Source organism: Telluria sp. LT2P80 (genome assembly GCF_059685955.1).
In genome coordinates this window covers 802412-1263784 of sequence record NZ_JCASIO010000001.1, presented here as the reverse complement: position 1 = coordinate 1263784, position 461373 = coordinate 802412, and the positions used below count along the sequence as shown (strand labels likewise).

At 62.2% G+C, this 461373-nt stretch carries 386 protein-coding genes, 4 tRNA genes, 1 other RNA gene and 1 pseudogene (1 of these 392 running past the window's edge); 169 read left to right on the top strand and 223 right to left on the bottom strand.

Annotated features, from left to right (window positions below; all coding sequences use genetic code 11):
* The 3 genes in view from AC56LW_RS05480 to AC56LW_RS05470 are tightly spaced (at most 59 nt apart) and all read right to left on the bottom strand, a layout consistent with a single transcriptional unit that may run on beyond the window.
* Window positions 1-680, bottom strand: the 5' portion of a protein-coding gene (locus tag AC56LW_RS05480) for an NAD(P)/FAD-dependent oxidoreductase (RefSeq protein WP_499632484.1). It extends 304 nt beyond the left edge of the window; the window shows 680 of its 984 coding nt (coding positions 1-680); the start codon lies at window positions 678-680; the stop codon falls past the left edge of the window.
* Complete coding sequence (locus AC56LW_RS05475) at window positions 667-1125, bottom strand: Rrf2 family transcriptional regulator (protein WP_499455498.1); 459 nt, start codon at window positions 1123-1125, stop codon at window positions 667-669. The genes AC56LW_RS05480 and AC56LW_RS05475 overlap by 14 nt, the downstream gene beginning before the upstream one ends.
* Window positions 1126-1184: 59 nt before the next feature.
* On the bottom strand, window positions 1185-1601 hold the full coding sequence (locus AC56LW_RS05470) for a YbaN family protein (protein ID WP_499632481.1): 417 nt from the start codon (window positions 1599-1601) through the stop codon (window positions 1185-1187).
* A 279-nt stretch (window positions 1602-1880) separates the two neighbouring features.
* On the opposite strand from AC56LW_RS05470, the gene AC56LW_RS05465 reads away from it, so the two are divergent.
* On the top strand, window positions 1881-3761 hold the full coding sequence (locus AC56LW_RS05465; protein ID WP_499632478.1) for a bifunctional diguanylate cyclase/phosphodiesterase: 1881 nt from the start codon (window positions 1881-1883) through the stop codon (window positions 3759-3761).
* 16 nt (window positions 3762-3777) lie between these two features.
* On the opposite strand, the gene AC56LW_RS05460 is transcribed toward AC56LW_RS05465, so the two are convergent.
* On the bottom strand, window positions 3778-6075 hold the full coding sequence (locus tag AC56LW_RS05460; RefSeq protein ID WP_499632475.1) for a CHASE domain-containing protein: 2298 nt from the start codon (window positions 6073-6075) through the stop codon (window positions 3778-3780).
* Between the two features lie 210 nt (window positions 6076-6285).
* Between AC56LW_RS05460 and AC56LW_RS05455 the strand changes: the two genes are divergently transcribed.
* From AC56LW_RS05455 to AC56LW_RS05440, 4 genes are all read left to right on the top strand, one after another.
* Entirely contained in the window at window positions 6286-6717 is a 432-nt protein-coding gene (locus tag AC56LW_RS05455) for a hypothetical protein (RefSeq protein ID WP_499632473.1), read from the top strand.
* A gap of 98 nt (window positions 6718-6815) precedes the next feature.
* Window positions 6816-7436, top strand: coding sequence for an LON peptidase substrate-binding domain-containing protein (locus AC56LW_RS05450; protein WP_183556392.1), 621 nt, complete (start codon window positions 6816-6818; stop codon window positions 7434-7436).
* Between the two features lie 23 nt (window positions 7437-7459).
* Window positions 7460-8212, top strand: a complete 753-nt coding sequence (locus AC56LW_RS05445) for a hypothetical protein (protein ID WP_499632470.1) — start codon at window positions 7460-7462, stop codon at window positions 8210-8212.
* A gap of 280 nt (window positions 8213-8492) precedes the next feature.
* Window positions 8493-10073: a DEAD/DEAH box helicase gene (locus AC56LW_RS05440; RefSeq protein WP_499632467.1), complete on the top strand. Its 1581-nt coding sequence runs from the start codon at window positions 8493-8495 to the stop codon at window positions 10071-10073.
* A 48-nt stretch (window positions 10074-10121) separates the two neighbouring features.
* On the opposite strand, the gene AC56LW_RS05435 is transcribed toward AC56LW_RS05440, so the two are convergent.
* Together AC56LW_RS05435 and AC56LW_RS05430 are read right to left on the bottom strand one after the other, a co-directional pair.
* Window positions 10122-11825: a PAS domain-containing protein gene (locus AC56LW_RS05435; RefSeq protein ID WP_499632464.1), complete on the bottom strand. Its 1704-nt coding sequence runs from the start codon at window positions 11823-11825 to the stop codon at window positions 10122-10124.
* Between the two features lie 116 nt (window positions 11826-11941).
* Complete coding sequence (locus tag AC56LW_RS05430; RefSeq protein WP_499632461.1) at window positions 11942-12229, bottom strand: hypothetical protein; 288 nt, start codon at window positions 12227-12229, stop codon at window positions 11942-11944.
* Between AC56LW_RS05430 and AC56LW_RS05425 the strand changes: the two genes are divergently transcribed.
* Window positions 12206-14170 (top strand): acyltransferase family protein, encoded by a 1965-nt coding sequence (locus AC56LW_RS05425; RefSeq protein ID WP_499632458.1) that lies wholly within the window; start codon window positions 12206-12208, stop codon window positions 14168-14170. The genes AC56LW_RS05430 and AC56LW_RS05425 overlap by 24 nt on opposite strands.
* Here AC56LW_RS05425 and AC56LW_RS05420 read toward each other — a convergent pair.
* The 9 genes from AC56LW_RS05420 to AC56LW_RS05380 form a co-directional block, all read right to left on the bottom strand.
* Window positions 14121-16217, bottom strand: coding sequence for a DUF7024 domain-containing protein (locus AC56LW_RS05420; protein WP_499632455.1), 2097 nt, complete (start codon window positions 16215-16217; stop codon window positions 14121-14123). The two genes, AC56LW_RS05425 and AC56LW_RS05420, sit on opposite strands and share 50 nt — an antisense overlap.
* Window positions 16218-16300: 83 nt before the next feature.
* A complete protein-coding gene (locus AC56LW_RS05415) occupies window positions 16301-18415 on the bottom strand; it encodes an ArnT family glycosyltransferase (RefSeq protein ID WP_499632452.1) in 2115 nt (704 codons plus the stop codon).
* 44 nt (window positions 18416-18459) lie between these two features.
* Window positions 18460-18834 carry a GtrA family protein gene (locus AC56LW_RS05410; RefSeq protein WP_499503677.1) on the bottom strand — a complete coding sequence of 125 codons (375 nt, stop codon included), beginning with the start codon at window positions 18832-18834 and terminating at the stop codon, window positions 18460-18462.
* Window positions 18827-19843 carry a glycosyltransferase family 2 protein gene (locus AC56LW_RS05405; RefSeq protein WP_499632899.1) on the bottom strand — a complete coding sequence of 339 codons (1017 nt, stop codon included), beginning with the start codon at window positions 19841-19843 and terminating at the stop codon, window positions 18827-18829. The genes AC56LW_RS05410 and AC56LW_RS05405 overlap by 8 nt, the downstream gene beginning before the upstream one ends.
* A 32-nt stretch (window positions 19844-19875) precedes the next feature.
* Window positions 19876-22830 carry a glycosyltransferase gene (locus AC56LW_RS05400; RefSeq protein ID WP_499632449.1) on the bottom strand — a complete coding sequence of 985 codons (2955 nt, stop codon included), beginning with the start codon at window positions 22828-22830 and terminating at the stop codon, window positions 19876-19878.
* Window positions 22831-22835: 5 nt separating this feature from the next.
* Complete coding sequence (locus AC56LW_RS05395) at window positions 22836-24254, bottom strand: FkbM family methyltransferase (RefSeq protein WP_499632447.1); 1419 nt, start codon at window positions 24252-24254, stop codon at window positions 22836-22838.
* Window positions 24251-25315, bottom strand: coding sequence for an FkbM family methyltransferase (locus AC56LW_RS05390; protein WP_499632444.1), 1065 nt, complete (start codon window positions 25313-25315; stop codon window positions 24251-24253). Before AC56LW_RS05390 ends, AC56LW_RS05395 begins: the two co-directional genes overlap by 4 nt.
* Window positions 25316-25332: 17 nt before the next feature.
* Entirely contained in the window at window positions 25333-26610 is a 1278-nt protein-coding gene (locus tag AC56LW_RS05385) for an ABC transporter ATP-binding protein (protein ID WP_499632441.1), read from the bottom strand.
* A complete protein-coding gene (locus AC56LW_RS05380; protein WP_499632438.1) occupies window positions 26610-27410 on the bottom strand; it encodes an ABC transporter permease in 801 nt (266 codons plus the stop codon). Before AC56LW_RS05380 ends, AC56LW_RS05385 begins: the two co-directional genes overlap by 1 nt.
* 290 nt (window positions 27411-27700) lie before the next feature.
* On the opposite strand from AC56LW_RS05380, the gene AC56LW_RS05375 reads away from it, so the two are divergent.
* Window positions 27701-28147, top strand: a complete 447-nt coding sequence (locus AC56LW_RS05375; RefSeq protein WP_499632436.1) for a hypothetical protein — start codon at window positions 27701-27703, stop codon at window positions 28145-28147.
* Window positions 28148-28222: 75 nt separating this feature from the next.
* Here the strand turns inward: AC56LW_RS05375 and AC56LW_RS05370 are convergent, their stop codons facing one another.
* From AC56LW_RS05370 to AC56LW_RS05355, 4 genes are all read right to left on the bottom strand, one after another.
* Window positions 28223-29011, bottom strand: a complete 789-nt coding sequence (locus tag AC56LW_RS05370; protein WP_499632433.1) for a Crp/Fnr family transcriptional regulator — start codon at window positions 29009-29011, stop codon at window positions 28223-28225.
* Window positions 29012-29027: 16 nt separating this feature from the next.
* The gene (locus AC56LW_RS05365; protein ID WP_499632430.1) at window positions 29028-29252 is read right to left on the bottom strand and encodes a VanZ family protein; all 225 of its coding nucleotides are present in this window, start codon (window positions 29250-29252) and stop codon (window positions 29028-29030) included.
* A gap of 141 nt (window positions 29253-29393) precedes the next feature.
* Window positions 29394-30686: a tetratricopeptide repeat protein gene (locus AC56LW_RS05360; protein WP_499632427.1), complete on the bottom strand. Its 1293-nt coding sequence runs from the start codon at window positions 30684-30686 to the stop codon at window positions 29394-29396.
* Entirely contained in the window at window positions 30683-32590 is a 1908-nt protein-coding gene (locus AC56LW_RS05355; protein WP_499632424.1) for a CHASE2 domain-containing protein, read from the bottom strand. Before AC56LW_RS05355 ends, AC56LW_RS05360 begins: the two co-directional genes overlap by 4 nt.
* A 202-nt stretch (window positions 32591-32792) precedes the next feature.
* On the opposite strand from AC56LW_RS05355, the gene AC56LW_RS05350 reads away from it, so the two are divergent.
* The 6 genes from AC56LW_RS05350 (at window position 32793) to AC56LW_RS05325 (ending at window position 41901) form a co-directional block, all read left to right on the top strand.
* On the top strand, window positions 32793-34214 hold the full coding sequence (locus AC56LW_RS05350; protein ID WP_499632421.1) for a FecR family protein: 1422 nt from the start codon (window positions 32793-32795) through the stop codon (window positions 34212-34214).
* A gap of 371 nt (window positions 34215-34585) precedes the next feature.
* On the top strand, window positions 34586-36361 hold the full coding sequence (locus AC56LW_RS05345) for a DUF4214 domain-containing protein (protein ID WP_499632418.1): 1776 nt from the start codon (window positions 34586-34588) through the stop codon (window positions 36359-36361).
* Between the two features lie 257 nt (window positions 36362-36618).
* The gene (locus tag AC56LW_RS05340; RefSeq protein WP_499632415.1) at window positions 36619-38532 is read left to right on the top strand and encodes a type I secretion system permease/ATPase; all 1914 of its coding nucleotides are present in this window, start codon (window positions 36619-36621) and stop codon (window positions 38530-38532) included.
* Window positions 38532-39884: an HlyD family type I secretion periplasmic adaptor subunit gene (locus tag AC56LW_RS05335; protein WP_499632412.1), complete on the top strand. Its 1353-nt coding sequence runs from the start codon at window positions 38532-38534 to the stop codon at window positions 39882-39884. Before AC56LW_RS05340 ends, AC56LW_RS05335 begins: the two co-directional genes overlap by 1 nt.
* 3 nt (window positions 39885-39887) lie before the next feature.
* Entirely contained in the window at window positions 39888-41234 is a 1347-nt protein-coding gene (locus AC56LW_RS05330) for a TolC family outer membrane protein (protein ID WP_499503662.1), read from the top strand.
* Between the two features lie 76 nt (window positions 41235-41310).
* A complete protein-coding gene (locus AC56LW_RS05325) occupies window positions 41311-41901 on the top strand; it encodes a DUF4214 domain-containing protein (protein WP_499632409.1) in 591 nt (196 codons plus the stop codon).
* Window position 41902: 1 nt separating this feature from the next.
* On the opposite strand, the gene AC56LW_RS05320 is transcribed toward AC56LW_RS05325, so the two are convergent.
* A complete protein-coding gene (locus AC56LW_RS05320) occupies window positions 41903-42799 on the bottom strand; it encodes a sulfurtransferase (protein WP_499632406.1) in 897 nt (298 codons plus the stop codon).
* A 231-nt stretch (window positions 42800-43030) separates the two neighbouring features.
* On the opposite strand from AC56LW_RS05320, the gene AC56LW_RS05315 reads away from it, so the two are divergent.
* The 6 genes from AC56LW_RS05315 (at window position 43031) to AC56LW_RS05290 (ending at window position 52943) form a co-directional block, all read left to right on the top strand.
* On the top strand, window positions 43031-43714 hold the full coding sequence (locus AC56LW_RS05315) for a PEP-CTERM sorting domain-containing protein (protein WP_499632403.1): 684 nt from the start codon (window positions 43031-43033) through the stop codon (window positions 43712-43714).
* Window positions 43715-43905: 191 nt separating this feature from the next.
* The gene (locus AC56LW_RS05310) at window positions 43906-45444 is read left to right on the top strand and encodes a methyltransferase regulatory domain-containing protein (RefSeq protein ID WP_499632400.1); all 1539 of its coding nucleotides are present in this window, start codon (window positions 43906-43908) and stop codon (window positions 45442-45444) included.
* A gap of 99 nt (window positions 45445-45543) precedes the next feature.
* Complete coding sequence (locus AC56LW_RS05305) at window positions 45544-46710, top strand: acyltransferase family protein (RefSeq protein WP_499632397.1); 1167 nt, start codon at window positions 45544-45546, stop codon at window positions 46708-46710.
* Window positions 46711-46719: 9 nt separating this feature from the next.
* Window positions 46720-50214, top strand: coding sequence for a DNA polymerase III subunit alpha (gene dnaE / locus AC56LW_RS05300; RefSeq protein WP_499632394.1), 3495 nt, complete (start codon window positions 46720-46722; stop codon window positions 50212-50214).
* Window positions 50204-51259, top strand: a complete 1056-nt coding sequence (locus tag AC56LW_RS05295; protein ID WP_499632391.1) for a glycosyltransferase family 9 protein — start codon at window positions 50204-50206, stop codon at window positions 51257-51259. Before dnaE ends, AC56LW_RS05295 begins: the two co-directional genes overlap by 11 nt.
* Window positions 51260-51332: 73 nt before the next feature.
* The gene (locus AC56LW_RS05290; RefSeq protein WP_499632388.1) at window positions 51333-52943 is read left to right on the top strand and encodes an alkaline phosphatase D family protein; all 1611 of its coding nucleotides are present in this window, start codon (window positions 51333-51335) and stop codon (window positions 52941-52943) included.
* A gap of 23 nt (window positions 52944-52966) precedes the next feature.
* On the opposite strand, the gene AC56LW_RS05285 is transcribed toward AC56LW_RS05290, so the two are convergent.
* Window positions 52967-53797, bottom strand: coding sequence for a glycosyltransferase family 2 protein (locus AC56LW_RS05285; protein ID WP_499632385.1), 831 nt, complete (start codon window positions 53795-53797; stop codon window positions 52967-52969).
* 53 nt (window positions 53798-53850) lie between these two features.
* Between AC56LW_RS05285 and AC56LW_RS05280 the strand changes: the two genes are divergently transcribed.
* Both AC56LW_RS05280 and msbA read left to right on the top strand, forming a co-directional pair.
* A complete protein-coding gene (locus tag AC56LW_RS05280) occupies window positions 53851-55164 on the top strand; it encodes an O-antigen ligase family protein (protein WP_499632381.1) in 1314 nt (437 codons plus the stop codon).
* Window positions 55154-56887: a lipid A export permease/ATP-binding protein MsbA gene (gene msbA, locus AC56LW_RS05275; protein WP_499632378.1), complete on the top strand. Its 1734-nt coding sequence runs from the start codon at window positions 55154-55156 to the stop codon at window positions 56885-56887. The genes AC56LW_RS05280 and msbA overlap by 11 nt, the downstream gene beginning before the upstream one ends.
* A 215-nt stretch (window positions 56888-57102) precedes the next feature.
* Here the strand turns inward: msbA and AC56LW_RS05270 are convergent, their stop codons facing one another.
* Window positions 57103-59355, bottom strand: a complete 2253-nt coding sequence (locus AC56LW_RS05270; protein ID WP_499632375.1) for a family 1 glycosylhydrolase — start codon at window positions 59353-59355, stop codon at window positions 57103-57105.
* 196 nt (window positions 59356-59551) lie between these two features.
* On the opposite strand from AC56LW_RS05270, the gene AC56LW_RS05265 reads away from it, so the two are divergent.
* Window positions 59552-59788 carry a hypothetical protein gene (locus AC56LW_RS05265; RefSeq protein WP_499632372.1) on the top strand — a complete coding sequence of 79 codons (237 nt, stop codon included), beginning with the start codon at window positions 59552-59554 and terminating at the stop codon, window positions 59786-59788.
* Here AC56LW_RS05265 and AC56LW_RS05260 read toward each other — a convergent pair.
* The 5 genes from AC56LW_RS05260 to AC56LW_RS05240 all read right to left on the bottom strand — a co-directional run bounded on the left by AC56LW_RS05260 (window position 59785) and on the right by AC56LW_RS05240 (window position 65918).
* On the bottom strand, window positions 59785-60735 hold the full coding sequence (locus AC56LW_RS05260) for a zinc ribbon domain-containing protein (protein ID WP_499632369.1): 951 nt from the start codon (window positions 60733-60735) through the stop codon (window positions 59785-59787). The two genes, AC56LW_RS05265 and AC56LW_RS05260, sit on opposite strands and share 4 nt — an antisense overlap.
* Window positions 60736-61004: 269 nt before the next feature.
* Complete coding sequence (locus AC56LW_RS05255; protein WP_499632366.1) at window positions 61005-63416, bottom strand: catalase; 2412 nt, start codon at window positions 63414-63416, stop codon at window positions 61005-61007.
* Window positions 63417-63646: 230 nt separating this feature from the next.
* Window positions 63647-64546, bottom strand: a complete 900-nt coding sequence (locus tag AC56LW_RS05250) for a sensor histidine kinase (protein ID WP_499632363.1) — start codon at window positions 64544-64546, stop codon at window positions 63647-63649.
* Between the two features lie 269 nt (window positions 64547-64815).
* Window positions 64816-65436, bottom strand: a complete 621-nt coding sequence (locus tag AC56LW_RS05245; RefSeq protein ID WP_499632361.1) for an HD domain-containing protein — start codon at window positions 65434-65436, stop codon at window positions 64816-64818.
* A 50-nt stretch (window positions 65437-65486) separates the two neighbouring features.
* Complete coding sequence (locus AC56LW_RS05240) at window positions 65487-65918, bottom strand: STY0301 family protein (RefSeq protein ID WP_499632359.1); 432 nt, start codon at window positions 65916-65918, stop codon at window positions 65487-65489.
* Between the two features lie 307 nt (window positions 65919-66225).
* Between AC56LW_RS05240 and AC56LW_RS05235 the strand changes: the two genes are divergently transcribed.
* The 4 genes from AC56LW_RS05235 to AC56LW_RS05220 all read left to right on the top strand — a co-directional run bounded on the left by AC56LW_RS05235 (window position 66226) and on the right by AC56LW_RS05220 (window position 69850).
* Window positions 66226-67542, top strand: a complete 1317-nt coding sequence (locus AC56LW_RS05235; protein WP_499632356.1) for a tyrosine-type recombinase/integrase — start codon at window positions 66226-66228, stop codon at window positions 67540-67542.
* 412 nt (window positions 67543-67954) lie between these two features.
* Complete coding sequence (locus tag AC56LW_RS05230) at window positions 67955-68461, top strand: hypothetical protein (protein ID WP_499632353.1); 507 nt, start codon at window positions 67955-67957, stop codon at window positions 68459-68461.
* Between the two features lie 115 nt (window positions 68462-68576).
* Complete coding sequence (locus AC56LW_RS05225; protein WP_499632350.1) at window positions 68577-68891, top strand: hypothetical protein; 315 nt, start codon at window positions 68577-68579, stop codon at window positions 68889-68891.
* Window positions 68892-68893: 2 nt separating this feature from the next.
* A complete protein-coding gene (locus tag AC56LW_RS05220; protein ID WP_499632347.1) occupies window positions 68894-69850 on the top strand; it encodes a site-specific integrase in 957 nt (318 codons plus the stop codon).
* A 312-nt stretch (window positions 69851-70162) separates the two neighbouring features.
* Here the strand turns inward: AC56LW_RS05220 and AC56LW_RS05215 are convergent, their stop codons facing one another.
* From AC56LW_RS05215 to AC56LW_RS05195, 5 genes are read right to left on the bottom strand one after another with little or no spacing between them, the layout of a single operon-like run.
* Entirely contained in the window at window positions 70163-71830 is a 1668-nt protein-coding gene (locus AC56LW_RS05215) for a DUF7017 domain-containing protein (RefSeq protein WP_499632344.1), read from the bottom strand.
* Complete coding sequence (locus AC56LW_RS05210; RefSeq protein ID WP_499632341.1) at window positions 71827-74514, bottom strand: NERD domain-containing protein; 2688 nt, start codon at window positions 74512-74514, stop codon at window positions 71827-71829. The genes AC56LW_RS05215 and AC56LW_RS05210 overlap by 4 nt, the downstream gene beginning before the upstream one ends.
* On the bottom strand, window positions 74511-77051 hold the full coding sequence (locus AC56LW_RS05205) for a class I SAM-dependent DNA methyltransferase (RefSeq protein WP_499632338.1): 2541 nt from the start codon (window positions 77049-77051) through the stop codon (window positions 74511-74513). The genes AC56LW_RS05210 and AC56LW_RS05205 overlap by 4 nt, the downstream gene beginning before the upstream one ends.
* A gap of 20 nt (window positions 77052-77071) precedes the next feature.
* A complete protein-coding gene (hsdR, locus tag AC56LW_RS05200) occupies window positions 77072-79486 on the bottom strand; it encodes an EcoAI/FtnUII family type I restriction enzme subunit R (RefSeq protein ID WP_499632335.1) in 2415 nt (804 codons plus the stop codon).
* 9 nt (window positions 79487-79495) lie between these two features.
* Window positions 79496-79819: an HVO_A0114 family putative DNA-binding protein gene (locus tag AC56LW_RS05195; protein WP_499632332.1), complete on the bottom strand. Its 324-nt coding sequence runs from the start codon at window positions 79817-79819 to the stop codon at window positions 79496-79498.
* A gap of 133 nt (window positions 79820-79952) precedes the next feature.
* Here AC56LW_RS05195 and AC56LW_RS05190 point away from each other — a divergent pair, with 133 nt between their 5' ends.
* The 4 genes from AC56LW_RS05190 (at window position 79953) to AC56LW_RS05175 (ending at window position 84445) form a co-directional block, all read left to right on the top strand.
* Window positions 79953-80213 carry a hypothetical protein gene (locus AC56LW_RS05190; RefSeq protein ID WP_499632329.1) on the top strand — a complete coding sequence of 87 codons (261 nt, stop codon included), beginning with the start codon at window positions 79953-79955 and terminating at the stop codon, window positions 80211-80213.
* A gap of 362 nt (window positions 80214-80575) precedes the next feature.
* On the top strand, window positions 80576-81523 hold the full coding sequence (locus AC56LW_RS05185) for a HamA C-terminal domain-containing protein (RefSeq protein WP_499632325.1): 948 nt from the start codon (window positions 80576-80578) through the stop codon (window positions 81521-81523).
* Window positions 81523-84120 carry a DEAD/DEAH box helicase gene (locus tag AC56LW_RS05180; protein ID WP_499632322.1) on the top strand — a complete coding sequence of 866 codons (2598 nt, stop codon included), beginning with the start codon at window positions 81523-81525 and terminating at the stop codon, window positions 84118-84120. Before AC56LW_RS05185 ends, AC56LW_RS05180 begins: the two co-directional genes overlap by 1 nt.
* A 28-nt stretch (window positions 84121-84148) precedes the next feature.
* Window positions 84149-84445, top strand: coding sequence for a DCL family protein (locus AC56LW_RS05175; RefSeq protein ID WP_499632319.1), 297 nt, complete (start codon window positions 84149-84151; stop codon window positions 84443-84445).
* 441 nt (window positions 84446-84886) lie between these two features.
* Here AC56LW_RS05175 and AC56LW_RS05170 read toward each other — a convergent pair whose 3' ends face one another.
* The 5 genes from AC56LW_RS05170 to AC56LW_RS05150 form a co-directional block, all read right to left on the bottom strand.
* Window positions 84887-85540: an HNH endonuclease gene (locus tag AC56LW_RS05170; protein ID WP_499632316.1), complete on the bottom strand. Its 654-nt coding sequence runs from the start codon at window positions 85538-85540 to the stop codon at window positions 84887-84889.
* 50 nt (window positions 85541-85590) lie between these two features.
* Entirely contained in the window at window positions 85591-86946 is a 1356-nt protein-coding gene (locus AC56LW_RS05165; protein ID WP_499632313.1) for an AAA family ATPase, read from the bottom strand.
* A gap of 731 nt (window positions 86947-87677) precedes the next feature.
* A complete protein-coding gene (locus tag AC56LW_RS05160) occupies window positions 87678-88808 on the bottom strand; it encodes a phage/plasmid replication domain-containing protein (protein WP_499632309.1) in 1131 nt (376 codons plus the stop codon).
* A 147-nt stretch (window positions 88809-88955) separates the two neighbouring features.
* Window positions 88956-90752 (bottom strand): DUF3631 domain-containing protein, encoded by a 1797-nt coding sequence (locus AC56LW_RS05155; RefSeq protein ID WP_499632306.1) that lies wholly within the window; start codon window positions 90750-90752, stop codon window positions 88956-88958.
* Window positions 90745-91200: a helix-turn-helix transcriptional regulator gene (locus AC56LW_RS05150; RefSeq protein WP_499632303.1), complete on the bottom strand. Its 456-nt coding sequence runs from the start codon at window positions 91198-91200 to the stop codon at window positions 90745-90747. Before AC56LW_RS05150 ends, AC56LW_RS05155 begins: the two co-directional genes overlap by 8 nt.
* Window positions 91201-91368: 168 nt before the next feature.
* On the opposite strand from AC56LW_RS05150, the gene AC56LW_RS05145 reads away from it, so the two are divergent.
* Window positions 91369-92100 (top strand): transcriptional regulator domain-containing protein, encoded by a 732-nt coding sequence (locus AC56LW_RS05145; RefSeq protein ID WP_499632300.1) that lies wholly within the window; start codon window positions 91369-91371, stop codon window positions 92098-92100.
* A 158-nt stretch (window positions 92101-92258) separates the two neighbouring features.
* Here the strand turns inward: AC56LW_RS05145 and rng are convergent, their stop codons facing one another.
* From rng to AC56LW_RS05105, 8 genes are all read right to left on the bottom strand, one after another.
* The gene (rng, locus tag AC56LW_RS05140) at window positions 92259-93722 is read right to left on the bottom strand and encodes a ribonuclease G (protein WP_499632297.1); all 1464 of its coding nucleotides are present in this window, start codon (window positions 93720-93722) and stop codon (window positions 92259-92261) included.
* A gap of 78 nt (window positions 93723-93800) precedes the next feature.
* The gene (locus AC56LW_RS05135; RefSeq protein ID WP_499632294.1) at window positions 93801-94418 is read right to left on the bottom strand and encodes a Maf family protein; all 618 of its coding nucleotides are present in this window, start codon (window positions 94416-94418) and stop codon (window positions 93801-93803) included.
* A gap of 59 nt (window positions 94419-94477) precedes the next feature.
* Window positions 94478-94948 carry a 23S rRNA (pseudouridine(1915)-N(3))-methyltransferase RlmH gene (gene rlmH, locus AC56LW_RS05130; RefSeq protein WP_183556438.1) on the bottom strand — a complete coding sequence of 157 codons (471 nt, stop codon included), beginning with the start codon at window positions 94946-94948 and terminating at the stop codon, window positions 94478-94480.
* Window positions 94949-94954: 6 nt separating this feature from the next.
* Window positions 94955-95683, bottom strand: a complete 729-nt coding sequence (gene rsfS, locus AC56LW_RS05125; protein ID WP_183556439.1) for a ribosome silencing factor — start codon at window positions 95681-95683, stop codon at window positions 94955-94957.
* Window positions 95683-96348 (bottom strand): nicotinate-nucleotide adenylyltransferase, encoded by a 666-nt coding sequence (locus tag AC56LW_RS05120; RefSeq protein ID WP_499632291.1) that lies wholly within the window; start codon window positions 96346-96348, stop codon window positions 95683-95685. The genes rsfS and AC56LW_RS05120 overlap by 1 nt, the downstream gene beginning before the upstream one ends.
* The gene (hemF, locus tag AC56LW_RS05115) at window positions 96345-97256 is read right to left on the bottom strand and encodes an oxygen-dependent coproporphyrinogen oxidase (protein ID WP_499632288.1); all 912 of its coding nucleotides are present in this window, start codon (window positions 97254-97256) and stop codon (window positions 96345-96347) included. Before hemF ends, AC56LW_RS05120 begins: the two co-directional genes overlap by 4 nt.
* An 81-nt stretch (window positions 97257-97337) precedes the next feature.
* Complete coding sequence (gene purD, locus AC56LW_RS05110; RefSeq protein ID WP_499632286.1) at window positions 97338-98603, bottom strand: phosphoribosylamine--glycine ligase; 1266 nt, start codon at window positions 98601-98603, stop codon at window positions 97338-97340.
* 13 nt (window positions 98604-98616) lie between these two features.
* Window positions 98617-99342, bottom strand: coding sequence for a YebC/PmpR family DNA-binding transcriptional regulator (locus AC56LW_RS05105; RefSeq protein ID WP_499632283.1), 726 nt, complete (start codon window positions 99340-99342; stop codon window positions 98617-98619).
* A gap of 187 nt (window positions 99343-99529) precedes the next feature.
* Here AC56LW_RS05105 and AC56LW_RS05100 point away from each other — a divergent pair, with 187 nt between their 5' ends.
* Together AC56LW_RS05100 and AC56LW_RS05095 are read left to right on the top strand one after the other, a co-directional pair.
* A complete protein-coding gene (locus AC56LW_RS05100; RefSeq protein WP_499632281.1) occupies window positions 99530-100507 on the top strand; it encodes a quinone oxidoreductase family protein in 978 nt (325 codons plus the stop codon).
* Complete coding sequence (locus AC56LW_RS05095; protein WP_499632278.1) at window positions 100504-100656, top strand: hypothetical protein; 153 nt, start codon at window positions 100504-100506, stop codon at window positions 100654-100656. Before AC56LW_RS05100 ends, AC56LW_RS05095 begins: the two co-directional genes overlap by 4 nt.
* Before the next feature lie 73 nt (window positions 100657-100729).
* On the opposite strand, the gene AC56LW_RS05090 is transcribed toward AC56LW_RS05095, so the two are convergent.
* Window positions 100730-101383 carry a DUF4136 domain-containing protein gene (locus tag AC56LW_RS05090; protein WP_499632275.1) on the bottom strand — a complete coding sequence of 218 codons (654 nt, stop codon included), beginning with the start codon at window positions 101381-101383 and terminating at the stop codon, window positions 100730-100732.
* Between the two features lie 188 nt (window positions 101384-101571).
* Between AC56LW_RS05090 and pepN the strand changes: the two genes are divergently transcribed.
* From pepN to AC56LW_RS05075, 3 genes are all read left to right on the top strand, one after another.
* The gene (gene pepN / locus AC56LW_RS05085) at window positions 101572-104229 is read left to right on the top strand and encodes an aminopeptidase N (RefSeq protein ID WP_499632273.1); all 2658 of its coding nucleotides are present in this window, start codon (window positions 101572-101574) and stop codon (window positions 104227-104229) included.
* A gap of 27 nt (window positions 104230-104256) precedes the next feature.
* The gene (locus AC56LW_RS05080) at window positions 104257-105258 is read left to right on the top strand and encodes a class 1 fructose-bisphosphatase (RefSeq protein ID WP_332533143.1); all 1002 of its coding nucleotides are present in this window, start codon (window positions 104257-104259) and stop codon (window positions 105256-105258) included.
* A gap of 149 nt (window positions 105259-105407) precedes the next feature.
* Window positions 105408-105483 (top strand) — tRNA-Thr (locus AC56LW_RS05075).
* Between the two features lie 301 nt (window positions 105484-105784).
* Here AC56LW_RS05075 and AC56LW_RS05070 read toward each other — a convergent pair.
* From AC56LW_RS05070 to AC56LW_RS05055, 4 genes are all read right to left on the bottom strand, one after another.
* Window positions 105785-106570, bottom strand: a complete 786-nt coding sequence (locus AC56LW_RS05070) for a hypothetical protein (protein ID WP_499632270.1) — start codon at window positions 106568-106570, stop codon at window positions 105785-105787.
* Window positions 106567-107301, bottom strand: a complete 735-nt coding sequence (locus AC56LW_RS05065) for a hypothetical protein (protein WP_499632267.1) — start codon at window positions 107299-107301, stop codon at window positions 106567-106569. Before AC56LW_RS05065 ends, AC56LW_RS05070 begins: the two co-directional genes overlap by 4 nt.
* A 48-nt stretch (window positions 107302-107349) precedes the next feature.
* Window positions 107350-108345 (bottom strand): OmpA family protein, encoded by a 996-nt coding sequence (locus tag AC56LW_RS05060; RefSeq protein WP_499632264.1) that lies wholly within the window; start codon window positions 108343-108345, stop codon window positions 107350-107352.
* 555 nt (window positions 108346-108900) lie between these two features.
* Complete coding sequence (locus AC56LW_RS05055; RefSeq protein ID WP_499632261.1) at window positions 108901-110082, bottom strand: DUF2325 domain-containing protein; 1182 nt, start codon at window positions 110080-110082, stop codon at window positions 108901-108903.
* Between the two features lie 349 nt (window positions 110083-110431).
* Here AC56LW_RS05055 and AC56LW_RS05050 point away from each other — a divergent pair, with 349 nt between their 5' ends.
* Window positions 110432-112303, top strand: coding sequence for a metallophosphoesterase family protein (locus tag AC56LW_RS05050; protein ID WP_499632258.1), 1872 nt, complete (start codon window positions 110432-110434; stop codon window positions 112301-112303).
* 1 nt (window position 112304) lies between these two features.
* Here the strand turns inward: AC56LW_RS05050 and AC56LW_RS05045 are convergent, their stop codons facing one another.
* Window positions 112305-113201 (bottom strand): cupin-like domain-containing protein, encoded by an 897-nt coding sequence (locus AC56LW_RS05045; RefSeq protein WP_499632254.1) that lies wholly within the window; start codon window positions 113199-113201, stop codon window positions 112305-112307.
* A 380-nt stretch (window positions 113202-113581) separates the two neighbouring features.
* Here AC56LW_RS05045 and AC56LW_RS05040 point away from each other — a divergent pair, with 380 nt between their 5' ends.
* From AC56LW_RS05040 to AC56LW_RS05010, 7 genes are all read left to right on the top strand, one after another.
* The gene (locus AC56LW_RS05040) at window positions 113582-114256 is read left to right on the top strand and encodes an ElaB/YgaM/YqjD family protein (RefSeq protein ID WP_332533135.1); all 675 of its coding nucleotides are present in this window, start codon (window positions 113582-113584) and stop codon (window positions 114254-114256) included.
* Between the two features lie 258 nt (window positions 114257-114514).
* Window positions 114515-116521 carry an LTA synthase family protein gene (locus AC56LW_RS05035; protein ID WP_499632251.1) on the top strand — a complete coding sequence of 669 codons (2007 nt, stop codon included), beginning with the start codon at window positions 114515-114517 and terminating at the stop codon, window positions 116519-116521.
* 33 nt (window positions 116522-116554) lie between these two features.
* On the top strand, window positions 116555-117244 hold the full coding sequence (locus AC56LW_RS05030; RefSeq protein ID WP_499632248.1) for a response regulator transcription factor: 690 nt from the start codon (window positions 116555-116557) through the stop codon (window positions 117242-117244).
* Window positions 117231-118472 (top strand): sensor histidine kinase, encoded by a 1242-nt coding sequence (locus AC56LW_RS05025; RefSeq protein ID WP_332533132.1) that lies wholly within the window; start codon window positions 117231-117233, stop codon window positions 118470-118472. Before AC56LW_RS05030 ends, AC56LW_RS05025 begins: the two co-directional genes overlap by 14 nt.
* Window positions 118473-118558: 86 nt before the next feature.
* Window positions 118559-120199, top strand: coding sequence for a phosphoethanolamine transferase (locus AC56LW_RS05020; RefSeq protein WP_499632244.1), 1641 nt, complete (start codon window positions 118559-118561; stop codon window positions 120197-120199).
* A gap of 1 nt (window position 120200) precedes the next feature.
* Window positions 120201-120956 carry a phosphatase PAP2 family protein gene (locus tag AC56LW_RS05015; RefSeq protein WP_499632242.1) on the top strand — a complete coding sequence of 252 codons (756 nt, stop codon included), beginning with the start codon at window positions 120201-120203 and terminating at the stop codon, window positions 120954-120956.
* Window positions 120953-121426, top strand: a complete 474-nt coding sequence (locus tag AC56LW_RS05010; protein WP_499632239.1) for a hypothetical protein — start codon at window positions 120953-120955, stop codon at window positions 121424-121426. Before AC56LW_RS05015 ends, AC56LW_RS05010 begins: the two co-directional genes overlap by 4 nt.
* Before the next feature lie 10 nt (window positions 121427-121436).
* On the opposite strand, the gene AC56LW_RS05005 is transcribed toward AC56LW_RS05010, so the two are convergent.
* The 10 genes from AC56LW_RS05005 to AC56LW_RS04960 all read right to left on the bottom strand — a co-directional run bounded on the left by AC56LW_RS05005 (window position 121437) and on the right by AC56LW_RS04960 (window position 138118).
* A complete protein-coding gene (locus AC56LW_RS05005; protein WP_499632237.1) occupies window positions 121437-124556 on the bottom strand; it encodes an efflux RND transporter permease subunit in 3120 nt (1039 codons plus the stop codon).
* Window positions 124553-125719, bottom strand: a complete 1167-nt coding sequence (locus AC56LW_RS05000) for an efflux RND transporter periplasmic adaptor subunit (protein ID WP_499632234.1) — start codon at window positions 125717-125719, stop codon at window positions 124553-124555. The genes AC56LW_RS05005 and AC56LW_RS05000 overlap by 4 nt, the downstream gene beginning before the upstream one ends.
* 297 nt (window positions 125720-126016) lie before the next feature.
* The gene (locus tag AC56LW_RS04995; RefSeq protein ID WP_499632231.1) at window positions 126017-126754 is read right to left on the bottom strand and encodes a 2OG-Fe dioxygenase family protein; all 738 of its coding nucleotides are present in this window, start codon (window positions 126752-126754) and stop codon (window positions 126017-126019) included.
* A 39-nt stretch (window positions 126755-126793) separates the two neighbouring features.
* Window positions 126794-128821 carry a TonB-dependent receptor gene (locus AC56LW_RS04990; RefSeq protein ID WP_499632228.1) on the bottom strand — a complete coding sequence of 676 codons (2028 nt, stop codon included), beginning with the start codon at window positions 128819-128821 and terminating at the stop codon, window positions 126794-126796.
* A 20-nt stretch (window positions 128822-128841) separates the two neighbouring features.
* Window positions 128842-129336 (bottom strand): DUF6702 family protein, encoded by a 495-nt coding sequence (locus AC56LW_RS04985; RefSeq protein ID WP_499632225.1) that lies wholly within the window; start codon window positions 129334-129336, stop codon window positions 128842-128844.
* The gene (locus AC56LW_RS04980) at window positions 129333-131708 is read right to left on the bottom strand and encodes a M1 family metallopeptidase (protein ID WP_499632222.1); all 2376 of its coding nucleotides are present in this window, start codon (window positions 131706-131708) and stop codon (window positions 129333-129335) included. The genes AC56LW_RS04985 and AC56LW_RS04980 overlap by 4 nt, the downstream gene beginning before the upstream one ends.
* A 70-nt stretch (window positions 131709-131778) precedes the next feature.
* On the bottom strand, window positions 131779-134163 hold the full coding sequence (locus tag AC56LW_RS04975; RefSeq protein WP_499632219.1) for a M1 family metallopeptidase: 2385 nt from the start codon (window positions 134161-134163) through the stop codon (window positions 131779-131781).
* Between the two features lie 149 nt (window positions 134164-134312).
* On the bottom strand, window positions 134313-135755 hold the full coding sequence (locus tag AC56LW_RS04970) for a serine hydrolase domain-containing protein (RefSeq protein WP_499632216.1): 1443 nt from the start codon (window positions 135753-135755) through the stop codon (window positions 134313-134315).
* A gap of 78 nt (window positions 135756-135833) precedes the next feature.
* The gene (locus AC56LW_RS04965; protein ID WP_499632213.1) at window positions 135834-137012 is read right to left on the bottom strand and encodes a sensor histidine kinase; all 1179 of its coding nucleotides are present in this window, start codon (window positions 137010-137012) and stop codon (window positions 135834-135836) included.
* A gap of 56 nt (window positions 137013-137068) precedes the next feature.
* Window positions 137069-138118: a hypothetical protein gene (locus tag AC56LW_RS04960; protein ID WP_499632210.1), complete on the bottom strand. Its 1050-nt coding sequence runs from the start codon at window positions 138116-138118 to the stop codon at window positions 137069-137071.
* Window positions 138119-138311: 193 nt separating this feature from the next.
* On the opposite strand from AC56LW_RS04960, the gene AC56LW_RS04955 reads away from it, so the two are divergent.
* Window positions 138312-139064 (top strand): hypothetical protein, encoded by a 753-nt coding sequence (locus tag AC56LW_RS04955; protein ID WP_499632208.1) that lies wholly within the window; start codon window positions 138312-138314, stop codon window positions 139062-139064.
* A 68-nt stretch (window positions 139065-139132) separates the two neighbouring features.
* The gene (locus AC56LW_RS04950) at window positions 139133-139489 is read left to right on the top strand and encodes a hypothetical protein (protein ID WP_499632205.1); all 357 of its coding nucleotides are present in this window, start codon (window positions 139133-139135) and stop codon (window positions 139487-139489) included.
* Window positions 139490-139511: 22 nt separating this feature from the next.
* Here the strand turns inward: AC56LW_RS04950 and AC56LW_RS04945 are convergent, their stop codons facing one another.
* Window positions 139512-141575 carry a tetratricopeptide repeat-containing diguanylate cyclase gene (locus AC56LW_RS04945; protein WP_499632202.1) on the bottom strand — a complete coding sequence of 688 codons (2064 nt, stop codon included), beginning with the start codon at window positions 141573-141575 and terminating at the stop codon, window positions 139512-139514.
* A 212-nt stretch (window positions 141576-141787) separates the two neighbouring features.
* Between AC56LW_RS04945 and AC56LW_RS04940 the strand changes: the two genes are divergently transcribed.
* Window positions 141788-142549, top strand: coding sequence for a DUF2243 domain-containing protein (locus AC56LW_RS04940; protein WP_499632199.1), 762 nt, complete (start codon window positions 141788-141790; stop codon window positions 142547-142549).
* 32 nt (window positions 142550-142581) lie between these two features.
* Here AC56LW_RS04940 and AC56LW_RS04935 read toward each other — a convergent pair whose 3' ends face one another.
* The 3 genes from AC56LW_RS04935 to AC56LW_RS04925 form a co-directional block, all read right to left on the bottom strand.
* Window positions 142582-144339 carry an ABC transporter ATP-binding protein gene (locus AC56LW_RS04935; protein WP_499632896.1) on the bottom strand — a complete coding sequence of 586 codons (1758 nt, stop codon included), beginning with the start codon at window positions 144337-144339 and terminating at the stop codon, window positions 142582-142584.
* A gap of 76 nt (window positions 144340-144415) precedes the next feature.
* Complete coding sequence (locus AC56LW_RS04930) at window positions 144416-146206, bottom strand: ABC transporter ATP-binding protein (RefSeq protein WP_499632196.1); 1791 nt, start codon at window positions 146204-146206, stop codon at window positions 144416-144418.
* A 136-nt stretch (window positions 146207-146342) separates the two neighbouring features.
* Window positions 146343-147149, bottom strand: a complete 807-nt coding sequence (locus AC56LW_RS04925; RefSeq protein ID WP_332533113.1) for a phasin family protein — start codon at window positions 147147-147149, stop codon at window positions 146343-146345.
* Window positions 147150-147323: 174 nt separating this feature from the next.
* On the opposite strand from AC56LW_RS04925, the gene AC56LW_RS04920 reads away from it, so the two are divergent.
* Together AC56LW_RS04920 and AC56LW_RS04915 are read left to right on the top strand one after the other, a co-directional pair.
* Complete coding sequence (locus tag AC56LW_RS04920; protein ID WP_332533112.1) at window positions 147324-148601, top strand: amidohydrolase family protein; 1278 nt, start codon at window positions 147324-147326, stop codon at window positions 148599-148601.
* An 82-nt stretch (window positions 148602-148683) separates the two neighbouring features.
* On the top strand, window positions 148684-149223 hold the full coding sequence (locus AC56LW_RS04915; RefSeq protein ID WP_332533111.1) for a GNAT family N-acetyltransferase: 540 nt from the start codon (window positions 148684-148686) through the stop codon (window positions 149221-149223).
* Between the two features lie 537 nt (window positions 149224-149760).
* Here AC56LW_RS04915 and AC56LW_RS04910 read toward each other — a convergent pair.
* The 3 genes from AC56LW_RS04910 to AC56LW_RS04900 form a co-directional block, all read right to left on the bottom strand.
* Window positions 149761-149949 carry a hypothetical protein gene (locus AC56LW_RS04910; protein ID WP_332533110.1) on the bottom strand — a complete coding sequence of 63 codons (189 nt, stop codon included), beginning with the start codon at window positions 149947-149949 and terminating at the stop codon, window positions 149761-149763.
* Between the two features lie 134 nt (window positions 149950-150083).
* Window positions 150084-151112, bottom strand: coding sequence for a methionine synthase (locus tag AC56LW_RS04905; RefSeq protein ID WP_499632893.1), 1029 nt, complete (start codon window positions 151110-151112; stop codon window positions 150084-150086).
* A 26-nt stretch (window positions 151113-151138) separates the two neighbouring features.
* Entirely contained in the window at window positions 151139-152122 is a 984-nt protein-coding gene (locus AC56LW_RS04900; RefSeq protein ID WP_499632890.1) for a DUF1852 domain-containing protein, read from the bottom strand.
* Window positions 152123-152323: 201 nt separating this feature from the next.
* On the opposite strand from AC56LW_RS04900, the gene AC56LW_RS04895 reads away from it, so the two are divergent.
* Complete coding sequence (locus AC56LW_RS04895) at window positions 152324-153343, top strand: diacylglycerol/lipid kinase family protein (RefSeq protein WP_499632191.1); 1020 nt, start codon at window positions 152324-152326, stop codon at window positions 153341-153343.
* A gap of 10 nt (window positions 153344-153353) precedes the next feature.
* Here the strand turns inward: AC56LW_RS04895 and AC56LW_RS04890 are convergent, their stop codons facing one another.
* On the bottom strand, window positions 153354-156260 hold the full coding sequence (locus AC56LW_RS04890; protein ID WP_499632188.1) for an alpha-L-rhamnosidase-related protein: 2907 nt from the start codon (window positions 156258-156260) through the stop codon (window positions 153354-153356).
* On the bottom strand, window positions 156257-158110 hold the full coding sequence (locus AC56LW_RS04885) for a glycoside hydrolase family 13 protein (RefSeq protein ID WP_499632186.1): 1854 nt from the start codon (window positions 158108-158110) through the stop codon (window positions 156257-156259). The genes AC56LW_RS04890 and AC56LW_RS04885 overlap by 4 nt, the downstream gene beginning before the upstream one ends.
* Window positions 158111-158497: 387 nt before the next feature.
* Between AC56LW_RS04885 and AC56LW_RS04880 the strand changes: the two genes are divergently transcribed.
* The 9 genes from AC56LW_RS04880 to AC56LW_RS04840 all read left to right on the top strand — a co-directional run bounded on the left by AC56LW_RS04880 (window position 158498) and on the right by AC56LW_RS04840 (window position 177272).
* Complete coding sequence (locus AC56LW_RS04880; RefSeq protein WP_499632183.1) at window positions 158498-161410, top strand: TonB-dependent receptor; 2913 nt, start codon at window positions 158498-158500, stop codon at window positions 161408-161410.
* 449 nt (window positions 161411-161859) lie between these two features.
* Window positions 161860-164523: a TonB-dependent receptor gene (locus tag AC56LW_RS04875; protein WP_499632180.1), complete on the top strand. Its 2664-nt coding sequence runs from the start codon at window positions 161860-161862 to the stop codon at window positions 164521-164523.
* A 200-nt stretch (window positions 164524-164723) separates the two neighbouring features.
* On the top strand, window positions 164724-166568 hold the full coding sequence (locus AC56LW_RS04870) for a DEAD/DEAH box helicase (RefSeq protein ID WP_183555899.1): 1845 nt from the start codon (window positions 164724-164726) through the stop codon (window positions 166566-166568).
* A 317-nt stretch (window positions 166569-166885) separates the two neighbouring features.
* Window positions 166886-168223 (top strand): MFS transporter, encoded by a 1338-nt coding sequence (locus AC56LW_RS04865; RefSeq protein WP_332533104.1) that lies wholly within the window; start codon window positions 166886-166888, stop codon window positions 168221-168223.
* A gap of 126 nt (window positions 168224-168349) precedes the next feature.
* Entirely contained in the window at window positions 168350-169981 is a 1632-nt protein-coding gene (locus AC56LW_RS04860; RefSeq protein WP_332533103.1) for an alpha-D-glucose phosphate-specific phosphoglucomutase, read from the top strand.
* A 25-nt stretch (window positions 169982-170006) separates the two neighbouring features.
* Window positions 170007-171686 (top strand): alpha-amylase family glycosyl hydrolase, encoded by a 1680-nt coding sequence (locus AC56LW_RS04855; RefSeq protein WP_499632176.1) that lies wholly within the window; start codon window positions 170007-170009, stop codon window positions 171684-171686.
* A gap of 61 nt (window positions 171687-171747) precedes the next feature.
* A complete protein-coding gene (locus AC56LW_RS04850) occupies window positions 171748-172767 on the top strand; it encodes an alpha/beta fold hydrolase (RefSeq protein WP_332533101.1) in 1020 nt (339 codons plus the stop codon).
* A gap of 45 nt (window positions 172768-172812) precedes the next feature.
* Entirely contained in the window at window positions 172813-174678 is a 1866-nt protein-coding gene (locus tag AC56LW_RS04845) for a glucokinase (protein ID WP_332533100.1), read from the top strand.
* A gap of 278 nt (window positions 174679-174956) precedes the next feature.
* Window positions 174957-177272 carry a sensor domain-containing diguanylate cyclase gene (locus AC56LW_RS04840; RefSeq protein WP_499632171.1) on the top strand — a complete coding sequence of 772 codons (2316 nt, stop codon included), beginning with the start codon at window positions 174957-174959 and terminating at the stop codon, window positions 177270-177272.
* Window positions 177273-177316: 44 nt separating this feature from the next.
* Here the strand turns inward: AC56LW_RS04840 and AC56LW_RS04835 are convergent, their stop codons facing one another.
* Together AC56LW_RS04835 and AC56LW_RS04830 are read right to left on the bottom strand one after the other, a co-directional pair.
* Window positions 177317-180031 (bottom strand): alpha-1,6-glucosidase domain-containing protein, encoded by a 2715-nt coding sequence (locus AC56LW_RS04835; RefSeq protein ID WP_499632168.1) that lies wholly within the window; start codon window positions 180029-180031, stop codon window positions 177317-177319.
* Between the two features lie 7 nt (window positions 180032-180038).
* Window positions 180039-181622: a POT-type proton-dependent oligopeptide transporter gene (locus AC56LW_RS04830; protein WP_499632165.1), complete on the bottom strand. Its 1584-nt coding sequence runs from the start codon at window positions 181620-181622 to the stop codon at window positions 180039-180041.
* 280 nt (window positions 181623-181902) lie between these two features.
* Here AC56LW_RS04830 and AC56LW_RS04825 point away from each other — a divergent pair, with 280 nt between their 5' ends.
* Window positions 181903-183543, top strand: a complete 1641-nt coding sequence (locus tag AC56LW_RS04825; protein WP_499632162.1) for an alpha-amylase family glycosyl hydrolase — start codon at window positions 181903-181905, stop codon at window positions 183541-183543.
* Entirely contained in the window at window positions 183543-185390 is a 1848-nt protein-coding gene (locus AC56LW_RS04820; protein WP_183555889.1) for a glucokinase, read from the top strand. Before AC56LW_RS04825 ends, AC56LW_RS04820 begins: the two co-directional genes overlap by 1 nt.
* Here the strand turns inward: AC56LW_RS04820 and AC56LW_RS04815 are convergent.
* Window positions 185387-185860 (bottom strand): hypothetical protein, encoded by a 474-nt coding sequence (locus tag AC56LW_RS04815; RefSeq protein WP_499632159.1) that lies wholly within the window; start codon window positions 185858-185860, stop codon window positions 185387-185389. The genes AC56LW_RS04820 and AC56LW_RS04815 overlap by 4 nt on opposite strands.
* Window positions 185861-186137: 277 nt before the next feature.
* Here AC56LW_RS04815 and AC56LW_RS04810 point away from each other — a divergent pair, with 277 nt between their 5' ends.
* Window positions 186138-187397 (top strand): PEP-CTERM sorting domain-containing protein, encoded by a 1260-nt coding sequence (locus AC56LW_RS04810; RefSeq protein ID WP_499632156.1) that lies wholly within the window; start codon window positions 186138-186140, stop codon window positions 187395-187397.
* Between the two features lie 115 nt (window positions 187398-187512).
* On the opposite strand, the gene groL is transcribed toward AC56LW_RS04810, so the two are convergent.
* Together groL and groES are read right to left on the bottom strand one after the other, a co-directional pair.
* Window positions 187513-189159 carry a chaperonin GroEL gene (gene groL / locus AC56LW_RS04805; RefSeq protein ID WP_499503567.1) on the bottom strand — a complete coding sequence of 549 codons (1647 nt, stop codon included), beginning with the start codon at window positions 189157-189159 and terminating at the stop codon, window positions 187513-187515.
* Between the two features lie 39 nt (window positions 189160-189198).
* On the bottom strand, window positions 189199-189489 hold the full coding sequence (gene groES, locus AC56LW_RS04800) for a co-chaperone GroES (protein ID WP_183555885.1): 291 nt from the start codon (window positions 189487-189489) through the stop codon (window positions 189199-189201).
* A gap of 364 nt (window positions 189490-189853) precedes the next feature.
* Here groES and AC56LW_RS04795 point away from each other — a divergent pair, with 364 nt between their 5' ends.
* From AC56LW_RS04795 to AC56LW_RS04775, 5 genes are all read left to right on the top strand, one after another.
* A complete protein-coding gene (locus tag AC56LW_RS04795) occupies window positions 189854-190168 on the top strand; it encodes a hypothetical protein (RefSeq protein WP_332533650.1) in 315 nt (104 codons plus the stop codon).
* Window positions 190165-190476, top strand: a complete 312-nt coding sequence (locus AC56LW_RS04790) for a cell division protein ZapA (protein WP_499503565.1) — start codon at window positions 190165-190167, stop codon at window positions 190474-190476. Before AC56LW_RS04795 ends, AC56LW_RS04790 begins: the two co-directional genes overlap by 4 nt.
* Before the next feature lie 46 nt (window positions 190477-190522).
* Window positions 190523-190704, top strand: a non-coding RNA gene (gene ssrS / locus AC56LW_RS04785) — 6S RNA.
* Between the two features lie 99 nt (window positions 190705-190803).
* Window positions 190804-191277 (top strand): EVE domain-containing protein, encoded by a 474-nt coding sequence (locus AC56LW_RS04780; RefSeq protein WP_332533652.1) that lies wholly within the window; start codon window positions 190804-190806, stop codon window positions 191275-191277.
* Entirely contained in the window at window positions 191277-192092 is an 816-nt protein-coding gene (locus AC56LW_RS04775) for a sulfite exporter TauE/SafE family protein (RefSeq protein WP_499632887.1), read from the top strand. The genes AC56LW_RS04780 and AC56LW_RS04775 overlap by 1 nt, the downstream gene beginning before the upstream one ends.
* A 7-nt stretch (window positions 192093-192099) precedes the next feature.
* Here the strand turns inward: AC56LW_RS04775 and AC56LW_RS04770 are convergent, their stop codons facing one another.
* The 6 genes from AC56LW_RS04770 to AC56LW_RS04745 form a co-directional block, all read right to left on the bottom strand.
* Complete coding sequence (locus AC56LW_RS04770) at window positions 192100-194286, bottom strand: xanthine dehydrogenase family protein molybdopterin-binding subunit (protein ID WP_499632152.1); 2187 nt, start codon at window positions 194284-194286, stop codon at window positions 192100-192102.
* On the bottom strand, window positions 194283-194762 hold the full coding sequence (locus tag AC56LW_RS04765; protein ID WP_332533655.1) for a (2Fe-2S)-binding protein: 480 nt from the start codon (window positions 194760-194762) through the stop codon (window positions 194283-194285). Before AC56LW_RS04765 ends, AC56LW_RS04770 begins: the two co-directional genes overlap by 4 nt.
* The gene (locus AC56LW_RS04760) at window positions 194759-196057 is read right to left on the bottom strand and encodes a c-type cytochrome (RefSeq protein WP_499632149.1); all 1299 of its coding nucleotides are present in this window, start codon (window positions 196055-196057) and stop codon (window positions 194759-194761) included. The genes AC56LW_RS04765 and AC56LW_RS04760 overlap by 4 nt, the downstream gene beginning before the upstream one ends.
* A 78-nt stretch (window positions 196058-196135) precedes the next feature.
* Entirely contained in the window at window positions 196136-196945 is an 810-nt protein-coding gene (lgt, locus tag AC56LW_RS04755) for a prolipoprotein diacylglyceryl transferase (protein WP_499632146.1), read from the bottom strand.
* 2 nt (window positions 196946-196947) lie between these two features.
* A complete protein-coding gene (locus AC56LW_RS04750; protein WP_183555877.1) occupies window positions 196948-197853 on the bottom strand; it encodes a LysR family transcriptional regulator in 906 nt (301 codons plus the stop codon).
* A gap of 92 nt (window positions 197854-197945) precedes the next feature.
* A complete protein-coding gene (locus AC56LW_RS04745) occupies window positions 197946-198170 on the bottom strand; it encodes a TIGR04438 family Trp-rich protein (RefSeq protein ID WP_332533658.1) in 225 nt (74 codons plus the stop codon).
* Window positions 198171-198348: 178 nt separating this feature from the next.
* Here AC56LW_RS04745 and AC56LW_RS04740 point away from each other — a divergent pair, with 178 nt between their 5' ends.
* The 3 genes from AC56LW_RS04740 to bluB all read left to right on the top strand — a co-directional run bounded on the left by AC56LW_RS04740 (window position 198349) and on the right by bluB (window position 199799).
* Window positions 198349-198657: a c-type cytochrome gene (locus tag AC56LW_RS04740; protein WP_258835467.1), complete on the top strand. Its 309-nt coding sequence runs from the start codon at window positions 198349-198351 to the stop codon at window positions 198655-198657.
* Between the two features lie 126 nt (window positions 198658-198783).
* Complete coding sequence (locus AC56LW_RS04735) at window positions 198784-199158, top strand: (2Fe-2S) ferredoxin domain-containing protein (protein WP_332533659.1); 375 nt, start codon at window positions 198784-198786, stop codon at window positions 199156-199158.
* Between the two features lie 5 nt (window positions 199159-199163).
* Entirely contained in the window at window positions 199164-199799 is a 636-nt protein-coding gene (gene bluB / locus AC56LW_RS04730) for a 5,6-dimethylbenzimidazole synthase (RefSeq protein WP_499632884.1), read from the top strand.
* Window positions 199800-199842: 43 nt separating this feature from the next.
* Here the strand turns inward: bluB and AC56LW_RS04725 are convergent, their stop codons facing one another.
* Complete coding sequence (locus AC56LW_RS04725; protein WP_332533661.1) at window positions 199843-200256, bottom strand: BLUF domain-containing protein; 414 nt, start codon at window positions 200254-200256, stop codon at window positions 199843-199845.
* 218 nt (window positions 200257-200474) lie between these two features.
* Between AC56LW_RS04725 and katG the strand changes: the two genes are divergently transcribed.
* On the top strand, window positions 200475-202733 hold the full coding sequence (gene katG, locus AC56LW_RS04720; protein ID WP_499632141.1) for a catalase/peroxidase HPI: 2259 nt from the start codon (window positions 200475-200477) through the stop codon (window positions 202731-202733).
* Window positions 202734-202795: 62 nt separating this feature from the next.
* On the opposite strand, the gene AC56LW_RS04715 is transcribed toward katG, so the two are convergent.
* From AC56LW_RS04715 to folD, 8 genes are all read right to left on the bottom strand, one after another.
* Entirely contained in the window at window positions 202796-203869 is a 1074-nt protein-coding gene (locus AC56LW_RS04715) for a CHAD domain-containing protein (protein WP_499632138.1), read from the bottom strand.
* A gap of 108 nt (window positions 203870-203977) precedes the next feature.
* Entirely contained in the window at window positions 203978-204679 is a 702-nt protein-coding gene (locus tag AC56LW_RS04710) for an SIMPL domain-containing protein (RefSeq protein WP_499632135.1), read from the bottom strand.
* 136 nt (window positions 204680-204815) lie between these two features.
* Window positions 204816-206969 carry a virginiamycin B lyase family protein gene (locus tag AC56LW_RS04705; protein WP_499632132.1) on the bottom strand — a complete coding sequence of 718 codons (2154 nt, stop codon included), beginning with the start codon at window positions 206967-206969 and terminating at the stop codon, window positions 204816-204818.
* Between the two features lie 128 nt (window positions 206970-207097).
* On the bottom strand, window positions 207098-207427 hold the full coding sequence (locus AC56LW_RS04700) for an H-NS histone family protein (RefSeq protein WP_499632129.1): 330 nt from the start codon (window positions 207425-207427) through the stop codon (window positions 207098-207100).
* Window positions 207428-207571: 144 nt separating this feature from the next.
* Window positions 207572-208006: a DUF2486 family protein gene (locus AC56LW_RS04695; protein WP_499632126.1), complete on the bottom strand. Its 435-nt coding sequence runs from the start codon at window positions 208004-208006 to the stop codon at window positions 207572-207574.
* On the bottom strand, window positions 208003-208428 hold the full coding sequence (locus tag AC56LW_RS04690) for a DNA polymerase III subunit chi (protein WP_499632123.1): 426 nt from the start codon (window positions 208426-208428) through the stop codon (window positions 208003-208005). Before AC56LW_RS04690 ends, AC56LW_RS04695 begins: the two co-directional genes overlap by 4 nt.
* A gap of 58 nt (window positions 208429-208486) precedes the next feature.
* Window positions 208487-210562, bottom strand: coding sequence for a M3 family metallopeptidase (locus tag AC56LW_RS04685; protein ID WP_499632120.1), 2076 nt, complete (start codon window positions 210560-210562; stop codon window positions 208487-208489).
* Between the two features lie 20 nt (window positions 210563-210582).
* Window positions 210583-211443 (bottom strand): bifunctional methylenetetrahydrofolate dehydrogenase/methenyltetrahydrofolate cyclohydrolase FolD, encoded by an 861-nt coding sequence (gene folD, locus AC56LW_RS04680; RefSeq protein WP_332533671.1) that lies wholly within the window; start codon window positions 211441-211443, stop codon window positions 210583-210585.
* 340 nt (window positions 211444-211783) lie between these two features.
* On the opposite strand from folD, the gene aceE reads away from it, so the two are divergent.
* From aceE to AC56LW_RS04660, 4 genes are all read left to right on the top strand, one after another.
* A complete protein-coding gene (aceE, locus tag AC56LW_RS04675; RefSeq protein ID WP_499632117.1) occupies window positions 211784-214480 on the top strand; it encodes a pyruvate dehydrogenase (acetyl-transferring), homodimeric type in 2697 nt (898 codons plus the stop codon).
* A gap of 75 nt (window positions 214481-214555) precedes the next feature.
* Window positions 214556-216226, top strand: coding sequence for a dihydrolipoyllysine-residue acetyltransferase (gene aceF, locus AC56LW_RS04670; protein ID WP_499632114.1), 1671 nt, complete (start codon window positions 214556-214558; stop codon window positions 216224-216226).
* A 13-nt stretch (window positions 216227-216239) separates the two neighbouring features.
* A complete protein-coding gene (gene lpdA, locus AC56LW_RS04665; protein ID WP_499632110.1) occupies window positions 216240-218084 on the top strand; it encodes a dihydrolipoyl dehydrogenase in 1845 nt (614 codons plus the stop codon).
* Between the two features lie 150 nt (window positions 218085-218234).
* Window positions 218235-218558 carry a hypothetical protein gene (locus AC56LW_RS04660; protein WP_499632107.1) on the top strand — a complete coding sequence of 108 codons (324 nt, stop codon included), beginning with the start codon at window positions 218235-218237 and terminating at the stop codon, window positions 218556-218558.
* A 68-nt stretch (window positions 218559-218626) separates the two neighbouring features.
* On the opposite strand, the gene AC56LW_RS04655 is transcribed toward AC56LW_RS04660, so the two are convergent.
* Both AC56LW_RS04655 and AC56LW_RS04650 read right to left on the bottom strand, forming a co-directional pair.
* Window positions 218627-218812, bottom strand: a complete 186-nt coding sequence (locus tag AC56LW_RS04655; RefSeq protein WP_183555857.1) for a hypothetical protein — start codon at window positions 218810-218812, stop codon at window positions 218627-218629.
* Window positions 218813-218947: 135 nt separating this feature from the next.
* The gene (locus AC56LW_RS04650) at window positions 218948-219685 is read right to left on the bottom strand and encodes a TetR/AcrR family transcriptional regulator (protein ID WP_499632104.1); all 738 of its coding nucleotides are present in this window, start codon (window positions 219683-219685) and stop codon (window positions 218948-218950) included.
* Window positions 219686-219709: 24 nt separating this feature from the next.
* Between AC56LW_RS04650 and AC56LW_RS04645 the strand changes: the two genes are divergently transcribed.
* The 7 genes from AC56LW_RS04645 (at window position 219710) to AC56LW_RS04615 (ending at window position 228291) form a co-directional block, all read left to right on the top strand.
* Complete coding sequence (locus AC56LW_RS04645; RefSeq protein ID WP_332532509.1) at window positions 219710-220849, top strand: HlyD family secretion protein; 1140 nt, start codon at window positions 219710-219712, stop codon at window positions 220847-220849.
* A 7-nt stretch (window positions 220850-220856) separates the two neighbouring features.
* Window positions 220857-222473, top strand: a complete 1617-nt coding sequence (locus AC56LW_RS04640) for a DHA2 family efflux MFS transporter permease subunit (protein WP_499632101.1) — start codon at window positions 220857-220859, stop codon at window positions 222471-222473.
* Window positions 222474-222500: 27 nt separating this feature from the next.
* Window positions 222501-223943 carry an efflux transporter outer membrane subunit gene (locus tag AC56LW_RS04635; RefSeq protein WP_499632098.1) on the top strand — a complete coding sequence of 481 codons (1443 nt, stop codon included), beginning with the start codon at window positions 222501-222503 and terminating at the stop codon, window positions 223941-223943.
* A gap of 174 nt (window positions 223944-224117) precedes the next feature.
* Window positions 224118-225740, top strand: coding sequence for a methyl-accepting chemotaxis protein (locus AC56LW_RS04630; protein WP_499632095.1), 1623 nt, complete (start codon window positions 224118-224120; stop codon window positions 225738-225740).
* Between the two features lie 88 nt (window positions 225741-225828).
* Entirely contained in the window at window positions 225829-226236 is a 408-nt protein-coding gene (locus tag AC56LW_RS04625) for a cell envelope biogenesis protein TolA (protein ID WP_332532505.1), read from the top strand.
* A gap of 192 nt (window positions 226237-226428) precedes the next feature.
* The gene (locus tag AC56LW_RS04620; RefSeq protein ID WP_499632092.1) at window positions 226429-227268 is read left to right on the top strand and encodes an HDOD domain-containing protein; all 840 of its coding nucleotides are present in this window, start codon (window positions 226429-226431) and stop codon (window positions 227266-227268) included.
* Between the two features lie 111 nt (window positions 227269-227379).
* A complete protein-coding gene (locus tag AC56LW_RS04615) occupies window positions 227380-228291 on the top strand; it encodes a choice-of-anchor A family protein (RefSeq protein ID WP_332532503.1) in 912 nt (303 codons plus the stop codon).
* A 13-nt stretch (window positions 228292-228304) separates the two neighbouring features.
* On the opposite strand, the gene AC56LW_RS04610 is transcribed toward AC56LW_RS04615, so the two are convergent.
* The 3 genes from AC56LW_RS04610 to AC56LW_RS04600 all read right to left on the bottom strand — a co-directional run bounded on the left by AC56LW_RS04610 (window position 228305) and on the right by AC56LW_RS04600 (window position 230421).
* The gene (locus tag AC56LW_RS04610) at window positions 228305-229525 is read right to left on the bottom strand and encodes an MFS transporter (RefSeq protein WP_499632089.1); all 1221 of its coding nucleotides are present in this window, start codon (window positions 229523-229525) and stop codon (window positions 228305-228307) included.
* Between the two features lie 142 nt (window positions 229526-229667).
* Window positions 229668-230276: an IMPACT family protein gene (locus tag AC56LW_RS04605; RefSeq protein WP_499632087.1), complete on the bottom strand. Its 609-nt coding sequence runs from the start codon at window positions 230274-230276 to the stop codon at window positions 229668-229670.
* Window positions 230277-230345: 69 nt separating this feature from the next.
* A tRNA-Lys gene (locus AC56LW_RS04600) sits at window positions 230346-230421 on the bottom strand.
* A 264-nt stretch (window positions 230422-230685) separates the two neighbouring features.
* Here AC56LW_RS04600 and AC56LW_RS04595 point away from each other — a divergent pair.
* The 5 genes from AC56LW_RS04595 to AC56LW_RS04575 are packed head-to-tail and all read left to right on the top strand — an operon-like array spanning window position 230686 to window position 235921.
* The gene (locus tag AC56LW_RS04595; RefSeq protein ID WP_332532500.1) at window positions 230686-232578 is read left to right on the top strand and encodes an HAD-IIIC family phosphatase; all 1893 of its coding nucleotides are present in this window, start codon (window positions 230686-230688) and stop codon (window positions 232576-232578) included.
* A gap of 1 nt (window position 232579) precedes the next feature.
* Window positions 232580-232837, top strand: coding sequence for an acyl carrier protein (locus AC56LW_RS04590; RefSeq protein ID WP_332532499.1), 258 nt, complete (start codon window positions 232580-232582; stop codon window positions 232835-232837).
* A gap of 4 nt (window positions 232838-232841) precedes the next feature.
* Complete coding sequence (locus AC56LW_RS04585; protein ID WP_499632084.1) at window positions 232842-234368, top strand: MBOAT family O-acyltransferase; 1527 nt, start codon at window positions 232842-232844, stop codon at window positions 234366-234368.
* 45 nt (window positions 234369-234413) lie between these two features.
* On the top strand, window positions 234414-235529 hold the full coding sequence (locus AC56LW_RS04580) for a hypothetical protein (RefSeq protein ID WP_499632081.1): 1116 nt from the start codon (window positions 234414-234416) through the stop codon (window positions 235527-235529).
* Window positions 235526-235921, top strand: a complete 396-nt coding sequence (locus tag AC56LW_RS04575; RefSeq protein WP_499632078.1) for a VOC family protein — start codon at window positions 235526-235528, stop codon at window positions 235919-235921. The genes AC56LW_RS04580 and AC56LW_RS04575 overlap by 4 nt, the downstream gene beginning before the upstream one ends.
* Before the next feature lie 70 nt (window positions 235922-235991).
* Here the strand turns inward: AC56LW_RS04575 and AC56LW_RS04570 are convergent, their stop codons facing one another.
* The 6 genes from AC56LW_RS04570 to AC56LW_RS04545 all read right to left on the bottom strand — a co-directional run bounded on the left by AC56LW_RS04570 (window position 235992) and on the right by AC56LW_RS04545 (window position 241307).
* Complete coding sequence (locus AC56LW_RS04570; protein WP_499632067.1) at window positions 235992-236588, bottom strand: hypothetical protein; 597 nt, start codon at window positions 236586-236588, stop codon at window positions 235992-235994.
* Between the two features lie 193 nt (window positions 236589-236781).
* Complete coding sequence (locus tag AC56LW_RS04565) at window positions 236782-237621, bottom strand: PEP-CTERM sorting domain-containing protein (RefSeq protein WP_499632065.1); 840 nt, start codon at window positions 237619-237621, stop codon at window positions 236782-236784.
* A gap of 266 nt (window positions 237622-237887) precedes the next feature.
* A tRNA-Lys gene (locus AC56LW_RS04560) sits at window positions 237888-237963 on the bottom strand.
* Window positions 237964-238035: 72 nt separating this feature from the next.
* A complete protein-coding gene (gene tfpB / locus AC56LW_RS04555) occupies window positions 238036-239832 on the bottom strand; it encodes a type IV pilus assembly ATPase TfpB (protein WP_499632062.1) in 1797 nt (598 codons plus the stop codon).
* A 16-nt stretch (window positions 239833-239848) separates the two neighbouring features.
* On the bottom strand, window positions 239849-240631 hold the full coding sequence (locus AC56LW_RS04550; protein WP_499632059.1) for a spermine/spermidine synthase domain-containing protein: 783 nt from the start codon (window positions 240629-240631) through the stop codon (window positions 239849-239851).
* Between the two features lie 130 nt (window positions 240632-240761).
* Window positions 240762-241307 carry a glycine zipper 2TM domain-containing protein gene (locus AC56LW_RS04545; protein ID WP_183555835.1) on the bottom strand — a complete coding sequence of 182 codons (546 nt, stop codon included), beginning with the start codon at window positions 241305-241307 and terminating at the stop codon, window positions 240762-240764.
* 274 nt (window positions 241308-241581) lie between these two features.
* Here AC56LW_RS04545 and AC56LW_RS04540 point away from each other — a divergent pair, with 274 nt between their 5' ends.
* From AC56LW_RS04540 to AC56LW_RS04520, 5 genes are all read left to right on the top strand, one after another.
* On the top strand, window positions 241582-242109 hold the full coding sequence (locus tag AC56LW_RS04540; RefSeq protein WP_229424794.1) for a barstar family protein: 528 nt from the start codon (window positions 241582-241584) through the stop codon (window positions 242107-242109).
* A gap of 64 nt (window positions 242110-242173) precedes the next feature.
* Entirely contained in the window at window positions 242174-242803 is a 630-nt protein-coding gene (gene purN, locus AC56LW_RS04535; RefSeq protein ID WP_499632056.1) for a phosphoribosylglycinamide formyltransferase, read from the top strand.
* 43 nt (window positions 242804-242846) lie between these two features.
* Window positions 242847-244172, top strand: a complete 1326-nt coding sequence (locus AC56LW_RS04530) for an RsmB/NOP family class I SAM-dependent RNA methyltransferase (RefSeq protein WP_499632053.1) — start codon at window positions 242847-242849, stop codon at window positions 244170-244172.
* Window positions 244173-244183: 11 nt separating this feature from the next.
* Window positions 244184-245554: a mechanosensitive ion channel family protein gene (locus tag AC56LW_RS04525; RefSeq protein WP_499632050.1), complete on the top strand. Its 1371-nt coding sequence runs from the start codon at window positions 244184-244186 to the stop codon at window positions 245552-245554.
* Between the two features lie 103 nt (window positions 245555-245657).
* Window positions 245658-246869, top strand: coding sequence for a DesA family fatty acid desaturase (locus AC56LW_RS04520; protein WP_332532488.1), 1212 nt, complete (start codon window positions 245658-245660; stop codon window positions 246867-246869).
* Between the two features lie 416 nt (window positions 246870-247285).
* On the opposite strand, the gene AC56LW_RS04515 is transcribed toward AC56LW_RS04520, so the two are convergent.
* From AC56LW_RS04515 to radC, 4 genes are all read right to left on the bottom strand, one after another.
* Window positions 247286-248899, bottom strand: coding sequence for a DUF418 domain-containing protein (locus tag AC56LW_RS04515; protein ID WP_499632046.1), 1614 nt, complete (start codon window positions 248897-248899; stop codon window positions 247286-247288).
* Between the two features lie 86 nt (window positions 248900-248985).
* Window positions 248986-249153: a 50S ribosomal protein L33 gene (rpmG, locus tag AC56LW_RS04510; RefSeq protein ID WP_005665735.1), complete on the bottom strand. Its 168-nt coding sequence runs from the start codon at window positions 249151-249153 to the stop codon at window positions 248986-248988.
* 13 nt (window positions 249154-249166) lie between these two features.
* Entirely contained in the window at window positions 249167-249403 is a 237-nt protein-coding gene (rpmB, locus tag AC56LW_RS04505) for a 50S ribosomal protein L28 (protein WP_183555830.1), read from the bottom strand.
* A 210-nt stretch (window positions 249404-249613) separates the two neighbouring features.
* Entirely contained in the window at window positions 249614-250285 is a 672-nt protein-coding gene (radC, locus tag AC56LW_RS04500; RefSeq protein ID WP_332532486.1) for a RadC family protein, read from the bottom strand.
* Window positions 250286-251456: 1171 nt separating this feature from the next.
* On the opposite strand from radC, the gene ltrA reads away from it, so the two are divergent.
* From ltrA to AC56LW_RS04465, 7 genes are all read left to right on the top strand, one after another.
* Window positions 251457-253157, top strand: a complete 1701-nt coding sequence (ltrA, locus tag AC56LW_RS04495) for a group II intron reverse transcriptase/maturase (RefSeq protein WP_499632044.1) — start codon at window positions 251457-251459, stop codon at window positions 253155-253157.
* Between the two features lie 136 nt (window positions 253158-253293).
* Window positions 253294-253746, top strand: a complete 453-nt coding sequence (locus AC56LW_RS04490) for an FKBP-type peptidyl-prolyl cis-trans isomerase (RefSeq protein ID WP_332532484.1) — start codon at window positions 253294-253296, stop codon at window positions 253744-253746.
* A 9-nt stretch (window positions 253747-253755) separates the two neighbouring features.
* Window positions 253756-254715 (top strand): 4-hydroxy-3-methylbut-2-enyl diphosphate reductase, encoded by a 960-nt coding sequence (gene ispH, locus AC56LW_RS04485; RefSeq protein WP_332532483.1) that lies wholly within the window; start codon window positions 253756-253758, stop codon window positions 254713-254715.
* Window positions 254716-254945: 230 nt separating this feature from the next.
* Window positions 254946-255875 (top strand): branched-chain amino acid ABC transporter permease, encoded by a 930-nt coding sequence (locus AC56LW_RS04480; RefSeq protein WP_258835419.1) that lies wholly within the window; start codon window positions 254946-254948, stop codon window positions 255873-255875.
* A 12-nt stretch (window positions 255876-255887) separates the two neighbouring features.
* Window positions 255888-257099 (top strand): ABC transporter permease subunit, encoded by a 1212-nt coding sequence (locus AC56LW_RS04475; protein ID WP_499632039.1) that lies wholly within the window; start codon window positions 255888-255890, stop codon window positions 257097-257099.
* Window positions 257096-257866, top strand: a complete 771-nt coding sequence (locus AC56LW_RS04470; RefSeq protein WP_499632036.1) for an ABC transporter ATP-binding protein — start codon at window positions 257096-257098, stop codon at window positions 257864-257866. Before AC56LW_RS04475 ends, AC56LW_RS04470 begins: the two co-directional genes overlap by 4 nt.
* An 11-nt stretch (window positions 257867-257877) precedes the next feature.
* Window positions 257878-258612 carry an ABC transporter ATP-binding protein gene (locus AC56LW_RS04465; protein WP_499632034.1) on the top strand — a complete coding sequence of 245 codons (735 nt, stop codon included), beginning with the start codon at window positions 257878-257880 and terminating at the stop codon, window positions 258610-258612.
* Between the two features lie 75 nt (window positions 258613-258687).
* Here the strand turns inward: AC56LW_RS04465 and phaP are convergent, their stop codons facing one another.
* Window positions 258688-259260 carry a TIGR01841 family phasin gene (gene phaP, locus AC56LW_RS04460; protein WP_332532479.1) on the bottom strand — a complete coding sequence of 191 codons (573 nt, stop codon included), beginning with the start codon at window positions 259258-259260 and terminating at the stop codon, window positions 258688-258690.
* Window positions 259261-259583: 323 nt separating this feature from the next.
* On the opposite strand from phaP, the gene AC56LW_RS04455 reads away from it, so the two are divergent.
* The 3 genes from AC56LW_RS04455 (at window position 259584) to pbpG (ending at window position 262535) form a co-directional block, all read left to right on the top strand.
* Window positions 259584-260510 (top strand): DMT family transporter, encoded by a 927-nt coding sequence (locus tag AC56LW_RS04455; RefSeq protein ID WP_499632031.1) that lies wholly within the window; start codon window positions 259584-259586, stop codon window positions 260508-260510.
* Window positions 260507-261202: a nitroreductase gene (locus AC56LW_RS04450; protein WP_499632028.1), complete on the top strand. Its 696-nt coding sequence runs from the start codon at window positions 260507-260509 to the stop codon at window positions 261200-261202. Before AC56LW_RS04455 ends, AC56LW_RS04450 begins: the two co-directional genes overlap by 4 nt.
* Before the next feature lie 166 nt (window positions 261203-261368).
* Window positions 261369-262535, top strand: a complete 1167-nt coding sequence (gene pbpG / locus AC56LW_RS04445; protein WP_499632025.1) for a D-alanyl-D-alanine endopeptidase — start codon at window positions 261369-261371, stop codon at window positions 262533-262535.
* 50 nt (window positions 262536-262585) lie between these two features.
* Here the strand turns inward: pbpG and AC56LW_RS04440 are convergent, their stop codons facing one another.
* A complete protein-coding gene (locus AC56LW_RS04440) occupies window positions 262586-263371 on the bottom strand; it encodes an IclR family transcriptional regulator (RefSeq protein ID WP_332532475.1) in 786 nt (261 codons plus the stop codon).
* A 145-nt stretch (window positions 263372-263516) separates the two neighbouring features.
* Between AC56LW_RS04440 and AC56LW_RS04435 the strand changes: the two genes are divergently transcribed.
* From AC56LW_RS04435 to AC56LW_RS04410, 6 genes are all read left to right on the top strand, one after another.
* Window positions 263517-263903, top strand: a complete 387-nt coding sequence (locus AC56LW_RS04435) for a diacylglycerol kinase (RefSeq protein ID WP_229424792.1) — start codon at window positions 263517-263519, stop codon at window positions 263901-263903.
* A 67-nt stretch (window positions 263904-263970) separates the two neighbouring features.
* Window positions 263971-264609 carry a peroxiredoxin gene (locus AC56LW_RS04430; RefSeq protein ID WP_332532474.1) on the top strand — a complete coding sequence of 213 codons (639 nt, stop codon included), beginning with the start codon at window positions 263971-263973 and terminating at the stop codon, window positions 264607-264609.
* Between the two features lie 212 nt (window positions 264610-264821).
* Window positions 264822-265694 carry a sulfate ABC transporter permease subunit CysT gene (cysT, locus tag AC56LW_RS04425; protein WP_332532473.1) on the top strand — a complete coding sequence of 291 codons (873 nt, stop codon included), beginning with the start codon at window positions 264822-264824 and terminating at the stop codon, window positions 265692-265694.
* Window positions 265691-266596 (top strand): sulfate ABC transporter permease subunit CysW, encoded by a 906-nt coding sequence (gene cysW, locus AC56LW_RS04420; RefSeq protein WP_499632022.1) that lies wholly within the window; start codon window positions 265691-265693, stop codon window positions 266594-266596. The genes cysT and cysW overlap by 4 nt, the downstream gene beginning before the upstream one ends.
* Before the next feature lie 19 nt (window positions 266597-266615).
* Window positions 266616-267689 carry a sulfate/molybdate ABC transporter ATP-binding protein gene (locus tag AC56LW_RS04415; RefSeq protein WP_499632019.1) on the top strand — a complete coding sequence of 358 codons (1074 nt, stop codon included), beginning with the start codon at window positions 266616-266618 and terminating at the stop codon, window positions 267687-267689.
* The gene (locus AC56LW_RS04410; RefSeq protein ID WP_332532470.1) at window positions 267686-268615 is read left to right on the top strand and encodes a CysB family HTH-type transcriptional regulator; all 930 of its coding nucleotides are present in this window, start codon (window positions 267686-267688) and stop codon (window positions 268613-268615) included. The genes AC56LW_RS04415 and AC56LW_RS04410 overlap by 4 nt, the downstream gene beginning before the upstream one ends.
* Window positions 268616-268656: 41 nt before the next feature.
* Here AC56LW_RS04410 and AC56LW_RS04405 read toward each other — a convergent pair whose 3' ends face one another.
* The 4 genes from AC56LW_RS04405 to AC56LW_RS04390 all read right to left on the bottom strand — a co-directional run bounded on the left by AC56LW_RS04405 (window position 268657) and on the right by AC56LW_RS04390 (window position 271920).
* Window positions 268657-269706 (bottom strand): quinone-dependent dihydroorotate dehydrogenase, encoded by a 1050-nt coding sequence (locus AC56LW_RS04405; protein ID WP_499503510.1) that lies wholly within the window; start codon window positions 269704-269706, stop codon window positions 268657-268659.
* Between the two features lie 114 nt (window positions 269707-269820).
* On the bottom strand, window positions 269821-270549 hold the full coding sequence (locus AC56LW_RS04400; protein ID WP_499632015.1) for an arginyltransferase: 729 nt from the start codon (window positions 270547-270549) through the stop codon (window positions 269821-269823).
* Between the two features lie 65 nt (window positions 270550-270614).
* The gene (aat, locus tag AC56LW_RS04395; protein WP_332532467.1) at window positions 270615-271337 is read right to left on the bottom strand and encodes a leucyl/phenylalanyl-tRNA--protein transferase; all 723 of its coding nucleotides are present in this window, start codon (window positions 271335-271337) and stop codon (window positions 270615-270617) included.
* A gap of 1 nt (window position 271338) precedes the next feature.
* On the bottom strand, window positions 271339-271920 hold the full coding sequence (locus AC56LW_RS04390) for an NUDIX hydrolase (protein ID WP_183555808.1): 582 nt from the start codon (window positions 271918-271920) through the stop codon (window positions 271339-271341).
* 182 nt (window positions 271921-272102) lie between these two features.
* On the opposite strand from AC56LW_RS04390, the gene AC56LW_RS04385 reads away from it, so the two are divergent.
* Window positions 272103-272179: transfer RNA gene (locus tag AC56LW_RS04385), tRNA-Met, on the top strand.
* Between the two features lie 176 nt (window positions 272180-272355).
* Window positions 272356-272769: a T6SS immunity protein Tdi1 domain-containing protein gene (locus AC56LW_RS04380; RefSeq protein ID WP_499580834.1), complete on the top strand. Its 414-nt coding sequence runs from the start codon at window positions 272356-272358 to the stop codon at window positions 272767-272769.
* A 98-nt stretch (window positions 272770-272867) separates the two neighbouring features.
* Here the strand turns inward: AC56LW_RS04380 and AC56LW_RS04375 are convergent, their stop codons facing one another.
* The 19 genes from AC56LW_RS04375 to AC56LW_RS04285 all read right to left on the bottom strand — a co-directional run bounded on the left by AC56LW_RS04375 (window position 272868) and on the right by AC56LW_RS04285 (window position 294528).
* Window positions 272868-273095, bottom strand: coding sequence for a hypothetical protein (locus AC56LW_RS04375; RefSeq protein WP_499632011.1), 228 nt, complete (start codon window positions 273093-273095; stop codon window positions 272868-272870).
* Between the two features lie 34 nt (window positions 273096-273129).
* Complete coding sequence (locus tag AC56LW_RS04370) at window positions 273130-273981, bottom strand: hypothetical protein (protein ID WP_499632008.1); 852 nt, start codon at window positions 273979-273981, stop codon at window positions 273130-273132.
* Between the two features lie 293 nt (window positions 273982-274274).
* Window positions 274275-275192, bottom strand: a complete 918-nt coding sequence (locus AC56LW_RS04365) for a DNA-3-methyladenine glycosylase family protein (RefSeq protein WP_499632005.1) — start codon at window positions 275190-275192, stop codon at window positions 274275-274277.
* Window positions 275192-276109, bottom strand: coding sequence for a DMT family transporter (locus AC56LW_RS04360; RefSeq protein WP_499632002.1), 918 nt, complete (start codon window positions 276107-276109; stop codon window positions 275192-275194). The genes AC56LW_RS04365 and AC56LW_RS04360 overlap by 1 nt, the downstream gene beginning before the upstream one ends.
* A 92-nt stretch (window positions 276110-276201) precedes the next feature.
* On the bottom strand, window positions 276202-277197 hold the full coding sequence (locus AC56LW_RS04355) for an XdhC family protein (protein WP_499631999.1): 996 nt from the start codon (window positions 277195-277197) through the stop codon (window positions 276202-276204).
* A gap of 83 nt (window positions 277198-277280) precedes the next feature.
* Window positions 277281-278375: a M48 family metallopeptidase gene (locus AC56LW_RS04350; protein ID WP_499631997.1), complete on the bottom strand. Its 1095-nt coding sequence runs from the start codon at window positions 278373-278375 to the stop codon at window positions 277281-277283.
* A 21-nt stretch (window positions 278376-278396) separates the two neighbouring features.
* On the bottom strand, window positions 278397-278846 hold the full coding sequence (gene dut / locus AC56LW_RS04345) for a dUTP diphosphatase (RefSeq protein WP_332532459.1): 450 nt from the start codon (window positions 278844-278846) through the stop codon (window positions 278397-278399).
* 16 nt (window positions 278847-278862) lie between these two features.
* The gene (gene coaBC, locus AC56LW_RS04340) at window positions 278863-280083 is read right to left on the bottom strand and encodes a bifunctional phosphopantothenoylcysteine decarboxylase/phosphopantothenate--cysteine ligase CoaBC (protein WP_499456799.1); all 1221 of its coding nucleotides are present in this window, start codon (window positions 280081-280083) and stop codon (window positions 278863-278865) included.
* Between the two features lie 19 nt (window positions 280084-280102).
* Complete coding sequence (gene lspA, locus AC56LW_RS04335) at window positions 280103-280645, bottom strand: signal peptidase II (protein ID WP_183555802.1); 543 nt, start codon at window positions 280643-280645, stop codon at window positions 280103-280105.
* Window positions 280646-280663: 18 nt separating this feature from the next.
* Window positions 280664-283549 carry an isoleucine--tRNA ligase gene (gene ileS / locus AC56LW_RS04330; RefSeq protein WP_499631994.1) on the bottom strand — a complete coding sequence of 962 codons (2886 nt, stop codon included), beginning with the start codon at window positions 283547-283549 and terminating at the stop codon, window positions 280664-280666.
* Window positions 283550-283662: 113 nt separating this feature from the next.
* A complete protein-coding gene (locus AC56LW_RS04325) occupies window positions 283663-284634 on the bottom strand; it encodes a bifunctional riboflavin kinase/FAD synthetase (RefSeq protein ID WP_332532456.1) in 972 nt (323 codons plus the stop codon).
* Between the two features lie 226 nt (window positions 284635-284860).
* Window positions 284861-286090: a tetratricopeptide repeat protein gene (locus tag AC56LW_RS04320; protein ID WP_332532455.1), complete on the bottom strand. Its 1230-nt coding sequence runs from the start codon at window positions 286088-286090 to the stop codon at window positions 284861-284863.
* A 71-nt stretch (window positions 286091-286161) separates the two neighbouring features.
* On the bottom strand, window positions 286162-286596 hold the full coding sequence (locus tag AC56LW_RS04315; RefSeq protein WP_258835395.1) for an ExbD/TolR family protein: 435 nt from the start codon (window positions 286594-286596) through the stop codon (window positions 286162-286164).
* Window positions 286597-286670: 74 nt separating this feature from the next.
* Window positions 286671-287090, bottom strand: coding sequence for an ExbD/TolR family protein (locus AC56LW_RS04310; protein WP_258835394.1), 420 nt, complete (start codon window positions 287088-287090; stop codon window positions 286671-286673).
* A 3-nt stretch (window positions 287091-287093) separates the two neighbouring features.
* Window positions 287094-288035, bottom strand: a complete 942-nt coding sequence (locus AC56LW_RS04305; protein ID WP_499631990.1) for a MotA/TolQ/ExbB proton channel family protein — start codon at window positions 288033-288035, stop codon at window positions 287094-287096.
* Window positions 288036-288119: 84 nt separating this feature from the next.
* On the bottom strand, window positions 288120-288785 hold the full coding sequence (locus AC56LW_RS04300) for an energy transducer TonB (RefSeq protein WP_499503497.1): 666 nt from the start codon (window positions 288783-288785) through the stop codon (window positions 288120-288122).
* 771 nt (window positions 288786-289556) lie between these two features.
* Window positions 289557-291080 (bottom strand): SpoVR family protein, encoded by a 1524-nt coding sequence (locus AC56LW_RS04295; protein WP_499631987.1) that lies wholly within the window; start codon window positions 291078-291080, stop codon window positions 289557-289559.
* Between the two features lie 42 nt (window positions 291081-291122).
* Entirely contained in the window at window positions 291123-292394 is a 1272-nt protein-coding gene (locus AC56LW_RS04290) for a YeaH/YhbH family protein (RefSeq protein WP_332532453.1), read from the bottom strand.
* Between the two features lie 211 nt (window positions 292395-292605).
* Entirely contained in the window at window positions 292606-294528 is a 1923-nt protein-coding gene (locus tag AC56LW_RS04285) for a PrkA family serine protein kinase (protein ID WP_183555793.1), read from the bottom strand.
* A gap of 519 nt (window positions 294529-295047) precedes the next feature.
* On the opposite strand from AC56LW_RS04285, the gene AC56LW_RS04280 reads away from it, so the two are divergent.
* The 4 genes from AC56LW_RS04280 to AC56LW_RS04265 are packed head-to-tail and all read left to right on the top strand — an operon-like array spanning window position 295048 to window position 300342.
* A complete protein-coding gene (locus tag AC56LW_RS04280) occupies window positions 295048-296055 on the top strand; it encodes an adenosine deaminase (RefSeq protein ID WP_499631984.1) in 1008 nt (335 codons plus the stop codon).
* Window positions 296056-296076: 21 nt separating this feature from the next.
* Window positions 296077-298608, top strand: coding sequence for an ABC transporter permease (locus AC56LW_RS04275; protein ID WP_499631982.1), 2532 nt, complete (start codon window positions 296077-296079; stop codon window positions 298606-298608).
* A 2-nt stretch (window positions 298609-298610) separates the two neighbouring features.
* Complete coding sequence (locus AC56LW_RS04270) at window positions 298611-299012, top strand: group II truncated hemoglobin (protein ID WP_332532450.1); 402 nt, start codon at window positions 298611-298613, stop codon at window positions 299010-299012.
* Between the two features lie 4 nt (window positions 299013-299016).
* Window positions 299017-300342, top strand: a complete 1326-nt coding sequence (locus AC56LW_RS04265; RefSeq protein ID WP_499631979.1) for a DNA recombination protein RmuC — start codon at window positions 299017-299019, stop codon at window positions 300340-300342.
* A 170-nt stretch (window positions 300343-300512) separates the two neighbouring features.
* Here the strand turns inward: AC56LW_RS04265 and moeA are convergent, their stop codons facing one another.
* From moeA to AC56LW_RS04250, 3 genes are all read right to left on the bottom strand, one after another.
* Window positions 300513-302390: a molybdopterin molybdotransferase MoeA gene (gene moeA, locus AC56LW_RS04260; protein WP_499631976.1), complete on the bottom strand. Its 1878-nt coding sequence runs from the start codon at window positions 302388-302390 to the stop codon at window positions 300513-300515.
* A 6-nt stretch (window positions 302391-302396) separates the two neighbouring features.
* On the bottom strand, window positions 302397-303509 hold the full coding sequence (moaA, locus tag AC56LW_RS04255; protein ID WP_258835385.1) for a GTP 3',8-cyclase MoaA: 1113 nt from the start codon (window positions 303507-303509) through the stop codon (window positions 302397-302399).
* Between the two features lie 129 nt (window positions 303510-303638).
* Window positions 303639-306833 (bottom strand): Rne/Rng family ribonuclease, encoded by a 3195-nt coding sequence (locus tag AC56LW_RS04250; RefSeq protein ID WP_499631973.1) that lies wholly within the window; start codon window positions 306831-306833, stop codon window positions 303639-303641.
* Between the two features lie 661 nt (window positions 306834-307494).
* Between AC56LW_RS04250 and AC56LW_RS04245 the strand changes: the two genes are divergently transcribed.
* From AC56LW_RS04245 to AC56LW_RS04235, 3 genes are all read left to right on the top strand, one after another.
* Window positions 307495-308475 (top strand): RluA family pseudouridine synthase, encoded by a 981-nt coding sequence (locus AC56LW_RS04245; protein ID WP_332532445.1) that lies wholly within the window; start codon window positions 307495-307497, stop codon window positions 308473-308475.
* Between the two features lie 91 nt (window positions 308476-308566).
* Window positions 308567-309226: an HAD-IA family hydrolase gene (locus AC56LW_RS04240; protein ID WP_183555784.1), complete on the top strand. Its 660-nt coding sequence runs from the start codon at window positions 308567-308569 to the stop codon at window positions 309224-309226.
* Window positions 309227-309391: 165 nt separating this feature from the next.
* Window positions 309392-310393: a S49 family peptidase gene (locus tag AC56LW_RS04235; protein WP_332532444.1), complete on the top strand. Its 1002-nt coding sequence runs from the start codon at window positions 309392-309394 to the stop codon at window positions 310391-310393.
* Window positions 310394-310867: 474 nt separating this feature from the next.
* On the opposite strand, the gene AC56LW_RS04230 is transcribed toward AC56LW_RS04235, so the two are convergent.
* Complete coding sequence (locus tag AC56LW_RS04230) at window positions 310868-311278, bottom strand: hypothetical protein (protein WP_499631969.1); 411 nt, start codon at window positions 311276-311278, stop codon at window positions 310868-310870.
* Between the two features lie 214 nt (window positions 311279-311492).
* On the opposite strand from AC56LW_RS04230, the gene AC56LW_RS04225 reads away from it, so the two are divergent.
* The 3 genes from AC56LW_RS04225 to AC56LW_RS04215 all read left to right on the top strand — a co-directional run bounded on the left by AC56LW_RS04225 (window position 311493) and on the right by AC56LW_RS04215 (window position 314518).
* Complete coding sequence (locus AC56LW_RS04225; RefSeq protein ID WP_258835379.1) at window positions 311493-312209, top strand: pseudouridine synthase; 717 nt, start codon at window positions 311493-311495, stop codon at window positions 312207-312209.
* A gap of 154 nt (window positions 312210-312363) precedes the next feature.
* Window positions 312364-313458 carry a phospholipase A gene (locus AC56LW_RS04220; RefSeq protein WP_332532441.1) on the top strand — a complete coding sequence of 365 codons (1095 nt, stop codon included), beginning with the start codon at window positions 312364-312366 and terminating at the stop codon, window positions 313456-313458.
* A 55-nt stretch (window positions 313459-313513) separates the two neighbouring features.
* A complete protein-coding gene (locus tag AC56LW_RS04215) occupies window positions 313514-314518 on the top strand; it encodes a fumarylacetoacetate hydrolase family protein (protein ID WP_499631966.1) in 1005 nt (334 codons plus the stop codon).
* On the opposite strand, the gene AC56LW_RS04210 is transcribed toward AC56LW_RS04215, so the two are convergent.
* Window positions 314499-315623 carry a hypothetical protein gene (locus tag AC56LW_RS04210; RefSeq protein ID WP_499631963.1) on the bottom strand — a complete coding sequence of 375 codons (1125 nt, stop codon included), beginning with the start codon at window positions 315621-315623 and terminating at the stop codon, window positions 314499-314501. The genes AC56LW_RS04215 and AC56LW_RS04210 overlap by 20 nt on opposite strands.
* 353 nt (window positions 315624-315976) lie before the next feature.
* Here AC56LW_RS04210 and AC56LW_RS04205 point away from each other — a divergent pair, with 353 nt between their 5' ends.
* The 3 genes from AC56LW_RS04205 (at window position 315977) to flhA (ending at window position 320737) form a co-directional block, all read left to right on the top strand.
* The gene (locus AC56LW_RS04205; RefSeq protein WP_499631960.1) at window positions 315977-317287 is read left to right on the top strand and encodes an MraY family glycosyltransferase; all 1311 of its coding nucleotides are present in this window, start codon (window positions 315977-315979) and stop codon (window positions 317285-317287) included.
* Between the two features lie 166 nt (window positions 317288-317453).
* A complete protein-coding gene (gene flhB, locus AC56LW_RS04200) occupies window positions 317454-318629 on the top strand; it encodes a flagellar biosynthesis protein FlhB (RefSeq protein WP_332532437.1) in 1176 nt (391 codons plus the stop codon).
* Window positions 318626-320737, top strand: coding sequence for a flagellar biosynthesis protein FlhA (gene flhA / locus AC56LW_RS04195; protein ID WP_499631957.1), 2112 nt, complete (start codon window positions 318626-318628; stop codon window positions 320735-320737). Before flhB ends, flhA begins: the two co-directional genes overlap by 4 nt.
* A 37-nt stretch (window positions 320738-320774) precedes the next feature.
* Here the strand turns inward: flhA and AC56LW_RS04190 are convergent, their stop codons facing one another.
* From AC56LW_RS04190 to AC56LW_RS04180, 3 genes are all read right to left on the bottom strand, one after another.
* Window positions 320775-321050 (bottom strand): hypothetical protein, encoded by a 276-nt coding sequence (locus AC56LW_RS04190; protein ID WP_332532514.1) that lies wholly within the window; start codon window positions 321048-321050, stop codon window positions 320775-320777.
* Window positions 321047-321505, bottom strand: a complete 459-nt coding sequence (locus AC56LW_RS04185; protein ID WP_499631954.1) for a DUF2778 domain-containing protein — start codon at window positions 321503-321505, stop codon at window positions 321047-321049. Before AC56LW_RS04185 ends, AC56LW_RS04190 begins: the two co-directional genes overlap by 4 nt.
* 110 nt (window positions 321506-321615) lie before the next feature.
* Window positions 321616-321939 carry a hypothetical protein gene (locus AC56LW_RS04180; protein ID WP_499631951.1) on the bottom strand — a complete coding sequence of 108 codons (324 nt, stop codon included), beginning with the start codon at window positions 321937-321939 and terminating at the stop codon, window positions 321616-321618.
* Window positions 321940-322240: 301 nt separating this feature from the next.
* On the opposite strand from AC56LW_RS04180, the gene flhF reads away from it, so the two are divergent.
* From flhF to AC56LW_RS04150, 6 genes are all read left to right on the top strand, one after another.
* Window positions 322241-323638 carry a flagellar biosynthesis GTPase FlhF gene (gene flhF, locus AC56LW_RS04175; RefSeq protein WP_499631948.1) on the top strand — a complete coding sequence of 466 codons (1398 nt, stop codon included), beginning with the start codon at window positions 322241-322243 and terminating at the stop codon, window positions 323636-323638.
* Entirely contained in the window at window positions 323631-324449 is an 819-nt protein-coding gene (locus tag AC56LW_RS04170) for a MinD/ParA family ATP-binding protein (RefSeq protein ID WP_332532433.1), read from the top strand. Before flhF ends, AC56LW_RS04170 begins: the two co-directional genes overlap by 8 nt.
* A gap of 42 nt (window positions 324450-324491) precedes the next feature.
* Window positions 324492-325220, top strand: a complete 729-nt coding sequence (locus tag AC56LW_RS04165) for an RNA polymerase sigma factor FliA (RefSeq protein ID WP_183555772.1) — start codon at window positions 324492-324494, stop codon at window positions 325218-325220.
* A complete protein-coding gene (locus AC56LW_RS04160; RefSeq protein WP_332532432.1) occupies window positions 325202-325945 on the top strand; it encodes a flagellar motor protein in 744 nt (247 codons plus the stop codon). Before AC56LW_RS04165 ends, AC56LW_RS04160 begins: the two co-directional genes overlap by 19 nt.
* A gap of 9 nt (window positions 325946-325954) precedes the next feature.
* The gene (gene motD, locus AC56LW_RS04155) at window positions 325955-326710 is read left to right on the top strand and encodes a flagellar motor protein MotD (RefSeq protein WP_332532431.1); all 756 of its coding nucleotides are present in this window, start codon (window positions 325955-325957) and stop codon (window positions 326708-326710) included.
* 79 nt (window positions 326711-326789) lie between these two features.
* Window positions 326790-327305, top strand: a complete 516-nt coding sequence (locus AC56LW_RS04150; protein ID WP_332532430.1) for a hypothetical protein — start codon at window positions 326790-326792, stop codon at window positions 327303-327305.
* 1 nt (window position 327306) lies between these two features.
* Here the strand turns inward: AC56LW_RS04150 and AC56LW_RS04145 are convergent, their stop codons facing one another.
* From AC56LW_RS04145 to AC56LW_RS04135, 3 genes are read right to left on the bottom strand one after another with little or no spacing between them, the layout of a single operon-like run.
* The gene (locus AC56LW_RS04145) at window positions 327307-327573 is read right to left on the bottom strand and encodes a PAAR domain-containing protein (protein ID WP_499631943.1); all 267 of its coding nucleotides are present in this window, start codon (window positions 327571-327573) and stop codon (window positions 327307-327309) included.
* Between the two features lie 26 nt (window positions 327574-327599).
* Window positions 327600-329246: a type VI lipase adapter Tla3 domain-containing protein gene (locus AC56LW_RS04140; RefSeq protein WP_499631940.1), complete on the bottom strand. Its 1647-nt coding sequence runs from the start codon at window positions 329244-329246 to the stop codon at window positions 327600-327602.
* Between the two features lie 17 nt (window positions 329247-329263).
* Window positions 329264-330334 carry a M35 family metallo-endopeptidase gene (locus AC56LW_RS04135; protein WP_499631938.1) on the bottom strand — a complete coding sequence of 357 codons (1071 nt, stop codon included), beginning with the start codon at window positions 330332-330334 and terminating at the stop codon, window positions 329264-329266.
* A gap of 242 nt (window positions 330335-330576) precedes the next feature.
* On the opposite strand from AC56LW_RS04135, the gene AC56LW_RS04130 reads away from it, so the two are divergent.
* Window positions 330577-332784, top strand: a complete 2208-nt coding sequence (locus AC56LW_RS04130) for a putative bifunctional diguanylate cyclase/phosphodiesterase (RefSeq protein ID WP_499631936.1) — start codon at window positions 330577-330579, stop codon at window positions 332782-332784.
* A gap of 383 nt (window positions 332785-333167) precedes the next feature.
* Here the strand turns inward: AC56LW_RS04130 and AC56LW_RS04125 are convergent, their stop codons facing one another.
* On the bottom strand, window positions 333168-333620 hold the full coding sequence (locus AC56LW_RS04125; RefSeq protein ID WP_499631934.1) for a DUF6624 domain-containing protein: 453 nt from the start codon (window positions 333618-333620) through the stop codon (window positions 333168-333170).
* A gap of 1001 nt (window positions 333621-334621) precedes the next feature.
* On the opposite strand from AC56LW_RS04125, the gene AC56LW_RS04120 reads away from it, so the two are divergent.
* Window positions 334622-335176 carry a hypothetical protein gene (locus AC56LW_RS04120; protein ID WP_499631932.1) on the top strand — a complete coding sequence of 185 codons (555 nt, stop codon included), beginning with the start codon at window positions 334622-334624 and terminating at the stop codon, window positions 335174-335176.
* 57 nt (window positions 335177-335233) lie between these two features.
* Window positions 335234-338161, top strand: a complete 2928-nt coding sequence (locus tag AC56LW_RS04115) for a S8 family serine peptidase (protein ID WP_499631930.1) — start codon at window positions 335234-335236, stop codon at window positions 338159-338161.
* A 435-nt stretch (window positions 338162-338596) separates the two neighbouring features.
* Here AC56LW_RS04115 and AC56LW_RS04110 read toward each other — a convergent pair whose 3' ends face one another.
* Both AC56LW_RS04110 and AC56LW_RS04105 read right to left on the bottom strand, forming a co-directional pair.
* Window positions 338597-338719, bottom strand: a complete 123-nt coding sequence (locus tag AC56LW_RS04110) for an H-NS family nucleoid-associated regulatory protein (protein WP_499631928.1) — start codon at window positions 338717-338719, stop codon at window positions 338597-338599.
* Window positions 338720-339114: 395 nt separating this feature from the next.
* Entirely contained in the window at window positions 339115-340377 is a 1263-nt protein-coding gene (locus tag AC56LW_RS04105; RefSeq protein ID WP_499631926.1) for a hypothetical protein, read from the bottom strand.
* A gap of 386 nt (window positions 340378-340763) precedes the next feature.
* On the opposite strand from AC56LW_RS04105, the gene AC56LW_RS04100 reads away from it, so the two are divergent.
* Both AC56LW_RS04100 and AC56LW_RS04095 read left to right on the top strand, forming a co-directional pair.
* The gene (locus AC56LW_RS04100; RefSeq protein ID WP_499631924.1) at window positions 340764-341483 is read left to right on the top strand and encodes an EcsC family protein; all 720 of its coding nucleotides are present in this window, start codon (window positions 340764-340766) and stop codon (window positions 341481-341483) included.
* 24 nt (window positions 341484-341507) lie between these two features.
* Window positions 341508-342455, top strand: a complete 948-nt coding sequence (locus AC56LW_RS04095) for a hypothetical protein (RefSeq protein ID WP_499631922.1) — start codon at window positions 341508-341510, stop codon at window positions 342453-342455.
* Between the two features lie 219 nt (window positions 342456-342674).
* Here the strand turns inward: AC56LW_RS04095 and AC56LW_RS04090 are convergent, their stop codons facing one another.
* Together AC56LW_RS04090 and AC56LW_RS04085 are read right to left on the bottom strand one after the other, a co-directional pair.
* Window positions 342675-343211 (bottom strand): DUF2262 domain-containing protein, encoded by a 537-nt coding sequence (locus tag AC56LW_RS04090; RefSeq protein WP_499631920.1) that lies wholly within the window; start codon window positions 343209-343211, stop codon window positions 342675-342677.
* A 1149-nt stretch (window positions 343212-344360) separates the two neighbouring features.
* Window positions 344361-344795, bottom strand: coding sequence for a hypothetical protein (locus AC56LW_RS04085; RefSeq protein ID WP_499631918.1), 435 nt, complete (start codon window positions 344793-344795; stop codon window positions 344361-344363).
* Window positions 344796-345029: 234 nt separating this feature from the next.
* Between AC56LW_RS04085 and AC56LW_RS04080 the strand changes: the two genes are divergently transcribed.
* Window positions 345030-345806 (top strand): class I SAM-dependent methyltransferase, encoded by a 777-nt coding sequence (locus AC56LW_RS04080; protein WP_499631916.1) that lies wholly within the window; start codon window positions 345030-345032, stop codon window positions 345804-345806.
* Window positions 345807-345908: 102 nt separating this feature from the next.
* Here AC56LW_RS04080 and AC56LW_RS04075 read toward each other — a convergent pair whose 3' ends face one another.
* The gene (locus tag AC56LW_RS04075; protein WP_499631912.1) at window positions 345909-346622 is read right to left on the bottom strand and encodes an HPP family protein; all 714 of its coding nucleotides are present in this window, start codon (window positions 346620-346622) and stop codon (window positions 345909-345911) included.
* A 120-nt stretch (window positions 346623-346742) separates the two neighbouring features.
* Between AC56LW_RS04075 and cynR the strand changes: the two genes are divergently transcribed.
* Window positions 346743-347639, top strand: a complete 897-nt coding sequence (gene cynR, locus AC56LW_RS04070; protein WP_499631909.1) for a transcriptional regulator CynR — start codon at window positions 346743-346745, stop codon at window positions 347637-347639.
* A gap of 46 nt (window positions 347640-347685) precedes the next feature.
* On the opposite strand, the gene uraH is transcribed toward cynR, so the two are convergent.
* Both uraH and AC56LW_RS04060 read right to left on the bottom strand, forming a co-directional pair.
* Window positions 347686-348123, bottom strand: coding sequence for a hydroxyisourate hydrolase (gene uraH, locus AC56LW_RS04065; protein ID WP_499631906.1), 438 nt, complete (start codon window positions 348121-348123; stop codon window positions 347686-347688).
* Window positions 348124-348178: 55 nt separating this feature from the next.
* A complete protein-coding gene (locus AC56LW_RS04060) occupies window positions 348179-348679 on the bottom strand; it encodes a GlcG/HbpS family heme-binding protein (protein WP_499631903.1) in 501 nt (166 codons plus the stop codon).
* A 130-nt stretch (window positions 348680-348809) separates the two neighbouring features.
* On the opposite strand from AC56LW_RS04060, the gene AC56LW_RS04055 reads away from it, so the two are divergent.
* From AC56LW_RS04055 to rfbC, 7 genes are all read left to right on the top strand, one after another.
* Window positions 348810-349481 (top strand): heavy metal response regulator transcription factor, encoded by a 672-nt coding sequence (locus AC56LW_RS04055; RefSeq protein WP_258835355.1) that lies wholly within the window; start codon window positions 348810-348812, stop codon window positions 349479-349481.
* Window positions 349478-350152, top strand: coding sequence for a hypothetical protein (locus AC56LW_RS04050; protein WP_499631900.1), 675 nt, complete (start codon window positions 349478-349480; stop codon window positions 350150-350152). The genes AC56LW_RS04055 and AC56LW_RS04050 overlap by 4 nt, the downstream gene beginning before the upstream one ends.
* Window positions 350153-350173: 21 nt before the next feature.
* Entirely contained in the window at window positions 350174-350893 is a 720-nt protein-coding gene (locus tag AC56LW_RS04045) for a heavy metal sensor histidine kinase (RefSeq protein ID WP_499631898.1), read from the top strand.
* A gap of 274 nt (window positions 350894-351167) precedes the next feature.
* On the top strand, window positions 351168-352244 hold the full coding sequence (gene rfbB, locus AC56LW_RS04040) for a dTDP-glucose 4,6-dehydratase (RefSeq protein WP_499631895.1): 1077 nt from the start codon (window positions 351168-351170) through the stop codon (window positions 352242-352244).
* Window positions 352241-353146, top strand: a complete 906-nt coding sequence (rfbD, locus tag AC56LW_RS04035; RefSeq protein WP_499631892.1) for a dTDP-4-dehydrorhamnose reductase — start codon at window positions 352241-352243, stop codon at window positions 353144-353146. Before rfbB ends, rfbD begins: the two co-directional genes overlap by 4 nt.
* Entirely contained in the window at window positions 353143-354036 is an 894-nt protein-coding gene (rfbA, locus tag AC56LW_RS04030) for a glucose-1-phosphate thymidylyltransferase RfbA (protein ID WP_499631889.1), read from the top strand. The genes rfbD and rfbA overlap by 4 nt, the downstream gene beginning before the upstream one ends.
* Window positions 354036-354581 carry a dTDP-4-dehydrorhamnose 3,5-epimerase gene (rfbC, locus tag AC56LW_RS04025; protein ID WP_499631886.1) on the top strand — a complete coding sequence of 182 codons (546 nt, stop codon included), beginning with the start codon at window positions 354036-354038 and terminating at the stop codon, window positions 354579-354581. Before rfbA ends, rfbC begins: the two co-directional genes overlap by 1 nt.
* 33 nt (window positions 354582-354614) lie before the next feature.
* On the opposite strand, the gene AC56LW_RS04020 is transcribed toward rfbC, so the two are convergent.
* The 4 genes from AC56LW_RS04020 to AC56LW_RS04005 form a co-directional block, all read right to left on the bottom strand.
* On the bottom strand, window positions 354615-355319 hold the full coding sequence (locus tag AC56LW_RS04020) for a potassium channel family protein (RefSeq protein ID WP_482899832.1): 705 nt from the start codon (window positions 355317-355319) through the stop codon (window positions 354615-354617).
* Complete coding sequence (locus tag AC56LW_RS04015) at window positions 355312-356640, bottom strand: TrkH family potassium uptake protein (RefSeq protein WP_499631883.1); 1329 nt, start codon at window positions 356638-356640, stop codon at window positions 355312-355314. Before AC56LW_RS04015 ends, AC56LW_RS04020 begins: the two co-directional genes overlap by 8 nt.
* Window positions 356637-357869, bottom strand: a complete 1233-nt coding sequence (nhaA, locus tag AC56LW_RS04010; protein WP_499631880.1) for a Na+/H+ antiporter NhaA — start codon at window positions 357867-357869, stop codon at window positions 356637-356639. The genes AC56LW_RS04015 and nhaA overlap by 4 nt, the downstream gene beginning before the upstream one ends.
* Window positions 357870-358199: 330 nt before the next feature.
* Entirely contained in the window at window positions 358200-359561 is a 1362-nt protein-coding gene (locus AC56LW_RS04005) for a chloride channel protein (protein ID WP_499631877.1), read from the bottom strand.
* 186 nt (window positions 359562-359747) lie between these two features.
* On the opposite strand from AC56LW_RS04005, the gene AC56LW_RS04000 reads away from it, so the two are divergent.
* Together AC56LW_RS04000 and AC56LW_RS03995 are read left to right on the top strand one after the other, a co-directional pair.
* Window positions 359748-361118, top strand: coding sequence for a DUF1800 domain-containing protein (locus AC56LW_RS04000; protein WP_499631875.1), 1371 nt, complete (start codon window positions 359748-359750; stop codon window positions 361116-361118).
* A 3-nt stretch (window positions 361119-361121) separates the two neighbouring features.
* Window positions 361122-362267 (top strand): DUF1501 domain-containing protein, encoded by a 1146-nt coding sequence (locus AC56LW_RS03995; protein ID WP_499631872.1) that lies wholly within the window; start codon window positions 361122-361124, stop codon window positions 362265-362267.
* Between the two features lie 46 nt (window positions 362268-362313).
* Here the strand turns inward: AC56LW_RS03995 and AC56LW_RS03990 are convergent, their stop codons facing one another.
* From AC56LW_RS03990 to flgA, 18 genes are all read right to left on the bottom strand, one after another.
* Window positions 362314-363369: a phytanoyl-CoA dioxygenase family protein gene (locus tag AC56LW_RS03990; RefSeq protein WP_499631869.1), complete on the bottom strand. Its 1056-nt coding sequence runs from the start codon at window positions 363367-363369 to the stop codon at window positions 362314-362316.
* Between the two features lie 901 nt (window positions 363370-364270).
* On the bottom strand, window positions 364271-364885 hold the full coding sequence (locus AC56LW_RS03985) for a hypothetical protein (protein ID WP_499631866.1): 615 nt from the start codon (window positions 364883-364885) through the stop codon (window positions 364271-364273).
* A complete protein-coding gene (locus AC56LW_RS03980) occupies window positions 364875-366338 on the bottom strand; it encodes a GMC oxidoreductase (RefSeq protein ID WP_499631863.1) in 1464 nt (487 codons plus the stop codon). The genes AC56LW_RS03985 and AC56LW_RS03980 overlap by 11 nt, the downstream gene beginning before the upstream one ends.
* A 2-nt stretch (window positions 366339-366340) precedes the next feature.
* Window positions 366341-366667, bottom strand: coding sequence for a hypothetical protein (locus AC56LW_RS03975; protein ID WP_499631861.1), 327 nt, complete (start codon window positions 366665-366667; stop codon window positions 366341-366343).
* Window positions 366664-367395: a glycosyltransferase family 2 protein gene (locus AC56LW_RS03970; protein ID WP_499631859.1), complete on the bottom strand. Its 732-nt coding sequence runs from the start codon at window positions 367393-367395 to the stop codon at window positions 366664-366666. Before AC56LW_RS03970 ends, AC56LW_RS03975 begins: the two co-directional genes overlap by 4 nt.
* Before the next feature lie 13 nt (window positions 367396-367408).
* Window positions 367409-368023 carry an HAD family hydrolase gene (locus AC56LW_RS03965; RefSeq protein ID WP_499631856.1) on the bottom strand — a complete coding sequence of 205 codons (615 nt, stop codon included), beginning with the start codon at window positions 368021-368023 and terminating at the stop codon, window positions 367409-367411.
* Window positions 368016-368642, bottom strand: a complete 627-nt coding sequence (locus AC56LW_RS03960) for a PI-PLC domain-containing protein (RefSeq protein WP_499631854.1) — start codon at window positions 368640-368642, stop codon at window positions 368016-368018. The genes AC56LW_RS03965 and AC56LW_RS03960 overlap by 8 nt, the downstream gene beginning before the upstream one ends.
* 10 nt (window positions 368643-368652) lie before the next feature.
* Window positions 368653-369396, bottom strand: a complete 744-nt coding sequence (locus AC56LW_RS03955) for a glycosyltransferase family 2 protein (protein ID WP_499631851.1) — start codon at window positions 369394-369396, stop codon at window positions 368653-368655.
* Between the two features lie 10 nt (window positions 369397-369406).
* Window positions 369407-370048 carry a hypothetical protein gene (locus AC56LW_RS03950; protein WP_499631849.1) on the bottom strand — a complete coding sequence of 214 codons (642 nt, stop codon included), beginning with the start codon at window positions 370046-370048 and terminating at the stop codon, window positions 369407-369409.
* The gene (locus tag AC56LW_RS03945) at window positions 370048-373629 is read right to left on the bottom strand and encodes a glycosyltransferase family 4 protein (protein ID WP_499631846.1); all 3582 of its coding nucleotides are present in this window, start codon (window positions 373627-373629) and stop codon (window positions 370048-370050) included. The genes AC56LW_RS03950 and AC56LW_RS03945 overlap by 1 nt, the downstream gene beginning before the upstream one ends.
* Window positions 373630-373682: 53 nt before the next feature.
* Entirely contained in the window at window positions 373683-376061 is a 2379-nt protein-coding gene (locus tag AC56LW_RS03940) for a glycosyltransferase family 2 protein (RefSeq protein WP_499631843.1), read from the bottom strand.
* A 15-nt stretch (window positions 376062-376076) separates the two neighbouring features.
* On the bottom strand, window positions 376077-377945 hold the full coding sequence (locus AC56LW_RS03935) for a glycosyltransferase family 2 protein (RefSeq protein WP_499631840.1): 1869 nt from the start codon (window positions 377943-377945) through the stop codon (window positions 376077-376079).
* Between the two features lie 170 nt (window positions 377946-378115).
* On the bottom strand, window positions 378116-379156 hold the full coding sequence (locus tag AC56LW_RS03930) for a DUF4214 domain-containing protein (protein WP_499631837.1): 1041 nt from the start codon (window positions 379154-379156) through the stop codon (window positions 378116-378118).
* Window positions 379157-379717: 561 nt separating this feature from the next.
* Entirely contained in the window at window positions 379718-380065 is a 348-nt protein-coding gene (locus tag AC56LW_RS03925; RefSeq protein ID WP_499631834.1) for a hypothetical protein, read from the bottom strand.
* 96 nt (window positions 380066-380161) lie between these two features.
* The gene (locus AC56LW_RS03920) at window positions 380162-381397 is read right to left on the bottom strand and encodes a GGDEF domain-containing protein (protein ID WP_499631832.1); all 1236 of its coding nucleotides are present in this window, start codon (window positions 381395-381397) and stop codon (window positions 380162-380164) included.
* A gap of 174 nt (window positions 381398-381571) precedes the next feature.
* Entirely contained in the window at window positions 381572-382042 is a 471-nt protein-coding gene (locus AC56LW_RS03915; RefSeq protein WP_332532402.1) for a flagella synthesis protein FlgN, read from the bottom strand.
* A 3-nt stretch (window positions 382043-382045) separates the two neighbouring features.
* Window positions 382046-382360, bottom strand: coding sequence for a flagellar biosynthesis anti-sigma factor FlgM (gene flgM / locus AC56LW_RS03910; RefSeq protein WP_183555741.1), 315 nt, complete (start codon window positions 382358-382360; stop codon window positions 382046-382048).
* A 116-nt stretch (window positions 382361-382476) separates the two neighbouring features.
* Entirely contained in the window at window positions 382477-383175 is a 699-nt protein-coding gene (gene flgA / locus AC56LW_RS03905) for a flagellar basal body P-ring formation chaperone FlgA (protein ID WP_332532400.1), read from the bottom strand.
* Window positions 383176-383342: 167 nt separating this feature from the next.
* Between flgA and flgB the strand changes: the two genes are divergently transcribed.
* The 11 genes from flgB to flgL all read left to right on the top strand — a co-directional run bounded on the left by flgB (window position 383343) and on the right by flgL (window position 394161).
* A complete protein-coding gene (gene flgB, locus AC56LW_RS03900) occupies window positions 383343-383759 on the top strand; it encodes a flagellar basal body rod protein FlgB (RefSeq protein ID WP_499631828.1) in 417 nt (138 codons plus the stop codon).
* Window positions 383760-383770: 11 nt separating this feature from the next.
* Window positions 383771-384172: a flagellar basal body rod protein FlgC gene (gene flgC / locus AC56LW_RS03895; RefSeq protein WP_183555738.1), complete on the top strand. Its 402-nt coding sequence runs from the start codon at window positions 383771-383773 to the stop codon at window positions 384170-384172.
* A 20-nt stretch (window positions 384173-384192) separates the two neighbouring features.
* Window positions 384193-384909, top strand: coding sequence for a flagellar hook assembly protein FlgD (locus tag AC56LW_RS03890; RefSeq protein WP_332532398.1), 717 nt, complete (start codon window positions 384193-384195; stop codon window positions 384907-384909).
* Between the two features lie 41 nt (window positions 384910-384950).
* On the top strand, window positions 384951-386477 hold the full coding sequence (locus AC56LW_RS03885) for a flagellar hook protein FlgE (RefSeq protein WP_499631825.1): 1527 nt from the start codon (window positions 384951-384953) through the stop codon (window positions 386475-386477).
* Between the two features lie 19 nt (window positions 386478-386496).
* Entirely contained in the window at window positions 386497-387237 is a 741-nt protein-coding gene (gene flgF, locus AC56LW_RS03880) for a flagellar basal-body rod protein FlgF (protein ID WP_499631822.1), read from the top strand.
* A gap of 64 nt (window positions 387238-387301) precedes the next feature.
* The gene (gene flgG / locus AC56LW_RS03875; protein ID WP_332532395.1) at window positions 387302-388084 is read left to right on the top strand and encodes a flagellar basal-body rod protein FlgG; all 783 of its coding nucleotides are present in this window, start codon (window positions 387302-387304) and stop codon (window positions 388082-388084) included.
* Window positions 388085-388098: 14 nt separating this feature from the next.
* Window positions 388099-388746 carry a flagellar basal body L-ring protein FlgH gene (locus tag AC56LW_RS03870; protein ID WP_332532394.1) on the top strand — a complete coding sequence of 216 codons (648 nt, stop codon included), beginning with the start codon at window positions 388099-388101 and terminating at the stop codon, window positions 388744-388746.
* Window positions 388747-388758: 12 nt separating this feature from the next.
* Window positions 388759-389871, top strand: a complete 1113-nt coding sequence (locus AC56LW_RS03865) for a flagellar basal body P-ring protein FlgI (RefSeq protein ID WP_482899816.1) — start codon at window positions 388759-388761, stop codon at window positions 389869-389871.
* A gap of 15 nt (window positions 389872-389886) precedes the next feature.
* Entirely contained in the window at window positions 389887-390843 is a 957-nt protein-coding gene (gene flgJ, locus AC56LW_RS03860) for a flagellar assembly peptidoglycan hydrolase FlgJ (protein ID WP_499631818.1), read from the top strand.
* Between the two features lie 106 nt (window positions 390844-390949).
* Window positions 390950-392920, top strand: a complete 1971-nt coding sequence (gene flgK, locus AC56LW_RS03855) for a flagellar hook-associated protein FlgK (protein WP_499631815.1) — start codon at window positions 390950-390952, stop codon at window positions 392918-392920.
* Window positions 392921-392937: 17 nt separating this feature from the next.
* Entirely contained in the window at window positions 392938-394161 is a 1224-nt protein-coding gene (flgL, locus tag AC56LW_RS03850) for a flagellar hook-associated protein FlgL (protein WP_499631812.1), read from the top strand.
* On the opposite strand, the gene AC56LW_RS03845 is transcribed toward flgL, so the two are convergent.
* On the bottom strand, window positions 394148-396175 hold the full coding sequence (locus AC56LW_RS03845) for an AsmA family protein (protein WP_499631809.1): 2028 nt from the start codon (window positions 396173-396175) through the stop codon (window positions 394148-394150). The two genes, flgL and AC56LW_RS03845, sit on opposite strands and share 14 nt — an antisense overlap.
* A 254-nt stretch (window positions 396176-396429) precedes the next feature.
* Between AC56LW_RS03845 and AC56LW_RS03840 the strand changes: the two genes are divergently transcribed.
* Window positions 396430-397437, top strand: a complete 1008-nt coding sequence (locus AC56LW_RS03840; RefSeq protein ID WP_499631806.1) for a DUF4214 domain-containing protein — start codon at window positions 396430-396432, stop codon at window positions 397435-397437.
* A gap of 58 nt (window positions 397438-397495) precedes the next feature.
* On the opposite strand, the gene AC56LW_RS03835 is transcribed toward AC56LW_RS03840, so the two are convergent.
* From AC56LW_RS03835 to fliF, 15 genes are all read right to left on the bottom strand, one after another.
* On the bottom strand, window positions 397496-398407 hold the full coding sequence (locus AC56LW_RS03835) for an alpha/beta hydrolase (protein ID WP_499631803.1): 912 nt from the start codon (window positions 398405-398407) through the stop codon (window positions 397496-397498).
* A gap of 165 nt (window positions 398408-398572) precedes the next feature.
* On the bottom strand, window positions 398573-399841 hold the full coding sequence (locus AC56LW_RS03830) for a DUF4214 domain-containing protein (RefSeq protein WP_499631800.1): 1269 nt from the start codon (window positions 399839-399841) through the stop codon (window positions 398573-398575).
* A 286-nt stretch (window positions 399842-400127) separates the two neighbouring features.
* A complete protein-coding gene (gene fliR / locus AC56LW_RS03825; RefSeq protein ID WP_499631797.1) occupies window positions 400128-400970 on the bottom strand; it encodes a flagellar biosynthetic protein FliR in 843 nt (280 codons plus the stop codon).
* Window positions 400971-401000: 30 nt separating this feature from the next.
* Window positions 401001-401270: a flagellar biosynthesis protein FliQ gene (fliQ, locus tag AC56LW_RS03820; RefSeq protein WP_332532384.1), complete on the bottom strand. Its 270-nt coding sequence runs from the start codon at window positions 401268-401270 to the stop codon at window positions 401001-401003.
* A 13-nt stretch (window positions 401271-401283) separates the two neighbouring features.
* The gene (gene fliP, locus AC56LW_RS03815) at window positions 401284-402024 is read right to left on the bottom strand and encodes a flagellar type III secretion system pore protein FliP (RefSeq protein ID WP_258835324.1); all 741 of its coding nucleotides are present in this window, start codon (window positions 402022-402024) and stop codon (window positions 401284-401286) included.
* Window positions 402014-402697: a flagellar biosynthetic protein FliO gene (gene fliO / locus AC56LW_RS03810; RefSeq protein ID WP_499631794.1), complete on the bottom strand. Its 684-nt coding sequence runs from the start codon at window positions 402695-402697 to the stop codon at window positions 402014-402016. Before fliO ends, fliP begins: the two co-directional genes overlap by 11 nt.
* Window positions 402694-403137: a flagellar motor switch protein FliN gene (gene fliN, locus AC56LW_RS03805; protein WP_332532382.1), complete on the bottom strand. Its 444-nt coding sequence runs from the start codon at window positions 403135-403137 to the stop codon at window positions 402694-402696. Before fliN ends, fliO begins: the two co-directional genes overlap by 4 nt.
* A gap of 47 nt (window positions 403138-403184) precedes the next feature.
* Window positions 403185-404168 carry a flagellar motor switch protein FliM gene (gene fliM / locus AC56LW_RS03800; protein WP_183555716.1) on the bottom strand — a complete coding sequence of 328 codons (984 nt, stop codon included), beginning with the start codon at window positions 404166-404168 and terminating at the stop codon, window positions 403185-403187.
* Window positions 404169-404180: 12 nt separating this feature from the next.
* Window positions 404181-404702, bottom strand: coding sequence for a flagellar basal body-associated protein FliL (fliL, locus tag AC56LW_RS03795; RefSeq protein ID WP_499631791.1), 522 nt, complete (start codon window positions 404700-404702; stop codon window positions 404181-404183).
* A gap of 199 nt (window positions 404703-404901) precedes the next feature.
* On the bottom strand, window positions 404902-406194 hold the full coding sequence (locus tag AC56LW_RS03790) for a flagellar hook-length control protein FliK (RefSeq protein ID WP_499631788.1): 1293 nt from the start codon (window positions 406192-406194) through the stop codon (window positions 404902-404904).
* 25 nt (window positions 406195-406219) lie between these two features.
* Window positions 406220-406663, bottom strand: a complete 444-nt coding sequence (gene fliJ / locus AC56LW_RS03785; RefSeq protein ID WP_332532379.1) for a flagellar export protein FliJ — start codon at window positions 406661-406663, stop codon at window positions 406220-406222.
* 40 nt (window positions 406664-406703) lie between these two features.
* Complete coding sequence (gene fliI / locus AC56LW_RS03780; protein ID WP_499631785.1) at window positions 406704-408128, bottom strand: flagellar protein export ATPase FliI; 1425 nt, start codon at window positions 408126-408128, stop codon at window positions 406704-406706.
* A gap of 1 nt (window position 408129) precedes the next feature.
* Window positions 408130-408891, bottom strand: coding sequence for a flagellar assembly protein FliH (fliH, locus tag AC56LW_RS03775; RefSeq protein WP_499631782.1), 762 nt, complete (start codon window positions 408889-408891; stop codon window positions 408130-408132).
* Window positions 408891-409895: a flagellar motor switch protein FliG gene (fliG, locus tag AC56LW_RS03770; protein WP_183555710.1), complete on the bottom strand. Its 1005-nt coding sequence runs from the start codon at window positions 409893-409895 to the stop codon at window positions 408891-408893. The genes fliH and fliG overlap by 1 nt, the downstream gene beginning before the upstream one ends.
* Window positions 409888-411588, bottom strand: coding sequence for a flagellar basal-body MS-ring/collar protein FliF (fliF, locus tag AC56LW_RS03765; RefSeq protein WP_332532376.1), 1701 nt, complete (start codon window positions 411586-411588; stop codon window positions 409888-409890). The genes fliG and fliF overlap by 8 nt, the downstream gene beginning before the upstream one ends.
* Window positions 411589-411777: 189 nt before the next feature.
* On the opposite strand from fliF, the gene fliE reads away from it, so the two are divergent.
* Window positions 411778-412152, top strand: coding sequence for a flagellar hook-basal body complex protein FliE (fliE, locus tag AC56LW_RS03760; RefSeq protein ID WP_183555708.1), 375 nt, complete (start codon window positions 411778-411780; stop codon window positions 412150-412152).
* A 25-nt stretch (window positions 412153-412177) separates the two neighbouring features.
* Here the strand turns inward: fliE and AC56LW_RS03755 are convergent, their stop codons facing one another.
* From AC56LW_RS03755 to AC56LW_RS03680, 16 genes are all read right to left on the bottom strand, one after another.
* On the bottom strand, window positions 412178-413146 hold the full coding sequence (locus tag AC56LW_RS03755; protein ID WP_499631778.1) for an IS1595 family transposase: 969 nt from the start codon (window positions 413144-413146) through the stop codon (window positions 412178-412180).
* Window positions 413147-413233: 87 nt separating this feature from the next.
* Entirely contained in the window at window positions 413234-414577 is a 1344-nt protein-coding gene (locus tag AC56LW_RS03750; protein ID WP_499631775.1) for a type II secretion system protein GspD, read from the bottom strand.
* Entirely contained in the window at window positions 414574-414918 is a 345-nt protein-coding gene (locus AC56LW_RS03745; protein WP_499631772.1) for a hypothetical protein, read from the bottom strand. The genes AC56LW_RS03750 and AC56LW_RS03745 overlap by 4 nt, the downstream gene beginning before the upstream one ends.
* The gene (locus tag AC56LW_RS03740; protein ID WP_499631769.1) at window positions 414915-415448 is read right to left on the bottom strand and encodes a GspMb/PilO family protein; all 534 of its coding nucleotides are present in this window, start codon (window positions 415446-415448) and stop codon (window positions 414915-414917) included. The genes AC56LW_RS03745 and AC56LW_RS03740 overlap by 4 nt, the downstream gene beginning before the upstream one ends.
* On the bottom strand, window positions 415445-416116 hold the full coding sequence (locus tag AC56LW_RS03735) for a PilN domain-containing protein (RefSeq protein WP_499631766.1): 672 nt from the start codon (window positions 416114-416116) through the stop codon (window positions 415445-415447). Before AC56LW_RS03735 ends, AC56LW_RS03740 begins: the two co-directional genes overlap by 4 nt.
* Window positions 416109-417221: a pilus assembly protein PilM gene (gene pilM / locus AC56LW_RS03730; protein ID WP_499631762.1), complete on the bottom strand. Its 1113-nt coding sequence runs from the start codon at window positions 417219-417221 to the stop codon at window positions 416109-416111. Before pilM ends, AC56LW_RS03735 begins: the two co-directional genes overlap by 8 nt.
* 55 nt (window positions 417222-417276) lie before the next feature.
* On the bottom strand, window positions 417277-418152 hold the full coding sequence (locus AC56LW_RS03725; protein ID WP_499631759.1) for a DNRLRE domain-containing protein: 876 nt from the start codon (window positions 418150-418152) through the stop codon (window positions 417277-417279).
* Entirely contained in the window at window positions 418149-418655 is a 507-nt protein-coding gene (locus tag AC56LW_RS03720; protein WP_499631757.1) for a PulJ/GspJ family protein, read from the bottom strand. Before AC56LW_RS03720 ends, AC56LW_RS03725 begins: the two co-directional genes overlap by 4 nt.
* The gene (locus AC56LW_RS03715) at window positions 418652-419104 is read right to left on the bottom strand and encodes a hypothetical protein (protein WP_499631754.1); all 453 of its coding nucleotides are present in this window, start codon (window positions 419102-419104) and stop codon (window positions 418652-418654) included. Before AC56LW_RS03715 ends, AC56LW_RS03720 begins: the two co-directional genes overlap by 4 nt.
* Window positions 419105-419106: 2 nt before the next feature.
* A complete protein-coding gene (locus tag AC56LW_RS03710; RefSeq protein WP_499631751.1) occupies window positions 419107-419619 on the bottom strand; it encodes a hypothetical protein in 513 nt (170 codons plus the stop codon).
* A gap of 59 nt (window positions 419620-419678) precedes the next feature.
* Window positions 419679-420236, bottom strand: coding sequence for a type II secretion system protein (locus tag AC56LW_RS03705; protein ID WP_499631748.1), 558 nt, complete (start codon window positions 420234-420236; stop codon window positions 419679-419681).
* Between the two features lie 141 nt (window positions 420237-420377).
* Window positions 420378-421502, bottom strand: coding sequence for a type II secretion system F family protein (locus AC56LW_RS03700; protein ID WP_499631745.1), 1125 nt, complete (start codon window positions 421500-421502; stop codon window positions 420378-420380).
* Window positions 421503-421507: 5 nt separating this feature from the next.
* Window positions 421508-423544: an ATPase, T2SS/T4P/T4SS family gene (locus tag AC56LW_RS03695; RefSeq protein WP_499503412.1), complete on the bottom strand. Its 2037-nt coding sequence runs from the start codon at window positions 423542-423544 to the stop codon at window positions 421508-421510.
* Entirely contained in the window at window positions 423541-425094 is a 1554-nt protein-coding gene (locus AC56LW_RS03690; RefSeq protein WP_499631742.1) for an HD domain-containing phosphohydrolase, read from the bottom strand. Before AC56LW_RS03690 ends, AC56LW_RS03695 begins: the two co-directional genes overlap by 4 nt.
* Before the next feature lie 27 nt (window positions 425095-425121).
* Complete coding sequence (locus AC56LW_RS03685) at window positions 425122-425499, bottom strand: response regulator (RefSeq protein ID WP_183555695.1); 378 nt, start codon at window positions 425497-425499, stop codon at window positions 425122-425124.
* The gene (locus AC56LW_RS03680; RefSeq protein WP_499631739.1) at window positions 425496-427325 is read right to left on the bottom strand and encodes an ATP-binding protein; all 1830 of its coding nucleotides are present in this window, start codon (window positions 427323-427325) and stop codon (window positions 425496-425498) included. The genes AC56LW_RS03685 and AC56LW_RS03680 overlap by 4 nt, the downstream gene beginning before the upstream one ends.
* Before the next feature lie 299 nt (window positions 427326-427624).
* On the opposite strand from AC56LW_RS03680, the gene AC56LW_RS03675 reads away from it, so the two are divergent.
* Window positions 427625-429868, top strand: a complete 2244-nt coding sequence (locus tag AC56LW_RS03675; protein ID WP_499631737.1) for a phosphocholine-specific phospholipase C — start codon at window positions 427625-427627, stop codon at window positions 429866-429868.
* A gap of 35 nt (window positions 429869-429903) precedes the next feature.
* Window positions 429904-430488: a PEP-CTERM sorting domain-containing protein gene (locus AC56LW_RS03670; protein WP_499631734.1), complete on the top strand. Its 585-nt coding sequence runs from the start codon at window positions 429904-429906 to the stop codon at window positions 430486-430488.
* Here AC56LW_RS03670 and AC56LW_RS03665 read toward each other — a convergent pair.
* The 12 genes from AC56LW_RS03665 to AC56LW_RS03610 all read right to left on the bottom strand — a co-directional run bounded on the left by AC56LW_RS03665 (window position 430485) and on the right by AC56LW_RS03610 (window position 443082).
* On the bottom strand, window positions 430485-431981 hold the full coding sequence (locus AC56LW_RS03665; protein WP_499631732.1) for an HD domain-containing phosphohydrolase: 1497 nt from the start codon (window positions 431979-431981) through the stop codon (window positions 430485-430487). The genes AC56LW_RS03670 and AC56LW_RS03665 overlap by 4 nt on opposite strands.
* A 52-nt stretch (window positions 431982-432033) precedes the next feature.
* The gene (locus AC56LW_RS03660) at window positions 432034-432786 is read right to left on the bottom strand and encodes a flagellar brake protein (RefSeq protein WP_332532356.1); all 753 of its coding nucleotides are present in this window, start codon (window positions 432784-432786) and stop codon (window positions 432034-432036) included.
* Between the two features lie 9 nt (window positions 432787-432795).
* Window positions 432796-433140, bottom strand: coding sequence for an EscU/YscU/HrcU family type III secretion system export apparatus switch protein (locus AC56LW_RS03655; protein WP_258835295.1), 345 nt, complete (start codon window positions 433138-433140; stop codon window positions 432796-432798).
* The gene (gene fliK, locus AC56LW_RS03650; protein ID WP_499631729.1) at window positions 433133-434275 is read right to left on the bottom strand and encodes a flagellar hook-length control protein FliK; all 1143 of its coding nucleotides are present in this window, start codon (window positions 434273-434275) and stop codon (window positions 433133-433135) included. The genes AC56LW_RS03655 and fliK overlap by 8 nt, the downstream gene beginning before the upstream one ends.
* 22 nt (window positions 434276-434297) lie before the next feature.
* Entirely contained in the window at window positions 434298-434621 is a 324-nt protein-coding gene (locus AC56LW_RS03645) for a flagellar protein FliT (protein WP_499557806.1), read from the bottom strand.
* 20 nt (window positions 434622-434641) lie between these two features.
* On the bottom strand, window positions 434642-435094 hold the full coding sequence (gene fliS, locus AC56LW_RS03640; RefSeq protein WP_499631726.1) for a flagellar export chaperone FliS: 453 nt from the start codon (window positions 435092-435094) through the stop codon (window positions 434642-434644).
* A 25-nt stretch (window positions 435095-435119) separates the two neighbouring features.
* Entirely contained in the window at window positions 435120-437741 is a 2622-nt protein-coding gene (gene fliD, locus AC56LW_RS03635; RefSeq protein WP_499631723.1) for a flagellar filament capping protein FliD, read from the bottom strand.
* 180 nt (window positions 437742-437921) lie between these two features.
* The gene (locus tag AC56LW_RS03630) at window positions 437922-438266 is read right to left on the bottom strand and encodes a flagellar protein FlaG (RefSeq protein WP_332532351.1); all 345 of its coding nucleotides are present in this window, start codon (window positions 438264-438266) and stop codon (window positions 437922-437924) included.
* Between the two features lie 85 nt (window positions 438267-438351).
* On the bottom strand, window positions 438352-439857 hold the full coding sequence (locus AC56LW_RS03625; RefSeq protein ID WP_499631720.1) for a flagellin N-terminal helical domain-containing protein: 1506 nt from the start codon (window positions 439855-439857) through the stop codon (window positions 438352-438354).
* A 191-nt stretch (window positions 439858-440048) separates the two neighbouring features.
* Window positions 440049-441647, bottom strand: coding sequence for a GGDEF domain-containing protein (locus AC56LW_RS03620; RefSeq protein ID WP_499631718.1), 1599 nt, complete (start codon window positions 441645-441647; stop codon window positions 440049-440051).
* A gap of 102 nt (window positions 441648-441749) precedes the next feature.
* A complete protein-coding gene (locus AC56LW_RS03615) occupies window positions 441750-442397 on the bottom strand; it encodes a response regulator (RefSeq protein ID WP_183555683.1) in 648 nt (215 codons plus the stop codon).
* Window positions 442390-443082 (bottom strand): sensor histidine kinase, encoded by a 693-nt coding sequence (locus AC56LW_RS03610; RefSeq protein ID WP_499631715.1) that lies wholly within the window; start codon window positions 443080-443082, stop codon window positions 442390-442392. The genes AC56LW_RS03615 and AC56LW_RS03610 overlap by 8 nt, the downstream gene beginning before the upstream one ends.
* Before the next feature lie 47 nt (window positions 443083-443129).
* On the opposite strand from AC56LW_RS03610, the gene greB reads away from it, so the two are divergent.
* Complete coding sequence (gene greB / locus AC56LW_RS03605) at window positions 443130-443696, top strand: transcription elongation factor GreB (RefSeq protein ID WP_499631712.1); 567 nt, start codon at window positions 443130-443132, stop codon at window positions 443694-443696.
* 28 nt (window positions 443697-443724) lie between these two features.
* Complete coding sequence (locus AC56LW_RS03600) at window positions 443725-444324, top strand: biliverdin-producing heme oxygenase (protein ID WP_499631709.1); 600 nt, start codon at window positions 443725-443727, stop codon at window positions 444322-444324.
* A 48-nt stretch (window positions 444325-444372) separates the two neighbouring features.
* On the opposite strand, the gene AC56LW_RS03595 is transcribed toward AC56LW_RS03600, so the two are convergent.
* The 4 genes from AC56LW_RS03595 to AC56LW_RS03580 all read right to left on the bottom strand — a co-directional run bounded on the left by AC56LW_RS03595 (window position 444373) and on the right by AC56LW_RS03580 (window position 448670).
* Window positions 444373-446625, bottom strand: coding sequence for a RelA/SpoT family protein (locus AC56LW_RS03595; protein WP_499631706.1), 2253 nt, complete (start codon window positions 446623-446625; stop codon window positions 444373-444375).
* Between the two features lie 78 nt (window positions 446626-446703).
* Window positions 446704-446907, bottom strand: a complete 204-nt coding sequence (rpoZ, locus tag AC56LW_RS03590) for a DNA-directed RNA polymerase subunit omega (RefSeq protein WP_019922806.1) — start codon at window positions 446905-446907, stop codon at window positions 446704-446706.
* 90 nt (window positions 446908-446997) lie between these two features.
* The gene (gene gmk, locus AC56LW_RS03585; protein ID WP_499631703.1) at window positions 446998-447645 is read right to left on the bottom strand and encodes a guanylate kinase; all 648 of its coding nucleotides are present in this window, start codon (window positions 447643-447645) and stop codon (window positions 446998-447000) included.
* A gap of 137 nt (window positions 447646-447782) precedes the next feature.
* Window positions 447783-448670 (bottom strand): YicC/YloC family endoribonuclease, encoded by an 888-nt coding sequence (locus tag AC56LW_RS03580; RefSeq protein ID WP_183555678.1) that lies wholly within the window; start codon window positions 448668-448670, stop codon window positions 447783-447785.
* A gap of 94 nt (window positions 448671-448764) precedes the next feature.
* Between AC56LW_RS03580 and AC56LW_RS03575 the strand changes: the two genes are divergently transcribed.
* From AC56LW_RS03575 to hemW, 5 genes are all read left to right on the top strand, one after another.
* Entirely contained in the window at window positions 448765-449778 is a 1014-nt protein-coding gene (locus tag AC56LW_RS03575) for a serine/threonine-protein kinase (protein WP_332533762.1), read from the top strand.
* A gap of 8 nt (window positions 449779-449786) precedes the next feature.
* The gene (locus AC56LW_RS03570; RefSeq protein ID WP_332533761.1) at window positions 449787-450716 is read left to right on the top strand and encodes a PP2C family protein-serine/threonine phosphatase; all 930 of its coding nucleotides are present in this window, start codon (window positions 449787-449789) and stop codon (window positions 450714-450716) included.
* A gap of 11 nt (window positions 450717-450727) precedes the next feature.
* Entirely contained in the window at window positions 450728-451459 is a 732-nt protein-coding gene (rph, locus tag AC56LW_RS03565; RefSeq protein ID WP_499631699.1) for a ribonuclease PH, read from the top strand.
* A gap of 69 nt (window positions 451460-451528) precedes the next feature.
* Window positions 451529-452134: an RdgB/HAM1 family non-canonical purine NTP pyrophosphatase gene (rdgB, locus tag AC56LW_RS03560; protein ID WP_499632881.1), complete on the top strand. Its 606-nt coding sequence runs from the start codon at window positions 451529-451531 to the stop codon at window positions 452132-452134.
* 1 nt (window position 452135) lies between these two features.
* Window positions 452136-453386, top strand: a complete 1251-nt coding sequence (gene hemW, locus AC56LW_RS03555; RefSeq protein WP_499631696.1) for a radical SAM family heme chaperone HemW — start codon at window positions 452136-452138, stop codon at window positions 453384-453386.
* A 13-nt stretch (window positions 453387-453399) separates the two neighbouring features.
* On the opposite strand, the gene AC56LW_RS03550 is transcribed toward hemW, so the two are convergent.
* The 4 genes from AC56LW_RS03550 to AC56LW_RS03535 all read right to left on the bottom strand — a co-directional run bounded on the left by AC56LW_RS03550 (window position 453400) and on the right by AC56LW_RS03535 (window position 460404).
* The gene (locus tag AC56LW_RS03550) at window positions 453400-454221 is read right to left on the bottom strand and encodes a zinc-binding metallopeptidase family protein (RefSeq protein WP_499631694.1); all 822 of its coding nucleotides are present in this window, start codon (window positions 454219-454221) and stop codon (window positions 453400-453402) included.
* A 202-nt stretch (window positions 454222-454423) separates the two neighbouring features.
* Window positions 454424-455872: an efflux transporter outer membrane subunit gene (locus tag AC56LW_RS03545; protein WP_332533758.1), complete on the bottom strand. Its 1449-nt coding sequence runs from the start codon at window positions 455870-455872 to the stop codon at window positions 454424-454426.
* Between the two features lie 2 nt (window positions 455873-455874).
* Window positions 455875-459057 carry an efflux RND transporter permease subunit gene (locus AC56LW_RS03540; RefSeq protein ID WP_499631691.1) on the bottom strand — a complete coding sequence of 1061 codons (3183 nt, stop codon included), beginning with the start codon at window positions 459055-459057 and terminating at the stop codon, window positions 455875-455877.
* A 24-nt stretch (window positions 459058-459081) separates the two neighbouring features.
* Window positions 459082-460404, bottom strand: a complete 1323-nt coding sequence (locus AC56LW_RS03535; protein ID WP_499570025.1) for an efflux RND transporter periplasmic adaptor subunit — start codon at window positions 460402-460404, stop codon at window positions 459082-459084.
* A 163-nt stretch (window positions 460405-460567) separates the two neighbouring features.
* Here AC56LW_RS03535 and AC56LW_RS03530 point away from each other — a divergent pair.
* Together AC56LW_RS03530 and AC56LW_RS03525 are read left to right on the top strand one after the other, a co-directional pair.
* Window positions 460568-460693 (top strand): annotated as a pseudogene (locus tag AC56LW_RS03530) (TetR family transcriptional regulator); the annotation flags it as partial.
* A complete protein-coding gene (locus tag AC56LW_RS03525) occupies window positions 460694-461185 on the top strand; it encodes a TetR family transcriptional regulator C-terminal domain-containing protein (protein ID WP_499632878.1) in 492 nt (163 codons plus the stop codon). It abuts the pseudogene before it with no gap.
* Window positions 461186-461373: the final 188 nt, after the last annotated feature.

Here is a 461373-nt window from a genome sequence, read left to right as displayed (position 1 = left end):
CTCATGATTTCCTGGCGCCCGTCTTCCAGCACCACGGTGGCGACATTCACCAGGCGGCGCACCGGCGTCTCATCGACCTCCACGCCGTGTGCGTGCAGGTCGGCCCGTTGCGCGTCGTCGAGCGGACACACGCCGTTGGTGAAGAACGTCACCTGACCCCAGTGCGGCAGCATCTGCGCCTGGTGCACCGACAGCGGGCCGCTGGCCAGCACGCCGATGCGGCCCTCGTTCAGTTCGTAGCCGTGGCAGTACGGGCAGTGGAACACGCTCTTGCCCCAGCGCTCGGCCAGGCCGTCGATGGGCGGCAGGTCGTCGCGCACGCCGGTGGCCAGCACGAGGCGCGCAGCGCGCACGGTGCCGGCGCCGTCGAGCTCGACGACGAACCCATCACCATCCTGGCGTGCCGAGGTTGCCGTGCCGTCGTGCCAGTCCACGTTGGGATAGGCGGCGACGTTGGCGCGGCCCTCGGCGGCGATGTCGGCGGCCGGCTGGCCGTCGCGCGTCAGAAAGCCGTGCGAATTGGCGGCGTAGCGGTTGCGGCGCTGGCCCGCGTCGACCACCAGGATGCGGCGCCGTGCGCGCGCCAGTTGCAGCGCGGCCGACAGGCCGGCGTAGCTGCCGCCGATGATGATGGCGTCATAGTGCGTTGTCGCTGCCGGTGTCGGTTCAGTCGTGCTCATGCTTTGGCCTCGTATGAAGGTGATTGTCGTAACGTCCGTTGAAGTCGCGCGACAGGTCGGCCAGGCTCACCTGGCCGAGGCGCTCGACCAGCAGCGCCTCGGCGTCGGCGAAGGCACTTTCGAGCGAGGCATTCACGACGCGCTCGACGAGGCATTCGCTGTGCTCGTTGCGGTTGCCCATCGCGAACACGGTGGGCGCGCCGACGGCATCGTAGACATCGCGCAGCGTGACCTGGGCCAGGTCGCACGTCACGGTCCAGCCGCCGCCATGGCCGCGCTCGGAGCTGATGTAGCCGCGCTCGCGCAGGCCGGCCAGCACGCGCCGTACCAGTACCGGATTGGTGCCGAGCATGCCGGCCATCTGCTCCGACGTCATCGGGCGGTCGCTGTGGGCCAGGTGCAGCAGCACGTGGAGGACGGAAGAGAGTTTGCTGTCGCGTTTCATGTAACTAATGATAGTACAAAATCGGGCAGCAGATCACGACGTGTTGAAAAAACAGGAATTTACGGCAGTTCGGTACGGGAAACGACGGGTTCGGCGGGTTTGGCGGAAGTGGACGGCAGCTTGAGGGTCGGCAGATACCACCACATATACGTGCTCACGCAGGCGCCGATTACACCCATCATGATCAGGATCGCGATGCTGTCGAAGTGGCGTGACGACCATGCCATCGAGCCCCACAGCATCACGGTCGCCACGATCTTGCCCTTGAGCGGGATGCCATGGCCGGCCTCGAAATTGGCGATGTACTTGCCGAACACCCGGTGCCCGATCAGCCAGCGGTGCAGGCGCACCGAGCCGCGCGCGAAACAGGCCGAGGCGAGCAGCAGGAAGGGCGTCGTCGGCAGCAGCGGCAGGAAGATACCGAGGATGCCCAGCAGTACAGCCAGCACGCCGAGGACGTTATAGAAAACTTTCATGGCGCTACTCTAGCACCCTCGGAACAAACTTGTCGAAATGACTACCCATCATGCATCGACTGCAACTCACCCCACATGAAACGTGGTTGAACCGTATATTGTTACGCAACTTTAAATTCCTCTTTGCAACTTTTAAAGCATAAATCAGTATAATGTCCAGTCCAACGACGGGCGCGTTTATTTGGCATCACCAGGAATTGTTTTGACGCCCGGCTATCCATTCCATGTGTTGTCCGCCTGCTGCCTGGCTCGATCCGGCCGTCTTCCATGCCTTATCCCATGTCGTCCCATTCTTCCGTGGCCGTGTTCGGCGGCTACGTCAAGCGTCGCGTACTGCGCCACCTGCTGCTGTACCTTGCGCTGATGCTGCTGGTCGTCTGGGGCCTGGTCGCGGTCGAGCAGGCGCGCTTTGCCGAGCTGGCCGAAGCCGGGGGCAAGAACAATGTCCAGAACCTGTCGCGCGCATTTTCGGAAGAGGTCAAGGCCACCGTCGGGCTGATCGATTTGTCGCTGGTCCAGCTGCGCGGTACGTGGCAGCGCGATCCGGCCGATTTCGCACGAGATGTGGCCGAACACGCGCGCCATCTGCGCATGCCGATCCGGTTCACCGTCACCGATGCTGCGGGGCGGCTGCTGTATTCGGATGATGGCGCCGCGCCACCGGGCATGATGCTGGGTGAGGTGCGCCAGTTCGCCATCCACCGCACGCAGGATGGTGACCGGCTGTATGTCAGTCGCCCGGAAAAGCAGCGCGCTGGCGGGCAGTGGACAGTCCAGTTTACGCGCCCGATCCGTGATGCCGGCGGCCGCCTGACGGGCGTGATTGCTGCCTCGATGTCGCCGGCCTACTTCCTGCGCTTTTATGACAGCATCGAGCTCGGGCCGGATGCAACCGTGAGCCTCATGCGCCTGGACAATACGATCATCGCGCGCAGCTCGCGCACGGATGGCAATCGCCACATGGGAACCAGGCTCGCCAACCCGCCGCAAACGGCAGCGGCCGATGCGAGCGGCATGTTTCGCAAGACCAGCTCCCTCGATGGCATCGACCGTTTCTATGCCTGGCACAAGCTGCCGGACTACGGCCTGGTGGTCACGGTCGGCCAGGCCGTGCACGACGCCGAAGCGCGCTTCACCCAGCAACGCGCGATGATGCGCAATGTGGGTGTGGTCGTCTCGCTCGTGCTGGGCGTGCTGGGGTGGGCGGCGATCGGTGCTGCCGACCGGCGCCGGCGTGCGCTCAGGGCGCTGGCGGCAGCGGAGGCGCGCTGGAAACTGGCGCTGAACGCTGCCGGCGACGGCGTCTGGGATTGCGACATCACGCAAGGCACGGCGCTGCTCTCGCCCAGTGCGCAGCGCATCCTCGACAGCGAACACGCGACCGTCTCGTGGTTCGGCAGCAATGGCCTGGCCGAGCTGTTGCATCCGGACGAATTCGGGGCCGTGCGCGCGGCCTTGCGCGACCATATCGAGGGCGTGACACCCGACTACGCGATGGTGCACCGGATCCGCATGCGCGATGGCAGCTGGCGCTGGATCGAGGCGCGTGGCACCGTCACCGAGCGGGGCGAGCGCAATGAGCCGCTGCGCATGGTCGGCACGTTCTCGAACATCGACGCGCGCAAGCAGGAAGAAGAGCGCATGCGGCGCATGGCGCATGAAGACCCGTTGACCAAGCTGCCCAACCGCGTGCTGCTCGACGACCGCATGCATCAGGCGATCCGGGGCGCGGCGCGCGACGGCCACAAGGCGGGCCTGATCTATTTTGATCTCGACAAGTTCAAGCCGGTCAACGACACGCACGGCCACGCGGTGGGCGATCGTCTGCTGCGCATGGTGGCCGAGCGCGTGCGCGGGGTGCTGCGTGAATCGGACACGCTGGCGCGGGTGGGCGGCGACGAATTCGCCGTGCTGCTGCCGCGCTGCGCGCAGGCCGGGGACACCGAACGCGTGGCCGCCGCCATCCTGGCCTGCCTGGAGCAACCGTTCATCGACGGCCCGCGCGAACTGAATATTTCCGGCAGCCTCGGTTACGCCTTGTATCCCGATTGCGGCGACGATGCCGAAGCGCTGCTGCACTGCGCCGACCTGGCGATGTACGACGCCAAGGCACATGGGCGCAACCGGATCTCGGGCAGCTACCGCACCCGCGTCGGCTAACAGCCGCCCGCCGGCATCACAGCAGCGCCCCCATGTCCGGCGCAGCCAGCGTCGGCAGCACATGCGCCGTATGGCGCGGCAGGTAAATCGTTACCGTGGTGCCGGCGTCCGGCTTGCTCGCCAGCCGGATCTGCCCGCCGCTCTGGCGCACGAAGCCGTGCGCCATCGACAGTCCCAGCCCCGTCCCTTTGCCTTCTGGCTTGGTCGTGAAGAACGGCTCGAACGCGTGTTCCATGACCTCGGGCGGCATGCCGTGGCCCGTGTCGGCCACCGTGATCATCACATAGTCGCCCGGCGCCAGCTCGGGATCGAGCTGGCTGGCTGCGGCGTCGATCGTCACGTTTGCCAGCCGCAGCGCGATGTGGCCACCGCCGTCCATCGCATCGCGTGCATTGATGATCAGGTTGAGCAGCACGTGCTCGAGCTGGTTCGGGTCGACCAGCGTCGGCCACAGGTCGGGCGCGCTGCTGCGCTCGAGCGTGACGGCGTCGCTGGCGGCGCGCTGCAGCAGGCTGTCGCTGCGGTCGAGCAGCTCGGCCACGTTGACCACGCTCGGGTGCAGCGGCTGGCGCCGCGCGAACGCGAGCAGCTGGCCGGCCAGCTTCGAGCCGCGATCGACTGCATCGAGCACGTTGTGCAGGCGCTTGCGCGTGGGCGGACCATCGGCGCGCAGCATCAGCTGCACGTTGGCGCTGATGATGTGCAGGATGTTGTTGAAGTCGTGCGCCACGCCGCCGGTCAGCTTGCCGACCGCTTCGAGCTTTTGCGCGCGGTGCAGCGCCATCCGCGCTTCGACCAGGCGCGCCTGGCGCTGCAGCTCGCGTTCCTCGGCGGCCCGGCGCGACGTGATGTCGCGCACGAACACCGTGGCGCCGGCGCCGTCCGACGGCGGCAACAGCGCCACCGCCAGTTCGACCGGCACGCGCCGGCCGCTCGTGTGCAGCACCTCGGTCTCGGCCGGCTGGCCCGGCAGCGGGCCCACGCCACTCCTGGCGAAGGCGTCGAACGCGTTGCGGAAGGCCGCATGGCCCTCGGCGGGCAGCAATTCTTCGGCTGGACGGCCGATGGCGTCTTCGGCTTCCATGCCGAAGATCTGCGACGCCTGCGCGTTCCAGTCGGTCACGCGCCCCTGGCGGTCGAGCGCGACGAAGCCGTCGTAGGCGGTTTCGAGGATCACGCGGGTACGGCGGCCGTCGGCGGCGATGCGGTCGTGCGATTCGCGCAGTTCGAGCGTCATCGCGTGCGCCAGTTCCAGCGCGCGCCGGCGCGAGCTGGCCAGTAGCCAGACGATCAGGCTGGCCAGTGCGCCGAGCACGATGCCGGCGATGGCGATCATGCGCGGGCGGGCGGTGTCGAGCGTGGCGTCCAGCGCGGCGCCGGAGCCCATCCGCACGGTCCAGACACGGCCCGCGATCATCATCCGCGTGGTCGTGGAAAGGCGCGGCGCCGTGTGCGTGGACACATTGGCCGACTGGTACAGCAGCGTGGCCGGTGAGAGGGTGTCGCCATCGTGGATGGTGACATCGAGTTCGGGCGCACTGACGCCGCCCACCCGGCGCATCAGGTCATTCACGCGAAACGGCGCGTAGATCCAGCCGGTCAGCGCGGCGCGGCGCTGCGCGACGTCGTCGATCAGGCGGCCCGTGCGATACACGGGCAGGTACATCAGCACGCCCGACTCGGCGCTGCCATCGTCTTCCTGCACCAGTACCACCTTGCCGCTCAGGGTCGCCTGGCCGCTGTCGCGCGCTGCCAGCAGCGCCGCGCGGCGCGCCGGTTCGCTGGCCATGTCGAAACCGAATGCACGCAGGTTGCGCGCATTGAACGGCTCGATGTGCGAGATCACCGCAAGCACCGTCCCGCCGGCCGGATCGGCTGGCACCGGCTGTACGCGGTAATCGGGAAAGCCGTCGGCGCGCACCTGTGCCTCGTGCGCCGCCACGTCGCCGGGCGCCAGCCGGGTGGCGATGCCGAGCGCGCCGATGCCGGGGAAATTCTGGACCAGGTCCAGGCTCTGGTAATACTCGCCGAACACGGCGCGCGGCAGGTCGACCGAGCCGCGCAGGAAGCCGCGTGCGCTTTGCAGTACCTGCTCGTAGACGAGCATGCGCCGGCTGATGTTGTAGGTCATCGCGCGGGTGCGATAATCGAAGGCTTCGCGCAGCTGCGCCTCGGCGTTGCGTTGCGCGCTCGACCAGGCCGCCCAGGTCACCAGCAGCGTGATCACGAGCACCAGCAGCGCCATCAATAGTGGCGCGTGGCCGGCGGTGGGCGGCGGCGGTGAGGCAGGGGGGCGGGTGGGGGTTTGCTGCATGTCCTTGTGTAGTGCAGCCGTGGTGGCGCAGTAGGTGGGAGCGGTAAGGTCTCCACAGGATACGCACCCTCGCATTCACGGGGCGCACGCAACTTTGCTAATTTATTAATGAGCTGCCGATCGGGCTCGTCCCTTGTTAATTTATTTTATGAAACATTCTAGCCCGAATCTTCTTTCTTGTAAGTACGTAGGTGCGATGTGAGGCAATTCTTGCATCGCCATCTGCCATTGACGGTGCTGGCCGCAGCGCTCGGCTTGACCGTGTTGTGGAGCATGCTGGCGCCGATCAAGGGCGGCAGTCACCAGTTGCTATTGGCGTTTCCACCCGGCGTGACGGTCAGTGGCATGGCCGTGCCCGGCGAAATCCGCCTGACGCGGGGAGTGCAGGATGTGCTGCTTCTACGCAACAGCGACCGGGTGCCGATCGTGTTCGGTCCGCTCAAGATTGCGCCCGGGCGCGATGTGCGCCTGCCATTCAGTGACGAAGGCATGTTCGAGTACGTGTGTCCACCGGTGCTGGGCAAGGTAGTGCGCGTGCACGTGGTGGCGGCACCCGGTCCCGGCTGGGCGCGCCTGGTCTGGCGCCTGGGCAGCCTGCGCCAGTGGGTGCGCTACCTGCCGCTGCGCTCGCCGTACGACTGATGGGCTGCGGCGGGGGCTCTGAGGCAGGGTAATTCGCAGCAGCCGTGGCCCCGGGCAATCGTGTCCCGCGTTGGCGACGATTCTGTCATCATGAACCCATGTCGACGATTTCCATGCCACTGTTCCCGCTCAGTACGGTGCTGTTTCCGGACGGGGTGCTGCCGCTGCAGGTGTTCGAGGTGCGCTACCTCGACATGATCAGCCGTTGCATCGTCGACGGCACGCCGTTCGGCGTCGTCCTGCTCACCAGCGGCCACGAGGTCCGCAAAGCCGATGCCCAGCAAGAACGCTTCGTGGCAGCCGGTACCATCGCCTCGGTCACCGAAACCACCGCCGAAACCCCGGGCCTGCTGCAGGTGCTGTGCCGTGGCGGAGCGCGTTTCAACGTCGTCACCGCCGAGCAGCGCGTCAACGGGCTGTGGGTGGCAGAAGCCGAACTGGCCGAAGACGACCAGATCGTGCGCATTCCGTCCGAGCTGCAGGGCGCAGCCGATGCGCTCGACCGCGTACTCAATTCGCTGCACGAAGTCCCGCAGCACCGCTGGCCGGTGCAGCCGCCGTTCCGGCTGGACGACTGTGGCTGGGTCGCCAATCGCTGGTGCGAGCTATTGCCATTGCCCAACCAGCAAAAGCACAATATGCTGATGCTTGATAATCCCGTGATCCGGCTCGAACTGCTGCACGATGTCCTCGACGAACATGGGTTGATCACTTCCTAGCCGCTCATCGGGGTTCAGCCAGCATGACATTCTCGGACGACTTGCTCATTGCGTACATCAACGGCGACCTTGCCGAGCCGGCGCGTGCGGCGGTCGAACGGGCCGCGCGGGCCGATCCGGTCCTGGCCGCGCGCGTGGCCCAGCACCGGGCCGAACTGCGTAGCGGGCACGGGCGCAGCATCGGGGTCTCGGCCAATGGCCACGATGGCGGCCCCAGCACACAGCGCGCGGTGCCGCATGGTGCCAAGGTGGTGCACCTGAACAGCCTGCGCCCCGGGCGCCCGATGCCGATGCCGCAAGCGCCCGCGCCCAACCGCGTCGTCGGCCTGCACTGGGTGACGCTGGCTGCGGCGTTGCTCGGCAGCGCCATACTGGGCGCGGTCGGCTGGCATCACCTGGGGCAGGGCACCGGCGTGGCCGTGCTCGACCACGACAACGGCGTACTGATCGCGCGCGGCGCACTGGTGACGGCCCTGGCCGAGCAACTGGCCACGCCAGGCCCATCCGACAGCGGTGTGCGCATCGGCATCACGTTCGTGGCCAAGGATGGCGGCTATTGCCGCAGCTTCGTGGTCGATACCACGGCCGGCCTGGCTTGCCTGCGCCGTGGGCGTTGGACGATTCCGGTCCTGTCCCAGGGCACGGCCGGCGCCGCCTGGCTCGACGGCAGTATTCCGCCGCCTGCCGTGCGCGCCGCCATCGAGGCCCGCATCGCCGGCAATGCACTTGACCCGGCCGCCGAACGCGCCGCCCAGCAACGCGGCTGGATCCGGTGAGGATGGCACCGCCGCGCGCTGCACGCTCCCTGCTGTTTCTTCTGATAAACTGCTTAAAAAAGTGGCGGGCATATACAGGGTTGCCGATTTCGGGTATCTTGTCACCCGCTAAAAGTGTCTCTACGTCCGCTTTCTCCGGCCCGCTTGCAGGCCAATCTTCCGGTCCCGCCGCCTTGCGCCGGCGTCCGGTTTCCGTTGTCACCCCTCGCTGCGTACTGCCGATCGCGATGGGTCAACATGCCCGATCGTAGAGCTGAACGAATGATTTCCCGAAAAAACTATGTCTGATACCCCGAACAATACCGAAGTCGCTGTCACGCCAGACGTGGACGTGCTGGTCGCTGCCGACGCCGTCCCGGTCGTGCGCTTTGCCGATTTCGGCCTGGCGCCGGAAATCCTGCGCGCGCTGACGGACCAGGGCTATGTGCACCCGACGCCGATCCAGGCCGAGGCCATTCCTGTCGTGCTGCAGGGCCGTGACGTCATGGGCGCCGCCCAGACCGGCACCGGCAAGACGGCCGGCTTCTCGCTGCCGATCATCCAGCTGCTGATGCAGCATGCCAATCCGAGCATGTCGCCGGCGCGCCACCCGGTGCGCGCGCTGATCCTCGTGCCGACCCGCGAACTGGCGGTGCAGGTCGCCGAAAACGTCAAGGCCTACGCCAAGCACACGCCGCTGCGCGCCACCGTCGTCTTCGGCGGCATGGACATGAAGCCGCAGACCGAGATCCTGCGCGGTGGCGTCGAGATCGTCATCGCTACGCCGGGCCGCCTGCTGGACCATATCGAGCAGAAGAACGTCAGCCTCGGCCAGGTACAGATGCTGGTGATGGACGAAGCCGACCGCATGCTCGACATGGGCTTTTTGCCCGACCTGCAGCGCATCATCAACCTGCTGCCGAAGCAGCGCCAGAACCTGATGTTCTCGGCCACGTTCTCGCCCGAGATCAAGAAGCTGGCCAACACCTTCCTGAACAATCCGCTGACCATCGAAGTCGCGCGCAGCAATGCCACCGCCGACAAGGTCACGCAGATCGTCTACAAGGTCGAAGAAGGCCAGAAGAGCGATGTCGTCGAGCACCTGATCCGCTCGCGCAACCTCAAGCAGGTGATCATCTTCTCGAACACCAAGATCGGCGCCTCGCGCCTGTCGACGCACCTCGAAAAGCGCGGCATCAAGGCGTCGGCGATCCACGGCGACAAAACGCAGCAGGAGCGCATGGCGGCCCTGGATGCGTTCAAGGATGGCGGTGTCGAAGTGCTGGTCGCGACCGACGTCGCCGCCCGCGGCCTGGACATCACCGACCTGCCGGCCGTGATCAACTACGACCTGCCGTACAACGCCGAAGACTACGTGCACCGGATCGGCCGCACGGGCCGCGCCGGCGCCTCGGGCGATGCGCTGTCGGTGTATTCCGAAAAAGACGAGCGCCTGCTGCTCGACATCGAAAAGCTGATCAAGCAGACGATCACGCGCGGCACGCTCGACGGGTTTGTCGCGCCGGCCAGCCGTGGGCGTGATGCAGCCGGTGGCCGCGAATCTCCCCGTGAATTTGGCCGCGAGTCTGGCCGTCCACCGCGCGACGCCAGCCGCGAATTCGTGCGCGATGGCAGCCGTGACGCGGCAGCACCACGCGATACCGAACGCGGCCCGCGCCGCGACGCCGAAGCCGGCCGTGGCGCGCCACGCACGCCGCGCACCGGACCCGGTCCGGGTTCGCGCCGCGAGCGCGTCGACCCGTGGTTCCTGAAGCCCTACGAGCCAACCAGCAGCCCGCGCAAGGATCCGGATCCGGTCAACGCACCGGCCAAGCCGGGCAAGCAGAAGCTAGCATTCCTGCTGGGCGGCGGGCCGAAGTAATCATTGGTTCGCACGGACGGGTTTCCCGTCCACGCGTTCAAACCGACTTCAGGGCGCGCGCTTCAACGCCGCCTTGATCCGGTCGAGCAAGTCCTGATGCTGGTACGGTTTGGCCAGCACGTTCAGGCCGTCGCTGCGCAGGTCGGCGCCCGGCAACTGTTCCATATAGCCGGTCGTGACCAGCACCGGCATCTCGGGCAGCCGGGCGTGCACGCGCTCGATCAGTTCCAGTCCATTCATCCCGCCCGGCATGATCACATCGGTAAACAGCAGGTCGAACCCCTGGTCGGCATCGAGGATCTCCAGCGCGCGCTCGCCGCTGGGCGCGGCCACCACGTCGTACTCCGCCATCTGCAGCATCGCCTCGGCCAGTTCGCGCACGTCGATATTGTCTTCGACCACCAGGATGCGGCAGCGCCGCTTGCCATCGGCGTTCGGACCCTGCGCCGTGGCGCCAGAGTCCGCATCAGCGTCAGCCTGATCGGCCACCCGGAAAATCATGCGCACCTGCGTGCCGCGCCCCGGTTCGCTGTCGATGTCCAGCCGGCCATGCGACTGCTGCACGAAACCGTGCACCATCGCCAGGCCCAGGCCCGTACCCGGCCCCTTGGTGGTGAAGAACGGCTCGGTCGCGCGGCGCCGTACGTCGGGCGTCATGCCCTGGCCTTCGTCGACCACGCAGATGCAGACATAGTCGCCGGCGCGCAGGCCCAGCTGGCGGCGCCGCTCTTCGGACAGCACCGTGGTGCCAACCTTCACGCCGCCACCACCCGGCATCGCATCGCGCGCATTGAGCACCACGTTGAGCAGCGCCATTTCGAGATAGGTCGGGTCGATCGTGCAGGCCGGCAAGCCTGGCTTGAGGTCGAGCTGCAAGTTGATCTTGTCGCCCAGCGTGCGCACCAGCATGTCGGAAAATTCGACCACGAGGCTGTTCAGGCTCAGGCGCTTCGGCTCGAGCCGCTGCTTGCGTGCAAAGGTCAGCAGTTGCTGGGTGAGCTTGGCCGCCTGCATGGTCGCGCGCTGGGCGCGGCGGATCGGCTCGAGCGCCTTGTGCTGGCGTTCGGTGCCCAGCAGCGCCACGTCCAGGTTGCCGTTGATGACTTGCAGCAGGTTGTTGAAATCGTGCGCCATGCCGGCCGACAGCTGGCCGATCGCTTCCATCTTTTGCGCCTGCAGGAACGATTCCTGCGTCGTGCGGCGCTCGGTGATGTCCATCTGCGAGGCGAAGAAAAACAGCAGCTGTCCTTCCTTGTCGAAGATCGGACCGAAGAACAGCGCATTCCAGAACGGCGTGCCGTCGGCTTTGTAGTTCAGCAGGTCGACCGCCACGGCGCGTGCTTCAGCGACAGCCTGGCGCAGCTCGGCCACGGTGCTGCGGTCAGTATCGGGGCCCTGCAGGAAGCGGCAATTGCGCCCGAGGATATCTTCCTGCTTGTAGCCGGTCAGGTCTTCGAACGCGCCGTTGGCGAACACGATCGGGTTGTTTGGCTGGCGCGGGTCGGTGATCAGCATCGGCATGCGGGTCATTTCCACGGCGGCAAAGAAGATGTTGCCGCGCTCGTCCAGGCCGCCGTGCTCGATATAGCTGGCTTGCCAGTGATTCACACCGGGATTGTCCTCGGTAGGGCCCATCGGGTTGACGGCGTTGCCCTCGACCTGGCCGGCGGCCGGTACGCCGCGGCTCTGGCCGCCTCCTTGCACATCGAGGTCTTTCTTGAGCGTGTCGTCCTTCGGTGGTCCGAGTACCATGCGTTTCCTTGAGCGTGGGAGGCCGGGATGCGCTGAAGACGCATCTCGGGGTATGGCAATGAATATAACTGTCTGATCGTGGTGGATTCCGTTCGTGAGCGCACAAAAAGGCGCAGTCAGTGCAGGAAGCAGTGGCGCTGCGGTGTACGCCGTTCCGATCTGTCGCCCTGCGCACGGGAAGGGAATCGAGCAGCCCCACAAAAAAGACACAGCTTGCGGTCCCATGCTGGCAAATACCTTTCGGTAACAATCACCCCATGCGATAATCTTGCCTTAAAGCTATTTTCTTCGGAGTTCTCGTGCACACTGATCGTCAGGCAATCGTCGCTGCTCAACATTTGCCATATCGCGCAGACATTGATGGCATACGCGGCATTGCGGTGGCCATCGTCGTCCTGTTTCATGCCTTCCCCACGCTGATTCCTGGGGGCTTCATTGGCGTCGATATCTTTTTCGTGATTTCCGGTTATCTGATTTCGAAGATCCTGATTGCCGAGTTTGAAACAAAAACGTTCAGCTACGGCCATTTTTATGCCCGCCGCGCCAGGCGCATCTTCCCGGCCCTGATCCTGGTGATGGCCGCAACGCTGGCCTTTGGCTGGATCGCGCTGTTCCCCGATGAATTCAGGATGCTTGGCAAGCACATCGTCGGTGGCTCGACCTTCCTGTCGAATGTGTTTCTGTGGTTTGAGGTCGGCTACTTCGACACCGCTGCCGAAACCAAGCCGCTGCTGCATCTCTGGTCACTGGGCATCGAAGAGCAGTTCTACATTGCCTGGCCGATCCTGCTGGCCCTGGCATTCCGGTTCCGGCTCAACCTGTTCTGGTTGACCGTCACGCTGCTGGCGACCTCGATGCTCGTCAACGTTGCCTTCATTGAAAATTATCCGAGCGCGACGTTCTATTCAATCGCCAGCCGTGCGTGGGAATTGCTGATCGGCGCCTTGCTCGCCCATCTGTCCCTGCAAAAGGTGTCGGTGTCGTTCGGCAGCGTGCGCCGGCCCGCCGCGAGCGGAACGGGTGTGGACAGCCGGCCCCTGTTCGATTCGGACAGTGCGATCGGCCGCAATCTGCTGTCGCTTGCCGGTCTGGCCCTGATCGTCCTGGCATGCGCGCTGGTGCGGGGCGGCAAGGGCTTTCCAGGCTGGTGGGCGCTGCTGCCGACCCTCGGCGCGGCATGCCTGATCGCTGCCGGCCCGCGGGCCTGGTTCAACCGCGTCATCCTGTCGAACCGGGCCATCGTGTGGGTCGGTCTGATCAGTTATCCGCTGTATCTGTGGCACTGGCCACTGCTGTCATTCGCGCAGATCGTCGAGTCGGGCGTACCGGCACTGAAGATTCGCATTGGGGCAGTGCTGGTGGCCTTGCTGCTGGCGTGGCTGACCTTCAAGCTGGTCGAGCAACCGATCCGCCGTCGCGGCCAGCGCAGCAACACGGTTGCGATCGTGCTGGCGCTGCTGATCGTCCTGCTGGGCGCTTTCGGCAACTGGGTATACAACAAGAAAGGCATGCCGGCGCGACCGCACATCGTCGAGAATGCGAATCTGCAGGGTGCGCTGGTCCTGGTCGAAGACACCGCGAACGTTGCCGCCTGCAAGAAGCGGTTTGGATTCGATACGGTCTACAAATACTGCCTGCTGGCGCAGGTCGATCGCCCGCCGACAGTGGCGCTGATCGGCGACAGTCATGCCTATCACGTCGTGGCCGGCCTGACGAAATACTATGCCGGGCAAGGCGAAAATCTGCTGTTTTTGGGCACACGGATTCCGTACTTTGGCGTCAAGCCCGAACCCAACGACCACTACCAGGAAGCCACGCCGCAGATGCTCGACCTTGCGCTGTCAACGCCGAGCATCAAGACCGTCGTCATTTCCACGGCTCTGAAGCACCATATCGAATGGGAAGACGGCAAGCAGTACGTCGATAAATTGCGCAACACATTGAAGACCTTCCTGGATGCCGGCAAGCACGTCGTCTATTTCTACGACGTGCCGCTGCTGAACTTCGAGCCGCGCGCGTGCATCAAGCGCGCCGGCGTCGCCAGCTCGACCACGAACCGCGAGTGCGCGATGGATGCCAGCGATTTCCAGAAAGCCTATGGCGCGCACCGGGACATCGTGGCCTCCGTTCTGAAGGAGTTCCCGTCGATCACCGTGTTCGACCCGGTCAAGTACCTGTGCGATGCGACGCGCTGCAAGGCGATGATCGATGACAAGCTGATGTATCGCGACATCAGCCATCTGACCTATGAAGGCGACCTGTACATCGGTGCCAAGTTCGCCGAAGAGCAACGGCTCAAGGCAGCGGCGCCGGCACGCGAGACTCACGCAGGCTCAGCTCGCTGATACCGATGCCGAGCTTGCGCGGATCGCCGGGCGTCCCGATGTCTTCCGGCGATGTCGGCTGTGGTACCTCGATGCTCAGGCTGCGCTGGGCGCCATCGGTCGTCAGGTACAGATTGATCTGCTCGAAGCCCGGCCCGGCGCTGAACTGCGTGGCTTGATCGCCGACCCGCAACGTGAACGGCAGCGTGGCATTGATGCCGAAGGCACGCGCCTTGAGCACCACGACCAGCCCGCGCGGCAGCGGCTGCTCGAAATGGAACACCACCTGTTTCGCATCCGACCAGCGGCCCCACGGCTCGCTCACCGATAATCCCTCGACCTTTGTGAATGGCCCGCCGTCGAGCGGTGCGGCCAGGCTGGCGTGCACGAACGGCGCCTGCTGTTGCGGCAGGCGCACCAGTGTCATTTCATCGGTCTGCCCCATCACGATGCCCAGCGGCGCCGCGTGTTGCCCCAGCACCAGCAGCCATTGCTGCCCGGCGGTGATCTGCTGCATCGGCACCGGCGCACCTTCGGGGAGCACGAGCATCGTGGTGTCGGCGCGGTCAATGGTAAATTGCGCACGCATGATATGCGGCACGATCGCATCGGCGCCGGCGAGAATGATGCGGCCGCGTTCGGCCGCCGGCACGGTTGCGAGCACCAGCGCGCCGGCGCGGTCGCCCAGGCTGCTGGCGCGGTGCGCCGACGCCGACTTGGCGATGCGGTCCTGGCCGATCAAAATCGTGATCGGCAGCAGCACCAGCAAGAACAGCCGCGCCGCATTGAAGCGCCCACTGGCCCAGGCTGCCAGCAGCGCCAGTTGCAGTACCACCGTGACGTGGCCCGATGTCGAGCGCATGTTGATCGAGGCGATATCGGGACCGTCGACAATCGAGGGCGCGTAGGCCGGCAGGCTGTTGAAGGCCAGCAGCACCAGCAGGCCAAGGGCCAGCGCCAGCGCCCAGCGCAACCACCGTGCCCGCGGGCCGGCGCCGGGATCCGTGCGCAGGCTGGCGGCGACCACCAGCCACAGCAGTGGGAACACGAAGTTGTAGTAGCGCAGGTGCAGGCGCATGCCTTCGACCGCATCGCGATCGGCCAGCGTGGCCGTGTAGACGACCGTCATGCCGAGCGCGGCGCCCAGCATCAGCAAGACGTAGGCGTGCAGGCGGTTGGCGCCAGGCGCGCTGCGGCCGAGCGAACCGGTGGCCACGCCATGGACCAGGATTCCCAGCGGCACGGCCAGCAGCACCGCCAGCGCCATCAGGTGACCAAGGGCGCTGGTCAGGACCGGCGCAAGCAGTGATGCGCGTACCGTCGTGCTGCCCGAGCTGACATTGCCCTGATAGAACGGCCCAAGCAGGCTGAGCCCGGCGTTACCGGCCAGCAGCCAGCCAAGGCCGAATTTCAGCGCCACCGTCATGACAGTTGCCGCGAGCGCCGCACCCAGGCCACGTGCCAGCCACTGCAGCGTGGCGCCGCCCTGCAACCAGCTCGCATACAGCAGGTACAGGCCCAGCGCCGGGGTCAAGAACAGCGCATGCACCTTCACCAGGCTCATCGCGCCGAGCACGATGCCGGCAGCCAGTCCCAGCGGGACGAGGCGCCATGCGGTGCGTGTCAGAACAATCCAGCCGAGCAGGCAGAAACCGAACCAGTAGGTGGTTTCCGGCATGAAGTACATCGTGTAGACATTGAGCGGCGCGGCGGCAGCCAGCAGCGTGATCAGGCCGGCCCAGGGCGGCGTCGCGAAGCGGCGCGCGACCAGATAGACGAAGGGAAGACCGGCCGCAAACAGGAGCAGGTTGCCGGCCCGGGCGCACTCGAGGAAGCCGGCGCCGCAGGCATTGGTGGCGCTGAACAGCCACAGGTACAGATAGGACGGCAGCAGCGAATCGGCCAGCGGCATCAGGCGCGACATCTTGCTGTAGTACCACTCGTCAGCGAAGACGGCCGGATACAGGCCGTGGTTGCGCAGGTAGACGAGGATGAGGGTGGCGGCGAGCGCCAGGAACAGTGCGGGGCGCCAGGCGCCGCGCGCACGCGCAAAGGTGGACGAGATCATGGCACTCCCGGCAAGGGACAGTGGAACCACGGACGGCATCGGCGACGCTGCCGCCGATGCCGTGGCTTGTATCGCTGACGCGCCTACCTGGCGGCGCTGGACCCGATGCTGACTTCGGCGATACCGATGCCGAGTTCGCGGTTGTCCGGCCACTCGCCCAGCGAGCTCGGCGCAATCGGTCGCGGCACGTCGATCGTCAGCGTGCGCTGCGTTCCGTCGGTGACGAAGCGCAGACGCACTTCCTGGAAGCTGGCCGGCAGGCGGAAGGTGGCGCTCGGCGCAGCGTCGCCGCTGCCCACACGCATCGTGAACGGCAGATTGGTGTTGTCGGCATACGCGCGGCCTTTCAGGATGACGTCGAGTTGCGCCGGCAATGGGCGGTCGAAGTGCAGCACGACCTGCTTGGCGTCGGACCAGCGGCCCCACGGTTCGGAAACCGACAGGCCGTCGACCTGCGTCAGCATGCTGCCCGCGCCATACGCTTTGGACAGTTCGACGGAGCCGATCGGCTGGAAGTCCGACGCCAGTTTCACCAGCGCATACTCGTTCGTTTTCGAGACGACCTCGACGCCATCGGGCAGCGCGTGGTCACCGACGACCAGCAGCCACTTGTGGCGCGCCGGCAGCTGGTAGTGTTCGATCGGCGCGCCTTTGACCAGCTCGAGCATGCCGGCGTCCTTGTCGTCGATGTGGAATTGCGCGCGCATGATGTCCATCACGCTGTCTGCAGCGATGGTGATCAGCTTGTGCTCGTTCTTCGGCACGGTGTCGCGCGCCATCTTGCCGGCGTTATCCGGTGGCCAGCCTGGCGGTGCGAGCTGGCGCAGGTAGTTCCCCGTCGCGTGCGTACCCAGCACGAGCATGGCGGGCAGCGCCACGAACAGGAATGCCGAGCCGGCCCAGCGCGAACCGCGCGCCCACAATGCCAGCACGATCAGGTCGAGGGCGACGATGACCCAGCCGGTCCAGCTGGCCAGATGGATGGCGGCGATTTCAGGGCCGTCGATATCGGTGGCGGCGTAGCGCGGAATCATGACCAGTGCAGCCAGGACGGCGGCACCCACCAGCAGCGCCACGACGGTGCGGGCGCGCCCGGCCGTCATGCTTGCCGGGACACCGACGATGGCCGCGGCCAGCGCCAGCAGCAGCGGGAACGTGAAGCTGTAATAGCGCAGGTGCAGGCGGATGACTTCGAGCGGTCCGACGCCGGCGATCGAGGCGGTGTAGGCCACCGTCATGCCGACAGTCGACCCGAGCACCAGCAGCGTGTACAGCGCCAGACGGTTGAACGGCGCGCTGGCTTCGCGGCGCGTGCTGCGGCTGACGACCGACAGCAGCAGCAAGGCCATCGGCAGCGGCATCAGCAAGGCCAGCACCATCACATGCCCGCGGCCATTGATGAAGCCGGGCGCGACGAGGTGGAACACCGAGCGCGTGGTGCTCGAGCTGGCGGTGTTGTTATAAAAATCGCCGAACACGCTCAGCGCCGGTGCGCCGGCGAGCAGGAAGCCCAGGCCGAAGCGTACCGCCAGCGTGACCGCCACGCACAGCACGGCGCCGGCAAGGCCGGTGACGAGCCAATGGCGCGATCCCGGCTGGCGTGCCTGCAGCCAGCCGGCGCAGACCAGAAACAGCGCAATGGCGGGCAGCAGGAACATCGCGTGCACTTTCACCAGGCTCATCATGCCAAGCACGAGGCCGGCGGCCACGCTCATCGGCGCCCAGCCCCAGCCTGACCGCGTGAGCAGCACCCAGCTCAGGACGATGAAGCCGGCGTAATAGGTCGCTTCCGGCATGAAGAACGCGGTGTACAGGTTGACCGGGCCCAGCAGTGAGAACACCGTCACGGCCACGGCCATCGTCGGCCGCGCCACCGTGCGCGTGATCAGGTAGATGAACGGTCCGGCGCCAACGAACAGGATCGCATTGCCGATGCGGACACAGTCGAGAAAGCCCGTGCCACAGGACGAACTGGCGCTGAAGACCCACAGGTACAGGTACGACGGCAGGATCGACTCGCTCAGCGGCACCAGTCGTGCCATTTTGCTGTAGTACCACTCGTCGGCAAAGATGGCCGGGTTCAGGCCGAGATTGCGGTACAGCAGCCAGGCGAACACCGCGCCCAGTACCGCGACCAGGATCAGCCAGTCGCGCCTGGTCGTTACAGGCGCGGCAAGGGGGGAGGACGCAGGCAGCATCGTGGTATCCATCGTGGTGAGTGAAGCGACGCCGCGCGCCGCGATTAGCGAAAAATCCAGAACCGGCCAAGCAGATAGCCATTGACCGCCACCAGCGGCAGCGACACGATCTTGCCGGCCATCGGGCTGTCGAACATGGCCACGGCCAGCGCAACGCAGCCGAGCGTCAGGCAGTAATTCAGGCCCACCACGCACATGTAGCGCGCAAAGCTCGCCTTCGTGGCGGCCTGCGAGAACGTGACCTTGCTATGGAATGCGTAGTTCACCACCAGGCCCGCAACAAAACCGACGCTGGCCGCGCCTGCCGGGTGCACGCCGTTGGTGATCAACAGGTGCATCAGGCCGACGTCGATGGCCGCGCACAGCAGGCCCCCGGCGACGTAGATGAAGAACTGGCGCAGGCGCGCCGATTCAACCATTGCTGCGGCGCCGGAACAGCGTCTTCTTGTGCAGGGGGCGCGTCGGCACCGACGCGATGTCGTAGTTCAGGAAGCCCAGGATGAACTGCACGCCCATGATCACGGGCAGGGCAGCGAGCATCACGGTGCCGGCCGGCGTGGCGACGTCGCTCTGGGCCGAGGCGATCCAGTGGGTGATGCCGAAGACGGTGCCGAACATGCTCAGGGCCACGCCGATCGGCAGTTCGAGCGACGCCACCGACAGGTTGCGCAGGTAGTAGTTGTAGAACAGGCGCTTGAAGAAGTTGCGCACGTTCTTGGCCGCGAACTCGGTGATCACTTGCGAGACCTTCAGGTTGCTCACCTCGTCGCCGTAGACCGCGTCCATCGGCACGTCGACCGCCACCGCGCCCAGCGTGTTCAGGCGAAACAGCATGTCGCTTTCAAAGAAGTAGCGCTTGCTGATTTTCTCGAACGGCAGGTAGCGCGCCGCATCGGCATGGATCGCGGTGTAGCCGTTGGTCGGGTCGAACAGATGCCAGTAGCCCGACGAGAGCTTGGTCATGAACGAGAGCATCGCGTTGCCGAACAGGCGGATCGGCGGCATCGCGCCGATGCGCTCCAGGTCGAAGAAGCGGTTGCCCTTGGTGTAGTCGGCTTCGCCGGCCAGGATCGGTGCGACGAACATCGGGATCAGCGACGCGTCCATCTGGCCGTCGCCATCGAGCTTGACGATGACGGTGGCGCCATCAAGAATCGCGGCGCGGTAGCCGGTCATGACGGCGCCGCCCACGCCCTGGTTCTCGGTGTGGGTCAGCACGGTCACGCGCGGGTCGTGGCAGTTTGCGGTGACGAACGCGCCGCTGCCGTCGGGGCAGCGGTCGTCGACGACGTAGACGCGCGACACTTCAGGGCCGATGCCAGCGATGACGCCGATGATGTGACGCGTGACGCGGTAGCTCGGGATCACGACTGCGATCTGCGCCGCCGCGAGGGCGGGCAGTGGCGCTGCCGGGGCGGTAACGTTCATATCGTTCACGGGGGAATCGGTCAAGGAGTGCATTATCGGGTATTTATTGTTGAGTTGACTACTGGTTTGCTTCCCGGCAGGGTTGTATACCAGCGCTGTCGCACCAGCGCATCGAGTGCCTGCTGCGCGCTGCCATCCCAGGTCAGCCACGGCATGCCGGTCGACGCCGGTGCCTTGCCCTCGCGGTGCAGCGCCAGCCAGGCCGTGATGGCGTCGGCCAGGTCGCTCGGGGCCAGGCCATCGAAGTACGACGCGTACTCGCCCGCCACTTCGCGGAACACCGGCAGGCTGCGCGCCAGGATCGGGATGCCATGCTGGGCCGCTTCGATCAGCGGCAGGCCGAAGCCTTCGCCTTCGGAGGCCGCCAGCAGGGCGGCGGAGCCGGCGTACAGCTTGAGCAGCATCTCGTCTGAAATACCCGGCAGCCAGAACAGGCGCACCGATTTCTCGGGATGGGCCGCCATGCGTTCGCAGACCTTCTCGACCATCCAGCCCTGTTTGCCGACCACCACCAGGTTCACGTCCACGCCGGCTTCCCACAGCAGCTCGAATGCGGCCAGCGCCTGGGCGTGGCCCTTGCGCGGTTCGACCGTGCCGACCATCAGGAAGCTCGGGCGCGCGGCCAGTTCGGCCAGCACGTGGTCCGCTTCCGGCGGCAGGCCGAAGCTCGGCGCGCTGGCGTCGATGTCGGCGCCGAGGTGGAAGTGGGCCAGCTTGAATGGCGTGGTGCGCGTCAGATTCTGGCTGGCGATCCAGCCGGCGAATTCGTCGGCCACGGCGCGCGAGATGCACAGCACGCCGTCGGCCACCTTGTGCACGGTGCGCAGGAAGTCGCCGAAATACTGCTCGGTCCCGAACGGGAAGACTTCCGGACGCAGCATCGGCAGCACGTCGTAGATGACGAAGTACACCTCGACGCCGCGCATGCGCATGTCGAGCAGGCGTTCTTCGTTCTGCGACGTGCCGTTGGTGAACAGGTCCAGGCCAAAGAAGATGTCGCCCGGGCGGATGTCGGCCGGCGCGTCCTCGAGCACCAGGTCGGTTTCGTCGACGACCTTCATGCCGAAGCTGCGCGCGTAGATATACGGCTGGTTACCGCCGTGCGAATACACCGGTTCGATGCGCAGGCCCGGCGGCGGATTGGCGATCATCGAGCGCAGGATGCTGCGCACCACGCGCTGGATGCCGGTGCGCAGGTCGGACTGCATCAACGCCGAGACGTCCACCAGCAGCTGGCGCTGCGGCGTCGGCGCGCGGTTGAAGGCAATCGCGGCGGCCAGCGCCGGCAGGTCGGCCGCGCTGCACAGCGGCGCGGCCTGCGTCACCAGGCGGCGATACACGGCGTCGCGGCCGTTGTGCGCAAACGCTTCGATCGCTTCGGCGTACTGGCGCCCGACCTGCGCCGGTGCGTGGTGGGCCGCCATGAATTCGAGGGCGTGCTGCGACAGGCGCTCGCGCAGGCCGCGGTCCAGGCGCAGGCGGCCCAGGCTTGCAGCCAGGTCGGCGGTGGCAAAGCGGTCTTCGAGCTTGATCAGCACGTCGTCCGGCAGTGCGGCGGTCGAGCCGTGGGCGTTGACGATCGTCGGCGCGCCGTACAGCAGGCAGTCGAGCACCGAGGCCGACGTCTCGCCACGCGTGACGCCGCGCAGCTGCACGGCGCCGTCGCAGCCAGCAAGCCAGTCGGCGTAGGCACCGGCATCGACGAAGCCGGTGATGCGGATGCGCGCGGCAGCCCCGCTGGCCTTGATCGTTTTCGCCACCACCTCGCCATACGGGCCGGGATCGTTGGCGCCGACAAACACCAGGTGGCAATGCGGATCGGCCGCCAGCGGCGAGGCCAGGAAGGCGTCGAGCAGTTCGGCATTGAGCTTGGTACTGCCCAGCATGCCGAAGGTGCAGACGACGAAATCGTCGTCTGCCAGTTTCAGGCGCTTGCGCGCGGCGCGCCGCGCCTTGTGGCAGGCTTCGTCGGTGACGCAGCCGTCAGGCCGGCCACGCAGCAGCGGGATCGTGCGCCAGTCGTCGGCGGCGCCGTCGCCATACCATTCGGCGGCGAGCTGGCGGGAAAAGTCGGAATGCACGATCACGCCATTGGCGGCATCGAGCACGCCCTTATTGAGCGGGAACTTCCAGATCGACGGGTTGCGGCCTTCCTTGCGGTGCGACAGAAGGCCCGAGTAGCCATGCGACGCATACAGCGCGCGCAGGAAGCCCTTGGGCAGGTATTGCTCGCGTTCGAGGTTGTCGAGCACGCCCGAGAAGAAGAAGTCGTGCAGCACCACGACGCCTGGCACGTCGCGCACCAGCTCGAACATGTGCTGGTGGGCGTGCGAATTGCCGAAGTGGTAGACCACGCGCTCGAACTGGTGCGCGTGGGCGCGCAGCCAGGCCGGATCGCGCAGCAGCATGCCGTCCAGGCGCGCGTCGACCATCGTCTCTTGCGCGACCACGAGTTCGACGTCGTAGTATTTCGCCAGCTCGGGCACCAGTTCGGCGCTGTAGTCGGCGATGCCCGAATGAACGGGCGGCAGCGGCGACACATAGGCCAGCTTTGGCCGCCCGGTCGGGAGCAGCCGGGCCGGAGCCTCTCCCAGCGCATACAGGCGCGCCAGCAGGCCGGCGGCATCCTGCGCGGTGTCGGCGGCGTCGTGCGCCAGCACCGGATACGGCGCATCAGCATCTGCGGCGTCGGCGCCGGCGCCGATGGTCAGTACCGCATCGGGCGCCAGACCTGCCACGGCATGGCGGCGCAGCAGCGCATGCACCGGGCCGGCCGGTAGGTCGAATGCGCGCACGCGAGCCGCCAGCGCCGGTTCGAGGCGCAGCAGTTCGAGGGTGACGGTGTCGTGCAGCGGGGCCGCGATCCACAGCGTGTGATGGAGGCTGTCGGCGGCCGCGAGGCGTGCCATGGCAGTGGACAAGGCCAGGGCCGGCGCCGGCACGCTGGCGCGGTCGGCGGCGCCGAGAAGGTCGATAACGATACGCATGGAGTTCAACTGCCTGTAGGAAGATTGCGGGCGCGCTGCAGGTCGGCCAGCACGGTGCGGACCGACTCTGGCAGGCCACGCAGTTCGTCGGGCACGGGCGGCACGTCCGCCGGCAGCGGCGCAGGGGCCGTCTGCTTGATCGTGGCCAGCTGCACCGACACGCGGCGGGCCAGCCACGGGAAGCGCAGCAGCACCGGGATCAGCGTGCGGCGCAGCAGTTCGATGCGGGTCAGGCGCGTGACGACGCGGCGCAGCAGGTGCGGGCGGCGCAGTCCATGCAGCGCCGTCCCGGCGCGGCGCAGCGGACGCGTGACGCGCCACGAGGTGCTGTGCTGGATTGCGACGATGTGCGCTTCCATGCCCTTGGCCCAGTTGGTCAGGCGTTCGGCCTGCGCATGGACCTGGGCCAGGTCGTGGGTCAGTGCCGCATTGCGTTGTTCGGCGTCGTTGGCGCGCTGCGCTTCTTCGCTGGCGCGGCGCGTGGCGTGGTCGGCCCGCTCGCCCAGATCATTGACGCGCGCATTGGCTTCGTCAAGCCGGCGGTAAGCGCCGTCGAGCTGCTCGAGCAGGCCCCTGGCCTGCGCATCGACGCGCTCCAGGTGGCCGTGCAAGGCTTGTTCGCGCGATTCGACGTGATTGATCCTGGCGGTCAGTTCACGTGCATGCTCGTTGGATTCGCCCAGCGCCTTGTTCAGTGCATGTTCGCTGGCCCAGGCTTTCTCGAGATGGTGCGAGACGAAGCCGTCGAAGACGTTGGGCTGGATGTCCAGCTGCGTCATCAGCGCGGCATGTTCCTCGGCCACGTAATACCGGTTCAGGCCATCGAACCAGGCGTAGTGATAGCGCTGGCCCAGCACCATGTGCTCCCAGCTGGCGTGGTTGGTATCGCGGCTGTTCGGCAGCGTCGCCTCGATCACCAGCACCCATGGGCGCCAGCGTCCGAAGTCCATCCCGCGCAGCACTTCGCCTTCGAAGCCTTCGACGTCGATCTTCAGAAAATGGATCTCGCCCCGGACGTGTTCGGCGCAGATGCCGGCCAGCGTGCGCACGGGGACCGTGATCTCGGCCACGTCATGGCCTTCGGCGCGGTGCATCTCGGCGACCGATGCTTCGGGTGAGGCCCAGCCGCGCACGGCCGGTACGTCGTACAGCGTCAGTTCGCCATCCGTGGCGCCGGCGGCAACGGCCAGGTTGACGTCGCGCGGGCGCTGCTCTTCGAAGGCCTGGTGGAACGAGGGCAGCGGCTCGATGCTGATGCCGTTCCAGCCCGCGTCGTAGAACGCCTTGGTGACCGAGTGCTCGACCGGGTCGTTGGCGCCGACGTCGATGTAGTAGCCGTTCTTGATGTGGCCGAGCGCGCGCCACAGCAGCACGTCTTCATTGTTCTGGGAATACGAGATGAAATAGCTCATGCGGTCTTTCATGCCTGGGCCTGTCCGAACAGGTGGGCCAGTGGCGTATTGCCTGCGCTACTACCGGCGCCGGCGCCGGCCGCATCGGCCTGGCGTGCCAGCGCATGTGCGGCCGACGGTTTGTCATACACGAGCAGCAGCACCAGCGCCTGCGCCAGCAGGTCCTGCTGCGCCGTGGCTTCGCGCACGAACACCGCGTCGCCCCAGCCGAGGCGGTCGCGCGAGCGCGCCGCGCTGCCGGCGCTCGGGTAGCGGCACAGCGACGAGAAGTCGAGCAGGTAGAAGCCCGCGGCGCGCAGCAGCGTCTCGATCTCCGAGAACAGCGCCTGTCCTTCGTAGATCGGCGCAAACGAAACTTCGCAGTGCACGACGTTGGTCCGCGCCAGCACCGCCGTCGCGTGGCGCAGCGTCGGCAGCTCAAACCCCTGGATGTCGAGTTTCAGGAAGTCGATCGGGCCGGCATCCGCCAGCACGTCGTCCAGGCGGCTGGTAGCCACGCTCTCGGTCTGCACCGTCGTCAGGTGATCGAGGTCGCGCAGTTGCGCGGTCAGGGTCCGGTTGAACGGCAGCAGCGACGAGGTGGCGTCGTCGTTGTTGATGTGGAAGGTGTGCTGGCCGCCGTCGCCGATGAAGGTCGGGTACAGCGTGACGTGGCTGTCCGGGTTGTTGCGGCGGCTCGCGTCGATCTTGTCCTGCTGCGGCTCGAAGCCGATGATGCGATACGGCAGGCCATGGCGCGTCAGCGGCGCATACACATGGTCTTCGTTTTCCAGTTCCTGGGCGCCGATGTCGACCACGGTGAGCGGGCGCGCCAGCAGTGGCGCGGCGGCGGCCGCGACCTGCGCCTTGACGGCATCGATGCCGGCCGCGCCGGGCGCGCCGTGACCGAGGCCGTATTCGCTCGACGCCATCAGGGCGGCCAGCAATTCGTCGGCGGCGGCGCCTTCGGCCAGCCGCGCGCTCCAGTACGCCAGGCCGGCCGGATCGGGCTCGCGGCCCAGGAAGCCCCGGTACAGGCCGCGCACGATGGCGGCGTGGTCCTGCCGGGATGAAGTGGAATCGTGTTCAGGCATGGTGGTATCCAATCGGGTCAGCGGATGCTGAACTTGAGCTGCGGATGCAGGTTGACCAGGCCGCCCCAGACGATCGCTGACGGATTCGGCGCGACCACGAAGCTGTGCGCTTCGTGCAGGTAGTTCAGCACTTTTTCGAATGCGCCTTCGCCATGGCCGCCGGCGCCCAGGCCGACGGTGAGCGTGTACTCGTCCGGGAACAGCGACAGGTTCAGGGCAAAGCTGGCGCTGATGATCGCGCCGCGCGCGGTCGGGCCGGGCGCGTGGCGCATGCAGTAGCTGTTGGTCTCGAACAGCGTGGCGCCGTAGCGGTTGCGGATCTTGAAGCCGATGTGCGGCTCGGCAACGTCTTCGTGCAGCAGGTAGTCGACCTGCAGCGTGACCATTTCGTCGGCCATCAGCGTGGCGCGCTCGGCGCCATGGCGGTCGAGCAGGCGCACGCCGACGCAATCGGCGCCAGGCGTGGTGATGCTGCCAGTCTTGCCGGCAACGACCGTCAGGTGCTCACGCTCGATCGGGGCCAGGGGCGCCGCGTCACCCTGAATCTGGATCGCATCCGGCGCCTGGTCGAGCCGGCCCAGCAATTCGGCCTGGTACAGATCGAGCGCATCGGCCGGCGAACCGTCGAAGGCGACCTTGCCGCCGCGCAGGAAAATGCAGCGATTGCAGATATTCAGTACCGTGCCGGCGCTGTGCGACACGAACAGCAGCGTGGTGCCGGCCTTGATGAAGCCTTCGATGCGGGCATAGCACTTTTGCTGGAAGAACACGTCGCCCACGGCGAGGGCTTCGTCGACGATCAGGATGTCGGGCCGCACGCAGGTGGCCACGGCAAACGCGAGGCGTACCTGCATGCCGCTCGAGTACACGCGCACCGGCTGGTCGATGTACTCGCCGATGTCGGCAAAGGCCAGGATCTCGGGCATCAGCGCTTCGACGCGGTCGGCGTCCAGCCCGATCATCTGGCCGGCCATCAGCGCATTCTGGCGCCCGGTGAAGTCGGGATGAAAGCCCAGCCCCAGTTCGAGCAGGGCGGCGACGCGCCCTTCCAGGGTCACCGCACCGGTGGTCGGCTGCGTCGTGCCCGTGATGAGCTTGAGCAGCGTGCTCTTGCCGGCGCCGTTCACACCGATCAGGCCGACGGCTTCGCCCGGCCTGATCGTGAAGCCGATGTCTTCGAGCACCCACTTGAGCGTGTGGCGCTGGCCCGGCAGGGTCCAGTCGGCCAGGCGCGCCCAGCGGTTGTTATATTGTTTGTAGGCCTTGCCCAGGCCACTGGCGACGATCGATCCCATTACAGTTCATCCACGATTTCGCCGGCGCGCTTGCGGAACATGCGCAGACCGAGCGTGCACAGCAGCAGCGCGACCACCAGCGGATAGACCAGGCTGCCCCAGTCCGGCGGCGTGCCCTTGACCAGCACGCCCTGCCAGGTCGCGATGATCGGGGCCATCGGATTCCAGTGGAGGATCGGGCGCACGTGCTCGGGCAGGATGCTGGCCGGATAGACGATCGGCGTGAGCCAGAACCAGAACTGCAGCGCGATCGTCATGAACTGGCCGACGTCGCGGAAAAACACGTTCAGGATGCCGACCACCATGCCGATGCCCAGCGCCAGCATCACCTGCAGCACCAGCACCGGCAGCAGGGTCACGAACACCGCGCCCGGGAAATTGCCGGTGACGATCAGGAACACGACGAACAGCCCAAAGATGATGCCGAAGTTGACCAGCGCATTGAGCGTGACGATCACGGGCAGGCAGATGCGCGGGAAACTGACTTTTTTCAGCAGATTGGATTGTTCCAGGAACATCGTCTGCCCGCGCCCGACCATCTCGGCGAACAGGCCCCAGGTCAGGATGCCGGCGCACAGGTAGATGGAATAGGCGAAGGTCGAATCCGAGCCCGGCATCTTGGTGCGCATGACCTCGGCGAAGATCACGGTGTACACCAGGATCATCGCAAGCGGACTGAGCAGCGACCAGACGGCGCCCAGGATCGCATTGGCGTATTTCGACTGGAATTCGCGTTGCACGCTGCCCAGGACGAAACCGCGATAGGCCCACAGGCCGCGCAGCATCAGGGGCAGGATCATGGAATGAGGGTGTTCGGAAGCGCCTCGCAAGAGGGCGGAAGTGTTGTCGTCATAGTAATGCAGGCTGCAATAAGAGCGGAATTATACCGCACGGTCCTGCCTACAAATTGTTCAATTGTAACGACGTGTCATCGACTGTGGCAGGTGGTTTGCTTCGCCAAGGCACTTGTCAGCCACCGCTATTTGATCTCTGTTAAACCATTGGATCAGCATGAAAATCTTCCCGGTTTTGTCAGGTCTGACTCGATTACATGCACTTTCTGCAGTAATTCACCAACGAGGAGTACCTTATGACATTACGAAAAAGTCTGATTGGCGCGGGTTTCTTGCTGCCACTTTGCATGCAAGCTCAGGCGGCTGAGAAAACGACAATCTATTACGCACCGTCCGGCAATACGGTCATCGTGGTCGACGGTCTCGTTATCGGCAGGGCCACAAATTTTCAGCCTGTCAAACAACTGAAATTCCGGCCCACGATGGTTGCCGGAGATACACCCGAAGACCCCGGCGTTCCTGACACGCCCAATATTCCCGAACCAAGAGAGCCCAAACCTCCCAAGGATCCAACGCCCAAGGATCCAACACCCAAGGATCCGCCGTGTTCAAGCGGTTGCTGCGACATTCTGTGCCCGCCTGGTCCGAAGATCGACCAGCGTGACCTGATCAAGTGGGCACCTGTCATCAAAAACACGAATGTCGTCAATATCAGCGACAGGGCGCTGAAAGGAATACGCTAGCAGTTTTCGCCGGGAGTACCCGCGGTGCCTGCCTAGGTGATCGTCACGAAGCGGGAGGGCGCGTCTGTACAGGATTCAGGATGAACCTTGTGCCAGCCGCTGCAGTGCGTCCGGATCGAGGATCACCAGGCGGTGCGCGTCCTTGAGCACGACCCCCTGCTGCGCCAGCACCAGCAGGGCGCGGGTGACCGTTTCGCGGCTGGTGTTGATCATGTTGGCGATGTCCTGGTGCGTTGGCAGGTTCTCGACCACACGCTGGCCTTCCTTGTCCTCGGTCTGCGGCATCAGCGCGATGTAGGTGTAGATGCGGCGCGTCGTGTTGTTGATGCTGAGAAGCGCGCGGAACTCGGAATCGCGCTGGATCTTCTGGGCCAGGTGGCCGAGCATCTTGTGCGCCACCGACGGCGAGTGCGAGAACAGGTGCATCGCGGTCGACGCTGGCAAGAACGCGACCAGCACCTCGGTCATGGCCACCACCGACGCCGAGCGGGTCGAGCCGTTGATCAGGGCGATCTCGCCAAAGAAGTCACCGGCCGCCAGCATGCGCAGGCCGACCGCGCGCCCGTCTTCGGTCACGTCGACCACTTGCAACTGGCCCGAAAGCAGGAACAGCAGCGCATCGGCGACGCCGCCCTTGTGCAGGACCACCGTGCGTTTCGGGAAATGGCGGTAACGCATCTCGCTCTTGACGCGCGCGATGTCTTCGTCACTCAGCTCGGAAAACAGCGGAATCTTGCGCAGGTGAACCTGGACCTGGTGTTCCTGGAGTTGCGGCGCAGCGCCAACGGCCGCTTCTTGCGCAGGCGCGGCAGCGGCAGCGGCGGCAGCGGCGGATTTCAGGGAAAGCTTGGCGCTGGTACTCATGGATGTGTCGGTCTCGTCAAAAATGCCCGGCCACGAAGACGGCCAGGGCGGCGCAGCCGATGCCGGCCGCATTGGCAGCCAGATCGCGCCAGCAGAAGCGGCGATCCGGCACCAGGGCTTGCAGGCATTCGATCAACCAGCCGAACACCAGCAGGCCAGCCATCCACCATGCTGCCTCGACACCGTCCTGCGCAATGCGCAGGGCCAGCACGGTCAACAGCGCGAAGGCGCCAAAATGCATCAGTTTATCGTTCGGCAGAGGCGGCAGCCAGCGGTTGGGCACCAGACACCCGGCCAACAGTCCGAGCGACGCGCAGACCAACAAAATCGCTTCCAGTCTCACCAGAGGGTCCTCTACAAATCAGGACCGCGATTGTACCGCCTATGGCGTATGCCATTGCCAGCTCAACTGCAGTTGGCGATTATTGTACTGAAAGATCGAGATGTTCTCGCGGTTGCGCACTGCGCGGGCCTCCAGAACGATACGCTGCTGCTTGCCGATCTGGTACGTCAGCGAGGCGCGCAGCACCTGCGTGCGCTGGGCGCGTACCTGGTCGATCAGGAGCTCGGGCGAATAGGGACTGGCGCTGTCCCAGCTCTGGCGGGTATAGGCCAGTTCGCCGGTCGTGCTCCAGCCGAGCGGGCGGCGCAGGTTCAGGCTGACGTAGGCGCCATGCCGGTTGCCGCCGGGGCGGTCGGCCAGCGCGCGGTCGGACTGTACGCCGGCAGTCACGGTGGCGCTGAGGTCACCCGTGTAGTGGCTCAGCAGCGCGCGTGCCTCGATCAGGTTGGCGTCGAACGCGCTCAGGGTGGCATAGTCGGTGCGGGTGGCCGCGCCGATCAGGTGCAACTGGGTGCGTGGCGGCAGCGGCACGGGTGGCGTCACGCGCACCTGGGCCTGGCCCTGGCGCTGGTACAGATGGCCGCCCATGCCCGTGAGTCCGACCGAGGCGGTGCCGCGTACCAGCCATGTACCCAGCCGCCACGGCGATTCGACGCCGCCGAACAGTGCCGTGGTGTCGTAGTCGTGCAGGCTGTCGTAGCGCCGGCCCTGGAATTGCAGAAAACCGAGTGTGCCGTTGGCCGTGATGTCACGCAGGTAGTCGGCGCTCACTTGCGTGTAGCCGTCATGCTTGGGCAAAAAATCGGCCAGCAGTGGCAGTTCGACCGTACCGTCCGGACCTTCGACGATGAACGTCGAATTGCTGGCGCCCTGGTTCACGTTATCGTCGACGCCGCGGCTGACGCTGATGGCGGCAGTGCTCGCCGGCGTCCAGCGCACGCAGCCGGTGTCGCGCGCCTCGGCGATCAGTTCGAGGATTTCACGGCGCGGATTGAAGCGGGTTTCGACATTGGCGAACAGGCGCTCTGCTTCATCGCCCTGGCCCAGGCTGCACTGGATCAGGGCCAGGTCGAGCCAGGCGCCGGCGTGCTGCGGCACGATGCCGATCAGGCGTGTCATCTGCTCCGACGCATCGCTCTTGCGGCCTTCGGCCAGCGACTGCAGGGCTTCCTGATACAGCAGTTCTTCCGCCGTATGCCCGGATGGACGGGGCAGGGCAGCGTCTTCAGGGCTGGCGCCAGGCGACGGGCTGCCCGATTGCGCGAGCGCGCCGTTGCAGGCCAGTGCCAGGCAGAGGCCCGCTATCGCGCGCACGATGAGGGTCTGGTTCACGATGCCTGCTCCGGCGCGGCGCTGCTGGCTTGCAGACTGGGTTCGAATGTATACAAAGGGGTAGCTCTTTCTTTGCCGCGCAGCAGGCGCTCGCCCAGGGCGAGGAAACAGTGGCGCTCGCTGCGCTCGACCGTTCCCGGACCGATAATGACATTGTGCGTGAAATCACGCGCGACCTGCTCCAGGCGGGCGGCCGTATTGACGCCGTCGCCGACCGCAGTATAGATGCTGCGGAACATCGTGCCAAAGTCGCCCGCCATCGCGGCGCCGCTTTCGATCCCGATCCGCACCCGCAGCGGCTGGTAACCCTGACGCACCCGGCTTGCGCTGAGTTCGTCGACGCGCACCTGGATCGCGCGCGCCGCATCGAGCGCCAGGTCGGCATGCTCGGCCTGCGGCAACGGTGCGCCCCAGAACGCCATCATCCCGTCGCCCGTGTACTTGTCGAGCGTGCCCTGGTGATCGATCACGGGGCCGGTCAGGCAATCGAGGAAGTCGCGCGTGAGCGTGGCCGCTGCTTCCACCGGCAGCGTCTCGACCTGGCTCGTGTACCCTTCCATGTCGGCCACGAGCGTAGTCACGTCGCAGCGGCGCGGGCGCAGCGGGTCTTCTTCTTCGCTGCGCAGCAATTGCTCGACGACGGCCGGCGCCACGTATTGCCGCAGCGTCTGCAGCAGGTGGCGCGAGCGGCGCTGGGCCTGCTGCCAGCCGTAGGGCACCGCCACCGCCAGCAGGAACAGATTGGTGCCCAGCGGCCCCACCGGCGCGAACACCGGGTCGTGCGGCGCCACAATGTAAGCCAGTCCCAGCCACAAGGCCGAACTGGCGCCCAGCAGCAATACGCAATTGGCGGCCGACAGGCGCGGGAAGGCGAGCGTGCAGGCGACGCACGACGCCAGCGCAAACAGGCAGGCGATCAGGCGCCCCGGCCACGGCGCCGGTTGCTTGCCTTCCTGGCGGTCAAGCAGGGCCGACAGGATGGTGGCTTGGACACCGAGCCCCGGGCGGTTGGCGGCGAGCGGCGTCGAAACCCGGTCACCCATGCCCAGCGACGATGAGCCGATCAGCACCAGGCGCTCGCTGGCGCCCTCGGGGGCAATGCGCTGGCCCAGGATGTCGCCGGCACTGACCACCGTATAGGCGCGCCAGTCCCGTGTATAGGGAATGCGCATCAGGCCGGCGTTGTCGACGGCCAGCGCCGGCTGCCCGGTGCAGCAGTTGACCAGGGCCAGTCCAAGCGCCGGATACGCCTTGCCGCCAAAGCGCGTCACCAGCGGCACGTGGCGCAGGGCGCCATCGGCATCGGGGATGAAACCGATCGCGCCGACATGCGGCGCCCGCGCCAGCCCCGGGAAGTTGCCGATGAAGCCGGTGGCCGGCACGCCGCCGGCCTGGCCGGCGATCGCGCCGCCCAGGTGGCCGTCGAGCACCGGCTGCGGCCGGTTGCCGGCAAAGTCGAAATCGAAGGCCTGGGCCGGCACCAGCGGGCCATGCGCAGCAAGAAGGGCCAGGCGCATGTCGCCATCGGTACCGCTCGCGGCCGGCAGCAGGATGTCGAGGGCAACGCCGCGCGCGGCGTAGCGGGTGAGCAGGATTTCCACGAGGTGCGCCAGGCGCTCGCGCGGCCAGGGCCATGGACCGAGTTCGCGCAGCGAGGCTTCATCGATATCGACGACCAGAATGCGCGGTTCGGGCGCGGTGCTGACCTGCAGGCGCAGGAAGGCGTCGCGCAGCCATTCATTGGGCAGGAAGGCCACCTGGTTGAGGCCGATCCGCGACCACCTGTTGTCAGATGGCGACACGCCCGCCGTGGTGCTCCACTGTGTCCAGAGAGTGACCATCAAAGCCAGCGCAGCGATGATCCAGCGGCCACGGGTACGTGCTTGCGTTCTCGGTTCAGCCACGCGCTGCGCTCTTGTCAAAGATTTGGTTGGTGAAGTGTAGTGACGCAGTATAACTGGTCGCATTGCCCGATTGCATTGTTTATTTGGAAATATCGCACACTGAAATGCCCATATCGGCACGGTTCCTTTGCGATAGAATGTGATAACCGTCACAGCAGCGCGTCAAGGCGACGCGGTACAGTGGGAAGGAAAGGGGTCTATCTTGCACAAATTATTCATTACCGCCACGCTTGCATGCGCCGCGCAGTTTGCCCATGCCGCCGAGGCGGGCAAGATCATTTTCGTAACCGGCGCAGCCTCGGCCGGCGAGCGCGCGGCCGTCGAAGGCGCGCGCGTCGAAGAAGGGCAGATGCTGTCCACGGGCGCCGATGGCTATATGTATGTGAAGACAGCCGACAATGGCCTCTTCATCCTGCGCCCACAGACCCGGGCCCGCATCGTCACGTACCAGATCGACAAGCAGAACCCCGCCAACACCCGCGTCAAGTTCGAGCTGCTCAGTGGTACTGCGCGCAGCAAATCGGGCGAGGCCGTCAAGCAGGCGCGCCAGAATTTCCGCTTCAACACGCCCGTGGCCGCCATCGGCGTGCGCGGCACCGATTTCACGGTCACGACCGACAACGATACGTCGCGCGTCTCCGTGTTTTCGGGCGGCGTCGTCGTGAGCGGCTTCGTGGGCAGTTGCCGGCCAGACGGGGCAGGGCCGTGCGAAGGCGGTGCCAGCCGTGAACTGAGCGCGGCCCAGCGCGGGCAACTCGTGCAGGTCACGCGTGGCCAGGCCGCGCCGCAGGTGCTTGAAGCGGGCGGCCAGAGCCCGGATCAGGCCGCCCCGCCGCGTCCCGATGAACCCCTGACCAAGAAGGATGCCGACCAGCCAAAGGTCAATGTCGAGGTGGCCAAGAACATCGGCCTGAACACCGCCATCGACAAGGTCGTCAATCCTGGGCCTGCCGAGCCGGCGAACCCGCCGGTCGACCTGCCTGACGTGGAAACGCCGGTCGTGGTGGTCCCGGTGCCTGAAACCCCGGTCACGCCAGGGCCTGCGCCAACGCCGGTACCCGAGACGCCGGTGTCGCCGCTGCCGCCGGTCGGTGTGCCGAACCCGGCCGAGCGCTTTGCCATCTGGGGACGCTGGCAACCGGTGAACGGCGATGCGGCGCCGTTCGACTTTGCCGCACAAGATGCAAAGAATGAACGGATTGCGCTCAATGGTTATTTCGCACTGTTCCGTACGCCAGGTAAAGAGTATGTCGCGCCAAATAACGGCAGCGTCGGATTCAGCCTGCGCAGCAGTGAGGCATATGTCATGACCGAATATGGCAACGGCATTATCGTGACCGCGCCAGCGACCTTGTCGAATGGTGCGCTGAACGTCGATTTCGCGAAACGCAGTTTCAACACCAATATGGATCTGACCACGCGCAGCGATATCGTCAAGCTGCGTGGTGACGGCACGGTCAGCAGCGACGGTCGCCTGCGAGGTGATGCTGCCGGGCGTCAGGGGTATTTGAACATTCAGGGACTGCTGACCAATGAACGGGGTTCGTCGTCGACTGCGGCAACGATCTTCGACGGGCGCATCGATGATCGCCGCACCGTCAATGGCGGTGCGACCTGGCGTTGACCTTTGTCTATCCGATAATAAAAAAACCCGGGATTCCGGGTTTTTTTATGTAATGGGAATTAATGGCTGAGTATATTTAACCTGGTTTTTGTTTCAAGATGTAACGACGAGAATGATTATCAAAGTACAAGATTCTGAGTGTACCCTGTGATAATTGAAGAGAATCTCCGGAGAGAATCGGTTTGATCCCGCAACTTTGTCTGGAAATTGTCATTTTTTAGGAAAACTTGGTCATTACTGTGATGGCCGTCACACGAGTCATGCCGACGTATCTGTCATGATGCGGCTCGTTGGACTTCAAGAGTGTCCTCGGCTCTTGCAATAAAGAATCAACATTCGATCGATCGATCTCATTTTTTTTGGAGTTACACATGGCTATCGTCACCACCCACGTTGCAGCAGTTCAACAAATGTACGTTGCTTACTTCGGTCGTCCTGCTGACACCGCAGGCCTGGACTACTGGACCAACGTCGTTGAAGCCAACGCCGGCGCAACCGCTGCAGTGTCGGCCGCTTTCGCCGCATCGCCAGAATACATCGTGACCTACTTCGGTCAGACCAACACCCAGATCGTCAACAACATCTATCAAAACCTGTTCGGTCGCGACGCTGATGCAGCTGGCCGCACCTACTGGGCAAACCTGCTGACCAACGGCACCATCAAGGTCGACACCATCGTTGCTGAAGTTGCAAAAGCAGCACTGACCACCGACGCAGAAGCCGTCGAAAACAAGGTCGCTGCTTCGACCGCCTTCACCGCTGCTCTGGACACCACTGCTGAAAACGCAGGCTATCAGGGTAACTCGGCACTGACCCTGGCTAAAGCGTTCATCAAGACCGTCACCACCGATGCAACCCTGGCAACCGCAATCGCGCCAGCTAACCTGACCGCACAAGTTGCTGCTGTCGTCAAAGCCGGCACCCCATTCACGCTGTCGAGCGGCCTGGCTGCTGTTGAAGCTGCTGACGACAACCTGGCTGATTTCCTGGAAGCTAACGAATTCGCAACGGCAACTGCTGCTGCTAGCGCGATCAGCACCGCTGAAACCGCAGCAATCGCTGCAGTAGATGCTGAAGTTGGTGGTGTTGCTTACACCGGCGCTACCTCATCTGTGCAAGCTGCCCTGATCGCTGATCAGCGCACTGCCAACACCAAGGCACTGGCCGATGCTAACACTGCACTGACCACCGCCAATGCTAACGCTGCTGCCATCACTGGTCTGAGCGCTGCAATCGCTAACCAGCGCGCTGCAGTTGCTGCTAACGCAGCTGCAATCGAACTGGCTGCAGATACCCAGGTTGAACTCGACGTTGCTGCTTCGGGACTGAACACCCGCGTCGGTGGTTCGCTGGATATCACCCTGGTTCCTGCTCCGGCCGCTGGCGCCGCTGCAGTCCCAGTTGTGACCTTTGTTGATGGCACGACCACCGTCAACCTGATTTCGATCAATGCAAGCGGTAATTTCGTGCTGGCAACTGGCGCGACCGAAGTCAAGTACCCAGGCGTGACCGCTCTGCGCGATGCTCTGGCTGCTGACGTCGATGCTGATATCGATGCAGGTTTCGCTGCTGATGACTTGGCCGATGCAAATACTGATCCACTGCTGGGTGGCGACAATGCGGATGAAGTCGCTGCTGTCACCGCTGCCTACACTGCAATCACCAATGCGAACACCAACATCAAAGAGCTGGCTGACGCGATTGCTGACCTGACCGAAGCGCGCGCTCTGAAGACCGAGCTGGCTGCATTGAACAAGGCAATCGTTGATGCAGATGCTGCCTTCACGGCCGCTGGCTACAACACCCCAGTGATGCTGGACAATCCTTCGGCAGCTGCAACTTCGGCTTCGGACGTCTTCCTGTTGGGCGATGAAGCTGCAGTGACCATCAGCGCCTTCGGCCGCTCGGGTTCGGATGCTCTGGTCATCGGCGACGGTTACGTCGTGAACAGCGGCGCCCTGACCACCGGCAATAACGCCGCAATGGAAGTCTTCTTCATCCAGAACGGTACCCGTACCGAAGTCCACGTCGAAACCGAAGACTTCGGTTCGGCCAGCGGCGACGTCACTGTCATCACCCTGGTCGGCGTTGACGCAACCGACCTGCAACTGGTCGATGGCATCATCTCGATGAAGGCAGGCGCCTAATTATCCAGCCCGCTTCGGCGGGCTTGGTAACGCCAAAACCCGCCACCGCAAGGTGGCGGGTTTTTTTACGCCTGCCTTGTATGAGTCTGTTGTGGACATGATGCGACTGAATGTAGTCAGAAAGCTCATAATTTGTGATCTCTGTCACAAAATTTAAGGGTTATACGGCATAATGAACGCGCTAACTGGTTGCTTGTACTACGGCAACATGCGGGGTCAACCAGCCCTGCCCCGATTCTGCCTTCAGATCATCGTCCATGAAAAAACTGCTAAACGCTAAAAACGAAATCGAACGCGCATTGCTCGCGTTCAAGAGCACATTTATCACGATTGGGGTGTTCAGCGCGATCATCAATGTCCTGATGCTCACGCCATCCCTGTACATGCTACAGGTGTATGACCGGGTGCTGGCCAGCCGCAACGAGATCACGCTCTTGATGCTGACCTTGCTGATGCTGGGCGCGTTCCTGTTTATCGCCTGCCTCGAGGTCGTGCGCTCGTTCGTGCTGGTGCGGGTCGGCGCCAAGTTCGACATGATGCTCAACAAGCGCATCTATACCGCCGCCTTCGAGCAAAACCTCAAGCAGAGCGGCGGCAATGCCGGCCAGGCGCTGAGCGACCTGACCAGCCTGCGCCAGTTCTTGACTGGCAATGCGTTGTTCGCCTTCTTCGATGCGCCATGGTTCCCGATCTATTTGTTCGTCATCTTCCTGTTCGAGCCGGCACTTGGCTGGTTTGCGCTGGGCGGCACGATCATTCTGATCGTCCTGGCCGTCGTCAACGAACGCGTCACGCGCGCGCCACTGTCCGAGGCGAACTCGATGGCCGTGGCTGCCAGCGCGATGGCCACCAACAATCTGCGCAATGCCGAAGTCATCGAATCGATGGGCATGCTGCCAAACCTGATGGGCCGCTGGTTCAAGACCCATGGCAAGTTCCTGTCGCTGCAGGCCGATGCCAGCCAGAAGGCGGGCACCATTGGCGCGATCACCAAGTTCGTCCAGACCGCGCTGCAATCGCTCGTACTCGGCTTTGGCGCACTGCTGGTCCTGGAAAACAAGATTACCCCCGGCATGATGATTGCCGCATCGATCCTGGTCGGCCGCACGCTGTCGCCGGTACAGCAAGTCATCGGCGTCTGGAAGAGCTGGAGCAGCACCCGCAGCGCGCATGAGCGCCTCACCAAGCTGCTGGAAACCAACCCGGCACGTGCTGCCGGCATGGCGCTGCCGAAACCGGAAGGCAAGCTGACGGTCGAAGCCATCACGGCAGCGCCACCGGGCGTCACCACGCCGATCGTGCGCAATCTGAGCTTTGGCATCGTGGCCGGCGACGTGCTGGGCGTGATCGGCCCGAGTGGCTCGGGCAAGTCGACGCTGGCGCGCCTGCTGGTGGGCGTGTGGCCGGCGATGATGGGCAAGGTCCGTCTCGACGGCGCCGACATCTATCAGTGGAACAAGGCGGAGCTGGGCCCGAACATCGGCTACCTGCCACAGGACATCGAACTGTTCAGCGGTACCGTCAGCGAAAATATCGCCCGTTTTGGCGAAGTCGATGCCGAGAAAGTCGTCACCGCCGCCCAGCGCGCCGGTGTGCACGAGATGATTCTGCGCTTGCCGAAGGGTTACGACACGCCGCTGGGCGACGCGGGTGGCGGCCTGTCCGGCGGCCAGAAGCAGCGCCTGGGCCTGGCACGCGCCATGTACGACGATCCGGCCCTGATCGTGCTCGATGAACCGAACTCGAACCTCGATGAAGTCGGCGAACAGGCATTGGTCACCGCCGTGCTCGAACTGCGCAAGCGCGGCAAGACCATCGTGTTGATCACGCACCGTCCAAGCATCCTGGGCGTGACCACCAAACTGCTGGTCATGAAAGATGGCATGGTTCAGGCCTTTGGCCCGACCCAGCAGGTAATGACGGCGATGCAGGAAGCGAGCCAGAAAGCCGTCGAAGCGGCCCAACAGCGCGTTGCACAGCAGGGTGGCGCGAAGCCGGCTGCCGAGAAAACTCACCGGTCGCGCTATGCCGTGCCGGAGCGCCTCGCCCCCGATGCCGCCGCCACGCCACCGCAAGCCCCAACCCCAACCGCACCCGCTGCCCCGGCAGCCCCTGCAGCGCCTGCTGCCCCCGCTGCGACTGCAGCGCCAGCACCTGGAGAAATTAACTGATGAAGTTGCTTAAGAAAGATGCAGCGGACGTCATTACCCATGACGTGACCCCGCTCGAAGTAAAGACCGATGCGCGCGCATTTGCCCGCATCGGCTGGCTGGTCGTCCTGCTCGGCTTTGGCGGCTTCATGCTGTGGGCCCTGCTGGCGCCGCTCGACAAGGGCGTGCCATTGTCCGGCACCGTGGCCAGCGAATCGAATCGCCAGGCCGTGCAGCACCTGAGCGGCGGTACCGTTCAGGAATTGCTGGTGCGCGATGGTGACGTGGTCAAGAAGGGCCAGGTGCTGGTGCGCATGAATCCAATCGTGGCCCAGTCCGCAGTGCAAGCCACCGAAGCGCAATACCTGTCGGCTCTGGCGAGCGTTTCGCGCCTGCTGGCCGAGCGCGATGGTTCCCGCACGATCAAGTGGCCCGCCGACCTGGAATCACGCCGCAGCGAACCGCGCATCAGTGAACTGATGAGCTCGCAAGAACAATTGCTGATGTCGCGCCAGGGCGCGCTGCAGAATGAGTTGTCGGGCGTCGACGCCAGTATCGAAGGCCTCAAGATGCAGATTACCGGTCTGCAGGAATCGCGCGACAGCAAGAAGGAGCAGGTCGGTTTCCTGAAAGAGCAGCTGGGCGGCATGCGCGACCTGGCCAAGGAAGGCTATGTTGCCCGCAACCGCCTGCTTGATCTGGAGCGTACCTATGCCCAGCTCGGCGGCGCCATTTCGGAAGACATCGGCAATATCGGCCGCTCGCAGCGCCAGGTGGTCGAACTGACCATGCGCCGCGCGCAGCGCCTGCAGGAATACCAGAAGGAAGTGCGCAGCCAGCTCAACGACCAGCAACGCGAAGCCGAAGGGCAGCATGCCCGCCTGATGGCCCAGCGCTTCGAGCTGACCAACGTCGCAGTGCGTTCGCCTGCCGACGGCACCGTGGTCGGCCTGGCCGTGTTTACCAACGGCGGCGTCGTACCGTCTGGCTTCAAGATGATGGACATCGTCCCGAGCAACGCACCGTTGATCATCGACGGCCGTCTGCCGACCAATCTGGTCGACAAGGTTCATGCAGGCTTGCCGGTCGAGCTCATCTTCTCGGCTTTCAACACCAACAAGACCCCGCACATCGACGGTGAGCTGACCCATATTTCGGCCGACAGCGCCGTCGATGAAAAAACCGGTGTCCCGTATTACAAGGTGCACGTCAAGGTGGCACCGGCCGGTGAAAAGAAAATCATCGCGAACAATATGGATATCCGTTCCGGCATGCCGGTCGAACTGTTCGTCAAGACGGGTGAGCGCACGATGATGAGCTACCTGTTCAAGCCGATCATGGACCGTGCCCACACGGCCCTGAGCGAGGAGTAAGCGATGACGTCCATTCGTACCTCCCGCCTGCGCACCCTGGTGGCCGGCGCGCTGCTGGCCGCTGCTGCGGGCAGCGCCGGCGCGATCACGCTCGAGCAGGCCTACCAGGCCGCGCTCAAGAACGATCCGGTGTTTCGCATGCGCTACTTCGAGAACGAGAGCGGCAAGGAAAACCGCATTCTCGGCCGCGCGCAGTTGCTGCCGCAGATTTCGGCCAGCCATTCGTTCAACCGCAACATCACGGACCTGCTGCAGCCTACCAACGTTCCGAACGTCCAGAGCCTGAGCCACCCGCGTTACCTGAGCCGCTCGTCGGTCGTGCAGCTGCGCCAGCCGTTGTTCAATATGGATGGCATCCAGCGCTACCGCCAGGGCAAGGTGCAAAGCGAGCAGGCCGAACAAGCCTACGAAGCAGGCCTGGATGAAGTCTCGGTGCGCGTCGTCAGCGCCTATATGGACGCACTGTTTGCCGAAGACCAGCTGGCGCTGGCGCGTGTGCAGCGCGATGCCTACGTCGAGCATCAAAAAGTAAACACCCGCCTGTTCCAGCTGGGCGAGGGCACCCGCACCGACATGCTGGAAATCCAGGCCCGGCTCGACCTGGCCGAGGCCCAGCTGGTCGAGGCGCAGGACAATGTGGTCGCCGTGCGCAACACGCTGGCCGGCGTGATCGGCACCGACCCCGGCTCGCTCGACCAGCTGGCCGAGAACTTCCGTCCGGTCACGCTCAATGTGGGCAGTTTCGAAGAATGGCGCAGCCTGGCGCTGGCGCGCAACAACACGCTGGCCGCCACGCGCCTGGGCGTGGAAAACGCGCGCCTGGACATCAACCGCAACCGCGCCGGGCACCTGCCACGCGTGGATCTGGTGGCTGCCTACAGCAAGAACGACAGTGAAACGCTGAATCTTCGTGGCACCGAATCGACCAACCGCGCGGTGGGCTTCCAGGTCAACTTCCCGATCTATTCAGGTGGTTCGGTCAATGCCACCACGCGCCAGGCCGCAGCCAATCTGGGCCGCGCCCAGGCCGAGCTCGATGCACGCAGCAACGAGATCCTGATCGAGCTGCGTCGCGCGCACGACCTCGTGCTCAGCAGCGGGCGCAAGATCGATGCGCTGGTCAAGGCCGTCGATTCGGGCAAGCTCCTGATGACCGCCACCCAGCAGAGCATCAAGGGTGGCGTGCGCATCAACCTCGACCTGCTCAATGCACAGCAGCAGTTGTTCACCAGCCAGCGCGACCTGGCCCAGGCCCGGTATTCCTACCTTGTCGGCCTGATGCGCCTGCGCTCTGCCGCCGGCACGCTCGAGCCGGAATCGATTCGCGAAATCGCGGCGTTCTTCCGCTGATCCTGCCGGACGGATTTGCACTGCACTTGCCTCGATTGGATTAATATCAATTTATTACCAATCGAGGAACGCTTCCATGGCCGTCAATGCACTCGAAGTCCAGCAACTCTACGTCGCCTACTTTGGCCGCCCGGCCGATCCTGTCGGGCTCGATTACTGGATGGATACACTGGCCGGGAATGTGGTGACACCCGATGATATTTCGCGCTCCTTTGCCGAGTCAAAGGAATACCGCGACAACTACAGCCACATGGACAGCCGCACCGTGGTCACCAAAATCTACGACCACCTGTTCGGGCGCGACGCCGAAGCCGTCGGTATCACCTATTGGGCTGACCTGATCGACCGTGGCGTCATCGCGATCGACGACGCGGTCAGGGAAATTTCAGAAGCGGCGGTTGGCGCCGATGCAATCGTGTTCAACGGCAAGGCGGCTATGGCCACCGTCTTCACGCTGCGCCTCGATACGCTGAACGAAGTGGCAGCCTACGGCCGCGATGCGGGACTGGCGCTGGCCATGGAATTTCTCGCCACCGTCAAGGATGCCAAAAGCGCGCTCGACGCGGCCGACCCGGTCGTGGTCGATGCGTGGATCGCGCGTATCGTGGGCGCCGACGGCACCGCCATCGAGGATGTGGGCCTGGTCGGCGTGGCGCCGCTGGCTTGAATCAGGCCGTGGCTTCGCCGGCTGCAGCCTCGCCGGCTGCTGCCTGGCCAGCGTTGCTGCTGCCGATGCAGTGCGGGCATGACACGCCATACACATAACTCGGTGCAAGTTGCTGGCGCGGCGTCACCACGGCGCGGCAGGCGAAGCATTGCACGGTCTCGGTCGGCTCGAGCTTCGGATTGAGCGCGGTGCGGTAGTCGAACACGAAGCAGTCGCCCGTGTAGTGCGCGCCGCCGACGTCCTCGAAGTACTTCAGGATGCCGCCCTCCAGCTGGTACACGCGCTCGTAGCCGATTTCCTTCATGTGGATTGCCGCTTTTTCGCAGCGGATGCCGCCGGTGCAGAAGGTCACGACCGTCTTGCCGGCCAGCGCATCGCGGTGCTGCGCCGCGACCTCGGGAAACTCGGTGAACTTGTCGATGCGGTAATCGAGCGTGTTTTCGAACGTGCCGACGTCGACTTCGAAGGCATTGCGCGTTTCCATCATCACGACCTCGACGCCGTCGTCATCGTGGCCCTGGTCGAGCCAGCGCTTGAGCGTGACGGGATCGACCGCCGGCGCCCGGCCCAGTTCGGGCTTGATGAGCGGCATGCGCATCGTGATGATCTCTTTCTTGATCTTGACCAGCATGCGCTTGTGCGACTGTTCGGTCGACAGGCTTTCTTTCCATGTCAGGTCGGCCAGGCGGGCATCGCTGCGCACCCAGTCCAGGTACGCGTCGATGTGCTCGCGCGTACCCGACAAGAACATATTGATGCCTTCCGGCGTGAGCAGCACCGTGCCCTTGAGAGCAAGCTCGTTGCACAGCGCCTGGTACTGCGGGCGCAAGGTTTCCAGATCGTCGAGCGTGACAAATTTGTAGGCGGCGATGTTGACGTACTGTTGAGCGGAAGACATGGCGATAAAGAAGAAAAAGCGGTGAACGGACAGGCCGACATTATAAGTCAGTCAGCCGCGCCAACCGTCAGGAGCCTGCCATATGCTTGTCGAATAGATTTACACTATTGCTTCATAGCATTGATGAATATCAAATAAGTCATTGATTTGTATGGTAGGTAACGACCTGGCACCAAGTTTGCTTATAGGAGGGCTGCGCTGTACAAACTTTGATCAACTAGGAAAACAACAATGATCCGTAATATCGCTCTGCTGGCCCTTTCGCTGACTGCCGGTGCTGCTTCGGCCGCTACCATTCCTGCAACGCTGACCTTCAACTCGGACAGCAACACTGCCTACACCAATGTGATGCCGGCAGCCCAGAGCGGCAGCGTGCTGATCGACTTCAACTTCACCTACACGGGCGCAACGGTCGACAACAACGATTTCCTGGCCCTGTGGTTCGGCAATTCGAACAATCTTTCCCAAGCCTACAAAGGTCCGAACGTCGGCTTCAAGGCAAACTGCGGTAACGGTACCTGCACCAACGACCTGTTCGCTCGCCTGGGCGGCGAAAGCGGCCCGTTCATGAACAACAGCAACCTGGTTGCAGGCACCACCTACAACATCTTCGCGAACCTGTACAAGGCCGCTGGCTCGACGACCTACAACCGCTTCGACATGTGGCTCAATGCAACGGCTGCCGAAAAGGCGTCGCTGACCGGCGCCGACCTGAAGGCAACTGGCAACACGAACCTGGCGTCGTTCAACACGATCGGCGTTCGTACCCTGGGTCTGGACAAAGGCCTGAGCGTGAACGTGAATAATCTGCGCGTCACCGGACTCGAGTCTGAAGTGCCTGAGCCAAGCAGCGTTGCCCTGATGGGTCTGGCACTGGCTGGCCTGGCATTTACCCGTCGCAACAAGCGCGGCTGATTGCCGCACGGCGCGCCAGACATACCGGCGCGCTGCTGACAGCAGACTGGAAACGTCGTTCCTGCGCAGGCAGGAACGACGTTTTTGCGTTAACAACACACCGTACCGGATGGCCGCGCAAGGTCGCCATATGCGTCCCGGATACGCCGTGCTAGAGTGCCTCGCATTGCCCCATCACCGACAGGAACGCCATGCACGACTGGTCCGAAGGCTACATGACCGAGTTAGCCTATACCTACGGCTACTATCCCGAACTCAACCCATTGCGTGCCCGGCTGGCCCTGCTCGAGGCGGGCATCGTCCCACCGGATGTCCAGACCGCTTGTGAGCTGGGCTTTGGTCAGGGCATGAGCATCAATATCCATGCGGTCGCGGCCGGCGCGGCCTGGCATGGCACCGACTTCAATCCGGCTCAGGTCGGTTTTGCGCGCGAGCTGGCGCAGGACTTGCCGCTGGCAGCCAATCTGTCCGATGAGGCCTTCGAGGCTTATTGCCAGCGTGCCGATCTGCCGCAGTTCGATTTCATCGCGCTGCACGGCATCTGGAGCTGGGTGTCGGACGCCAACCGCCGCGTGATCGCCAGCTTCATCGAGCGCAAGCTCAAGGTGGGCGGCGTTGTCTATGTCAGCTACAACACCCAGCCCGGCTGGGCCGCGACCGGACCGCTGACCGAGCTGATGGCCGGCTTCGACGCGGCCCTCAATCCGCCCGGTATCGGTCCTGCGGCGCGCATCGACGCGGCGCTCGACTTTGTCGACGGGCTGGTCGCGAGCGGGGCGCTGTACGGCAAGGTCAATCCCCAGGTGGCCGAGCACCTCAAGCGCCTGCGCAGCCAGGACCGGCGCTATCTGGCGCACGAATATTTCAACCGCGACTGGCAGCCGATGCCGTTCGCGCAGATGCGCACCTGGATGGAAGGGGCGCGGCTGAGCTACGCCACGTCGGCCCAGTTCATCGACCACGTGCCGATGCTGAATCTGACCGCGCAGCAGCAGGATCTGCTGGCCGCGATCCCGGATGCGGGCTTTCGCGAAACGGCGCGTGACTTCATCGTCAACCGCTTGTTCCGGCGCGATTACTGGGTGCGCGGCGCGCGCCGGCTGGCGCCGGCCGACCGCACCGAGCGCCTGCGCGCCATGCGGGTGGTGCTGGCCACGCCGGCCGCCAAGGTCAAGCTCAAGGTCAGTGGCGCGCTGGGCGAAGCGAACCTGCACGAGGACGTCTACCGCCCGATCCTCGACGCGCTGGCCGACCACCAGCCGCACAGCCTGGGCGAACTCGAAGTCACGCTGGCCCCGCACGGCGCCACGCTGACCCGGATCGTCGAGGCAGTCATGCTCCTGACCGGCGCCGGCAACCTGCACCCGGCCCAGGCCGACGAGGCCATCGACGCTGCCAGGGCCGGCGCACTGCTGCTCAATACCCGCCTGTGCGCCATGGCGCGTTATGCCGAAGATGTCGGTTGCCTGGCTTCGCCGGTGACGGGCGGCGGCTTCCCGGTTCGCCGTATCGACCAGCTGTTTCTGCTGGCGCGCAGCGTTGGTGCGGCCAGCATCGAAGCGCTGGCCGATTTCGCGGCTGCCGCGCTGCAGGCGCAAGGCCAGCGCATCATGAAGGATGGTCAGCCAGTGCTGGACGATGCCCGCCAGACCGAGATGCTGCGCAGCCAGGCGCATGCGTTCGACACAACGCGTTTGCCCGTTTTTCAGGCATTGGGCGTGGCTGTCTAGAACCCAGTCCCAAAAAGACGATTGCCGGTCGATACAGGCAACGGCGATGGCACCTTGTCAGTTACTATATTGCATTGTGCAAAAGCGCCAGGGCATGCCATGCGGTCACTGAACATCCAGTACAACCCACGTATCGATCAGCTACGCTGGCTGGCGGCGACGCTCGTGTTCCTGTTCCACTTTCACCTGGAATATCGCCGCCTCGGCGGTAATGGCCTGGTCAATCCGTGGACCTCCATGATCATCGAAGGCCATACCGGCGTGGGCCTGTTCTTCACGCTGTCGGGCTTTTTGTTCATGCAGATCGCGCTGCGCCAGCGCCAGATCCGGTATGGCGAGTTCCTGCGCAACCGCGTGCTGCGCATTGCGCCGCTGTACGTGGTGATCTTCCTGGTGGCCACGTCAATTTCGCGCGACAAGTTCCAGCCGCAAGACCTGCTGTTCTTCTTCGCATCCAACCTCGGCATGCCGCCCACGTCGCAGACCGTCATCACCGGCGCAGCCTGGACGATCTCCCTTGAATTTTTGTTTTACCTGGTGTTCCCGTTTCTGGCGCGTTTTGCGATGGAGCGGGGCGTGCGCTACCTGGCCGGCTGGCTGGTGCTGCTGCTGTTCTTCAAGGCAGCGGCATTTACCGTCAATACCAACAGCACGCTGATGTATTTCAGCACCTTCGTCGGACGCTTCGACCAGTTCATCATCGGCATGATCGCGGCGATGACCTACGCGCGCCATGAAGCCACGTTGCGCCGCTGGGCGCCTTTCCTGGTGCTTGCCAGCGCCGCGCTGGTGGTCGGGAATACGCGGCTCATGCACATCAATGCCAGCTTCCTGACCGCGCCGCATGCGTCGTTCTGGATCATCTGGACGATGCTCGAAAGCGCCGGCTGGGCGCTGCTGATCCTGGCCTGGGTCGCCTTCAAGCCCGGTGTGCAGGGTCGGTTCGGGCGCATCTTCAGTCACGGCGGCAAGATCAGTTTTTCGTTCTACCTGCTGCACATGGCGGTGCTGCACGTGCTGGCCGAGGCGGTCGGCCTGATGCGCCCGACCGGTATCGGCTGGCTGAACGCCGCTTTCATGGCTGCGTGCGCCTATGCCGTCACCTGGGCGCTGGCCACCCTCAGCTTCAATATCGTCGAAGAGCCATTCCTGCGCGGGCGCCGCAGCTATGGGGCACTGCCTGCCGTTGGCGAGAACGCCACGCTGACCCGCCCCCCGGAACCGCCAACCCCGCCAGCCCCTCCGCGCGAAGCCCGGGCGCGGTAAAATGCGGGGATGACTTCCCCGACTTTTACCCATCTGCGCATCCACTCCGAATACTCCATCGTCGACGGCCTGGTCCGTATTGACGAGCTGGTCAAGGCGGCGGTCAAGGATGGGCAGCCGGCGCTGGCCGTGACCGATCTGGCCAACACCTTTTGCCTGGTGCGCTTCTACAAAGAGGCGCGCGGCAAGGGCGTCAAGCCGATCGTCGGGGTCGATGCCTGGATCACCAACGACGACAACCGCGACAAGCCGCACCGCCTGCTCATTTTGGCCAAGAACCACACCGGCTACCTGCAACTGTGCGACCTGCTGGCGCGTGCCTGGCTCACCAACCAGCACAAGGGGCGCGCCGAACTGCGCGCCGAATGGCTCGAAGCGCTGGCCACGTCCACGTCCACGCTCAACCCCGGGCAGTCGCAGGCCAATGGCCTGATCGTGCTGTCGGGCGCGCATTTCGGCGACATCGGGCAGGCCATCGAGAACGGCGACATCGCCCGCGCCGAGGCCAATGCCGCGCGCTGGGCGCGCGTGTTCCCGGGCCACTTTTATATCGAGATCCAGCGCGCCGGCCAGCTCAATCAAGAGCAGCAGGTACGCCATTCGGTGGCGCTGGCCGGGCGCCTCGGGCTGCCGGTCGTGGCGACGCACCCGGTGCAGTTCCTCGTCAAGGACGAATACATCGCCCACGAAGCGCGCGTCTGTATCGCCGAGGGCGAGATGCTGGCCAACGCCAAGCGCGTGCGCCGCTTCAACGAGAACATGTGCTTCAAGTCGCAGGCCGAAATGGCCGAGCTGTTCAGGGACCTGCCGGGCGCGCTGGCCAACTCCGTTGAAATCGCCAAGCGCTGCAATGTGACGCTCACACTGGGCAAGCCGCAGCTGCCGAACTTCCCGACGCCGGGCATGACGATCGACGAATTCCTGATCGCCGAAACCAAAAAAGGCCTGGAAGATCGCCTGCTGCAGCTGTACCCGAACGAGGCGGAGCGCGAACGCGAGCGCCCGCGCTACGAGGCGCGCCTGGACTTCGAGAACCAGACGATCATCAACATGAAGTTCCCCGGCTACTTCCTGATCGTGGCCGAGTTCATCCAGTGGGGCAAGAACAACGACGTGCCGATCGGCCCGGGCCGCGGTTCGGGTGCGGGTTCGCTGGTGGCGTATGCGCTGAAGATCACGGATCTGGATCCGCTCAAGTACAACCTGCTGTTCGAGCGTTTCCTGAATCCCGAACGCGTCTCGATGCCCGACTTCGACATCGACTTTTGCCAGGAAAAGCGCGAGCTGGTCATCCAGCACGTGAAAGACCTGTACGGGCGCGATGCGGTGTCGCAGATCGCCACCTTCGGCACGATGGCAGCCAAGGGCGCGATCCGCGACGTCGGCCGCGTGCTCGATTTCGGCTACAACTTCTGCGACGGCATCTCCAAGCTGATTCCGTTCAAGCCGGGCAAGCAGGTGTCGATTGCCGAGGCGATCGAAGAAGAACCGATGCTCAAGGAGCGCCTCGAGAACGAAGAAGAGGTCAAGACGCTGCTCGAACTGGCGCAGAAGGTCGAAGGCATCACCCGCAACATCGGCATGCACGCCGGTGGTGTGCTGATCGCACCGGGCAAGCTCACCGACTTCTGCCCGCTGTACACGCAGGGCGGCGATACCGGCGTGGTCTCGCAGTACGACAAGGACGACGTGGAGGCCGTGGGCCTGGTCAAGTTCGACTTTTTGGGCCTGACCACGCTGACGATCCTCGACCGCGCGGTCAAGTACATCAAGCAGCTCGATCCGGCCGAGAGCGAATTCGACCTGGCCAAGCTGGCGCTGGACGACCGCGCGTCGTACAAGCTGCTGTCCGACGCCAAGACCGTCGCGATCTTCCAGCTGGAGTCGCGCGGCATGCAGGGCATGCTCAAGGATGCGCGCCCCGACCGCTTCGAGGACATCATCGCGCTGGTTGCGCTGTACCGCCCGGGCCCGATGGACCTGATCCCCGACTTCTGCAAGCGCAAGCACGGCGAAAAGTTCGACTACCCCGATCCGCGCACCGAGTCGATCCTGTCCGAGACCTACGGCATCATGGTCTACCAGGAGCAGGTGATGCAGATGGCGCAGATCGTGGGCGGCTACTCGCTGGGCGGCGCCGACATGCTGCGCCGCGCGATGGGCAAGAAGAAGGCCGAAGAAATGGCCGAGCACCGCGAGATCTTCCGCGCCGGCGCGGCCAAGGATGGCCTCACCACGGCCAAGGCCGACGAGATCTTCGACTTGATGGAAAAGTTCGCGGGCTACGGCTTCAACAAGTCGCACGCCGCCGCCTACGCGCTGCTGTCGTACCACACGGCGTACCTGAAGGTGCACCACACCGCCGCGTTCATGGCCGCCAACATGTCGCTGGCGATGGAAGACACCGAGAAAATCAAGATCCTGGTCGAGGATTCAAAAGAAGTCTGCAAGCTCACGATCCTGCCGCCGGATGTCAACGAATCGCAGTTCCGCTTCACGCCGGAAGGCGAAGCACGCTCGAAAACGGGCAAGCCGGTCACGAATATCCGCTACGGCCTGGGCGGCGTGAAGGGCGCGGGGCAGGGCGCAATCGAAGCCATCATTGCCGCGCGCACGGCGGGCGGCAAGTTCAAGGACCTGTTCGACTTCTGCAACCGGGTCGACCGCAAGCAGATCAACCGCCGCACGATCGAATCGCTGATCCGCGCCGGCGCGATGGACGCCTTCGGCGTGGATCGCTCGGTGCTGCTGGCGTCGGTGTCGTTCGCGATGGAGGCGGCTGGCCAGGCTGCAGCGGCCATCAACCAGGTCAGCCTGTTCGGTGGCGACGATGCGGATCTCGTGGCCCCGCCCGAGTACGTGAAGGCCTTGCCATGGACCGATCGCCAGAAGCTGTCCGAAGAAAAGATCGCACTCGGCTACTACCTGTCGGGCCATATGTTCGACTCGTACGCGCAAGAGGTGCGCCGCTTTGCCAAGACGCGCATGAAAGACCTCGAGCCGTCGCGCGACCCGCGCATGATGTGCGGCGTGATCTCGGGCATCCGCACGCAGATGACGCAGCGCGGCAAGATCCTGATCGTGGCGCTGGACGACAAGACCGCCGTGCATGAGGTGACGGTCTACAGCGAAGTGTTCGAGGCCAACAAGAACGCGTTCAAGGAAGACGAATTTTTGCTCGTGGTGGGCAAGGTATCCGAAGACCGCTTCAACGGCGGCCTGCGCATCACGGCCGAGAAGGTGTTCGACCTGGCCACGGCGCGCATCCAGTACGGGCACAAGCTGGAGATGGACCTGGACAAATCGGTCAGCGCGGCCCGCCTGGCCGAGATTCTGCAGCCGCACCGGGTGCATGACGGCATGCCGGTAAGCCTGCGGCTGCAGACGCAGGATATTCCGTTCACCGTGCAACTGGGCGACGACTGGCGCGTGGCGCCATCCGATACGCTCAAGGCGGCGCTGGAGATGTCGCTGGGTGCGAAGGACGTCGCAGTTGAGTACTAGCGCACGTTCGACCGACGGCAGATCGGCCTTTGGCCGCATCCTGATCTGCCGCACTGACAATATCGGCGACGTCGTCCTGACGCTGCCGCTGGCCGGCTACCTCAAGCAGCGCTTTCCGCAGGCGCAGATTGACCTGCTGTGCCGTGCCTACGTGGCCCCGGCCATGCGCCACAGCCGCCATCTCGACCGCGTGATCACGCTCGAAGCGTCGGACGATCTGGCCCGCCTGTTTGCCGACGGCGACTACGACACCGTGATCTTTGCGTTTCCCGACCGGCGCCTGGCGCGCGCGGCGCAGGCAGCGCGCGTGCCTAACCGGGTAGGCACCAGCCACCGCGTGTATCACTGGTTCACCTGCAACCGACTGGCGCGCTTCAGCCGCGCCAAGTCCGACCTGCACGAGGCGCAGCTGAACTTTCTGCTGCTGCGCCCCCTGGGCATCGACCATGTGCCGACGCTGGCCGAGATCCCGCAGTTGTACGGGCTGGATGCGCCGCAGCGCGCCGCCGTTGACGCCTTGCTGGCGCCGGGGCGGCGGCACGTCATCCTGCATCCGAAATCGAATGGCAGCGCCCGTGAATGGCCGCTGACCCACTTCACGGCGCTGGCGCGTGACCTCGGAAGCGACCCGGCCATGCGCCTGTTCGTCACCGGCAGCGCCGCCGAGGGCGTGCTGCTGGCCGCGCAGGCGCCGGCCTTGCTGGCGCTGCCGAACGTGGAGAATCTGTGCGGCCGGCTCGACCTCGATGAGCTCCTGGCGCTGATCGGCGCCTGCGATGGCCTGGTGGCCTGCAGCACCGGCCCGATGCACCTGTCGGCAGCGCTGGGACGGCCGACGCTGGGCCTGTTCCCGCCGATCAAGCCGATGGATCCGGGCCGCTGGGCGCCGCTGGGCGCGCTGGCCGAGGTAGCGGTCGCCCGCCAGCCGTGCGCCGGCTGTGCGGACTCGGCGACCTGCTCCTGCATGCGGTCGATCACGCCGCAGGACGTTGCCGCGCGCGTGCGCGCCTGGGGTGGGGCGGGGGCGCGGCGCGGGGTAGCCTAGTTTCATTTGACGATTCATCGCCACGTCATATTCAAAAAATAAGCTTGTCTGCTCTTACATGAACGGAGCCGGCATGACTTCATCGCATTCGCGTCGCACTTTCCTGGCCCAGGGCGGGGCATTGGTGGGCAGTTCGGCATTGGGCGGCTCCCTGCTGCTCGGGGGCTGCGGCGGCAGCAGCAGCAGCCATGCGGCAATCGGTGTCAGTGAAAGCGAACGCCCGAAGATGCCATCGGGGATCCAGTTCGGCGACATTACCGATCAACGGGCGATCATCTGGAGCCGCAGCGACCGCACCGCGCAGATGATCGTCGAATACGATACCAGCGAGCGTTTCAGCAACGCCAGCCGGATCGTCGGCCCCACGGCCAGCGACGCGACCGATTTCACGAGCCGTATCGACCTGAGCGGCCTGCCCGCCGGCCAGACGGTCTTCGTGCGCGTGCGCTACGTCGATCCCAATAATGCAAAGATCGAAAGCGAAACCATCTCGGGCCAATTCAGGACCACGCCGGCTGCGGATAGCACCCGGGCCGTGCGGTTTCACTGGAGCGGCGACCAGTGCGGCCAGGGCTGGGGCATCAACACCGATTTTGGCGGCATGAAAATCTATGAAGCGATGCGCTTGCGCGACCCGGACTTTTTCATCCACAACGGCGACACGATTTATGCCGATGGGCCGATCCTGGCCCAGGTGACGGCAGAAAACGGCCAGGTCTGGCGCAATGTGGTCACGGAGGAAGTGAGCAAGGTCGCCGAAACACTGAAGGAATACCGCGGCCGCCACGCCTACAATATGCTGGATACGAACTTTCGCAAGTTTGCGGCCCAGGTGCCGCAGATCTGGCAATGGGACGATCACGAAGTCACGAACAACTACAGCGCCGCCAAGGATTTGTCGGGCGACGCACGTTATACCGAAAAAAGCATCGCCACCCTCACGGCCCGTGGTCGCCGCGCTTTCCTCGAATATGCGCCGATGCGCTACTACAAGCAAAGCGAACCGCAGCGCATTTATCGCACCATCTCGCATGGCCCGCTGCTGGACGTTTTCGTCGTGGACATGCGCACCTATCGTGGCCCGAACAGCACGAATCTGCAAACGGCGGAGGACGCGAGTTCGGCATTCATGGGCCGTGAACAGCTGGAATGGCTGATCGCCGGGCTGAAAGCCTCGACCGCCACCTGGAAAGTCATTTCCGCCGACATGCCCATTGGCCTGAACGTTGGCGACGGCAAAAATGCCCGGGGTGAAGACGTATGGGAAGCGATCGCCAACGGCAACGATGGCGTGCCGCTCGGCCGCGAACTCGAAATGGCGCGCCTGCTCAGCAGTATCAAGGCGATCCCGAATGTGGTCTGGATCACCACCGACGTCCACTACTGCGCGGCCCACTATTACGATCCGGCCCAGGCCCGGTTCACGAATTTTTCGCCATTCTGGGAATTCGTTGCCGGCCCGATGAATGCCGGCGCCTTCGGTCCGGGCGTGCTCGACAAGACCTTCGGCCCTACGGCGGTTTTCTCGAAAAGTCCGGTGATCCAGAATTCTTCGCCGTTTTCTGGCTACCAGTTCTTTGGTGAGGTCAATATCGACCCGCGCACCAAGGCGATGAAGGTCGAGCTGTTCAATCTCGACGGCGTCTCGCAGTTTGCGCAGACACTGCCGGCGGTGGGCGTCTAAGGCCTGGTCAGGTCAGGGTCAGGTCAGTTCGGGGCAGCGTGTTCACGCAGCCCGACACTGGCCTGCGTGGTGCCATTGGCGGCGCGCTCGAGCACGGTGCGCCGGTTGCTCGATGCCTGGTCGCGCTCGGCTTCAGCGTGCCACAGATGCAGCACTTCAGTTGCCATGGCGCCATCCTTGCGCAATACGCCGGCATGGAACAGGCGCACCACGAGATCCGAATCTTCGTGGCCCCAGCCGGTAAAGCTTTCGTCGAAGCCATTGACTGCTATTAGGTCGGCCTTCCATACCCCCAGATTGCAGCTCTTGATGCGGCGCCAGCTGAACTTGCGGCGCACACGGCCAACGTCGGGCCAGCGCACGATCGTCTGCAGCACCTTGTTCATGTCGCCAGCCAGCCGCAGGCGCAGGCGCTCGGCAACGCTCAGGCCGGCCACGTCGATGCCGCCCTGCAGCGCGCGTTCGGTCAGCGCCTGGCTGAGCAGGATGCGGCTGCCCGACACGAGGAAGCCCTGCTGGGCCAGCGCGCGGTGGCGGGCGATGAAGTCGCGCTGCGGCACGCAGTCGCCGTCGAGGAAGATGATATAGTCGCCTGTTGCCGCCAGCGTGCCGCGGTTGCGGGCCATGGCGGCGCGAAAGCCGTCGTCCGGTTGCCACACATGCTTGACGGGCACGGGGGCGCCTGCCGCCAGCCGCGTGACGCAGTCCCGCGTGTTGGCAGTCGAGCCATCATCAGCGATAATGATTTCAAAATTCTTGTCGTCCTGCAAGAAACAGGCGGCCAACACCGCCGCCAGTGCGTCGGGCCGGTTGTACGTGGTGATCACGACCGACAATGTCTGTGTTTGCTGCATGGTGTCCGATACAAATGCTCTCTAGGCCGCAAGAATAGCCCACAAGAACAAGAATGAACAATACGTCGATCAAGGCCCGGGAGCCGCTGCAGTGGTTGGTTGGCTTCCAGATGTTCCTGTTTCCCCTGATTAGTCTGACCACGCCGTCCGGCATCGGTTTTTCCAGCCTCCTGTTCCTGCTCACCGCATTGTTCGTGCCGCGCAAGGCCTGGGCCGCGACCGTGCCGTACTGGAAAGAGATCCGCTGGGTGCTCGCGGCCTTCGTGTTCCAGTTCGCGCTGGCCGTGGCCGCAGTCGTGCTGCGGCCCGAGGCGCACCTGGATTCGCTCGACAAACCGTCACGCCTGCTGCTGGCCATGAGCGCCATGGCGCTGGTCGTGCTGGCCAGGCCGCGCGCTGCGATGCTGTGGTGGGGCGTGGTGGCCGGCGCGATCGCGGCGCTGCCGTTCGTGGCCTGGCAGCGCATCGCCATGGGCGTCGAGCGCCCGGGCGGCTTTCTCAACGCGATTACCTTCGGCGACCTGGCGCTGTGCCTGGGCCTGGTGGCGCTGGCGGCGGCGATCGATTATCGCCATCACGCCGGCAAGGCGGCGCTGGCGGGCCTGGGCGCGCTGGCCGGCCTGGCCGCCTGCCTGCTCACCGGCACCCGCGGCAGCTGGGTTGCGCTGGCGCTGGCCGCCGTGCTGTTTCTCAGTTACGCGCAGTTGCTGCACAGCCGCAAGCTGCGCCTGCTGCTGGCTGGCAGCTTCGCGCTGGTCGCCGCTGCATTCCTGGTGCCGGCCACCGGCATGCAGGAGCGCGCGCTGCAGGGCGTGGACGATGTCCAGACCTGGGTCGATGGCGGCAATGTACATACCAATGTCGGCACCCGGCTCGAGTTGTGGAAGGGCGCGGCGATCCTGATCGAACAGCGGCCGCTGTTCGGCCTGGACCGCAACACGCTGCGCACCGAAATCCGCAACATGGTCGAGCAGGGCACGCTCGATCCGGCGATCCTGTCCCTGGAACACCTCCATAATGACGGGTTGCAGGCGCTGGCCACGGGCGGCATCTTCGGGCTGCTGGCCTGGGCCGGCATCCTGGTCGCGCCGTTCGTGTTCTTCGCGCGCCAGCTCGGCCGCGGCGCGCAGGCCCAGGCGCATGCGCGCGGCGCCGGCCTGCCGCAGTTCGCGCCGGCGCTGGCGGGCATGCTGGTGGTGCTGAGCTATTTCAGCTTTGGCCTCACCGAGGTGATTTTCTGGTCGCTCAAGGGCAGCATGTTCTATGCGCTGATGGTGTTCCTGCTGATGGGACTGTGCCTGGTCGCGAAGACGCGCCAGGCGAAAGCTGCAATGGTTGAAAAGAAGGTTGAACAACGTGGAAACTAAGGTCATCGTGCGGCGCCTGCTGGCGCTCGTCAAACCGTACAAATCGCGCGCGGCGCTGGCGCTGTTGTCGATGGCGATCACCGCCGCGACGCAGCCGCTGCTGGCCAAGGCGATGCAGCTGCTGTTCGACCGCGGCTTCGAAGAGCGCGTCTCGTTCAGCCTGTGGCTGATTCCTGCCGTGCTGGTGTCGATCTTCGTGCTGCGCGGGATCGGCACCTTCGGCACCGCTTACTTCAATAACTGGGTGCTGTCGCGCGTGCTCAACGACATGCGCGCGATGGCCTTCGAGCGCGTGCTGCGCCTGCCGGTCGCGCGCTACCAGGACGAGAGCACCGGCAAGATCATCAACACGGTCGTCAACGACGTGCGCCAGGTCGTCGACATGATCCAGTCGGTGTTCGTCGCCTGCGTGCGCGACGTGCTGGTCGTGATCGGTTTGCTCGGCAGCCTGCTGTACCTGAACTGGCAGCTCACGCTGATCGCCATCGTCGTGATCCCGCTGACTGCCGTCATCGTGCGCACGACCACCAAGCGCCTGCGCAACCTGAATCGCGAAAGCCAGCGCGTCACTGCCGAGATGACCGGCGTGGTCGAGGAAGCCGCGCGCGGTCACCAGGTGATCCGTGTGTTCGCCGGCGAAGCCTACGAGCGGCGCCGCTTTCATCAACGCAGTGTCGCGCTGCGCGGTTTCTCGCAGCGCATGACGGTGGCCTTTGCCGCCACCACGCCGGTGACCCAGATCGCGACCTCGCTGGCGCTGTCGCTGGTGGTCGTGCTGGCGATGCAGGCCGACATGACTGTTGGCGAATTCACGCAGTTCGTCACCATGATGCTGATGCTGCTCACGCCGCTCAAGTCGCTGGCCGAAGTGAATGGTCCGATGCAGCGGGGGATGTCGGCCGCCGAGACGGTGTTCGGCATCATCGACGCCGAGCCGGAAGTCGACACCGGCAGCCGTGAGCTGGGCCGTGCCAACGGCCACCTGGTGTTCGAACGGGTTGCATTCCAGTACCCGAATGCGGCCGGTCCGGCACTCGACGACGTTTCGCTCGAGGTGTTGCCGGGGCAGACCGTGGCGCTGGTGGGGGTCTCGGGTGGCGGCAAGTCGACGTTCGTGAACCTGGTCACGCGTTTTTATGATCCTCAGGGTGGCCGCGTGCTGCTCGACGGGGTGCCGTACACCGACATCAAGCTCGCGTCGCTGCGCAGCCAGCTGGCGATGGTGAGCCAGAACGTCGTGCTGTTCGACGATACGCTGGCAGCCAACATCGCCTACGGGGCCGAGCACATCGACCACGAGCGTCTGGCCGGTGCGATCCGCGCGGCGCACCTGACGGACGTCGTGGCACGCCTGCCGGATGGCATCGACATGCGTATCGGCGAGAACGGTTCGCGTCTGTCGGGCGGCCAGCGCCAGCGCGTGGCGATTGCACGCGCGATCTACAAGGATGCGCCGCTGTTGATTCTGGATGAAGCCACGTCGGCGCTCGACAATGAGAGCGAACGCGCGGTGCAGTCGGCGCTCGACACGCTGATGGCCGGGCGCACGACCATCGTGATCGCGCACCGCCTGTCGACGATCGAGCGGGCCGACCGGATCGTGGTGATGGAAGCAGGGCGTATCGTGGAGCAGGGCACGCACGACGAACTGCTGGCCATGAAGGGCATGTACGCGAATCTGTACTATCTGCAGTTCACGGCCGAGAAGAAACAGGCGATCTAGCCTGCTGCGTAACGTGAACGGCTACGCTGTCAATGCGGTTATGGCTTGCTGCCAGATCATCCGGCATGAATCGGCACCGCTAACGATCGCCGCGTGGACGGGAAACCCGTCCACCCTACGAACTATCTGCAGTTCACGGCAGCCAATTTCCCCGTAGGGTGGACGGCTACGCCGTCCACGCGGTGATGGTTGGCAGCGAAATCAAGCCGATATCCTCAGCGCGCGTAATGCGCCGCTTCGCCCGCCTGCCGAATGCCGGCGCCGCCGGCAGCTTCCTGCACCGCGTGCGCATAGCGCTGCAATGCATTGTCCAGCGATGGCAGCAACAGCGCACGTTCGCTGCCCAGTGCACTGAACGCCGGCCGCTGCGCCGGGTAATCGACAGCATCAGCCGCAATCTCCTGCAAGCTATCCGCGGACATGCCCGCTGCCGCGCAGGCGCGCCGCGCCAGCTCGGCCCAGCTCACCGCGTCGCCATTGGTCAGGTGCCAGATGCCGCGCTCACGGTCGATCATGAGGTCGAGCGCCACCTTCACCAGGTCCGGCACATAGGTCGGCGAGACGATCATGTCGCCCGCCGCCTCGAATGGCTCGCCATTGGCCAGCGCGCCCAGCGCCTGGGTCACGAAATTGTGCCGGTCCCATGGCCCGAAGAATGCACTGGTGCGGATCACGAGTGCCTGCGGATCGGCGTCCAGCACGCGCGTTTCGGCATCGAGTTTGCTGCGCCCGTAGACGCCGAGCGGATTGGTCGCATCGGATTCGACATACGGCGCGCCCTTGGCACCATCGAACACCAGGTCGCTCGAGAACGTCATGAAGCGCAGCGCGTGGCGCATGCAGGCCAGCGCCAGGACGGTCGGACCCAGCGTGTTTTCGCGCATGCAGCGCTCGCTTTCGGTCTCGGCCTCGTCGACGCGCACGAAGCCGCCTGCATTGATGATCGCCCACGGCTTGAAACGCACGATTGCCGCGTCGACCGAGGCCGGGTCGGTGATGTCCATTTCTTGCCGCGTGAGTGCGTGGCAAGCCAGGTTGCGCGCTTCGCAGATGCGCTTGAAGGCTGCGCCCAGCGTGCCGCTCGCGCCCGTGATCAGGATGGGCTGCACGGGCGCCGACTTGAACTGGCTGCGCACCGCGATGTCAGCCACCGCCGTGCGGGTGGCCACGGGTTTGCACCAGAAGCGACCCGGCCGGCGCCACCAGCCTTCGCCCTGCAGGACGGGATTGGACAGCGCGCGCTTGCTGGCCAGTTCGCGCATCAGGGTTGCCAGCGCGGTCGGGCGGGGCGTGGGCGAGCGCACATCGAACGGGCCTGGCTCGTAGTAGCCGTGGCAGGCGGTCACCAGGCTGTTCCAGTCGAACGAGCCCAGCAGCGCCCAGACCGTGACCGCGCGGATGTCGGCGCCCTGCTGGCGCGCCTTGAGTGCGGCGTTCCAGATTTCGACGAGCCAGCGCAGCTGGTCTTCGCGGTTGGCATCGATGTGCGCTTCGGTAATCGCGATCGGGATGCCGTAACGTTCCCAAGTCTCCATCAGCAGCGGGGCAATGCCGGGCGTGGGCGTGGCCAGCGCGCGCGGCGCCTCGATATCGGCATGCGCAATGCCCCGGTACATATGGCGGTGGCTCTCGGGATAGCGTTCAGGGCGATGGTCGAGCCAGCGCTCGCTGGTGACGTAGTAGTTCACGCCGATCACATCGGGCGGGCACGGGTTGTCGCGGAACCAGCGCAGTTCATCGGCAGTGGCGCCCGAGTCGAGCAGGTAGTCCCACAGCTTGTGGTTCGTGTCGACCATCCCGCACAGCAGGTCCCAGGCGAGCCAGCGACGCTCGTTGAAGTAATTTGCGATGTCCTGCATCTCGGGCGTGCCGTAGGTCTTGGACAGATCGTCGGTCTGCACCAGCTTGGCGGCCGGATTGACGGCGCGGATCGCGCGCATCGACAGCACCGTCGCGCGGCACTGGATCAGCAGCGCGCGGATGAACGTGGCTTCGTCGCCGCCATGCGGGTACCAGACGCCGGCCAGACCCGAGAAGCGCGCCGTCGTGCAGATCTCGTTGACGGGCGTGTAGTGCTCGACCCACGGATAACGGGCGGCCACGGCGCCGGCGTACTCGGCCAGCTGAGCGGGGAAGGCGGGATCGACAAGGCTCGTGTGACGGGGGCCGCTGCCGTGGTGGATCAGGCCGACGATCGGGTTGACCCCGAGGTCGCGCAGGGCCGGCAGCCGTTCGTCGGCCCACGACCAGTCGGCCTTGTCGATGCCGTCGGGCGCAGTGCGCTCCCACAGCACCGGATAACGGATCGCCTGGATGCCGAGCGATGCGAAGCGTTCAATATCTTGCAGGCGGCCAGCATGGCCGTTGCGGTCCATCTGGCTGAAATAGTCGTCGCGTATGCGGTTAACCGTGCATTCGAGCCCGCCCCACAGGGCGAGGTCGGGCTGGGAATCGGTGCGAAGAGTCATGAAGGCTTACCTGCGTAGTGAACATGACAACAGACTAACGGTCACCGGGCAGTCACTATGTTAAGTGGTTCACATAGCGGGCGTTTTTCGGACCAGTCCTACCTTACTGCGGCGGTTTTTTCGGTAGCGTGGCAGTTCTGCAGAGCAGATCTATTCAAGCGACAATGTCTGTCATCACAATGCAGGGGGAAATCCAATGTACATGGTCTACTGGACGGTGGTGGATGGCGCAGCCACGCACGCGCATGCGCAGGGCTTCGACACGGCCGCCATGGTCCCGGCGATGGGATTCATGGAGGCGCTGCGCAAGCGCCAGCGCGAAGGCGAAGGCATACGCTTCATCACCATGTGTTCGGAGCATCCGGACGTCGTGGGTCATCCCGGCGTAGACGTCACGGGCGCCGACTACAACTGGAAGAAGCGGCGCAGTTAGCGCGATGGATCGTTCATGCCGGTCAGGCTCACGACCTGGCCGTCGGCGCGCACGACGCCGTCTTCGAACACCGTCGTCGACGCGCCGTTCACGTCCGGCAGCTTGATGGTGATGATGTCGCCACGCTGCGCGATGCTGCCTTGCGCGGCGCAGGTGCCGAACAGCGGCGTGGGCGTGACACCGGATGCGTCGGCAAGCAAAAAGTAGAACAGCGTCTCGCAGCTGTTGCCGCGTCCACCGCTGCTGGCAACCAGGATGGCCTCCTTGCCGCCGGAAAGCTTGAAGCTGCGCAGCGGGAATTGCCAGCGCGCATCCTCGCCCGTGAACAGCGCCTGGCCATCGAGCAGCAGCGTGCCGGCGCCATCGGCGCCAGTCTTGCGTTCCAGCAGGCCGGCCACGGTGCGCAGCGACGTTGGCAGGTTGTCGGCATTGCTGTCGATGCTACTTCCGTCAGCGAGCGGCGCGGTGTCTTCGGCCTGGTCGGCAGCGCGCTGCACGTCGCGCTCGCGTGTCGCGTAGTCCTGATACGCAGGGACGGCGATGGCCGCAAGGATGCCGACGACAAATACGAACACCGTGATGCCGACACCCCACTGCGACCATTTGCGCTGGACGCGGTTGAAGTGCTCGAGGCTGTCCCACTGCTTGTTTTTCCAGGCCATTTCGCGGCCCTTGAATCCCAGCCAGAACACCATGAGCCAGCCCACGTAGGGCACCAGCGCCAGCAGGCCAATCCAGGAGCGGTTGCCGATGGCCCAGATCCAGTTCAGGAAAAATGCGCCCCAGCTCCAGCCTTTGACGCCATCCGGAATATCACCGCTGGTCCCGCGAGGCGGTGGTTTGTCGAGGCTGACTGCCGGCGCTGCGAGGACCGCTGCCGCCTTGCCGCACACGGCGCACGCAGCAGCATCCGGCGCCATCGGAGCGCCGCAATGAGAACAGAACATGGGAGGCTTTCGTGAAAGTGGGAGAAGGACACAATGCTGTGCCAGTCAATGCCGCAGGACAATTATAGCGATCGTGGCACTGCGGAAGTCTCACCCAATTCCACGTATCAATATTGATGGCCGTCTATGCAGACACTCACTGTGGTGGTGGAACGAGCAAAAAAAAAAGACACCAGCTGGTGTCTTTTTTCTTACTGCTCATTAAATTTTTGCCTGTCCCGCCTGCCGGCAATCACAGGGGTGATCGCTGACAGGCGGGCTGGACTGACTTACACCGAAGGTGGATCGGTTTCGCGTGCAAACACGCGGAAGCCGGCGAGCGCCGTCTTGAACGCGGCCACGGCCGCATCGGCATTGGCAGCATCGCCCATGATCAGGCCCGGGTCATCCGAACCGTCCGGCAGCGTGGTCGGGATCATGGCCTTGGTCAGCAGGTCCGAACCGGCGCCGAACACGAGGATCGGCTTGCCATGACGGTATTGCTCGCGCAGGAATTCCAGCACCTGTGCGTTCTTGGCCAGCGTGGCCACAGCCTGGTCGCCGTCCGGCACGATCACGGCGTCATACATGACCGATGGGCCAGCTTCAACCGAGATCTCGACGTCGATCGGGTCACCGTCAAGCGCCTTGACCTTGCCCAGCATATTGCCGACCATGCGTGGCACGGCGCCATCCTTGAGCAGGCTGCCGTACTGGCTCTTGACTGCCTTGTCATCGACACCCGAGGCGATCAGCACCGCGACGCGGCGGCCCTTGATGCCGGTGACACCCGGACGGCTCATCAGCGACAGCGCTGGCGATGGCGGATAGGTTGGAATCGGCGCATCGGTGGCCAGTGGCAGCGGTGCAGGCACATCCATGCCCAGGCCTTCGGCCACACGCGACACCAGCACGTCATCCACGTTGGCCAGCAGCGCCAGCACACGCTCGCGCACGGCCGGCGTCTGCACGCGGGTCAGCTCGAAACGGAATGCGTTGACGATGTGGTTCTGCTCTGGCGTGCTTTGGCTCTGCCAGAACAGGCGTGCCTGCGAATAGTGATCAGCAAACAGTTCCGGGTTGCCGCGCACTTTGTCCGCTGCAATCGTCTCCGGGAAGCTGGTGAAGCCTGCAGGACCAGCCTGGTATGGCACACCGCCGCCCAGCGAATTCGGTTCGTAGTTCACGCGGCCACGGTTGATGGCCTGGCGATGGAAACCGTCGCGCTGGTTGTTCTGGATCTGGACGATCGGCGAGTTGATCGGGATCTCGTGGAAGTTCGGGCCGCCCAGACGGGTCAGCTGGGTATCCTGGTACGAGAAGTTACGACCTTGCAGCAGCGGATCGTTCGAAAAATCGATGCCCGGCACGACGTGCGAGGTGCAGAATGCAACCTGCTCGGTTTCGGCAAAGAAGTTATCCGGATTGCGGTCCAGGACCATCTTGCCCACTGGCGTCAGTGGCACGAGTTCTTCCGGAATCAGCTTGGTCGGATCGAGTACGTCGAAGGAGAAGCTGGCAGCCTGCTCTTCGGTAAAGATCTGCAGGCCCAGTTCCCATTCAGGGAAGTTGCCGGCTTCGATGGCTTCCCACAGGTCGCGGCGGTGGAAGTCGGAATCGGCGCCCGAGATGCGGACAGCCTCGTCCCACACCAGCGAATGCGTACCCTGCATTGGCGTCCAGTGGAATTTCACGAAGCGTGCTTCGCCCTGTGCGTTGATCAGGCGGAACGTATGCACGCCGAAGCCCTGCATCGTGCGGTAGCTGCGCGGAATGGCGCGGTCGGACATCGCCCACATCAGCATGTGCGCGATTTCAGGCGACAGCGAGGCAAAGTCCCAGAACGTGTCGTGGGCGGTGGCAGCCTGCGGCATCGCGTGGTGTGGTTCCGGCTTCGCTGCGTGCACCAGGTCAGGGAACTTCATGGCGTCCTGGATGAAGAACACGGGCATGTTGTTACCCACCAGATCCCAGTTGCCTTCTTCGGTATAGAACTTGACGGCGAAACCGCGCACGTCGCGTGCGGTGTCGGTCGAACCACGTTCGCCGGCCACGGTCGAGAAGCGCAGGAACACTGGCGTGCGCTTGCCCTTCTTGGCGAACGGGACAGCGCGGGTCAGGGCGCTGAAGTTGTCGTAGGACTCGAAATAACCGTGGGCAGCCGAGCCGCGTGCGTGCACGACGCGCTCAGGGATGCGCTCATGGTCGAAATGGCTGATCTTTTCGCGCAGCACGAAGTCTTCGAGCAGGGTCGGACCACGCAGGCCGGCCTTCAGCGAATGCTGGTTGTCCGAGACCGGCACGCCCTGGTTGGTCGTCAGGTGACGGTCGGCCGGATCGACGCGCACGCGGTCGAGCGGATCGACGGTGGCGTTTTCGCCTTTTGGCGGGTTGCCGTCGCCAACCTTGTCGTTGGCGATGATTTCGGTCGTCGTGCTGCCAGTGGCGGCGTGGGTCGACGGCTTGAAGGTCTCGCCAACTGCCGGCGTGCGCGATGCATCGCCATACTCGCTGGCCTTGTTGGCATTGAATGGACGTGCCGCTGCGAGCTCTTGCTCAGCAGGGATTTTATCGAGCAGACGATCCGCGATCGGGTTACTGACGCCAAGGCTCTGGGGCGGCTTGGCATCGGATGGACCGGCTACCGTGCTCAGGACCGAACCGGCGCCATCGAAGGAGCTGGGGTGCTTGGATGTTGGCATGCTGTTCCTCGTTTGTTGTAGAGATAATTAAACTCCCAATAACATAGCCCAGCACGTTAGATCTCCACTGTGAGTTCACACACACACAGGAGGATCAGTATTTAATTATTCCTATGATATCGATCAGGATTTTCAATCGCTGGCTTGCTCAGAAATAAACAAGATAGTCGTGCAGCATTGATGTGCATTCAGCATGCATGCGGCATCGCAACGACGGTGTCAGCAGGTCATCAGGTCAGCCGATCAACGCACGTCAAAGTGGCTTGCTGCGCGATCAGGGGCAGGCGCACGACGAGGCGAGATCCTTGCATGTGGGCACTGTTGATGACCAGTGTGCCGCCATGCGCAGCCACTTGTTCCTGCTGCGTGGCCAGGCCAAAACTGCCGGACTTGCATGGCGCCTGCGGGTTGAACCCGATACCGTTGTCGCTGATGCTCAGTTCAAGCATGCCGTCGACGCTGGCCAGATGCAGCTGAACCCGGCTGGCAAGCGAATGACGACGCACATTGTCGAGCGACTCGCGCAGCACGCGGTGTAAGCTCATCAGGATATCTTCATCGATCTGCAGATCGTCGAGATGCCCGTCGACCTGTACGTCGCAGGCGATGCCACTCGCACGGGTGAACTTGCGCGCCTCGATCTCCAGCGTGGCGACGACGCCCAGTTCAAGGCCGGCAGGCCGTAGTTCGCTCAGCAGGTGCTTGACGGTGCGCAGCGTCTCGTCGACATTGCCCAGCGCTGCACTCACCCAATCGTGCAGGCCGCCATGGTGGTCGTTCGTTTGCTGGTGCAGGGTGACAATGTCGAGCCGCAAGGCCAGCAGGTTTTGGCCAAGGCAATCGTGGATCTCGCGCGAGATCCGCTTGCGCTCAGCCTCACTGCTGGCGCGCTGGTGGGCCAGTAACGAGTGCAGTTGCTGCTCGGATGCGCGTAACGATGCTTCGGAGTGCTGGCAGGCGATGATCTTTTCGACCAGCGCCTGGTTGACGAGCATTTGCCCTTCGGTCAGCTGTCGCATGGACGCTTCGAGTCCGTCATCGGCAACCACATCGGCATAGCGCGACTGCGCCAATGCATCGCGCAGTTGGTCAGGTGCTTTGCTGTGACGATTGCGGAGTCGGGTTCGCATGGCAATCACCTGTGGTTCTCGCGCGAAAAAGGGAGTTTCCTGCTGCCTGTTGTGAGACGCTAAGTATTTTGCTGACGCAAGTCAAGCGGAACCGATGGGAACGCACGCAAAATCACGCGCGCATGTTGGGTGCATGCTTGTTCGCAGGTGGCAGCAACGGCGCACCATGCAGCTTGGATGGACTGGATCTCAATAGGTTTGCAGGCGCGTTCGTCAAGCAGGCTGCAATCGATCTGGATCAAGCATGCTGCCTGTTGATGGATCGTTGTTCAGAGCGACGAAATGGCCTTGGTCAGATTGTCTCTGGCACGCTGCTCCCGGCGCTGCGCGACGGCTGGCGTCGTGTAAATCTGTTCGCGATCGAGAAAGCCTTGCAGCACAGCGCGGCGCTTGACCGCGTAGACATCCGCCGGCACCCACGCGTATTCGGCCCGGATCTGACGCGTGTACTCGGCAAAGCGCGCGGCGGGCGCGCCCAGGATGGCCAGGTCGATGTCGACCAGCAAAGCCTGGTCTGGCGAAGCGGGCAGGGCAATGTGGCAGGTGGCCATGATCAGGTCATGCACGCGCTGGCAGCGGGCCGCATCGATGCCGCCCGCCGCCAATGCTTCCGTGGCCCAGTGCGCCGAGCGTGCTTCGTTATCGTGGCCCTGCACGTCGTAGATGGCGTCATGGAACCACAGGGCCAGTTCGATATCGGCAGGCTGCTCGGCCTGCGCGCGCAGCGTGTCGAACAGCGCCAGGCATTCGGTGAGGTGTTGCAGCGTGTGGTAGTGGCGCTGGGGTTCGGCCCACGCGCGCAGCAGTTGCTCGCACAAGCCGGGGGGCGGGGCCAGGTTCAGGGCTGTCCAGGTGGCACGCCAGCGCGCCAGGTTATCTTGATGGGGCATCAATGGCGAAAACGTCAGTTAAACACCTTGTTCTTGGGACGTACGCGACGCTATAGACACCTGATGTCGACCTGAGTCTCTCCGGCATGCGCGCCTTTCGTGCCTGTCACTGTGCACTTGCTAATCTCATCGGGAAGTCGTTTTGCTAACGACACCTCGCCGAATGCACCGTAGTCGCACCTGAGCCATTTACCGTCAGGGTACTGACCATCTAGTGCGTATGTCCGTCTCCAACCCGTTTTGGTTTTCATGGCATCGCGTTCACGAAGCACGCCGAGACGTTCCGGCGGACCATCAGCCGGCGCAGCGCTGCTCAAGTACAGCGGCGAAGAGACAAACGGTGTCCACTCCTGGCTGGGCCCGATCAGGCGAAGAGATGCTTCAGGAATCGACTGGGGACACACATAGCTTGTTGGCGCCGCGTGGGCCACAAGGTGGGCCGCCAGCAAAGTCACAACTGCAACTGCATATTGAATTTTCATGGATCACTCCGATCACGAAAAATGCAACGGCATTGTTGGAAGGGGCGATCGATCTGTCATGGCGATCTTCCCTCCCTGTGGATAAAGCGCTTGTCAGTTGTCGCCCTTAAAATCCCGTCATAAAACTTCTACATCAAAATCACATCGTATTATTTTTTCATTGTCTATGGGCATCTAGTGCCGTCTAATATGTCTCTTAACCAATTGATTTTAAAAAGTTTTTCATCTTAGCTCGTCCATTGACGTCCCGCAGTGTCGTCGTTACGATGTGTAGCTACATGTGTAGCTAGCAACGAAAAGGACGGCGATGAAGCAAAAAAGTAGCGCAACAGAGAAACTGCAGACTCTACAGCTGCAACATTGGCTGAGAACGGTAAAGAATGGTGAAGTCCCTACATTCAAAGACCTAAAATCCGGACAGGTAGTGGCTCTACCCTTGCCGCTAGCTCGTTCGGATGGGGGTGGGTTAACCTTCACACTCTCATCATCTGGAACTGCAACGTGGATTCTGCGTTACCGCGTAGCTGGGCGGGCGAGGGAACTAACGATTGGGAATTTTCCGGATATCAGCTTGGCCGAGGCCCGCAAGATAGCAAGGGAGAAGCGGGCGGAGATTGACAGGGCGGGCGACCCGGCCGTAGACAAGCAACGTATGAAAGCACTGGCGATGAAGGACTGGACGGTCCGACAGCTCATCGATGACTACCGCGAAAAAATCTTGAGCGACCTAGGGACGAGTACGCAGAAAGGCTATGGTCGCAGCCTAGACAGAATTCAGAATCGCTTCGGCTCGTACGCGGTAGCTCAGGTGTCGTCATTAGACATCGTCGAGTTAATTGAATCCGCTGGCACCCCGTGGAACGAGTCGCGCATGCTGCTCACTACCGCAAGAATGCTTTTCAAACACGCAGCTGGTCGGAAACTGGTTGCTGCCAATCCGTGTGTTGGGATAGACCTAAGTGCGTTGATGGGTAAGCGTCCTGCAACTCGGCGCCGCTTGATGTTGAACCGAGATGAGCTGCGACAGGTGATGGGCGCAGAAATGAACCGAGAGAATGCTTTAGCGATTCGATTGTTGTTGGCCACAGCTGTGCGCTCCGGCGAGCTGAGAACAGCGAAGTGGTCGCAATTCGATTTTGATCGAGATGTATGGAGTATTCCTACAACGAAGACGGGACCTGGCATTCAGATTCCCTTAACCCCGCCAGTAACGGCTTGGCTGCAAGAACTGAAACAGCGATCAGGTAAATCGGAGTTCGTCTTGCCCGTGCGAGGTGATTACAAAAATGCATCTGCAAAAGGCGACAGACCGATCAATCCGAACACAATCGCGGCCGCCGTAGAATTTTGGCTGAATACGTACAAGCCAACAGTGCGCCGGTTTACGCCGCACGATCTTCGGTCCACAGCAAAGAGTCAGATGAGGGCACTCGGCGTACCTCGAGATGTAAGCGAAATGTGCCTGAACCACAAGCTGCCAGGAATTGAAGGCATCTACGATGTACACACCTACTTTGAGGAGCGCAAGCAAGCGCTAACGGTTTGGGCCGACTTTCTTGTTGAGATCGATTGCCAGGCAAGTACTCAGATGGCGAACGTGGACCATAAGCCCACGCGACGTTAGGCAGCATTAGGCAGCGTTTTTGATAGCCGAGCTAGCACCATGACACTCGGTCGTGGTCGCCGCTTCTCTGACCGTTTTAAGCTGTTCTCTGGCATTTGCCAACGCATCATGAGTGGTCGCGCGAAAAGTATGTGATAGACGCACGACAGGAAGGTGCCAACCTGCCTCTTTGCCGCCTCTATACGCGCCCCACGCAAAGTTAAAAAGTTGTCAAAATACCCACAATTCGTGCGATAATGTAACTGCTGAACTTACGTTCGCCACGAACAGTACAGTCAGCAGAGCACGGCAGTCCTCTCGTAGTTATCTAGCGCCACACTTCGCGCGACGTCAAACATCCCTTTTTTACTGTTTCGCCAACCCTACGGGAGGGCGTAGCCGTGCACATCTCAACTATCCCTATGGAGTCATCATGACCGCAGTTATCCCTAATAGCGTTACCTCTTCTGCCGCTGGATTTCAACCTGCATTTAAGCCGGTGACGACGAAGGACCGTCACGCTTGCGCCCTCGCAGCCGTCGCAACACTTGCGTCCACGACGCTCGAAGACGTCTGGCAAAAAGCGGAAGAACTCGGGCTGCCGAAAGCTGGGCCCTACATTCATCGTATTGACGGCGATTTTCTTGCCGCTTTGCTCGCCAAATACTCATGGGTTGCAACCGTGTGGAAGGAGTGCGAAAAGTCGTCACAACTACCTGACTTGTGTCTTGTTTTGGTCGACTACGACGTCGAGTGGGAGGTGGGGCGCTACGCTGTTTTTCATCGAGCAAAGGGAAGCCATGACGCTAAATTTGTGGAATACGTGATTGACCCGACTGCTAGCTCGGATCGCGTCGTAAGAACTGACCTCAGCGTCCTAGTACCGAGTTGGTACATCGGGGTCCATCCGATGGGCAAAACACCTACCGCAAGAAAGTGAACGTCGCAGGCGCTTGCGCCTGTTGACTTGCACCTCACCCATGTCCATGACCGTGCGGCCCAACTGGTCGGCGGTCGACTCTCGCTGTGCATAAGCAGAGCACTCAGGTAAACTCATGAATGCAAAGTCCCTCTCCCAAGCTAGTCCAAACGCCGACCCCAAGCCGCTTTTCGGCCTTGGGCTCGTCGTCGCGACGCCCGGGGCGCTTAATCTACTCGACCGCGCCGGTATAAACGCAACCGCGTACCTGGCTCGTCATCAGACCGGCGACTTCGGAACCTTGTCGCCTCCCGATCTACACGAGAATCACGTGGCGATCACCTATGGCAGTCGAATTCTTTCAGCTTACGACGTTGGTCGCGAACGTCTGTGGGTCATCACTGAGGCCGACGGGTCGGTGACTACAATATTGCTCCCATCGGAGTACTGAGCATGAACGAACGTTCGAGCAAAAAAAACGACGCGCGGGGAATGGTTAAAACCGCTCAGGCCGCGCCATCGAAGCTAGTGGCCAGCTATACCGCCGCCGCTCAGTCGAACGCCACCACGCGCTCATACGACGCAGACATACGCCACTTCACACACCACGGCGGCTCGATACCGGCAACACCGACAATGGTTGCCGAGTACCTTGCGAATTTCGCCGGCATCCTGGCGGTCAGTACGCTGCAGCATCGTCTAATTGCGATCCATCGCGCACATACGGACGTTGGCCTCGTATCGCCGGTCATGGATAACTTGGTCAAGCGAACTATGCAAGGTATCCGCCGCACAGTAGGTACGAAGCAGCGTCAGGTGTCGCCTCTGTTGAAAGACGATCTCTTGGAAATTATGGTTCACGTAGAGCGGCAGCGGCCGATGAAGGCCGCACGCGACAAAGCGTTGTTGCTCATCGGGTTTTCCGGTGCCTTTCGCCGGTCCGAACTGGTAGCGCTTCGTTACGAAGACATGACCCGCTTCGAGGCCGGTGTCGAGCTGCTGATCCGGAGGTCGAAGACGGATCAAGAGGGAGCAGGCAGGACAGTGTTTATTCCTCACGCGCGCGGTAGTCGCTGCCCGGTCAAGGCATTGATGAATTGGCTATTTGTTGCCGGTATTCTCAACGGGCCATTATTCCGGGCCATAAATCGGCACGATCAGGTCGGCGGTAAAGCGCTAACCCCACAGTCCGTTGCGCTCATCGTAAAGTCGTCCGTCAGGATGATGGCCGGCAATGAGGCCGCAAAAAATGTGGCCGGGCACAGCCTGCGCGCCGGATACTGTACGGAGGCGGCCACTGTCGGGCTGCAGCCTCATCAAATTCGTGAGCAGACCGGCCACAAGTCGGACGTTACACTTGCGCGCTACATTCGTCCGGTTGCCAAGCGCAAGATTCCCAGCTTGCTGTAACCTGCTGGGTGTAGACAAATCAATAACGCAGCTATGGCACGCTATCCCGATGTGGAAGGAGCTTGGCATGGCAACGAAACATCCACTCAACGGTACTAAGGCGTCAAGCACCGCCGGCGGCAGGCCGCGGACGTGTAACCGGTTACCGTGCTCAAGAGGTGAGGGCATGAAACCGCGCCAACATTGGGGAAAGCAGGCGAAAAAACCAACTAAGAACGCTTGGTTTTTGAATTATGGTTGGAGATGGATGACCACGTGCCGACCGGTCTCCCCAGCTTATGAGCCTGGCGCGAGTTACTGCGGAATCGTTTTTCAGGCTGCGCTGATCGCGACGGCGCGCCATCCGTATCTATCCTCTTTCGGGTGCTTCGCGTACACAAGTACAGCAACCACGGTATCGACTTCCGGCAGGACCGTCTCAACCATAAAGGGAGGAACAAAGGCATCATCGACAAAAGCGAACCCCTTGGAGTTCCTCTTCAAGTGCCCCGTTGTTACCTTAACATCAGCATTTGGACGAGGACCTGGTTCAACGGCGAAAAGGTCCCTTCGGCCCGTCTTGCGGTTTCCAGTAACCCGAAAACGAACGCCTTCGCCAACTTTGGGGTATTGGGACCCGATCCAAGCGTCGCCATCAATTCCAACCTCAAGGTCCCGATCAACAAAGACTTTTGCCCGCCTCTCATCTGCTGCCTCGCGGGTTACCAAACCTATCCCCGAATCGGTGCAATCCCAGCTGGCCCCATCCGATCGAACCGAAACTTGAACAATTGCGTCACGATCACTGTCCCGTTGCCTGCCGAGTACAAGCGTTACGGGATCTCCGATCTTGATATTCCTGCAGCGAACGCCCGGGCCAACAATACTGACCGATGCACCACTGGATTCACGTATTGCAAAACGAGGAAGAGGCCGAGCCTTCCTTCCCGGCGCAGCATCCCTAGGCTGCTGCGGCACGATCGTTCCCAAATAGGTCGCAGGTTTAACTTCCACAGAATCGAAACACAATACCAGTGCGTCCTGGGAATGGTGGGCATAGAAGTCGCTTGCCCTTTCAGCACCTTGTGCTGACGGGTCATACCAACTGCTGTTGATAAGGTCCTGAAGTTCCGCATCGATTCCCCAACCTTGTTCTTGCCGAAGCGATATCACCGACGCCAGTTCGCTGCTTGCCTGAGCAAACTCACCGCGTTCTGCCAACATCTGGGCAAGCTCACGGTGAACCTTCACAGTGAACTTAGGGTCTGAACCACATTCCAAGGCCCGGCACGCGCACGCTAATGCGAGGTCTGGCTGCTCCTCTGAATATAGCCTCGCCGCCTCGGCCCATACCCAAAACTCATTTCTCTTCGCCTTGATGACTGGGCCAAGGACTCCTGCCGCCTCGGCATGGCGATGGACGCGCCGCAGCAGATAGACTCTGTCCCAGTCCATCCATAAGGCGTCGTCACCCTCAGCCACTGGTCGCACGCGACCGATCCATTCGAGCGCCAGATCAATTTCCTCTTGGGCCGCATCATGGAATGCCTTCATCCATTTCGCCAAACCACGGGCGATTCCAAGGGCGATCGGCGGGAAACGATTTCCGTCAAGCTGGTTGTACTGCCAATCTTCCGCAGCGAGGCCGTCGAATCCGACCCACCGCACAAACCCAGGGAAGAATGGAAAGTGTGGTGCGATTTTCGACAACTCGCGCAAGATGTTGGATAGCGCGTTGTCTGGCCGGCGCTTCGGTTGCCGCGCGTAACAGCGTAACGCCTGATGAATTTGATTAACAACTGCGTTGGGGGCTTGCTGCCCTCCTTTTAGCTTGGAAACGATGGAAGACACATGGTTCTTGACCAGGCCATAGAACGCCCAATCAATCTGCGTCCGCAGTTTGAAGTCATCGGGATCGTCAGCAAGCTCACGCAGACCAAGGTCAACAGCCTCTTGGAAACGCCCGGATTTGCGGAGCGCTTGTACGTCTGCCCACGTCATTGGAAAACAGACCTTATCGTTTCAACGAGCTCTGGGCTGCTGCACGTCAACGGACGCAAGCTGGAAACGAGCCCCTGCTTGTCGAAGTTGATCTCAATTCCGGCCCGCTCATTTTGGTTGCGAGCCACCGTTATTGCCAAGCGATATGAAGTCTCAGCGGCAGATACGACCTTCCAGCCAATTTGATCCAGGCGCGACCTTGTAGATCGGAGCAAGGCGGCTGCCTCAGGTGAATAGTCGTTCGTCGAGAGGCATTCAAAAGCCACGTCGAAAAGCAAGCCCCAGTGCTCGGGTTCCTTCACGTGCATGGCCGTGACGACATTTTTCCCGTTGTAGGCGATTCGCAACTGACAGTACTCGCTTTGTGAACTAGAAAGGTCATATTGCTCTTGGTAGGGGTGACAGGCGGCTTTTACGACCCGCCAGCCAAACCGCTCTGTCGCGTTGACGACACGAAGCCAGATTGCAACGGACTTGAGAACATCTTTCGATTGGTCAAGCCCCTCTGGTAAGCTGCGCTGCTGATCTCTTTCGGACGCGATTCCGTTGGGCTGAAATACCCAACCCGCACCCACTGCGATGTCAGCAGCCACCTTGACAGCACCCGCCTTCCAAACAGCAGCGTCGAAGGGGTGCATATCCGTGAAATTCAACAAAACCAGTTCACGCTCGGCGACAGTGAGCGCCGAGTACAGCCAACGGAAGAATCCTTCTGAGTGCCGACCTGCGGCATGATCGCAATTCACATAGCAGATCGGCTGCGACATGCCCTGGGCATGGTGGACCGTAGAGGCATAGCCATAACGGGCATAGGTGAAATCTGGCGCGGCTGGTGGCGGAGGCGGCACCTCTATTCCCTGCAGCGCTGATTGCTTCCTGCCGAACGCTTTCTCTCTGTTGCGCTTTGCGGCATTTCGCCAGACGCTTTCGGCTACTGCCGTCTCCTTATCCAACTCCGGCTTTTCGGCTCGCAGGAACTCCTCGAACACCTCAAGTTCAATCTCATCGCGACGTTCGACTCTACACCTGATGGAATGGAATTTGATCGAGCCGCTCTTTGCCCAGCTCAACCCTTGTTGGTACACGGAACGCTTGCCGACGCTTGCGACCGTCAGGCGCCCCCCGGACTGCACAGCTACCCGTGCGCCGAATGCATCGCGCACATCAGGGCTCACGTATACCTCCAGCAGGTCGCCCACTTCCACCGTGTCCAGGAGTTTCTTGCCGTGCAAGCGCTCACGAATCCACTGAATCAATGCGTTGGCCTGGCCATGTGTCTCGGCCAAATACCAGACTGAGTTTGGGTCTGCTTGGAAGTGATCCACCATTTCATTAGCCGCATCCTTCTTATCGAGAATCCTGCAACCCTCATCAGTTTCCAGTTCTAACACGGCAAATTTCTGGGTACGGATGGCGGTTACCAGCTTGACTGCGTTGGCCAGTTTGGCTGAACCACCTGTGGTGTCGATTAGTTGCGCCAGCTCTAGCGATTGGTGCTTCAGTTCACGTGACTTCTGGAAGTCACCCGAAAGCACGGCCCCCTCGCTACCGCCGCGCTGCATCTGATACGGATCGCCAAAGAAAACGACCTTGCGCGCTCCGTTGCCGAAAGCAGCGAAGTCGAAGAAGTCCGACAACAATTGGCCGCTGCCATATTGTTTGCCGTCAGGGGTCGAGAATCTTGAGTTACTCAGCAGGTGAGCGTCGTCCACGAGGTAGACACAGTCGGCCTCGTCATCGCAGGCGCGCAACGGGATGACTTTGAGCTTCTTCTGTTCTGCCTCGTTTTCTGGTTCATCATCACCCTTCACGCTGCCGGTGTAGAGATGCCCGTAGATGCTGTTGGACTCCACCTCTGCGCTATCGGCAAGGCGCCGGTTAGGTTGCAGCACTATGGCCTGCTTTCCAACCTTTTTAACGACCTCCGCTACCTCGACAAGCAAACGGCTCTTGCCGGTCGAAGTCATGCCCAAAACTGAAAGACTGACAGAATCGTCCGCAGCGACGAAGCTACTCAGGGTCTGCAAGGCCTCGCGTTGATGTCCGGTCAGCGGCGTGCGCGCCTGGGGTTGATCCGGACGCAAATGAATATCGCGAACCTGTGGGCGACTGGATGCCCATTCAATCGGTTGAACGCCCAGCCTGCGGACGATCTCCAGCGCTTCGTCGCGAGCAATCCTCAACTCGGGTGACGACAGGCCATCGAGCATGACGGCGCAGTTGGCCAAATCCGACGGGTAGAACCAAGAGCGAACCTTAGAGGGAAGTTCCAACTGATCTTTAATTCCACCTGAAAAAATGACACCGGCAGAGATATGACCCAGGTTGCGCCCGGACAGCAGCGCCTTGGATTGCAACCAATCCAGCATGGAAAACTTATTATCACGCAGCTGCTGGTAGGGGTTGGCCTTCCTGCCGCCCTTGACTATCACGCCATCGGCCTGCCAAGGCCCGTTCTCGGTGCCGGTCAGCGTGCCGCCATAACTCTTGAAGTCGGCCACGATGATGGCCGATGGCAGGATACAGACCAAGTCGATTTCCGCACCGTTCCACATTGCGTTTGCAACGGCAACAATCCAGTCGGTACTGTCTGCCCAACGGTTTTCCAGCCTTTCAAGAAAGACCTGGAGCATCTGGTTTTCGTGAGTGCGACTGGCCTTCTCGCCATAGACGAGGAGGGTCATTCGTGCTCTCCTGGAATATCGCCAGCAAACACCCGCTCCAGCGTTGCCGGCAGCAGGGAGGCGTTGGCAGGGCGGATGCTTGCATGTTTGGCTTTGAGGGCTGCGACCTCGGCTTGCAGGAGGCAGAAGGATTGCTGGATGGGCAATGGCGGTACAGGGACTTCAATCGCCTCCAGATTGGCGGCAACCAGAGTACGATTGCGCGCGGCGGTACCAGGCGAAGCCGCATAGACCTTGGCAAACCCTTCGTCCGTCATGAAGTAATAGGCAAGAAATCCTGGAACGGCCTTCGCCGGGTCTGCGACACAGGTCAGCATTCTGTGATTGCCGACACAACCGTGATCCTCTGGCTTAGCGAGGGCAATGCCCTGCTCCCACGCCATGATGTTGCTGAAGATCAGATCACCTTCTTCCACATGAAACATCTTTTGCCAAGTGAACTCCGAACCAGCGACCGTGCGGCGATGGAAAGTGCCTTTGTAAAAACTCCGCACACCCAGTTCGGTGTAGCTGGCTTCCAGATCGATGGTCACCTCGCGCCGCACCAGCGGCGCGACCTCTGACATCGGTCGCAGCGGGGCGTTGGCAATGGCATCACGGAAACTGACGGCGAGCAGCACATCTCCATCATTTTCGATTGACTCCAGACTTGCCTTTATTACTTGAACTTTATTGGCAAGTGAACGAAGCCGAAGCAAATTCGATTCATTCTCGTTACCAGGCGACAAGTTGATGTCGTTGCTCATGAAAAGTCTGGCGATCTGGTCCTCGCGCTTGAAGATTCTTTCAATGACTGCGGATGGAGCTACATCTTCTAGGGAGCGTCCAGCACTCGGGTTCTTGATATCGAGGTTGTAGATCGGCCAGTACAGCGCATCACCCTCGGCCTGCGCCGACTTAGCAGCCTGTTCATGGGCCTGTTGCTCGCTCTTAAGTAATTTCAGGCGGTCTTGCAGTTCAGCCTTCTGGCCATTGGCAGCAGCCTGGATGGTTTGCTCCAACTCTCGAATGGGCTTGCCCAGCGCGATAGCGGCATTGCGTTCGCTTTCCGCCCGCTGCCGGTGCGGCGTGGCGGCCTCAACGGCGGCGGCACGTTTGGCCGCAAAATCCAGTTTCCAGGCTTGCGGGCCTTCTTCGCGAGCGGTCCACCATACCAAAACCGGGGCAAATTCCTCAAACTGCAGGGGCGCTGTCTTGCTGTACTTCTTGCGCCCTGGAGGCAACGGCAGTTCGTAGTACCAGATGGTGTCGGTGGGGCCTCCGCGTTCAAAGAACAGCAGGTTGGCCGGGATGTCGGTGTAAGGCGCAAACACCCCTTGGGGAAGGCGCACAATAGTGTGAAGCTTGAACTCATTGAGCATTTCCTCCTTGATGACGGCGCTGATGCCGTCGCCAAACAGGGTTCCATTGGGTACGACCACGGCGGCGCGGCCACTGCGCTCCGCTGGCTTGCCGCCGGGCACTGGTGCACCGGCTACGCGCAGCTTGCGCATGATGTACTGCAGGAACAGCAGCGCGGTTTCCGCCGTCTGCATATTGGGCGGGAAGTTGGCCTTGATGCCGGCCTCTTCCTCGCCGCCGAAGGGCGGGTTGGTGAGGATGACGTCCACCCGCTCGCTGTGGCCGATCTCATTGACCCGGCGCTCGAGCGTGTTGCCGTAGGCGATCTGCGGGGCTTCCAGGCCGTGCAGCAGCAGATTCATCTGCACCAGCATGTAGGGCAGCGGTTTGGCCTCCTGACCGAACAGGGTGTCCTGCTGCAATACCCGGCGTTGGTCGGGAGTGCTGACCTGTGGCGCGATGTGGTCGTAGGCCTCAACTAGAAAGCCGCCGGTGCCACAGGCCGGGTCAAGCACTGTTTCACCCAGCCGCGGGTCGGTGACCTGCACCATGAAGCGCACGACCGGGCGCGGGGTATAGAACTCACCGGAATCGCCAGCGGCATCACGCATTTCGCGCAGCATCGACTCGTACAGGTGCGAGAGGGTATGGATTTCTTCGCTGGCGCTGAAGTGAATGCCGTTGATCTTGTTAATGATGTCGCGCAGCAGGTATCCGCTGACCATGCGGTTCTGCACGCCCTTGAATACGTTGGCAATGACCTCTCGTTGGCTGCCTTTTTCTCCGTCGCCAGCCAGGCCACGCAGGTAGGCAAACAGGCCCTTGCCGACCGTGCCATCGACACGGATGGCTGTTTCCTGGCTGATGAACGTCAGCAGTTCGTCACCGGTGATGCCGTCATCACGGGCAGCCCAGTCGCGCCACCGGTAAGGGGCTTCGATGATGGGCTGATAGCGCTTCCCGTCGAGCTCGGCTTCCTCCTCATGGACCGCTTCAAGGTCGTCGAGGAACTTGAGAAACATTACCCAGGTGAGCAAGGGCAGACGATCCACGTCGCCATTGAGACCCTTGTCCTTGCGTAGGATCTTGCGGGCGCTGCCGATCAGGGCCGACAGGTTTTCACGGGTGGTGAGCGGTGCCTTGGCTTTGCGTGGCGCGCGGGTCTTTTTCTCGCCCGTGGTGGCAGATTTGGCCATTGTATGCGGTTCTCGTTTCGTTATTGGTATAGCGCGGTCTGCAGCCGGGAGACAGCGTCCTTCATGCCGCGCACACCGCCGAAGTGACGGGTGGCGATCTCGGAAGGACTGCCGTAACGGTCGAAGGGTTGGATCTTCATCAGCTCGGACAGTGCATTGAATTGCAGGATGCCGCGCTCGACGTAACGGTCGAGGAGCAGCGTGAGGATTTCGCGGGCTATGTCACCATGCTGGGCGAACAGGTCTTGCGACTTGCGCTTGGCGGCTTCAGCACGCTGGCGGCGGGTCAGCAGTGGTGCATTCCAGGCCAAGTGGCACAGCAGGTCAAAGGGATCTGCGTCAGGCTGCTCACTGCTGCTGGCCAGCTCCGCGAAGCTAATGCCGCGTTCAGTCAGTTCGCGCAGCACTTCAGAGCGGGTATCGGGGTTCGCCCAGGCCGATTGCAGTGCCTCGCGCGTGGGATAAAGCGTGCGCACGGCGCGGCCGGAGTAGTCGGTGTACTTCACCACCTGCAGCTTTTTGCCATCGGTATCAAGGTCATAGACCAAGTGGCCGATGACTTCGACTTCACCGCCGTCGATATAGAACTTGCGCGGCTCGACAGGTGGCTCGGCGATGATGATGCCGGTGCCTGGGCCGATCTGCTCCTCGGGAAGCTTGTACTCCAGCGGCACATCTACCTGCGGCGCTTCAACCTCAGTCTCAGTGATGCCCACCTGCTTCCCGGCTTCATCAATGATCACTTCGTCGATCCGCGCAGGATCACCATCGAAGTCCGTATCGGCAAAGTGGCTGGTGGCCGTGCCGGTGAAGTCGATGATGTTGAAGTATTCCTTGCCGTAATCGACCTTGAGTCGCGTGCCGCGGCCCACGATCTGCTTAAACTCAGAACGGGAGCCTACGACGCGCGCCAGCACCACGTTCTTCACCATCTCGGCATCAACGCCGGTGGTCAGCAGTTGAGACGTAGTCAGGATGACGGGCGTGGACTTGTCCACGTCTTGATAGTGCGACAGATGGGTGAGGCCGATGGCACCTTCATCGGCAGTCACACGGCAGACATAATCGGGGTACTGCTTGACGAGATCGCTGTTCAGGTTGAGCAACTCCTGTCGCATTTCGGCCGCGTGTTCCTGATCGACGCAAAAAATCAGGGTCTTGGCAAAGCGGTCGGTGCCTTTGAGTAGGTCGGTCAGATGCCTCGCCATCGCCCTTGTGCGGGAACGAAGGGCCACGACGCGCTCGAAATCCTTGGTCTGGTACTCGTCATCAGGCACTTCGCGGCCATAACGGTCCAACTCATCCTTGCTCGGCCGCCAGCCTGCGGCATCGACCGTCGTGATGACACGGTGCACGCGGTACGGGGCCAGGAAACCATCTTCGATGCCTTGGCGCAGGCTATAGGTATAGACCGGATTGCCGAAGTACTCGTAGCTGTCGCGAGACTCTTCGCGCAACGGTGTGGCCGTCATGCCAAACTGAACTGCGGGCTCGAAATAGTCGAGCACCGCGCGCCAGGCACTTTCGTCACGGCTAGAGCCCCGATGACATTCATCGATGACGATGAGATCGAAAAAGTCAGGGCGGTACTGCCGGAACACATCTGCGCTGGCAGTTGTCAGCGCCTGGTAGATGCCGAAATACATGTCCCGGCTTTGGCTGGTATCGCCGCCAGCGATCTTGTGCCGAGCGTCGCCAAAGGGGGCGAACATCTTGGCCATCGGATCGTCAACCAGGATGTTGCGGTCAGCCAGGAACAAAATCTTCGGACGGCGGTACTCTCCGGTCCGGTTCCAGCGGCTGTTCCACAACTTCCAGCAGATCTGGAAGGCGACGCAGGTCTTGCCAGTGCCAGTGGCCAGCGTTGCCAGAATGCGCTTTTGCCCCAGCAAGATCGCTTCGATCACCCGATTGATGGCGATCTGCTGGTAATAGCGCGGCACCTTGCCGGAGATCAGATTGAACGGTTCCAACACATGTGCAGCGGCGTCTTGCGGCAGATGGGTAGCTGCTGCGAGGCGGGCAAACAGCTCATCGGGCGACGCATAGCGGTCTACCTCGCGCTCGGTGCCGGTGGTGTAATCGATCTCGATGATGCGGTGGCCATTGGTCGCGTACGCGAACTTGAGGCCGAGGATCTCAGCGTATTCGCGAGCCTGCTGCACACCTGTTTCGGCGGGAAGACCAATTTCCTTGGCCTCCACGACGGCCAGGGGGTAGTCACGCCGGTGATACAGCAAATAGTCGGCCCGCTTCAATTGTCCGCGCCGCACTTTACCCCCAGCCACGATGATGCGACCATTGGTGAAAGTGCGCTGTTCGCCAATAGCGTGTGGAGCAGCGCCCCAGCCAGCCTCGACCAATCGGGGCGTGACGAATTCGCGGCAGGTGTCTGCTTCGGTGATCACGCTATCTCGCATTGCATCCCCTTTCATCTTCGCCCCTTAGTCAATCAGGATCTTGAAACTGGTCGCCAGCGCCATTGGCTCGATTTCGCGTACGTTCTTCTTGAGTGCCACCAAGCCATAGCTCTCCATCATCCGCAACGTGCGCGACAAATTCGGTACTTGGCGCCCGGTGAGCTCCGCCAACTCGGTCAACGACTTGGGCTGCTTGTCACGGATGAGGCGCAGCAGAAATTGGTTGTCCTCCGAAAGCACCGCATCCATAGTGGCCATCGACGGAAACCAGACCGTCGGCACATCTTTTGAACAACTGCGCCCCTGCGATTCAACAGGACGACGAATACCAACAATGCAGCGCTTCATATCGTATGTCCTGATCGGCATGAGGTTCCCATTTTATCAATGTGGCACAACTGCAACCAGTTCTTGACGGAAAAAAGCTTTGCTTCTTGATCGCGTGAATAGTGGCGTCATCCACCAACCGTGGAGCCTCATAATGAACACCAAGCCCACTGCCATCGACGCCTATCTCGCCCGCGCCGTCGCCATCCACTTCAAGTTAGCCCAGCTGCAGCAATTGGCGGAAGACCACTACGGCCCGCATGTAGCAGCTAGATCCCGCCCGACACAGATCGCCGAAAGACAGACGGCAACGTGTCAAAGGCCGGCCGTACGATCCTTACCGGACCCTGTTGTGCTCAAAACCGTAATACCGTGGGATATCTTCAGCGCGAACTCGGCCCAAGTGGTGGGATGACTGGTCGGCGCCAGCTCCATGAATACATGCAAGCTGGCGTTTGACAGCGCGTCCACGAGGCAATTCTTCAACGGCCGCGCGAGTACAACCAAATAATTTGGTATCAGGCTTGCGTGGACGCTGCCGGCGTAGCGCTCTGGGGTGGCGAACATGCAAAGAACGTAACGTGTCTATAACACGACTAGCAGCGGATCAAACTGCTAACTAGCGACAATAGTGTGCTATCGATAGTAGCGAAACCGTTGGCGCTAGCTGAGCAGGTCCCACATCTGTGTCAGCGTCAAGTCATGGACCGACAGCTTGAACCCGAGTATATTCCCATATTGCCCTGAGACACGTTCGGGGCCATCAACGGGGGCCATTTGTCTACTATTACCACGGCTGATCTCGAATCTGCTATTACGGGCGACCCAGAAGCACTTGAGGTTCATCTCACGCTTGTAGACCGTGACGTTTCAATTGACGGGCACTCGGTCAAAATCCATTGCCACTGTCTATCTGTGGACGGTAATGGTCGGGTTCAGCCAAATCGGCTGGCAGAGTTCATGCGAAACGCAGTGGTTAACTATGCAATCCCCCGATCCAAAATTGCGGAAGCAAAAAAACGCGACAGCAAATTCAACTCTACCGAAGCAATCGGTGAACTGGTAGAGCGAGCAAAACGATCTTTCACTGATCTTTCAAGAACTGGGGAAGGTGGAGAGCTGCTGCTTTTCCTATTGGCAGAGCGATTTCTACAACTCCCGCAGATCCTATGCAAAATGGATCTCAAGACCGACACACGAATGCATTATCATGGGGCAGATGGTGTGTACGCCGGAGTCTCAAACGAGGGTATGCTAAAGCTCTACTGGGGCGAGTCAAAGATTTACAACAACGCCACGACTGCCATTCGCGATTGTATGACTTCACTAGCGCCATTTTTAATCGAACCTGAAAGTGAAGAGGCCGGGCGAGAGCGCGATTTGTTACTCCTTAGCGACAAGGCCGACCTAGGCGACCCTTCACTAATCGAGGCGCTTAAAAAGTATTTTGATAAATCATCGGTGATGTCCAAACGTGTTCAATATTGCGGGGTTGCCCTAGTTGGATTCGATGCACCGTTTTATCCAAAAGATAACGCAAAGGCTGTTGCAGAAGAAATAGTGCAGGCATCGCGAACTGCGCTTGCCGGATGGAGTAGCACCATTGGAAAACGCATTGCGCTAGAAAAACTAGATCAAATGGAGATTCAGGTTTTTTGTATTCCTCTGCCATCTGCAGACGGCTTTCGTTCTTCTTTTCTTAGGGCGATGGGAATTAAAGAATAATGAGTCTATTCGATTTGCAATCATGGCTGCTACAACAGGGTATTCGAGAAGATCTCGATTTAATCACTCGTCTTACGGTCCGCGCCGAGTTAGATAATCTTATCCCCGAGTCACCGGTTTCTGTTCTCGAGAAGATTGACTGGCCCAGTTTATTGCTGGCCGGCAGTATTTTTGCGCGTTCCGAGGAGAGGGTTTATCAAGAAGCAGCGCTTCGGGTCGGGACTGCTGCGATGGCCTTAACGCCTAATAAAACATACAAGGATGCGGGTGCGGTGCTATTAGGCAAGCTCTCCAACTTCCGAGCTATCGCTTTAGCTAACAGTAGAGGGTTACTAGAGCCCGACCTAGATGGGCGCCTCGGCGTGGCATTACGTATTGAGGCTCAGCGCCGGGAGATGGACAGATCAGTTTTAATCGAGTCCAGCGGGAAATGGCTCCAAGTAAATGACTTCCAGGAACGGTTCTGGACTAATGCCAGCACAGCCCGCTGGCTTTCGGCATCTGCACCAACCGCCTCCGGCAAAACCTTTCTAGTGCTCCAGTGGCTGGTTGATCAACTATATACAAAGAATACTCAAGTCGCTGTCTATCTTGCACCAACCCGTGCATTAGTATCAGAGATAGAAACTAACCTCAGAGTGCTTCTTGAAGACATCGAGCAAATCGACGTGTCCTCTCTTCCGTTGCGCGATAAGTACGAAGCTGCTAGAGCCGGTGGGCCGAGGATTGTTCTGGTATTCACGCAAGAACGTTTACATCTTCTCGCCAATATACTGGCCGATAAATTTTCTGTTGACCTACTTATTGTTGATGAGGCTCATAAAATAGGTGACAACCAGCGGGGCGTGATTTTGCAAGATGCTATCGAGCGTCTCACACGCGCCAATCCGAAGCTCAAAGCTGTGTTTATTAGCCCGGCCACCCAGAACCCGGAAGAATTACTTGCAGACGCACCTAATGGGGTTAAAAAGGTCGCAGTCGATACTGATGCCACGACTGTCCTGCAGAATCTTATCGTTGCGCGCCAAGTCCCGAGAAAATCAAAGCTTTGGGCACTCAACCTCCGCCAGCACGGATTAGAACTTCCACTTGGTACTTTACAGCTAGCTAGCACACCGGCCGGTTTAAAAAAACGCCTTGCATTCATAGCCGCGGCTGTGGGCGAAAGAGGAGGAACTCTCGTATACGCAAATGGGGCAGGTGAGGCTGAGGAGGTCGCAGAACTGATTAGCCAACTCTTACCAGACCTGGACTGCGTAGATGTAGAGCTCTCGCAGCTTGCCGAACTCGCACGAAAGGGTGTGCACCAGGACTTCCGTCTTGCCCCATTGGTCGAACTTGGGGTAGCCTTTCATTATGGCAATATGCCAGCTTTGTTGCGACTGGAGATAGAAAGGCTTTTCCGCATAGGGAAGCTCCGGGTGCTGGTTTGTACTTCGACGTTGATTGAAGGTGTTAACCTGTCCTGTCGAACGATTGTAGTGCGCGGACCGCGCAAGGGGAAGGGGCACCCGATGGAGCCTCACGACTTCTGGAACCTAGCCGGGCGCGCAGGAAGATGGGGGGACGAGTTCCAGGGCAACATCATTTGCATCGATCCAGAGAACACAGATGCTTGGCCTGATGGTGTTCCTAATCGCGCTCGCTATCCTATCAAACGCGAGAGTGACGCCGTCCTAGAGCGCGGCGACGAAATGGTTGACTACCTTTCGCAGCGTGCACAAGCAGATTTTGCTGAGATTGAGGACGCTGATAAGTTCGAGCAAGTAGGAGCCTACTTACTAACTACTTTCATGCGACTCGGCTCTGTCGCTGACGCGACTTTCGCTAAGCGCCATAACCCTACTACGATTGAGAAGCTGGACCTCACACTGGATCAAATTGCACGAAATATCACCATAAGTGTAGATTTGGCAACTAGACATCCTGGGGTAAGTGCGATTGGACTTCAACGTCTTCTCGATGCTTTCCGTCGTTATACCGGTAATGTCGAAAACTTACTTCCTGCCGAAGTATCTAGCAACGATAGCTATGACCGGTTCGTAACAATTATGGGAAGGGTTGATGAGCACGTGTTTCCAGCCTTTTCCCCAAATAGCCGCATTAGGCTGTATGCTTTAATTGTCGTCAAATGGTTAAAAGGGTATTCTCTTGCTAGAATCATCCGCGACAGTATCGAATGGCACGAGAGTGTGGGTAAAAGCTTCAGGCTTCCAGAATTAATCAGAGGTACGATGGATCTAGTCGAGCAGATCGCGCGATTCAAGGCCCCAAAGTATTTCTCCGCTTACATGGATGTGCTCCACTCATATCTTCGCGAGATTGATCGTGAAGATCTTATCGAAGAGGGCTTGGATATTGCAATGCAGCTTGAGTTTGGCGTGTCCTCTTTGACACTTCTCTCATTGATGGAGCTAGGAATGTCTCGTATGAGTGCAGTAGCTCTATATGAAAAGATCGCTCGCGACGATCTTAGTAGGGACGAATGCATTGCATGGATTCATGATCGAAGAAATCAGTTGCAGGCATTGGATATCCCAGCGGTTATCATTCGCGAGATTCATAATTCCCTGATCCTATTAAAGGATTTTGAGTGACGCTCTTCTAAGAGCACGGAGGAACTTCATGCCAGCAAAACCCATAAAATTAGGCCCTTTGCAGTTCGACAAACGAGGCGATGCAGTATCATATTTAAGGGAGATGTTGTACAGATATGATGTCGGTGATCGAGTTAGTGCGGAAGACGCTGTAGTTTTACGTGCAGCCCTGGAAAACCATCCTAAGGCCGCCACAAAAATCGGGAGTGGAATAACTCATTTCAGCGTAAGAAGTGCCGACTTTGGGACCAAATGCTTTTGGCTAAATCGCCCCGATGGAAGCACTGAAAAGTTTTCTATCACTGCATCCATTCATAGCTCTTGACGAGCTCATCGATACAGTCTAAGTGAAGGTTATTTTTTCTGTAGACAGCAAAAAATGCCTCCTTAGACTTGAGCCACCACAGAACCCGGGCGATTCAAATGCACAAACACTTGCAAGTCGCCGGTTAGCGAAAAGCCACTATTATCGATAGTCAGTAATCAGATAGAGTTTGTAACACGGTCACGCGACAACCGCGAAATATCGTATATTCGCGGTTGCGACGCCAACCCACGCATGGTTGTAATAGCATCTAATAGATTCGCTATCATCAACATTTATACAAAAGGATGTAATTCTGACTCAGCCTATTGTTCGTCATCCCGCGGAGCCAAAGCCTTGCTATTTACTGAGAAAGCTTCACCGACTTCCAACGATGTGAAATAAGCATGTACGATGTTTTCGACGGCTTAAAGCGTCGGCCAACGCAGCATTTCAATGACTCTACGGTGCGACTCTGGTAATGGCACTATAGCGACTGGCAGCATCAAAGCAATGTTTGGCCGTGCCAGGTATGCGGTCAATAATGCGATTTAGCATATCCGAATCATCTTTGAATACTGTCATCCATATAGACCAAAAACCTTGAATTTGCAACGCAATTTGGCGGCGCATAACCGCTGTATCTTGCTCGGCTAGGTTTTTTTTAGATTCTGTAGCAATGTCCCATGCCTCACGGCGGTTATTCCAGCGGCGGTCCGATGCCTCGTTCTCTTGATGATGATCGCTGGGTATTCTGTCTAGGCCGACCAACTCAATCGTGCGTTGGGCTCGCAATTGATCGCTTCCCGGAGCAGCCTCAACTATACCTCCGACCTTGTAAATGATCGCCAGAAATGTGTTGTCCCGATCTGGCCATAAATAATCGTCAATCACCACGTCCTGGTTATCTTTTATGCTATTGCAATTTGTGCATGCAAGGAGAAAATTGTCCCAGCTCAGTTCACGAGTTAAATCATTGACCGTCGCGCCAGGTGGCTTCTTAGGTCTTACATGTTCTACGGCTAAACTTGTGTCTAGATGGACTTCACAGTAGGAACAGCACTCGCCAAGACGTTTGATAAGTGTGCCTCTTGCCATGGAATACGCGGTGTACACTACTGGGGTTCCATCGACGTTCTCAGGCCAAGGGCCCCGGATCACTGGCCTCATTTTTCGTCAGCCTCCGGATTCGGCTGCAGCGTCTCACCAGCACGCGAGCCCAGCCGTTTCATTTCGAGGAACGCGTGATATGCAACGTTTCCACTAAATGGACTTGTTAGCTGGTCCAGCTTCGTTTGAATCTCTGCGAGGCGCTTATCACCGGGGTCGCCGTTTGCCTCCTCCAGTAGCCGGTAATATTCTATCGCCGTGTCATACATTTTTTGATAGCGCTCACCCCGTTGAGGCACCGGAATTTTCATCACCTCTTCAGTTATATCTTCAAGCGAACGATTGGCATACAGTGCTTCTGCCTGCGGTGCAGCGACCCCATCCGGCACCAATTTGTCTTCAGAAGGGGACAATTCTCGTCCGAGGTCGATAACTTCCCCTTGTGCAAGAGACTGCAATATGAACGGAGAATGCGATGACACAATAAACTGCAATTCCTTGAACGCTGACTTAAGGTCCGAAACTACTCGGCGCTGCCATTTTGGATGTAAATGCAGATCAATCTCATCGATTAAAACTATTCCCTTAGTCTTAGTGGCAGCTTCATCCTTGAGATGTGGATTTAGTCTTGACGCCCGGTGAGCAATGTCTGCGACGATGCCGACCATGTTACGATATCCATCGCTTAGGTCATCGAATTGCATTAAGCCCTCATGTTCGAGCTTAATCATTAACTGGTCGTATGCGGCATCGTAATAGAAATCTTGCGCACCTGGAATACACGAAGTAACTGCAGTTGCAACCACTTTTAAAGCATCGGAATCCGTTCCCTTTTGGAGCTTGGCCAGCGTCATGCGTTTAAACCATTTCTCGAAGGCTTTATGGTCCGATTTTGGATCTAGGCAATATCTGTAAGCAGAGAGTCTCGATGATGGACTGTCCGAAACGACGTCATCATGTTTATCCCAAAGGCGTCCGGCGCCATAATATAGAAGTAGCGGTAAGTCAACATCGCTAGAGCTATCATTGCTCAACTCGCTTCGCTTTTCTTGGCCTTTCTTAACAAATTCCTTCGCTTTCCCTCCACGGTCGCCGATATCACGCCGCCATGTAATAGGTGTATCCTCCATTTCCGCGACCGCTTCGATCCAGACGTCTGGAAGCACTTCACGGAAAACCTCCCCATTGACGTCTACAAAAACCGCGCGAGCGTCAGCTCCTCTAATCGTACCACCGCCTGTCGTCAGTTTACTGCCTTGGAAGTACGTGTTCAGCAATATCGCAAGCGCATCAAGGACCGTTGTCTTGCCTTTGCCGTTGTTTCCAATCAGGACGTTGAACCTTGCGTTGAAATGAAGAGCTGCCTCCTTGTACTTCCGAAAGTTATGCAACTCTAATTTGGAAATTCTCATATATCTATATCCTGATTATCTAAGGCAAAGGTTTCAATGGCATAGACTTAGCGAGCTAATTCTAATTTTACTTTTCTGTCTATATATGTTCTCAATCCCAAAGCCAACCTTTGTGGCGTCATGAGGCGCTTCAAGCACGCCGCGAATATAAGCGCTAAGTCGAGGTTGATGAAAAACCTCTTTGACAACAGTCTCATCAATGGTCTAGTCCTGTTGCTTCAGCAATTAAATCAATATACGCCATAGTAGCCTGCCCGCCGATGGAAACTACAGCCAAATTAAGCAATGGATGGCTCTAACAACATGTCGGACGGGTTTGAGGGTGTATTGTACGGCTTTTGCATGCCTGTTGAAAATCGCTTTACACTTCGCTGAGCGTTTACACCGCCTAAGCCCTGTGTCGGCCGTGGTAGTGTCAGCTTGGCTGGTGCGTGGGGTTACGGGCACGGCACATCTGTCCATCAATCTTACTCGGACCGGGACGCCAGAAACCAGCCTTACAACAGCGATTTCCTTTGGCAGGAGTAGGTCCGTGTTAGCCCATCTGCATTGGCATGATGTGCCCTCGACAAGACAATAGCGCGATCGGCTACCGCCGAATACTTCGACCTCGGTCGCTGTGCCAATACATTTACTATGAGGCGATGGACGCCGGAACTTTGGAGCAATGGCCGTACGCCGCTACAGCGCTACAGAACAGCGGGCATGTGCTGTGTGGGCACCTGCATAGTTCAGTCATCCAGTTCGCCGTCCGGAATACGTACATTGCTGATACCTCGGCCCTGCTTAGAGGATGCGACTGAGTACGCCGGCGAATAATACTCAGTCCCAATTGCCCACGCCGGTATGGGTAAGACCCCCTCGGGATTGAAGATCATGCTGGTTTCCACAGGGGTTAACTTATCTGGGCGGCGGGCGCGGATATCGATGTTGACCTTGTCTTCAATGGCCTTGGCATACTTCCATAGACTCGTACGGCAATAGTGGTTCTCCAAGTTCACATAATTTAACCAAAGGGTGTAGATTCTGCGCTCAGCTCTGGAAAGAATTTCGATCTCATCATCAGTCAGCAACCTTTGAATACAATGAGTCACACGGTACTTGTTGAGGAACTGGAAAAACAGCTCAGGCACGTCAACCCCGTCCCAGCGGCGGACAAGGCCAAGTTGAAGATACTTCAGTTCCTCCGAGTACAGTTTGATCTCCGCTCTGATGCCTCGTTTGGCTTCGTTAATCAGTAATGATTGATATTTCCCTGGCTTCTTGCCGCCATTTGAAGTCTTAAACATGGTCGCCATCTGGATTGCCTTATCGTAAATGGTCAACGCGTGACTTTTGGACCTGCGTTTTTTCGCACCGTGCAAGGTGATCGATGTGGGCTCTGCGCGCCATTTGCCGGTTGTGTAGGCGCCATCGATTGCATCAATGATGGGCAGCACTGCAGTCCGAGGACAGATGAAGTTTCCGGTTAAATGGATTTCCGTAATCGACACATCGCCATTTTTCCACTCCTCACGCTGTGAACGATCAACCGGGAGGCCCAAGCGTTTAGTGAGAAGGTCCAATATCGTGTATACATAGTCCTGCAGTACGCAATGGCCGAAGAGGTTATGCTTCTGCAGGACGAGTGGAGGGCAACAGTGGATTTCGATCAGGTGTGCAACGCCATAATCGTCAATTCCTTTTGACTTGATGTAGGCTTCCTTACCGCCATCTTTTAATGTCTTCTGGTTTGCAGTGGCGCTACCTGACGGCAATAAGCCAAAATCCTCCTGCTCAAAGTAGTGTGGCTTACCTGTTGGTTTGTGGGTCCATTGCGCAGTTATACGGATCTTGTCAATGTGGATGTTAGCGGCGTGCATGTTGCTACCTTAGCTGTAAATGTAGGGCCAATATGGAACAGCCCATTCCGTGATTGTTGAGTTTAAATTGTGAACAAATCCGAACTACTATAGTGCTAGCGTTTACTTGATGGCTAACATGCCGGTTATATGTAGCGACGTAGCGCATCATGGCGAAGACTGACTGCTTACGTAGCGAGCAAAAGAATCTTCAAATTCGGTGCGGTCGTAGCCCTTCAATATTCCGATATCAAATCTAAGATTTTTGCTGGCGATATCGAAATCAGACAGCAGGTTTGATATTTCGCGCGCCGTAATTGGCTTTCCATTCGTATATGTCGACCACGGTCCCTCGCGATTAGCGCAGAGCGCGTCGATAAGCTTGGCAGTTGACAGCTTTGTCATACCAGTGTGATCGAAGGCCTTTTGTATATCCCGCAGCAATTCTTCCCCGCTGCACTTAACTTCGTCGTGCGTCCTTGAGAGGGCCCGGGCCGCTTGATACGCCAGTGCTAACCAGTCGGTTCCCAAGCATTCAGCAATCGCAAGGAGCGGTTCCCAGTTGTCTTCATACCGGTCATTTTCAAGATTTGCAGAAGCGGGCCGCATTGTGGCAATGCGGCTCCGATTGTCGTGAGCCCAACGTGCAATCTGAGCACGCAGCGCAACCATTTCATCGTTTTGACGAGGCACAAATTTTGAGACAAGCTCTTCTGGAAGCTTACGGCGCAAACGGAGCACAATTGACCGATCCAAGACAGTGCTCGGCATGTTGCCAATGCCTGCGATAGCTTTTGGACAAAATGTGGAGAAGCGCGTAACTTTTCCTTGATCCATTCTTGCTACTTGAGCGTTCGTGCGTGTATGTCCAGAGTTCAATATCCCGGTCATCATTTTTTCGCTGTTGCCTAAGTAGGTATCTGATTCATCAAGAAGTAAAGTTGGAGAATATTTGTTGACAAGACGATACAAGACTGCCGCACTGATGTTCGACACGGAGTACGGTTTCGACACCAGCGCAGCAAGCAAATTCATTGCTGACGTCTTTCCGCATCGCTTGATTGGAGACCGAATAGCTAGTACTGGTGACACGCGCGCGACGTCGATAGTATGTGTAAATATGACCCAGAGAGCCATAGCAGTAAAGTCTTCTGGCGTCATTACAATGTACTTCTTCAGTTCCGCAATCAGGGAGGACATCAGTGATGCCCCGTTGAGTGGATTAGGCCAGAGCATCGGTGCGATAGGGAGGTCAGAATCAGCCATTTGGCTTAATTGATCGAACAAGGGAGCGAGCGGTTTCTCTGCTGCTGCTACTGCGTCTGCTACCGCACTCTCATCGTGCATTTGATGTAGTTTGTCGAAGGACGCGGCTGGCTTCGGAATGGCGATCAGACAGTCCATGGCGAGCGCTGCAGCGGTAAGCTGCCGCACGTTGTTGCGACCGTCATGCCCTTCGTGTTTTCCAGCACACAAAATCAAGGTAGCTTTGGGGTAGGTGAGCGCTAGATGCCTAACAACGCTCTCAATGTTCTCAGCATACAAAGCGACGATGACGCCGAAACCCGTGGCACGATTAAGCGCAAGTCCTGCAGCAAACGTTTCTACAACTAGGATGGTTGCAGACGCGGTCCCAATCCGAGCGTAGCATCCAGCCAGAGGGGCGCCTGGGATGAACAAGTCTTCATATTTTCCGTTTGCGTCTGCCTCCATGACGAGTACGTTGGCCGGCTGAAAATCGGGCCCGTAAATGACCGACGCCGCCGAGTCGTCATGGTTCATTCCGCTTACGTCGGTTGGAATTGCCAGAACAGTCAGTGACGTTTCACCCAAGCCGAGCGTACGCAAGTAAGGATGGTCATCGCGTACTGCTATGCAAGCTAAATATTCGCTGAGACTCCATGGCGAAGTCCTAGCAGCTAGTTCGCTTAAAGGTGAAATAGAGGATCCGAGGGGGTTACGCATTTCCCAGGCCCTCCGTCGAGTTCTTACCTTCGTTTGCAAACAGCCGGGGGGCTGTCAATAGTGAGACAAACAACTCAATGTCGAGTTGAATGTCGGCGCGGCTTGCGAGAGCACGGGCGCAAAGGACTGCGTCCAGCTCGGCCTTCAGCCAACCGACAGAGCGCTCCCCCAGGCTGATCGAGGAGGGTGCCTTTCCAGTCTTTACGTCCAGCCAAAAAGTCGAGTTTGCACGCCCCATTTTCTTGGCGCTATCCGAGAGCCGCAGGATGGTGTGGTCGTTGGTATCGTGTACGCGCTGGATCATCGACATAAAGGCCGCGTCGAGCGGAACTGCAGCGGCCAGCGTTGGGTTGGTAACAACAGCGGAATCGACAGGTGTGTCGACTCGCTGCTGGGGCACTAGTTCTTGTTTCGACCGCATTTCATTCTCCGTATCGGGCTCGACCAAGTGTCAAGCCACAGGAGAATTTTCACACTTCGATCGCTATCACAGGCATCTAGATGGGTTGCATCGTCCTGCGTAATTTGCGAGAAATTCCGGCAGCGGGTTGCATCTGTTTGCGTAAGTGCTGAAGCTGGAATAGACTTTCGCCAGATAATTTAACTTGGGGGTTGCGTGGCACGTCCAGACTGGAAAGACGTTGATACGTACGATATCGATACGCAAAAATTCCCGTATCGGGCGTACGCTTGGGAATTTTTGCGCCGAAATCCCGACTTCCAGCGGGAAAGTGAGGCTGCCTTTAACTCTGGATTGCAGAGTGCGCGTGAAAAAGTCGCGGCTAAGTATGGCCTCCGTGACTTAGTGTCGTATCGCGTTGACTATGAACCAGTTGAGCCATGTCCTGTTTGGCTCGCTGAAACAATATGTGAGCCACCGGTTGTTCACCAAAAAGGCAAGCTAAACCCCGTTCCGCACCTGCGACCTGGTGAGGTTGCTCTCATTTTTGACTTAGATGCGACGCTAGGTTCCGGGCCGTCAGCGATTGATGCATTTCTATGGAACGCGAAGAACCTTCTATTGGCGGAGAGAAGGAGGCTGATTTCCGGGCTACCGGCGCACGAATCGCGCGTTATTCGAGCCAAGTCTCCGAGCATCCGAAAATCAAAACTGTTTACTTGGATACGCACTTACGATGCAGTCGAGCATATGGGCGTACCTCAGATAGAGGCCGCCCGGGTGCTTTATCCGGAGGATTTCGTACCTGAAAAGTACACGGGCAAAACGAAGGCATCGGCTGCCCAAAAGCGAGTATCGTGTGATCGGAAAAGAGCAATGAGTCTTGTCCAAAATGAGTACCTGGCTTTGATACCTCTGGATTATCTGCAGGACAAGTCAAAGAGATAGTTGTAGCCGCGCCGCTTGCTAGTCGCAGCTGGCGCTTACCAGGAGTCGTTTAATATAGTCTAAAACCGTATTCTCGATCTTGTGTAGCTAGCTGTGTAGCTAGCGTCAAGGGTCCGGGAGTGCAGTTCATAAGTTACTGATTCTAATGAAGAATCTCATTACATCAAAATGACATCGTACTGTTCCTGGTGATACCCCTTCTCGACCTGCAGCGAAATGCGCTTGCCAATGAAGTCCCCCAACATGGCCAGATGTTGCGACTCTTCTTCCAGGAACAAATCGATCACTTCCTGTGAAGCGACGATGCGGAACTCGCGTGGATTGAACTGCTTGGCTTCACGCAGCAGTTCGCGCAGGATTTCGTAGCAGATCGTGCGGCTGGTTTTCACCTGGCCCTTGCCCGAGCAGGCCGGGCAGGGTTCGCACAGGATGTGGGCCAGCGATTCGCGCGTGCGCTTTCTTGTCATTTCCACCAGGCCCAGCGCCGAGAAATTGCTCACGGAGACCTTGGTGCGGTCGCGTGCCAGGGTTTTCTTCAGCTCGGCGAGCACCTGGTTGCGATGCTCGTTGTTCTCCATGTCGATGAAGTCAAGGATGATGATGCCGCCCAGGTTGCGCAGGCGCAGCTGGCGCGCGATGGCGTGCGCCGATTCGAGATTCGTTTTAAAGATCGTGTCGGCAAAATTGCGCCCACCAACGTAGCCGCCCGTGTTGACGTCGATGGTCGTCATCGCCTCGGTCTGGTCGACGATCAGGTAGCCGCCCGACTTCAGGTCGACGCGGCGCCCGAGCGCGCGCAGGATTTCTTCCTCGACACCGTACAGGTCGAACAACGGACGCTCGCCCGTGTAGTGCGCCATGCGCGACAGTACGCTCGGCGTGTAGACCTGCGCGAATTCGACGAGCTTCAGGTAGTTCTCGCGCGAGTCGACCTGGATGGTGGCGGTTTCGTCGTGCACGAAGTCGCGCAGTACGCGCTGGGCCAGCGACAGGTCTTGGTACAGCAGCGTGGTCGGCGGCCGGGTGCGGGCGCCCTGGACGATGGCGCCCCAGGTCTTGCGCAGGTAGTCGACGTCGGCGGCCAGGTCGTCGTCCGGCGCTTCTTCGGCCATCGTGCGTACGATGTAGCCACCTTTTTCGTCGGGCGGCAGCATGCCTTGCAGGCGCGTGCGCAGGCGTTCACGCTCGCTTTCCTTTTCGATTTTCTGCGAGATGCCGATGTGCTGGTCTTGCGGCAGGTACACCAGCATGCGCCCGGCAATGGAGATCTGGGTCGACAGGCGCGCGCCCTTGGTGCCGATCGGGTCCTTGATGACCTGGACGGTCAGCACCTGGCCGTCGAACAGCAGCTTTTCAATCGCGGTCGGAGGAACGTTGGCGCCGTCGTGGTTGCGCGCTTCCCAGATGTCGGCCACGTGCAGGAAGGCGGCGCGTTCCAGGCCGATGTCGATGAAGGCCGACTGCATGCCTGGCAGCACGCGCACGACCTTGCCCAGATAGACATTTCCCGCCAACCCACGCGTGAGCGTGCGCTCGATGTGCAGTTCCTGCACCGCGCCTTGCAAGACCAGCGCGACGCGTGTTTCCTGCGGCGTGATGTTGATGAGAATATCTTCGTTCATGGACCCTGCCGCACGTATTGTTTAGGGTGATCATGATACACGCTCACGGCGCATCGCCGGGGCGGGAAGGCGATCAATTCAGACCGTCAGGCCCGCCTTGCGCAGCAAACTGGCGGTCTCGAACAGGGGCAGGCCCATGATGCCCGAGTGGCTGCCTTCAATGTGTTCGATGAACAGTGCGGCCGGGCCCTGGATGCCGTAGGCGCCGGCCTTGTCATAGGGTTCGGACGTCGCGCAGTAAGCGCGGATCTGTTCCGGCGTGAGTTTGGCAAAACGCACGTTCGATACCTGCGTGACCTGCTCGGCCACGCGTTCAGCGTGCACGGCAACCGAGGTCAGCACCTGGTGCGTGCGACCCGACAGGCGCTCAAGCATGGCGATCGCCTCTCGGTTATCGGCTGGCTTGCCGAGAATCTCGCCATCGATCGTGACGGTCGTATCGGCCGTCAGTACGGGGCGTAGCGGCTGGCGCCGTTGCAGCAGCAGGTTGAAGGCAAACGCGCCTTTTTCCTTGGCAACGCGCGCTACATAATGGTGCACGTCTTCGTTTGCCAGCACGTCTTCGCTGACGTCCACTACGCGGGTCGGATCACTGCGCAGCAGCATCAGCTCGAAGTCCACGCCGATCTGGCGCAGCAATTCACGTCGGCGCGGGCTTTTCGAAGCGAGGTAGATCTTGTTCTGGTTGTTTCTCATCGATTCGGACGATCAGGCAGGGCTGTCGGGCAGGTAAAGAATTACTGCAGAAGCAAAATTCAGACCCGGTGATAAGGGTGGTTCTGGGTGATCGACCAGGCACGGTACAGCTGCTCGGCCAGCATCACCCGCACCATACCGTGCGGCAGCGTCATGCTGGAAATACGAATCAAGCCTTCGGCACGTGCCTTGAGCTCGGGATCGAGGCCATCGGCGCCACCGATCAGGAACGCGGTGTCGCGCCCGTCACGTTGCCAGGTTTCCAGCTGCTGCGACAGGCCGACACTGGTCAGGTCGCGGCCACGCTCGTCGAGCGCGATAATGCGTACGCCCTTCGGCAAGACCGCCTCGATACGCTCGCGTTCGAGCGCCATCGCCGTGGCAGCGGTCTTGCTGCCGGACCGTTCGACCGGCTTGATTTCCTTGAGCACGATGCGCAGCTCGGGTGGCATGCGCTTCGTGTACTCGGTGAAACCAGACTCGATCCAGGCCGGCATCTTGTGACCGACCGCGGCAATGATCAGTTGCATGAACGCTTACTCGGCATCCTTCTTGATACGACGGATCACTTTTTTGGCCGGCGCTTCGACCGCTGGCGCTTCTTTCGGCGCGGCAGCTTTCACGGCGCGCTTCGGCGGCTTGGCCTTGGTTGCTTCGACAGCGGCGGTCTCGGTCTTGCTCGGGTTGACCTTCACGGTCTTGCCGGTTGGGACAGCCTTGGCGGCGACCTTCTTGGCAGCCGGCTTCTTGGCAGCAGCAGGGCCTTCGGCAGCGATGGTCTTGGCGACCGTGGCAGCGCGCTTGGCGGCAGGCTTGCGTTCGTTGACCGGCTTGGCCTCGACCTTGTCTTGGTTGGCGGCAAGGTGCTTCGACTTTGGCTTGGCTTCGTCGGCTTCAGCGCCTTCAGCGGTCGACTTGCGCTTGGCGGCGCCCAGCTTGACCGGCTTTTCGCCCCAGATTTCTTCGAGACGGTAGTACTGGCGAATGGCCGGCTGCATGATGTGGACGATGATGTCGCCCAGGTCGACCAGCACCCATTCGCCGGTGTCCTCGCCTTCCATGCCGATGACGTCGCCGCCGGCAGCCTTGACCTTGTCGCGCACCGATGCGGCCAGCGACTTGGTCTGGCGATTCGAGGTGCCCGAGACGACAGCGATGCGGTCGAACAGGCTGGTCAGGTGCGTCGTGTCGAACATGACGATGTCCTGGCCCTTGACATCTTCCAGGGCGTCAACGACGAGGGTTTGAAGTTTCTTGAGATCCATTAGTTTTTGTACAGGTTATGTTGTTGAATATAGTCTAGCACTTGCGCCATTGCGAGCGCGTTTGCGTCCGCTTCGAGGCCCGCGTGCAAGGCCGCACGAATGCGGCTTGACGAAATGTCGACGTCCAGCGTCGGTGCGAGGCAAACTTTTCCGTGGCTGCTTGCGCGCACGGTGTCGGGCGTCGCAAGGCGCGTCGACAATTCTTGTGCCACCGGTGGTGGCAAGGTTTCTTGCGCCAGGTCGTAACCCGGGCGCGTGGCCACCCCCAGATTGGCCAGCGCGAACAGCTCGCGCCATTCATTCCAGGTATCCAGATTGCGCAGCTGGTCGGCGCCCATCAGGAATACGATCGATGCCTGCGGGCCGAGTTCCCGCCGCAGCGCGCGCAGGGTCTCGACCGTGTAGGTTGGCGTCGTGCGTTCAATTTCCTGCAGGTCGAACACGACGTGCAACTGGTCGTTGTTCAGTGGCTTGAATGCCAGTTCGAGCATCGCGATGCGATGCGCGTCACCGGCTTCCATGCCGTTCTTTTGCCAGGGGCGGCCGGCCGGCAGGATGCGCAATTCGTCCGCCTGCAGCAAGCCGCAAAACAATTGGCCCAGCGCGACGTGGCCAAGGTGCACCGGATCGAAGCTGCCGCCCAGCACGGCGATGCAGGCCGTCACGGCGCGAGCCAGTCCCGGTGCGGCAAAAAGTCGGTCGCCAGGCGCGCTTCCGGGCTGCCCGGCTCCGGGTGCCAGTCGTAGCGCCATTTCACGATCGGCGGCATCGACATCAGGATCGCCTCGGTGCGTCCGCCCGACTGCAGGCCGAACAGCGTGCCGCGGTCCCACACCAGGTTGAACTCGACATAGCGGCCGCGTCGGTACGCCTGGAAATCCCGCTCGCGCTCGCCGTACGGGCGGTCCTTGTGGCGCGCCAGGATCGGCAGGTAGGCCGTGGTAAAGCTGTTGCCGACGCTTTGCATCAGCGCGCACGACTGCTCGAATCCCAGTTCGTTCAGGTCATCGAAAAAGATGCCGCCCACGCCGCGCGCTTCCTTGCGGTGCTTCAGATAAAAATACTCGTCGCACCAGTTCTTGAAGCGCGGATGCAGCGTTGGGCCAAACGGCGCCAGTGCGTCATGGCAGGTCTTGTGGAAGTGGCGCGCGTCGGCCTCGTCGCCGTAATACGGCGTGAGGTCCATGCCGCCGCCGAACCACCATACCGGCGCTTCGCCAGGCGCGGTCGCTTCAAAAAACCGCACGTTCATGTGCACCGTCGGCGCATACGGATTGCGTGGATGCAGCACCAGCGACACGCCCATCGCTTCCCAGGCGCGGCCCGCCAGTTCGGGGCGCACGGCGCTGGCCGACGGGGGCAGGGCGGCGCCCATCACGTGCGAGAAGTTCACGCCGCCGCGCTCGAACACATTGCCTTCTTCGATCAGGCGCGAAATGCCGCCGCCACCTTCGGGCCGTTCCCACGCATCGCGCAGGAACGGCTTGCCATCGACCTGTTCGAGGTCCTGGACAATACGCGCCTGGAGGTCGAGCAACCAGGCCTTGATGGCTGCGCTATGGAGGGAAGGCATGGAACGATCGCGGTCGGGAAATGAAAAGAGCGCAGATTGTACACCTGCGCACGTGGTGGTCACTCGTTGTGAGGGTGGTGCTTACTTAATGCCGCGCCAGCCGATGTCGCGCCGGTACTGCGCGCCATTGAAGTGGATCTTCTCGACCGTTTCGTAGGCGCGCTTCTGTGCCATCTTGACGCTGTCGCCCAGACCCACGACGCATAGCACGCGGCCGCCACTGGCTTGCAGCGTGCCGCCCACGACGCGCGTGCCGGCGTGGAAGGTGACGCATTCGGGCGCTTCGGGCGGGATACCATCGATGACATCGCCCTTGCGCGGACTGTCGGGATAGCCGGCGGCGGCCATCACGACGCCCACGGCAGTGCGGCGGTCCCATTCGAGTTCGACCGTGTCGAGCGTGCCGTTGCAGGCGTGTTCGAGCACAGTGGCGAAGTCGCTTTTCAGGCGCGCCATGATCGGCTGGGTTTCCGGGTCGCCCATGCGGCAGTTGAATTCCAGCGTGCGCGGATTGCCGTCGGCATCGATCATCAGGCCGGCGTACAGGAAGCCCGTGAACGGAATGCCGTCGCGCGCCATGCCCTGGATGGTCGGGTTGATGATTTCGCGCATTACGCGTGCATGCATCGATGGCGTCACGATCGGCGCCGGCGAATACGCGCCCATGCCGCCCGTGTTCGGGCCCTGGTCGTGATCCTTGAGGCGCTTGTGGTCCTGGCTCGTGGCCAGCGCCAGCACGTTCTTGCCGTCGCACATGACGATGAAGCTGGCTTCTTCGCCGGCCAGGAATTCTTCGATCACGATGCGTGCACCGGCGTCGCCGAAGGCGTTATCGGCCAGCATATGCTCGACTGCGCCATGCGCTTCTTCCAGCGTCATGGCGACGACGACACCCTTGCCGGCCGCCAGGCCGTCGGCCTTGATGACGATCGGGGCGCCGTTGGCGTCAATATAGGCGTGGGCGGCAGCAGCGTCCGAGAAGGTTTCGTACTTCGCGGTCGGGATGCCATGGCGCTGCATGAACGACTTGGCGAAATCCTTCGAGCTCTCGAGCTGCGCGGCTTCGCGGGTGGGGCCGAAGATCTTCAGGCCGCGCGAGCGGAACAGGTTGACGATGCCGGCGGCCAGCGGCACTTCGGGGCCGACCAGCGTCAGCGCGATGTGCTCGGCCGTGACGAAGTCAGCCAGCGCCTGCGGCTCGTGCAGGTCGACCGTCACCAGGCGCGTGTCGAGTTCCGTGCCGCCGTTGCCGGGAGCGACGAAGACGGTCTGCACGCGTTCCGATTGGGCCAGTTTCCACGCCAGAGCGTGTTCGCGGCCGCCCGAGCCGACTACGAGAATTTTCATATTGCCTACCAGGTTATTCGTCGATCACGGCGTTGGTGAACACTTCCTGGACGTCGTCCAGGTTTTCCAGTGCATCGAGCAGCTTTTGCATCTTGATCGCGTCGTCGCCCGTGAACACCGTTTCGGTGGCGGGTTTCATGATGACTTCGGCCACTTCGGCCTTGAAGCCGGCCGCTTCGAGCGCTTCCTTCACCGACGCGAAGGCGTGCGGATCGCACAGCACTTCGAAGCCGCCTTCGTTGTCGGCCGCGACATCGTCGGCGCCGGCTTCGAGCGCCGCTTCCATCAGCTTGTCTTCGTCGACGCCCGGCGCGAACAGGAACTGGCCCGTGTGCTGGAACATGAAGGCAACCGAACCTTCGGTGCCCATATTGCCGCCGTTCTTGCTGAACGCGTGGCGCACTTCGGCCACGGTCCGCACGCGGTTGTCGGTCAGGCACTCGACGATGATCGCCGCGCCGCCGATGCCATAGCCTTCGTAGCGCACTTCTTCGTAGTTGACGCCTTCGAGCTCGCCCGAACCGCGCTGGATGGCGCGCGTGACGTTATCTTTCGGCATATTGGCATCGGCCGCCTTCTCGACTGCCAGACGCAGGCGCGGATTGGACGGGATGTCGCTGCCGCCCATGCGCGCGGCGACGGTGATTTCCTTGATCAGGCGCGTCCAGATCTTGCCGCGCTTGGCGTCAGTTGCGGCCTTTTTGTGCTTGATATTGGCCCATTTGCTGTGTCCAGCCATGTCGAGAATTCCTTAGACGGTATGCAAGAGTGGCCGACATTCTAGCATAGCGCCCCCTTGCAAAAAGGTCCAAGGGCCATCGAGCCAGGGTCACGAATCGGCATGGAAACAACAGTCTGGCACGCCGGTGCTTTCGCCGGCGGCGAGCACGAATACGGTATTCTTGGTGTACACAAAGGAGAACTGCATGCACGCCAAAGCAATTCGCATCGCCGCCAATGGCGGTCCCGAGGTGATGGAGTATGTCGATGTCGACGTGGGTGCGCCCGGGCCGGGCGAGATCCTGCTGCGCCAGCACGCGATCGGCCTGAACTTCATCGACGTGTATTTTCGCACCGGCCTGTATCCGCAGCCACTACCCGGCGGCCTGGGCAAGGAAGGCGCGGGCGTGGTCGAGGCAGTGGGCGAGGGCGTGACCAATGTCCAGCCCGGCGACCGCGTCGCGTATGCGGGCGGGCCCAACGGCGCCTACGCCGACCTGCGCGTGATGCCGGCCGCGGTCGTCGTCAAGCTGCCCGATGCGATCTCGTTCGAGACGGCAGCGGCCATGATGCTGCAGGGCCTGACGGTGCAGTACCTGTTTCGCTCGACCTACCCGCTGCAGGCCGGCCAGACGATCCTGTTCCACGCTGCCGCCGGTGGCGTGGGCCTGATCGCCTGCCAGTGGGCGCGCGCCCTTGGCGTGAAATTGATCGGCACCGTCGGCTCCAAGGAGAAGGGCGAGCTGGCGCTGGCGCATGGCGCGGCGCACGTCATCAACTACAACGACGAGGACATCGTCGCGCGCGTGAAAGAAATAACGGACGGGGCCGGCGTGCCGGTGGTCTACGACTCGGTGGGCAAGGACACGTTTGCTGCGTCGCTCGACTGCCTGCAGCGGCGCGGCCTGATGGTCAGCTTCGGCAATGCGTCCGGTGCCGTGGAACCGTTCACGCCTGGCGAATTGTCCAGGCGCGGTTCGCTGTACATCACGCGCCCGACGCTGTTTGACTACATGACCAATCAGCAGGAAGCCGAGGCGATGTCGGCCGAGCTGTTCGAGATGGTCACGAGCGGCAAGGTGACCATCAACGTCAACCAGACGTTCCCGCTGGCGCAGGCAGCCGAGGCGCACCGCGCGCTGGAATCGCGCCGCACCACCGGCTCGACGGTGCTGCTGCCATGAGGGATACCCGGGACGAGCCGCCGTTTGTGCCGCCATCGCGGCCGGCAAACGATGGGGCGCCGAAGTTCGGGCGGCTGCTGGTCGTGCTGGTGCTGGCCTTGCTGCTGGTTGTGGCCATCACGTTCGGGTCGGAGGCGTATTTCAGCTAGCGGTCAATTGACGGGCGTAAAAAAGCCAGGCAGCGTTGCCTGGCTTTTTTTTACGCCCGTCTTCAAGGCCTGGTCAGGCGCCCGGTTCTTTTGTGACCACCACGCGGCGCGCCACGCCCGACTGGCCGGGGAAGCCCTCGAACGCGCTTTGCACCAGCGCCGGCATGACTTCGGGTGTCGACATATTGCGGCTCGTGTTGTGTACGGTCACTTCGAACAGGCGCTTGCCGTCGCGCGATGACTTGATTGCCACCTGCAGCTCGCGCCGGTACTGGTGCTCGATCGACGTCTGGTAGGACGGGTACGGGCCCCAGAACGGATCGTAGAACGGGCTGTACCAGCCGCCCCAGTAGCGGCGGTTGAAGCCGCCGCGATAACCGCCGTAGCCAAAGCGCGCGCTCGGATAGAAGTACGGCGTCATCACCGGTTCGATCACGCGCACCGGCACGTCGGTGGTGGTAAAGCGCATCGCCACGGTCAGCGCCGGCGTGGCGCCGTTGGCATCACGGAAGCCCTGGCGCGCCAGCTGGGCACGCACCAGGTCCTGGTAGCTGCGCCATTCGAGGGTATCGTCCTGCGGCGACGGCACTTCAAACACATAGCTCTTGTCGGCAATCTGCGCCGGCCATTGGTGGAACGTGGTGACATCGCTGCGGATGCTCGTCGCGCAGCCGCCCAGCAGCAGCGCGAACGCGGTACACAGAGCGATGGTGATGAAGCGTTTCATGCAAATCTCCCGTTTGTCTTGTCGGTCTTTCCCCGATCTTCAAGATTACCCCTTGTTCAGATTCAGGGGAGCCACTTTTACACCCGGTTACCGTGCCTACAAAGCGATACATGGCAATTCGTCGGCGGCGATCCAAAAGCTTGTTGGTAAAATAAGCCCCTCATCCACTGTGTCAGCCCGAGCCGATCATGCGCACCGATACGCCCCAGACCATCTTCCGCAAGGACTATACCCCGCCCAGCTATCTGGTGGATACCGTCGAACTGGGCTTCGACCTGGACCCGGCGCGCACCGTCGTGGCCAGCCGCCTGACGCTGCGGCGCAACCCGGCCGCCACTACGCGCGGCATCGAACTGCATGGCGAAGACATCGAGCTGGTGGCGCTGCGCCTGAATGGCAAGCTGCTGGGCAAGCGCGACTACACGCTGGCCAACAACCTGCTGACGATCCGTTCGGCGCCGGACGACGTGGTGCTCGAGATCGAATCGCTGTGCGCACCCGATAAAAACACGACGCTGAGCGGCTTGTACGTGTCCAACGGAAACTTCTTCACGCAGTGCGAAGCCGAGGGCTTCCGCCGCATCACATTCTTCCCGGACCGCCCGGACGTGATGGCCAAGTTCACCGTGATGCTGCGCGCCGACAAGGCCCGCTATCCCGTGCTGCTGTCCAACGGCAACCTGCTCGAAGAAGGCGACCTCGACGACGGCCGCCACTACGCATTGTGGGAAGACCCGTTCAAGAAGCCGTCGTACCTGTTCGCCCTGGTCGCCGCGCAACTGGTCTGCCAGGAAGAAACCTTCCGCCTGGCCGATGGCCGCGACGCGCTGCTGCAGGTGTGGGTCGAGGACGGTAACCTGGACAAGACCGACTACGCGATGCAGTCGCTCAAGCACAGCATCCGCTGGGACGAAGAAAAATACGGGCTCGAACTCGACCTGGACCGCTTCATGATCGTCGCCACGAGCGACTTCAACATGGGCGCGATGGAAAACAAGGGCCTGAACATCTTCAACACCAAGTTCGTGCTGGCCAACCCGCGCGTGGCCACCGACATCGACTTCCAGGGCATCGAGGCGGTGGTCGCGCACGAGTACTTCCACAACTGGACCGGCAACCGCGTGACGTGCCGCGACTGGTTCCAGCTGTCGCTGAAAGAAGGCCTGACGGTGTTCCGTGACCAGGAATTCACGGCCGACATGATCGGCACCGCCACCGGGCGCGCCGTCACCCGCATCGACCAGGTGCGCACGCTGCGCCAGGCCCAGTTCCCGGAAGACGCCGGCCCGATGGCGCACCCGGTGCGGCCCGACTCGTTTGTCGAGATCAACAATTTCTACACCGTGACGGTGTACGAAAAAGGCGCCGAAGTCGTGCGCATGTACCAGACGCTGTTTGGCGTCGACGGTTTCCGCAAAGGCATGGACCTGTACTTCGCGCGCCATGACGAGCAAGCCGTCGAGTGCGATGACTTCCGCCGCGCGATGGCCGATGCCAACCACCGCGAACTGGGGCAATTCGAGCGCTGGTACAGCCAGGCCGGCACGCCGGTGCTGCGCTTCGAAGGCCGCTGGGACGAAGCCGCGCAGACCTACACGCTCACGCTGTTCCAGTCGTGCCCGGCCACGCCCGGGCAGCCCGAGAAACTGCCATTCCACATTCCGGTCGCCGTTGGCCTGCTCGATGCCGCCGGCGCCGACATGCCGCTCGTCGTCGATGGCCAGCAGCGCGGCACCACCGCCGTGCTCGAACTCACCGAAGCCGAGCAAACCTTCGTCTTCACCGGCGTGACCGGGCAGCCTGTGGCCTCGGTGCTGCGCGATTTTTCGGCGCCGGTCATCCTGCAGGGCGGCTACACCGATGCCGACCTGCTGCACCTGTTCAGCCACGACAGCGACCCGGTCAACCGCTGGGAAGCGGGCCAGCGCCTGGCCATGGAACGCCTGCTGAAACTGACCGGTGAAGCAGGTAGCAAGGACGATGCAGCCGCCAGCCTGAACCTGGACGAGACCTTCATCGAAGCGCTGCGCAAGATCCTGGTCGACGACACGCTCGATCCGGCCTTCCGCGAGCAGTGCCTGACGCTGCCATCCGAATCGATGGTGGCCGAGCAGCTCGAATGCGTCGATCCGCTGGCCGTGCACATCGCGCGCCAGTTCGTGCGCGCCGACCTCGGCGCGCGCCTGCGCAGCGAGCTCATGGCCCAGTACGAAGCCAACGCCACGCCCGGCCCCTACAGCCCGGACGCCGCCTCGGCCGGCAAGCGCGCGCTGAAGAACCTGGCCCTGGCCTACTTGAACGCCGCGCCGGACGCCGCCAGCGTCGCACTGGCGCAGCGCCAGTTCGATGAAGCCGACAACATGACTGACCGCGCCGCAGCGCTTTCCGCCCTGGTCGCCGCGCGCGTGCCGCAGGCGGCCGACGCGCTGGCCGTGTTCTATGACGAATTCCAGAACGAGGCGCTGGTCGTGGACAAATGGTTCGCGATGCAGGCGTCAAGCCCGACCACCGACCTGGCCGCCGTACGCGCGCTGATGACGCACCCGGCCTTCACGCTGCGCAACCCGAACCGCGCGCGCAGCCTGGTGGCGATGTTCTGCGTGAACAATCCGGTACAGTTCCACGCGCCGGACGGCAGCGGCTACGCCTTCTGGGCCGAGCAGGTCATCGCGCTCGACGCACTGAACCCGCAAGTGGCCAGCCGCCTGGCACGCGCGATGGACCGCTGGCGCCGTTACGCGCCGTCGCTGCAGTGGCAGATGCGCGAAGCCTTGCAGAAGGTGGCGGGGCAGGTCAAGCTGTCGAACGACGTGCGCGAGATCGTCGGCAAGGCGCTGGCCAACTAAACACATTCAACACAACCTGAGGAACCCATGAAACGCGTAAGTCTGACGCAGTACCTGGTGGAAGAGCAACGCCAGCACCAGAGCATCAATGCGGAGTTGCGCCTGCTGATCGAAGTCGTGGCCCGCGCCTGCAAGCGCATCAGCTATTCGGTGAGCAAGGGCGCGCTGGGCGAAGTGCTCGGCAGTGCCGACACCGAAAACATCCAGGGCGAAGTGCAGAAAAAGCTCGACGTGATCTCCAACGAGATCCTGCTCGAAGCCAACGAGTGGGGCGGCCACCTGGCCGCGATGGCGTCCGAAGAAATGGAAACCATCCGCCAGATCCCGAGCCGCTATCCGAAGGGCGAGTTCCTGCTGCTGTTCGATCCGCTGGATGGCTCGTCGAACATCGACGTCAACGTGTCGATCGGCACGATCTTCTCGGTGCTCAAGGCGCCGGAAGGCATGCAGGATCCGACCGAGCAGGACTTCCTGCAAGCAGGCAGCACGCAGGTGGCCGCCGGTTACGCGGTGTACGGCCCGCAGACGATGCTGGTGCTCACCACCGGCAATGGCGTGCACTGCTTCACGCTCGACCGCGAGCAGGGTTCGTGGGTGCTGACCCAGAGCGACATGCAGATTCCGGCAGCGACCAAGGAATTCGCGATCAATATGTCGAACCAGCGCCACTGGCATCCGCCGGTCCAGCGTTACGTCGACGAGCTGCTGGCAGGCTCTACCGGCCCGCGCGGCAAGGACTTCAATATGCGCTGGGTCGCCTCGATGGTGGCCGACGTGCACCGCATCCTGACCCGTGGCGGCGTCTTCATGTACCCGGCCGACCTGCGCGACACCAGCATGCCAGGCAAGCTGCGCCTGATGTACGAAGCCAATCCGATGGCGATGATCGTGGAGCAGGCCGGCGGTGCGGCCACCGACGGAAAGGGCCGCATCCTCGATATCCAGCCGACCAAGCTGCACCAGCGCGTGCCGGTGTTCCTGGGCTCGAAGGAAGAAGTGGATGTTGTTACGGGCTATCACGCTGCGTAAAGACGTGCTGATAAATTAGGCAAACCGGAAATCTTGCGAAAGTGACGCGATACACACTAGCAAGGTTGCCGGTTTGTTTGCTAGAATACGGCTCTTTCGTGAGCGACGGCTTGTTTGTCGGGCATGATGGAAGGCGAAGCACAGGTTTCGCCGCTGTAGCTCAGTCGGTAGAGCAGCGCATTCGTAATGCGAAGGTCACCAGTTCGATTCCGGTCAGCGGCACCAAAATTAGTTAGTCAGATCAAAGGGTTACAGGCTTCGGCCGGTAACCCTTTTTTCTTTTTGGCGTGACCGTTGCCCGATCTGACCGCTGGCCCATCCCTGGAAAGACGATGCGCGGCGAATCCCTGGAATGTGAGCGTTCTGGCTGCCTGGTGTCTGGCTTTATCACCGTATGCCGGTATTGACGCAGCGGCAGGCGCTCATCCTGTTCGTCGTCAGCACGCTTGCCGCCTTTGCATTTTTCTGGACTGGCACGTCGCAGGCAATCCGTACCGCTCTCAACGGCGAGAATGGTGGCAATTCTTCAGCCGGGACTGCACATCACCGCTACGCCGCTACTGATGGTGTAGGAAGCCATGACCAGTTTGCCTGCGGCATCCACGCTCAGTTCGACATGGCTCTGGTCGGCATATTTGGCACCATATTGCAAGGAGCTGTCATCCGCTTCGACGCTGATCGATTCCTGGACCACGTTGGCATCGAACCCCAGCTGATGCTCTCCAAAAGCGACACCTGCCGAAGCTGGCTTGACCACCATCTTGCGCAGGGCGCCGCCCTCGACGCATGACATGGTGGCGCCAGCGCCGGTGAAGTATTGCGCCACCGCCGGATACAGCGGTTTGGCCGCAAGGTTTGATGCCGACGATACATTGGTGCATTGGGCTACATGTCCACCCTCGCCAAACATGGCGCTGCCGCCGCCGGCACTATTTACGATCAGCTGGAACGGCCGTTCACCGCCGCTGGCATCGAAGGTGCCTGCCGGCGCTGCGCTGCCATCGAGCGTACGTACCAAACTCATGCGCGTGCCTGCCAGGTTGATCGTCCAGTCGGCGGCAACGACCTTGCCGTCGCGTCCAATGGTGACCCCCTCTGGCGGCATGGGGCCACCGATGCCGTTGCATGTGCCGCCATAGCTGCCGGCAGCCAATCCCAGCATGGTGGCGCGGTAAGCCGGATGCTTATTGTCACCCTTGGTGACTGGAGTGGCCTGGACTGCGGCGTCATCGCCAGACGGCGCGTCGTCGGTCGATTTGCTGCATCCTGCCAGCAGCAGGGCCGTGCAGGCGACGGTCAATATGCTCTTCATCGCGCCCCCTTCGCCGACGACGCGCTGACCGCCTTGCATTGACTGCCGATGCGTGTCAGGCGCGTTACCAGAACGCTCGAACGTGTGGCGGCGCCGGCAGCGCCGGCGCCGCCGCGTTCAGCAGCAATCGCCCGCATGTCGGCCTTGTGTTCCTCCCAGTTCTCGAGCACGTAGCGCGCATCCTCACGCTCATCGGCGCTGGTGGAATTTTTCAACGCGTTTTCGAACGTCTTGCGCTGTTGATCGAAGTCGAGCAGGCCTTGTTGCCCCATACGTTCGGTGACCGATGTTTTCATTTCCCAGGTAGTGGCATTGACCTTGCGGACGGCAACGGTGGTATCGGCGCTCGGGCAGCGCGAACTGAACGTGGTGCTGCCGGCTGCATGCACTGGTGCCGAACTCGTGCATTGCTGGTCAGCTGGCGGCAACATGCCGCTGCCCGTGGCGCCAATGCACAGTTGCCCCAGACTAGGAAGCGCGCCGACAACGGCCGCCCCACCTGGCGCCTGGACTCGCATACTGGCCATGCCACTGGCGCTGTCGTTTTTCTGCTTCAGCACAGCGCCATTGCTTTGTATGACATTGGCATCGGCGTCGATCCGGTACAGGCCAGGCGGTGGCAAATTGACCAGGGCGGGTGCCGTCGCGGCGCTTACGTCGGTTGCGCCGAATGGCAGCAGGATTGCCGCGATCATGGCCGGCAGGCGAGGGGGAAAGGACGTGGTGAACAAATAAATCTCCTGAAAAATTGTTATCGAGCCGCTCGGTGAGGAGGTGGCTCAGCGGACGACCATTTCGACGCGTCGGTTTTTTGCGCGTCCTTCATCGCTCTCGTTGGTCGACACCGGTGCCAGATTGGCGACACCGCGCGCCACCAGTCTTGTCGAAGCGATCCCATACGTGGAGGCCAGCGCTGCACATACCGCTTCAGCACGTTTTTGTGACAACGTGCTGTTGGCGGCAAACTCGCCCTGGTTGTCGGTATGGCCAACAATGAATACTTTCATGGCCGGCGTGGCTTTCAGCACGTTCGCCATCTGGGCCAGCTGACTGGCCGAATCGCTGCGCAGGACTGCCTTGTTGGTGTCGAACTCGATACCGTACAGGGCCATCTTGCCGTCGCGCTTGAGTCCTGTCGTGATGGCCGCCGCGTCGACCTCGACCTTGCCCAACTGGGTTGCTGCCGGTTCGATGATCTGCACGAACTGGCGCTTGCGACTCATGATTCCCGAATTTGGAAAGCCGGAGACGATCCCGATCGACACGTAAGTGACGCCGGAAGGTCCTTTGCGCTGGCCACTGTAGTAATGAAAACCCGGCTGATTGGCGCTGTTGAACGTGCCAAGAACGGCATTGTCGTAGCCGTTCCAGTGCGCCTTGCGCGGAAAATTCTCTACCAGTTGCTGCACATTGGCTTGTTCGCATGCGGCGGTTTCGCAGGCATACAAGGTCTGGAAGCCTGCAGCTTCGAGCGCATGGCGGTAGTTGCGGTAGATCTCGAGCGGACTGCTGTCATCGGGCGCAAGATACAGGCGGTTGCTGATCTTGCCCTCGACCGGGATCAGTACCGGTTTGCCTTTCTGCACAGTCACGACCGACGCCTGCTCCAGGCGGCTGTCGCCGTACATGTACAGGATCGACCCCTTGTACCGGCTCAGTAGCGGACTGTCGGCGCCACCCTTGCGGTCGACGGCCGTCTTGTCGGCGGCCAGCACAGGGGCCGTCGCCAGCAGCGCTGCGCCCAACCATATGGCCGCGTGAAGCTTATTGCACACTGCGGGTGCGTCGCAGTTCCGAATTGAGTGCCTGAATATTTTTTTGATGGTCATACAACTCCTCGGGAAGTCGCTGGCTGTCCGCAGCGGATAACTTGGTGGTTTTGTGCTGGCATCCTGCGCGCGCTGCATCGCGGCAGCATCGCTGCGCGCTTTGGCGGCGAGCTCTTCGTGCAGGATACCAATAGGTCGCGATCGCGCCTGTCCTGTTCAGCAGCGCTGATGCGCGGCATGGCTCGGGGGCCGCACGCGTCGCCGGGGCTCGGGCGGGGTTGGGGGGGGGCGGGAGGTCAAGCCGTCATTGGCTGCTTTGGCCTGGTTGCGCCAACAGGCTGTTTGGCGCCGCGGCGTTGCGGTTGACAATGACCTGGATGCCTTGGTCGTTGATGTGACGGGGGGAGGGGTTGAAATCGACGAATGCGCCAACGACCAACGCGACGTCATCGCACGAGCTGGCACCCAGTTTCGCCTCGCACCGTCTCCTTGACGAACGCTATGCAGATCGGTTGCCTGGCGGCGTTGATCCGCTTGCCGGCAGTGTGAGCGCTTGCCGCTTTAGCCGGGCTGCGTCTCTTCGATCGCTGCTTCCTGCAACCCGCGTGCCAGGCTCGATACGCTCGGATTGTCGACGAACACGCAGCGCTTGCCATGGCGCTTGCAATGGTCCTTCACACGCCAATAGGCGCTGTGGCTGATGCAGCCAGTCTGGCAGATCACCAGGTCGGCGGCCGCCAGGCTGGCATCGAGCTGGCTGCTGCTGTCTTCCAGGCCGCCGTCGTGGTGCGCGAACTGGGCACCGACGCGCTCGATCATCGTCCGGTAGATCGGCACGCTGCTGCTGCGCCCGCCCACGCACAGCACGGCGCGGTTGTGCAGTCGTACCGGCATCGCCACGGGCACGGCGACGGGTTCCGGCGCGGGCGCTTCGTCGGCATCCGGCGCTGTGGCACGTGACGCCTTCAGCTCGGCCACCTGCGCGCGCAGGGCCTGCTCGCGCGCTTCCAGCTGCACGATGCGTTCGGCCATGCGCTCGCGGGTGTCGAGGTCTGGGATGCTGGCTTGCAGACGCGCCAGCTCGGCGCGCAGGGTGGCGACATCGCCGTCGCGGGCAATGGTGGCAGCGCGCGCCGTCATCAGGAGCTGCTCATGGCGCTCGGCGTCGAGCCCTTTTTCCTGCGTCAACACGTTGCACCGTTCCTGCAGGCGGACGACCTCGCGTTCGAGCAGGGAATGGTCAGCGACGATCGCATTGAACTTGTTCAGATCGGCGCGGGCGCAGGCGCCGGCCTGGTGCTGCACCATGTGGATATCGCGGCACATTTTCTCTTCGAGTGCCACCGTGCAGCGGGGATGCGACAGCCCGGCCCAGAACGCGCCCGCCACGTCGCCGGCAGCAACGGCCGCCGCCCACAACGCCTCGACCTGCTCGGTGGTCTTGGCCGCGCGGAAACGCTGGACATGCTGGGCATAGCGACGTTCAAGCTCTTTCTGGACTGCATCGGCGACAGGCGTGCGCAATGCGCATTCACTGACGGTGCCGACGTGAATATCGTAATCATCATGCAGCACCTTCCCGCCAGTCACCTTCTCGACCAGCTTGCGCAAGCCATTCAACGGCAATCCCACGCCCACCAGCGGACAATGCGACGCATGCGACAACTCCCAGACGCGCCGTCGGCGCGAGCTCTGCGCGCTATCGTTGGAGCAGGGTACGATCGAAGCATGTTTGTCGCACATGGCAAATCCTTTGGCACGGAAAAATGGCAGAGGAGAGCAGTACTCCCCATCAAATGATAATGATTCTCATTTATTCTATCGCAGTCTGCGCTTCGTGCAAGCAGAATTTACAACGCCTTTACTATTTCCGATAACGCATCTGACGTGATCATGCATACCCGCGCGCATGGATAAGCAACTTTGATTTCCAGATGGCTCTGTTACACTGACCCGACTTTTTTCACAGCCAGCCGTCGTCCGCGTGATCCACATACACACCCCCAACGGCCTTCCATCCGTCCTCGTCGGTCCCCTGTTGCGCCGCCTCGAACCTGGCCGTCTCGTCCTTTGGTTGGTCGGCAGCACACCGTTGTCCTTCACCCTGGTACTGGAACCGCATGGCGGCGAGGCACAGCGGCTGGTGGTGGGTGAAGATTCGTGCCGCATCATTCCGATCGGGCGCGATGCGCACATTCACTTCATCGACGTCACGCTGCCCGCGCCACTTCCGCAGGACACGCTGATCGACTACGACCTGTTGCTGACGGATGTCGAAGGCGTCGAGCAGGGCATTGCGTCTTGGGCGCCGCACCTGGTACACGATGGCGCATCGATGCCCAACATGGTGCTGCGCAGCCGCTCCGACAACATCCTGTATGGCTCGTGCCGCAAGCCGCATCACCCGTCACGCGACGGCCTGGCGCGGGGCGACGATCTGATCGCCGGGCACGTGGATCAGGCCGGCGAGCGCCCATCGATGCTGCTGCTGGCCGGCGACCAGGTGTATGCCGATGACGTGGCCGGCCCGATGCTGGGCGCCACCCACGCGCTGATCGAACGTCTTGGCCTGTTCGGCGAATGCGTCGAAGGCGCCGTCGTCGCCGACAGCGACGAGTTGTACGCCCATCCCGACGGCTACTATGGCCGCCAGCGCCTGCTGCCGGCCCATAAGTCGAGCGAGGCGCTGCGCGAGAAGTTCTTCGGCGGCGTGGAAAAGCCGATCTTCACGACGGCCAATGCCGACAACCACCTGATGACGCTGGGCGAAGTGCTGGCCATGTATCTGCTGGTCTGGTCGCCGGTGCCGTGGCAGGTGATTGGCGAGATCGCGATGCCCCAGCTCGACCCCAAGCACCAGGAACGCTGGCACGAGGAAGCCGGCATCCTGCACGGCTTCTGTGACGAGTTGCCGCGCGCCGCGCGCCTGATGGCGCACGTGCAGACGCTGATGATTTTCGACGACCACGACGTCACCGATGACTGGAATCTGTCGTACAAGTGGGAAAAGACCGCCTACGGCCACCCGTTTTCACGCCGCATCATGGGCAATGCGCTGGTGGCCTACATGCTGTGCCAGGGCTGGGGCAACCGGTCCGATGTCTTCGGCGAGGTGCTGGACGACATGGCCGCGATGGCCGCCAGGCCGGATTCCCGGAACCGCCTCGAACCCGAACCGCATGGCGCGCTGATCGAGCGGCTGCTGACGTTCCGCCAGTGGGATTACATGCTGCGCACGCAGCCGGCCGTGATCGTGCTCGATACCCGCACGCGGCGCTGGCGCAACCAGCGCCGTCCGAGCCATCCCTCCGGCCTGATGGACTGGGAATCGCTGACCGAGTTCCAGCATGAACTGATCGATGAAACGGCGGCGGTGATCGTGTCGGCGGCGCCGATGTTCGGCGTGAAGCTGATCGAGGTGGTGCAGAAGATTGCCACGCTGATGGGCCAGGCCCTGACCGTCGACGCCGAGAACTGGATGGCGCACCGCGGCGCAGCCCGCAGCCTGCTCAATATCTTCCGCCACTCGCGCACACCGGGCAACTATGTGATCCTGTCGGGCGACGTCCACTATTCATTCGCCTACGACGTCGAAGTGCGCGACGACACCCGGCCGCCGCACATCTGGCAGATCACCAGCAGCGGCTTCAAGAACGAATTCCCCGAAGACCTGCTCAACTGGCTCGATCGCCTCAACCGCTGGCTGTATTCGCCGCGCTCGCCGCTGAACTGGTTCACCAAGCGGCGTGCGATGTCGATCACGCCGCACCTGCCCGATCAGCGCAAGCACGGCGAGCGCCTATGGAACGGCTCCGGCATCGGCCAGGTCTGGCTCGATGCGAAGGGCCGGCCCGAACGCATCGTGCAGCACAATGCCGATGGCGGGCCTTCCACGCAGTTCTTGAAGCTGGGCGAGGAAAAGTCGGCCGAGCGCGCGGTCGAGCAGCCGACAACGACCGCCTAGCCTAACCGGGCTCCCGGCCCGCCAGTGCCAGCGGCAACCCGCGCGCCCAGCGGTTCGACGACAGCGAAAACTCCAGCGCGCGCACCTGGTGGTACCAGCCGGCCGGCACATACAGCATGTCGCCCGGCCGGACGATCACTTCCACCAGCGCCGCCTGGCGCGCCAGCGGAAAGCGCGCGTCGTCCAGCGCTTCGGGGTCGACGGGTGACCCGAACAGGAGCGGATTGGCTTCCCGCGTATACAAGAACGCATCGTGGTGGGGCGGGGCCAGGAAGATGCGCTTCACGCCGCGGATCTGGGCAAAGATATTGTCGTCGTAGTCGCAGTGCAGCGGCGTGATCGTGCGCGCCGGGCCGATCCAGAAGCGGGGCGGGCCCATCTTGTCGAAATACGCCGGCCAGTGGCACAGCCGGTTCAGTTCACGCAGCGCCAGATTGCCCACGTAAGGCGGCAACCCCGATTCGACCGGGGTGGACAGATCGAGATAGTCGCGCAGCAGCATGTCCTGCATGGCCCGGTGCGGCGCGAAGGCGGTATGCACGTAGTCGCCCACGCGTGCACGCACGGGCAGGTGGCCGTACTGGGTGCGCAAGGTGGTGATGTCGAGTTGCACGATCGGCCAGCGCCCGACCACGTCCGTGACCAGAAACGGCATGCCGGCCAGCGCATGCGTACGGAATGCCGCCGCATCGAGCCGCGCGAGGCGCGGCACCTGCGTGAACGGGGGCAGCGCCCGCGCCGCTTCCTTGATCGCCTCGCGCATGGCCGGAATCGAGTCCACCCCACGCACCTGTGCATCGCGCTGCGCGCGCGCCGCGGCGTCCTGTTCCGCCTGCGCCGCGTCCGTGCGCCGCAGCGGCGGCAGGCGCGCGGCGCCCGGGTCCTTCTCTACTGCCATGTCAGGCGTTCCTGTCTGTGATGAGGGGGCGTATGGTACCGCCAGCTGCCGCAAAGTGCGCCTAAATCACCCAAAATGACCGCTTTATGAACCGATGTGATGGTTCTGTTAGTCAGCGCACGGTCTGCGCAGGGTGCCCATTGTATTTTTTGTATCGCGACGCAGTGAATCCGATACTGCGACTCGGAAAGTTGCCGCAAGGTGGCCAACCGGGATGGGACGCAAAGAAAATGTACAGAGATGCCGAGTCAAATCGATGTTGATGTAGCGCAGTCAAAGATCGTTCCCGCTTGTTGTATCGGACTTATTCAATCAAAGATGTGGTGCTAGTCGAATTTCGTTCTACTCCGCGTTGATCACTATTTTATGAGGGTTACATCATGGATAATCAAAAGTCTACCGAGGGTAAAGGCATCAACGCAACCAACGCTTCGAACCCAGGTTCGGGCAACCAGCAAAACGCGTCGTCGTCGAGCACCAGCACCGGCACCGGTTCGCTGGGCACGAGCAGCGTGACCGGCAACAGCGGTCTGGGCAACAGCGGCAGCAGCGCCAGCACCGGCGCCGGCAACACGTCGGGTTCGACCATCGGTTCGTCGTCGACCCCATCGACCCCATCGACCTCGTCGGCTTCGTCGGCCGCATCGTCGATCAGCGACACCGCAGCAAACGCCGCTGGTAGCATCAAGGCAGCAATGTCGTCGATCACGCCTGAGAAAGCACATGGCGCCATCGACAAGGCAGCGCAAGCCGCTCAGCCAGTCGTCGACAACATCGCTTCGAAAGCACACGCAGGCGTCGAAAAGGTCACTGGCCTGATCAGCACCGCGCAAGAAAAATTCGGCGACCGTTCGACCCAGATCACCGAGAAGTACTCGGATCTGTCGGCACAGGGCAAGGAATACGTCAAGAACAACCCAGGCAGCGCACTGCTGGCTGCAGTGGGCGTGGGCTTCATCCTGGCCAAGCTGCTGGGTGGCTCGAGCGACCGTAGCGACTATCGTGACGATTATCGCAACGACTACCGCAAAGACTACAACTCGTACCGCGATTAATTCTACGCGCAATTAATCCACGGCTTAATACCGTGGACTGATTCCGGCACTTCATCGATGTGCCGATCGAAGGCCCGACCAGCATCTGCTGGCCGGGCTTTTTTCATTCTGATCTTAACGCTTTCTTAACGTCTGATTAACGTGACGATGACGGTGGGCAATCTAGCATCCATAGCGCATCAGAAGGCGCGTTGGATCCAGGTCCGCGTGATCGATTCATCGCCGGGCAGCGCATGGCCCGGCCTATCCGACGGATTCATGAAGACAGACGAGCTCTACCTGCATGAGGCGCCCACCGCCCCGACACGCCCTGCATCTTCATGGCTGGCACGCAGCACACGCATCGCCGGCCCCTTCGCACCGCTGGTGCAGATGCTGCTCATCGGCCTCGTGCTGCTCTCGGGCTTTCGCCTGGCAATGCTGGCCTGGCAATGGGACCGCGTGCATGCCACCGGCGCCGTGCTGGAGATCATCGTGCAAGGCGTGCGCGCCGACCTGATTCTGCTTGGCTATTGCCTGGCCATTCCATTGCTGCTGGCGCCGTTGCTGGCGCATCGCCGTACGGCCCGCCTGTGGCAACGCTTCACGCTGGGCTGGACGATGCTGGCCCTGATCTTCATCCTGTTCATGGAAGTCGCGTCGCCGCAATTCATCATGCAGTACGACGTGCGCCCCAACCGTCTGTTCATCGAATACCTGAACAACCCCCGGGAAGTGTTTTCCACGCTGTGGTATGGCTTTCGTACGGCGGTGTTGCTGGGCTGCGCAGTCACCGTGCTCGTGGGTGTCGCACTGGTGCGCCTGCTGAAAGGCGCATCCGCCGGCACGCCGATGTGGCCGGGCCGCAAGATGCTTCTCGTCTGGCCGGTCCTGTGCCTGCTCGTGTTCATGCAGATCCGCTCGACCACCGGCCACCGGCCTGCCAATCCGGCCATGTTCGCGCTCACCGGCGATGCGATGGTCAATTCGCTCGTCATCAATTCGGCATGGTCGGTGCTCGACGCGATGCGCTCGATGGACAACGAAGCCAAATCGTCCGATATCTACGGCGACTTCCCGCGCGCCAAGGTGTTTGCCGAAGTGAAAGCGGCGCCATGGCTGCGCGATTATCAGTTCGCTAACTCAGAGCAGCCGACGCGGCACTACCAGAGCGCGGCCGTCACGCGCGCCAGGCCGCTGAACCTCGTCATCGTGCTGCAGGAAAGCCTGGGCGCGACGTTCGTCGAGTCGCTGGGCGGCCTGGCCGTTACGCCAGAGCTCGAAAAGCTGAAGGGCGAGGGCTGGTGGTTCGAGCAGTTGTACGCCACCGGCACCCGCTCGGTGCGCGGCATCGAGGCAGTGGTTGCCGGTTACGCGCCCACGCCCGCGCGCAGCACGGTCAAGCTGTCGCTGTCGCAGCAGAATTTCTACACGCTGGCGGCCGGCCTGGGCGACCAGGGCTATCACACCGAATTCGTCTACGGCGGCGAAGCGCACTTCGACAATATGCGCAGCTTCTTCACCGGCAACGGCTTCCAGAAGATCGTCGATATCGGCGACATGAAACCGACCTTCGTCGCCAGCTGGGGCGCATCGGATGAAGACCTGTTCGACAAGTCGCTCGAGCGCCTGAACACCCTGCACGCCGCGAACAAGCCGTTCTTCAGCCTGATCTTCACGTCGTCGAACCACGAGCCGTTCGAATTCCCGGACGGTAAAATCGCGCTGCACGACGGCGACAAGCAGACTGTCAACAACGCCGTCAAATATGCCGACTACGCGCTGGGCAAGTTCATCCGCGCAGCCAAACAGCAGGCCTACTGGAAAGACACGGTGTTTTTGATCGTGGCCGATCACGACAACCGCGTGTACGGCGACAGCCTCGTGCCGATCAAAAAATTCCACATTCCGGGCCTGATCCTGGGCGCGGACATCGAACCCAAGCGCATTGCAACCATCGCCAGCCAGATCGACCTGGCGCCGACGCTGCTGTCGCTGCTGGGCGTGTCGAGCACGCACCCGATGATCGGGCGCGATCTCGCGAAAGACAGCACGACGCCGGGCCGTGCACTGATCCAGTTCAACGATTATTTCGCCTACCTCGAAGGCGCCTCGGCCACCGTGCTGCGGCCCGGTCAATCGCCGCTGGCGGGCCGGTACGACGCAGCCAGCGGGCACTTCAGCCCGGGCAGCGGCAGCCCGACGCAGGCGCAGGTCGACAAGGCGATGGCGCATGTGATCCTGCCGTCGATCCTGTATCGCGAGCAGCGCTATCGCCCGCGCTGAAAACGGCGACCGATTCGCCTTACAATGACCAGCATGCGCATCCTCATCGTCGAAGACAACCCTGACATCCTGGCCAACCTGTACGGGTTCCTTGAACCGAAGGGCTACGCTGTCGATTCGGCGCGCAACGGCTACGGTGGCCTGGCGCTGGCGTCCGAAAACAACTACGACGTCATCGTCCTCGACGTCATGCTGCCCGGCCTGAGCGGGCTGGAGCTGTGCCAGAAGCTGCGCACCGAGCTGTCCAGCGCGACGCCGGTGCTGATGCTGACGGCGCGCGACAGTCTGCAGGACAAGGTGCTGGGCTTCGACAGCGGCGCCGACGACTACCTGGTCAAGCCGTTTTCCCTGGTCGAACTCGACGTGCGCCTGAAAGCGCTGGCGCGCCGTGCGGGCGGGCAGCACGCGTTCAGCCGCGTCCTGCGCTTCGGCCCGCTCGTGTTCGATCCCGACCAGCAGCAGGCTTCGCGTGACGGCGTCAGGATCGTGCTGACCAAAACCGGGTACGTCCTGCTGCGCTGCCTGATGGCAGCGGCCCCGCGCATCGTGCCGCGCGAGGCGCTCGAGCAGGCGGTCTGGGGCGAAGACCGCCCCGAGAGCGATGCGCTGCGCACGCACATCCACGCGCTGCGCCAGGCGGTCGACAAGCCGTTTGCCTCGCCCCTGATCCATACCATCGCCGGTGTCGGCTACAAACTGGCGATGCCCGATGCGCCCGGCTAGTTCGCTCAGCCGGCCAATCGTCGGCGCCTTCATCCTGTTCGGCGTGGTCTTGTCGCTGTTCTTTGCCGTGCTTGCCGCGCTGGTGGTCGAAGGCATCGAAGTGCATCTGGTCGACGAGCGCCTGGCCGAAGTCGAAAAGTGGGCGCGTCCCAGGGCCGCTGCCGGGCTGCCGGCCGACCTGCCGGCCGGCTTGCGCTTCCACCGGGGCGACGATATCCCGCTCTCGCTGCGTGCGTTGCCGACCGGCGTGTCCGAAGCCGAGGTCGATGGCATCGGCCTGCATGTGCTGGCTGGCGCCGACGAACGGGGGCCATATGTCGTGGTCGACCATGAAAGCGATTACGAGCAGATCGAGATCCTGGTGTATTCGATGTTCGCTGCGTTTTTCGCTGGCTTCGTCACGCTGGCGCTGTTTCTTGGTCGCTTTGTCGGCAGGCGCATCGTCACGCCGCTGCGCGAACTGGCCGACGCCGTGGGGCAGGGCGCATTTGCCTTGCCGCATACCGAACGGGCCGACGAGCTGGGAACGCTGGCGCGCGCGCTGGCCGCGCACACGCGTGAGTTGCGCGAATACCTCGATCGTGAACGCCTGTTTACGGGCGACGTCAGCCACGAGCTGCGCACACCGCTGACCGTCATCATGGGCGCGGCCGAGATTCTCGTCGAAAACGGCAGGACCCCGGCGGTGCAGGCGCCAGCGCAGCGCATTTACCGGGCTGCACAGGAAGCGACAGAGTGCGTGACGGTGCTGCTGGTGCTGGCGCGCGCACCCCAGCTCGCCCTGTTTTCTCCCGTCTCGGTCAACGAGATCGCGCGCCGCGAAACCGAGCGCTACCAGGCCATGGTGACCGGCCGGCCCGTCACGCTGCGCTGTGTCGGCGATGCCGCGTTCCGCATTTGCGCGCCTGCCGAACTGTGCGTGTCGGCCATCGCCAACCTGATTCGCAACGCCTGCCAGTACACCGAGCAGGGCGAAGTCACGGTCGTGATCGAACCGGGGCGCATCACGGTCGAAGACACGGGGCGCGGCTTGCCCGATGCGGTACGGCAGACGCTGGGCGAAGGCGCACGTCCGATCCCGTCGAGCGGATCGGCCGGCACCGGGCTCGGCCTGTCGCTGGTCAAGCGCATCTGCGAATACCTGGGCGCGTCGCTCGTGTACGAGAACCGCCCGAGTGGCGGCAGCCGCTTCACGATCATTTTTCCTGTAGCGTTCACGCCATCCTAACGCCGCGTTGACGGTGGCTTGCCATCATCCTTTCTATCCTTGAAGCACTGCAGCGATGATTGCTGCAATGTCGACAAGGGCGTGAAATGGATAAACTGTTTACAAAACGGATCGATGCATCGCTGCTCGTGCTGGGCGTGGCGCTGTTGCTGGCAAGCCTGGGCAATGTCACGTTCTGGACGGTGCTGGTCCGCGCCACCGGTGGCGTGTCGCTGGCCAGCCTGCCCACGCTTGCCGGAACGTTTTTGATCGTTGTCCTGTTCTTCAATGCCTGCCTGACACTGGCCAGCTTTCGCTACCTCGCCAAGCCGGTGCTGATCGCCCTCGTGCTGGCGGCATCCGCCGCAGGCTACTTCATCGCGGCTTACGGGATCGTCATCGACAAGGCGATGATCCAGAATGTGTTCGAGACCGATACCCGCGAAGCGACCGAATTGATCAGCTGGCAGATGGCCGCCAGGATCGGGTTGCTGGGCGTGCTGCCATCGCTGTGGATCGCCCGCGCGAATATCCAGTTTCCCAGCGGCGTGAAAGGGCTGCTCAAGCGCAGCAGCAATGCCGGCGGCTCGCTGCTGCTGGCGTTTGTTCTGCTGGCGCTGCTGTTCAAGAGCCTGGCGCCGACGTTGCATGAGCACCGCGAACTGCGCTTCCTTCTCACGCCCACCAATTTCATCCAGGCCGTGCACGGGTATCTGCGCAGCCGTTGGGCGGCCGAGATCGTGGTTGCGCCGCTGGGCCGCGATGCCGTGAAGGGCGCTGCCTGGGCCGGTCATCACCGCAAGACGCTGACGGTGATCGTCGTGGGCGAAACGGCGCGGGCGGCGAATTTTTCGCTCGACGGCTACGCCCGCAACACCAATCCGCTGCTGGCACGGCAAGCTGGCCTGATCAATTTTTCGCGTGTCAGTTCGTGCGGTACGGCGACTGCGGTGTCGGTGCCGTGCGTGTTTTCCGCCTTCGGCCGCAACGATTACAGCCAGTCGAAGGCAGCGAGCCAGGAAGGGCTGCTCGACGTGCTGGCGCATGCGGGTTTCACCGTGCTCTGGCGCGATAACAATTCGGGCTGCAAGGGCGTCTGCAACCGCGTCGGGTTCGAGGATCTGTCGCGGCCCGATGGCAAGAATATGCACTGCAGCGGCGACGAGTGCTACGACGAGCGCCTGCTCGATGGCTTGCCTGATTTGCTCGCCAACAGCAGCAAGGACCTGGTCGTCGTGCTGCACCAGAAAGGCAGCCATGGCCCGGCGTATGCCAGCCGCTATCCGCGCGGGTTCGGCCGCTTCGGTCCGGTCTGCACGAGCAATGACTTCGATACCTGCTCGCGCGAATCGATCCGGGCTGCCTACGACAACACGATCCTGTACACCGATTACTTCCTGAGCAAGACCATCGACGGCTTGCGCGCGATCGCCGCCGCGCAGGACGCCGATACGGCCATGCTGTACTTCTCGGACCATGGCGAGTCGCTGGGCGAGAACAATGTGTATCTGCACGGCGCGCCGTACCTGTTCGCGCCGCGCGAGCAGACCGAGGTGCCGATGGTGCTGTGGATGTCCGACAGCTTCAGCGAGCGCTTTCGCATCGACCGGCGCTGCCTGGCCGCGCGGCGCAACGAGCCGCTGTCGCATGACAATGTGTTCCACTCGGTACTCGGCATGCTCGACGTGAACACGGCGGTGCTCAATCCGCGCCTGGACCTGTTCCATGCGTGCGTGCGGGGAGCGTGAAATGCGTGAGATGCTTGAGATGCGTGAGCTTCATCAGATGCGGGCCGAGCCTGGGCTGCACGCGCCGCTGCTGTCGGCGCACGCCCTGCGGCGCCTGGCCATCATGCTGGCGGCGGGCGCGCTGGTCATCCTTTGGCTGGGCCGCTATACGGATCTCGACCTGGTGCTGGCCGATGCCGTGTTCGACGCAGAGCGCCGCGTCTTTCCCTGGCGCGATGCGTGGCTGACCGTCACGTTCAACCACGTGATCGTCAAGCAGCTCCTGATGCTGCTTGCCGTAGGCATCGTCGGCTACGCGCTGGTCGATGCCTGGCGGCCCCGCGCAGCGCTGGGCGCCCTTGGCCGCCTGCAGCTGCGCATCGTCGCGCTGGCGGCCATCCTGGTGCCGGCCGTGACCAGTACCCTGAAACACCTGAGCGCATCGCACTGCCCGTGGGACCTGCTGCGCTATGGCGGCGAGCAGCCGTACGTGCGCCTGTTTGGCGTCTTCCCGGCCGACACGTTGCCGGGTCAGTGCCTGCCTGCCGGCCATGCGTCGAGCGCGTTGTGGCTGGTGGCGCTGGCCGTCTGCTGGCTGCCGGCGCGGCCAGCGCGTGCGCGCGCCGCCGCCTTGCTGGCGATCGGCGCCGGCGCCACGGTCGGCTATCTGCAGCAACTGCGTGGCGCGCATTTCATGACGCATACGCTGTGGTCGATCTGGATCGCATGCACGATCGTCGTGGCGCTGATCGCCACCTTGCAGGGCAGGCCATCATGAGCATGCTGCGCACCGTTGTCGATCCTGCCGAGCGAGCCCTGTCACGCGGCGACCATGTTCGTCTGCAGGGCGTGGTGAACCGGCTGGCAAGGGCGTATCCACCGGACTGGCTCGAACGGTGCGGCGCGCTGTTATATGGCGCGACCATCGTGGCCAGTCTGGGATTGACTGGCCTGGTCGGCGCGCTCTGGTCGCCCTGGTGGACCTACCTGATTCCCGTTGTGTGCCCGCTGCTGCTGGCGGGCGTGCTGCCGGTCTGGCTGTTCGGCCGCGAACCGGGCCGCCCGCGCTGGGCGCATCCGCTGGCCATCGTCAGCGCCGACGATGCGGCGCTGATCGGGCGGATCGTCGATACGATGAACGAGCAAAGCAGGGCCGGGCTGTTGCAGTACTGCCCGGCAAACGATGGCGCGAAGGTCTTCGCGCTCTGGCAGCTGCTGCAGGCTGCCGGCGTCGAAGAACCTCGCTGAAGGCGCGCGCTCAGGCCGGGGTGTTGTCCACCTCGACGGCCCGCGCCGGCTGGCGCCGCATCTTGCGCCCGGTGCGCTTGAGCCAATTCTCGAAGTCGTCGACATACGTGAACACGGCCGGCACGACCAGCAAACTCAGTAACGTCGACGTGATCAGGCCACCGATCACGGCCACCGCCATCGGCGAGCGGAAGCTCGGGTCACCCGAGAAGCCCAGCGCCAGCGGCAGCATGCCGGCGCCCATCGCGATGGTCGTCATCACGATCGGTCGGCTGCGCTTGTGGCAGGCATCGACCAGCGCGTCGAAGCGGTTCATGCCCGCCTGGCGTGCCAGGATCGCGTAATCGACCAGCAGGATCGAGTTCTTGGTCACGATCCCCATCAGCATGATCAGGCCGATCATCGTTGGCATCGACAGCGCATTGCTGGTCACGAGCAGCGCCACGAAGGCGCCGCCGATCGACAATGGCAGCGCGGCCAGGATCGTCACCGGCTGCATGAAGTCCGAAAACAGCAGCACCAGCACGCCATAGATGCACAGCACGCCGATCAGCATCGCCAGGCCGAAGCTGGCGAACAGCGCCTGCATTTCCTGGGCGTCGCCCAGTTCGGCGATCGTCACCGACGACGGCAGCGACTGGAACACGGGCAGCGCGCGCGCTTCGGCATTGACTTCACCGAGCGAGCGGCCCGACAGCTCGACGTCGAGCGTGACATTGCGGGTACGGTTCAGGCGGTTGATCTGCGCCGGGCCGCTTTCCATCGTGATGTCGGCAACGGTCGAGAGCAGCACCGGCCCGTTCTTGCCGGGCACCGTCAGGCGCCCGATCGCGTCCAGGTCGGCCCGCACGGCATCAGGCAGTTTCACGCGGATCGGTACCTGGCGCTCGTCCAGGTTCATCTTGGCCAGCGACTGCTCATAGTCGCCGGCGGTGGCCACGCGCACCGTCTCGCCGATGGCCGCCGCCGTCACACCCTGGTCGGCCGCGCGCGCAAAGTCAGGGCGCACGATGATTTCGGGGCGCACGAGAGAGGCGCTCGAACTGACGTTGCCGATGCCGGGCAGGCCGCGCAATTCACGCTCGGCCTGGCGCGCCGCGGTGCTCAGCGCATTGGCGTCTTCGCTGCGCAGCACCAGCTGCATCTTGGTGCCGGCATCCGGAATGCCGACCGTGAAGCGCGCGCCCGGAATCGCGGCCACGCGGTCGCGGATCGTGTTTTCTATCACGCCCAGCTTCACGTCGCGGTCACTCCGGTCCACCGTTTTCACGGTCAGGACCGCGCGCCGCGCTTCGGCAGCGGCGCCAGGCGAAAACGCGTCGCCGCTCGAGCCGCCGCCGATCGAACTGAAGATGCTCGTCACGCCTTCGACTTTCATCAGTTCCAGGCGCACCTGTTCGGCCACGGCGCGGGTCTGGGCCAGCGTGGCGCCCGGCGCCAGTTCGACGTTGACCTGCGTCTGCGAGCGGTCGGCCGGCGGCATGAAGCCGGTCGGCAGCAGCGGCACCAGCGCCAGCGAGCCCGCGAAGAACACGGCCGCGCCCAGCATCGTCAGGCCACGGCGGCGCAGGCACCATTGCATCACGGCCAGGTAGCGCCGCATGATCGCGCTGTCTTTCGGCTCGTGACCGGCCACGCCGGCGTTCTTCGGCGCCTTGAGCAGGTACGCGCACATCATCGGCGTGAGCAGGCGCGCCACCAGCAGCGACGCCAGGATCGCCAGCACGGCGGTCCAGCCGAACTGCTTGAAGAATTTACCGGGAATGCCACCCATGAATGCTGTGGGCAGGAACACGGCCACGAGCGCGAACGTGGTGGCGATCACCGCCATCCCGATTTCGTCGGCCGCTTCGAGCGAGGCCTGCATCGGCGACTTGCCCATGTGGAGGTGGCGCGAGATGTTTTCGATCTCCACGATCGCATCGTCGACCAGCACGCCGATCACGAGGGCCAGCGACAGCAGCGTGACCATATTGAGCGTGTAGCCGAACAGGTACTGGCCCAGGAAGGCCGGAATCACCGACAGGGGCAGGGCGGCCGCGGCGATCAGCGTCGCGCGCCAGTCGCGCAGGAACCACCACACGACCAGCACCGCCAGCAGCGCGCCTTCGTACAGCATGTGCATCGAGGCGTCGAAGTTCTCGTCGACGGACACCGAGTTGTCGATCACTTCATTGACGATCAGCTTCGGGTTTTCTTTCTTGAGTTGTTCCATTGCGGCGCGCGCGCCGTTGGCGACATCGATCTCGCCGGCCCCGCGCGTGCGGAACACTTCGAAAGCGACGACACGGCGGCCATCCTGCTCGGCCAGCGCGCGCGGCTCTTCCACGGTGTCGAGCACGCGCGCCACCTGGTCCAGGCGCACGTGGCGCCCGTCCGGCAGCGGGATCTCCATCGCGGCCAGCGCCTGCGCGGTGCCGACGGTGGCCAGCGTGCGCACCGATTGCTCGACGCCGCTGACGTCGCCCCGGCCGCCCGGTGCTTCGCGCTGCACATTGCGCAGCTGGCGCGAGATATCCAGCGCCGAGACGCGCAGCGCCGCCATCTTCTGGTCATCGAGCTCCACGCGCATCTCGCGCGTGACGCCGCCCACGCGACGGATTTCACCGAGGCCCGGCACACCCAGCATGCGCTTGGCGACGTCGTTGTCGACGAACCAGCTCAGGTCCTGGTCGTCCAGGCCCGAGCCTTCAGCCGCGGCGATCGTGAAGGTGGAGACGACGCGCCCGGCAGTGGCGGCCTTGGTCACGGTCGGTTCGCGCAGTTCGGCCGGCATGTCGGCGCGCACGCGCGAGACCGCGTCGCGCACGTCGTTGACGGCTTCGGCCGAATCGCGCTCGAGGATGAATTCGACCGTGACGGTGGCCACGCCGTCGAGCACGCGCGTGTAGATGTTCTTGATGCCCTGCAGCGTGGCGACCGAGTCTTCGATCTTGCGAGCGACTTCCGTTTCGAGCTGCGCCGGGGCGGCGCCGTCGAGGACGGCGGTGACGGTGACGATCGGCAGTTCGATGTCGGGGAAGTCCTGCACCTTGCTGGCATTGAAGGCCATCAATCCCGCCACGGTGAGCAGGACGAACAGCATGATCGCCGGGATCGGATTGCGGATCGACAGGGCGGAAAAATTCATCGTGCGGCCTTTGCCGGTGCTGCTGCCGGCGCAGTTGCGGGCGCGGTTGCAGGCGTCGCAATATTGCGTACCAGGTCGCCGTCATTCAGGAACCCGGCGCCGGTGACGACGATGGGCGCGTCGGCCGCCAGGCTGCCGACGATCTCGACCCGGTCGCCCAGGCGGCGGCCGGTGGTGACCTTCAACTGGCTCACGCGGCTGTCCGGATTCAGGCGGTACACATAACTGAAGCCGTCGCGCACCACGATCGACTGCTGCGGTACGGTCAGCGCATTTGATGTGCCCAGTTCGAACCGGCCGCTGGCAAACATGCCGGCCTTGAGCGGCATGTCGCCCGACAGCGCCGGCGGCAGGTCGACATAGACCAGCGCAAGGCGGGTCTGCGGATCGACTGACGGCGCCACGACGCGCACCTTGCCCGTGACTTCGAGCCCGCTGGCGCCGCGCACGATGGCGCGGGTGCCCGCCTTGATGCGGCCCAGGTCCTGCGCCGTTACTTCGGCGCGCCATTCGAGGCGGCCCTGGCGGATCATGCGAAACAGTTCGGTACCCACGCCGACGACGGCGCCGACGGTGGCGCCCCTAGCCGAGATCACGCCGCTGTCGGGCGCCGTCACCTGCGTGTACTTCAGGCGCAGCTGCTGCTGCGTGAGCGTGGCCTGGGCCGACTGGACGCGCGCGGCGCCGGTCTGCTCGCCCGTCACGTATTGCGTGACCTGCTGGGCGCTGAGGGCGCCGGAGCTTTCCAGTGCGCGGGCGCGGTCGGCATTCGCCTTGGATTCCAGGGCATTGGCCTTCGCTTCGAGCAGCGCGGCGCGCGCGCCCTCGATATCGGCGCGCACGGTTTCATCCGCGAACACGGCCAGCACCTGGCCCTTTTTGACCACGTCGCCCACATTGACGCGCACTTCGTTCAGGCGCAGTCCGTTCGATTCGCTGCCGATGACGGCATCCTGCCAGGCGGCGATGCTGCCGTTGGCGGTCAGGCTGATCGGCAGGCTGGTGGTGGCGGGGCGGGTGGTGGTGACGCTCAGGGCAGGGCGTGGCGCGGCCTTTTCTTCCTTGGCGTCGGCGCGGTTGATCGTGGCCAGCGCAATGACGGCGCACAGCGACGCGGCCCCGAGGGCGATGGCAAGGGCACGTGGATGTCGAATGGTTTTCATGGTGTCTGGGTGATCGCGGCCTGGTCCAGCAATCCGGCAATCCGGCGCTCCGGCAAGCAACTGAGTGTAGCAAATGTGACGCCCCCGGCAGGGCTGCACGGGTGTCATTGCAAATAGTGCAGTGCGGAAAAATAGGCGGTTTGGCAGGGCGTTCTGCAAATTTACAACAGTAGATCTACCGTATTGCACTGCACAATAAAAAGAGATATATTGGACCTGTCTCCTCCAGTTTTCTCCGAAAATTGGATTTGCCGCCCGCCAACCACCAGGTTCTGCGGGCGTTTTTTTTTGCTCTGTTTAGACGTTTTCACCTTGGAACGACCCGGCGCGCCAGGTCAGCACCAGCGTATCGCGGTAACCATGCTCGCCCAACGGCTGGATCGGCGTCGATTCGTGGATCACGGCCGCGTCGTCGAGCAGCAGCAGCGTCCAGGGTTCGGTCATCGTGAAGCGCTGGCCGGCCGGACCGTCGGCGTCAAATACGCGCGTCTCGCCGCCCTTGATGCCATGGCGGCCAATCATGATCACGGCCACGAAATTCACGCCGTCGCGGTGCGCGCCTTCGGGTGTCGGGCGGCCGATGCCGTCTGCCGTGTCGATCCTGAACTGGTGCGCTTCGACGAACCACGGTTGCACCGGCGTCACCGCCGAACAGATGGCGCCGAGCGCATGCAGCAGGCGTTCCCAGGCCGGGTTGGCGACGGTCGCTGTTTCCATCGGCGCGAACAGGCGGTGCATGCCGCCGTGCAGCGCGTTGTACTCGACCGGCTGCCAGTGCGCGCGGTGCGGCGTCTGCACCAGGCTGGCGCCATCGTCGATGAAGCACGAGTGACGGCGGCGCCGATAGCGCCCGCCATCCTTCAGGTAGTCGTCGAGTTCGAGCCGGTCCCAGCTCGGCACGAGCGTGGCCAGTTCAGGCAAACTGCAGCCGGCCAGCAGCGCAACGTCGTCAGGGCGCAGCAGGGCGTAGCCGGTGTCGCGCAGTGCGGCCGTCAGGTGCGACGGATCGAGATAGGGCAGGGGCGGTGTGGTCATTCCGCTAGCCTAGCACTTTCATTGCCGCCCGGCCAGACTTCACCAGGTCTTGACGAGGGTCAGGCGCAGCGAGCGCGGTTCGATCGGGTGAAAATGCACGTCCGCTACCGGCGCGGTTTCGCCCGCCAGTTGCGACTCATAGAAGTAGTCGATCGCCGAGGCGCGCCGGTTCGTCAGGTTGAACGCTTCGAGTTCCAGCTGCAGGTCTTTCGCCAGCTGGTAGCCCACACGCCCGTTGAGCGTCACGCTCGCCTTCGAACGCACGCTGTCGTCTTCGATGAGCGGGCGCGGACCGAACCAGCGCAGGCGCAGGGAACCCGACCACGGGCCGCTGCGGTCGACCGTCACACCCAGTTGCGCGACGCCTTCGATCGCGCCCGGGATCCGGTTGCCCAGCGAGCGGGCGCGCGCCCAGGCCGCGTCAAAGTCAACCGACAGCCATTTGTAGGGCCGGTAGTAATTCGAAAACTCGATGCCGTAGCGGCGGCTCGGATCGCCCGCCTCGGTGTTGCCGGCGTCGCCGATATAGGTCAGCTCGGAATCGAAGTCGAGACGGTACACGGCCAGCGACATCTGCATCTTCGGAATCGCCTCGGTGCGCAGGCCGAACTCCACGCCGCGCGAGCGCACGAGGCCCGGGGTGCGCTCCACCGCATCGAGCGTTTTCGGATCGACCGTGGCGACGGTGCCGCGCGCGTCGTTGCTGTGAAAGCCGTGGCCGTAGTTGGCATACAGCTCGGTGGAGGCCCACGGGCCGTAGGCGATGTTCAGCGTCGGCGTGACCAGGGTGTCGTGCGCCTTGCCGGCGTTTTCAGGCCGGTCGCCATCGACGCGGAAGCGGTAGTTATTCGCGCGCACACCGACGACCGTGCGCAGCGCATCGCTCCAGCGCGTCGCATTCTCGACGAACACCGCGCCACTCGTTTCGACGATGTGGTCTTCGCGCGTGGTGGCAATCCGCGCGCGCTTGCGGGTGTCGTACAGGCCGTTGTAGATATTGTCGTTCTGGAGTTGCGCGCCCACTGTCAGGTCGGACGACAGCGTGTCACTGCGGTGCATGTGCCAGGTGTGGGTGGCGTCCAGGCCCGTCGTCACGCGCCGGTCGGGCTGGGCGAACTGGTCGCCGTTGACCGGATCGTTCAAAAAGTAGGTGAAATTCGAGAACAGTTCGAGCTCGTTGCGGATCACGTAGGCGCTCACTTTCGAGGCCGAATCGGTGTCCGTGCTGCGCCAGATACCCGAGATGCTCTGGCGCCGCGCTTTGCCGCCATCGCTGTCGTCGATGAGGTCATAGCGCCCGATGCGGCCATCCTCGACGGCCCGCAGCGGAATCTGGTCGGTTGAATTCCAGTGGCCGCTGTAGCTCATCGCGGTGACGTTCCAGCCATTGTTGGCGTAGCCCTGGCTGTAGCGCAGCACGGCGTTGACCTTGCGGTAGCCGTCGGGGCGCGTCCATGGGCCATCGTTTTTCATCAGTTCCAGCGCGTACAGCAGGCTGCCGCCGGCAACCTCGGGCGAGCCGGCCAGCATCGTGCGGGCGTAGCCGTCCTGGCCGACCGTCGCGGAGGCGATGCTTTTCACCAGGCGATTGGCATAGCTGAGCGACGCCACGCCGGCGGACGAGAAATCGCCTTCGCGCGCCGAATACGGCCCCTTGCGGTAATCGAGCCGGCCCACCAGTTCGGGAATCAAAAAATTCAGGTCGGTCCAGCCCTGGCCGTGCGCGTGGCTGCGCTGGTTGACGGGCATGCCGTCGACCCAGGTGGCCAGATCGGTGCCGTGGTCGAGGTTGAAGCCGCGCAGATAGAACTGGTTGGCCTTGCCTTCGCCGCTGTGCTGGCTGGCGATCAGGCCGGGCGTGACTTCGAGCAGTTCGCCCGGCCGGTAGGCGATGCGCCCGGCCAGGTCCTTCGCACCGGCGCTGCCGGCGCCGGCCGAATCGGCGATGCCGAGCTGGCTGGCGCGGGCGCCTTCGACCAGCACGCGCTGGAGCTGGAAATCATCGGCATGAACGGTCGATGAGGCGAACAGCGCGGCGAGCACGCAAGGGATGGGACGAAGCAGCATGGGCAAGTTCAGAATAAGGTTCAGCGCGCAGGCTGTTCGAGCGCCTGGCGCAGGAAGGTCAGCGAACGCACGGCGCCGCCTTCGTTGAGGTTCACGGTGTTGACCTGTTCGGCCAGGAAGTCGACCAGCATCCCCTGGCGGATCACGGCCGCTGCCGACAGCGGCGTGGCGGCCAGCTCCTGGTAGATCACGACGCTTTGCGCATCGGCCGTCATGCCAACCCAGGTCACGGGCAGCTTCTTGCCGTCCTTGTCGGCGAGCCAGAAGTGGCGCTCGACGTAGGTGCGCAGCACCGCCTGGTCTTCTGCGTCGCTCAGGTCGAACTGGCGCCCGTACAGATTGAGCAGCAGCGCGTCGATATCGTGCGCCGTGTAGGTGTGGACGATTTCCGTGCTCTCGGTGCGCGCGTTGTACGAGATGTCGGTCATGCCGAAGTGGAAGCGGTGCGCGCTGGCCGCAGCGCTGGCGCACAGCAGCAGCGCCAGGAGCAGCGATTTTAGTCCGCGCAGCGTCATTGGGCCGCCTTCGGTGCCGCGGTCGGTGCTGATTTTAATGGCGTGGCCGCGTCGCGCATCAGGTTGTTCGGATCGCGCTCGGTCTTGAACAGCTCCAGGCGCGACGGCGTCACCTTGCGTGGCCAGCTGTTGTTGCTGACATCGATGTCGGCCGTTTCCCAGTACGGGTCCTGGGTCAGGCCGACGATCGGTTCATCGGTGACGAACAGCTTCGTGATTTTTTTTGGCGAATAACGCCAGACTTCGGCCGGAATACGTTCGATCGTCTTTTGGCCGTTCTTGAAGGTCAGCTCGACGATCAGCGGCATCACGAGGCCACCGCGATTGGAAAAGTCGACCAGCGTCAGGTGCTTGCCTTCCTTGAGCAGCGCCTTTTCCCAGTCTTCCAGGTCGGCCGTCGTTTCGGCAAACTTGTTGCGGTCCTTGTTGGTGACGGTGAACTCGTCGTGTTCGTTGTAGAAGTCCTTCAGCTCGGGATGCGCATCGACGCGGCGGGGCATCCCCTGGTTGCGCTGGTCGGTCACCGACACCGGCTCGGCGGCGCGGCGCGCGCGCTGCCAGGCTTTTTCGACTTCCGGGTCCTTCGACGACACCGTGTATTCGCTGATGCCGTCGACGCTGATGTCCACCGCGTCGGTCGTGTAGAACCAGCCACGCCAGAACCAGTCGAGGTCCGTGCCTGATGCATCTTCCATCGTGCGGAAGAAGTCGGCCGGGGTGGGGCGCTTGAACTTCCAGCGCTCGGCGTATTCCTTGAATGCGAAGTCGAACAGCTCGCGTCCCAGCACCGTCTCGCGCAGGATGTTGAATGCGGTAGCCGGCTTGGCATACGCGTTGGCGCCGCGCTGCAGCGTCGACTCGGCATTCGTCATGATCGGCGCCTGGTTCGTGCTGCGCATGTAGTCGACGATGTCGCGTGGCTCGCCACGGCGCGCCGGATAGTTCTCTTCCCACGCCTGCTCGGCCAGGAACTGCAGGAAGCTGTTCATCCCTTCGTCCATCCAGGTCCACTGGCGCTCGTCCGAATTGACGATCATCGGGAAGTAGTTGTGGCCCACCTCGTGGATGATCACGCTGATCAGGCCATACTTGGCGGCCTGCGAGTAGGTCAGCTCACCGGTCTTGGCGTCCTTGACGGGGCGGCGGCCGTTAAACGACAGCATCGGGTATTCCATGCCGCCCACCGGGCCGTTGACCGAGATCGCCACCGGATACGGGTAGTCGAACGAGTACTTGTTGTACTGCTCGATCGTGTGGATCACGGCCGGCGTCGAGTACTTTTCCCACAGCGGGTTCGCTTCGGCCGGGTAGTACGACATCGCCATCACGTCCTGCTTGCCGCTCTTGATGCCCTGTGCATCCCAGATGAACTTGCGGCTCGACGCGAACGCGAAGTCGCGCACGTTCCTGGCGTTGAAGCGCCAGGTACGGTTGCTGGTGGCGCGCCCCTTTTCGGTCGCCTGCGCTTCGGCCTGCGACACGATCATCACGGGCTTGCCCGCCTTCTTCGCCTGCTGCAGGCGCTCGCGCTGGGTGCTGCTCAAGACCTCGCCCGCGTTCTGCAGCTCGCCCGTGGCGGCCACGATGTGGTCGCCCGGCACCGTGATCGCCACGTCGTAGTCGCCAAATTCCAGCGTGAATTCGCCGTCGCCCAGGTACTGCGCATTCTGCCAGCCGGCCGCGTCGTAGTAGGCGGCCATGCGCGGGAACCACTGCGCGATTTCGTAGATGTCGTTGCCATCCTTGAAGCGCTCGAAGCCCATGCGCCGGCCCAGCACGTTCATCTCGGGGATGTTGAAGCGCCAGGCCACGTTGAACGACACGCGCGCGCCGGGTTTCAATGGCTGCGGCAGGTCGATCCGCATCATCGTCTTGTTGATCGTGTGCGCCAGCGCGCGGCCGTCGCTGCCGGTCACACTCTGGATGTCGATGCCGCCGGCGAACTTGCCTGCCTCCAGCGTGAAGCGCAGCGCATCGAACTTCACGCCGTCGTTGCCCCTGGCCTGCCACGCGCTGCGCGATGGCAGCGTCGTGATCTTGCGGTTGTCCGAGTCGCTGCGGAACATGTTCTGGTCCAGCTGCACCCACAGGTACGACAGCGTGTCGGGCGAGTTGTTGTGGTACGTGACCGTGCCGGCGCCGCTGATCGCGCGACTGGCTTCGTCGAGCGTCACGCGCAGCTTGTAGTCGGCGCGCTGCTGCCAGTAGGCGTGGCCCGGTGCACCGGCCGCGTTACGCGTGACGCCGGGCGTCGGCAGCAGCTCGTCCAGCTGGCGGAACTTGTCGTCGAAGGCCGGACCGGCCGCGCCGGCGGTCATCGCAACGCCAAGGGTGAGGGTCGCGAAGGCCGCGTGCAGGTGAGGGATATTCATGATCGTAGTACCCAAAAAATGACATCGGGCGGATCGCTCCGCCCGGGTAATGAACCAACCGGATGCTGCGTTATTCCGCTGGCGTTGGCGCCGTCTCCGGCGCTGGCGTGCCTTGCGCATCCTTCGTCTTGAGCTTCGAATTGAAGTCACGCATCAGGTTGTTCGGATCGCGTTCGGTCTTGAACAGTTCGAGACGCGACGGCGTTGCCTTGCGTGGCCAGCTGTTGTTGCTGACGTCGACGTCGGCCGTTTCCCAGTTCGGGTCCTGCGTCAGGCCGACGATCGGTTCATCGGTGACGAACAGCTTCGTGATCTTGGTCGGCGAATAACGCCACACTTCGGCCGGGATGCGCTCGATGGTTTTCTGGCCGTTCTTCAGCGTCAGTTCCACGATCAGTGGCGTGACCAGGCCGCCCACGTTCGAGAAGTCCACCAGCGTCAGATGCTTGCCTTCCTTGAGCAGTGCCTTTTCCCAGTCTTCCAGCTCGGCCGTCGTTTCCGCGAACTTGTTGCGGTCCTTGTTGGTGACGGTGAACTCGTCGTTTTCGTTGTAGAAGTCCTTCAGTTCCGGGTGCGCATCGACGCGGCGTGGCATGCCCTTGTTGCGCTGGTCCGTGATCGACACCGGCTCGGCGGCGCGGCGTGCGCGCGCCATGGCTTTCTCGACTTCCGGATCCTTGGACGACACCGTGTACTCGGTGATCCCGTCAACGCTCACGTCCACCGCGTCGGTGGTGTAGAACCAGCCGCGCCAGAACCAGTCGAGGTCCGTGCCCGACGCGTCTTCCATCGTGCGGAAGAAGTCGGCCGGCGTCGGGCGCTTGAACTTCCAGCGTTCGGCGTATTCCTTGAACGCGAAGTCGAACAGTTCGCGGCCCAGTACCGTCTCGCGCAGGACGTTCAGCGCGGTGGCCGGCTTGGCATACGCGTTGTTACCGAACTGCAGGACCGATTCCGAGTTCGTCATGATCGGCACCTGGTTGGTGCTCTTCATGTAGGTGGTGATGGCGCGCGGATCGCCGCGGCCGCCCGGCCAGTTGGCTTCCCAGGCTTCCTGCGCCAGGAACTGCACGAACGAGTTCAGGCCTTCATCCATCCAGGTCCACTGGCGCTCGTCCGAATTGACGATCATCGGGAAGTAGTTGTGGCCGACTTCGTGGATGATCACGCCGATCAGGCCATACTTGGTGCGCTGCGAGTACGTCAGTTCGCCGGTCTTCTTGTCCTTGCTCGGACGCGGGCCGTTAAACGAAATCATCGGGTATTCCATGCCGCCCACCGGGCCGTTGACCGAGATCGCGGTCGGGTACGGGTAGTCGAACGAGTACTTGTTGTACTGCTCGATGGTGTGGATGATCGCCTGGGTCGAGTACTTCTCCCACAGCGGATTGCCTTCCTTCGGGTAGTACGACATCGCCAGCACGTCCTGCTTGCCGCTCTTGATCGCCTGTGCATCCCAGATGAACTTGCGGCTCGACGCGAACGCAAAGTCGCGCACGTTCTTGGCCTTGAAGTGCCAGGTTTTCATGGCCGTGCTACGGACCTTCTCGGCCGCTTCGGCTTCGGCCTGGGTCACGATGATGACCGGCTTTTTCGCGGTCTTTGCCTGTTGCAGGCGATCGCGCTGGGCCGCGGTCAACACCTCGCCGGGATTTTGCAGCTCGCCCGTGGAAGCGACGATGTGGTCACCCGGCACCGTGATGCGCACGTCGTAGTCGCCAAACTCCAGCGTGAATTCGCCCGAGCCCAGGAACTGCTTGTGCTGCCAGCCGTACACGTCGTAGTAGGCGGCCATGCGCGGGAACCACTGCGCGATTTCGAACAGGTCGTTCTTGTCGTCGAATTTCTCGTAGCCGGCGCGCCCGCCGAGCACCTTCTGCTCATTGATGTTGTAGCGCCAGTCGATACCGAAGGTCACCTTCGCGCCCGGTTTGAGTGGCTGCGGCAGGTCGATCCGCATCATCGTCTTGTTGATGGTGTATGGCAGCGGGCGACCGCCCGCATCCTTGACGGCCAGGATGTCGAAGCCGCCCGGGAAGGTGCGCCCCTCGAGCACGGTGCGCAGGGCATCGTATTTCAGGCCGGTGGTCTGGGTGCCGTTGGCCCATGCCTCGCGCGAAGGCAGGATGGCGCTCTGACGTGCATCCGAATCGGTCTTGTAGATGTTCTGGTCGAGCTGCACCCACAGGTATTTGAGGGTATCCGGGGAATTGTTGTGGTAGGTGACCGTGCCGGCGCCGGAGAGCGCGCGCTTGGCTTCATCGAGCGTGGTGCGGATCGTGTAATCGGCGCGTTGCTGCCAGTAGGCGTGGCCCGGGGCGCCGGAGGCGGTGCGGATCGTGCCTGGCGTCGGCAGCAGCTCATCGAGCTGGCGGAACTTGTCGTCGAACGGTGCTGCGGCAAACGATGATGCTGCGAGGCATAGAGCTGCTACGCCGATTGGCAAACGAAACATGATTCCCCTGGATTTGTTGTTGGAATATGACAGGAATTCTATCGTTGATATTCTTCAATTGCTTAACGTATTTGTAAAAATCCGGATACATGTGGCGCACGCCACACCAATGGCGCGCGCCTGCATGGTATTACCCGATCAGTACATGCTCACTGCATGTTGGCCACGCGTGCATACCCCCGTACCCACGTGCCCATGACGATCTGGCCATTGTCGGCATCCTGCTGGCGCAGCTCGATGTCGCGCGACAGGACAAACAGCACCTTGTCCGATTCGGCGTACAGCGGTTCCCACTGGCCACCCTGGTTGACCATCAGCTGGCCCTTGCGCTCGGCGATGTCGAAGTCCGGCGCGCCGTCCAGCTTGTAGCGGCCCACCAGCGTGCGCCGCGTTTCCGGCGCGAGCGCGACGGCCTTGCGCAGTTTGGTCTGGTTGCTGTTCCATTGGTACTCGTAGGCGATGGCGCGCATCAAACCTGCTGCCACGTCAATGCCATTGTCGCCGTTGGTCAGGATGACCGCGCCGCTGCCGTCAGCGACGGCAGCGTAGAACACCGCCTTGAAGCCCTGGTTGCTGCCACCGTGGCTGAAGCCCTTGCCTTGTTCCTGTATCTGCAAGCCCAGCGCATAGTCGTTCTTGACCGGCTGCAGCATCGTGCGTGTCATCGCGGGCGTGAGCACGCCGCTCGTCGTGCCCGCCGCGCCCTGCTGAATCGCGATCGCGAAGCGTGCCAGATCTTGCGGCGTGGTCCACAGGCCGGCGGCAGCCTGCTCGGGATAGGTGTAGGCGCCACCGGGGAAAGGCTTGCCGTTTTCGTCATGCGGCCGCGCGGCATTGGGCGCCAGAGCCGGCGGGAGCGGCTGGGCATAGGTGCTGGCGGTCATGCCCAGCGGCGCCAGCACCAGTTCGCGCAGGATCGCGTCGAACGGCTGGCCGGCGCGATCGATCATCGCCTGCTGCACCACGGTGTAGCCGCCGCCCGAGTAGCGAAAGGCCGACCCCGGCGCCGCACTGACCCGGATGGCCTTCGTGTTGGCGGGGCCGGCGCCATCGAGCACCTGCTGCAGCGTCGGCACGGTCTTGCCGGCAGCGTAGCCGGGAAAGCCCGAGACGCTCATGCCGCCGGTGTGCGACAGCAGCTGGCGCAGGCTGGGCGTGCCGTCACCCTTCGGCAGCGTCCAGCTGGTGAGCGCCTGGTCGATGCCGGCGTCCAGAGCGAGCTTGCCCTGTTCGACCATGCGCAGCGCCGCCATGGCCGACACGGGTTTGCTGAGGGAGGCTGCCTGGAACAGCGTCTGCGGCGTGACGGCCGGTCCGCCGGTCCAGGCCACGCCATAGCCGCGCGTCCAGGCCACCTTGCCGTCCTTGATCACGGCCACGCTCACGCCCGGCACGTTCAGCCGTTTCATTTCGTCGATGAGGGTCAGGGGCGCTACCGGCACATCGGCCAGGGCGACTTCCGGGCGCAGGCCGGACTCGATGCGGGCGATGGCGGCGCTGTCGTCGGCATATGCGCCGGCAGCGGCCAGCATTGCAATGCAGGCGGCGAGATAAACAACATGGGAGTGGCGGCGGGGCAGGGCGGAACGCATCTTCTTCTCCAGACATGGTTGCACAAATGGCAAACAGTATGGGTACCCGCAGTCAGGCCGGCAAGGACCGAAAGAAAGCTATGCCGCCGGCATGCTGAAGGTGAACGTGATGCGCCCGTCCGTTGAGGTGACGCCGATCGCGCCGTCGTGGCCGCGCGCGATCTCGTCGACAATGTACAGGCCGAGTCCCAGGCCTTCGTCGCCGGCGCGTGAGGTGGCGCGCCAGTAGGGCTTGAACAGCTGGGCGATGATGGTCTGGCTCAGGTCGGGGCCGGCGTTGCTCACGGCGAGCACGAAGCTGGCGCCGTCGACGCGCGCGTCCACGTGGATCGGCTCTCTGCTGTCGCCGTGCAGCAGCGCATTCTTGAGCAGATTCGACAGCAGTTGCGCGAGCCGCTGCGGATCGCTGCGCAGCGCGATGTCACGCGCGATGTCGGACCGGATCACGCGGTCGGGGTACACACCGCGCAGCTCGTCGACCACCTGGTCGAGCATCAGGTGGACGTCGGCGCTCTGGCACAGTTCGAGCGCCAGGCCCGAGCCCATGCGCCCGCGCGTGAAATCGACCACGTTGTCGACCAGGCCGGCCATGCGCATGGCGCTGCTGCGCATGCGTTCGACGATCTTGTCGGTGGCCGGATCGGTGCTGCGGCGCTTGAGCAGTTCGGCCCCGGTCAGGATGGCACTGAGCGGCGTGCGCAGGTCGTGGCCCAGCACCGCGATGAACTGTTCGCGCAGTTCGGCCGTTTCGCGTTCGGACAGCAAATCCGAGCGGGTGGCGCGCAGCGAGCGGTCGGTTTCGAGCTGGCGCGAAATAAGTTCGGCGAACAGCGTCAGCGCCGACATTGTGGCGCCATCGCTCAATGCCGCCGGCTCGGGATCCAGGCCGCACAGCGTGCCGAAGTAGTCGCCGTCGGGACGGAAGATGGGGATCGAAAAATAGCTCTGGAACCCGTACAGGCGCGGCGTGTGGTGGTCGCGGTACGAATCGCTGTCACGCACGCTGTCGATGACGATCGGCTCACGCGTCGCGCGCACTTCTTCGCACAGCGTGGTGGTGACGTCGAGCGGATCGCCTGCCTGCAGGCCGAACCCGAGTTCGTCGTGGACGGCGCAGGTGGTCCAGGTGGTGTCGGTGACGTGCGCGATGCAGACGAACCCCAGCCCGGTCATGGTCGCCACGGTTTCCAGTACGCGCGGTACGGCGGCAATGGCCTGGATTTCCCGGACATGCTGGGGGACGGTGTCTGGCATCATGGTAGCTCGGTGACTGAGGTCGAAATCATACCACCGGCCGCCGCGCGTGGTCCGGTTCAGGCCAGCCAGCGCCCGTCGGCATACACCTGCACGTCGCCCAGAAACACTGCATCGGTGACCGCGAACACGTCGATGTGAAAGCGCGCATCCTTGCGCTTGAAGCCCGGCTTCGTGTACACGCCATGCTTGGCCCCGAGCGACAGGTGGATGCCGCACATGCGCTCATATGTCCCGATATCGTCCACCCGCAGGTCGCGCGTGAAGGCGCGGTTCAGCCCGAAGCCCAGCTCGCGCACCCAGACTTCGCCTTCTTCGAGGCGGATGTTCTCGAGCACCTGCAGGAAGGCGGGTGTGGCGTTTTCTGTGCCGGTCACGCGGCCCGCTTCGATGATCAAGGTGACCGGTACGTCGGGATGGTTCGAGCGGTAATTGGTGTCGCCGAACACATGGATCTGGACCCGGCCATGCACGGCTTCGAGGTCTTGCGCTTCGGTGAACACTTCGCCGATCGGGAACTGGCCGCCAACGTTGTTCATCTCGCTGTAGTCGCCGATATTGAGCTTGGCCGGTTCGAAGGGCGAGGCAAACGTGAGCGTCTCGCCGCCGCCGACCACGCGGCCATGCGGGGCGCTATCGATCAGCGCCTTGAGCGCGCGCCCGGTGCCCCGGAAGTAGGCGGGGTCGTAGGCCAGCGCGTTGACATAGTGTTCGCCCTGGATGCCGGGCATGCGCGACAGGTGCACGTGCTCGATCACTTTCAGATCGAGCTTGAACAGCTCGACGCGAATGCGAAAGCCGTCGAGCCGGAAATTGGTCGACTGGACCAGCACCACCAGGTCGTGCGGGGCCATCGAGCGGAACGCCGCCAGCACCGCATCGGGCGTCACGCTGTCGAAGTCCACGAACGCGGCCTCGGGCAGATTGCGCCGGTAGCCCGCGAGCAGGGCCCGCGCCAGCGGCGTGCGCGTGTCGTACACGACCAGCGCCTTGTGCGCCGGGCCATGTTCGAGGGCGATCGACAGCACGGCCGCCAGGTGCGCGGTCGCGGCGTTCACCACGGTGGCGGGCAGGTCGTCGTCGGAAAGGAGGGGGGCGGCAGCGGTCATCGGCGCACAGGAAGGAAGAGGGAAGCGGCCATTATACGTTCCGGTGCACCGTGAGGGATCAGGCGGCGCTACCGGGCAAACAGCGCGACGCGAGGCCGTGCGGGGCGCTATCATGCGGCCTTCGATCACGATCAAGACAGCGGTTGGCAGGCCGTCTTTCGGCATGTACGGCAACAGCGAAATACGGGGCACCATGGCACACAACGATTCCTGCATCAATATCGGCTGCGGCCGCGCGTTTCCACAGCCGGTCGATTTTTGTCCGTGGTGCGGAACGGCGCAGGCGCCGCTCAACGCCGTGCCGGCGCCGCCGGTCGTGATGCCACCCGTGCTTCCCGTACCACCCGCGCCACCCGTGCCGCCGGCGCCAGTCATCGCGGCGCCAGTCGTTCAACCGCCGCCAGCGCCGAAGCCGATTCCGGCGCCGACGCCACCAGCACCACCAGCGCCGCCGGTGCCACCCGTGCGCGCTACCCCTCCACCACGCCACGCCGTCCCGACGCGCAGACCGATCCGCCTGCGCTGGTGGCTCATCGGCCTGGCCCTACTGTGGCTGGCCTGGATGCTGACCAAGCCGACCGCGGCCCGCATCGAGCGCCGCATGGCGTCAGCCATTGCCCTGGCCAAGGAGTGCAAGCCGAAGGAAGCGCAGGACGAGTTGATTGCGCTGCGCAAGACACGCGCGACGCCCGAGCAGCTGCGCCAGGTCCAGAGCGGGCTCAATACGGCGGCAGCGGCCTGCACGCGCGCCGAGCAGCGTCGCACCGCGTGGACCACCGCCAACAACGCCATCGAGCGGCTGCTGAATACGGGCAGCTTCGAACAGGCGCGCACCCGCCTTGCCACGTTTACCAAGCGCTGGGGTGAGGACGCGCGCACGCGCGAAGTCAAGGCGCGCATCGACGCCGGCCGGCGCGACCATCCGCTGGCAGATCCTTCGCGCTGAACCTGTAAGGACAGCGAGGCCGCCACGCCTTGTGTATCATCGAACGCGTTGAAATCAAGGAGCACAGCATGAACGCGACGATGACGAATACGCTGCTGGTGTCGGCAATGCTGCTGGCGCTGGCCGGCTGCGCGCGCGACGACGAAGGCAATGGCCCGGCCGAACGCATCGGCAAGGCGCTCGATCAGGCCACCGCCGGGGTGACCGATTCGGTCAAGGATGAAATCGCCCGCGCCGACGACGCCGTCGAGGATGCGCGCGACAAGGTGGGCAATGCGACAAAGGAAGCCAGCCGTGGCCTGGAGCGCGCCACCGAAGAAGTGGGCCGGTCGGTCGAACGTGCCGGCGAAGCGATGGGCAAATCGGTGGAGCGGGCCGGCCAGGAGATCCAGGAAAACGCTGGCAAGGACAAGGAAGACGACTGAGCGCCTGCCCTGCCGGCAGGCGCTAGGCGCTGGCGGCCCGCAGCATGTCCGGATCGCCGTACACGATGGCCATGTCGACCTGGCCCGAGCGCCAGGCGTGCTCCAGGTTCTGCTCGACCACATCCAGGTTCACACGCTCGCCATCGGCGAAACCGCGCACGCCGTAAGCACGGTTGCGGCCATGCGACTTGGCCATGTACAGGGCCATGTCCACCAGGTTGACCACGCGTTCCCAGGCCATGGCCTGCTTGCCGATGGCAAGCGGGAACGGCGCGAAACCGATCGACACGGTCACTGCAATCTCCACGCCGGCATGGTCGATGACGGTGGCGTTGATGCCGCCCAGGATGCGCGCGGCCACTTCATCCATCCGATGGCGCGGCACCGATGGCAGGAAAGCCAGGAACTCTTCGCCGCCCCAGCGCACGATCATGTCGGTCTCGCGCAGGATCTCGGCCAGGCTGGCCGAGATCGTGGTCAGCACTGTGTCGCCGGCCGCGTGGCCGTGGGTGTCGTTGATATGCTTGAAGTGGTCGACGTCGAGCAGGAACAGCGCGCCGACGCCGTCCGTCCCGGCCGCTGACGGCGTCGATGGGGGCAGCGCGCGCATGTACTCCAGGAAGTGACGGCGGTTGTACAGGCCCGTGAGCGGATCGCGCACGCTCTGCTGTTTCAGTTCCCAGTTCTTCGCGTGCAGCTGTGCGTTCGCATGGCGCACCTTGCGGTACAACAGACCCACCACGATCGCCGCCAGTGCGATCACGACGAGCACCAGCCACCAGACACGCTGCTGCAGGCGGCGGTTGTCGATCTCGGCCGATTTGATCGTGTTTTCGCTGCGCAGCAGTTCGATCTGGCGCTGCTTGCGTTCGGCCTCGTACTTCTCTTGCAGCTCGAGCATGGCCTGCTGGCGGCGCTTTTCAAACAGTTCGTTCGACAGCGTGCGCTCGCGGTGATAGGCCTTGAGTGCCCCTGGCATGTCGCCCACGCGCTCGAGCGCCAGGCCGTATTCCACCAGCGCGGTTTGCAGTTCGGGCTTGTCGCCAATTTCTTCATAGCCGGCGATACCGACCTCGATATGGCGCTTGCCCTCGACGAGGCGGCCGGTGGCCAGGAAGGCCTGGCCCAGGTTCAGGTGCGCGATCGCGTCGAGCCGGCGATCGTTCAGGGGTTTCAGCGCGTCGATTGCCTGCTGCGCATAGACGACGGCGTTGCGGTAGTCGCCCATCTTGAGATACCAGTCCGACAGGTTGACCAGGGTGCCGGCGATGCGATTGGTCGCGCCGATCTTGCGCTCGAGCGCGAGGCCTTCCTGCAGCGCGCGCAGGGCGCGCTCGTTCTGGCCGGTATCGATCGCTAGGCCATACTCGATCCGCTTGAGCAGCGCCGTACGTCCGGGCGAGTTGGCGCTGGCTGCGGCGGCATAGGCCTCGTCGAGCACGTCGAAACCTTTTTCGGGTTCGCGCATCTGGGTGTACAGGCGCGCCAGGGAATACAGCGCCATCACGATATGGACCGGATCGCCGTTTGAACGCGCCAGTGCGGCAGCGCCCTGCAGGCCCTGCAGGGCGCGCGGCAGATTGCCTTCCTCGGCATACGATTCACCCGACGAAATCGCGGCGCGCACGCGCAGGTCGATATCGTTCGTCGTGTTGGCCAGTTTCTCGGCCTCCCAGATCAGGCGGTGGGATTCACCCGGGCGGTGCTGCGCGAACGCAGCGTACCCCTGCATCAAAAGGCCCTTGGCCAGTGCGCCGGTGTGATCGTGCTGGCGGCCCAGGACAATGAGCTCGTTGGCCAGCGCGACTGCCTGCGCATGCTGGCCCATCCCGTGGCGGGCGGCGGCCAGCTGGTTCAGGAATTCGATCCGCTGCGGCAGCGGTGCCACGCGCGCCTGGTCCTCGATGGCTTCGAGCATCGGCAGGGCGCGTTCGGGGACGATGCGGTTGACTTCGCGGATCTCGGCCAGGCGCGTGTCGAGCGCCGGGCCGTCACCGGCGAGCGCGCAGGCCGACGCAACGCACAGTGACAAGGCCACGGCGTTGAATCGGGAGCGCGACAAGGCGCGATGCAGGATAGCGAACATGCCGTGGTTTCGTCGCACCGGGGAAGCCGGCGGAAGTTGGTTTGGAATATTATATTGCTGTTGCAAACAAGAAATTCAGTTTGTCGTGAAATGTCACAAAAATGACACAGCGGCATCGTTTCCAAGTGTCTCACGCGGCGCAGGCAAGCGTGCGTGCGCCGTCGGACCATCGACCTATACTGGCCGGACAATTATCCGGACAGAGGTCAGCCATGTGGACATCACCGTGGGTCAGGTGGGGCGTAGCACTGGGCTTTGCCCTGGGCGGTTTTTTCGACGGTATCCTGCTGCACCAGATCCTGCAATGGCACCATCTGTTCAGCCTCGTGCCCGGGATGGACGACCTGCGCCTGCAGGTGCTGTGGGATGGTTACTTCCACCTGCTGATGTACGTGGTCGCGCTCGTGGGCCTGGCGGGCCTGTGGCGCGCGCAGCGGCGCGGTGCGGTGCACTGGGGCCGGCCGCTGGCGGGCGCCATGCTGGCCGGCTTCGGATCCTGGCACGCGATCGATGCGCTGCTGTCGCACTGGCTGCTGGGCATCCACCGCATCCGCGTCGACAGTCCCGATCCGCTGCTGTGGGACCTGGCCTGGCTGGTCGTGTTCGGCATCGCGCCGCTGTTGCTGGGCCTGCGCTGGCTGCGTCGGCCGGGCGCTGGTGGCACCGGCGCGCGCGGCTCGGTGGCCGGCCTGGTGCTGCTGGCTGCCGGCAGCGCGGCCCTCGGTGGCTGGGCGCTCGTGCCGCCGCCCGGCCAGAACCTCACCACGGTCGTGTTTCATCCGGGCGCCGGACCGCGCGAGGTGTTCGCCGCGCTCGACGCCGTCGACGGGCGCCTGGTCTGGAGCGACCGCGCGATGGGCGTGGTCGTGATGGCCATCCCGGCCCGGCACCACCTGACCCTGTACCGGCACGGCGCGCTGCTGGTGAGCGGGGCGGGCGCGCCAGGCGGCTGCGTCAACTGGAGCCGGCCCTGAGCCGGCCCTGAGCCTGGCCCGCCGCGAATACCCTACAGCGCGATCTGCTGCAGCAGATACAGGCGCTGGTACAGGCCGCCCTCGATGCGCATCAGTTCTTCGTGCGGCCCGGCCTCGGTGATCTTGCCGTGGTTGAGCACGATGATGCGGTCAGCGTCGCGGATCGTCGACAGGCGGTGCGCGATGGCGATGATGGTCACCTTGCCGCGCAGTTCTTCGAGTGCCTGTTGCACCACCTGTTCGGTGGCGCTGTCGATGCGCGACGTCGCTTCGTCGAGCAGCAGGATGCGCGGCTCGCCCGCCAGTGCGCGGGCAATCGCGATCAGCTGCTTCTGGCCCGACGACAGGCGCGAGCCGCCTTCGCCCAGCTGCGTGTCGTAACCCTGTTCGAGCGCGCTGATGAAATCGTGCGCATGCGCCGCGCGCGCTGCATCCATCAGGCGTTCGAGCGGCAGGCCGCGGCCCATGTCGATGTTTTCGCGCGCGCTGGCAGCCAGGATGAACGGGTCTTGCGGCACCAGGCCCACTTCGTTGCGAAAGCGCTCGTTGCCGATCTTCGCCAGCGGCACGCCGCCGATGTCGATGCTGCCCTGTTCGACGACGTAGTAGCGCAGCAGCAGCGACAGCAGCGTCGACTTGCCGCTGCCCGTGTGGCCGACGATGCCGAAGAACGCGCCTTGCGGGACGTCCAGCGACAGGTCGTGCAGCACCGGCTGGCCGGGCACGTACGCAAATTCGACGTTACGCACACTGACTGCCGGAGCATCGGGCGAGAACGCGTTCTGGCCATGGATGCGGTCCACGTCGTGTTCGGGCGCGCCGGCTTCGTCGAGCAGCGTGTTTACGCGCGCGGCCGCGACCACCGCCTGCTGCAGGCCGCTGAACTGCATCGTGATCTGGATGAGCGGCTCGACCACGCGCGCGATGTAGCTGACGAACGCATACAGCACGCCCACTTCGACCGCGCCGATCTCGCGCTGGCCAAAGGCGAAGATCACCAGCGCCAGCAGCGCCACGTTGAGCAGGTCAAGCGCAGGGCGCAGCAGGAAGGCGTTGGCGCGCAGTTCGGCCAGGCGCGCCGTGTAGTGGGTGCGGTTGGTGACCAGGAAGCGTTCGCCGAAGCGCAGTTCGGCATTGCTGGCCTGCAGGACGGTCATGCCGCCGATCGACTCGGCCATCTGCGCATTGATGTCGCTGCGCAGGGCGCGCGCACGGGTAACGGCCGGCGCCGACAGGCGCTGATACAGCCAGACGATGCCGACCACCGCCGGCACCAGCAACAGCACGATCAGCATCAGGCGCCAGTCGAGCCAGGCCATCGCGACCATCGTGCCAATCAGGACGATCGAGTTATCGAGCATGACGTACAAAACCTGGATGTAGAGCGTCTTGACGGCCTCGGTGTCGTTGGTCACGCGGCTGACAAGCTGACCGGTGATGGCGCGGTCGAAGAAGGCCATCGGCAGGCGCAGCACATGGCCATAGACCCATTCGCGCAGGCGCTGCACCGAGCGCATCGCCACGCCGGACAGGCGGATCAGCTGCAGGTAGCGCACCCAGCTCGACACCCAGCCGGTGACCACCAGGCCGCCCAGGAGCAGGGCCATCTGCGGCCAGTCGAGATTGCGCGGGAGCAGGTGGTCGTCGATCAGCGCCTTGCCCAGCAGCGGGCCGACCACTTCGAAGGCCGCCGCCAGGATCAGCCACAGCGTGGCGATGATCAGGTGGCGCTGTTCGGGCGCGGCGGCGCGGCGCAGCAGGCGCGTGGCCAGTTTGGCCTGGTCGCGCATGACGCCTCGTTCCAGGCTGTTATCGGTCGTGGGCGGCGGCGTGGTGGTGGATGCGTCGGCCGTGTCCAGCGTTGCTTCAGGTTGCGTCAAGGCTGGCCTCCAGTTGTTGATAGCGCCACTGGCTGGCGTACCAGCCGTCCAGCAGCAAGAGTTCGTCGTGCGTGCCGGCTTCGATCACGCGCCCGGCGCGCAGCACCACGATGTGATCGGCCCCGACCACGGCCGACAGGCGGTGGCTGGCGATGATGGCGGCGCGCTCGGGCCGCGCACGGCGCAGTTCGGCCAGGTGTTCGAGGATGCGTGTTTCGGTGCCGGTGTCCACTGCCGACAGCGCGTCGTCGAGCAGCAGCAGCGGATTGTCGGCCAGCAGCGCACGGGCAATCGCCACGCGCTGGCGCTGGCCGCCCGAGAGCGTGATGCCTTTTTCGCCGACCGGCGTGTCGTAGCCATACGGGAAGCGCAGGATGTCGTCGTGGATGGCCGCCATGCGCGCCGCGTCTTCGATCTCGGCGCGCGTGGCGTCAGGCCGGGCCAGCGCGATGTTCTCGGCAATCGTGGACGAGAACAAAAATGACTCTTGCGGCACCCAGCTGGTGGCGCTGCGCAGGGCGCTCAGGCGATAGGCGTCGAGCGGCTGCCCGGCCCAGCGCACCTGGCCCTGTTGCGGCGTCGCCTGGCGCAGCAACACGCGCAGCAGCGTCGATTTGCCGGAGCCGGTCGGGCCGACGAGACCCAGCGTCTGGCCGGGTTCGAGCGTGACGGATACGCCGTTCAATGCGGGGGCCTGCGCCGTGTCGTCAGCGGCCGCGCCGTCTTGGCCGGCGCCGTTCACGCCATACGTGAACGTGACGCCTTCGAGCACCAGCGGGCCCTGGCCCACCTGGTCGATGGTGCCGGCGTCTTCGACCGACAGCGGCGCCTCGAGCAGCGGCTGCAGGCGCGCCATGCCGGCGCGGCCCCGTTCGATCAGGGTGACCACCCAGCCGGCGGCGAACATGGGCCAGATCAGCTGGCCCAGGTACATCGTGAAGCTGGTCAGCGCGCCGACCGTCAGCTCGTTCTGCCAGACGAGATAGCCGCCCAGGCCCAGCGTCAGGCCGGTGGCGGCAGTCAGCGCCAGGCCAACGGCCGGCTCGTAGGCCGCTTCCCATTTCTGCGCGGTGAGGCTGGCCTCGGCCGCGTTGGCGGTCAGCACGCCAAACTGAGTGCTGCTGCGCGCTTCGAGGCCCAGGGCGCGCAGCGTGCGCACGCCCGACAGCGACTCCTGCACATGGTCGTTCAGCTTCGAGAAACCCTTGAGCGCATCCCCCTCGGCCTTCTGGATATGGGTCGAGATGTACCAGAACGCGAGTCCCATCAGCGGGAACGGCAGCAGCGCGACCAGTGCCAGGCGCCAGTCCACGCCCAGCGTCATGATCCCGAGGACCATCACCAGCGTGAGCGTGCCGTCGAACGCGGCCAGCAGGGCTTCGCCGGCGGCCATCTCGATGGCGTCGATATCGTTGGTGGCCAGCGCCATCAGGTCGCCGGTGCGCTGGCGCTGGTAGAAGGCGGGGCCTTGCGCGGCCAGGCGCGCGTACAGGCGCGTGCGCAGCTCGACACCGAGCTGGTAGGCCGCCGAATACAGGCGGATGCGCCAGCACACGCGCAGCACGTAGATGGCCACGCCCAGACCGAGAACCTGGGCGATGCCGAGCAGGAGGTCCTGCTCGCCGAGGCGGTTGTTGGCGAGTGCGTCGACCAGTGCGCCGACCTTGCGGGGGATGAGAACCGTGCAGATCGCGACGCCGACGAGCATCACGGCCGACGAGGCATAGGACTGCCAATGACGGCGCACGAAGCCGCCGATCAGCCTGGACAAACTCATTCGAATTCCTTGCGGTTGCGCCCGAAAAAAAAGCGGGCCAGAGCCCGCTAGTGTAGTCGTTTTGCCTAGTTGGCGCAGCGCGGGGCCGTGGTGGCCGCTTGTCTACTGCCGTCCTGGCTGTGGCGTCAGGTGCCCGTTACTTGCGGCGCCGGCGTGGCGTGGCCGCCGTGGCAGGGGCGTCCGGGTCGCGTCGCTCGATCGGCGCGGCCGCTGGCGCCGGTGGCGTTGCGGCCAGGACGGCGCCGTTGCCGGCAGCCTGGGCGATCGGGGTGGGCTTGGCCGCCGCAGGGCTGGACAGCACATTGAGCGCGGCGTCATCGGGTGCTGGTTCCTGCAGCATGCTGGCCACGGCTTCGATCGTCGGGGCAGGCTGGGGCGCCGCCTCTGCCTGTGGCGCTGCTTCGGCGTCCGGCTCGGGCGCTTCGGCAACCGACGCCGGGGCGACGGCGACGGGTTCCGGCGTTGGCGCCGCTGCAACCGCATCGATCGTGCGCTCGGCTACTGCCTGCACGGTGTCGGCGGTGGCCTTGCCGGCATCGACGACGGCCTGCGTCATCTCGGCGACCGGTGCCATCTCGGTGACCGGTGCCATCTCGGCGACCGGCGCCGGTGCCGGCGTTGCGCTGCGCAGCAGGAATGGCTGGGCGCCGACAGCGATACCGAGCAATTCGCGGCTGTACGCAAACAGGCTGTGGACCTGTTCTTCGGCATGGCTGCGCAGCACGGCGAGGTCACGCGCATCGCGTGCACCGATCAGCTGGCGGGCTGTCTGCGCCGAGCGCTCGAGGACTTCCTGGGACGTGGTCAGATTGAGCGCCGTGATGCGGCTGGCGCTGTCGATTGCCTGGGTGGCCAGTGCATTGAGCACCGTGAGTTGGGCATTCATCGGTGCAGTCAGGTAATTGTTGGGTGCTGCGGACAACTGCTCGGAGAGTGAGGTCATGAAGTTTCCTATCTATCAAGTATGGCGCGCTGCAATAAAGTCAGTGTACCCACGATTGTTGGCCGGTGCAATGAACGTTGGTCGCTTATTCGGCGCGGATGATATTGCGTTGCAGCATTGCCATACGGTTGTGCCACAGTTGCTACAATCGGACAACCACTCAATGGAGTCACCATGGACCTCGTGATCCGCAACACCACGCTGCCCGATGGCCGTACCGGCATCGACATCGGCATTCTGGACGGCCGCATCGCGGCGCTGGCGCCGCAGCTGGCCGCGCGGGGCGTGCGCGAAATCGACGCAGCCGGCGACCTGGTCAGCCCGCCGTTCGTCGATGCGCACTTCCATATGGATGCCACGCTGAGCTACGGCCTGCCGCGCGTCAACCAGAGCGGCACATTGCTGGAAGGGATCGCGCTGTGGGGCGAACTGAAACCGCAGCTGAGCCAGGATGCGCTGATCGAGCGCGCGTTGCGTTATTGCGACTGGGCGGTGGCGCGTGGCCTGCTGGCGATCCGCACCCACGTGGACGTCTGCGATGACCGGCTGCTGGCGGTCGAGGCGCTGCTGGAAGTCAAGCGCCGCGTTGCGCCGTATCTCGACCTGCAACTGGTCGCGTTTCCGCAAGACGGCCTGCTGCGCAGCGCCAATGCGTTCGAGAACCTGAAGCGCTCGATCGACATGGGCGTGGATGTCGTCGGCGGCATTCCCCACTTCGAGCGTACGATGGCGCAGGGCGCCGAATCCGTCAGGCTGCTGTGCGAATTCGCGGCCGAGCGGGGCCTGCGCGTGGACATGCACTGCGACGAGAGCGACGATCCGATGTCGCGCCATATCGAAACGCTGGCCTATGAAACGCAGCGCCTGGGGATGCAGGGCAGGGTGGCCGGCTCGCACCTGACATCGATGCATTCGATGGACAATTATTATGTGAGCAAGCTGATTCCGCTGATCGCCGAGAGCGGCGTGGCGGCCATCGCCAATCCGCTCATCAACATCACGCTGCAAGGCCGCAACGACACCTACCCGAAGCGGCGCGGCATGACGCGCGTGCCCGAGCTGATGGCAGCGGGCGTCGACGTCGCCTTCGGCCACGATTGCGTGCTCGATCCGTGGTACGGGATGGGCTCGGGCGACATGCTCGAGGTAGCGCACATGGGCCTGCACGTCGCGCAGATGACGGGCCTCGAAGCGATGCAGTCGTGCTTCACCGCCATCACCGAGACGCCCGCGCGCATCCTCGGGCTCGATGGCTACGGCCTGGCGCCGGGCTGTCACGCCGATCTGGTCATCCTCGACGCCGGCTCGACGGTGGAAGCGATCCGCCTGCGCGCTCCGCGCCGCTTCGTGTTGCGGCGCGGACAGGTCGTGGCCGAAGCGCCAGCGGCCGCCAGCCGTCTGCATCTGCCGGGCCGGCCCGACAGCGCCGACTTCCGCCTCGGCCGTGGCTAAACTGTCAATATAGCGCGTGATAATTCGTGTATTTTCAGGCAAAATAGCGGACCGTCCTGTCCTGGCACTCCCGTAGATTGTTGTGAAAGACCTTGTTATCCGCCCTGCGCTCGAAGCCGATTTCGAGTCGATCTGGGCTATTTTTTGCGCCCATATCGAGGCGGGTGAAACCTATGTCTTCAGCACGGCGACGTCCCGCGAAGCCGGTTACCACTACTGGCTGGGCGAGGGCGTTGGCAGTTTTGTCGCGGTGAGCCCGGGCGGCCGGGTGCTGGGGATGTACCGGCTGGTGCCGAACCAGGTCGGGCGCGGTCATCACGTGGCCAATGCCTCGTACATGGTCAACCCGGCGGCGCAGGGGGCGGGCGTGGGCCGCGCGATGGGGCAGCACAGCCTGACTGAAGCGCGTAGCCGCGGTTATCTGGCGATGCAATTCAACCATGTGGTCAGTACCAATGGGCCGGCCATCGGCCTGTGGAAGAAGCTGGGGTTTTCGATTGTCGGCACGCTGCCCAAGGCGTTTCGCCACAAGCGCCTGGGCTATATCGATGCGTACGTGATGTACCAGTTGCTGCAGGATCCGGATCACTGGCCGACGGCTGATGACGTGCCGGGCGGGTGACGGATGCTGCGGAGGCGGAACTTCCTGTTCAGCAACCATTCACAGTGGAGCGCTAGCTCGTGAGGTTGGGGGCAGGTAGGTCACCGAGGGTGCGCCTCGGCTGGGACCCGAAAGCCAGTTCTGCTCGTAGCGAAACGATACTGCCTTGTCGAACGGATTCGTAATGGTGACGTTTTGTAGCTCGACTAGGTAGTCCTCGCTCAGTTCGCGCGGCTCGTGCGCCTGCTTGAGAAGTTCGACAAATTGACGAGCCTTGTCTTCAGACGGCGCCTCCTTTTCGATTGCACAGGACGAGATGTGAGGGTCAGGTCTGACATTTGGACCCGGACTCTATCTTGGTCCTTCACGAGGGCTATCACGAATGGACCTATTGTTGGGCTCGTGTCTGAATGTCAGACCTGACCCCGATTGTGCGATTGTGGGATAGGCCTATTGTTGAGCTCGTGTCTGAATGTCAGGCCTGACCCCGATTGGAGCACTTGATCCAATTGGAGCCGGGTAGCAATCACAGGGCCGCCACCATTTGAACAACGACGCTCAGCTCTCGCGCTTCACGGTCCCCTGGTCGTACTGGTCGTCGTCAGTCTCACTCGGCGGCATCGCTGCCTGCTGGTCGTCTTCAGTTGCGGCCGGCTCGCCTGCGGTGTCGTTGTTGCCCGTGCCGTCACCCATACGCTGCTGATCACGATGTGCCTTGACGTCATTGTCTTCATTTTGCATGGCCATGCTGGTCTCCTCGTCATGAAATATAGCCTCATGATAGGCAGTTACCTTCAGCGCACGAATAGTCCCGAAGCTGGCGCGAATGTAGGATTGCACTGTCTACATTCCGCCTGCATGGCCCTGCAACGTCACCTGGATCAGGCTGACAGTTCCCGCCGAATGATCTCTGCGCCCGCGTTCAGTGCAGCCAGTTTGGCTTTCGCGACGTGCCGCGACAACGGCGCCATTCCGCAATTGGTGCAAGGGCACAGCTTGTCGGCGTCGACGAACTTCAGCGCCTTGCGCAAGGTATTGGCAACTTCTTCCGGCGTTTCGATAACATTGCTGGCCACGTCAATTGCGCCAACCATTACCTTCTTGCCGCGAATGAGTTCCAACAGATCCATTGGGACATGCGAGTTGTGGCATTCCAGCGAGACGATATCGATGTTCGATTTTTGCAGCTGCGGGAAGATGGATTCGTATTGGCGCCACTCCGAGCCCAGCGTCTTTTTCCAGTCTGTATTGGCCTTGATGCCGTAGCCATAGCAAATATGGACCGCCGTTTCGCATTTGAGGCCTTCGATTGCCCGTTCCAGCGTGGCGATGCCCCAGTCATTGACCTCATCGAAAAACACATTGAACGCCGGTTCGTCGAACTGGATGATGTCGACACCGGCTGCTTCCAGTTCGCGCGCTTCCTGGTTCAGAATTGTTGCGAATTCCCAGGCCAGCTTTTCACGGCTTTTGTAGTGGCTGTCGTAGAGCGTGTCGATCATGGTCATCGGGCCGGGCAGGGCCCATTTGATCGGCTTGTTCGTTTGCTGGCGCAAAAATTTGGCATCGTCGACGAATACCGGCTTCGGGCGGCTGACGGCGCCAACCACGGTCGGGACGCTGGCATCGTAACGATTGCGGATCCTGACCGTCTCGCGCTTTTCGAAATCGACACCGCTCAGGTGTTCGATGAAGGTCGTGACGAAATGCTGGCGCGTCTGCTCGCCATCGCTGACGATATCGATGCCCGTCTGCTGCTGGTCTTCAAGTGACAGGCGAAGTGCATCCTGTTTGCCCTCGACCAGTTCCTCGTTCTGCAATTTCCAGGGCGACCAAAGGGTTTCTGGTTCTGCGAGCCAGGCGGGTTTCGGCAGACTGCCGGCGGTTGAAGTGGGCAATAATTTTTTCATGTCAGATCGCTTTGCGTGTTGAATCGTCAAAAGGTGTAGCTGGCTGCCCAGCGCTCGAGGATTGGCTGGTATGGCTTGATGAAATGTTCTTCAGCAAATTTCCCCTGCTTGACGGCGAGCTGGCTGCGCTCTTCCCGGTCGTACACGATCTGCGTCAGTGAATAATCCTGGTGTTTCAATTTCGGCTGAAAGTGTTTCGCTGCCGAAGCATTGGCGTTATAGATCTCGGGCCGGTAGATCTTCTGGAACGCCTCCATTGTGCTGACCGTGCCTGTCAATTCCAGATCGGTGTAGTCGCCCAGCAGATCGCCGACAAAATAGAAGGCCAGTGGCGCAACGCTATTGGGCGGCATGAAGTAGCGCACCTTCAATCCCATCTTGCCGAAGTATTGGTCGGTCAGGGAGAGTTCATCCTGGATGTATTCCACGCCCAATACAGGATGTTGATGGTCGGCGCGGTGGTACGTCTTGTTGGTTGAAATACTCAGGCAGATCACCGGCGGCTTGCCGAAATGTTCCTTGTACGCCGCCGACGCAATGAAGCACTGGAACAGCTTTCCGTGCAGGTCGCCAAAGTTATCCGGGACGCCAAAATCCTGTCGATCCTTGTTGTGATCCGACAGCAGGACGCTGAAGTCATAATCGCGCACGTACGAAGAAAAATTATTTCCCGCGATGCCTTCGATGCGCTGGTTGGTCTCGCGATCGACGATCGTGGTTTTCAGTATTTCGATCAGCGGGAACGCATCACCACCGCCTTCGGCCGACAACGCCATCTCGACCGACACGATATCGAGTTCGAGGGCATAACGATCGCCCCTGGGATTGTCCGCCTGGGCCAGCGCGTTGAAACGCGCGTCCATCATGTTCAAGGCCTTGCGCAGATTGTCCTGCCGATGTTCTCCCCTGGCCAGGTTCGCGAAATTGGTCGTGATCCGCGTGCCATCGGCCGGGCGGTAATGTTCATCGAACCGAACGGTCTTGATCGCAAAGGTAAAATCTTCATTCATCATAGCCAGCTGCTCCGGGATTGAGAGCACACCTGTGTGTGCCCGGTCCGTCGATTATGACCAGCCAGTCGATTGAATAAAAGTGATGTTAACTCATTCAACGATGAAATTCGCTCATGGTTCCTAACCTGCGCTCAGGGCCCTGGCCCCTGCACGTGAGCGTTGTGTAACGCACCCAGCGGCGTCAACGCCGGTGATACGATGGCTGCATTCTCGATCAACCACTCTTACCGAATCGACCCTGCGATGCCAGCCACCGAGTTGCTACCTGACGCTCCTTTCTTCATTGTTCTGAACGCGGGATCGGGTCATTCCGAAACCGAAATGCGCATCTCCACGATCAACGAGGTCATGGACGCCGGCGGCCGCGTGTGCCATCTGGAAGTGGTGGACGAGCCCGAGCGCATTGAACAGATCGCCAAGGACATGGCAGCCAAGGCCGTCGCCAGCGGTGGCGTGCTGGTGGCCGCTGGCGGCGATGGCACCATCAACACGGTCGCGCACCAGGCGGTGCTGGCCGGGTGTGCGTTTGGCGTGCTGCCGCAAGGTACCTTCAACTACTTCGGACGCACCCACGGGATTCCCGAAGATCTGGCCGAGGCCGTGCACGCGCTGCTGCGCGGCAAGATCAAGCCGGTGCAGGTAGGCATGCTCAACGACAAGATCTTCCTGGTCAATGCTAGTGTGGGCCTGTACCCGGCACTGCTCGAAGAGCGCGAGCACGACAAGCGCGAGTTCGGCCGCAGCCGGGTGGTCGCGTTTCTGTCGGCCATCAAGATGACGTTGCGCGCGCATCGCCACCTGCAGATCCGGCTCGAGCTCGATGGCAAAGAACAACGCTTGCGCACGACGACACTGTTCGTGGGGAACAACCGCTTGCAGATGGAACAGGTCGGCATGGAACAGTTGACCGATGCGGTCGAGGATGGCCAGCTGGCAGCGCTGGCGCCCAAGCCGATGGGTAAACTCGGTCTGCTGGGCCTGCTGGTGCGCGGTGCGCTCGGCAAGCTGGGCAACGCCGACGACGTCGTGGCGTTCTCGTTCAAGCGCATGACCGTCCGCACGCCGTCGCTGTACGGGCGCAAGCGCCTGAAGGTGGCCGTTGATGGCGAAGTCAGCAAGATGGCGACGCCATTCGAGTTCCGGGTACTGGAAGGGCGGCTCAAGCTGCTGCTGGCGCCGCCACAGGCCGCCGACGCCACGCCCGACGCCGCTGCCTGAGCCAGCCGGTCTACTTTACCCGCAGCAGCCGCACGCCATGGATGTCGAACCGGTTCGCCGGTTCAGCGCCACCGGCACCGGTAAAGGTGCGGTTGCTCTCCAGATAGCTCATATTGTAGAAGTCCGTCATCTCCAGGCGGTAGCTGCCGGCCTGCAGGCGCGCGGCCAGCGGCGTCGAATACACGGTTGGCGTCGCGCCCTTGAACAGCGGCGCATGCGGCAGCTGGATCACGCCTTGGGCCACGACCTTGCCAGCGCTGTTTTTCAACGCCAGCCACTTCACGCCGCCGCTGATCCCCAGATTCACCTGGTTCGCGCCATTGTGATAGCGCACCTGGACCCGGTAGTCGCCTCCATGTTCGACGCGCATCCCGTCCACGGCAAAGCGGTCTTGTGGCCGGCCCCAGTCGCGGATCGCGGGTAGTGAAAAGCGCGCATCCGGCGCGGTGCTTGGCAGGTTCGACATCACACGGGGGTCGGTGACGCCGATGTCGACGCCAGTGCCAGCAACCCCGTCAATGCAGCGCGGCTGGCTGTGGTGACTGACATTGCCGCTGTCGGCAAAGCGCGCCTCCACCGCATAGCACGACGCCACGCCGGCCTTGTCGTCGGTCCAGGCACCGGCCGGCAGCTTGTCGGCCACCAGCTTGCCGTCGCGGTAGACACGGTAGGTCACGCCCGCCGCATTCCCGTTCGCGCCGATCGTCAGCCCTACGGCCCCGGACGATGCACGCGTCAGCGCCTCGATCACCGGTTCGCGCGGCCCGAACGTGACGGACGATTCGTCATACGGATTGGCCTGCACGCGGCGGATGCCCTGCGCGCCGGCGACCAGTTTGCCCAGCACGATCTCGATGCGATTTTCAGCTTGCAAATCACCCGTGCGCAGCGTGTCCTTGACCTGTTTGCCATTCAGCAGAATGCGCTCGACCTGGTGATAGCCGTCGCCCTCGGCCACTGGCGGCAGGCGCAGCACCACGTCGATGCGCTTGCCGTGCAGGCGCAGGTCGTGCAAGGCAATCTCGTTGGTCGCGCCAAAGGTCTCGCGCCGCAGTTTGGCGGTCACGAACGGCCGCAGCGCAATGCCGTCGTCCTGCACGCTCACGCCAAATACATTGTCGATCACCATGCCCAGATACCCGCCGACCGACCATAACTGGCGGCGCGAGTTGATCACGGGGCCGCTCAATGATGGCGTGGTTTCATCGAGCAGCAGAGGCTGGCCCGACAACCACTCGAGGTTTTCCATGTTCGACAGGTTCACCGCTGCGCCTCGCATCAGCGTTGCGTAGGCGGCATCGGCCACCGCCGCGTTCTTGCCCTGCACCGCAGCGCGCAAGCCGTACGCGGTGACGAAGGGCCAAATGGCGCGGTTGTGGTACACCGGCGCGCCGATCTGCTGCGGCCAGATGACCGGTGCGCCCATCGGGCCATGCGGATAGCGCGCCAGGATCGACGCCGTCTGCCTGTCGTCGGCCACACCGCTGACAATCGCCAGCGCCTGACCGAGCCAGTCGAACTTGTGCAGCGGCGCGCCGTCCAGGTGGCCGGCGGTGAGGCTGCTGTACATGCCTTCGTCGGCCAGCCACAGCTTCTTGTTGATCGCGCGTTTCAGCTCCGATGCCCAGCGCGTGTAGCGCGCGGCCTTTGCTGCATCGCGCCGTTCGCGCGCCAGTTGCGCCGCCAGCTTGAGCGCCTGGAAGATGACGACGTTGGTCGACAGCGCCTTCGAGCTGGCCATCGACGCCAGGTCGCCCGGGATCCACGCAGCGTAAGTCTGGTCGCGCCAGTCGAGGAACGATTCTTCGCCCGTGTACAGGCCCGTGGCCGCGTCGAACGCTGCCACGCGGTCGATCTCGAGTGTGTTCGACAGCGCGATCAAAGCCTTGCTGGCAAAAGGCGCACGCTCGGCAGGCGGCAGCGTGCGCAGCGTTTCCTCGGCCGCGAAGGCCCATGTCAGGCGGTCCGTGCTGACCGGCCAGCTGCCGCCACTGCCTGTGTCCTGCACGATCTGCAGGCCGCCCGCCGTAGCAGGGATCTGCGTCACCGGCGTGACGCCGGCGCGCCAGCCAGAGAGTTTGAAATCGAGCGAATTGCGCACGCGCTGCGGGTCGAGCAGGGCCAGGCCCAGGTCGGCCGCATACGACAGGTCGCGCGTCCACACATACGCCCACTTCTCGCCGGTGGAGAAGCACTCACAATCGATGGCGTTGCCGCCGTTGTAGTTACCGTCCTTGATCTGGCTGACCGAATTGAGGCGCATCTCGGCGCCGGCCAGCGCGAACAGCGCGTCGAAGGCGAGGTTGCCGGTGCGGGCGCGCGGCAAGCCTTCCTGCTCGGCGTACGCGACATGTTGCGGACCGGGATCGCGCAAGCTCATCGTGCTCGACTGGACATACTGGCGTAGCAGCGCCTGTGCATCGGGCGTCGAGTAGCGCACCGTCTCGGTCTTGCCGTCCCACGTTGGCCAGGCTTGCGTAGCGACCGCAGCGTGGCCCGCGTGCGGATCGGGCGCGTTGGCACGGTCGGCATCGGGAAGACGCGTGACCTTCAACGCAGGTTTGGCGGGATCGCTCGCGTCCAGCGTGAAGCGGTAGGTGCCGGACGTGCGCACGAACAGGAACGTCTCCGGCCCCGACAGGCGTTCGAGCTGGTACGCGGTATCGGGTGCCACATTGACGCTCTTGTCCGGATCGATGACCCACTCGGCAGCCCAGTCGCTGCTGCCGAGTTTGAAAGCGTGGTTGCCCGGCGCGACGGCGATGTCGGCCTGGTAGATCCCCTTGCCCTTGGGCGCCAGCGCATCGGCCGTCCCCCAGCCATTGAACGCACCACGCACGAACAAGGCGGCATCCAACTGCGCATGGGCGCCGCCGCAGGCGAGGAGGGCGGCCAGTGCGATGGCGCTGCGCATCATCGCGCTGCCTCCAGCTCCAGAATCACGGAAGCACCTGGAGGCAGTGTGAGCTTCGAGCGCAGGTCGAACGTCTTGCCGGTCAGGACATCCACGCCGCTGGTCACGCCCGTGAGCATTTCGCGGAAGCGGTCGACATCGAGCGCCATTTCTTTTGCGTTGTTGTTGAACGCGACCAGCACCTTCTTGTCCGCGTTATAGCGGAAGTAGACGTAGGTATTGTTCTGCGGCCCGTAATGCATCATGCGGCCGCTGTGGATCACCGGCTGGCTCTTGCGCCAGTTGGTCAGCTTGCGCACGAAGGCCTGCGCCGCGCGCGGCTTGTCCTTCAGGCCCGTGCCGGTGAAGGCGTTGACCTTGTCGCCGGCCCAGCCGCCCGGGAACGGGATGCGGTAGCTGGCGTCGTCGCGGTCTTTCGTCGGGCTGGTAAACAGCAGCTCGTCACCCACGTAGAACTGCGGGATGCGCGGCGCCGTCATCATGAACACCATCGCCATCTTGTACTTGTCGAAGTCTTCGCCGGCGACGCTGTAGATGCGCGACATGTCGTGGTTGTCCGCAAACAGCACCAGGTTGCCCGGCTCCGGATACAGGTAGTCGAGCGACAGCGTCTCATACACATCCGAGAACACGTTGCCGCCTTTCTTGTCCGCCAGCGCGGTGCGCATTGCCTCGGCCACCGGGAAGTCCATCAGGCTTGGCGTGTAGGCGCGGTAACCGTCGAAGTTGTTCTTGCCGCGCTGCCAGCGCGCCACGACCGGCACCTTGATGCTCCACTCTTCGCCGACCAGATTCAGGTTCGGGTATTCGGCCATGATGCGGCGCGTGTACTCCGACAAAAACGCGCTGTCCGAATAGCCGAAGGTGTCGATGCGCAGGCCCGAGAGCTTCGCGTATTCGATCCACCAGATGTTGTTCTGGATGATGTAGTTGGCCAGCAGCGGATTGGACTGGTTCAGGTCGGGCATGCTCTTGACGAACCAGCCGCGGGTGAAGTTGTCGGCGTCTTCCTGCGAGCCGTACGGGTCCTGCACCGCCGTGTGGTAGTGCTGGGTCGGGACGAATTTGTCGCTGTAGTTGATCCAGTCCGGCGCCGGTACATCCTTCATCCACCAGTGGTGCGAACCGATGTGCGACAGCACCACGTCCTGGATGATGCCGATGCCGCGCTTCTTCGCTTCGGTCGACAGGCGCACGAAGTCTTCGTTACTGCCGTAGCGCGGGTCGATCTTGTACAGGTCCGTGGCCGCATAGCCGTGGTACGAGTAGCCCGGCATATTGTTCTCGATGAGCGGCGTCGGCCACAGCTGCGTGAAACCCATGTCCGCGATGTAATCGAGGTGGTTGATCGCGCCCTGGATGTCGCCACCGTGGCGGCCAAGGCCGCCCTTGCGGTCGGCCTTGTCGAGCATGCCGGCGACGTTGTCGTTGGACGGGTCGCCATTGGCGAAGCGGTCCGGCATGATCTGGTAGATCGCGTCCTTGCTGGAAAAGCCCTGGCGGGTCGCGGAACCCGGGTCGCGCGCCAGCAGGCGGTAGGCATGCGTGGTCGTGCGGCCGGCGCCGCTGAACGTGATGTCGAACGTGCCGGGCGCCACCTTCGGGTCGAGCACGAGGTCGATGAACAGGTAGTTGCGGTTCGGCGTGCGCGTGACCGATGCAATGCGCGCGCCGGGGTAGGTCAGCGTTGGCGTCAGGTCGCCAATTGCCTCGCCATGCACCATCAGCTGAACCTTGTTGTCATGCATGCCGGCCCACCAGAACGGCGGCTCCATGCGGTCGATGGCGGGGGCCTGGGCGAAGGCGGCAAGCGAAGCGCTGCCGAGCACGATGGTGGCGAGGAGTTGTCTCATGAGTAGTGGGGCTGGTGCCAGTCGTGATACTGCTGACGTAGTTGGACTACAGAGTCAGCATGTCGACGGTGGAACGCTTGGCCGGTTATTGTTGTGTTGATGGAAGGTTACTATAAACCCTGCGGCCCAACAATCATGCGAAGCGGATTCGATTTCACCCCGACTACATAGGCTCAGGACGGCCCAACCTTCAGATTGCCTTCAGATCCGGTGCGAAAGTCGTATAGAGGGCCTGAACACACCGCAAATGTGTAGCCCAAGTACAACGTGCACAATGTTGTTGTCGTGCAAAGCATGCCATGATCCTCGCCACACATTGCTGCCCTGTTCAGGCTCTAGTTTTAGTACAGAGTCGTGACCAGCAGTTAAGAAAAACCGAGGAGACACATGAACGCCACCGCTACCCGGGCCACCCAGGCCCGTCGCCGTACTGCAGCCACTTTTGCATTCCCGTTGAACCCGTTCGCCGCCGGTTGCGCCGTGCTGCTGTCGGTCCTGGCAGGTAACGCGTATGCGCAAGCCTCGGGCAGCGAAGAAGCCACCCCCGTCGCACCGAACACGCCCGTGGCTGCCGCCACGGTGCAGACGCCGGCTGAAGCGCCGGCCGCCGCACCCACCGCGTTCCCGAACGGCGCCGTCTCGAAAGTGACCGTGACCGGCATCCGTACCGGCATCGAAGCGGCCATCTCGATCAAGCGCAATTCGAATTCGATCGTTGAAGCGATCTCGGCCGAAGATATCGGCAAGTTGCCGGACACATCGGTTGCCGAATCGATCGCGCGCCTGCCTGGCGTGACCGCCCAGCGTAGCCGCGGTTCGGGACGTGCATCGGAAATCTCGGTGCGCGGCCTGTCGCCAAGCTTCAATGGCACGCTGCTCAACGGCCGCGAAATGGCCTCGACCGGCAATGCCCGCAATCCTGAATTCGACCTGTTCCCATCGGAGCTGATGGGCGGCGTCGTGATCTACAAGACGCCGGACGCAAGCGTCATCGGTCAGGGCCTGGCCGCGACGATCGACCTGAAAACCGTGCAGCCGCTGGACTTCGGCAAGCGCGTCATTGCCGCCAACTACAAGCGCAGCCGCCTGGGCGTGCGCACTGCCGAAGAAGGCAGCGGCGACCGCGTCTCGTTCTCGTACATCGACCAGTTCGCCGACCGCAAGTTCGGCATCGCGCTGGGCATCACGTCGTACGACGAAACCGGCGGCGAACAGCGCAAGTTCGACGCCTGGGGCGGCAACACGGCAGCCCTGCCATTCAATGGCCAGAACGTGCTGGTGCCGCTGGGCTTTACCGCCGACACCGAATCGACGTCGCACAAGCGTGACGGCGCCTTCATGTCGCTGCAGTTCCGTCCGAACCGCGATTTCCGCTCGACCCTCGACCTGTTCTATTCGGCCGGCGAGACGGGCCTGAAGCGCAGCGGTTTCGAAGGCGCGGTCGGCTCGAACGTGTCGGGCTTGTATGACCCGGCCGGCGTGCTGCAGAACGTCGTCGTGCAAAACGGTGTCGCCACCAGCGGCACGCTGACCAACTACAAGGGCGTGGTGCGTAACCACGTCGAGACGTCGGAAGACGACCTGAAGACAGTCGGCTGGAAGAACGAACTGAAGCTGGGCGACTGGAGCACCAGTGCCGACATCACGTGGTCGAAAGCGACCAAGCTGAGCGCGCGTTACGAAACCACTGCCGGCCTGCCGGGCAATGCAAATCCGCTGGACACGATCTCGTGGACGGGCTTTAACGGCGGCAATTTCACCGACGTCGCCTGGCGCACGGGCCTGAACTATTCGGACCGCGCAGTTGCGCAACTGACCGACGTGAACGGCTGGTCGGGCACCGCCACCAACATCCTGCCGCAGGCCGGTTACCTGGCCCAGCCGTACGTGGAAGACACGCTCAAGGCAATCCGCCTGAACGCCAAGCGTCCGGTGGAGTGGGGCCCGATGTCGGCCGTGCAGTTTGGCTACAACTTCACCGACCGCGAAAAAGCGCGCAGCGGCGAAGAAGGCCGTCTCGAGATCCTGGGCGGCGCCCAGTTCGCCGCGCAGACGATGCCGGGCACGGGGACCGGCGTTGCCGGCACTACCGGCCTTCCGATCGCCACGTGGAATCCGTCCGGCTCGCTCGGCACCGTGTACCAGCTGGCCACGAAGGTCAATGCCGACATCCTGACCAAGTTCTGGGATGTCAAGGAAACGGTCCAGACCGCTTACCTGATGGGCGACCTGAACGGCGAGCTGTTCGGCTTCGAATACCGCGGTAACGTCGGCTCGCAATTCGTGCACACGAAGCAGACGGGCGGCGGCTACAACAGCGGCAACTGCACCGGCGAAACGGCAGATGCGTGCCCGGCCGTGCGTGTCGTCGACAGCGTCAGCTACTGGGACGTGCTGCCAAGCCTGAACCTGTCGTTCGACCTGAAGAACGACCAGGTGCTGCGCATGGGTCTGGCGCAAGTGCTGTCGCGTCCGAACCTGGACGACCTGCGCGGCGGCATCGGCTTTGGCGTGAACACCGGCGTGACCAACCCGTTCATCAGCGGTGGTGGCGGTAACCCGGGCCTCAAGCCGTTCAAGGCCAAGGCGTTCGACCTGTCGTACGAAAAGTACTTCGCGAAGAAGGGCTATGTCAGCGCAGCCGTGTTCTACAAGAAGCTCGACACGTTCATCCTGCGCACGCCGTCGGAATACGACTTCGCGCCATGGACGACCTCGACCACGCCGCTGCCGACCACCGGCGACTTCGCCGGCTCGACCGTTGGCGTGCTGAACCGTCCTGAAAATGGCGAAGGCGGCAACATCAAGGGTTACGAGCTGGCGGTGAACATTCCGCTGAACATGGTCAGCGACTGGCTGGACGGCTTCGGCATCATGGCCAACCACTCGTTCACCAGCTCGGCGATCGACATTCCGGCCCTGGGCTTCGGCAACGTGCAGACCTCGGCGCAATCGATCCCGCTGCCGGGCCTGTCGCGCAAGGTCAGCAACCTGCGCGTGTACTACGAAAAGTACGGCTTCCAGATCGCCGCCGCAGCGCGCAAGCGTTCAGACTTCCTGGGCCAGTCGCCGGACTTCTCGGACACGCTGCAGTACACGTTTGTGAAGGGCGAGACGATCGTGGACTTCCAGCTGTCGTATGAAATCCAGTCGGGCTTCGCCAAAGGTTTGTCGGTATTTGCCCAGGCCAACAACTGGAACAACGCGCCGTACCAGGAGTACACGAACAGCAGCGATTCGATCACCCGTCGCGTCGACTACGGCCGCACCTACCAGTTCGGCGCCAACTACAAGTTCTGATGACCGGCGAGGCTGCCTAGCAGCCTCTGATTCGCGCCAAGACATCCCCGACAGCCTCCAGGCTGTCGGGGATTTTTTTTGTCTGTTGTAAAAATACAAAATTCATGTAGTGAAGTTACAACGTGGCGTTCAGTGCCTGAATGTTTTACTACATCCTGCGCACCGATTCGGTGCAATCAAGCATAAACCGTTGCTTTTTAGAGCGTTTGTAGCCCAACTACACGCGTTAAAAACCACAGGTGAGCTGCTCATCAGTTAATAAGTCATTGTTTTTATTGGATATCGTGTCAATGGATGACCCGAGTTCGTTTGAAACCAACTCCCGTTGACAGTGCATCTAGTTTTAATACAGAATCCCGCCGAGCGTTGATGTTGAGGCGTGTCATAACAAAGTCCCGAACATGCGGTCGAAAGCTGCTCTAGGGAAATTACGTCGTTCTGAGGAGATCATGAAAACTTTCGCCAACAAGCGTTCCGCGTTCCAGCTGAGCCCAGTGGCCGCCGGGTGCGCCATCTTTGTCACCATCATGGCCGGCAGCGCGCAGGCGCAAACCGCCACGACGACTGACACCGCCATCAGCGATGCGCCGGTCACCACCGTGACTGTCACCGGTATCCGCCGCGCCATTGAAGACGCGATTGCCGTCAAGCGCGAATCGACCGGTATCGTCGAAGCCATTTCGTCGGAAGACATCGGCAAGCTGCCGGACGTGTCGATCGCCGAATCGCTGGCCCGCCTGCCAGGTCTGTCGGCGCAGCGCGTCAACGGCCAGGCCCAGTCGATCAGCATCCGCGGCACCTCGGGCGACCTGTCGACCGCGCTGCTTAACGGCCGCGAACAAGTCACCACCAGCTCGGACCGTACCGTCGAATATGACCAGTACCCATCCGAACTGATCAGCGCCGTCACCGTGTATAAAACCGGCGACGCTGCCGTGATCGGCCAGGGCCTGTCGGGCACGGTCGACCTGCAAACCATCAAGCCGCTGTCGCTGCGCGAACGCGTCGTTACCGTCAATGTGCGTGGCGAAAAGAACTCGAAAGGCGAGATCAGCGCCGGCTCGCCGGACACCGGCAGCCGCGTCAGTGCGTCGTACATCGACCAGTTCGCCAACCGCACGCTCGGCGTGGCCATCGGTTACGCCCGCCAGGACAAGCCGAACGTCGGCGAACAGTTCGAAACGTGGGACTGGGTGGACGACACCAATGTCGTGCCAGGCTCGACCGTCAAAGTGCCAAAGGGCATGAAGTCGATCGCCACCACCGGCAACCAGGTGCGCGATGGCCTGATGGGTGTGCTCGAATGGCGTCCTAACCGCAACTTCAGCTCGACCTTCGACGTCTACCACTCGCGTTTCGACCAGGAAGAAATCCGCCGCGGCATCGAAATGCCGCTCAAGGACGATGGCGAAGTGCGTTTCTCGAACCCGACCGTCGTGAATGGCACGATGATCAGCGGCACCGCCAACAACGTCAATCCGGTCGTGCGTAACAACCGCCTGACGCGCGACGACAAGCTGACCGCCTTCGGCTGGAACAACCGCTACACGACGGGCGACTGGGTCGGCATCGTCGACATCAGCCGCTCGAAGGCTGATCACAAGGAACAGCTGATCGAGATCAATGCCGGCCGCGCTGCGCGCCAGACGCTGAACTACAGCTACAACGGCGGCACGATTCCAGTGCTGGGCCTGTCGGGCACCTACGACGATCCGTCGCAGATCGCCATCGGCGGCCAGTTCGGCGAAGGCTATGTCAACGCCCCGAACATGACCGACAAGATGACCTCGTTCCGCACGAGCATCGAGCGCAAGTTCGACAACGCGCACTTCAGCAGCATGGAGCTGGGCTTTAACTACTCGAAGCGCGAAAAGGAAAAAGCGCACCTGGAAACGGGCTTCTCGAAGATCGGCAACGGCACCTTCGGCGCCAATGTGCTGAACGATTCGCAAGCGCTGTACGGCCTGCAGAACAGCCTGAGCTGGGACATCGACGGCGTGCTCGCCAACAACTTCGGCCCATTCACGCCAGCCGTGCTGGTGCCATGGGGCGCGACCAAGAACTGGACCATCGAAGAGAAGGTCAAGACCGGCTACGCCAAGCTGAACATCGACACCGAACTGATGTCGATGCCACTGCGCGGCAATATCGGCATGCAAGTCATCGAAACCGACCAGAGCTCGACTGCGAACACGCTGCGCGCCTGGCCATTCGCCGACCTGGTGCCACTGACCGACGGCAAGAAGTACACCGACTACCTGCCAAGCATCAACCTGGCATGGAGCCTGCCTGACCAGCAATTCCTGCGCTTCGGCGCCGGCAAGACGCTGGCCCGCGCCAAGCTGAACCAGCTGAACGCGGCGCTGGAAGTGGGCCTGACCGCCCAGACCACCGGCACCCCATACGGTAACGGCGGCAATGCGCAGCTCGATCCATGGCGCGCCAAGCAGGTCGACCTGTCGTACGAAAAGTACTTCGGCAACAAGGGCTATATCTCGGCCGCTGGTTTCTACAAGGACCTGTCCTCGTACATCTACAGCGTGACCGTGCCGCGTGACTTCTCGGAGTTCAACCTGCAGGGCGCCCTGACCAACATCGGCACCATCACCCAGCCGCGCAACGGCGAGGGCGGTAGCCTGCGTGGTCTGGAGTTTGCGGCATCGACCCCGCTGGACATGATCCACCCGATGCTCGACGGTTTCGGCATCACCGCCAACGCGTCGTTCACCAACAGCGAAATCTCGATTCTCGACCAGCGCTTCGGCAATGTCGCGATTCCGCTGCCAGGCCTGTCCAAGCGCGTGTTCAACTTCACGGCGTATTACGAGAAAGATGGCTTCTCGGCACGTATCAGCCAGCGTTATCGCAGCGATTTTGTGGGTGAAATCGGCGGAATTGGTGGTGCAACCGAGCTGACTTACGTAAAAGCTGATAAAGTAGTCGACCTGCAATTGGGTTATGACTTCAAGCAAGTCGAAGGTCTGTCCGTGCTGTTCCAGGTCAACAACCTGACCGACACCGCCTTCCGCAGCTACGCTGGTACCGAAGACCGTCCGCGCGGCTATGCCAAGTATGGCCGCCAGATGCTGTTCGGCCTGAACTACAAGCTGTAATCCGGTATCAAGCGAAGGTAGCGCCACCCAACGGGGCGCTGTCGCGATCGCCAATGCCCTTGCAGGTGTGCCTGCAAGGGCATTTTTCATTGTTCGGATTCTGTGGTTTCGGCCGCCCGGTCCATTGTATTTAGCGCCCCCAACGAAGCAACGGTGTAAACTGTCGCATTCGTACTTACTTAATAAGAGCAACTTCCTCTATGTCAGACACCCCAATCCCATCGTTTTCCGACCTCAATCTTTCGGCGCCTGTCCTGAAAGCATTGAAAGACGTCGGATACGAAACGCCGTCGCCGATCCAGGCAGCCACCATTCCCCTGTTGCTGGAAGGGCGCGACGTGCTGGGACAAGCGCAGACCGGTACCGGTAAAACCGCTGCCTTCGCACTGCCAATCCTGTCGAACATCGACGTCAAGCAGACCGCGCCGCAAGCGCTGGTGCTGGCGCCGACGCGCGAACTGGCGATCCAGGTCGCCGAAGCATTCCAGAGCTACGCCGCCCACATCAAAGGCTTCCACGTGCTGCCGATCTACGGCGGCCAGAGCTACGGCCCGCAACTGTCGTCGCTGCGCCGCGGCGTGCACGTCGTCGTCGGCACGCCAGGCCGCGTCATCGATCACATCCAGAAGGGCTCGCTCGACCTGTCGAAGCTGACCACCCTCGTGCTGGACGAGGCCGATGAAATGCTGCGCATGGGCTTTATCGACGACGTCGAGCAGATCCTGCAAAAGACCCCGGCCACGCGCCAGACCACGCTGTTTTCGGCCACCATGCCGCCAGCGATCAAACGCATCGCCAAGACCTACCTGCGCGAGCCGCAAGAGATCACGGTCGCCGCCAAGACCGGCACCGCCGACAATATCCGTCAGCGTTACTGGCTGGTGGCCGGCATGCACAAGCTCGACGCGCTCACCCGCATCCTCGAAGCCGAAGCCTTCGACGGCATGATCATCTTCGCGCGCACCAAGCTGGGCACCGAAGAGCTGGCGACCAAGCTGCAGGCACGCGGTTTCTCAGCCGCTGCCATCAACGGCGACATCGCCCAGCAGCAGCGCGAGCGCACGATCGATAACCTCAAGAAAGGCAAGATCGACATTCTGGTTGCGACCGACGTTGCCGCGCGCGGCCTGGACGTCGAGCGCATCAGCCACGTCATCAACTACGACGTGCCGTCGGACCCTGAGAGCTACACCCACCGCATTGGCCGTACGGGCCGCGCTGGCCGCAGCGGCGAAGCGATCCTGTTCATCACCCCGCGTGAGCGCAGCCTGCTCAAGCTGATCGAGCGCACGACCCGCCAGCCGGTGTCGCCACTCGAACTGCCGACCGTCAAGGCCGTCAACGAAGTGCGCATGACGCGCTTCAAGGACCAGATCCGCGCCACGCTGGCCGAAGGCAACCTCGAAGTCTTCCGCGCCCTGATCGAAGACGTCGAGCGCGACGACAACGTGCCGGCGATCGACATCGCCGCCGCCCTGGCCAAGATGGCACGTGGCGACGAGCCGCTGCTGCTGACCAAGCCTGACCGTGACGTGCGTCCTGAAAGCATGCCATCGCAGCGCGAATTTGGCGGCAGCCACGAACGTGCACCACGCGAGCCGCGTGGCGACTGGGAAGAGCGTCCGGCGCGCCCTGCGCGCGAGCCGGGCTTCAAGAAAGAACGCGTCATGCGCGACCCTGAGCCGGGCATGGCCACCTTCCGCATCGAAGTGGGCTTTGCCCACGGCGCCAAGCCGGGCAATATCGTCGGCGCGATCGCCAACGAAGCGAACATCCCGTCGAAGCAGATCGGCCGCATCGAGATCTATGACGATTACTCGACGCTCGACCTGCCATCGGACATGCCGGCCGAGCTGTTCACGCAGCTCAAGTCGATCTGGGTCGCCGGCCGCCAGCTGTCGATCACGCGTGATGGCGAAACGCCGGCCGTGCCAGCCGCCGGCGCCAAGAAGCCGTTCACGAAAAGCGGCGCCGACCGCCGCGTGACGGACAAGCCGATGCCGGGCAAGAAGCCGCATCGCAAGGGCGAGGGCAGCAAGGACTGATCGTCTCTCCATAAGCTGAAAAACGTCGTTCCCGCGCAAGCAGGAGCGACGTTTTTGCATCTGCACGTCGAATGACAGGCGTTACTGCCCATGTTGTTTGACTACAAAACCCGACATGTTCCGCAGGTGTCTCACCCATCTCACTATGAGATCTCCACGATTGACACCCCGATACCCCCATGTTATTTTGCTACAGATACGCTGGCAGGATTGTTGTCTGTTCCGGCACGCCTCTGCATCAACGGCGCGCACTACCAGTGCGCCGCGCATTCACATAACAGCGCCCGCTCCCGTGTCGGGCCAGATTGGGGACACACATGGATATGCAATCGACCGTGCTCAAACCACGCCTGTCGTTCTGGCAGCTGTGGAACATGAGCTTCGGTTTCTTCGGCATCCAGTTCGGCTTCGCACTGCAGAACGCGAATACCAGCCGCATCTTCGCCACGCTCGGCGCTGACCCCGAAAACTTTTCCCTCTACTGGCTCGCTGCGCCCGTTACCGGCTTGCTGATTCAGCCGATCGTCGGTTACCTGAGCGACAACACCTGGCACCCGAAGTGGGGCCGCCGCCGGCCGTTCTTCTTCATCGGCGCCGTGCTGGCCGCCATTGCGCTGTTCCTGATGCCCAATTCCACTGCGCTGTGGATGGCCGTGGCCGTGCTGTGGATGATGGACGCTGCGATCAACGTGTCGATGGAGCCGTTCCGTGCCTTTGTCGGCGACAAGCTCGATCCGTCGCAGCAAACCGCCGGCTATGCGATGCAGACGTTCTTCATCGGTTGCGGTGCGGTCATCGCCTCGCTCTTGCCGACCTTCTTTGAAAGCATGGGCGTGTCGAATGCCGTCATCGGCGGCGTGATCCCCGACACCGTGCGCTACTCGTTCTACGCTGGTGGCCTCGTGTTCTTCCTGGCGGTGACCTGGACCGTGGTGTCCGCCGACGAGCTGCCGCCGCCCGACATGGAAGCGTTCAACAAGGAGCGCGCCGCCTCGCGCAGCGTCGGCGTGGCCATCGCCGAGATCTTCGGGGGCTTTGCCAAGATGCCGCGCACGATGGTGCAACTGGCGTTCGTGCAGTTCTTCACCTGGATCGCGCTGTTCGCGATGTGGATCTATACCGGCACCGCGATTGCCGACAGCGTCTACGGCACCACCGACGCCCAGTCAACTGCGTACCAGGACGCCGGCAGCTGGGTCGGCATCATGTTCGCCGTCTATAGCGGCGTGTCGGCGCTGGCTGCCTTCATCCTGCCCGTGTTCGCCCGCATGACCAGCCGCAAGATCGTCCATGCGACATGCCTGACCATCGGCGGCCTGAGCCTGGCCAGCGTATTCCTCATCACCGACAAGAACATGCTGGTCGTGCCGATGATCGGCATCGGCATCGCGTGGGCCTCGATCCTGACGATGCCGTACGCGATCCTGGCCGGCTCGCTGCCCGCCAAGCGCATGGGCTATTTCATGGGCCTGTTCAACTTCTTCGTCGTGATTCCGCAGATCGTCAGCGGCCTGCTGCTGGGTTTCGTGACCAAGCACCTGTTCGATGGCCACGCCGTGCTCACGCTCGTGCTGGGCGGCGTCTGCATGCTCATCGCCGCGCTGCTGACCCTGCTGGTGACGGACAAGGCGGCGCCGGTACGCGCTGCCGTGTGACGTCAGGCGTACATGGTGCGCGTGTGCGCGCCTTGAATCCGGCGTCTGTCGTATCGTAACGTTTTATCAACATTGTCCGGCTCTGTCGGGCTGTGTTGTGAACGCTTACATTGACAGGAGTAGAGCATGACCATCCAGACCGTCGCGACCACCCCGTTCGCCGGCCAGCGGCCCGGCACATCGGGCCTGCGCAAGAAAGTGACCGAGTTCCAGCAACCCGGCTACCTCGAAAACTTCGTCGAGTCGATCTTCCTGACGCTGGGCGAAGGCGCGTGCCGTCACCTGGTCGTCGGCGGCGATGGCCGTTACTTCAACCGCGACGCGATTCAAATCATCCTGCGCATGGCGGCCGCGCACGGCGTCGAGCGCGTGCTGGTGGGGCAGGGCGGCATCCTGTCCACGCCGGCCGTGAGCTGCGTGATCCGCAAGCACGGCGCCCAGGGCGGCATCGTGCTCTCGGCCAGTCACAATCCGGGCGGTCCGGACGGCGACTTCGGCATCAAGTACAACATCGACAATGGCGGCCCGGCGCCCGAGAAAATCACCGACGCCATCTTCGCGTACACGCAGACGATCACGCAGTACCGCACCAGCGACGCACCGGCCGTCGACCTGGATGTGCTGGGCACCACGCGTCTCGAGAACATGGTGATCGAGGTGATCGACCCGGTGGCCGATTACGCCGAGCTGATGAAAGGCCTGTTCGATTTCGACGCGATCCGCGGCCTGTTTGCGAGCGGCTTCCGGATGCGCTTTGACGCGATGCACGCGGTGGCCGGCCCCTACGCGACCACGATCCTCGAAGGCATTCTCGGGGCACCGGCCGGCACCGTCGTCAATGGCGTGCCGAGCGAAGACTTCGGCGGCGGGCATCCTGACCCGAATCCCGTCAACGCTGCCGAGCTGATCGCAGCGATGGCTGCGCCCGATGCGCCGGACTTCGGCGCCGCCTCGGATGGCGACGGCGACCGCAACATGATCGTCGGGCGCGGCATCGCCGTCACGCCATCGGACAGCCTGGCCATCATCGCCGCCAACGCCACCGTGGCGCCGGGTTACGCGGGCGGCATCAAGGGCATCGCGCGTTCGATGCCCACGTCGATGGCGGCCGACCGCGTGGCCGAAGCACTGGGCATCGCCTGCTTCGAGACGCCTACCGGCTGGAAGTACTTCGGCAACCTGATGGACGCCGGTCTCGTCACGCTGTGCGGCGAAGAGAGCTACGGCACCGGCTCGTTCCACATCCGCGAAAAAGACGGCGTGTGGGCCGTGCTGTTCTGGCTCAATCTGCTGGCCGTGCGCGGCCAGACGGTCGAACAGTTGCTGGCGGCGCACTGGGCCCGCTTCGGCCGCAATTACTATTCGCGCCACGACTACGAAGCCGTGGATGCCGGCGCTGCCGGCGCCATGATGGACGCGCTGCGTGCGCGCCTGCCCGAGCTGGCAGGGCAGACGCTGGCCGGCCACCAGATTGCGCTGGCCGACGATTTCGCCTATACCGACCCGGTCGACGGCTCGGTGTCCACGAAGCAGGGCATCCGCATCATCATGGCGGACGGCTCGCGCATCGTGTTCCGCCTGTCCGGCACCGGCACCGAAGGCGCCACCGTGCGTGTCTACCTCGAACGCTACGAAGCCGATCCGGCGCACCACAACCTCGATACGCAGGCCGCGCTGCAAGGCCTGATCGATCTGGCCGACAGCCTGTCCGATCTGCGCCAGCGCACCGGCCGCAGCGAACCCACGGTCGTCACCTGACCTCTTCACCACACAGGAACCCCGCATGAAACTACCCGTCCTTGCTTCCGCCATGCTGCTCGCCTTCGGTGCGATGGCCTCTGCCAGCGCCCAGTTGCCCGGCCCGGCGCCCGCCGCCAAGCCGTTCGTCTGGGAGAACGCGACCGTCTACTTCCTGCTGACGGACCGCTTCAACAACGGCAACCCGGCCAACGACAAGGCCTATGGCCGCAAGGACGATGCAGCGCCGCTGCGCGGTTTCATGGGCGGTGACATCGCCGGCATCACGGCCAAGATCAAGGAAGGGTATTTCACCGACCTGGGCGTGAACGCGATCTGGCTGACGCCCGTGATCGAACAGATCCACGGCGCGACCGATGAAGGCACCGGCAAGAGCTACGCCTTCCACGGCTACTGGGCCAAGGACTTCACGGCGCTCGACGCTGCGTTTGGCACCGAGGACGAGCTGCGCACGCTGGTCGACACGGCGCACGCGAAGGGCATCCGCATCGTGTTCGACGTGGTGATGAACCACACCGGCCCCGTCACGCCGCAGGATAAAGTCTGGCCGGCGTCGTGGGTGCGCACCGGCCCGACGTGCACCTACAAGGATGCGCGCACGACGGTCGATTGCACGCTGGTGGCGAACCTGCCGGACTTCTTGACCGGCAGCGACAAGCCGGTCGACCTGCCGCCGCATCTGGTGGCCAAGTGGAAGAAGGAAGGGCGCTACGAGCGTGAGGTGAAGGAGCTCGACGCCTTCTTCAAGCGCACCGGCTACCCGCTCGCACCGCGTTACTACCTGATGAAATGGCATGCCGACTGGGTGCGCAAGTTCGGTATCGATGGCTTCCGCGCCGATACCGTCAAGCACACCGAGCCTGGCCTGTGGAAAGAACTTAAAAAAGAAGCGAGCCTGGCGCTGGCGGACTGGAAGCGCGCCAACCCGGCCAAGAGCATCGACCAGAAGCCGTTCTGGATGGTGTCCGAGGTCTACAACTACGAGATCAAGCACGCGCGCAAGTTCGATCTGGGCGGCGGCGAATTCGTCGACTACCTGGACCAGGGCTTCGACAGCATGATCAGCTTCAGTCTGCGCAGCGACGCCAAGCGCCCGTACGAACAGGTGTTCTCGGAATACTCGACTATCCTGCACGGCGAGATGAAGGGCTTCTCGGTGCTGAACTACATCAGCTCGCACGACGACAGCAGCCCGTTCGATCCGCTGCGCCAGCAGCCGTTCGAGTCGGCCAACAAGCTGCTGCTGGCACCTGGCGCGGCGCAGATCTACTACGGCGACGAAACGGCGCGCATCCTGAAGTTCGATGGCGCCGAGGGCGACGCCAACCTGCGCACCTTCATGAACTGGGACGAGCTGGCGGCGAACGCCGAGCGTGGCCTGCACCGCGTGGCCGATATCCGCGCGCATTGGGCGCGCCTGGGGCGCTTCCGCGCTGCACATCCTGCCGTCGGCGCCGGCAAGCACCAGATGATCGGCTCGAGCCCGTACACGTTCAAGCGCACGTGGGAACAGAATGGCGTGAGCGACCGCGTGGTCGTCGCGCTGGGCCTGTCGACGCAGCAGCCGGTGGCGATTTCGGTGGGCGGCGTCTTCAACGACGGCGCTACGGTGCGCGACTGGTACACCGGCAATACCGCCGTGGTCAAGGACGGCAAGGTGCGGTTCGCAACCGCCGCACAGGTGGCGCTGATCGCGCAGGACTGACCGGGTTCTGGGATAGACTGGCCGTTCTGTTAACTCTCCGGCTGCCAGTCTGCCCACCTCCATGCCCGTCTTTACGCACATTGCCCGCGCCATCGTGGGCCTGAGTCTCGTCCTCGCGCTGGCCCCGGCGCAGGCACAATCGGCCGCCGCGCCAGTCTACGGCGCTGAACTCGAAGAATTCGCCTATCCTGCACCGACGCAGCAATACCGCTTCACGTCGCAGCGCGTCGATCTGCAGATGACCTATATGGACGTCAAGCCGGCCAGCCCGAATGGCCGCACCGTCGTCCTCATGCACGGCAAGAACTTCTGCGGCGCGACCTGGGCCGGCACCACCAAGGCACTGGGCGACGCCGGCTACCGCGTCGTGGTGCCCGATCAGATCGGCTTTTGCAAATCCACCAAGCCGCAGCATTACCAGTACACGTTCCAGCAACTGGCCGACAATACGCGCAAGCTCCTGGCCTCCATCGGCGTGAAGAAGGCGATCATCATCGGTCACTCGACTGGCGGCATGCTGGCCACGCGCTATGCGCTGATGTATCCCGAACTGACGGACCAGCTGGTGATGATCAACCCGATCGGCCTGGAAGACTGGAAGAACCTGGGCGTGCCGTCGCTGGGTGTCGATCAGTGGTATGAGCGCGAGCTGAAATTGTCGGCCGAGCGCGTGCGCGAGTACGAGCGCACGACCTACTACAACGGTCAGTGGAAGCCGGAGTATGAGGTGTGGGTCCAGATGCTGGCCGGGATGTACCGTGGCAAGGGCAAGGCGCTCGTGGCCTGGAACTCGGCGCTCATCTACGACATGATCTACACGCAGCCGGTCGTGCACGAATTCCCTCTGATCAAAACGCCGACCTTCCTGCTCATGGGCTTGAAGGACACGACCGCGATCGGCAAGGATGCGGCGCCCGCTGACGTGCGCCCGACACTGGGCAACTACAAGGTGCTGGCCGAGACCACGCGCAAGGCAATCCCGGGCTCGGTGCTGGTGACATTCCCCGAGATGGGGCACGCGCCGCAGATGCAGGACCCGGTACAGTTCCACAAGGCGCTGCTCAAGGGGCTCGTGCGCTGATCAGCGGCCATTCTTTTGTCATTCGGTCAATGGTATCCTTGTGGTATGACAGAAGACCCTGATCCGAAGAGCAAACCACCGCGCGCCGCCTTTGCCGACGGCCCGCGCCTGCTGGCCGACATCGGCGCCACCCATGCGCGCCTGGGCCTCGAGACCGCGCCCGGCGTGCTGGGGCAGGTTGCCGTGCTGTTGTGCGACGACTTCGACGGCATCATCCCGCTGCTGCACGCTTATCTCGAACAGCATCCGGGCGGGCGCATTCACCATGCCGCCTTTGCGCTGGCCAATCCGATCAGCGGCGATTTCATCCGAATGACCAACCGCGACTGGCAGTTTTCGACGGATGCCGTGCGCCGCGCGCTGGGCCTGTCGACGCTGTTGATTGTCAACGACTTCACCGCGCTGGCGATGGCGCTGCCGGGTTTTCAGCCGAAGGACCTGCTGCAGATCGGCGGCGGCGCGCCGCAGACCCATGCCGTCTCGGGCGTGCTGGGACCGGGCACGGGCCTTGGCGTTTCGGGTGTCATTCCGACCATCGACGGTTTCGTCACGCTGGGCAGCGAGGGCGGGCACGTCAACTTCGCACCGAGCGACGAGCGCGAGTTCGCGATCCTGCAGTACGCGTGGCGCGAGTGGAAGCATGTGTCGAACGAGCGCCTGATTTCCGGCCCCGGCATCGAATTGATCTACCGCGCGCTGGCCGAGCGCAATGGCGTCGCGGCGTCGCCGCGCAGCACCGCCGACATCGTCAGCGCGGCGCTCGATGCGCACGATGCGCTCTGCCTCGAGGTGCTGGAAACCTTCGCCGGCATGTTGGGCAGCGCGGCCGCGAATCTGGCCGTGACCCTGGGCGCGTTTGGCGGCATGTTCATCGGCGGCGGCATCGTGCCGCGCATGGGTGCCTGGTTTGCGCAGTCGCCGTTCCGTGCGCGTTTCGAAGCCAAGGGGCGCTTCCGGGACTACATCGCCCAGATCCCGACCTACATCATCATGACGCCCAACCCGGCGCTGTACGGCGTCTCGGCGATCCTGTCCGAGCACCTGCGCGGGCGCAGCGGCGCCAACACGCTCACCGACCGTGTGCAGCAACTGCTGCACGAGCTCTCGCCGGCCGAGCAGCGCGTGGCCGCGCTCGTGATCGAGCATCCGCGCAAGATGCTGTCCGAGCCGATCGCCGAGATCGCGCGCCTGGCCGACGTGAGCCAGCCGACCGTGATCCGCTTCTGCCGTTCGCTGGGCTTCCAGGGCCTGGCCGAATTCAAGCTCAAGTTCGCCGGCAGCCTGACCGGCACCATCCCCGTGCGCCACAGCCAGGTGCGCATGACCGACAGCACGCATGACCTGTCGGCCAAGGTGATCGACAACACGGTCTCCGCGATCCTGAAGTTTCGCGATGCGCTCGACGTGCATGCGATCGACCGCGCCATCGAACTGCTGCGGCGCGCGCGCCGGGTCGAGTTCTACGCGCTGGGCAATGCGCGTGCGGTGGCGCTCGACGGCCAGCACAAGTTCTTCCGCTTCCGCATCCCGGCGGCGTCGTATGGCGATTCGCACCTGCTGAACCTCGCGGCCGGTTTGCTGGGGCCGGGCGACGTCGTGATCGCCATTTCCACCGGCGGGCAGCTGCCCGAGCTGCTCGAGGCGGTCGACACGGCACGCGCACGCGGCGCTGACATCATCGCCATCACGGCCAGCCGCTCGCCGCTGGCAAAGAAGGCCAGCGTCTGTCTCGCGGTGGACCACAGCGAAGACAGCACGAGCTTCCTGTCGATGATTTCGCGCATCCTGCAACTGCTCCTCATCGACATCATGTCGGTCGGGATTTCCCTTGGCACGCAAGGGGAGGGCAGCCCGGACCACCAGGGCGACATCGATGCACGCCGGCTGCTGATCTCGCATCTGGACATCTGACAGCGCATGTCACGCGCATGTCACGCGCGCTGACGAGAATGCGCTGCATCGGGTCACGCATGGCTTGTGCGCATGCTTTTGTACCGATGTATCGCTAAAAGTTGTCAAAAAAACGTCAACGCCACGCGACGCACGGGACGGAACGTGTAGTTTCCGCACGGCACTGCATGCTACCATTTCATGTGGCTCCCCCAATCCCCGGGGCCGTGTCGACAGGGCCGTCCTGCCTTGTCGTCTCCGCTCCGGACCATGGAAGAGGTTTTATCATCGTCAGCCAAATGTTAATTGAACAGGCCCGCCTTGCCGCGCTGGCCGAACTGCAGATTCTCGACACCCCTGCCGAGACCCGCTTCGACCGCTTTACCCGCCTGGCCGCCATGACGTTCGATGTGCCGATTGCGCTGGTGTCGCTGATCGATGCCGAGCGCCAGTGGTTCAAATCGCATCACGGTCTGGAAGCCTCGGAAACCCCGCGCTCGCTGTCGTTCTGCAGCCACGCGGTGCAGGCGCGCGCGCTGCTCGTGATTGAGGACGCGGCGCAGGATCCCCGCTTTGCCGAGAATCCGCTGGTCACCGGCGAGCCGCATATTCGCTTCTATGCCGGACAGCCGGTCTACAGCGATGGCGAAGCCGTGGGCACGCTGTGCATCATCGACCGCGCGCCGCGCCGCCTGAACCAGGAGCAGCGCCAGGTGCTGGCCGACCTGGCCGGGCTGGTCGAGGTCGAAATCAATCACCTGAAGGCAGTCACCGCGCGCATGCTCGCCGAACAGGCGCTCAAGTCGCTCAATACCGATCTGGAAGCGCGCATCGTCGCGCGCACCGCCGAACTGGAAGACAAGGTCGGGCAACTGTCGCGCGAAGTGACGCAGCGCGAAGCGGCCGAAGCGCTGCTGCGCGAGAGCGAAGCCTGGAACCGCACGATCATCGACTCGTCGTTCAGCGGCTTCATTGGCGCCGACAGCAACGGCGTGGTGGTGGCGTGGAACACGTCGGCCGAGCGCATCTTCGGCTGGTCGGGCGAGTACGCGCGCGGCCGTCAGCTGTCCGAGCTGGTGATGCCGGCGCAGCAGCGCGAAGCGCATGACGCGAACATCCGCAGCCTGCTCGATACCGGCGCCGGCCCGTACCTGAACCAGAATGTCGAACTGCCGGCGCTGACCCAGAGCGGGCGCCAGATCACGATCCAGATGACCGTGGCGGCCCACGAGTGGAACGGCGCGCGTTATATCGGCGCCTTCGTCAACGACATCTCGGAGCGCATCCGCACGCAGCAGCAGCTGGAAGAAAAACAGGAACTGCTCGACGCGGTGCTCGAATCGATCGATGTCGGTGTGGTCGCCTGCGACGCCGTCGGCAACCTGACGCTGTTCAACCGCACGGCGCGCGCCTTGCATGGTCACGACCTGAAGGCGATCGCGCCATCGGAATGGCCGCAGTTCTACTCGCTGTATCACGGCGATGGCCAGACCGCGATGGAGATGGACGACGTGCCGCTGGTGCGCGCGCTCAAGGGCGAAGTCGTGCGCGACGGCGCCATGGTCGTCGCACCGGCCGGCCGCGCGCCGTATACGCTGCTGGCCAGTGGCCGGCCGCTGCGCAGCGCCCAGGGCAAGACCCTCGGCGCCGTGGTGGCGATGAAGGACATCACCGAACTGAAGGCATCGCGCGACCGCCTGGCCGACAGCGAAGAGCGCCTGCGCACGATTACCGACAACCTGCCGGTCCTGATCGCGCACCTCGACCAGGATCACCGCTACATGTTCGCCAATGCGGTGCACCAGTCATGGCTCGGCAAGGCGTCCGACCAGATTGTCGGCCAGACCATGGTCGAAGCCTTCGGCGAAGACTTCTACCTGCAGCAGAAGGAAGCGCTGGACGATGCCTGGCTGGGCAAGGCGTCGCAGTGCGAGCATGACATCGTGCGCAAAAAGCACATCCGCATCGTCCACTCGACCTTCCTGCCGCATCTGCGCGACGGCGACGTGGTGGGCGTGTATATCCTGACGACCGACGCCACCGCCGCCCGCATGCACGAACGCAACCTGCACGCGCTGGCCCATACCGATGCGCTGACCGGCATCCCGAACCGGCGCCAGTTCGAGCTGGCGCTGCAGGGAGCCGTCGAACGTGCGCCGCAACGCGAGCGCGCCTTTGCCCTGTTCTATCTCGACATCGATTTCTTCAAGCGGATCAACGATACGTACGGCCACGCGGTGGGCGACATGGTGCTGGTCGAATTTGCGCGGCGCGTGCGCAAGGTGGTGCGCAGCTCCGACATGGTGGCGCGCCTGGCCGGCGACGAATTCACGGTGCTGCTCGACGAAGTCAATTCGCCGCGCGACGTCGAGCTGGTGGCCAAGAAGATCATGCAGGCGATGGAAGCGCCGTTCATGCTCGGCTCCCAGCCGATTTCCGTCAGTGCGACGATCGGCATTGCGCTGGCCGACGCACCGGGCGTGACGGCGCTGACGATCAGCGAGCTGGCTGACAGCGCCTTGTATGAGGCCAAGGACAAGGGGCGCAACACGTTTGCGATTGCGCGGCTGGCGATGGTGGCGGCGCCGGCGCCCGTGCTGGAGCACGCTGGCTGATCCCGCTGCCAGCGATCACCGCGTGGACGGCGTAGCCGTTCACCCTACTCGACGAATACGACCGCCGTGCGCGGCGGCACCGTGAAGGTGCCGCTGGCGCTGTCGAAGCGCGCCTTCAGCGCGCGCTTGTCGGCCGCGCCAGGTGCGCTGTGCACCGGATGCAGCTTCAGGCGCTTGCCGCGTAGCGTGGCGTCCTTGATCGTGTGCGCCCGCTTGTCGACGTTCACCAGGTAACCCATGCCGGCAAAGCCGGCCCCCGGATAGCCTTTGCCATCGAGCCAGGCAGCCAGCACGGTCGGCTCCTGCTGCGGCCCCGTATTGAAGAAGCGCAGGCGCGTGTTGATGTCGTCGGCCGTGCGCAGGCGCAGCAGCGTGCTGCTGGCGCGGATGCGCAGCAGGTCGCGGAACGCGTCGCGCGCGAACGCGATGTCGGCGGGCGCCGGCTTCAGCGCGGCATTGGCCAGCAACGGCTTGAACAGCGGCCAGTCTTTGGCATTGTCCGGCGCCGGCGGCAGGCCGGTACCGAAGAAGTTGTCCTGGTAGGTCCAGTCGATGCGGTTGAACCAGTCGCCCGAATTGAAGCTGTTGCGGTCCAGCGATTTCGAGCGCAGCGTGTCGATGCCGGCGTGGTAATACGCCACGCCCTGGCTGAATGCATTGATCGCCATCCCCAGCACCTGGACCCGCGCACGCTCCGCGCTGCTCGTTGCCACCGGCAGCTTGAGCACGTTGATGTCGTACAGCGTCTGGTTGTCGTGGTTCTCGACGTAGTTGACCGCCTCACCCGGCTCGCTCGCGTAGCCGGCCGGCTGGTTGCCGCCGTAGACCATGGCCTGCAACTGGCGCACCTGGCCATCGTGCGCCTGCATCGGATACGTGCGCACCGAGCCGGCCAGGCCGACGCGGATCAAATCCGCTGCGCGCAGCAGGTCAGCCTTCTTTGCATCGCCGCCAAGGGCGTTCGCGTCGTACACCAGGCCATTGATATAGCCCTGCTGCCTGATCACGGGCTCGCCCGAGTCGCCGGGCGAGCCGCCGCGCACGGCGTCGCGTGCGCGGTCGCTGAAGGTGCCGATGCCGGTGCCGTTCAGCGACAGCTGCGACGCCTGCACGAAGCGCGCGCCGTCGGCTACTTCACCGAAGTTCCAGCCTTCGCCGATCAGCTGCACGTGGCGGCCCGCCGCCGCGTCGACGGCCTGTTGCAGCCGCACCATCGCCTCACGCGGCTGGTGGCCCATCAGGTCGAAGCGGAACGAATCGATCTTGTACTGGCGCGTCCACAACACCGACGAGTCGATCATCAGCTTGGCCATCATCGTGTTCTCGGTCGCCGTGTTGAAGCAGCAGGTCGATGCCTCGATGCCGCCGACCGCGTTCAGGCGATGGTAGTAGCCCGGCACCAAGCGGTCGAGGATCGATTTTTCTTCCTGGCCGGCGATGAAGGTGTGGTTGTAGACGACGTCGGTGCCCACGCGCAGGCCGGCCTTGTGCAGGTCCATCACCATCTGGCGGAACTCGATGATGCGGCGCGCGCCGTCCTGCGGGTCGCTCGCGTAACTGCCTTCGACGGCGTTGAAGTGCTGCGGGTCGTAGCCCCAGTTGAAGCAGTCGGTGTGGGCGGTCTTGACGACCAGCGACTGCTGGCTCTCGCCATCCGGCGCGCCGGCAGGGGCGGGCTGCGCGCACGCCACTTCGGGGATGCTGCCGATGTCGTACACGGGCAGCAGGTGGATGTCGGTCAGGCCTGCCTGTGCCAGCGCGCGCAGATGCCGCATGCCGTTCGAATTGGCTTCGCCGAACGCGCCGTACTTGCCGCGTTTGGCCGGCGGCACCGTCTGGTCGATCAGCGAAAAGTCGCGCACGTGCAGTTCGTAGATGACCATGTCGGTCTGCGCCTTGACCGTGGCCGGTGGCTGCGTGCCATCCCAGCCGGCGGGCTTCAGGTGCGGCGCGTCCAGGTCGGCGATGTAGCTGCGTTTGGAGTCCGCATTCAGGCTGACCGAATACGGATCGGTCACGAGATTGCGTACCAGCCCGGCGCCATCGGCGACGACGTCGACCGCGTATTTGTAATAGGTACCGGACAAATCGCGCGGGACGCTGGCAGCCCAGGCGCCGGTGCGTGCATCCAGCGTCATCGGCAGCATGGCGTTCGCGCGGCCCGTTGCGCTGTCATACGTGCACACCGCGACATCGCGCGCGGTTGGCGCCCACAGCTTGAAATCGGTCTTGCTGCCGGTGGGCGTCGCGCCCATGTCCGGGATGCGTTCAGCCGCCGCATACAGGTCGTCGAGCGCGCCGGCCGCCTGCACGCGCGTTGCGTCGCGCACGGTGCCGTCAGGGTTTTCGTGGACCAGCACCAGCTGTTCGCGGTGCAGGGCAGGCAGGCGCGCCAGGTCGGCTTCCTGCACGCTCAGGGTCGGGCCGCTGGCGACCCATTTGAAGCGCGTGGCGACGGCTTGCGGCACCGCGACGCGCGAGACAGCCAGCGCGATCGAACCGGCGCTGCCGGTGACTTTGCTGCCGGCCGTGGCCTGGATGCCGCCGACAGGCGAGTGGTAGAGGCGATACACGCCCTCGCCAGATGCGCCGGGCCAGCGCACCAGGCGGCGGTCAAGCCAGACGGCGCGCGCATCGAGCTTGGTGGCGGAGGCGCTGAGCACCTCCTGGAAAGCCGGGCTGTCGCAGGTGGCGAGAGGAACAGCAGCATATGCGCTGGAGGACAGCGATACTGCCAGCAGGACAAGGTGACGTTTCATGGACCGCTTACCCCGCGACGCTGCTGCGATAGTGGTCGACCATGCGGTAGCGCGTCGCATACCACCCGAACGCCGCCGCCGACAGCAGCGCAAACGCGGCGAAGAAGTACATCTGGAACGCCATCACCCCCACGCCCGAGCCTTCGATATACGCGATCACCGTTTCATTCTTGACGCTGGCATTGACGATCAGCACCCACAGGTTGCCGACCGTGACGGCCAGGTACCACAGCGCCATGATCACGCCTTTCATCGAGGCGGGCGCCTGGCTGTATGCGAATTCGAGGCCCGTCGCCGAGACCAGCACTTCACCCAGCGTGAGCAGCGCATACGGCGCGATCTGCCACGCGATCGAGACGGCGTCACCGGCGTCGAGCGCCACCTGCAGATTGCCCACGACGATCCAGGCCGCAGCCGACAGTGCGATGCCGGCCGTCATGCGGCGCAGGGGTGTAGGCTCGACGCCCATCTTGCGCATCAGCGGGAACAGGGCGAGGTTGTTGATCGGGATGAGCAGCATCACGAGCAGGGGGTTCAAGGCCTGCATCTGGGCCGGAATCACGTCGAAGGTCCAGCCCAGCAGGTTCACCTGCGTGGTCATCGTGTTGGCCTGCACGATCCAGGTCGAGGCCTTCTGGTCGAACAGCGACCAGAACGGCGTTACGAGCGCGAACACGATCAGGATGCGCAGCACGGCGCGCACGCCGTCCACGGCGTCGTCCGGATGCAGGCCGCGTGCGCGGTCCAGCTGCATCGAGGTGCCCATGCCGCCAAAGGCCATCAACAGCACCAGGGCGGTACAGGCAGCAATCACGAAGCCCCATTGCGCGGCCATGGCCAGCGACGCGAGGGCGCCGGCGGCACCCAGCAAGGCCAGGTTCAGGCCCGGACGGCCACGGCCAGGCTGCTTTGCCAGCAGCGCGCTTTTTGCCACGCGCATGAACGAGTGCGGATTGGCCGGTGCCGGTGGCACGTGCACGTACTTCTTTTTACCGCTCCAGAACACCATGGTCGCGATGAACATCAGGATGCCGGGCACGCCGAAGGCCCAGGCCGGACCGTAGTCGCGTAGCAGCAGCGGCATCAGGAGCGACGCGAAGAACGAGCCGAAATTGATGATCCAGTAGAAGGCGTCGAAGACGACTTTCGCCTTGTCCTTGTTGGTGTGGTCGAACTGGTCGCCCACAAAACTGGCCACCAGCGGCTTGATGCCGCCCGAGCCGAGCGCGATCAGGAACAGGCCGAAGTAGAAGCCGTTGACGTTGTCTTCAAAGATGGCCAGGCAGGCGTGACCGAGGCAATACACGAGACTGAGCCAGAACACCGTGTTGTACTTGCCGAAGTAGCGGTCGGCCAGCCAGCCGCCCAGCAGCGGGAAGAAGTAGACACCGATGACGAAGGTGTGGAACACGTGCTTGGCTTCGCCGGTGCGCATGTCTTCCGGCAAGAACATCAAGAGGGTCGTGATCAGGAACGGCGTCAGGATGTTGCGCATCCCGTAGAAACTGAAGCGTTCGCACCCCTCATTGGCAATGATGTAGGGGATTTGCCGGGGCATGCGCCCGGTGCCTGGTTTTGCGAGAGATGTCATCGAACCGCTTCCTTGAATTGGCAAACAGACGCGATGCTATGACGGGGAAGCCTCTCTTTGCAACATAAAAATTGTCGTGAAACAAACTAGAAACAAAGTGGCAACATGCATACGTAGTTTAGGTACGGATGAAGAATCGGCAGAATCGCCTATAACGCTTCAAGTCATTGAAATTAAATGACTAAATGGGATTTATGGCTGGCTGGCTGGAATTGTCAAGACGAGTCGCCTGATGTATATTGCCTAGAATTCCACATCACGCATCCGCCCGGACCAGCCAATGACCCAGATCTCGACGACCGACAACCCGAACTGGTGGCGCGAAGCCATCATCTACCAGGTGTACCCGCGCAGCTTCCTCGACACCAACGGTGACGGGGTCGGCGACCTGGCCGGTGTGACCGAAAAGCTCGACTACATCGCGAGCCTGGGCGTGGACATCGTCTGGCTGTCGCCGTTCTTCAAGTCGCCGATGGCCGATTTCGGCTACGACATCGAAGACTATTGCGACGTCGATCCGCTGTTCGGCGACCTGGCCGACTTCGATCGCATGGTCGCCAAGGCGCACAGCCTGGGCCTGAAGATCATGATCGACCAGGTCATGTCGCACACGGCCGAGACGCACAAATGGTTCGTCGAAAGCCGCGCCAGCCGCGACAATCCGAAGTCGGACTGGTATGTGTGGGCCGACCCGCTCCCGGACGGCAACCCGCCCAACAACTGGCTGTCGGTATTCGGCGGCTCGTCGTGGCAGTGGGACACCCGCCGCAAGCAGTACTACCTGCACAACTTCCTCGTGAGCCAGCCGCAGCTGAACTTCCACAATCCGCTGGTGCAGCAGGCGCACCTGGACGCGCAGCGTTTCTGGCTCGAGCGCGGCGTCGACGGCGTGCGCATGGATGCGTGCGTGTTCCACTTCCACGACCGCCAGCTGCGCAGCAACCCGCCGGCGCTGGTGCGCGACACGTCGACCGTGACGGACGTGAACCCATACGGCATGCAGGCGCACCTGTACGACAAGACGCAGCCCGAGAACATCGCGTTCCTCGAGCGCGTGCGCGCACAACTGAATGAATTCGGCGCCGTCTCGATCGGCGAAATCAGCTCGGACGACGCACTGGCCCAGATGAGCGAGTACACCGAAGGCGGCAACAAGCTGCACATGGCGTACAGCTTCAATCTGCTCACGCCGGTCTTCACGGCCGCGCATGTGCGCCGCCAGGTCGAGGAATTCAACGAGCGCGTCAAGGATGGCTGGGCGTCGTGGTCGGTCGGTAACCACGACGCGATCCGCGTCGCCACGCGCTGGGGCGGCGTCGACCCGGCGCCTGGTTTCACCAAGCTGGTGCTGGCGATGCAGCTCTCGCTCAAGGGCACGCCATGCCTGTACCAGGGCGATGAACTCGGCCTGACCGAAGCCGATGTGCCCTACGAACTGCTGCAGGACCCGTACGGCAAGACCTTCTGGCCCGAGTTCAAGGGCCGTGACGGCTGCCGCACGCCAATGCCATGGGTGGCCGATGCGCCGCACGCGGGCTTTACCGACGGCCAGCCGTGGTTGCCTGTGGACGCCGCGCACGTCAAGGCCGCCGTCGATCTGCAGGACCGCGACCACGATTCGATGCTGAACTTCCAGCGCCGCTTCATCGCCCTGCGCCGCAGTCTGCCGCAACTGACGCGCGGCGAGATCGCGTTCTTCGATGCGCCCGAGCCGGTCCTGGCGCTGCGCCGCGACCTGGCCGGGCATGACAGCGTGCTGGCCGCGTTCAACCTGTCGAACGAAGAAGTGAGCTTCGACTGGCCGGCAACCGACGGCGTGGCGCAGATGCCGGTCGATGGCCTGCAGGGCAGCGCGCAGCAGGGCCGCATCACGCTGGCGCCTTTCGGCGCCTGGTTCGGCACGCTGGCGGCGAATCGCTGATGGCCGGCGCGCAGCCCGAGAAATTCGCGCGCACGGCGTTTGCCGATGGCCCGCGCCTGCTCGCGGACATTGGCGCCACGCATGCGCGCTTTGCGCTGCAATGCGCGCCGGGCGTGTTTCGCGACGTGGCGGTGCTGCGCTGCGACGACTTCGCCGGCATCGTGCCGCTGCTGCGCCATTACCTGCTGGACCACCAGGACGTCACGCTGCACCACGGCGCCTTTGCGGTGGCCAACCCGATCAGCGGCGACTACGTGCGCATGACCAACCGCGCGTGGGAGTTTTCTACCGATGCGGTGCGGCGCGAGCTGGGCCTGGCCACGCTGTTGATCGTCAATGACTTCACGGCGCTGGCCACGGCCTTGCCCAACTTCGCACGCGATGACCTGATGCAGGTCGGCCCGGGCAAGGCGGTGCCGGGCGCCGTCATCGGTGTGCTGGGCCCGGGCACAGGTCTGGGCGTCTCGGGCGGCATTCCGACCGCCGACGGTTTCGTCACGCTGGGCAGCGAAGGCGGGCACGTGAACTTTGCGCCGTTCGACGAGCGCGAATTCGCGATCCTGCAATACGCCTGGCGCGAGTGGCCGCACGTGTCGAACGAACGCCTGATTTCCGGGCCCGGGATGGAAGTGATCTACCGCGCGCTGGCCGATCGCAATGGCGTCGACGCCGCGCCGCGCACGGCCGCGACGATCGTGGCCGGCGCGCTCGAACAGAACGATGCGCTGTGCCTGGAAACGCTCGAGTGCTTCTGCGGCATGCTGGGCGGCGCGGCGGCCAATCTGGCCGTCACGCTCGGCGCCTTTGGCGGCGTGTACATCGGCGGGGGCATCGTGCCGCGCCTGGGCGAGTGGTTTGCCAGCTCGCCGTTTCGCGCGCGCTTCGAAGCCAAGGGCCGTTTCTCGGATTATCTGGCCGACATTCCGACCTGGGTGATCACGACCCCGAATCCCGCCTTCCATGGCGTGGCCACCATCCTGGCCGAACACCTGCGCGGACGCAGCGGCGCCAACACGCTGATGGAGCGCATCACGCAGTTGCGCCACGAGCTCTCGCCGGCCGAAGGGCGCGTGGCCAGTCTCGTGATCGACCAGCCGCGCATGGTGCTCAATGAACCGATTGCCGAAATCGCGCGCCTGGCCGACGTGAGCCAGCCGACCGTGATCCGGTTTTGCCGCTCGCTGGGGTTCCAGGGTCTGGCCGACTTCAAGCTCAAGTTCGCCAGCAGCCTGACCGGTTCGATCCCCGTGCGCCACAGCCAGGTGCGACTGAGCGACAGCACGCACGATCTGTCGGCCAAGGTGATCGACAACACGGTGTCGGCGATCCTCCGTTTTCGCGACCAGCTCGACGTGCGCTCGCTGGACCGCGCGATCGAGATGGTCAGCCGCGCCAAGCGCGTCGAGTTCTATGCGATGGGCAATTCGCGCGCAGTGGCGCTCGATGGCCAGCACAAGTTCTTCCGCTTCCGCATTCCTACAGCGCTGTATGGGGACGCGCACCTGTTCACGCTGGCCGCCGAATTGCTGGGGCCGGGCGACGTGGTGATCGCGGTATCGAATTCGGGCGGCCTGCCCGAACTGCTGGAGGCGGTGGACATCGCGCGCGCGGCCGGCGCCGACGTCATCGCGATCAGCAACAGCCAGTCACCGCTGGCGCGCAAGGCCAGCGTGTGCCTGGCGGTCGACCACGCCGAAGACAGCACGAGCTTCCTGTCGATGATTTCTCGCATCCTGCAACTGCTGCTGATCGACATCATGGCCGTCGGGATCTCGGTCGATGGCCAGCATGGACCGGCGCCGGGGCAGGATCCGCGCCGGCTGCTGATCTCGCACCTGGATAGTTAATCTGCGCTCTTCAGATTGACGCGCTCGATCGTGCGGCGCCATTCCTGCAGGCTCAGGAGGGTGTCGGATTCGGTATCGTCGACGAGGATTTCGCTGCCGTCCTGCGCAACCAGGAAGCTTTCGTGGCGCCGCGCGTCCTGCGCGCGGTTCTCGACAAAACTCAGCTGGTAGTACGTCTTGCCGTTCACTTCGCGCGGCGCCGGGTTGTCCTCGACCACGGCGCCATGCGCCTTGCCGCCGGTGCGACGTTCGATCTGCGCTGACCAGGCCTTCAGTTCCGGTAACGCCAGCAATGCGGTCATTGCCTGTTCCTTGCTCTGCACAGGTGCCTGGACGACAGGAGCGGCCGGCGCCGGGGCGGGCGGCGGCGCAGGCCGCTCGGCCCGCTGGCAGGCAGCAACTGCGCAGCACAAGGCAAGCGTCGCAAGAGTCGTGCGCAGGGTAGGGAAGGCGGCGGTGCGAGGGGACATGGCAGGTTCCGGGAGATAAGACGGCCATACTAAACCATGCTTGTTTTAGCGGCAATATGCGCCGTCTGTAACCTCCATACGGACGTTATTATTTCCACATGGAAATGCTTTCGTGGTTTTCGCCACGCTCTGCATATGTTTCATGTTGGCATCTGATTTAGTTGATGTGAGTAATGATATTCTGTAGGAACATTCCTACCAGTCAGTACACCGCATGGACAACCGCGCTACTTACCAACGTCGTCTCGAACGAAGCTCCCACCGCGAAAAACGCCTGATGACGCTTGCCGTACTGGGCGTTGCCGCCGGTGTGGCCGGCGTCGTGCTGCCATCGCCATCGATCAGCTGGTCGATGTTCGGACCAGCGTCGAACGCGACCCCGGTCGCTGGCGCACCGGCGCATGCATTGAGCGCGACGCCACCAACGGCGCAGCAGACAGCTGCGGCACGGCGCATTTACCGGCACTCGGTCGTGCCGGGTGGCGTGGCGGACAAGGTCGAACTGGCGCAGATCTTGCGATCCGACCGGCTCGTGGCGGCGCACTACGCGAGCTTCAATGTCGGCAATGCCCGCGCCGTGACGGTGACGGCCCCGCGCGCAGTGTATGTGTCGTACCGGAAGAACGATCAAATCTACTGGACCTCGAAGAAGGTCATGCTCGAAAAGGGCGAGACGCTCCTGACCGACGGCGAGCACGAGATCCGCGCCCGCTGTGCCAACCGCATCTCGGACGTGCCGCAGTATCCGGTCGAACCCCACGGACCAACCGAAGCCGAACTCGATACCGTGGTTGCTGTCGGCAACTTCTCCGATACGGCTGGCGCGATTGGTGAAGAAGGCAACATGCTGCCCGTGGGCATGGACGACCTGATCACCAGCGAGGAAGGGGGGCAGCGCTACAATGCCATCAGCTTTCCCAATGGCGCTGGTCTGCTGACGCCGGAAAATACGACGCCAATGCCGACGCCGTCCCGCCAGGGTCAGCCACCTGGCGTGCCGAACTGGTATGGCACGCCGATCTATGCTGGCGGCGTGCTGGGCCCTGCCAGCCCTGTCGGCGGTCGCGATGACGTGCCAGCGCCGGCCACGGATGGTGGCGGAAGCACGGTGCCGGGAAGCGTCAGTCCGACAGTCGGCGCCGGTGACACGGGTGGCACGGATCGCCCTGGCGTCAAAGAGGTCCCGCCCCCGGTTCCCGTGCCGGACGGCGGCGGCAATGACGTGCCCGAACTGCCGGTGAAGACGCCGCCGTCCCCGCCGACGCCAGGCACCGGTATCGACACGCCGGGGACCCCTGGTACGCCTGGTACGCCTGGTACGCCTGGTACGCCGGATACTCCTGGTACGCCAGGTATCCCGACTGTACCGGCGACGCCAACCACGCCAACCACGCCAACCACGCCAACCACGCCGGGCGACACCGTGGTCGAACCGGTCGTGCCGACCGAAGTGCCTGAGCCAGGCACGCTGTGGCTCGGCGGTATCGCACTGGCTGCGCTGCTGTGGCTGCGTCGCAAGGGTCCGCGCGCCCGCTGAAAGACGCAGACAACGCAGACAACAAAAAACCCGCGAGGTGTGAACCTCGCGGGTTTTTTATCGTGGGTAGCTGGGGCGAAGCCTGCAGCGCGCTTCGCCCGGACTGCCCCGGCAATTACATCATGCCGTCCATACCACCCATGCCGCCCATGCCGCCCATACCGCCCATGCCACCGGCTGGCTTGTCTTCAGCCAGTTCCGACACCATGCAATCGGTGGTCAGCATCAGGCCGGCGATCGACGCTGCATTCTGCAGTGCCGAACGGGTGACCTTGGCTGGATCCAGCACGCCCATTTCGACCATGTCGCCGTAGGTGCCGTTTGCAGCGTTGTAGCCGTAGTTGCCGGTGCCGGCCAACACTGCTGCAACGACGACCGATGGCTCTTCGCCGGCGTTCTGGACGATCATGCGCAGTGGCTCTTCCATTGCGCGCAGGACGATCTTGATACCAGCGTCCTGGTCAGGGTTGTCGCCCTTGACGGTGATGTTGGCACGAGCGCGCAGCAGGGCCACGCCGCCGCCGGCAACGATGCCTTCTTCCACGGCAGCGCGGGTAGCGTGCAGTGCATCTTCGACGCGTGCTTTCTTTTCTTTCATCTCGACTTCGGTAGCTGCACCGACGCGGATCACGGCAACACCGCCGGCCAGCTTGGCCACGCGCTCTTGCAGTTTTTCGCGGTCGTAGTCCGAGGTTGCTTCTTCGATCTGGGCGCGGATCATCTTGACGCGGCCTTCGATCGATTCAGCCTGGCCGGCGCCGTCGATGATGATGGTGTTTTCCTTGCCGACTTCGATGCGCTTGGCCTGGCCCAGCTCTTCGAGCGTGACCTTTTCGAGCGTCAGGCCGACTTCTTCAGCGATGACCTGGCCGCCGGTCAGGACAGCGATGTCTTCCAGCATGGCCTTGCGACGGTCGCCAAAGCCTGGGGCCTTGACAGCGACGGTCTTCAGGATGCCGCGGATGTTGTTGACGACCAGGGTCGCCAGCGCTTCGCCGTCGATGTCTTCGGCGACGATGACCAGTGGACGGCCAGCTTTCGCGACTTGTTCCAGTACCGGCAGCAGGTCACGGATGTTCGAGATTTTCTTGTCGCACAGCAGGACGAATGGGTTTTCGTGCACAGCGACTTGCTTGTCCGGGTTGTTGATGAAGTACGGCGACAGGTAACCGCGGTCGAACTGCATGCCTTCCACGATGTCCAGCTCGTCGTTCAGCGACTTGCCGTCTTCCACGGTGATGACGCCTTCCTTGCCCACTTTTTCCATCGCTTCAGCGATGCGCTCACCGATCGAGGTTTCCGAGTTGGCCGAAATGGCGCCGACTTGTGCGATCTCTTTGGTGGTAGTGGTTGGCTTGGCGATCTTGCGCAGTTCTTCGACGGTGGCAGCAACTGCCTTGTCGATGCCGCGCTTCAGGTCCATCGGGTTCATGCCGGCGGCAACGAACTTCATGCCTTCGCGAACGATGGCTTGTGCCAGCACGGTCGCGGTGGTGGTGCCGTCACCGGCGTTGTCGCTGGTCTTGGAAGCAACTTCCTTGACCATCTGTGCGCCCATGTTCTGCAGCTTGTCTTTCAGTTCGATTTCTTTGGCGACCGAGACACCATCCTTGGTGACGGTCGGCGCGCCGAACGAGCGCTCGAGCACGACGTTACGGCCTTTCGGGCCCAGGGTGACTTTGACTGCATTGGCGAGGATGTTGACGCCTTCGACCATCTTGGCGCGCGCTGCGTCGCCGAATACTACTTCTTTAGCTGCCATTTGTTATTTCTCCGAAATGTTCGTGAGTGGGGTCAGAAATTACAGTGCGACGATCGCGAGGATTTCTTCTTCGCGCAGCACCAGCAGTTCCTGGCCATCGATCTTGACGGTCTGAGCGCCATACTTGGAGAACAGCACGCGATCGCCGACTTTCACTTCCAGAGGGCGGAGCTGGCCGTTATCTTGCACTTTACCGTTACCAACGGCGAGAACTTCGCCTTGGTCCGGCTTCTCTGCCGCGGCATCAGGGATGATCAGGCCGGACGCAGTTTTGGTTTCCTGGTCGAGACGCTTCACGATTACGCGATCGTGCAGAGGGCGAAGGTTCATGCAAAACTCCTTAATATTCAATGGATTAACTGGCGTTTTTGACGCCGTCGCAGCAATTTCATGATGCTGCGCCGGTCTGCAAAGAGTTGTTAGCACTCTCAGCTAACGAGTGCTAATTATAGGGACGATAACCTGCCTTTTCAAGGCGCATGATGGCGAAAACATTTTAAACACTTGATATAGCGCAATCATGACATTGGCATATGCGCAATGTTTGCCAGCGTTTGTCCGCCGCACATGGCACGACGGGAGGGCGGCAGCGTACACCGCCAGCCACATCGACGCCGCACGCCAGCGTGCTATTACTGCCGCACGGCAATGGGCACCGGTTGACGGAAAAAGCAACTCGATCCTATAGTGTCGGATGATTTCCGAATTCCAAGACCTCTCAGACAAAATCGACCGGCTTGCGCAACTGACCCAGTCATTGCGCGCCGAGAATTACCTGCTCCGCCAGGCCAATACCTTGCTCAGCACCGAGAACCTCGCGTTCAAGGAGCGCCTGATCGAGGCGCAGCGCCGCGTCGAAGCATTGCTCGACGAATTGCCGAAGCCGCCGGACGCATCGGACGAGGCCGACGAATCTGCCGCGGACGAACCAGCCGACGAAGCGCCGCCCGATCCCAATGCGCCGATCCCGCCGCATCTCGCCCACGCTCGTCGTCAGGGGGCGCTATGATCCATCTCGACGTCCATATCATGGGCCAGTCCTATCGCCTCGCGTGCCGCGACGGCGAACAGCGCACGCTGCGTGAAGCGGTGAGCTACCTCGATGGCAAGATGTGCCAGCTGCGCGATTCCGGCAAGGTCAAGGGCACCGACCGCATCGCCGTGATGGCGGCGCTGAGCGTGGCCGCCGAATTCCTGTCGGTGAAATCGCCGCAGGGGCCGCTGTCGGACATGTCGATCCTCGAGGTCAAGCAAAAACTCGAGTCGATGCACACGGTCCTCGACCGGGTATTGGCGGGCCAGGAAAATCTGTCCTGAAAGGCCGAATCCGTTTGACAGGGCTGGTCAAAGGAGTAAACTCTCTTCTGCCCTGCGGTGTTCGAGATTTGCCATATATTCCTTGAACCATTCTTACGCATAGGTCGTGGAACAAGTTCGATGGGTGTGAGCGTCGCTAGTCCGACGAACCCGAAATTGATCTGACCGTGACCGCCTTGAACCGTTGTGGTTCAGGATGCCGGCAAAAACGGCACAGGCGGGGACTAAACATACAAGCGGTTGCGCACTCGGTACGCAGCCGCTTTTTTTATGTGCGCATTCACTGATGCATCCGGTGCATCGTGTGCTGGCAGGGAGAACAGCGCGATGCGCTACTGGTTGATGAAATCCGAGCCCGATGAAGTCAGTTTCGACGACGTCCTCGCCGCCCCCGGCGCCACCGTGGCCTGGTTTGGCGTACGCAACTACCAGGCGCGCAACTTCATGCGCGATGCCATGGCTGTCGGCGACGGCGTGCTGTTCTACCACTCGGGCGGCAAGCTGCCCGGCGTGGCCGGCATCGCCGAAATCGTCAGCGGCCCGTACCCGGACGCCTCCCAGTTCGACGCCGCCAGCCATTACCACGACCCGAAGGCCACGCCCGAAACGCCGCGCTGGATCTCGGTCGACGTCAAGGCAGTCGAAGCGGGCCGCTTCGTGCCGCTGGCCGAACTGCGCACGGTGGCTGCGCTGGACGATATGGTGCTGCTGCAGAAGGGCAGCCGGCTGTCGATTTCGCCGGTCACCAAGGCCCAGTACACGACCATTGTCGCCCTCGTGCGCGGCAAAGGGACGACATGATGGCGCCCGCATTCGATCCGCTGCTGATCCTGGCCCTGCTGGCGATGGGCGCGTTTGGTGGCTTCGTGGCTGGCCTGCTTGGCGTCGGCGGCGGCATGATCCTCGTGCCGTTCATCACGATGATCTTCACGGCGCGGGGCTTCCCCGAAGAACTCGTGGTGCACATGGCGATCGCCACCTCACTGGGCACCATCTTCTTTACCTCGTTGTCGTCGGTGCGTGCGCATCACAAGCACGGCGCCGTGCTGTGGCCGATCGTACGCCTGTTCACGCCAGGCATCCTGCTCGGTGCGTGGATCGGGCCCTGGATCGGCAAGCAGATGAACACGTCGGTGCTGGCCTTCTTTTTCGGCTGCTTCGTGGCGTACTCGGCGATCCAAATGCTGATCGGGAAAAAACCGGCAGCGGCGCGTGAGCTGCCCGGCAAGCCGGGCATGTTTGCCGCGGGCAGCGTGATCGGTATCCTGGCGGGGCTCGTGGGGGCCGGCGGCGCCTTCGTCTCGGTGCCGTTCATGACGCGCTGTAATGTGCGCATCCATAATGCGGTGGCCACGAGTGCGGCGATCGGCTTTCCGGTGGCGCTGATGGGCACTCTGTCGAACGTCTATTTCGGCTGGGGCGAACCCGGCTTGCCACCCTGGTCGCTGGGCTTCATCTACGTGCCGGCGCTGGCGATCATCGTGCTGGCCAGCGTGTCGATGGCGCCGCTGGGCGCGCGCACCGCGCACAAGATGCCGGTACGCCAGCTGCAGCGCATCTTCAGCGTCATCCTGTGCGCGCTGGCCGCCTACATGTTCTGGAAGGCGTTTAACTAGACTGTAGCTAGGCTTTGCGCACCCGCGCGCGGTCCAGCGGCAGATCGCGCATGCGCAGGCCGCAGGCGTCGAACACCGCGTTGGCAATCGCCGCTGCGGCCGGGCCCTGCGCCGCTTCGCCGGTGCCCAGGAACGGCTGGCCGGGGCGGTCGATCAGGTGCACGTCGATCTGTTCCGGCGCCTGGGCAAAGCGCAGGATCGGGTACGACGCCCAATCCACCGTCAGCACGCGCGACGCGTCGAAGCGCACCTGTTCCAGCAAGGTCCAGCTGGCCGACTGGATGATGCCGCCCTCGATCTGGTTGCGCACGCCGTCCGGGCTGACGATCTCGCCGCAGTCGACGGCGCTCACCGCGCGCGTGATGCGCACCAGGCCCGTCTCGCGCGCCACCTCGACTTCCACCGCGATGGCGCAGTACGACGCCAGGTTTTTATAGCGCGCAAACGCGAAGCCGCGTCCGCGCCGGGCAGGGCGCCGGTAGCCATCCCAGCCGAACTTCGCTGCCGCGAGCTTGACCACGTCAAGGGCGCGTGGATCGTCCAGATGCCGCAGCCGGAACGCAACCGGGTCGCTGTTTGCGGCGCGCGCCAGTTCATCCATGAAGCTTTCGATGGCAAACACATTGCAGTAGGCGCCCAGGCCGCGCAGCGCCGATGAGCGCAGGACCGGCTTTGGCTGGAAGTGGTGCACCACGCGCGCATTGGGCAGCACGTAGTACGGAATCGCATTGCGGTCGCCACTGCCTTCGGGTTGCGGCGCAGGCTTGGCAACAGGTGGCGCAAACGGGCGCGCCAGGTGCGTGGCCGCCAGCAGGTTGCCGGCCTTGCCGGGGCGGGTGTTGTGCGGCGGCGTGAAGACGTCGTGCTGCCAGTCGGCGATGCGGCCCGTGCTGTCCAGTGTGGCGGCCACCTGCACCACCATCGCCGCGCCGAACGGTTCCCACGCGTGTTCTTCTTCGCGCATCCACTGCACGCGCACCGGCCGCCCCGGCAGGGCGCGCGCGAGCAGGATGGCGTCGGCCGCGACATCGTCGGCGCCGTTGTGGCCATAGCAGCCCGACCCTTCGACGTGGATGCAGCGGATCGTGTCTTCGTTCACGGCGATCAGTTCGGCCAGGGCCGTGCGCAGCGGGTAGACGCCCTGTGCGTGGGTCCAGACCGTGTAGCGGCCGTCGACCAGCTGCGCCACGGCGCACGAGGGGCCGATGGACGCGTGCAGCTGGAACGGGCGCGTGTAGCGGGCGGCAAATCTGCGGCCCGCTTGGCCTGCTGCGCCACGCGCCAGGATCGGCAGCGCCTCGGCGGGCTGGGCGCGGATGAACGCATTCACGTCGGGATGCGCCGGCAACGATGCCGGCGTCTCCCAGCGCGTGGCCCGCGCCAGCGCCGTCGCCGCCTTCACGGCGCGGTACTCGCCCTCGGCGATCACGGCGAGAAAGCGCCCGTCCTGCACCACCTTGAGCACGCCCGGCAGGCGTTCGATCGCGGCGACGTCGACGGCGATCAGGCGCGCGGCCTGCGACGGTGGCCGCACGATCCGCGCATGCACCATCTGCGGCAGGCGCAGGTCCTGCACATACGCTGCGCCGCCCGTGACCTTGGCGGGGATGTCGACGCGCGGCACCGACTTGCCGATGGCCGTGCGCGGGCCTGGCGGGGGTGGTGCCGGCGTCGGCGTGGCGCGCAGGTGCAGTTCCTGGCCCGTCACCAGCTGGCCGAACGTGACGCGCCGGCCGCCCGCGCTGAATGCGCCATCCTTGAGCGCCAGGCTGCCCGCGGGCGCGCCCAGGCGCTTGGCGGCCAGTTCGCCCAGGCGCAGACGCACCTGGCCGGCCGCATGGCGCAGCGCCGTGCCACTATCCTTCATCGAGTTGCTGCCGGCGGTGATGCCTTCGTCCGGCGTGCGCGCCGTGTCGGCAGTGACGAGCTGCAGGCGGCCAGGCGCCAGGCGAAGTTCGTCGGCCACCACCTGCAGCAGCGCAGTCTTGATGCCTTGCCCCAGTTCGGCCTTGCCGGTAAATACCGTGATGCGTTCATTGGCCTCGATGCGGATCCAGGCGTCGAGCCACGGCGACTTGTCCAGGCTCTTGGGCAGTTCGCCCGGGGCGGCAAAGGCTGCCCCCGGCATCGCCAACGACAGTGTCAGCGCGCCGCCGCCAGCGAGAAAGGCACGGCGGCCGGTATCGATCATCATGGCTTGCCCTTCGCTGCCAGCGTATTGGCGGCGCGCCGCACGGCGCGCAGGATGCGCATGTGCGTGCCGCAGCGGCACAGGTTCGGCGACATGTGGGCGCGGATCTGGGCATCGGTCGGCGCCGGCGTCTTTTCGAGCAGCGCCGTGGCCTGCATCAGCATGCCGGCGATGCAGTAGCCGCACTGGGCGGCCTGCTCGTCGATGAACGCCTGCTGCAGCACGCCCGGGGTGGTGGCATTGCCCAGGCTTTCGACCGTGCGCACCGGCCGCTGGCCAACGACCGATACGGGCACCATGCACGACATCGCCGGCTTCCCGTCCAGCAGGACGGTGCACGAGCCGCACTGGCCCAGGCCGCAGCCGAACTTCGCGCCATTGAGTTCCAGGTCATTACGCAGCACGTACAGCAGCGGCGTATCGGCATCCTGGTCGACGGCGTGCACCTTGCCGTTTACCTGCAGGCGGTAGGTCGTCATTCTTTGCTCGCTTTGCGCACGGCTTTGTCCAGATCGGGCCACACGGGTTGGTTCGCGCCATACTTGCGCAGGTAGGCTGCCAGGGCGCCAGTCTGTTCGGCGGTGAGGATCGTTTTAAAGGCCGGCATGAAGCGCGACGGTTCGCCATCGGGCGGCGTGATGCCGTCCAGCGTGATGTGAATCAGGTCGCGCGGATCGGGGTCGTACAGTGCGATCGCCTTCTGCAGCGGCAGCGCGGTGCCGGAACTGGCGTCGCGTCCGGCGTCGTGGCAGCGTGCGCACGCATTGTCATAGACTGCGTAGCCGAGCGTCATGCGCTGCAGGTCGGGATCGTCCTTCGCGGGCTGAGGCAGAGGGCCGGCCTGCTGCGCCGGTGTCTTGCGCGGCGGCGCCTTGGCTAATTGGCTGTGGGTCCAGGCGGCCAGCGCCGCCACGTCGCGCTCATCGGCTTGCGCCAGGTGTGTCACCACATCCTGCATCGGCCCGGCTGCCATCGCGTGGCCGCGCGCGACGCCGGTGCGCAGATACGCGTGCAGCTGGTCACGGGTCCATGGCAGGGGCGACGGCGAATGTTCGTTCAGCGCCGGCGCGTACCAGTCGTCGGCTTCGCCGCCGCCAAGCTGCTTCTTCAGATCGGGGCCGCCCAGCAGCGTGCGCGGCGTGTGGCAGGCCGCGCAGTGTGCGACGGCATCAAACAGGTACGCGCCGCGATTCCATTCGGCCGATTGCCCGGCGACCGGCTGCGAGGGTGTGTCGTCCAGGTACAGCACGTTCCAGAACGCGACCAGTGGGCGGAACCCGAACGGGAACGTCATCCGGTTCTCGCGCGCCGGCGCCACGATCGCGGGGCGCGTCATGAAGTAGGCGTATAAATCCTGGATGTCGCCGTCGGTCATCCGCACGTAGTGGTTGTACGGGAAGGCCGGATACAGCAGGTGACCATCGCGCGCGACGCCTTCGCGCATCGCGCGTGTAAAAGCCGCTTCGCTCCAGGCGCCGATGCCGGTGCTGGTGTCGGGGGTAATGTTGGTGCTGTGAACCGTGCCGAACGGGGTGTTCATCGGCTTGCCGCCGGCGAAGGGCCGCGACAGATCCGGCGTGTGGCACGAGGCGCACATGCCAAGGCGCGCCAGGTTGGCGCCGCGCCCGATGCGGGTGGTGTCGAAGGATGATTGCGCGGTCTGCGGCGCCAGTGCGGGGCGCCACATGATGGCAAACGCGATGCCGCTGGCGACGATGACGGCTGCGAGCAGCAGCCACCAGCCGGTATGTCGTTTGCGCTGGACTTGAACCATCGGGACTCCGTGTCGGGGAGGCCCATTGTGGATGCAGCAAGGGTGGGCGCTCTGTGCGTTCGCCCACCCAGGGGGTACTTATGCCGTCACGGGGCGCGCCGGCGCTTTGCGGTATGCCCACACCAGCATGGCCAGCGCAGCGACGATCATCGGCAGCGACAATACCTGGCCCGACGTGATCGGCAAGCCGAACACGGTGGTTTCCCAATCCGGCACGCGGAACCATTCGGTGAAGAAGCGCGCGCAGCCATACAGCAGCGTGAACATGGCGCCGACGGCCAGACGCGGACGCGCCTTGCGCGCGAACAGCCACAGGATGATGAAGACCAGCACACCGTCGATCAGCGCCTGGTACAGCGGCGACGGATGGCGCGGGCCGGTCACGCCCGGCCACAGCATGGCCCACGGCAGGCTTGGATCGGCCAGGCGACCCGGCAGTTCGGCGTTGATGAAGTTGCCCATGCGGCCGGCGGCATACCCGAGCGGCACGAGCGGCGCGATGAAGTCGTACACGTCGAGGATGTTGCGGCGGCGCTTGCGGGCCCACAGCGCCATCGCGATCAGCACACCCAAAAAGCCACCGTGGAACGACATGCCGCCGCGCCAGATCATGAAGATCTCGAGCGGGTGGGCCAGGTAGTACAGCGGCTGGTAGAACAGCACTTCGCCCAGGCGGCCACCGAGGATCACGCCGAGCATCCCGTAGAACAGCATGTCGTCCAGGTCATCCTTGGTCCAGCCCTGCACCGCCACGTGCGGCATGCGGATGCGCACGCGGCCCAGCATGATGAACAGGGCAAAGGCGACCACGTACATCAGGCCATACCAGTGGATTTGCACCGGCCCGAGCGCGAGCGCGATCGGGTCCGGCTGCGGATGAATCAGCATAATCAGTCTTTCTTCAATAGGTCCAAGAAGCCCTTGAGGACGGGCGAATCGTTATCGCGCCGCCATGCCAGGCCTGTTTCGGCCAGCGGCGCGGCGTCGCGCAGGGCACGGTATTCTACGCCGGGGCGCATCAGGTTCGACACGGATTGTGGCACAAGTGCCAAGCCCATGCCGCCGGAAACCAGGCTGACGATGGTCTGCATCTGGATTGCCTCCTGCCCGATCGTGGGCACCACGCCGGCGGCGCGGTAGCAGGCCAGGATCGCATCGTGCAGGCTGGGCGCCACCGTGCGCGGGAAGATCACCAGCGGCAGCGGGGGCAGGTCGCGCAGCCACACCGGCCCCGGTGCGGCCAGCGCCGCCAGTCCGCTGGGCGCGCACAGCACCAGGGGTTCGTCGAGCAGCTTGCGGTAGTCGAGCGCAGGATCGGCCATGCCCGCCGGTGCACCCGGCTGCAGCGGGATCACGAAGCCGGCATCGATGCGGCCGGACAGCAGGTCGTCGAACTGCACGTCGGACGTCGCCTCGTGCAGCACCAGGCGTACGCCCGGAAACGCAGCGCGGTAGCGGCGCAGCACGTCGGGCAGCATGCCCAGGCCGGCCGTGGAAACAAACGACAGCGCCAGGCGGCCCGCCTCGCCGCTGGCCGCGCGCCGCACCAGTTCGGGCAGTGCGCCGGCTTCGTCGAGGATGCGGCGTGCTTCGGGCAGCAGCGCGCTGCCGGCCGCCGTCAGGCCGACCATGCGGCGGTTGCGCAGGAACAGCGGCGCGCCGAGCAGGTCTTCGAGATTGGCGATGCTTTGCGAGAGGGGCGGCTGCGTCATGTGCAGGCGCTGCGCGGCGCGGCCGAAATGCAGCTCTTCGGCCACGGCGACAAAATGGCGGAGCTGGCGCAGTTCGGGGTGCATTGATGACTTGATGATTGGACAGGACTCGGTGAGTTGTCCAATGTATCACAGCACAAGTATCACAGCGCAACCGTGGCAGCGCCGGGGTCTTGTCAGCGGCGCTTTTCCAGCGACTTCTTCACGCGGTCGGTGCGGCGCTGTTCATCGACATCGTGCGCCTTGCGCTTGTCCAGGCCCAGCGCCTTTTCGATGTACTCGAACCAGATGAAGGCGACCACCATCAGGCCGATGATGTACCACCAGGACAGGTCGGCAAAACGCCAGACCTCAAAGCCACGCAACGCGGCAAGCAGGGCGATCAAGAGGATCAGGGGCATGGTGAAAACTCCTTGTAGCCACACATCTTACGGCGTAAATGATGCCCGTGGGAAAATCTGGCAGTTTTCTGTTACACCGTATGAGCAAATGTGGTGATCGCGTTACAGAGTGTATCGCTTGCAGATGCCCCGGAGGATTGCCGGTAAAATTCACTCAGTCACTAATCCGGAGAATTCCATGAAGCGGTCCCTGTTGTTGTGTGTCGTGCTGTCGGCGTTCGCGTCCGGCAGCGCCCTGGCCCAGGCCGACCTGGCCAAGGCCAAGAATTGCATGGCCTGCCACACCTCAGCCACCAAGCTGGTTGGCCCGGCCTACAAGGACGTCGCCGAGAAATACGCGGGCCAGAAGGGCGCCGAAGACAAGCTGGTGCAGAAGGTGCTCAAGGGCGGCTCGGGCACCTGGGGTCCGATCCCGATGCCGGCCAATCCGCAGGTCAGCGAGGCCGAAGCGCGCTCGCTGGTCAAGTGGGTGCTCGCGACCAAATAAGCCATCCGGCTGCTGCACGACATGAAGCGCGCCTGCGTCAGCAAGGCGCGCTTTTTCATTGGCGGTTGCACAGGCGGCGTGGTGTAAGATCGCCCCTTGTTCGCCTGCCACCCCACTGACCAAAGCATGACCACCATCGATTCCGCCGCACCCGATACGCCCCGCCAGGTCGTCAAGCCCACCATCGGTGTCTACCGCCGCCACCTGCTCGTGTGCACCGGCCCTCGCTGCAATGCCGATGGCGCTGCACAGGCGCTGTTCGACAGCCTGGGCGAGAAGTTCAAGGCCAGCGGCCTGGATGGCGGTCCGCTGCGCGTCAAGCGCAGCCGGGTGAGCTGCTTTGCTGCGTGCAAAGGCGGGCCGATCGTCTGCGTCCAGCCGGACGGCACCTGGTACTACGACGTCACGCCGGACAATATGGACCGCATCATCGACCAGCACCTGTGCAAGGGTGAGCGCGTGGAAGACCTGGTGTTCCACCAGGCGGGCACGGAGGCGTGACGACAATGGCGCACCGCTTCGACGACGCCCAGGTCGACGGCATCTACCGCGCGATCGCCGAGCGGCGCGACGTGCGCCACTTCATCCCCGGCGCGATCGACGAGGCAGTGTTGCTGCGCCTGCTGACGGCGGCGCACCAGGCGCCCAGCGTCGGCATGATGCAGCCATGGCGCTTCATCCGTATCGCATCAACGCTGCTGCGCGAGCAGATCTGCGCTCTGGTCGAAGCGGAGCGCGTGGCCACCGCCGATGCCCTGGGCGAGCGCGGCACCGAATTCATGCGCCTGAAGGTCGAGGGCTTGCGCGAATGCGGCGAGGTGCTGGTCGTGGCGCTGATGGACGGGCGCGAGCGCCACGTGTTCGGGCGCCGCACGCTGCCGGAGATGGACCTGGCCTCGGTGTCCTGCGCGATCCAGAACATGTGGCTGGCGGCGCGCGCCGAAGGGTTGGGGATGGGGTGGGTGTCGCTGTTCGATCCCGTGCAGCTGGCAGCCTTGCTCGGGATACCGGAAGGCGGCAAGCCGGTGGCGATCCTGTGCCTGGGCCATGTCGCCGAGTTTTATCCGAAGCCGATGCTGGAACTCGAAGGCTGGGCCCAGCGGGGCACGCTGGGCGACTTTGTCACGCTCGACCGCTGGTAGCGAGCGCCGGTAGTAAGCCCCGGTAGTGAGCGCCGATGCAGCGTCAGCTCGCAAACATCTTGAGTAATGCCACGGCCGGGGCCGCCGAGCCGATGCGCCGGTTGGCTTGCGCAGCTTCCAATACCTCCACCAGTTCATCGTATTTGTCGGCCTGACGATCATTCAGGTTGATCATGTTCATGCTCCAGCGCGGGAATGTGCGAAACTTGGCTGGTTCGTTATAGAGAACGCGCGAATTCTTGTGGCGGGGATCGAGTTCAATCTTCTGGTACAGCTTGTCGAGCGTTGCTACCGGACCCTCCAGCACCTGGAGGAACCAGCCGCCGTTGTAGAACAAACTTCCGGTCACGTCGAGAGGGGCATTGTTATTCTTCGCCGTGTCCTGGATTGCTGCCAGGTCGGTAGGGGACATCTTGCGGGTGGCCTGGCTGACGTAGACGAGTTGATTGATCGACATGACAGAATTTCTTTCTTATTGGAAAGAAAGAACGATAGCGCGACATACAGCGGTTGTCGATGCAATGTTGCCGATTGGAAAATTGGAGCGGGTCAAAGATGCGCGCTGCATCCGTCGGTGCGACGCCCGCTATCGCACCCATCAACATTGCCAATCCACGAGTACACGAAGTTTTTCTATAATTTTGTCAAATCTTACCGATCAGACAGGAGAAACAAATGAGTGTGGACAATATCCCGGCCAAGTGCCCGTTCAGCGGCGCAGCCGGCACCGGCACTACCAATCGTGACTGGTGGCCAAAGGCGCTGCGTCTCGATCTGCTGGCACAGCATTCGGCCAAGTCCGACCCGATGGGGGGCGACTTCGATTACCGCGCTGCCTTCAACAGCCTCGACCTCGAGGCAGTCAAGGCCGATCTGGCCAAGGTGATGACGGATTCCCAGGACTGGTGGCCGGCCGACTTCGGTCACTACGGCGGCCTGTTCGTGCGCATGGCATGGCACAGCGCCGGCACCTACCGCATCGGCGATGGCCGTGGCGGTGCCGGCCGTGGCCAGCAGCGTTTCGCACCCCTGAACAGCTGGCCCGACAACGTCAGCCTCGACAAGGCACGCCGGCTGATCTGGCCGGTCAAGCAGAAATACGGCGAGAAAATCTCGTGGGCCGACCTGATCATCCTGACCGGTAATGTCGCCCTCGAAACCATGGGCTTCAAGACCTTCGGCTTTGCCGGCGGCCGCCAGGACGTGTGGGAACCCGACCTGGATGTGTACTGGGGCCGTGAAAACAAATGGCTGGGCAGCGACGAGCGCTACACGGTAGGTTCGCCCGGCGTCGAAGGCCGCGGCGTCATCGACAAGGACGACGACAGCGAGATTACCCATTCGCGCGACCTCGAGAACCCGCTGGCGGCAGTGCAGATGGGCCTGATCTACGTGAACCCGGAAGGCCCGGACGGCAAGCCCGACCCGGTTGCATCGGCGCGCGACATCCGGGACACGTTCGGCCGCATGGCCATGAACGACGAGGAAACCGTGGCGCTGATCGCCGGCGGCCACACCTTTGGCAAGACCCATGGCGCCGGTCCGTCCGAGCACGTCAAGGAAGAGCCGGAAGCGGCCGGCCTGCATGCCCAGGGTTTCGGCTGGCAGAACAGCTTCGGCAGCGGCAAGGGCCCGGACACGATCACCAGCGGCCTCGAAGTCACCTGGACCAGCACGCCAACGCAGTGGGGCCACGACTACTTCACGTACCTGTTCGGCCACGAGTGGGAACTGACGAAAAGCCCGGCCGGCGGCCACCAGTGGGTCGCCAAGGACGCCGATGCCACCGTCCCGGACGCCTATGACGCCGCCAAGCGTCATCGTCCGACGATGCTGACGTCCGACCTGGCACTGCGCATGGACCCGGCCTACGAGGCGATTTCGCGCCGCTTCCTGGAAAACCCGGACCAGTTCGCGGACGCCTTCGCCCGTGCCTGGTTCAAGCTGACCCACCGCGACATGGGTCCGCGCGCCCGCTACCTCGGCCCGGAAGTGCCGGCTGAAGTGCTGATCTGGCAGGATCCGGTGCCGGCTGCGCAAGGCGCGGCGATTGACGACGCCGATGCGAAAGCACTGAAAGACAAGGTGCTGGCCTCCGGCCTGGGCATCGGCGAGCTGGTGTCGACGGCGTGGGCCTCGGCCGCAAGCTTCCGCGGTTCGGACAAGCGCGGCGGCGCCAACGGTGCCCGCATCCGCCTGGTCCCGCAAAAGGACTGGGCCGCCAACGAGCCGGAACAGCTGGGTCGTGTGCTGGCGCAGCTCGAAAGCATCCAGGGCGAGTTCAACGGGGCGCAGACGGGCGGCAAGCAGGTGTCGCTGGCTGACCTGATCGTCCTGGCTGGCAATGCAGGCGTCGAGGCAGCAGCCAAGGCGGCGGGCCACGACATCACCGTGCCGTTCACGCCGGGCCGCACCGATGCGTCGCAGGAGCAGACCGATGTGGAATCGTTCCATGCGATGGAACCGGTGGCAGATGCCTTCCGCAACTTCGAGAAAGCCCTGTACAGCATCCCGGCCGAATCGTTGATGATCGACCGCGCCCAGTTGCTGACGCTGACGGCGCCGGAAATGGCGGTGCTGGTGGGTGGCCTGCGCGTGCTGGGCGCCAACACGGGCGGCAGCGCCGATGGTGTGCTCACGCAGCAGAAGGGCGCGTTGACGAACGACTTCTTCGTCAACCTGCTCGACATGGCCACCGAATGGCGGCCTGCCACGCGGCCGGGCCAGGGTGTCGAACGCTTCGAAGGCCGCGATCGCAAGACCGGCGAGAAGAAGTGGACCGCGTCGCGCGTCGACCTGGTGTTCGGCTCGAATGCGCAACTGCGTTCGATCGCCGAGGTGTATGCCAGCGCCGACGCCGGCCAGAAGTTCGTGAAGGACTTCGTGGCGGCCTGGACCAAGGTGATGGAGCTGGACCGCTTCGATGTGAAGTAACTCTGTCGTCTGGCCCGGGGTGAACCCCGGGCCTTTTTTCTTTTCAGCCTGGCCCGTTCACATCAGCGCGTGATGCGGCGCTTGGCGACATCGGCCAGCACCTTCGACAGCCCCTGCGCATCGGCCTCGCCCGTCGCCGCGATATAGCCGCGCACATAGGCCGCCTGCTTGGCGACCTGGCTGCTGCCACCCTTGAGTTCTTCGAGCAGCTGGTCAGCCACGGCCAGGTCGTTCAGCGCGCCCAGGCGGTCCTGCAGCTTTTCGAGATGGCCCAGGTAGCGCTTGACGCGCTGCGCCGGCAGCAGGTCGCGGAAGAATTCCGCCGCATAGCGCGCCTTCTTGGCCGCAATGCGCACGCGGTGACGACCCGGTGCATCGGCTTCTTCCAGCCCGTCGATGCGTTTGGCCAGCCGCTTCTCGGCCGTGCGCAGCAGGGGCAGGGCGCTCTTCGCGGCGCGTTCGAGCAGCGGCGACTCCTTCGGCAGGCCACCTTCGGGCTGCCAGCGGCGCTCGCCCAGCCAGTCCTTCAGCTGCGCCATCAACTCGGTATAGCGCGCATCGCGCAGCACGTGCAGGATCTGCGCGTGGTGGCCCGTGGCGCGGTCGTGCGCGGCCTGGCGCAGTGCGTGCGCATCGATGCCCGGCACACGCTTGATGGTGGAATCGGCCAGCACGTCCCAGTCGCGCGCGGGACCGAGTTCGCCGGACAGCCACTCGATGCTTGCATGCAGCGGCACCGGTGGCGGCGCCAGTTCCTCGAACATCGCCAGCAACGCGCGCAGGCGGCGCAGGCCAACGCGCATCTGGTGCAGGCTCTCGACGTGCTGTTTCAGCACGCCCGGTACGTTTGCTTCGATCTGCGCCACGCAGTTCAAGCCGATGGCCTGGAACGCGTCTTCGAGCGTCATGCGCCCGCGCAGGTGGACCGGTTCGGCCTTGACGGCGCCGATCGGCGCTTCTTTGACGTCGGGTGCTGGCTCGGTTGGCAGCGGCTGGTCCGTTTGCGGTTCGTGGGCCACGTCGGCCACATCGGCCACGTCGGTCGCCTCGGTGATCGTGACTGCTTCCGTCATATCGGGTGTCGCGACCGCCGCGATCCCGGGCGTCAGGTGCTTCGTTTTGTGGTGCTTGCTCATGCTGGTGCCTCTCGTGGACAGTGGATGATTCCATCATACGCCTGAGCACTCATCCGTTCACGTCTCCATGACAGGCACGTGACATTGCGCACGGCAAGACGGGCCAGCTTACTTGCCGATCCGGTAAATCACGTCCACGCCCTGCACGAATTTCTGCACGCCCACCAGCAGCGGATCGCGTGGCGACGACAGCGATGGGTAGCGGGGCGCATCGCTGGCCAGTCCCATCGCGTTGGACAGGTTCTTCAGTGGTGCCAGCGCCACGCCACCCGCCGGACCCAATTTGGCGCCAATGCCGCGGGCGATGTTCTGCGCTTTCACGCGTGCCGCCCCCAGCGCCTGGCTGACCAGTTCCGCCTCGATCCTGTCGGCGTCGCTGCGGCTGAAGGCCACGGCCAGCGCTTCGACATTGGGCAAACCCAGCAGGCTCTGGATCAGCGCCGTCCACCCGTTCAGGTCGCGCACTGTCGCGTGCACGGCGGCGCGGGTTTCGATCGCCGTCACCCGCTCGCCCTCCTTGAGCGGGCGTCGCAGCACGTCCTGCACCGAGATGTCCTCGACCTTCACACCCTGTTCGGCCAGTAGCGCGCGGCTCGCTGTCAGGCGCTCGTGGACCAGCTTCCATGCGGCGTCCAGGTCGGCGTCGGTGGTAACGATCTCGAAGTCGATCTCGCCGGTATCCGGCATCACGTGCAGGTCGGCAGCGGCCGTCACGTGGATGAAGGGGTAGGCGGGCAGATCGGCGGCGCGGGCAGCCGCAGCGTGCAGCATGGCGGCGACAGCCAATCCGGTAGCAAACATCTTGAGCATGATGGTCCTTGTCGTAGCGGGAACATTCCCGTGGCAAGGCCAGCGTAAAGCTTCTAGACCTTGATGTCTATATAAAGTAGATCTCAAGGTCTAGATTATGTGACGTGCATGACGACAGTTGGCCGCCGGTGCGCGTCTACTCGATCTCGAACGCCAGGTCGCGGCCGTTCTGCGCCACCTGGCCCGCATAGTCGGCGGCGTGGATGCGCAGCAGGTACTCGCCGGGTGCCAGGTCGGCGATGCGCCAGCTGCCCGTCTCGATCCTGCCATCGCGCAGGCGGTTGTTGAGGGCGTAGTCGAACTGGGTCGATGCGCTGCCGTAGACCGTGATGCCACTGGTCGGTGCATAGACCGCTTTCACGGCGTCAGGATTGCGCGGCAGGCGGTCGTAGACCTGCGTGATGACCGGCTGCTCGAAGCCGGGCAGCGGCGTGCCGTCGGCGCGCAGCACCTGGTAGCCCAGCTTGTACAGGCCCAGCTTGCGGCGCGCCAGGTTGCCATCCACCTGGTCGTAGGCATTCACGACGATCTGCAGCTCGCCCAGCGTACGGTCGAGGCGCAGGGGCTGACCCTTTTTCGCCATGATGCGCTTGCCGGCCGTGTCGTACAGCGCGATGCGCGAGATTGTCGGCGTCACCGTGTCGACAAAGCCGATGAACGGCAGCGTGAGCGCATTGACGAGCGTGCCGCCCTGGTAGTAATCGAGGTGCACGTGCGACAGCGCATTGAGCGTGCCGAGCTTGTCGCCCACGGCAAAGCGGGTGCCGCGCGGCACCCGCACGCGCACCGCCTTGCCGGGTTTGCCATTGGCGGTTTCTTCGCGCTGGATCTGGAAGCGCGGATCGAGCGCGCGGCCTTGTGGATCGCGGCCCACGCGCATGTGGATGTAGGACAGCGGCCCCACGCTCATGCCCTCGCCGAGGTTGTTGAACCCCCAGTTTGCATACGGATCGGTCACCTTGGCCGGCAGGATCGCCAGCACGGTTGCGCCGACGTCGCCGCGCACGTCCAGGCCCGCGTGGAAATGGTCGCGGCTGTCGCCGCCATATGTACCGCGCACTTCGCCCATCACGCCCACGACTTCATGGACCATGTCTTGCGGGCCAAGCGGCCAGGGCATCGGTGCCGTACGCCGTTGCAGCGGCGGGCGCGCCAGCACGGGCGCGGCTTCGCCCGCACGCGGCGGCGCCAGACGGTGCAGGCGATGGGCGTTGGCGTCGGCGACCACCAGGCTACCGTCGCGCGCAACGGCAATGCCGCGCGGGCCGTTGAGCTGCACGGTGCCGTCGCTGCCGAAACCGTTCGGCTCGAGCGGGTGGTCGGTATCCTCCAGCGGGCGGAATTCGCCCGTTGGCGTCATCTGCAGGATGCGCCCGCCGGCACTGGCGACGATGTACAGGTAGCCATCGCGTGTGACGGCCAGGCCGACCGGGCGGCGCAGCGCAGGCCGGCGTTCGGCCTCGGGTGGCAGCGCGAGCGTGTCGACCGTGCCATCGGGCCGCAGGCGGCGCACTGCGTTGTTGCCGGTGTCGGCGATGTACAGGTTGCCATCGTGATCGACGGCCAGTGCGCTTGGGGTATCGAAGGCGGCGGCCGTGCCGGGGCCGTCGAACAGGTTCGGCTTGCCGGTGCCGGCCAGCGTGGTCACCGTGCCATCCTGGGCGATACGGCGGATGCGGTCGTTGTAGGTGTCGGCCACATAGACGATGCCGGCGTCATCCACTGCAATGCCGACCGGGCCGTTGAACTGGGCAGCACGGCCGATGCCATCCACGTAGCCGGGACTGCCGTTGCCGGCCAGCGTCGTCACGGCGCCACCCGGCGCGATGCGGCGGATCGCATGGTTGCCGGTGTCGGCCACGTACAGGTTGCCCAGGTGGTCGAGCGCGATGGCGGACGGTGTGTTGAAGGCCGCAACCGCGCCCAGGCCATCGACAAAGCCTTCCTTGCCGCCAGCCAGCGTCGAGACTGCGCCATCGGGCTGCACGACGCGGATGCGGTTGGCCTCGCCCCCGTCGGCAACGTAGATCGCGCCGCGCGGGCCAATGGCCACGCCGTACGGATCGCTGAAGCGACTGGCCAGTGCCACGCCATCGAGCGCGCCGTCCTGACCGTCGCCAGCCAGCAGGTGCACGCGGGCAGGCCAGAACGGTTGGGTGTTGGCCACCGGGGCGGTCAGTACCGGGGTGCCGCCGGTGTGGGGTTCGACCCGGTCGGTGTACCAGAAGACGGTGCCGACGGCCAGAATGGCGGCGCCGGCGAGTGCTGCGATGAGGGGAGTGCGTTTCACGACGACGACCGGCTGATTGCTGAAGTTGCAATCTTAGCCGAAACACGTGAATGGATGGGGCGGGCAGAAATGCGAACGCCGCCGGACGAAGGTCACGGCGGCGTGCACGTCTTGCGTATTTGCGAGGCTCAGATGCGCAGGTCGTCCAGCGACTTGCCTTTGCCCAGAGCATCGACGACCCATTTTGGTTGACGGCCACGGCCGGTCCAGGTCTGGGTACTGTCCGCCGGGTTGTGATATTGCGGATTGACTTTGGCGCCGCCCGTCTTCTTGGCTTTGGTACCGCCCTTGGCCAGCAGTTCCTCGACCGAGATTCCCATATTCTGGGCGATCTCGAGAATTTGCTCACGCGCTTTCTTTACGTCTTGATGCTGGCGGTTTTTGATCTCCTTTTCGATATCGAATTGAAGACCTTTCAGTTCGGCGAGGTTATAACCCGACAGATTGATGTTTGCCATTTTGTTTCTTCCTTGATTAGGTGATTCGATTCGTTTCGAAGAGCCGCGCAGGAATTTTACTATTGAACCGCCAATTTGGAATGACAATCGTGCGCGGGGTTAATTTCGAATCAAATGGAAGGCAGAGCAGCATGTAGCGCCGGTTTATTTTTCCAGCATTCTGATGTGTGCAATTTCTTGCGAAACTGCGCGCGTCACGACATCGCTCAGCGTTTCGCCGAGGCTGTTGCGAATATCGGCCGAGAAATTGGTCATTGCTTTGTCGACGGCATCGGCAATACCGTCGCGCAGGCGCTGTTCGAGCACGAAATCGATCCGCCCCTGCAATTGCTGCAGGATGCGCTCGGTAACACGTCGCTCCATGACGCTCCATTGCTCACCGCTCCAGTGGTCGACAGCGCGCCGTTCCAGCGCCTCTGGCGCATCCTCCGGTGCGGCCACCACGGGCGCAGGCGGTGGCGGGGCCTCTGCCTCAACGATCGGCGCCGGCTGCGCGACTGGCGCGCCCGGCGCGTTTGGTTCCGCGACCACTTCGGTCAACACGGGAATACTGGCATCGAAAGCGGGATCGTGGTTCATGATTGTCCTGCGACGAAGTGGGTCAGAGGATAGGATTCTTTTTTATACGCGACATAGCGTTTGCGGCCTTCGGCGGCATCTTCTTCATCGATCGAGATAATTTCAAACACGCGCGCGAATTGCGTGAAATTGCGCGGCCTGCGACGCGTCAGGTTCACGAGCATATCGTGGTGCGGCAGCTCGCTGTCTTCATTATCGGTAATCACGATCGGCGTTTGCGCCGCCAGCCCGTCGCCTGCCATCACGTGCGGAATGAAATCAGTATCCGACACGGTCCACATGGCGGCATTCAAGGCGTCGGCTTGTTCGGGGCTATCGGCTAGCACCACGATTTTGGCGCGCGAGCCATATGCCTTGCGCGCAAGGCGGCAGGCATAGGCCAGCTTATCCGGGATATTGGTATGAAAGTCGATGCGGGTCATGGGCGCTTATGGAAAATCGGGAGTGCGCTGGCACTCCCGACAGGGTCAATCCAAATGGTCAGGCATTCATGCCGCTATGGCGCAGCAAGGCATCGATCGATGGCTCGCGGCCGCGGAAGGCCTTGAATGAATCGAGCGCCGGCCGCGAACCGCCCACCGCCAGAATCTCGCGCTGGAAGCGCCGGCCCGTTTCGAACAGGTCGGCGCCGCCATCGACAACGGCTTCTTCGAATGCGGCATAGGCGTCGGCCGACAGCACCTCGGCCCACTTGTAGCTGTAGTAACCGGCCGCGTAACCGCCCGCGAAGATGTGGCTGAACGAATGCAGGAAGCGGTTGAACGACGGCGGCGTGATGACCGCGAAGTTGCGGCGCACGTCATCGATCAGCGCCTGGACTTCCCCGTTGTGCGCGTCGAAGTCGTAGTGCAGGTGCATGTCGATCAGCGAGAACTCGACCTGGCGCAGCGTCTGCATCCCGGACTGGAAGTTCTTTGCGGCCGTCATCTTGTCAAACAGCGCGCGTGGCAGCGGCTCGCCGGTTTTCACGTGCGCCGTCATCTGCTCCAGCTTGTCCCACTCCCAGCAGAAGTTTTCCATGAACTGCGACGGCAACTCCACCGCATCCCATTCGACGCCCGAGATGCCCGAAACCGACAGCTCTTCGACTTCGGTCAGCATATGGTGCAGGCCGTGGCCGAATTCGTGGAACAGCGTGGTCACTTCGTCGTGCGTGAACAGCGACGGCTGCAGCACGCCATCTTTCATTGCCGGCGGCGTGAAGTTGCAGACCAGGTACGCCACCGGCGTCTGTACGGTGCCGCCGTGCAGCAGGCGGCGGCCGCGCGCATCGTTCATCCATGCGCCCTGCGCCTTGCCGGCGCGCGCGTACAGGTCGAGATAGAACTGGCCGACCAGCTGGCCATCGCGCTCGATGCGGAAGAAGCGCACGTCCGGGTGCCAGGTCGGCGCGTCGTCCGGGCGCACGGTCACGCCAAACAGTTCCTGGATCACGCCGAACAAACCGGCGACCACTTTCGGCTCGGGAAAGTATTCCTTCACTTCCTGGGCCGAGAACGCGTAACGCTGCTCGCGCAGCTTTTCGGAGGCGAAGGCCACGTCCCACGATTGCAGGTCGTCGATCGCCAGCTCGTCGCGCGCAAACGCGCGCAGTTCGGCCAGGTCTTTCTCGGCATATGGGCGGGCGCGGCGCGCCAGGTCTTCGAGGAATTCGATCACGTGCTGCGGGCTTTGCGCCATCTTGGCCACCAGCGAGATATCGGCAAAGCTGCCGTAGTCGAGCATCTTCGCTTCTTCATTGCGCAGTTGCAGCAACTTGACGATGTTCGACGAGTTGTCCCACTTCGCGACATCGGTAAACATGATGCCGGCGTCGGACGCCTTGGTCGCGGTGGCGCGGTAGATCGTTTCGCGCAGCGCGCGGTTGGTACTGAACTGCAGGATCGGGAAGTACGACGGGAAGTGCAGCGTGAACAGCCAGCCGGTCTTGCCATCGCGTTCGGCGGCGGCCTTCGCAGCAGCCTTCACGTCGTCCGGCAGGCCGGCCAGTTCGGCTTCGCTGTCGACCACGAGCTTGTAGTCGTTGGTGGCGTCGAGCACGTTTTCCGAAAAGCGCGTCGACAGTTGCGACTGCTGTTCCTGGATCTCGGCGAAGCGTTCTTTTTTATCGGCGGCCAGTTCGGCGCCGCCCAGGCGGAAGTCGCGCAGCGCGTTCTCGACGATGCGCTTGCGGGTGTCGCTCAGCGCCTCGAAACCGGCGCTTTCGCGCAGCTGCTTGTATTTGGTGAACAGTGCTTCGTTCTGGCCAAGGGCGGTCGAGAACTCGACGACCTTCGGCTGGTTCTCATTGTAGGTGGCGCGCAGCTCGGGGGTGTCGACCACGTGGTTCAGGTGGCCGACCACGCCCCAGGCGCGGCCCAGGCGCTCGCCGACGTCGTCGAGCGGGGCCAGCGTGGCCCAGGTAACCTCATCCAGCGGCGCCTCGAGCTGCGCCACGACGGCGTTCGCCTCGGCGATCAGACTGTCGATGGCGGACGTGACATGTTCCGGCCTGATCGCGTCAAAGCGCGGCAAGTCGGAAAAGTCGAGGAGGGGATTGCTCGTTTCGTTCGTCATCAATAGTCCTTCCAGATTCGTTAGCGTTGGTTCTTCAGTTCGCGTTCCGCCGATTCCACCGTGTTTTGCAGCAGCATCGTGATCGTCATCGGCCCCACGCCGCCCGGCACCGGGGTGATGTGGCCGGCCACTTCACGCACGCCGGCAAAATCGACGTCGCCGCACAGCTTGCCCGCGTCGTCGCGGTTCATGCCCACGTCGATCACGATCGCGCCCGGCTTGACCATATCGGCGGTCAGGGTATTGCGGCGGCCGACAGCGGCCACCACGACATCGGCCTGGCGGGTGTGGTAGCCCAGATCCGCGGTCGCGCTATGACATATGGTCACGGTGGCATTGGCTTGCAAGAGCAGCATGGCCATTGGTTTGCCGACGGTGTTGCTGCGGCCGATCACGACAGCGTGCTTGCCGCGCAGGTCGACACCCGTGGTTTCGATCAGCTTCATGCAGCCGTATGGGGTGCATGGGCGGAAGCCTTCCAGGCCCGTCATCAGTTCGCCGGCCGACAGCACCGAGTAGCCGTCGACATCCTTGGCCGTCGAAATCGCTTCGATGACCTTGTTCGGGTCGATGTGCTTTGGCAGCGGCATTTGTACCAGGATGCCGTGGATGGCCGGGTCGGTATTCAATGCTGCAATGCGATCGAGCAGGGCGGCTTCGCTCAGGTCGGCGTCGTATTTTTCGAGCACCGAGTGGAAACCCACGTCGCCGCAGGCCTTGACCTTGTTGCGCACATAGACCTGGCTGGCGGGATCTTCGCCGACCAGGATCACGGCCAGGCCGGGCTGCTTGCCGGCTTCAGTAAGCCTGGCGGTACGCGCGGCGATGTCGGCGCGCAGTTGTTGGGAAAGAAGGATTCCGTCGATGTGTTGGGCTGGCATGGTGGGAGGCTCGTCGCTGGGCAAAAACAGAATTATACGGCCCGCGCCTGCCTTGCCGTTCGCTGTCGCCCGCCCCGCATGGCTGAAAATGCCCTTTTTTGCCGTGTTTCAGGCGCTTCGGTATACAGTGATTGGTGGCAGGAAGTTCAACATTTCCCTATACAAATTGTGCAGTTGCAGCATAGGTTTTCACATTATGAAATCGAATATCATAGTTTGAAAATGCGGAAGTCCACTGTTAGAATCTGATGGTTTAGCTAAAAGATAGTTCGAATTTCATCAACCGCCGCCAGCCTGCGCAGGGATCGGATGGGGCGTACCACACTAGGAGACGCATGACATGGCAGCTCAACTCGACCAGTTGACCTCGCAAACCGCCAACGATCCGGATGCAATCGAGACCAAGGAATGGCTCGATGCGCTGGAGGCGGTGATCGAACATGAAGGAACGGAACGCGCCCATTACCTGATGGAGCGCCTGGTGGACCTGGCGCGCCGTCGCGGCGCGCACGTCCCGTTCTCGAGCAACACCGCGTACGTCAACACGATTCCCGCGCACCTGAACCAGAACTCGCCCGGCAACCTCGAATACGAAGAGCGCCTGCGCTCGTGGATGCGCTGGAACGCGATGGCGATGGTGGTCAAGGCCAACCGCGCCGACGGCGACCTCGGTGGCCACATCTCGTCGTTCGCCTCGCTCGCCAACATGCTGGGCACGGGCTTCAACCACTTCTGGCACGCCCCGACCGAAGACCACGGCGGCGACCTGCTGTACATCCAGGGCCACTCGTCGCCTGGCATCTACGCCCGCGCCTTCCTCGAAGGCCGCCTGACCGAAGAACAGCTGCTGAACTTCCGCCGCGAAGTCGACGGCAAGGGCCTGTCGTCGTACCCGCACCCGAAACTGATGCCGGACTTCTGGCAGTTCCCGACCGTCTCGATGGGCCTGGGCCCGCTGATGGCGATCTACCAGGCGCGCTTCCTGAAGTACCTGCACGCACGCGGCATCGCCAAGACCGACAACCGCAAGGTCTGGGTCTTCTGCGGCGACGGCGAGATGGACGAGCCGGAATCGATGGGCGCAATCGGCATGGCCGCGCGCGAGCAGCTGGACAACCTGGTCATGGTCGTCAACTGCAACCTGCAGCGCCTGGACGGTCCGGTGCGCGGCAACGGCAAGATCATCCAGGAACTCGAAGCCGACTTCCGCGGCGCCGGCTGGAACGTCGTCAAGGTCATCTGGGGCTCGCAGTGGGATCCGCTGCTGGCCCAGGACAAGGACGGCATCCTGCAGCGCGTGATGATGGAATCGGTCGACGGCGAATACCAGAACTACAAGGCCAAGGACGGCGCCTACGTGCGCAAGCACTTCTTCGGCAAGGATCCGGCGCTGCTCGAGATGGTGTCGAAGATGAGCGACGACGACATCTGGCGCCTGACCCGCGGCGGCCACGATCCGCACAAGATCTACGCCGCGTTCAAGAACGCGCAAGAAAACAAGGGCACGCCAACCGTCCTGCTGGTGAAAACCGTCAAGGGCTTTGGCATGGGCAAGTCGGGCGAGGCGCGCAACACCGCGCACCAGACCAAGAAGCTCGATGACCAGGCGATCCGCGACATGCGCGACCGCTTCAACATCGCCATCCCTGACGACCAGCTGGCCGACATCCCGTTCTTCAAGCCGGCCGACGATGCGCCAGAAATGGTGTACCTGCACGAGCGCCGCAAGGCACTGGGCGGCTACCTGCCACAGCGCCGTGAAAAGTCGGACGAAAAGCTGACCGTGCCGGCACTGGCGTCATTCAAGGGCGTGCTCGAGCCAACCCCGGAAGGCCGCGAAATCTCGTCGACCCAGGCGTATGTGCGCGTGATCACGAGCCTGCTGAAGGACGAAAGCATCGGCCAGCGCATCGTGCCGATCCTGGTCGACGAATCGCGTACCTTCGGCATGGAAGGCCTGTTCCGCCAGATCGGCATCTTCAACCAGCAGGGCCAGTTGTACGAGCCGGTCGACCGCGACCAGGTGATGTACTACCGCGAAGACAAGGCAGGCCAGATCCTGCAAGAGGGTATCAACGAAGCGGGCGGTATGAGCTCGTGGATCGCTGCAGCGACGTCGTACTCGTCGAACAACCGCACGATGATCCCGTTCTATACGTTCTACTCGATGTTCGGCATGCAGCGCGTGGGTGACCTGGTCTGGCTGGCGGGCGACATCCGCGCGCGCGGCTTCCTGATGGGCGGCACTGCCGGGCGCACGACGCTCAACGGCGAAGGCCTGCAGCACGAAGATGGCCACAGCCACATCATCGCTGCGACCGTGCCGAACTGCCTGCCGTACGATCCGACCTTCGGTCACGAAGTCGCGGTCATCATCCAGGACGGTCTGCGCCGCATGGTGGAAGAACAGGAAGACGTGTTCTACTACATCACCATCATGAACGAGAACTACCCGCAGCCGGGCCTGAAGCCTGGCCAGGAAGCCGGCATTCTCAAGGGCCTGTACCTGCTGCAAGAGGGTGGCAAGGACAACGCCCAGCGCGTGCAACTGATCGGCTGCGGCACCATCCTGCGCGAATCGATCTTTGCGGCCGAACTGCTCAAGAACGACTGGAACGTCGATGCGGACGTGTGGTCGGCGCCGTCGCTGACGCTGCTGGCACGTGACGGCAACGATTGCGAACGCTGGAACATGGTCAATCCGGAGCAGCCGCAGCGCGTGCCGTACGTGACCGAGATGCTGGGCGCCACCAGTGGCCCGATCGTCGCGACGACCGACTACATGCGCATGTTCGCCGAGCAGATCCGCGGCTTCATGCCGAAGGACCGCACCTATAAAGTGCTGGGTACGGACGGCTTTGGCCGCTCGGATTCGCGCGTCAAGCTGCGCGAGTTCTTCGAAGTGAACCGCTACTACATCACGGTGGCTTCGCTGCGCGCACTGGCCGACGAAGGCAAGATCGACCGCGCCATCGTGTCGCAGGCGATCGCCAAGTACGGCATCGACCAGAACAAGCCGAATCCGGTGACCCAGTAATGCTCACGTCCGCCACCCCGCGCTGTTCGGGGTGGCGGGTCGAGGCTAACTCACATAACAATTGGAGCTAACACTATGAGCATTGTGGAAGTCAAAGTCCCTGATATCGGCGACTTCAAGGAAGTGGAAGTGATCGAGCTGATGGTCAAGCCGGGCGACACCATCAAGGTGGACCAGTCCCTGGTGACCGTCGAGTCGGACAAGGCCAGCATGGAAATCCCGTCGAGCCACGCCGGCGTGGTCAAGGAAATCAAGATCAAGGTCGGCGACAAGGTTGCCGAAGGCTCGCTCGTGCTGCTGCTCGAAGAAGCGGGTGGCGCGGCTGACGCACCGGCTGCTGCCCCGGCTGCCGAAGCTGCACCTGCTGCTGCACCGGCTGCCCCTGCGCCAGCTGCCGCAGAAGCGCCTGCCGCTGCGCCAGCGGCATCCGGTGGCCTGGTCGACGTGACCGTGCCGGACATCGGCGATTTCAAAGAAGTCGAAGTCATCGAACTGATGGTCAAGGTGGGCGACACGATCAAGGTCGACCAGTCGCTGCTGACCGTCGAATCGGACAAGGCCAGCATGGAGATCCCGTCGAGCCATGCCGGCGTGGTCAAGGAAATCAAGGTCAAGGTTGGCGACAAGGTGGCCAAGGATTCGCTCGTGCTGGTCGTGGAAGCGACTGGCGGCGCACCTGCCGCTGCTGCGCCTGCGCCAGCCGCTGCTGCAGCACCGGCCGCCGCGCCTGCTGCTGCACCGGCACCGGCACCTGCCGCTGCGCCTGCACCAGCCGCCGCACCAGCACCTGCACCAGCCGCACCAGGCGTGACCGGTTCGAAAGCGCACGCGTCGCCATCGATCCGCAAGTTCGCGCGCGAACTGGGCGTGGATCTGGGCCGTGTGCCGGGCAGCGGTCCGAAAGGCCGCATCACCCAGCAGGACGTGCAGAACTTCGTCAAGGGCGTAATGGCAGCACCACCTGCTGCAGCACCGGCAAAAGCCGGCGGCAGTGGCGTCGGTCTGGATCTGCTGGCCTGGCCATCGCTGGACTTCTCGAAATTCGGTCCGACCGAAACGGTGCCGCTGTCGCGCATCAAGAAGATCTCGGGTCCGAACCTGCATCGCAACTGGGTCATGATCCCGCACGTGACGCACTTCGACGAAGCCGACGTGACCGACCTGGAGCAGTTCCGCGTCGATACCAACGCGTCGCTGGCCAAGCAGAAGTCCGCCGTCAAGCTGACCATGCTGGCCTTCGTCATCAAGGCAAGCGTCGCCGCGCTGAAGAAATTCCCGCAATTTAATGCGTCGCTGTCGGGCGATGGCGCAGCGCTGATCACGAAGCAGTACTACAACATCGGCTTCGCGGCCGACACGCCGAACGGCCTGGTGGTCCCTGTCGTCAAGGATGCGGACAAGAAGACCATTTCGCAGATCGCCACTGAAATGGGCGAACTGTCGGCGCAGGCGCGCGACGGCAAGCTGCCGCCAACCGCGATGCAGGGCGCAACGTTCACCATCTCGTCGCTGGGCGGCATTGGTGGTACCGCGTTCACCCCGATCATCAACGCACCGGAGCTGGCGATTCTGGGCCTGTCCAAGTCGGCGATGAAGCCGGTGTGGGATGGCTCAAGCTTCCAGCCGCGCCTGATGCTGCCGATGTCGCTGTCGTACGATCACCGCGTGATCGACGGCGCCGGCGCCGCGCGCTTCTCCGCCTACCTGGGCGAAGTGCTGGCGGACCTGCGCAAGACCCTTCTGTGATTGGAGCGCACTGATGAGCACTGTTGAAGTGAAAGTCCCGAATATCGGTGACTTCAAGGACGTCGAAGTCATCGAGTTGATGGTCAAGGCCGGCGACACGATCAAGGTCGACCAGTCCCTGGTCACCGTGGAGTCGGACAAGGCCAGCATGGAAATCCCGTCGACGCACGCGGGCGTGGTGCAGTCGATCACGGTCAAGGTCGGCGACAAGATCAATGAAGGCACACTGCTGCTGACGGTGGAAGAGGGCGCCGCTGCCCCGGCCGCGGACAAGCCAGCCGACAAACCAGCCGACAAGCCGGCTGCTGCGCCTGCGCCCGCTACTGCTTCAGGCGGGCCAGCCGCACCGACCGAATCGCAGGCGCCCGCCAAGCCGGCCCCTGCGCCGGCGCCAGCCGGTCCTGCACCGACCCCGTCGAGCTACACCGGCGCGGTCGACATCGAATGCGACATGATGGTGCTGGGCGCCGGTCCTGGCGGCTACTCTGCTGCGTTCCGCGCTGCCGACCTGGGCATGAACACCGTGCTGGTCGAGAAGTACGCAACGCTGGGCGGCGTGTGCCTGAACGTGGGCTGCATCCCGTCGAAGGCGCTGCTGCACGTGGCGTCCGTCATGGATGAAACGGCGCACATGGCTGACCTGGGCGTGGCGTTTGCCAAGCCAGAAGTCGACATCGACAAGCTGCGCGGCTACAAGGATGGCGTGATCAAGAAAATGACCGGTGGCCTGGCCTTCATGGCCAAGGCGCGCAAGGTCAACACGGTGCAGGGCGTGGGCCAGTTCGTCAGCCCGAACCACATCGAAGTCACGGCAGCCGACGGTGGCAAGAAGGTCATCGCCTTCAAGAAGGCCGTGATCGCGGCCGGTTCGTCGGTGGTCAAGCTGCCGTTCGTGCCGGAAGACCCGCGCATCGTCGATTCGACGGGCGCGCTGGAATTGCGCCAGGTGCCGAAGAAGATGCTCGTCATCGGTGGCGGCATCATCGGCCTGGAAATGGCAACCGTGTATTCGACGTTAGGTGCGCGCATCGACGTGGTCGAGATGATGGATGGCCTGATGCAGGGCGCGGACCGCGAGGCCGTCAAGGTCTGGCAGAAGTACAACGCGCACCGCTTCGACAACATCATGCTGAAGACGAAAACCGTCGGCGTGGAAGCGCTGCCGGAAGGGATCAAGGTCACGTTCGAAGCGGCCGAAGCCGGCGCCACCGCACCGGAACCGCAACTGTACGATCTGGTCCTGGTGGCCGTGGGCCGCAGCCCGAACGGCAAGAAGGTTGCAGCCGACAAGGCCGGCGTGACGGTGAGCGACCGCGGCTTCATTGCCGTGGACAGCCAGATGCGCACCAACGTGCCGCACATCTTCGCCATCGGCGATCTGGTGGGCCAGCCGATGCTGGCGCACAAGGCGGTGCACGAGGCGCACGTGGCGGCCGAGGCGGCTTTTGAGAAGAAGACGCACTTCGACGCCAAGGTCATTCCATCGGTGGCCTACACCGATCCGGAAGTGGCATGGGTCGGCCTGACCGAAGAGGAAGCCAAGCAACAGGGCATCAAGGTCGAGAAGGGTCACTTCCCGTGGAACGCCAGCGGGCGCGCCGTGGCCAATGGCCGCGACGAGGGCTTCACCAAGCTGCTGTTCGACGCTGAAACGCACCGCATCATCGGCGGCACGATCGTCGGCACGCATGCCGGCGACATGATCGGCGAGATCGCCCTGGCGATCGAGATGGGCGCCGACGGCGTGGATATCGGCAAGACGATCCACCCGCACCCGACGCTGGGCGAGTCGATCGGCATGGCAGCCGAAGCTTACGAAGGTGTCTGCACCGATTTGCCGCCACCGCGCAAGCGCTGATCGGCAACGTGGCAGGCGAGACCGGGACCTTTATGGTCCCGGTTTTTTTTGGAGCGTGCGTGCCGCTTGCAGCACGCCGCCAAAGGTCTAAGATGAAGTGATACGGCGGCAGCAGCGTTGCCGCCTTTCTCGCAACATGCCGGAGGGCATATGGACGAGTACAGCAATGAATACATCGGCACCGTATACGTGCTGCCGCAATCGCACGCATTCGAACTCCATACCGTGCTCCACGGCGCAGCCACTGTCATCACCGGCACCGTTGCCCAACCGTTGGCGCAGCAACTGGCCGATGCCATACCGGGCGGTGGCGGCGTCGCCGATCCATGCCAGCTTGCCCTGCGGCCGCGCCGTGTCGAGGTGGTCACGCGTGTACTCCACGAACGTCACCGGGCGCCACACAAGATGCACTTCCTGACCCGCGTTCACGAGGTCGAAGAGCAGGGCAGGCCAGTCCCACTGTCGGCCATCTGAAGGCGTTCCACAAAAAAAATGCCGCCCGGTTTGTACCGGACGGCATGCATAGAGACGTATCGCAGGCTTCAGGCGAAGCTGACGAAACGCTCCGGAATATCGATTGCACCATTCTTGGCGGCTGCTGCGTAGGTACGCATGTCAGCGATGACTGCTTCGAGCTGGTCATCGCCCGGATTTTCGATAAAACTCTTCATACGCTCTTGCAGGGCAGCTGCCTGATCACGCCATTCATATCTGGACGACTTGCTCATACTTTCTCCTCGCGGTCACACCGCTCTTATTTGAATTCACGACACCCGTTGTGAACATTTACATAATGACATAGTTTAGTGGTAATAGTCGGTACGATGGCACACTGAACTTTCCACCAAGCTACATGCATAAGTTCAGCCGGGTTTGAGCACGCTGCTGTAGAACAGTTCCATCCGTGCCGCCAGTTGGCGTTGTGCTTCCTCGCCCGACGGCTCGGCATCCGGAAACAGGAAACGCCCGACCGGATCGCCGTTGATGCAGCCGATTAAGTGCGTCAGCATGACCGACGGCGGCACGTCGTCGCGCAGTTGCTGTCGGATATCGGCACGTGCGAAAAAGCGCGCCAGCATGTCGCGCGTCATGCGCGGGCCGCCCTCATAAAACGCTTCGGCCAGTTCGGGATTCGTGCTCGCCTCGGCGATCACCACCCGCTGCAGGGCGATGGCATCGGGCTCAATCAGCAGCGCGTAGAAATCGCGCGCAAATTCATCAAGAATCGTGCGCAGCGGACGCGTGTCGAGATCCATATTGCGCTCTGCAAACAGGCGCTCGCGCCGCGACGCGAGCACGGCCTTGAGCAGGCCGGCCTTGCCGCCGAATTTGACATAGATGGTGCGCACGGCTACCCGTGCTTCGCGCGCGATCGATTCCAGACTGGTACGCGTGTAGCCGTTTTTCAGGAACAGCCGACAGGCAGCCTCAATCAGTTCCTGATTGCGCGTTTCGACGTCGGCTGCCTTGGGCCGCCCGGCAGATTTTATACATGTCAATGCTGTGTTCATACATTGGACTCTAGAGCAAAATAAAATGAAATGCAACCGTTTCATTTCTTGACTTCGTTGTATTGATGGCGAATAATGCGACGAATCCATTTCATTTCATTTCGGAGCAGCACCATGGCAGAGAACGACATCACGGCACGGCAGGCGAGCGCAGCGCAACCGAAGGCGGACGCTCCCGCCGCCAGGAAGCCGCCCAACAAGCGCGTGCTGATCGTCGTCGGCCTGATTGCACTGCTGGCCATCGGTGCCGGTGGGCGCATGTGGTATCGCAGCTCCCATTTCGTGGAAACCGAAAACGCCTACGTGACCGGCCGCATGCACCAGGTCTCGTCGCGCGTGGCGGGCGTGGTCACCAAGGTGCTGGTGGAAGACAACCAGATGGTCAAGGCGGGCGATGTGCTGGCGCTGCTCGATCCGGCCGACCAGGCCGTGCGCGTCGAGCAGATCCAGGCGCAGATCGCCAGCATGGAGCAGCAGGTCAAGCAGTCCGATGCCCAGCTGCTGCAGGTGCGCGCCCAGGCCGGCGCCGCCGGCGCCCAGGTACGCCAGGCCGAAGCCCAGTTGCTGCGCGCCCGTCAGGACGCCGAGCGTTTCGGCCAGCTGTACAACGACACGATGAAAGCCGTGTCGAAATCCGAAGTCGATGCATCGAGCGCAGCACGTGCTGGCGCCGTGGCCGACGTGGCCGCGCGTCGCGACAACGCCGCCGCCGCGCAGGCACAGATCGGCGCCGCCGAAGCGGGCCGCGACGTGCTCAAGGCCGAAATCAAGGTGTTGCAGGCGCAGCTGAAAGACGCGCGCCAGCAGCTGGCCTACAACAGCATCGTGGCGCCGGTGGCAGGCCGTATCGGCCGACGCAGCGTCGAAGTCGGCGCGCGCGTACAGCCGGGGCAAGCGATGCTGGCCGTGGTCGAAGACAACGTCTGGGTCGTCGCCAACTTCAAGGAAACACAGTTGGGCGGCCTCGCGCCGGGCCAGGCAGTGAGCCTCGAAGTCGATGCGCTGCCTGATCATCATCTGGTTGGCCGCGTGGACAGCTTCTCGCCGGCGTCGGGCAACCAGTTCGCACTGCTGCCGGCCGATAATGCAACCGGTAACTTCACCAAGATCGTCCAGCGCGTGCCGGTCAAGATCACGCTCGATCCGCAGGACGTCAAGAAGTACGCGGGCCGCCTGGTGCCGGGCATGTCGGTCGTAGCCGAAGTGGAGCTGGGCCAGGACGTGAAGCCGACGCAGACTGCAGCCGCGCGCTAAGCACACCATGACCAGCTTGAGCAAATCAGCCCCGTCGGGCGCGATGGGCAGCGGCATGCCGGGCGCACCCGCGAATGGCGCCGCGGTGGACCTGCGCACCTGGGTCGCGATCGCCGCCGGCATGCTGGGCGCCTTCATGGCGGTGCTCGACATCCAGATCACCAATTCGTCGCTGCGCGACATCCTTGGCACGCTGTCGGCCACGCAGGAAGAAGGCTCGTGGATCTCCACCGCCTATCTGTGCGCCGAGATCGTCGTGATCCCGATGACGGCGCTGTTTACCCGCGCCTTCGGCATGCGCAACTACATGATGGGCACGACCGCGCTGTTCCTCGTGTTCTCGACGCTGTGCGGCGCGGCCTGGAGCCTCGAGAGCATGATCGTGTTTCGCATGCTGCAGGGCTTCACCGGCGGCGCGCTGATTCCGATGGCGATGATGCTCGTGATGACGCGCCTGCCGCCCTCAAAGCGCGCCACCGGCATGGCCATCTTCGGCCTGACCGCAACGCTCGCGCCGGCCATGGGTCCGACGCTGGGCGGGTATCTGACCGAGCTGTATGGCTGGCCGTCGGTCTTCTACATCAACTGGGTCCCGGGCGTGCTGCTCATCGCCGGCATGATGTGGGGGATGGATGCGGAGAAGTCCAACGTCCGCACGCTGATCAAGGCCGACTGGCTCGGCATCGCGCTGATGGCCATGGGCCTGGCCTGCCTGACGATCTTCCTTGAAGAAGGCAACTCGAAGGACTGGTTCGATTCGAGCTTTATCGTGACCTTCGCCGCGCTGTCGCTCACCGGCATCCTGGGCTGGATTGCGCTGAGCTTTACGCGCCCCGATCCGTTCGTGAACCTGGCGCTCTACGGCCAGCGTAACTTTTTGGTGGCGACCACGCTGTCGGCGGTGATCGGCATGGGCCTGTATGGCTCGGCCTACCTGCTGCCGCTGTACCTGGGCCAGATCGCCGGCTACACGCCAATGCAGATCGGCGAAGTGATCGCCTGGGTCGGCCTGCCGCAACTGCTGGTGATGCCGTTCGCGGCCAAGCTGTCCTCGAAAGTGGACAATCGCATCCTGTGCAGCTTCGGCCTGTTCATGTTTGGCATTTCGTGCATCATGAATTCGTACATGGATGCGACGACCGGCTACGACCAGCTGATGTGGACGCAGGTCGTGCGCGCCATCGGCCAGCCGTTCGTGATGCTGACGCTGTCGAACTTCGCCATGTCCGGCCTGCCGCCGCGCGAAATGGGCTCGGCCTCGAGCCTGTTCAACATGACGCGCAATCTCGGCGGCTCGGTCGGCATCGCGCTGCTGGCCACCACGCTGACCAACCGTGAACACTTTCACTCGGCGCGCCTGGGCGAGGCCGTGTCGACTTATGCACCGGCCACACAGGAGCGTCTCGACATGCTGACCCAGGCCTTCATTGCCAAGGGCATCGACCCGGCGGCTGCGGCCAACCAGGCGCTGGGCGTGGTCGACCGCCTCGTACGGCGTGAATCGTATGTGATGGCCTACAACGACGGCTTCTGGATCATCGGCATGATCCTGCTCGGCTGCATCGCGGCGATCTGGATGGCCGACAAGGTCAAGTCGCCCGGCGGTGGCGGCGGTGGCCATTGAACCCGCATTCAATTGAAGAGACAAACCATGTTCAAGCCTGTACTTAACGGCGTCCTCGCGATCGCCATCAGCACCCTGTTCGCCGGCTGCACCACGCTGGGCCCGGATTTCAAGGCGCCGCCGGCGCCCGCCGATGCGGCATTCCGCCATGTCGACGCCAGCACGAACGGTGCGCGCCTGCCGGCCACCTGGTGGCAGGTGTTTGGCGATGCAACGCTCGATACGCTGGAGACGCGCGCCTTGCGCGACAACCCGGGCGTCGAGGCGGCAGCGCAGCGGCTGCTGCAGGCGCAAGCGCAACTGGGCGTCGTGCGCGCAGGGCAGCTGCCGTCGGTGTCGGTGGGCGCGGGCGTGTCCAATGCCCGCACGTCGAGCGAGACGTCGCAGGGCCTGGCCCTCGGTGGCCGCTCGATCGAAGGTAATAACTACAGTGTGGCTGCGTCGTTCTCGTACGAGCTCGACCTGTGGGGCCGCGTGCGTCGCATCGTCGAAGCCAGCGACGCGCAGGCACTGGCCGCGCAGATCGACCGCGACGGCGTGCTGCTGATGCTCTCGGGCCAGGTGGCGTCGAACTACTGGCAGTTGCGCGGGCTGGACGCCGAGCTGGCGATCCTGCGCGACGCGCTGGCCACGCGGCGCGAATCGCAGGATCTGATCGAAGCGCGCTTCAATGCCGGGCTGTCGAACGAGCTCGATGTGTCGCGCACCCGCATCGAGCGCGCCAACGCCGAAGCCGACCTGCACGGAGTCCAGCGTCAGCGCAACCTGGTCGAACACGCGCTGGCCACGCTGGTGGGTGCTTCGCCCACTGCGCCGCTGCTGCCCGAGACGGCGGCCGGCGCATTGCCGCAGCCACCAGCGATCCCGGTGGGCCTGCCAGCCAGCCTCGTGGGCCAGCGCCCTGATCTGGCGGCCAGCGTGGCGCAGCTGAAGGCGGCCAATGCGCAGATCGGCGTGGCCGAGGGCGCGTTCTATCCGGCGCTGTCGCTGACCGGGAATTTCGGCTATGCGTCGCAAAGCCTGAACGATCTGACCACCGGCGGCGCGCGCCAGTTCTCGGCCGGGCCGCTGGCCCTGTCGCTGCCAATCTTCGACGGTGGCCGCAACCGCGCCAATCTGGCGCTGGCGCAGGCACGCTACAACGAGGCGCGCGCGAATCACGACACGCGCCTGCTGACGGCGCTACGCGAAGTGGAAGATGCGCTGTCGGACGTCGAGCAGCGCTCCAGGCAGGGTGATGTGCAGGCCCAGTCGCAACAGGCGGCGGCGCGCGCGCTGCTGGTGGCACAGGCGCGCTACGACCGCGGCGTCTCGACCTACCTGGACGTGACCGACGCCCAGCGCAGCACGCTGGCCGCCGACCGCGCCGCGGCGCAGATCCGCACCCAGCGCCTGCTGGCAACGGTGGCGGTGGCGCGTGCCCTGGGCGGTGGCTGGGAGCAGGGCGCGGCATTGGCCACCGTGCGCTGAGACGCGCCGACCCGTGGTTGTCACGACCAACCACGGGCAGGTGTTGCGTAATGGTGCACACGAGGTGCACACGATTCAGATTTGATTCCAATGGGCAATATCGGGTGATATATTTGCGCTCGCTGAAAGAAAACAGACAGTTTTCTTTGCGACCCACTGATCTCGACCCCTCCCATGAAAAACAAGAACCTCACGATCGGCGCCCGGCTGGCTTTCGGCTATGGCGTCGTCTTTTTGCTGATGATTGTCCTGGTTGCGCTGGGCGCGAGCCGCGTGGGGCGCATCGAACATGTCCTGAATTACATCAATGACGTCAACAGCGTCAAACAGCGCTACGCAATCAATTTCCGCGGCAGCGTGCATGACCGCGCGATCGCTTTGCGCGACGTGGTGCTGGCGGCCGACCCGGCTGGCGCCGCGACGCCCATCGCGCTGATCAAGACGCTGGACGACAACTACGCGCGTTCGGCCGGCCCGCTGGACGCCCTGTTCGCCGAGCGCACCGACATGCTCCCCGAAGAGAAGGACGCGCTGGCCGCCATCAAGGCGCAGGAAAGCCTCACCAAGCCGCTGATCGAGCGCGTGGTCGCGCTGCACGCCGCCGGCCAGGGCGTCGAAGCCGCGGCGCTGCTGTCGCAATCGGCCGCACCGGCCTTTACCGGTTGGCTCGCCAGCATCAACCGCCTGATCGACCTGGAAGAAAAACTGAATAACGAAGCGGCCGCCGATGCACGCGCGATGGCCAAGGGATTCGTTGGCTGGATGGCGTTGCTGTGCCTGGGCGCGATTGCCGCCGGTTCGCTGGCAGCCTGGTACACGGCCCGCGGCCTGCTGCGCCAGTTGGGCGGCCAGCCGGATTACGCGGCGTCGATCGCCTCGGCCATCGCCGGTGGCGACCTGGGCGTGGCAATCGTCACCCGTCCGGGCGACAACACGAGCCTGCTGTTCGCGATGCAGGGCATGCGCGACAGCCTGGTGCGCATCGTCTCGCAAGTACGCAACGGCACGCTGGCAATCAGCGCCGTGTCGACGGAAATCGCCGACGGCAACCGCGACCTGTCGAGCCGCACCGAACGCCAGACCGGCACGCTGCACGCCACCGCTACGTCGGTCACCCAACTGACCGGCATCGTGCGCCAGAACGCCGAGAATGCACGCCAGGCCAACAGCCTGGCCGAGTCGGCATCGGCCGTGGCACTGCGCGGTGGTGAAGTCGTCGCGCAAGTGGTCGACACGATGGCGTCGATCAACGAATCGTCGAAAAAGATTGTGGACATCATTGGCGTCATCGATGGCATCGCGTTCCAGACGAACATCCTGGCACTCAATGCCGCCGTCGAAGCAGCACGCGCCGGCGAGCAGGGCCGTGGCTTTGCCGTGGTCGCCACCGAGGTGCGCAATCTGGCCCAGCGCTCGGCCGCAGCAGCAAAGGAAATCAAGGTGTTGATCGGCAGTTCGGTCGAGCGTGTCGATGCGGGCGCCGTGCTGGTCGACCGCGCCGGCGCGACCATGGGCGAGATCGTCACGGGTGTGCGGCGCGTCACCGATATCATGGCCGAGATCAGCCATGCGACCGTCGAGCAGAATGCCGGTATCGAGCAGGTCAATGGCGCGATCGCGCAGATCGATGAAGCCACGCGCCAGAACGCGGCGCTGGTGCAGCAGGCCAGCGGCTCGGCCGCCACGCTCGAGGATGAATCGCAGCGCCTGGCGCAACTGGTGAGCATCTTCCGGCTGAACGACGGCGCACACGCCGTACCGAAAACATCAGGCTATCAACCGCATTTGCTTAATTGATTTTTTTGCAAGTGTACGGTGTCGCACAGAGCGGTTGTTGAGGATGGCGTTTAATGGCTACACCAACAACCTAATAAGGGACTTCACCATGAAATCGTTCATCGCCACCTTGATCACCGCCGCTGCTTTCGCCGCCGTTGGTATCGCACCTGCAGCTGCCCAGACCGTCAACAAGGCTGCGCACAAAACGGCCATGGACAAGGCCAAGGCCGACTACAAAGTCGCCAAAGACAAGTGCGACGCCATGAGCGGCAACGCAGAAGACATCTGCGAAGATGAAGCCAAGCTGATGCGCGCCAAGGCCGAGCACGATGCAGCGGTGAAGTTCGACAACACCGGCAACAACGTGATGAAAGCCCGCGGTAACGTCATCGAAGCCGAGTACGACCTGGCCGACGAAAAATGCGACGCCCTGAAAGGCGATGCAGAAGACAAGTGCGAAATGCAAGCCAAGTCGACCCGCGACGCAGCACGTGACGCCAACAAGGCCAAGTAATTCCTGACCCAGGCCTGGCCGCACCTCACTGCGGCCGGCACCTGTCATGAAAACGCCGTCCCCGGACTAGTTCTGCGGACGGCGTTTTTTTATTCGGCGTACGTGTGGCCTTGACGCCACAGTTGGCACCTACCAGGCATGCCGGGCGCAGACACGCCCGGTGGGGCAGATGGCGGGCGCTATAATCGCCCGGTGAATAAACTCGAAGCCTTTGGATATATCGCCGCGCAAGCTGTTCGCGGCGAAATCACGTTCCCCACCAGCGTCAATGCCGTGCTGCGCCTGCAGCAGGCGCTCGACAACCCTGATTGCCATATCGATGAGGCCATCAGGCTGGTGCTGGCCGAACCACAACTGGCCGCGCGCACAGTCGCCCTGGCCAACACGGCCGCATTTGGCGGCGGTGGCTCGGTACCCGTGACCAATGTCCGCACCGCCGTGACGCGCATCGGCTACCGCCGCCTGCAGGCGCTGGTCGCGAGCCTGGTGGTGCGCCAGTTCGGCAACCGCATCAACGATCCGCAGCTGCGCGCCAAGGCCGAACAATTGTGGGAGCACACGACCCACATGGCCGCGATCGCCTATTCGCTGGCGCGGCGTGTGACGGGCGTCAATCCCGACACCGCACTGTTTGCCGGCATCGTGCACGAGGTGGGCGCTTTTTACCTGCTGGCGCGGGCCGACGAATTTCCCGGCCTGCTCGACGACGATGCCGACAACTGGGGCGCGCTGTGCGCGGACGTGGTCAGCGCCGAAGTCATGAAGAAGCTGTCGATTCCGCCAGCCGTCTCCGACGCCATTGCCGACATGCGCGGCGGCTGGCTCAATATGCCGCCCGGCACGCTGCTCGACACGCTGCTGATGGCCAATCAATATGCACCAGTGCCATCGCCGCTCGATAGCCGGCGCGAGCCATTGCCGCCGCATAGTGAAAACGCGATCGACTTCGTGTTCGATGAAACCACCTTGGCCGAGATCCTGGAAGAAGCGGCCGAGACCGCTCGCGCAATGGGTGGTATCTCGTTGGTGTAACCTGATTTTCCGTGTAAATACGATGCTGGAAATGATACTATTGATCATTACCAATTTCTACATGGAACTATCGTGATCAAGCTTGGCGTATGTCTGACGGCGTTACTGGCAATGACCGGTGCACACGCGGGTGTGCTCGATATCGGTTCGGTCATGGGCGGCGCAAATGTCTTCACCGCTGGCAGTTTTACGGCCAATTCAAGCGACGTCGAAGGCGCCATCGTTTCGGGCGGCAATGTCTCGATCGCCAATTACGCGGTCAACCAGAACGGCAAGGCTGCATTTGGCGGTTATTCAGTGGCTGCTGGCGGCAATCTGTTTCTGCAAAATGGCGCGATCAGCAACGGCAAGACCTATGCCGGCGGCACGACTACCCTGAACAATGCGGCGCAAACACCGGCGACCAATGTCAGCCCGGTCGATTTTGCCGCTGCAGCCCAGCAGTTCAAGAATATCGCCAGCGGCCTGAGCATGATTGCATCCACCGGCACGATCACGCGCGAGTACAGTGCCAACAAGGTCACCGGCAGCGGCAAGGGCGGCGTCGACGTGTTCAATGTGAATGCCGACTTTTTCAATGGCGGCAACAACTGGATGCTGACTGGCCTGAGTGCAGGGCAGACGCTGATCTTCAATATCGGCGGCAAGCAGGGCGGGTTCAATGGCGGCAATATCGGCTTTGATCCATTGAGCGGCTACAACGTGCTGTTCAACTTCTATGAAGCCGAGTCGGTCAACGTCAAGGGCATCATCGGCAGCGTACTGGCGCCGTATGCCACGGTCGAAAATGGCTGGGGCGTGATCAATGGCCAGGTCATTGCCAATACGTGGAATTCGAGCGTCCAGGTGAACTCGAACCATTACTTCAAATCGGTGGAAGTCGCAGGCTTCGAGCTCGTCAAGGACGTGCCGCCAACCGATGTGCCCGAGCCGGGCACGCTGGCATTGATGCTGGCCGGCGCCGCAGGTGTCGCCGGCGTTGGCGCCTCGCGCAGGCGCCGTCTGCGCGAAGCCTGCGCCTGAATCGACCTGGCCGTTACGCCGGCGGCGAGGTCGCCGGCTGCGCTTCGCCCAGCATGCGCTCGACCGTCCGGGCCAATTCGCGTGCCTTCCAGCGGCGACGCGTCAGCATCAACGCCGTCAAGACCACACCACACAGCGCCATTGCCGCTGCGACCCACTGCGGCGCAGTGTAGGCAAAGCCCAGCGTCAGCGGAATCCCACCCAGCAGGGCGCCCAGCGCATTGCCGACATTGAAACCCGCCTGGCCCAGCGACGAGCCCAGCATCTCCGCTTCGCGCGAATGCTCGATCAGGAGCACCTGCACCGGCGGACCAATGGCCAGCGCATTGGCGCCGGTCAGGAACGCCAGCACCACCATCGCAATTTTCGACTCGGCCATCAGGCCATTGCACAGCAGCAGTACCACCATCGAGACCATCAGGATCAACAGGGCTGGCAGCGGATGGAACTTGTCGGCCAGATAACCGCCAAACTGCACGCCGACCGTCATGCCCACACCAACCGCCGTCATGATCAGCGGCAATGCGCCCGTGCTGAAGCCCGTGACATCGGTCAGCAGCGGCGCGATATAGCTGAACCACGCAAAGAAGCCGCCGGTGCCGATCGAGACGATGCCCAGGGCCAGCCACAGATCCAGGTGCCGGAAGATGCGCAGGTCTTGCATCAGGCCCGTACGTTTGCTTGGCGCGATCGGCGGCACCCACTGATACAGGCTCCACATGGTGAGTAGGCCAATGACGGCGACGATCAGGAACACCATGCGCCAGTCGAACGCATGGCCGATCCAGGTGCCGAGCGGCACGCCCAGCACATTGGCCAGCGTCAGGCCGGTAAACATCATGGCCATTGCCGCCGCCGTCTTGCCGGGCTCGGCCAGGCGGCTGGCGACGACCGCGCCCACGCCGAAGAAAGCGCCATGCGGCAAGCCGGCCAGGAAGCGCGACGCCATCATCGTCTCGAAGTTCGGCGCGAACGCCGACATCGCGTTGAACACGGCAAACATCAGCATGAACCAGATCAGCACGGTGCGCGGCGGACGGCCGGCGACAATGGTGACGAGGGTGGGCGCACCGACCACGACACCGAGCGCGTAGGCGGTGATGAGATAGCCGGCTTGCGGGATCGTGATCTGCAGACCACGGGCGATATCGGGCAGGATGCCCATCATGACGAATTCGGTCATGCCAATGCCGAAGCCGCCAAGGGCGAGGGGAAGTAGGCTTTTCTTGATCACAGGGGAGGTGGTTGTACTGCGGTGGAAAATGATCCCTGCCGACGGAGGAATTTGCGGCTGGGTCTGTCACTATACCGGCTGCAAGAGCAAACGTCCGCTCACCAGTCGTGATGACAGGTATAGGGTGCCCGAATGGGCCGCCTCAAGCGGGCAGTGGCTCGTCGTCGTCCGGCGGCCACACAATGCGGCCATGGCCCACGTCGCCCAGCCGCGCGCGGATGCCGTCAGCGTCGCTTGCCGGCAGGCTGAACGTGAACTGCACGTCGTCGCCGTGCGCTACCTCGTCGAGCGTGGCGCCGGCCGCATCGAGCTCGCGCCGCAGCATCCCTTCCATCGCATACGGCGCGCTGCAGCGCAGCTGGCGCAGCTTGATGATCGGGATCTTCGGCGCGCCCAGCAGCGCCTGCGCCACGCTGTCGGTATAGGCCCGCACGAGGCCGCCCGCGCCAAGCTTGACGCCGCCGAAGTAGCGTACCACTGTGGCCAGCACACCATCGAGATCCTGATGGCGCAGCACATCGAACATCGGCCGCCCGGCAGTGCCGCTCGGCTCGCCATCATCCACCGCCGCCGACTGGCCGCCGGCCAGCAACGCCCAGCACACATGCGCCGCGCCAGGATGCTGCGCGCGCAGCGCCGCCACGATCTGCTGCGCACCAGCACGGTCAGCCATTGGCTGTACGCACGCAATGAAGCGGCTTTTCTTGATGATCAGTTCGTGGTGGACGGCGCTGGCAATGGTCTGGGGCATGGGGCGCGCAGTAAAAGGACAACGAAAACGACAACGCCAACCCGAAGGTTGGCGTTGTCGATGAATCTTTGGTAGGCCGTGCGGGATTCGAACCTGCGACCAACGGATTAAAAGTCCGCTGCTCTACCAGCTGAGCTAACGACCCGAAGAAGACGAGATTATAGCGGCACTTGGCAGATTTACCAAGTGCTTCTAGTCACTTTTGCGGGTGGCGTCGCTGATTCTCTCGATATCGGGCTGGCATGACTGTTGCGCCGGCCCATCATAGTTCTTATTTTTGGTACAAAAACGGAAAAATAACTATCTATCAGGCAAGCTAATTTCTATACTATGGGTTGCACTATTGCTAATGTTTCTTACCAAAAGTTCATGTTGTAACAATTTTATTGTTAATGAATGTCGAGAGAGTATGTCAAATCCAGAACTTACCTGGTTGCCTCATCAACCTGATTGGAATGAATGTTTGCAACGCGTGACGGCGTTGGATAAGGCTTCAGCGTGGTCTGCGCTAGTTGAATTGGCCAACGTGCGTCTGGATATGATGGCGACGACCAAGCTGGATCGTCAACTACTCAAGCTGTTCAAGCAATGCCCGGTCAATCTTGAGACAAAGCCGGTGCGGCTTGCCGTACTGGGTTCCTCCACGGTTGACCATTTGCACGCAGGCATCCGAGTTGGCACGCTGCGCCGCAATATCTGGGTCAGCCTGTATCAAGGCAATTACGGTCAGTATGTTCAGGATATTCACGATGACGGCTCGGACTTGCATGCTTGGGCGCCGAATACCGTCTTGTTCGCCTTCGATGCCAGGCATCTGTTGGCTGGTTATCAGGTCGGCGAATCGTCAGAGGCCAGCGAAGTGCGCGTCGCTGCGGCAATCGATCACATTGTCGGATTGTGGCGCTCTGCGCGCAGCAAGTTCGGGTGCGACATCATCCAGCAAACCATCCTGCCCATCCACCCTCGGCTGTTTGGCGAAAATGAAAACCGGCTACCCGGCTCGCCTGCTGCACTCGTGGCACGCCTGAATGAACAGCTCAGGAAATGCGCTCTCGACGAGGGCGCTACGTTGCTGGCGCTCGATCATTGGGCAGCCGAGGATGGCCTGACAGCGTGGCACGATCCGGCGATGTGGCACCGCGCCAAACAGGAAGTGCATCTGGCAGCCATGCCTATGTATGGCGACATCGTAGGCAGGATTCTCGCAGCGCAGCAAGGTAAATCCCGCAAATGCATGGTGCTCGATCTCGACAATACGTTGTGGGGCGGGGTCATCGGTGACGACGGCATCGACGGCATCGTGCTTGGACAGGGTAATGCGCTGGGGGAGGCATTCAGCGAATTCCAGCGCTACGCAAAAGACCTGTCCAGGCGCGGTGTGATTCTCGCAGTTTGCTCAAAGAACGACGAGAAGAACGCCTTGCTGCCATTCGAGCAGCACCCGGAAATGATTCTGCGGCGCGACGATATCGCCTGCTTTTCTGCCAGCTGGGGTGATAAGGCGACTGCCATTCGCGCGATTGCCCGTCAGCTCAATATTGGTCTCGATGCCATTGTATTCGCGGACGATAACCCATTTGAACGCAATATTGTTCGCCGCGAATTGCCGATGGTGGCCGTGCCTGAGTTGCCGGAAGATCCGGCCTTCTATACCGCGACGATCGCGCGCGCCGGTTACTTTGAAGGCATCGCCATGACTGCGGAAGATGCCATGCGCACGCAACAGTACAAAGCGAATATTGAACGAGAATCCGAGCGCCACAGTGCCACCGACCTGCCCAGTTACCTCAAGAGCCTCGACATGACGCTGCACTGGAGCCGATTCACGTACTCGGACCAGGCCCGCGTGGTTCAGCTGATCAACAAAACCAACCAGTTTAACCTGACCACCAGGCGTTACTCCGCCGACGAAGTCGGCAAACTCCTGGAAAATCCAGCAGCGCTACCGCTTCAGATGCGGTTAGTCGACAAATTTGGCGACAACGGCATTATTTCAATCATCATCGGTTATCTGAAAGACAAGACAATCGATCTCGACACTTGGCTCATGAGTTGCCGCGTGCTCGGCCGGCAGGTCGAGCACGCGGTGCTCGGCATCGTCGTCAATGAGGCGCGGCGGATGGGTGCAAACCGCCTGACCGGTCACTTCCGTCCAACGGAAAAGAACAGCATGGTCGCGGAACACTACCTGCGTCTGGGATTCACGGCGCTCCCAGACGAGTCAGGAATAAATCAGCAATTTGAATTACACCTGGATGCATACCAGGCGCTCCCCACTTTTTTTGTTATCACGGAGAACTAGCATGACCGAAGCAGACGTATTACTCAAACTTGAAGAAATTTTCCGCGACCTGTTCGATCTGCCCGATCTGCAGCTCGATGTCAGCATGAGCGCTGACGACATCGACGAATGGGATTCGGTCAATCACGTAATGCTCGTTGTCCAGGTTGAGCGCGAATTCAAGATCAAATTTCACACCGCGGAGGTCGAGGAGATGAAGAATGTTGGCGACTTGGTGAAACTGGTCGTTGGAAAATTGGGTAAGTCGACACCGCGCTGAAACCATGCTGTTTAACTCCTATGTTTTCATTGCATTTTTCCTGCCGGTGGCACTGGCAGGATTCTTTGCAAGCGCGCGCTATGGTCGCCAATCGGCTGCAGCATGGCTGATTCTGGCGTCGCTGGTGTTCTACGCTTGGTGGAATCCCGCGTTTCTTCCTATTTTGATCGCGTCGATTCTGATCAACTACGGTATGTCCGAGGTCGTGGCCAGGTCTGGTCAGCGCCCGGCGTTGCAAAGCGCATTGCTGGCGCTTGCCGTTGGCCTGAATTTGCTGGCGCTGTTCTACTACAAGTATTTTTTTGAGGTTGCAAAGTTTCTCACCGAAGACATTGGTTTCGAGGTGCATGCCGATTCGATTCTTCTGCCCCTTGGAATCTCGTTCTTCACGTTTACCCAGATCGGCTACCTGATCGATGTGAAGCAAGGTGTGGCCAAGGAGCGTGGGTTCTTGAATTACGTCTTATTCGTGACGTTTTTCCCGCACCTGATCGCCGGGCCAATCTTGCATCACCGCGAAATGATGCCGCAGTTTGCCGAAAAACAGACTTACCGTTTTTCACTCATTAACTTTTCGGTCGGCGTGACGATATTTGCCATGGGTCTTTTCAAGAAGGCCGTCCTTGCCGATCCCTTGGGTGGCGACGTCACTGCCGGCTTCGATGCCCCCGGCGATTTGTCCTTCTACGGTGCCTGGTGGGTCGCAGTTCGCTATTCGATGCAGCTATATTTCGACTTTTCAGGCTACTCAGATATGGCCATCGGACTGGCATGCATGTTCAATGTGCGCTTTCCGTTGAACTTCAATTCTCCATTCAAATCGCAAAGCATCATTGAATATTGGCAGCGTTGGCATATGACGTTGACGCGCTATCTGAACCAGTATTTGTATAACCCGATGGCACTGGCAGTCGTGCGCTGGCGCAGCAATCACGGCTTCGGCACCAAGCGTGTCAATCAGAAGACACTTGGTGGTTTTTTGTCGATGACTGCCTTACCGACCATGCTGACCATGGCATTGATCGGCCTGTGGCATGGTGCCGGGCTGCAATTTCTACTGTTCGGTTTGCTCCACGGCGCCTACCTGACGGTCAACCACGCGCTGCGCATTTTCAGGGGAGCTGCAAGCGAAAATTCCAATCCGTGGGTGGCGTGGCTACGCCGAATCCTGAATATTGCGGTGACGTATATCGCCGTCGTTGTCGCACTCGTGCTGTTTCGCTCATCGTCGCTGGACAATGCGATCACAATGTATCAGAGCATGCTGGGGTTAAACGGTTTTGTGTTCGCGGTCGGAAAAGCCGACATCATCTGGCTACTCGTATTAGCAATCATTGTTTGGGGCTGTCCGAACGTACAGCAGATCATGGGGCAGTTTGGTCCTGCGCTGACGAAGGTCGATGCGTTCTCAAAGCGCGTGCCGCTGATCTGGAAAGCCAATGCTAAGTGGGCATGCGCTGCTGGCGTAATGCTGGCGGTTTCTCTGATGGCGCTCGGCGGGACATCCGAGTTCATGTACTTTCAGTTCTGATGTCGTCAGCGATTACACAAGACAACCTTTTTGGTAGAAGAAAACATGCTGGTACAAGATGATATCGGCAGGAGCACTCTCCTGTCTTACCTGGCGACGTTACTACTGTGCGTGACTGTGGTGATAGGCGTCTCATGGATATATACGGCCACGCAGCGCGAGCGCTTCTTGGAGTCGGGTTACTCGGTATGGAATGCCAAGCGCTCCTTGGTGAGTCACTGCGATCTGGGCCAGGTAGTGGTCTTCGGCGACTCCCGCGCGGACTCCGCGCTGGTTCCTGCACGTTTGAAAAAGGTCGCTACCAATCTAGCCGTCGCCGGTGGCACGCCGATCGAAAGTTACTTTTTCGTCAAATCGATGCTGGAATGTGAGTCGAAGCCGACTGTGCTGATGCTGTCATTTAATCCAGGGGCGTTCGAGATCATTCAACCTTGGTTGTGGGATAACTCGGCACGTTACGGCGCGCTTGGATGGCGAGAACTTTCCGAAGTGCGGCGCGAAGCGGCACGCCTGAACGACAAGAGCTATCTGGCAGTGACGCCGAAACTAGGGCTCGATGGTATTGTCCGCGATATCGCCTATGCCTACGGTTTTCCGGCGATTTACTTCGACAGCCTTCTTGACGGGCGCTTAATAGCGAGAACGGACATGAATCGCCAAAGATTCAATGAGGTCGTCCTGGCGCGAGGGTATCCTTCGTACGGCCATGCAGCCCAGCAGGCCGGTGCCCGCAATGATGGGGAACAGAAATCGATTCCGTTTGCTCCGCTTCCGATTCAACAAAGCTATTTTGAAGCGACGCTGGCGATGCTAGAGCGTGCAGGTATCAAGACCTATTTCCTGATTACGCCGTATAACACCCGTGCGGGCAAGACGCATGACCAGCGCTATAATGCGGCCTATCTCGCCTATCTGCACCGTGTAGATGTGCAATATTCCGGTTTCCAGTTGCTGCAGCATCAGCAGCCGGTGTGGGCAGAGACGATGTTTGTCGATGGCGCACACCTTAGCCAGGAAGGGGCGCAAATATTCAGCCGACTCCTGAATCGTTGTATCGAGGATGCTGCCGATATGGCCGACCTGGGGATTGCCTGTGATTTCAATCAGGCAGCTGGCGCGGACGAACTCATTACGGCGGATCTGGATCTGGTAAAGAAATGAAATTTGATCATATCGGTGTATTCGTTCACGATATCGCAGCAGGCGATGAGGCCCTCAGCGATATCATCCCCATCACTAGGCGCTCCGAGATATTTACTGACCCAGTCATCAAGGTCAAGGTCCAGTTCTTGTTTGATGCGTCAGGTATCTGCTACGAGCTGGTCGCGCCGTTCGGGGAAGGCAATCCGGTTGATGGGATCTTGAAATCGCGGCGCAACATCCTGAACCATGTGGCTTATCGCACAGCCGATTTCAATACGACGCTCGACGATTTGCGCTTGAAGGGCGGATTCCCGCTCAACGAGCCACAGCCCGCAGTCGCGTTTGGGGGCAAGCGGGTGGTGTTCCTGATGACGGGATTAAATTTTATTATTGAGCTGATCGAAGCGTAGTCGCTGTAAAGCATTTTTTGTGACCGTAGCAAGCATCAACGCCAGCGATCTGGCGTTGATGCTTTTTCGATTACGTCTTCTTTTTGTCCACGTCGCCGTGGTACGCCTCGCCCTGTTCTTCGGCGTGCTGTTCACCTTCTTCCGCAACGTCTTCCCCTTCGATGACCTTGTCTTCGGCTTGCACATCGTGCATGGCGTGCGGCTCGAGTTCTTCGGCGCTGACGTTCATTCGGACGAATAGACCCCAGGTAGCGAGCAGGGCAGCAGCGGCTACGCCGATCGACGCAGCGTGCGGCAAGTATTCTGGGCTGCCATGGACGAACTGGAACACCCCGATCAGGCACTCGACCGACAGGGACACGACGACAACGATTAAGAAGCGCGACAGGAAGCGACGCACGCGGGTAGGCGAGCTGATGTTGGCTTCGCGCTGGATTTCTTCTTCCAGCACGGTCTGGCCAAGACCAAGCGCGGCAACGGCGATGGTCAGCATGCCGATGCATTCGAGGATAAGGTCGAAGCGTTCGCGGGCAACGGTATCAGCGGAAGGGCTGAGGGCAGACCAGATTTCGACGCCGGCCAGCACGACGAGGCCGATGCCGCAGGCGAAGAACAGGATGACGATGAACACGTAACCGAGTTCGAAGAGTTTTGTTATGGCTTTCACGGGGGAGCGGTGGTTGTAAAGGTGCGAGACTTTAGCACCAAATGTAAGGTGGGTTATGTTCGTGAGAAGCGTGTTGTCGGGAACTTGAGACATCGGCGGACGCTCGATATAACATCGTTCACAAAAGCGTCACGATCACTCATCACGCCTTTGTGAAGCATCGACTAGCGCAGACCGGCAGCCCGCGTTCCGATCACGAGCGCGTGATCAATCGGCGGCGACGCGCGGCCAGAAGACCAGTTAGGCCCAAGGCCAGCAGTGCGATGCTATCTGGTTCCGGTACCTCTGCAGCCTGTGCCATCTCGAAATTAAACGTTGTCACGTCACTGTTGAAGCCGAAGCTGACGTTGTCGACGAAGCCTCTGAATGTGCCATTCCAGCCGGAGCCGATACCGAATTCAATCCCCAGAATGGCAGTGCCAGCGCCAAGTCGGTCGGCATTGGCCGGTTGATTGCTGCCAGATGCCCAATCTGCCAGCGTTATGCCGTACGATTCCACAGTGAATCCGGGCGAGAACTGACGCTGCCATAAATTCGCTGTCATCAGATCACTATTGACCCATTGGTCGCTGACGACTGAAGCAACGTTCGGGTTGTATACCTGCTCGAAAATCAGGTAGCCCTGGTCTGCCAATGTCGTAGCGCTTCCGTCCACATCGTAGAGCAGGCGAAAGGCTGGCATCACGCCGCCAGCGCTGCTCGCGCTGCTACGGTACCAGTCGTAGCTCATTGAGGTCAGGCTGCCCAACGTGCGCGTGCTGTCGAAACCCCAGGTATAAGCATAGTCGGCTTTGCCAGTATTGTTCGTCAACGACATCTCGACCGAGCCGTTGCCGTTACGCGGATTGTTCGTTGTGATGCCTGCGCTGGTGGTCGATGTGTAGCCATTCGACGTGCTACGGTAGTTCGACAGGTTCCACTGGTTCAAGCCGCCGCCGTTCAGGTCGGAAGGTACTACGGTTATGTCGGCAGCGAAGGAATTTACACTGGCCAGTAAGGTTGCGCCAGTGATAAGTGTATGCAGTCTGGTCATATGTCTCTCTCAGTATGTTTTACGAGGCCTCGAATGGGCTGTGAGAGAGAGCTACAGCAATAACCGCGCCTGTGCCTCTAACTGGCAAAATAAATCACGTAATCAATGATTTATGCCTAATGGTTAGCCTAAGTAGGATGTGCGTCAATACGCGTTGTAAGGAAAGTCGACAGAAAGGGGCGGCTAATCCTGAGCAGTTCGCCAATCTTCGCAGCGCAGACAGCAAAAAGCCCACAAACGTGAATTCGTGGGCTTCTTATGTATCTTGGTAGGCCGTGCGGGATTCGAACCTGCGACCAACGGATTAAAAGTCCGCTGCTCTACCAGCTGAGCTAACGACCCAAGGAGGCAGCATTATAGCGGGCGATCCGGCATCGCGCTAGGCCTCTCGCATAAATTTCTGCGAAGAACTACTCAAGACAATGCCGACGTCACCTTCAGTACCTCGTCCGCCGTGGTCACGCCTTCGACCACCTTCATGGCGCCGGCAATGCGCAGCGGCTTCATGCCATCGAGAACACTCTGCTGGCGCAGCGCCACCAGGTCGCCTGCACCCCGCATCAGCTTTCCAAAGCCCTCACTCACGCTCAACAGCTCATAAATCCCGGTACGCCCCCGATAACCAGTCTGGCGGCATTCCGGACACCCGATGGGCCGATACACAACCGCCGGCTTGGGAATCTTCCACGCACCGCCAACGCTGTCCCACACATCGTCGCTCAACTCGCCACCGGGCGTCTTGCAGGCAGGGCAGAGCGTGCGTACCAGGCGCTGGGCCATCACGCCAATCAACGTCGCCTCGAGCAGGTAATCCGGCACCCCCAGTTCGATCAGGCGCATCACCGCCGATGGCGCGTCGTTCGTGTGCAGCGTCGAGAACACCAGGTGTCCGGTGAGCGCGGCCTGAATCGCCATCTCGGCCGTCGGCAGGTCGCGAATCTCGCCGACCATGATGATGTCCGGGTCCTGGCGCATCAGCGAGCGCACGCCATCGGCGAACGACAAATCGATCCCCGGCTGCACCTGCATCTGGTTGAAGGCCGGTTCGACCATCTCGATCGGGTCTTCCACCGTGCAGACATTGACTTCGCTTGTCGCCAGCGCCTTGAGTGTCGTGTACAGCGTCGTGGTCTTGCCCGAGCCAGTTGGGCCGGTCACGAGGATGATGCCGTGCGGGCGCTTAGTCAGGCGATCCCAGCGCAGGGCGTCGTCAGCCGGAAAGCCCAGCTCGGGCAATGTCTTGACGACGACTTCAGGGTCGAAAATACGCATCACGAGCTTTTCCCCGAACGCGGTGGGCATCGTCGACAGGCGCAATTCGACTTCCTGGCCGCCGGCGGTGCGGGTTTTGATGCGGCCATCTTGCGGGCGGCGCTTTTCAATGACGTCCATCCGCCCCAGCAATTTGATCCGCGCCGTCATCGCAATCATGACCACGGCCGGTACCTGGTAGACCTGGTGCAGCACGCCGTCGATGCGAAACCGTACGACAGCAAATTCACGCTTCGGTTCCAGATGAATGTCCGAGGCGCGCTGCTCGAAGGCGTAACCCCACAGCCAGTCGACGATATTGACGATGTGCTGGTCATTGGCGTCGAACTGCTTGTTCGCTTTGCCCATTTCGACCAGCTGCTCGAAGTTGTTGCGCATCGCGACGTCTTGCCCGCTGCTGCGGTTGGCGTCGCGGATCGACTTGGCCAGCGCGAAAAATTGCGAAATGTACTGGGCGATGTCGAGCGGATTGGCCAGCACCAGTTCAATGCGGCGCCGCGCGACTTTCGCGATCTCGGCTTCCCATTCTGTCAGCGCCGGATCGGCCGTGGCCACCACCAGCGTCGTGGCCGTCATTTCCACCGGCAGAATATTGAAGCGCGCCGCATAGCCGGCCGACATCACATCGGCCACTTTCGTGAAATCGATCTTGAGAGGATCGATCCGGATGAAGGGCAGGCCGACCTTGGCCGCGCACCATTCGGTCAGCACGTCCAGCGTGAGCAGGCGATTGGGGGGCAGTTCCGAAACCAGCTTGCATTGCGCGACCGCCGTAAGCGGGTGCATCGAGCCGGGCGCATTCTTAAGAATGCCCTGGGCTTGGGCAAATTGCGCCTTGACGTTGTCCTTCGTGACGATCCCGTCGGCCAGCAGCCACGAAAAAATCGATTGCAGGTCGAGCTTGCGCAGGCTGGCGGGTTTTTGCGGGATGGCGTTCACGGTGGCCTTTGGCAAATCAATCGGTGGCGAACAATCCCTTGACCCAGGACGCGGCGGGCAACTTGGTCTGGAGTTTGATCTGCGCTGCCCGTTTGGTCAGCGCGTCCTCGTCGAGCGTTGGGCGCGTCTTGAAGCACAGCGCGACCACATTACCATCGTGCACTTCGGGCAGGCACAGCACGTGGCCGAAGGCGAACTTCATGGCCTTGAGGTTCTTGGCAAAGCTCGGGTGATCACCAAACAGGTTGACGGTCATGATGCCGTCGTCAGTCAGGCAATTGGCGCAGGCCACGTAGAACTCGGGCGTGTCGAGCACGGGGCCGCGCGCGGTAGCGTCGTAGAGGTCGCATTGGAACACGTCGAACGCGTTGTGGTGTTCCGGGTCTTCGACGAAGTCCAGTGCATCCATCTCGAGCACCGTCAGGCGTTCGTCCAGGCCCGGCAGCTTGAACATCGAGTTGCAGATGGCGATCACCGACGGGTTCAGTTCGATGGCGGTGACGGTGGCCTCGGGAAACTGGCGGTAGCAGAACTTGGTCATCGTGGCCGCGCCCAGGCCGAGCTGGACGATGGCGCGTGGCGACTCGATGAACAGCATCCAGGCCATCATCTGCTGCGCGTACTCAAGTTCCGGCCAGTCAGGCTTGCGGATGCGCATGGCGCCCTGGACCCATTCGGTGCCGAAATGCAGATAGCGCACGCCCTCCTGTTCGGACAGCGTGACGGGCGCGTACTTGGGTTTGCGGGAAGGGCGGCGCGACGATTCGGCCTGTTCGATGGATTTGCGTTTGATGAGCATAAGACTGCCTGATGGAATCGCCCTATTATCGGCGGTTGCGTTCCCGCAGCGCAAGCTCGGTCCACGATCCGCACCCTGCATACGACAACGCGGCCACTGGGGCCGCGTTGTTGTTCATGAATGACGAATCTTAGCGCTGATACTGGCTGTAGGCCTGGCCGTCGTCGTAGCTGTCCAGTGGCTGGACCGACACGCGCAGGCGCACGCGGTTGCCCGGGTCGTTGCGCATCAGCGACGTGTAATTCTGGCCACGGTATTCGTAGGTCACGTTGTAGCCGGCAGTACGCGATTCGATGGCTTCCACGGTGCGGCATTGCTGCACGGCTTGTTCTTGCACGCTGCTGCCCTGACGGCCATTATTCTGGACGCGGTCGCCCACCATGGCGCCGGCGATGGCGCCAGCGGCCGACGCGGCCACTTTACCGTTGCCGCCGCCGATCTGGCTGCCGAGCAGCGCACCGGCGATACCGCCGACGATCGTGCCGCCCGCATTGCGTTCTTGCTGCACCGGAACTTGCACGTATTCAGTACGGCATTCCTGGCGCGGGGTGCGGACTTGTTCGACGCGTGGCTCGACGCGCACCACCCGGCCGAAATCTTCAAAGTCGGCAGCCTGTGCCAGCGGCAGGGTGGCCACACCCAAGGCTGCGATGATCAGTTTGGCTTGGAATTTCATGATGGTCCTCGTTCAGTGGTGCGACGTTGGTTGAGACAATAAATACAGTCTTCGTTCAAGTCTTGATAGTACGCCGATCGCAAAAACGCATCGAGTCCCCGTGGCAACAAAATGTAACAGCCAATGGCGACGCAGTTGAAGCGCGCCAGAATGAATCAGCTCGATTTGCCTTGTTTTTGAGGCAGTCAGGGTGGTACCGATTCTTACAAATGACTATTCGCAATGCACATTTGGGTTGCTTCCAATACCACAAAACGTTACCCTTACACAAATCATGGACTTATTGGCGTATAGCAACGACAGCGAGGTAAGCGGCAGCAACGCCCCATGGCGTCGCGACAGGTTGCGCGATGGCGCGTTATTGACAGGTCAACTTGAGGAAAAAATGAGTTTGTTGATGAGAGTGGCGCCGAATATTGTGCAAGCGATCCGCGCGTTTAACGTTGGCGATCTGCAACAGGAGGCGGGGCAACTCGGACATCATTTTCTGTACGCACATTGCGCCAATACGCTCACCAAACAACAAGTCTGCGCCCGCATCGGCGAACAATTTTACTTCCCCAAGCCCTGCAGCAAGAACTTCGATGCGCTGCGCAAATGCCTGACCGAAACCGTCCACGAAGCAGGCCCGCAGCCGGGCTTCATCGTGGTGCTGGAGCAGCTGCCAAGCGCCCAGAAGTTCGACAAGGAAGCGCGCGAAAACCTGCTTGACGTATTTCGCGATGCGGCCGAATTCTGGGCCGAAAAGAAGGTACCGTTCCGCGTGTTCTACTCGTTCGCGACGGTGCCGCCGACCGCCTGAGCCAGGGCCGAGATCGTCATTTCAGGCCGCATTTGGTGCCCGTCGTTACGGTACAATGCCGGCTATGAAAAATATCGTGATCCTGATTTCGGGCCGCGGAAGCAATATGGAAGCGGTCGTGCGAGCGCTTGATGCCGAAGGTTGGCCAGCCCGTATCGCCGCCGTCATCAGCAATAAACCTGAAGCCGGTGGCCTGGCGTTTGCGCAGGCGCGCGGCATTCCCACTGCGGTGGTGCCGAGCAAATCGTTCGCCACCCGCGCCGAATTCGACGCCAAGCTGCAGGAAACCATCGACGTCTTCGAGCCCGACCTGGTCGTGCTGGCCGGTTTCATGCGCATCCTGACGGCGCCGTTCGTCGAGCATTATGCAGGCCGGATGCTCAATATTCACCCGTCGCTGCTTCCGCTGTTTCCGGGATTGCACACGCACCAGCAGGCGCTTGACGCCGGTTGTGTCGAGCATGGCGCGACGGTCCATTTTGTCACGGCCGAACTCGATCACGGCCCGGCTGTCTTGCAGGCACGCATTCCCGTGCTGCCGGGCGATACCGAAGCCACGCTGGCTACCCGCCTGCTGGTCGAAGAACACAAGATTTACCCGCGCGCGGTGCGCCTGTTCGTTGAAGACCGTCTGGTCGTCGAGAACGGTGCGGTGCGCATCGTCGAGCCTGGCTTTGACGCCATTAGTATTTAAAACGCATTGTTTTAAGTAAGCAGTTTACAACCCAAGGATTTACATGAGATTGCCTCCAGCGATCGTCGCCAAGACTGAAGAAGTCCTGCGCGAGATTCTCCGTTTTACCTCCCCAGCCGACGTCACACTGTCGCGTTTCTTCAAAGACAATCCGCGTTTTGGCGGCCGTGAGCGTGGCGTGATTGCCGAAGCCGTGTATTCGGTGCTGCGTAACAAGTCGTTCTTCACCGATTTCGCCGGCCATGGCAGCACGCCATCGATGCGTCGCCTGGCGCTGCTGGGCCTGGCCGAAACGGCTGGCATCGATTCGATCGGTGGCCTGACCGAAGATGAAACCCACTTCTTGACCCGCATCAAGGAAGTCGACCGCACGTTGCTGCCAGGTCCGGTGCAAGCCAATCTGCCGCAATGGCTGTACGACAAGCTGGTAGCCCAGTTCGGCGAAGCCGAAGCCCTGGAACTGGCTGCGGTGCTCAACACGCCGGCGCCGCTCGACCTGCGCGTCAATTCGATCAAGGCCGAGCGCGACGCCGTCATCGCCACGCTGCTAGAAGCGCCGATCGTCGCCGAGCCGATGCCGTATGCGCCGCTGGGTCTGCGCGTCAAGCAAAAGCCTGCGCTGCAGAATCTGCCGCTGTTCAAGGAAGGCGCGATCGAAGTGCAGGACGAGGGCAGCCAGGTGCTGTCGCAGATCGTCGGCGCGCGCCGCGGCGAGATGGTGGTCGACTTCTGCGCCGGCGCCGGCGGCAAGACGCTGGCACTGGGCGCGCTGATGCGCAATACCGGTCGCCTGTATGCGTTCGACGTGTCCGAAAAGCGTCTGGCCAAACTCAAGCCACGCATGGCGCGCAGCGGTTTGTCGAACGTGCATCCAGTGCTCATCGCGCACGAGCGCGATGCCAAGGTCAAGCGCCTGGCCGGCAAGATCGACCGCGTGCTGGTCGATGCACCATGCTCGGGCCTGGGCACCTTGCGCCGCAATCCGGATGTCAAGTGGCGCCAGCAACTGGGCGCGATTGCCGAGATGCAGGAAAAGCAAGCCGCGATCCTGGACGGTGCTGCGCGCCTGGTCAAGAACGGTGGTCGCCTCGTGTATGCCACCTGCAGCCTGCTGAATGAAGAGAACGACGTCATCGTCGAAGGCTTCCTGGCAACGCACCCCGACTTCGATCTGGTGCCGATGAGCCAGGTGCTGGCCGAGCAAAAGATTCCGCTCGAGATGGACAAGTACCTCAAGCTCTTGCCGCACAAGCACCAGACCGACGGCTTCTTCGCTGCCGTGCTGCAACGCAAGGCGCTGGTCAAGGCTGCACCAGTCAAGGCAGATGCCGACGCTGACGCCGATGTGACGGCAACCGACGAAGAATAAGGAAACCTGCGATGCCCTTGTCCGACCTCTGGAATGTCATGATTGTCGACATCCGCAACCCGGCCCTGTTGTGGCAGGCGCTTGCACTTGTCTTCTGTGTGGCGGCTGGCTGGGGGTTGGCAGGGTTGATCGGGCGGTCGCTGCTCAAGAACCGGGATGAACAGGGCCGCTTGATGCGTGTCGGGCTGGGCGGCGTTGCCCGTGTGTTAGGGCCGCTGTTGACTGTGGCGCTGCTGTCGCTGAGCAAGGTCATTCTGGAACACTTCCAGACCGTGAACCTGCTGCGGGTGGCGCTGCCGCTGTTTGTGTCGCTGGCGGTCATCCGCACCTTCTTCTACCTGCTGCGCCGCGCTTTTGCGCGCCGTGGCCAGGTGGGCGAGGCGCTGCAGACGTTCGAGCGCGTGTTTGCCTTCACGGCCTGGATCATCGTGGCGCTGCACCTGACCGGCATCCTGCCGGACGTGTTGCGCGCGCTCGAGACGACCATGCTGCCGGTCGGGGCGAAATCAACTTCGCTGCTCGACCTGCTGCAGGGCATCGTCTCGATCGTCGTGCTGATGATCCTGGCGCTGTGGGCCGGCGCCGCGCTCGAAGAACGGCTGATGCATGTCGAACGCATGCACTCGTCGCTGCGCGTCGCGTTGGCGCGCGTCGGCCGTGCTGCGTTGATTCTTGTTGCTGTGTTGTTCAGCCTGTCGCTGGCTGGGCTGGACCTGACCGTACTGTCGGTATTCGGCGGTGCGCTGGGTGTGGGTTTGGGTCTGGGCATGCAGCGGATTGCCAGTAATTATGTGTCCGGTTTCATCATCCTGTTCGAGCGCAGCCTCGCGATTGGCGATCCGATCACCCTCGACAAGTATTCTGGCAAGGTTTCGCGCATCAATACACGCTACACGGTGTTGCGTAGCGCCGACGGTACGCAGACCCTGTTGCCAAACGAAATGCTGATCACCGGTGTGGTGCTGAACCAGTCGGTGACGAACAAGAACGTGCGCGCTGTCACCAAGCTGGTTGTGTCGTACGACAGCGATCTGTCGGTCGTGATGCCGTTGCTGGAAGAGCAACCGAAAGGCGTTGACCGCGTGCTGGAGACCCCGGCGCCGAACGTGCTGCTGACTGCCTTTGTCGCCGATGGCTACGAGCTGGAAGTCGGGTTCTTCCTGGGCGACCCGGAAAACGGGCAGGGCGGGCCGATCTCGGAAGTCAACCGCAAGATTTATGCGCTGGTACATACGGGCGCCATCAAGCTCGGCCATCCTTCGATGGACACACGGCTGCTCGATGCGCACATTACGTCGATGATGGCGCGTACCCCGGAGGGTGCGTCAGACGCTACCGAAGGTGGCGTAAAACAGACTGGCGCGGATTTAGGCAAAAATTGAAGACGTGCTGCTGCCGTGCGGCAGTAGAAACACGTAAAATGCAAGGGTTATGCATGTGCGATCTTCCTGATCGACGTCATACAAGCCCTGCATTGGAGACTGAATGAATTTCTTTAACGACACTTTGCACGCTGTGCTGTCGTTCTTGTCGACCGGCCTGCTGGATTTTTCGGCATGGGAAGTCGTTCTGTACACGCTGGTGGTCACGCACATCACCATCATCAGTGTCACTGTGTACCTGCACCGCCATCAGGCGCACCGCGCGCTTGACCTGCATCCGATTCCAAGTCACTTTTTCCGCTTCTGGCTGTGGCTGACCACTGGTCAGGTCACGAAAGAGTGGGCGTCGATCCACCGCAAGCACCACGCCAAGTGCGATACCGAAGAAGATCCGCACAGCCCGCAAACGCGCGGCATCCGCAAGGTGCTGTTCGAAGGCGCCGAACTGTACCGCGCTGAGAGCAAGGTTCAGGAAACCATGGACAAGTATGGCCATGGCACGCCGGACGACTGGATGGAGCGCCACGTATATACCGGCCGCAGCATGATGGGTGTGGTCGCGATGCTGGTGATCAACATTGCGCTGTTCGGCATCATCGGCTTGTCGGTGTGGGCCGTACAGATGATGTGGATTCCGATCACCGCTGCCGGCATCATCAATGGTCTCGGCCACTGGTGGGGCTACCGCAATTTCGATTGCAGCGATGCCGCGACCAACATCTTCCCATGGGGCATCCTGATTGGCGGCGAAGAGTTGCACAACAATCACCACACGTATGCCACGTCGGCCAAACTGTCGAGCAAGTGGTATGAGTTCGACCTGGGCTGGGGTTATATCCGCATGCTCGAGATGGTGGGCCTGGCCAAGGTCAAGAAAGTGGCGCCGAAGCCAAAGCTTGCAAAGAACAAGGAGCAGGCTGACTTCGACACGCTGCAATCGGTGATCGCCAACCGTTACGACGTGATGGCCAAGTACGCGAAATCGGTGCGTCACGCGTTCCATGAAGAATTTGAGCAGCGCAAGCACGCAAGTGGCCTGGAAACGCGCTTCCTGAAAAGCTCGCGCAAGCTGATGCAACGTGAACCTGCGAAGCTGGAGTTGTCGCAGAAAGAGCAGCTGGTCGAGCTGTTTCAGCACAGCAAGGCGCTCGAAACCATGCACACTATGCGTGTGGAACTGGGCGCAATCTGGGAACGTTCGCACCACACCCGCGATCAGTTGCTGCATCAGTTGCAAGACTGGTGCAACCGCGCCGAGGCGTCGGGCATCAAGGCGCTTCAAGAGTTCTCATTGCGCCTGCGCACCTATGCCTGATTCCGTATCAGCGCATTAAAAAGAAACGGCTCCTTCGGGAGCCGTTTTGCATTTGGCCGCTCCCGTACACCACAGCCGGGGTCAGGTCTGACATTCAGACACGACCTCAGCTTTAGCCACTTCTACAGCCGGGGTCAGGTCTGACATTCGGACACGACCTCAGCTTTAGCCACTTTTTGTGGTGTCTTGCCCATCGTTAGCAGGTAGCAGTTCCAGCTTTTTTCGACTACTCGACTACTTGACTGCCGAGATCGTGTCCGAATGTCAGACCTGACCCCGGCTTTTTATGGGTCTGACATTCAGACACGACCTCAGTTTTAGCCACTTCTTGTCGTGTCTCGCCCATCGTTAGCAGGTAGCAGTTCCGCCTGTTTTCGACTACCCGACTACTTGACTGTCGAGATCGTGTCCGAATGTCAGACCTGACCCCGGCTTTTTTTGCGCATTGGTGGCAAGGTCAGATAGGTCAGTGCGCGCCAGAGCCATTCGGCTGGGCCGTACTGGTAACGTGCCAGCCACCAGCGGCTCAGACCGATCTGCAGCGCGCACAATACCAGTGCAATGCCGACTTGCGCTATCCGCCCGATGCCCCAGAGCCCCATTCCGTGGGCATAGAACAACAGTGAAAATACGAGCGATTGCGTCAGGTAATTGCTCAGTGCCATGCGTCCGAACGGCGCCAGCAGGCGGATTCGTGTCAGCGCGCCATGGCTGTACAGCATCAGCATAATCAAGCCAATATAGCCAAGCGCGGCGGGCAAGCTGCCCAGTGACAGCAGGGCGTGGGCAAGATCATGGCCACCGTCGTCGACGCCAGGCGGCCGGCCCGTCGCGATCAGGCTGCCAAGCAGGCCAAGTCCGATGCCTAGCGGGATCCCAACAATGGCGAGGCGTCGGTAGAGCGGTTTGTGCTCGGCTGCGTGTGCAATCACACCCGATCGGACGAACCAGATACCGATCAGGAACACGCCTACCAGCAACACCGAGAACCCGACCTCGTCCACCATGCGTTTGTCCAGTTGCTTGAACCGCATTGCGACTGCATCCGGATAGCTGCCCTGCGTCAGCACGACGCGTTCTTCAGTGCTGCGTGCGACTTGTTCTTGGTAGCGCAAAACGCGGCCACTGTCGGCAGGCAGGGACTCGCCATCAGCATGGGCGCTCCCAGCGCTATCGGTGCTGCTGACGCTGCTGGCGCCCGCGGTCTGTCCAACGGCAGGTGCAAAGTGCCGCATGCCGGCTTCTACCGCGATCAGGCAATAGGTCAGCATCACGATCTGGACGCCGATGCGCAGCGGCTTCTGCTCGGCCGGTCCGCGCCATAAGGCAAGGAGGCCAAGGGCTGTGAAGATGGCGCCCACCGCGGTCAGCATCGTCGTGTCGTCGCCCTTGCTGCCCGAGGCGGCGATCAGTGCCGCGAGCAACATCAGCAGACCGGCGCCGATCGTCACCAGTGGAAACAACCAGGCTTGCCGCGTGCGCAGGTACAGCGCGACCAGCGATGCCAGGACGACGGGTGCCAGCAGCCAGCCCAGCAGGCCCAGCCCCGGAACCTGCGGCAGCGCGAGGCAGGCAATGAGGGCAATCACCAGCACGCGCGCTGGCGCCAGCAGGGCGAGCATCAACGCGAGCGCGCCAGCCGCATAACTGATCAGGATATCGCCGCTCCACAGCAAGGTGTGGTGCAACAAGCCGATCGCCAGCAGCACGCCGACCCGGCGGCCGTACGTGGGTGCAAACAGCCGCCCGGCCACGCGGGCGCGCTCGAGCATCAGCGCGAAGCCCATGCCGAACAGCAGCGAAAAGATCGTCCAGAACTTGCCGCTGACCAGGTACGCGACAAGAAACGCCACGAGCCAGTCCAGGCCGTAGAGGCCAGCTGGGATGCCTTGCCCGGATTCGACCACGGGCCGGTTGAAAAATTCGACGTTGGCGATGCAGATACCGATCAGCGCAAAACCGCGAAGGACATCCAGGGCATCGAGGCGGTCGTTGGCGGGAGAGAGAGTGGGCAGGGACGAACTGGTCATTCCGCCATGGTAACGCGGACAGTGTCCGGCCATAAAAAAAGCCGCCAGGCTTGCGCCGGCGGCTTTTTGAAAGACAACAGGATCGATTACTTGATCTTGGTTTCTTTGTAGATCACGTGCTTACGTGCCTTAGGGTCGAATTTGGTAATTTCCATTTTCGCCGGCATCGTGCGCTTGTTCTTGGTGGTGGTGTAGAAGTGACCCGTGCCTGCAGTCGATTCCAGCTTGATTTTGTCGCGGCCAGTTTTTGCCATGATAGCTCCCTAATTAAACTTTTTCGCCACGAGCACGCATGTCGACCAGCACGGCATCGATGCCGAGCTTGTCAATCAGGCGCAGGCCGGCGTTCGACAAACGCAGCGAAACCCAGCGGTTTTCCGATTCGACGTAGATACGACGATTCTGCAGGTTAGGCAGGAAACGACGCTTCGTTTTGTTGTTAGCGTGGGAGACGTTGTTACCAACCATCACACCCTTGCCGGTTACTTGGCAAACACGTGCCATAGTGCACTCCTTAAATATGTTCCAGGACTGGAAAAACGAGAGTATAGCGCGAAAAATGAAGCGGAATCAATCACTTGCGAAAAACAATGGTTAATTAAACTGACTAAAAAATTTAACAATCGTAGATTCGAGTATATCTGCACGGGTAAGCCCCTGTTTACGCGACGTAATTCAGGCCAGTGGCCACATCACGCACGGGTAGCAAATTCGTCACAACTGGCCATTCTCGGCAAAGGAATGCACATGGCTGCCGGCCACCACGAAATGGTCAAGCACCCGGATCTCGACCAGTGACAGCGCCTGCGTGAGCGCGCTTGTCAGCCGCAGATCCGCGTCGCTTGGCTCGGCCACGCCCGATGGATGGTTGTGCGCCAGGATCACGGCCGCCGCGTCGCGTCGCAGCGCCGCCTTGACGACTTCGCGGGGATAGACGCTGGTATGCGTGAGCGTGCCCCGGAACATTTCATCGCAATTGATCAGGCGATTCTTCACATCCAGAAACAGCACGATGAACGATTCATGCGTGCGCAGTGCGAAGTGGCTGCGCAGATAGTGCCGCACCGCCTCGGGCGAGCACAGCGCCTCGCGCCGGAATTGTTCGGCCACTGCGCGCCGCGCCAGCTCAAGCGCTGCCTGGAGCTGCGCATACTTGGCCGGCCCGAGCCCGTGCAGTTGCCCGAACTCGCCGGCATCGGCATGCAGCAGCCGCTGCAGCGAGCCAAAGTGGGTGAGGGTGTCGCCCGCCAGCGTCACGGCGCTTTTCCCGGCCACGCCTACGCGCAAAAAGATCGCCAGCAATTCGGTGTCGGACAATGCCCCCGGGCCGTCGCGCAGCAAGCGCTCCCGGGGGCGGTCCTGCTCGGGCCAGTCACAAATTCCCATCGTGATTCCTCGCCAAAAAAAGAGGCAGCCCGGGCGCAAGCTGCGCGCGTGGCTTACAATAGCGGTTTGCGTGCGACACGTAGTCGCGATCGCCGTTCTACGGCAAGCATTAGAAGTTGTACCTACCTTGCAAGTCACTCGGCAAGTCCTTGATTTAATTAACTAAATCATTCGGACTGACACATAAATGCCGTGGGCTCCCTAATTGCGTCTGCAATTCAGGGTGAAAACTAGAAAACCATACTGCAACAACGCTAGGCACAGACACGTCGAGATCAAGTTTTCACTTGTTATTTCGATATCGATGAGCCCGCGATTTCGCTCATAAAGGAAATAAACGTTGCTTCGGCGCTACAGTTCTAGAAAATTTTCCAGACGAACTTATGCGTCGATCCTCGGATCAGCAGGAGTAGGGAATGGCCATCTGCGGCCAGATCAAACAAGGATGACCAACAAGATCGCACAAGTTCTGCGATGCCTTGTCACACCTCTGGAACATTAGAGGCTGTGACCGGGTGTACGACCACTTGTCACCTAGTCGGACATGCGTCTCTGGTAACGGAGGGGTGTGAAGCTTCGATGACAATGTACCCCTGCGCAAGCAGCGCGCTCCCCATGTGAATGGATGCGTGGAGACTGCCAGCAGAAAGGCGGTTAAGGGGCTAGGTGAGGCTGCATGGGTAACATAAAGTGAACTGACGGTTGAACCCTCGTGACTATTAACAGGCCCAATCTGCTGTTGGCCTGGACCAAAAAGGTGCGTGGTTGGATGCTCCTGTGCAAACTGGGGGCACGTCGTTATCAAACCACCGGGGGAGAGTCAGACCCTAAACAGTCATGTGCGGTGCAATTAGGCCGTGCTGGTATCGCAGGGAACGTGGTAAGCCCGTTTCGCCGCCTGCCTCAGAACATCGGGGCGGGCAAGCAACCCGTAAGGGAAGCCCGTGGCGGAGCGGGTATGGGACGATGGAAAAAGCGAACGCTGGCCTGTAATGGGTCGGATATGGATTCAAACTTTGTCCTACCGTGAAAGCGGGCAGACTTCCATCTGGTGCAATAGTCGTTCAGCGACTACATAGACAAGTAGACAAATTCGCCCCGAAGGGATGCAGTTCTTTCCTTCGGGGGAGAGCTACGTCCTCGGCGGGCATCACTACGATGAGGCTCGGCAATGAAAGTAATCGAAAATAGTTTCGATTCTGCGTCCTCGCATGTTCCTACTGAATGGGCTGCCATTGATTGGCGGCGTGTGCAGAAGAACGTGAGAGTCATGCAGATTCGTCTAACGAAGGCAACACAGGAAGGCGACTGGCGACGGGTGAAATCCCTGCAACGGTGGCTGACCCGCTCGTTCAGTGCGAAAGCGCTGGCAGTCAAACGAGTGACGGAGAATCAAGGCAAGCGTACCGCAGGCGTAGATCAGCAGCTATGGGATACGCCGCTGCAGAAATTTGCAGCGATTGCGCGGTTGGAGAAGCGTCGGTATCGGCCCCTGCCACTAAGGAGGGTCTATATACCCAAGGCCAATGGAAAGGAACGTCCCTTGGGCATCCCGACCATGAAAGATCGAGCCATGCAGGCGTTACACCTGCTGGCGCTCGACCCGGTTCTTGAAACTGTGAGCGACCCGAACTCGTATGGGTTTAGGAAGAGCCGCTCCACAGCTGACGCGATGTCACAAATCTTTCTCCAGACGTGTCGGAAGGTTTCGGCGCAATGGGTGTTTGATGCTGACATCGAAGGCTTCTTCGACAACATTAATCACGACTGGCTGATCGACAACGTCCGCATGGACAAGACGATCCTTCGGAAGTGGTTGAAGTCTGGAGTAGTTGACCGGGCGCAGTTGAGGGCAACCACAGCAGGAACGCCGCAGGGCGGCATCATCAGCCCTGCATTGGCAAATTGGACGCTGAATGGATTGGAGACGAAACTGATCGAGTACCTCGGTGCGCAAGTCGGTAAGTCAAAAGTCGAAAAGCTAAAAGTTGGTGTCATACGATACGCGGACGATTTCGTAGTGTCCGGCGCCTCGCAAGAGCTGCTGGACGTTGAGATTCGGCCTTGGGTAGAAAGCTTCCTCGCAGTACGAGGATTGCGACTGTCTCAGGCAAAGACCAAAATTGTGCACATCGACCAAGGTTTTGACTTCCTTGGGTGGAATTTCCGGAAGTATGAGGGGAAACTGCTCATCAAGCCGAGTAAAAAGAACGTGGAAGCGTTTTATGAAAAGCTGAGGAAGGTCATCGGCGAACGTTTGATGGTAAGGCAGCAGGATCTGATCCGACTGCTGAACCCGATGCTGCGGGGCTGGGCGCAATACCACAGTCCCGTCGTGGCCAAGGAAGCGTTCTCGCGCATGGAATCGTTGTTGTTATGGCGGCTAATGCGGTGGGCCAAGCGAAGGCATCCCAACAAGAACGCCGGATGGATTCGCCAGAAATATTGGCGGTCAGTCGGCGGACGAAATTGGGTGTTTGCTGCGGACGTTGTTGCGAAGGATGGTAGCAAACAGGTGATGGAACTGTACTCGCTCGCGGGTACTCCCATCGAACGCCACAAAAAGATCAAAGGGGAGTTCCATCCCTTCGATCCGCAATGGGAAGAGTACGGCGAAGACCTCCGACGGAAGCGAATGTTGAAGAACATTAGTTACCGGAAGGAGCTGGCGACGTTATACATGAACCAACGCGGCATGTGTGCGTTGTGCGGATATGAGATGAACATGGAAACCGGCTGGCATGACCACCACATTGAGTACCGGGTGGCGGGCGGCTCCGAGGCCCTTAGAAATCGCGTATTATTGCACCCCAACTGCCATGCCCGCGTGCATAGCCGAAATTTGCAAGTTGTTAAACCGGTTCCTGCATAGGAACTTTTATTAAGCTTGAGCCGTGTGCGGTGAAAGTCGCAAGCACGGTTCTTAGGGGGGAGGGGTTCTGGTAACAGGCCCTTCCTACCCTCCCCCACCGGGGCTGCCCGCACTCATACGAAACGTCGCAAAGAACATGGCCAACGCTGCTCCTGTCGTCAATGAATCCTCGTACCTGACACTGCATTACCGCCTGGCTGTTGCCGGTGGTTCTGATGTGATCACCACCTTCAATGGCACGCCGGCCACGCTGTTGCTCGGTCAGGGCCAGCTCGCGCCATTTCTCGAAGAGCGCCTGATCGGCCTGCCCGAAGGCACGCACCAGACCTTCGAGCTCAGCGCTCAGGAAGCGTTCGGTGAACGTAACCCTGAGCTGATCCAGTCGGTGTCGAAAGCGACGCTGGAAGAAAATTCGGTGCCGGGCGCCGATTATCTGGTCGGCGAAGTGGTCGAGTTCAATGCGCCGAAGGGCGGCCGGTTTGCCGGCGTGCTGCTTGAAATGCGCGATGACTCGGCCCTGTTCGACTTCAACCATCCGATGGCTGGCCGGGCGCTCCAGTTCGAAGTGAAACTGATTTCGGTGCTGTAAAGGAAGACTATGGAAAACGAAATTCTGCTTGCCCAGCCACGCGGCTTTTGCGCTGGCGTAGACCGCGCCATCGAAATCGTCGAGCGCGCCCTGACCCAATTCGGCGCCCCGATCTATGTGCGCCATGAAATCGTCCACAACGCCTATGTCGTGGCCGACCTGCGCACCAAGGGCGCGATCTTCATTGAGCAGCTCGAAGACGTCCCGCCGGGCAACACCCTGGTGTTCTCGGCCCATGGCGTCTCGAAAGCGGTGCGGGCCGATGCCGAAGCGCGCGGCCTGACGATCTTCGACGCCACCTGTCCATTGGTGACCAAGGTGCACGTCGAAGTGGCCAAGATGCGCAAACTCGGCGCCGAGATCATCATGATCGGCCACGACGGCCACCCGGAAGTCGAAGGGACGATGGGCCAGGCTGAAGAAGGCATGCACCTGGTCGAGACGGTTGCCGATGTCGAGAACCTGCAGGTGCGCAACCCTGACCTGCTGGCGTATGTGTCGCAAACCACGTTGTCGGTCGACGACACGGCCGACATCATCGACGCGCTCAAGGTGCGCTTCCCGAACATCATCGAGCCGAAAAAAGGCGATATCTGCTACGCCACCACCAACCGCCAGGAAGCCGTCAAGTTCCTCGCGCCGCAGGTCGAAGTGGTGATCGTCGTCGGTAGCCCCAACAGCTCCAACTCGAACCGCTTGCGCGAAGTGGCCGACAAGATGGGCACGCCTGCCTATATGGTCGACAACGCTGCCGCCATCGATCCGGCCTGGATCGCCGGCAAGAAACGCATCGGCGTCACCGCCGGCGCATCGGCGCCCGAGGTACTGGTGCAAGCCGTGATCGACCGCCTGAAGCAACTGGGCGCGGCCAGTGTACGCGCCCTCGAAGGCGTTGAAGAGAACGTCACGTTCCCGCTGCCGAAAGGCCTGGATGGCGTTCGGCAGGTTGCCTTCAAGGCGGAAGGCTGAACATTATTTTTCGTTCTGGCAGAAAACAAAAATTAGCTACTGCCGCCATTTACCGTTGTTAGTTTTCCGGCAGCCAAGCTATGATGGCGGCGCTCGGATTTGTCGTAGCGATGCGCTCACCAGTGCGCCGTTCGGCCGCAGACAACGGTAAAGCAGCAGCTTCAGACCATGAGCGGCACGTCGGGATTCCCTGGCGTGCCGTTTTTTGTTATTGCACAACAGGCGGAATGATGGAAACCTTTATCCAACAACTACTGAACGGGCTCGTGCTCGGCAGTATGTATGCGCTGGTCGCGCTCGGCTACACGATGGTGTACGGCGTCCTCAACCTGATCAACTTCGCCCACGGCGACGTGTTGATGATCGGCGCAATGATCGGCCTGACCATCCTGCAATTGCTTGAAGCTTATGTGCCTGGCCTGCCTGGCTATGTACAGCTGGCACTCGCGATCCTTGGCGCCATTCCCGTCACCATGCTGGTCAATATCCTGATCGAACGCATTGCCTACCGCCGCCTGCGCAATGCACCGCGCCTGGCGCCGTTGATCACGGCCATCGGCATCTCGATCCTGCTGCAAACGTTCGCGATGATGATCTGGGGCCGCAGCCCGTTGCCGTTCCCGCAGTTGCTGTCGTCCGAACCGATCATGATCGGCGGCGCCATGATCTCGCAGACCCAGGTCTTGCTGCTCGTGCTGGCCGCGCTGGCGATGGGCAGCCTCGTGCTGCTGGTCGAGCGTACGCGAATGGGCCGCGCAATGCGCGCCGTGGCCGAAAACCCGCGTGTGGCTGGCCTGATGGGCATCGATACGAACCGCGTGATCGTCGCCACTTTCGCCATCGGCGCGGCGCTGGCCGCCGTGGCCGGCGTCATGTGGGGCGCCAACTACGCGTCGATCACGTTCACGATGGGCGTGCTGCCGGGCCTGAAGGCATTCTGCGCCGCAGTGCTGGGCGGGATCGGCAATATCTATGGCGCCATGATCGGTGGCCTCGTGCTGGGCATCATCGAAGCGCTGGGCGCCGGCTATATCGGCGACCTGACCGGTGGTTTCCTCGGCAGCCACTACCAGGACATCTTCGCCTTCGTGGTGCTGATCCTCGTGTTGACCCTGCGCCCGTCCGGCATCATGGGCGAACGCGTGGCCGACCGCGCTTAACCGGAGCACACCATGGCACTCCTGACGTTCGACACCCAGCACAAGCCGCGCCAGGCCTACACCAGCATGGCGATCGTGCTGGTGCTGCTCCTGATCTTCCCGTTCTTTGCCGCGCAATTCGGCAACTCGTGGGTGCGCATCATCGACATCGCGCTGCTGTACATCATGCTCGCGCTTGGCCTGAACATCGTGGTGGGCTTCGCCGGCCTGCTCGACCTGGGCTATATCGCGTTCTTCGCGGTCGGCGCGTACCTGGTCGGCCTGTTCTCGTCGCCGCAGTTCGCCGCGCTGCTGGAATCGGTGATCTATTACTCGCCCGCCATCGGCGAGGCGCTGGTCGCGTTCTTCGGCCCCGAGATCCAGCAGAACGGCATCCACCTGTCGCTGTGGGCGATCGTGCCGCTGGCAGCCTTGTCCGCCGCGCTGTGCGGCGCGCTGCTGGGCGCTCCGACGCTCAAATTGCGCGGTGACTACCTCGCCATCGTGACGCTGGGCTTTGGCGAGATCATCCGGATCTTCATGAACAACCTGAACGACCCGATCAACTTCACCAACGGGCCGCAGGGGATCAACATGATCGACCCGATCCGCATCTTCGGGGTGTCGCTGGCGGGCGAGGCGGGGTCCAACGCTACCGTGCACCTCGGCAGCTACGCGATGCCGTCCGTGAACGCGTATTACTTCCTGTTCCTGGCGCTGGTGATCGCGTCGATCTTCATCACCGGCCGCTTGCAGCATTCGCGCCTGGGCCGCGCCTGGGTGGCGATCCGCGAAGATGAGATCGCCGCCAAGGCGATGGGCATCAATACCCGCAACGTCAAGCTGCTTGCCTTTGCGATGGGCGCCTCGTTTGGCGGCGTGGCCGGCGCGATGTTCGGCGCCTTCCAGGGGTTTGTTTCGCCGGAATCGTTCTCGCTGACCGAGTCGATCGCCGTGCTGGCCATGGTGGTGCTCGGCGGCATCGGCCACATCCCGGGCGTCGTGCTGGGCGGCGTGTTGCTGGCGGCCCTGCCGGAAGTGCTGCGCCACGTGGTCGACCCGGCCCAGCAAGCATTGTTCGGCAAGGTGATCATCGAAGCCGAAGTGCTGCGCCAGTTGCTGTACGGCCTGGCGCTGGTATTGATCATGCTGGTGCGCCCGGCCGGCCTGTGGCCGTCGCCCAACAAGGAAGAGCGGCCCAACGCCGCGCTGGCGCGTGACGACGAAGAAGCGAGTACCACATGAGCGAACAAGTCATTTTGAACATTGCCGGCGTCAACAAGCGCTTCGGCGGCCTGCAGGCGCTGACCGATGTCGGCATCCGGATCAAGCAGGGCCAGATCTACGGCCTGATCGGCCCCAACGGGGCCGGCAAGACCACGTTCTTCAATGTGATCACGGGCCTGTACCAGCCCGACAGCGGCACGTTCGAGCTGGCCGGCAAGGCGTATTCGCCGTCGGCCCCGCACGACGTGGCCAGGGCCGGTATTGCGCGCACGTTCCAGAACATCCGCCTGTTCGGCGAAATGAGCGCGCTGGAAAACGTCATGGTGGGCCGCCATGTGCGTACCAAACAGGGCGTGCTTGGTGCGATCCTGCGCCACAAGACGGCGCGTGAAGAAGAGCGGGCTATCCGTGTGCGTGCCCAGGAGCTGCTCGATTTCGTCGGTATCGGCCAGTTCGCCAACCGCACGGCAAAGTTTTTGTCGTACGGCGACCAGCGCCGCCTGGAAATTGCGCGCGCGCTGGCGACCGATCCGCAATTGCTGGCGCTGGACGAGCCGGCGGCCGGCATGAACGCCACCGAAAAACTGGGTCTGCGCGAACTGCTCGTCAAGATCAAGGCGCAGGGCAAGACCGTGCTGCTGATCGAGCACGACGTCAAACTGATGATGGGTCTGTGCGACCGTATCACGGTGCTCGAATACGGCAAGCAGATCGCCGAAGGTGTGCCGGCCGAGATCCAGAAGAACCAGGCCGTGATCGAGGCCTATCTGGGAGGTGCTCACTGATGGACGCAACGATGGACGCAATGAAGAGTGAAACGATCCTGCAAATATCGGGTCTGAAGGTGGCGTATGGCGGCATCAAGGCGGTCAAGGGGATCGATCTGCAGGTGGCGCGCGGCGAACTGGTCACACTGATTGGCGCGAATGGCGCCGGCAAGACTACGACCCTGAAGGCCATCACCGGCACGCTGCCACCATGCAAGGTCGAAGGCGACATCAGCTACCTGGGGCAGCCGCTGCGCGGTACGCAGTCGTTCCGCATGGTCCAGCAAAAGCTGGCCATGGTGCCGGAAGGGCGGGGCGTGTTCACCCGCATGTCGATTCACGAAAACCTGTTAATGGGCGCCTACACGCGCAATGACAAGGCCGGCATCGACGCCGATATCGAAAAATGGTACAGCGTGTTCCCACGCCTGAAGGAACGTGCGGCCCAGTTGGCGGGGACGCTCTCGGGCGGCGAGCAGCAGATGCTGGCAATGGCGCGCGCGCTGATGTGCCATCCGACGCTGCTGTTGCTCGACGAGCCGTCGATGGGCCTGTCGCCGATCATGGTCGAAAAGATTTTCGAGGTGATCCGCGATGTATCGCAGCAGGGCATCACGATCCTGCTGGTCGAGCAGAATGCCAAGCTGGCGCTGCAGGCCGCGCACCGCGGCTATGTGATGGAGTCGGGCGAGGTCACCATGACTGGCAATGCGCGCGACATGCTGACCGATCCGCGCGTGCAGGCGGCGTATCTGGGCGAATAAAGTACGCGCACGTAAAAATGGCCGGGACGCTTGCGCGCCCCGGCCATTTTTTTACCGGTCAGTGATGCTGCAGTATTACGCAGCAGCAGCCGTTGCGGCGTTGGTGGCCTTGGCAGCGGTGGCCGAGAATTGCGACACGGCAGCGTTCACATTGGTTTCGATGGCTTCGACAGCCTGCTTCGAGGTCTTGCTGAACTGCTCGTAACCGGCATTGGCGTTGCTGATGGCGGTCTTGACGGCGGCGACGAAGTTCTCCGAACCGGCCGGTGCATTCTTGCTCACTTCGTCGACCAGCGAAATCACCTTGCGGTTGGCTTCGACGATCTGGCTTTCGGCTGCTTTCGAGAATTCAGCGCCGGTGCCGCTGGCGATCGACGCCAGCTGACGGCTGTAGGCCATGGCTTTTTCAGCGTTTGGCTGTGCCTGGGTAGCGGCCAGCGAGAAGAATTCTTGTGGATCCTTGGCGCTCAGCAGCTTGCTGGTGAGTGCCGACGATTCTTCAAGGCTGGCGCGTGCGGTGCTGATGTTCAGGGCGACCAGTTTTTCCATGCTTTCGAACGTCTTCGACGTCAGCGACGAAAACAGGGCGAACTGCGACTCCAGGCTGGTCTTGGTGGCGGTCGAAAACTGCTCAGGGATTGCAAACATGTGTCTCTCCAAAATGTTACGTTTCGTGAATGGACTATTGCTCGGGTGGGGCAGGCTCTTCGGCAAACGCGATGAAACTCTTCTTTTGTGCACCGCAACAGGGCAGATTTTGTGCCACTTCGTTTGAGGCGTCAAGCGATTTTGATGCGATGCACAATTCGTGGTACAGAAGTGACAAGAATGCATTTGCTGTGAGAAAGCTCAATTGATCTACCGCAAACGAACATTCTTTTTCGCTGTTTAATTGCACAAAAACGGTGTGCTAGACTCGGTTCTTGTCTCTACCTTAACTCTGTCGTTTCTTTCGGGACATTACTGCGCTCATGTCACAGCCTGCCATTCTGCCGCCGGTTACCGCTCCCGTCCCGACTGCTCCATGGCTGTCGCCGATACCACTGTTTTTTGTCTTGTTGTGGAGCACCGGCTTCATCGTCGCCAAGTTCGGCCTGCCCTACGCGCCGCCGCTGACCTTCCTGATCGTGCGTTGCCTGGGCGTACTGGCCGTGCTGCTGCCGATCGTGCTGATCTGGCGTGCACCCTGGCCGCGCGGGCAGATCTTGCACATCGCACTGGCGGGGCTGCTGTTGCAGGCAGGGTATCTGGGCGGCGTCTGGGCTGCCATCAACCTGGGCATGCCGGCCGGCCTGACGGCGCTGATCGTCGGCATGCAGCCCATCCTGACCGCTGCAGCCGCGCCGCTGATCGGCGAACGCGTGCGGCGCCTGCAGTGGCTGGGTTTGCTGTTGGGCCTGTCCGGCGTGGCCCTGGTCGTGTATGCCAAGCTGGGCGTTGCCGGCATGTCGCCGGTCGCGCTGGCCCTGTGCCTGTTTGCGCTGCTGTGCATCACGACCGGCACGCTGTACCAGCGTCGCTTCTGTCCACAGTTCGATTTGCGTACCGGCACCGCGATCCAGTTCAGCGCGACGGTGCTCGTGCTGATTCCACTGGCCATCTGGCTGGAAGATCTTGATCCCGGGTTCAGCCGCATTACCTGGAGCAGCGACTTCATTCTGGCGCTGGTGTGGTCGGTGCTGGCGCTGTCGATCGGCGCCATCTTCCTGTTGTTTACCCTGATCCGGCGCAGCCAGGCCACCGAAGTGACGAGCCTGATGTACCTGACCCCGCCCACCACCGCCATCATGGCCTGGCTGCTGTTCGGCGAATCGTTCAGTCTGCTCGGGCTGGTCGGGATGGTCGTTGCCGTGACCGGCGTCGCGTTTGTCGTCAAGAAACCAAGGAACCTCCAATGATCAGCAGTCCCAGCCAGGAAGCGGTCGATGCCGCCATCACGTCGCGCCGCTCGATTCGCGCTTTTCTCGACAAGCCGGTGGAACGCGATGAGATCGCGCGCATCCTCGACGTTGCCGCGCGGGCGCCGTCCGGCACCAATACGCAGCCGTGGAAGGTGTATGTGCTCACTGGCGCGGCGCGTACGCGGCTGTCGAATGCGATCCTGGCGGTCAATGCCGATCCCGAACAAGCGCGCGGGCACACCGAGGAATACGCCTACTACCCGCGCGAATGGACGTCGCCGTATATCGACCGCCGGCGCAAGGTCGGCTGGGATCTCTACAGCTTGCTTGGCCTGGGCCGCGACAACAAAGCCGGCATGGCGGCCCAGCATGCCCGCAACTACGCGTTCTTCGATGCGCCGGTGGGGCTGATCTTCACGATCGACCGCATCATGGCGCAGGGTTCGTGGCTCGACTACGGCATGTTTTTACAGAACATCATGGTGGCGGCGCGCGCGCGGGGCCTCGACACCTGCCCGCAAGCGGCGTTCACGCAGTATCATCGGATCATCAGCGCCGAACTTGATCTGCCGACCAGCGAGATGGTGGTGTGCGGCATGGCGCTGGGCTGGGCCGATCCAACGCGCATCGAGAACACTCTGATGACCGAGCGCGAACCGATCCACGGCTTCGCCCGCTTCATGGAGTAATGTAAATACCGTCAATATCCTGTTGATATCAAAAGGAAAATGGTTAACAGCTTCTTGTTGTATTAAGTCGCTTATTGCCGCACGGAATGTGAATTTTGCTTGCGATCGGACGTCGTTCCGCTACACTTCACTACGTATCTCATCTGTTCGGGTCAGGGGCTTCATCATGTTCAAACTTGCTGTGGCTGCTGTGGTTGCCGCTTTATTTGCCTTTTCCCCAGTCCAGGCCGCCGGTGCTGGCGCAGGCGCGGGTGCGGGCGCCACCGAGCAGGCGAAGAAATCGTCTGCCGCCAAGAAAAAAGTCAAACGCAAGGTCGTGCGCAAAACCACGGCCACACGCACCAAAAAAGCCAAACGTCAGGAACTCGCCGCCGCAGGCGACCGTCCGCGCATGATCCGTCGCGTCAAGACCGTGCGCGGCAAGCGCGTCGTCACGTACCAGCCGGTGCGTACTGCTGCCGCTGCGGTTGCAGTTGGCGTTGCCGCCAAAACCGTCGGCGACATGGCTGGTCTCGACAACACCGTCGATCCGCTGGCGCTGCGCTCGAATGTGGCTTACGTGGTCGATCAGAACAGCGCCGAAGTGCTGTTCGAGAAAAACGCCAATGTCGCACTGCCGATCGCGTCGCTGACCAAGCTGATGACGGGCATGGTCGTGATGGACTCCAAGCAAGACCTGGACGAAGTCTTGCGCGTGACCGATGACGACGTCGATCGCCACAAGTTCAGCAGCTCACGCCTGCCGGTCGGCGCCAGCATGACGCGCCGCGAATTGCTCCATATTGCCCTGATGAGTTCCGAGAACCGCGCCGCATCGGCGCTGGGCCGCAACTATCCGGGCGGCATCAGCGCCTTCGTCGGCGCGATGAACGCCAAGGCACGCCAGCTGGGCATGCGCGATACCCATTACGTCGACTCCAGCGGCCTGTCGAGCCGCAACGTCTCGAGCGGGCGCGACCTGGCCAAGCTCGTCATGGCGGCACATGGCGACCCGGTACTGCGCGAATTCTCGACCACGCCCAACTCCACCGTGCAAGCCAGCGGCCGCACGATGCACTATCGCAATACCAACTATCTGGTATCGCTGCCTGACTGGAATATCGGCCTGCAGAAGACCGGCTTCATCAACGAAGCAGGGCGCTGCCTGGTGATGCAGGCCATGATCCATGGCCGCAATGTGGTGATGGTGTTCCTGGATTCGAAGGGCAAGATGTCGCGTACGGCCGACGCCGGCCGCATTCGCCGCCTGATCGAGTCGCTGCCCGACCGCATGGATGTCGATGCGATCCGGCCATCGACCATTACCGCCAGCGCGCCAGGCCTGGTGCGCTAAACAACAAGGGCAGGCCGCGCGCCTGCCCTTGTTGTGTCTGCTCTCGTGTTTTATACCGTCGGCATCGGCCGATAGCCGAGCGTCGCCGAAATGCGCGCCGCCGTCTGCACCAGGTCATCGAGCCAGTCTTCCTGCAGGCGGTCGGCCGGCGCCGAAATCGACAAACCCGCCACCAGCTTGCCACTGTCATCATGGATGCCTGCCGCCATGCAGCGCACACCCAGTTCGAGCTCTTCATTATCGCGCGCATAGCCGCGCGAGCGCACCAGGCTCAGCTCGCGCTCCAGCCGCGCCAGCTCGGTGATCGAATTGCGCGTGTGTCCCGAGAGGCCCGTGCGGGTCGCGTAGGCGCGTGTGGCTTTCACATCGTCCACGGACAAAAACAGCTTGCCGGTGGAGGTCAGGTGCAGCGGACCGCGCCCGCCAATGGCGCGCACGACCTGCATCCCGGAACGCTCCGAGAAGGCCCGGTCGATGTACACGATTTCGTCACCCTGACGCACCGACAGATTGACTGTCTGCTGCGTCTTGCGGTGCAGGGCGCGCATGGCGTCGAGCGCCGCTTCGCGCACCGACAGCCGGCTCTTGACCACATTGCCCAGTTCCAGCAGGCGCATGCCGAGCCGGTAGGTGCCCGGCTCGACACGGTCGACGAAACGCGTGACCACCATATCGTTGAGGATCCGGTGCGCCGTGGACGGGTGCAGACCCGATACGCGCGCCAGCTCCTTGAGGCTGACCGGGTCGGAATAGGTGGCCAGAGCGTCCAGAAGTAAGGTCATGCGTTCGATCACCTGAATCGAGGTCTTGGCGGGTTGGGGCGTTTCCATTTTCATATGATGGTTGTGCGGTGCAGTAGGCCCATTCTTTATACCATGATGTGAAACGCTCGCGCAAACCCGCCCTTGCATTGTGGGCCTGCATGCCACATGCTGATCGGGAGGCGGCATAATGGTGTTCCTGCATCCTCACTGGACAACGATGGACAACCCGATCAGCGAATTCAAGACCTTGCGCGGCCTCGAGCGTATTGGCGCGGCGTGCCGCAACACCTGGGACGGCCTGCGCTGGGCCTGGCGCAGCGAAGCGGCGTTCCGGCAAGAGGTGGTGCTGATCGTCGTGGCCAGCGTGATCGCACTGCTGTTGCCGGTCTCGGGCTTCCAGCGTCTGGCCATGATCGGCGTGCTGATCGTGGTGCTGATCGTCGAGCTGATCAATTCAGCGATCGAAGCGGTCGTCGACCGTATCTCGCTCGAGCGCCATCCATTGTCGAAAGCGGCCAAGGATATCGGCAGCGCTGCCGTCGCACTGACGCTGCTGCTGGCGTTCGCGACCTGGGCCGTCGTCCTCTACAATCGCTTCATGTAGACCATGCAACGCGCCGTCCGTGCCGGATGGCGCTCCGAACAAGTTTGATCAATCACAGGAGATGACCATGACCTTACGCCTCGGCGATACCGCCCCCGATTTCGAACAAGATTCCAGCATTGGCAAGATCCGTTTCCACGAATGGGCAGGCGACTCGTGGGTCGTGCTGTTTTCGCACCCGGCCGACTTTACGCCGGTCTGCACCACCGAACTGGGCCTGACCGCCAAGCTCAAGCCTGAATTCGACAAGCGCAATGTCAAGGCGATCGCGCTGTCGGTCGACGCGGCCGAACAGCACCGCGACTGGATCCGCGACATCGAAGAAACCCAGCAAACCGTGGTGGGCTTCCCGATCATCGCCGATGCCGACCGCTCGGTCTCGACGCTGTACGACATGATCCACCCGGAACAGTCGGCCACTGCCACCGTGCGTTCGCTGTTCATCATCGATCCGAACAAGAAAGTGCGCCTGACCATCACCTACCCGATGAGCACCGGTCGCAACTTCGACGAAGTGCTGCGCGTGATCGACGCCCTGCAACTGACCGACGGCTACACCGTTGCCACGCCGGGCAACTGGAAGGATGGCGACGACGTCATCATTCCGCTGACCGTGACCGATCCTGACGTGATCAAGCAAAAGTATCCAAAGGGCTTCGAAGCGCCGCGTCCGTATCTGCGCATGACGCCGCAGCCGAACAAGTAAGCATCTCTTTGCGGTGCCAGAACGGTGGATTGGGCAATTGCCTGACCACCGTTTTTTTATTGCACCTACGAATTTTTACGCTTATCGCTATGCAGGCGCTGCACGTCTACATAGTGTTTCGTGTCTATACAAATAAGGATTGCTTCGTTTGCGTTATAAAGTTCACGTGAGAATATGGGCGTCCGATAGAAGAATTTGTAATAAGGACTCGCATGACATCGCTTGCCATGCCAGGCAGCACGGCAGCGTCGAAGTCGTCGAAAGCACCGGGCCGGGTCATTCCCGGCTTTGGCATTTCGCTCGGCTTCACGCTGTTTTACCTGGCGCTGATCGTTCTCATCCCGCTGTCGGCGGTGTTCCTCAATACCTTCAGCATGACCTGGGCCGAGTTCTGGGCCACCGTCACGTCCGAGCGCGTCATGGCGTCCTATCGCCTCAGCTTTGGCGCGTCGCTGATCGCAGCCGCCCTGAACGTCGTGTTCGGCGGCATCGTCGCCTGGGTTCTGGTGCGTTATAAATTTCCCGGCAAGCGCTTCATCGATGCGCTGGTCGATTTGCCGTTCGCGCTGCCCACCGCCGTGGCCGGTATCACGCTGACTGCCCTGTATGCGCAGAATGGCTGGATCGGCCAGTACCTGGCCACATGGGGCATCAAGGTTGCGTTCACGCCGCTGGGCGTCGTGGTGGCGCTGACCTTCATCGGGCTGCCGTTCGTCGTGCGCACGGTGCAGCCGGTGCTCGAAGAAGCCGAACGCGAGCTCGAAGAAGCCGCCGCCAGCCTGGGCGCGCCGCCGCTGCAGACGTTTACCCGCGTGGTGCTGCCGACGATCGTGCCGGCGCTGCTGACCGGCTTTGCGCTGGCCTTTGCGCGCGCCACCGGCGAATACGGCTCGGTCATCTTCATCGCCGGCAACCTGCCGATGGTGTCCGAGATCACGCCGCTGCTCATCATCTCCAAACTCGAACAGTACGATTACGCCGGCGCCACCGCGATTGCCGTCGTGATGCTGGTGTTCTCGTTCATCCTGCTGCTGACGATCAATCTGCTGCAGGCCTGGACACGCAAACGGGCAGGCAAATCATGAGCGCCGTTCTGGATAAAGCCACGCCGCCACGCCCACCGGTGGCCCGGGGCAAGCGCCTCGACACGAGCGTGCTCGAGCCGCGCTGGGTCAGCTATGTGCTCATCGCTGTTGCCCTGGTATTTCTCACGCTGTTCCTGTTCATCCCGCTCGCGGCGGTGTTTACCGAAGCGCTCAAGAAGGGCTGGGAAGTGTATGTCGAGTCGGTCATCGATCCGGATGCGATCTCGGCCATCAAGCTCACGCTGATCGCCGCCGTGATCTCGGTGCCACTGAACCTCGTGTTCGGCGTGGCCGCCGCCTGGGCGATCACCAAGTTCGAGTTCCGTGGCAAGAGCATCCTGCTCACGCTGATCGATCTGCCGTTCTCGATCTCGCCCGTGATCGCGGGCCTGATGTACGTGCTGCTGTTCGGCGCGTCGGGCTGGTTCGGTCCGTGGCTGGCCGAGCACGACATCAAGATCCTGTTCGCGGTGCCGGGCATCGTGCTGGCCACCGTGTTCATCACGTTCCCGTTCGTGGCGCGCGAGCTGATTCCGCTGATGCAGCAGCAGGGCACCGAAGAAGAAGAAGCGGCGCTGGTGCTGGGCGCATCGGGCTGGTCGACGTTCTGGCGCGTGACGATGCCGAACATCAAATGGGGCCTGCTGTATGGCGTGATTCTGTGTAACGCCCGTGCGATGGGCGAGTTCGGCGCCGTCTCGGTGGTCTCGGGCCACATCCGCGGTGAGACCAACACGATGCCGCTGCACGTCGAGATCCTCTACAACGAATACAACTTCACGGCCGCTTTTGCTGTGGCGTCGCTGCTGGCGCTGCTCGCGCTGGTGACGCTGGCCATCAAGTCCTTTATCGAATGGCGTCTGCATCAGGCCAAGTCGGCCTCGCTGGACGCCCCTCACTGAATATACGCCGGAGCCACGCATGACGATTGAAGTCCAACATATCCGTAAAAATTTCGGCCAGTTCAAGGCGCTCGACGACGTGTCGCTGCAGTTCCCGGACGGCGAACTGACCGCCTTGCTCGGTCCGTCGGGCTGCGGCAAGACCACGCTGCTGCGCATCATCGCGGGCCTGGAATACCCGGACTCGGGCACCGTGCTGCTCGATGGCCAGGATTCGTCGCACCGGCACGTGCGCGAGCGCCAGGTCGGCTTCGTGTTCCAGCACTACGCGCTGTTCAAGCACATGACCGTGTTCGAGAACGTCGCGTTCGGCCTGCGTGTGAAACCGCGCAGCGAGCGCCCGAGCGAAGACCAGATCCGCGACAAGGTCAAAAAGCTGCTCGAACTGGTGCAGCTCGACTGGATCGCCGACCGCTATCCGCCGCAGCTGTCGGGGGGCCAGCGGCAGCGCATCGCCCTGGCGCGCGCGCTGGCCGTCGAGCCGCGCGTGCTGCTGCTCGACGAGCCGTTCGGCGCGCTCGACGCCAAGGTGCGCAAGGAACTGCGCCGCTGGCTGCGCCGCCTGCACGACGACCTGCACGTGACGTCGATCTTCGTCACGCACGATCAGGAAGAAGCGCTCGAAGTGGCCGACCAGGTGGTCCTGATGAACAAGGGCCGCGTCGAGCAATTGGGCAGTCCCGACCAGGTCTATAACCATCCGGCGTCGCCGTTCGTCTACGGCTTCCTGGGCAACGTCAACCTGTTCCACGGCCGCATCCACGAAGGCGTGCTGGCCAGCGGCGACGTCAACTTCCAGGCGCCGCAGCACATCGATGTGCGCGACGGTGCGGGCATCGGTTACGTGCGCCCGCACGATCTGGATGTCGAGCGCTACACCCCGGGCGCGGCGGGCGTCGTGGCCAAGCTGCGCCGCGCGCATGCCATTGGGCCGCTGGCCCAGCTCGACCTGGAGCGCGCCGACAATGGCCAGATGATCGAAGCGGTGCTGCCGAATGAACGCTTCGCCAGCCTTGGCCTGAAGGAGGGCGACACGCTGGTGGTGCGCCCGCGCCGGATCGAAGTGTTCGTCGACCACGGAAGCGCCGCATGAACTTCCAGCAGCTGCGCTCGGTGCGCGAAGCGGCCCGGCGCGACTTCAACCTGACCGACGTGGCTAACGCGCTGTTCACGTCGCAACCGGGCGTGTCGCGCCAGATCCGCGAACTCGAAGATGAGCTGGGCGTCGTGATTTTCGAGCGCAACGGCAAGCGCCTGACAGGCCTGACGCCGCCCGGCAAGGGCATCCTGCGCATCGTCGAAAAGCTGCTGGTCGAAGCCGAGAACCTGCAGCAGGCCAGCCGCGAATTCGCCGGCCAGGACAGCGGCACGCTGACGGTGGCCGTGACCCACACGCAGGCTCGTTACGCGCTGCCGCAGGTGGTGCAATCGTTTCGCGCCGCGTTCCCCAATGTGCGCATCGCCTTGCAGCAAAGCGCGCCGGAACACATCGCGGAATGGGTCGCCTCGGGCAAGGCCGATATCGGTATCGCGACCGAAGGCCTGTCGGCGTTTCCCGACCTGGTGTCGTTCCCGTGCTACCGCTGGAGCCACGTGATCGTGGCGCCGGAAGGCCATCCGATCTTTGCCAGCGGCTCGCCGCTGCGCCTGGAAGACCTGGCCGAGCATCCGCTCATCACGTACGACCAGGGCTTTACTGGCCGCAGCCATATCGATGCGGCCTTTCTCGAAGCCGGGCTGGCGCCGGACATCGTGCTCACTGCGATGGATTCGGACGTGATCAAGCAGTACGTGTCACTGGGGATGGGCGTGGGGATTGTGGCGTCGATGGCCTTTGACCATGGCCGCGACAAGGGGTTGCGCGCGATCGAGGCATCGCACCTGTTCGCGCAGAACGTGACGCGCCTAGCGGTGCGGCGCGGCTCGTACCTGCGCTCTTACGCGTTTCACTTCATCGAGCGCTTCGCGCAAGGCTATACGCGGGCCGATATCGAAAAGGCGATTGCGACGGCGGAGTAGGGTGGTGCTGCCGGCACGCCACACTGGCGCGCCGGCCGGGTTTACTTCTTTTTTTGTTCGCGCAGCGCGTCCGCGCAATCACGCACCAGGCCCGGCCCGGCGTAGATCAAGCCACTGTACAACTGCACCAGCTTGGCGCCGGCCGCGATTTTTGCACGTGCATCGGCGCCGCGCATGATGCCGCCCACGCCGATGATCGGGATGTCGTCGCGCAGCTCGGTCTTGAGCGCACGGATCACGATGTTCGACTGCTCGAACACGGGCGCGCCCGACAGGCCGCCTGCTTGCTGCGCGTGCTTCATGCCCTCGACATCGCGCCGGTTGAGCGTGGTATTGGTGGCGATGACGCCGTCGATCTTGTGGCGCAGCAGGGCGCCGGCAATATCGCGGATCTGGTCGCCGTCGACGTCCGGTGCGATCTTGAGCGTAAGCGGCACGTAGTGGCCGTGCTGGTCGGCCAGGCGCATCTGCTCCTGCTTGAGTTGCGACAGCAGGGCGTCGAGTTCGGACGCGCCCTGCAACTGGCGCAGGTTCTGCGTGTTTGGCGACGAGATATTGACCGTCACGTAGCTGGCATACGGGTACACCTTGCGCAGGCATTCCAGGTAGTCGTCGGCGGCCCGCTCAATCGGCGTATCGGCGTTCTTGCCGATGTTCAGCCCCAGAACACCCTGCTTTTCCTGGAAAAAGCGCGATGCCTGCACATTGGCCACGAACGCGTCGACGCCGCCATTGTTGAAGCCCATGCGATTGATGATGCCGCGCGCACGCGGCAGCCGGAACATGCGCGGTTTCGGATTGCCGGCCTGGCCGCGCGGGGTGACCGTGCCGATTTCAATGGAGCCGAAGCCCAGCGCCGCCAGGCCATCGATATACGCGCCATCCTTGTCCAACCCGGCGGCCAGGCCGACAGGGTTGGGAAACGTGATACCCATGACGGTGCGCGGATCGGGCCGTGGTTTCCGGAATGCGCCTGTCAGGCCAAGCGCTGCTGCGCGACGCAGCATGGGCAAGGTCAGGTTGTGCGCCGCTTCGGGATCGAGCGAGAACAATGCGGGACGAACGAGGGTATACAGAATTTTGTCTGGCATGGGGTACTCGGTTGACGTATCCCCATCATTCTAACGTGCGGCGAGGGGACGTACGTAACGAAGTATCAAGGCAATTGTTAGCGGTTGTGTCCGCGGACCCGGCGCGCAACAGGTTCAGGCGTCCAGAACGCCCCATTGTCCGTCGATCCGTGCTTCGAGTGGCCGGAAGTTGATCTTGTAGGCCATCTTGGGGCTTTGCGCGATCCAGTAGCCCAGATACACATACGACAACCCGAGTTCGTGCGCCTGGTTCACCTGCCACAGGATGTTGTAGGTGCCATACGACGCGTTCTCGACATCCGGATCGAAGAAGGTGTACACCGACGACAGGCCGTCGGACAGCACGTCGATGATCGACACCATGCGCAAGGTGCCATCGGGCTCGCGAAATTCAACCAGGCGCGTGTTAACGCGGCTTTGCAGCAGGAACTGCGCGTACTGGTCGCGGCTGTCCTGGTCCATGCCACCGCCCACATGGCGCGTGGTCTGGTAGCGCAGGTAGAGTGCGTAGTGCTCGTCCGAGAACGCCAGGTTGGCGACCATCGCGACCAGGTTGCCATGGCGCTTCCAGGCGCGGCGCTGGGTGCGGTTGGGCGTGAAGTCGGCACACCTGACGCGCACCGGAATGCAGGCCTGACAACCATCGCAATACGGGCGGTAGGTGAAGATGCCGCTGCGCCGGAAGCCATTTCTGACCAGCTCGGAATACACATCGGCATTGATCAGGTGCGAGGGCGTCGCGACCTGCGAGCGCGCCTGGCGTGCGTCGAGATAGCTGCACGGGTAGGGCGCCGTGGTGTAGAACTGCAGCGTGGCAAAGGGCAGGTCGTGTAGGTGCGTCATGCAAGGAGCTCTCGGGACGACGTGGGGTTGCCGCCTATTCTAGCGAAAACCGCGCTGCGATTCCGTTAGCCAGGCAACGGTGCCGTCACTGTCCATGACCCGATGCCCGGCCTGGCGGTCGCGCGGTGGACGTGCTCAAGAAAGCGGCTGCGCGGGATCGGCGCCGCGCCGAGCGAAGCCAGGTGGCCGGTCTCCTGCTGGCAATCGACCATCTCGACGCCATGGCGCTGCAAAAACGCCACCAGATAGGCCAGCGCGACCTTGGACGCATCGGACACGCGCGCAAACATCGATTCGCCATAGAACATGCGGCCGATGCACACGCCATACGCGCCGCCCACCAGTTCGCCGTCGAGCCAGACTTCGGCCGAGTGCGCGTAACCCAGCGTGTGCAGGCCCGTGTAGCCGGCGATGATCTCATCCGAAATCCAGGTGCCTGGCCCGTCGCGCCGCGGGGCAGCGCAGGCGCGCATCACGTCGTCGAACGCGCTGTCGAAGCGCACGTCCCAGCGCCCGCCATCGAGGCGGCTGCGCTCGATCTTGCGCAGCGTTTTTGCCAGGCTGTTACTGACCTTGAACTGGTCGGTGTAGAGCACCATGCGCGGATCGGTGCTCCACCACAGGATCGGCTGGCCTTCGGAAAACCACGGGAAGATGCCGTTACGGTAGGCCTGCAGCAGGCGCGCCGGCGACAGGTCTGCGCCGGCCGCCAGCAGGCCCGGTGCTTCAACGGTCAATGCCTTCGACACGTCGGGGAACGGCGTATCGATGTCGAGCCAGGGGATCATGTCAGTCCGGTTCGCGTGGGGCCATCATGGGGCGGTTGACGGCCACGCTGTGAAAGCCGAAGTCGCCACCCTCGCGCACTTTGATCCGGTCGGCAAAGAACAGTTCCAGCGTCGTGCGGATCGTGGGGAAGGCCAGATCGTCCCAGGGGATGGTGGCTTCGGTGAACAATTGCACGTCCAGGCTTTCAATGCCCGCCGCATAGTCGAGGTCACGCAGGCGCGCCAGGTAGAACAGGTGGACCTGGTGCACGTGGGCGACGTTCAGCAGCGAAAACAGCGGGCCAAGTTCGATATTGGCACCGGCTTCTTCTTCGGTCTCGCGCTGCGCCGCCTGTTCGGTGGTTTCTTCGTTTTCCATGAATCCGGCCGGCAGCGTCCAGTAGCCGTAGCGCGGCTCGATCGCGCGCTTGCACAGCAAGATCTGGAGTTCGCCATCACGTTCCCATACGGGAATCGAACCGACGACCAGCTTCGGGTTCTGGTAATGGATCGTGTTGCAGTGCGTGCACACGTAGCGCGGCCGGTTGTCGCCTTCGGGAATCGCCAGCACGACAGGGTGGGCGCACTCGGAGCAGAATTTCATGGTGGATAGGGCAGGTTGGTCGTGGCAATACTGTACACCGAATGCGGCGTCGACAGGGGCAGGGGGCGCGTTCGCAGCTGGCGCCCGCGCGCTCCACCGAGATATAAGTTTCTTCAATAAGCCATGCAATGAGGATTGGATTTGCTAAATGACGCGTGGGGGCGTATAATTCATTTCACAGACGCGGGGTGGAGCAGTCTGGCAGCTCGTCGGGCTCATAACCCGAAGGTCACAGGTTCAAATCCTGTCCCCGCAACCAAGATTAGAGGCCGTTGATTCGAAAGAATCAGCGGCTTTTCGTTTTTCTGGCCTCGTTCCAGGGGCTCTTGCTTGGCTGTAACGGCCTCGATCCAGCGCAACGTCACGCGCCTCTGCTGCAATGCACGGCAGCTTGCCAGGTCCAACCTGCAACGGACGACAAGTCAGGGGCAAGCCATGATCGATGTAGACGATATCAACCAATCCTGGGGCTGGGTCGGCATGAGCGCGGTCGAAGTGCTCGGCGCCAATGCCTTCGGCAATCTCATCATCCGCGACGAAGACGACCGGTTCTGGTGCCTGCGCCCGCACGAACTGTGCTGCGAGCCGCTGGCCAGCAACCGCGCCGCGCTCGATGCGCTGTCGTACAACCAGGATTTTCTCAACGACTGGTACATGCCCGAGGCAGTGTGCCTGGCCGAAGCCGCGCTGGGGCCGCTCACCGACGGGCGTACCTACTGCCTGAAGATTCCCAGTGCGCTCGGCGGGAAGTACGGGTGCGATAACCTGGCGACCGTGCCGCTGGCGGCATTGATCCGGTTTTCGGGGGAGGGCGCGCAGCAGTTCGATGGGCTGCCGCGCTGGAATTAACTCTGCCTGACCATATTTTTCATCCTGCCTTCGGCCAGGCAAGTGCGCAAACAACTGGAAGAACGGCCGCAGTGCAGATGCGGCCGCCCAAAAATGGGTTAATCGTCGTTTACTTCTGAATCTGTATCCTGATCGCCCTGATACCGTTCATTGTTCGGATTGAGTTGCTCCGAACGATTGTCCTGGCTAGCGTCGTAGGCATCGTTGTTTGGGTTCAGATTATCACTGCGGTCATCGTTCGGTGTTCGTCCCATGATCTTCTCCTGAATTGGCCAGAAAATACCGGCATGCTTCATTTTGCGCGACAGCGGTTTTGCATGTCGCACTTGTCAGCACCGGTCTTAATCTACGCTGCGTGATTCACTGAAGAAAAAGTTCATTGCCCATCGAACGCACCAATCTGATACCGTAATTGCGTGCCATTTCTTCCATTATGTAGAAAATTCGAAGATGGTTAAATATGCGGTTGTGGTTGATAAGCAGACTCTTGTGCGTAATAAGATGGTCAAGCGCCGCCGGCGTTGGCGAAATCCGTTGAGACAACGAGAGTGAACCATATCGCTGCACATACGGTGGAATGAGATTTTCTGGCAACTCCTTGTTCGACGACTGCATCAGCCCGGCAGCAAACAGCTCGCAATCGGACCAGCTTTGACGGTGCACTTCAAGACTTCCGTCCAGGTGAGTCAGGCGCGGATGCTCGATATGGACGAACCAGCTTGCCGGAATCGAGCGCGTAATGACACCAGAGCGCCAACGGTTCCACACCAGCTCGGCCTGATCTTCGAGAAGTGCCAAAGGCACACGTTGTTCGACGGGATAGCTGCCGTCAAATACGTAATCCTCATCGGCCAGCAGTTCGCAGTCTTCCTGAAGTTCGATTGTGATTACCAGCGGAAATGCCATTGGTGCAGCAGGCAGCACCAGCTTGCGGATGTCTGCTGGAGCGACCACGGAACAGATTGCCGCCTTGATCATTTCGGGGTCATGCATATAACCAGCGATTTCGGCCGCGAAGTTCGCATACGCGCCAAAATAGGCGGTTAATTCTCCCACATAGACACCTTGAGTCTCCGGTGCAAGTTCGATTATTGACCGGTCATCATTACGCTGCGCATTCGGGATCAACCCAGTTTCAAGGATGCTCCGGATTCGCGCGAGCGAAGTACCATGCTTGATCAGAGTGCCTTTTTTCAAAACGAACTTCGCCATATTAATACCTGTTACCCCATCGAATTATAGGATGACGAGAATATGTACCTCGTCAGCTTGGCTGGTTGAATCGCGCCAGCACGTGGGACACATTATGTCCATTAAATTCAATAAGGAAACTTATGTTGCATTAGAGGCGTGGCATGCGCTGATTGGTAGCATCTGGTGGTACTGCCCAGGGGAGACTGATGAACGTGCGCGCGACGAGTTCGTGAGGCCGTATAGCCCTGGTCAAGTCTCAGGCTTTTTATTCCCAGGACTTGCTGGCGATGTTGTCAGGGGCTTGAAGCCGTTCAATTCGCAGCCGGCGTATCGGCCAGGCTCGCCCACAGGTAGGCCGCTGCCATCGTGCGGTGCGGCGCGTAGCGCGCCAGCATGCGCTCGGCTTCCGCGACGGTTGGCCGGGCTGCGCTGCCCGAGAGCTTGTGCAGCGCGGCGCGTACGGCGACGTCGCCTTCCAGCGAGCAATCCGGATAGCCATAGCCGCGCAGCAGCACGTAATTGACGGTCCAGGGGCCGATGCCCTTGATGGCCAGCAGTGTTTCGCTGACCTCGGCGCTTGCCGAGCCAGAAATATCCTCCACGCCAGCGTGCCGTTCAAGCACCAGGCTGCCATCGACCACCATGCGCGCCACGCGCAGGATCGTCTCGGCCTTGGCATTCGAGAATTTGCGGCCCGTGAGTTCGCCGATGTCGAGCCGTGCCACGTCCGGCGCCTCCGGATAGCACCACAAGCCGGACGAATGCGCGCGGCCCGCCAGTTGGATCAGCGTGCGGCGCAGCGCGATGGCAAATGTCAGGTTGATCTGCTGGCCGATGATGGCCCAGGTCAGCGCCTCGAAGATCGTGGCCGACTGCACGATGCGCAGGCCCGGCTGGCGCGCCACGACGGGTCCCAACCATGGATCGGCCTGGATGGCTGCGCCGAATGCCGTCGGATCGATCCGCAGGCCGAGCACGTTCAGCAGCGCCTCGTGCGCCTGCGCCTCCAGGGCTGGCGTGACCGGCCCGTCGAACGTCACGCGGCAGTGCGCTGCGCCGTCCTCGAACCGGATGTCGAACAGCGTCGGCACGCCACCGAGCAGCACGCCCTTGCGCAAGCCATCGGCGTCGACCTGCTCGGCCACGCGTTCGGAATCGCGGCCGTGAAATGCCAGCACGTCGGCGACGCGGTAGCCGGGCGGCAGGGCGATCGCATGGGATGCAGTCATCAAATTCCCGTTGGCGCCGGCACGCGCCGCCAGGTTGGCTTGAATCCGGTCACCAGCGCCGTGCCGAGCAGGACGATCGCCGAACCGGCGATCGTGTGCCAGCCGATCACCTCATGCAGGAACAGCGCGCCCCACAGGATGCCGAACACGGGGCTGAGGAACGTGACCGTCAGCGCCGACGTGGCGCCAACATCTTCGATCAGCTTGAAATAGACGATGTAGGCGATGCCGCTGCAGACCACGCCCAGCGTCACGACGGCAGCCATGATGCCAGCGGTCGGCGCGCCCGGCGCCGGGAAGAACGCGACGAGCGGCAGCACCAGCAGGGCCGAGGCCCACATCGAGCCGTGCGCATTGGCGAACGGCGCCACGCCGCCCTTGCTGGCGGCGGCCGATTTCGTGTACTGACTGGCGACGCTGTAGCTGAAGGCGGCGATCAGCGCCGCGGCCACGGCCAGGCCCGCGCCGGGCCGTTCGGCCACGTGATCGAAGCCGACCAGCAGCGCGACGCCGGCGGTGCCTAGCAGCAGGCCGAGGGCGCTGCGCCGCGTGACCTGCTGGCGCGCCCACACGGCGCCGACCAGCGCGCCCCACATCGGCGCGGTGGCGTTGAGCACCGCCAGCACTGACGCCGACAGCGTGCGCGCGGCAAACGCGAACAGCAAAAAAGGCAGGGCAGAATTGAACAGGCCCAGGATCAGGTAATGCTGCCAGTGGCGCCGCACGTTCAGCGGCGCGCCGCGCCCGCGCAAATGCAGCACCCAGCTCACCAGCGCGAGGAACACGGCCGCCAGTGCGAGCCGGTATTCGATCAGCACGGCCGGACCGAGCACCGGCGCGGCGATGCGCATGAAGAGGAAGGAGCCGCCCCAGATGGCGGCCAGCGCAACGAGGCGCAGCATGTTCGCGGTGTTCATGAGGTCGAAAAAAATGGCCAGTTGTCAGGCTGACCATTGTGGCAGGGCCGGCAGCAATGTGCCAACCGCTTCTTGCCATCGATACCCGTTCCTCAGGCGGCGCTGGCAAGCGTCAGTGCGGCCGCATGCGGCATGAGTAGCGTCTGTGGCACCGCGTTCTTCACGGCCGTCATTTCGGCCATGATCGCGACCGCGATTTCAGCCGGCGTCTTGCTGCCGATGTACAGGCCGATCGGCCCGTGCAGGCGCGCCAGTTCGACGTCGGTCAGATCGAACAGCTTGAGACGTTCGCGCCGCTTGGCATTGTTGGCGCGCGAGCCGATCGCGCCGACGTAGAAGGCCTCGGACTTGAGCGCCTCCATCAGCGCCAGGTCGTCCAGTTTCGGGTCATGCGTGAGCGCCACGACGGCGCTGCGCGCATCGAGCTTGGCGTCGATGACCAGATCGTCGGGCATCGCATGCACCAGCGTTACGCCGGGGATGTGAAAGCCGCTGCGGTATTCTTCGCGCGGGTCGCACACGGTGACGCGGTAATCCATGCCAGCGGCGATCTGCGCCAGGAAGCGCGACAGCGGGCCGGCGCCGATGATGTACAGGCGCCAGCGCGGGCCGTGTAGCGTATGCAGCACGCCGTCTTCGACGCGCTGGATGGCGGTGGCCTGCGCCGTGGACAGCGTGACGGCGCCGGTATCCAGCTGCACGCTGCGCTCGACCAGTTCACCTTCGCCGAGACGCGCGAGCAGCTCCTTGATGCCGCTGTCGACCGACAGCGGTTCGATGGCCAGCTCGATGGTGCCGCCGCAGGGCAGGCCGAAGCGGTGCGCTTCGTCGGCGCTGATGCCGTAGCTGATGATTTCGGGGAGGGTGATTTCGATGCCGTTGTCGCGCACGCGGGCGATCAGGTCGTCTTCGATGCAGCCGCCGGAGACCGAGCCGACCACCTGACCATCTTCGCAGATGGCCAGCGTGGCGCCCACCGGGCGTGGGCTGGAACCCCAGGTCTTGATGACCGTGACCAGCTGGCAGCGCTGGCCGCCGTCAAGCCAGGCGGCGCAGGTTTTCAGTACGTCGAGGTCGATGCTGTCCATGGTGTTCGTGTCGCCGGGGCGGGTGAATAAGATGGACAATCATACAAAAAAAGCGCCGCACGTGTCGGCGCGCAGGCCAGCCGTCAAGGCACCAGCGGTTTCTTGGCGCTTTGCTTGGCCTTGACTTCCGCCACGGCCTTGTCGATCGCCGCCACGCGCATTGGCATGGCCGGGTGGTTCGCCGTGTAGCCATTGAGGATCTTGGCGGGGTACGTCGCCGCCAGCCGCTTCCAGAATGCGGACGCACCCTCGTAACGGTAACCGGCGCGCGCCAGCAGGTAGACCGCAAGGCGGTCGGCCGCCACGTCGTCGGCCGCTGGCGTCGCCCTGATGCCGCCGCTGCCGATGAGCATCGAGGTATCCGGCGTGATGGCGGTGAGGTTGTCGATGATGCTGCCGATGGTGGCCGCATTGCGCTGCGTGGCCGCCTGGCCCAGCATATTGTGCGCCATCGTGCGCGCCACCACGTACGCCAGTTCGTCGTCGTTCTGGGCGAAGCCCAGCATGCCGCGCGTGACCATCACGCGGCTGCCGTCGGCGTACGCGTTGATGTTGTCGGCGTTGCCCAGCTCAATGGCGAAAGCGCAGGCGCGCGTGACGGGAATGGTCAGGTCGCGCGGCTTACCGCTGCGCTCGATCGACAGTGGCAGGCTGGCCTGCTTGGCCATGATCGGGCCGAACACGGCGCCGGCCTTGCTCAGGGCATTCGGCCCCACCGGGAGCGGCGTGCCAGCGGCGGCCAGCAGGCGGTCGCCCTGACGCAGGCCGGCCTTGGCTGCACCGCTGCCGTTCAGGACATTCGTGACCTGCAGGTGCTCGTCCATGCCCAGCACCACCCACGCTGCCTCGTTGTACTGGCCCGGATAGGTGTAGCGGTTCTTCGCAGTGAAGCCCAGCAGGTTGCGCGCGTGCTTGGTGCACAGCGCGGCATTGTCGATCAGGAGGGGGGCGGCGACGCGGTACAGGCGGTCGTGTTGCGTTGCCATGCGCTGGAGCACCTCGGCGGCAGCGGCCATCTGCGGCGTGACCTCGGGCTTGCCCGACGCCTGTTCGACCGGCACGGCGCCCGGTTCGGTCGACGATTGCATTGGCCCCGGCGTGCTGCAGGCAGCGAGCAGCGCTGCCGTGGCGACGATCAATGCCGGGGAAGTGAATCGGTGCAGACGCTGGATGCGCATCAGGGTGCTCCTCATGGTTTGTTATTGTTTGCCGGTGCTGCCGAAGCCACCGACGCCACGGTCGCTCGACGCGAAGTCGGTCACCACGTTGAAAGCCACTTGCAATACCGGCACGATGATCAGCTGCGCGAGCCGATCCATTGGTTGCAGCACGAAGGCGGTGCTGCTGCGATTCCAGGTAGAGACCATCAGCTGGCCCTGGTAATCGGAGTCGATCAAGCCTACCAGATTGCCCAGCACGATGCCGCTCTTGTGGCCAAGGCCACTGCGCGGCAGGATCATCGCGGCGTAACCCGGATCGCCGATATGGATCGCCAGACCGGTGGGCACCAGCACGGTTTCGCCCGGCGCGATGGTCAATGGCGCATCGAGGCAGGCGCGCAGGTCGAGGCCGGCGCTGCCCGGCGTGGCGTAGGCCGGCAGCAGGTCCTGCATGCGCGGGTCGAGGATTTTGAGGTCGATATGTTTCATTGCAATTTCTGGGTAATCAGGTGAGCAGGGAGCGCTGTTCGAGGCGTTTGCCGATCTCGGACACCAGCTGGCGCGCCAGCGTGAGCTTGTCGGCGCGCTCGAGCAGCACGTGGCCGTGTTCATCAAACAGGATGATCGTGTTGTCGTCCTGGCCGAACGTCTGCGGCCCGATGTTGCCGACCAATAGGGGGATGCCCTTCTTTTCGCGCTTGGCCGCGCCGTAGGCTTCGAGCTGCTCGGATTCGGCGGCAAAGCCCACGCAGTACGGCCAACCCGACAGCGAGACGGTTGCCGCGACCGAGGCCAGGATATCCGCGTTCTGCGCGAACTCCAGCGCCGGCGGAGCGCCATCAGGCGTCTTCTTGAGTTTCTGGTCGCTGGCATTGACGACGCGCCAGTCGGCCACTGCGGCCACGCCGATGAACACGTGCTGGCCCGTGACGCCGGCCATCACCGCGTCGTGCATCTGCTGCGCGGTGAGCACGTCGATGCGGCGCACGCCATGCGGCGTGGGCAGCGACACCGGCCCGGAGACCAGCGTCACATCGGCGCCGGCTTCCCGCGCAGCGCGCGCGATGGCGTACCCCATCTTGCCGGACGACAGATTGGTGATGCCGCGCACCGGATCGATCGGTTCGAACGTCGGCCCGGCCGTGATCATCACGCGCCGGCCCGCCAGCACCTTTTGCTGGAACGAGGCAATCAGCTCGTCGACCAGTTCATCTGCTTCGAGCATGCGCCCCATGCCCGTTTCGCCACACGCTTGCGCGCCGCGGCCCGGGCCGAACAGGCAAATGCCGTCAGCGCGCAGCTGCGTCACATTGCGCTGCGTGGCCGGGTTGTCCCACATCTCGACGTTCATCGCCGGCGCTACGTGCAGCGGCACGTGACGCGGGCGCGCCACGCACAGCAGCGACAACAGGTCGTCGGCGGCGCCGTGCACGAGCTTGCGGATGAAATCGGCCGAGCAGGGCGCGATCAGGATCGCATCGGCGCCCCGGGTCAGGTCGATGTGGGCCATGTTGTTGGCCATGCGCGCATCCCACTGGTCCAGGTAGACCGGGTTGCCCGACACCGCCTGCATGGTGACCGCACCGATGAAATGCGTTGCCGCTTCGGTCATCACGACCTGCACGCTGGCGCCGTGCTTGACCAGCGCGCGACACAGTTCGGCCGCCTTGTAGCAGGCGACACCACCAGTCAGGCCCAGGACGATGCGCTTGCCTTTCAGGTCCATGCTCATGGTTTGGTCCCGGTCACGACTTGTTCACGCGCCGGAATTCATCCAGCACGAACAGCACGGCGCCGACCGAGATGCCGATGTCGGCGATATTGAAGGCCGGGAAGTGGCCGATGCCGGTCCAGTAGAAATCGAGGAAGTCGATCACGTGGCCATGCACGACGCGGTCGATGCCGTTACCGACTGCGCCGGCCATGATCAGCGCGAGCGCGAAGCAGAACAGGCGCTGCGTCGCATTCTTGCTCATCATGTACAGGCAGAACACCACGGCGCCAATGGCGATACCCAGGAACAGCCAGCGCTGCCAGCCGCTCGCGTCACCCAGGAAGCTGAACGCCGCCCCCGGGTTGTACACCTTGATCAGGTTGAAGAAGCCCGTGATCGGCACCGTCTCGGCGTAGGCAAACGTACGTTCGACGGTGAGCTTGGTCACCTGGTCGAGCAGGACGATGATCAGGGACAGCCCGATCCAGGGGAACATGCTGGCGCCGACGCTCTTGTTCGTGCTGCGCTTGACTAAGGTGGCGCCGGACGGCGCTGGTTTCTTTTTGGTTGCCATGGTGTCTGGACCCGGTACTTATGCGAAGCGGCGCGCTTCGCCGGCGCCGAAGAGGTTGCTCGTGCAGCGGCCGCACAGCGTTGGATGTGCAGGGTCGTGGCCGACGTCGCGGCGATAGTGCCAGCAGCGCTCGCACTTCTCGGCGTCCGACGGCACCACGGCCACGGCTTCCTCAGCCTCGCTTGCCACTTCCGTGACGCTCGCCTGCGACGTGATGAAGACGAACTTCAGGTCGTCGTCCAGGCTGGCCAGCGCGCGGTACTTCTCGCCTGAGGCCTTGATCGCCAGTTCGGCCTGCAGCGACGAACCGATCGCGCCCGAGGTGCGCACTTCTTCCAGTTGCTTCGTCACGTCCAGGCGCACCTGGCGCAGCAAGGCGTACTTGGCCAGCAGCGCATCGCCATCCGGCAGCTCGGGGAAGGTCCACAGCGTCTGCGTGAAGATGGTTTCATCGCTGGCGTTGAACGTTTCCTGGTCCGCAAACACGGCCCACGCTTCTTCGGCCGTGAACGACAGCACCGGCGCCATCACGCGCAGCAGCGCATGCGCGATGTGCCACAGCGCGGTCTGCGCCGAGCGGCGTGCTGGCGAATCGATGCCGGTCGTGTACAGGCGATCCTTCAGGATATCCAGGTAGAAGCCGCCCAGGTCTTCCGAGCAGTAGTTCTGCAGGCGCGAGACGACCGGGTGGAATTCGTAGCGCTCGAAGTGCGCCGCCACGTCCTTCTGCAACTGGGCCATCGAGGCGATCGCGTAGCGGTCGATCTCAAGCAGCTCGCCCATCGGCACCGCGTGCTGCGCCGGGTTGAAGTCCGACGTATTGGCCAGCAGGAAGCGCAGCGTGTTGCGGATGCGGCGGTACGATTCGGTCACGCGCTTCAGGATCTCTTCGCCGATCGACAGCTCGCCCGTGTAATCGGTCGAGGCCACCCACAGGCGCAGGATGTCGGCGCCGAGCGTGTCGGAGATTTTCTGCGGTGCCATCGTGTTGCCGAGCGACTTGGACATCTTCTTGCCATGCTCGTCGACCGTGAAGCCGTGCGTGAGCAGCGCCTTGTACGGTGGCTCGCCATTGAGCATCGACGATGTCAGCAGCGATGAGTGGAACCAGCCGCGGTGCTGGTCCGAGCCTTCCAGGTACAGGTCGGCCGGGAAGCCCAGCTGCTCCTTGTGCGAGCCGCGCAGCACGGTCTGGTGGGTTGCGCCCGAATCGAACCAGACGTCCAGCGTGTCCCTGTTCTTTTCGTAGATGGCGGCGTCGTCGCCCAGCAGCGTGACCGGGTCGAGCGTATGCCAGGCGTCGATGCCGCCCGTTTCGAACAGCTTGGCCACTTGCTCCAGCAGTTCCGGCGTGCGCGGGTGCAGCGTGCCAGTTTCTTTATGGATGAAGAAGGCCATCGGCACGCCCCACTGGCGCTGACGCGACAGGGTCCAGTCAGGACGGTTTTCGATCATGCCGTGCAGGCGCGCCTGGCCCCAGTCCGGGAAGAACTGGGTCTTGGCGATGCCGGCCAGCGCGGTCTGGCGCAGGGTCGGGCCGCCATCCTTTGGCGTGAGGTCCATGCCGGCAAACCACTGGCTGGTGGCGCGGTAGATGATCGGCGTCTTGTGGCGCCAGCAGTGCATGTAGCTGTGATCGAACATCTTGAGTTCGAACAGCGCACCGGCTTCGGTCAGCGCGGCGCAGATCGGTTTGCTCGCTTCCCAGATCGTCAGGCCGCCGAACAGCGGCAGCGTCGAGACAAAGCGGCCGTCGCCCATGACCGGCTTGAGGATGTCGTCGTCCTGCATGCCGTGCGCCTTGCACGACACGAAGTCTTCCAAGCCATAGGCAGGCGCCGAGTGCACGACGCCCGTACCGCTGTCGACCGTGACGTAGTCGGCCAGGTACAGCGGCGAGAGGCGGTTGTAGAACGCGTCCTGCGCATGCAGCGGGTGCTTGAAGTTGATGCCGGCCAGCTTTTCGCCGACGGTGGTGGCGACGACCGTGCCTTCGAGCTTGTAGCGCGTCAGGCACGATTCGACCAGCTCGGAACCGAGGATCAGGAGCAGCGGCTTGCCGTCACGTTCGGCCTGCACCAGCGAATACTGGACTTCCGGACCGGCGTTGAGCGCCTGGTTCGACGGGATGGTCCATGGGGTCGTGGTCCAGATGACGATGAAGCCGTCTCCTGCGGGCAGTTTGTCCAGGCCGAAAGCAGCAGCGATTTTTTCCGGTTCGGCAAACGGGAAGCCGACGTCGATCGCCGGGTCGCGCTTGTCCTGGTATTCGACTTCGGCCTCGGCCAGGGCCGAACCGCAATCGAAGCACCAGTTCACGGGCTTGAGGCCCCGGTAGACATAGCCTTTTTCGAGCAGCGTGCCGAGCGCGCGCAGCTCATCGGCCTCATTGCTGTAGGCCATGGTCATGTACGGGTTGTCCCATTCGCCGAGCACGCCCAGGCGGATGAAGCCGGCGCGCTGACGGTCGATCTGTTCGAGCGCGTAGGCGCGGGCCTTTTGCAGCACCTCGGCCGTCGGCAGGTTCTTGCCGTACAGTTTCTCGATCTGGATCTCGATCGGCATGCCGTGGCAATCCCAGCCCGGCACGTAGGGGGCGTCAAAGCCTGCGATCGTGCGCGACTTCAGCACCATGTCTTTCAGGATCTTGTTGACGGCGTGGCCCAGGTGGATGTCGCCATTCGCGTACGGCGGCCCGTCATGCAGGATGAAGGTCGGACGGCCCTTGGCGGCCTTGCGCACGCGCTCGTAGATTTTCTTGTCTTGCCATTGCTTGACCCAGCCCGGTTCACGCTTGGCGAGGTCGCCGCGCATCGGGAACGGGGTGTCGGTCATATTGACCGGGTATTTGCTCTCGGGCTTTTTGCCGCCTTTGGCAGGGTTGTGCTGTTTGGTATCGGACATAAGGTTCTTTTGTTGGGTGTTCGTGTGCACGGCGCCGTGCGCCGCGTCGAATGGGGTCTGGCAAACAGGGGAGAGGCGCTTCCTGCCAATCGTCGACTGGCCGGGAAGCGCACTCAAATTCGGTCGGTCGCGTTCAGCGCGCCGTTACGCCGGTCGAAGAACGCGCGTGCCTGCAGCGCATCGTTGTCGATCGCAGCCGTGAGCAGGGCCAGGTCGGCGTATTTTTCTTCATCGCGCAGCTTGGCGAGAAACTCCACGCGCACGAGCTTGCCGTAACACTGGCCGGCATAGTCGAACACATGCACTTCAAGCAAGGTGCGGCCGGCGTCTTCGACGGTGGGGCGCACGCCCAGGCTGGCCACGGCCGGCAGCGGATGCTCGGCCAGGCCATGCACCTGTACGACGAAGATGCCGGACAGGGCAGGGCGATGCGTGACGCGCAGGTTCAGGGTCGGGAAGCCCAGCGTGCGGCCGAGCTTGGCACCATGGATCACGTGGCCCGACATCGCGTAGGGATGACCGAGCAGCCGGCTGGTGGCGCAAAAGTCGCCATCGGCCAGCGCCGCGCGCACGGCCGACGATGAGATGCGTTCGTCGCCATGCATCACGGTGCCGAGCGTGTGAACCTCGAACCCGTGTTCACGGCCGGCCTCGGTCAACATGGCAATGTTGCCGGCGCGGCGCGCGCCGAAGCAGAAGTCGTCGCCCACCATCAGCCATTTGACGTGCAGACCGTCGACCAGCACGCGCTGGACGAAATCCTGCGGCGACATGGCGGCAAACTGTTCGTTGAAATGTTCGACGATGACGCGGTCGATGCCGGCCTGGTCCAGGTCTTCGAGCTTGTCGCGCAGATTGGCCACGCGCGCCGGGGCTTTGGACGGGTCGCCCAGTTTGTGGGCAAAGTATTCGCGGGGATGGGGCTCGAACGTCATCACGGCCGCGTCAAGACCGAGCCGGTCGGCTGCGCCGCGCACCTGCGCCAGCAAGGCCTGGTGGCCGCGATGGACGCCGTCGAAATTGCCGATCGTGAGTGCGCAGGGTGCGCGCGCCCTGTCGTTGGGAAGTCCGCGAAATACCTTCATCAAGTCTGGTTCCGGTTGCGCGCCATGCTGTCGGTATGCGGCGCCAAAAGCCTGATTATACGGGAACTGCGCGGCAACTCCGACGTTGCATAGAAGGAATGGTTTGTATTCACCTTCGTGCACGGTGGCCTTCAGATGCAGACCAAATGAAAACGCCGCCCGAAGGCGGCGTTTTTGGTCGATTGCAAGGCCGTCGACCGCATATGCGGATGACGGCAACGTGCGCTTACGACAGTGGGTGGTTGACTGCCAGGATCCAGTAGCGGGCCAGTTCGGCAGTGCCGTCCTTGCCGCCAACGGTCTTGAACGCAGCGATGGCTTGCTGCTTCTTGCCAGCAACGGCGTAGGCTTCGCCCATGCGCAGCTTGGCTTCTTCGGCATTGCGCAGGCCGCCGGCCTTGATCGCTGCTTCCATCATCTTCAGGCCCTTGTCGGCCTGGCCAGCCTGCACCATCGCGTAACCCAGGCCAACCATCTGGTCTGCGTCCTTGGCGGCGGTGTACTCGGCTTCGAGCGCAGCAAAGTTCTTGTTTTGCTCGGCCAGGTTTTTCTCGGCCAGTTCCTTCAGGCGCTGGTGGCGTGCGGCATCGGTGCCGGTGCCCAGTGCGCCGGCCTTGTAGCCGCGGTCAATGATCTTGAGCGCTTCGGCCGGGGCTTTCGCCTGCAGCACCAGCTGGGCCATTTCCATGAACTCGCTTGGCTTCTTGAGCAGGTTATTGGCCAGCTTCAAGCGGTAGACGTCGATGTTCAGACGCTGCGAGTAGCCTGGCTGACGCTGCACACGGTTCAGCAGGTCGGTCCAGTACTGGGCTTTCGGATAGCTTGCTGCCAGCTTCTCGATGGTGCGGACATAGCCGGCCGTATCGTTTTTCTTGAGCTGGATATTGGCCAGCATGCCGAGCTGATCTTCGCTCAGGCGGCCGCTTTTTTCGATGGTGCGCAGTTCCTGCTCGAGCGCAGCGGTGTTGCCTTGCTTGTAGTAGTTCTGCAGCAGGTAAGCGCGCAGCTTCGGATCATCCTTCTGCTTGAGCAGGGACTGGATCGTGCTGTTGGCTTTGTTCAGATCGCCGGCGCGCATATAGATGCCGACCAGGCCTTCCGAGAATTGCGAACGCTCGCTGGCGTTCAGCTTGCCCGAATCGAGCAGTGCTTCAAACGATTTGGCGGCGGTATCGAAATCACCGGCCGACGAGGCCGCAGCGGCGCGCACGCGCTCGATCGTGTAGGTTTCGTTGGCGGTCTTGTTGCCCACTTTGTCCAGTCCACGCAGGGTCGCCAGTGCATCCTTGTGCTTACCCTGTTTCATTTGTGCCTGGGCTTGCTGCAGTGGTTTGCCGATCTCCGCGCGCAGTGCTTCTGCAGCGACAGCGGAGGACAGGCCGATCACCGGAGTGGCGGCAACGAAGCCGAGTGCGGCCATCGCGATACTGAGGTGAGCGAGACGGAACTTGATCATCTGAAAAATCCTTATTTCAAAATGGACACGGCAGGGGGTAGCCCTGCCGTGTTGGTCAAAACATGGAACGATTACTGGAATTGCTCGTTACCGACCATGCCGATTTTGGTGACGCCGATGCGCTGGGCAGATGCCATCACGCCGGCTACAACTTTATACTCTACCAGCTTATTTGGACGCAGGTGCACTTCAGGCTGGTCAGCCATTGCTGCGACTGCATTCATCTTTGCTTCGAGGGCTGCACGATCCGGAATCACTTCGCCATCCCAGAGGATGGTGCCGTCAAAGTCCACGTCGATGGTGACCACGACCGGCTTGACATCCGTCAGCGGTGGCGGGGTACCCGTCGGCATGTTCAGATTGACCGAGTGGTTCTGCTTCGGAATCGTGATGATCAGCATAATGATCAGAACGAGCAGGACGTCGATCAACGGCGTCATGTTCATTTCCATCATCGGTTCCGGATCAGCATCCTTAGCGGAGCTCGAACCTACGCTCATACTCATGGTGTTTCCTTTTCAAATGTTGGGAGAAGGGCGCGGCGCCTGGCTCGATGAGCCTGACGCCGCGTGCAGGGCTATCAGCCCGGTGGTTCGATCACGAAACCAACCTTCTGCACCCCAGCACGTTGTGCCGTGTAAATGACCCGACCGATCGCTTCGTAGCGGGCTTCCTGGTCACCACGAACTTTCACTGCCGGTTGCGGCACTTTCACCGACTGCTCCGCGAGGAACTTGAACAGCTCGTCCGTATTCGCGAGGTGCAGCTGGTTATAGTACATTTCGCCGTCTTTATTGACGGTGATATTAACGTCTTCCGGTTTGGTCAGTGTGACCTGGTTCTCTTCTGCAGGCAGTGCAACTTGTTGCAGTTTCAGAACCACCGGACTCGTGATCAGGAAGATGATCAGCAGAACCAACATGATGTCAACGAGTGGCGTCGTGTTGATCTCTGAATTCAGCTCATCTTCTCCGTTATCGGATCCGACACTCATCGACATAATTTATCCAATCTTCTTGGCGCTGATTGCTGCGTTCGAGGTCGACATTGCGCCCGAGATCAGGACCGAGTGCACGTCAGCCGAGAACGAGCGGATGTCTTCCAGCGCGGTCTTGTTACGACGAACCAGCCAGTTGTAACCCAGGACGGCAGGAACTGCAACGAACAGACCGAAGGCGGTCATGATCAGTGCTTCACCGACTGGACCTGCAACCTTGTCGATCGATGCGTTACCCGACATGCCGATGGCGGTCAGTGCGTTGTAAATACCCCAGACGGTACCGAACAGACCGATGAACGGCGAGGTCGAACCAACGGTTGCCAGGAACGACAGGCCATCTTGCAGACGCGACTGAACACGGTCAACAGCGCGCTGGATCTGCATGGTAACCCAGGTCGACAGGTCGATCTGCTCGAGCAGGGCGCCATCGTGGTGCTGGGTAGCCTTGGTGCCGGTTTCAGCGATGAAGCGGAATGGCGAACCTTCTTTCAGCGTAGCCGAACCAGCGACGATCGACGGTGCTTTCCAGAACTTGGCTTTCATGTCTTTAGCCTGGTTCATCACTTTTTGCTGATCGATCAGCTTGGTGATGATGATGTACCACGAACCGATCGACATCAGCGACAGGATGATCAGGGTGCCCTTGTTGACGAAGTCGCCGTGTTCCCACATGGCCTGCAGGCCGTACGGGTTGTAGACTTCTTCGGTTTTTTCGGTGCCTGGCGCAGCAGCTGGCGCGCCGGCATCGGCCGGAGCAGCAGCAGCGTCAGCAGCAGGCGCAGCAGCAGGATCAACGGCTGGTGCAGCTGCGTCGGTCGCCGCTGGAGCAGCTGCGTCGGTTGCCGGGGTTTGCGCGAAGGCTGGTGCCGACACCAGCGCCGATGCTGCGGTTACCGACAACAGGACAGCCGCCAGGAAAGCGGACAAACGGGTATTCTTAAACATGCTTCCTCCAAAATATTTAAATAGACAGTTCGCTGAACTTACGACAACGACAATCAAAGTTTGAGACGGTGTTTTGTCCCGGTTTTATTCCAGCGTCCAGACGTACTGCACCGCTGTCCACGCCTGTTCCGGCTTGCCATCGATCATGGCTGGCTTGAATCGGCATTTGCTCAGAGCCGATTGCGCGGCCCGGTCCAAGTCTCGGAAGCCACTTGACTTCGCCAGCTTGGCTTCCAACACGCGACCATCGACACCAATCAGGAATTGCAGGGTCGTGGTACCCGTTTCTTCATTGCGTTGCGACGAACGCGGATATTCCGGACGTGCGCAAGTATTAAAGTCTGCTACTGCTTCGCTGCGGCTGACTGCACGCGGTGCCGGTGGTGCTGGCGGCGCTGATGGAGCCGGTGGTGCAGGCGGTGCCAGCGACGTGGTCGGTGGCGGCGTCTGCGTCGCGGCGGCGATCACGTTCTGCGGCGGTGGCGGCTGCTGCACCTGCACTTCGACCGGCGGGATGAATGGAGGCGGTGGAGCCTTCATTTCCGGCGGTGGCGGCGGTGGCGGGGTTTCCGGTGGTGGCGGCGGAGCCACTTCTTCAATCAGCTTGGTCTCCACAGCTTCGGTCACCGTGCTGACGATCCGGGTCCCCAGGCCAGCAACGAGTGCCCAACCCACGAGGATGTGGAAGATGAGCACAACGATGAATCCTGTGAAATTTTTCCCGGGTTGCTTTTCGTTCGAAAAATTCATGCCATATTTCTCCAATGCCAACTCTTTTTTGTTGCTACCAAACCCACTAAATACGACGGAAACCTAGAGCCGCATCCGGGACATTCGAGGAATTATACCTACGAATTCTTTTTTGCACATACATTTTTACAGCAGCGAAAGGACCGCTAACTGCTTGTAAAAGCAGGCAAACCTGCTCATCTATACAAGAACGGATGGGCTGTACGGCGGGGTTTGGAGGTCCGGAAAATGTGTCGTCTTATCTATGGATTCTCCTCATTACGTGGAAGATCAATGCTCAGGCTGGTTTAGCCAAATTATTGTCGTTAATTGTGCAGTTTGGCAAATTTCCTATGAGTAAGCGACGGCTTTTGTACAAACTATCGCTGTTCACCGTGTCTTGCATCGGAGAACGAATCACCTGGAACAGCTACCTTCCTTCACAAGCTATAGATAAAAGTTATACGACTTCTCACCATTGAGATAACTCAACCGTGCGCCTAACGGAGGTTCAACTTGGCAGGAATAAAAGCTGCGAGGCTCTACACCTGCTTCGCCAAACTATATTACTTAGTTTTGCTAGGTACTTCACCACCATATTGCCATGACGTAGATGTGACAGCGCCAACATGTGATGACGGCAACATACCATGAAATTCCGATATTGGCGATACCAAGCGTACACGAGTACGTACGTGTTCCTACGCACGCGTGGTATTGACAGGTGACGAGGGCTGAAGAGCGGGGCGGGAAGGATCGGCGTGAACGCCGATCCTGTATAGGGACAGGCAATCAGCGCGTGCGTTTTTCGCGCCGGCAATCAATGAAGCTGACCACGTGGCCGTCGGGATCGGCCGTCTCGAGGCGCACGTCGAAGCCCCACAGGCGGGCCACGTGCTTGAGGACCTCTTGCGCCTGCTGATTGAGCGGGCGCCGGTTGTACTGCGTATGACGCAGCGTCAGCGCGCGATCGTCGCGTGTATTGACTTGCCAGACCTGGATGTTCGGTTCGCGGCTGCCCAGGTTGTATTGTTCGGCCAGCTTGTGACGCACGTAGCGGTAGCCGGCGTCATCGTGGATGGCCGAAATCGAGAGTTTGTCGCTGCGATCGTCGTCGAGCACGGCAAAGAAGTGAAATTCGCGGATCAGCTTTGGCGACAGGTACTGCGCAATGAAACTCTCGTCCTTGAAATTGCGCATCGCAAAGTCCAGCGTCTTGCGCCAGTCGCTGCCGGCGATGTCAGGGAACCAGGTACGGTCTTCGTCAGTGGGATGTTCGCAGATGCGGCGGATGTCGCTCATCATCGCGAAGCCGAGCGCATACGGGTTGATCCCGCTGTAATAAGGGCTGTTGGCCGGCGGCTGGTAGACGACATTGGTGTGGCTTTGCAGGAATTCGAGCATGAAGCCGTCGCCGACGATGCCTTCCTGGTACAGGTCCTGCAATATCGTGTAGTGCCAGAACGTGGCCCAGCCTTCATTCATCACCTGGGTCTGGCGCTGTGGATAAAAGTATTGCGAGATCTTGCGCGTGATGCGCACGAGCTCGCGCTGCCATGGCTCCAGCAGCGGGGCATATTTTTCAATGAAGTACAGCAGGTTTTCTTCAGGCTCAGGTGGAAAGCGCACGGGCGCGGCGTTGTGCACCTGCTCTTCGCGCAGTGGCAATGTGCGCCAGATGGCATTGACCTGCGACTGCGCGTAGTCTTCACGCTCCTTGGTGCGCGCCGCCTCTTGCGCCACTGACAGCTTGGCCGGGCGCTTGTAGCGGTCGACGCCATGGTTTTGCAGCGCGTGGCACGAATCGAGCAATTCTTCCACCGCATCGATGCCATGCCGCTGCTCGCATTCGGCGATGTAATTCTTGGCGAACACCATATAGTCGACGATGGCGTCAGCGTCAGTCCAGCTTCGGAACAGGTAGTTGCCCTTGAAAAAGGAGTTGTGGCCGTATGCCGCGTGCGCGATCACCAGCGCCTGCATCGTCAGGCTGTTCTCTTCCATCAGGTAGGCGATGCAGGGATTGGAATTGATGACGATTTCATAGGCCAGGCCCATCTGGCCACGGCGGTAGCTTTTCTCGGTGCTCAGGAAATGCTTGCCGAACGACCAGTGGTTGTATGACACCGGCATCCCGACCGAGGTGTAGGCATCCATCATTTGCTCGGCGGTGATGATCTCGAGCTGGTTCGGGTAGGTGTCGAGGCCGTAGCGTTTGGCCACACGCCTGATTTCTTCGTGCGCCTGCTCGATCAGGTCGAAAGTCCATTCCGACTGTTCGGGCAGGGCGCGCGGGTTGTCCGGATCTCTTGGCATGAGGCACCTCGCTGCTGTTGGCTGGTTGGGCTGTTCGCGCGGCTACTTGGCCTGCTTTTTAAACAGTTCCCGGAACACCGGATAGATATCGGCCGGGGTCACGATCTTTTGCATCGCGAAGTTGCGGTGCTGGCTGGCGACGTCGCAGTATTGTTCCCAAAGATTCTGTGGCGGGCCGTCCGTGATTTCGACATACGTGTAGTACTGAACGCGCGGCATGATCGCATTGGACAGGATCTGCTTGCACAGCACCGAATCGTTGTCCCAGTTGTCGCCATCGGAGGCTTGCGCCACGTAGGCATTCCAGTCGGCGCTGCCGTAGCGTTCGTTGATGACTTTTTGCAGCAGGTGCAGGGCCGACGACACGACGGTGCCGCCCGACTCGCGCGAATGAAAGAACTCGTTCTCGTCGACCTCGGCCGCCGCCGTGTGGTGGCGAATGAAGACCACATCGATTTTCTCGTACACGCGTTTCAGGAACAGATACAGCAGGATGAAGAAGCGCTTGGCGGTGTCCTTGCGCGTTTCGTCCATCGAGCCTGACACGTCCATGATGCAAAACATCACGGCCTGGGTACTTGGCTTGGGAATCTTGATCCGGTTGGCGTAGCGCAGGTCGAACGGGTCGATGAACGGAATCGCATTGAGCCGGATCCGCAAATGGTGAATGCGATCCCGCAGTTCGACGACGCCCTGGTCGTCGGCCGGTGCGCCTTCGTCGAACAACGCCTGCAATTGTTCCTGGGCTTCGGCCAACTGGCGCCGGGTCGGCCCGCCCACGGCGATGCGCCGGCCCAGGGCCCCGCGCAGCGAGCGCAGCACGTGGATATTCGAGGGCGTGCCCGAGACGTTGTAGCCAGCGCGCTGATTCTTGTACTCAATGGTCTGGGTCAACTGCGTCTTGACCATATTCGGCAGCTCGAGATCTTCGAAGAAATAATTCATGAATTCTTCGCGCGACAATTCAAAGATGAAATCGTCTTCGACGGTCTGGTCGCTGTTGCCGGGGCGGCCGCGGCCAGCGCCGGCGCCACCGCCGCGCGGGCGGCTGAACTGGTCGCCTTTTTGATATTCGGTATTGCCGGGGTTGACGGTTTCCCAGACGCCGCCATGGGCATGGCCGAAGTGGGGCTCGTTCACGTCCTTGACGGGGATGGTGACCTTTTCGCCGTTTTCGATGTCGGTGATCGAGCGGCCCTTGATAGCGCGGCCGACGGCATCCTTGATCTGCGCCTTGTAGCGGCGCAGAAAGCGTTCGCGGTTGACCGCAGACTTGTTCTTGCCCTGCAAGCGACGGTCGATGAGGTAAGTCAAAACAGGCCTCCTGCTCAATGTAAGCGCGGATCTGGCGTTTTGGACACGCCCGTTGGCGCTGTGGCGCTGCCTTTTAAACAGCAGCGCCCTTATCTTAATACGCTACGCGAACGGACGTGCGACGCACGTACAGCGCGGGACGCTGCCGGCGGGCGGCCTGCGGCCAGCCGGCAACGCTGTTACTTATATACTGCTGCTTATGCGCTGTTGCTTACGACGATTTGCGCACGCGCAGATACCACTCGCACAGCAACCGCACCTGCTTCGGCGTATAGCCTTTCTCGACCATGCGCGCCACGAAATCGGCGTGCTTGTTCGCATCCTCGGTATTCGCCTTTGCATTGAATGAAATCACCGGCAGGAGTTCCTCGGTATTCGAGAACATTTTTTTCTCGATCACGCTGCGGAACTTTTCATAACTGGTCCAGGCGGGATTTTTGCCGGCATTGGTGGCGCGCGCACGCAGGCTGAAGTTGACGATCTCGTTGCGGAAATCCTTCGGATTCGAAATCCCGGCCGGCTTCTCGATTTTTTCCAGCTCGGCGTTGAGCGACTCGCGATCGAAACTCTCGCCGGTATCGGGATCGCGAAATTCCTGGTCCTGGATCCAGAAGTCGGCGAACGTGACGTAACGGTCGAAGATGTTCTGTCCATACTCGGAATAGCTTTCCAGGTAGGCCGTTTGAATCTCCTTGCCGATGAAGTCGACGTAGCGCTGCGCCAGGTGTTCCTTGATATACGACAGGTAGCGCTGCTCGGTCTCGGGCGGGAATTGCTCGCGCTCGATCTGCTGCTCGAGCACATATAGCAGGTGCACCGGATTAGCCGCCACTTCGGTATTGTCGAAATTGAACACCTTCGACAAAATCTTGAAAGCAAAGCGGGTCGACAGGCCGTTCATGCCTTCGTCCACGCCTGCGTAATCGACATATTCGTGCAGCGACTTGGCTTTGGGGTCGGTGTCTTTCAGGTTGTCGCCGTCATACACGAGCATCTTGGAATAGATGCTGGAGTTGTCGGGATCCTTCAGGCGCGACAGCACGGCAAACTGCGACATCATGCGCAGCGTGCCCGGGGCGCAGGGCGCCTTGTCGAGCGACGAATTGCGCAGCAGCTTGTCGTAGATTTTCACTTCGTCCGACACCCGCAGGCAATACGGCACCTTGACGATATAGATGCGGTCAAGGAACGCCTCGTTATTGCGGTTGTTGCGGAAGGTCTTCCATTCGGACTCGTTCGAGTGGGCCAGCACGATGCCGTCGAACGGGATCGCGCCAAAGCCTTCGGTGCCCTTGTAATTGCCTTCCTGCGTCGCCGTGAGCAGCGGGTGCAGCACCTTGATCGGCGCCTTGAACATCTCGACGAATTCCATCAGGCCCTGATTGGCCAGGCACAGGCCACCCGAATAGCTGTAGGCGTCCGGATCGTCCTGCGAAAAATCCTCGAGCTTGCGGATATCGACCTTGCCGACAAGGGACGAGATATCCTGGTTGTTTTCGTCGCCCGGTTCGGTCTTGGAAATGGCGACCTGCTTGAGGATCGACGGATATCGCCGCACGACGCGGAACTTGTTGATGTCGCCGCCGAATTCGTGCAGGCGCTTGACGGCCCAGGGACTCGGCACCGCGCGCAGGTAGCGGCGGGGAATGCCGTAATCCTCTTCGAGGATCTTGCCATCTTCGTCTTCGCTGAACAAGCCCAGGGGCGACTCGTTGACGGGCGAACCCTTGATCGCATAAAAGGGCACCAGCTCCATCAGGCTCTTGAGCTTTTCGGCAATCGACGACTTGCCGCCACCCACCGGGCCCAGCAGATACAGGATCTGCTTGCGTTCTTCCAGGCCTTGCGCCGCGTGGCGGAAATACGAAACGACCTGTTCGATCACTTCTTCCATGCCATAAAACTCGCGGAACGCCGGATAGATCTTGATGACCTTGTTGGCGAAGATGCGCGACATGCGCGAATCGAGACGGGTATCGACCAGCGTGGGTTCGCCAATGGCGGCGAGCATGCGCTCCGGTGCGCTGGCATACGTCAGCGGGTCACGCTTGCACATCTGCAGGAACTCGGACATCGAGTATTCCTCTTCGCGAGTACGCTCATAGCGGGCCGTGTAATTTTCAAAGATGCTCATTGAATTTCCTTTAATGTGCCAACAACGAATCACTGTCACAGCAGCGCATGGCGCTGCCCGGGGGCCCGGTTATTTTTGGCGTACTCCTTGTTCGGTCGTCACGTGCGGCGCCAGTGTGGTCGGCGTCGTGGATGGTGCGCGTGCGATTGCTTGTTGTCGATCCGGAAATATCGAACTAACCGCAGTGTGGAGAGCGTCTTTTTGCGTTACTGAAATTTATTATGTGCCTAATAGTTTCCGAAGTCAAAGTCGTGTTGCACGACCTGATGAAGTGGTAACAAGTGCTTGATTCAACTACAAAAAGTTGGCTTTTTACCTTCGCCATACGTGCGTGCGGGCCGTGCTGCAAAGCGTAGCGAGTTTTCGTCAACGGTACAACAGGCGGTGCACGCGCATCGTGCGCGGCTCCATGATGAACTCACGCTTTTTCGCTATGGCATGAGCCGATTGCACGCATGCGTTACACTTGCCGGTCGCCTCAACGCGACCTTATTCACTGAACACCTGTTGGAGAACACCATGCTTGACGATCGCTTGCGCACCCTGCTGCAGAACATGCCCAAGGCTGAACTGCACATCCATATCGAGGGCTCGCTCGAGCCAGAACTGATTTTTGCTCTGGCACAAAGAAACAACGTCCAGCTGGCCTATGCCTCGGTCGAAGCGTTGCGCGACGCCTACGCTTTCAGCGATCTGCAATCGTTCCTCGACATTTATTATGCAGGCGCCAGCGTGCTGCTGACCGAGCAGGACTTTTATGACATGACCGCCGCCTACCTGGCGCGCGCCCATGCCGACAATGTCCGCCACACCGAAATCTTCTTCGACCCGCAGACGCACACCGCGCGCGGCGTGCCGTTCGAGACCGTCATCAACGGCATCTGGCGCGCCTGCCAGGATGCGCCGCTGAGCGCTGAACTGATCATGTGCTTCCTGCGTCACCTGTCGGAAGACGACGCGATCGCCACGCTGGACGAGTCGCTGCCGTACCGCGACAAGTTCATCGGCGTGGGCCTGGATTCGTCCGAGGTCGGCCATCCACCCGAGAAGTTCGCGCGCGTGTTCGAGCGTGCCCGCAATCTGGGCCTGCGCCTGGTCGCGCATGCCGGCGAAGAAGGCCCGCCGGCCTATATCGAAAGCGCACTCGACGTGCTCAAGGTCGAGCGCATCGACCACGGCGTGCGCAGCCTGGAAAGCCCGGCGCTGGTCGAGCGCCTGGTGCGCGAGCAGATGGCGCTGACCGTATGCCCGCTGTCGAACATCAAGCTGCGCGTGTTCGATGTCATGGGGTCGCACAATCTGCGCACCTTGCTCGACGCTGGCCTGGCCGTCACGGTCAACTCGGACGATCCGGCCTATTTCGGCGGCTACGTCAACGAGAACTACTTCGCTGCCTTCGACGCCTTGCCGCTGGATGTGAAGCACGCGCGGCAACTGGCGCGCAACAGCTTCCAGGCCGCCTTCATCGACCCGGAGCGCAAGCGCGCCTTCCTGGCCGAAGTCGACGACTTCTTCGCCAACGCCTGACCTTAACCACGGAGCGACGCCATGTTCGTCCAGGCACTTCGCATGACGGCGCGCGACTGGCGCGCCGGTGAACTGCGCTTCCTGCTGGTGGCGCTCATCGTCGCCGTGGCGGCGCTCACGTCGGTCGGCTTTTTCACTGACCGCATGCGCGCCGGCATGGACCGCGACGCGCACCAATTGCTGGGCGCCGACCTTCTGGTCAAGACCGATGACCCGGTGCCCCAGGCCTGGCGCGATGAAGCGGCGCGGCGCGGCCTGCTGCTGGCCGACACCGTCACTTTCCCGAGCATGGCGCAGGCAGGCGAGGGCGATGATTCGCTGGCGCAGCTCTCGTCGATCAAGGCGGTATCAACAGGCTATCCGCTGCGCGGCCAGATGAAGATCACGACCGACCCGGTCGCGGCCAGTGGCGCGCGCGGCGAACCGACGCGCGCCGTGCCGGCGCCCGGCACCGTGTGGGTCGATCCGGGCCTGCTCGCGCAGCTGTCCACGCAGGTGGGCGGCATGCTCACGCTGGGCAACAGCCAGTTGCGCATCACGCAGCTGATCGCCACCGAGCCCGATAAAGGCGCGTCGTTCGCGAACTTCGCGCCGCGCGTGATGCTGTCGATGGCCGATCTGAAGGCCACGGGCCTGGTGGACGATTTCGCGCGCGTGGACTTCAGGCTGCAGATTGCCTCGACCAACCGCAACGACCTGGCGGCCATCAAGGCCTACGAAACCTGGCTGCGCGCGCAGATCAGGGACGGCAACCTCAAGGGCGTGCGCATCGAGACGTTAGAAAATGGGCGTCCCGAAATGCGCGCGACGCTCGATCGGGCCGGTTTGTTTTTGTCGCTCGTGGGCCTGTTATCGGCGATGCTGGCGGCGGTGGCCGTGGCGATGGCGGCGCGCCGTTTCATGAGCCGCCACCTGGATGCCTGCGCCATGCTGCGCTGCCTGGGCCTGACCCAGAACCAGGTCACCGTGATGTACGTGACCGAATTCGCCCTCGTCGGCTTGCTGGGCAGCGTGCTCGGTGTGCTGGTGGGTTTTGGGGCGCACTTCGTGCTGCTCGAACTGATTGCATCGCTGATCCGCACCGAACTGCCGCCGGTCTCGATCCTGCCGGCGCTGCAGGGCGTGGCCACCGGCATGCTGCTGCTGGTGGGCTTTGCGCTGCCGCCGATTCTGCAATTGCGCAATGTGCCGCACAACCGCGTGATCCGGCGCGAAGCCGGCGCGCCGCAACCGGCCGCACTGGTGACCTATGGCCTGGGCGTGGGCGCCTTCGTCCTGCTGCTTTACTGGCAGGCGCGTGACCTGACGCTGGCGCTGATCACGGCCGGGGGCTTCCTCGGCGGCTTCGCGGTGTTTGCGCTCGTGGCCTGGCTGGGCCTCAAGCTGTTGCGCCGCATGCGCAACCTGTTCCCGCAGCAGGCCTGGCGCTTTGCCGTCACGTCGCTGCAGCGCCGGCCCGGCGCCACGGTCGTGCAGGTGGTCTCGCTGTCGCTGGGCCTGATGGCGCTGCTGCTGTTGACCGTCGTGCGGGGTGACCTGATGGCGGCCTGGCAGTCGGCCACGCCGGCCGATGCGCCGAATCGCTTCGTGATCAACATCCTGCCCGAGCAGACGAAGGGCGTCGAAGACCAGCTGCAGGCGGCCAACGTGAAGGAGCCGGTGCTGTTTCCGATGATCCGCGGGCGCCTCACGGCGATCAACGGCGCCGCCATCAAGAGCGACACCTTTGCCGATGGCGAGGCGCGCCGCCTGGCCAACCGCGAATTCAACCTGTCGACCACCAATGCGCTGCCGGAGGGGAACGAGGTCGTCGAAGGCGCGTGGTTCAAGGATGCGCCCGGCCTGGCCGAAGCGTCGGTCGAGAAAAGCATCATGGACCGCCTTGGCCTGAAACTGGGCGACAGCCTGCGCTTCGATATGGCGGGGCTGATGGTGGACGCGAAGATCACCAGCGTGCGCAAGCTCGAATGGGGCTCGATGCGCGCCAACTTCTTCGTCATCATCAATCCGGCGGCGATGGCCAACGCGCCGACCACCTACATGACGGCGTTCCACGTGCCGGCCGAAGGCGCGAACCTGGGCAATGCGCTCACGCGCGCGTACCCGAACCTGACTGTGGTCGACGTCTCGGGCATCATCCGCCAGTTGCAGGACGTGCTGGACCAGGTGGTGGTCGCGGTCGAATTCCTGTTCCTGTTCACGCTGGCCTCGGGCGTGCTGGTGCTGTATGCGGCGTTGATGGGATCGACCTCCGAGCGCACGCGTGAAGGTGGCCTGCTGCGGGCGCTGGGCGCGACGCGCCAGCAACTGGCGCGGGCGCAGCGGATCGAGTTCGTGCTGGTGGGCGGGCTGTCTGGTCTTCTCGCCGCGACGGGCGCTGCGGCGCTGGGCTGGGCGCTGGCGACGTACCAATTCAAATTCCCGTGGACGTTCGCGCCGGGCGTGTGGCTCGCTGGCCTGGTGGTGGGCATCCTGTGCGCGATCGTCGGCGGCTGGTTCGGCCTGCGCGGCGTGCTGCGTCAGCCGCCGCTGCAGACGTTGCGGGAGGCGTGAGCATGCAGGATACGCAAGCCGACACGCCAACGCTGTACGAGATCATGGGCGGCGCCGAGCGCCTGCGCGCGCTGGTCGATCGTTTTTATGACCTGATGCAGCTGGAGTCGGAGTTCGCCAATATTCACGTCATGCATCCGGTGCCCAACGACAGCTCGCGTGACAAGCTGTTCATGTTCCTGTCCGGGTGGATGGGCGGCCCCGACCTGTATATCGAACGCTACGGCCATCCGCGCCTGCGCGCGCGCCACCTGCCGTACGCGATCGGCACCAAGGAGCGCGACGCGTGGCTGCGCGCGATGGCGTGGGCGATGGAAGACCTGGGCTATGACGAGGCGCTGCGGGTGCGTCTGCTGACGTCGTTCTTCGAGACCGCCGACTGGATGCGCAACAAGGCCGATTGACACGATGACCACAGCAGAAATCCTGATCCTGGTGGGCCTCGCGCTCATCATCGCGTTGCTGGTGCTGGTCTTGCTGCGCCTGCGCGGCAGCGGCGACGGCAACGGCGCGCACATCGAACGGCTCGAGCGCGAGCTGCGCCAGGAACTGCAGGCCAGCGCGCAATCGACGCGCCAGGAAACCGCCGGCCACCTGGCCCAGTACCACAATGCCTCCGTCCAGCAATTTGACAGCATGCGTCAGCAGATGCAGCTGCAATCGAGCAGCGGGCGCGAAGAGCAGGCGCGCGCGCTCAAGCGCTTTGCCGACACGCTGCAGCAAACGCTGGGCAACCTGACCGAATCGAACGCCCAGCGCATGCTCGAAGTGCGTAACACGCTTGAGTCGAAGATCCGCGACCTGCAGGCCGACAATGGCAAGCGCCTGGAAGAGATGCGTCAGACGGTCGACGAAAAGCTGCATGCGACGCTGGAAACGCGGCTGACCGAATCGTTCCGCCAGGTGTCCGAGCGGCTGGAAAAAGTCCACCAGGGCCTGGGCGAGATGCAGCAGCTGGCCATCGGCGTGGGTGACCTCAAGCGCGTGCTCACGAACGTGAAGACGCGCGGCACGTGGGGCGAGGTGCAGCTGGAGATGCTGCTCGAGCAGGTGCTGACGGTCGAGCAGTATGCGAAGAACGTCGAGACGGTGGCGGGCTCGAACGCGCGGGTAGAGTTTGCGATTAAGCTGCCGGGCACCGTCGACGGCGGCGCGCCGTTGTGGCTGCCGATCGACGCCAAGTTCCCGAAAGAGCAGTACGAACGCCTACAGGCCGCAGCCGACATTGCGGACGCCGAAGGCGTCATCCGCGCTGGCGCCGAGCTGGAACGGGCAGTGCGGCGCGAGGCGCAAACCATCTGCGACAAATACGTCTCGCCGCCACAGACGACGGATTTCGCGATCCTGTTCCTGCCGACCGAAGGCCTGTACGCCGAAGTGATGCGTCGCCCTGGCCTGGCGGACGACCTGCAGCGCACGCTGCGCGTGACAATCGCCGGCCCGTCGACGCTGAGCGCCTTACTCAACAGCCTGCAAATGGGTTTCCGCACGCTGGCGCTGGAAAAACGCTCATCCGAAGTGTGGCAAGTGCTGGGCGCAGTCAAAACCGAATTCACCAAGTTCGGCGACGTGCTGGCCGCAACGAAAACAACGCTGGAACGCGCCGCCAAAAACATCGAAAACGCCGAGGTGCGCAGCCGCCAGATGGCCCGCAAGCTCAAATCCGTCGAAGCCCTCCCAAGCGATGCCGCCCAATTACTCCTGGGCTCTGACGGCCTGGAACGCGAAGACTGACAGCACCCCTACAATGTCCCCCAGGTCACAAAAACAATCAGGGTCAGAGTAGAATTAATGGGCAATTACCCAATGTTGTCAAACAATTCGACTCTGACCCTAATTGTTTTGTAAGGGTCTGGGGGCAACAACTTGGTGGTTGCGGTAGGTGTGGCGGTGCGTCTAGCGGGTTAGAACAGGCCTTCGAATGGCAGGATGTCGACCATGTCGCCGGCGGCCACGCTGCCTTGCTCGTCGTGCAGTACGACCATGCAGTTGGCTTCGGACATTGAGCGCAGGATGCCGGAGCCTTGGGCGCCGGTGAGGCGGACTTCGGGCGTGCCGTCGGCGCTGCGTGCGACGATGCCGCGCTGGTATTCGGTGCGGCCTGGTTTTTTGCGGATTGCTTCGGACGAGCGTGCCTGCAGCAGCGGCAGTGGGGCGTTGGCGCCCATCATCTGCAGCAGCGCGTCGCGCGCGAAGAAGTAGAACGACACCATCACCGCCACCGGATTGCCCGGCAGGCCGAACAGGAAGGCTCTGCGGCCGTTCGATGTGACGCGCCCGAATGCCAGTGGTCGGCCTGGGCGCATGCCCACTTTCCAGAATGTCACGTCGCCCAGCTGCGCCATGACCTGTTTGGTGTAGTCAGCCGCGCCGACCGAGACGCCGCCCGACGTGATGATCGCGTCGGCGTTTTCGCAGGCGGTGCGCAGCGCGTCTTCCAGTGCTTCCGGGCTGTCGCGCACGACGCCCATGTCGATGATCTCGCAGCCCAGGCGCTGGAGCATGCCGTAGATCGTATAGCGGTTGCTGTCGTAGACGCAGCCTTCGTCCAGCGGCTCGCCGATCGAGCGCAGCTCGTCGCCAGTCGAGAAGAACGCCACGCGCAGGCGCCGTTGCACGGGGATTTCGGCAAAGCCCAGCGATGCGCACAGGCCCAGGTCGGATGGCCGGATGATGCGGCCGGCCTTCAGGGCTGCGCTGCCGGCTTTCAAATCTTCGCCGGCCAGCCGGCGGTTGTCGCCGGCGCGGATGGCGCCGGCGCGCACGGTCATGGCGACATCGTCGCCGCTGTCGGTAAATTCCTGCGGCAGCACGCTGTCGCAACCGGCCGGCATCACGCCGCCCGTCATGATGCGCACGCACTCACCGGGGCCGGGCACGACAGCGGACGGCTTGCCCGCATAGACAATATCGACCACCTTGAACGTCGCCACGCCAGCCTGCGGCAGGTCGGCGCCGCGCAGTGCGTAGCCGTCCATTGCCGAATTGTCGTGCGCCGGTACGTTGATCGGCGAGACCAGGTCGCGCGCCAGCACGCGGCCCAGGCTTGCGCGCAGCGCCACCATCTCGACGGCGCGCACCGGCTGGACGAATTCGCGGATGATGCGCTGGGCGTCGCGCACCCGCAGGGCGTCCGGATCATAGCCATTGATGCAACTGGCCACCTGAGCCAGGCTGGCAGGGAAGGCGGGTTGTTCGAGCCTGCGCAGCTCGTCGAGCGTGTTGATGTTGCGGAACGCGTCGGCGTCATCGAATACGACCTCGACCGCGTTGAGATCGCGCAACCAGCCCTCGACGCTGCGACCGCTGCCCGCGAGATAGGCTGACAACGAAGCCAGCCGGTCAGCGCGCACCAGGCAGAACACCGGATGTGGCTGGACCAGCATGCCTGCTTCTTGCGTCGCGGCATAGGCCACGTCGGCGTCGTGCTCCTGGAGCGCAGCGAACAGGCGCGCGGCCAGATCGGGTGGCAGGAATGGGGAATCGCATGGCACCGTCAGCAGATACGGCGTGGCGCAGTGGCGCAAGCCCGTTTCGAGCCCGGCCAGCGGGCCCGGAAAATCCGCCATCTCGTCAGTCAGCACCATCGCGCCAAACGCGCGGTACGTGTCGAGATTACGGTTGGCGCTGATCGCCAGCGGCCCCACCTGTGGCCGCAGCCGCGCCAGCACGTGCTCGACCATGGTGCTGGAATTGAACGGCTGCAAGCCCTTGTCCACGTTGCCCATGCGCGAGCCACGCCCGCCCGCCAGAACCAATCCGCTGATCAAGTGTGCTTGCATCGTCAATTAGCCACCGATATACGACATTTCAACCCGCCGCGGCCCATCCAGCTGGCCGGTACCTGTCTCAGCCGAGCGGGTTTCGGAATAGCGGTCAGCCCGACCGCGCCACAGTTGCGCGATGGCGCCACTGAGTGCCAGATCGTCGTGCCCTTCGCGCAGCAGCGCGCGCATATCGTGGCCGCGCGTGGCAAACAGGCAGGTATACAGCTTGCCTTCGGTCGACAGACGCAGACGGCTGCAGTCACCACAGAACGCCTGCGTGACGCTGGAAATCACACCGATTTCGCCGTCGCCATCGACGTAGCGCCAGCGCGATGCGGTCTCGCCACTGTAATTGGCCGCCACCGGTACCAGCGGCAGCTCGGCCGAGATGCGGCGCACCACGTCGCCCGACGGCACGACGTCGCGCATGTCCCAGCCGTTCGATGCGCCCACATCCATGAATTCGATGAAGCGCAGGATCGTCGGCGAGCCCTTGAAGTGGCGCGCCATTGGCAGGATCTGGTCGACGTTGGTGCCGCCCTTGACGACCATATTGACCTTGACCGGCCCCAGGCCCACGGCATGCGCGGTATCGATGCCGTGCAGCACATCGGCCACTGAAAAATCGACATCGTTCATGCTGCGGAACACGCCGTCGTCGAGCGCGTCGAGCGAGACCGTGACCCGGTCCAGCCCTGCATCTTTCAGGGCTTGCGCCTTGCGCGCCAGGATCGAGCCGTTGGTCGTCAAGGTGAGGTCGAGCGGACGGCCACTGGGCGTGGGCAACGCGCGCAGCATGCCGACCAGGCGTTCGAGATTCTTGCGCAGCAGCGGCTCGCCACCCGTCAGGCGCAGCTTTTCGACGCCATGCGCGACGAACAGGCGCGCGACGCGCGTGATCTCTTCGAACGACAGCAGGTCGCCGTGTGGCAGGTATTGGTAATCCTTGTCGAACACTTCCTTCGGCATGCAATACACGCAGCGGAAATTGCAGCGGTCAGTGACGGAAATGCGCAAGTCGTGCAGCGGCCGGCCGAGCGCATCGCTCAGCAGGCCCGTAGGTGCTTCCGGCACGGCCGGGACCCGCAGCTTCGATGAGCGCAGGTCATTGATAAGGATGATTTTTTCAGCCATTCCAATACGATAGCATGCGCCCGGGAATACTGCCGGGCGCGCTGCTGCATGGAGAGAAGGGATGGGGTCCGGCGTACGTTGTTCGCGCCTGCGCGAGGGGCGACGTACGCCGGATGTACTACCTGGTGCTTACTGACGGCTGGTATCGACCTGTACCAGCGGCTCGTCGACCGGCACGACGACCGGCTTGCGGGCACGGCCAACGCGCACCGGCGTGGCCGCCTGTGCTGCTGCGGCCTGGGCGGCGCGCAGCTTTTCAGGATCGGTCGCGGCCAGTTGCAGGCCCGCTTCGGCCAGCATGTCGTCCAGCTTTGGCGCAGGGGTAGCAGCCACTGGCGCAGGCGCCGTGGTCACTTCCGCTGCTGCCACTGGCGCTGGCTCGACTGCCACGGCTGTAACAGGCTCGACAACTGGCGCAGGGGCGACTTCCACCACCGGCGCCGGCTCGACAGGCGCTGGTGCAGGCGCAGCCCCGGCCATGACCGGTTCAGCAACATGTTCAGCCGCCACCGACGCCGCCGTCGGGAACATGACCGGCTCGGTCGATGCCGGTGCCGATGCTGGTGCCGAAACCTCTGCCGACGCCCCCATCGATGCCGCCGTCGGGAAGTTGACCGGCTCGACATTGGCAGGCGCCACATCAGCCGTCGTTGCCGCCATCGATGCCGACGTCGGGAACATATTGCCTTCGACCGGCGCCGCTTGCGCAACCACCGGCGCAGTTGCGGGCGCTGGTGCTGCAGCTGCAGCTTGCGCCGCATCATCCTTGGCAGCGATCGATGCCGAGGTCGGGAACGGCCACGGCGCCTGGGCACCGGACTGCGCCTGCTTGCCCTTCGCGGCGCGGGCAGCGGCTGCCACCTTGGCCACTTCTTCGTCCGCTACCGGCGCGAACGCTGGTGCGTCTTCGTTGCCTTCGCCGCCTTCGCCTTCGATCTGATCACGATCGCGACGGTTGCGGTTACGGCCACCGCGACGACGACGACGGCGTGGCTCGTCGCCATCCATCTCGACTTCTTCGCCATCGGGGCCGATCGTGGTCACCGATTTGATGACTTGCTGCACGACTTCCTGGCTGCCTTCCGGACCGGTGGTGGTCACGGCGACGGTGGTGTTCGACATCACCTGGCTGACATTGATTTCGTCGAGCTTGGCTTCGATGACCTGGGTGGTGCGTTCGGTACGCTCGGTGCGCTCGCGCGGCTGGCGTGGCTGGCGCTCTTTGCGCTCGCCGCGTTCAGGACGCTCGCCACGTTCCGGACGCTCGGCGCCTTCGGCACGTGGCGCGGCGTCGGCCGGCTCGCGTGGTTCACGCGGCTCGCGGCCTTCGCGCGGTGGACGTGGAGGACGCGGCGGGCGTGGTGGACGCGCTTCGGCGTCCGGGCCCTTGGCCAGCTCTTCGCCCGGTGCGGCCGCCTTGGCAACCGGCTCGCGCTCTTCGCGTTCACGGCCTGGCTTGCCACCTGGACGGCCACCGGTGCGGCCATTCTTGGTGCGGTTGTTGCGGTCGCGCTCTGCCTGCGCAGGGGTGGTGACAGGCACTTCCACCAGCACGGCGGGTGCGGCGCCTTTTGGTTCTGGCTTGCCAAAGAAGAAGTTGCGCAGCTTGGCGAAGAAACCTTCTTCTTCCACCGGTGCAGCCACGGGCACCGCAACAGAAGGGGCGGCGGCGGGCTTGGCTGGCTTGGCCGCTTCGCTGCGGTCGACCAGCGGCGCAGGCTGGGCCGGGGTGATCGTCTTGACGACGGCTTCCTGGCGCGGCTTGGCTTCTTCTTTCTGGCGCTTCGCGTAGGCCATGTCGGTATCGGCCGACTCGGCCATCGCGTAGCTGGCGTGTGCGTCTTCGAGGCGTGGATCGTCGTGCTTGATGCGCTCGAGCTTGTAATGCGGCGTGTCCAGATGCTTGTTCGGGATCAGGATCACGGTGATGCGGTGGCGGTTCTCGATCTTGAGCACTTCGCCACGCTTTTCGTTCAGCAGGAAAGCAGCGACATCGACGGGCACCTGCACGTGGATGGCGGCCGAATTTTCCTTCATCGCCTCTTCCTGGATGATGCGCAGGACTTGCAGGGCCGACGATTCGGTATCGCGGATGTGGCCGGTGCCCGAGCAGCGCGGGCAGGTCACGTGGGAGCCTTCGGACAGCGACGGACGCAGGCGCTGGCGCGACAGTTCCATCAGACCGAAGCGCGAAATCTTGCCCATCTGAACGCGGGCGCGGTCATGGTGCAGCGCATCCTTGAGGCGCTGTTCGACTTCGCGCTGGTTCTTGGCCACTTCCATGTCGATGAAGTCGATCACGATCAGGCCGCCCAGATCGCGCAGGCGCAACTGGCGCGCCACTTCGTCGGCTGCTTCGCAGTTGGTGTTGAAGGCGGTCGTTTCGATGTCCGAACCGCGCGTGGCGCGGGCCGAGTTGACGTCGATCGAGACCAGCGCTTCGGTGTGGTCGATCACGATGGCGCCGCCCGATGGCAGCGGCACGGTGCGCGCGTAGGCGGTTTCGATCTGGTGTTCGATCTGGAAACGCGAGAACAGCGGCACGTCGTCGCTGTAACGCTTCACGCGGTGCGCCATGTCGGGCATCACGTGGCTCATGAACTGCTGCGCCTGCTCATAGATTTCGTCGGTGTCGATCAGCACTTCGCCGATGTCCGGCTGGAAGTAATCGCGGATCGCGCGGATGACGAGCGACGATTCCTGATAGATCAGGAACGCGCCGTTGGACGACTTGCCGGCGCCTTCGATCGCGCGCCACAGTTGCATCAGGTAGTTCAAGTCCCACTGCAGCTCTTCGACATTGCGGCCGATGCCGGCAGTGCGGGCAATCACCGACATGCCTTGCGGCAGGTCGAGCTTGTCCATCGTTTCGCGCAGTTCCTGGCGCTCTTCGCCTTCGACGCGGCGCGAGACGCCGCCGCCACGCGGGTTGTTCGGCATCAGGACGAGGTAGCGGCCGGCCAGCGAAATGAACGAAGTCAGGGCAGCGCCCTTGTTGCCGCGTTCTTCTTTTTCGACCTGGACCATGATTTCCTGGCCTTCGCGCAGTGCTTCCTTGATGGAGCAATTGCGCACGTCAACACCTTCACGGAAATACGTGCGGGCGACTTCTTTGAAGGGGAGGAAACCGTGGCGGTCTTCGCCGTAGCTGACGAAGCAGGCTTCGAGGGAGGGTTCGATGCGGGTGATGACACCCTTGTAGATATTCGACTTGCGCTGTTCGCGACCGGCAGTCTCGATATCGATGTCGATCAGCTTCTGGCCATCGACAATAGCGACGCGCAGCTCTTCTTGCTGCGTCGCGTTAAACAACATGCGTTTCATTTTTAGTACTCCGTGACCCGGGGGCCGTGTGAAGGCCGCCCTCGCGGGCGGCGCAGCTACAGGGATGTATGCGGGGACGGGTGACAGGAGGGGGTATGCCCGGGCGTGCGGTACAGCAAAGTAATTTCGCTGCCGCAACGGGGCGCTGTGGGGCCGAACGTCATTGTCTAAACACGCCGCAACTTTTGTCCGTTACCTGCCACCACTTTGGGGTTGGCACAGCAACGAACAAGGGAGGGTGTGCCACAGCCAGCCGACCCTGGGCGCCAGCAACCGACCGGCCTGGAGGCGAAGAGACAGCCTTGCTCAAGCGGTGTGGATGCTGCAGCAGCGGGGTCGGCGAAAACGACAAGCGTTATCGACACCATCAACCGGCAAGCACTTTGTTAAGGATGCTTGCTGGTACTTATCCTTAAGAATCCTGACAATCCAATCCGGCATCATTGCGCGCAATCCGATTACAAATCGGTTGCAACCTTGATTGGCGCAAGGATGTGCGTACACGTTCTTTCCATCGAATTTGCACTTGGCGGGGCCGATGGGGCGTGCCCCAGTGTAAAATTTCATTTTAATTCTTACACCAGCAGAGGTTTGACCGCCGCCTGTCGATTATATATTCAAAATGAAGGACTTAGAGAGAATTTCTGGGAAGACAGACCGAATGGCAATGCAGAACGATAGTGTCCCCCCTTCATCCCCCGCAGCACTGCAAGCGCAGTTCGTGACAATCGACGAAGAAGAAGCCGGCCAGCGCATCGACAACTACCTGTTGCGTGTCTGTAAAGGCGTACCAAAGAGCCACATTTACCGCATCCTTCGCTCCGGCGAAGTCCGTGTCAACAAGGGCCGCATCGACCAGTTGTACCGCCTGGTTGCCGGCGACACCGTCCGTATTCCACCGATCCGCATCGCCGAAAAGTCGGCCGAGCACGCTGCGCCGGGCGCCGAATTTGCCGTCGTCTATGAAGACGCGCACCTGCTCGTGATCGACAAGCCCTGCGGCGTGGCCGTGCATGGCGGCTCCGGCGTGTCGTATGGCGTGATCGAACAATTGCGCGCCGCGCGCCCGCAAGCGAAGTTCCTGGAACTGGTGCACCGGCTCGACCGCGAAACCTCGGGCCTCCTGTTGATCGGCAAGAAACGCAGCGCGCTGACGCACCTGCATGACCAGATGCGCGAAGGCACGACCGACAAGCGTTACTATGCCGCCGTGAAAGGCGACTGGGTGAACAAGCGCCAGCACATCCGCTTGCCGCTGCATAAATACACGAGCGCGGAAGGCGAGAAGCGCGTGCTGGTCCAGGCCGGTGGTCAGGAAGCGCACACGATTTTCAGTTTGTTAAAAAAATGGCACAATTTCGCCTTGCTCGAAGCCGAGCTCAAGACAGGGCGCACGCACCAGATCCGGGTGCACCTGGCCTCGTCGGGCTTTCCGATCCTGGGCGACGAAAAGTACGGTGATTTCGCGTTCAACAAGCAATTGCACAAAGCGAATGAAAGCCGTGGCGCGCTCAAGCGCATGTTTTTGCACGCGCACCAGATCACGTTCACGCATCCGGACTCGGGCGAGCGCATGACCTTGCGCGCGCCGATGCCGGCCGAGTGTGAGCGCTTCCTGACAAGTCTGGGCGCCCCGGTGTAATACCGTCAGGCGCAGAGCAACCACATCGCGCAAGTACGACAGCGCACCAATAAAAAACAACAGGGGACCGGCGGCCTGGCCGCCACTAATTATGGCTAGAAAACAATTCGACCTGATCGTCTTCGATTGGGACGGCACATTGATGGACAGTACCGCCGCCATCGTCAAGTGCATCCAGGCGGCGGCGCGCGACCTGGGCTTGCCGGTGCCAACCGACTCGTCGGCCGCGCACGTCATCGGCCTCGGCCTGGCCGAAGCGATGCAGGCGGTGATGCCCGATATCCAGCCGGCGCTGTATCCGCGCATGGTCGAGCGTTACCGGCACCATTTTCTGACCAAGGACCACCAGCTGGTGCTGTTCAAGGGCGTGCCCGAGATGCTCAATGCGTTGTCGAACGAAGGTTATTTTTTGGCGGTGGCGACCGGCAAGAGCCGGGTTGGTCTGAACCGCGCGCTCAATGCGACCGGGCTGCTGTCGATCTTCGATGCAACACGTTGCGCCGATGAGACATTCTCCAAGCCGCATCCGGCGATGCTGCAAGAGCTGACGCGCGAGCTCGGCCAGGATTTGCGGCGCACGGTGATGATCGGCGACACCACGCACGATCTGCTGATGGCCACCAATGCCGGCGCGGCCGGTATCGCGGTGGAGTTCGGTGCCCATCCGGTCAGCCAGCTCCACGCCTGCCAGCCACTGTTCTCTGCCAAGAACATCCCCGAGCTGCATGACTGGCTGCTCGAGCACGCCTGAGGTCGGGCTCACTGAAGCCTGAGAGCGGGCTGAAGTGGACCAGCGGCGTACGGGTGGCCTTGCCGACCGTACGCGAGGGCGCTGGCACGATATACTGATTGCCGCACGAACAGCCCCGCGCGTGACGCGTGGGGACGGCGTTTCGTCGTCCACCTTCCCGACTTTATGAGTGACCATACGAGCATTGACCAACCCGGCGACAGCCGGCTCGCGTCGAATCCGACGATGAGCAACTGGGAGCGCGACACGCTCGAGAAACTGGTATTTGCCACCGTCCAGGAGCGCCGCTCTGCGCGCCGCTGGAGCATCTTCTTCAAGCTCGGCTTCCTGATCGTGGCGCTGCTGGCCCTGTGGGCCTACTACGACTTCAACTTCGCCAGCGGCGACACCGAAAACCTCGGCCGCCATACGGCGCTGATCGAAATCAATGGCGAGATCGAAGCCGAAGGCAGCGGCGCGGCCGACACCGTCATCCCGTCGCTGAACAAGGCGTTTTCCGATCCAGGCTCGGCCGCCGTCGTGCTGCGCATCGACAGCCCGGGCGGCAGCCCGGTGCAGGCCGGCATCATTGTCGATGAAATCCAGCGCCTCAAGCGCGGCTATCCCGATAAACCACTGTATGTCGTGGTCGACGAGATCTGCGCTTCGGGCGGCTACTACATCGCCTCGGCCGCCGACCGTATCTACGTCAACAAGGCCTCGATCGTCGGCTCGGTGGGCGTGCTGATGGACAGCTTCGGCTTTACGGGCACGATGGAAAAGCTGGGTGTCGAGCGCCGCCTGCTGACGGCTGGCGAGAACAAGGGGTTTCTTGATCCGTTCAGCCCGCAATCGGAAAAGCACCGCGAACATGCCCAGGCCATGCTCAATGAAATCCACCAGCAGTTCATCTCGGTAGTGCGCGCCGGGCGCGGCAAGCGCCTGAAAGAGACGCCCGAGACGTTCTCGGGCCTGTACTGGACCGGTGCACGCGCCGTCGACATGGGCCTGGCCGATGCCTTTGGCACCGTCGATACGGTGGCACGCGACATCGTCAAGGCCGAAGACATCGTCGACTACACGGCGCACGAAGGCTTGCCGGAACGGGTGCTGAAGAAATTTGGGGCGTCGGTGGGCGAGAGCGCCGTCCGTGCGGCGTATCACAGCGCCGTGCCCAAATTGCGCTAAGCATGTTGTCCTTGAAACCAGAGGATATGCGGCTATAGTGAAACGGTGGCCGACGCTGCGGTGGATCAGTCAAGCTGCTTGCCCATTGATCCCGGACGGTGAACGCTGGCGACCGCACCTCTGTGCGGTTTTCGAGAGAATTTTTATTCCTCGCGGTAAGACTGTCCCGGGCGCGTGCATGCGCGCGGCGGGAATGGAAACGACGGCTCAGGCCGTCGTTTCCTTTTGGTGGACCAGTTGTGCATCGATGCGTCCAACTCGCCTTTGCATGTCATGAAGCGATGTTGGACGTAGGGTGGGCGGGTTCTCCCGCCCACGCGTTCAACGCACCTTGGGTTACCACCGAGCGAGGTTGGTTTGAACGCGTGGGCGGCGCAGCCGCCCACCCTACGTCTGCCGACCAGGCTGCTGTGTTTTTTTTGGTGGACAGGGGAGTGCGGCTGGCGCTGCGGTGACGGGCGTTGGAGGATCAGGTCAGGCTGCCGCACTAGCGGCGTCGCCATCGCGGCCGGTGCGGCGTGACGGGTGGTTCAGATCGTTGTCGTTGCAGTGGTCGGTCATGGTGTCATTCGTCTGAGGCGTCGAAGGTGATACGAGACGCGGCGGGTGCCACATGGTGGGCTGGCGCAGTGGGGGCAAATCGTCATGCTGGGCAAAGCCGCCGCGTTCGAGCCAGTCCTGATGGTCGCCGCCAATGCGCGCAAACCACGCAGCACGCAGCCGGAACTGGTCGTGATGTGGCAAGGGTCGGGCGCCGCTGCTCCAGCGCGACAATGCCATCAGCGTGGGAAAAAGCGCCGCATGTACTCGTGCAACGCGCTGGCGCGCGCAATGCACTTCGTGCGGTGAAAGCTTTTCATAGCAGGTGTCGAGATCATCGTTCACGTTCAGTCCTGTTCTCTGGCGGAATTGCACCTTGATGTATGGCAAACAACCATCATGGTCGTTAGGCGGATTCCTAACATGTTGAAGTCTATCAATAAGAATTTCTGCAGACTTGACGCTGCTCAAATGAACCGCGGCATGCAAGTTGACTAAAAAACATTGCTCTAATTGTCAGTCTGTCCGCGCCGGACCTGTTCTGGTAAAGTCTCGCCCCATGAGTAAACTGTCCCTAGACCGCATCCTGCAATCGCAGGGATTCGGCACCCGCAAATACTGCCGCGCCCTGATCGAGGATGGCGACGTCACCATCAATGGCGAGGTCGCCGATAATTTCAAGGCCACGTTCGAGACCGACGGCCTGGTGCTGACCGTCTTTGACGAAGAATGGGCGTACCGCGAGCATGTCTATATTGCGCTGTACAAGCCGGCCAACTTCGAATGCTCGCGCAAGCCGAGCCACCATCCGGGCGTCCTGACCCTATTGCCAGAGCAATTTACCTGGCGCGATGTGCAGCCCGTCGGCCGGCTCGATCACGACACCACTGGCCTGCTCCTGATGTCGGACGACGGCCCGTTCATCCACGCGCAATCGTCGCCCAAGCGCCACGTACCGAAGGTGTACCACGCCACGACGGCTGAGCCGGTGACCGAGGAACTCGTCGCCAGGCTGCTCGCTGGCGTGCAACTGCACGATGAGCCGGCGCCATTGAAGGCGGTGTCGTGCGTCAAGCTGGGTGAACAATCCATCGAGATCGTGCTGGAGCAGGGCAAATATCACCAGGTCAAGCGCATGCTGGCTGCTGCCGAGAATCACTGTAGCGCGCTGCACCGGGCCCAGATCGGCGGCTTGACGCTGGCCGCGCTGGGACTCGAAGAAGGCGAGTGGTGCTTCCTCGACCAGGCACAGCTCGACCTGCTCGTACCAGGCTGACATACCACATCCGCATGCTGTTGTGGAAATTTCACAACGGAACATGCTTAACCACAATATTCGTGCGACATAGTCAGCCGATTTCCGCGACACTCCGTTCCGACGGCGTCCGGGTACCGGTTGTCGCACGAATGAATTTTCCAGAAAAATAACCATGTACGCATACCGACCGAGCCTCTCCCATTCCCTCGCCCTGATTCCATTGCTGCTGGCCCTGCCAGTCATGGCACAGAGCCAGCCGGCCACCCTGGCCGAATGCACCCCGATCCTCGACAGCGCCCAGCGCCTGGCCTGCTTCGACCGCGTTGCGAGCACCGGCAGCGCCGCTGCCGCGAGCACCGCATCGACCCCGGTTGTCGCACCGGCCGTGGCTGCCCAGAGCGCGTTCGACGCACCGCTGAACAGCGCCGTCGATCACACCGCCACCGTCGATCCAACCGTCCAGGCCGCCGCTGAATACACGCTGAGCAGCCATTGGGAACTCGATCCACGCGACAAGCGCGGCGCGTTCAAATTCCGTCCGCACCACCCGAACTACCTGATCGCGACCCGTACCCACCGCCCGAACGAAGCGCCGTACGCCGACTTCCTGGCGACCGACCCGGATGCCGAAGGCTTGTCGAAGGCCGAACTGGAATTCCAGCTCAGCGTGAAGATGAAGCTGGTCGAGACCCTGTTCGAGCAACCGATCGACGTCTGGTTCGGCTATACCCAGAATTCGTTCTGGCAAGCGGCCAACCACAAGGCATCGAGCCCGTTCCGCGAAACCAATTACCAGCCGGAGATCATGGCAGTCATGCCACTGGACTTCGCCCTGGCCGGTATCAACGTGCGCTTCCTGAACCTGGGCTTCGTGCACCAGTCGAACGGTCAGTCGTCGAGCCTGTCGCGCAGCTGGAACCGCTACTACGCCCAGGTCGGCCTGGAACGTGGTCCGCTGACCATGACCGCCAAGCTCTGGAAGCGTGTCAATGAATCGCTGGAAGACGACAACAACCCGGACATCACCGATTTCATGGGCCGCTTCGAACTGGCCGGCAATTACCGCATGGGTAGCGGCCATGAAGTCTCGGCCCTCGTGCGCCGTAACTTCAGCACCGACAAGGGTGCAGTCCAGGTCGGTTGGGCATTCCCGCTCGTCGGCCCGATCAAGGGTTATGTCAATGCGTTCGCCGGCTATGGCCAGAGCATGATCGACTACAACTACTTCCAGCGCAGCCTGGGCGTCGGTGTCATCGTCAAGTATTGATCGCTTCACACCTGCCGTACCGTAGAATGGCGGGCTTGTTCCCACGAGCCCGCCCATGAAACTTGCCTCGCTGGACGACGGCACCCGTGATGGCCAACTGGCCGTGGTGTCGCGCGACCTGTCCACTGCCCATATTGCCGATGGCATCGCGCCAAGCTTGCGCGCCGCGCTCGATGACTGGGTTTTCATTGCCCCGCAACTCGATGCACTCTACCGTCAACTGAACGACGGCAAGGGCGACGCCAAAGCGCGCCGCGCATTCGACTTCGACCCGACCCAATGCATGGCGCCACTGCCGCGCGCCAGCGCCCGCGTGTGCGGCGCCACCTATCTGCACCACCACGACCTGGAACAGCGCGCACTTGGCAGCAGCTTGCCGGCCGCATGGCGCGACGCGCCGCAGCTGCGCCAGGCTGCAGCCGATGGGTTGCTTGGCCCCACGCAGGACCTGGTGCTGGCGCGCGAAGAATGGGGTATCGACTTCGGCGCCGAGCTGGCTATTGTGAGTGGCGACCTGCGCCAGGGCGCGACGCCTGATGCGGCGCTGGGCCAGATCCGCCTGTTGTTGCTGGCCAATGACATCACGCTGCGCAACCTGGCGCCGGATGCGCTGGCGGCGGGTTTCGGCCTGCAAGCCAAACCGGCCACCGCGTTTGCGCCAGTGGCGGTCACGCCGGACGAGCTGGGCGACGCGTGGACGGCCGGAAAAGCCGCGCTGCCGCTGCGTGTGCGCCTTAATGGCAATCCGGTCGGCACGCTCGAGGCGGGCGAGGACATGACGTTCAATTTTGCGCAGCTGCTGTCAGCGCTGGCAATGACGCGGCCAGTAACGGCGGGGACGATTGTCGGCTCGGGCATCGTGTCGAACCGGGCAACCAGGCGCCATACGCCGGGCTATGCCAGTCTTGCCGAGGCGCGCTGGATCGAGATGGCCGCCGGCGGCGACGCGGTCACGCCGTTCATGCGCTTTGGCGATACGGTGCGCATCGAGATGCTCGACGAGAAAGGTACATCGCTGTTCGGGGCGATCGAGCAGACGCTCAGGGCCGCGGTGGCTTGACGCCGGGCTCGTCCCAGAAGCCGTCATTATCTGGCACGCCACGCAGATCGACGCGCACCGGCCGGCTGATCCGGCGCAGCGCATCGGCGCGCACCAGCCGCCCATCCGGTTCATGCAGCCGGTACCAGAGAAACGCCACGCCGGACAAGGCCAGCCGCTCGCCCGTGAACAGGTGATCGCGCTGTACGGCAAGGCCTTCGAGACGCAGATCGACATCGAGCACCAGCGCGCCGGCGCTGCGTTCGGCCTGGCCAAGATAGCGCGCCGTCGTCAACAAGGGACTCTTGTCGCTGACTTCGCCGGCGCGTAGAGCGTCGATGAAGCTGTCGACTGCCTTGAGCTGCACCGTCGCAGCGGCCGCAATCGCGGCGAGCTCTTTTTTGCGCTCGCCCTTGGCGGTGGCGGCCAGTGCGTCGAGTGCGTCGATGTGCTGCGCGAGCGCGGCGCGTTCCAGGCCCAGCACCCGCACCCGTTCCAGCAGCGCCGCATGGCGCGTGACGTCGAGTTCGCCCATATAGCCGCCACTCAGGCCAGCCAGGCGGGCAGGGCAGCTGCGCGCCATGGCACTGGCAAACAGGGCGCGGGCGCCGTCGCCGTAGGCGGCGCCGGCCAGCGTGGTGTCGGTCTTGAACAGGCTGGCCAGGTCGGCCCCGGCGCGCAGGATCATCGTCGGCGCCGTCAGCCAGGCCAGCAGCAGGGCGCTGCGGCGGCGCGCGGCCGCCGGCGTGCTGGCCTCTATGTAGCGTTGTAGCGCGGCATTGCGCACGGCCAGCTCTTGCGCCTGGCGGACCAGCGCGGCATCGACAGTACGCGCCACCACGATGCCCTGGCTGACAAGCGGGTCATACATGATGACAACGCGGTCGGGCGGCAACATGTGGCAGACCACGGCTGCCAGTTCGAGCGTCAGGTCGAACGCACGCGCCAGACCGGCGGCACCAAAGCCGCGCGTATCGACGCTGCCGCCCAGCGCTTTGGCTTGCGCCGGTGGCAGGCGCGCCAGCAATTCGGCGCGCTCTGCTTCGGCGATTGCCTGCCTGGCTTCGGCTTCCTGCAGCCGCGCCCGTGCTTCGAGCAGGTCGGACGACGCAGAGCTCTGGGCCATTGAATGTGCAGAATGTACAACGCCCAGACATAACATGACGATCGAATAGAACGCTCGTACGGTTGAATATCGACGCGCCATGATTCGCCCCAATTGGGTAATAAGAAATAAATCTATCTAAATATCACTATGGAAAAGTGTAACAATTTGTGGAGAAATGGTAGGAGAAGTATCTGTACTATTGATTGTTGCAGCGCAACGTACCTAAAATCACTAAATAAGTCGTTTATAATCAAGAGCTTGCAATGCACCATTAATGATGAGTGAAATTGCGTGAGAAACCCTGCAGCAACACGATTGGGGAAGAAATGACCCGAAATGCGATAGAATTGACGAGTTAACAAAGTGGTTCTATGAGTATTTATAACCTGCCATTAGCCGGCCTCGAAATCGGCTTCGCCACATCGCTGATCGTATCGCTCCTGCTCGTGCTCACCACACGCTGGCATGGCCGCTACTCGCTTGATGCAACGCGTGGCGTGCAGAAATTCCATATCACCCCAACCCCGCGCATCGGCGGCGCCGCCATCATGACGGGCCTCTGGCTGGCGCTGGGCGTGTTGCCGCAGGCGCAGCGCGATTTGCTGCTGCCGGTCCTCATTGCCTCGCTGCCAGCCTTTGTCTTTGGCCTGGCCGAAGACCTGACCCGCACCGTCTCTGTGCGCACCCGCCTGCTGGCCACGATCGGCAGTGGCGTGGTGTGCTGGTTCCTCACGGGCGTCACGCTGCAGCACACGGGCATGCCACTGCTCGATGGCATGCTGGGCTGGCTGCCATTCTCGGTGCTGTTTACCGCGTTTGCCGTTGGCGGCGTGGCCAATGCCGTCAATATCATCGACGGTTTCAATGGGCTGGCCAGCGGCACGGTCGTTATCGGGCTTGGCACGCTGGGTCTGATCGCCATGGGCGCCGGCGACATTCACCTGGCGCAGTTGTGCTTCGTGATCTGCGCCGTGACCGCGGGCTTTTTCGTTGTCAATTTCCCGTTAGGCAAGCTGTTCCTTGGGGATGGCGGCGCCTATCTGCTTGGCTTCCTGCTGGCCTGGCTGTCCGTGATGCTGGTCTACCGCAATCCGTCGGTGTCGGCCTGGGCGCCGCTGCTGGCCTGCGCTTACCCGGTTTTTGAGACCGTCTTCACGATCATGCGTCGCCTGTGGTGCCGTCGTCATCCGGGGCATCCGGACAGCTGGCACCTGCACAGCCTGGTCAAGACGGCGATCACGGCGCGCTACCTGCGCATGCTGCCACCGCCGCTGCGCAATGCCTTCGTCTCGCCGGTCTCGTGGGGTATCGCCCTGGTGCCGGCGGCGCTCGCCGTCAATTACGCGGGCGATCCGGCCGTGCTGGTACAGGGCGCACTGGCCAGTTTCGCGCTGTATCTGGGCGTGTACGCGCTGGTCGTTTCGGCCTGGCGTGCCCGCCGCCGCCATGCGCCGTTCATCATGCCGGTCGCGACCGCGCCGCTGGCACCGAAGGCGGCTACCGTCGCCGTCAAGCCGGTGGCAATCAGCCCCCTCATTACGACCAGCAGCAATGGCCAGGGCGCCACGTCCGGCCTGGTTGCTGCCCGCATTGCTGCCAATCCCTCCGCCAACCAGCCTGGCGGACTGGCCGATCACAGCCACAAGCAGGCAGCGCCGGTTCTCGCGCGCCGCTGCATGTAATCTCCCAAGCAATCCGCAGTCCACAGTCCGCACGACGCCGCCCCTGAACTGGGGCAGGTTTCCCCGCTTGTTCTCGATCTGTCTGCACGGCAATTTCAGCGATAATCTCGCACGCGCAGTACAAAGGCGGCGGTGAGACATTCAAGAGCAATCGAGCGGGGGCACCATGTCGGATGATAGCGACGCAGAAAAGACCGAAGACGCATCGCCCAGAAAGATCGAGAAAGCGCGCGAAGAAGGCGACGTTCCCCGATCGCGCGAGCTGGCGACGTTCACTGTCCTGATGACGGCCGGCGCCTGCCTATGGGCATTTGGCGGCATGCTCGTCGGCAGACTGGCGACCTCGCTGAAGTCCGGTCTCACGCTCGACCGCGAACAGATCTTCAATCCCAATATCCTGCTCGAACGCATTCTCAACGACATCGTCAGCGTCATGCTGGCCTGCCTGCCGATTGCCGGGGCCGTCATGCTCATCGCGCTGATCTCGCCGATGTTGATCGGCGGCTGGCTGTTCTCGTCGAAGGCGTTCATGCCCAACTTCGGCAAGCTCAACCCGATGAAGGGGATCGGCAACATGTTCTCCAAGAACGCGCTGGTCGAGCTGCTCAAAGCCATCATCAAGACGATCGTCATTGGCGTGGTCGCGTGGATCGTTGTCAGCGGCCAGAAGGAAGCGATGCTGGGCCTGGCGGTCGAGCCGCTCAATGAAAGCAGCGCCCACGTCGGCGACATGATTGGCCGCTCGTTCCTGTTCATCACCGGCGCGCTGGGAGTGATTGCCCTCATCGACGGCCCGTATCAGTTGTGGCATTGGAAAGACAAACTGAAAATGACGCGCCAGGAAATGATCCAGGAATCGAAGGAATCGGACGGCAATCCTCAGATTAAGGGGAAGATTCGGCAGATGCAGCGCGAAATGGCCCGGGGCCGGATGATGCAAAATGTCCCTACTGCTGATGTGATCGTCACTAATCCGACGCACTACGCAGTCGCACTGAAGTATGCGGATGGCAAGGGAGCACCGCGGGTAGTGGCCAAGGGCGTCGATGACGTCGCGGCCAAGATCCGCGAAATGGGCGCCGAGAACAAGGTGCCCATGCTCGAAGCCCCGGCCCTGGCCCGCGCCCTGTTCAAGCACACCGAGATCGACGAAGAGATTCCGGAAAAGCTGTACTCGGCGGTGGCGGAAGTGCTGGCCTACGTGTACCAGCTGCGGGCCTACAAGAAGGGCGAGGGCGACTACCCGGATCGCCCGACCAGGTTGAAAGTACCTGCCGAGATGGACCCGCTGAACCCGGCCTCGCAACAGCGACCGGCACCCGAAAATGGAGCAACTGAATGACCAACAGCATGAAACTGCCAGCCTGGATGAGCGGCCTTGGAGCACAAGGCGGCAAGGCGGCAGCCCCGATCCTGATCATCATGCTGTTGGCCATGATGATCTTGCCGTTGCCGGCGTTCGTGCTGGACGTGTTTTTCAGTTTCAATATCGCGCTGTCGATCATCGTGCTGCTGACCGCGCTGTACACGGTCAAGCCGCTCGACTTTCTGGCCTTCCCCTCGATTCTTCTCGTCTCGACCATGCTGCGCCTGGCGCTGAACGTCGCGTCGACCCGTATCGTCCTGACCGAAGGCCATACCGGTAGCGCCGCTGCCGGCAAGGTCGTCGAGGCCTTTGGCCACTTCCTGATCGGCGGCAACTACACAGTCGGTATCGTCGTCTTCATCATCCTGACCATCATCAACTTCTCGGTCGTGACCAAGGGCGCGGGCCGTATCGCCGAAGTCGGCGCACGCTTTGCGCTGGACGCGATGCCAGGCAAGCAGATGGCCATTGACGCTGACCTGAACGCCGGCCTGATCGGCGAAGACGAAGCGCGCAAGCGCCGCCAGGAAGTCTCGCAAGAAGCCGAGTTCTACGGCGCGATGGACGGCGCCTCGAAGTACGTGAAGGGCGATGCCGTCGCCGGCATCATGATTACCGTGATCAATATGATCGCCGGCCTGATCGTCGGCGTCGTGATGCACGACCTGGCCATCGGCGAAGCCACCAAGATCTACACGCTGCTGGCCATCGGTGACGGCCTGGTCGCCCAGATCCCGTCGCTGATCATCTCGATCGCCGCCGGTATGGTGGTTTCGCGCGTGGCCAACGATGAAGACGTCAGCTCGCAGCTGACCAACCAGCTGTTTGCCCGCCCGGAAGCGCTGTACATCACGGCCGCCATCATCGGCGGCCTGGGCATGATCCCGGGCATGCCGAACGTGGTGTTCCTGCTGCTGGCCGGCTCGCTTGCTGCCGGTGGTTATTTCATCTCGAAGCGCAAGAAGGAAGCGCCGGCGCAGGCGGAAGCCGCCGCCGTGGCCGATGCCGCCGCCGCTGCCCGTACGGCGCCGGCCGAGAGCGAAGAAGCGACCTGGCAGGACGTGATGCCAGTCGACACGCTGGGCCTGGAAGTGGGCTACCGCCTGATTCCGCTGGTCGACAAGAACCAGGGCGGCGAGCTGCTCAAGCGCATCAAGGGCATCCGCAAGAAGTTCGCGCAAGAAGTGGGCTTCCTGGCGCCGCCAGTGCATATCCGCGACAACCTGGAACTCAAGCCATCGGCCTACCGCATCACGCTCAAGGGCGTCGAAGTGGGCAGCGGCGAAGCACTCAACGGTCAGTTTTTGGCGATCAACCCGGGCATGGCCAGCGGTACGCTGCCAGGCGTGGTCACGACCGACCCGGCCTTCGGCCTGCCGGCGACCTGGATTGAAGCGAGCCTGCGCGACGAAGCGCAAAGCATGGGCTACACGGTGGTCGATGCGGGCACCGTCGTTGCCACGCACCTGAACCACCTGATCACGTTGCACGCGTCGGAACTGCTGGGCCGCATGGAAGTGCAGGCGCTGCTGGACCACCTGGGCAAGGAAACGCCGAAGCTGGTCGAGGATCTGGTGCCGAAAGTTGTTTCGCTGTCGACGCTGCAGAAAGTGCTGCAGAACCTGCTGGTCGAAGGCGTGCACATCCGCGACATGCGCTCGATCATCGAATCCCTGTCGGAGCACGCCGGCATGACGCAGGACCCGGCCGAACTGACCGCCGTGGTGCGCGTGTCGCTGGGCCGTGCGATCGTCCAGCAATTGTTCCCGGGCGAGAACGAGTTGTCGGTAATGACCCTGGACAACCGCCTCGAGCGCCTGTTGATGCAGGCGATGGGCGCGGGTGGCGACGGTACCGGCATCGAGCCGGGCCTGGCCGACACGATCGCCCAGCAGGCCGCGCATGCCGCCAACCAGCAAGAGCAGATGGGCCTGTCGCCCGTGCTCTTGGTACCGGCGCCACTGCGCGTGCTGCTGTCGCGCTTCCTGCGCCGCGCTGTGCCTGCGCTCAAGGTGCTGTCGCATGCCGAAGTGCCCGAGACCAAGACGATCCGGGTGACGAGCCTGGTGGGTGTGCCGATGTAACAGGGATAGGGCAGCGCAGGCGCTTCCCCCGTGCTCATCATGCCGGAGCAGGGCGATGGACGTGACGCCAGACCAGCCAGCCAAGCGTCGTGACCGTCAGAATCGCGCTCAAGGCCAGCCCCAGGGCGACAAGTATTTCAAGATCGGCCAGCTCTTCGCCATTCCTTGAGCCGTACAGGTTGATCAGCCAGATTGCCCACGTTTCCGGGAACGGTGGGAAAAGGTCGTGATGGAGAATCAGAAAACGAGCGAGCACAACAGTGCCAGCAAGGATCCAGATGATCAGAGACAGTCGTATCAGTGCTCTCTTCATTGGACAGTGACTCGGCCATAAGCGTGCAATGAGGTGCCTGGAATGAGAACCTGACCGCCTGCGATGAGTTGATGTCGCAGCACGTCGAAGTCAGTCCGGGTTGGCAGCGTAATGCACCCTTGACTGATGCCGCGCGTACCTGCCGGATGCAGCCTGAAATTTCCTCGTTTCACGGTATTGCAAAAGACTTCATCGTCAATGTGCTTGTCGGCTGCGTACAGGGCAAACCAGTCGGACCTGTCCTTCATGAAATCAAGTAGCGGACCGAGCCTGCCGCCTGACTGACGATTCACGATGTAGTAGGCCTCTGGCGGAATTGGCCCGACGCCTGCGGCACAGGCGAACTCGCGTCGATTTTTATGTTCGCCAAGTTCCGAGAAGGCTGGAAATCTTAACGAGCTCATTTCAAACGTACTCAGCGGTTTACCGTTGAGTTTGAATGTACATTCGACCATGGAGAACTCCTTGAAGCCTGATTGAGAAGCTTCTGATCATAGGTAGCTGATGCAGGCACCCGCTGACGTGCCACGACGATGCCGCTGCCAGGTTCCAGGGGCCAGGTGGCCTATTCCATCACGATCTGCTTCTCGATGAAGCCGAGGTCGGTAAGCGTGACAAGAATGTGCAGCGGACTGTCCCAGTCGACATGCAGATGAAACTCGACACCGCCGGGACCACCTTCGGGATCGTGCGGCCCGATATTGGTGACATACACATTGGCCTCGCCCAGGTGAGGGCGGCCGGGCGGTGAATCGAACGGGTCGAGAACCGGTTTCCACTCTGCGGCCGTGATCAGCACGGCCGAGCTTTCGGTGAGACCGGGCCAGTTGAAATTGACGCGTACACGGCCCTGTACATTGCGGTAGATCAGCCGGATCGAGCGTGCCATGGGGTTCTCCTGATGAGCGTTTGCGGCACGCCAGCCGTGCCAGTCATGATTCGACCCGGCCGGCATTCGCAAGATCGGCGCCGGAACGCCACCTGTTTGCGCCAGCACAAACCCGGGCGGCCTCCGCACCAATCCTGTCTGATTTCAATAAACCGGTATCACTTTTTCTGGTTGCGGGGAAATAGGCCCTTTTCCCCATCCTTCTCGGTTGATCGTTTCCGCACGGCATCGACAATAATGATTCCTATCGATGGGCATGTGCCCGTCATGCAGAACATAGATTGAAGTGCGGAGAACCACGATGAAAGTGAAGAAATTTACAGCGGCAACTTCCCGGGATGCCTTGCGCAAGGTGCGCGAAGCCCTGGGCCCGGATGCCGTCATCCTGTCCAACCGTCCGGTCGACGGCGCCGTCGAAATCCTGGCACTCGACAATGACGATGTCGCGTCGCTGTCCGCGCCCGTGGCCGACTCCGAGATGGCGCAGCCAAAACCGCAGCTGCAGCACTTCGACGAACTCGCACCAGCCGCGCCGCGCGCTACCCCGGCACGCCGCTACCAGGATGCCGGTCCGGTCATGAACGCGCCGGTCGCGCCTGCCTACGTCGCACCCGTGGCGCCGTTGGCCCCCGTCGAGCCGGCCGCAACCTACGCCGAACGCCGTGCCCCTGCGCCTGAACCGACCATCGACATGGCCGCGATGACCGCCATGATGAGCGCCGCCATCACCCAGGCCAAGGAATCGGCGACCTCGGAAGTCAGCAACATGATGAGTGAGATCCGGGCCATGCGCGGCCTGATGGAAACCCAGCTGGCCGAACTGTCGTGGGGCTCGACCGCCCAGCGCGAGCCGCACAAGGCCACCGTGCTGCGTGAAATGCTCGCTGCCGGTTTCTCGACCACGCTGGCACGCTATATCATTGAAAAAATGCCGGCCATGAACGACGCGGCGCAAGCGATGCGCTGGGTGAAGACCGTGCTGGCACGTAACCTGGCGACCATCGGCAACGAAGACGCGATGCTGTCCGAAGGTGGCGTGTTCGCGCTGGTCGGCCCGACGGGCGTGGGCAAGACCACCACGACGGCCAAGCTGGCCGCGCGCTGCGTGATGCGCCACGGCCCGGACAAGCTGGCCCTGATCACCACCGATGCCTACCGTATCGGCGGTCACGAGCAACTGCGCATCTACGGCAAGATCCTCGGCGTCATGGTGCACTCGGTGAAGGACGAGGCCGACCTGCGCATCGCCCTGAAAGAACTGCGCAACAAGCACACGGTGCTGATCGACACCATCGGCATGTCGCAGCGCGACCACATGGTGGCCGAGCAGGTCGCGATGCTGTCGGGCTCGGGCGCCGAAGTCAAACGCCTGCTGTGCCTGAACTCGACGTCGACCAACGAGACGCTCAACGAAGTCGTGCGCGCCTATCAGGGCAGCGGCCTGCACGGCGCGATCATGACCAAGATGGACGAGGCGGCCTCGACCGGCGGCGTGCTCGACATCGTGATCCGCCAGAAGCTCAAACTGCATTACGTCTCGAACGGCCAGCGCGTGCCGGAAGACCTGCACGTGGCCGACAGCGCGATGCTGATCGACCGCGCGTTCCGCAACCGTGGCACCGCCCCGGCGGACGCCGATCTGCCGATGCTGATGGCAGCCACCGCGCAAGCCAACCGCCGCGAGGTGTCGCATGGCTAGTTTTGACTTCGACCAGGCCGAAGGCCTGCGCCGCATGCTGCAAGGCCCGCGTCCGCGCGTGGTCACGTTTCTGTCGGCCACGCCGGAAGACGACAAGGGCGCGATGCTGGTGAACCTGGGCGCCTCGCTGGCCCAGGCCGGCAACGAAGTGCTGATCGTCGATGCCTGCAATGTCGAATACGGCGTCGCCCGCCGCCTGGGCCTGAACCGCGGCGCCTCGCTGCTGCAGGTCGCGCGCCAGGAAAGCGCGCTGAACCAGGTGATCCATCCAGCCCCGCAAGGCTTCGCGGTGGTGCCCATGGGCACGCCCGAATCGGCCGACGATGTGCGCCGCCTGAGCAAGACCTTTGACGTGCTGGCCACGCAGGCGGGCATCGTGATCGTCGATGGCGAACTGGGCCCGGACGGCGAATTTCCGGTGCCCCTGATGTCGAGTTCCGAGATCGTGATCCAGGTGTCGACCAGTGCGGCCTCGATCACCAATGCCTACTCGCTCATCAAGCGCCTGACGCAGGAACTGGGTCGCCGGCCATTCGGCATCCTGGTCACCGGCGCGACTGAGGGGGAGGCCAAGGTGGTATACGATAATATGTCATTGGCAGCAACACGTTACCTGGCCGTCAAGCTCAGTTTCATGGGCGCCGTGCCGGCCGACGAATACCTGCACCGCGCCGCGCGCCTGGGCCGGGCCGTGGTCGATGCCTTCCCGCTGGCCGGCGCATCGGTTGCGTTCCGCCAGCTGGCCGGCAAGTTCGCACTGCCTGCACTGCCGCAGTTCGGCCGCCAGGGCAGCGCGTCCATCGGTTCCTGACACAGTCGCCATCGACATATAAAGAAAAAGACATACGCCAGCATGTATACGGTCAAAGGGAAAGCGGACAAGAATTCTTTGCTGACGGAGCATATGCCGTTGGTAAAGCGTCTTGCCCACCACATGAAGGCGAAGCTGCCGCCTTCGGTGGAGGTCGATGACCTGATCCAGGCCGGCATGATTGGGTTGCTCGACGCGATCAACCGCTACGAAGACGACCACGGCGCCCAGTTCGAGACCTATGCCGTGCTGCGCATCCGCGGCGCGATGCTCGACGAGCTGCGTTCGAGCGACTGGATGCCGCGCAGCACGCGCCAGAACATGCGCAAGGTCGAGGGCGCGATGCAGTCGCTGCAGCAGCGCCTGGGCCGCCCGCCAAGCGAATCCGAAGTGGCCGCGTCGCTCAAGATCTCGCTCGACGAGTACCAGGACATGCTGGCCGACTCGGGCGGCCACCAGCTGCTGTACTACGAAGACTTCCACGCCGACGAAGGCAGCGACAATTTCCTCGACCGCTACGCAGTCGACGATGCCGACCCGCTGCGCAGCCTGATGGAAACCGATTTCCGCCAGGCCGTCATCGACGCGATCGACAAGCTGCCGCCGCGCGAAAAACTCCTGATGGGCCTGTACTACGAAGAAGAACTGAACCTGAAGGAAATCGGCGCCGTGATGGGCGTGAGTGAATCGCGGGTGTCGCAGCTGCACACCCAGGCCGTCGCACGTTTGCGCACCACCTTAAGGGAGCAATTATGGACTGGGCCAGCGTAATCGGCCTGGTGCTGGCAATCGCCGGCATCTTTCTCGGTTACACCCTCGACGGCGGCAAGTTCTCGTCGTTGATCCAGCCTGCCGCATTTGCCATCGTGGTGGTCGGCACCTTCGGCGCCGTGCTCCTGCAAAGCGAGACACGCACCTTCTTGCGCGGCATCACCATGCTGCGCTGGGTGTTCGTGCCACCGAAAAACGGGCGCCAGAAACTGTCGCGCGAGATCGCGCTATGGAGCCTGACGGCGCGCCGCGATGGCTTGCTCTCGCTCGAACAATTCATGAACAAGGCCGACCCGTTCGTCGCCAAGGGCTTGCGCCTGGTGGTCGACGGCATCGCACCCGAGAAGGTGCGCAGCCTGCTCGAACATGAAATCAACGGCTACGAATTCGCCCAGCGCCAGGCGGCGCGCATCTGGGAATCGGCCGCCGGCTACTCGCCGACGATCGGGATCCTGGGCGCGGTGCTGGGCCTGATCCACGTGATGGAAAACCTGTCTGATCCGGCCCGCCTGGGCTCGGGCATTGCGGTGGCGTTCGTCTCGACCGTGTACGGCGTGGGCATGGCCAACCTGTTCTTCTACCCGGTCGGCAACAAGCTCAAGGCCATCGTCAGCGACAAGGTGTCGCAATACGAGATCCTGGCCGAAGTGTTCTCTGACCTGGCCAGTGGCGACCATGGCCGCGTCGTCGACGAGCGCGTCGCCAGCCTGCTCACGCACCACTAGGCCAGCGCCATGGCCCGCAAGCGCTACGATGACGATGTCCCCACCGAAAACCACGAACGCTGGCTGATTTCGTACGCCGACCTGATCACGCTGCTGTTCGCGTTCTTCGTCGTCATGTACGCCATCTCCATCGTCAACGAGGGCAAGTACCAGGTGCTGTCCGATGCGCTCGGCGATGCGTTCGGCGGCCGTGGCGCGGCCACGAAGGTCAACACCAATGTCGAACCGGTGCTGCCGCTGTCGCACATCATCAACCGCCGCCGCAACGAAGCAGCGCGGCGCGAGCAGGAAAAGATGGGCGTGATGGCACGCGAACTGTCGGCGACCTTGCTGCCGCTGGTGAAGTCGGGGCAGGTGCGGGTGATCCAGAACGCGCGCGGCATCAGCGTCGAGATCAACGCCAGTGTGCTGTTCCCGCAGGGCGAAGCAGTGCTGGACGGCGAAGGCCAGGAAATCCTCGCGCAGGTGGCCGGCCTGCTCAAGAACGACACGCACCGCATCGAGGTCGAAGGCCACACCGACGACCTGCCGATCGCCAATCCGCTGTATCCATCGAACTGGGAACTGTCGACCGCGCGCGCGAGCAGCGTGGTGCGGCTGTTCGCCGCCAACGGCGTGCCCGAGGTGCGCCTGTCGGCGATCGGCTTTGCCGCGACGCGGCCGGTGGCGCCCAACACCGACGAGGTGGGCAAGGCGCGCAACCGGCGCGTGGCGGTGATGATCCTGGCGGCGCTGCCCGAGACCGGCGGTAACATACTTCCGTGAATGTATTGAAGGAATCATGTCATAATCGACAGGCAGCGTCGCGCGGGTGACGCCTGCCGTGAATCCTCGAGGAGTCGCAATGCATGTCAAACGAAGCTCGCCGGCGGCCAAGCTGGCAATGGTGCTGTCGCTGGTCGGCCTGGTTGGCGTGGTCAAGGCCGTGGAGGCCAAGGTGAACGTCCAGCATCGGCTCGAAGTGGAAACCGGGGCCGGCAAGGTCAAGGTGCGGGTGCTGATCGAGAACCGGGGCGATGTACCGATATGGATCCCGCGCGAGATCGCGCTGGGCGACGATCTGAGCGCCCCCCGTTTTGCGCTCAGCTCACTGACGGACACGGTCGCCTACACGGGCCGCATGGTCAAGCGCGGTCCGCTCGGGCCAGCCGACTATCTCGAGGTCAAGCCGCAGACGACCTATCTGAACACGCTCGACATCACCCAGGCCTATGCGTTCAAGCCGGGCCAGCACAGTTACGAGATCCGCTATGCCGGCCCATGGGTGACCGATTTGCGCAAGCTTGACGCGGGCGGCATCAAGAGCAGCCCGGCGCTACCGGTGAAGTTTTCGCACACGGTCAGGATGGCCGCGCGCTGATTCAAGGCGCTTTGCAGTTGGTGGCGCTGGCAATCAGGGTCGCGCCACAACTCGTCTTGTCGCCATCGAAGGCAATCGACTTGCCGTCAATTTTGTGCTGCGCCGAGCCGCTGACGATCTTGCAGCCATTGTGACCTTTGACGGGGCAACTGCAGGTGTCGCCCACGCACGCCACCGGAATACCGCCCACCCTGACATGCCGCGCGCTGACGCTGAGGACCTTGCCACCATGCGAGGTGGCGTCGCCGAGCCTGATGATATTGCGCATGATTGAGCCTTTCTTGTGACGGTGATTCAGTCGGATGGGGTGTCGTGTTCGGGGATGGCGTCTGCGCCCAGTACCGACGCCACTGTCGGTGGCTTGTAGTTGTCCGGGTCGATCGACGGCTGGACGATATGCTTGAAGATGTTCGCCCCTTGCGCCTCGCGCCGTTCCTTGCTCGGCGGGCTGATGAACACGATGCTGGCGCCGGTCGGGTCGCGCAGGTTGATCGCGGCCGAGGCGCCGCCGTCGATGTAGCTGCCCATCACGCCCACCGCCATCTGGACGAAGAAGGTCGCCGCGCCGGTATTGCCCATGCGCTGGTCGGTATCGATGAACTGTGACGTCTTGCCGGTGTCGATGTCGGGGCCACCCTGCGCGGCATACGCGTGCAGCGTGCCTGCCAGCGCGATCTTCTGTTCGGTGTCGTGATTGAACGCGGCGATGATGCGCGCCGGGCCTGCAGCGCGCTCTGCTTTGGGCAGCGTGTGCAGCGCCTGCTGCCAGCCGGCTTCCAGCAGCGTTTGACGCGCGTCGCGGCGCTTGACCGGCTTGCCTTGCTCATCCTCGAACTTGACGAACACGGGGCGGTGGATGAATCCCATCGAGGGGAGGGCGTCGAAGGCGGCAAGCTGATTGCGGTTCCACGGGACCGGGAACCAGGGGGTGGGCTTCCAGTCTTTCGGAGGCGGATTGGCCCAGCGCTTGTAGTCGTCGAGCAGAGTGCTTTCGGGGCGGTCGAAGACGGGGTGTTTGGCGAATTTGGCGGCGGCGGGGAGCCATTCGTCGACGGTGGGTTGTCTGGTGATGTGGGGCCATTCGGCTTTCAGTTCCGGGCGCATGGGTACCGTTTGTTCAAGTCGGATGTACATGCGGCGCAGGGTTTCTTGCAGGTAGTCGTTGTCCGGATCATTCCATGCATACGGCCGCAACGGCTCGACCCGCTCGCGCCGGGCCAGGACGAAGACGGCACTGGCGTCGGAGTATTTGGGAATGTAGTAGCCATCACGGACAAGGGGGGCGCTGCCGGGTGGCTGCATATTGTCGCGATCAGCTTCATCGTCGTTGGCCAGTAGCACAAGATAGGGCAGATCGGGGTGTGCATCAAAAAACGCGAATGCCTGTTCCAATAATTGATCGGGTCGTTCCCCAAGTTGCCACGGTCCAGTGACGAACAGGTGCCATGCCATGCCAGTACCATCTGCGCTTGATGCAAGGCCGGGCATTGGCCTGACTGCACTTGGCTGCTCCACTGGATTATTAATTGGCCCACCTGCATACATGGATGGCACGCCCCAAAACATGGGAGATGAGTCGGCGCCATTTTCCAGTGCGTCGCAGGCGCGGCCACCTGTTTGCCCGATCTTGTCGAGCCCGCTCCATGGATATTTTTTGGGATCAGCTTCACGGATGCTGCTATACGCTCCACCTTCCTGCAACGCATGCCAGAGTGTGCCCTGGCGGTATTTTTCAACTGTGACACCTAACCCCAGCACTTCAAGTACATATTCGCGCCGGGATTGTTCGGATGTACCAGCTTCCAATAGTCTGAGTTGCTGCGTTTTCCTTTGCCAGTCGCGTTCGCGACCACTGGCAGCATGTTCTCCGAACAACCACCTGCCGCAAAGCAGCGCGATCACTGAGAGTAGAGTCATCCAGATCCAGCGTCGCTCGTTCATCCTGTTCTGCATGTCGATCACTCCCCGGCAGCCTTGGCCGCAGTCGCCTGCCGCGGCGTGTTCTCGCCGAAATACTCATATGAATCGGCGTTGTTGATTGCCCGCTGCGGCGCGCTGCGCGCCATCTCCACCGCCGCAGCCTGGCCGTACACGTGGTCATCGGTCGCCGCCACCACGTCGAAGTGGCTCAGTTCGTGCAGCAGCGTGCCGCCGCGCGAATCGGTCCCTGTCGCCGCTGCGGCCCAGAACGCCTTGCACACCCAGACCGTGTACGGCCGCGCCGGATACACGTAGGCAAAATACGGTTCGTCGCAATCGCAGTCGATCTTGAGGGGTTTGTTCTCGAACGCATCCTTGATCGCCGTGACATTGGCCACGACCTTCGCGCCGCGCGCAGCGTCCTGCGCCCCGAACCACATCGCATACCGCGCGCCGTATGGCGCCCCCGAGGTCAGGTAGGTCTGGCTGTCGGCCGCCATCGCGCGCCCGGCGTCGATCGCCGTCACCAGGTGCTCCTGCTGCGCATTGCTGCAATTGGCAAACCCCGTGGCAGGGGCGGCTGCTTCCGGCAGGATCGTCGTCCTGCTGCCGCGCGGCAGGCGGCCGTCGATCCAGATCGTGACGGGGTTGGAGGCCAGCTCGCCCACCACCGCGCCGACGGTCGTGCCCGGCGACGGCATGGCCGGACTGCGATAGCGGATCGTGTAGTTGCCGGTAATGGTCATCTCGTAGAACCGCGAGAGCTCGACCGTGTGCGTGAGCGCCGCGCCTGGGGCCAGTTGCAGGTAATCAGCCGGCCCCGGCGCGGCGCGCTTGATGCGGCGGCCCAGGTAGCGCACCGGCTGACCGTCGCGCTGCACCTCGAACAGCGGCGCCTCCAGCACCTGCTGCGGCGTGCGCCAGCGCAGCAGGTGCTGGACCGTGTTCGAGGTATTGGTCAGCGTGACGCTCACCAGGACGTTGTCGCCGCGACCAACCGCCGGCTGCGCCGGGCTCAGCGTGACGTTGACCTGGGCATGCGCCGCGCCAGCACTGCACACAACGGCGAGTGCGCCAGCGGCGCGCGACAGCAGAAAGCCTGGATGCATGGTGGACTCCGGTTGGGTTGGACCGGATAACTCTCACCTTATTTTCTCTGCCCACATTGAGCCGCTGCAGCACCAGGCGATGGCGAGCTTGAATCGTGTCTTCTGCTACACAAAAATCTCATACGAAATAACAACAGAGGAGCGACAACCATCGCCTGAGCAGGCTTAGTTTGCTATTATGCAACAATCGTATCCAACAAAAAATAACACTCGATTACGTTGCATAGCTACAGGTGCTTCCCATGATGATCCAGCCGAATGAGACTTCCGCACCGCAAGCTTTTGCGGCAACCAACCTGGGCGCCACAACCGGCCAATTCGCCTGGGACACCAGCGAAGCGCATGCGCTGCGTGACGCCCATGCACTGCTTGGTCACAACCGCAACTACCTCGAGCAAGTGATCGACGGCATGCCGGCAGGTTTGCTGGTCATCGACGCCGAGCGCTGCGTGCGCTCGATGAACCGCATGATGGCCGAGCTGATCGACGCACCGGAAGAATCGGCCAGCGCCGGCCATCCACTCGCGCGCTGGCTGCCCGACGCCGGCCTGGCCGCGCGCGTCAGCGCTGCACTGGACACCGGCATGCCGCAAGACCACGTGCTCGTCTCGCTCGAAGGCCACCCGGACGGCGTGCGCCATCTCGAATTCAATATCCGCCGCACCGAGCAGCCCGGTGGCTGCATGCTGCTGCTGATCGGCCAGGACATCACCTTCCGCCGCAAGGCGCGCCTGCGCCTGCAGGAGAGCGAGGAGTTCTTCCGCCTGACCTTCAGCCAGGCAGCGGTGGGCATCGTGCTGCTGGGTCCGGACGGGCGCCTGCTGCGCGTGAACGGCAAGATGGCGCAGATCCTGGGCTACACCGAAATCGAACTGTTGCAGCGCTTCTTTCAGCAACTGACGCACGTGGACGATCTGCCGGACGAGCTGACGCTGGTCAAACGCTTGCGCGACGGCGAGATCAGCGACTACCAGCGCGAGCGGCGCCTGCTGCGGCGCGACGGCACGCCGATCTGGGTCAATGTCAGTGTCTCGACGATGCGCGACGCCTATGGTAACCAGCGTTTCATCTCGGTGGTGGAAGACATCTCGCGCCGCAAGGGCGCCGAAGAAGCGCTGCTGCGCGTCATCAACCACGACGCCCTGACCGGCCTGCCGAACCGCGTGCTGCTGCAGGACCGGCTCGAGCGCGCGATTGCCCACGCGCACCGCGCCGGGAGCCAGGTGGCGGTGATGTTCATCGACCTGGACCGTTTCAAGCACGTCAACGACACGCTCGGGCACGACGCGGGCGACCAGCTGATCGTCGAGATCGCACGCCGACTGTCGAGTTCGCTACGCGAGAGCGACACCGTGGCGCGCCAGGGCGGTGACGAATTCGTCGTCGTGCTACCCGAGATGAACGGGGAGACCGACGCCGCGCGCGTGGCCCGCAAGCTGCTCGACAACCTGTTCCAGCCGCTGCTGCTGTGCGGGCAAGAGGTGTTCCCGACCGGCTCGATCGGCATCGCCATGTACCCGCGCGACGGCACCGACAGCGCCACGCTGCTCAAGTGCGCCGACAGCGCCATGTACGGCTCGAAGGGCGAGGGCGGCAACGGCTTCAGCTTCTACATGGCCGACATGGGCGCGCAGACCGCGCTTCACCTGCGCATGGAAAGCGAGCTGCAACGCGCGCTGCAGCGCCGCGAATTCGTGCTGCACTACCAGCCCGTGGTCGATATCGCCACCGGCCACCTGGGTGGCGTCGAAGCGCTGCTGCGCTGGCAGCCGCTGGGCAAGCCGATGGTGTCGCCGGCCGACTTCATCCCGCTGGCCGAAGAAACCGGCCTGATCGTGCCGATCGGCGAGTGGGTGCTGGAAACCGCCATGGCCCAGCAAGTGGCCTGGCAGCAGGGCGGCCTGCCGCCGGTACGCGTTAGCGTGAACCTGTCGGCGCGCCAGTTCCTGGGCCAGGACGTGGCCCAGCGCGTCGCCGTGTTGCTCGAGAAAACCGGGTGCGACCCGCGCGCGTTGACGCTGGAAATCACCGAGAGCGTGCTGATGCAGAACCCGGTGGCGGCCACAGCCACGATGGCGCGCCTGGCGGCGATGGGCGTGCAACTGGCGATCGACGATTTCGGCACCGGCTACTCGAGCCTGGCCAGTCTGAAACGCTTCCCGATCCACAGCCTCAAGATCGACCGCTCGTTCGTCAGCGACCTGATCGACGATGCCGATGACGCCGCCATTGTCGACGCCGTGATCGGCCTGGCCCACTCGATGAAGCTCAACGTGATTGCCGAAGGCGTCGAAACGGCGGACCAGCTCGCCTTTTTGCTGGCCCACGGATGCGACCAGATGCAGGGCTTCTGCTACAGCCGGCCGGTGGCGCCGGACGCCATCGAAGCGCTACTGCGCGCGGCGCCTGCTGTGCAGGGTCAGCAAGGCCATCTTACGACCGTTGCGTAGGCGTACGCACGTCTTGCTATGGACGAATAATGAAGGCTGCCGTAAGTAATCGCTGGAACAGGCGTGTTACGGCATCGTGTTCGTGCAAGTAGTGTCTGCCAGCGCACGTCGGCACAGCGGTATGCACTAGTTGCCTCAACAATAAAGCTTGACCATAGTCGGCAGGGCAAGCAGGTGTGCAGTAGTCCGATTTCGACTCAGAGCAGTCGTTGAGTCTTGCGCTCAATTGCAGAATTTGCACAATCAGATGGGATAAACCGCCGGCGTCCCTCGGCCTCATATTCCTCAAGGCTTTGCAGTCCAATAGCCAAACGTCGGCGATTCACCAGCTGCCGGTTATCGACAGGGTCAAGTACCAAATGGCAGCGATCCGTTTGCAAAAACTAGGTTCCATATTCTTGTGTATGGCCCTCATTGGCAGCGATGCGGTCAGCAAGATAGGCAAGAACTCGCGGCGCTGCAATACCGGCTTTGACAGAGGCTTCAAGAAGTTCTTTTGCAAGGCATTGGAATGCAATGTCGCTGTCGGCATGCTGAGCCAACAACCAAGCACTGTGGCTGTCTTTGCTTGTCTTAGGCCATCCGCAGGCCGCAATGATTTTTTTGAAATGCTTCAGGTTCTTACCATCGATAGTGCGCCATCGCTGTTGTAAAGCATCTCTTTGGGCAGGCGTCGTTTTGGCATCTTGCTCAAGCAAGCTCCACTCTTGTCGCACTTGTTGGTCAGCACTGGCTAGCTCGTTCAGACGGGTGCCAACAATCGTACAGTCGTTTTGTCGAGCCGCCGCGTTCAAGGCAAGACCAGACAAAGCGCAAAAGACAAATTCTTTCTTCATCAGTGTCCTCTCACGATCTCAGGTTAGGTCCGCTCCCGGCCGAACCTAGCCATTCACGTCAGCTTAGCAGGTTGCCTGCGTTGAAAAAACACTGACTGTCACGATAGGCCGCTACCGACCCCAGAGTGAACGGTTATGCGTTGTCAACCGACGAGCTGCCGCCCAACTTCGATTCTAGTTCGCGTACGCGCTCACGCAATGCAACTACAGGCGCCTGCGACAACCAAATGATGCCGATAGCGAATGCAATCATCGCGGGCATAGACATTTCACCCTCAATGCTCTGCCCAACGTAAAGGCCTCCAAGGCCCATCAAAAAAGCGCCTGCCGCAATCATCATTTGGACAACATCCCATCTCCAGCACTCGTTATGGCTGACTACGCAGTATAGTTTTCGACAACCAGATTGTGTCGACATCGACCGGTGCGAAGGACCGCTCCTGGCCAACCCGGCCGTTCGGCCCAGCATAGCAGGTGGCAAGGCTGGAAATCCTGTGGTCGGTCCATAGGCCGGTCACGGCCCAAACCAGTCATTCCGCAGCAGCGTTCAGCACAGCTAGAACCTTGGCTCCGGTATACGAATGGCACTCCGGCTAACCTCGTCCAGCCATAAAAAACGGTGGCGATGTCCACTAGGTCGAAGGCCACTGGGACCAGTCAGCGATGCCAGAGTTTCCACTTCAGTGTATGTCATCAATTGCAATTACCAATGGCGCGCTGCACCTTGGTGTTCCTAATTGCATCAATATCGTCGCGGGACATGTCGAGAAAGCTTACATTTTATTTATAGGCTCCTTGTAACTACTTGTTTTTTAAAATCGTCATACGCCTGGAATGATTGATGCATACCGATCGCGTACATGGATTCGTACTTGTCCCTGCAGCGGGGCGATGTTTCCATCGGCCACTCCTCGTTTTCCCGCCCATTCAAATAGAGGATTACCATCATGCGATCGTTCCTACTGAACCCAATACAGCACGACCTCCGATGCACACACCACATGGTTGCCGGTGTTCGTACCTACTTTATTTTCCTGTGCCTGGCCTTGGCTCTTTCTTTTGGTCTCACGTTTGCATCCACGGCGTCGGCCGCAGTCGTCAGCTATAACGCGGTCTCCCTGGGGGGAACGCAGTGGCGATACGACTACCGCGTAGTTGCTGAAATCGGCGATCCGACCATTGTTGAATTCACCACGTTTTTCGAGTCAGGGAGCTATGCCAACCTTGCCGTAATCTCGGCGCCTGCTGGATGGGATGCACTCGCGATTTCTCCGGATAGCGGTATTCCTGCGGATGGTTTTTTTGATGCGCTCTCGCTCGTGGATGGAATTTCATCGGGCTCGTCACTTGGCGGGTTCTCGGTTTCCTTCACGTTTCTCGGCGATGGAAAACCGTCCGATCAACGTTTCGATATCGTCGATCCAATGACCTTCGCCACCATCGACACTGGAACGACCACGGTATTCGATGAGCCCGTGCCGGTGCCGGAACCGAGCGCACTGTCGATCTTTATCCTGGCGTCCCTATTGGCCTTGCGCCGTCATATCCGCATGTAATTCATTAGTACACCCCAACGTTTTCTTTCTAGTCGAATAGCCTTCAAGGAGTACGAAATGACGTTGAATCTGAACAAGCACATGTTGCGGATTTATCGAGCGCTGATTGGCTTGGCGATTGTTGCGGGCATAACGAGTTGTGGCGGAGAGGTTTCATCCGTCTCGGAAAGCCAATCGGCGAAACTGGCTGCGACAGCCGTTACCGTGCTGCCGACTGCTGACCTGAAAGTAGTCACGCTGACAAAAATGTCCGAAACCCGTGTGAGTCGAACGGTGTTTGATTACGTGTTTCAAGTCACAATTAAAAATACCGGCACTGACGCCCATACTGGGGTGGTTGCCAATCTGACTGGCGTTGGCTCAGGAACAATGATCTTGGATGGGACAGTCCTGGCAGCACGCATCGCCGCCAATTCAAGCGTGACGCCAGCTGACACGATCACACTGCGCCACGACCGTGCATTCGTTTTCGCACAGAGTGCGCTCTCATGGCAGGTCAGCGCAAATCCCCCGGTAACCAGCGCGCCCGGTACCTTGATCATCGGAGCGCCAGGCAGCATTGCCGTTTCCCTGCTGCAGGAATACGCCGCACCGCGCACGCAGATGGATTTGGTGACTGCTATCGACCCGGTGTCCAATGCCGAGTTCTATTCGAAAGAGCTACAGGCTGTCATTCGCGCCACGGCAACCGTACAGCAGGTCAATGCGGCGCTTACCGCAGTCGGCGCGCGCATTGCGTTCTCACAGCTGAAAAATCCCGTGGTATCGCTGCAGCTTCCGTCACCTGGTGACGCAGCAACGCTCGATACCATTGCGTCGAGCCTGATGGCCAGCGGTGCATTTGATACCGTGGACCGCATCCTGATTCCGCAAACCTTGGCGCTTCCAAGTAACGTGACCCCTGCTGAAGCGAACGATGCGTCAGGCACGGTCAATCTGCTTCACCAGACCGCAGCGCGGGTCGCTGCCGCGTGGCCAGGACCTTTGTTCGATACAAGTGCATTCCATTCCGAGGTCGAAGTAATTGTCGTCGATAAGTTCGGCGCTGGCGCGACAGCCGCTTTTTTGCAAGCCTTGAGTGGCACTGCAAACAGTGCCGACTTCGCGGTCACGGCAAGTGAGGCGCATGGCTATCATGTGCTCGGCATTGTCGCAGGAAGCTTTGGCGGCTCATCGAGCGCAATCGACAAGGTAACCGGGGTACTGCCGATTAATACACCCCTACACGCCATCGATCTGGCGGTGCCGGCAGGTTCGCCCAACAAAGCATACTTCCTCACAATCGGCGGTATACAGGTAGCGGTGAATTACTTCGATTTTATGAAAGCCAGAATCAAATCGATTATTTTGAAGAACCCGTGGAAACGCTTCGTCATCAACATTAGCCTAGGCTACTGTAATGGCACCGTGAACTCCAAGCCAAGCTGTCCGGAGTATGCTGATTCCACCGTGAATGGACACGCTCTTGGATGGCGAAAATTTACCGATAACATCTGGCCCTTGTTGCCAACCACGCAGCCATTCGACTATCAAGGCCAGGTCATTCAGGTGTCAGCGGCGGGGAATAACAACGGTCGACGGGCGGCGAAAGCCAGTTACTGGAACGCCTCCGCACTCACGGTGCTGACCGATGGCACGGGGCCACTGCCTCCGTTACGCAATGGTCTGGTCGTTGAAAACCGCCAGCTTGCACTTCCCCTCGTGTCGGGGCAGCGCCCGACACCTGCGTGCCTGAGTAACAGCAGCAATATCGATGGCAATATCGGCGCAATTGGAACGAACGTATTTTCATTTACCGGCGTGTCCACCACCGGATTCATGTCCGGCACATCGATGGCGGCGCCGCAGGTTGCTGGTCTGGCCGCATGGCTGCTCACGGTACGGCCGACACTGGATTCGACAGCATTAATCAACACGTTCAAGAACACCGCCTATGCGCCATCGGCGACAACGCCTGACCCGTGTGCGGGAAAGCCGATGATCGATGCGTTTGCAGCCTTGCTCAATCTTGATACCGCGTCAGGCGAGAATACCTTCGACGCGCCGACCAGGCTCAGATTGCTGCAGCCTAACGCTGCAGTCGTGGGCAAAGTTTTCAATATCGTGCACGCCAAAGAGTTTCTGCAACATATATTTCCGACAGCGTATCCGCCAGCGCCGCCTGCTCCCATTGAGGCGACGTTTTCCCCATTTGACCTCAATGGTGATGGATTTATCGGCGACCCGTCTAAGCGCGCGCCTTTTGACCTGAAGTTCGACCATAGCGGCGGCCAAAGCCCATCGTATGATCTGCTGACGCAATACCCCAATGCGACCAAAATCTCCCTCGATGAGAAATCCGTTTCCGACTTCGAGGTGCTGTGCTACTACGTCAACAGTTCTTTGTTCGATCCAGCAGGACTGAATGATTTCGAAACCGAGCTCGCCGCGATATCGAGAAATGTTGTCCCGGCCCGCCGTATCTCGTGCAATGAGCGTACTGTCAATCTTTATGTGAACACGACCTTTCCCAACTGGGAGCTGCTTCCTGCAAAAATAATACTCTCCAATTTTTCGCCTACTTTCCCGGCTACGTCTGCTGGAAATTCCGCCACCTGTGCTAATCAGGGTGAACCTCCTGGCGAACGGGGCACACCGTTGTTCAGCTCCTTCGTTCCTAAGGCAGTGCCGATATCGGCCGCGATCGATGTCTTAGGCGTACCCACCCAATCGGGAAGGGTCTCGAACCGGCGTAACTGTTCTAGCTTCTTTGCTACCAATGGAGCGCAGGTGTGGATCAATGCGACAGCCCGTGCGGTATTTGGCTTCGGCGGCTCCGTTGTATCGGACTGGGAATATCAGGTCCGGTACAGCAATGGCGATCCTAACAATAACAATCTGGGTAAGCAGTGTGTTGTTGGAACAGTCCCCGGAAGCGGCGTTTTTCTTGCGTCGTTCAATAGCTCGGCTTGCAGCCATGATCAGTCGGGAAAGATCATGGAATAAAGCGCTGCGTGTCGGCATGCTGGTATGGTGCGCTGGCGCGTTGCACCAGCAAATGGGCGATTCGGAGGGGGCGGTAGGTCCAACTCTTGGAATCTTCGCCTCTCCGTCCGGACAAAATAAAAGGCCCCCGCAGGGGAGGCCTTTTTGATTGATCCTGAGAGTTGCTGGCATCGCGCGCTGCGCGCGCGGCGCTGGCCTCTAAAACCCAATCCTGTGCCTCATTTACCTGTATGACCGATATCAAAACAATAAATTAGACGATACTGCTGCAATGCAGCATACTGAAGTAGTCTCTTCCAACTCTCTCCAAAGAGATCTGGATTTGCCCGCCCAGCGCGGGCATTTTTTCGCATTGCAGTCGTGAAGGCGATAAGGTCGATTCCTGTGGTTGATACCAGTCCATCGCGACTGGATGGTACACCGGCCACCCGTCGTTTAGAGCCGAGCTTCTTCTAATGATCTGCCGGACTCGATCCGATGCTTGACCCAGACTGGTTGGCGCCCGCTACCGCTCCATACTTGGATGGCGTCATCCAGGTTTCGGAACTTTATTGGCACCTTGCTTACTCCCAAAACCTTCGGCGTTTTGATAGCGACGAGCTGCTCGACAGATATGCCGGCGTTACGAGCGATATGCAGGATTTGTTCTCTGGCCTCGCCTGGCTGATGCTGAGGAAGTGGCGGGTTTTCAGCTCACCGATTATTTGCACCTCCAGCGCACGAAGCTGGTTAATCGAAAATTTTGACAAGTCTTGCATGTTGAACCTTGGTTTAGCTCAACACCATAGTACAAGTGGTGCCGCTGTCTCAGGATTTTTGCCTCTCGCAGTCGAACAGATACCCGCCGACTAGAGGGGCCGAACAACGACCTGACAGGCGGCTCCCGACCCATAACGGACGTTCATGTGTGTCGTAGCATGCCGAGAACCGCGCGCCGTTCTCCTATATCGCCGTCACAGCAGGAACAGCCGCTGGCTGCCCTTGGCGCGGTTGTCGGCCGCCCAGAGCGGACGTAGGTTGGTGAAGCAAAACAGCGCGACCACCTCCTCCAACGTGCACGCGCTCGACAGTGGCACGATATGGTCGACGTGCCAGCGGGCCCGGTTGTGCCATCCCATGCGGGGAAGAAACTGGCGCTCGAGGTGACGCATGAACTCGACCACGCTGCAGCCCAGCGCCGCTTCAAGGTGCCGGTCCTTGCGGCCGCCCCGTTTGCGCATCGCGTTCGCCAGTGCGGTGCGCATGTTCCAACGCAGCGCCTGCACCGGGTCATCGCGCAGCCGGCAGAGCAGGCGCGAGCGCACCTCCGGCCGACGGTTGTATTCGCTAGCTTTCACGCGCCGGCGCTCGCTCACATCAGGGCGTCGGTTATAAGCCGTGTTGTAGGCAATGAAAGCGCGCCGGTACTGCGAGTCGCCGTGGTAGCGGTGGCGGCTGCGCGCGGCCGAGCAAGCCACGCACTCGTTGTTGTGGATGTAGCGCGGCGCTCGGTGGCCTTCGGGGCAGATGCTGCCGTTGAAGTAGCGCACCGCCCCTTGCGCCCGGGCTGCGAGGCGGCCGATCAGGGGTGTGTCGCGCCACCGTGCATTAACCACCTCGATCGCCTCAGGTGCAAGGCCGAGCGGCCTCGCACGGCGGCTTCGGGGGCGCAGCGGACACACCGCACAGTTGCCGCTCAGGACATAACGGGTGCCTACGTGGCCACGCGGACACGGGCGCACCGAGATGTAACGCTTCTGTCCCGCCAGCGCCGCGGCCCGCCGCATGCTCGCATCCGGGTCGTCGGGCCGCAGACCGGCCGCCGGGCGCTTCGGCGCGCGCGTGGGCAAGCCCGCCTGGCGCAGCCTGTCCCGCTCAGCACGGGCCGCCAGGCGATGACAGGTCACGCAGTGCCCCCCCCGGACGTAGCGTTCGTCCACGTGGCCGGCGCTGCACGGCTCCCCAGTGAAGTAGCGCATCCGGCTTGCGGCGTACGCCTCTTCCAGGGTGCAGAGTACCAGGCTGGCTAAGCGCGTCTGTTCGCGCTCCCCCACGCGCGCCGCGTTCAGCGCGCGCTTGGTAGCCTTGGCCTTGGCATCGCTGATGTTGGCGCACTTCTCGCAGCTGCCGTTGCTTGTGAGGCGTGGTCCGACGTGGCCTTCGCGGCAGGGTGTGTTGTTGCGGTAGGTCCGCAATCCCAGCGCGCGAGCGGCGGCGCGGGCAGTGCATTTCTTCATTATCGAATCAAGGCAAAGTGGCGATCGCTACGCACTGTAGGTGATCTCGCAAAGTTTGTACAGAAACGGCTGCGCCCAGATTTGCCTGAGCGGACGAAGTGTGCTTGGCGTGGGACGGGTCGGCGCGCCGAGTCGGCGGCGAACGTAAGGCTGCGTTGCGGGTCTAACGGAAGGCTGAATTTTCAATAGGTCTACTTTTGGCCGAACCTAGCCGTTCGCCTGAGCATATCAGGTCACTAAGGCGGAGAAAGGCGCGGACTTTCATGAAGGGTAGGAAGCGACCTATTGCAGACGTTCAGTTACCACGAATTTGGAAAAACATTCCATAAACGCGCGTACTGAAGAGGTGCACCTCGCTGCTTTAGCCGGCGCCGCTATGCAAGCCGATGATGGGTAAGTCAGCAAATAATATTTCTTTTATGGAATATTTACTTGTGGTATTGTATAGTTCTGGAAAAAATCATGGTGCGGCTAACAGCATGTCAAACGAAGTAACTGAATCGAAACTTATGCAGGTCTTGGACTGGACCTACGACAAGGCCGTAAACGGCATTCCCGGCCTAGATTCCGCGCAGGAGATGGCAGAGGATTATTTGAAGGGCAAAGGTACGCTGCGCGATCGGACCAACTCGCTGATCCGATGGCAGAATACGAAGGCCGGCACGTCTGGCTTTGTAAACGGACTAGGAGGCATTGCATTAATGCCAGTGACAATACCAGCAAACATTTCGAGCGTTATGTACGTTCAAGTGCGCATGATCGCGGCAATTGCGCACATGGGCGGGCACGATCTAAAAAGCGATAGGGTCAAGGCGCTTGTCTACGCTTGCCTGTGCGGCAATGCCGCGAAAGATATCGCTAAGGAAGTCGGTATCAAACTCGGCACTAAGCTGACTGAAAAGGCGGTTAAAAATATTTCGGTGGAAGTCATCAAGCGCATCAACCAAGCAGTTGGGTTCCGCTTGTTAACTAAGTTCGGCCAGACCGGCGTCATTAACATCGGCAAGGCAATTCCGTTGGTTGGCGGCTTCGTCGGCGCGACCTTTGATTCGGTGACAACGAACACGGTCGGGAATATCGCCAGAGACACGTTTGTCGTAGATTGAACGAGGACACTCTACAACACGACGATGTTAGCTGATCTTTTCGCGAAATTCATCGCCCGGCGGCTGGTACGCTGGGGCTTCATCGCCCTGTTCAACCTAATCGGCTTCACGAGCGTAGTCGGGATTCCCGTTGTCCTCATCATCGACATCTTGCTGGTACTCGCTGCCTTGCAAGGCGTCTTTGCCGCGCTGCAAGGCATCTTCGCCGCGCTATGTAAAACGGCTGTTGTAGCCGGCCATCTAGCTGTCAAATTGTTGAGGGTAACGGCGATCGGAGCAGCGGTTTGCAGCTTCGTTGGAGTGATCGCTGTACTGGCAATCCCGTATTTCGGTACGGCGGGTACGGCCCAACAGTTGTCTGTCGCAAGTCCCACCATGCCAACTGGAGCAGAGGCAGAGAGCGTGACAAGGATATCGGCTCTGCCGAGCGCCAGACAAACGCAGGATGAAAATGCTGCCAAGCCTTTGCCCACCCTGACGCTGGCGCCAATTTATTCTAATAGTCCAAATGCACGTCAGGTCATTGCGCTGATCGACGAAAGGAACTATATCGGAGCGCTTGCCTTAATCGACGCCGGCGCCGATATCGTTGAACCGCTCAACGGGCGCACGCCACTGACTGCGCTCGAACTTGATCATCGGCCGAGTTATTACAGCGAATCAGACGCCTATCTTCTAATGAAGAAGCTGATCGCGACAGGTGGCGGACTGGACCAGAGAATCAACGATTTTGGACACATACTTTGGCATCAGCTGATGTACGACCTAGGAAACGATCCACAAAAGTTTTCCGAAGTCCTCGACATTCTTCTCGCGCATGGCATTGATATTAACCAGAAGAATTTTCACGGTCAGGTTCTAACTGATACTGCGACGTGGTCTTATGCAACTCAGGACATAATGATCGCGCGTGGGGCATGCGGCCGTTTGCCGAACCTGGTGAAGCCCCAACAACTAGTTTGCGCTAAATGACGCTCGAGAAAATTATCGATGAGGAGGTCAGAATGGATTGCTCTCCAGTGCCGCTCCAACCTGACGACATCTAATATCTCACATCGATCTATCTGGCGTCGATCATAGACTTCAATATGCGACAACGCGCCTCTGTTGCCCGCCATGTCCGCTTCTGGCCGAAATCGACCGGTCGCCGTTAAACCGGTTTCGATCCAATCCGGACGTTGGACGAACTTTCTAACCACTCATTGACACATGGGTGTCTGCAAAGCTTAAGCCGTCAAAAGATGTGACGAAAAGGTCATGCCCCCAGAACATATCGTCATCGCTGTACCACAACGTAATTGTGGAATTCCCACAAATTTCGATGGTTTTAAGTTGGACGTTCGTACAAAAATCCTCTCTAGAAAGCATTGGTTTATCGAATGCTTTTGTTGAGCCATCTTCAAGTTGAGCGTCTCCGAATCTCCAGTCCGAGTTGTAGCCGTCGAGGCAGTCATCAGCCAATAGTAATCTCGCCCGGATGTCGATATTCTTTAATGACCGGACGGCAGAATCAGCAAGCAGCAATGCCTCGTCTGTAGAAGTATCGTCTTTGGAGACGCGGATTTCGACAAGTCGACTTTCATACGCAGTCTGAGCGACGAGAACAGACGATACATTTTTATCCGGAGTCAAAATGCCGAGGAAAGCGTGTTCGACAGCTACCTCACTTTGCGTCGATTTCAAGAACTTGTTGTCGCTAGGGAACGCTCGTCTGAGCGCGTCAAACATGATAATTTTTCAGACATCCTTCCAAAATCGAAGAGCTGAATACCGTTCGTTTTTGGCCAAACCCGGCCATTTGCGTTAGCTTAGCAGGTTGCCGAACTGGAAAAGTCGCCGACTGTATCGACAGGCAGCTGCCGATCCTAAGTAATGGAATGGACTCCTCCTCGCCCTAAGGGCACGCTAGTGCCCAAATGGAGTTTCCACAAAGACGGTTTGTTTTCACCGGCTCTTGGTCAGCGCGTGAATAGCCCATCAGGTTCCAGCGCCTGAAGCAGATGCAGCAGTACCAGACCGGATATACATGAGAAGTTGTACCTCACAGGCTGAAAACGGATTGTTTGCAAACGAGGAGGCGTCCATATACGGACGCTCGTCCCCTATCCGGTAAGCACCCTTAGATCCTTTTTCGCCATTTTAAATGATGCAAAGCGACAATGCTAGCGACGACGAAGCAGACTTTTCAAAAATTGAGACAGGTTACTTAATACTCGTGCCTCAAGGGCGACTAAACGCATCGGCCAGAGTGGCAGTTTAAGATTCTTTGCTAGCTCGTTCGCGATTTCCTCCGGAGTTTTGTTGGATGCAAAAACTAACTTGTAAAAGCCGAAGAGAATTTTGATCTCGATCATTGCAAGTATGGCTATAGCCATCGTGCGCAGCCAACTGGTGGAATTGAGAACATGCTGATGTTCAGCAGGAATAAGGTGTGAAGTAGTCTAGATGCCGAGCGAAGCTAGACTTACCTTGGGTAGGATCACCGCCGTCCCTCTGGCGTGGTAGCACCAGAAGTAGAGCAGGGGCAGTACAACTGCTAAGTCAAACAGCACTGCGCTTTCAAACAGCCGAGGATGCCTCCAATCCTGGAAGTGAGGCGGGCTTACGTCGCTCAAGACAACAGCGATTGCGAGCGGATAGAACCATTTATTGCGCAACCAACTACACGCAATGTCAGCGCCTAAAGAAAGTTGCACCATTACTCCTTTCCTTATTGCTGAATATTATTAATACTTTACCAAAATGCGTGCTCAAGTCTGAAATTGGCCGAACCGGGCCATTGGCGTTAGCTTAACAGTTTGCCGGACTGGGTAAGTCACCGACTGTATCGATAGGCAGCCGCTGATCCATATCTGACGTTGGTTCCCCAAAAACGATCTAGTTGCAGACCGCCGCCAGCTCAGCGGAATGGTTTTTTAAAACATTAAACGCCCAGTCGATGATTGCTGCCTCATTTTCACAAATCCAACTATCGACCTTATAGCTTGCCTCTTTGTCTTGCAAATGCTGCGTGCCGTAATCGTACAGCTCGACAGCTCCAAGCGTGTCGAGGGTTGCCAAGACGCAGTTCATTTGCGCAACTGGCGTCGTCTTATAGTAGGCTCCAATGGTCGAGCGATCTGTCTGCGCTATCCACGTGATCAGCTCGAAGATGACGAAGATGGGGCGAGGCAAACCAGCAGAAGGATGTTTCGCGACGAAAAGCTCAGAACCAGAGGCGATCCCCGCGAGATCCACCAGAGCCCCGTAGCCGTGCTGAGCAATTAAGCGAGTTATATACTGCTCACTATATCTTGGCATTTGGGTAGTCAAGCTTTCTCAAAAATTAGCGTGGCGTTACACAATGTGTACTTCAAGTGGACAGCGCAGGTGTCACGAGCCGAGCCCGATTCGCGGATTCGCTGAGTCCTTGTGAACAGCGCACATCGTTCGACGCCAGTCGCCACGGGAAAGTACATCGAACAGCCAACGCAGCTACACTGATCATTCCCATTCACGACAAGCCTGCCGCGCCATTGCAGGCAGCGATTCTTACGGAAACCGATCATGCACCGCACCCGCTCGAGCAACTGCCGCACCGGCCGCACCCGTCGTACGCTCCCCATCCTGCTGGCCTGCCTGTCGGCGCTGACCCTGCTGTCGTCGGCCAGCATTGAGGCCGTGGCGCAAACAGCGCTCGCCGATACGCGCTATGAACGTGTCGCACCCAGCCCGGATGGCATCGGCAAGCGCTACATGGGCCGCGAAATCTCCGGTGTGATGGGATGGGAGGGTGCGCAATGGCTGGAGCGCGAAAGCCGCACACACGAGGAGCGGCCGGCATTGCTGCTGCGGGACCTGGCGCTGGCGCCCGGCATGACGGTGGCCGACATCGGCGCCGGCACCGGCTACTACACCTGGCAGCTGGCGAAAAAAGTCGGCCCCAATGGGCGTGTGTACGCCGTCGACGTGCAGCCGCAAATGATCGCCATGCTCGACAGCCAGATGGCGAAGCGCGGCGTGCGTAATGTGGTTTCGGTACTGGGCAGCGAAACCACCGTCAAACTGCCGCCGGCCAGCGTCGACCTGGCAATCATGGTCGATGTCTATCACGAGCTCGCCTATCCCGCGGAAGTCCTCGACAGCATCGTCGCTGCCCTCAAGCCGGGCGGGCGCGTTGTCTTCGTCGAATATCGCGCCGAGGATCCGGCAGTCGCAATCAAGCCGCTGCACAAGATGAGTGAGTCACAGATACGGCGTGAAGCCACGGCGCATGGCCTGACATGGGAACGCAGCATCAAGTCCCTGCCGATCCAGCATGCGGTCGTGTTTCGCAAGCCCTGAGCGCCAGGTTTTCTGGCCGCTGCTGTCGATGCGTTGCGGCCTGGGGGTGGAAGTGGCATGGCACCTTCCGCCGCGACGCACACTGATCAACCATCTCCCGTTTCAGGACGAATTCGACATGGTCATACGACGTCGCTGACTTTCCTGCGCTACTTCTTCCAGCACCGCTTCCATGTCATCGGCATCGACATCCAGTATTTCGGTGCGCCTGCGTAATACCGCATCAAGGTCCGCACGTGTGAACATCTCCGTCGCGTCATGGTCGGCCGCAGGTGCCTTGTGAATTGCGCGGTGAGGATAGCGATGCCCGGTGAGCCTGTGATAAACAAGGGCGCCGGCGAGCAGGGCGACAGAATTGAGACCGATCGGGAACAGCACGAATGCATAGCCGAGTGCATGAATCTTGCTGCCTCCCAGCACCGCTGTGATTGCCACCGCACCGGACGGTGGATGCACGCAGCAAAGCGAAAACATCAGCATGACCGTGACTGCCACGGCAACTGCTGCCGCCAGGAGCGGCATCGGGATCAAGTAAGCGCAGCTGACGCCTGTGACTGCGCCAATCAGATTTCCACCAATGATCGCCCATGGCTGGGCCAGAGGGCTTGCCGGTACGCCGAACAACAGCACGGCAGACGCGCCCAAGGGCGCTGCCAGCAGAGGCAGATTGTCAATTGGCCCGACGAAAAAACAGGCAATCAAGCCCGCAAACAATATCCCGACCAGCGCGCCAAGGCTGCTGCGCAATTGTTCACGAGGCGCTATTGGAATCGGGGCGGGAAGGAAGTCGCGACACCATTGCTGAAAGGACGACAAGATGACATCTTTCTAAAAATGAGGAGATTGTTCGGTCGGCGAATATAACAACGCCTAACCATAAGGTCCAAGACCGATATGCGATGATGTCGATAAGTAAAACGAATCATCGGAACGTCCATGCTGCTGCGCTATATCCGCTATTTTCTTGCCGTTGCAGAGCATCGCAACTTCACCCGTGCCGCCGCGGCGCTGCATGTGTCTCAGCCGGCGCTGTCACAGCAGATCAAGCAGCTCGAAGCATTGCTGGGTGTCCAGCTGTTTGACCGAAGTGGAAAAAGCGTGCGCCTGACGGATGCCGGCGAGGCATGGATGGGCCACGCCAAACTCGGCATGCAGCATCTTCACGCCGGCGTCCGCGCGATCCAGGATGTCGGCACTGCACACCGTGGCGTGCTGCGTTGCGCTGCGCCGCCGACGTTATCGCTGTATCTGATCGGTCCGCTGATCGCCCGATTCCATGCACTGCATCCAGGGGTTACAGTCAGTTTTCTGGAAATTGCGCAGGAGGACATTGAAGCGATGTTGATCAACGACGAACTCGACCTCGGCATCGCTTTCAGCCCGCTGCAGCCGGGTGAACTCGACTACACACCGGTGTACGAGGAACACCTTGGCTTCGTGACCGCCGCCAGTCATCGACTCGCCGCCCGGTCTGCCGCGTTGCCGCTGGCGGCGTTCGCTACCGAACCGCTGGTCTTGCTCAACAAGTCATTCGCTACCCGCCAGCAAATCGATGCGTACTGCGCATCCCATGGTATCGAGGCAAAGGTCGCCGTCGAAGTCAATGCCATTGGCGCGTTGGTCGAGATCGTTCGTCAGGGAACACTGGGCACAGTTCTGCCCAACCCGATTTCTGCCACCTATACCGATCTGCACGCGGTTGCGCTGCTGCCGGCGATGCCGTCGCGCCATGTCGTCTACGCCTGGCGCAAGGGGGCGTATCGCACAGCGGCAAGCAAAGCACTGGTCGACGTATTGACCAACCTGGTGCGGGATTTGACGTCAGGCGCCTGATGCTCTGTGCCGGCGCGCCGCTGACAGCCTTTGCCGCTGTACGGATTCAATTGCCGCGGTAGGTCGAATAGCCGTACGGGCTCAGCAGCAGCGGCACGTGGTAATGCGGCACACTGCCGTCAGCCGTAAAGATGACAGGGATTTCGGGGAAGAACGTCGGGCTCTTGTGCTCGGCAAACCACTTGCCGGTCTTGAATGTGACCCGGTAAGTGCCGCGTACCATTGCCACGCCGGCGGGGAACAGGGCAGGGATGCGGCCCTGGGCATTGGTGACGCCTTCGCCGAGCATCTTCCATCCGTCGCCCACGCGTTGTTCGAGGGTGACAGCCACATCGGCTGATGGCAAACCGTCCTGCAGGTTGAGGACATGGACGCTGAGCGGGTTGATCGCGGTGGCAGGTGCGACGGTGGGTGCGGCCGCGGCACTGGCGCAGTGCGCAGCAGCGCCAAGGGTAACAACGAGCAGGGTCTGAATGAATTTCATGTGTTCTCCGTAGAGGTGGATGTAAAAATAAGCGGAACGTCAATGTCGCAAGCGGTCAGGGCGTCTTGCGGAACACGTTGTCGATTGCGGCCAGTGCGCAGGCTTCGTCTGTGGCCGGTCCGCCAGCGCCGGCAATGCCGATGGCGCCAATGAGCTCGCCGTCAGCCATCAGTGGCACGCCGCCACCGAGCAGCAGCAGCGTGTCGACGGTATTGAGGTTGGCTGCTTCGGCGCTGGCGCGGGCATTGGCGGCCAGCAGGCGGGTCGCCGTTCTGGTTGACAGCGCCGTGTAGGCCTTGCGCTGGGCAGCGATGGTGTTGTGCGGTCCGACGCCATCGTCGCGGCGCAGGGCGACCAGGTTGCCGCCGCGGTCGACCACGGCGGCGGCCAGCACTCTGCCGTCGGCATGGCAGGCAGTCATCGCCGCGTCGAGCAGGCGACTGGCGCCATCGAGTGAGATAGTGCGGTGGGGTACGGTCAGCGGGGCGGCGGTGCTGGCCTGGGTGCAGGCCAGCGACAACGCGATCAGCAGACCTGCAGGCAGTTGGTGGTACATGAATCATCCCGGTGGTGTTCGAATGGCCGCATGGTACGCAGCGCATGGCGACAACCAGATGACGGCCAGATGACAGTTTTGTCATCTGGCGCGTGGCGGGCAGTAAGATTGCGGCACAAGGAGCCAGGCAATGCGCATACTGATTGTGGAAGATGAACGCAAGGCGGCCGACTACCTGCAAAAGAGCTTGCGCGAGTCCGGCTACATCGTCGAAGTGGCAAGCAATGGCTTTGACGGCCGTTACATGATCGAGGAGTTCGACTTCGATCTGGTGATCCTCGACGTGATGCTGCCAGGCCTTGACGGCTGGGCGCTGCTGCAACTGGTGCGTGCCAGGTCGGCCACGCCGGTGATGTTCCTGACGGCGCGTGACGCAATCGAAGACCGCGTGCGCGGGCTCGAACTGGGTGCCGACGATTATCTGGTCAAGCCATTTTCGTTTGCCGAACTGCTGGCGCGCGTGCGCACCTTGCTGCGGCGCGGACCGCCGCGCGACATGCAGGAATTTCGTGTCGCCGACCTGCAGGTCGATGTGCTGCGCCGCCGGGTCACGCGTCAGGGCGACCGGATTACCCTGACGGGCAAGGAATTCGCGCTGCTGCACCTGCTGGTCAGCCGGGTCGATGAGGTTCTCTCGCGTGCGGTCATCGCCTCGCACGTGTGGCAGATGAACTTCGACAGCGACACCAACGTCGTTGATGTGGCCATCCGTCGCCTGCGCGTGAAAATCGACGATCCCTATCCACTGAAACTGATTCATACGGTACGTGGCATGGGTTACATGCTGGGTGAGACGCCATGAGGCTTGCGTTGGCGCCCCGTTCGCTGAGCATGCGCCTGGCGCTGTGGTTTGCCCTGGCAAGCGCGCTGCTGCTGGGGGCCATCGGCGTGTTCCTGTACCGGTCTCTGGCAAGCGAACTGGCGTGGCGCGACGACATCGCGCTGGCAGGCCGGATTGATCGCATGCGCGCGCTGGTTGCCGACAGCGCCAGTATCGAGGCGTTGCGCCGGCGCCCGCAGCTGTACGCCAACATGCTGGGCAATCGCGACAACGCCTTGTGGATGCTCGACGCCAAGGGGCAGTTGCTGATCGCTGTCAATCCGGGCGGCCTGGCGCTGCCGTCCCTGCCACCCGCGCCATCGATCCGCCTCACCGATGTCGCCACCGGCCAGGCGGCGCGGCTGGCCTGGGTCGATGTCTGGCAGGGCAACCGCCGGTTCACCGTGGTCGCCGCGAAGATGCTGGCTGAGCGCGAGCGCATGCTGGCCAGCTACCGCATGACGCTGGCGGCGGCGCTGGCCGGCGGGGCGCTGCTGTCGTTCGTACTGGGCTGGCTGATCAGCCAGCGCGCGCTGCGGCCTGTGCGGCTGATGGCGCAGCAGGCCGCCGCCGTCGACGTGCGGCGCCTGCAGCAGAAGGTGGCGGTGAAGCTGACACCGGTACCGCTGGAAGAAACGCAGGAGCTGCAGTAACTGGGCGCAGCGCTCGACCAGATGCTGACGCGCCTGGCCGACGGCTTTGTCCAGCTGTCGCGCTTTTCCGAAGACCTTGCCCACGAGATGCGCACGCCTTTGCATAACCTGATGGGGCACACTGAACACGCGCTGCGCAAGCGCCGCAGCGTTGATGACTATGAACAGCTGCTGGCGTCAAATCTGGAAGAATACGAGCGCCTTGCGCGCATGATCGACAGCATGCTGTTTCTTGCACGCTCGGAGCAGCCGGCCAACGGCGTCACGCTTGAAACGATCGATCTGGCAGAGTTGTGCACCCAGCTGGTGGACTATTTCGAAGGCGTGGCCGAAGAACGCGGGATCAGCGTCGTGGTGCACGCGGCAGGCGAACTGGTTGCCGATCGCGCGCTGGTGCGGCGTGCCCTGGCTAACTTGCTGGCCAATGCGCTGCGCTACGGCGCGGCCGAAGGTACGGTGACGATCCAGACCTGCGCCGATGGTGGAACGGTCAGCATCGCCGTGCACAATACCGGCATACCGATCCCGGCCGCCCATCTCCCACACCTGTTCGAACGATTTTATCGTTGTGACCCGGCGCGCAGCCAGGGAGGTGATTCGGGTGGTCTGGGACTGGCCATTGTCGCCTCAATCATGCATTTGCACGGGGGTGAAGCGCGGGCCGAAAGCGACGACACGGGCAATCTTTTCGTCCTGTTGTTCCCACAATCTGTGAAGACCAGACACGACAACGGGATGTAACTGACTGTGCATAGCCGGTCGGTTATCTGCGTGACATACTTTCTGGGCAGATGTTGGGATTACCTCAACGAAACCTACAGACTATCCGGCATTGACAGAATACCTATAGTGCCCGGAGAATGTGGCGACATGTCACATTTTTGCTACCTAGTCATCATAAAATAGAAGCAACACTGTATGAGCGGCCAGCGCCGCTCGTCCACGACAATTCTCAGGTTCGCGCAGCGCCCAGGGCGCCGCGCAGCCACCGATACCTTTACCAGGAACTGCAGGCATGACTATCCTCGTGACTGGCGGAGCGGGCTTTATTGGCTCGAACTTCGTCATCGACTGGCTCGCTCACAATGACGAACCCGTCGTCAACCTCGACAAGCTGACGTACGCCGGCAATCTTCAAAATCTGACGAGCCTGGAAGGCGACAGCCGCCACCACTTCGTACGCGGCGACATCGGCGATGGCGCCCTCGTGGCGCGTCTGCTGGCCGAGCACAAGGTGCGGGCCGTGCTGAACTTCGCGGCCGAAAGCCACGTCGACCGCTCGATCGAAGGCCCGGGCGCCTTCATCCAGACCAATATCGTCGGCACCTTCAACCTGCTGGAAGCCGTGCGCGCCTACTGGAATGGTCTGGACGAGCAAGCCAAGGCGGATTTTCGCTTCCTGCACGTGTCGACCGATGAAGTGTATGGCACGCTCGAGAGCGATGCGCCGGCCTTCACCGAGCAGCACCGCTATGAACCGAACAGCCCGTACTCGGCCACCAAGGCAGCGTCCGACCACCTGGTGCGTGCCTACCACCACACCTACGGCCTGCCGGTCCTGACCACCAACTGCTCGAACAACTACGGTCCGTACCACTTCCCGGAAAAGCTGATCCCGCTCGTGATCCACAACGCGCTGGCCGGTAAACCGTTGCCGATCTACGGCGATGGCCAGCAGATCCGCGACTGGCTCTATGTCACCGACCATTGCAGCGCAATCCGCCGCGTGCTCGAAGACGGCCGCCTGGCCGAAACGTACAACGTCGGCGGCTGGAACGAGAAAGCCAATATCGACGTCGTGCGCACGCTGTGCGCGATCCTCGACGAACTGCAGCCGCGCGCCGACGGCGCGTCGTACGCAACGCAGATGACGTTCGTGAAAGACCGCCCGGGCCACGACCGCCGCTATGCGATCGATGCCGGCAAACTCGAGCGCGAACTGGGCTGGCGCCCGGCCGAAACCTTCGACACGGGCATCCGCAAGACGGTCGAATGGTACCTCGCCAACGGCGCCTGGGTCGAGAACGTCACCAGCGGCGCCTATATGGAATGGGTCGACCGCCAGTACACGGCAGAAAACGCTGCCGCATGAAGATTCTGCTACTGGGTAAAGATGGCCAGGTCGGCTGGGAACTGCAACGCGCACTCGCGCCGCTGGGCGAACTGTGCGCTCTGGGCCGCGCCGACGCCGATTTCACCGATCCCGAATCGCTGCGCGCCGTCGTGCGCGCGTTTGCGCCTGACGTCATCGTCAATGCCGCTGCCTACACCGCAGTGGACAAGGCCGAGAGCGATGCGGCCATGGCGCACAACATTAATGCCGTCTCGCCGGGCGTACTGGCCGAGGAAGCCGCCGCCGGCAATGCCTGGCTCGTGCATTACTCGACCGACTATGTCTTTGATGGCACGAAAGAGGGCGCCTGGGTCGAAACCGACGCCGTCAATCCGCTGTCGGTGTATGGCCGTACCAAATATGACGGCGAGCAGCGCATTGCCGCCAGCGGCGCGCGCCACCTGATCCTGCGCACCAGCTGGGTGTTTGCACCGCGCGGCGGCAACTTCGCCAAGACGATGCTGCGCCTGGCCAAAGAGCGCGAGTCGCTCAACGTGGTCGCCGACCAGCATGGCGCGCCGACCGGCGCCGAGCTGCTGGCCGACGTCACGGCGCTGGCGTTGCACCGCATCGCTGCACCGGGCACGGATGCGCAGGGGTTGTCGGGCGTGTACCACCTGGCCGCTGCCGGCGCCACCACCTGGCATGCCTACGCCCAGCATGTGCTGGCACAGGCGCAAAGCCATGGCGCCGTGCTCAAGGCCGGGCCGGATGCCGTGCAGCCGATCGCGGCCAGTGCGTTCCCGACCCCGGCTGCGCGGCCTGCCAATTCGCGGCTCGACTGCAGCAAGTTCAGCGCCAATTTCGGTGTGAGCCTGCCCGACTGGCGCCACCATGTCAACCGATTGATCGCCGAACTGTCGGCGCAAGGAAATCTATGAGCAACGCTATGCAACGCAAAGGCATCATCCTCGCCGGCGGCAGCGGTACCCGCCTGCACCCGGCCACGCTGGCAATCTCCAAGCAGCTGCTGCCCGTGTTCGACAAGCCGATGATCTACTACCCGCTGAGCACCCTGATGCTCGGCGGCATCCGCGACATCCTGATCATCTCGACGCCGCAAGACACGCCGCGCTTCCAGCAACTGCTGGGTGACGGCGCGCGCTGGGGCCTGAATCTGTCGTATGCGGTGCAGGAGTCGCCCGACGGCCTGGCGCAAGCCTTCATCATCGGTGAAGACTTCATCGGCAATTCGCCGTCGGCACTGGTGCTGGGCGATAACCTGTTCTACGGCCACGATTTCAACCAGCTGCTCGAGCGCGCCGATGCCCGCACCGAGTGCGCCAGCGTCTTCGCCTACCACGTGCAGGATCCCGAGCGCTACGGCGTCGTGGAATTCAGCGACGACGGCAAGGCCATCAGCCTGGAAGAAAAGCCGGCCACGCCGCGCTCGAATTATGCGGTGACAGGCCTGTATTTCTATGACGAGAACGTCGCGAAGATGGCGCGCACGCTCAAGCCGTCGCCGCGCGGCGAGCTCGAGATCACCGACCTGAACCGCATGTACATGGACATCGGCAAGCTCAACGTCGAGATCATGGGCCGCGGCTACGCCTGGCTCGACACCGGCACCCACGAGTCGCTGCTCGACGCCGGCCAGTTCATCGCGACGATCGAACAGCGCCAGGGCCTCAAAGTGGCATGCCCCGAAGAGATCGCGTATCGCAAGGGCTGGATCAATGCCGCGCAGCTCGAAGAACTGGCAGCACCCCTGCGCAAGAACGGCTACGGCCAGTATCTGGTGCGTGTTTTGAATGAAAAGGTATTTTGATGCAGATTACTCGCTTGGCAATTCCAGATGTCCTGAAGATCGAACCGCGCGTGTTCGGCGACGACCGCGGCTTTTTCTACGAAAGCTTCCACCAGGCCCGCTTTGAAGAAGCGGTAGGCCGCAAGGTGTCGTTCGTGCAGGACAACCACTCGAAATCCACCAGCAACGTGCTGCGTGGCCTGCACTATCAGATCAAGCAGCCGCAGGGCAAGCTGGTGCGCGTGGTCGCCGGCAGCGTCTACGACGTCGCGGTCGACCTGCGCCGCGCGTCGCCGACGTTCGGCCAGTGGGTCGGTGAAATCCTGAGCGCCGAGAACAAGGCCCAGCTGTGGGTGCCCGAAGGTTTCGCGCACGGCTTCGTCGTGCTGTCCGAAACGGCCGAGTTCGTCTACAAGACCACCGACTACTACGCGCCCGAGCACGAGCGCTGCATCGTCTGGAACGATCCGAGCCTGGCGATTACCTGGCCGATCAGCGCGCCGCCATCGGTGTCGGCCAAGGACGAGAAGGGCACGATGTTCGCTACCGCGGAAGTGTTCGAGTAAGTGGTCGCATAGACCCGGGGCCCTGGCACGGCCCTAGCGCTTCCTGCCTTTCTTCTCGCCGCCGGCGAACAGCTCGATCTTCTTGGTCGGGCCCGACACGATCAACAGGTCGCCCGGCAGGATGCGGGTCTCGCCCAGCGCATGCTGGAAGTCTTCGTTGAGCCGTTTCACGCCCACCACCGTGACGCCAAAGCGCGCGCGCACGTGCGATTCGGCCAGCGTGATGTTGTGCGTCTCGGCCGGCGCATTGATCTTCGCGATCGCAAACCCGTCTTCGAACTCGATGAAATCCATCAGCCGCCCGGTGATCAGGTGGGCCACGCGCGCGCCCATGTCGGCCTCAGGGTAGACCACGTGATGGGCACCGATGCGCTGCGCGATCTGGCCGTGCTCGGGCGTCATCGCCTTGACCCAGATATCCTTGATGCCCAGTTCGGACAGCACCATCAGCGTCATCAGGCTGGCCGCGAGGTCCGAGCCGATGGCGACGATGGCGTGCGAAAAGTCGGCCACGCCCAGCTGCAGCATCACGTTCTCGTTGGTGGAATCGGCCTGCACGGCGTGCGTGAGCCGCTCGCTCCAGAGCTGCACCAGCTCTTCCTTGCGGTCGATGCCCATGACGTCGTGCCCCAGGCGCATCAGCGATTGCGCCACCGCGCCGCCGAAGCGGCCCAGTCCGATGACGACGACGCTGTCGCCCGCCGAAAAAGCGAACTGTTCTGTGAAAATTCTACCCAACAATTGGATGGTCCTCCGGATAACGATAGGGCATGCGCCGCTTGCCCAGAACGAGCGAGGTCGCGAGGGTGATCGTGCCGACCCTGCCGATGAACATGAGTAAGGCAAGCACCAGCTGGCCGGAGGCCGGCAGCTGGGCCGTGATGCCGGTGGAAAGGCCCGCGCTGCCAAAGGCCGCGATGACTTCAAAGATAATCTGATCGGTCGGAAAATGCGAGATCCGCAGCAGCGCCACCGTGCCCAGCGCCACGATCACGCTGCCCAGCACCAGCACGGTCACGGCCTGGCGCTGCGCCGCCATCCCCACCCGGCGGCCGAAGGCCTCGGTATCGGACTGGCCGCGCGCCTCGGCCACGACGAGCAGGACCAGGATCATGACAGTGGCCACCTTGACGCCACCCGCCGTGCCTGCGCTGCCGCCGCCGATGAACATCAGCAGATAGTGCAGCGCCCAGGTCTCGGGCGTCAGCACGCTGTAGTCGACCGTATTGAAACCCGCCGTGCGCGACGCCACCGAGATGAACATGCTGTTCATCAGCTTGTCGGGCGTCGACAGGGCGCCCAGCGTGGCGGCGTTGTTCCACTCGAACAGCAGCACCGTGACGAAGCCGCCCACGAGCAAGAACAACGTGCCGGTGAGGGTGAGCTTGGTGTGCAGCGACCAGTGGCGCGGATCGCGCAAGCGGTGGCGCAGATCGTGCAGCACCGGAAAACCAATCCCGCCGACCACGATGGCGATCATGATCGGCAGCAGCACCAGCGTATCGCTTGCATAACGGGTAAGGCTGTCGGCATGCAGCGAAAAGCCCGCGTTGTTGAACGCCGAGACAGCATGGAAGAGGGCGCTCCACGCCGCGTCGCCCCACGCCAGATCGTACCCGGCGCGCAGCCGCACGAACAGGATGCCGGCGATCACGAGCTGCAGCAGCACCGACACGGTCAGCACGACCCGGGCCACGCTGGCGATGTCGCCCATGCCCAGCGAGCGCGTTTCGGTCTGCGCGATCAGGCGCGTGCGCAGGCGCGACGAGCGATTCACCATCAGGCCCAGCAGCGTGGCCGCCGTCATCATGCCGAAGCCGCCCAGCTGGAACAACACCATGATCGACGCCTGGCCAAAACCCGACCAGTACGTGCCCGTATCGACCACGGCCAGGCCGCCGACGCATACGGCCGATACCGCCGTGAAGAACGCCACCATGAGCGGCGCGCCCTGGCCGCTGGCACTGGCCAGCGGCAGCATCAACAGCAGCGTGCCGGCCAGGATCGCGCCTGCAAACAGCAGGACGACGACCCTGGCCGGATGCAGGATGGTGGTCATGCCGTCCGGGCTGGCCCGGTGTCCGTGGTGCCGTCATCGAAGTCCATGGTGTCCGGATCGGTATCGCCTTCGGCCGGCGCGCCGAACAGCTTGAGCCACACGAAGCCCAGGATGCCCGCCGTCAGCGACGCCGCCAGGATCGCCATCTTCGACGCGTTGATGATCTCGGCCTCACCGACAAAGGCCAGGTTGGTGATGAAGATCGACATCGTGAAGCCGATCCCGCCCAGCAGGCCGGCGCCGATCACGTGGCGCCATGCCAGATCGAGCGGCAGGCGGCACACCCCGAGCATCACGGCGGCAAAGGTGAACAGGAAGATGCCGACCGGCTTGCCGGCGACCAGACCGGCGATGATGCCCATGCTGTTCGACGACATCAGTTCGCCGGCCCAGCCAGCGCCGATCACGATGCCGGTATTGGCCAGCGCGAAGATCGGCAGGATCAGGAACGCGACCGGCGTGTGCAGCACGTGCTCCATCCGGTGGGCGGGCGAAGCAGGATCGTCCTGCGTGTGCGAATACGGGATCGTGAAGGCCAGCAGCACGCCGGCAATCGTCGCGTGCACGCCCGACATCAGCATCAGGAACCACATCACCGCGCCGCCCAGCAGGTAAGGCCACAGCGCCAGCACCCGCAGGCGGCGATTCATCAGGAACAAGGCGACGAACATGCCCAGCGCGCCGACCAGGTAGCCGACCTTGAGCTCTGCCGTATAGAACACGGCGATGACGATGATGGCGGCCAGGTCATCCATGACGGCCAGCGCCGTCAGGAAAATCTTGAGCGACGCCGGCACCCGGCTGCCCAGCAGGGCCAGCACGCCCAGCGCGAACGCGATGTCGGTGGCCATCGGAATCCCCATGCCCGGCTGGGTGTGGGTGCCGCCATTGAGCGTGAAGTGAATCAGCGCTGGCACCGCCACGCCGCCTGCCGCGGCAATGATCGGCAGCAGCGCATTGCGCAGGTCGGACAGCTCGCCGTTGTTCAGTTCGCGCTGCAGTTCCAGGCCGATCAACAGGAAGAAGATGGCCATCAGCGCATCGTTGATCCACAGTTCGACGCTCAGGCCGGCCAGGTTGATCTGCCAGAATGCCAGGTACGGCGCACCCCACGGTGAATTGGCGACCATCAGCGACAGGATGGTGCACAGGATCAGGATCGTGCCGCCCGCCTTGCCGGACGCGGCGAATTCTTTGAACGTGTTCGATAGACGCTTTTCAATGCGCATGGTGAATCTCCAAAAGTGCTTGGGCGTCATCTGGCAACCCCCGTGTGGAATGAGGCGGCACAGCTGCTGCCGGGGCGCTCGTGAAAGTAGGGTATGACGTAAGGTGTGACGAGATGTACGGCAAGACCCGGCCATGGCGGCCGATCGGGTCGTGGACAGCGGATGTTGGCCCGTAAGCCTGGTAGAAGTGCAGGTGCATGGTGGTCGCGTAGTGGCCCGCGTGGCGGCCCGACCAGCGCAAATCCTGTCATGCCTGGCGGCATGAACACCCTGGTCGGATTATAACGTAATTATTTGACATGCCGCCCACGCTACGGCGCGGGCTGCGCGTCATGGCGCACGCTCGGGCGGCTCGCCCGGACTCGCCGGGTGAACCGGGCGCGGCGGCAACTGGATCGTCGCCAGCGCGCTATACAGCGGCGGCGTGAGCACGCGCGAGACCGTACTGGCAACGACCGCGCAGGCCATCAGGCTGAGCACCATGCTGTGGCCATCGACCATTTCCATGACGATGATGAAGGCCGTCAGCGGCGCCTGCGTGGCGGCCGCCAGAAAACCCACCATGCCCAGCGCGATCAGCGCCGCGCCATGCGGGTAACCGGTGAGCGAAGCGATGTTCTGACCCATGGCCGCGCCGATGGACAGTGACGGCGCGAAGATACCGGCCGGCACGCCCGACCAGGCGGTGAGCCAGGTCGCGACGAACTTGAAGAGCGCAAATGCCGCCGGCACGTTGGCTTCGTTTTCCAGCAGGCTGCGCGTGGCTTCGTTGCCGCTGCCATAGGTTGCCCCGCCGCTGAGTACGCCGATGACCGCGATCAGGAAGCCGCAGCCCAGTGCGAAGCGCACCGGATAGCGGGCGCGCCAGCGCGTCGGCAGGTCGGGCGAGACGCCCCGCAGGCTGGCGATCAGCACGCGCGCAAACAGACCGCCGGCAAAACCGCACACGACGGCGGCCAGCAAGCCCGGCCACAGCAGCGACAACCCGATCGGCCCCGGATGGATGACGCCGAAATGCGGGCCATTGCCATGGACGGACACCGCGATCAGACCAGCCAGCACGATCGCCGCGACGATCAGGCCGCTGTTGCGCTGCTCGGGTGCGCGCGACAATTCTTCGATCGCGAACATGATCCCCGCCAGCGGCGTGTTGAACGCGGCCGCAATCCCCGCCGCGCCGCCGGCCACCAGCAGCGAATGGGCGCTGATGCCGCTGCCGCGCGGCAGCCAGCGGCGCGCGGCGAGCATCACGCCGGCGGCGATCTGGACCGACGGGCCTTCACGACCGAGCGACAGGCCGCCCAGCAGGCCAGCCGAGGTCAGGCCGATCTTCGCAAAACTGATTTTCAGCGATACGAGCAGGGGCCGCCGACCGCCGGAAATAGCCGGGTCGAGCGCCGCCATCACTTGCGGAATACCGGAACCGCCCGCGCCGCGCACGAAACGCCGGGTGACCCAGACGATGGCGGCGCACAGGAGCGGCGTCCAGATGAGGGGCACCCACCAGGCGAAGTCGGCGATCTTGTTGAACTGGGCGAATGCCGACTCGGCCAGCCAGGTAAACGCCACGACCACGAGGCCGGCGATGGAGGCCGTGCCGACGACGACGATGCGGGTGCGCCAGAGATTGGCAGAAATGAGTTCGCGTTTGAAGGCGGATCGTACGTCGTGCGGAGAGGGGTCGTGGGACATGGTGGGCTCGAGGGAACGAGGCCGTATTATATAGATTTGTGCGAATGTATTTGCACCCACACTGTTGTAATGACACAAATATGGAAGGAATTCTGCACGCATCGCCAGCCAGGCCGTTACGAACAGTTACAGACCATACAGGCCAGTATGACCTGCCGGGGTGGTGACGGTTCTATACTCGGGACCATGATCAACGATTCCATTGCGCGCAACCGCCTGGGCCTCGGTGCGCGACCGGACGACCAGCCCGTTGCCGATCCACTGCGCTGGTTGCTGGCACAGCTCGATGCTTACGAGCCGTTGCCGGTTCCATGGCGTTCCATCGAGCGCACGTCAAAGCGCGCCGCGCAGTGGACCGAGCAGCAAGCCGCCATCCGCAACGCACCCGAGGCGCAGCGTGCGAGCGTCCGTGCAGACTACCAGCGCGCGGGCAGGGCAGCCTATCTGGCCGGCGTGGAAGCACGCACGAACAGTGCCTTGCAGAGCAGCACGCCGTTCGTCGAACGCCTGGTCCACTTTTGGGCCAACCATTTTGCGATCTCGGTCGACAAAGTACCGGTGCTTGGCTTCGCCGCCAGCTTCGAGGCCGACGCCATCCGGCCCCATGTACTGGGGCGGTTCGAGGATTTGCTGCTCGCCACGGCGCGCCATCCCGCCATGCTGCTGTATCTCGACCAGTCCGCCTCGACGGGGCCGGACAGCGTTGCCGCGCGCCGGGCCAGCGCGAAAGCGCCGGACCGCCCGACCCGTGGCCTGAATGAGAACCTGGCGCGCGAAATTCTCGAACTGCACACGCTGGGCGTGCGCAGCGGCTACACCCAGGCCGACGTGCTGGAATTCGCCCGCGCGCTGACCGGCTGGACGCTGCCTGGCCAGCAGTCGCTTGAGGACGCCGAGCAAACCTTCCGGTTCCAGGCAAACCAGCACGAGCCCGGCGTGCGGACGGTGCTTGGCCGCAGCTATGCCGACGATGGGCAGCAGCAGGCAACGGCCATCCTGCGCGATCTGGCCAGAGCGCCTGCCACAGCCAGCCACATCGCTACCAAGCTCGCGCGCCACTTCATCACCGACGATCCACCGCCGGCATTGGTCAAGCGGCTGGCGGAGCGGTTCCTGCATACCGGCGGCGACTTGCCGGCGCTGTACCGGGAACTGGTGAGCGCAGCAGGTGATATGCCGCCAGTGGCCGCCAAGTTCAAGTCGCCCTGGGACTGGACGCTGTCCGGTCTGCGCGCCATGGGCGTGCAGACCGTGCCGGCGGCGCGCATCCAGTTTCTGATGGCCCGGCTTGGCCAGCCCGTCTGGCGGCCTGGCTCGCCGGCCGGCTATGGTGACGTGACTGCCACCTGGGCGGCGCCCGATGCGCTGCTGCGCCGGGTGGAAATCGCGCAGCGCCTGGCCACGGAGTTTGGCAACAAGATCGACGCGCGTGCATTGGCGCCGCGTGTCCTGCCAGGTACCTTGAGCGGCGCGACCGCCACCGCGATTGCACAGGCGGAAAGCCCGGCCAATGCGCTTGCGTTGCTATTGGCATCGCCTGAATTCCTGAGAAGGTAAAACATGCTCAACCGACGAGGTTTCATTTCCAGCGCAGCCGCATTGCTTGCCGCGCCCCGGATCGCATTCGCAGGCGCCGACACCGAGCGCCGCTTCGTGTTTATCATCCAGCGTGGCGCCGCCGATGGCCTGCATACGGTGATTCCTTACGCCGACCCCGCGTATGCCAGGTTGCGCGGCGCGCTTGCCATCGATCCCGCCGAAGCATTGAAGCTGGACGGCACGTTTGCGCTGCACCCATCGCTGACCGGCATTGCCGATCTGTACAAAGCAGGGCAGGCCAGCCTGTTTCATGCTGTGGCGTCACCGTACCGCGATCGCTCGCACTTCGACGCGCAAAATGTCCTCGAGACGGGCGGCAAGGCGCCATTCGACATCAAGGATGGCTGGATGAACCGGCTGGCCGGCATGCTGCCACGGCGCAGCAATCAGGCCATCGCGTTTGCGCCCACACTGCCGCTGGCGCTGCGCGGCGCGATCGATGTCGCGTCGTACGCGCCATCCGGCCTGCCGCACGCCAACGACGATCTGCTGCTGCGCGTGCAGAAGCTGTACGAAGGCGATGCCCAGCTGAGCGGACTCTGGTCAACGGCGCTCAAGGCGCAGGGCATGGCCGGCGCAGCTACCGGCGGCAAGGGCCAGCAGTCGCCGGCTGAACTGGGCAAGGTCGCTGCTGGCTTTCTGGCGCGCGCAGATGGCCCCCGGATTGCCATGATCGAAACGGACGGATGGGATACGCACAGTACGCAAAAAGGGCGCATGGCCACGCAGCTGACCAACCTCGATAACTTGATCAGCGGACTGCAGCAGGGGCTTGGCGATGCGTGGCGGCAGACGACGATTCTCGTTGCCACCGAGTTTGGGCGCACCGTCGCGGCAAATGGCACGGGCGGGACCGACCATGGGACTGCATCGGCTGCCATGCTGATTGGCGGCGCGGTGAAAGGCGGGAAGATCGTCGCAGACTGGCCGGGACTTGCTCCCGCTGACCTGCTCGACAATCGTGACTTGCGACCGACCCTCGGCCTTGACACGCTGGTAGCGCAAGCCTGCGCCGATGCGTTTTTGCTTGATCCGCAACGCACTGCGCAGGTGTTGTTCCCTGACTCGCGGCCGGACAAGGCGTCATCGCGTCTATTGCGCGGTTGAGCCAGGTAGCGGCCGTGTATCGACACATGGCCGCCACTGCTTCAGCTCAGGGACGCAGCCGGCGCTTTTCACGTTTCCCATGCTCCAGGTAGTGCTGCTCTGGATCGACGCCAGCTGCTGCCACGTCCGGATTGGCCAGCAGGTATAGCTGGGGATCAAATGCTGGCGCCGCATGCCACTTTGTTTGTCCCGGCGTTGTCGCTTCAATAAAGCTCTCGGGAATCTCATAACCGGCGACACGATTGGGGACAGGTTCACCCGTGACGATGTTGGTGAGCGTACGGAACGCGATGCTGCCATAAAAGGGGTCGGACATCATCGGCGTGTAATACGCACAGTCGTCGAAAAAGTAATGGGTAACCTGTGACCAGCGGGTGCGGCTCGGATCGAGTTGCTTCGTGCCGCCGTGCATCAGATTGGCCGCCCAGATCAGCGCTTGTCCCTTCTTCGCATGGAAATAATCTGGCTGCGCATCATGTGCTTCTACCAGGTCGCGCCACATCGACTCGTAAATGGCCTGTGACTTGGTACCTTCCAGCTCCGCAATACACTTGCCGATATGTTCGTTCGTATAGATCGGCCAGCGATGGCTGCCGGGGAAGTACATCAGTGGGCCATTGGACGCATCGATATCTTCCATGGCGACCCACACACCACACATGAAGCGTTCAGGGCTGGAGCTGAAGTGAATCGAGTCGGTGTGAAAGTGCTGCTGGGTACCGACCGGGAAGTTTAGCGTCTGGAATGGCCAGGCCTGGCGGCCATACAGTTGTGACAGCAGGGCCAGCACCTTCTCGTTGCACGCAATGCGCTTGACGTTGTCGTCGAATTCCCATGCGTCCTGGACGCGCAGGCTGATGCCGGCTTTGTGGCCGTGGTCACGCCAGCCCTCGAAATCGTAGTGGGGGTGAAGATTTTGCTTGATCGACTCGGCCATCGAGTGGAAATCCGGATCGGGGAAGTCTAGTACTGCGTAGCCTTTGGTTGCTAGCTCAAAGGCTATGCGACGGATTTCTGGGGCGATGGATTCGTCGAAAATGCGCGCGAATAAAGGATGTTCAACATTGGGAACACCGGGCAGCGAGTTTTTAAAGGTCGTCATAAATCCCTAGTTTTATAAGATTGACATGATAATCCAATAAATATTGTCGGCCTATAGGTTTATGAAGCTAGCGCTAAAGTTTCGTCTTGATTTGAAAGGCTAGTAATTAACTGCATACATAAATCAGCGCAACAGTGGACGATGCTGTAGTGGCGATCGAGCATGCCAACAGTTACCATAACAGTTTTCTGCGAGCATATTTTTATCCGTCCTTAAAGCCCAAAGCCTCTTGTGAGAGACCCGACAGTGCTAATGCGATCCATCTCATGCTATTTGGGTAAATTGGGAAGTTCCATAACTGCACTAGAAAAGCAACGCCAGTACGAAGATTCCGGATGGTACGCCTGGTCAGACTAATAGCCACAATCCGATGAATTAGAGCAGGAAAACCGCTGGCGCTCTCGTCGATTCTTCCAGCAGGCTACAAGTAGGCTGCGTTTCCGCAGCAGTACGGTGGGTCACCAGAGATAAAAAAACTCCGATAACCGATAGCAGAAGTCGGCTATTAGTGCAAAGCGCACTGAAACGCTTCAACGACTGGTAGATCGCGTTAGACGCCAGCCCAAGCTGGCTATGACGGGCATTACCGCGGAGCGGATCTGGGCTTACGCATTCACTAGCGAGCAACAGACCGCCAGGGGGGCCTCGGCCAAGTCGATCTTCGAAGCGAATTTTTTAAGACACCAGATGAGGGGACGGCTGCGTCATAGGGCACAGGGCCAAGGACGCCATTAAGTGCGGCAGATTGCGCGGCCAGCGGATGTTCATTCCTGTACGCGGGAACCTGATCATAGATTCCATTGCACGAAGCCCCTTAAAAATCGATCCGTTTAAAGTCCTTGGTACAAAGCTAAGGCGAGAGGAATTACACGACGGTTGCCTGCCGAAAATTAAAGTCCAACTACTCGACACATTCAGGATAAAAAATTGCAGCACTTAGTCGACGCCAGTCTGAATTATCTTCGTACTTCAGTGCGGGAATTTCTGAGATTTCAGTTTCGATCTCTAATCGAATGGTTTCTTTCGATTTAAGAGAACTTGGTATAAGAAAATAAAGACTAATATAGCCAATATCGGCAGTGTCACGTTTGTACATTGGGAAATCAATATCTTCAGATTTTAGGATCAATTTTGAAAAAATATTTTCATCAATATAGTGAGCAAATGTAATTTTTATAAAATTGCTATTTTCTGATAACTTAACATCCAGCCATGCATAACGATTAAAAAACCGAAATGGTTTCGATGTTACTGGGTCGATTTCTGCATTAAACCATGTTCCACAATTTGTTGGTATCGGGAAAAGAATATCATGACCGAACCGACTTCCTAGCAAATCAATAATTTCTTCAAAAGATTTGGATGCATACCAAAACTCATGGCCTGACGGGCCACTTATAAGGCCAGCATTGATCATGGGCTTGACTACCTCCTCAAGCAATCGAATTTTGTAAGCATTCTCCAATTCTGCGCAAATTTCGGCCGCTTGTCGTAAATAATTTCCTTCAACCGACATTCTGTGAATCCTGTTTTCTCAGATGATCACCAAGGCGCTCGGCTAAAGCAACAGCCGTTAGTGTAGGGCCTTCTCCCCCAGCACGCGGAATTAAACTTGTCCCAGCAATATAAACGTTGCTAGTTCCAATCAGCTTAGCGGTAGCATCGCATACAGCGTTAACTCCTGAGCCCATATTCAGCGTACCGGCAAAGTGATGCCCACCATAGCCTCCTCTATAATGACATTGCTGGCATATAATTTTTAATCCGCGTTCCTCCAACTTGAGAATGATTTGCTTTCTAGCTTCATCATATTGCGGGATAAAATCCATATATGCTGAGTCTTCTAAGCGAGGAGATCCATCTTCTCGAAGAGCGACGTATATTTCCTCGGTCGCAGGTATTTCAAACTCAAAGTAAAAAGAAATAATTCTACGAGATGACGAGGACAACTCAGATATATCCGAATGCAACCGAAAAATGCTAAATGCCGATTCGCCCAGATCGTCAACTGGTGACTCGTGTGTTAGCACAAAGCAAGATACCTCAATTCCAGAATATTCTCCGGCCAATTCGTCAATGTACACATGACCAAAAGCTGCGGTACTATTGTAAGGTAGGTCATACGAGCCAACACATTGAACTTCGAAATGAGCATGATCTTGAACATACTTACCAATTGACTGTGCTCTAACATCTGATGGCAATTCGGATCTAAGTAAAATTGCGGGTGATTCAATGCCGTTGGCAGCAATAATGCAGCGTTCGAATTCAATTTCAAAAACTTCTCGGCCATTATAAAAAACAGCCGAGGTAGCTCTGTTATTTTCAAACTGCAAATGAAGGCATTGAGATCCAGGGAGAATTTCCATATGTGGAAATATATTATCTGGACGAGCTTTTGCATCCTCATAACAAGTTTCGCAATTGCTGCGACCACGGCAGACTCCTTGGCCAAATTTTCCAAGACGACCTGTATTGATCGCAATAGGACTTAGTCCCACTCCATCGAAATATGGACGCAGCGCGTAGCGCCACTGCTTAAACCCTTCCGTCGTATTGGATAGTAGTGAACCAGCGTATGCAGGATCGCCTGTCAGGTTTAAACGCAATTCCGCCAACTCATACCATGGCAGCATCTCTCGGAAAGAAAGCGGCCATGCGATAGCTGCATCGGTCCTTTCAAAAGTAGTGGGGGGGAAACGGCGAATATTACCACCCCATGCATTTGAGGCGCCCCCAACTATCATGGGATAGTACGATACACAAATATCTGACAGGGGCGAAAACTCATTCCATGGCAGGGCGCTGCGAAAAACCGCGCCTCCCGCCTCTCCCGACTGGCGCCGCTTGATCACTATAGAGTGATCCAAGCGTTCGCCTCGATCTACGATTAAAACCGATTCGCCTAAGTACGAAGCGACTGTGCGTCCCGCAAAGCCTGAACCTATCACTAAGTTCTTAACGAACATTTCTATTCCTCGACGATGAACTTATCGTTTAGAGCCCCGGGTAATTTGACGACCACATTAATCGCATCGGTTAAAGCATGGAAGTCTGTAATTTCCCCCGGCAGGAGGACGATTATATCTCCCTCGCTCCATTGCTTCCCACACATTTCCACCACTCCAGAAACTATCACAGTGATTTCGGTGGCTACTTTATGAAAATGTGGCGCTTCGTAATCGCCTGCTTTGTAATGCTTAACGGCAACTTCACATGTATCGGTTTTAAATGCTGTAGGATCGAAACCGCCAACAAACCAACCCTTAACCATATTCTCTAATTTAAATTCTTTCATGCATACCTCGCGTGATCAAGAGTCGCTTCGTAATGAATAAGTTGCTTCTCAGTCTTAAGTTGATGATATTGCTTTGCATCGATCTCAAAAATTCCTAGTTTTGCATGTTCAAGAACAAGCTGATTAAATGTGGGGCATATGAAAAAATGTCCTCCCACTTGAGCATCTTTACGAATCATACTTTGCGCGGCACGAACAAAATCACGTCCTTTTGCGAACCAGTAGAGCCCCGCCGTAGCATGGCGGCTAATTGGGTTCTTCTCAGCAGCTTCCACTATGTAGCCGCTTTCGTCAGTTCGTACGTAAGAATATCGTGGATGAACTGAGGGAAACGTGATTGTACCACCGTCTAAACCACGATTTCTGAATTCCTGAAGAACATCACCGTAGTTCACATCGATTAACGAGTCACCATTAACAATCAGCAATTCTTCATCAGTGTTAATGTAACCGGCAGCAAGAAGTGCTGTGCACGCAGCTCCAAGAATTTTCTCCGAAACAGTTATTGTTTTAGCGTTTGGCGAGAGCAATTTGACGACATTTTCGAGATGATGACGTCTCACGTCTTCTGAGCGAAGTGCAAATATGATATCGGAGATTTCAAGGTTAGAGCATGCATCCAGAATTTTTTCGATTAATGGCACTCCCTCGATTTCAGTCAAGCACAAAGGGTAGCCTTCGCTAAAATCGGGATTTGGTTTTCCTGCAGCCAAGATAAGAATATTCATTTTAACTTTAATTTTAAATCGATTTAATTTTACTGAGGATATTATTTATATTTACATCACTTACTTCTGTCACTGGAAGAACATGGGCACCTGAGGCACGCGCTGCTCTTATACCATTTTCATTGTCTTCAACAATCAAACATTCATCCGGGCTGAAGCCGAAGTGGTTGATTGCTTTTATATAAATTTCGGGATTTGGCTTGGCGGCGCTGACATCTTCATTTGATAAAGTCAGATCAAGGTACTGCGCCAACTTTGCTTTCTCCATCATAACGTCGACAGTCTGCCGAATCGAGTTTGAAGCAACTGCGAGTTTAAGCCCCATCCCTTTAAGACGTGAAAGGGCGAATTCGTGAACGAAATCCGGTTTGCATTTAGATTGCACAATCTCCATCGTGTAGTCTTGCTTCATTTCATTAATAAACTTGTGCAGTTCCTTTGGTAAAGACGACTCAAGAGATAACATTTCAAGCTTTTTGGACGTGGGTAGTCCATCATATGTTGTCAAGTGCTGATACCTATTAATCTCAAAACCGAAAAGTAACAGTGCCTTATTCAAAGCTTCGTAATGCCAATCTTTGGCTTCGATCAGAACACCGTCCATGTCAAATATAACTGCTTTAATCATCAACTTCTCCAAAATATTGTTTTGCATCTAACGGTAAATCTGTACATAACATCAAGTTTTTATGATGTTTTAAACTTAAAAGATTGTTCCAAAGACGAGAATTATCTCTTCCATGCAATTCAGAAGAAACAACACAGATTTGTTTCCCCGATATCAATAACCCCGACAATGTCCCATCGAGGTACCATTCATCTTCGAATGAGTCAAGCCATATTCCTTGGGTTCGATCTAACCATGGCACGTTGCGCTCAAATTCGCTCATTCTCATGAAAACTGGATTCGCAGCGGCAAGTTGGTGTCGGGTATCAGGAATAGACATGTCAAAAACAAACCAGTTAGTTAGATGCCTCTCATTCATCGCAGCTCTTAATTTTTGTGCCAATCCGTCTGCTTTTATATTAATCGCCAGTGGTAGATTTGATTGACCGTAGATATCGAGAAAAATTTCTAGAGGCATGGATGATTGAGTTGCAGGGTCATGAGATATGACTAGTCTGCCGTCAAGATCTCGTACGTCTGTCTCTGTTCCAAACCCAAGTTCGAAAGACCTTCTAAATGCCAGTTCAGTATTCTTTTCATTCGACGTGATCCAAAACCCACGATGACTCAGGATTTGCATGCCTATCCCCTCAGAATTTTTTAGACAATGGCAATTGAAGAAACTTATCTAGATCTCCAGGAATGCCGAGGCCGTACATGCCAGCATGCTCGCTACCAATGTTTTCATGACCAATGCGCTTACCCTTCATGATGAGCTGATTGTAAACTGGCGCAACATAAAACTCTCCATTAACGCGCTCATTTGATTCAATCATTGATTCGGCTGCTTTAACAAAATCCGAGCCACGAGTAAAATTATAAATCCCTACTGTGGCTTCATCTGATATAACCTCTTTTTCAACCACCCGCGAGATAAAGCCATCATCAGAAAAATCAACAAAAGACCATTTCGGGTCATCTGCCGTCATAGTCATAATGAGCCCATCGAGATTTTGCTTTGAAATTTTTTCTAAATAGGTATTGATGTCGTAGTCAACATATTGATCACTATTAGCAATCATCAATTGGTTATCGTTGTCGATGAACGGCTTTGCTTGCAAAACAGTACAAGCAGCCCCCTCTGTGATTCCATTGATTTCAACTATCACCGAGTCTGGCGCCCATTCTTTCAGCCGATCATTAAGCGAGTATTTCTTTACGTGCTCAGCCTGACAAATGAAAATAAATCTATGTTGCCTTAAAGGTCTCAAGTTATTGATAATCCCTTTTATCATTGGAGTTTGGTGCACTTGAATAAGAGGTTTTGGATCTTTATAACCTGCACTTGCAAACCGACTGCCGGCGCCTGCCATTGGGATAACAATATTTAGCATTTTTTCTACCTTAAATTTTGGTTGAGTTAATGTAGTTAGAAGTATTATGAGAGTCTTTTATGTTTTTTTGGCAGATGTTCCATGCCAAGTCGTAAGCAAGCCAAGATTCACAGAAAAATATTTGGTGAAAATTTTTGCTTTTTAATTTTCTATCCGCATAAGGTATAGCTGGACCTATAGAATCGTATGTGTCAATGGATAAAACCTGAACCCACTGATCCAATTTCTCAGGCAATTTTGCAATTATTTTATCGCTTGGCATGACCTTGAGTGAAAAACCGATCTCTTTTACTTTTATAGGTAAAGTAAATTCTGCAATACGATTTTCCCCGATCCCATGCGCTAAATAGTGATGAAAACCTGTGCGAAAGGTTTGCAATGAAATCGCCTGCAAAATATCCGGGTTTGATTCTAAATAAAGTTCCTCTGAGAAAATAAAATTCTTTTCTTTAACTACTTTTTCAATGTATTTTATCAGTTCATTTTTTCTCGACAATGAGCCGGCATCTTTTTTTTCACCGATAAATATTTGATATGCAGATTTGCTGATTACTCTAAAATCTTCTGTCCACGGCGCCTTATCAAGTTCTGGAATGAGAAAGGGAGCAAGCGGAAACTCTGTCGGCTTTCCTAAGAAAAAAAATATTGACATTAGAAACTCCAATTAAAATTCTTAATTACTTTAAACCAATATCTTGGCGACTCTTTATGGCCAAATATTTTGTTTAGGTATTCATAATTATTTATGCAGGAGTTGAATAAATCAGCATCAGATACCTCGCTCCTTTCCAACTCGCCACTCAATTCAGCGAACTTCAGCATTCCCGGAATTTTTATAAATCCCAACCATCGTGTGAATCCATAGTTTGTAGAGATCCGCTCCCAGAGATCGAAACCAGTATTAAAATGCTCAGCGTGGCAGCGCATGTCTCCCAGGTTTGTACGTTCTAATGTGGCTGAAATAAGCCCTTCGACGCTCTTGATTAATTCCTCATCGAACGTTTTTATTCCTTGTGTGGAGAATCGTATTGCGTCGATAGTCAATCCAACAATATCTTCGATATCTTTTTTAAAATATGCTGCTTCAAATGAAACAACTAAACGTTTATCTAGGCTTCTTTGGTCAATAAAGCGCTCAAAATTGGACAAGAGTTTTTCGGCTGTAATAAGCTGCGCAAGGTCAGGTTTGCTTGTTCCTGCGGAAATTGCTTCTAACCACGGTGGTATCACTGGACTCATTACTCCATCGTCGTCCTGATAATGATGTGGCGGCAGCACCATTGATCTCACAGCAAGCGTCATTTGATAATAATCGCTATTGAACACGTGTGGAATTCCCAATCGCTCACATCGGGTTCCCCACTCAACGTCTTCAAAATCTTCCCAGAATAATCTCTCATTTAACGGAATTTGATCATGTATTGACTTAGTCGTTAAATAAAAGCTACCTGTGGCGTATTTTTGGTAGCTATCATTTTTATGATTTGTGTAATAAAGGAACGATGCACTTCTAGCCATCATCAAAGAACTGTCTAACGAAAAGTCACTTATCTCGCCGGGAACTAACTCCGACATATAAGAGAACTTGGGCAGAGCATCTCTCTGATTCAATACGTTAAAATCACTATATCGCCCTATTAAGTTAAAGTCTGTGCTTAAAGAAAACATACCGCCAATACCGATTACCGGAATTGGAAGCGAATTAGAAAAAATCTCGGTGAAATTCACAGGCAGTAGTACCCGATCGTGTAAAACTGCAACCGTCGAATAGCGCGCCAGCTGCACCGCGACATTCTTCTTTCTGGTAATCCAGACTGGCGGAAATGGAATATCCTCCCCGACAATTCGGACTTGATCAAGGTATGGAAAAGTTTCCGCAACCTTTCCGCATAGCAAAATTTCTTTGTTTATATCTAATTCTAAAATTCTTTTAACACATTTTCTAAGTTCTGGCGTATCGCCACTAGTAGGGATACAGAATGAGATTCCGTCGAATTTTTTATGCTGATATTCGTTAATAACTTTGAGCGTTGTCCGATCAAGCTTTTTTATCTTCTCAAAATAATAGCCAGTAGCTGCGAAGTAAGAGTCGATGAATTCGCTAGAATTCCTGATCATCGCTCCATTCTTAGCTACATGGTAGACCAGCCACAACGTTTCAGCTAAGTAACGCCTGTCGACGTCCAGGTCGAATCGATGACATTTCTGTAAAATTGAGATTTCTTCATCCTCAATATGCCATACTTTTTTTATATCGAGAGGCGTCGCTGTGACAGTGCAGACAGTTTTTCCATTAATAATGCTAATCTTTAACTCGTAACTTTGCGCATGCCCCAATTTTATATAGATATTTTTGTTGTGAATCATCGTATTGGGTGCCGGGAGCGTTTTTTTTGCCATGAGTTCTTCAAATATTTCCGTTAAGTGGACTTTGTACTGGTTACCAATTGAACTAAGACAGTGGTTTTTTTTGATAGTCCTAGCAGCGTTCTTTCCAATTTTTTCTCTTAGACTTTTTGATTTTGCAAGGCTGTTTATATACCGTGCGGCTGCTAAGACATCAGGATTCGCCCAAGTTTGATTTTCGTTTTCTGTGTAATGACCTTCTTGGACTGGTTCTAAATCGAATCCTACTAGCATCGAATTCTCCGAGTCAGTGAATTCCATATTGCCTGAGAACGCTGTTGTAATCACAGGTTTACCGAGCAACATCGCTTCTGCGATGCAGCGTCCAAACCCTTCTGAACGATGGAGCGAAATGAAGACGTCGCATACATTGTAAAGCGAAATAAGATCCCCTTTGCTTAGAGTATCTTCGATAAGATAAACTCTAGGATCCTCGCTCGCTAATTTTTTTAGCATGCTCCATTCTTCGTTATTTTCTTTTGGTTTGTGTGCTTTGATTACAAGCGCGACCGCTGGATTTTCACCATGTAAATTGTGCGGAAATGCGAGTTCAAATGCTTCAATGCAAGCCCTAGGATTTTTTCGGTGCGCTGAAGAGTTTAAGTCAAATACGAATAGAAATAGTGTGGTTGCATCTGGCAGGCCGAATTTTTTACGACTAATATTATTCGATTTAGGCAACTCGACGGCCATCGGCATTAGTTGCAGCTTTGGTTTTATGCCTGTGGAAGTAAGTAATGAGTTTCGTGTGAAATTGGTCGAACTCCATACTTCATCGGCTAATGCAAATAGATGGGTCCAAGCATCTGGCCAGTTCGGCAATTCCCATGGCCAATATGCGATGTTATAGCAGCCTTCAAACAATCCGATTCCCTTAACTGCAAAGCATCGAGCGTGCTCTTGTGCCGGCAAGCAGAAAAGATTAACGTTGTAAGCAACATTATTGTCAACCAGAGCGTCGCAACTAAAATCTCCCTGAGATACATGAATTCCTGGATCAAAATCGACGATGCGTACATCAACTGCTGCTTGTTTTAAGGCGCGTGCAGCCATACGGCAGTCTTCGCCGATCCCAAGTTCGCCACGTGCGTGGCCAATCACGTTCACTCCAAATTCTCTGTTCATTAAATCAAGTGGTCGCTTCGCCGTACTTTTTTTTACGGGTAGAGTAATCTGATCTTCGAACCAATTTATATACTTTGCTTTATCTCGTGGAAAACTAAATTCGGACTGCAAATCTGTCCGAGTGAGATAAATTATTGCTTGCAACGTATTGATATCCAGAGATTTGTATGGCCTGTTTAGATATTCTCGTTGCCATGCCGGTTGCTCCAAAAAATTCATCCCCATTTCGTTGGTACCGTTTTGAAAATACCATGCTGCAAATCTTGCTCTGCCTTTTTCTACGTCTAGGTCGACATTAAGATCGGTACGGACTCGATGAACACAAAGCATTAACTTGCTGATGCTTAGAGCGGGGTCAGTTTCGATAAAGTCGATATGGTTATATGCCGGGCTATTTAGTTCTTCCCAAAGTTTATCTGCATCTTTTAATATCGCGTACTCTTCTCGGCCATCAAAAATGCACCAACACAAGAAATCGAATCGGCTTTCCATAGTATCTAGCGGGAAGATTTTTTGAAGATCATTTGGGCGTATTTGCCAAATTAGGATCATCGCGCCAATCAGCGGAACTGGCAGTCCAGTTGAGAAATGAATGAGCGGCTCGAAGTAGCCTTTCCATCGACTAGTAATGTGACTGCTGCTGTATCCAGCTATTACGCTATTTAACTCTTCGATCGGTGAGAGGATATTTTTGCTATTCATACTCGTAATGGATTTATACTCACAGTATGCTTCAGTGTAAGTTCATTTAGTTATTACTTATTCACCCGAAGTGTTCGGCCGTGCGGATGCACAAGAGAAATTAATGATGTCCTGTTGCGGGCATTTCTAGCTCTTGGTGGTGCCGCAAACCCGGTAAACGCCTGGCTGCTTGGATCTAGGTTGAGACTTGGGTTATAAGCCGGATCTTGTAAAATTAGTTGCGGCCATTTCTCGCGAAGTTGAGTGATCTCACGCTGCGAGCGGGACTTTTTTTGTGCAGTATCTTCGTTCCCTCGGCTCGCCGACTCAGCATGAAGTAACTTTGCGTACGGGGTCCAGATGATCGTCTTTCCAGAGCAAAGGATCTCTAAGCACAAATCCACATCGTTAAATGCTACTGGAAAGGCATCTGCATCCATACCACCGAGGTTGAAGAAGTCTTCCCGGCGAAGAAATAGACAGGCAGCGGTACATCCGCTGACCTGCTGCGCTAATTGATTTCTGCCGTGATCGCCCCAGTCTGTATCTGCTAAGCGGTTTCCAAAGTGGCCTGCGACGTTTCCGACACCGAGCAAAATTCCGCCATGCTGCACCATCCCATTCGGCCAAAGTAACTTTGCACCAACCGCGCCAACGCAAGGCCGCAGCAGCTGCGAGACAATCTCGTCAAGCCACCCATCATGCAGCGCCTCAATGTCGTTGTTCACCAGTCCAATGATCTCGCCATTCGCCTGTGCAATCGCCCGATTGTTCAGGTCCGCATAGTTAAACGGTCCCGGCATCGGCAACACCCGCACACCCTGCTGCGCAACCTCCGCAAAATAAGCATGCGTCTCATCGTCAGTGGAACCGTTGTCGATGATGATGATTTCAAGGTTCGGCCAGTCGGTGAAGCGCTGGATCGAACTGATGCAGCGCTGCAGCAGGTCGACACGGTCACGCGTCGGAATCACCAGGCTGATGGTCATGTCCCGTGCGCCCTCAGGCAGCGGGTGACGCACACGCCGCGCCGCCCAGGCAACGCCTTGCGGTGCATTCGGCAATGGCTCAAGCACTGCGTGCGGCTGCACTGCCAGCGATGCACGCGTGGCAGCAGCAAAACGCGCACTGCGTTCTTCTGTTGTCAATGGCGACAACACGCGCAGCAGCACGCGCGGCACGTGCACAACGCTGGTGGCGCCGTCGTGCCATACCGCCGCCAGTGCATCCCATGCGAAGCCGGCGGCATTGTCGATGTCTGACAAACCCTGCGCGACGTCGCTTCGCACCAGCAGGAAGTCGAGCGGATAGTCGCTCGCGAACGCGTAATCGGGATTCCATGCCGGCTTGAACCACGGCCGGCCCTCGAATTCGCTGTCGGTGTACACGACCTTGGCATTCGGCAGGGCAAAGCCTTCCAGCGCGTACGCCAGTGCATGCGGCGCCAGGGTGTCGCCGGCGCGTATGCAGCCGATGACGTCACTGCCGGATGCCAGTGCCTGCGCCAGCAGCGCCGGGAATGGTTGTCCGGAGAAGGTCTGCGCGGTCATGCCGTGCTGCGCGTGTACGCTGGTGATCGTACGTTCCAGCTGCGCCGCATCGGCGTCGCCCGTGATGATGATGGCGGTGCGCAGGGTCGGCAGCGTCGCCGGTCCCTCGCGGTCGAAGCGGGCCGACCATTCCGGCCAGGCCGACATGGGCAGGCTGCGTGGCAGATGTCGCTGATAGATGTCGGCAACGTTCACCAGCAATTCGTCGGCGTCAGCCGGCAGCAGGCCGGCCAAGCCATCGAGGGCGCAGCAGATCGTCAGTGGGCTGCCGTTCAGTGGGCGGCCTTCGTCGTCCACCACGCGCACGCTGTGCAGTGCGCCGTCCGCCAGCGAGGCGGGCAGGGCGAGGTCGAAGCCATGGGCGCCGTCGATATGGCCGCGCATCGATGGGAAAATGATGTTGGCGGTCGCTTGCGCCACCATGTCGTTGCCGACAAAGGCGCGCACCGTCAGCGTCCGGTGCGGATCGGCTGGGTCGAGCGCCCAGCCGTGCAGGCGCAGGCCGCCGTCGCCGACCACGCTGTTGACGGCTGCGGCCGGCGGTAAGGTCGGCTGACGCAGGCGCACGTGGCCGTTCAATGGTGCGTTGGTGTTGGCGATCCGCGCCGAAATCACGCCGGCCGAATGTGCCGGCAGCGCGCCAAGATCGGCCACGAAGCCGTGGCAGACGTCGGTGGCGCCGAGTGCCGTCAGACCTTCGAGCAGTTCCGATCGTGCGACGTCGGCGATGATGCAGGCGATGGGTTCGTCATCGAGGCACACTTCGACCACGACGCGGCTATTGGGCCGTTCTGCATCGATGGCCCAGCCATATACCAGTTTGTCGTGAAGGCCATCTACGACGCCATGCCATCGCACCGCGACTGCGGTAGCGCCATCAGGTAATACAGATTCGGTGTTCATTACGAGAAAGGGAAGTCAGGCAGCCTTGGCACCTGGGTTGCGGGACATCCAGTTGTTCAGCCACGCGGCAGCATCGAAGCTGTCGTCGAGAAGTACAGGGCGTACCCGGGAGGGCAAGCCCGCTGGGGAAGCAGTCAGCACGGCGCGGCAGCCGGCTACCTGGAGCAGGCGCAGATCGTCCAGCAGCGGCAGGGCTTCGCCGAGCAGCGCCGGAACCTGGTCGACCACGCCGGTGTGCAACAGGGCGTCGCTGGCGTCGCCAAGCACGAGCAGACGAAGCCGCAATTGCGACCGGCTGGCAATCATGCGCGCCAGCGCCAGTACCTGGCGCGCCATCGGCGCGAGCGGATCGTGGCGCCAGACGGCGATGCGGTCGTATGACGAGGCCAGTGCCGGCAAGTTCGCCGGTATCGGTTTTTTCGCGACGGTGTTGGGCAGCGCGGCTGTGTATTCGGCCGTCTCGGCCTTGCGCAGCCACGCGGCCGCGCGCGATTGCGCGAGCGCGTTGCGCAGCAGGTCACGCGCGCCGAAGAGCGGATCGTTGCGCTGGAATGCGGCGAACTCGCCGTAGTAATCGGGATAGCGCGCCACGACCACGCCGCGGTTCTGCGCCACGCGCAGGGTCTTCTCGGCGCGGAACGAGACCGTGCCTTCGTGGGCGACGAAGACGCCGGTGGCTTGCAGATGGCGCCAGCCGGCGGCACGCGCGCGCATGCACCAGTCGACTTCTTCGCCGTAGCCGCGGTTGAGCGCGGTGCCGTCGAGCATGCCAACGGCGTCGAGTACCGTGCGGCGGATCAGCATCGTGAAGCCGCAGCATGACGGCAATTCGATGTCGGCGCCGCCCGGTGCGGCGCGCACGGCGGCGGCGGTCTGGTCGATCAACGCGAGTTCGCGTGTATCGGGCGCCGGTGCGGCCTGGCTGATCACCGGGAAACTGCTGATCTCGCCATTGTTGGTCCATGGCGTCACCGACGCCACATCCGGCGTGGCATACAGGGCCGTGGCCAGGCGGTCGATCCAGTCGCCGTGGACCTGCGTGTCGGCATTGAGCAGCAACACGTCATGGTCATCGAACATGCGCATGCCGCGGTTCACTGTTTCGATAAAACCGAGGTTACATGGATTGCGCAGCAGCGTGATCGCACCGCTGATGGCTTGCTTGTCGAGCCAGGCCGAGACGGCCGGCTCGGGGCTCGCGTCATCGACCACGACGATGCGGGCCGGCGTGCGGTTCAGCGGGAGGCTCGTGCGGACGCTCTCGATACAGGCGCGCACCAGGGCCAGGTCGCGGTACACCGGCACCACGATCGATACCGGGCGTGGGGTCGCCGTCACGGCGGCGTCGGGCGCAGCGTCGGCACGGATCGATGGCGCCGGATAGAACGCCAATGGCGAGCCGGGCAGCAATTGGCGGCGGCCATCGGGTTGCACCAAAGTGATCGACCAGACCGCACCGGGGCGCGGCGGACTGAGGCGTACCCGCGTGCCGTCGCCGGGGATCTCGAACTGGTATTGCGTGGTTTCGTCGGAGAGCAGCAGGGTCGCGCGTGGCGCGGTCGCACTGCTGGTGCCAAGAAAGACCATGACGTCGATGGCGTCGCCTTCAGTCCAGCAGGCGCCGGTATGGGCGACGCCGGCCGTGCGCAATATGGGCAGCAGGCTGGCGTGCTGGCCCGCGCGGCAGCGCGCAGGCAAAAATGCAGGGCCCAGGCTGGCGACGTCGGCACGGCCGCCGTCCTTGAGCCAGCTCTGCAGCATGATGTCTTGTAATAACGGGTTTTCAGCTTCGGTCATCCATGCGGCATGCCATGCGCGGGCGGCTAACGATGGATAGCCCGTCTGCAGGATCTTGGCGCGCAAGATGGCTGGAATGCGTTTCATGGGAAAACGGCGACAGACGTACTCGGCAGCCAGCAACGCATCGGCGTGGTGACCCGCCGCGAACAGTTCAAGCGCTCGCGTCAGTAATGCATCGTCCCGCAAGCGGGACGTGCACGAAGTGAGGAAAAAGGGGGCGGGGCCCCCTTTTGGATGCTGCATAGTACGACTGCTTAGCCGATTGGATCGACGATGGTGACGCTACCGACGATTTCGGTTTCGATACCCGACATCACCGATTCGACGAACTCGACAGCGACTGCAGCGCGCGACATGCCGGCGGTCAGCTGAGCCGTCCAGAATGCGGTGCCAGCTGCATCGCCATCACGGTCCAGCAGGCCGTCATACAGTGCGTCGATGAATTGCGCGTTGGTCTGCGTTTCACCGGTGTACTCGGCAGCGTCCATGAAGCCCATGGCGATCGAGGTCAGAGCAGCGCCTGCATCAGCACGGTCGAACCAGAAGTCGAGGCCACCAGCATCAGCGGTACGACCCAGCAGCGCCTGGTAGATATGGGCAACGACGGCCTGGTCAGCGTTGTCTGCGAAGATCAGCGCATCGGTGCCGTTCAGCTGGACGAAGTCGACATCGGTGAATTCAACCGACACGTTGGTCTTCGTGTTGGTGATTTTCGACATGCCATTGTTGGTGATGATGGTGAAGTCATCTTCAACGCCAGCGGTCACGATGACCGTTTCGTCGTTACCGGTCACTTTGCTGGTGCCCTGGGTTGCGTTCACGACCAGTTGGCCCGTGCCTGCAACGACCGTGTCTTTATCGCCAACGATGACTTGGGTGTTCTTGCCGTCAACGATGGTGATGGTGTCGGCGCCTGCGGTGCCCACGATGACGCGCTCGATGTCCACGCCAGCAACGGTTGCCAGCGATGCGCCAGCTTCAGCGGTGTTAGCAGTAGGAGCGGTACCGACAGTAGCATTCACGCCACCAGCACCTTGGAAGAACACGACTGGCGTATCACCGGTCAGGGTGACATTCGTCACTGCGTTTGGCGCGGTGTTCACGAACAGGACTTCAACACCAGCAGCGCCGGTGACGGTAGCGTTGTTGACGACGGTGGTGGTGTCGACGACGACTTTGGTGTCGGTTGCCGACGTCACCAGCGACAGGATCTGCTGGATCGTGGCTGCGTTGAAGACTTCGGTCGAGGTGGCGGTCAGCGCGCTGCTAACTGCTTGGGCGTTGCTATCGTACATTCACTACTCCTAAAAGGATTAAAGTTTCCCGGTTTCGCCGGGTGCTCCAGGGGACAAGCATGCACGGCCAGGGCTGGCCAGTACGCGACGTACCTAAGAATTTATTCAGCGTGGATATGGCAGAGCGTTCAGGACATCTGTTCTAAAAACCAACACGATCCTGTTCAGATTCTACAGAGAAATTGTGCGGATATTCTCACCAAATGTCTCAACATCCAACTAATTGTCACGCACCCTGATTGGGTAAAAATACTGTAAATACAGCGAGTTGGCGCATGTTCGTCTTGAGTGACTTTACTGTGGAGGGTGCAGAATTCAATGCCTAATCGTGCAGTGCAGCACGTTTTTCGTTCAATAACTAAAAAATACAACACTTTCCGACAGTTGGTATCCGTGCTGGGTAGCAATTTTTTTAAGACATGTTGAACGATGATCCAAGCGACGTTGGCGCAGAGAATGCGGGGCTGCGCGTCAACGACAACGCGCGGCAGGGCGCCACGCGTAAGAGTGTTGCAAAAATGTGAAACGGCGGAAACGAAAGTCCGCCGTTCGTGTACTGAATCAGCGATCGCGCCCGGATTCCGACGCCGATGTATCGGCGCCACCATCTGCTGCCGCACCATCCGGCTCACCCGGCGCCTTGGGCCGCGAGCCACCCGACACGTCACCCGTCGCGTGTCCATGACTGGCCTGCGGCGCGCCGGCTGGGCCCACATTACTCTCCGGCGAGGCCTTCGCGAAATTGCTGTTGATGCCCGAATGGCTGTCGCCCTTCGCAGCATGGCCGATGCTCGAATCGCCGTCGGCGTCATTCGCCACAAAGCCGGCGTATGAATCAGGACCGCCGCCGCGCAGGCCGCCGTCACGCACGTCGGTATCTTTTGGATTGTTGGTATTGTCGTTGTTCATGCTGCTCTCCTGGATGCGTTGGTATGCCATGCATCTGGGTGCACCATCCTGGCTTCCCAATAGGAGCAAAGAGCGTCCCGACGTAGGACTGGTCGCTCAGCGGCTGGCGCTGACCTTCGACGCCGGCCGCACGGCGTGCAGCGGCGGGGCCAGTGCAATTACCTGGTCGCGCCCGGCCGACTTGGCGGCGTACAGCGCAGAGTCGGCGCGCGCCAGCGTGGTCTTGAACGGTTCACCGTCCAGCGTGACGGTCGCGCCAATACTCAGGGTCAGCCGGCGTTGCGCGGCCGGCATCGTGCTGGTGACCGCGCGCAGCGCCTCCGCCAGCGCCTTGCCCACCGTGCTGGCGCGCGCCAGATCCGCGCCTGGCAGCAGCACCGCGAATTCATCGCCGCCCAGGCGGGCGATGCAGTCGACGGCGCGCAGCGTCTCGCGCGCGCTGGTGGCCACCAGCTGCAACGCGATGTCGCCCGCTTCGTGGCCGGCGCTGTCGTTGATCGCCTTGAAATGGTCGAGGTCGATGAGCATCAGGGCCAGTGGCTGGCGCCGGTGCCTGGCGCGCGCCGTCTCGCGTTCGGCGATCTCGAAGAACGCCTTACGCGACCAGGCGCCGGTCAGGTGATCGTGGTTCGCGATGTATTCAGCCTGGTGCACGATGTGGCGGTGCAGGGTCAAGAGGCCGCCGAGGGTCAGTGCCGGCAGTGCCAGTGCGGCGACGGTCAGGATCGCCAAGCTGGCGGTGCTTGGCTGCAGCAGCGAGGTCGGTGGATTGGCCGCGACCAGCAGCCAGAGCATGCGCACGCCATGGCCGCCGGCCACCAGCACGCACATGAGCAGCACGAAGCGCTGCACGTGCTGCTGTCCGGGGCCTTGCAGGTGCACCTGGCCGTGCGAGCGGCGCTGCTGCTCGCCGCGCCCGGCAAGCACGCTGTGCGCGATGTCCACGCAGACGCCGGCCTGGAACAGCGAGACGACGGCGCTGCGCAACGTGAACGAGTCGAACCAGTCATGAAACACCACGGTCAGGACGCCGACCGCAGCGACCAGCAAAGTCAGCGACTTGACAGGCGCCTGGCGGCCGGCCAGCTGGCGATAACCGGCGGCAAGGGCTGCGCCGGCGCCGGAATAGGTCATGTTCGCCAGTTCGTAGCCCAGCAGGGTCGGCAGTTCACGGCCAAAGGCATAGAGCAGGTTGCCAAGCAGTCCCAACAGCGCGGCGGCGCGCATTGCACGCATGCCGCGCAGCGATTGCGAGCCCGCCGACACCAACGCAAGATAGACGAGAAAGCAAAGCAGGGACGCGATCAGGAAGATCTGCTGGGTGGCGAGCATGGCGAACGGGCCTGGCGCAATGGGATGCGCAGTGATGGACAAAGAGGGGGCAAACCGAACTGAGCCGGTATTATGCCGTCGTTGTATCCAGGCCGTGCGCTTATTTGGCGCCGTTGTTCAATTACTTTATTTTAACGTGGCGAGCCGCTACAGCGGCCTTGCCCGCGCCGGCCTTCAGCCGATGACGTAGCGTTTGGAGACGCCCACGCCCATGGTCTGACCGCTGGCGCCGTAGATGGTGCCGGTCGGTGCGTTGGTCGGGGTGCGCAGGGCGTTGAGCACGCCCTGGTTGTGCGCCAGCTGCTTGTTGATCAGCATGCCATTGACGCGGTTGAGTTCTTTTGCTTCGCGCGCAGCGTCGAGCATGCGCTCCCATTGTTGCCGTACGTCGCCGTCATCATTGACTGCCAGCCAGGGTTCCATGCCCGCTTCCGATGCATCGCAGCCCGCCGCGGCCAGTGCCGCGTGGCGCTGTTGCGACAACGAGGCCAGGTCGGCCAGCATCGCGTTCTTGCGCGTGGTCAGCTCGGCCAGGGTGTCGGCATCGAGCGACACCAGGGATTGCTGCTCTTGCTTCATCAACGCCAGGAGGGCGGTGAGGTGATGGTGTTCGGCGGCGAGGGTCTGGAACGGGCTGGTGGTCATGGTTTAGCGTTGTCTCGAATGGAGCAAGTCGCGTACGGTGTCTAGCAAGCCGTCAGCCACTTTCTCGGAGTTGACTTGGAACTGGCCATCGGCGATGGCCATCTTGATACGTTCTACTTTCTTGGCGTCGAATACGGCTGCGCCGCCGCCGACGCTGCTTGCCATGGCCTGGCCTTGCGGGGACAGGCGCACGCTGTCGGTTTGCGCACCGGTCAGGGGCGCGGTGGTTGCCGCCTTGTCAGCGCCACGCGCATTGTTCGTCTGCGTGGTGGCGGGTTGAAGGCCTGGGTTGCTCTTGAGTGTATCGTTGATTTTCACGGCTTCATCCTTCTCGGTGCGCGGAGCACAAGCTCCGGGATCTGCTCATTGTAACGGCCGCGCCTTTACAAACTTTAGCAATCAACACCGATTCGACGAAGAGAACGACGCAATTCCTATAAAACGATTTCCACGGTCCCGCCATCGCGCGCGGTGCCGCTGATGATCCGGCCGGCCGTCGTGCGCACTTGGACGATCTGGCCATCGCTGGCATTGTTGATCGCCTTGGCTTCGCTGCTTACCGAAAAGTTCGAGCCGCGCGATACCAGCCGTACTGCCTGGCCCTGCTTGATGACGGCCTGGCTGCGCAGGGCGTCCACGCGCAGCGCCGTGCCGGCAGGCAGCGACACCGTAGGTGCACGGCCCAGCGCCTGCGCCATGTCGGTGATGATCCCGTTGGGCATGGCGGCGATATCGCCTTTCACCATCACCAGCTGACCCGGCAACAGTGGCTGGCCCTGGGCCAGCGGCACGCCGGCGGCCACATACTCGGCCACCACACTGACCTGGGCCTGCACGTACAGCGTCCATGCCGGCGCCGTGCAGCGCACGCCCACCGTGGTCTTGCCCCAGGGGCGGGCGCCCGGTTGCTGGAAGGCTTCCGGCGCCGGGCAGGCGGGCAGGCTCAGGCGCTGATCGATCGCGCCGACCTTCACGCTTACCTGGCCCGGCAGGCCAGCGCTCTGGGTGGTCAGGAACTGCTCCACAACCGCGCGCACGGCCTCGGGCTGCTGGCGGCTGTTTGCCCCCTGCTGGGCCTGCGCACCACTGTATACAAGGGCCAGCAGCGAAAAAGCGACAAGTTGGGATGTCATGGTCTGGTGTTCAGGCTGAGATTCGGGAATGCTGCTATCTTAGGTCGAATGATTCCGTAGTGAAACTTTGAATAGCGGGGGGAATGGTCGCTCTTCTCCGTCGATTGGTGTGGCGAACCGAACCGTATGATCGCTTCTGTCCCAACAAAGCACAGCCCGGAGGCGGCATGATCGGCAAACTCGACGACTACATGCGTTTTAATGAAACGGCATTGTCCCTGCGCTCACAGCGCCAGGAACTGCTGGCGTCCAATATCGCCAATGCCGATACCCCCAACTACAAGGCGCGCGACATCGATTTCGCGGCAGCATTGCAGGGGGCGATGGCAGGCGGCAAGCCGGGCGGTGTGATGAACACCACCAACACCAACCACATGGCGCATGGCGCTCCCACCGGCGACACGCTGGCCAACGGCACGCCGGTGCTGTACCGCGGCGTGGTGCAGGGCAGTGTCGACGGCAACACGGTCGACATGGACGTGGAGCGCAATCAGTTTGCCGACAACGCGCTGCGCTACGAGGCCGGGATCAATATGATCAACAGCCAGATCAAGGGCCTCCTGAGCGCAATCCAGGGCCAATAAGGAAACTCGCCATGTCGCTGTTTAATATCTTTAATGTGTCCGGTTCGGCCATGAGCGCCCAGGCGCAGCGCCTGAATACGGTGGCCAGCAACCTGGCCAATGCCGACAGCGCCACGTCGCCGTCGGGCGAAGCCTATCGCGCCAAGTCGGTCGTGTTCGAGTCGGTACCCACCGCCTCGGGCGCGACCGGCGTGCGCGTGCGCGAAGTGGTCGAAGACCCGTCGCCGCTCAAGCAGGTGTACGACCCCAAGCATCCGATGGCCGACGACAAGGGCTATGTATCGATGCCGAACGTGAACGTGGTCGACGAGATGGTCAACATGCTGTCCGCCTCGCGCTCGTACCAGACCAACGTCGAAACCATGAATGCAGCCAAGACCATGCTGCTCAAGACCCTGACCATCGGCCAGTAAGCGCCTCACAGATCGATACCATGACCAGCCCAATTACCAGCTCGACCGCAACGTCCGATATTTCCAGCCTGCAGGCGACCATGAACGCCAAGGCGAAGACCGCCGAAGACGGCGTCCAGGCCGACACCGACAAGTTCATGACGCTGCTCGTGACCCAGTTGAAGAACCAGGATCCGCTCAATCCGATGGACAACGCGCAGATGACGAGCCAGCTGGCCCAGCTGCAGACCGTCACCGGCGTGAACAAACTCAATACCACGCTGGAGTCGCTGAAGGCCAGCTACCAGTCGAGCGAATCGCTGTCGGCGACGAATCTGATCGGCCACGGCGTGCTGGTCGAAGGCAATGGCATCCTGCTGTCGAAGGGCCAGGCGATCCTGGGCGTCGAGCTGGAGAGCCCGGCCGACAAGCTGCAGGTCGTTGTCGTCGACAAGGCCACGGGCAAGGATGTGGCAGCAATCGACCTGGGCGAGCAGAAAGCCGGGATCGTGCCGGTCGCCTGGGATGGCATCCCCGACCCGACCAACCTGGACGCCAATGGCAAGCCGGTCGTGCTGCCAGATGGAAACTACACCTTCCGCGTGATCGCAACACGCGCGGGCGAACAGCTCACCGACGCCAAGACCCTGTCATTCGACAGCGTGGCCAGCGTCACGACGAATGGCAAGGATGGCGTCAAGCTGAACCTGCCGGGCAAGGGCGCTGTTTCTCTGGCCGACATTAAACAAGTTCTGTAAGCCAGGCCGCTTACTCTCTCACCTTATACTGGAGCATCACCATGTCTTTCCAACAAGGCTTGAGCGGCTTGAACGCTGCTGCCAAATCGCTCGACGTTATCGGTAACAACATCGCCAACGCCAGCACGGTCGGCTTCAAGGGGTCGACCACCCAGTTTGCCGACGTCTACGCGAATGCGCTCAACGGCGCGGGCGGCATGACTGCCGGTATCGGCGTGAAGACCGCCGCCATCGCCCAGCAGTTCACGCAGGGCAACGTCGAAGCCTCGAGCAACCCGCTCGACATCGCCATCAACGGCGCCGGTTTCTTCCGCATCGAGCAGGCCGGCGTGACGCAATACTCGCGCAATGGCCAGTTCTCGCTTGACAAAGAGGGCTTCATCGTCAACGCCCAGGGCGCCAAGCTGACCGGCTATGGCCTGGGCGCCAACGGCCTGCTGGCCGCCGGCACCGCCGTGCCGCTCAAGATCGATACCGCCGACCAGCCACCGAAGGTCACGTCGGAAGTGCAGATCCAGCTCCAGCTCGATTCGCGTGCCAGCACGCCGAAGAAGACCGAATTCGATCCGGCCGATCCGGACACCTACAACAAGCAGGTGCCGATGAGCGTGTACGACACGCTGGGCAACTCGCACACGCTGTCGACCTTCTATGTCAAGTCGCCGACCGGCGACGGCACCTGGAACGTGTACGCGGCCAAGGACGGCACCGAGATCGGCGCGCTGGACGCGGTCGGCAAGGCCCAGACCGACCCGACGGCGGTCGCCTCGCGCAACGCCTGGGATACGGCAAGCAAGGTCGTGCCGCCTGCGCCCGCCACGCTGGCCACGGCCATTGGTACCTACGCCACCGATGCCGCCAATGCGGTCGTGACGGGCGCCGGCAACCTGGCCACCCCCGACAACCTGACCGAAGTGCGCGCGGCCGCAGCGGCCGCCGCCGCGATCCCGGGCGCCACCCCGGTGCAGATCGACGCCGCGATTGCCAAGGCGCTCAAGATGGAGCCGAAATCCATCGGCACGCTCAAGTTCGACACCAATGGCGCGCTGAACCTGGCCAGCACGGGTACCGCCGGCAGATTCAATATCAACATTCCGATCGTGCCATCGACCGGCGCCGAACTGAAACTGCCGGTGCAGATCGATTTCGCCGGCACTACCCAGTACGGCACCACCACCAGCGAAAAGTTCCTGGCGCAGGATGGCTACAAGCCGGGTTCGCTGCAGCGCTTCTCCACCGGCGCCGACGGCAGCATCCTGGGCCAGTACAGCAACGGCCAGACCAAGGTCCTGGGCCAGGTCGTGCTTGCCAACTTCACCAACCCGAACGGCTTGCAGCCGCTGGGCAACAACGCCTGGGCCGAGTCGTCGAACTCCGGCATCCCGCTGATGGGCACTGCCGGTACCGGTGGCCTGGGCGTACTGCAGGCGTCGGCCACCGAAGCATCGAGCGTCGACCTGACCGCCGAGCTGGTCAACATGATCACGGCGCAGCGCGTCTACCAGGCCAATGCGCAAACGATCAAGACGCAGGATTCGGTGTTGCAGACGCTGGTGAACCTGCGTTAAACACATCTAGGAAACCACCATGGACCGCCTGATCTACACCGCCGCCTCCGGCGCCAAGCACATCCTCGAGCAGCAAGCCACGACGTCCAACAACCTGGCCAACGTGAGCACGACGGGCTTTCGCGCCCAGATCGACATGTTCCGCGCGGCGCCGGTGCAGGGCCCGGGCATGCCGACGCGCGCGTTCGTCGTCGACTCGACCGCTGGCAACGACTTCGCCGCCGGTCCGCTGCAGGCCACGGGGCGCGACCTGGATGTGGCGGTGAAAGGGCAGGGCTGGCTGGCGCTGCAGATGCCGGATGGTACCGAGGCCTACACCCGCAACGGCTCGCTTCAGATGAGCCCGAACGGCGTGCTGCAAACGCCGGGCGGCCAGACGATCGCGGGTGAAGGCGGGCCGATCACGGTGCCGCCCGACGCCACGGTGACGATCGGCAGCGACGGCACCATCTCGACGATTTCCAACGTCGACACGCCGGCCGCACCGACGGTAATCGGGCGACTGAAGCTGGTCAATCCGCCCCAGGGCGACATGGTGCGCGGCGATGACGGGCTGTTTCGCGTCAAGAACGGCGCGCCGGTCCAGGCCGACCCGACCGTGCAGGTGGCGGGCGGCGCACTCGAGGGCAGCAACGTCAATCCGGTCGATTGCATGGTCGACATGATTGCCTTGGCACGGTCTTTCGACACGCAAATGAGCTTGCTGAAGAACGCCGAGAACAACGCGGCGAAAGCCACCCAGATCCTCGCTTTGAATTAAGTGTTGCCGCTGCATAATTCTATTGTCCGTGGAGGCATTCGCCTGCCACCAATAGGAGAATGCAATGATCCGTTCGCTCTACATCGCCAAGACCGGCCTGGAAGCCCAGCAGACCAATCTCGACGTCATCTCGAACAACCTCGCCAACGTCAGCACCAACGGCTTCAAGAAGTCGCGCGCCGTGTTCGAGGACTTGCTGTACCAGAATGTGCGCCAGCCAGGTGCGCAATCGTCCCAACAGACGAATCTGCCGTCGGGCCTGCAGATCGGTACCGGTGTGCGCACCGTCGCTACCGAGCGCATCCACACCCAGGGTAATCCCCAGCTGACCGGCAACGACAAGGACGTGATGGTCAACGGTCCTGGCTACTTCCCTGTATTGATGCCGGACGGCACCCAGGCCTACACCCGCGACGGCTCGTTCCAGAAAGACCAGAACGGTCAACTGGTGACCTCGAGCGGCTTCGTCATCCAGCCGCCGATCACTGTGCCGGTCAATGCCCAGTCGATCACGGTGGGCCGTGACGGCACCGTATCGGTCACTGTCTCCGGCGAAACCGCCACCACCCAGATCGGCGCGCTGCAACTGGCCACCTTCATCAACCCGGCCGGCCTCGAGTCGCGCGGCGAGAATCTGTACACCGAAACCACCGCATCGGGTAACCCGAACCTGAACGTGCCGGGCACGAATGGCGCCGGCAACATCATGCAGGGCTATGTGGAATCGTCGAACGTCAATGTGGTCGAGGAAATGGTCGCGATGATCCAGACCCAGCGCGCCTACGAGATCAACAGCAAGGCGATCACGACATCCGACCAGATGCTGCAAAAACTGTCGCAGCTTTAATTTCTTCAGACATCATGAAAATCCTGACTTCGTTCGCTGCGCTGGTATTGCTCGCCGGTTGCGCCGCCACCCCCACCACCATCGTGCAGGGCCCGACCAGCGCGCGCCCGATGCTGGTCGATGGCGCTCCGGCCACCGATGGCGCGATCTTCAACGTCAACAGCTACCGGCCGATGTTCGAAGACCGCCGCGCCCGTCATATCGGCGACCTGTTGACCGTCAATATCAGCGAGCGCACGACGGCAACCAAGGCCGGCGCGAGTTCGGGCAACAAGACCGGCAGCGCGAGCTTTACCGCACCGGGCGTGCTGGCTGGCGTGATCGGTGCCGGCGTGGCGCTGGAATCGGGCACCAAGTTTGCCGATGGCGACAACCAGAGCGCGTCGAACAACTTCACCGGCACGATCGGCGTGACCGTCACCGAAGTGCTGCCGAACGGTAACCTGATCGTGGCCGGCGAAAAGCAGGTCGCGATGAACAAGGGCACCGAATTCATCCGCTTCTCGGGGATGGTCAGCCCCGACACGATCCAGGCCGGCAACATGGTCTCGTCCAACGTGATCGCCGATGCGCGCGTCGAATACCGTACCAACAGCCGCCTGGATCGCGCCGAAGTGACGTCGATGCTGTCGCGTTTCTTCCTGTCGATGCTGCCGTTCTAAAAGGCCACACCCATGCGTAAATTTGCTTCCGTTGTCTTGCTGGCTGCCGCTTTTGGCGGCATCGCCCCCCTGGCCCAGGCCGAGCGCCTGAAGGACCTGGCCACCATCGCCGGCGTGCGTCAGAACCAGTTGTCCGGCTACGGCATCGTCGTGGGCCTGGATGGCACCGGCGACCAGACCAGCCAGACGCCGTTCACCGTGCAGTCGATCCGCGCGATGCTGCAACAGAAGGGCGTCAACCTGCCGGCCGGCACCCAGCTGCAACTGAAGAACGTGGCGGCCGTGATGGTCACGACCTCGCTGCCGGCGTTTGCCCAGCCGGGCCAGACGCTCGACATCACCGTGTCGTCGATCGGTAACGCCAAGAGCCTGCGTGGCGGCACGCTCCTGATGGCGCCGCTGCATGGCGCCGATGGCCAGGTCTATGCCATGGCCCAGGGCAACCTGGTGGTCGGCGGCGTGGGCGTGCAGGCGCAGGGCGGCGGCGCGCAAGTGCAGGTCAATCACCTGGCGGTCGGTCGTATCTCGGCCGGCGCCACGGTCGAACGCGCCGTTGCATCGAACCTGGGCGAGAATAACCAGATTCGCCTGGAACTGAAAGAGACCGATTTCGCCACTGCCGCGCGCGTCGTCGACGCCGTCAACGACCAGTTCGGTCCCGGCATCGCCACGGCCCTGGACGGGCGCGTGGTGCGCGTGCGCACCCCGTCGTCGAGCGACCAGCGCGTGGCCTTCCTGGGCATGCTCGAACAGATCGACGTCAATCAGCCGCTGGCCTCGGCCAAGGTCATCATGAACGCCCGCACCGGGTCGGTCGTGATGAACCGCGCCGTGATGCTGGATAACTGCGCGATTTCGCACGGCAACCTGTCGATCACCATTGGCTCGGATACGCAGGTGAGCCAGCCGAACGCACTGGCCGGCGGCCAGACCGTCGTCACGCAGAACCAGTCGGTCGAGATCAAGAAAGAACCTGGCCAGATGATCAACGTGAAGGGCGGGGCGTCGCTGGCCGAAGTGGTCAAGGCGATGAACTCGATCGGCACCACCCCGCAAGACTTGCTGGCCATCCTGCAAGCGCTCAAGGCCGCCGGTTCGCTGCGCGCCGAGCTCGAAATCATCTAAATCGAGAGACACGCCATGATCGCATCGCCCAACCTTGACCAGACCAGCAAGCTCGCGCTCGACACCAACAGCCTCAACGGGCTGAAGAACAGCGCGAAAGCCGGCACGCCGGCCGCCATGAAAGAAGCGGCGACCCAGTTTGAGGCGATGTTCATCAATATGATGATGAAGAGCATGCGCGACGCGACGCCCCAGGAAGGCATGCTGGACAACCAGCAGACCAAGACCTTCACGACGATGCTCGACCAGCAGACCAGCCAGAACCTGGCCAAGCGCGGCGTTGGCCTGGCCGACGTGCTGGTGCGCCAGCTGAGTGCGAACCAGATGGGGCAGCAGGCGCTGGCCATTGGCGCCGATGGCATGGGCAGTGATGCTGCTGCTGGCGCTGGCCGCCTGACACCGTCGCTGAACAACGGCGCGGCCATGTATGGCAATGGCGCAGCGCTCGGTGCTGGCGCGGCCGCCGCCAGCAAGGCGCCGCCGCTGCCGGCAACGACCGAGACGGGCCGGGTCCAGGCGCCGCACGTGCGCGCGTTCCAGGAAAAACTGCACGAGCACGCGCATGCCGCCGAGCAGACCACGGGCGTGCCGGCCAAGTTCATGCTGGGCCAGGCCGCGCTCGAGACCGGCTGGGGCAAACGCATGATCAGGAACGCCGATGGCAGCAACAGCAACAACCTGTTTGGCATCAAGGCCGGGGCCAGCTGGAAGGGCAAGGTCGCCACCGCTGTCACCACCGAATACGTGAATGGCAAGCCGCAGACGAAGGTCGAGAAATTCCGCGCCTACGACAGCCCGGCCGATTCGTTCCGCGATTACGCGAACATGATCGCGAAGAACCCGCGTTACGAAAAAGTCATCGGCAGCAGCGACGCGGCCACCTTTGCCCAGGGCCTGCAGCGCGCCGGCTATGCCACCGATCCGAACTACGCGGCCAAGCTGACCCGCCTGATCAAGAATTCGCTGGCGTAATGTACACATGCGCACATGCGCCCGTTGACGCCATTCTTATGTCAGCCAACCGTCAAGTTTTCTGAAAAACTGCCGTTGACTGTACTGTCACAGAGAGAAAAAAATTATGTCAGGTAGCCTCCTCGCCATCGGTAAGACAGGGTTGTATGCAGCACAGGCAGCCCTCGCCACGACCGGCCACAACATCGCCAACGCGAACGTGGCGGGTTTCTCGCGCCAGACCGTGGTCCAGGCCACGTCGGCCGCGCTCGATACGGGCGTCGGCTTCCTGGGCACCGGGACCGAGATCGCGCAGATCAAGCGCTACAGCGACAACTTTTTGAACACGCAGGTACGTAACGCCCAGGCCAGCACCAGCGGCCTGGAATCGTACTACTCGCAGATCAAGCAGATCGACAACCTGCTGGCCGATACCACGTCGGGCCTGTCGCCGGCGATGCAGGGTTTCTTCAAGGGCGTGCAGGACATGGCGGCCAACCGCGCGTCGGTGCCGTCGCGCCAGGCGATGCTGTCGAGTGCCGAAACGCTGGCCACGCGCCTGCAAGACCTCGATTCGCGCCTTGGCGAAATCCGCACCGGCGTGAACGGCGAGATCGAAGCGAGCGTCACCGCGATCAACACCTACGGCACGCAGATCGCCAAGCTCAACGAGCAGATTTCCAATTTCGCCTCGTCGGCCACGCGCCCGCCGAATGACCTGCTCGACCAGCGCGACCAGGTGGTGCTCGAACTGAACAAGTTCGTCAAGGCCACCGTCACGCCGGGCGACAACAGCAGCCTGACGATTTCCATCGGCAATGGCCAGCCGCTGGTGGTGGGCAATGACTCGTTCCAGCTGGCGGCGATGGTGTCCCCGACTGACCTGACCCGCATGGAAGTGGGTTACCAGGTGGGCTCGAAAGTGGCGGTGCTGCCCGATGGCGCGCTCTCCGGCGGCAAGCTGGGCGGCCTGCTCGAGTTTCGTACCGAGACGCTCGATACCGCCCAGAGTTCGCTCGGCAAGATCGCGATCGGCATGGCCTTTGAATTCAACGCCCAGCACCAGCTGGGCCTGGACCAGAACGGCAACAAGGGGCAGCCGTTCTTCAACGTGGCGCCGGCGTTTGTTGGCGCGAGCATCAACAATGCCAAGGGCACCAGCACCGATCCGGCGGCCGAGCTGACCGCCAAGGTGACCGATCCGAGCAAGCTCAAGGACAGCGACTACGAAGTCACGTTCAACGGCACCAACTACAAGGTCGTGCGCCAGTCCGACAACACCGATGTGGGCACCGTCACGCCGGGCGCAAATGGCGTGGCCACGTTTGAAGTCGATGGCGTCGAGTTCAGCTTCAAGAACAATGCGCGCAACAAGGATACGTTCCTGGTGCGCCCGACCATCGACGGCGCTGCCAACTTCAATGTGCTGGCCAACGATGTTTCGCAGATCGCGGCCGCAGCCCCGATTCTGACCAGCATGCCGCTGACCAATACCGGCACCGGCAAGATCAGCGAAGGCAAGGTGTCCAAGGATTTCCTGACCGCACCTGCCGCGTTGCCGGTGACGCTGGAATTCGATGAAACCAACGGCAATCTGACGGGCTTCCCGGCAGGCATGGTCACCGTGGTCGACAGCAAGGGCATCTCGAGCCAGGTCAATTCTGCCAACGTCAAATTCGACAACGGCTCGACCTACAGCTTTGGCGGTGTGAGCATCACGCTGACCGGCAAGCCAGGCGACAACGACAAGTTCACGATCGCGGCCAACAACAGCGGCGTGGGCGACACCCGCAATATCGCCGCGCTGGGCGAGCTGCAGACCAAGAATATCTTCAACAACGGCACCGCCACGCTGACGTCGTCGTATGCGCAGATGGTGAGCCAGGTGGGCAACAAGACGCGCGAAGTGCAGGTCAATGCACAGGCCGGCAATGCCTTGCTGGCACAGGCCGAGGGTGCCCAGGCCGATGTGTCGGGCGTGAATCTGGATGAAGAAGCAGCCAATCTCATCAAGTACCAGCAGGCTTATCAGGCGTCGAGCAAGGTGATGCAGATCGCCGGCACCATCTTCGACACGCTGCTGTCGATCAGCCGCTAACGTAGCGAAAGAACATCATGCGTATCAGTACCGCGAACCTGTATGCCACCTCGACCAACCAGCTCAACACGCTGCAAAGCGCGCTCGCGCGCACGCAGATGCAGCTGTCGACCGACCGCCGCCTGCTCACCGCCGCCGACGATCCGGTCGCTTCGGCGCGCGCGCTCGAAGTGAGCCAGTCGCAGGAAATCAATGCCCAGTTCGCCACCAACCGCAACAGCGCGAAGTCATCGCTGGCGCAGGTGGAATCGACGCTGCAAAATACGGGCGATGTGCTGCAGGACATCCAGACGCTGGCCGTCACGGCCGGTAACGCCACGATGCTGCCGAGCGACCGCGAAAAGCTGGCGACCGAACTCGAAGGCCGGCTGGCCGATCTGCTGGGCATCGCCAATACCGCCGACGGCTCGGGTGGTTTCCTGTTTTCGGGTTACATGACTACGACGCAGCCGTTCACCAGCACCCCAACCGGCGCCGCCTACCAGGGCGATCAGGGTGTGCGCCAGTTGCAGGTGAGCGATTCGCGCAAATTGCCGCTGTCGGCATCGGGCAGCGCCATTTTCGAGGCGATCCCGACCGGCAACGGCAACTTCCAGACCCAGGCCGGCAGCGCCAACAAGGGCGCGGCGCTGATCTCGTCCGGTTCGGTCGTGGACCGCCAGGCATTCAACAGCACCAAGTACGGGATCGAATTTGCGGTCAGCACCGCCACGCCGCCGGTGACCACGTATTCGGTCTACAACACGAGCAGCAATCCGAAAGCCGTGGTCAGCAGCGGCAATGCCTATGAAGCCGGCAAGCAGATCACCTTTGGCGGTATGGCCCTGGACATCAAGGGCGTGCCGGCCAACGGCGACACCTTCAGTGTCGAGCCAAGCCAGAAGCAGTCAGTGTTTACGACCGTGACCGACCTGATCGCCACACTGCGCCTGCCGGGCGAAGGCTCGGCCGGCAAGGCAGCGCTGACCAATGGCCTGAACACGGCCATCGACAACCTGAAGAATGCGCACGACAACGTGCTGACGGTGCAGTCATCGGTCGGCGCCCACATGAAAGAGCTCGATTACCTCGACAGCACCGGCGACGACCTGGACATTCAGTACGCATCCACGCTCGACGACCTGGTGGGCCTCGACACCGTCAAGGCCATCTCGGACTTCTCGCAGCAGCAAATGACGCTGCAGGCGGCGCAGATGTCGTTCAAGACGATGTCGGGCCTGTCGCTGTTTAACTACCTTTGATCTTCGGCGCGACCTTACCGTTCACCTTCGGTGGTTCTTTCGCGGCGCGGATCTCTGCGCCGCAGTTCGTGTCGGGCGCCTTGTCGACGTTGATCAACGGGAGCAGGGCGGCCAGGGGATTGATCGCTGCCAGCGCCACGGCTGCACCGGCCTTGAGCGCCAGCGGCCCGGCATGCGGCCCCACCTTCGGATCCTTGAACGTGCCGCGCGCATACAACGGCGTGCGCAGCGACAGGATGCGCGCACCCTTGGTTTTTGGCCGCACGTCGACGTCCAGCTTCTCGGTCGCCAGGTCCACATAGCCGGTCGCGTTCACCACCGCATCTTCACTGTCGAGCACGAAGCGATCGATGTTCGCGCGGCCATTGCGCACCGTGGTGGTCGCTGCCACGCAGTTGAGCATGGTTTGCTTGTCGCCGAAAATCTTGACGTAGACGGCGTTGGCCACGTTCAGGCCGGCCAGTTCAAGGACGAACTGGCTGACCGTACCCTCGGTAACCACGGCATTGATCTCGCCCTGCGACGTGCCCAGCATGGCCGCCACGGTGTTGCCCTTGCCGACCAGCGCCCCATCGCCATTGATTTCACCAAAGGTCGCCTGCATCGATTGCAGCTTGGGGAACAGTTCGCGGATCTTCACGCCGCGCGCCGCCAGCCGGGCCGATGCATCGAGCACCTTCTCGCGACCGTCCAGCCGGATATTCGACGTGATGCGCCCGCCCGCCAGCGCAAAGCTCAGCGGAGTCAGCGTCAGGACTTTGTCCTTCATGCGGATCGTGGTCTCGATGTCGCGCAGCGGAATGTCGGCCGTGCGCAGGATCTGTTTACCAGTGAACTTGACCTCGGCATCGAGTGCGCCCCATTTGGCCGTGTTGAACTGGTCGACCGGCAGGGCCTTGCCCGGCGCCGGCGCCGTGACCTTGCCCGCGGCCTTCGTGCCTTCGCCCGTATCCGCGCCCACGGTCGGACCCAGATCGGCCAGGCGCAGTTGCTTCGATGTCAGTGCACCCGTCAGCAGCGGCCGCGGCTTGCGCTGGGCGTAGGCGAGCGTACCCGCGATATCGCTGGCGCCGACCTTGCCGGTGAAATCTTTATAGGTGAAGGTCCAGAAGTCGCCGTCCTTCTTGCCCAGCAAGGTGCCCTTGGTGGCATATGGCGGCGTTTCCGGCAGCAGCACGCCGGTCAGACCGTACAGGTCCGCCATGCTGGCGCCGGCCAGTTGCATCTGCAGGGCAAAGCCCGACAGCGAGCGCGGATCGCGGATGATGCCGCGCAGGCCGAGCTTGTTTTCGCCGGCCGTGGCTTCCGCTTCGATCGGGAAGCTGGTGTCGTCGCCGGTGAGCGAGAGCACCGCGCCGGCCTTGCCGCCACCGGTGATCTTCGCCTTGTTGTAGGTGCCGGCCAGTGTGAACGTCAGGCCATACGGCGGCACGCCTGCTGCCGTGGAGGCGGTTTCGCCGCCCTTGATCGAATCGGCCGTGGCGCGCAGGTCCAGGCCCACCGGCTCGTCGACGTAGCGCACCTTGGCGCTGTCAAAGGCAAGGCGCTGCAGATCGACCTTCCATTCGGAGGGGCCGTTGTCCTTGAAGGTCCACGAATTGCTGCCATCGGCGCGGCGCTGGACGGCGATGTCCGGATTGGCCAGGCGCAGGTCGGTGATCACGACATCCTTCGTGAGCAGCGGCAGGATGCGCACGCCGGCCTCGACGCGCTGGGCAGCGGCCATCTGCTTGCCGACCGTGCTCCAGGCGGGATTGCTCATGTACACGTTGTCGGCCGTGATATGCGGCTGCGGCACGAAGCGCCGCCAGCCCGTTTCGCCGTTGCGATCACGCTGGAACTTGACGTCCAGGTCACCGCGGATGGCAAATTCACGCCCGGTTGTCTCTGACACCTTGCGGTTGATGTACGGACGCAGCATGTTCCAGTCGAACAGCATGAGGAACAGGATCACTGCCACGGTGATGGCCAGCAAGATCCAGCCGGTAATTTTGAGAGGTCTGGAAAGAGTCATTGTCGATCGTGCCCATGAGTGGGTCAGCGGCTGGCGCAGCGAGGCACCGGGATCGTCAGGCTAGCAGGGTCCAGGCAATATTGTTGGTTGGCTAAGTCGCACTACTGCACAATTAATTGGTATTTTTTTACGCTTTACGGGAGGAGAGGGGAAATCCAGGACGAGGAGTGCCACGTGATTTTATGCTTTCTGGTTATCTCGATGCGGCTTCCATCGGGCTATACTGATTTTCTCCTTACCCGTTTGTCACGCTCATGCACACCGACAATCTGCTCGCCAATGCCTCCACCGCCGACCGGGTCGTCGCAACGGGTTTTGCAGCCACGGCCCCTGACACGACTGCGCCGAGAATAGTCTCGGTCAGCGCGACCGTCGACGGACCCCTCACGATCGTGTTCGATGAAGCGATCCAGGTGCACGGCGGCAGGCTCTGGCTGATTGCCGGGAATTATTCGACGACACTCGAATTGATCGACATGACCGGCCCTGCGGTGACGGTCAGCGGCAACACGCTCACCTACACCCCCGATCATCTGCTGGCGGTGCGCAGCTATAACTTGAGCTTAGGCACCGGCAGCATTGCTGATGCTAGCGGCAACCTCAACAACGATTTTCTATCCATGGGACCGTTCGAGATCAACACACTGCGTAATGGCGACACCGCGGTTTCCGGCCTCGGCGCCGAAACTCGCGGTCGTGTGATGGGTACCGATGCCAACATGCGCGACACGGCAGTCTTTCCCAGAGCTCTATCCGACTTCACATTCACCAAGACGGAGACCGGCAATACCGTGCCGATCCCCTGGGGCGGATATTCGGTGGAGCTGACCAGTATCGAACGCGCCCTGTTCACTGAAAGCAAGGACGCGCTGGCCCTGTCCATGGCGGGCAACCTGGGCCAGGTTTACCGCCTGTACCAGGCCGCGTTCGACCGTACACCCGACAAGATCGGTTTCGGTTTCTGGCTAGCGGTCAGCGACGCGGGCCAGACGTTGACGGCGATCTCGCAGAGCTTCATCGATAGCGCAGAATTCACCGACCTGTATGGCGCCAATACCAGCAATATGGCCTTCATCGACGCGCTGTATGACAACGTACTGCATCGCGACGGCGAAGCGTCCGGTGTGGCATTCTGGAATGCTGCGCTGGACCATGGAACCAGTCGCGCGGACGTACTCATTGAATTTGCCGAGAGCGTGGAAAATCGCGCGCAACTGGCAGACGTGATTGGCAATGGCTTTACCTACACGCCGTATGGGTGAATCGCTCGCGCTCTGGTAAGGCGCAGTATTGAATATCTGATCAAGCTCTTTCCCTGATTCACACGAGGAAAAACTCGAGCCCACGCGCCATGGCCGGGAAGGTTGCCGAACCGTGATCTTCATGCGCCAGCAGGTGGAACTGCACACGCGCCAAGGTGTTGGTCTTTCGTAGCCGCTCGCCCAGTTCGCGCGCGTTGTCCACCATGCGGCGCGTAGCGGCGATGGCGTCACGGCCCTGCAGCGGGCCGTTTGCCGTTGACGGTTGTTCCAGTGCGCCCACGGCCAGCATCAGCGACGGTTTCGCGGGCAGGGTGGCAATGCGCCGATTGAAACCGTCCAGGCCATCCAGTACCACACGCTCGCGGTACCAGATCGATGGGCTGGCCGCCAGGTACGTCTGGAACATTGCCGGGCGGGTGAACAAAGCGTGCAATGTGCACAGCCCGCCGTACGAATGACCATACAGCGCCTGGCGCGCTGGATCGAGCGGCGCCAGCGCGGCGATCAGCGTTTTGAGTTCGCGTTCGATAAAGTCGAGGAACAGATCGGCGCCGCCTTCCTTCGCAGGACCGCCCGCACCCGAGGGTGGCGTGTAGTCGCGACCACGCCCCATCCCGTAATCGAACTCACCCGGATAGCCGATGCCGACGACAACGGGCAGCGCAGCGCCCCGCGGCAGAATCGTGCGCGCCATCACCGCCAGCGTCGGGAAGGTCGCATTGCCGTCGAGCGCGTAGACGACCGGGTAGCCGGCGGGCGGGGGCGGGGTAGTCGGGATACTGACGAAGATGCGGTAGGTCTGGCCGGTGGTGGGTGAGGTGATGTCGAGCTGCCGGGCCTGGTGCAGCGTGGCGGGTTGCCACTCAGCTGCGGCGCGGGCCAGTGGGGTGGCGAGGGCAGTCAGTGCGGCAGCGGCGCCGAGGATGCGGCGGCGTGGAAATGAAACGGATGGCGGTAAAGATGATGTCATACACTGCAATATATATGAGAATGATTCTCATTTTAGCGCGAGCACTGCGTTATCGCGATGAACGCGACGATGATCCAGGGTTTTGCTTCATCGTCGCACCAAATGCATCGTCTACAGTGTGCCGCTGCATTTGGTGTCATGAGCAACTGCCAGTGTGGTCAGGCCTCAGCAGCTGCGATAGTACCCACTAACACGCGTGCCATTCTTTTTCGTGTATCCATTCACCCAACATCTCTTTCCCGTGGACGGCGTTGTGGGCGGAGTGTAGGTTGGCGGCGGTGTATAGACTGGTTTTTCCAGTGTGATGTCCTTCGCTTCACATGGCTTGCCATCTCGGTCTCGGTCGAGGTAAGTATGGCCTTGCAAATAGAGCAGGAACGCAGTTCGCGCCGAGACTGAACCGCATGAGTATCGCCCCGTGTCTGCCAGCACCGGAACTGACGGCATTGTTTCAAATGCAATGTCAGGAGCGTCACATGCAACACCATTCAGGTTTCTATCAAGATAGGTGTGACCTTTTGCGTACAGGTCTTGCGCGTTCCCGGTTCCAATCACCGAGCACCTGTTTTCACCACTATCAGCGATAATTGCATGGGCTACGACGGTTATTTTCCCAGGTGAATACGATGAAGAGATTGGGTCTCTGGCAGTAACTGCAATTTCATATTTGCCGGGCAGGTCCAAAGAAAGTCTCGGGCTGGCGATGTATGGCTCGAGAAAATCTGAGCGGCTTCCCGTAGGTTTGCTTACGATAGTCCAGTTGTAATAAATTTGATCACCATTGGCATCGGTTGAGCTGTAACCATTAACTTGAAAAGGTACGCTTACTGCCACATCGCTAGGCCCGGTGGCGTTTGCCACTGGAATGTACGCAATGCCAGGTTGAGCAAATGCCATTCCTTTGCTGATTGCCAGCGATGTTGCTGATCTGTTTTCAGGTGAATCCGCGAACGCTGACAAAATATCCGCGCGCTTGGCGCCGGATGCCAAACGACTCACCCAATAGCTGGATCCTGTTTGGTCAGGTTTGCGATGCAATACATTTAAATATAGATTTTCGACAAAAGTCGCATCGCTACTGTGCAAACCGTAGAGGCTCAAGGACTCCGCACTACTCAAAAATGCTTCAGCAATCGGGAAAATCTGGAATCCGTTTCTTTCGAAAGCGTCCTTCCAGTAGCCAAGACCGCTGACGTCAGGCGTTCGGCCGAAAGCCGCCTGATAGAGTCGGTAAATCTTGCCGGCTGGCCCATCCTGATCAAAAGACAGGGAAATATCTGGTAGTCGTATCTCGGTTTCCGTCGACTGAAATGAATTCAGCTGGCTCACCTTCGACGTTCCCGTAATTTTAGAATCAGACCATGCAATATCGTAAGCGCGTCGCTCTCCCGAAATCATCGCAGGAGATTTAACTGATGCACGTTCAGAAGACATCGAACTTGCAAGTATCGGGTTTTCTTGTGGCGCACTGCTGTCGCCTCCACAGGCGGATAACAGCGATATCAGAAGGAGTGAAACGATTTTTTTTGTAGAAAGGATAGGGGAAGTCACAAGCGCCAAAAGGTCATGGAAAGAATTGCCAGAACGATACCATGTATTTGCGATTTGGAAACTATCGAATACTATCCGTATTTCAAATGACTAAGGTAATCAGCTGGAATATCGCCACAAAAAAAATAGAACAGCCATTCAGGCAGTTGAATTGCGCAATGCAGGCGCGTTACCCCGGCGCTGGCACCACCGGCGTCGCTGCCGGCTGCGCACCCGCAGCCGCCGGCTGCGGATTGCTGGCGCGCGGCAATGATCTGCTGACTTCAATGCCCTGGTTGAACAGGTTGACGATCGGCGCGCCGAGGTACGGCAGCACCAGGCTCAGCGTCAGGAAGCCCACGCCCAGCGTGATCGGAAAGCCGATGCCGAAGATGTTCAGCTGCGGTGCGGCGCGCGTCAGGATGCCGAGGGCGACCTGCGTGATCAAGAGCGCAGCGATGATCGGCATGGCGATCTGCAGCCCGGCCGAGAAGATGCGGCCGCCCCAGCGCACCAGTTCCAGCGCCGTGTTCGATGAAAACGGGGTGTCGGTGATGGGCATCGTGATGAAGCTTTCGGCCAGCGCCTCGAGCAGGATCAGGTGACCATTCACGGCCAGGAAGGCCATCGTCGCAACCAGTGCCATGAACTGGCTGATGGCCGACGAGCGCCCGCGCGTGCTGGGGTCGAAGAACATGGCGAAGCCCAGGCCCATCGTCTGGCTCGAGACTTCGCCGGCGTACTCGATCGCGGCAAATACGATGCGCATGGCAAAGCCCATCGCCAGTCCGATGATCATTTCCTTGGTCAGGATAAGGAGGCCCGCCCACGAGGTCGGGTCGGCCGCCGGCACGGCCGGCACGAGGGGCGCGATGACGATCGCCAGCAGGATGCCCAGCGAGAGCTTGGCCCGCACTGGCACGCTGGCATTGCCGAACAGCGGGGCGGCAGCGATCAGGCCGAGAATGCGCGACAGCGGCCACAGCAGGCCGGCGATCCAGGCATTCATTTCCGCCGAGGTCAGCGTCAGCATCGGGCGCCTCCGGGAGTGCGCACGCGGGCCTTAGCCGATCAGGCCGGGAATACCCGTGAACACCTGGCGCATATAGTCCAGCATCACCGACAGCATCCACGGGCCGGCCACCACCAGCGTGACGAACACGCCGACCAGTTTCGGGATGAACGAGAGCGTGGCCTCGTTGATCTGGGTCGCAGCCTGGAAAATACTGATGACCAGGCCGACGATCAGCGCCACCAGCAACAGCGGCGCCGAGACCATCAGGGTCACTTCCATGGCCGTGCGGCCCATCGTCATTACGCTCTCGGGAGTCATCGCGCGGCGTCCTCTAGTAGAAGCTCTGGGACAGCGAGCCCAGCAGAAGTTGCCAGCCGTCGACCAGCACGAACAGCATCAGCTTGAACGGCAGCGCGATGACGGCCGGGGACATCATCATCATGCCCATCGCCATCAGGACCGACGCCACCACCATGTCGATGATCAAAAACGGAATGAAGATCGCAAAGCCGATCTGGAACGCCGTCTTGAGTTCACTGGTGACGAACGCGGGAATCAGTACGCGCAGCGGAATGTCTTCGGGGCCCTGCAGCGCCGGGGAGCGCGAAATCTTCACGAACAGCGCGAGGTCGGATTCGCGCGTCTGCTTGATCATGAATTCCTTGAGCGGCACGGCGCCCCGGTTCATGGCCTCGGTCATCTGGATCTGGTTGTTCTGCAGCGGCAGATACGCTTCGCTGTAGATGCGGTCGAACGTCGGCCCCATCACGAAGAACGTCAGGAACAACGCCAGCCCCACCATCACCTGGTTCGGCGGCGCGGTCTGGGTGCCAAGCGCCTGGCGCAGCAGCGAGAGCACGATGATGATGCGCGTGAAGCTCGTCATCATCAGGAGGGCAGCGGGCAAGAAGGTGAGCGAGGTGAGCAGCAGCAGCGTCTGCACCGGCAGCGAATACGCGGTACCGCCGTTGGCTGCCGGGCTGCTCTGGAACGCCGGGATGCCGGGCTGGGCCGCCGCGATCAGCGGCAGCAGGGCCAGGCCAGCGGCCAGCCACAGGTGTTTATGACGCATTGCGTTTGTCCATCGTGTTCTTGAGCCAGTCGGCAAAGCGTGTGGCGGGGAGACTGCCTTGTCCGGCGCCCGTGCCTGCACCCAGGTCGACGTCCTGGCGCGGCATCGTGTGGAGCGCGTTCACGCGGCCCGGGGCGGCGCCGACGACAATCCACTGGTCGCCCACTTCCACCACCATGATACGTTCGCGTCCGCCGATATTCAGCGCCCCGACCACGCGCAGGTTGGCCAGGCCGCCGCCCGGCTTGGGGCCGTAGCGCTTGAGCAGCCAGGCCAGGCCGATCAACAGGCCCAGCACGAGCAGCAGCGCGAAAATCGTTTGCAGCAGGCCGGCCGCGCCGGAGCCGCCCGATGCCGGCAGCGCGACTTGCGGCGGCGGGCGCATCGGCGTGATGGCAGGGGCGGTGGTCGTGGTGGATGGCGCCGGCGTGGTCGCTGTCACTGCCGCAGCTTCTACAGGTTCTGCAGGCACGGCAGCATCGCCCGGCAGCGCAGCAACCGGCGGTGCGGTCACGGCGGGCACCGTGGCCGGCGCCGGTACCGCGGGTGTCGCCGGCCGGCCAGTGGTGGTATCACTGGCTGGCGCTGCCTGCTGCGCCAGCGCGAGCGGCGCCGCCAGCAGCAGCGCCGCAATGGTCGTGGAATAGCTGGCGGCGGCGCGGCGTGCGATCATTTATTGAGTTTGCGAATCCGCTCGGATGGCGTGATGATGTCAGTAAGCCGGATGCCGAACTTGTCGTTCACGACCACCACTTCGCCCTGGGCGATCAGGCAGCCGTTGACCAGCACGTCCATCGGTTCACCCGCCAGGCCATCGAGCTCGACGACCGAACCCTGCGCCAGTTGCAGCAGGTTCTTGATGGCGATCTTGGTGCGGCCCAGTTCGACCGTCAGTTGCACCGGGATGTCGAGGATGAAGTCGATATCGTTCGGCGTTTCGTTGCGCGCGCCCTTGTTCGAAAAATCCTTGAACACGGCTGCGGCGGCCACCGGTGCGGCGGCCGCAGAGGACGTCTGGCGTTCGAGTGCTGCCGCTTCGGCCGCGGCCTGTTCGGCAATGGCTGCGCCCCAATCGTCGTCGATATTTTCCTGGTCTTCCTGATTGTCGGACATGGTGTTCTCCTGTGCGGCGGGCGCTGCGCGCCTCGCCAATATACCGATTACTTGTTGAATGTGTCGCTATTGGCGAGCAGCTTCTCGACCTTGAGCGCGTATTGCCCGCTGAAGACGCCGTAGCTGCAGTCCATCACGGGTACGCCGTCGACGGTGGCCTGCACCATCTCGGGCACCACGATCGGGATCACGTCGCCGATTTTCATGTTGAGGATTTCGTCGAAGTTGGCCTTGCCATGGCCCAGCACCGCCACCAGCTCGACTTCGGCGACCTGGATCTGCTGCGTCATCAGGCGCACCCAGCGCTTGTCGACTTCCAGCGCTTCGCCCTGCAGGCTCGAGGTCAGTGCATCGCGGATCGGCTCGATCATCGAATACGGCATGCAGAAGTGGATCTGGCCCGACACCGAGCCCAGCTCCACCGTGAAGGTGCACGACACGACCACTTCGTTCGGCGTGGCGATGTTGGCGAACTGCGTGTTCATCTCGGAACGGATGAACTCGAATTCGACCGGGAACACCGGCTCCCACGACTTGGCGTAGGCCTCGAAGATGATGTCGAGGATACGCATGATGATGCGCTGCTCGGTCTGGGTAAAGTCGCGGCCCTCGACGCGGGTGTGGAAGCGCCCGTCGCCACCGAACAGGTTATCCACCAGCAGGAACACGAGGCCCGGATCGAGCACCATCAGCGCCGTGCCGCGCAGCGGCTTCATGTGCACCAGGTTCAGGTTGGTCGGGACCACGAGGTTGCGGATGAACTCGCTGTATTTTGACACCCGCACCGAGCCGACCGATACTTCGGCGCTGCGGCGCAGGAAGTTGAACAACCCAATCCGCAAATACCTGGCGAAACGCTCGTTGATGATCTCGAGCGTCGGCATGCGGCCGCGCACGATGCGCTCCTGCGTTGCCAGGTTGTAGGTGCGGACCCCCGAGGTGTCTTCAGGCGCCGAGATGTCGTCCTGATCGCCGTTGACCCCTTTTAAGAGGGCATCGACTTCTTCCTGGGAGAGGAAATTATCGGCCATGTTTGTCTGGATTTACTGGATGATGAACGAGGTGAATAATACGTCGGACACTTCCTGTTCGTCGCCATCTTTCTCGAAGGGTTCGGTAATGGCCGTCCGGATCTCGGTGGCGAGCTGCTGCTTGCCCTCGACGGTGCTGATCTCGGATGCCTTTTTGCTCGACAACAGCAACAGCATGCGATTGCGCACGATCGCCATATTGTCCTTGACCAGCGTGGCCTGCTCGGCGCCCGCCACTTGCAGCGTGAACTGCACTTGCAAATACTGTTCACCGTTTTCCGGCTGCAGGTTCACGGTGAACGATTCGATCGGCACGTATTCGGCTTTCGCGTCCGGGTTCTTCTTTTTCTTTTTCTTGTGTTCCTTGGCCGGCGCGTCTTCTTCTTCGCCATGGGCCGCTGACCCCTGCGTGAAGTACCAGCCTGCACCGGCGCCTGCGCCCAGTACCAGCACGGCGGCGAGGATCATGATGATCAGCTTTTTCTTCGAGCCGGAAGGTGCCGCTGCGGTGTCCGCTTTCGGATCAGCTTTCATTTTCGGATTCGCTTTCAAGATGTGTCTTTGCCGCTGGTTGGTGAGGGTTCATCATTATGGCATTGTCGTGGAAAGATGCGTCCCAGCAAGCCTCGAATAGAGGGTGGAAGCCGTGGTAATCCGTGTGATTGTTGCTGAGGCGCGATGACAGAATAGAAAAGGGCGGCCGCGCGGCCGCCCCCGGGACACCAATGCGGCATCAGGCGAACAGATCGACCATGCCACGGTCGCCGATCGAGACGGTGCGCGTACGCGGCGCGACCTCGTTTACGGCCGGCGCGGCATCCTGGCTGTCACCCGTCAGGCCACCGGCGCCGCCCTGGCCGCCCTGCGCCCGGCGGTCACTGTCCTGCTGCTGCTGGCGCCCGTCGGGCACATTGGCGTCGACCGTGGCGTTGCCGAGCGCGATGCCGCTTTCGCTCATCATTTCGCGCAGGCGGGGCAGGGCGTTTTCAAGCGCCTGGCGCACGTCGAGCTGGTCGGACGAGAAGGCCACGGTGGCCTGGTCGTTGGTCACGTTCAGCACGATCTGCACCGGGCCCAGGTCGGGCGGGTTCAGGGTCAGCGTGGCCGCCTGTTCCTTGCCGACCATGTACACGATGCGCTGGCTGACCTGGTTGTCCCAGGCCTGGGTGCCCAGGCGTGCCGGGATGCGGTCGCCCGGCATCGCCGGATTGCCCGTGGCATCGACCTTGGCCGCCTGGGCCTGCAGTGCAGCCAGCGGGGCCGGGGCTTCTTCGGCCACTGGCAGTTGCTGCTGTTGGGTCTCGCGCAGCTGGGCCTGGAACTGACCGACATCCTGCTCGCCCTGTGGCAGCGCGGTGCCGGGTGCCTGGGTGGTGCGCAGGTCGGCAGGTGCCTGCTGCACGCCGCTGGCGAGTGCCTGGCCCTTGCCGCCGGCGGCGTCCGTGTCGTCGGTGGCGCCGGTGGTCATGGCCTTCATGTTGTCGAGCGCCGTTTCGAGCGCCGTCAGCTGTGCGTCGCCTTCCGTGGCGGCGCCGGCTGCGGCGGCGTCGGTGCTGATGGTGGCAGCAGCGCTGGCCGGCTGGTTCAGGCTGGCCATGAAGGCGAGCATGTCGGTGACCGGCGTGGTGGCTGCCGCTGCCGCCGCGGCCGCTTCTGCTGCGGCCGCGTCGTCGGCATCGCTTGCTGCATCTGCCGTGTTGCTGCTGGCCGCCTGCGTGGACTTGGCGTCACCGTCGTGCATTGGCGGGCGGATGGTCGAGCGGGTCGGGCCGTCGCGTACCGGATCGCGGTTGGCCGGTTTGTCGGCGTTTGCCGGTTTTGGCCCTTGCGCCGGTTTAGGTTGCGCCGCTGGTTGCGGCGGCGCTGCCGGCTGGCGTGTGGCCATTTCACGGTTCAGCGTGGCGCTGAATCCGCCAGTGCCGCTGCTCCGTGCTGCGTCGGCCAGGCGATCGGGCGTGGCCGGACGCTGCGTCGTGGCGTTGGCGCCGGTGATCTGGAACGGAAGGGTGTTGGTCTGCATCGTCATGGTGGACTCGACTATCGACGTTGGTTCAGCGTTGTTTGTAACGGGCGCCACGGGCTGCGTGGTCATCCATCTGCTTCTGGTCGCGCTTGTTCTCGACCTTGAGTGCTTCGCTTGCTGCGCGTTCGTTCAGCGTGCGGTAGGACAGGCGCTTGCGCTCGCTTTCCTGCCAGGTCGTGCGCTCGAACGTCGCCTTGTTCTGCGCGTGTTTGAGCACTTCGCGCTGGCCATTCAATGCGTGGTCCAGCTTGCCGATGAAGGCAACGAAGTTGTGGTACGCGAAAGGCGTGATGCCGTCCATCTGGGCGGTGTCGAGCTTGCGCGCGTATTCGTCGCGGTAGCCGACCAGCATGGCCAGCTTCTGTTCGGCGTCCTCGACCAGTTTCAGGGCCGCACCGAGCCGCTTGGCGGCCGCGTCGGAATCGCGTTGCGCCAGGTCGATCAGTGTTTCGAGAGCGGAAGCTTGTGCCATGGTGAATTACATTCTACCGGCATGACGTTGCCCGCAATCACTAGAATAACGTGGTCAATCGCCCCAAGCTCTCGGGAAGCGACGCGTTGTCGTGGATTTCCTGGCACAGGAATTCCTCGATCTCGGTGTTCTTGGCAATCGCCATGTCGAGCACCGGATCGCTGCCGGCCGCATACGCGCCCACGCTGATCAGGTCGCGCGAGCGCTGGTAGCGCGAATACAGCTGCTTGAGCTTGCGCGCCGCCAGCTGGTGCTCGTGCGTCGTGATCGAGTGCATGGCGCGCGAAATCGATTGTTCGATGTCGATGGCCGGATAGTGGCCCGCTTCGGCCAGGTGACGGTTGAGCACGATGTGGCCGTCGAGAATACCGCGCGCCGCATCGGCGATCGGATCCTGCTGGTCGTCGCCCTCGGACAGCACGGTATAAAACGCCGTGATCGAGCCGCCACCTTCCAGGCCGTTGCCGGCCCGTTCGACCAGCACCGGCAGCTTGGCGAACACCGATGGCGGATAGCCCTTGGTCGCGGGCGGCTCGCCGATCGCCAGCGCGATTTCGCGCTGCGCCATCGCGTAGCGGGTCAGCGAATCCATGATCAGCATGACGTTCTTGCCCTGGTCGCGGAAGTACTCGGCAATCGCGGTGGCGTAGGCCGCGCCCTGCAGGCGCAGCAGTGGCGGCGAGTCGGCCGGTGCTGCGACCACGGCCGAGCGTGCGCGGCCTTCCGGGCCCAGGATCTGGTCGATGAATTCCTTCACCTCGCGGCCCCGTTCGCCGATCAGGCCGACGACGATGATCTCGGCTTCGGTGTAGCGCGCGATCATGCCGAGCAGGACCGATTTACCGACACCGGTACCGGCAAACAGGCCCAGACGCTGGCCGCGGCCGACCGTCAGCATCGAATTGATGGCGCGCACGCCGACGTCGAGCGTGTCCTTGATCGGCGCGCGGTCGAGCGGATTCACGGGGCGGGCGTTCAGTGGCGCCATGTCGGACGTGCCAAGCGGCCCCAGGCCATCGAGCGGCCGGCCGGCGCCATCGACGACGCGGCCCAGCAGCTGGATACCCACCGGCAGGTGGCGCGCGCGGTCTTGCGGCCGGCGCCGCCCGTGCGGCACGCTGCCCGGCGGCGGCAGCACGCTTTCGACGGGGAACACGCGCGAGCCGGGCACGACGCCTTCGGTGTCGCTTTGCGGCATCAAAAAGAGGCGCTCGCCCTCGAACCCGACCACTTCGGCCTCGATCTGGCCGCTGGCGGTGGGGATCGTGCAGGCCGCTCCCACGGCCAAGCGCAGGCCGACGCATTCCATCACCAAGCCCGCCACGCGCGTGACGCGGCCCGAAATCTGCAGCGGCTCGGCAAAGCTGACGAGCGTGTCGCAGTCGCGGATATACGCTTTCCAGCGCGCCGTGTGGCGGTCGTGCGAAGACACCTCGGGCGGGTGCAGGGTGGTGTGGTCGTCCATGTTACGGGCTCAGCCAGTCGACATTGGCGGCCAGTGCGTGGGTCAGGCGTTGCCAGCGGGCCTCGACCTGGGCATCGATCTGGTTGCTGGCCGTTTCAACGCGGCAGCCGCCGCGCGCGATTGAGCCATTCTCGACGATGCGCCAGCCACCGGTGGCCAGTTCTTCGGCCATGCCATGGCGCACCAGTTCGGCGTCTTGCGGATTGAGCATCAGAAGGGCGGGCTGCTGCAGGATCGGCAGCTGGTTGATGGCGTCGCGCACCACCGACATGATCAGTTCGGGCCGCACGTCCAGGCCGGTGCGTACCATGCCGCGCGCAAGGCGCAGCGCGAGGTCGAGCACATCCTTGGCGATTGTCTCGTCGGCCTGCGCCACGGCATTGCCGAAGCTGGCGGCGACCGTGCGCAATTGTTCGAGTTCTTGCATGGCGGCCTGTTCGCCCTCGGCGCTGCCGGCAGCGAAACCTTCGGCATGCCCTTCGGCGTGGCCTTCAGCGTGGCCCTGCGTGCGGCCTTCGTCCAGGCCCTGCGCAAAGCCTTCCTGGCGCGCCGCCTCGCGCATCGCTTCGAGTTCTTCGACGCTGGGCAGCATCACGTTCGGCGGCAGGCCGAGGCCGAGGCTGTTCAGGGACACGCCCGCCGGCGCTGGGGGCGGGGATGGCTGCTCAGCAGCGCGCCGGGCAAGCGTGCTGGGGCGCTCGTCGCCAAACGAGGCCATCTCCCAGCGCTGGTAGGCGCTCTGCTGTTCTTTTGAAATTGCCATCAGACGAACGAATCCTCTCCTTTACCACCCAGGACGATCTGGCCTTCATCGGACAGTCGCCGCACGATCTGCAGAATCTGCTTCTGCTGGGATTCCACTTCAGACAAGCGCACGGGACCTTTCGACTCCAGGTCTTCGCGCATCATTTCGCTGGCACGCTGCGACATATTCTTGAACACCTTCTCGCGCAGATCCTGCGAGGCGCCCTTGAGCGCAATGATCAGCATGTCGGACTGTACTTCACGCAGCAGCAACTGGATACCACGATCGTCGATATCGATAATATTGTCGAACACGAACATCTCGTCCATGATCTTCTGCGCCATGTCGTTGTCGTAGTTCTTGATGTTGTCCATCACGGCCGATTCCTGCTCGCCGCTCATGAAGTTCAAGATCTCGGCCGCAGTACGCACACCGCCCAGCGACGACTTCTTGATGTGCTCATTGCCTGACAACAGCTTGGTCAGCACGTCGTTCAGTTCGCGCAGCGCCGCCGGCTGCACGCCGTCGAGCGTCGCGATGCGCAGCACCACGTCGTTGCGCAGCCGTTCCGTAAAGTTTGCCAGAATTTCGCAGGCCTGGTCGCGCTCGAGGTGGACCAGGATCGTGGCGATGATCTGCGGGTGTTCGTTGCGGATGAGTTCAGCAACCGACACCGAGTCCATCCACTTCAGGCTCTCGATGCCCGACGCGTCCTTGCCGCCGAGAATACGGTTGAGCAGCACGGCCGCCTTGTCGTCGCCCAGCGCCTTGGTCAGCACCTGGCGGATGTACTCGTCCGAATCGAGGCCCACGGTCGAGTGCAGATTGGTCTCGGTGACAAAGTCTTCGAGCACCGTGACCACCTGTTCGTGCTGCACTGCCTTCATCTGCGCCATCGCGGCGCCCAGCTTGAGCACTTCGCGCGGGCCGAGGAACTTCATCACCTCGGCCGCTTCGGCCTCACCCAGGGCCAGCATCAGGATGGCGGCCTTGTTGGTATTGTCTTTGTCTTTATCACTCATTTGAACCCAACCATCCCTTGATCACGTTGGCGACGATGCGCGGATCCTTGCTTGCCAGCTCTTGCGCCATTTTCAGGTTGGCGCGGTAGCCCATGTCCTGGCGTATCTTTTCTTCTTCCTTGATCGCTTCTTCGGCTGGCGTGTCGGCGACTTCTTCTTCGGCGTTCTCGTCCTTTTCTTCTTCCTTCGGCTCTTCCGGCACGGCGGTGGCTTCGTCGAACTTCTTGATGGCCGGGCGCAGCAGCGGGCGCAGGAAGCGGAAGTACAGGAAGGCGATCACGGCAGCCACGAAGGCATAGCGGGCCAGGTCCTTGAACAGCGGGAAGTTCGCCGGATCGCTCCACCAGGTCGGTTCTACCACTGCCTCGGCCGGTTTGTCCACGCCGTCGAACGGCGCGTTGGTCACGTTCAGCGTGTCGCCGCGCGCCTGGTTGTAGCCCATCGCCTGCTTGACCAGCTCATTGATCTGGGCCACTTCGGCTGCAGCCAGCGGACGCACGGTGACCTTGCCGGTGGCCGGGTCGACGATGCGGCGGTGGTTCACGACCACGCCAACCGTCAGGCGCTTGATGCCGCCCATCGGGCGCTGCTCGTAGCGGATGGTCTTGTCGACTTCGTAATTCGTCGTCGAGTTCTTGCTGGTCGGGGCGCTCGGCTGCGCGCCTTCGGCCGGCGGTGCGCCCTCGATCGGCGCCGTGTTCACGCCTGGCGGCTGATTCGACAGCGCGCCCGGCACGCCGGATGCCGCGCCACCTGCGCCGACCACTTCCGAACTCTGCGTGCTGCGGATCGCCTGTGGCTCGGGTGGCGAATTTGGCTTGTACATTTCGGCGGCCGTATCGACCTGGGCAAAGTCCACCTCGGCGGTGGCTTCGGCGCGCACATTGCCTTCGCCGACGAGCGGCTTGATGATCGACTCGACCTGCTTGATGATGTTCTGCTGGACCTGGTCAACGTACTTGAGCTGGGTCGGATCGAGCGACTTGCCACCCGCGCCCTTGTTGCTGGTATCGGACAGCAGCGCGCCGTTCTGGTCGACGACGGTGACGTTGCCGGTGGTCAGTTCCGGCACGCTCGAGGCGACCAGGTGGACGATGGCGCTGACCTGGCCCGGATCGAGCGCGCGGCCCGGCTGCAGGTTCAGCAACACGGACGCGGTCGGCTTTTGCTGGTCGCGCACGAAGACGGACGGTTTTGGCAATGCCAGGTGGACGCGCGCGGCGGCGACCGAACCCAGCGACTGGATCGAACGCGCCAGCTCGCCTTCGAGCGAGCGCTGGTAATTGACCTGTTCCAGAAACTGCGAGACGCCCAGCTTCTGGTTTTCCATCAGCTCGAAGCCGACGTTGCCGCCTTTCGGCAAGCCCTGGGCCGCAAGCTTCAGGCGCAGGTCGTGGATCTGCTCGGCCGGCACGAGGATCGCGTTGCCGCCTTCCGAAAACTTGTACTGCACACCCATCTGGTCGAGCGACGCGGTAATGGCGCCGCCATCACGGTCGCTATAGTTGGCAAACAGGATCCGGTACTCCGGCGCCTGGCTCCACATCCAGACCGCAATCATCAACGCCAGAATGAGCGCGACACCACCACCCACGGCAACGCGCTTGCCCATGGTCGTCTGGAAAAACGACGGGGTAGCGGGGGCCGGCGTGCCTGGTGGCGTGTCGATAAGGTTTTCAGCAGTTGCTGCCATGGTGGAGGGGCCTGGTCAAAATGGGTGGGGACAGCACGCATTATGGAGCCACCGGGCAACATTCAAACCCCGAAATAGCGGGCGTTTACGGGCCTGATTCGCAGGTCAAATTCGCTTTTGCGCTGCTATTCTGCTTTCCTGAGTGCATTTGTAGAGTTTTCTGCAAGGCGAACACAAGCGGAGGACAAGATGAGTATTGGCGGCATCGGCGGGATTGATACAAGCCGGATCCAGGCCATGATGGAGCAGCTCAAGGCGGCAGCGACCAAGGCGTCGGCAGCGCCCGAGGTGGCCAATGGCCTGGGCGGCGCGAGCGCGATCGGGGGCAAACCCACGGTCAAGCTCGATTTTGCGGAAGCCCTGCACAGCACGCTGCAGGGCGTGAGTGACCGTTCGGCCGAGGCGCAAGCCCTGAGCAAGCGGTTCACGATGGGCGACGATACGGTCAGCCTGTCGGACACGATGGTGGCGATGCAAAAATCGAGCATTGCGTTCCAGGCGACTGTGCAGGTACGCAACAAGATGATTTCGGCCTATCAGGACATCATGAACATGCAGGTGTAATGACCTAGCGGTGGCTCAGTCAGAGTTATCTGTTGATGACGCTGATTGCAATGCGCATCAATTGTTCTGGTGAAATGACTCGGCCGCCATCCAGAGCCCAGCGCCACCCCAAGTAATTGCTCAGATAGCGTGACGCCACGCCGCGAAAACCCAGTAGCCAGGCCTTGAAGCGCGCGTGATAGGCATTCACGTTCTGCACGTGGATGGCGCCGGCAAGTCCACGCCTGACCCTTATGCCAGCGCGCAGATTGACCGTTTCATGCGCGATCTTGTGCCTGCGTGCAAAGGCCCGATAGGCGGCGTTGCTGTCACTTACCAGCAGTGCCTGCGGATCGAGCCTGGGCAGCAAGTCGCGTTCGAGGTGTGCCGCCTTCAGCGCACCCCGGCCCGTTACAGCGTCGAGCGTGCGCCCGTTGCGGTCACGTGCTACCAGGATGCAGTCCAATTCGCGCGAAATGCCGGGCTTGGTGGCGCGCCCGCCGCGCCGGCGCGCAGGACGATCCAGCGTGCGCGCGCCTTTTTGCGATTCGAGCAAAAACGTTTCGTCGGCTTCGACGATGCCATTCAGCGATGCCGGCCGGTCGAGCTTGACCCAACGCAGGAAGCGATGACGCCAGCGAAAAGCGGTATTGCGGTGCACGCCGACCCGGTCCGCTGCCTTGCGCACGGGCAGTGAATCGAGCAGCACCTGCGAATACGCGAGCCATTTGGCCTTGTGCCTGAGTCGCGCCAGTGGCGTGCCGCTCAGGTCGTTGAAGGTGCGACCGCAGACGCAACAGCGAAAGCGTTGCAGGTCGTTGGCAAATCCGTGCCGGTGACAGCGTTCGTTGCCGCAACTGGGGCAGCAGCGTCCTGGCGCCCGGGCTTGCGCAATCAACGCGACAACTTGGTCGAGACCGGCTGCAGGATGCAGGGCATCAAGCACTTGCCCGCGCTGTGGCCCGTTCAGCGACGGCAAGTTGGCGAACCAACGCTTGAAACGGGGCGTTTTCATGACCGACTCCTGACGTTGGCGACAGGGGTTGGACCACGAGACTGCTCATCAGTTCAAAGCTCGGCCCTATTTAATGTTGACTGCGCCTTAGCGGTCGAGCGTATCGAGCTTGCGGTCGAGCATATCGCCGCGCGTGCGCATGGTCTGCTCGGCCTGCTGGAGCGTGCGTTCGGTAACGCCGTCGATGGCCGGGCCACTGGACGGCACGATGCGCGGCGTGATGACGACAATCGTTTCGGTGGCAGCGCCGCCGTCGTCGGTGCTGCCAAAGGCGCCGCCAATCACCGGAATATCCGACAGCAATGGGATACCCAAGCGCCGGTAGGTACGGCTGCGCTTGATCAGGCCGCCGATCAGCACCGGTTGTCCGTCGCTGGCCACCAGCTGCGTGTTCACTTCGGTGGTCTTCTTCGATGGAATGCCGGCCGATACCGAACCTGAGCTGACCTCAGGCCGGATCTTCATCATGATGCGCCCGTCGGCGTCCACCGACGGCGTCACGCGCAGGATCACGCCGGTGTCGAGGAACTCGATCGATTCGGACGTGACATTGTTGATCGTCGTCGTCAGGCGATAGCCCAGCTGGTCGCCGACATTTGTGCTCGCTTCCTGATCCTCGAGGGCCAGCAGGCGCGGCGTGGCCAGCGTGTGCACGCGGCCCTTGTTGCTCAGCGCGCTCAGATAGGCTTCGATATTCCCGTTGACTAGATTCAGGAAAAAGCGCGGGCCGGCGCGCGTGGCAAAGCCCGTCGTGCCCACCGTGTCGGGACCGTCTCCGCTGAACACGCGTGACCAGTCAACCCCGAAGTTCTCGTTCTGGTCGAGCGTGATTTCCAGGATCTTCGCTTCGATCAGGATCTGCTGCGGCGCGCGGTCGATTTCGCGCAGCACCAGTGCGGCGCGCTCCAGGCCCGCCGCTGTCGCTTCGACCACGAGCGTCTTGGTCTGGTCGAGCACGGTCACCGTGCCTGGCACGCCGATCTGGCGCGCCAGGATGGCGCCCACCTTGGTCACGTCGGCGTAGCGCACCTTCATCGCCTTCACCTGCAGAATGGCGCCGCGCTCAGGCAGCGCCACCTTCGGGTCCGAAATCAGGAAGCCGCCCGCACGTTCCGTCACCGCAAAGCCGCCGGCTTCGGCGATTGCCTCGATCGCCTCGCGCACCGTCATGTCGTACAGGTTGATCGAGACGTTGCCGCCAACCCCCTTGCCCAGCACGATATTGATGCGCGCGCTGCGCGCAATCATGTTGAACAATTCCTCGATGGGCGTGTCGCGGAAGGTGTACGACATCGTCACCGGGGCCAGCGGTACCGGTGAGGTGGCCGTGCTTTTTGTTACCACGGCCAGCGCGGCCGTGTTCGCGGCTGCGGGCAGTGCGAGCGAGGCCCATGCTGCGCACAGGGCGACGAGCAGGAAGCGTGGCGTCATTGGGTGTCCTTGTCCTGCATGGTCAGCAGGTGCTGGTTGCCGGCGTGCGCCAGCAGCACGCCGCGCGCATCGATGCGCACGACCGTATAGCCGGCGACGCGCTCGCCGGTGGCCACGACATGGCCGTCGAGATTGGCCAGCGACTGCGCGCCGTTGAGCACCACCGCGCGCAGGCGTGGCGGCGTGGCGGGCACGGGCGCAGGCGCATCAGCGGCCAGTGGCGCGCTGGCCGGGAGCCGGCTCACGAACGGATCGCGCACGATGCGGGGCGGCGTGGCCAGCACATTGGCTGCCAGGCCGGCAAGAACCAGCGCCAGCGTCGGCATCAAGATGTGTTTCATGGTGGTGGTGTTCCAGTGTCGTGGATGACAAGCTGCAGGGTGATGGCGCGGTCGTCGGTGTCGTCTGCGGCTTCCACGGTCAGTTGGTGGATGCCCACGGTTGGCTGCTGCCGTTCGATGGCGGCGAGCCAGTCCAGCAGGGCGGTGTAGCGGGCGCTGGCCACGATCTCGACCGTGAGCAGGCGCACGCCGCCCACGGTGCGCTGCGCGCCTTGCGCTGCCGACAATACGGCCACGTCGGACGCTGCAGCAATGCGACTGACCGCCGCGATGAGGGCCAGCGGCTCCGGGGGCGCTGGTGCCGGCGTGATGGCGGCGGGGAAGCCCATCGGCGGTACAGCGCCTGGTGTGGCCGTGCCCGCTGCTTCGAGTGCGGCCAGCGCTGCCTTGTGCTGCCGGTAGGCGGCCAGCGGCGCACGCAGGGCCAGCGCCCAGGCCAGCAGCAGCGCGATGACGATCGCGCCGCCGACGATGAGATTGAGCTGGCGCGCGGGCAGGGCGGCGAGCAGGTCGCGCAGTTTCGGGCTCATGGCGCCTCCGCCGGCGGGACCAGCATGACCACGGCGCGGAAATCGATCGCCGCCGTCGACGGATTGGCGCTGCTCGAGAGCAGTTCGACGCCATGCATGCCGGGCATGCGCCCCAGGTTCGACAGGAAATCCGTGATGCCGTTGTAATCGGTAGCCTGCCCGGCCAGCTCGACGCTGCTGATCATCACCAGCGTGCCGCCATCGGCGTTGCCGGTGGCGAATGTCGTGGCCCGGCTGTCCGGGGCCGGGGCCGCAGCGGTGGCCGGGGCAGCAGCGGTGGCCGGGGCCGCCGTGGCCAGTTGCAGGTCGCGCTGCAGATTGATGGCGGTCAGCCAGGCATTCGCGGGCAGGGCGCTGTCGATGGCGGCGGCCAGTGCGGCCAGTTCGCCTTCGCGCCGCAGCGCGCGCAGCAAACCCTGCTGCTGCACGAGACGCTCGCGCGCCGCCTGCGCAGTGGCCGCCTGCGCCTGGCTGGTCTGCGCCGCGCTGGCTGCCTGCTGCAGCGTGGCCGTGCGGCGCTCCAGCGCGGCGCTCTGCCAGCGCAGCGCCACGCTGCCGGCCGCCGCGGCCAGGACGATCGCCGCCAGCGCCATGCCGGCGCGGCGCAGCGTGCGACGCACGCGCACGCCGTCGCGATAGCTGCGCGGGATCATGTCGATATCAGCCATCGGCGCCTCCGCGCAGCGCCAGGCCGGTGGCCAGCGCGAGCGATGTCGTCGCCTGTTCGCCTGCCGTGTCCCTGGCCGATTCGGGGAAAGCGCCGAATGGATCGAGCAGGTGCACCGGCACGTCGATCAGCTCGGCGATCCGGGACTGGATATCGGGGTAGCGCGCCAGGCTGCCATTGAGGTACAGGCGGCTGATCGAGCTGCCGCGCGTGCGCGAGGCGACGTACACCTGGGTATGGGCGAGTTCGTCTGCCAGTGCCTGGCAGGCCGGGTGCAGGATGGCGCGGATCGCGCGCCGCAGCTCGATGTGCGGATCGTCGACCGCCATGCCAGGCCGCGCGCCGATGCCGTGCTGGCGCAGCAGGCTGGCGGCCGTATCGGGTTGCAGGTCGAGCGCGCCCGCGACGGCGCCCGCCAGCATGTCTTCGCCAAACGCAATCTCGCGATCGAGCATCAGGCGCCGGCCCCAGATCACGGTCAGGTAGCTTTTGGCAGCGCCGAAATTGAGCAGCGCGACCGACTGGCCGACGTCGCTGCCGTGCAGCGTGGCCAGCAGGCGACCGATGGCAGCCGGGCCGATGTCGAGCGCGACGGGTTCGAGGCGCGCGTGTTCCAGCATCGCCAGGTAATCGAGTACCCGGTGCTTGAGCGCGGCAGCGACCAGCACCTGCCGCTCGCCGCCGTCCATGTCGGCGCCGCGCACCTGGTAATAATCGATGACGTGCTGCCCGGCGCGCTCGCCCAGTTGCTCGCTCACCGCGCGACCCACGGCCTGGGCCTCGGTCTGGCCACTAGCGACATGCACGGTGAGCGGCAGGATGCGCACGTCGGCCGGGGGCAGCGCGGAAATCACGCGGCGGCCCTGGAAGGGCGCCTGCGCCAGTGCGGCATCGACGAATTGCACCAGCGCCTTCGGGGAGGCCAGCAGGACGTCGCGCGGCATCGGATAGGGCAGGGAACTGGCGGCGCGCAGGCGCCAGCCGCCATCGCGCCAGTCGGCCTGTACCAGGTTGAGCCGGTTGGCGGCGAAGTCGGCGCCAATCGGCCGCGTGCTTGAGGGCTGCAGGCGGCGTCGCAGGCCAGCCACAAGACGATGGAGGGTCATGGCGCGGCGTCTCCAGTCATGGCGCCAGGCGATTGTGGATGCATGGGTTCGTTCATCAGCATTTGTCGGCTGCGACAACGCGCAGCAGCGGGCGCCGGCTGTCGCTCGCTTCTTTGCTGTAGAAGGTTGCAGTCTGGCCCGGATCGGGCAGACGCAGCAGCAGGCCGTACTCGGGGAAGCGTTTGGCGGCCCAGCTGTCAAGCAGCCCGGTGACGTTCAGGACGGCCGGGCTGGTGCTGGTCACGGTGGCGCTGGCCAGCACGGCGCTGTCATAAGCGCCGCCATTCCAGCTGGCACCAGCGCGCGGCCTGGTCCAGGTCGCACTGCTGTCCCACTTCGCCGTGACCCGGTGCACCGCGATCCTGCGAGCGGTACTGCCTGCGCTTGCCTGCAGCAGGGTGAGCGTGGCCGAGAGTACCCGCACATCGTCGTCGATGTCGTCCAGCTTCCAGGACATCAGGATGTGCGCTCCGTCTGAAATCAGGCGCAGGTTCTCCTTGTCGAGGGACGGACTCTGCGGCGCGATCGTGGTGTCCTTCACATCGTCGTCGATGTCGAAACGCTTCGGGTCTGACAGCTTGTAGATACGGACGTCGCGCTGTTCGAGCGTGCGCACGGCGCCGTTGAATTGTCCGCTGGCGGTGATCGCCAGCCGCCCGGAATTCTGCTTGGCCGATACCGTGAAGGTGCCTGCGCCGAAGGGTTGATTCACGTAGCTGGCGTCCTTGCAATCGTTGACCTGGCTGGACCAGCGCGCGGCGGCGACCCCGGCTTCGGCCACGTAAGCTGCTGCGCGGCCTTCGTAATCGTCATTGATCGAGCGCAGTTCGACGCTTCCCGCGCGGTGCATGCCGAATGCCAGCGCCGCCAGCGTGGCCAGCAGCAGCGCGACCATCAGCAGCAAGGCGCCGTCCTGGCGCGGCGGCTTCATAGCGACGCGCCCAGGCGCACGCTGCGTGCATACGTCACGCTGCAGGCTTGCACGCCGCTGCCATCGCAATCCGGGCGCGCCAGTACCAGGGCGATGCGCAGGACCGGTTGGCCCACGCCGTTGTCGGGAATGTCGACGGCGAACGACTGCACGCTCGTGGCGAGCACGGACTGGCGCGCAGGGATGGCAGTGGGGTGGGTTTCCAGCAGAATGCCGTTCTGCAGCGTGTATTGCAGCGGTGCGAGCCAGGCCGCAGGGGTGCCGGCTGTCGCCGGACCGGGTATCGGTCCGGGCACCGGTCCGTTGCGCGTGGCCTGGGCGGCAATGCGGTTGATGGCGAAGCGCGCGTCCGCGTTGCGGTCCAGTTCCGCGCGCACGAAGCGCGCATTGTCGGCACCAGCACGCAGCATGTCGGTCAGGGGCAGCATTACGATCGCCGCGATGGCCAGGCCGACGAGCAGTTCGAGCAGCGTATAGCCGCGTTCCAGGCGAAGCGCGTTCATTGCGCCACCAGCGTGGCAAGGGGAAACCGGCCGTCGGCCGTCACGAACGCTACCACGCGCAGCAAGTAGCTGCTGGTGCCGGTGGCATCAAGCCTGCGCGTCCGGTCAGTGCCGTACGAGGTGATGGTGACCGTCATCGGGGGGCAATCGGGCGCCGTCGGCAGCGCGTTGGCGCCAGCCGGCGTCGAATAGGTCGATGGTGCATCGGGTGCGCCGACGGCGGCGTACAGATTGCCATAGGGTTCAGCCAATACCGATTCCATCAGCGTGCTGACGCAGTCGAGTTCGCGCGCTGCCAGGGCGCTGTCGGCGGGCACATTGATGGCGCCGCGCAGCGCATTGGCGGCCGGGATCAGGCAGACCGACAGCAGCAACAGGGCGAACACTGCTTCGAGCAGGGTCATGCCAGCGGCCGCACGCGCCGGTGGCATGCGCATCGTGGACGCCATGCTCAGGACACCGTTATGCGGCCGCTGCCGTCGACAACGACATTGCGCACGACATGGCCGGCACCCAGTACGATCTGCCCCGAACGTAGTGCGCTCGCGCGCGCCACTCCGCTGCCGATACCGCGCACCGGATTGCCGGATGCGTCGAAACCCAATGTCGCAGCGGTGCCGTTGTCGGCGAAGGTAAAGGTGCAACGCACAAGAGCCATGGTGTTTCCCGAAGGGGCAGCGTTCAGGGTCAGTTGATAAGGTGCGCGGTTGAATGGGTGTTCGACGGGAATGTTTGACGCCGTGGTGGTGGTCTTGGCAGTGACAAGGGCGTATACGGCGATCGCATTGGCCGCAGCGTTGCAGCCGAACAGGCGCTCCTCGCCGCTGTGCTGTGCGCCCTCGCGGGCAAAGCGCAGCGCATTGACCACTTCGCCAGCGGCGGCATCAGCGCGAAACTCCGCCACCGGTTGCGCCGTCGGCATGGCGACGACGGCGGCGATGGCGAGGATGGCGACCACGATCATCAGTTCGGTCAGCGTGTAGCCTGCGCAGTTATGCCTGTGCATTTTGCTGACCTTGCAGCTTAGTGGCTCGAATAAGGCTTACTGTTAGGATCATTGGCAGAGCTGTTCATGTAGAACTTGCCCGTCTTGGAGTCGTACGCCCATCCTTTTCCTTCGGCGGCAGGCGCCGTCATGGTACCGGTGCTCGTGAATGCGATGGTTGCATTATTGTTGATTGGCTCAGTAGGGATGCCCTGACGAAGGTACGGACCATAGCGGTAGACGGCATTAGCAATCGAACAGGTCTGTCCCGCTGCATTCGAGGGGAATTTCAGTTGTTCCTCCATGGCGATGAGCGTTCCAGCCCCACCTGTTCCTTCATCACCATCACAGCCTGCACCGCCACTTGCGGCCTTTTCGCCCGGATACGCATTGCCCGTATGCTGTGCACGGTATTGCTCAAGCGAATTGCGAATATTGGCCAGACTCGTATCCAGAGCGGCAAGTTGCGCATCTGACGTCGCCGAAGAAAACTGCGGAATCGCAATCGCAGAAATAATTGCAAGAATAATCACAACGATCAGCAGTTCGATCAGGGTAAAACCGGCGGCGGCGGTGCGCTTGAATGAGCTCGACATAGAAAATTTAATTAGTTGAACAAGCGTCTTTACAAGACGTTGCATGGTTAAAAAAGGTAATGCCGAAGCGTAACATGAGCATGTTTCCGTTCGGCACTAACTCTTCAATCGTGTGAAAAAGTGTGGTTTTTGAGTAACGCTCTAGTGCACAGCGCGTGATAATTTAAATATCGGCAAGATGAGCGAACTGACAATGGTGCCGACGAGGACACCCATCACCAGCAGCATCACGGGTTCCGCCATCTTCGTCAGGCGCGCCAGCAGGCGCGTCAATTCCCGGTCGTACGAATCGGCCACGCGCGTCATGACGCGCCCCAGCGTGCCGGTCGCCTCGCCGGTGGCGATCATCTGGCGCACTGACAGCGGCACGAAATCGCTGTGTTCAAAGCCGGCAGCGATGCCCTTGCCCTCGGTGACGTCGCGTTCAAGGTCGAGGATGAAGCGCTGGAAGTCGGCATTGGTCACCACTGCGCGGCAGGCCTCGAGCGTGGCCAGGATCGTCACACCGTGTTCGAGAGAAATGCCCATCACGCGCAGCAGGCGCGTCAGATAGATCTTGGCGAACACGTCGCGCACGACCGGCAGGCGCAGCTTGGCGCGGTCGAGCGCGACGCGCACGCCGGGCTGACGCATCAGCACCCAGCCCGCGCCAACAGCGCCGGCCGTGAGCGCCGCGACAATCGCGCCATGCCCCGTAAGTACCTCGCTCACCACCAGCAGCACGCGCGTGGTGATCGGCAACTGGTCATGGATCGACGCAAACATGACGGCAAACTTGGGGAACACGAACGTCAGGATGAACACCACCACCGCGAACGAAAACGTCAGCAGGATCACCGGATACGACAGGGCCGAGACCAGCATCGCGCGCAGGCGCTCTTCTTTTTCGTCCAGCTCGACCAGTTGCACCAGCACCTCGGCCATGAAGCCGCCGGCCTCGCTGGCCGCGATCAGGTTGACATAGCTGCCCGGGAACAGCGCATGGCGCCCGAGCGCCGACGAAAAGCGTTCACCGGCCAGGATGTCGTCACCGATGGTCCCGATCATCGTGCGCAGTTGGCCCGGCTCGGTCTGGTCGTGCAGCGACTGCAGCGCCGTGTGCAGCGGCACGCCCGTCTCGAGCAGCAGCGCCAGGCGCTCGGTAAACAGCGCCCGTTCGCGCATGCCCGGCGGGCGCGCGCCGAGGGTCCACCACGAGGCGGCTGACGGGGCGGTCTTGCGGGCCGGGTCGGGGCCCGGGCCGGCGGCGTCGAGTTCGATCGGCATGGCGGTTACAGCGAATGCACGACGCGCGCGATTTCCTCGGGCGTCGTGTGGCCATCGAAGGCGCGCGCCATGCCATCGGCGTACAGGTCGTGGTGGCCGGTCGAGGCCACGTGCGCGGCCAGCTGGTCCTTGCTGGCATTGGCCACGATCATGCGCTGCAGGTCGGGGCCGACTTCGAGCAGCTCGTAGATGCCCATGCGGCCCTTGTAGCCCGAGTCATAGCAGGCCGGGCAACCGCGCCCGCGCATCAGGCGCAGGTCGCCCTGGCCGCGCCAGCGGTAAGCCGCCGCCGCTTCGGGCGTCGCCAGGTAGCTGGTGCGGCAACCCTGGCACACGCGCCGCACGAGACGCTGGGCCATCACGCCGATCAGCGCCGACGACAGCAGGTACGGCTCCACGCCCATCTCGACCAGGCGCGAGACGGCGCCCAGCGTGTCATTGGTGTGCAGCGTGGTGAGCACCAGGTGGCCCGTCAGCGCCGCCTGCACCGCGATCTCGGCGGTCTGGCGGTCGCGCACTTCGCCGATCATGATGATGTCCGGGTCCTGGCGCAGCACGTGTTTCAGGATCTTCGGGAAGCTCAAGCCGATCGCGTCATTGACCTGGTTCTGGTTGATGATGTCGAGCTGGTATTCGACCGGGTCCTCGATCGTGACGATGTTCTTTTCGATGCTTTTCAGGTGGCTGATCGCCGCGTACAGGCTGGTGGTCTTGCCGCTGCCGGTCGGGCCGGTCACGAGGATCAGGCCATGGCTGCGGCCCAGCAGGCGCTTGAACGCGCCGACTGCATGCGCATTCATGCCCAGCTTGTCGACGTCGAGGATCGACTGGTTCTTGTCGAGCACGCGCAGCACGACCTTTTCGCCGTAGATGCCGGGCAGCGACGAGAAGCGCAGGTCCACCGTGCGGCCCTGGGTCGCCACCTGGATGCGGCCATCCTGCGGCAGGCGGCGCTCGGCGATGTCGAGGTTGGCCATGACCTTCAGGCGCGAGACGATCGCCGGGTGCTGGTCGACGCGTGGCGACATGACTTCGTACAGCACGCCGTCGATGCGCAGCCGGATGCGGGCACGGTTGCGCGAGATCTCGATGTGGATGTCGCTGGCGCCATCGCGGATCGCGCGCTGGATCACGGCATTGACCATATTGATGACCGGGCTGGCGCCGGCCATCTCGTCGATCTGCGTGTAGTCGTCGGGGATCGTCGACTCGATCAGTTCCAGGTCGCTCGCTTCGGTCTGCACGAAATCGGGCAGGGCGCCGCCATACGCTTCGTCGGCCAGGCGCCGGATATCGGCCGGCGGCGCGACCACGATGCGGATGCGCACGCCCGTGCGGGCGCGCAGTTCGTCGATGCTGTGGATCGCCTGCGGTTCGGCGCTGGCCACGGTCAGCGTGCCCTGCACCTGGAACAGCGGCAGCACGTTCAGGCGCCGCGTGACATCGCGTTCAAGCAGCGCCAGCGCGCCCGGGTCGTACAGGCCGGTGCGCAGCTGCACATACGGCAGGCCCAGCTGGTCGGCCAGCGCCTGGTACAGCGCTGCTTCGGTGATCCATTTGCGCTCGACCATGATGAGGCCCATGCGCTTGCCGGTCTGGTCCTGCAGGCGCGCCGCCTCGGCCACCTGCTCGGCGCTGGCCGCGCCACGCTCGACCAGGATGTCGCCCAGCTTGCTGCCCGGCTCGCGCACGCGGCGCGGCGCGGTAGGCCGCGCATCGAACAGCGGCAGCTGTTCCAGCAGGCCCGTGGCCGCGAGGATGTCCTGCAGCAGGGCATTCGGGTACGCCAGCTTGAGCCAGCCGCCAAGCTCACCGAGGCGCTCGCCCATGTCGGCCATCATGCTCAGCGCGCGCCCGGACAGCAGCGTGACCTTGCCCAGGTCGACCACGATCGACACCTGGTGCTGGGCCACGCACTCGTTCAGCGCCGCCTGCAGCGTCTGGACGGCCTCGTCGGCCACCAGCGCCGTCAGCGGCGCCAGATACGTCATGGCGCCGATGCGGCTGCGGGTGATCCGTTCGGGGGCAGCGGTCTCGCTCATGCGGTGACGGCGACCTGGGCTGGCGCTGGTGTCGGCACCGGATCGCGGGCGATGCGGAACTCGGCGATCCAGCCCGGCTCGGCGCGGCATACCGTTTCAAACATCGCCACGACACCGGGGTCGAGCTGGGTGCCTGCGCAGCGCGCGATCTCGGCCATCGCCACTTCATGGCTGCGCCCGGCGCGGTAGGCGCGCGAGCTGGTGATCGAATCATAGGTGTCGGCCACCGCGATGATGCGCGCGTTGTACGGAATGTCGTTGCCGGCCAGGCCATGCGGATAGCCGGTGCCGTCGTACTTTTCCTGGTGGTGGCGCGCGCCCGGCACCGCGCCCTTGAGGCGGTCGATGTGGCGCAGGATTTCGTAGCTGCGCTCGGGATGGACCATGATGAAGGTGAATTCATCGCGCGTCAGGCGCCCCGGTTTGCACAGCACGGCGTCGGGGATGCCGATCTTGCCGACGTCGTGCAGCAGCGAGCCCCAGAACAGGTTGTCCAGTTCGCGCGGTGGCAGGCGCAGCGCGCGGCCGATTTCCATCGCGATGTAGTGCACGCGCTCGCTGTGGCCGCGCGTGTACGGGTCTTTCGCTTCGACCGCCTCGATCAGCGCGGCCGCCATTTGCTGGTTGAACTTGCTCGTTTCGGCCAGCATGCTGTGCATGCGCGACAGGCTCGACAGGTGATTGGCCAGCACTTCGCCCAGCTTGCGGTCGCTGTTGCTGAAGTCTTCCTTGTCCGCATGGTTGAGCAGCACCAGGATCGCCACGACCGACTTGTCCTGGAAGACCGGGCAGCACAGGATCTTGAACGGCATGTCGGTGAAGATGTAGGCGCGGCGCGGATCGTCGGGCTCGTTCATGACGATCGGCTGGCGCGACGAATGCGAGAAGCGGTACAGGTCACCGCGCATCTCGACCAGCACCAGATCCAGGTTATGGATCGGCGCCGACAGGTTGGTGGCCGACACGCACAGGTTCTCGCCCGGCTTGATGAAGGCGGCGACGTCGGCGTCCATGTGGCTGGCCCAGCTTTCGAGCAGCTCGCCGAACAGGTCTTCGCCCGTGGTCATGTCCTGCACCTGGCGGTCGATCGCATACACCAGGTGCAGCTCTTCGTAGCGGTCCGACAGTTCGTCGGCCATCGCATCGAGCTCGCCCTGCGTGCGGCAGTCGTCGGCAATCGTGCTGGCAATGTCTTCGAGCGCTTCAGCCAGTGCGTCCCACGCGAACGGCACGTCGGTGGCCGTCGTGGCCGCCGTGTTTGCACGGACCGCGAGGTAGCCGATCAGGCCGCTCTTGGCGATGATCGGCGTGTAGAGGAGGGTAGCGTCGCCGGCATCGTGGCGCTGCATGCCGTCGCCCGTGGATGGCCAGGCGAAGCCGCCCGTATTGAGCGCCGTGATCCACGATGCGAGCGTCGTGTCGCCGGGTGCGCTCCAGCAGGGCGCGCCAGTGGCGTCGCAGACGGCCAGTGAATAATCGCTCCCGGTGCTGCGGCGCAGCCAGCGCTCGTGGCGGGTGTAGTCGAGGGTCGGCAGAAGATCAAGGGACATGGGCAGGCTTCGGTGGCTGGCGCGGCGTTACGCCAGGGCCGCAAAATGGCGGGACAACCGCGCCACCAGCTGGCGCGGGCTCAGGGGTTTTTCAAGGAATTCGGTATTGGCCAGTTCACGCGCCCAGGCACGTTCGTCGAGCGCGGTCATCGACGTCATGACCAGGATCAGGAACGGGTGGTCCGGATAGGTGGCGCGGGCCAGCGGGCACAGCGTGCGTCCGTCCATCCCGTCCATCTGGATATCGCTGATCAGGACGTCGGGCAGCTGCTGCGCCATGGCGGCCAGCGCGGCGTTGCCATCGCTGGCCGTGGCCACGATATAGCCTTCGCGTTCGAGCGACAGGCGCAGCACGCGCAGGACATGGGGCTCGTCGTCGACGAGCAGGATGTGGCGCGCGCTCATAGCACGGCGGCGCCGGCGGGCGCGGAAACGATTTTCAGATGCACCGAGAAGGTGCTGCCCACGCCGGATTCGCTTTCGACGACCAGGCGGCCGTGGTGCAGTTCGACGATCTGGGCCGCCAGGTACAGGCCCAGGCCGTGGCCACCGCGCTGGGTGGCGGCGCCCGCTTCGCTGACGCGGTAGAACTTCTCGAAGATGCGGTCCTGGGCTTCCGGCGCGATGCCGATGCCGGTGTCGCGTACGCTGATCACGATTTCATTGTCCTCATTGCGGGCCGCCAGCGTCACGCTGCCGCCCGGGCGGTTGTATTTGATGGCATTGGTCAGCAAGTTGTTCAGCGCAATGCGGAACAGGTCCTTGTCGATGGCCACGGCCTCGAGTTCGCGCGGCAGGTCGAGCAGCACGCGCAGCTGCTTGCCTTCGGCGCGCGGCAGCGCCTGCTCATACGCGTCGCGCAGCATGTCGTCGAGCCGCACGCGATTGCGTTCGGGACTCATGCTGCCGGTTTCCAGCTTGCTTACGTTGAGCAGGTTGCCGACCAGCGCATTCATGCGCTCGATCTCGTCCTGGATCACGTTCAGCGATTCGACCCGCATGCTTTCGTCGTCGCTGTCGGCCAGCATCTCGGCGTACATGCCGATGACGTTGAGCGGCGACTTGAGTTCGTGCGAGACGTGGGCGACGAAGTCATTGCCCGCCTGGCGCGCCAGGTATTCGCGGGTGACGTCGCGCAGCACGACCAGCGTGCCGAACGACATCGTGCCGTGACCACCGCTGAGCGGTTGCGCGGTGGCGCTCAGCTGCCGGCCTTCGACATTCTGCGGCGCGAAGTCGATCTTGTGCGAGCGGGCGTTGTCGCGCAGGTCGCCGCTGTAGCGGCCGAACAGCGTGCGCAGCGCCGGATCGCAGCACCAGGCATCGAGCGGCTGCCCCAGGATCTGGTCCATCGGGATGCCCAGCAGGGGCTCGACCTTGCCGGAGGCGAACGTGACGTCGCCGGCCGGATCGAGCATCAACAGGCCGTCCGGCAGCGATTGCAGCGCGGCATTGAGCTTCTTGCTGCCGTATTGCAGCAGGCGGTTGTCGGCGGTGGTGTTGAGCGAGCCTTCCTCGAGCTGGACGATGCGGGCGCCGGCCTGGTCGAGATAGTGCTGCATATTGGTGATCAGTTCGCGCATGTCGTCAGCGCCTGGCTGATCCGGTCTGCCGGGCGCAGCGAGCTGGCGCAGCTGGCCGCGCAGTTGCTGGCTGAGCGCCGCCAGCGGCGCCATCTCGCGCTTGATGACGACGTACATGACCGGCACGACCAGAAACATCATCAGTGCCAATAGCGCGAGGAATGACACGTCCTGCGCCAGCACCGTAAAGCCCGGCTGGTGGAAACCGACGCGGACGAATGCCTTGCCGCCGCTGCCGTCGGCCAGCGGGCCATAGAATTCGCGCAGCGGCTCGCTGCCGCCGGTTGCCGGCAGCGTGCGTTCACCAAAGCCGGCCTGCGCATCGGCAGGCAGCGGCGTGGCAGGCGCGATGCTGCCGCTGCCCGCGATCTCGGCCAGTGTGCGGCCGGTCGCATCGCCAATTGTCACATAAGCAAAGTCGCTGCCGTCGTTCGAGGCAAGCACTGCGGCGAGCACGCCGCTGCGGCCGCTGCTGTCGGCAAGAAGGGCCATCGGGACGGTGCTGAGCGCCTTGACCAGTCCGACACCCTTGTTGCGCACCTGCGCAGCCTGGCTGGCCTGCTGCCGGACCACGAGCAAGGCGACGACGAGGGTAATGGCCGCCAGCGCACAGGCGATGAGGATGATGCCGATGCGGTTGAGTTTCATGCGGATGGACTTGGCGAAATGGAATCTAGCGAACTGTAACGATCGAACTATAGGTTGGTGGTTGCAAACAGGCAAATAAAATTCCAATTGTGCGCAACATTTCCTTGAAAAAATAATTGCGTGACAACGGCGATTGTTGTTTTCACGTTGTCTTCACGTCCACCGCCAATCGATTGGATGTGTCATGGCGTCGTCACGATGCAGGCGTACGCTGGCGCCGTCTTGCATCATGTCGGTAAGGCAATAAATTGCAACATAAATTTCCCGGATAAAACATTCACGTCTTTGGATACGCCCCTATGACTTCACGACGCAGTTTCCTGCGCAACAGTGCGCGCGCGGGTATCGCAGCTGGCACGTTTGCCGCCTTTCCGCCTGCCATCCAGCGCGCCCTTGCCATCCCGGCCAATAATGCGACGGGGACCATCCGCGACGTCGAGCACGTCGTGATCCTGATGCAGGAAAACCGCGCGTTCGACCATTACTTCGGCACGCTCAAGGGCGTGCGCGGCTTCGGTGACCGCTTCACGATCCCGCTGCCCGAAGGGCGCAGTGTCTGGCAGCAGCGCCTGGCCAACGGCAACGTCGTCATGCCGTTCCACCTGGACGCCAGCCGTGGCAACGCCCAGCGCGTCAACGGCACGCCCCACGATTGGCTCGACAGCCAGCTGGCCTGGGACAACGGCCGCATGGACCAGTGGCCGCGCTACAAGAATCCCATCTCGATGGGCTACTTCAAGGAAAGCGAGATTCCGTTCGCGTTTGCGCTGGCCAATGCGTTCACCGTCTGCGACGCCTACCACTGCGCGATGCACACGGGAACCGACGCCAACCGTTCGTTCTTCCTGACCGGCACCAACGGCGCCGGACCCACCGGCACGGCCTTCGTCTCGAATGAATGGGATGCGATCGACGGCCTGCCGGGCGGCGTGAACACCGGCTATACCTGGACCACGTATGCCGAGCGTCTCGAGAAGGCGGGCGTGAGCTGGATCAGCTACCAGAACATGCCCGACGAATGGGGCGACAACATGCTGGGCGCGTTCCGCCAGTTCCGGCGCGCCAATATCGCGTCGGGCTATCCGGTGTCCAGCGGCGGCGCCCCCGGCCAGCCATACACCAACACGGGCCAGGCGCTGCCGTACCATGCCTACGATGCGGCCACCGACAACGCGAAGAACCCGCTCTACAAGGGCATCGCCAACACCTTGCCGGGTACCCAACCCGAGCAATACCTGGACGCCTTCAGGCGCGACATCCGCGAAGGCAAGCTGCCACAGGTGTCGTGGATCAACGCACCGTCGATCTATTGCGAACACCCGGGCCCATCCAGCCCGGTGCAGGGCGCCTGGTTCCTGCAAGAGGTGCTCGATGCGTTGACGGCCAATCCCGAGGTCTGGAGCAAGACGGTCCTGATCGTCAACTTCGACGAGAACGATGGTTATTTCGACCACGTGCCGTCGCCCTCGGCGCCATCGCCTGACGGCAAGGGCGGCTACGCCGGCAAGACGACGCTGTCGCCTGGCGCGCTGGGGCCGGAATACTACACGCACCCCCGGCCTGCCGGCAGTACCCGCCAACCGGCAGCGGACGGGCGCGTCTACGGACCCGGTCCGCGTGTGCCGATGTACGTGATTTCGCCGTGGAGTCGCGGCGGCTGGGTCAATTCGCAGGTCTTCGACCACACGTCGGTGCTGCGCTTCCTGGAAACGCGCTTCGGTGTCATCGAGCCCAACATCAGCGCGTACCGCCGCGCCGTCTGCGGCGATCTGACGAGCGCCTTCAACTTCGCGACACCGAACGACGAGGCGCTGCCCGCACTGCAGGGCCGCACCAATCGCAGCCAGGCCGACGCCCTGCGCGCCGCGCAGCAGCGCCTGGCGCAGATCGCGCCGCCAGCGTCGCCGCAAATGCCGCTGCAGGCCCCGGGCACGCGGCCCTCGCGCGCGCTGCCGTATGAACTGGCCACCACCTGCCAGGTGCAGCCCGGCGCCACGATGGCTGCCGTGCAGGTCACGCTGAACTTCATCAACACTGGACGCCAGGGCGCGGTCTTCCACGTCTACGACCGCAAGAACCTGGCCGCCGTGCCGCGCCGCTATACCGTCGAGGCAGGCAAATCGCTGGCCGACAGCTGGACGCCCGCTGTGGGTGGCGCCTACGATTTGTGGGTGCTGGGTCCGAACGGCTATCACCGCCACTTCACGGGCAGCGCGCTGCGCGCCGTCGCGGCAGGGCAGGCACGTCCGGACGTCCACGTGCGCTGCGACGCTGCCACGGGCGAACTGGTGCTGCGCCTGCTGAATGCCGGCGCGGCGCCGTGCACGTTCAACCTGAATGCGAACGCCTATGCTCAGCTGCGCCAGCTGCACACGCTGGCGCCGCGCACCGAACTGCTCGTGCGCATTCCGCTGGCGGCCAATGGTTACTGGTACGACCTGAGCGCCACGGTCTCGGGCCAGCCCGACTACCTGCGCCGCTTTGCCGGGCGCGTCGAGACCGGCCGCCACACGGTCAGCGATCCGGCGCTGGGCCTGGTCTGACCATGTTCGCTTCCATCACCACCAACAGGAATTCCATGCATCCCATGCTTCGTAACGCGGCCGCAGCCGTCGCCTTCGCGCTGTGCGCACCCTTCGCCTCGGCCACCGTGCTCGACTTCGACGATATCGTCGGTGCTGATGGCTACGCCGCCGTCGCCCCCAACTACGGTGGCCTCGACTGGTCGGGCGCCGGTCTGAATGTCTTCACGAGCGAGCAAGACCCGTTTGCCGCCCATTCGGGTGCCGGCCGTGTCACCACCGACTGGACCGACGGCGGGCCAGTCGCCAGCACCATCCGTTTCCTGGCGCCCACCGTCTTTGAGGGCGCCTGGTTCTCGGGCTACGAAGACAGCAGCGTGCGCTTCGACCTGTACTTCAAGGGTCTGCTGGTCGCCAGTACGTCGGCGCTGCAACTGTCCGGCGTGGCCGCCTTCCTGGACGCCGGCTGGGATGGCGCGATCGATACGGTCGTCGTCTCCAGCGGCATGCAGGGTTCGTATGCGATGGACGACTTCAGCTTTGTCAGTGTGACCGAGGTGCCGGAACCGGGGTCGCTGGCGCTGCTGCTGGCTGGCCTGGGCATGGCCGGTGTGCTGCGGGTGCGCCGCGCGTCGTTTTAAATCAGTCCCAGCGTCAGCGCGCGCAAGGTCGCGGCGGCGCGGGTCGAGCATCCGAGTTTGCCCAGGATGCTCTCGACATGCGTGCGCACGGCGCCGGTACTGATGCGCATCGCGCGCGCGGCGTCCTTGCCGGTCTCGCCCAGGCTGAGGCGCTGCAGCACGTCGACCTCGCGCGCTGACAATACCTGGCCCACCGGCGCCAATACGGTTGCCGTGGCAGCGGCCGCCAGCACGGCGTCCACCGCAGCGCGATCGAGGCGTCCACCCGTCACCTGCGCTTCGAGCAGCGCCCGCGTCGATGCCGGTTCGTGCGCAGCGCGCCACGGCCGCGGCGAGCGCAGGGCGACGTGGACCGTCGCTGCCGCCAGCAGGCGTTGTGGCATGCCAAGCGTGGCGGCGTCGAGACTGCGATAGTAGCCGCTGCCATCGAGCCGTTCATGGATTTGCGAGGCCAGCTGTGCATCGGCCTCGACGCCGTCGATCTGGTTGCCGATGCGCGCCGTCCAGAAGGGCGCGCGGCGGATGGCTTCCCAGTCGGCGTCACCGGGTTTGCTCCGGCGTTCCCAGACCGTGTTCGACACGGCGGCGCGCCCGATCCCGTGCAACAGTGCCGCGCGCGCCAGGCTGCGCTGGTCGGCGTCCGGCAGCCCCAGGCCCTGTGCGGCCCCGTGCGCCAGCAGCGCCACGCGGCGCGAATGACCGGCCAGCCAGGGCAGCTTCAGTTCGACGGTATCGGCCACCAGCGTCAACGGTACCGACAGCGGCAGGAAGTCGCTGAGCAGTGCAGGTTCCTCCAGTGTGTCGGGTGCGTCGAGCCACGCCTGCGCGTGCGGCGCCACCTGCGCCACCAGCGCCGCCGGATACCTGACGCCACCCAGACGCGTGACCATCGCCAGCGCCGCGCTGAATCCATGCGCGCGCGTGAGGATCTCGATGTCGCCGGCCAGCACCACGTGGTACACGACGGCCGGCACCCCGTTGCCTTCCAGGCCACGCGGCAGGCCGCGGCCATCGACACGTTCGAACAGGTGGCGCAGGCCGTGTTCGACCGGGGCCGGCAAGCCCAGCATGGCCGCGATGTCGCCCGCGATTTCGCAGTGGATGGTGGCCAGCGGCGTCAGGTGATTTCGCAGCGTGTCCAGGCGTGCGGCTTGCTGCGCATTGAGGGTGCGTTTCAACATCGCCTGGCGGCCATCGATGTCGTCGCCCAGCAGCGCGGCAAAGCCGGCGGCCGTGGCGGTGCTGCCGGACCAGCGCAAGCGGGCCGCCATGTGCGCGTGCGCAGCCGCTGCAGTGTCGCCACCGGCAGCCAGTGCGATGCGCGCGGCCAGGCGCGCAGCACGCGCGGAGGCGTCGATGGGCTGGCCCATGGCCAGGTCGCCCACGATCGCGAGCAACCCCATGGCCTGCGCCAGCGTCACCGTGTCGTGGCCGTGCAGGCTGGCGCTGGCGGGCGAGAGAGAAGGCCGGGGTGCCTGGTTGGTCGTGTGCATGAAGCCGATCGTATCGCCAAGGCCAACCCCGCATCTGCGGGGTTGGCCGCAGTCAGGCCAGCCCGGCCAGCTTCGCGTTGCGTTCGCGTTCGAGCTTGGTGATGTAGCGCTGCACCCCGGCCAGCGCGCCGCGCGAGATGTCGACGAACTGGCAGCCGATGCGGCGCGTGGTCTTGTGGTTCAGCAGGGTGAGGTCGAGCGAGTTGCGGATCTCGAGCGAGGTGGCGATCGGCCCGATCTCGGGCAGTTCGATGCGGCAGTTGGCGATCACGCGCCCGAGCGTGGTATCGAGCAGCAGCTTGCTGTCGAGAAGGGCAATGCCGCCAACGCTGATGTCATGCAGCGCGAAGACGCTCATGCCGCCGGTACCGCCATCCATCGGCACCGGAATCAGTGCGCGCACCGGATTGGTGACGGGCGTGGCCATGCGGTAGTACTCGCGCCGCTGCAGGCGGATCAGGGTGGGGGGAATGTCGGCGCGCAGTGCCGGTTCGCCGCGCCAGACTGTCGGGGCCAGGTTGGCGGCGGCGAACAGGATGCGAATCTTGTCGAGCGTGGTTTCGCATTTCGCGCGCGCTGCGCCCGTCATGCGCTGGTTCTGCGCCGGATCGACCGAGCGATCGAGCACGATCGTGTTGCTGTCTTCGTCCACGGCCAGGATCGAGGTTACGCAGACGTCGGCCTCACCCCTGATCAGCAGACGGATCAGCTGGTTGTGTTCGCCGATCTGGCGCAGCAGCGAGACGATCTCGCGGCGCGATGCGACTTCGTAGTCGTGCCAGTCTTCCAGTTCTGCTTCATCCATTGCTAGGCTTTATGTCCTTGACGCTTGTTCCGGGGGGAGGTGAGGCGTCGGATCAGGTGCGGTGGGCATTGACTCACCGTTCTTTTTAGCCGACTCAATATGATATAGCCATGCCAACAGTTCCGCAATTGCTCGATACAGCGTTGGGGGAATTTCGCGGTCCAGATCGACCTGCATGAGCAGCGAGACCAGCTCTTTCGATTCGTGCACGAACACGCCCGCATCCTGGGCGCGCTGGATGATCTGTTCGGCGACCATGCCGGAGCCCTTGGCCACGACCGTCGGCGCTTTCTCGCCGGCGCTGTAGGCCATCGCCACCGCGCTCTTGATGCGCTGGTTGGCCAGTTTATTCATGGTCGCCATCGTCATCATGTTTCGGCGCCGCAGCGGCCCGCGCGCGGGCGTCGAACCCCGCCAGCGGCGTGCCCACCGAATCGAGTGCGCCGGCCAGGTTCAGCACGTGCTGGCGCAGCAGGGCGGCGGTGGCGTCGTCGCCGGTTGCGAGCCCGATCTGCAAGGCGCCGCCCACCATCCGCAGCTGCACATCGAGTTCGCCCAGTTCGGGGAAGCGCAGGCGCAGGCGGCTGTTCCAGATCGCCCCGTCATCGTCGCTGCCGCCACCGTGCGCTTCGCGCTGCACATCCCATTCCATCGGCTGGCCGGGCCACAGCTGGCCTTTCCACGCCAGTTGCGATTGCTCCTGCGCCGCCAGCTGCATGCTGATGAACTGCGCAGTGGCGGGATCCTGCGGGTTCGGGCGCGCGCCGTTTTGTGCGGCCTGCTGCTGCGGTTCGTTCGCCAGTTCGGCCAGTGCGCGCGAGCCCTGCGCCCATTCGGCCACGTGCGATTCGTAGAACAGGCCGCTCTTGCCGAACGCCTGCTTCAGGCCGGCAGCCAGCGCCGCCGGATCGGCGTCCGGCGTGGCCATCAGTGGCGCACTGCCAGTGACGGCGGTGAGCACCGTCTCGGCTTTCTGGGCGGCCGCCAGCACGCCGGCCAGGGCCTGGGCGGTAGGACTGAGCGTGGTGTTTTTTGCTTCGGTGCCGCCGGCAAACGCCTGCGCGCCCAGTCCGGCGCTGGAGGCCAGCAGGGCGCCTGCGCGGCCGAGGGCGGCGCCTTCGCGGTAGCCCAGCGGCGCGCCTGGCGCATCCGTTTCAGCTTGCGGGGCGGGGCCGGCTTCGGCAAAGCCGGTGGCAGTGGTTTGGGCGCCGACCTGAAAGGTAGGGCGGGGATGCAGGCCGATCAGCGTGAGCGGCACGTCGGCGCCGACCAGCGCGCCGGGGGGCAGTTGCATGCGCGCCTGGGTGTCGGCGAACTTGACGATGAAGGTGCCGTCGGTGAGTTTGGCCTGGATTTCACCGTGGATCGCCTTGCCCAGCAGCGGCGCGACGGCGCGCGCGAAGGCTTGCTGGCGCGGGTCGACGGCCTGTTCGGCGGCCTGGCCCGGCGTGACGCGCGTGACGGCGCCAATGAGATCGCGGGGCAGCATCAGTCAACCCCCGCCGGGCGCATCAGATGCCGTAGGCGCGCGCGACGCGGCGTTCGGTCGATTTGCTGTTGATCAGGGACGACAGGTGCGCCATCCATGGGCTGGTCAGGTCGCGGATGCGGCGGTCGGCGTCGAGCATGCGGCGGATTGCATTGACCTTGCGCACGCGTTCCTGGCCGGCCAGCGGGGCCACGCCTTCGTTGGCCTTCAGGCGGCGCGCATGCGCAGCGCATTCCTGTTCGAGTTCGGCCAGGCGATCCCATTCGCTGGCAGTGGCCGCGTCGAGCATGCGCTCGGTGATGCCGACCATCGCTTCGTAGACCGTCACCACTTCTTGTCCATTCATCGTCATCGTCATCGTCAACCTTATGCGCTCATCAGGGTAGGGGTACGCTGGATGGCCGGCACGGTCTGCTCGGCCGTATCGCTCTTTTCGCCGATCGCGACCCAGGCTTCGCGCAGATCGGACATCAGGCCATGGACTTCTTCGATGATCGCGATATCGTTCTTCATATTGGCCTGCAACAGGCGGCGGCTCATGTAATCGTACAACGCATCGAGATTCTGTGCGATCTCGCCGCCAGCTTTCTGGTCGAGCGAGGCGCGCAGGCCATTGTCGATGATCGTGATGGCCTTCGAGATCGACGCGCCCTTTGCGGCCACGTTCGACGACTTGATGTGGTTGATCGCGCTGAGCAGGGCGACGATCACGCCGTCATACAGCATGACCACCAGCTTTTGTGGCGACGCGGCAGCAACGCCGGTCTCCAGACCAACCGTTGCATAGGCGCCGACGCCGCGTTTCGGGGTTCCAAACATATGAGATTCTCCGGTGATGCTGAAATTATGAGTTGGCCGCGATGGACGCCAACTGCTGGGTTAGGTAGTCCGAGGTCGATTGCATCGACGTCATCATCGAGTCGAGTGCGACGAACTGGGCGCGATAGCGTTTTTCGATGCTTTCCAGGCGCGTTTCAAAACGCGCTGCCTGGTCGGCGACCGATTTGATCGATACGTTCAGACCATCGGTTTTGCTCTTGAGCAGGCTGCCACTGCCGACGAAGCTGGTGGCCAGATTGTTGAGCTGGAAGGCGAAGCCTTGCGAGAACGTTACGGTGCCGCGATCGCCGATTGCGCCGCCGGTGATTGATACCTGAATACCTTCTGCGTTTGAGCCTGCCGCTGCCGTCAGTGATTGCCCATTGCCAGTGGCGGCCACGCCGCCGATCGTGCCGACGACGTCAATGCCCTTGCTTGGTGCAGCGCTGCCAAATATCGAATCGACCGAGCTGCCGCTGACAGCGGCAATCGAAATGTTCGAGGTCGATCCATATTTGCTTGATGAGAGCGTCAGGCTGCCATCGTCACCGACCTTCGACTCAACCGTGTCACCCGCGCCAGCGAAGACGGCGTTGCCATTGATCGACGAGCGCAACAGCGCAGCCAGGTCTTCCTTGCTGTAATTGCCAGCTGGTATCTTGATTTCTTGCGTCTTGCTGTCAGTGGCCGGGTCGGTGTCGTTTAAAGTAACGCGCCATACGGTATTCGCGGCGATCGGCGTCATCGTGCCAAGTGTGGCGCTGCTCGACAATGAACCCTGGGTGGCCAGGGTGACGATATTCACGCCGTATGCACCGGCCTTGGTCGCTGCGGTCGATTTGTCGAACTTGACCAGGCCATCAGTGGTCGAACCCATGGCAGCAAACAGCCCGCCAAAGTCGGCGGCATTCTCGGTAATTGCCTTGTTCAGTTTGGTCGAGTCGAGCTTCAGGCTGCCGTCTTTTTCAAACGAGATGCCAACTTGGCTCAGCGAATTGAGCTTGCCGCCCGTGCCTTCCATGACCGTACTGATCTGCCGGCGCAACTGGCTCTGGATGGCGCGTACGCTTGCATCGCCCTGCAGCACGCCGCCAGTTTGGGTCTCGGCGTTATACTTGGTCAGCGTGCCCATCGTCTTGTTTAGTTCGTTGTACGCCTTGACGAAGCCATTGACCGCCGTGCTGATCGCCGCCGTGTCCTTCGACACGGTGAGCGTGCTGCTGCCTACGGCGCTGACATCGAGCGTGACACCTTGGATTGCATCCTTGACGCTGGTACTGTCGCTCTTGATTTCAATGCCATTCATGTTCAGCAGCGTGCTTTGTGCGCCGGCTGTCTGGGTCATGCCTTGCGCACCTGCAGGATCGTAGCCGAGCAAGGACACCAATGCCTGATCGCCGGCGGCTCCGTCTTCGTCGGTCACGCCGATCTTCATCGACGTCGCTTCACCGGTCTTGTTTGACGTGACCACCAGGTGGAACGGCTTGCTGCTGCCATCGGACACGATGGTGGCCGTCACACCCATGTCGGCCTTGTTGATGGCATCGCGAATGCCTTGCAGCGTCTGATCGCCAGGCGCCAAGGTGATCGTCTTGCTGTTGATCGCACCATTGAGCGAAAAGCCCGAGCCTTGATGGGAGCCGACGCTGCCAGCAGTGAAACCGGCGGATGTTGGGTTGTTGCCTCCAACTAGAATCTGATTACCGTCGTTCGAGCGTAACGTGACGCCGGCCGTGGCCGTTGTCGTCGCGCCAGGATTCGATGCGCCGGCAGCGCGGTTGATGCCACCGTTCACGCTGCCCGTGACGGTTTCGGTCACATCGATGGTACTGCCATCGGCTGCTTTGAATTGCAGCGTGCCATCGACGGCACTGCCGCTGACGGTGATGTTGGCAGCGGCCAGGGCGTTGCGAGCGCCGGCGCCGGCAAGCGCAGTGTCCAGGCCGGCGCGGGTTAGCGGGGCGCTATCGGGATTAAGGTTGGCTAGTTGCACGCCGCCGACTGACAGCGCGTAGCTGGAATTAGGAGTGACGCTGACCTCGCCGAAGTTGGCGAACAGGTCGGCAGCGGTTTCTGTACTGCCTGCGGTGGCGACAACGCCTGTCTTTTCGCTTTGTGCATTGATCGCTTCGGCCAGTGCGCGCGCGCTGCGCGTAGTAGGGCTGGTGCTGATCGCAACGCCATTCAGGCTCAGCGAGCCATTGGCAATACCGCCAGCGGCTGCCGCAAGCCCAAGGGCGCTGCCGGTCGCGCCAAAGGTGCCACCAGTAACGGTTCCGAACTGGAACGTCAAATTCGCGGGATTGCCGCCGCCGATCGTGCTGGTGCTGCTGGCCATGCCGTAAGACTTGAGGCTCTGCGATTGGGCGAGCTGCGTAACATTGACCTTGTACTTGCCTGGCACGGCGCCTTGCCCAGCCGTGCCGGTGAGGACATCCTTGTTCGATGGTGACGCACTCAGGCCTTGGAAGGTGTTAGATTGATTCAGCGATGTCAACGCACCTTGAAATGCGCCAACGGCAGCGCTAACCTGATTCAGGGCAGAATTTTTCGATTGCAACGCAGCCGTTTTTTTCGCGTAGTTGTCGAGCGGCCTTGCTTCAGCTTGCATCAGTTTGGTAACGATGCCTTCGATGTCGAGTGCCACTTGTTTCTCCGGTGAAAGCAATAATGTAAGTCATTATCGGCAGAAACAAACCGTACTTAAGAGCGGTAAAGGCGGCTCTCTTTTTATTTTGGTAGGCACCGTCGCCAGTGATCTCGTGGCGCCATGTAAAAAGCGCCACACCTGGTCGGGTGCGGCGCTTTGGGTGAGCAGCGAATCGCGTCAGGCACGTTGGTTCAGCAGGCGTCCCACCATTTTGTCGATCGATTTGGCCATTTCGAGCGCCTCCTTGGTCGGCATCTGGCGGACGACTTCCTTCGTGTCGCGGTCGATGATCTTGACCACGAGGTCCTTGCTCTCTTCGTCAATCTCGAATTGCAGGCTCTGCGCCGATTGTGGCAGCGCTTCATTGAGTTTCTTGACGGCGGACGACACCTCGTCCCGGTTCGGCTCGACTTCCGCTTTCTCCGGTGCTGCCCGTGGTGCCGGGGCAGCCGGCCCGCTCGCAACCGCCGGACGTTCGTCCAGCTTGGCGAGGGGTGACGTTGCAACGGATGGAATTTGCATGGCGTATCCTAACGAAAATTCCCCAGCCAAATTTCTTCAGCCGGGGAACCGCTTACCAAGTGGTGCTGTTACTACGCGTTAGCGATTAGCCACGCAGGAGCGACAGAACACCGTTCGGCAGCGAGTTGGCCTGGGCCAGCATCGACGTACCAGCCTGCTGCAGGATCTGACCGCGGGTCATTTTTGCAGTCTCAGCAGCGAAGTCGGTATCGACGATGCGGCTGCGCGATGCGGAGAGGTTCTCGGTGTTCGATGACAGGTTCGAGATCGCTGAATCGAAGCGCGATTGCAGTGCGCCGTATTCAGCGCGCTGGCTGTTGACTGCGCCAAGCGCAGCGTCAGCAATTTTAATAGCCAGCTGGGCGCCATCGAAGGTGCTGATATCCAGGTTTGCTACCGATTTCAAATCCGATGCATCGGTCATAGCCCAACCGCTGGTGTCGTTCACTGAGAAGCTTTTCTCTGAATCCAGAACGATGCGGCCCTTGGCGGTTCCAGCACCGCCGGCGGTAGCGGGCACATCATCGTCAGGATCATCAGGGTCAGCACCGGTAGTTCCTGGGGTGCCTGCGGTCAGCGCCACTGGGGCTGTTGGATTGGCAACGCCTTTTTCATCAAGCGTAGCCATCGTCGCGCCGGTACCAGCCGACATGTTTGCCAGGGTAATATCTTTTCCCTCTGCATTGGTCAGTTTCAAGCCCTCATTGGCGGCGTCATACGACGCAGTCACACCGGTCTTGGCCGACTGAGCATTGAAAGCGCTAACTGCTGCCGCATAACCGTTGCCGTCAGTTGCTTTGCCGATCGAAAAGGAGACAGTCACCGCCTCAGTGTTATCCGATTTCAGTTCAAATGCATACGACTGCTCTGCCGAAGCCTTCAAAACAGTTTCAGTTTTTGCGGTTGCCGTTACTCCCGTCTCGCCGCTGGCAGCATTAATTTTCGCTGCGGTATCCTTAGCGGCTTCGCCGATTGCGACTTGCACGCCCTTCGTACCCTGCGAGCCATTGATGGTCATGGTGCCAGCCCCCAATGTGTTGGTTGCGAGGGCTTGGTTTGCACCTTTTTCAACCCGATTGTTACCGTAGGTTGAAGTGGTGAAGTTTGAACCGCCCATCGAGATCAACTGGCCAGCATTGGCGCCAACCTGGAAATTCGCGGTGCCCATCGAGCCGTCCATCAGCTTCTGGCCGTTGAACTCGGTGGTGTTGGCGATACGGTTCAGTTCCGACGTCAGCTGGGTGACTTCGGTTTGCAGTGCCTTGCGGTCGCCGGCTGAGTTCGATGCGTTCGACGATTGGACAGCCAGTTCGCGGACACGTTGCAGGATGTCGCCCGAGCTCGACAGAGCGCCTTCAGCGGTTTGTGCCATCGACACGCCATCGTTGGCGTTACGGGTAGCTTGCGTCATACCCTTGATTTGCGAATTCATGCGGTCCGAAATCGCCAGACCAGCGGCGTCATCCTTGGCGCTGTTAATGCGCATACCCGACGACAGGCGTTGGATCGAGGTGTTCAGCTGCGATTGCGAGGTCGACAGGTTGCGCTGCGAGTTCAGGGATGCGACGTTGGTGTTGATTACTGATGCCATGGTGATTCTCCAGACTAGGTCTTACTAGGGGTGCAGCGACCGTGCTGCTGTTCACTTTGGTCCGTCGCGTTATTCAGTGACGTTCAAACCGCTGTTGTTGCTGGTAACGGTGCCCTGTGGAAAAAGTTTAGGGCCGGACGCAAAATAAATCGTTTTTTTACCTGTCTGGGAAAACACCTGTTCAGAACTTGTCATTCCGCCACGACTACCCGGTTCTTGCCACTGCTCTTGGCCTGGTACATCGCTTTATCGGCCCGCGCCATCAGCGACGCCTGCTCCTCGTTCTGCACCCGCAGCGCCACCCCGCACGAGAAGGTGATCAGCATCTTCTCGTTATCGTGCAAGAAGAAATGCCGGGTCAGCTCGCGCTGCACCCGCACCATGGCGGCCGCCGCCGCATCGACCGTCGTCTCGGGCAGCAGGATCAGGAATTCCTCGCCGCCGAAGCGCGCGATCACGTCCATCGCGCGCAGCGTCTCGCGCACGACCTTGACCAGGTGCTTGAGCGCGGCGTCGCCCGCCATGTGCCCGTAGGTGTCGTTCAGGCGCTTGAAGTTGTCGAGGTCCAGCAGCGCCACGCACAGCGGCGTGTTGCGGCGGTCGGCGCGGGCGCTTTCACGCTCGAACACGTCGTCCAGGCCGCGGCGGTTCAGGCTGCCAGTCAATTGATCCTCGCGTACCAGCTCGCTCATATGCTGCAGCTCGGCTTCGAGTTCGCGGATGCGCTGCTCGGCTTCCTGCACTTCGCGGTGCGCGCCCACCATGCGGTCGCGCGAGGCCAGCGCTTCGTCCTGCGCATGGCGCGTCTCGCGCAGCACGTCGTTCAGGAGGGTATTGAGTTCGTTGATGTCGGTCGCGCCGCCGATGCGCTCGGAAAAGTCGCCCAGCTTGGCGTGGTAGTCGCCGGTCGCGGCGGCCACCGAGCCCAGGCGCTCGACAAACGTCATCATCATGTTCTTCATCGTCGCACGCACATCGGCGATGCCATGCTTCAGATGACTTTGCTTGATGATCACGTCTTTCAGGCTGCGCGTGGCGTCTTCCAGCGCGCGCGTTTCCAGTGGCCCGGCGATCAGTTCCTGCACCGCCACGACCTGGCCGCGCATATAGTTGTCGTCCTCGAGCAAGCCTTCGATATTGTCGAGCAGCAGGCGGAACAGCCGCAGCAGCAGTTCCTGCTGGCCGGCGCTGTCGTCCTTGCGCAGTTCGATCTGGAAGCACAACTGCTTCAGGCGCGCCTCGATGTCCTGCAGTTCGCTTTCGCCGACCGCCGTCTTGACCAGTGCGCCGAGCGCTTCGGCCTCCTTGACCTGTTCCGGGTTGTTGCTCAGCAGCGAAGCGCAGGCGAACGACAGCGTGCGCGCCAGCATGTCGCGTAGCAGGCGCGTCTGGGGCTCTTCGTCGCCCATTGCCATCACCGGCGTGTTGCGCCGCAGATGGCGCTCGCTCAACTGGCCCAGTGCCTGGGTGTAGCCGCTCCAGTCGCCCGTCTTGACGGCGCGCGTCATGCGCCGGCCGTAGTCGGCCAGTTCGCCCGGCGTATCGAGCAGGCGGCGCGCGAACCCGTTCAGTACCTCGATGGCGCCAGCATCCGGGGCAGGCGCGGGCGGCGGCGGCGGCGTGCCGGCGATCTCGTCATAGATGGCGCGATAAGCGTCCGGCGTCGGCGCGATACGGCGCGTGGCCAGGCGGCGGAACGCCTCGCGTGCAATGTCGGCCGGATTCGCTGCGGGAGCTGCAGCGGAACCAGCGCCGGATACAGCGGGAACGGGTGTGGACGGAGTGGACATGGGTTGCAGCGCGGTGCCGGGTTTGCGGGATTGACGACATGATAGGCAGTTTATTTGCCTCGCATCAACAACTATTCAATGGCAAGACACGCGGCAGGGGCGTCAGTCGACCAGGCCGTTGCGGATCGCATACGTGGTCAGCTCGGCGCTGCTCCGCAGTTTCATCTTTACCAACAGACGCGCGCGGTATTCGCTGATCGTCTTGACCGACAGCGACAATTCGCCTGCGATCTGCGTGACGGTCATGCCCGATGCGATCATCGTCAGCGTCTGGTATTCGCGGTCGGACAAGCCCTCGTGGGCGGCGCTTTCGTGGTCTTCGCCGATGGCGCTGGCCAGCGTTTGCGCGAGCGCGGCGCTGACATACTTTTGTCCCCCCGCCACCAGGCGGATGGCCGTGACCAGTTCGCGCGGCGCGCTCTGCTTGGTGATGTAGCCGGCGGCGCCGGCCTTGAGCGCGCGGATTGCGTACTGGTCTTCGCGGTGCATCGACAGCATCAATACCGACAATTCGGGTTTGTCCTTCTTGATCTGCTTGAGCACGTCGATGCCATTGCGGTCGGGCAGCGAGATATCGAGCAGCATCACGTGGCAGCGCGTCTTGCCCGCCAGGCGCACGGCATCGTGGCCATCCTCGGCCTCGCCGGCGACAACGATGTCGCGCTCGTCGGCGAGGATCTGCTTGAGTCCTTCGCGCACGATGGCATGGTCATCGGCGATGCATACCCGGATGGTTACTTTTTCACTCATTCTGCTTCTTGTTCTGTGCCGGGGCCACGGACGGCACCAGCCTGGTCTTGACGGTCAACATCGTGCCACCTCCAGGCGCTGGCGACAAGGACAGCACGCCGCCAAGCGCGCTGGCCCGTTCGTGCATGCCGCGCAGGCCGAACGCGTGCGGCCGGGTGCGCGCGGCCGGGTCGATGCCGCAGCCGTTGTCGCAGATGGCCAGCGTGAGCTCGCCGCTGTCATGTTCGAGCGTCAGCGTGACCTGCGTTGCGTGTGCATGCTTGGCAACATTGGTCAGCGCTTCCTGGGCGATGCGAAAGAGGGCGTCGGCGTGCTCCGGCGCCGGCTCTGGCGTTAGTGCATCGGGACAGTGCCTGATCACGGCGATGCCGGTTTGTCGCGCGAACTCGTCCGCCTGCCATAAGAGCGCGCCCGCCAGTCCCAGGTCAAGCGCGGTGGCGCGCAAGCCGAACGAGATGCGATGCACCGTCTCGATGGTGCGATCGACGAGCTCGTCGATGTACCCGGCCTGGCCGGCCAGACCGGGCTGGTCGGCCGGCACACGCGCCGACAGCCGCGCCAGCGCCATCTTGATGGCGATGAGGTTGCCGCCCAGGTCATCGTGCAGTTCGCGCGCGATGCGGGTACGCTCGGCCTGACGGGCGGCGTCGTCGCGGTCGTGCTGGAGCAGGGTGGGTTGGCGCATGGTCGAATGATACGACAAGGGCGCGCAAGTCTCGTTACAATGCATCCATGAACAAGGCATTTGTAAAAGAGTCGGACAACGACGACGATGATGAAGCCCTGGTGCTGGCTCAGGCGATTCCTGACGGCGCCAAGAACTACATCACCCCGGCCGGCTACCAGCGCATCAAGGATGAGCTGCTGCAGCTGATCGACGTCGACCGCCCCGAAGTCGTGCGCATCGTGCACTGGGCCGCCTCGAATGGCGACCGCTCGGAAAACGGCGACTATATCTATGGCAAACGCCGCCTGCGCGAAATCGACCGCCGCATCCGCTTTCTTACCAAGCGCATGGATTCGGCGTTCGTCGTCGATCCGAGCATCCAGCATGGCAATGACCAGGTGTTCTTCGGCGCCACGGTCCGCTATGTCAACGGGGCGGGCGAAGAGCACACGATTACCATCGTCGGCATCGACGAGCTCGATCCACTGCATGGCAAGATCAGCTGGGTCTCGCCCGTGGCGCGCGCTTTGACCAAGTGCCGCGAAGGTGACGTCGCGCAGTTGCACACGCCACTGGGCATGGACGAGCTTGAAATCATCTCGGTCGACTATCCCGAGCCCGTCACCGACTGAGCTCGCGGCCCGGTGCTACTATGTGCGCATGAACCGACCTCATGAAGCGGCGCACAGTCCGATGCACCAGCAGACAGACCCCCTGGCGGCGCTGCGCGCCGCAACCAACGAACAACACGAACGGCTCGACAGCGGCCTGCCGTTATCCGGACCTGCTCCCGACCTGAACGACTACGCGGTGCACCTGACGATGGTGCGCGACTGGCTGGCACCATTGCAGCCGTGGCTGGATTCGTTTCCGGACGGGCCGCAGCTGGTCTTGCCGCCGGTAGAGCGCCTGGCACTGATCGAAGCCGACCTGAACGAGCCGGGCATGCCGCCGCTGCGTGTCCCCGCGCTCGCAAATGCGTGGCCGCGCGATGCCAGTGCGGCCTACCGCTGGGGCGTGTGCTATGTGATCGAAGGCTCGCAGCTGGGTGGCAAGGTGCTGTACGGGAAACTGGCCGGGACGCTGGCGCCGCATCCGCTGCGCTATCTGAAGGGCAGTGACGCCGGGCCGGGCCCGCGCTGGCGCGCGTTTATGCTGGCGCTGAAAGAGCATGTGAGGTCGGCGGACGAGATTGCCGACGCCTGCGAGGGCGCATGCGCGGCATTTGACAGTATTTTGAAGCTGGCCGTCATGCGCTGATATTGGCGGCCCGGCCGCCAATATCGGCAACATCCCGAAAAACGCGGATTACGTCCGCTCGCGTTCCACCCGATTCACCCCGGCCACGCGGCGCAGATTGCGAATCAGTTGCGCCAGGTGCACCCGGTCGGCGATCTGGATCGTGAAGCGCAGCTGCGTCATCATGTTTTCGTCGTCCTCGTCCATGCCCACATACGTGATGTTGGCGTCGGACTCGCCGATCTCGGCAGCCACGCGGGCGAGGATGCCTTTTTCATTGTTGATCAGCAGGCGGATACGGCAGTCGAAGCGGCGGTTGAGATCGTCGCCCCACTGCACGGCGATCCAGCGGTCGGGTTCTTTCGCCAGCAGGCGCTTGGCCGTCTGGCAATCGCAGGTGTGCACCACCAGCGCCTGGTCGCGGCGCAGCTGGCCCGTGATCTGGTCGCCCGGGATCGGCAGGCAGCACGGCGCCAGCTGGACCGCCACGCCTTCGCTGCCATAGATCGTCACCGGGGCGATATCGCTGGCTGGCAGTGGTTTGCTCGACGGCAGCAGATCGGGGTCGCCCTCCATCAGGCCGAAAATCTGGCGCGCCACCAGCGTCGGCATGCGCTTGCCGATGCCGATGTCGGCGTACACTTCTTCCATCGAATTGGCCGACGACTCGCCCAGCAGCCGCTCGACGACGCTGGCCGGCAGATCGGGCTTGATGTTGCGCACGGCCAGCGCCTGGGTCAGCAGTTCGAGACCCAGCTCGGCCGACTCGTTGACGTCGACCAGGCGCAGGTGATGGCGGATCGCCGAGCGCGCCTTGCCGGTGCGGACAAACGTCAGCCAGGTCGGGCTCGGGCGCGAATCGGGCTGCGTGATGATCTCGACGATGTCGCCGTTGTGCAGTTCGGTGCGCAGCGGTTGCTCTTCGTGGTTGATCTTGACGCCCACCGTATGGTCGCCGATGCCGGTGTGGATCGAGTAGGCGAAGTCGAGCGCCGTGGCGCCGCGGGGCAGGGCGATGATCTTCGACTTGGGCGTAAACACATACACCGAATCGGGGAACAGGTCGACCTTGACGTGTTCGAGGAACTCGGCCGAGTCGCCCGTCTGCTGCTGGATGTCGAGCAGCGATTGCAGCCACGCATGGGTGCGCTGCTGCAGGTCGGACATATTCGATTCGCCCGTCTTGTACAGCCAGTGCGCCGCCACGCCGCTTTCGGCGGTGCGGTGCATGTCCTGGGTGCGGATCTGGAATTCGACAGGCGTGCCGTACGGGCCGATCAGCGTCGTGTGCAGCGACTGGTAGCCGTTGATCTTGCCGATGGCGATGTAGTCCTTGAACTTGCCCGGCATCGGCTTGTACAACGCGTGCAGGGTGCCGAGGGCCACGTAACACTCGGCCACGCTGTCGACGACGACGCGGAAACCATACACGTCGAGCACCTGCGAGAACGACAGGTGCTTGTTACGCATCTTCTTGTAAATGCCGTACAGGGTCTTTTCGCGGCCGTGCACTTCGGCTTTCAGGCCGCCGGCCTCGAGCTGGTTCTTGACCGCTTCGAGGATTTTCTTGACCACTTCGCGCCGGTTGCCGCGCGCCGACTTGATCGCCTTGGACAGCGTCTGGTAGCGCACCGGATACAGGTGCGAGAACGACAGGTCCTGCAGCTCGCGGTAGATATTGTTCAGGCCGAGGCGGTGCGCGATCGGCACATACACTTCCATCGTCTCGCCGGCGATGCGGCGCTTCTTGGCCGGAATCATGAAGCCGAGCGTGCGCATATTGTGCAGGCGGTCGGCCAGCTTGATCAGGATGACGCGCACGTCCGACGCCATCGCCAGCAGCATCTTGCGGAAGTTTTCCGCCTGCGCTTCGAGCTGGCTCTGGAATTCGATTTTCTCGAGCTTGGACAGGCCGTCGACGAGGTTGGCGACCTGGGCGCCGAAGCGCTCGATCAGCTCATCCTTCTTGACGTCCTGGTCTTCGATCACGTCATGCAGCAGCGCGGCCATGATGGCTTGCGCATCGAGTTTCCACTCGGCGCAGATCTCGGCAACGGCAATCGGATGGGAGATATAGGGCTCGCCCGACTTGCGGACCTGGCCCAGGTGCATCTCGTCGGAGAAGCGGTAGGCTTCCTTGACCTTTTTGAGCTCGGCAGGGGTGAGGTATTCGGACAGCTTGGTGATCAGCTGCGTCACCGAGGCCACGCCGGGCACGATGGGGCCGGCGGGCTCGATGAAATCGGGCGGACGATTGTCTGCCCGCCGCTCGCGCGGAGCGGGGTTGCGTGAAGCGGGTGAATCTGGAGGTAACAGGTTCATTACGTTAATCGTCTGGCTGCGGTGAGATCAGAATAACAGAAGACGGGATAACGCAAATTCAGGCAACCCCGAATGGGATTACATCGGGACTTTTTTCAGCATTTCGATGCCGACTTTACCAGCGGCGATCTCGCGCAGGGCGACGACGGTTGGCTTGTCCTTGGCTTCGACCTTCGGGGTGTGGCCTTGCAGCAGCTGGCGCGCACGATACGTTGCTGCCAGGGTCAGCTGGAAACGGTTCGGGATGTTCTTGAGGCAGTCTTCGATGGTAATGCGGGCCATGTGTGCTCCTGGGTTGCTGAATGTTGGATGACAATGAGTGCGACAAAGAGTGAAAACAACGCGTGCGGCGCGCCTGCAACGGCGCGCTCGTCAAGATTGTGGTTGATTCGCGTGGATTCCCAGCTGGGCAAACAGCGTAGCGTTGCGGGCAGCTTGTTGGGCAAATCGGCAACGTGTCGCTTTGACAATCGCCTGCAGCTCAGCCAGGGCGACGTTAAACTCTTCGTTGATGATAGCATATTCGAAGTCGGGTGCGTGAGCGATCTCGCCACCCGCCGCCAGCAGGCGCCGCGTGATGATGTGCGGTTCGTCGGTGCCACGCTTGTGCAGACGCTGTTCCAGCGCTTCGATCGATGGCGGCAGGATGAAAATGCCGGCCGCGTCCGGGAACAGCTTGCGCACCTGGCGCGCGCCTTGCCAGTCGATTTCCAGCAGAATATCCGTGCCGTTTTTCATCTCCTGCTCGACCGACAGGCGGCTCGTGCCGTAGTAATTGCCGTGCACTTCAGCCCACTCGAGAAACTCGCCGCGGTCGGCGCGCGTGACGAAGTCGTCGGCGGTCGTGAAGTGGTATTCGCGGCCATCCTGCTCGCCCGGGCGCGGTGCGCGGGTGGTGGTGGAGATGGACAGCTTGATGCCCGGTTCGTTCGCCAGCAGGGCGTTGACCAGGGTCGATTTGCCGGCGCCGGATGGGGCGGCGACGACGAACAGGCTGCCGGAAAAGGCTTGTGGGAGCATGGCGGGGTCCTTTGTCAGTACGGGTATATGCGCGAGCATGGTGTCGCGGGTGGTCATGTTAACGTTGAACGCGTGGACGGGAAACCCGTCCACGCGTTCAACCGGCGCTGGTATCGCTACCGATTCAATTCTGGTGCTTACTCGAGGTTCTGCACCTGTTCACGCATCTGCTCGATGAGCAGCTTGAGCTCCATCGACGCATCGGCCAGTTCCTTCACCGACGCCTTGGCGCCGAGCGTGTTGGCTTCGCGATTGAGCTCTTGCATCATGAAGTCGAGGCGCTTGCCGACCTGGCCCCCTTTTTTCAGGATGTGGCGCGTTTCGTTCAGATGCGCCGACAGGCGCGACAATTCTTCGGACACGTCGATCCGGATGCCGTACAGGGTCACTTCCTGGCGAATCCGCTCCAGCACTTCCTGGCGCGTGAGCGTCGACGGATTGCCGTGACCGGCCAGACCCAGTGCATCCTGCATGCGGTCAATGGCCTTGTTCTGGAATTGCGAAATGACTTGCGGGATCAGCGGCGTGATGCGCTTGACGATCGCTTCCATCGATTCGATGCGCGATTGCAGCATCGTTTCGAGCGCGGCGCCTTCACGCCGGCGGCTGTCGACGAACGCGGCGATGGTGGTGACCGTGAGCGCAGCGACGTCGGCCTGGAGCGACTCCTGGCCGATGGTCGATTCTTCGATGACGCCTGGCCAGCGCAGCAGTTCGGCCACGGTCATCGGCGCGGCCTGGGCGAAGTGACGCGACACTTCGCCTTGCAGGCGAGCCAGGTCGGCCAGCAGTTCCTGATTGAGCGCCGCGGCGCCGCCACTGACCTTGCGGCCGAACGAGACACGCACTTCGACCTTGCCGCGCTGGATGGCGGCCATGATGGCCGTTCGCAGATCGGGTTCCAGCGCGCGCAAATCGTCATTGATGCGGAACTGCAAATCGAGGAAGCGCGAGTTGACGCTCTTGATTTCGATCGTGAGGGTTCCCGCAGCGCCTTCGCTGGTGGCGACCGCATAACCTGTCATGCTTGAAATGCTCAATGAAATCCCCGGTTTTTATTCTTTACAAAGCCGACATTTATCCACACAATCGCGCTGTTTAGCAAGGAAACCCAATTGGATGGCTGCACAGAATAACGCTCCTCTGCCCGCAGGACTCGAAATTGCCGGATACCGCATTGTAAAGAAAATTGCGTCCGGCGGGTTCAGTATTGTTTATCTTGCCTATGACAGCGAGGGCAATGCAGTAGCCATCAAGGAGTACCTGCCAAGCGCGCTGGCGCTGCGTCAGCCGGGGCAATTGATTCCCGTGGTGGCCAAGCCGCACCTGGCGGTGTTTCGCATCGGCCTGAAGTGTTTTTTCGAAGAAGGCCGCGCCCTGGCGCGCATCGTGCACCCCAACGTGGTGCGCGTACTTAATTTCTTTCGCGCCCATGAGACCGTGTATATGGTCATGGCCTACGAGTCAGGGCACTCGCTGCAGGAACACATCGCGCGCGCGGCTGCCAAAGGCAATGGCCTGAGCGAAAACTTCGTGCGCCAGGTGTTCCATGGCGTTTGCAGCGGCCTGCGCGAAGTCCACGCCAACAAGCTGCTGCACCTCGACCTCAAACCGGCCAACATTTATCTGCGTACTGACGGCTCGCCACTGCTGCTCGACTTTGGCGCCGCGCGCCAGACGCTGCACACCGACGCCCCGATGCTCGCGCCGATGTACACGCCGGGCTTCGCTGCGCCCGACCTGTATACACGCGGCGCGGCGCTCGGCCCCTGGACCGATATTTACAGCCTGGGCGCGGCCATGCTCGCCTGCATGAGCCGCTCGACGCCGCCACCGGTCGATGCGCGCCGCATGGACGATCACGTGCCGCGCCATCTGGCGCGCCTGGCAGGCTATTATTCACCGGAGCTGGTCAAACTGGTGGCCGCGTGCCTGGCGCTCGACCCATTGATGCGGCCGCAAAGCGTGTTCGAGATCCAGAAGGTGCTGCAGGCCGCGCCGGCCGCGCCGCCCCCGGCGCGGGCCACGGTCCCATCGGCAGCCGGCGCCTCGGACGAGGTGGTGGACGCACATGAAGCACGCGGCGGCTGGCGCGGCCTGGTCGACCGTCTCGGCGCATTCCGGCGCGATTAAAGGAAGTCATGCAATTCTCGGTGTATCAACAAAGCCATATTGGCGGACGCAAGGTCAACCAGGACCGGATGGGTTACTGCTACACGCGCGATGCCTTGCTGCTGCTGCTGGCCGACGGCATGGGCGGGCACCTGGGTGGCGAGATCGCCGCGACCATCGCGCTGCAGACGGTGTCGGCGATGTTCCGCCTGCAAGCGCGTCCGTACGTGAAAAAGCCCGAGCGCTTCCTCGAAGAAGCGTTGCTGCAGGCGCACCACGATATCCAGGCCTATGCCGTCACCCACGGCCTGTCCGAGATCCCGCGTACTACCGTCGTGGCCTGCCTGATCCAGCACAACTGCGCCGTGTGGGCGCACGTCGGCGACTCGCGTCTGTATTGGGTGCGCCGCAAGCAGGTGCTGGCCTGCACGCGCGACCACTCGCATTTCGAGTACCTGCTCGAGCGCGGCCGCGCCGACCCGTCCGAGCGCAACACGCACCCCGACCGCAACAGGCTGTATAACTGCCTGGGCGCTTCGAGCGCGCCGAAGATCGAGCTGTCGCAGCAGCACAGCCTGCAGCATGGCGACATGCTGCTGCTGTGCTCGGACGGCTTGTGGTCGACCCTGCCCGAAACCGAGATCGTGCATCGCCTGGCCACGAGCGGCGTCGTGCAGGCGGTGCCGGAGCTGGTGCAGATGGCCGCCGCCATCGGCGGGGCGCAGGCCGACAACACGACCGCGCTGGCCATTGCCTGGCAGGGCGCGGCCGGCACCATCGATGCCGACGCGCTCAATGTGATCTCGACCCAGATGCTAGCCGAAGATGCCGTGAGTTCCACCATCGTCGCGGGCGACCCGCTGCCCGAGGGCAGCGATGCGTTCGACGAAGACGATATCGAAAAAGCCATCGCCGAGATCCGCGAAGCGATCGAAAAATCCTCCCAGCTGCTCAAGTAAGGACCGACCCCATGACCTACCCACCGCGCCCGAGCGGCCGCGCGCCAGACCAGCTGCGCCCGATCGTCATCACCCGCAACTACACGCGCCACGCCGAAGGCTCGGTGCTGATCGAGTTCGGCGACACCAAAGTGATCTGCACGGTCAGCATCGAGGACAAGGTGCCGGCCTTCCTGAAAGGGAAGGGCCAGGGCTGGCTGACCGCGGAATACGGGATGCTGCCGCGTTCGACCCACAAGCGCATGGACCGCGAAGCCGCGCGCGGCAAGCAGAGCGGGCGCACGCAGGAAATCCAGCGCCTGATCGGCCGCTCACTGCGCGCCGCATTCAACCTGCACGCGTTTGGCGAGCGCACGCTGCATCTGGATTGCGACGTGATCCAGGCCGACGGCGGCACCCGCACCGCGGCCATCACTGGCGCGATGGTGGCCGCACACGACGCCTTCGGCACGCTGCTCTCATCCTGCGCGATCACGGTGCTGCCGGTGCGGCATTTCGTCGCGGCCGTGTCGGTCGGCATGGTGAACGGCGTGCCGGTGCTCGACCTCGACTATCCCGAAGACGCGAACTGCGACACCGACATGAACGTGGTGATGAACGACCAGGGCCATTTCATCGAAGTGCAGGGCACAGCCGAAGGCGCCGCGTTCGACCGCGCCGCCATGGACCGCCTGCTCGACCTGGCGCAGGCGGGCATCGCCGACCTGATCCATTTGCAGAAGCAGGCGCTGCGGGTGGGCTGACCGGTTCTCGGGCGGCAGGCCCGCGAAGCCGGTAAAATGACCGGTTTCCTCACCAGCACCGTGACCACCATGACCCAGCGCCTGATCCTCGCCTCCAACAACGCCGGCAAACTCAAGGAGTTCGCGCAGCTACTCGGGCCTATCGGCCTCGACCTGCATCCGCAGGGCGAATTCGACGTCCCGGAAGCAGAAGAGCCGTTCGGCACCTTCGTTGAAAATGCGCTGGCCAAGGCGCGCCACGCGTCGCGCCTGACCGGCTTGCCGGCGGTGGCCGACGATTCGGGCGTCTGCGTCAATGCCCTCGGCGGCGCGCCCGGCGTGTATTCGGCGCGCTACGCAAATCTCGCAAACCCCGGCGAGCCCAAATCCGACGCCAACAACAGCCGCAAGCTTGTCGCCGATCTGGCCACGCTCAGCGACAAGTCGGCCTACTACTATTGCGTGCTGGTCTACGTACGCCACCCGGAAGACCCGCAGCCGATCATCGCCGATGGCCGCTGGAATGGCGAAATCATCGCCACGCCGCGCGGCGAGAACGGCTTCGGCTACGATCCGTACTTCTTGATTCCGTCGCTGGGCAAGACCACAGCCGAACTGGCGCCGGACGAGAAAAATGCGTTGTCGCACCGTGGCCAGGCGCTGCGCGCGCTGGTCGAGAAACTGAAAAACACCTGACATGATCCCCATTAAATTCGTCGGCGAGAATGTACCGCAACCGTTGGCCGGCGAGCCCCGTTCGCCCGCCACGGCCGCGCTGCAATACCTGCAGCCGGGCGCGCTGAACCTGACGGCGCTGCCGCCGCTGTCGCTGTACGTGCACTGGCCGTGGTGCGTGCGCAAATGTCCGTACTGCGATTTCAATTCGCACGAAGGCAAGGGCGAGCTGCCCGAGAAAGATTACCTGGACGCGCTGCGCCTCGACCTGGAACAGTCGCTGCCGCTGATCTGGGGCCGCAAGATCCACACCGTCTTCATCGGCGGCGGCACGCCGAGCCTGATGTCGGCCGCGGGCCTGGATCGCCTGATGTCCGACCTGCGCACCTTGCTGCCATTGGAACTCGACGCCGAGATCACGATGGAAGCCAACCCCGGCACTTTCGAGGCCGAGCGCTTCAAGAGTTATCGCGAGAGCGGCATCAACCGCCTGTCGATCGGCATCCAGAGTTTCAACCCGGCGCACCTGAAGGCGCTGGGCCGCATCCACGACGGCGACGAAGCGCTGCGCGCAGTCGAGATCGCAAAAAACACGTTCGACAACTTCAATCTCGACCTGATGTACGCGCTGCCGTCGCAGACGCTGGCCGAGGCGCGCCACGACCTGGAAACGGCGCTCGCGTTCGCGCCGCCGCACCTGTCGCTGTACCACCTGACGATGGAGCCGAACACGGTCTTCGCCAAGTACCCGCCGGCGCTGCCGGACGACGACCTGAGCGCCGACATGCAGGACATGATCGCCGAAGTGACGGGCGCCGCTGGCTACGATTACTACGAAGTCTCGGCCTACGCCAGGGCCGGCCGGCGCGCGCGCCACAACCTGAATTACTGGCAGTTTGGCGACTACCTGGGCATCGGCGCCGGCGCGCATTCGAAAATCTCGTTCCCGCACCGCATTCTGCGCCAGGCCCGCTACAAGCAGCCGGCATCGTTCATCGAGGCGGCAAAGCGCGGCAATCCGGTGCAGGAAGAGCACGAAATCGGCCGCACCGACATGGGCTTCGAGTTCATGCTCAACACGCTGCGCCTGACCGGTGGCTTCGATCCGAACCTGTTCGGCGAGCGCACCGGGATGAGCATCAACACGATTACCAAGTCGCTCAACGAGGCCGAGGCCAAGGGGCTGATCTACCGCGATCACAAGCTGATCAAGCCGACGGAACTGGGCCAGCGTTTTCTGAACGACTTGCAGGAAATGTTTTTGGCCGAGTAAGCGTCCCGGTTTTTCAGGCCTGCACCACGCCTGCCATCGCGGTGAGCGTGCGTGTGAGGCCGGCCACGACGCGCGCCAGGCCATCGAATTCGCCCGGCCGCTGCGCCCCGTCGGTTTCATCGGCGGCCGACGGTGCGGTGTAGAAATAGGGGTAGCCGAGAAAGTCGCTGCCGGTAATCACGAGGGTCGTCGTGGCGGGGCTGTCATCGCCATCGCTATTGCCACCGCGCGAGAGCGTCAAGCCCATCACGTGGACCGAGGTCGCCAGCCCGTGGCGCATCAGCTGCGGGTCGCTGCGTAGTGCTGCAAAGGCTTGGCGCACGCGCTGCGCCGCACCGGGCGTGCCGGTGAATGCGATGAAGTTGCCGGCACCGGTGTCCTCCGCGCCTGATTCTGCAGTCTCCATGAAGAACACGAAGCGGATCTTTGTCCCCGGTGCGGGCCGCAGAGCCTTGACGGCGCGCGCCAGTTCGAGCACAGCCACCGCGCCGACATCGCCCCCCGGCCCGACGCGGGCACCGATCACGAATGTGCGTTCAGGCTTGGCGCCTGGCGTCACGCTTGCAATCGTTGCCTCGATGCTGTGGGCGGCATGGCTGGTGCCGTCGCGGTCGATCCGCTGCCTGTGCAGCACATAGCCATACCGGCGCAGCGATGTGTCGACGTATTGCATGGGGCTGCCTGGCGCATCCGGTGCCAGAGCCCGGGCATGGGCCTGCAGGCGCGCCGCCAAAGGCGCGGTGTCGGACCGCGTCTCGACGGTCAGCGTTGCCAGCACGATCGCAAGCAGGATCGCGAGGATGACTTTCCAGTGCGAGTTGAAGAAATGTCTCATGGCGTCACACGGCGCCGTGCGGCGCGTCGTCGGCGATCGATGCAGCCAGTGTAGCCAATCTCGCAAACTTCGGCGTCGCCGGGGGAGGGCAATGCCGCGCTACAACGTACTGCAGCGTGGATGTCACAACGGGAACAAGAGCCGGGCAAAAAAAACCGGGCCACACAGGCCCGGTTCTCATTCACGACAGTAGCGTCGCAACTTACCTCGCCGCCACCGGCGCCCCATCAGCTTGCGCCGCTGGTTCCACCCAACCACCGCCAAGCACGCGATACAACGCAACTTGATTCTGCAAACGCAGCAGATTGGCCTGCACCGACAACTGCTGCGACTGGAACAGCGAGCGCTGTGCGTCAAGCAGGTCGAGCTGGCTGGCGGCGCCGCTGCGGAAGCGCAGGTCGGACAGGTTGAAGCGGTCGGCTTCGGCTTCGGTCACGGCTGCTTGCGCGCGCAGCTGTTCGCTGTACGTTGCCTGGCCGGCCAGGGCGTCCGCCACTTCGCGGAACGCGGTCTGGATCGACTGCTCGTAGCGCGCCACGGCAATGTCGCGCTGGGCACGGGCGGCGCCCAGCGTGGCGGTGTTGCGGCCGTAGTCGAAGATCGGCAGGATCGCCTGCGGTGCGAACGACCAGCCCCAGGTGCCGCTCTCGAACAGGCCCGACAGCTCGGTGCTGGCGCTGCCGGCGCTGGCCGTCAGCGAGATGCGCGGGAAGAAGTTCGCACGCGCCGCACCGATATTGGCGTTGGCCGCGATCAGCTCTTGCTCGGCCGCGCGGATGTCCGGGCGGTTGGCCAGCAGGTCCGATGGCAGGCCAGCTGGCAGGTCAGGCAGCTCGGTCTTGGCCAGCGTGGCACCGGTCGAGACGTCGGCCGGCAGCGGCTGGCCAACCAGCAGCGTCAGCAGGTTGATGTCCTGGGCGCGGAAGCGCTGTTGCTGCGCCAGCGTGGCCAGGGCCGTTTCAACGAGCGAACGCGATTGCTGGATGTCCAGGCGCGATGCGACACCGTTATCGAAACGCAGCTGCGTCAGACGATCCGAATCCTGGCGCGTCTTGAGCGTGTCCTGCGTGATGCGCAGCAGCTCTTCGTCGGCCAGCAATTGCAGATAAGCGTTGGCAACCGACGCGATCAGGCTGATCTGCGTGGTCTTGCGCGCTTCTTCAGTGGCCAGGTATTGCGCCAGTGCGGCTTCGCTCAGGTTGCGCACCCGGCCGAACAGGTCGAGCTCGAACGACGTGACTTGCAGGCCTGCCTGGTACTGGCTGTTGATCGGCTGGTCTTCACCGACGGTCTGGCGGTTGCCGCTCACACCCAGGCCCACTGACGGCAGGCGATCGGCGCGCGTGATGCGGTACTGCGCACGTGCCTGCTCGATGTTGGCAATGGCGATGCGCAGGTCACGGTTGTTGACCAGCGCCTGGTCGATCAGCTGACGCAGGCGTGGATCGGCAAAGAACTGCTGCCAGGCGACTGCGGCAGGCGCCTGGGTGATTACCGGGCTGGTCGATGCCGTGGCGGCCTGTGGCACGGCCGGGAAGGTACCCGCCACCGGGGCAGCAGGGCGCTCATAGTCCGGCGCCAGCGACATGCAGCCGGCGAGTGCCATCGACAGCGCCAGTGGCGTGACGATCAGTTTGATGTGCTTGATCATACTTATTTCCCTTCTTCTGCGGCCTGGCGTTCCTGTTTCTCCAGGGCATGCTGTTTTTCCTGCGCATGGGCGTACATCTTGTTCTGGCGCTCGCTGCCCTTGAAGAGCGTACGGATCACGACAAAGAACACTGGCACGAAAATCACGCCGAGCACGGTGGCCGTAATCATACCGCCCATTACACCGGTACCGATGGCGCGCTGCGATGCCGAACCGGCGCCGCCCGCGAGGACCAGCGGCAGCACGCCGAGGATGAAGGCGAGCGACGTCATGATGATCGGGCGGAAGCGCAGGTGAGCCGCTTCGAGCGCCGCGTCGAACGGTGACTTGCCTTCGGCCTGCAGGTCCTTGGCGAATTCGACGATCAGAATCGCGTTCTTCGCCGCCAGGCCAATGATGGTGATCAGGCCGACCTTGAAGTAGACGTCGTTCGACAAGCCCCGCATATTGGCCGCCAGCAGCGAGCCGAGAATACCCAGCGGTACCACCAGCAGCACGGCCACCGGGATGGTCCAGCTTTCATACAGCGCGGCCAGGGCCAGGAACACCGCGAGCAGCGCGAAGCCGATCAGGATGAACACGGTCGATCCGGACAGCAGTTCTTCGCGCGACTGGCCGGTCCACTCGTACGAGAAACCAGCGGGCAGGCGTTCTGCCAGACGCTGCATCTCGTCCAGCGCTTCGCCGCTCGAGTAACCCGGCGCGGCTTCACCGGTCAGCTTCATCGCCGGATAGCCGTTGTAGCGGTTGGTCTGCATCGGGCCGGTGGTCCATTCGGTCGTCGCGAACGACGACAGCGGCACCGGCTGGCCCTGGGTATTCATCGCGTTGATGCGCAGCAGATCGTCCGGCTGCATACGCTGCGGCGCATCGGCCTGCACAATCACGCGCTGCAGGCGGCCGGCGTTCGGGAAGTCGTTGACGTACGACGAACCCATCGACGTCGACAGTGCCGTATTGATCGCGGCGAAGCTCACGCCCAGGGCTTGCGCCTTGTCGCGGTTGATGTTCAGCTTGAGCTGCGGTGCATCTTCCAGACCTTCCGGACGCATGCCCGTCAGGATCTTGCTCTGCGACGCCATGCCCAGCATCTGGTTACGCGCGGCCAGCAGGGCGGCGTGGCCGTTGCCGGCACGATCCTGCAGGCGGAACGAGAAGCCGGTACCGGTGCCCAGTTCCGGGATTGGCGGCGGGCTCACCACGAAGATGAACGAGTCGCGCAGCGCCCCCATGTGGCCCATGATGCGCCCCGCGAACGATTGCGCGTCCTGGCCGTCGCCCTTGCGCTCGTCCCATGCTTTCATCGGGATAAACGCCAGACCCATGTTCTGGCCCTGGCCCGAGAACGAGAAGCCGGTCAGGGCCACGATGTTCGCCGTTTCCGGCTGCTTCATCACGAACTCTTCCATTGCACGCATCACGGCGCCGGTACGTTCGGCCGTCGCGCCTGGTGGCAGCTGGACGTTGGCGATCACATAGCCCTGGTCTTCGTTCGGCAGGAACGAATTCGGCAGGCGCGTGAACATCACACCGACCACGACGACCAGCACGGCAAACACGACCATCCAGCGGCCGGCACGCTTCATGAGAGCGCCGACGAAGCCTTCGTACTTCTTGGCACCGGTGGTGAACTTGCGGTTGAACCAGCCGAAGAAGCCCTTCTTGGTGTGATTGTGGCCGGCTTCGATAGGTTTGAGCAGGTGCGCACACAGCGCCGGGGTCAAGGACAGCGCCAGGAATGCCGAGAAGGCAATCGAGGTGACCATGACCACCGAGAACTGGCGGTAGATGTTACCGACCGCGCCAGCGAAGAACGCCAGCGGCACGAACACGGCGATCAGGACCACGGTCACGCCGATGATGGCGCCCGAAATCTGGCCCATCGCCTTGCGCGTGGCTTCCAGCGGCGGCAGACCTTCTTCGCTCATGATGCGCTCGACGTTCTCGACCACCACAATGGCATCATCGACGACGATACCAATCACGAGCACCATGCCGAACATGGTCAGCACGTTGATCGAGAAGCCCATCGCCAGCAGGCAGGCAAACGAGCCCAGCAGTGCGATTGGCACCACGATGGTCGGGATCAGCGTATAGCGGAAGTTCTGCAGGAACAGGTACATCACCAGGAACACCAGCACGATCGCTTCGATCAGCGTGTGCACCACTTGCTCGATCGAGATCGAGATGAAGGTGGTGGAGTCGTAAGGGATCGAGTACTTCACACCGGCCGGGAAGAGCTTCTGCAGCTCGGCCATGCGGGCCTTGATCAGATCGGCGGTTTCAAGGGCGTTACCGGCTGGCGCCAGCTGCACGCCGATACCGGCCGATGGCTTGCCGTTCAGGCGCGCCGAGGTCGCATACGACTGGCCGCCGACTTCGATGCGGGCGACGTCCTTCAGGCGCACGGTCGAGCCGTCCTGGTTGGCGCGCAGCACGATGTTGCCGAACTGTTCGACGTTCGACAGTTGGCCCGTCACGATGACGGTGGCGCTGATCTGCTGGCCTTGCGCGATCGGCAAGTCACCGATCGTGCCCGATGCGACCTGGGCATTCTGCTGCGAGATCGCGCTCGTGACGTCGGCCGGCGACAGGTTGTAGCCGACCAGCTTGGTCGGATCGATCCAGATCCGCATGGCCTTCTCGGTACCGAACAGCTGGGCCTGGCCAACGCCGGTAATACGCTGGATTTCAGGCAGCACATTGCGCGACGCGTAATCGCCCAGCGCAATATTGTCCATCTTCGGGTCATCCGACGACAGGATCGTAAACAGCAGGAAGTTCGAGCGCGACTTGTCGACGCGCACACCTTGCTGCGTCACTGCCGGTGGCAGACGCGGGGTCGCGCGCGACAGGCGGTTCTGAACGTCAACCTGGGCCAGTTCCGGATCAGTGCCGGTCTCGAAGGAAATGGTAATCGAGCCAGTGCCGTTGGCCTGGCTGGTCGATTCCATGTAGATCATGCCCTGGGCACCGTTCATCTCGCGTTCGATAATCGAGATGACGGAATCCTCCAGAGTCTGCGCCGACGCACCCGGGTAGGTGACGTTGACGACGATCGCGGGTGGCGCCACGGAGGGGTATTGGGCGATCGGCAACTGCTTGATCGCAACAGTACCCAGCACCATGATGAACAGCGCGATCACCCATGCAAAAATTGGGCGGTCAATAAAAAAACGTGCCATTGAAAAGTCCTGTTCGTTTTATTCTTAGCGGCTGCTGTTGGCCGGGGTCGTTGCACCCGCTGCCGGCGAACCGGAATTCGGGGTGCGCGCACCGGGTGCATTCGCGCCAGCGGCGGCCTGGGCGCCGGCAGCGTTCGGCTGGGCAGCCGGGGCGCCTGCCTGGGCCGGTGCCTGGGCGGCGACCGGGGTCCATGGCACCGGCTTGACCGGCGTGCCTGGCGGCAGCATCTGCAGCTTCTGGAAGCCATCGACCATGACTTGTTCGCCTTCTTTCAGGCCGTCGGTGACGATCCAGCTCTCGCCTTGCTGCGAAGCGATCTTGACCGTGCGGGACACTGGCTTGTTGTCGGCACCGATGACCATCACGGTATCGCCGTTCTGGCCGCCACGGGTGACCGCTTGCTGCGGCACCAGGATGCCACGCGTTTCCGACTGCGACAGGCGCACGCGTGCGTACTGGCCCGGGAGCAGGGCGTTGTCCGGATTGTCGATGGCGGCGCGCAGCGTGACCTGGCCGCTCGTTTCGTCGACAGTCACATCCGAGAACAGCAGCTTGCCCTTGCGCGGCAACACGGTACCGTCGTCGAGCACGACCGTGACCGGCAGCTCGGCATCGATCCTGCCGCCGGCCTGCTTGCGCAGGCGCTGCAGATCGTTGGCCGACTGGGTGATGTTCAGGTACATGCGGTCGGTCTGCTGGATCAGGGCCAGCTCGGTCGACTGGGTTGCCGAGACCAGCGCACCTTCGGTGACCAGCGAACGGCCGATGCGGCCGGAAATCGGTGCGTTGACGTTGGTGTAGCCCAAATTGATCTGCGCCACACGGACCTGCGCGCGGGCTGCGGCCACTTCGGCCTCACCCTGGCGTTGCGCTGCGACGGCGTTGTCGAATTCCTGTTTGCTGACGGCAGCGGCTTCGACCAGTGGCTTGTAGCGATCGGCAATCGACTTGGCCGCCACCAGATTGGCCTGGGCGCGCGCCAGGTCAGCCTGGGCGGAAGCGACCTGGGCCTGGTACGGCGCAGCGTCGATCTGATACAGCGCCTGGCCCTGCTTGACCATGCTGCCCTCGGTGAACAGGCGTTTCTGGACATTGCCATCGACGCGCGCGCGAACCTGGGCGGTGCGGATTGCCTCGACGCGGGCTGGCAGCTCGGTCTGCAATGCGACGGTTTCGATCTTGGTGGTGATGACACCGGCCTGGACGGCTGGAGCTTGCTGGCCGCCAGGGGCGGCGCCGGCTGGGGCTGCATCTTTCTTGCCGCAGGCGGACAACAGAACCAGGGCTGCCAGAGTGGCGGCAGCGACCCGGGTCAGGGACGGGGACGAGGATTGGGCAGGGCGCATTACGTGTGCTTCCTTCTAGTTAGTAACGCGTCGACGTCACCCGGCGCTCAGGAAAACATGGCGAAGGGTGATATCAACACTGGCTTTTGCAAATAGTTTTATATACTATCACGACTGTATGTAAAATGTTTGCCCCCTTGTAATTTTGGAGTAGCCCCCGAATATGGTCCGCAGGACGAAAGAAGAAGCCGCCGCAACACGCGATAGCATCCTTGACGCAGCAGAAATTTTGTTCGCAAAACATGGCGTTTCAAGAACAACTTTACAGCATATTGCTACCGCGGCGGGCGTGACGCGCGGCGCAATTTATTGGCATTTTGTCGACAAGGGCGCCGTGTTCAGCGCCATGATGGAACGCGCCACGATGCCGATGGATGCCGCCGTGAAGCTGGCAGGCGAACGCGCGGACACCGATCCGCTGCAAAGCCTGCGCAACGAAATGCTGGCCGTGCTGCAGATCGTGGAAGGCGACGAGAAGGCGCGCCGCGTGTTCGAGATCGCCACGCTCAAAACCGAATTCACCGACGAGGTCGATTCGGCCCGCGCGCACAAGCGCGAATCGGTAGCGCGCTGGCGCGGCCGGCTGCAGGATCAGTTCACGCAGGCCGTGGCCGACGGCACGTTGCCAGCCGCAGTCGACCCGCGCAAGGCATCGATGTCGGTCTGGGTCATGCTCGACGGCCTGATCCGCAACTGGATCTTCGAGCCGGGCGCATTCGAGCTGGTCGACCTGGGCGCCGAGCTGATCGATACCTACATGGCAGGCTTGCGCGCCCGCTAAACCCTGGTTTTACAAATGTAAAAACAAGAAAAGCGGGGGTCAGGTCTGACATTCGGACACGATCTCAACAGTCGATCAAAAAAAGCGTGGGTCGGGTCTGACATTCGAAGTAGAAGCGGGGGGGCGGTGGGAGGGTGAGAAGGGGGGGGGGGGGGGGGGGGTGCAGGGGAGAACGACTGGTAAGGGGG

What these genes read in the sequence shown, in the direction of transcription:
- AC56LW_RS04310 (WP_258835394.1), bottom strand. Translation starts at nt 287,090, where the DNA reads ATGTCGATGAGTGTCGGATCCGATAACGGAGAAGATGAGCTGAATTCA.
- AC56LW_RS03890 (WP_332532398.1), top strand. Translation starts at nt 384,193, where the DNA reads ATGACCAGCCCAATTACCAGCTCGACCGCAACGTCCGATATTTCCAGC.
- fliK (WP_499631729.1), bottom strand. Translation starts at nt 434,275, where the DNA reads ATGCTGCCCCGCGATCTCATTGGCGCCGTCACGCGCGTCACGCCGGGC.
- AC56LW_RS03575 (WP_332533762.1), top strand. Translation starts at nt 448,765, where the DNA reads ATGGCTGCACAGAATAACGCTCCTCTGCCCGCAGGACTCGAAATTGCC.
- AC56LW_RS04165 (WP_183555772.1), top strand. Translation starts at nt 324,492, where the DNA reads ATGTATACGGTCAAAGGGAAAGCGGACAAGAATTCTTTGCTGACGGAG.
- AC56LW_RS05320 (WP_499632406.1), bottom strand. Translation starts at nt 42,799, where the DNA reads ATGTCTTCCGCTCAACAGTACGTCAACATCGCCGCCTACAAATTTGTC.
- AC56LW_RS04300 (WP_499503497.1), bottom strand. Translation starts at nt 288,785, where the DNA reads ATGAATTTTTCGAACGAAAAGCAACCCGGGAAAAATTTCACAGGATTC.
- AC56LW_RS05160 (WP_499632309.1), bottom strand. Translation starts at nt 88,808, where the DNA reads ATGCACGCCGCTAACATCCACATTGACAAGATCCGTATAACTGCGCAA.
- AC56LW_RS04920 (WP_332533112.1), top strand. Translation starts at nt 147,324, where the DNA reads ATGGACCTCGTGATCCGCAACACCACGCTGCCCGATGGCCGTACCGGC.
- AC56LW_RS05290 (WP_499632388.1), top strand. Translation starts at nt 51,333, where the DNA reads ATGACTTCATCGCATTCGCGTCGCACTTTCCTGGCCCAGGGCGGGGCA.
- ileS (WP_499631994.1), bottom strand. Translation starts at nt 283,549, where the DNA reads ATGTCCGATACCAAACAGCACAACCCTGCCAAAGGCGGCAAAAAGCCC.
- AC56LW_RS03570 (WP_332533761.1), top strand. Translation starts at nt 449,787, where the DNA reads ATGCAATTCTCGGTGTATCAACAAAGCCATATTGGCGGACGCAAGGTC.
- AC56LW_RS04945 (WP_499632202.1), bottom strand. Translation starts at nt 141,575, where the DNA reads ATGTTCGCTATCCTGCATCGCGCCTTGTCGCGCTCCCGATTCAACGCC.
- fliL (WP_499631791.1), bottom strand. Translation starts at nt 404,702, where the DNA reads ATGAAAGCTGATCCGAAAGCGGACACCGCAGCGGCACCTTCCGGCTCG.
- AC56LW_RS04150 (WP_332532430.1), top strand. Translation starts at nt 326,790, where the DNA reads ATGCATGTCAAACGAAGCTCGCCGGCGGCCAAGCTGGCAATGGTGCTG.
- hemW (WP_499631696.1), top strand. Translation starts at nt 452,136, where the DNA reads ATGATCCCCATTAAATTCGTCGGCGAGAATGTACCGCAACCGTTGGCC.
- AC56LW_RS03735 (WP_499631766.1), bottom strand. Translation starts at nt 416,116, where the DNA reads ATGGCTGATATCGACATGATCCCGCGCAGCTATCGCGACGGCGTGCGC.
- hemF (WP_499632288.1), bottom strand. Translation starts at nt 97,256, where the DNA reads ATGCCTTCCCTCCATAGCGCAGCCATCAAGGCCTGGTTGCTCGACCTC.
- AC56LW_RS04995 (WP_499632231.1), bottom strand. Translation starts at nt 126,754, where the DNA reads ATGACCACACCGCCCCTGCCCTATCTCGATCCGTCGCACCTGACGGCC.
- AC56LW_RS04390 (WP_183555808.1), bottom strand. Translation starts at nt 271,920, where the DNA reads ATGAAATTCTGCTCCGAGTGCGCCCACCCTGTCGTGCTGGCGATTCCC.
- AC56LW_RS05325 (WP_499632409.1), top strand. Translation starts at nt 41,311, where the DNA reads ATGGCCGTCAATGCACTCGAAGTCCAGCAACTCTACGTCGCCTACTTT.
- AC56LW_RS03960 (WP_499631854.1), bottom strand. Translation starts at nt 368,642, where the DNA reads ATGCAAATCCTGAGTCATCGTGGGTTTTGGATCACGTCGAATGAAAAG.
- AC56LW_RS03615 (WP_183555683.1), bottom strand. Translation starts at nt 442,397, where the DNA reads ATGAGTGAAAAAGTAACCATCCGGGTATGCATCGCCGATGACCATGCC.
- AC56LW_RS04700 (WP_499632129.1), bottom strand. Translation starts at nt 207,427, where the DNA reads ATGGCAAACATCAATCTGTCGGGTTATAACCTCGCCGAACTGAAAGGT.
- AC56LW_RS04780 (WP_332533652.1), top strand. Translation starts at nt 190,804, where the DNA reads ATGCGCTACTGGTTGATGAAATCCGAGCCCGATGAAGTCAGTTTCGAC.
- rfbC (WP_499631886.1), top strand. Translation starts at nt 354,036, where the DNA reads ATGCAGATTACTCGCTTGGCAATTCCAGATGTCCTGAAGATCGAACCG.
- fliE (WP_183555708.1), top strand. Translation starts at nt 411,778, where the DNA reads ATGAGTATTGGCGGCATCGGCGGGATTGATACAAGCCGGATCCAGGCC.
- gmk (WP_499631703.1), bottom strand. Translation starts at nt 447,645, where the DNA reads ATGCTCCCACAAGCCTTTTCCGGCAGCCTGTTCGTCGTCGCCGCCCCA.
- AC56LW_RS04965 (WP_499632213.1), bottom strand. Translation starts at nt 137,012, where the DNA reads ATGATGCCAGACACCGTCCCCCAGCATGTCCGGGAAATCCAGGCCATT.
- AC56LW_RS04430 (WP_332532474.1), top strand. Translation starts at nt 263,971, where the DNA reads ATGACCTTACGCCTCGGCGATACCGCCCCCGATTTCGAACAAGATTCC.
- AC56LW_RS04055 (WP_258835355.1), top strand. Translation starts at nt 348,810, where the DNA reads ATGCGCATACTGATTGTGGAAGATGAACGCAAGGCGGCCGACTACCTG.
- cysT (WP_332532473.1), top strand. Translation starts at nt 264,822, where the DNA reads ATGACATCGCTTGCCATGCCAGGCAGCACGGCAGCGTCGAAGTCGTCG.
- AC56LW_RS03680 (WP_499631739.1), bottom strand. Translation starts at nt 427,325, where the DNA reads ATGAAACTCAACCGCATCGGCATCATCCTCATCGCCTGTGCGCTGGCG.
- purD (WP_499632286.1), bottom strand. Translation starts at nt 98,603, where the DNA reads ATGAAAATTCTCGTAGTCGGCTCGGGCGGCCGCGAACACGCTCTGGCG.
- AC56LW_RS04695 (WP_499632126.1), bottom strand. Translation starts at nt 208,006, where the DNA reads ATGAACCACGATCCCGCTTTCGATGCCAGTATTCCCGTGTTGACCGAA.
- AC56LW_RS05240 (WP_499632359.1), bottom strand. Translation starts at nt 65,918, where the DNA reads ATGAAAATTCAATATGCAGTTGCAGTTGTGACTTTGCTGGCGGCCCAC.
- fliR (WP_499631797.1), bottom strand. Translation starts at nt 400,970, where the DNA reads ATGCTGACGCTGACCTCGGCGGAAATGAATGCCTGGATCGCCGGCCTG.
- AC56LW_RS05260 (WP_499632369.1), bottom strand. Translation starts at nt 60,735, where the DNA reads ATGTTCTGTTCTCATTGCGGCGCTCCGATGGCGCCGGATGCTGCTGCG.
- AC56LW_RS04050 (WP_499631900.1), top strand. Translation starts at nt 349,478, where the DNA reads ATGAGGCTTGCGTTGGCGCCCCGTTCGCTGAGCATGCGCCTGGCGCTG.
- fliI (WP_499631785.1), bottom strand. Translation starts at nt 408,128, where the DNA reads ATGGACGACCACACCACCCTGCACCCGCCCGAGGTGTCTTCGCACGAC.
- AC56LW_RS04125 (WP_499631934.1), bottom strand. Translation starts at nt 333,620, where the DNA reads ATGAAGAAAGAATTTGTCTTTTGCGCTTTGTCTGGTCTTGCCTTGAAC.
- flgK (WP_499631815.1), top strand. Translation starts at nt 390,950, where the DNA reads ATGTCAGGTAGCCTCCTCGCCATCGGTAAGACAGGGTTGTATGCAGCA.
- AC56LW_RS05450 (WP_183556392.1), top strand. Translation starts at nt 6,816, where the DNA reads ATGTCGACGATTTCCATGCCACTGTTCCCGCTCAGTACGGTGCTGTTT.
- rsfS (WP_183556439.1), bottom strand. Translation starts at nt 95,683, where the DNA reads ATGGATCTCAAGAAACTTCAAACCCTCGTCGTTGACGCCCTGGAAGAT.
- AC56LW_RS04000 (WP_499631875.1), top strand. Translation starts at nt 359,748, where the DNA reads ATGATCAACGATTCCATTGCGCGCAACCGCCTGGGCCTCGGTGCGCGA.
- dnaE (WP_499632394.1), top strand. Translation starts at nt 46,720, where the DNA reads ATGACTTCCCCGACTTTTACCCATCTGCGCATCCACTCCGAATACTCC.
- AC56LW_RS04795 (WP_332533650.1), top strand. Translation starts at nt 189,854, where the DNA reads ATGATTTCCGAATTCCAAGACCTCTCAGACAAAATCGACCGGCTTGCG.
- AC56LW_RS03885 (WP_499631825.1), top strand. Translation starts at nt 384,951, where the DNA reads ATGTCTTTCCAACAAGGCTTGAGCGGCTTGAACGCTGCTGCCAAATCG.
- AC56LW_RS05080 (WP_332533143.1), top strand. Translation starts at nt 104,257, where the DNA reads ATGAAACGCGTAAGTCTGACGCAGTACCTGGTGGAAGAGCAACGCCAG.
- AC56LW_RS05365 (WP_499632430.1), bottom strand. Translation starts at nt 29,252, where the DNA reads ATGCATTTTGGCGCCTTCGCGCTGTTGACCGTGCTGGCCCTGCGCATT.
- flgG (WP_332532395.1), top strand. Translation starts at nt 387,302, where the DNA reads ATGATCCGTTCGCTCTACATCGCCAAGACCGGCCTGGAAGCCCAGCAG.
- AC56LW_RS04400 (WP_499632015.1), bottom strand. Translation starts at nt 270,549, where the DNA reads ATGACGCACCTACACGACCTGCCCTTTGCCACGCTGCAGTTCTACACC.
- AC56LW_RS04365 (WP_499632005.1), bottom strand. Translation starts at nt 275,192, where the DNA reads ATGACTGCATCCCATGCGATCGCCCTGCCGCCCGGCTACCGCGTCGCC.
- AC56LW_RS04360 (WP_499632002.1), bottom strand. Translation starts at nt 276,109, where the DNA reads ATGAACACCGCGAACATGCTGCGCCTCGTTGCGCTGGCCGCCATCTGG.
- AC56LW_RS05380 (WP_499632438.1), bottom strand. Translation starts at nt 27,410, where the DNA reads ATGATCCTGCCCCTGATGCTGCGCGGCCTGTGGGCCTATCGCGGTTTC.
- AC56LW_RS04435 (WP_229424792.1), top strand. Translation starts at nt 263,517, where the DNA reads ATGGACAACCCGATCAGCGAATTCAAGACCTTGCGCGGCCTCGAGCGT.
- AC56LW_RS05250 (WP_499632363.1), bottom strand. Translation starts at nt 64,546, where the DNA reads ATGCGAACCCGACTCCGCAATCGTCACAGCAAAGCACCTGACCAACTG.
- AC56LW_RS04135 (WP_499631938.1), bottom strand. Translation starts at nt 330,334, where the DNA reads ATGCATCCAGGCTTTCTGCTGTCGCGCGCCGCTGGCGCACTCGCCGTT.
- AC56LW_RS05340 (WP_499632415.1), top strand. Translation starts at nt 36,619, where the DNA reads ATGAAAAAACTGCTAAACGCTAAAAACGAAATCGAACGCGCATTGCTC.
- flgJ (WP_499631818.1), top strand. Translation starts at nt 389,887, where the DNA reads ATGATCGCATCGCCCAACCTTGACCAGACCAGCAAGCTCGCGCTCGAC.
- AC56LW_RS05285 (WP_499632385.1), bottom strand. Translation starts at nt 53,797, where the DNA reads ATGCAGCAAACACAGACATTGTCGGTCGTGATCACCACGTACAACCGG.
- flgA (WP_332532400.1), bottom strand. Translation starts at nt 383,175, where the DNA reads ATGACATCCCAACTTGTCGCTTTTTCGCTGCTGGCCCTTGTATACAGT.
- AC56LW_RS05105 (WP_499632283.1), bottom strand. Translation starts at nt 99,342, where the DNA reads ATGGCTGGACACAGCAAATGGGCCAATATCAAGCACAAAAAGGCCGCA.
- groES (WP_183555885.1), bottom strand. Translation starts at nt 189,489, where the DNA reads ATGAACCTTCGCCCTCTGCACGATCGCGTAATCGTGAAGCGTCTCGAC.
- AC56LW_RS05405 (WP_499632899.1), bottom strand. Translation starts at nt 19,843, where the DNA reads ATGAACGTTACCGCCCCGGCAGCGCCACTGCCCGCCCTCGCGGCGGCG.
- AC56LW_RS05335 (WP_499632412.1), top strand. Translation starts at nt 38,532, where the DNA reads ATGAAGTTGCTTAAGAAAGATGCAGCGGACGTCATTACCCATGACGTG.
- AC56LW_RS04530 (WP_499632053.1), top strand. Translation starts at nt 242,847, where the DNA reads ATGAGATTGCCTCCAGCGATCGTCGCCAAGACTGAAGAAGTCCTGCGC.
- pepN (WP_499632273.1), top strand. Translation starts at nt 101,572, where the DNA reads ATGCGCACCGATACGCCCCAGACCATCTTCCGCAAGGACTATACCCCG.
- AC56LW_RS05020 (WP_499632244.1), top strand. Translation starts at nt 118,559, where the DNA reads ATGGATAAACTGTTTACAAAACGGATCGATGCATCGCTGCTCGTGCTG.
- AC56LW_RS04325 (WP_332532456.1), bottom strand. Translation starts at nt 284,634, where the DNA reads ATGAAGGTATTTCGCGGACTTCCCAACGACAGGGCGCGCGCACCCTGC.
- AC56LW_RS04690 (WP_499632123.1), bottom strand. Translation starts at nt 208,428, where the DNA reads ATGACCCGCATCGACTTTCATACCAATATCCCGGATAAGCTGGCCTAT.
- rpoZ (WP_019922806.1), bottom strand. Translation starts at nt 446,907, where the DNA reads ATGGCCCGCATTACCATCGAAGACTGCCTCAAGAACATCCCGAACCGT.
- AC56LW_RS05005 (WP_499632237.1), bottom strand. Translation starts at nt 124,556, where the DNA reads ATGAATTTTTCCGCCCTGTCGATCCGCAATCCGATCCCGGCGATCATG.
- AC56LW_RS03685 (WP_183555695.1), bottom strand. Translation starts at nt 425,499, where the DNA reads ATGAGCGCGCGCCACATCCTGCTCGTCGACGACGAGCCCCATGTCCTG.
- AC56LW_RS04545 (WP_183555835.1), bottom strand. Translation starts at nt 241,307, where the DNA reads ATGAAATTCCAAGCCAAACTGATCATCGCAGCCTTGGGTGTGGCCACC.
- AC56LW_RS04820 (WP_183555889.1), top strand. Translation starts at nt 183,543, where the DNA reads ATGGCCGGCGCGCAGCCCGAGAAATTCGCGCGCACGGCGTTTGCCGAT.
- AC56LW_RS04880 (WP_499632183.1), top strand. Translation starts at nt 158,498, where the DNA reads ATGAACGCCACCGCTACCCGGGCCACCCAGGCCCGTCGCCGTACTGCA.
- AC56LW_RS05265 (WP_499632372.1), top strand. Translation starts at nt 59,552, where the DNA reads ATGTACATGGTCTACTGGACGGTGGTGGATGGCGCAGCCACGCACGCG.
- lgt (WP_499632146.1), bottom strand. Translation starts at nt 196,945, where the DNA reads ATGCTGATTCATCCGCAGCCGGACCCGATCGCGCTCGCGCTCGGGCCG.
- AC56LW_RS04980 (WP_499632222.1), bottom strand. Translation starts at nt 131,708, where the DNA reads ATGAATATCCCTCACCTGCACGCGGCCTTCGCGACCCTCACCCTTGGC.
- fliH (WP_499631782.1), bottom strand. Translation starts at nt 408,891, where the DNA reads ATGGCAATTTCAAAAGAACAGCAGAGCGCCTACCAGCGCTGGGAGATG.
- AC56LW_RS05395 (WP_499632447.1), bottom strand. Translation starts at nt 24,254, where the DNA reads ATGAAAGACCGCATGAGCTATTTCATCTCGTATTCCCAGAACAATGAA.
- AC56LW_RS05210 (WP_499632341.1), bottom strand. Translation starts at nt 74,514, where the DNA reads ATGACCCTCCTCGTCTATGGCGAGAAGGCCAGTCGCACTCACGAAAAC.
- AC56LW_RS03915 (WP_332532402.1), bottom strand. Translation starts at nt 382,042, where the DNA reads ATGACCACCAGCCCGTTCCAGACCCTCGCCGCCGAACACCATCACCTC.
- AC56LW_RS04320 (WP_332532455.1), bottom strand. Translation starts at nt 286,090, where the DNA reads ATGATCAAGTTCCGTCTCGCTCACCTCAGTATCGCGATGGCCGCACTC.
- AC56LW_RS05010 (WP_499632239.1), top strand. Translation starts at nt 120,953, where the DNA reads ATGAGCATGCTGCGCACCGTTGTCGATCCTGCCGAGCGAGCCCTGTCA.
- AC56LW_RS04760 (WP_499632149.1), bottom strand. Translation starts at nt 196,057, where the DNA reads ATGGTTCAAGTCCAGCGCAAACGACATACCGGCTGGTGGCTGCTGCTC.
- fliQ (WP_332532384.1), bottom strand. Translation starts at nt 401,270, where the DNA reads ATGACTCCCGAGAGCGTAATGACGATGGGCCGCACGGCCATGGAAGTG.
- AC56LW_RS04685 (WP_499632120.1), bottom strand. Translation starts at nt 210,562, where the DNA reads ATGACGAACGAAACGAGCAATCCCCTCCTCGACTTTTCCGACTTGCCG.
- ltrA (WP_499632044.1), top strand. Translation starts at nt 251,457, where the DNA reads ATGAAAGTAATCGAAAATAGTTTCGATTCTGCGTCCTCGCATGTTCCT.
- AC56LW_RS04725 (WP_332533661.1), bottom strand. Translation starts at nt 200,256, where the DNA reads ATGTCGATCAATCAACTCGTCTACGTCAGCCAGGCCACCCGCAAGATG.
- AC56LW_RS04440 (WP_332532475.1), bottom strand. Translation starts at nt 263,371, where the DNA reads ATGAAAATGGAAACGCCCCAACCCGCCAAGACCTCGATTCAGGTGATC.
- fliN (WP_332532382.1), bottom strand. Translation starts at nt 403,137, where the DNA reads ATGTCCGACAATCAGGAAGACCAGGAAAATATCGACGACGATTGGGGC.
- AC56LW_RS04480 (WP_258835419.1), top strand. Translation starts at nt 254,946, where the DNA reads ATGGAAACCTTTATCCAACAACTACTGAACGGGCTCGTGCTCGGCAGT.
- AC56LW_RS04285 (WP_183555793.1), bottom strand. Translation starts at nt 294,528, where the DNA reads ATGAGCATCTTTGAAAATTACACGGCCCGCTATGAGCGTACTCGCGAA.
- pbpG (WP_499632025.1), top strand. Translation starts at nt 261,369, where the DNA reads ATGTTCAAACTTGCTGTGGCTGCTGTGGTTGCCGCTTTATTTGCCTTT.
- AC56LW_RS04975 (WP_499632219.1), bottom strand. Translation starts at nt 134,163, where the DNA reads ATGTTTCGTTTGCCAATCGGCGTAGCAGCTCTATGCCTCGCAGCATCA.
- AC56LW_RS04490 (WP_332532484.1), top strand. Translation starts at nt 253,294, where the DNA reads ATGGCCAACGCTGCTCCTGTCGTCAATGAATCCTCGTACCTGACACTG.
- AC56LW_RS04750 (WP_183555877.1), bottom strand. Translation starts at nt 197,853, where the DNA reads ATGCACCCCGAACTGCGCCAGCTCCGCCATTTTGTCGCCGTGGCCGAA.
- AC56LW_RS04520 (WP_332532488.1), top strand. Translation starts at nt 245,658, where the DNA reads ATGAATTTCTTTAACGACACTTTGCACGCTGTGCTGTCGTTCTTGTCG.
- AC56LW_RS05255 (WP_499632366.1), bottom strand. Translation starts at nt 63,416, where the DNA reads ATGCCAACATCCAAGCACCCCAGCTCCTTCGATGGCGCCGGTTCGGTC.
- AC56LW_RS03645 (WP_499557806.1), bottom strand. Translation starts at nt 434,621, where the DNA reads ATGAATGGACAAGAAGTGGTGACGGTCTACGAAGCGATGGTCGGCATC.
- AC56LW_RS04295 (WP_499631987.1), bottom strand. Translation starts at nt 291,080, where the DNA reads ATGCCAAGAGATCCGGACAACCCGCGCGCCCTGCCCGAACAGTCGGAA.
- AC56LW_RS04045 (WP_499631898.1), top strand. Translation starts at nt 350,174, where the DNA reads ATGCTGACGCGCCTGGCCGACGGCTTTGTCCAGCTGTCGCGCTTTTCC.
- AC56LW_RS04860 (WP_332533103.1), top strand. Translation starts at nt 168,350, where the DNA reads ATGACCATCCAGACCGTCGCGACCACCCCGTTCGCCGGCCAGCGGCCC.
- AC56LW_RS04985 (WP_499632225.1), bottom strand. Translation starts at nt 129,336, where the DNA reads ATGACGCTGCGCGGACTAAAATCGCTGCTCCTGGCGCTGCTGCTGTGC.
- AC56LW_RS04615 (WP_332532503.1), top strand. Translation starts at nt 227,380, where the DNA reads ATGACCGGTGCACACGCGGGTGTGCTCGATATCGGTTCGGTCATGGGC.
- AC56LW_RS03935 (WP_499631840.1), bottom strand. Translation starts at nt 377,945, where the DNA reads ATGAAACGCATTCCAGCCATCTTGCGCGCCAAGATCCTGCAGACGGGC.
- aceE (WP_499632117.1), top strand. Translation starts at nt 211,784, where the DNA reads ATGGCAGCTCAACTCGACCAGTTGACCTCGCAAACCGCCAACGATCCG.
- AC56LW_RS03580 (WP_183555678.1), bottom strand. Translation starts at nt 448,670, where the DNA reads ATGACAGGTTATGCGGTCGCCACCAGCGAAGGCGCTGCGGGAACCCTC.
- AC56LW_RS04940 (WP_499632199.1), top strand. Translation starts at nt 141,788, where the DNA reads ATGTGGACATCACCGTGGGTCAGGTGGGGCGTAGCACTGGGCTTTGCC.
- AC56LW_RS03920 (WP_499631832.1), bottom strand. Translation starts at nt 381,397, where the DNA reads ATGCTCGCCACCCAGCAGATCTTCCTGATCGCGTCCCTGCTTTGCTTT.
- fliS (WP_499631726.1), bottom strand. Translation starts at nt 435,094, where the DNA reads ATGTTTGGAACCCCGAAACGCGGCGTCGGCGCCTATGCAACGGTTGGT.
- AC56LW_RS04710 (WP_499632135.1), bottom strand. Translation starts at nt 204,679, where the DNA reads ATGCTCAAGATGTTTGCTACCGGATTGGCTGTCGCCGCCATGCTGCAC.
- AC56LW_RS03600 (WP_499631709.1), top strand. Translation starts at nt 443,725, where the DNA reads ATGAACCGACCTCATGAAGCGGCGCACAGTCCGATGCACCAGCAGACA.
- AC56LW_RS05135 (WP_499632294.1), bottom strand. Translation starts at nt 94,418, where the DNA reads ATGAGAAACAACCAGAACAAGATCTACCTCGCTTCGAAAAGCCCGCGC.
- phaP (WP_332532479.1), bottom strand. Translation starts at nt 259,260, where the DNA reads ATGTTTGCAATCCCTGAGCAGTTTTCGACCGCCACCAAGACCAGCCTG.
- AC56LW_RS03740 (WP_499631769.1), bottom strand. Translation starts at nt 415,448, where the DNA reads ATGAGCCCGAAACTGCGCGACCTGCTCGCCGCCCTGCCCGCGCGCCAG.
- AC56LW_RS05215 (WP_499632344.1), bottom strand. Translation starts at nt 71,830, where the DNA reads ATGACGTGGGCAGACGTACAAGCGCTCCGCAAATCCGGGCGTTTCCAA.
- flhF (WP_499631948.1), top strand. Translation starts at nt 322,241, where the DNA reads ATGAAAGTGAAGAAATTTACAGCGGCAACTTCCCGGGATGCCTTGCGC.
- AC56LW_RS04930 (WP_499632196.1), bottom strand. Translation starts at nt 146,206, where the DNA reads ATGAGTTTGTCCAGGCTGATCGGCGGCTTCGTGCGCCGTCATTGGCAG.
- fliM (WP_183555716.1), bottom strand. Translation starts at nt 404,168, where the DNA reads ATGGCCGATAATTTCCTCTCCCAGGAAGAAGTCGATGCCCTCTTAAAA.
- AC56LW_RS04350 (WP_499631997.1), bottom strand. Translation starts at nt 278,375, where the DNA reads ATGCGCATCCAGCGTCTGCACCGATTCACTTCCCCGGCATTGATCGTC.
- AC56LW_RS04380 (WP_499580834.1), top strand. Translation starts at nt 272,356, where the DNA reads ATGATCGATGTAGACGATATCAACCAATCCTGGGGCTGGGTCGGCATG.
- fliJ (WP_332532379.1), bottom strand. Translation starts at nt 406,663, where the DNA reads ATGGCACAAGCTTCCGCTCTCGAAACACTGATCGACCTGGCGCAACGC.
- fliO (WP_499631794.1), bottom strand. Translation starts at nt 402,697, where the DNA reads ATGATCGCACGCCGCGCCGCCGCCAGCTATTCCACGACCATTGCGGCG.
- AC56LW_RS04120 (WP_499631932.1), top strand. Translation starts at nt 334,622, where the DNA reads ATGGTTGCCGGTGTTCGTACCTACTTTATTTTCCTGTGCCTGGCCTTG.
- AC56LW_RS04895 (WP_499632191.1), top strand. Translation starts at nt 152,324, where the DNA reads ATGGCTGCATTCTCGATCAACCACTCTTACCGAATCGACCCTGCGATG.
- radC (WP_332532486.1), bottom strand. Translation starts at nt 250,285, where the DNA reads ATGGGAATTTGTGACTGGCCCGAGCAGGACCGCCCCCGGGAGCGCTTG.
- AC56LW_RS03710 (WP_499631751.1), bottom strand. Translation starts at nt 419,619, where the DNA reads ATGATCGTGGTCGCCATCCTCGCCATCGCCGCCGTCGTCGCCATGCCG.
- AC56LW_RS05180 (WP_499632322.1), top strand. Translation starts at nt 81,523, where the DNA reads ATGAGTCTATTCGATTTGCAATCATGGCTGCTACAACAGGGTATTCGA.
- AC56LW_RS04265 (WP_499631979.1), top strand. Translation starts at nt 299,017, where the DNA reads ATGACCACAGCAGAAATCCTGATCCTGGTGGGCCTCGCGCTCATCATC.
- katG (WP_499632141.1), top strand. Translation starts at nt 200,475, where the DNA reads ATGAGTGTGGACAATATCCCGGCCAAGTGCCCGTTCAGCGGCGCAGCC.
- AC56LW_RS03660 (WP_332532356.1), bottom strand. Translation starts at nt 432,786, where the DNA reads ATGGATGAAGCAGAACTGGAAGACTGGCACGACTACGAAGTCGCATCG.
- flhA (WP_499631957.1), top strand. Translation starts at nt 318,626, where the DNA reads ATGACCAACAGCATGAAACTGCCAGCCTGGATGAGCGGCCTTGGAGCA.
- AC56LW_RS04235 (WP_332532444.1), top strand. Translation starts at nt 309,392, where the DNA reads ATGAGTGACCATACGAGCATTGACCAACCCGGCGACAGCCGGCTCGCG.
- AC56LW_RS05195 (WP_499632332.1), bottom strand. Translation starts at nt 79,819, where the DNA reads ATGAAGCGCTGCATTGTTGGTATTCGTCGTCCTGTTGAATCGCAGGGG.
- AC56LW_RS05400 (WP_499632449.1), bottom strand. Translation starts at nt 22,830, where the DNA reads ATGCGTATCGTTATCGACCTTCTCGGCGCCGCCGACCGCGCCAGCGTG.
- AC56LW_RS04845 (WP_332533100.1), top strand. Translation starts at nt 172,813, where the DNA reads ATGACAGAAGACCCTGATCCGAAGAGCAAACCACCGCGCGCCGCCTTT.
- AC56LW_RS04455 (WP_499632031.1), top strand. Translation starts at nt 259,584, where the DNA reads ATGTCACAGCCTGCCATTCTGCCGCCGGTTACCGCTCCCGTCCCGACT.
- AC56LW_RS05375 (WP_499632436.1), top strand. Translation starts at nt 27,701, where the DNA reads ATGACATTACGAAAAAGTCTGATTGGCGCGGGTTTCTTGCTGCCACTT.
- AC56LW_RS04605 (WP_499632087.1), bottom strand. Translation starts at nt 230,276, where the DNA reads ATGCCCCAGACCATTGCCAGCGCCGTCCACCACGAACTGATCATCAAG.
- AC56LW_RS03665 (WP_499631732.1), bottom strand. Translation starts at nt 431,981, where the DNA reads ATGCACACGACCAACCAGGCACCCCGGCCTTCTCTCTCGCCCGCCAGC.
- AC56LW_RS04205 (WP_499631960.1), top strand. Translation starts at nt 315,977, where the DNA reads ATGAGTATTTATAACCTGCCATTAGCCGGCCTCGAAATCGGCTTCGCC.
- AC56LW_RS05310 (WP_499632400.1), top strand. Translation starts at nt 43,906, where the DNA reads ATGCACGACTGGTCCGAAGGCTACATGACCGAGTTAGCCTATACCTAC.
- AC56LW_RS04595 (WP_332532500.1), top strand. Translation starts at nt 230,686, where the DNA reads ATGTCAAATCCAGAACTTACCTGGTTGCCTCATCAACCTGATTGGAAT.
- AC56LW_RS04775 (WP_499632887.1), top strand. Translation starts at nt 191,277, where the DNA reads ATGGCGCCCGCATTCGATCCGCTGCTGATCCTGGCCCTGCTGGCGATG.
- AC56LW_RS05470 (WP_499632481.1), bottom strand. Translation starts at nt 1,601, where the DNA reads ATGAAAGTTTTCTATAACGTCCTCGGCGTGCTGGCTGTACTGCTGGGC.
- AC56LW_RS04475 (WP_499632039.1), top strand. Translation starts at nt 255,888, where the DNA reads ATGGCACTCCTGACGTTCGACACCCAGCACAAGCCGCGCCAGGCCTAC.
- AC56LW_RS05045 (WP_499632254.1), bottom strand. Translation starts at nt 113,201, where the DNA reads ATGGCAGTAGAGAAGGACCCGGGCGCCGCGCGCCTGCCGCCGCTGCGG.
- AC56LW_RS04650 (WP_499632104.1), bottom strand. Translation starts at nt 219,685, where the DNA reads ATGGATTCGTCGCATTATTCGCCATCAATACAACGAAGTCAAGAAATG.
- rpmB (WP_183555830.1), bottom strand. Translation starts at nt 249,403, where the DNA reads ATGGCACGTGTTTGCCAAGTAACCGGCAAGGGTGTGATGGTTGGTAAC.
- AC56LW_RS05225 (WP_499632350.1), top strand. Translation starts at nt 68,577, where the DNA reads ATGAATGCAAAGTCCCTCTCCCAAGCTAGTCCAAACGCCGACCCCAAG.
- AC56LW_RS05435 (WP_499632464.1), bottom strand. Translation starts at nt 11,825, where the DNA reads ATGGTACTCGGACCACCGAAGGACGACACGCTCAAGAAAGACCTCGAT.
- AC56LW_RS04625 (WP_332532505.1), top strand. Translation starts at nt 225,829, where the DNA reads ATGAAATCGTTCATCGCCACCTTGATCACCGCCGCTGCTTTCGCCGCC.
- AC56LW_RS05305 (WP_499632397.1), top strand. Translation starts at nt 45,544, where the DNA reads ATGCGGTCACTGAACATCCAGTACAACCCACGTATCGATCAGCTACGC.
- AC56LW_RS03625 (WP_499631720.1), bottom strand. Translation starts at nt 439,857, where the DNA reads ATGGCATCAGTAATCAACACCAACGTCGCATCCCTGAACTCGCAGCGC.
- AC56LW_RS03745 (WP_499631772.1), bottom strand. Translation starts at nt 414,918, where the DNA reads ATGAAACACATCTTGATGCCGACGCTGGCGCTGGTTCTTGCCGGCCTG.
- rpmG (WP_005665735.1), bottom strand. Translation starts at nt 249,153, where the DNA reads ATGGCAAAAACTGGCCGCGACAAAATCAAGCTGGAATCGACTGCAGGC.
- AC56LW_RS03830 (WP_499631800.1), bottom strand. Translation starts at nt 399,841, where the DNA reads ATGTCTTCTGAACGTGCATCAGTTAAATCTCCTGCGATGATTTCGGGA.
- AC56LW_RS03690 (WP_499631742.1), bottom strand. Translation starts at nt 425,094, where the DNA reads ATGTCCCTTGATCTTCTGCCGACCCTCGACTACACCCGCCACGAGCGC.
- AC56LW_RS03655 (WP_258835295.1), bottom strand. Translation starts at nt 433,140, where the DNA reads ATGAATAAACTGGCCAACCAGCGCATCAAGAGCGCGGTGGCGATGGCC.
- AC56LW_RS03540 (WP_499631691.1), bottom strand. Translation starts at nt 459,057, where the DNA reads ATGGCACGTTTTTTTATTGACCGCCCAATTTTTGCATGGGTGATCGCG.
- AC56LW_RS05420 (WP_499632455.1), bottom strand. Translation starts at nt 16,217, where the DNA reads ATGATCTCGTCCACCTTTGCGCGTGCGCGCGGCGCCTGGCGCCCCGCA.
- cysW (WP_499632022.1), top strand. Translation starts at nt 265,691, where the DNA reads ATGAGCGCCGTTCTGGATAAAGCCACGCCGCCACGCCCACCGGTGGCC.
- AC56LW_RS04830 (WP_499632165.1), bottom strand. Translation starts at nt 181,622, where the DNA reads ATGACATCTCTCGCAAAACCAGGCACCGGGCGCATGCCCCGGCAAATC.
- AC56LW_RS05230 (WP_499632353.1), top strand. Translation starts at nt 67,955, where the DNA reads ATGACCGCAGTTATCCCTAATAGCGTTACCTCTTCTGCCGCTGGATTT.
- fliF (WP_332532376.1), bottom strand. Translation starts at nt 411,588, where the DNA reads ATGGCAGCAACTGCTGAAAACCTTATCGACACGCCACCAGGCACGCCG.
- AC56LW_RS04220 (WP_332532441.1), top strand. Translation starts at nt 312,364, where the DNA reads ATGTACGCATACCGACCGAGCCTCTCCCATTCCCTCGCCCTGATTCCA.
- purN (WP_499632056.1), top strand. Translation starts at nt 242,174, where the DNA reads ATGAAAAATATCGTGATCCTGATTTCGGGCCGCGGAAGCAATATGGAA.
- AC56LW_RS05070 (WP_499632270.1), bottom strand. Translation starts at nt 106,570, where the DNA reads ATGAAGAGCATATTGACCGTCGCCTGCACGGCCCTGCTGCTGGCAGGA.
- lpdA (WP_499632110.1), top strand. Translation starts at nt 216,240, where the DNA reads ATGAGCACTGTTGAAGTGAAAGTCCCGAATATCGGTGACTTCAAGGAC.
- AC56LW_RS04550 (WP_499632059.1), bottom strand. Translation starts at nt 240,631, where the DNA reads ATGCTCATCAAACGCAAATCCATCGAACAGGCCGAATCGTCGCGCCGC.
- AC56LW_RS04745 (WP_332533658.1), bottom strand. Translation starts at nt 198,170, where the DNA reads ATGCCCCTGATCCTCTTGATCGCCCTGCTTGCCGCGTTGCGTGGCTTT.
- flhB (WP_332532437.1), top strand. Translation starts at nt 317,454, where the DNA reads ATGTCGGATGATAGCGACGCAGAAAAGACCGAAGACGCATCGCCCAGA.
- rfbA (WP_499631889.1), top strand. Translation starts at nt 353,143, where the DNA reads ATGAGCAACGCTATGCAACGCAAAGGCATCATCCTCGCCGGCGGCAGC.
- AC56LW_RS04415 (WP_499632019.1), top strand. Translation starts at nt 266,616, where the DNA reads ATGACGATTGAAGTCCAACATATCCGTAAAAATTTCGGCCAGTTCAAG.
- AC56LW_RS03950 (WP_499631849.1), bottom strand. Translation starts at nt 370,048, where the DNA reads ATGTCAATATTTTTTTTCTTAGGAAAGCCGACAGAGTTTCCGCTTGCT.
- AC56LW_RS04870 (WP_183555899.1), top strand. Translation starts at nt 164,724, where the DNA reads ATGTCAGACACCCCAATCCCATCGTTTTCCGACCTCAATCTTTCGGCG.
- AC56LW_RS03835 (WP_499631803.1), bottom strand. Translation starts at nt 398,407, where the DNA reads ATGACATCATCTTTACCGCCATCCGTTTCATTTCCACGCCGCCGCATC.
- AC56LW_RS04100 (WP_499631924.1), top strand. Translation starts at nt 340,764, where the DNA reads ATGATGGGTAAGTCAGCAAATAATATTTCTTTTATGGAATATTTACTT.
- AC56LW_RS03630 (WP_332532351.1), bottom strand. Translation starts at nt 438,266, where the DNA reads ATGCAAATTCCATCCGTTGCAACGTCACCCCTCGCCAAGCTGGACGAA.
- flgF (WP_499631822.1), top strand. Translation starts at nt 386,497, where the DNA reads ATGGACCGCCTGATCTACACCGCCGCCTCCGGCGCCAAGCACATCCTC.
- AC56LW_RS04145 (WP_499631943.1), bottom strand. Translation starts at nt 327,573, where the DNA reads ATGCGCAATATCATCAGGCTCGGCGACGCCACCTCGCATGGTGGCAAG.
- AC56LW_RS04885 (WP_499632186.1), bottom strand. Translation starts at nt 158,110, where the DNA reads ATGAGACAACTCCTCGCCACCATCGTGCTCGGCAGCGCTTCGCTTGCC.
- AC56LW_RS03695 (WP_499503412.1), bottom strand. Translation starts at nt 423,544, where the DNA reads ATGAGCGAGACCGCTGCCCCCGAACGGATCACCCGCAGCCGCATCGGC.
- AC56LW_RS03545 (WP_332533758.1), bottom strand. Translation starts at nt 455,872, where the DNA reads ATGATCAAGCACATCAAACTGATCGTCACGCCACTGGCGCTGTCGATG.
- AC56LW_RS04090 (WP_499631920.1), bottom strand. Translation starts at nt 343,211, where the DNA reads ATGTTTGACGCGCTCAGACGAGCGTTCCCTAGCGACAACAAGTTCTTG.
- cynR (WP_499631909.1), top strand. Translation starts at nt 346,743, where the DNA reads ATGCTGCTGCGCTATATCCGCTATTTTCTTGCCGTTGCAGAGCATCGC.
- AC56LW_RS04905 (WP_499632893.1), bottom strand. Translation starts at nt 151,112, where the DNA reads ATGAAAAAATTATTGCCCACTTCAACCGCCGGCAGTCTGCCGAAACCC.
- AC56LW_RS04835 (WP_499632168.1), bottom strand. Translation starts at nt 180,031, where the DNA reads ATGAAACGTCACCTTGTCCTGCTGGCAGTATCGCTGTCCTCCAGCGCA.
- rng (WP_499632297.1), bottom strand. Translation starts at nt 93,722, where the DNA reads ATGAACGAAGATATTCTCATCAACATCACGCCGCAGGAAACACGCGTC.
- AC56LW_RS04825 (WP_499632162.1), top strand. Translation starts at nt 181,903, where the DNA reads ATGACCCAGATCTCGACGACCGACAACCCGAACTGGTGGCGCGAAGCC.
- hsdR (WP_499632335.1), bottom strand. Translation starts at nt 79,486, where the DNA reads ATGAAAGGGGATGCAATGCGAGATAGCGTGATCACCGAAGCAGACACC.
- groL (WP_499503567.1), bottom strand. Translation starts at nt 189,159, where the DNA reads ATGGCAGCTAAAGAAGTAGTATTCGGCGACGCAGCGCGCGCCAAGATG.
- AC56LW_RS03995 (WP_499631872.1), top strand. Translation starts at nt 361,122, where the DNA reads ATGCTCAACCGACGAGGTTTCATTTCCAGCGCAGCCGCATTGCTTGCC.
- AC56LW_RS05390 (WP_499632444.1), bottom strand. Translation starts at nt 25,315, where the DNA reads ATGCCTGAACACGATTCCACTTCATCCCGGCAGGACCACGCCGCCATC.
- AC56LW_RS04575 (WP_499632078.1), top strand. Translation starts at nt 235,526, where the DNA reads ATGAAATTTGATCATATCGGTGTATTCGTTCACGATATCGCAGCAGGC.
- AC56LW_RS04185 (WP_499631954.1), bottom strand. Translation starts at nt 321,505, where the DNA reads ATGGTCGAATGTACATTCAAACTCAACGGTAAACCGCTGAGTACGTTT.
- AC56LW_RS04815 (WP_499632159.1), bottom strand. Translation starts at nt 185,860, where the DNA reads ATGTCCCCTCGCACCGCCGCCTTCCCTACCCTGCGCACGACTCTTGCG.
- AC56LW_RS04970 (WP_499632216.1), bottom strand. Translation starts at nt 135,755, where the DNA reads ATGCGTTCCGCCCTGCCCCGCCGCCACTCCCATGTTGTTTATCTCGCC.
- AC56LW_RS04355 (WP_499631999.1), bottom strand. Translation starts at nt 277,197, where the DNA reads ATGGACAGCATCGACCTCGACGTACTGAAAACCTGCGCCGCCTGGCTT.
- AC56LW_RS03925 (WP_499631834.1), bottom strand. Translation starts at nt 380,065, where the DNA reads ATGAACAACGACAATACCAACAATCCAAAAGATACCGACGTGCGTGAC.
- rdgB (WP_499632881.1), top strand. Translation starts at nt 451,529, where the DNA reads ATGACCCAGCGCCTGATCCTCGCCTCCAACAACGCCGGCAAACTCAAG.
- AC56LW_RS05385 (WP_499632441.1), bottom strand. Translation starts at nt 26,610, where the DNA reads ATGGGATCGATCGTCGCCAGTGGCCTGGGCAAGGCCTACAAACAATAT.
- AC56LW_RS03870 (WP_332532394.1), top strand. Translation starts at nt 388,099, where the DNA reads ATGAAAATCCTGACTTCGTTCGCTGCGCTGGTATTGCTCGCCGGTTGC.
- coaBC (WP_499456799.1), bottom strand. Translation starts at nt 280,083, where the DNA reads ATGGACCTGAAAGGCAAGCGCATCGTCCTGGGCCTGACTGGTGGTGTC.
- AC56LW_RS05100 (WP_499632281.1), top strand. Translation starts at nt 99,530, where the DNA reads ATGCACGCCAAAGCAATTCGCATCGCCGCCAATGGCGGTCCCGAGGTG.
- AC56LW_RS05440 (WP_499632467.1), top strand. Translation starts at nt 8,493, where the DNA reads ATGTCTGATACCCCGAACAATACCGAAGTCGCTGTCACGCCAGACGTG.
- flgC (WP_183555738.1), top strand. Translation starts at nt 383,771, where the DNA reads ATGTCGCTGTTTAATATCTTTAATGTGTCCGGTTCGGCCATGAGCGCC.
- AC56LW_RS04900 (WP_499632890.1), bottom strand. Translation starts at nt 152,122, where the DNA reads ATGAATGAAGATTTTACCTTTGCGATCAAGACCGTTCGGTTCGATGAA.
- AC56LW_RS04470 (WP_499632036.1), top strand. Translation starts at nt 257,096, where the DNA reads ATGAGCGAACAAGTCATTTTGAACATTGCCGGCGTCAACAAGCGCTTC.
- AC56LW_RS04635 (WP_499632098.1), top strand. Translation starts at nt 222,501, where the DNA reads ATGTTCAAGCCTGTACTTAACGGCGTCCTCGCGATCGCCATCAGCACC.
- AC56LW_RS04580 (WP_499632081.1), top strand. Translation starts at nt 234,414, where the DNA reads ATGCTGGTACAAGATGATATCGGCAGGAGCACTCTCCTGTCTTACCTG.
- AC56LW_RS05415 (WP_499632452.1), bottom strand. Translation starts at nt 18,415, where the DNA reads ATGCTGCCTGCGTCCTCCCCCCTTGCCGCGCCTGTAACGACCAGGCGC.
- AC56LW_RS03940 (WP_499631843.1), bottom strand. Translation starts at nt 376,061, where the DNA reads ATGAACACCGAATCTGTATTACCTGATGGCGCTACCGCAGTCGCGGTG.
- aat (WP_332532467.1), bottom strand. Translation starts at nt 271,337, where the DNA reads ATGATCCCCTGGCTCGACATCGATACGCCGTTCCCCGACGTGTCGAAG.
- AC56LW_RS05330 (WP_499503662.1), top strand. Translation starts at nt 39,888, where the DNA reads ATGACGTCCATTCGTACCTCCCGCCTGCGCACCCTGGTGGCCGGCGCG.
- motD (WP_332532431.1), top strand. Translation starts at nt 325,955, where the DNA reads ATGGCCCGCAAGCGCTACGATGACGATGTCCCCACCGAAAACCACGAA.
- pilM (WP_499631762.1), bottom strand. Translation starts at nt 417,221, where the DNA reads ATGACCCTCCATCGTCTTGTGGCTGGCCTGCGACGCCGCCTGCAGCCC.
- AC56LW_RS03840 (WP_499631806.1), top strand. Translation starts at nt 396,430, where the DNA reads ATGCACACCGACAATCTGCTCGCCAATGCCTCCACCGCCGACCGGGTC.
- AC56LW_RS05370 (WP_499632433.1), bottom strand. Translation starts at nt 29,011, where the DNA reads ATGAGTACCAGCGCCAAGCTTTCCCTGAAATCCGCCGCTGCCGCCGCT.
- AC56LW_RS04370 (WP_499632008.1), bottom strand. Translation starts at nt 273,981, where the DNA reads ATGGCGAAGTTCGTTTTGAAAAAAGGCACTCTGATCAAGCATGGTACT.
- AC56LW_RS03595 (WP_499631706.1), bottom strand. Translation starts at nt 446,625, where the DNA reads ATGAACCTGTTACCTCCAGATTCACCCGCTTCACGCAACCCCGCTCCG.
- AC56LW_RS03610 (WP_499631715.1), bottom strand. Translation starts at nt 443,082, where the DNA reads ATGCGCCAACCCACCCTGCTCCAGCACGACCGCGACGACGCCGCCCGT.
- AC56LW_RS03845 (WP_499631809.1), bottom strand. Translation starts at nt 396,175, where the DNA reads ATGACTCTTTCCAGACCTCTCAAAATTACCGGCTGGATCTTGCTGGCC.
- AC56LW_RS04170 (WP_332532433.1), top strand. Translation starts at nt 323,631, where the DNA reads ATGGCTAGTTTTGACTTCGACCAGGCCGAAGGCCTGCGCCGCATGCTG.
- AC56LW_RS04405 (WP_499503510.1), bottom strand. Translation starts at nt 269,706, where the DNA reads ATGCCAGACAAAATTCTGTATACCCTCGTTCGTCCCGCATTGTTCTCG.
- AC56LW_RS03705 (WP_499631748.1), bottom strand. Translation starts at nt 420,236, where the DNA reads ATGTCGAGCTCATTCAAGCGCACCGCCGCCGCCGGTTTTACCCTGATC.
- rlmH (WP_183556438.1), bottom strand. Translation starts at nt 94,948, where the DNA reads ATGCAACTGATCATTGCCGCGGTCGGTCACAAGATGCCGGCCTGGATC.
- AC56LW_RS04515 (WP_499632046.1), bottom strand. Translation starts at nt 248,899, where the DNA reads ATGACCAGTTCGTCCCTGCCCACTCTCTCTCCCGCCAACGACCGCCTC.
- AC56LW_RS04410 (WP_332532470.1), top strand. Translation starts at nt 267,686, where the DNA reads ATGAACTTCCAGCAGCTGCGCTCGGTGCGCGAAGCGGCCCGGCGCGAC.
- AC56LW_RS04005 (WP_499631877.1), bottom strand. Translation starts at nt 359,561, where the DNA reads ATGTCCCACGACCCCTCTCCGCACGACGTACGATCCGCCTTCAAACGC.
- uraH (WP_499631906.1), bottom strand. Translation starts at nt 348,123, where the DNA reads ATGAAATTCATTCAGACCCTGCTCGTTGTTACCCTTGGCGCTGCTGCG.
- AC56LW_RS04315 (WP_258835395.1), bottom strand. Translation starts at nt 286,596, where the DNA reads ATGAGTATGAGCGTAGGTTCGAGCTCCGCTAAGGATGCTGATCCGGAA.
- AC56LW_RS05345 (WP_499632418.1), top strand. Translation starts at nt 34,586, where the DNA reads ATGGCTATCGTCACCACCCACGTTGCAGCAGTTCAACAAATGTACGTT.
- AC56LW_RS03970 (WP_499631859.1), bottom strand. Translation starts at nt 367,395, where the DNA reads ATGAATATTCTTATCTTGGCTGCAGGAAAACCAAATCCCGATTTTAGC.
- AC56LW_RS05025 (WP_332533132.1), top strand. Translation starts at nt 117,231, where the DNA reads ATGCGCCCGGCTAGTTCGCTCAGCCGGCCAATCGTCGGCGCCTTCATC.
- AC56LW_RS05315 (WP_499632403.1), top strand. Translation starts at nt 43,031, where the DNA reads ATGATCCGTAATATCGCTCTGCTGGCCCTTTCGCTGACTGCCGGTGCT.
- AC56LW_RS05410 (WP_499503677.1), bottom strand. Translation starts at nt 18,834, where the DNA reads ATGGTTGAATCGGCGCGCCTGCGCCAGTTCTTCATCTACGTCGCCGGG.
- AC56LW_RS05165 (WP_499632313.1), bottom strand. Translation starts at nt 86,946, where the DNA reads ATGAGAATTTCCAAATTAGAGTTGCATAACTTTCGGAAGTACAAGGAG.
- AC56LW_RS03955 (WP_499631851.1), bottom strand. Translation starts at nt 369,396, where the DNA reads ATGCTAAATATTGTTATCCCAATGGCAGGCGCCGGCAGTCGGTTTGCA.
- AC56LW_RS04955 (WP_499632208.1), top strand. Translation starts at nt 138,312, where the DNA reads ATGGCACACAACGATTCCTGCATCAATATCGGCTGCGGCCGCGCGTTT.
- AC56LW_RS03965 (WP_499631856.1), bottom strand. Translation starts at nt 368,023, where the DNA reads ATGATTAAAGCAGTTATATTTGACATGGACGGTGTTCTGATCGAAGCC.
- AC56LW_RS03985 (WP_499631866.1), bottom strand. Translation starts at nt 364,885, where the DNA reads ATGTCGGTTGAAGGAAATTATTTACGACAAGCGGCCGAAATTTGCGCA.
- AC56LW_RS05475 (WP_499455498.1), bottom strand. Translation starts at nt 1,125, where the DNA reads ATGAAACGCGACAGCAAACTCTCTTCCGTCCTCCACGTGCTGCTGCAC.
- AC56LW_RS05465 (WP_499632478.1), top strand. Translation starts at nt 1,881, where the DNA reads ATGTCGTCCCATTCTTCCGTGGCCGTGTTCGGCGGCTACGTCAAGCGT.
- AC56LW_RS04790 (WP_499503565.1), top strand. Translation starts at nt 190,165, where the DNA reads ATGATCCATCTCGACGTCCATATCATGGGCCAGTCCTATCGCCTCGCG.
- AC56LW_RS04465 (WP_499632034.1), top strand. Translation starts at nt 257,878, where the DNA reads ATGGACGCAATGAAGAGTGAAACGATCCTGCAAATATCGGGTCTGAAG.
- AC56LW_RS05090 (WP_499632275.1), bottom strand. Translation starts at nt 101,383, where the DNA reads ATGAAACGCTTCATCACCATCGCTCTGTGTACCGCGTTCGCGCTGCTG.
- AC56LW_RS04865 (WP_332533104.1), top strand. Translation starts at nt 166,886, where the DNA reads ATGGATATGCAATCGACCGTGCTCAAACCACGCCTGTCGTTCTGGCAG.
- AC56LW_RS05175 (WP_499632319.1), top strand. Translation starts at nt 84,149, where the DNA reads ATGCCAGCAAAACCCATAAAATTAGGCCCTTTGCAGTTCGACAAACGA.
- AC56LW_RS03755 (WP_499631778.1), bottom strand. Translation starts at nt 413,146, where the DNA reads ATGAAAACGCCCCGTTTCAAGCGTTGGTTCGCCAACTTGCCGTCGCTG.
- AC56LW_RS05220 (WP_499632347.1), top strand. Translation starts at nt 68,894, where the DNA reads ATGAACGAACGTTCGAGCAAAAAAAACGACGCGCGGGGAATGGTTAAA.
- AC56LW_RS04950 (WP_499632205.1), top strand. Translation starts at nt 139,133, where the DNA reads ATGAACGCGACGATGACGAATACGCTGCTGGTGTCGGCAATGCTGCTG.
- AC56LW_RS04765 (WP_332533655.1), bottom strand. Translation starts at nt 194,762, where the DNA reads ATGACGACCTACCGCCTGCAGGTAAACGGCAAGGTGCACGCCGTCGAC.
- AC56LW_RS04450 (WP_499632028.1), top strand. Translation starts at nt 260,507, where the DNA reads ATGATCAGCAGTCCCAGCCAGGAAGCGGTCGATGCCGCCATCACGTCG.
- AC56LW_RS04640 (WP_499632101.1), top strand. Translation starts at nt 220,857, where the DNA reads ATGACCAGCTTGAGCAAATCAGCCCCGTCGGGCGCGATGGGCAGCGGC.
- AC56LW_RS04840 (WP_499632171.1), top strand. Translation starts at nt 174,957, where the DNA reads ATGTTAATTGAACAGGCCCGCCTTGCCGCGCTGGCCGAACTGCAGATT.
- AC56LW_RS05270 (WP_499632375.1), bottom strand. Translation starts at nt 59,355, where the DNA reads ATGACTCTTCGCACCGATTCCCAGCCCGACCTCGCCCTGTGGGGCGGG.
- AC56LW_RS04740 (WP_258835467.1), top strand. Translation starts at nt 198,349, where the DNA reads ATGAAGCGGTCCCTGTTGTTGTGTGTCGTGCTGTCGGCGTTCGCGTCC.
- AC56LW_RS04015 (WP_499631883.1), bottom strand. Translation starts at nt 356,640, where the DNA reads ATGACCACCATCCTGCATCCGGCCAGGGTCGTCGTCCTGCTGTTTGCA.
- AC56LW_RS04305 (WP_499631990.1), bottom strand. Translation starts at nt 288,035, where the DNA reads ATGTTTAAGAATACCCGTTTGTCCGCTTTCCTGGCGGCTGTCCTGTTG.
- AC56LW_RS03550 (WP_499631694.1), bottom strand. Translation starts at nt 454,221, where the DNA reads ATGAGACATTTCTTCAACTCGCACTGGAAAGTCATCCTCGCGATCCTG.
- AC56LW_RS04275 (WP_499631982.1), top strand. Translation starts at nt 296,077, where the DNA reads ATGTTCGTCCAGGCACTTCGCATGACGGCGCGCGACTGGCGCGCCGGT.
- AC56LW_RS05205 (WP_499632338.1), bottom strand. Translation starts at nt 77,051, where the DNA reads ATGGCCAAATCTGCCACCACGGGCGAGAAAAAGACCCGCGCGCCACGC.
- AC56LW_RS04630 (WP_499632095.1), top strand. Translation starts at nt 224,118, where the DNA reads ATGAAAAACAAGAACCTCACGATCGGCGCCCGGCTGGCTTTCGGCTAT.
- AC56LW_RS04565 (WP_499632065.1), bottom strand. Translation starts at nt 237,621, where the DNA reads ATGACCAGACTGCATACACTTATCACTGGCGCAACCTTACTGGCCAGT.
- AC56LW_RS04225 (WP_258835379.1), top strand. Translation starts at nt 311,493, where the DNA reads ATGAGTAAACTGTCCCTAGACCGCATCCTGCAATCGCAGGGATTCGGC.
- AC56LW_RS04540 (WP_229424794.1), top strand. Translation starts at nt 241,582, where the DNA reads ATGGACTTATTGGCGTATAGCAACGACAGCGAGGTAAGCGGCAGCAAC.
- AC56LW_RS04190 (WP_332532514.1), bottom strand. Translation starts at nt 321,050, where the DNA reads ATGAAGAGAGCACTGATACGACTGTCTCTGATCATCTGGATCCTTGCT.
- AC56LW_RS04990 (WP_499632228.1), bottom strand. Translation starts at nt 128,821, where the DNA reads ATGCTGCTTCGTCCCATCCCTTGCGTGCTCGCCGCGCTGTTCGCCTCA.
- AC56LW_RS04280 (WP_499631984.1), top strand. Translation starts at nt 295,048, where the DNA reads ATGCTTGACGATCGCTTGCGCACCCTGCTGCAGAACATGCCCAAGGCT.
- AC56LW_RS04850 (WP_332533101.1), top strand. Translation starts at nt 171,748, where the DNA reads ATGCCCGTCTTTACGCACATTGCCCGCGCCATCGTGGGCCTGAGTCTC.
- AC56LW_RS03865 (WP_482899816.1), top strand. Translation starts at nt 388,759, where the DNA reads ATGCGTAAATTTGCTTCCGTTGTCTTGCTGGCTGCCGCTTTTGGCGGC.
- AC56LW_RS04645 (WP_332532509.1), top strand. Translation starts at nt 219,710, where the DNA reads ATGGCAGAGAACGACATCACGGCACGGCAGGCGAGCGCAGCGCAACCG.
- AC56LW_RS04240 (WP_183555784.1), top strand. Translation starts at nt 308,567, where the DNA reads ATGGCTAGAAAACAATTCGACCTGATCGTCTTCGATTGGGACGGCACA.
- AC56LW_RS04080 (WP_499631916.1), top strand. Translation starts at nt 345,030, where the DNA reads ATGCACCGCACCCGCTCGAGCAACTGCCGCACCGGCCGCACCCGTCGT.
- AC56LW_RS04270 (WP_332532450.1), top strand. Translation starts at nt 298,611, where the DNA reads ATGCAGGATACGCAAGCCGACACGCCAACGCTGTACGAGATCATGGGC.
- AC56LW_RS04890 (WP_499632188.1), bottom strand. Translation starts at nt 156,260, where the DNA reads ATGATGCGCAGCGCCATCGCACTGGCCGCCCTCCTCGCCTGCGGCGGC.
- AC56LW_RS03675 (WP_499631737.1), top strand. Translation starts at nt 427,625, where the DNA reads ATGACTTCACGACGCAGTTTCCTGCGCAACAGTGCGCGCGCGGGTATC.
- AC56LW_RS03535 (WP_499570025.1), bottom strand. Translation starts at nt 460,404, where the DNA reads ATGCGCCCTGCCCAATCCTCGTCCCCGTCCCTGACCCGGGTCGCTGCC.
- AC56LW_RS05015 (WP_499632242.1), top strand. Translation starts at nt 120,201, where the DNA reads ATGCGTGAGATGCTTGAGATGCGTGAGCTTCATCAGATGCGGGCCGAG.
- AC56LW_RS04925 (WP_332533113.1), bottom strand. Translation starts at nt 147,149, where the DNA reads ATGACCTCACTCTCCGAGCAGTTGTCCGCAGCACCCAACAATTACCTG.
- lspA (WP_183555802.1), bottom strand. Translation starts at nt 280,645, where the DNA reads ATGGCAACCAAAAAGAAACCAGCGCCGTCCGGCGCCACCTTAGTCAAG.
- AC56LW_RS05280 (WP_499632381.1), top strand. Translation starts at nt 53,851, where the DNA reads ATGAACAATACGTCGATCAAGGCCCGGGAGCCGCTGCAGTGGTTGGTT.
- AC56LW_RS04910 (WP_332533110.1), bottom strand. Translation starts at nt 149,949, where the DNA reads ATGGCCATGCAAAATGAAGACAATGACGTCAAGGCACATCGTGATCAG.
- AC56LW_RS03720 (WP_499631757.1), bottom strand. Translation starts at nt 418,655, where the DNA reads ATGAACGCGCTTCGCCTGGAACGCGGCTATACGCTGCTCGAACTGCTC.
- greB (WP_499631712.1), top strand. Translation starts at nt 443,130, where the DNA reads ATGAACAAGGCATTTGTAAAAGAGTCGGACAACGACGACGATGATGAA.
- AC56LW_RS03975 (WP_499631861.1), bottom strand. Translation starts at nt 366,667, where the DNA reads ATGAAAGAATTTAAATTAGAGAATATGGTTAAGGGTTGGTTTGTTGGC.
- AC56LW_RS03715 (WP_499631754.1), bottom strand. Translation starts at nt 419,104, where the DNA reads ATGGCGTCCACGATGCGCATGCCACCGGCGCGTGCGGCCGCTGGCATG.
- AC56LW_RS04215 (WP_499631966.1), top strand. Translation starts at nt 313,514, where the DNA reads ATGAAACTTGCCTCGCTGGACGACGGCACCCGTGATGGCCAACTGGCC.
- AC56LW_RS03750 (WP_499631775.1), bottom strand. Translation starts at nt 414,577, where the DNA reads ATGACGCCACGCTTCCTGCTCGTCGCCCTGTGCGCAGCATGGGCCTCG.
- moaA (WP_258835385.1), bottom strand. Translation starts at nt 303,509, where the DNA reads ATGGCTGAAAAAATCATCCTTATCAATGACCTGCGCTCATCGAAGCTG.
- AC56LW_RS04715 (WP_499632138.1), bottom strand. Translation starts at nt 203,869, where the DNA reads ATGAGCAAGCACCACAAAACGAAGCACCTGACGCCCGGGATCGCGGCG.
- AC56LW_RS05460 (WP_499632475.1), bottom strand. Translation starts at nt 6,075, where the DNA reads ATGCAGCAAACCCCCACCCGCCCCCCTGCCTCACCGCCGCCGCCCACC.
- AC56LW_RS04875 (WP_499632180.1), top strand. Translation starts at nt 161,860, where the DNA reads ATGAAAACTTTCGCCAACAAGCGTTCCGCGTTCCAGCTGAGCCCAGTG.
- fliG (WP_183555710.1), bottom strand. Translation starts at nt 409,895, where the DNA reads ATGAGTGATAAAGACAAAGACAATACCAACAAGGCCGCCATCCTGATG.
- ispH (WP_332532483.1), top strand. Translation starts at nt 253,756, where the DNA reads ATGGAAAACGAAATTCTGCTTGCCCAGCCACGCGGCTTTTGCGCTGGC.
- moeA (WP_499631976.1), bottom strand. Translation starts at nt 302,390, where the DNA reads ATGCAAGCACACTTGATCAGCGGATTGGTTCTGGCGGGCGGGCGTGGC.
- AC56LW_RS03945 (WP_499631846.1), bottom strand. Translation starts at nt 373,629, where the DNA reads ATGAATAGCAAAAATATCCTCTCACCGATCGAAGAGTTAAATAGCGTA.
- AC56LW_RS04810 (WP_499632156.1), top strand. Translation starts at nt 186,138, where the DNA reads ATGACGCTTGCCGTACTGGGCGTTGCCGCCGGTGTGGCCGGCGTCGTG.
- AC56LW_RS04250 (WP_499631973.1), bottom strand. Translation starts at nt 306,833, where the DNA reads ATGAAACGCATGTTGTTTAACGCGACGCAGCAAGAAGAGCTGCGCGTC.
- AC56LW_RS05245 (WP_499632361.1), bottom strand. Translation starts at nt 65,436, where the DNA reads ATGCCCCATCAAGATAACCTGGCGCGCTGGCGTGCCACCTGGACAGCC.
- flgL (WP_499631812.1), top strand. Translation starts at nt 392,938, where the DNA reads ATGCGTATCAGTACCGCGAACCTGTATGCCACCTCGACCAACCAGCTC.
- AC56LW_RS03790 (WP_499631788.1), bottom strand. Translation starts at nt 406,194, where the DNA reads ATGACGATGCAGACCAACACCCTTCCGTTCCAGATCACCGGCGCCAAC.
- AC56LW_RS04960 (WP_499632210.1), bottom strand. Translation starts at nt 138,118, where the DNA reads ATGACCGCTGCCGCCCCCCTCCTTTCCGACGACGACCTGCCCGCCACC.
- AC56LW_RS04160 (WP_332532432.1), top strand. Translation starts at nt 325,202, where the DNA reads ATGGACTGGGCCAGCGTAATCGGCCTGGTGCTGGCAATCGCCGGCATC.
- fliP (WP_258835324.1), bottom strand. Translation starts at nt 402,024, where the DNA reads ATGCGTCATAAACACCTGTGGCTGGCCGCTGGCCTGGCCCTGCTGCCG.
- AC56LW_RS04935 (WP_499632896.1), bottom strand. Translation starts at nt 144,339, where the DNA reads ATGCGCGACCAGGCCAAACTGGCCACGCGCCTGCTGCGCCGCGCCGCC.
- AC56LW_RS04590 (WP_332532499.1), top strand. Translation starts at nt 232,580, where the DNA reads ATGACCGAAGCAGACGTATTACTCAAACTTGAAGAAATTTTCCGCGAC.
- AC56LW_RS04585 (WP_499632084.1), top strand. Translation starts at nt 232,842, where the DNA reads ATGCTGTTTAACTCCTATGTTTTCATTGCATTTTTCCTGCCGGTGGCA.
- AC56LW_RS05235 (WP_499632356.1), top strand. Translation starts at nt 66,226, where the DNA reads ATGAAGCAAAAAAGTAGCGCAACAGAGAAACTGCAGACTCTACAGCTG.
- AC56LW_RS03930 (WP_499631837.1), bottom strand. Translation starts at nt 379,156, where the DNA reads ATGTACGATAGCAACGCCCAAGCAGTTAGCAGCGCGCTGACCGCCACC.
- AC56LW_RS05000 (WP_499632234.1), bottom strand. Translation starts at nt 125,719, where the DNA reads ATGAAAACCATTCGACATCCACGTGCCCTTGCCATCGCCCTCGGGGCC.
- AC56LW_RS03670 (WP_499631734.1), top strand. Translation starts at nt 429,904, where the DNA reads ATGCATCCCATGCTTCGTAACGCGGCCGCAGCCGTCGCCTTCGCGCTG.
- aceF (WP_499632114.1), top strand. Translation starts at nt 214,556, where the DNA reads ATGAGCATTGTGGAAGTCAAAGTCCCTGATATCGGCGACTTCAAGGAA.
- rfbB (WP_499631895.1), top strand. Translation starts at nt 351,168, where the DNA reads ATGACTATCCTCGTGACTGGCGGAGCGGGCTTTATTGGCTCGAACTTC.
- AC56LW_RS03990 (WP_499631869.1), bottom strand. Translation starts at nt 363,369, where the DNA reads ATGACGACCTTTAAAAACTCGCTGCCCGGTGTTCCCAATGTTGAACAT.
- AC56LW_RS05190 (WP_499632329.1), top strand. Translation starts at nt 79,953, where the DNA reads ATGAACACCAAGCCCACTGCCATCGACGCCTATCTCGCCCGCGCCGTC.
- AC56LW_RS05035 (WP_499632251.1), top strand. Translation starts at nt 114,515, where the DNA reads ATGAAGACAGACGAGCTCTACCTGCATGAGGCGCCCACCGCCCCGACA.
- folD (WP_332533671.1), bottom strand. Translation starts at nt 211,443, where the DNA reads ATGCCAGCCCAACACATCGACGGAATCCTTCTTTCCCAACAACTGCGC.
- AC56LW_RS04180 (WP_499631951.1), bottom strand. Translation starts at nt 321,939, where the DNA reads ATGGCACGCTCGATCCGGCTGATCTACCGCAATGTACAGGGCCGTGTA.
- AC56LW_RS04060 (WP_499631903.1), bottom strand. Translation starts at nt 348,679, where the DNA reads ATGTACCACCAACTGCCTGCAGGTCTGCTGATCGCGTTGTCGCTGGCC.
- AC56LW_RS05040 (WP_332533135.1), top strand. Translation starts at nt 113,582, where the DNA reads ATGGATAATCAAAAGTCTACCGAGGGTAAAGGCATCAACGCAACCAAC.
- AC56LW_RS04735 (WP_332533659.1), top strand. Translation starts at nt 198,784, where the DNA reads ATGACCACCATCGATTCCGCCGCACCCGATACGCCCCGCCAGGTCGTC.
- AC56LW_RS04115 (WP_499631930.1), top strand. Translation starts at nt 335,234, where the DNA reads ATGACGTTGAATCTGAACAAGCACATGTTGCGGATTTATCGAGCGCTG.
- nhaA (WP_499631880.1), bottom strand. Translation starts at nt 357,869, where the DNA reads ATGCGCATTGAAAAGCGTCTATCGAACACGTTCAAAGAATTCGCCGCG.
- AC56LW_RS04770 (WP_499632152.1), bottom strand. Translation starts at nt 194,286, where the DNA reads ATGATGATCGATACCGGCCGCCGTGCCTTTCTCGCTGGCGGCGGCGCG.
- AC56LW_RS03980 (WP_499631863.1), bottom strand. Translation starts at nt 366,338, where the DNA reads ATGTTCGTTAAGAACTTAGTGATAGGTTCAGGCTTTGCGGGACGCACA.
- AC56LW_RS04855 (WP_499632176.1), top strand. Translation starts at nt 170,007, where the DNA reads ATGAAACTACCCGTCCTTGCTTCCGCCATGCTGCTCGCCTTCGGTGCG.
- AC56LW_RS04095 (WP_499631922.1), top strand. Translation starts at nt 341,508, where the DNA reads ATGTTAGCTGATCTTTTCGCGAAATTCATCGCCCGGCGGCTGGTACGC.
- AC56LW_RS04660 (WP_499632107.1), top strand. Translation starts at nt 218,235, where the DNA reads ATGGACGAGTACAGCAATGAATACATCGGCACCGTATACGTGCTGCCG.
- AC56LW_RS05430 (WP_499632461.1), bottom strand. Translation starts at nt 12,229, where the DNA reads ATGAAACAGGACGACGATGGCCACCGCAATGCCGCGTATGCCATCAAT.
- AC56LW_RS04140 (WP_499631940.1), bottom strand. Translation starts at nt 329,246, where the DNA reads ATGAACGAGCGACGCTGGATCTGGATGACTCTACTCTCAGTGATCGCG.
- rfbD (WP_499631892.1), top strand. Translation starts at nt 352,241, where the DNA reads ATGAAGATTCTGCTACTGGGTAAAGATGGCCAGGTCGGCTGGGAACTG.
- AC56LW_RS03700 (WP_499631745.1), bottom strand. Translation starts at nt 421,502, where the DNA reads ATGCCGATCGAACTCGACGCCGCCGGCCCGGGCCCCGACCCGGCCCGC.
- AC56LW_RS04130 (WP_499631936.1), top strand. Translation starts at nt 330,577, where the DNA reads ATGATGATCCAGCCGAATGAGACTTCCGCACCGCAAGCTTTTGCGGCA.
- AC56LW_RS03725 (WP_499631759.1), bottom strand. Translation starts at nt 418,152, where the DNA reads ATGAAGCCGCCGCGCCAGGACGGCGCCTTGCTGCTGATGGTCGCGCTG.
- AC56LW_RS04655 (WP_183555857.1), bottom strand. Translation starts at nt 218,812, where the DNA reads ATGAGCAAGTCGTCCAGATATGAATGGCGTGATCAGGCAGCTGCCCTG.
- AC56LW_RS04245 (WP_332532445.1), top strand. Translation starts at nt 307,495, where the DNA reads ATGGCAATGCAGAACGATAGTGTCCCCCCTTCATCCCCCGCAGCACTG.
- AC56LW_RS03620 (WP_499631718.1), bottom strand. Translation starts at nt 441,647, where the DNA reads ATGTCCACTCCGTCCACACCCGTTCCCGCTGTATCCGGCGCTGGTTCC.
- AC56LW_RS04210 (WP_499631963.1), bottom strand. Translation starts at nt 315,623, where the DNA reads ATGGCCCAGAGCTCTGCGTCGTCCGACCTGCTCGAAGCACGGGCGCGG.
- AC56LW_RS05030 (WP_499632248.1), top strand. Translation starts at nt 116,555, where the DNA reads ATGCGCATCCTCATCGTCGAAGACAACCCTGACATCCTGGCCAACCTG.
- AC56LW_RS05445 (WP_499632470.1), top strand. Translation starts at nt 7,460, where the DNA reads ATGACATTCTCGGACGACTTGCTCATTGCGTACATCAACGGCGACCTT.
- AC56LW_RS05155 (WP_499632306.1), bottom strand. Translation starts at nt 90,752, where the DNA reads ATGCGTAACCCCCTCGGATCCTCTATTTCACCTTTAAGCGAACTAGCT.
- AC56LW_RS05095 (WP_499632278.1), top strand. Translation starts at nt 100,504, where the DNA reads ATGAGGGATACCCGGGACGAGCCGCCGTTTGTGCCGCCATCGCGGCCG.
- rph (WP_499631699.1), top strand. Translation starts at nt 450,728, where the DNA reads ATGACCTACCCACCGCGCCCGAGCGGCCGCGCGCCAGACCAGCTGCGC.
- dut (WP_332532459.1), bottom strand. Translation starts at nt 278,846, where the DNA reads ATGAAACATATCGACCTCAAAATCCTCGACCCGCGCATGCAGGACCTG.
- flgB (WP_499631828.1), top strand. Translation starts at nt 383,343, where the DNA reads ATGATCGGCAAACTCGACGACTACATGCGTTTTAATGAAACGGCATTG.
- bluB (WP_499632884.1), top strand. Translation starts at nt 199,164, where the DNA reads ATGGCGCACCGCTTCGACGACGCCCAGGTCGACGGCATCTACCGCGCG.
- AC56LW_RS04525 (WP_499632050.1), top strand. Translation starts at nt 244,184, where the DNA reads ATGCCCTTGTCCGACCTCTGGAATGTCATGATTGTCGACATCCGCAAC.
- AC56LW_RS04105 (WP_499631926.1), bottom strand. Translation starts at nt 340,377, where the DNA reads ATGAAGAAATGCACTGCCCGCGCCGCCGCTCGCGCGCTGGGATTGCGG.
- AC56LW_RS05055 (WP_499632261.1), bottom strand. Translation starts at nt 110,082, where the DNA reads ATGTGCGACAAACATGCTTCGATCGTACCCTGCTCCAACGATAGCGCG.